Genomic DNA, 461,373 nt, shown 5'->3' on the forward strand with positions numbered 1-461,373 from the left:
TCTTGCCAACATCGTAGCTAAACAAGGTTACAAACCAGTCCGCATCAATCACTTGGGCGACTGGGGTAAACAATTTGGTATGCTTATTGTTGCCTATAAGAAATGGGGTAGCGAGGAAGCTGTCAAAGCCAATCCTATCAATGAACTCCTTCAACTTTATGTGCGTATCAATGCCGAAGCTGAAGAAGACCCATCTGTAGACGAAGAAGCTCGTGAATGGTTCCGTAAATTGGAAGCTGGTGATGAGGAAGCAACTGCCCTCTGGCAATGGTTCCGTGACGAAAGCTTAGTGGAATTCAACCGTCTCTACGATGAACTTGGTGTTTCATTTGATAGCTACAATGGTGAAGCTTTCTACAATGATAAGATGGATGAAGTCGTAGACATTTTGACAGAGAAAGGACTTCTCCAAGAATCTCAAGGTGCCCAAGTGGTTAACCTTGAAAAATACGGTATCGAACACCCAGCCCTCATCAAAAAATCAGATGGTGCAACACTCTACATCACACGTGACTTGGCTGCTGCCCTCTACCGTAAACGTACTTATGATTTTGCCAAAGCCATCTATGTAGTTGGTAATGAACAATCTGCCCACTTCAAACAGTTGAAAGCTGTTCTTAAAGAAATGGGCTACAACTGGTCTGACGACATGACTCACGTTGCCTTTGGTCTTGTAACTAAGAACGGTAAGAAATTGTCGACTCGTAAAGGTAACGTTATCTTGCTTGAGCCAACTATCGCTGAGGCTGTTAACCGTGCCCAAGCTCAAATCGAAGCTAAGAATCCCAACTTACCTAACAAGGAAGCTATTGCTCACGCTGTTGGTGTTGGAGCTATCAAGTTCTACGACCTTAAAACAGACCGCATGAATGGTTATGACTTTGATCTTGATGCTATGGTATCTTTCGAAGGGGAAACTGGACCTTACGTTCAATATGCACACGCTCGTATCCAATCTATCTTGCGCAAGGCTAACTTCACGCCATCTGCAGATGCTACATACAGCTTAAACGACGTTGAAAGCTGGGAAATCATCAAACTCTTACAAGACTTCCCACGTATCATCAACCGTGCATCAGACAACTTTGAACCATCTATCGTTGCTAAATTTGCTATCAGCTTGGCTCAAGCCTTTAACAAATACTATGCGCACACACGTATCTTGGACGAAAGCCCAGAACGTGACAGCCGTTTGGCTCTTTGCTACGCAACAGCAACAGTCCTCAAAGAAGCCCTTCGCCTTCTCGGTGTTGAATCTCCAGACGAAATGTAATCTATACTTAAAACGCCTAAGGGCGTTTTTTAGTAACCAAAAAAAGAACCCAACACATCATGTTGAGCTCTTTTGGAGATTATGAAAAAGAAAAGTTCGTTGTTCTACAAAAAGTGTAAGCCAACGAGACTTACTGAAAAGTGTTCAGTAAAAGTTATTTAGGGGATTTACAGTATAACCTCCCTACCTTAAAGAAACCTTAAATCGCAGCACAAAAAAAACCTAAGGGATTTTCACAGCAGTCCAAAGACCACTGAAAAGATACGATTGTACAGGCTTCCCAACCTAATCTTCAAAGGTGACCGCTTGTCCAATAGAACCTTTATATAACTATATCACCTTTTTCTAGAAGGGTTTTCAAGTGTTTTCTTAAAATATCCTAATAAAACATCAAAAAGAAGAAAAAAGCCTAGATTGCTAGACTTTCTTCGGGGAAATTTGTTATGAAAAAATTATGTTCACCTTCTAGCTCACAAAAGCTAGCTGCTTTACTAGGATGGTTATAATATATCTTAATGAACTTAAAGGTTACTTAAAATATTATTCTCTTTCATCACTTTTTAAAACGATAAGCAAAATAAGTAATAGTAAGCACCCATTAGGAATATCCATATCTAAAAACCAAGAAGGAACTTTGATACTTCCTAAATCATTCATAATCCGGATGATATTATAAGCAAGGCTTACTATTAAGAGACTAAGTTCCGGCAAACAGTTAAATCGTCCTTTTAAGAATGATAACTCCTCCTTCCTGACAGTTTTCTTGCGATGACCCTATTGTAAAGCAAAAAAGAGAACAAAAATAGTGACATAGATATCACCATAAAAAAGCAGGGCGGTCCTGCTTTCTCTTATTCATATAAATCAGTCACCCAAACCGATGCGTTCGAAGATTTCATCAACACGTTTAGTATAATAAACTGGGTTGAAGATTTCGTCGATTTCTTCTTGAGTGAGGCGAGAAGTTACCTCTGGATCTGCTTCAAGAAGTGGTTTAAAGTCTACTTGGTTATCCCATGATTGAGCTGTCTTAGGTTGAACAAGGTCGTAAGCTTGTTCACGCGTCATGCCTTTTTCAATCAAGGTAAGCATAGCACGTTGACTGAAGATAAGACCAAATGTGGAGTTCATGTTGCGGATCATGTTTTCTGGGAAGACTGTCAAGTTCTTAACGATGTTTCCAAAACGGTTAAGCATGTAGTCAATCAAGATGGTTGTGTCTGGTGCGATGATACGCTCAGCTGATGAGTGAGAGATATCGCGTTCGTGCCAAAGAGCTACGTTTTCATAAGCTGTTACCATGTGACCACGGATGACACGTGCAAGACCTGTCATGTTTTCAGAACCAATAGGGTTACGTTTGTGAGGCATTGCTGAGGATCCTTTTTGACCTTTAGCAAAGAACTCTTCCACTTCACGTTGTTCAGATTTTTGAAGACCACGAATTTCAGTTGCCATACGCTCGATAGAAGTTGCGATGCTGGCCAGAACTGCAAAGTACTCAGCGTGAAGGTCACGAGGAAGCACCTGTGTAGAGATTTCTTGAGCACGGATACCAAGCTTGTCGCAGACGTACTTTTCAACAAATGGTGGGATGTTGGCAAAGTTACCAACCGCACCAGAAATTTTACCAGCTTCCACACCAGCAGCCGCATGCTCGAAACGCTCGATATTACGCTTCATTTCGCTGTACCAAGTCGCTAATTTAAGACCAAAAGTTGTAGGCTCAGCGTGCACACCGTGCGTACGACCCATCATAATCGTAAACTTGTGTTCCTTCGCTTTGTCAGCGATGATATTAAGGAAGTTTTCAAGATCCTTGCGGATAATATCGTTGGCTTGTTTGTAGAGGTAACCATAGGCAGTATCTACCACGTCAGTAGACGTCAAACCATAGTGAACCCACTTACGCTCTTCGCCAAGAGTTTCAGAAACCGCACGTGTGAAAGCAACCACATCGTGACGAGTTTGCTGCTCGATTTCCAAAATACGGTCGATGTCAAAGTCCGCCTTTTCACGAATCAAAGCCACATCTTCCTTAGGGATTTCCCCCAACTCAGCCCATGCTTCGTCAGCCAAGATTTCCACCTCAAGCCAAGCACGGTATTTATTTTCTTCAGTCCAAATGTTCGCCATTTCTGGGCGAGAGTAACGTTCGATCATAATTAAGATATTAAGGGCGTTAAGCGGACACAGTCAAAATAGGAGTTTAGACGAAGAAGCGTCAGCTTCTAGGAAAAACTATCTTTTCGACCAAGTCCGTAGCCCGTATTCAGTTTTAGTGAATACGAGTGCCCTTGTTCCTTTCTTTTTTTGTTTATTTTATTCTATCAAAGATTGGACGTTTAGCTCATCTTAATCGAATCCTATGTCCGCTTCTTTTTAGTTTTACGTGCAATATTCTTTTGATGTTTCACATCAATTAACAACCGACAGTCGGTTTATTCAAATTCTTCTTTCCCAATCCACACTGACGGATAGTGATCTAGTGTATTCAAATCCGTATCCATCGGCAAATCATAGATAGCTAAATAGTTTTCAGGATATTGAGCAATCAACTCTTCATACTTAGCTCTCACTTTTTCGTGATTGCTACTAGCATACAAGACTTCAACGACTGCCCCCGTCTTATCTTTTTCAACAAATGCATTAACGATGAGTTGAATCATAAAACCTCCTAAAGTGAAATTCCCTTCATATTTGCTTCCAGAATGGGCATCTTCACACCTAACTCCTGACCGGTTTGATAAACACTTTGACAACAATAGAAGATGTCCTGTTTATCATTGTGTAAGGTCATAATTTTTCGGGTCAGCTCATTTTTTGCAAACATGATTTTCATGGCTTTTCCAGCAATCCATGCGGGAATTTTGTACGGCAAGAGCTCAGCTTTGTAAAGCTTCAAATTTACGCCACGCGCTTCTACGACTTTCAAAGCTTCTCGAATGGTCTTGATGACTAATGATAATTCCGAAGAACTATTCATCAAGTTCAGAGCCAGCTGTTCTGGATTTTCCAGATTCCCCGAACGTGCAGCTGTCGAAGTGACACCTGCGTTAATCGCCATGTGAATCCAAATCCACTCGACCATATCATGAGGCACTTCCCACTTTAAATCTGCAGAAGTCAGTAAAGCCGTCAAATCAGTATAGTTAGAAATGTGTGCTTTTTTGCTCACCTTCTAGCATTAAATGGTCGAACAAGACCCCATCCAAATGGTCATCCTGCATCTGGCCTCCAGCAGTTGGAAAAGCTAGAATATAAACGTAGTCTCCTGCCCACTCCTCTACCTCTTTTCGAGTATCCCAGAAATTACAGAAGAAAACAAGGGTGCCTTTGACATTATTTTTTCGCAAGATTTCCACAGTTTCTTTGACAAAGCCATGACTCACACTCAGAAAAATAAAATCGTATTCTGAATGAGCTTTCGCCACATGTACCTCATAGGTGTCATGTTTGTTTTCACCCTTGGAATGATAGTGACCATCTAGCAGGTCAACCGAGAGAGATTTTTGAGCATTGTTTCGCTTACTCTCTCAATACATGTTCTACTTGGGGGCCAGCTTTTTGAAAGGCGTAGCATAAGTCATTCCAATGACTTCGAGTCCTAGAATTGCTATTTTTACCTAAAAATCAATTCCTTTCCCAAACTCAACCACATTATCTGGCTCATTACTAAACAAAGTCACATGACCCATCTTTCGGTTGTGCTTCGCTTCTAGTTTACCATACATGTGGAGGTGGGCGCTTGGATTTTCTGTGACATAACGCTCAGCTGCTTCGACGTGTTGGCCGAGGACGTTGAGCATAACAGCAGGTTCATGGAGGTTGATTGCTGGAAGTGGTGCTCCGAGAACGCCCAAGATATGTGTGTCAAATTGTGAAAAGTCGCAGGCTTCGATTGAGTAGTGCCCTGAATTGTGTGGGCGTGGCGCAATTTCGTTGACAATGATGTCATCAGCTGTCGCAAACATTTCTACACAAAGGGTACCAGAGAGGTTAAGTTGCTCAGCAATCTTCACAGCAATAGCTTTAGCTCTGTCTGCTAGTCTATCAGAAATACGAGCTGGAACGATAGTCTTAGAGAGGATGTTGTTGCGGTGGATATTTTCCTGAACTGGGAAAACCGTCACATCCTTGCCGTTACCTGACACGATAACCGAAATTTCAAGGTCGAAGTTGACGAACTCTTCCAAGACACACTCAGCTGAGTTAGCAAGTGCATTTGCCTCTTCCAAATCTTCGGCTGATGTGATGACTTTTTGACCGTGGCCATCGTAACCACCTGTCGCAGTCTTGAGGACGTAATTTTTAGAAAGATCAATATCTTCCAAATCAAGGCTAGAGGTCACGACCTTGTAAGGTGCCACCGTTACTTGAGCCTTGTTTGAAAGGAAGTCCTTCTCAAAGATACGGTTTTGTGAAATGCGAAGCAGTTCTGTTCCTTGTGGAAGTTGTCCATCCTTGATGACAGCGTCAAGACCGTCAGCGTCGACATTCTCAAATTCATAAGTGAGAACATCACAGCAGTCCGCCAACTGACGAAGAGCATCTACGTCATCGTAGGGTGCCGCGATAACCTCAGACACACGAGAAGATGGACAATCTGATGCAGGATCAAGGGTGATAACCTTGTGGCCCATATAGATAGCAGAAATGGCCATCATCTGACCAAGCTGGCCACCACCGATGATACCAATGGTTTTAGTTGAGCTCATTTGTAGACTCCTCTGCGATTTTTCCTTGTTCTTCAGCAAAGTTAGCAAGTGCCTCTGCAATAGCCTTGTCTTCTACCGAGAGAAGACGAAGGGCAAAGAGGGCTGCGTTGGTCGCACCTGCTTCACCGATCGCCATAGTTGCGACTGGTACTCCACCTGGCATCTGAACGATGGAATAAAGTGAATCCACACCGCTAAGAGCACGAGATTTGACAGGCACGCCAATGACTGGAAGGGTAGTTTTAGCTGCTACCATCCCTGGCAAGTGAGCTGCGCCACCCGCACCAGCGATGATAACCTTGATGCCACGGCTACGAGCTTCTTCGGCATGCTTGAACATGAGGTCCGGTGTACGGTGTGCAGAAACAACTTTCTTTTCGTAAACGACACCGAAGTTATTGAGGACTTCAGCGGCTTTTTGCATGGTTGCCCAGTCGGATTTTGAGCCCATGATGATGGAAATTACTGGTTTCATATTAAGATACAAAGGGACGATTCGCTTGCGAAAACTCCCGTAGAAAAATAGGGAAACTAACGACGACGTTACGTCTAGGCAGTTTTATCTTTTTTCCTAGGGATTTAGTCCCGTGTTCGGTTAGGAAAACTAACTGAACATTCCCTTTCTTATATTATTTCTTTTTTGATAATGGTCTTAGGTGGTGGGGACGGAAGCAAACCTTCGGTTTCATCCCTAAACTTTTAGCCTAGGGTCTCAAAGTTCCCTCGACCAGAACAGGATCTGTTCTGGTCTTTTCACCACGGTAACCATTATCTTAGTTTGGCTCGCTTTCGCTCGCCTTTTACAACCTACGGTCACTTATTATTTGTTAGCCTTGCTACCGATATCTGTACGGTAGAACAAGCCTTCTGTGTTTTGGTTGTTGAGTTCGCTGTAGATGATATTTTGACCATCTTTGACGGTGTCTGCTGTTGTGACCAGCATGTAGACACGTCCGCCGTTTGAAAGGAGGTCTTGGCCATTTTCAGCGAATTTAGCACCTGCATAGTAAGTGACGATGTCGCCCTCTGTCTTGGCTGGAAGCTTGACGCCTTTCTCATAAGCGAGTGGGTAACCGTTTGATGCTACAACCACACCAAGTGTCACACCCTTGTCGGTCCAAGTGATTGCTGGCTTTTTGCCATCCAAAATGTCAGTGATATTTTGCGCAAAATCAGATGTCAAACGAGGCAAGATGATTTGCGTTTCAGGATCACCAAAGCGAGAGTTGAACTCGATGACTTTAGGGCCGTCAGCTGTCAAGATAAGACCAGCGTAAAGGACACCAGTGTAGGGACGACCTTCTTTGATCATGCCTTCAAGAACCGGCTTGACAATAGTGTCAACCGCTGTGTCAACCACACTCTGTGGCAAGTGAGGAACTGGCGCATAGGCACCCATCCCACCAGTGTTAGGTCCCTTGTCACCATCATAAGCACGTTTGTGGTCTTGAGCCGTTGGCATAATGTAGAATTTGTCCCCATTGACAAAGGCAAAGAGAGAGAACTCTTCCCCATCCAGGAATTCCTCGATGACCACACGCGCACCTGAGTCACCGAATTTATTGTCCAAAAGCATCTCGTGAGTGGCTTCTACTGCTTGCTCAACTGTTTCAGCAACGACGACACCTTTACCTAGGGCCAAGCCGTCTGCCTTGACGACGATTGGAGCGCCTTTTTCCTCAATATAGGCTTTAGCTTCCTCGAAATCTGAAAATGTGCCATAGGCTGCTGTTGGAACATCATATTTGACCATGATTTCCTTAGCAAAATCCTTAGACCACTCAAGTTCAGCCGCAGCCTTGGTCGGACCAAAGGCTTTGAGTCCTGCCGCATTGAAATCATCCACGATACCAGCCGCAAGGGCATCGTCTGGACCGATAAAGGTCCAAGCAATATCGTTCGCTTTTGCGAAGTCAATAAGCTTAGAATGTTCGGAAATTCCGATATTGATCAAATCAAGACCGTCCAATGTCATCCCATCATTACCAGGAGCCACGAAAACCTGCTCAACGTCCTTAGACTCCAATAATTTCTTGGCAATCGCATGTTCACGACCGCCAGAACCAACAACCAAAAGTTTCATTTGAAAGATACCTCAATATCAAATAAGACTAGGGGCAAATGCCCGTTAACGACCATCATTCGGAAAAATTAGTTATTTTCACGAATTATATGTAAACATTATAACATATTTGTTCGGAGATATGGGTGTGTAGCCAAATTTGAACATAAAAAAGGCGACCACTTGGACCGCCTCTTAGGAGATTATGAAAATGAAAAAAGTTATTTAGGATTAATGATAGTATAGTCTAAATAGCTTAAGAGAGACTTAAATTCAAAAATCATCTTCATTTTCCTGAAAAACTGCGAATAGGTAGGTGGAGGTTGAAATGAAGAAAAAATTACTAAATTATCTCATACTGCTAGCTTGTCTAGCGACTGTTTCGGTTTCGTGCAGCGGCTCTGCTCAGGCAGCTGTCCTCGGAGATGACTACCCTTTTTCTTGGAAATATGGTGGCTTCGGCGTGGACCCTTGGACTATGTACTGGCGTCAGTGTACTTCCTTTGCGGCCTACCGCCTTAGCAACACCAATGGATTCACCTTACCTATAGGTTATGGAAATGCCATCACTTGGGGTAATATCGCACGTGCGAATGGCCACCGTGTTGACATGAATCCTGCCGTAGGGAGCATCGCCTGGTTCTCAGCTGGTGTTAATGGAGCTGGGCACATGGGGCATGTCGCTTGGGTTGCAGAAGTACATGGTGATCAGGTAACTATTGAAGAATACAACTACGATGCGGGTCAGGGGCCTGAGAAATATCACAAACGTAGCTTCCATAAGAGTCAAGTGTCTGGATATATCCATTTTAAAGACCTCGAATCAGGAACTCAAAATGGAAATCCTACTAATTCTTCTATAAAAGCTGGCGATTCAGTCCGATTCACAGGTACCTTCCGTGTCACCTCTGTGTCAGGAAATACCATCACCAGCCAAGATTTAGCTGGAGGTACACCAACCAAACACAATATCGTTGACCCTAGCCCCGTTCTTGAAGTTGATGCACAAGGTAATCCAACATCAGACCAGTCCCTCAATCCTGGTGAGACCTTTACTATTCCAGGTAACTTCAAAGTTCTTGCCATTGACCCACCTAGCGATGGCATCCTCGTCCAAATCGGAAATCTCAAGACTTGGGTAACCCAATCTGTCCTTGAAAAGATTTAAATTTATTGAACAATCGTGAGAACGGTTGTTTTTTAATACACTGAAAAAAAAAAAAACCAGCGGATGCTGAGCTCTTGTACTGACCCCAAAAAGTTAGACAACTAATTTATTCAAAGGATTTAGTTCTGTATTGCACAGGACTGAGTACTTTTAATTTTACCTTAATGCGTTTGTTGTTGTAATAATCAATATAGTCTACAATAGCTTGTTCCAATTGCTCAAGTGAGTGAAACGTCTTCTCGTAACCATAAAACATCTCAGACTTAAGAATACCAAAGAAGGATCCCATCATGCCATTGTCTGGACGATTCCCCTTACGTGACATTGACGGTTGGGGGTCCCTTTATCCTCTAAAAATTGATGATAATACTGATGTTGGTATTGCCAACCTTGGTCACTAAGGTTATCTGCTTTCTTGCCAACTTCTCCTTGGTATGAAGAATACTTGCGTTTACGACGAATTTGGGAACTTAAACCAAGGAGCTTCATCAGACGTTGGACCTTTTTCTGGTTCACTACAAAACCACGATTCCTCAATTCAAGAGTTATTCGACGATATCCGTAATTTCCCTTATGTTCATCATAAATGGCTTGAATTTCCACTTTGATAGATTGATTTTTATCTACTTGATTCAGTTGCTTTAAGTGGTAATAATAGGTTGAACGAGCAAGTTTGATAATGTTTAGAAGGATATCTAAAGGAAACTCTGTTACCAATCCTTGAACAATTTCTGTTTTTCTTCTTGCTCTTTTTCGTCCCTCAATCGGAGTTATCTCAACTTTTTTAGAATAGCATTCTCCGCTCTCAGGTACTCATTTTCTGCTTGAAGACGTTCTAACTCTGTCATCTCTTCGGGTTTCTTCTTTGGTTTACGCCCCATTTTAGGTACTCTCCCTCCTCTTTTCTCAAGAAGAGTATACCCATTTTTCTTATATTGTGCTATCCAATTAGGCAACATTCCACCACTTGGAAGACAATAATCAAGACTTACACTTTTTTGTGAACGACCTTCAAGTAGCACTTTATCAATCATTTCTTGTTTTAATTCTGGTGAATCGTAACGATGCTTACCTTTCTTGATAATTTCTATTCCGTAACGTTCAATCAATCTCGTCATATATCTTAATCCAGAAGCACCCACACCAAATCGTTTTGAAAGTTGGTTGAAGGTTTGACCTTGCTTTCTCAATTCATATATTTGAACTTTATCTTCATAAGTTAATTTCATAATAAAAACACCCCAAAAGTTAGATTTTTCTGTCTAACTTTTGGGGTACAGTTCATTTTAGGAGATTTATGAAAAAAAAGTTTTTTAGGATGACCTTAGTATAGCTTGGATAGCTTAAAGAAAGCTTAAGGCATCTTAAAAACATCCAATTACTTAGATGCTTCGTAATTTTTTAATGACGGAAGTGACGAACGCCTGTAAAGATCATCGTTAATCCATATTTATCAGCTGCTTCGATAGACTCTTGGTCACGTACTGAGCCACCTGGTTGGATAATAGCCTTGATACCTGCTTTGGCGATTTCTTCCACGTTATCTGCAAATGGGAAGAAGGCATCTGAAGCAAGAACAGCACCGTCAAGACGCCCTTTGGCTTGGTCAATAGCGATACGGACGGAAGCCACACGGTTAGTTTGGCCAGGGCCAACACCAAGTGTCATGTGGTCGTTAGTCACGATGATACCATTTGATTTGACGTACTTGACGGCTTTCCAAGCAAACTCAAGAGCTGTCGCTTCTGTATCAGTTGGTTGGCGTTTAGTAACCACTTGCCAGTCAGCTGGACTTTCTTTAACAACGTCTTGGTTTTGAACAAGGAGACCTCCAACAACACCAGTGTATTCCGCTTCCACTCCACTAGCATCTTGAGCATCAAATGGCAACTCAAGGATACGTAAATTTTTCTTCTTGGTAGTCAAAATTTCAATCGCTTCATCTGTATAGCTTGGTGCAATAATGATTTCAAGGAAGACACCATGCATTTTCTTAGCTGTCTCAGCATTCACTTCACGGTTAAGAACTACAATACCACCGAAGATTGACACTGGGTCAGCTTCATAAGCGTAGTCCCAAGCTGTTTCGATGTCATCAGCTTGACCGATACCACATGGGTTCATGTGTTTGAGAGCCACAACTGTTGGACGGTCTTTGAAATCACGGATGATACGGATAGCGGCATCAGCGTCACGGATATTGTTGAATGACAATTCTTTACCGTTAAGCTGTTTTGCTGAAGCAATTGAGTAAGCCGTTGGCAAACCTTTTTGGTAGAAGTCTGCGTCTTGTTGAGGGTTTTCACCGTAACGCATTGGTTGCTTAAGGTCATAAGTCAAAGTGAGTTTTTCAGGTTTTGTTTCACCCACTTGAGCTGTGAAGTATTCCGCAATCAAAGCATCATATGAAGCTGTGTGACGGTATACTTTCGCTGCCAAACGTTGGCGAGTTTCGTAACTTGTTTCACCGTTTGCTGACAATTCGTCAAGCACAACCACATAGTCAGCAGGGTCTACCACAACTGTTACGCTAGCATGGTTTTTAGCTGCTGAACGAAGCATTGATGGACCACCGATATCGATGTTTTCAACTGCGTCAGCGTAAGTCACGTCTGGTTTGAGAATGGTTTCCTTGAATGGATAAAGGTTTACCACAACAAGGTCAATCAATTCGATATTATTGTCCTTAGCCGCTTGAAGGTGGCTATCGAGGTCACGACGAGCGAGGAGACCACCGTGGATATTTGGGTGAAGGGTCTTAACACGTCCGTCCATCATTTCTGGGAAACCAGTCACATCGTCGATGGCGATAGTGTCTACCCCAGCATTGTCAAGGGCAACTTTAGTACCACCTGTTGAGATGATGTCCCAACCTAGTTTTTTGAGTTCTTGGGCAAATTCAACGATGCCCGCTTTATCTGAGACACTAATTAGTGCGCGTTTAGTCATTTTATTTTCCTTTTTTAGAGTTCTTTCTCTGCTACAGTCGAAAATTTTCATTCAACTCTAGCACTTCCTCATTTTCTCGCTACTCCCAAACTATCCAATACTTCTGGATAGAGCTTGTACTCTGTTTCGTGGATGCGAGTCTCGAAAGTATCAAGGGTATCACCTTCAAGGCGTGGGACACGGACTTGTTTGATGACCTTACCGGTATCAACGCCAGAATCCACCCAGTGAATAGTCACGCCAGACTGGTCAACACCTGCATTCCAAGCATCCTCAATGCCATGAGCTCCCGGAAATTCAGGAAGATAAGCCGGGTGAATATTGATGATACGGCCTTCATAAGCTGCTAGCAAGGTTGGACCGACGATTTTCATATAACCGGCCAAACAAACCAAGTCAATCTGGTGTTCATCCAAGAGTTTGACGATGGCTTCTTCATAAGCTGCTTTATTGTCAAATTCCTTGAGTTCAAAGGCATGGCTAGCCACGCCTAGATTTTTGGCACGTTCTAAGACATAGGCATCACGGTGATCTGAAAAGACAAATTCTACTGGAAATTGTTCCGCAATCACCTGGAAGTTTGAGCCGTTGCCAGAGGCAAATACAGCAATCCTTTTAGCCATTATTTAATCACCACACTTGCGCCATCCTTCTTCACAATTCGACCGATTTCATAAACAGGTTCGTCAAGAAGTTCTTTGACACGTTCCACATTTTCTGGTTTCACCGCAAGCATGAGACCAATACCCATGTTGAAGATTTCAAACATTTCTTCATGTTTGATTTCACCATATTTTTCAAGAGCTTTGAAAATTGGAAGTACTGGGACCTTGCTTTCGTCAATCTCAGCAGCCAAGTCATCTGAGAACATACGTGGTACATTTTCGATGAAACCACCACCTGTGATGTGGGCAATACCGTTAACCAATTCTTCTTTAATCAATGGCAAAGCTGCTTTGACATAGATACGAGTTGGTTCAAGAAGAACGTCTTTAAGTTTTTGCCCTTCAAGTTCTGGGAGGACTTCTTCACCTGTGTAATCAGCAAAAACACGACGAACGAGTGAGTAACCATTTGAGTGGATACCGCTTGAGGCAAGTCCAAGAAGCACATCACCTTCGGCTACTTTTGAACCGTCGATGATTTGTGATTTTTCAGCGACACCTACTGCGAAACCAGCCAAGTCATAGTCGTCTTCGCCATACATACCAGGCATCTCAGCAGTCTCACCACCAATGAGGGCCACACCAGATTGCACACAACCCTCAGCCACACCAGCAACGACTTGTTCCAACTTAGCTGGTTCATTTTTACCAGTTGCTACGTAGTCAAGGAAGTAAAGGGGCTCAGCACCTGCAGCGATAATATCGTTAACACACATAGCCACACAGTCTTGACCGATAGTATCGTGTTTATCGTACTTGATAGCAAGCATGAGTTTAGTACCGACACCATCTGTACCTGAAATCAAAACGGGCTCTTTGACACCTGTTTTTGAAAGGTCAAACATACCACCGAAGCCACCGAGAGCTCCCATGACACCTGCACGCTCTGTACGGGCAACATGTTTTTTGATACGTTCAACAACTTCATAACCTGCTTCAACGTCCACACCCGATTGGGCATACGCATTTTTATTTGTCATTTGTTTATTCCTTTTCTTTTTTCGAGAAAAATACTAGTCAGGTCTCCAGCTTTGACTCCATAGGGCAAAGCGTCTACTGACAAATGCTTTAGCTTTTAGTCAGTAGTTAGACGTGGAGCGTAAGCATTTTTAGACATAATTTTTTACTCTTTTTTCCTTCTAGACTACTCTTAATAGAAAGAAGTGTGTTCTTTCAAACTTTCCAAATAGCGTTCTTCGTAGTCATACAATGGTGTTGGATATTCACCATCAAAGTAAGCCACACAAAGGCCACCGTTTGGTGCATCTGTGTCAATTCCAATAGAATCAATCAAGCCATCGATTGACAAGTAAGTCAAGCTATCCGCACCAATGATTTCGCGTGTTTCCTCAACTGTATGATTGGCCGCAATCAATTCCTTACGTGTTTGAATATCGATACCGTAGAAACATGGATAGGCAAGGGCTGGACTACCGATTGCTACGTGAACCTCTGTTGCTCCTGCTTCTTTTAGCAAATTAACGATACGACGTGAGGTTGTCCCACGTACAATAGAGTCGTCAATCATAACCACACGTTTGCCTTTAACAACACCTGATACGGCAGAGAGTTTCATACGAACTCCTTGCTCACGCAATTCTTGTGTTGGTTGGATAAAGGTACGTTGGGTGTATTGGTTTTTTATCAAGCCCATTTCATTTGGCAAGCCTGATTCTTCTGCAAATCCCATGGCTGCACTAAGTGATGAATTAGGCACACCAACGACAATATCTGCTTCATGTTTGAACTCACGTGCTAATTGAGCACCCATACGTTTACGAGCTGTATGGACATTGACCCCTCGGATATTTGAATCAGGACGGGCAAAGTAGATATACTCCATTGAGCAAACAGCCAATTGAGTGTCCGTTGTATAGTTATCGTAAGTGATGCCGTTATCATCGATGATAACAACTTCACCTGGATTTACATCGCGAATCCACTCTGCTCCAACTACTTCAAAGGCACAGGTTTCAGATGAAACCACGATAGCTCCATTGGCCATCTTACCAATAGAAAGGGGACGAAAACCATTTGGATCCAAGGCTGCAATTAGCTTGTCCTCAAGCATGAGGAGGTAAGCAAATCCACCTTTAACAGTATTCAAAGCTTCTTTCACCTTGCCCATAAAGGATGGGTTGTGGCTATGACGAATCAAGTGAGCTAAGATTTCTGAATCAGAAGTTGAGCTAAAAATGGCCCCATTCTTCTCCAACTCACGTCTTAGTGACACTGCATTAGTCAAATTCCCATTATGAGCAAGACCAAGCTGTCCATCGTGAAACTTAAACATGAATGGTTGAATATTGTCTACAGAAGCCTCACCGGCAGTCGCATAACGAACATGACCAATAGCAGCCTTACCAGTCAGCTTGTCTAAGTTGGCTGGATCACGGAAAACTTCTGAGAGAAGCCCCATATCACGATGACGCTTCAATTGACCCGCATCATTTGAGAGAATTCCTGCCCCCTCTTGGCCACGGTGTTGAAGACTATAAAGTCCGAAATAAGTTAATTTGGCAGCATCTGGGTGACCCCAAATTCCAAAAATACCACATTCTTCATTAAGAGATTTAACTTCGTATGTCATTTTATATACCTTTTATTTGTGATATTTTTCTTAGGTAACACGAACGAGTATAGCTATTTCTAGCGTCTCATTCTTCCAATTTGATCTCGATTTTACAAAATTCTCCAGTTCTCTAAGAATATCGCTACAGCGAAAAATATCATTACTGAGTGCGCTAAACTCGCTCTATTATTTTCCAGTGAAGTATTTAACCGCTGACGCAAAGAGGTGCTGTTCTTTATTTCCTGGAATATTTTTGAAGAGACCATCTTCGAAACGTTCTGAGTGTCCCATCTTACCAATAATTTGACCGTTCTTGCTTGTGATACCTTCAATAGCATTGACAGAACCATTTGGATTATATTTAGAATCCATGCTAGGTTTTCCTTCAAAGTCAACATATTGGCTAAAGATTTGACCATTATCGCGAAGCTCCGCAAATTCTTCAGTCGTCACGACAAATTTACCTTCACCGTGTGATACTGGGATGGCATGGATGTCACCAACTTTCACTCCAGCAAGCCAAGGTGAGTTAGTATTGGCAATACGTGTTTCAACCATCTTAGCCACGTGTTGGTTGGCATCATTGTAGAAGAGGGTTGGACTAGTACTGCTTGCATCTTCAAAGTTACCGTATGGAAGGAGACCTGATTTGACAAGAGCTTGGAACCCGTTACAGATACCGATGATTAAACCACCACGTTCGATGAAGCTATCAATAGCTGCACGCACTTTTTCATTGAGCAAGATGTTAACGATAAATTTAGCTGCTCCATCTGGTTCATCCGCTGCTGAGAAGCCACCTGCAAGGAAGATAATGTTAGCTTTTTCGATATTGTCAACCATGGTGACAACAGACTTGACAATCGCTTCTTCATTCAATGTTACAAATGGGACTAAGTTGACTTTGGCACCTTCTTTTTCAAAGGCCTTAGCAGAGTCATACTCAGAGTTAGTACCTGGGAATACTGGGATGTAAACCACTGGTTTCTCAACTACTTCTTTAGCTTTTATAACAGTATCTGACGTCACAGCAGGTACTTCTTCTAACTCAGTTGCTTGTGCAAATTCAGTTGGGTAAACCTCTTCCAATTTACCTTGAAAGGCACTGTCAAGTTTATGTCCATCAAGCGTTACACCATTGACAGCAAGTGTAAAGTCAGCTACTGTTTGTCCAATCTTGCCAACACTTGCAATCTCTTCCGGAGATGTGAAGATGAATCCTCCCAATTGAGCTGTTAATGCAGTCCCCAGATTTTCAAGGGTTACAGTCGCCCCGATATGGTTCCCAAACGTTGCAAGTGCAAGAGCTTCAATGACACCACCATATTTGACAGCTGATGCAGCTGTCACTTTGTGATCAGCTTGGATAGCTTCAAACTGAGCAAAGTTAGACTTGATGAGATCAAAATCAATCTCTTGGGCCAAAGCTTGACCTGGGATGTAGTAGATATTTTCACCAGCAGCCTTAAATTCTGGAGAAAGGACCTTACGACTGTCTGCTGTTGTCACCCCAAAAGCAACCAAGGTTGGTGGTACTGTCAATTCTTCAAAGGTGCCTGACATAGAGTCCTTACCACCAATAGATGGTAAACCAAGTTGAATCTGAGCTTCGATTGATCCAAGAAGAGCTGATACTGGTTGACCAAAACGCTCTGCTTTTTTATCCATACGCTCGAAGTATTCTTGGTAAGAGAAACGAGCCTTAGACCAGTTTGCACCAGCAGCAACCAAACGAGCTGTTGCTTCGATGACTGCATATGCAGCACCATGATATGGAGACCATTCTGCGATGTATGGGTTAAATCCTTGGGCTATGACAGAGGCAGTTGTTGTCACGCCATATTGGACTGGCAATTTCTGAACAGAAGCTTCAGTTGGAGTAATTTGGTATCGACCACCAAGTGGGTGATTGACTGTTGAACGACCAACCGAGCTATCAAACATAGTTTGTAAACCTTTTTGACTTGCATGGTTAAGGTCAGCCAAAACTTCAAGCGTATCTGCTTCAAGGGTTTCAGCAGAGGTTTTGCGTTCTTCTGGAAGCTTGACATCCTTGTCAACCACCTTAACATCTACTACTGTACGCACACCATTTGTATCAAGGAAACGACGTTCCAAATCAACAATTGTTTTACCATTCCAGTGCATGACGAGATTTGGTTTTTCAGTCACGGTTGCAACGACAACTGCATCAATATTTTCTTTGTTACATTCAGCAACGAAGATATCTACATCTTCTGGACGAACCACCACAGCCATACGTTCTTGAGATTCAGAGATGGCAATTTCGGTACCGTTCAAACCTTGGTATTTCAATGGCACTTTGTCTAGATCAATTTCAAGACCATCTGCCAATTCACCGATAGCCACACAGACACCACCAGCACCAAAGTCATTGGATTTTTTGATAAGACGTGTTACTTCACCATTGCGGAAAAGACGTTGAATCTTACGTTCTTCGATAGCATTACCTTTTTGAACCTCAGCACCAGCTGTTTCAACTGATTCAACCGTTTGAACTTTTGAAGAACCTGTCGCACCACCGACACCGTCGCGTCCAGTCTTACCACCGAGCAAGATAATCACATCTCCAGCTTCAGGTTTTTCACGGACAACATTCTCCTTAGGAGCTGCACCGACAACTGCACCTAACTCCATACGCTTGGCAACGAAACCTGGGTGGAAGTATTCACGAACATAAGTTGTTGCAAGACCAATTTGGTTACCATATGAAGAATAACCATGAGCCGCTTTTTTAGAAATGACTTGTTGCGGCAATTTTCCAGCACGTGTTTCAGCGATTGGTGTTGTAATATCACCGGCACCTGAAATACGCATAGCTTGGTAAACGTATGAACGACCTGACAATGGGTCACGAATGGCACCACCAATACAAGTAGCCGCTCCACCAAATGGTTCGATTTCCGTTGGGTGGTTATGAGTTTCGTTCTTGAACATAAGAAGCCATGGTTCTTTGACACCATTGACATCTACTTCAATTTCAACTGAGCAGGCATTGATTTCGTCAGAAACTTCCATGTCATCCAAACGGCCATTGGCACGCTCATAACGACCAAAAATAGTCGCCATATCCATTAAGGTTTGAGGTTTTTCTGCACGTCCCAACTCATCACGCATGGCAATATATTTGTCATAAGTTGCTTGCAATTGTTTTTGGAATTTAGAAGCTGAGAAGTCGATGTTTTTCAACTCAGTCTCGAAAGTTGTGTGGCGGCAGTGGTCAGACCAGTAAGTATCCAAAACCTTAAGTTCAGTCTCAGTTGGCACACGTCCAATTGACTTGAAGTAATCTTGAATGAAGAGCAGGTCATCCACTTCCATGGCCAATCCTTGATTTGCCTTATACTGTGCAAAATCTTCTGCTGTATAAGTTTCAAAGAAATCCAAGTTTGGAATCGTTTTGTCAGACTCAGAGAAATCCTGTTTAGCAATACCAACAGTGATATCTTTGAAACGAGAGTCCACTGGGTTCAATAGATAATTTTTAACAGCTTCCAATTCATTAGCAGCAATGTCCTTGTTAACCAAGTACAATTGAGCAGTATTAACCGTTACATCACTTGAGCTACCAAGCAAAAGCAAAGCTTCTTGTGAAGATGCTGCACGTTGATCAAATTGACCAGGCAAGCTTTCGATAGCAAAGAAAGCATACTTCTCAAGGTCAGTCTTAACTGTAGCTTCATCCAAAACAGTATCGGTCACTTGCTCAGAAAAGATATATTTTTCCGCACGGGCAAACAAATCCTCTGCCAAATTAAAGACATCGTAAACTTGTACAATACGAAGATCATTCAAGGTTTTCAACTGAATATTATGCTGTAATTCTTTTAATAAAGAGCGAGATTTCACACGAAAATCAGCTTTTTTCTCAACAAAAATACGTTTATCCATTTTATTTCCTTTATCTATTTCCACTAAAAGATTGTAGTGACGACCAAGTAAAACTTTACTTCAATCCTTGCAATTTTTCCAATACAACTTCATACACATCTGTCAAGCTACCGAGATCACGACGGAAAACATCCTTATCCATATGGTGCCCTTCCGCATCCCAAAGACGACAGTTATCTGGTGAAAATTCATCTGCCAAGATAATCTTGCCATCCTTATCAAAACCAAACTCCAATTTGAAGTCAATCAAACGAAGACCAATTTGCTCAAACCAATCTTTTAGCAATTCGTTGATACGACGTGTTTCCTCCTTGATATAAGCAATTTGCTCATCATTAGCAATATCCAAAAACTTCACATGCTCATCATTGATAAATGGATCATCCAAATCATCGTTTTTGTAGTAAAATTCAACGATTGGAGTTTTCAAGTCCAGACCTTCTTCCACACCGAAACGTTTTGAGAAAGAACCCGCAGTCACGTTACGAAGCACAACCTCCAAAGGAATGATTGTAACCTTCTTGTTAAGTTGTTCTGTATCAGAGATACGTTCGATAAAATGAGTAGCCACACCCGCAGCGTTCAATTTTTCAAAAATAAGAGACGAAATCTGATTATTAAGCACGCCTTTCCCTTTAATGGTCTCCTTACGAGCACCATTAAGCATGGTTGCCTGGTCCTTATAGACCGACTTAATCACATTTTCGTCTTCTGTACTATAAATATCTTTAGCTTTCCCAGTATAAATCAGTTGGTTTGACATAGAATCGTTCGCCTTTCAAGTTTGTTCATCTTAATTATATCACACAAAAATCCAAAAACAAACATATATCAAACTTTTTTGTTTTGTTAAACAAATAACGTTCGGATTTTTAGTGTTGGTTAGAGTTTTTTAATAAAAAAGTATAGAAAAAAGGAGTGAGATAGTGCTAAATCAATGTAACTTTTAGCTTTTTATCTCACTCCAATAAAATGAAAACATGCAACAACATATAGTTGCTTCATTATTCTATTCCTCTAGAATCTAACAACTAGAGTCTAGTTTTCTTATTTGTTATTCAATTGCTCAGACAAATAGTCTAACAAATCTGATACCTTATCCATATGATCAATGGTATTATCAGAAATCTCTAGGGAAAACTCATCCTCCAAATTAATAATGAACTCCATAAGCTCTATTGAATCTACACCCAAGTCATTTAATTTGGTAGCTTCGGTTAAAACAATGTCCTCTCTATCCAATTGCTCTTGAATAACGAGCTGCATTTCCTGAAGAATTTCTACTCTACTCATCAGTTAACCTCCTCTTTCGGGTCGAAAGCGTCAACTAGTTGCTCCACCACCTTAGTATCGAGCATCTTACGAACCTGCTTAATGGTATAGTAGACTGCTTTAGCATCACTAGATCCATGACATTTTACTACAGGAGCCTTGAGCCCAAAAAGAACAGCTCCACCGGCACTTGAGTAATCCATCGTCTCTTTCATACCTTTAAGTCTATCCTTCAATAGGAAGGCACCTAACTTAGCTTTGAGACCACCATTCATTATGGCTGACTTAAGAGTCTTCATTGTGCCAAGTCCAGTTCCTTCAATTGCCTTAAGAACCGCATTTCCTGTGAAACCATCAGCCACTACCACATCAGCAGCTCCAGACATGATTTCACGCGCCTCGACATTACCAATGAAGTTAATACTTGCTTCCTTGGATAAAAGCTCAAAAGCCTCCTTACGAAGACTATCCCCCTTTGTTTTCTCAGTCCCATTATTAAGGAGGCCTACACGAGGGGTGGCAATTCCACGTACATTTTTAGCATAGAAAGAGCCTAAAATAGCATATTGATGCAAGTGATTAGCTGTATTTTCAGCATTAGCTCCTAGATCAAGCATATCAAAGGGTTGACCAGTAAAACTTGGCATCGTTGACATAAGACCTGGTCTTTCAACTCCCTTAATACGTCCAACAACAAAAAGACCGGCGGCCAAAAGAGCACCTGTATTCCCTGCAGAGATTACAGCATCCGCTGCTTTCTCCTTAACAGCTTGTGCACCCAAAACCATCGAAGCTTTCTTTTTCTTTCGAATTGCTTTGACGGGCTCGTCATCCGAATTTATCTTTTCATCAGTATGTACAATGCTCACACGTTCATTCGCTGTCAAATAGTTTTTGATTTTAGCTTCCTCACCATAAAGCTGGATTTCAATATCTTTGAACTCTGCTAAAGCTTGGTTAACTCCCTCTACGATCGCTTGTGGCGCATTGTCGCCACCCATAGCATCCACTGCAATTACATGCATAGCATTCTCCCTCTCATCCTCTGCTCTTAAACAATAGACTCAAATTCTATCAATAAATCACTCTGTATCAAAGATAGACATCCCTCGGTCACTATCCCTAGCAGAGTCTTTCAGCTTATTGTCCTCTTATTATAGCACGAACTGACCTGCATTTTAACCCCTGAGACTGAAAACCTCTACATTCCTGTTTCACGTGAAACAAAAGAAGACAATGCTTAATCAGCACTATCTTCTTTACTCATAATATGACCCCAAGAATTTAGATTATCAATAAACTTCTTGCTTTTAAGATGAATCCCAACATAATTATCATAAAGCTCATCAATAAATTGTCTCAACTTTCGTTTCATTTCATCCTTAACAGATATGCTTCTCAATTCTTCAAACGAAAGACCCTGGAAACGATCCAAAAGATAAGGCACATTAGGGTCCAAATGACTACGCCTTTCATCTTCTTCGTAATGATTGGGACAAAGTAAACCTGAGAACTTATACGAGAAATCAAAAGGAAGACCAACACGATGACAAAAGACACATTCATGAAAATTCAATCGTACGCCAAAACGGTCCAAAACTTGAATCTCAAAGATATTAGTCAATATTTCATAATCTAAGCCCTCTTCCATTAACACAAGGGTTTTCTCTAAAAATGCAAATAATTGTGCATCTACCACACCGTCAGCAATAGCAGCATCAGTCAAGGCAGCTAAATAGGTCGCGTAAGACAGTTTAAAAATATCACTTGTAATTTCCTTAAAAGACTCTGCCTGACTATAATCCTCTATGAAAGATAAACCTTCATCATTTACAGTCATCATAAATTCAGCGATGTTTAAAGGTTGAATCACAGCACTCAATTTACCTGACCCACCACCTCTAACAAAAAACATCCGTTTACCAGCTTGTTTAGTAAAAATCTTAACCAGCTTATCATTCTCACGATAATTACGATTGAAGAGGATAACCCCCCTACTCTCAAGCTTCTGCATGTTCTTCCATAAACTCTTTCAAACGAGTCATAGCTGTTTCAATAGTGTCCATGCTAGCTGCATACGACAATCGAACATAACCTTCGCCATATTTCCCAAAAGCAACGCCAGGAATAATAGCAATAGCTTTTTCACGAGCAAAGTCTTGACAGAACTTAAAGGAGTCTTGATTATATCCTTCTGGAATCTTAGCAAAGATATAGAAGGCACCGTCAGGTTTAATAATTTTGAAACCAAGTTCAGTCATTTTTTCAAGAATATAATCCCGACGTTTCAAATACTCAACTTTCATTGGTTGTGCATCATCCTTACCAGCAGATAATGCTTCGATAGCTGCAAATTGTGCCATAGTAGCTGCAGCCGTCACCAAATACTGGTGACTCTTAATCAACTGAGCCGTCAAACTTGCTGGTGCAAAAATCAAACCAATACGCCATCCTGTCATCGCATGAGATTTCGACAAGCCGTTGATTAAAATAGTTTGCTCAGGCAAATATTCAGCAATAGAAACATGTTGATCTACATAAGTTAGTTCTGAATATACTTCATCACTAACAACAAAAATATCATATTTTTTCAGAACTTCAGCAATATCTTCAATCTGTTGGCGTGAATAAGTCACACCTGTTGGGTTGGTTGGGTAGTTAAGTAAAACAGCCTTAAGCTTATCACCTTGCTCTAAAATTGCCTTTTCTAACATCTCCGGTGTCAAAACAAAATCATTAGCTGTTGTATCAATTTCAACAATTTTAGCCCCAACTAGATTTGCAATCGGCTCATATCCTGGATAGGCTGGTGCAGGCAAAAGAATCGTATCACCTGGCTCCAAAATAGCTGTTAAAGACGCAGAAAGAGCTTCTGTGGCCCCAATAGTTACCAAAATTTCATTATCGGGATTATAAGTTAGATTGTATTTTTCCTTAACAAAATTCGCAGCAGCTTGGCGCAAATCAGGAAGTCCAGCCATACCTGTATAGTGTGACTGGTTCGCATCAATCGCAGTTTTAGCTGCTTCTTTCACATGATCTGGAGTCGTAAAATCAGGTTCTCCAAGCGTCAACTTTTTAATACCTGGAACATCTGAAATTGATTGGTCAAACTGACGAATCATTGAGACTTCAATCTTATCTAAATTTTTATTAAAACGTTGTGTTAAATCCATCACAGTCACCTCTTTGCAATTATTCCTAACATTATATCAAAAACTCAAACGCATTTAAACACCAAAAAACTGTCCTAGGCTAGCTTTAATGGCTCTATAATTTCTGTAGGGGGTAAAACCACTGTAGAGATTATGGAGCTTTTTAAATGCAGACAAAAAGTTCCATAAGAACTATAATGAAAAGTGACTAAACCATCATTAGCAAGAACTCATGAGATCTATTAAGAATACCACAGAGTTAAATACCTTAACATCATTACTTCTCTTGTTTTCGAAAAAGATACCTACATCGAGGTTCAAGCAAAACTGGAACTCCAACACTACGACGCCTGAAGAAACATCGGTTCCAGTGTAAAGATTGTAGAAAAGTCACGGTGGCTGAGACATTAATCGTTGAGAAAAACCACCAAATCTCCAATCTTATCCGACAAAAGGTAAGGTTTATCACGATGGACATGTCAGGAGCTTATATTCCACTAGTTCGAAGACTTTTCCTAAATGCCCAAATCATTATTGATCGTTTCCACATCATCCAGCAGCTTGTTCAAGCCTTTTTAAAGACAAGAATTGCCATTATGAACCAGTTCAATAAGAAGCCACTACCTTATCGATATTTAAAAATCACTGGAGACTCGCCGTAAGTTATCTTGTAAATCATTTCACTCGAAGACCTTTTGTCAAACCTTAAACCCACATGAAGTCGTTGAGAAGACACTGAATTTCTCAGAAGAGCTCGCTAATTATTACAACCTCTATCAACATTTGCTTTTTCACTTTCAGGATAAGAGGGTGAATGAGTTTTTTCACCCCATGGAGGAGAAAATAAGCAAGGTCAATTATTACTTCAAAACAGTCTTTAGGACCTTTCTTAGACACAAACGATACATCAAAAATGCACCAAAAACACAGTCCTCACATGCAAAATTGGAGGGGACCAATAAGCTTATCAAAGATATTAAACGTCTGGGCTTCGGTTTTAGAAATTTTATTAACTTTAGGAAGTATGTTTTCATCACTCTTAACATATAAAAAGAGAAGACCTATCTGATCCTCTCTAGATGTTAGCTTTTCGTCACCCACTACAGTTGACAAAAAGCCGCTTTAATCTATTTATGACCCATTTCGAACAATGGTGACAATGGGCGTTTTTCATGACTACGAATGATTGCTTCAGAAATCAAATCAGCAATAGATATTTGTTCAATTTTATCAATCAAACGCTCTTCTGGAAGATAAATCGTGTCAAGCACAACAAGCTTTTCAATAGCAGATTTTTGAATATTATCAAGAGCTGGACCTGACAATACAGGGTGAGTACATGATGCAAAGACATTTGTAGCACCAGCTTCAGCAAGTGCATCCGCTGCATGACAGATGGTACCTGCAGTATCAATCATATCATCAATCAAGATACATGTTTTCCCTTCAACATTACCAATGATATTCATAACCTCAGAAGTGTTCATTTTATCAACACTACGACGTTTATCAATGATAGCGATTGGTGTTTTCAAACATTGAGCAAGTTTACGCGCACGAGTAACACCACCATGATCTGGAGAAACAACAACCACATCATCACCCGTAAGACCAGCACGATCAAAATAATCTGCGATAAGAGGCGCTCCCATCAAATGATCCACTGGGATATCAAAGAATCCTTGAATTTGAGGAGCATGAAGGTCAACTGTCAAAAGACGGTCAACACCTGCTACCTCGAGCATATTAGCAACCAACTTAGATGTGATTGGTTCACGTGAACGTGCCTTTCGATCTTGACGTGCATATCCATAATAAGGCATAACAACATTGATTGTCTCAGCGCTAGCACGTTTTAGCGCATCAACCATAATCAAGATTTCCATCAAATTATCATTTACAGGAGAGCTTGTAGATTGAAGAATAAAAACGTGATGACCACGAATAGACTCTTCAATATTAACTTGAATCTCACCATCTGAAAATTCACGAACACTTGATCTTCCAAGTTCAATACCAATTTTATCAGCAACTTTTGCTGCTAATTCTTGGTTAGACGACAAAGCAAATAACTTTAAATTCGTATAAGACATGATTTCCTCCAAAATATCTACTAGACCATTCTACCCTTTTTTAAGTTGATTTTCAACGCCAAATAAATGGTGTCACATGAACTTAACAAGGATAAAAATACTTCCCCTTAGTCTAGAATTTTTTTCAAACACCATTATTTTCTCAGGCTAAATATATTATTTACATAAAATAAAAACGATTCGGGAATAGCCGAATCGCTTTTGTTATACTCATTATGGGTAAATATAAAATACAGAACCACCATGCGCTGATGATGTTGGATCAAATGTACCACGGTAGTTACTGATTGACATGTTACCAGCGTAGTTCGATTCCATAACTTGAATTGAATTTGCACCTGATGCTGATGTAACATAAGCTACGTGACCATAACCACCACCATCATTTGGCCATACCGCAATCGCACCGGCTACTGGAGTTGTACCTACTGAATGACCAGCTGCTCGCGCACTAGCAATCCAGTTTTTAGCATTACCCCAATTATTACCAGCCCATGGAGCCAATGATTTCACACCCCAAGTACATTGTCCAACTGGATATGTATTAGGAGTTGATGCTGCTGACACTTTATGTGTTTCAGCAGCTGGTGCAGGAGCTTCTGAAGCAGCTGGTGCAGCTGATTCTGGTTGTACTTCTGATGTTTCTGATGAAGCCGGCTCCTGTGCAGCCTCAGAAGCTGTCGATGTTTCAGAAACTGGTGCCTCTGAAGGCTGAGCTACAGCTTCAGAAGTAGCTGCTACTTCTGAAGAAGCTACTGATGTTGCTGCTTCTGAAGAAGCTACAACTTGTGCAGTTGCCTCTGATTCAGCAATTGCTTGAGACTGTGCCACTGATGCAGCCGTCGAGGCAGCTACAGATTCAGCAGTTGATTTAGCAGAGACAAGTGATGTCTTCTCATTTTGAGCTGTTGCCAATTCAGCAGCCAAAGTAACTTGTGCTGCTTCAAGTTCTGCTTGTTGAGTTGTCAAACCAGCTTCTGTTGTTTCAAGTTCTGACTTATTAGCTGCAATAGTATTAATTGCAGCTTGATTTTCTACTTGTTTAGCAGCAAGCTCTTTTTGATCTGACTCTTGTTTAGTCAATAAATCATTATTAGCTGTAACAACTTTTGAAATAGCTGTGATACGAGTAATAGCTTCAGAGATTGACTTAGAGTTCAAGATAGAGTTAATGTAGCTAGTAGCAGTGTTATTTTGTTGAGCACTACGAGCTTGTTTCGCCAAAGAATCTTGACGAGCTACAATCTTACTTGATAATTCTTGAATTTCAGATTCCAAATCTGCAGATACTTTTTCAAGTTCGGCATTTTTAGCTTCCAATTCAGTTTTTTGTGTTCTGAGAGTTGATACTTGAGATTGGATTGTAGCAACTTGTGCTTGCGCAGCCTCTTGTTGAGAAGCAAGGTTACTAATTGCGTTATTTGTAGCAGCGATTTGCGAATCATAATCCTCTGCATGTACTGATGCAGCTGCTGATAAAGTCACACCACTTACCAACACTGCTGAAAGAATGCGTTTTTTCATAATATAAAATACTACTCCTTTTCGATAAGACTCCTTAATTGTATCAAAAAATGGCGCAAACTTTGTTACGCCAATATTACAGTTTTATTTAAATCTATCAACTGAAAGATACAAAAATAATTTTTCGACAAAAGGTTTGATCAAAATAAAAATCAAAAGATTAAACACTAGACTAGGACTGAGTTGATAGATAATAAAATCACTAATATACTCATTTGTGAAGCCATAATATAAGGCAAAACCAAAATTTAAAGTATCAAAGAGAAATAAGAATAAAAAAGCCAGTAAACAATCAACATAAGCATTTCTCTTGACAAAACGCAATAGTTGAGAAAACAGATAGGATAAAAGTGGGAGAGTTATAATTACTATACCGAGTGTTTTGAAATAATATGTATCATATAGAAATCCTAAACAAACAAGGTATAGAAGTGAAAAATTATAAGGACGGCTGAGAGTTAAGATGAATAGGTAGATAATAAAGAGGTGGGACGATAGAAATAATTCTGGAGAAAAATAATAGTTAAGTAGCATTGAAATATGACCATCCCATAGAAAAGGAATAATACTCAACCAGTATGGAGTAACAGAAAACTTGAAAAACTTCATATTATTTACCCTCTCCAACAAGAGTGACATAAGAAATTTTATCAAAATCAGCATAAGGTTTAACTAAAATCGTACGATTCCCTTCATAATCAATCACAGATTCAACCTTACCAATTGGAACATCTTTTACTGAAACTTCATCTAGGCCACTTGTTACCACTTCAGAACCAACCTTAACATCAGAAGATGAATTTAGCTGAGTCATTTCCAAAAGCTTCTTTTTATTATCATAACTTGATATAATTCCAAAAATCTGACTTCCATCCTCACCTTTTACACTAGAAGCAATATAAGAATCATTTGAGCTATTGGAGAGTAAAGAGATAGTTGTACTATGATCATAAATTTTAGTTATAAAACCAAATACTCCACCATTAGAAGTCGCCAACATAGACTTACTAACACTCTTAGACTTTCCAACATTAATCGTTAACTCCTTCAACCAGGTAACAGATGGACGCATTGAAACCTCAGCAGTGATTACATTGTTACGACTAAGTTTATCCGAAAGATTTAAAGAAGCTCTCAAAGAGTCATTTTCTTCTTGTAAATTAGAGATGACAGCAGATTGATTTTCTAAAGTAGATAATGATTTCTTTAAATCACGATTCTCAGAATAGGTTGACAAAAAATCAGAAATAACATCATGAGATTTTGCTAATGCAGTAAATGGAACTGAAATAACAGAATCTACTTTAGACACAACTCCCGAGACATTAGAAGAAACATCCCTGGACAATTTATAGTTTCTAAAAACAAAAGAAATAAGCATTACAAAAAATAGAATAAGAACAAACGCGTATAGAAGAAATCGATAAAAACTATTTTTCATTTTGCCACCTCTATAAAAAAGAAAACGAATTATCATTTAGATAATTCGTCATAATACGGAGAATGGGGGATTCGAACCCCCGCGTCAGTTACCCGACCTAACGATTTAGCAAACCGTCCTCTTCAGCCTCTTGAGTAATTCTCCAATATGGGCACGAGTGGAATCGAACCACCGACCTCACGCTTATCAGGCGTGCGCTCTAACCATCTGAGCTACGCGCCCAAGCTAAATGCTTGGATATTTGTTTCCAAATAAAGCGGGTGACGAGAATCGAACTCGCGACAACAGCTTGGAAGGCTGTAGTTTTACCACTAAACTACACCCGCTTAACAACAAAATGGCGCGAGACGGAATCGAACCGCCGACACATGGAGCTTCAATCCATTGCTCTACCAACTGAGCTACCGAGCCATATTGCGGGAGCAGGATTTGAACCTACGACCGTCGGGTTATGAGCCCGACGAGCTACCTAGCTGCTCCATCCCGCGTTAATTATAAGGAGGATGTGGGATTCGAACCCACGCACGCTTTTACACGCCTGACGGTTTTCAAGACCGTTCCCTTCAGCCGGACTTGGGTAATCCTCCCAATATTATAAATAATATATGGACCTTGTAGGACTCGAACCTACGACCGCTCGGTTATGAGCCGAGTGCTCTAACCAGTTGAGCTAAAGGTCCAAGTAATCCATATATAGCGGCGAAGGGGATCGAACCCCCGACCTCCCGGGTATGAACCGGACGCTCTAGCCAGCTGAGCTACACCGCCATTAATCGGGAAGACAGGATTCGAACCTGCGACCCCTTGGTCCCAAACCAAGTGCTCTACCAAGCTGAGCTACTTCCCGATAAAAATGCACCCTAGAGGAGTCGAACCTCTAACCGCCTGATTCGTAGTCAGGTACTCTATCCAGTTGAGCTAAGGGTGCTTATTATTAAGTTATGCCGAGGACCGGAATCGAACCGGTACGAAAGTTTCCTTTCGCAGGATTTTAAGTCCTGTGCGTCTGCCAGTTCCGCCACCCCGGCTCCTCAAGCGAACGACGGGATTCGAACCCGCGACCCCCACCTTGGCAAGGTGGTGTTCTACCACTGAACTACGTTCGCGTTTTATGCCGGCTACATGACTTGAACACGCGACCCTCTGATTACAAATCAGATGCTCTACCAACTGAGCTAAGCCGGCTAACTTTTTTCTAATGCGGGTGAAGGGACTTGAACCCCCACGCCGTTAAGCGCCAGATCCTAAATCTGGTGCGTCTGCCAATTCCGCCACACCCGCATATATGACCCGTACTGGGCTCGAACCAGTGACCCATTGATTAAAAGTCAATTGCTCTACCAACTGAGCTAACGAGTCTCAAATATTTCTACTTGAACGGTCCCGACGGGAATCGAACCCGCGATCTTCGCCGTGACAGGGCGACGTGATAACCGCTACACCACGGGACCTATGGGAGTTAACGGGATCGAACCGCTGACCCTCTGCTTGTAAGGCAGATGCTCTCCCAGCTGAGCTAAACTCCCTATTTGCTAAGCGACTACCGTATCTAACAGGGGGCAACCCCCAACTACATCAGGCGTACTAGGGCTTAACTTCTGTGTTCGGCATGGGAACAGGTGTATCTCCTAGGCTATCGTCACTTAACTCTGAGTATTCTCAACTCAAAATTGAATATCTATACTGTATCAAGAAACCAAATCGTTGTCAATATATCTCAGTTACTTTCGTTGGATAAGTCCTCGAGCTATTAGTATTAGTCCGCTACATGTGTCACCACACTTCCACTTCTAACCTATCAACCTGATCATCTCTCAGGGCTCTTACTGATATAAAATCATGGGAAATCTCATCTTGAGGTGGGCTTCACACTTAGATGCTTTCAGCGTTTATCCCTTCCCTACATAGCTACCCAGCGATGCTCTTGGCAGAACAACTGGTACACCAGCGGTAAGTCCACTCTGGTCCTCTCGTACTAGGAGCAGATCCTCTCAAATTTCCTACGCCCGCGACGGATAGGGACCGAACTGTCTCACGACGTTCTGAACCCAGCTCGCGTGCCGCTTTAATGGGCGAACAGCCCAACCCTTGGGACCGACTACAGCCCCAGGATGCGACGAGCCGACATCGAGGTGCCAAACCTCCCCGTCGATGTGAACTCTTGGGGGAGATAAGCCTGTTATCCCCAGGGTAGCTTTTATCCGTTGAGCGATGGCCCTTCCATACGGAACCACCGGATCACTAAGCCCGACTTTCGTCCCTGCTCGAGTTGTAGCTCTCGCAGTCAAGCTCCCTTATACCTTTACACTCTGCGAATGATTTCCAACCATTCTGAGGGAACCTTTGGGCGCCTCCGTTACCTTTTAGGAGGCGACCGCCCCAGTCAAACTGCCCGTCAGACACTGTCCCCGATAGGGATAACCTATCTGGGTTAGAGTAGCCATAACACAAGGGTAGTATCCCAACAACGCCTCACTCGAAACTGGCGTCCCGAGGTCATAGGCTCCTACCTATCCTGTACATGTGGTACAGATACTCAATATCAAACTGCAGTAAAGCTCCATGGGGTCTTTCCGTCCTGTCGCGGGTAACCTGCATCTTCACAGGTACTAAAATTTCACCGAGTCTCTCGTTGAGACAGTGCCCAAATCATTACGCCTTTCGTGCGGGTCGGAACTTACCCGACAAGGAATTTCGCTACCTTAGGACCGTTATAGTTACGGCCGCCGTTTACTGGGGCTTCAATTCATGCCTTCGCTTACGCTAAGCACTCCTCTTAACCTTCCAGCACCGGGCAGGCGTCACCCCCTATACATCATCTTACGATTTAGCAGAGAGCTGTGTTTTTGATAAACAGTTGCTTGGGCCTATTCACTGCGGCTGACCATCAGTCAGCGCCCCTTCTCCCGAAGTTACGGGGCCATTTTGCCGAGTTCCTTAACGAGAGTTCTCTCGCTCACCTGAGGCTACTCGCCTCGACTACCTGTGTCGGTTTGCGGTACGGGTAGAGTATAATTAACGCTAGAAGCTTTTCTCGGCAGTGTGACATCACTAACTTCGCTACTAAACTTCGCTCCCCATCACAGCTCAATGTTAAAGATATAAGCATTTGACTCATATCACACCTCACTGCTTGGCCAGACACTTCCAATCGTCTGGTTTAGTTAGCCTACTGCGTCCCTCCATCACTATATACTCTAGTACAGGAATATCAACCTGTTGTCCATCGGATACACCTTTCGGTCTCTCCTTAGGTCCCGACTAACCCAGGGCGGACGAGCCTTCCCCTGGAAACCTTAGTCTTACGGTGGACAGGATTCTCACCTGTCTTTCGCTACTCATACCGGCATTCTCACTTCTATGCGCTCCAGCACTCCTCACGGTACACCTTCTTCGCACATAGAACGCTCTCCTACCATACCTATAAAGGTATCCACAGCTTCGGTAATATGTTTTAGCCCCGGTACATTTTCGGCGCAGGGTCACTCGACTAGTGAGCTATTACGCACTCTTTGAATGAATAGCTGCTTCTAAGCTAACATCCTAGTTGTCTGTGCAACCCCACATCCTTTTCCACTTAACATATATTTTGGGACCTTAGCTGGTGGTCTGGGCTGTTTCCCTTTCGACTACGGATCTTAGCACTCGCAGTCTGACTGCCGATTATATCTCATTGGCATTCGGAGTTTATCTGAGATTGGTAATCCGGGATGGACCCCTCACCCAAACAGTGCTCTACCTCCAAGAGACTTAACATCGACGCTAGCCCTAAAGCTATTTCGGAGAGAACCAGCTATCTCCAAGTTCGTTTGGAATTTCTCCGCTACCCACAAGTCATCCAAGCACTTTTCAACGTGCCCTGGTTCGGTCCTCCAGTGAGTTTTACCTCACCTTCAACCTGCTCATGGGTAGGTCACATGGTTTCGGGTCTACGACATGATACTAATGCGCCCTATTAAGACTCGGTTTCCCTACGGCTCCGTCTCTTCAACTTAACCTCGCATCATATCGTAACTCGCCGGTTCATTCTACAAAAGGCACGCTCTCACCCATTAACGGGCTCGAACTTGTTGTAGGCACACGGTTTCAGGTTCTATTTCACTCCCCTCCCGGGGTGCTTTTCACCTTTCCCTCACGGTACTGGTTCACTATCGGTCACTAGAGAGTATTTAGGGTTGGGAGATGGTCCTCCCAGATTCCGACGAGATTTCTCGTGTCTCGCCGTACTCAGGATACTGCTAGGTATAAAGACTATTTCGAATACGAGGCTATTACTCTCTTTGGCCTACCTTCCCAGGTAGTTCTTCTATAATCTTTAAGTCCACGTTGCAGTCCTACAACCCCGAAGAGTAAACTCTTCGGTTTGCCCTCTTGCCGTTTCGCTCGCCGCTACTAAGGCAATCGCTTTTGCTTTCTCTTCCTACAGCTACTTAGATGTTTCAGTTCACTGCGTCTTCCTCTACATTACCTTAACAGTAATGAGTGACAGGCATTACCTGCCGGGTTCCCCCATTCGGACATCTCTGGATCATTGCTCACTTACAGCTCCCCAAAGCATTTCGTCGTTAGTCACGTCCTTCATCGGCTTCTAGTGCCAAGGCATCCACCGTGCGCCCTTATTAACTTAACCTTATTTTTGGCCTTTCGACCTAACTCATTAAATATTCACAGCGTTTCGGTTTATTTTCTTGTTACTATCTATATGTAATTACTTACATATAGAATTTGATATAGATATTCAATTTTCAATGGACAATACTTGAATCTTTCGATTCAATGGAGCCTAGCGGGATCGAACCGCTGACCTCCTGCGTGCAAAGCAGGCGCTCTCCCAGCTGAGCTAAGGCCCCACAAGACCTCTCAAAACTAAATAAGAAACTCAAGTACATTCCGTTTTTCCTTAGAAAGGAGGTGATCCAGCCGCACCTTCCGATACGGCTACCTTGTTACGACTTCACCCCAATCATCTGTCCCACCTTAGGCGGCTGGCTCCAAAAGGTTACCTCACCGACTTCGGGTGTTACAAACTCTCGTGGTGTGACGGGCGGTGTGTACAAGGCCCGGGAACGTATTCACCGCGGCGTGCTGATCCGCGATTACTAGCGATTCCGACTTCATGTAGGCGAGTTGCAGCCTACAATCCGAACTGAGATTGGCTTTAAGAGATTAGCTCGCCGTCACCGACTCGCAACTCGTTGTACCAACCATTGTAGCACGTGTGTAGCCCAGGTCATAAGGGGCATGATGATTTGACGTCATCCCCACCTTCCTCCGGTTTATTACCGGCAGTCTCGCTAGAGTGCCCAACTGAATGATGGCAACTAACAATAGGGGTTGCGCTCGTTGCGGGACTTAACCCAACATCTCACGACACGAGCTGACGACAACCATGCACCACCTGTCACCGATGTACCGAAGTAACTTTCTATCTCTAGAAATAGCATCGGGATGTCAAGACCTGGTAAGGTTCTTCGCGTTGCTTCGAATTAAACCACATGCTCCACCGCTTGTGCGGGCCCCCGTCAATTCCTTTGAGTTTCAACCTTGCGGTCGTACTCCCCAGGCGGAGTGCTTAATGCGTTAGCTGCGGCACTGAATCCCGGAAAGGATCCAACACCTAGCACTCATCGTTTACGGCGTGGACTACCAGGGTATCTAATCCTGTTCGCTCCCCACGCTTTCGAGCCTCAGCGTCAGTTACAGACCAGAGAGCCGCTTTCGCCACCGGTGTTCCTCCATATATCTACGCATTTCACCGCTACACATGGAATTCCACTCTCCCCTTCTGCACTCAAGTTTGACAGTTTCCAAAGCGAACTATGGTTGAGCCACAGCCTTTAACTTCAGACTTATCAAACCGCCTGCGCTCGCTTTACGCCCAATAAATCCGGACAACGCTCGGGACCTACGTATTACCGCGGCTGCTGGCACGTAGTTAGCCGTCCCTTTCTGGTAAGCTACCGTCACAGTGTGAACTTTCCACTCTCACACCCGTTCTTGACTTACAACAGAGCTTTACGATCCGAAAACCTTCTTCACTCACGCGGCGTTGCTCGGTCAGGGTTGCCCCCATTGCCGAAGATTCCCTACTGCTGCCTCCCGTAGGAGTCTGGGCCGTGTCTCAGTCCCAGTGTGGCCGATCACCCTCTCAGGTCGGCTATGTATCGTCGCCTAGGTGAGCCATTACCTCACCTACTAGCTAATACAACGCAGGTCCATCTTGTAGTGGAGCAATTGCCCCTTTCAAATAAATGACATGTGTCATCCATTGTTATGCGGTATTAGCTATCGTTTCCAATAGTTATCCCCCGCTACAAGGCAGGTTACCTACGCGTTACTCACCCGTTCGCAACTCATCCAAGAAGAGCAAGCTCCTCTCTTCAGCGTTCTACTTGCATGTATTAGGCACGCCGCCAGCGTTCGTCCTGAGCCAGGATCAAACTCTCATTAATACTTTAATAATTGTTCGAGCGTTAACTCATTACCGTCGTCTGACGATTTATTCTTGTAAATTGACAGGTTATAATTCTTCTATCATAACCCTGCACTTGGTTTCTTATTCAGTTCTCAAAGGTCTTTGCCTCTCTTGAGACAACTTCTATATTCTAGCAAAGACAGAATATCTTGTCAACACTTTTTTTGAAGTTTTTTTCTCTTCTTCGTGCTGGCCGTCTCTCAAGAGACAGCTTATTTATAATATCATCCCTTCTTAAACTTGTCAATAACTTTTTTAAAGTTTTGGAACCTTTTTTAATAATTTTTTGTTATTAGTGAACTTTTTCATTAAAAGTAGAAAAAGATTAAAAAAGTCCCATAAGACCTGTACTGACTGCAAAAAGTTAGACAATTAATTTACACAAAGGACTTAGTTCTGTATTGCACAGGACCAAGTCCTTTTAATTTTACCTTAATGTGTTTGTTGTTGTAATAATCAATATAGTCTACAATAGCTTGTTCCAATTGCTCAAGTGGGTGAAACGTCTTCTCATAACCATAAAACATCTCAGACTTAAGAATGCCAAAGAAGGACTCCATCATACCATTGTCTGGACTATTTCCCTTACGTGACATGGACGGTTGGATCCCTTTATCCTCTAAAAATTGATGATAATACTGATGTTGGTATTGCCAACCTTGGTCACTATGGAGAATTGTATTTTCATAATGCTCCTCTGTGAAGGACTGGTCTAACATAGATTTCACTTGTTCTAAGTTTGGTGAAGTTGAGAGATTATAAGCGATAATTTCGCTGTTGAAACCATCTAAAACAGGCGATAAATACAATTTATGTGTGCTATTTGGAATGGCAAACTCTGTCACATCTGTGTAGCACTTTTCCATTGGGTTGGCTGCTTCAAACTGGCGTTGAATAAGGTTATCTGCTTTCTTGCCAACTTCTCCTTGGTATGAAGAATATTTGTGTTTACGACGAATTTGGGAACTTAAACCAAAGAGCTTCATCAGACGTTGGACCTTCTTCTGGTTCACTACAAAACCACGATTCCTCAATTCAAGAGTTATTCGGCGATAGCCATAATTTCCTTTATGCTCATAATAAATTTCTTGAATTTAGCCTTTAGTCTCTTCATCTTTGTCGTGCCCATCTAGTTGTTTCAACTGATAATAGTAAGTCGAGCGAGCTAAACGTGCTGTTTCAAGAAGTAAATCGAGTCGAAATCCTCCTGAAACCATTTCTCTAATTGTCTCTGCCTTTCTCGCTGTAAGGCTTCATCCCTTTCCTCTAACTCTTTTAACTTTTTTTAGGTAGGCCACCTCGGTACGTAAGCGTTCATTCTCCTCTTGGAGTCGCTCTAGTTCTGTCATTTCTTCCCAAGTTTTCTTACGTTTACGCCCCATTTTAGGTACTCTGCCTCTTCTTTTCTCAAGAATTGTATACCCATTTTTTATATTGTGCTATCTAGTTAGGCAACATTCCACCACTTGGAAGACAATAATCAAGACTTACACTTTTTTGTGAACGACCTTCAAGTAGCACTTTATCAATCATTTGTTGTTTTAATTCTGGAGAATAGTAACAATTCTTACCTTTCTTGATAATTTCTATTCCGTAACGTTCAATCAATCTCGTCATATATCTTAATCCAGAAGCACCCACACCAAATCGTTTTGAAAGTTGGTTGAAGGTTTGACCTTGCTTTCTCAATTCATATATTTGAACTTTATCTTCATAAGTTAATTTCATAATAAAAACACCCCAAAAGTTAGATAGAAAAATCTAACTTTTGGGGTGCAGTTCAACCTATAATGAAAAGTGACCAAACCATCATTAGAAAGAACCTAATGGAACAATTAGATTTTATCATAAACATACTCAGAGTTGAGATAAGAACATCATAATCTTGGATTATTTGGATGCTGGAACACATAAAGAAATCATCGCTAAGCTAGATTACGCTGCTCCTAAGTGTCTCGACTGTCAAGGACAAATGGCTAAATTTGACTTCCAAAAAGAATTTAAAATTCCCTATCTAGAGTGTGCGGTCTACAAAACTCTTATTCGATTGAGAAAACGCCGCTTTCGTTGTAACGTATGCGGAAAAAATGGCTGTCGCAGAGACTTCCTTAGTTCAAAAAGAACCACCAAATTTCAACGATCGTCAACCAGAAAATCACTCAAAAATTAATCGAGAAAGTCTCTATGACCACTATCACCGAAACTTTATCGGTCTCTACTTCGACAGTCATCCGTAAATTGAAAGAGTTCGAGTTCAAGTCTGATCTTAACCACCTTCCATAACACATGAGCTGGGATGAGTACAGCTTCAAGAAAGGTAAGATGAGCTTTATTGCACATGACTACGATACAAGAAAGATCGTAGCTATCCTAGATGGACGGACTCAAGCAACTATTCGCAATCATTTCCTTCGTTATTCTAGACAGGTGAGATGTCGTGTGAAAGTCATTACCATAGACATGTTTAGTCCCTACTACGATATTGCTAGAAAACTTTTTTCAAATTCAAAAATCGTTCTCGACTGCTTTCACATTGTCCAGCATCTCAATCGAGCAATGAATCGCGTATGCATACAAATTATGAATCAGTTTGATCGGAGATCGCACGAATATAAAGCACTGAAACGTTACTGGAAACTCATCCAACAGGATAGCAGTAAACTCAGTGATAAACGATTTTATCAACCAACTTTTCGGTCACACTTGACCAATAAAGAGGTTCTAGAAAAGCTCTTTTCATACTCACAAGAACTTAGACAGCACTATAATCTCTATCAACTCCTACTCTTTCATTTTCAAGAGAAACAAACGGAACATTTCTTTAGTCTTATTGAAGAAACAATTTCTTCTGTAAATCCTATTTTTCAAACTCTTTTTAAGACCTTTTTGAAAGATAAGGACAAGATTATGAATGCACTGGAACTTCCCCACTCAAACGCAAAACTAGAGGCTACCACTAACCTCATCAAAGTCATCAAGCGAAATGCTTTTAGCTTCCGGAACTTTGACAACTTTAAAACTAGAATTTTCATTGTTTTGAACATCAAAGAGGAGAGAACCAATTTGGTCCTCTCCAGGTTGTAACTTTTCATCAACCCACTACAGTTGACAAAGATCCGAAAAATTCTACTCTTCTTCATCTTTATTTTTGTTTTCAAGTCTCTTTTTAACTTCATCAAAGGATAAAGCATGGTTATCTTCTTCTGAATCTACCGGCATCTTACCAGTCTCATAAATTGATTTAATTTGTGCAGCGTCAAGTGTTTCATACTTAAGCAAAGCTTCTGCAATAAGAGCATGTGTGTCTCGGTTTGCATTGATAATTTCAGCTGCTCTGTCGTGTGCCTCAACTAAAAGTGATCGAATTTCTTCGTCGATGAGTTGAGCTGTATGAGCTGAGTAAGACTTGTCTGGCGTGAATTGACCTGGGTTCATCGCGTGGTTCCCCTCATATTGGACTGGTCCAAGTTTTTCACTCATACCATATTCAGTAACCATTGCACGTGCTAACTGTGTTGCCTGCTCAAAGTCGTTGGAAGCACCAGAAGTTTGAAGATTAAAAATAATTTCTTCTGCAACGCGTCCTCCCATCAATCCCGCTAATTGTTCTTTCAGTTCGTCTTTAGATGACAACATTTGATCTTCTTTTGGTAAAGAAATCATATAGCCACCCGCACGACCTCGGGGAACAATAGTAACTTTGTGAACATCACGAGCACTAGAGAGTGTTAATCCAACAATCGTGTGACCAGCCTCATGGTAGGCAACAACTTTACGTTCATGTTCCGAAACTTGGCGATCTTTCTTAGATGGTCCAGCAATGACACGATCCTCTGCTTCATCAATATCACTAGCATCAATCTTAGTCTTACCACGTCGTGCCGCAACTAAAGCAGCCTCATTCAAGACATTCTCTAAGTCAGCTCCAACAAAACCTGGAGTTTGCTGAGCAACAACCTTAAGGTTGACATCTTCAGCCAATGGTTTATTCTTAGCATGTACTTTCAAGATGGCTTCACGACCTTTTACATCGGGGAGTCCAACAAGAACTTTACGGTCAAAACGTCCCGGACGTAGAAGGGCTGGATCAAGAATATCACTACGGTTGGTTGCAGCAATGACAATAATATTCTCATTACCATCAAACCCATCCATCTCTATCAACAATTGGTTAAGGGTTTGTTCACGCTCATCATTGCCACCTCCCATTCCGGTACCACGACGACGACCAACAGCATCAATTTCATCAATAAAGATAATAGCACGCTCTGTCTTTTTAGCATCTTCAAACAGACTACGTACACGGCTAGCTCCGACACCGACAAACATTTCAACAAAATCAGAACCTGAGATGCTAAAGAATGGTACATCAGCTTCACCAGCCACAGCTTTAGCAAGGAGGGTTTTACCTGTTCCTGGAGGGCCTTCGAGGAGGACTCCTTTAGGAATACGTGCACCCAAAGCTTTATATTTACGTGGATTTTTGAGGAAATCTACTATTTCTACAAGTTCTTCTTTTTCTTCTTCTGCACCGGCTACATCTGTAAAGCGAACTTTAATATTTTCTTTTGACTGAGCTTTAGCACGATTACGGCCAAAGTTCATGGCACCGCGATTACCACCTTGATTCATCATAAAAATGAAAAAAATAGCAATACCAATCAAAGGAAGGTAACTAAAGAGATACGAAATCCAAGTACCACTTGAACTTTCACGTATCATTTTGATATTAACATTAGCTTTTTCTGAAGCTGACTGTAATGCCTGTATTATCGTTTCATTATGAAGCACAGTTGATGTAAATCTTTGTGTCTCTGACGATGCTCCACCTAAAAATGGCAAACTTAGGTCATTATCAACCTTTTCAGCCTTTTTGTAGTCTCCTTTAACTTCAATGATACTACCATTAGGTTGATAGGTAATTGATTTTACCTTACCATCTTCAATTTTCTTAATCAACTGGGTATAAGATAATTGTTGACTTGGACTTTGACTTCCTCCAACAAAATACTGTACTGCCGTTACAACCGCAATAATCATTACGATGTAAAGGAAAGCATTCCGTAAGAAGCTATTATTATTTTTATTATTCATAAGTTAATTAGCCCTTTACTTATTATAAATTTCTTCTTTTAGGACACCAACGTAAGGAAGGTTACGGTATTTTTCATCATAATCTAGTCCGAAACCAACAATAAATTCGTTAGGGACATCATAACATACATAATCAGCCTCAATATCCACGACGCGACCCTCTGGCTTATCAAAAAGAGTTGCAATTTTTACTGAGCTTGCTTTGCGGTATTTGAACATGTCTCGAAGATAAAGGAGCGTACGACCCGTATCGATGATATCTTCAATAAAAATAACGTCTCTCCCTTCGATATTAGTATCTACATCCTTAAGAATCTTTACTTCACCACTGCTGACAGTCCCGCCACCATAGCTTGAAACAACCATAAAGTCCATCTCAATATGTGTATCAATATGTTTGATAAGTTCTGCCATAAATGGAACAGCACCTTTCAACACACATACTAAAAGGGGATTTTTTCCTGCATAATCCTTTGTCAGTTGTTGACCTAGTTCTTTAGTTTTAGTTACGATATCCTCTTGGGAAAAGAGGATTTTTTTAATGTCTTTTTCTAACATTTGGTTTCCCTTTCTCGAAGTCGATATTGTCTTATTATACCACTTTTACTTCAATCATCGTTATTTTAACATGGTATTTGATTAGAATTTCTTATAAATGACAACAGTGCCATAAAGTATAGCATTTTTAGGCCTTTTTTTCAAATAGAGACGCCCCGCAACATAGAGAAAAATAATCTGACCATCTTGTTCCCCTATAATGGCTTTTTGACGATCTTTCTCTGAAATTTTATTGTCTATGAACAATCGTCTTATTTTTTTGTGGTGAGTACCCAAGTCAATCCTATCACCTTCATGTCTATGACGAATCACTATCGGCGCATCAGACCAAATATTAATAGTATCCACATTAGAAACGACATGTGGTTCAGAAAAAGTCAATAGGTATTCCTCAAACACAATAGATTTTCCAAATTCTAGGAGGCTTGGAGAAGATAGGCTGATGGGCTCTTCTTTGGTTATTAAGAAATCCGTCTGTGTTTTGACTAACACGTAACCATTTTTTAGTGGCATCTTTCCTGAAGTTTTTTTTCTTAGGAAACTCATCAATTGATTGAACTGACCTTTTGAAAGCTGTAAATCAGGAAAGGATTCTAAATAACTCTGAATAAGAAGGTGTTGGACAGCATCTGTCTGTTGTTGAAAAACAGACAAATCGGTTATAGTAATATCCTTCGTTAACTCCTCTAATGCTTTCTCCATAAGGGCAATCTCATCTGCTAGAAGACAAAGATGCTCCTTAAATTTAGGATTTTCCTGAGATAGAGTAGGGAGGTAGGTCAGTCTAATGCGATTTCGGAGATAGGCTAAAGAAGAATTACTCCTATCTTCAAAATGAAAGGTTACGGGAAGTTGATCTTTCGGAATATGCAAAAAGGGACGAATAATCTGACCAGTGCCAAATGATCTTACATCACAAATCCCGCTCAGATGTCTTAAACGACTTCCTCTCAACAATCTCATAAAAATTGTCTCAGCCTGATCATCAGCATGATGGGCTGTAACAAGAGCAGAATAGTCAGCTTCTTTCATAATTCGCTTAAAAAAATCATAGCGAAAAGTACGGGCGGCATTTTCTGAAAACTTTCCTGAGAATGCGCTGTAGTGCAAAGGTACCTTATGTTCCTTTGCCCAATGACGTAAATAATTTTCTTCGTACTCCGACTCTTGCCGTTGCTTATGGTTAACGTGAGCAATGCCCAGCTGAATATCCAAATCTTTTTGATGGTTATACAAAAAGTGCAGCAAACTCATCGAGTCTGCTCCACCTGATACTGCTACTAAAACTTTCTTGTGCTGGTTAAAATAACCTTTTGCTTGCATCATTTGCAACAATTTTTCTGTCATTATTTTAAAATTCCATAAACATCATCTGCAATTGAGGTGATTTTGTCATAGCCTTCTTTATCTGTAAAAATCGAAAGAATAAAGGGAGAATCTGTATAGACAATAGCGACATCATGTTTAAAATCGTAGGCATCCCCTATTTTATGTGCAACAGGGACATCAATATTTTTTGAAATACGTTCGCCATCATAGTCTGTACTTGAAAGATAATTAATAATATCCCCATTTTGCCTATAAATAGCCTCCATCAAAGTACCTGCTGCTCTAGCAGTCAACTCTTTTTTATCCATATTCCATGAGGTTGCTGACGCCTTATCTACTGATTTTTGGAAAGAATTATCATACTGATTAGCTACATAATAACCTAAGATATTTGTCGCTACATTATCTGAATTTTGGGCTACAGCCTTTAACAAGTTTTCCAAGCTATAATTCTTATCATCAGTCATCTTACTAATCTTTCCTGAGCCATCTGGATCATAAGCACCTGGAAAACCATTCACAGTAGAGGTATATTGATACTCATTGGATAATGATAATTTCTTTTGAGACAGACGTTCCTGTGCATAATAGAGTACACCTAACTTGGCTACGCTAGCTGCATACATGCTTTTTTCGTCATTGATAGCTGCTACGCGGTCTGTATCAAGCTGCTTGACATAAACTGAGATGTGCTCTTGATTGTTATACTTCTCATTAAGGACCCTCTGGACATCCTCTATGCGATTATCTGTAGTTGACAAGTCAGAAGCATTAATCCAACCCTCTCCATCTGCTAAATAATAAGTTCCAGCATGCGTCTGGGCAGCTCGGCTAACCTTTATCGGTTTGAAACTAGCGAGTTTAGAGTCAGCTTTTTCAGTTCCTAAAACGTAGGGGGCTTTGTAAACTGTTAAACCATCTTTAGTCCAGAAGGTCATGTCTACCGGTTTTTGATTATAGACACTATCATCAATAATTAATTTCTGACTAGCGGCTACAAAATCACCATCTTGAAGTTGGAAAACAGGTTCACCTTTAGCATTCCAAAAAATAGCAGAAATCGATAGTTTGGTATCTGCTTTGATACTGGTTTTAAATTCTGTTAATTCCTTGTTCTTATAAGTTAGGATATTTGTTATCGTTCTTGGATTTTTAGGAATCTGTTTAAATTGACTCAAGCTAGCTATAGTATTTTGAGACAAGTTTTGGACCTGTTTTGGAGTCAGAGTTAGCTCTTTCTCCATAGGAAGTAGGAATATAGGGCTAGAAGATACAAGCACAGCAGTTGCAGCTATTAATAGCTTTTTCATGCTTGTTTCTTCACCCCCTCTTTCCTCGGTACATCCGTTTTAAGTTGCTGATTTTTTTCTGATAGTTCCTCTAACTTGGCTTCTGAATAGGTTAAAAAAATTTCTACAGTTTTAAGTAAATCTTTCATTAGGGTAATAAGCTTGGTACAGGATAGATAGACTCTCCTTCACGTGAATAGTAATACTTAGCACGCGCATATTTCTCAGCGAAAGCATCATCCTTAAGTTTCTTAGCCAAATCCTTTCGTTCCTTTGTCTGATCTGACAATTTATCATAGTCTTTCTGTAATGACAAGACTTCCTTCTCTTGCTGTTTAATATTCATATACGTTTCAACTAGATTATAAGTTGGCAAGATAAAGAGTAAAACAACCACAAAGAGCATCCACCCCATAAAGCGATTCCTTTGTTCGTGTTCGGCACGCTCTAAACGATGCTCTTGATTGGCATTATCAATGTAATCGTTAGTAAGTTGTACAATATTAGGCTTCTTGCTCATCCACTTCAATCCTTGTTTCACTTATAATTTCATACATTTTTGCTGCATCTTCTTTTTTCGTACTGTCTTTCATTTCTAGAACACGAACAGTCAAAAGTTTATTTCCAAAACGAACTTCCACTTGATCACCGATTTTCAAATCTGTAGATGACTTAGCGAGTACACCATTTACTTTAATACGCCCTTTATCAGCTACTTCTTTAGCCACTGGACGGCGTTTGATAATTCGTGATACTTTTAAATATTTGTCTAATCTCAATGTTACTGTTTCCTTTCCGTTAGGATACTTCTTCTATAATAGCATTTTTAAAAAAAAATAGGTGACTAAAGCCTTTTCAAACACAAAAATAAGAGGATCGATACTAGTAGACCCTCTCAGGAGAATTATGAAAAAGAAAAGTTTTAGGATGTTTTATAGTATATAGAGACTTACTTAAACTTTCCTTAAGTTTCTTTTTTTTCTTTACGTTTTTTAATTTCCATAAATGTCTGACCAAAAATCTTTAATTCTTCAAGGATTTCATAGTCTTTCTTGTTACGAACATCAAAAATAATCTCTACTTTTCCTTGATTATCACTAATTCTTGCCTTTAAATTTGTCTTAGAGATGGCTTCAAAATAGTCTTGTGTCAAGAAGAATTTTAGAGAGACTTTTTCGAAACGAACGATGATAGTATCGTTCTTACGCTCGACTAATTCTGCAAAGGCAGCATCTAAATAGGCCTTAACCAGACCAATCTCAATGAGATAGGCAACTTGATCTGGATATTCTCCAAAGCGGTCAATCAACTCATCTTGAAGGTCCTGGTAGTCTTTCTGATTCTCAATTTCACGAATACGCTTATAAATTTCAATTTTTTGGCGCTCGTCAGAAATATAGTCAGAAGGAAGGTAAGCATCAATCTGAAGATTGAACTCTGCATTTCCTTTTCGACGAACCTGAGTCTTACCTTGACGCTTATTGATAGCCTCTTCCAAGAGTTGCGAGTACATTTCAAATCCGACTGAGTCGATGAAACCACTTTGAGAAGCACCAAGAATATTCCCTGCACCGCGAATCGATAAATCACGCATAGCAATTTTGAAACCTGATCCCAGTTCTGTAAATCCCTTAATAGCATCCAAACGCTTCTCTGAGACTTCCGTCAACACTTTGTCAGGACGATACATAAAGTAGGCATAGGCAATTCGATTACTACGTCCCACACGACCTCTTAGCTGATAAAGGGTAGACAAGCCCATATGGTCTGCATTCTCAATGAAAAGTGTATTAACATTGGGGATATCAATGCCTGTCTCGATAATGGTCGTTGCTACCAAAATATCGTAATCACCATTCAAAAAATCTAAGAGAGTATTCTCCAACATAACTTCACTCATCTGACCATGAACAAATCCGATACGTGCTTCAGGGACTAGCTCATGCAGTTCAGAAACTTTTTGATCAATGGTTTCAACACGATTATAAATATAAAAAATCTGGCCACCTCTGTCCATCTCCCTTAATATCGCTTCTCGAATAAGACCAGGATTGGTTTCCATAACATAAGTTTGAACTGGATAACGGTTGGTAGGTGCTGTCTCAATAATCGACAAATCACGAATACCCAACATAGACATATGAAGCGTACGAGGAATAGGGGTCGCAGTTAGAGTAAGGACATCAACTTTAGCTTTCAACTCCTTAAGTTTCTCTTTATGCTTCACGCCAAAACGTTGTTCTTCATCAATTACTAGCAAGCCTAAATCAGAAAACTTAACATCTTTAGACAACAAGCGGTGGGTCCCAATAATAATATCAATACGTCCTTTAGCTAGATTTTTAATAGTCTCATTTTGCTCTTTTTTACTTCTAAAACGACTGAGTTCATCTACTTCAACAGCATGATTTTCAAAACGCTCTTTAAAATTTATATAATGCTGATGGGCAAGAACTGTGGTAGGAACTAGGATAGCAACTTGCTTCCCATCATTGACCGCCTTGAAGGCAGCACGCATGGCTACCTCTGTCTTACCAAAACCAACATCACCAACCAAGAGACGATCCATAGGTTTGTCTGACTCCATGTCCGCCTTAATTTCCTTAATGGAACGCAGTTGATCCACTGTCTCAGCATAGGAGAACTCATCTTCAAAATCCCTTTGATTATCATCATCCGGTGAAAAAGTAAATCCTTTCAGTTGACTTCGCTCGGCATAGAGTTTTAAGAGATTATCAGCAATATCCTCTACCTGCTTGCTTACTTTTTGTTTGGTCTTTTGGAAACGCCCATCATTGAGTTTATTAATTTTAGGCTCTTTCCCGTCCACTGACACATACTTAGAGAGACTCTCAATCTGCTCAATAGGTAGAGAAATTGTTGCAGCATCCTGATATTGAATGGTCAAGTAGTCACGGTGTACCCCTTTAATTTCAATAGTCTCAATACCTTTAAATTGTCCTATACCATGAGTCTGGTGTACAACATAATCACCTTTTTCAAGTTCATTATAGTCTTTAAGACGCTCAGCATTAGAAATATGGTTAGCACGCGTACGACGTTTTACTTTTTTATGAAAAATCTCACGTTCAGTAACCAGAACAACCTTTTCATCTGCAAAGTAAAAGCCATTCGATAAGTTTCCTAGGACTAGTTGAGCCTTATGAGGTATCAAATCTCCAAAGCTACTAAGAGGTAAATCTAGATTGTACTCTTCCAAGGTTTCCTTCAAAGAATTAAGTTGCTTATCAGACCCTACTTGTAAAATAACCGTTGCCTTATTCTTAGTATAACGACGAATTTCGTCAATCAGTAATGGAAATTGGTTGAAAAACTCCTGCATAGGGTATTGTGTGAATTGATACAACTTATCAAATTTAAGATTTCCTAATCCGTTATGGAAATTAGAAAAGAAGCTAGCTGGCTGATAGTTACGTAAAGTCTTAAATGAATCCACGAAGTAGTTTAGATGACTCAGAGACTTACCTTGATGAAGATCCTCAGTTAAAAGATTAGCCACTTCCAATTCAAGACGTCCATGGCGGTCCACTATCTTTTGAAAATCATCAATGAATACAGGAGTCCCTTTTGGAAGATAGTCAAATAAGGTATAAGCTTTGTCATAAAAGAGAGACAAAAACTTACGTAAATCTTTATGGCGATGACCATCAATCGTCACTGATAGAACTTCCTCAAGGTAAGCCTTATGAAGACCGTCTGCCTTCGAGACCGCACTTTCTAGGGCCTTCTCAGCACGTTGGTAATCTTCTCTTGTTAAGATAATATCATCCGCCGGTGATATAACAACATGATCTAAATTGTTTAAAGATTTCTGACTATCGCTATCAAACTGACGAATGCCATCAATCTCATCTCCAAAAAACTCTAATCGGTAGGGAAGCTCTGCAGTCAATTCGTAAATATCTAAAATATCCCCCCTACGACTAAACTCTCCAGGTGAAAGAACTTGCTCTACTCTTTGATACCCAATATGCGTTAGATGCCTACTGAGAGCATCTAAATCATGTTCCTTCCCTAGTACTAAGTCGATGCGAGAGTCCTTATAAACCCTAGGATTAGGCAAATGTAACTTCGTACCAACTAAACTTGTAACCAAGACCCCACTTGCCTCTTCATCCATTAAAAAGTTAAGACTTTCAAGACGAGAATGAGTTTTTTCTGGTGAAGCAAAGATAAATTCAGCAGCTGATACATCATCCGCAAAAAAAGAATAAACCTTATCCTCTCCTAAGATAGCTGACAAATCTCCTACTAATTGCTCAGCTTCATTTTGTGTTGAGGTAACTATAAAAATCTTAGGAACCTGATTAGAAAGGGCAGATGCCATGGCAACTGCCTTGCTCGAACCAGAAAATCCCATGACCAATTGCCTACTCAATAAGCTTACCTTATCACGCCACTCAAGCAATTGATGATTCTTCTCAAAAAGCTCTAAGATCGTATTAGCCATTATACCGCCTCATGGTGTCTTCAAAATCATTTGTTTTTAAGTAGTGATGGAGGGCTGTCTCTACCTTGTCTAAAGTAAGTAAAATCATGGCATAATCGTCTTCACTAAATTTTCCAAGAACATGGTTAACAACCGTCATTCCTTTCTGTGGCCGACCAATGCCAATTTTTATACGATCAAATTCTTGAGTTCCAGTTTCAGCAATGATAGATTTAATACCATTATGACCACCTGCTGATCCCTTTTGACGAAAGCGCAATTTCCCAACTTCCATATCTAAATCATCGTAAATGACGATAAAATCCTCCATGGGAATATTGTAATAAGCTAGCAGTGCTCTCACAGCTAGACCAGATAGATTCATAAAAGTTGTTGGTTTAACAAAATAAACTTTCTCACCGTTTAAAAAGGTTGAAGCTACTTCAGCCTTAAAAGTCTTTTCCTCAGAAAAGGTTAATCCTAATTCTTTAGCCATTAGGTCTATAGCCATAAAACCAACATTGTGTCGTGTTTCATGGTATTTTGAACCAGGGTTTCCCAATCCAACTACTAATTTTGTCATCATTTCTCCTCTTTGATAAACAGCAAAAGGACTGAAAAATACTTTTCAGCCTTGTGCACTATTTTTTATTTTCTAAACGTTGAAACGGAATTCCATGATGTCACCATCTTGGACAACATACTCTTTTCCTTCTTCACGAAGGCGTCCAGCTTCTTTAACAGCTTTCTCAGAGCCATATTTAATCAAATCGTCATACGACATTGTTACAGCGCGGATAAAACCTTTCTCGAAGTCAGAGTGGATAATTCCAGCTGCTTGTGGAGCCTTGATCCCTCGTTTAAAGGTCCAAGCGCGGACCTCTTTTTCACCGGCAGTGAAATAAGTTCCAAGACCAAGCAAATGATATGCTGCGCGTGTTAGTTTATCGACTCCTGACTCTGTCAAACCAAGGTCTTCCAAGAACATCTCCTTATCTTCATCATCCAACTCAGAAATTTCTTCCTCAACACGAGCCGAAATAACAACTACTTCTGCATTTTCAGTCGCTGCAAACTCACGAATTTGCTTCACATAATCAATATCATCAGGATTTGCGACCTGGTCTTCATCAACGTTAGCCACATAAAGCACTGGTTTTGTTGTCAAGAGGAAGAGTCCCTTAACAATTTTTTGTTCTTCCTCAGTAAAATCAATTGTACGGGCAGACTTACCATCTTCTAGAACGGGTTTAATCTTTTGAAGAATATTAAACTCTGCCACAGAATCTTTATCTTTTTGAGTACGAGCGATCTTTTCGACACGCGCATAACGTTTGTTAATTGACTCAAGGTCAGCCAAAATCAATTCTAGGTTGATTGTATCGATATCAGCCATCGGATCCACAAAGTCATCCTCGCGCCCTTGTTCACGCATAACATTTTCATCATCGAAGGCACGAACGACATGGATAATCGCATCCACTTCACGAATATTGGCCAAGAACTTATTTCCAAGCCCTTCACCCTTTGATGCCCCTTTTACGATACCCGCAATATCTGTGAACTCAAATGTAGTTGGCACTGTCTTTTTAGGGGTGATAAGTTCAGTCAATTTTGTCAAACGCTCATCTGGTACTTCGACCATACCAACATTTGGATCTATTGTTGCGAAAGGATAGTTAGCAGCTTCCGCACCTGCTTTTGTAATTGCATTGAAAAGAGTTGATTTACCAACGTTCGGCAAACCAACGATACCTGCTGTTAAAGCCATTTATTTATTTCTCCATTAAAAAGTAATTTAGTTAATTATAACACAAAAATTGTTAAAAATAGGCAACTTCCCTTTTGAGAATCAGAAAAAGAGAAGTAAGGAAAAATGCTATAAGGAAGACGATTAGGGGACCTTGGATACTTTTTATTTTGCCAAAGTGCTATAGCTTTTAATATAAGAATCTAGTAGGTAAGTGACGTCCGTAATAGCTGTTATAAAACCTTTTTAAGCTTCTTTTCAAAATCATGACGACTCATCATGACCACATGATTACAATTTGTACAACGAATTTTTATGTCAGCTCCAAGACGAGTCACTTCCCACTCGTTAGCTTTTTTTCCTGTTGCTTTGATAGTACAAGCATGGGGTTTCTTCATTTCAACTAAACTTCCAATTTGGTACATAAACTTCCTCCTTAGTAAAAAAGTTATCCACAGTGGATAACTTTTCGATTTTAGTTTGTTCTTACAGGTGTAATTAATTGAATAAAGTTTTCACTGTCATCTGCTGGTGTCAAAGTGAATGGGCGTACTGGAGAAATGAAACGAACACGAACTGACTCACTTTTTAGTGCTTTCAAAGCGTCTATCAAGTAAGTGGGATTAAAACTAATAATCAAATCACTTCCTGAAACGTCTAGCACATCAATATCTTCATTCACCTTTCCGACTTCAGGTGAATTAACATGAGCACTAACATTACCATTGATGATTTCGAGTTTCACCGTGCCACTTTGACTTGCATTTGAAATCAAATAGGAACGTTCCATAGCAGAACGAAGGGTAGATGTTTCAAACACAACCTCTGTTTCAAATGAATCTGACAAGAGACGATTAGTATCTGGATAATTTCCTTCTAGTAAACGTGTGTAAAAAGAGATTGTCTCACTACGGAATAGAATTTGATTTGCAGAGAAGAAAATTTTCAAATTTTCAATACCATCACTAAAGACTGCTGATAACTCTTTAAGTGATCGGCTTGGGATTACTACATCAAAGTTATCTGCAGAATGTTCCAAAACAAGTTGACGTTGGCTCATACGATGAGAATCAGTGGCAACAGCTTTAAGATCTTTGTGATTTGAAAGAACAAAGTGAACTCCAGTTAAAATTGGACGACTTTCTTGCGTGCTTGCTGCAAATGACGTTTCAGCAATGATAGATTTTAACATTTTAGTGTCCATAATTAGTGGTGTCAAGCTGTCAACTTCTTGAATACGAGGATATTGCTCAGCATCCTTTCCTTTTAGAGTAATCTCTGATTTAGCACTCTTTAGTAATACTTGGTATTGTTCTATTTCTTCAAATGTAAGAGTAACATCAGGTAAGCTTGAAACAACGTTGATGAAAAAATTCGCTTCTAAAAGGATACTACCTGGTTGTGTAATTAATAAACCTGCATTTTCTTCTGAAGCAGAGATGCTATTCTCTATCGAGATTTGTCCATTTGAGCCAGTTAAATAGATACCATCACTAGTAACTTCGATTTTTATAGTTGATAGAATGGGAATAGCATTTTTTGAAGAAATAGCACGTCGAGTTGTATGAAGGGCTTGTAGGAAATAAGCTTTATTAATAGCAAATTGAATCATGTTGCTCCTTTATTTTATTAGTATTATATTAGTAGTAGTAGTAGGTCTTGTGGATATTGTGCATAAATATCTAAATCACAGTTTTATCAAGATTTTAAACTTGTGCACATCTTGTGGAAAACTGTGCATAAGTTTTCCACAAGAGTTATTTTATCTTGTTTTTAATGGTATCAATTTCAATGCGTAAACTGTCATCTTGAGTAAGCATATTTTTGATTTTATTGTAAGCATGTAGAACAGTTGAGTGATCTCTTCCTCCAAATTCTTTTCCAATTTTTGGAAGGGAGTTATCAGTCATTTCACGCGCAAGATACATGGCAACCTGACGCGCTAAGACAATATTCTGTGTTCGTTTAGTTGCCTTAATCTCTTTAACCGTGACATTATAAAATTTTCCAACCTCACTTTGGATGTCTTCAATCGGAATGAGAGTTAACTTAGGGCCATCTATTTTACGTGCACGAATAGCTTCGGCAGCTACTTCAACTGTGATCGTATCTAACTGGCGGACATTTGCAACTAAGCTAATATCTTTCAAAGCTCCCTCTAAGTCGCGGACATTTGAGTCAAATTGGCCAGCTAAATACTCAATTGTTTCAGGTGGAAAATGGTAATCATAGTCCATAATCTTATTGGTAAGAATAGCAACTCGGGTTTCAAAGTCAGGCGGTGTAATATTTACAGTCAAGCCCCATTTGAAGCGCGTGACAAGACGCTCTTCCATCTCATTCAATTGATCTGGATTTCGGTCGCTAGTCAAGACAATTTGTTTATTATTATCGTGAAGGACATTGAAAGTATTGAAAAATTCCTCTTGAGTGGCTTGCGTAGACTTTTTAGCCAACGATTGTATATCATCAATTAAAAGCACGTCTAGATGGCGGTATTTTAGCTTTAGTTCATCCATTTTATCTAAACGGATATGTAAAACAAACTCATTAATAAAATTTTCGGCAGTTATGTATTTGATTCGTGCTTGGGGATTATCATGTAAGACCTTATTACCAATGGCATTGAGCAAGTGAGTTTTTCCTAGACCAGGTCCCCCATAAATGAATAAAGGGTTATAAGTTGCTCCTGGTGAATCAGCTACAGCTAGAGATGCTGCTACAGACCAGCGGTTTTCATCTCCTTGAATAAAATTATCAAAGGTATACTTACTATTTAAGTCCGAGTTCAAAGTGGGAAGATCAGGTGTTTGTTGTTCCCTTTTATTGCTGAAGTCATTGTTTGCTAAAGTTGGTTTTGTTTCGCTAACGAGAGCCTCGTCAAAGACATATTCAACTTTTATCTCACTATTGTAGACTTCAAATCCAGTCATCAAAATGAAAGATTGCATGTTCTTTTCCCAGAATAGTTTCTTGACTTCTTCAAGCAGAATTGTAGCAACGTTATCTTGAATTTTGATGAGCTTGGTATCTAGGACATAATAATCAAAAGTGGCTTGTGTTAGTTCTTCTTTGGCCAGCTCTAAGAGCTTATTCCAAAAAAAATGCTCTTTTTCGGTCATTTTATCAATTCTCCATCTTTATTCTTGTCCTCTGATTCTATCATAAAATGAAAAAGTTTTCCACAGGTCAGAAAGAGAAAAATTTTGAGGTTATCCACAACCATAAAAAAGGTTATTCACACTGTGGATAAAAGTTATCCACAGCCTGTTGATAATAAAGGAACCCTTTAAAATAAAGGGTAGACACTATTTTTACGATGTGGATAAGTCTGATTTTCCTTTTTCTACAATTAACAGCTTAGATAAGCTTGTTGATAATTCTGTTAAAATCTTCTTCTGTCGAAAAGTGTATTTGAATCGTTCCTGAGTGATTTTTGTGATAACGTAGAGTTATAGGGAGACCTAGTGATCTTTCAAGTTCTTTTTCTTTATCTTTTACATGGGTATCTTTTTTAGATTTTTGTTTTCTAGGAAGTTCCTGAAGTTTTTTTTCTAGAGTACGAACAGACCATCTTTCAGCCACAACCTGCTGAAAGATGGTTAACTGCTTTTGAGAATCCTCAATAGCTAAGAGTGCTCTAGCATGTCCCTGACTCAGACTTCCGTTTTCAATACTCGTTTGTATCTCTCGCGGAAGTTGTAGTAGTCTAAGAACGTTACTAATATATGGTCTAGATTTTCCCATAGCTTTAGCGAGCTCCTCGTGACTATAAGTTAACTCATCAATTAAATTACGATAGGCCTTTGCTTCTTCAATAGGATTGAGATTTGATCGTTGTAGATTTTCAATAATAGCTTGTTTACGACTCTCTTGATCTGTAACTTCCTTTACAACTGCAGGGATTTCTGTCATCCCTAAACGTTTACAGGCTCGTAAACGTCTTTCTCCAGCAATTAGTTCATAACCAATAATGTCAGATTTTCGTACAATAATTGGCTGTATTAAACCATTTTCTGATATTGATTGACTTAGTTCTACTAACTCTTCATCGGAGAATTTTAGACGAGGTTGAAAAGGATTGGGGTAAATTTCACTAATAGATAAAGTTTTGAGTTGTTCTGACATGGTATTCCTTTCCCAAAAAAGACCTTTACATTATTGTAAAGGTCTTTTGACAGATTTGTCAATAATTAATCAGATATGTCTTCTGTAGATTTTGTTAATTTAAGATCTACAGTTTTCTTATCTTTACCACGATAGAAGGTTACCTTGATAGTATCTCCGATACTATGGCTGTAAAGATTGGTTTGAATATCAGTTTTTGAGCTAATCTTCTTACCATCAATCTCAGTGATAACATCATATTCTTGAAGTTTACCGTCAGCTGGCATACCTTTCTGAACACTACCGACAACAACACCGGATTTGACCTCATCTGGTAAATCTAATTTAGAAGTTGCGCTGCTAGAAAGGCTATTAAGATCTGCTATTGAGATCCCTAGTGCTGGTCGTGTAACTTTACCATCTTTTTCTAATTGATTGATGATTTCAACAACATCGTTTGATGGAATGGCAAACCCCATACCTTCAACAGCACTACCAGCGATTGCAGACGTTGATGAAATTTTACTTGAGTTAATACCGATAACTTGTCCTTCAATATTGACTAGGGCACCACCAGAGTTACCAGGGTTAATGGCTGCATCTGTTTGGATAGCGTTTGTTGATACAGTTTCACCATTATCGTTTTGCATCGTTATAGTACGGCTAAGGCTAGAAACGATTCCTTCTGTTACTGAGTTGGCGTATTCGGTACCAAGTGGGCTACCGATAGCAATTGCTTTTTCACCAACAGTAAGGGAGTTTGAGTCTGCAAATTCTGCAACAGTTGTTATTTTATCTGAAGATACTTTGACAACTGCTAGGTCAGAGTAAGTGTCTTTACCAACAAGTTCACCAGTAATTTTCGAACCATCCGAAAGCATGATTTCAAGTTTTTTAGCCCCATCGACAACGTGGTTATTGGTTACGATGTAGGCTTCTTTGCCATCTTTTTTATAGATGACTCCAGAACCTTCACCAGCGACCTGCAGACCATCTGAATCTTTTGAATTTTCTTGGCTAGAATCAGAACTGTCCCCTCCGCCAAAGATACGGCCATAAAGGTCATTTAGAGAATCTGAAGATGAACCTTCTTGATAATTGATGACAGAAACAACGGCATTTTGTACTTTCTTAACAGCCTTAGTTGTATCTGTTATATTGGTGTAGACGGTCTTAGCCATTTTTACTCCAGTATCTGTTGTATTGGTAAAAGATACCCCGGCTGCTGTTAGTAGGATAAAGGCACCAAGTAAACCACCTAGTAAGCCAATAACTAGCATTGCAATTGGCGCGACTATTTTTTTCCAGTTAAATTTTTTCATGTTTAGTCCTCCTTCTTGATAAACATATCAAGGTAAGCTTAATTATATCATAAAGTGATTTAAAAAACAGTTATCAACAGTCTGTGGATAAGTAAAAAAATTGTAGATGATAGGCTATTATAGATGGAATAAATAGGGGTTAATAAATATGAAAAGCTGTGGATAAGGTGTTAAAAGATTGTGGATATGTGCTATAATGAACCTATGAAAGTTAAATTGATTACTGTTGGAAAATTGAAAGAAAAATATTTGAAAGATGGCATTGCAGAGTATATCAAACGACTAGGACGCTTCACAAAATTTGAGTCTATAGAGTTGACGGATGAGAAGACGCCTGATAATGCAAGCGAAGCTGAAAATAAAGCTACCCTAGACAAAGAAGGACAGCGTATTTTGGCTAAGGTTGGTGACCGTGATTACGTCATTGCCTTAGCAATTGAGGGAAAGCAATTTCCCTCAGAACAGTTTGCCAAAGAGTTAGAGCAAGCGACCCTTAGAGGCTATTCAGATATTACTTTTATTATAGGGGGGAGTTTGGGGCTATCCCCTAAAGTGAAAAAGAGGGCTAATCAATTGATGAGTTTTGGTCTTTTGACTTTTCCTCATCAGCTTATGCGCCTTGTATTAGTGGAACAAATTTATCGTGCATTCATGATTCAGCAAGGAAGTCCATATCATAAGTAGAAAAAGGAAATCGACATGTTCAAAATGAAAAAACGCTCCTATCGTGTTTTTGAAGGTTTACGAGTAGCAACTTTAGTTAGTTATATAGGGGGATTTATTGATGCCTATACTTACAATACTCAAGACGAACGATTCGCAAGTATTCAGACAGGGAATCTTCTCTATTTAGTCATTCACCTTGTTGAAGGGAATATTGCAAGAGCTTTTAGCTATGCAATACCTATTTTTTTCTTTATTTTAGGTCAGTTTTTTGTTTTTTTTTGTTAAGAAGTGGCTTATCAACCATAAATGGAGATGGCATTTACAAGCAATTAGGCTTGCCTTACTATTGATGACTATTCTTGCAACTATCACACCTTATGTTGATTCCATTATTACTATTGCAGGCTTGGCATTCTTTGCCTCTCTCCAAGTAGGTATTTTTAAGCGGGTCAGAGGAGTAAATTATGCCTCCTTCATGATGACTGGTAATATCACTAATACTTCCCTAACAGTTGCAAGAGCTATTGATGAGAGTGATCCTAAAGTACTAAAACAAGCTTCTTACACTATTATTATCATCTTTACCTTTATGGTGGGAGTCGCAGCATCAACTTGGTTTGCCCAATATTTACATGAGTACAGTCTATACACAACTTTGCTCCCTTTGTTTATTTTAAATTATTTTCTATTTATCGAAGCAAAAGAAAAACGCAACTAGAGATTCTAGATTGCGTTTTTTCATCTGATCCCAGCAGGATTCGAACCTGCGACCGTTCGCTTAGAAGGCGAATGCTCTATCCAGCTGAGCTATGGGACCAATAACTCTATTAGTTTACAAAATATATAGCAACATGTCAATACTTTGTAAAAAGCTAGATAAAAACTAACGTAAAATTCGAACAAATTCAGCAAAATTTAATTTTATTTTTTTGAAAAAAAGTATAGACAAAATCGAATATTCTGATATAATAATAAGAGTATTAGCGAGATAAAAATCTCAAAACTTGGTCCGTTGGTCAAGGGGTTAAGACACCGCCTTTTCACGGCGGTAACACGGGTTCGAATCCCGTACGGACTATTTTTGCTACTTAGCAGTTTTATCCGCCATAGCTCAGTTGGTAGTAGCGCATGACTGTTAATCATGATGTCGTAGGTTCGAGTCCTACTGGCGGAGTGATAAGACACCTCAAGTTGTATAGCTTGAGTTTTTTTGTACCCTAAACCTAAAAGGTCTAGAACATTCGTTCTAGACCTTTTAGGTTTTTATTTAGGGCGAGTAGCTTTTTGAGTAATTTTTATTTTACCGATGAAGTAAGCATAGCAACAAAATATTCCAAATGCCAAGCAACTAATAATCAAGCCAATCTTAAGGCCATAGGGAATAAAGGTAAGCACAACTTTTCCTTTACCACTAGGGACATCAACCTTCATGAACCCCTTTTGAGCTCGATGAATTTTAACTTTTCTATTATTTACTGTTGCTGTCCACCCCTTGTCGTATGGAATGGTGAAAAATAATGAAGCATTTGTGTGGCTACTATAATCAGTAAATACTTTATTTTTTGATGTAGTAACCTTGGTATCACGTTCATTAATAGTATCCATAGCAATCTTGTAGTTTTGAGTATCAAGGGCATAAAAACTAGGATTATCAAAGGATATTGCTTTATTTCCGGGAAAATTAAGATTGATGGTAATTGCTTCTTCTGTTTCAAAGTAGCCAAGATCGAAGAAATCAAAAGTATTGTCAGTAACTTGATTCCTTGTCACCCCATTTACAGTAATTGACAAAGAGTGATTATTGTCATCGGACCAAGAAATGTTAGGAATACTAACGTAGAGTTGACTATGTGGCGGAGCAATGACTTGATAAGTGATAGTAGCAAAATCGTTATTCGAGTTGCTAACATTTTTAGCCACGCGCTGATTCAAAGATTTAGCATCATTATCAGAAAGTTGGGATGGAACTCTTCTAAAGTATGTTAAGTTAAGTCCAGCTAGAGCATTTATTAAGCTAGTTTGATTGTCAAGTGTATTGACAGTAAAGTCAACATTAGTGTAAATCCCATTAGTTAAGATAGCGAGCTGGCTAGCATAATCATTTTGATAAAGTCTTACTGTCTTTTCAGAAGCTATGTAATTAAAACCATACTTATTCAGGTCAAAGTTCGATAAATTATATTTTATTCCGAAGAGACTATCAGCAATAAGTGTATTATTTTGGTAACGTAGGTTTAAATTAGTCCCTTCAGATTTGAACCCCAACCTGTCTAGTGTTGAGCTTGAAGCAGTATTTCGAATGGATGAAAATTGAGAAATACCATTATAATTGAATTTCATACTGTCGTTACCAGTTTGAGCCTCAAGCCTCTCCGTACGGTAAAAATTCTTATTAGTCTGCTTCGTATCTGAAACCAATTTTGAAATTGCCGACATATTCCGTAGGTATCCTTCACGAGTTGGAAAAATCCACTCATTTCCAAGAGCTCCAACAACATAGTAAGTATTTAGTCCAAGCTCAAAAATGCAGAATAAGAAGGTGAAACAGCGAAAAACACTCCTAGGAATCTGCTGTCTAAAATAGCTAATAAATAGAATGGCATAGGCTAATAGAAATGCTAGGCTTAATAGCCAGGAAACTGGTTCAATGAAACTATAGTGAGACTGAAAAATCCAAGTTAGTAAGTAAGCGACACTCAATCCTACGAAAGGTAGGAGCAGCCTTTGTAGAGAAAACTTTTCAATTCGGTTGAGAGTTTCTCCTGCCAAAAGAACAATTAAGAGAGAAAGAAGCCAAGAATAGCGATGGAGAAACATGTTAGGTGCATGCATACCTTGCCAAAACAAATCAAGAGGTTGTAAGTTGAAACTAGCAATAAAGAAAGCTAATAACAAGAAGTAGCCTAAACGTAGTGATAGCTTGATTTCCTTACTAATGAAGAAAAGTAGAAAAAGAATCAAAGGCAAGAGTCCCACATAAATCATAGGGATTGATCCAAATTTAGTAGTATCGTAAACTCCGACCAGATTTTTGGCAAAGAAATCAAAATAGTATGTGGATTCTGTCAACAAACTTGATGGAGCTGTAAACTTCTCACCATGTGTAGTTAAATCAAGTAATGTTGGGAGTAGCATGATAGTGCTGCTTAGACCAGCTAGTATAGAGACGATTCCAAAGTCTATAAAATGAAGGATTTTACTCTTCCATCCCGTGATAGTTATTAGTTGTATAATAGTGTAAAGGGTTAAAAAGATAGACATCATATATCCAAAATAGTAGTTTTGGATAAAAAGACAGGTCAGACTCAAAAAATATAGCCCGCGTTTATTGAATCTTAGTAAAAGGTGTAACCCTAATATGATTAAAGGTGCTAAAATAAAGACATCTAGCCAAGTATTAATTTCTAACTGACTGGTAGCAAAGCTCATCAAAGAAAATCCTGTAGAAAGACATAAGATGAAACTTCTTGAGACTTTGGTAAAGAGATGCTTAAAACTGAAGGCTCCTGACAGACCAGTAAGTCCGAACTTAAGCAGTGTTATGTAATAAAAAGCATCGGCCATTTGGCTGACGGTAAAGAAATAGTAGAGTGGAGACAAGAAGGAACCTAAGTAATAACTTGTTAGGGCATAGAAATTAAGCCCCAATCCACTTGTAAAGGTGTAAAAGAGGCTCCCATCTCCATGAAGTATATTTCTCAGTTCGGTTGCAAATATCACATACTGATGAAAACCATCACTTGTTAAAATAGTTCTCTCACTACCAGGATAGATTTTTTGGCTGTATAATACACCTATCATGATTAGTACTGGCAAGAAAAAAGCAGCCAGATAGAATAATAAGGTCGTATAGTATTTTTTATTTGTCATAATGATAATAAGACAGGTTGGGATATCCCAACCTGCATCTTTTTATAGTTTAATCAGCCCACAGTGCTTTGACTTTAGCTTGAACTTCTTCATTTTCAAGGAATTCATCATAAGTTTCATCGATACGGTCAATAACACCATTTTTAGAAATAACTACGATGTGGTTCGCTATCGTTTGGATAAATTCGTGGTCATGGCTGGCAAAGATAACAGACTCTTTGAAGTCACGGATGCCATCATTCAGACTTGAGATTGACTCCAAATCCAAGTGATTAGTTGGATCATCTAGAAGGAGAACGTTAGATTTCAGAAGCATGAGTTTAGAAAGCATGACACGGACTTTTTCTCCCCCTGAGAGGACACTAACAGACTTATTGACTTCATCTCCTGAGAAGAGCATACGACCAAGGAATCCACGCAAGAAGGTATCATCGTCTTCCCCTTTTTCAGCGAACTGACGAAGCCATTCAAGGATTGATTCACCAGATGCAAAGTCTTTAGAATTGTCTTTTGGGAGGTAAGAACGGCTAGTTGTAACCCCCCATTTGATTGTACCTTCATAGTCGATATCATCAGCTAGGGCACGAATTAAAGCAGTGGTTTGAATATCGTTTTGACCGATAATAGCTGTCTTATCTCCTGGACGTAGGATGAAACTAATGTTATCAAGAATGGTTTCACCATCCATCTTAACAGTGAGATTTTCAACTGTTAGAAGATCGTTACCGATTTCACGTTCTGCTTTGAATTTGATAAACGGATATTTACGGCTTGATGGAACGATTTCCTCTAGCTCAATTTTATCAAGCATTTTCTTACGAGAAGTCGCTTGTTTAGATTTTGAAGCGTTGGCAGAGAAACGTGCAACGAACTCTTGAAGTTCTTTAATTTTTTCTTCTGCTTTGGCATTACGGTCGGCCTGCAAGCGTGCAGCCAATTCTGAAGATTGTTTCCAAAAGTCGTAGTTACCAACATAGAGTTTGATTTTACCAAAGTCAAGGTCGGCCATATGCGTACAAACCTTGTTCAAGAAGTGACGGTCATGGGATACGACAATTACAGTATTTTCAAAATCAATCAAGAAATCTTCAAGCCAAGAGATTGACTGGATATCAAGACCGTTGGTAGGTTCGTCAAGAAGAAGCACATCAGGTTTACCAAAGAGCGCTTTTGCAAGAAGGACTTTCACCTTATCACCATTAGCTAATTCGCTCATATTTTGATAGTGAAGGTCTTCTGAAATATTTAGATTCTGGAGTAATTGTGAGGCCTCGCTTTCAGCTTCCCAACCACCTAATTCAGCAAACAGACCTTCTAATTCAGCAGCACGAACACCATCCTCATCTGAAAAATCTTCCTTCATGTAGATGGCGTCTTTTTCTTTCATAATATCGTAGAGACGTTCATTTCCCATGATAACCACATCAATGACGCGTTCATCTTCATAGTCAAAGTGGTTCTGACGAAGAACAGAAAGACGCTCATCAGGACCAAGTGAGATATGTCCTGTTGTGGGTTCAATATCACCTGCTAAAATTTTCAAAAAAGTAGATTTACCAGCACCATTAGCACCGATAAGCCCATAAGTATTACCAGGTTTGAAGGCAATGTTAACATCATCAAAAAGTTTACGATCGCTAAAACGAAGCGATACATCTGATACAGTAAGCATATAATATCCTTTATTTTTATTCTTAAATACTATTTTACGAGAAATTAGACTTTATTTCAATTGATTTTATAAGGGATTAATAAAGTCATTTGGAACACTCTTGTAATCTTTTTGAAGGCTAAATCCACGTCCCATAACTGTAGAAGCAGGGATAATGACAATGAAGGCAGTTTCGTCTATTTTTTGGATTTCTTCTTGGACTTTTGGGACCTCATGAGTTGACAAGGTGGTCATAATCATATTTTGAGAATGTCCAGTATGTCCACCAAGAACTGGAATTTTTGTTGCACCGCGATCAGCACCATTAGTGATGTAGTTTAGGATTTGATCACTCTTTTGTGAAATGATTAGGAGATTCCGTGATGAATTGAGTCCTACCATCATTTTGTCAATTGTAAGGGATACGACATAAAGAGATAAAATGGAGTACATAACAGTATCAGGAGAAAAGGCTATGGCACTAATGGCGACAATGATTCCATCAACTATGAGTAGGACCACTCCTAGAGGTAGAGGTGTGTATTTATTAAGAATTTGTGTGATAATCCCTGTTCCCCCAGTTGAGGAATTCCCATAAAAGACTATTCCTAGACCTAATCCTAGTATAATTCCACCAAAAATTGATGCTAACAAAGGTTGTTTGGTAAGCGTAGGTAAACCTTCGGTTAATTTAATAAAAGTCGGGAAAACTAGAGATCCATATAAAGTTTTTAGGAGAACTTCGCGGCCAAGGAAGCACCAACATAAAATTAACAAAGGGATAGTTGTCGCTAAGACAAAGTTAGCATTATTCCAACCGAAAAGAGCATTTAAACTAATGGCTAGCCCTCCGACACCACCTGAAGCAATATTATTTTTAACTAAAAGTGAGTTATAACCAACTGCAGATATAAAAGAACCGATTGTAACTAAAAGTATGTCTATTATTCGACGTTTCATATATTATCTCCTAAATATGATATTCCTATTATCAAGTCTTTTTTAGTATCCGTCAAGTAATGACTATTTTGATTGTTTAGAAGGTTATGTTTCACGTGAAACTAGAAATATAACCTTGACAAAAATGGATAAAACAATGTAGAATAATAGTCATCAGAAGAGTAATTCTTCCTTTCTTTTTTAGAGAGCTGGTGGTAGGTGTAAACCAGAATGAAGGTGGAATGAATGGGCTGAGGAAAATTGACGAGTAACGTGAACACATAAACGTTAGGTTTGGCACCCCTTATCGTGCAACTTCTTTGTTGAGAAGTTTTGAGATGATAGCTTTACAAAGAGTTATCAACTGAGGTGGTACCGCGTATCAAAAGTGATTAACGCCCTCACGCATATTTTTGCGTGGGGATTTTTATATTAGAGAGGTAATTATATGGCGAAACCTATTATTTTGACGGGAGACCGTCCAACAGGAAAACTACATCTTGGACACTATGTAGGTAGTCTAAAGAATCGTGTACTGTTACAAAACGAAGATAAATACAAGATGTTTGTATTTTTAGCTGACCAGCAAGCCCTTACTGATCACGCTAAAGAATCAGAAATTATAAAAGAATCGATTGGGAATGTTGCTTTAGATTATCTTTCTGTAGGTTTAGATCCAGCGAAGTCGACTATTTTTATTCAAAGTCAGATTCCTGAGTTAGCTGAGTTGACTATGTATTACCTGAACCTAGTTTCATTGGCTCGTTTAGAGCGTAATCCAACAGTTAAGACGGAAATTGCTCAAAAAGGCTTCGGAGAATCTATTCCAACAGGATTTCTAGTTTATCCAATTTCTCAGGCAGCTGATATCACGGCATTTAGAGCTAATTATGTTCCTGTGGGGAATGACCAAAAGCCAATGATTGAGCAGACACGTGAAATTGTACGTAGTTTTAATCATACTTACAACTGCGATATTTTGGTTGAACCAGAGGGAATCTACCCTGAAAATGAGGCTGCAGGACGCCTCCCAGGTCTAGATGGTAATGCTAAGATGTCTAAATCCTTGGGTAATGGAATCTTCCTTTCAGATGATGAGGATACTGTTCGTAAAAAAGTTATGAGCATGTATACTGATCCAAATCATATTCGTGTGGAAGATCCAGGCCAAATCGAAGGTAATATGGTTTTCCATTATCTTGATATCTTTGGTCGCGAAGAAGATGCTGTTACAATTGCTGAAATGAAGGAACATTATCAGCGCGGTGGTTTGGGAGATGTGAAAACAAAACGTTATCTTCTAGAAATTTTAGAACGTGAGTTGACTCCAATTCGTGAACGTCGTTTAGAGTATGCCAAGGATATGGGAGAAGTGTTCCGTATGCTTGAAAATGGTAGTCAAGCTGCGCGCGAGGTTGCTGGACAAACATTAGTAGAAGTAAAAGAAGCGATGGGAATTAAATATTTCTAAGAAATAAAAATAGGGGTCCAGATTATCTGGACCCCTATTTTTGTTTGGAAAAAGTTTTTCTTATAATCCTATGCGAAACCTGTTGACAAATCTATTTAGCATGATATGATATTATCAATTAAAAAATAGACAGGGGTTTTTGTACCTCAAAACTTTGAGAAAAGAGGACGATTATAATGTCAAATTGGGACACTAAATTCTTGAAAAAAGGTTACACTTTTGATGACGTACTGCTTATTCCTGCGGAAAGTCATGTTCTACCAAACAACGTCAACTTGAAGACGAAATTGGCTAAAAATTTGACATTAAATATTCCAATCATCACTGCAGCCATGGATACAGTAACAGATAGTAAGATGGCTATCTCAATTGCTCGTGCAGGTGGCTTGGGTGTTATTCACAAAAACATGTCTATTGCGGAACAAGCTGAAGAAGTTCGCAAAGTAAAACGCTCTGAAAATGGTGTAATCATTGATCCATTCTTCTTAACACCAGAACATAAAGTTTCTGAAGCTGAAGAATTGATGGAACGCTATCGTATCTCAGGTGTTCCAATCGTTGAGACACTTGAAAATCGTAAATTGGTTGGTATTATCACAAACCGTGATATGCGCTTTATCTCTAATTACGAGACACCAATTTCAGAACATATGACTTCTGAGCAATTGGTCACTGCTCCAGTTGGAACAGATCTTGAAACTGCTGAAAGCATTCTTCATGAGCACCGCATTGAAAAGTTGCCTTTAGTTGATGAAGAAGGTCGTTTGTCAGGACTCATTACTATTAAGGATATCGAAAAAGTTATTGAGTTTCCTAATGCAGCTAAGGATGAATTTGGTCGTCTATTGGTAGCAGGTGCTGTTGGGGTTACCTCTGATACTTTTGAACGTGCAGAAGCTCTCTTTGAGGCAGGTGCAGACGCTATTGTTATTGATACAGCACATGGTCACTCAGCAGGTGTTCTTCGCAAAATTTCTGAAATTCGTGCTCACTTCCCAGACCGTACTTTGATTGCAGGAAATATTGCAACGGCTGAAGGTGCGCGTTCGCTTTATGAAGCAGGTGTTGATGTCGTTAAAGTAGGTATCGGACCAGGTTCTATTTGTACAACACGTGTGGTTGCGGGTGTGGGGGTACCTCAAGTGACTGCTATTTACGATGCTGCTAGTGTTGCGCGTGAATACGGAAAAACAATCATTGCTGATGGTGGTATCAAATACTCAGGTGATATTGTAAAAGCACTTGCAGCGGGTGGTAACGCTGTAATGCTTGGTTCTATGTTTGCCGGTACTGATGAAGCACCAGGTGAAACTGAGATTTTCCAAGGTCGTAAATACAAGTCTTACCGTGGTATGGGATCAATTGCAGCTATGAAGAAAGGATCAAGTGATCGTTACTTCCAAGGCGCTGTGAACGAAGCTAATAAACTAGTTCCAGAAGGAATTGAAGGCCGTGTAGCTTATAAAGGTTCTGCTGCTGATATCGTATTCCAATTGATTGGAGGCATCCGCGCAGGTATGGGTTATACAGGAGCAGAAGATATCCAAGCTTTACATGACAAAGCTCAGTTTGTTGAAATGTCAGGTGCAGGGCTTATAGAAAGTCACCCTCATGATGTTCAAATTACAAACGAGGCGCCTAACTATTCAGCTCATTAAAAGACACAGAAGTACTTGCCAAGAGGCAAGTACTTTTGTGCATCAATATTTACATTAAGTTTACAATACATTCACGACAATAGAGTTATTAATATAGGATTTAGGAGAAAGTTGTTTACAAGATATCCAATATTTATTGTCACAGTTGTCAACAAAAAAAGCAGTTCATTAATCGACTTGCTTTTCATAAATAGTACCATTCTTAACTAAGAAGGTCTTTAAATTGGGTGGTAGGTTGCTAAGATGATCGAGTGAGGTTGTCGTCATGAAAGTTTGGACCTCTTCATCAATATTTTCTAGCAATTTAAGTTGACGGTGATTGTCAAGTTCACTCATGACATCGTCAAGGAGAAGAATAGGAAATTCCTCTGTCACTTTTTTAATCAGAGCAATCTCAGCCATTTTTAATGAAAGAATAAGGCTACGTTGCTGCCCTTGACTACCGAAAGATGCGTTCATGTCATTAATGTAAAATCTTAAATCATCCCTATGTGGACCAACACCGGTATTCTTTTTGAAGATATCTCTTTTGTGATTCTGGTTTAATGTAGTTAAAAATGCTTCTCGAATATCTTTGCTATTTTGTATTGGGATGTTAGATTCATAGGAAATTTTAAGACGCTCAATCTGATTTGAGAGAATACTATGATGTCCATCAGCTTCCTCTTCTAATTGCTTGATAAATTCTAGTCTATGTTTAATAACTCGTGCTCCAAAATCGGCAAGCTGTTCATCTAAAACTGAGAGGAAATTAATGTCTACCTTGTCAGTAGATTTGAGATAGGCATTACGCTGCTTAAGAACATGATTGTAATTTGATAGGTCTGAGAGGTAAACAGGCTTAATCTGTCCTAAATCAATATCTATAAATTTACGTCTTAGACTTGGAGATCCTTTTACAAGTTGTAAATCCTCAGGAGCAAAGAGTACCACCGTCATGTGACCTATATAATCAGATAATTTTGCCTGCTTGAGGTAGTTGACCTTTGTAACTCGTCCCTTATTAGATAAGTTGATTTCCAGAGGTAGATTTCCACTATGACGACGCACGATGCCGTTTAGTTTAAGACTATTTTGCTGGAACTGAATTAGTTCCTTGTCTAAATGGGTCCGATGACTACGTGTTAAGGCTAGAAAATAGATAGCTTCAAGAATATTTGTTTTTCCTTGGGCATTTCGTCCAAGAAAAATATTGAGATGTGGTGAAAAGCTCACAGAGGCTTCAGAATAATTTCTAAAGTGTTGAATATCAATTTTTTCAAGCCACATGGTTAGATTCCTGGGAAACGGACAGGTTTCCTTTTTGTTTTATTACTTTCTTTTGTTTGGTGTTTTTTTTGTTTCTTTTTGTTATCTTTATTCATTTTTTTTACAATAGCATAAAAACGTGCTCTCTCAGCGACTTCTTTTTTATGTTTTTCAATTTCACTTTGTGTAGGAACTACGATAGTAATTTCAAGCTCTTCAGACGGTATGGTAATAACATCTCCATAACGAAGTTTTTTTCCACGCCGTTTTTCCTCCTCACCGTTGAATAAAACAACATTGTTAGCTAAAAAGCCCTTAATAGCTCCACCACTGTGAATGATGCTTAATTCTTTTAAAAGTGCCTGTAGTGTTATGTATTCATCAAATAATTTATATTCCATAGAACCTCAACTTTCTCTTGAGATAAGATAGCATAAAAATGGTATAATTGAAAGCATAAACTTTCTAGAGGTTATCAATGAAAATTGCTGATGGTGTATATGTACACTTCATTCCAACACAAAAATATAAAACTAACCGTATTGTTTTTCGAATGACAGGTTCTTTGAATAAACAAACAATTGCTAAACGGGCTCTAGTTTCACAAATGTTAGCTACAGCTAATCAGACATATCCAACAGTACAGTCTTTCAAAGAGAGATTAGCTTCACTTTATGGGACACAGTTATCAACTAAAGTGTCAACAAAAGGGTTGACACATAGTGTTGACATAGAGTTGACATACCTGAAAGACTTCTTTATTCCAATGAATAAAAGTTTATTTTGGGAAGTCTTAGGTTTTTTGAAGGATTGTCTTTACAATCCATTGTCAATAGTAGCGCAATACCAAAACAAAGTATTTGACATAGAAAAACAAAATCTAATGACCTACCTGGATGTTGATACAGAGAATAATTACTACTATAGTGAAGTTCAGGGACGAGAGCTTTACTTTGTAAACGAGGCTTTGAAAGTTCCCAAGTATGGGCGAGTAGAGCTTGTTGAAGCCGAGACATCGTTTACAGCTTATCAAGAATTTCAAAGCATGTTAACTAAAGATCGAATTGATATCTTTATGGTTGGGGAATTTGATGACTATCAAGTACTCCGAGGTTTACACAGATTTCCTTTAGAGGGACGCCAAGTTGATTTACAGTTTAGTTATAATCAACCTTATTCTAAAGTTGTGAAAGAAAAGATAGAGACTAGACAGACTAGTCAATCTATTTTACAGTTAGGTTATCAATTTCCTTGTCAATATGGAGATAAAGATTATTTTGCTTTAATTGTATTTAATGGCATGTTGGGTGAATTTGCTCACTCAGCTTTATTTACAAAGATTCGAGAAAAAGAAGGATTAGCTTATTCAATTGGTAGTCAATTTGATGCCTTTACAGGTTTACTAGAAATTTACGCTGGAATTGAAAAATCTAATAGAAATCAAGCTATGCGAGGGATTATCAGAGAGTTGAATCACATTAAATTAGGACGTTTTTCAAGTTCCCTTTTTAATCAAACCAAAAAAATTATACGGATGAATGCCCTTCTCTCTGAGGATCATGCATTAACACTAGTAGAACAACATTTTAATAAGGTTATTTTTGGCGATAAAAATATCTCATTAGAGGATTGGTTAGATAAAATCGAGAAGGTTACTAAAAAAGATGTTTGCCGTATAGCACGTCAAGTCAAGCTACAAAGTTTGTTCTTTTTAGAAGGAGTGTCTTAGAATGGCTGCTGCTTTGAAAAAACGTTATTATCCAAAGATTGCTGAAGAAGTTTATTTAGCAACTTTAGATAATGGTATGTCGTTATCTATTATCAAGAAAAAAGGATTCATTGAAAAAGCTGCCTTTCTGTCTACAAATTTTGGGGCACTAGATAACCACTTTTATATTGATGGTAAGTTGCAGACATACCCTGCTGGTATTGCTCATTTTCTTGAACACAAGTTATTTGAGGATGATCAGGGAAGGGATGTTACATTGGACTTTGTAAAGCTAGGAGCTGATGTCAATGCTTTTACCACCTTGGATAGGACAACATACTATTTTTCAACAATTGATCACTTTGAGGAGTCACTGGAGCTTTTGCTGAGGTTTACAAGTGAGTTTACAAGTTCCGAAGATACTGTCAACCATGAAAAAAGAATCATTGAACAAGAAATAAACATGTATCAGGATGATCCTGATTATAGAGTTTATTTAGGGTGTTTACAAAGCTTGTATCCCAATACTATATTAGGTCAAGATATTGCTGGAAGTATTGATAGCATTAAAAAAAATTACTGCAAAGGATTTAAAAAATAATTTTGATTATTTTTATAGACCGGAGAACTGTCATCTTGTCTTAATAGGCAATTTTGACATTGAACAAATTTACAGATTTGTAAAGGAAACGCGAAGTGAATTTACAATATCTCATAAAACAGTTGAAAAAGAAAAGCAACCCATTGAGGAGAATATCCAAAAGTTAGATAGTCTTCAAATGGACATCTCGATTTCAAAACTAGCCATTGGTTTTAAGAACGTCCATTTTTCCGATAATTATATGAGAGAGAGCATATTGGTACAATTGTTATTTAATTTATTGTTTGGATGGACATCGCCTTATTATAAAAATTGGTATGCTGAAGGAAAAATAGATGAGTCTATGTCAATTGAATATGAGGTATCTAGTAGATATTCATTTGTTATTATGACTATGGACACTGCAGAACCCATCCGTATGTCAAGTTTAATTCGTCAAGTGATGACATCGGCAGATAAACAAAGATTGTTGACAGAAGAAGCATTGGATCTACAAAAGAAAGCTTTGTATGGTGAATTTTTACGTAGTTTAGACAATATTCAGAATTTAGGTAGCCAGTATTTAGCTTACTCAGATGATGGCAAAACTTACTTTGATTTTGGTCAGGAATTGATGAGTATTACTTATAAGGATTTGAAGAATTTTTTAATCACTATCTCTCAAATATGGTGATTACCGATTTTGTTGTCTTCCCTAAATAAGTAAATATTTGCTATAATATAAACACTAAAACAAAGAAGAATATTAGAAAGGGGAAAAATGAAGCGATACTCTCTTGGTGAGCAATTACGTGCAGCACGAATAAAAAAAGAATTAAGTTTATATGATGCAGAAAAAGTTTCAGGGGTTGAAGCGCAGTATCTTCTAGCTATGGAAATGGATCAACTTAAAGCTTTACCCAAGGACATTCAGCAAGAAGCACTTGAAAAGTACGCTACTTCGGTTGATTTAGATGGAAAACATCTGTACGAAGAGCAGAAAAAGAATGAGCGAAAAGTTAAAGAAGAAAAGAAACAAGTTGAACGTAAGGAAGATATTTTAGATACTAAAGTCCCCATGTCACGTTTTTCAAAACTTAAACGTGAAGAAAAAAGAAAGTCTAACTATATCCCTTTACTAATTCTGAGTGCGGTTTCATTACTTATCATCTGTTCAGTTGGATATATTATTATTAGACACCTTTCTAACCAACCTCAGGTGATTAAGCCCAATACTATCTCTACAGCTAATCACTTATCAATTGCAAGTGGAGCTAAGTCGTCTCGAAGCATTTCTGAGGTTACAGTATCGGGGGCCAATTTTACAACAACAACTCAAGGAAATCAATTAATGGTTGATTTCTCCAATGTAAAATCTTCAGTAGTTTTAGAAGTGGAGTTATCAGAAAATAGTAACGATACATGGTTTTCTGTAGATAACTCAGATACTTCAGAGAGTTATTATCTTTCAAAAACTAATAAATCAAAATACTCTTTGGATCTTTCTGATAAAATCAAAACAACTCAAATTATTATCGCTCAACCTTCAAAAGTTACTCTCAAGGTAAATGGAGAGTCACTTGATTTATCTCAACTAGATCAAAATACACCTAGCTACCTAACATTAAGAATCCAATAGAATCGAGAAGAAATGTTTAAAAAAGAAAATTTACCTAACTTATTGACACTTGCTAGAATTATCTTAATTCCCATCTTTTTATTGATGACATCACTTGCGTCGAGCAATGTGATGCATATTGCGGCAGCAGTTGTTTTTGCCATTGCTAGCATTACAGATTATTTAGATGGCTATTTGGCACGAAAATGGCATGTTGTTACTAATTTTGGGAAATTTGCAGATCCTTTAGCGGATAAAATGTTGGTAATGTCAGCTTTTATTATGTTAGTAGGTATTAATCAAGCACCTGCTTGGGTTGTTTCAGTTATCATCTGTCGGGAGTTGGCAGTTACAGGACTTCGTCTTTTGTTAGTCGAAAACGGTGGCACAGTTCTCGCTGCAGCTATGCCTGGTAAGATTAAAACAGTGACTCAGATGTTATCTATTATTTTGTTATTGTGTCATGTGCATTTTGTAGGGACAATCATGCTGTATGTAGCTTTATTCTTTACGATTTACTCAGGCTATGATTATTTCAAGGGTGCAGGTTTCTTGTTTAAGGACACCTTTAAGTAGTACGATAAACCAATGATTGAAATAAAAAATTTAAAATTTAAATATAATCAAGATCAAACCTCCTATACCCTGAATAATGTATCGTTTCACGTGAAACGTGGGGAATGGTTATCCATTGTAGGCCATAACGGATCTGGAAAATCCACGACAGCACGTCTAATTGGCGGACTTTTAGTGGCAGATTCTGGGCAGATCATTGTTGATGGTCAGGAATTAACAGAAGAGACTGTCTGGGATATTCGTGATAAAATTGGTATGGTTTTTCAAAATCCAGATAATCAATTTGTTGGAGCTACTGTTGAAGATGATGTTGCTTTCGGTCTTGAAAATAAGGGACTTCCCTATAAAGAGATGGTTTCTAGAGTTCAAGAGGCATTGTCTTTTGTAGGCATGATGGATTTTAAGGATAGAGAACCAGCCAGACTATCTGGAGGTCAAAAACAACGTGTGGCTATTGCTGGAATTATTGCCATGAGACCATCTATTTTGATTTTGGATGAAGCAACAAGTATGCTTGATCCAGAAGGTCGCCAGGAATTAATTCAATCTATTGAGGATATTCGTCAGCAATATGGAATGACTGTTTTATCAATTACTCATGATCTCGATGAGGTTGCGATGAGCAACCGTGTTTTAGTTTTAAAACAAGGTAAAGTGGAGTCCATTTCAAGCCCTCGTGAACTTTTTAGCAGAGGCTCAGAGTTGGTTGACTTAGGTCTTGATATCCCTTTTAGTGCGTTACTAACTCAGAAACTTAAAAATCAAGGTTTGATAGATTGTGAAGGCTATCTGACAGAAAAGGAATTGGTAGAACAATTATGGGAATATATCTCGAAAATGTAAGTTATACCTATCAATCGGGTACTCCTTTTGAGAGGCGTGCCCTTTTTGATATGACAGTTACGATAAAAGATGGTTCGTATACAGCCTTTATTGGACATACAGGGAGTGGTAAATCAACAATTATGCAGTTGCTGAATGGACTTTATTTACCAACTAGTGGTCAGGTTAAAGTTGATGACACTATTATAAATAGTCAATCCAAGAATAAGGAAATAAAGCCAATCCGTAAAAAGGTCGGTTTAGTTTTTCAATTTCCGGAGAGTCAGTTATTTGCAGAAACTGTTTTAGAAGATATTGCTTTTGGACCTCAAAATTTCGGAGTTTCTAAGGAGGAGGCCGAACAGCGTGCTCTGGAAAGTCTAAGATTAGTTGGTCTCTCAGATGAGTTACGTGATCAGAATCCTTTTGATTTATCGGGAGGGCAGATGCGACGTGTTGCTATTGCAGGTATTCTAGCTATGCAACCAGATATTTTAGTGTTGGATGAACCGACTGCTGGTCTAGATCCTCAAGGACGAAAGGAGTTAATGTCACTCTTTAAGCAGTTACACCTTTCTGGAATAACGATTGTCTTGGTTACACATTTGATGGATGACGTTGCAGATTATGCAACAGCTGTAAATGTTATGGAAAAAGGGCGCCTAGTATTGTCAGGAACTCCTAAAGATGTTTTCCAAAAAGTCGCTTTTCTCAAAGAAAAGCAGTTAGGTGTTCCTAAAATCACAGAGTTTGCGCTACAACTGCAAGAAAAAGGTTATAGCTTTGAAAGTCTTCCTATTACAATAGAGGAATTCGTAGAGGTGTTGGTTCATGGATAAGTTAATTATTGGGCGTTATATTGTTAGTGATTCTTTTATACACCGATTAGATCCTAGAAGTAAATTATTAGCAATGCTGATTTATATTATCGTCATTTTTTGGGCTAATAATCCTGTAACTTATGCTGTGATAACTCTATTTACACTTTTCTTGGTTTTCTTGTCTAAAATCAAGCTTGGTTTCTTTTTGGGTGGTATTAAACCAATGATTTGGATTATGTTATTCTCTACCCTGTTTCAAGTTTTCTTCAATACAAGAGGGAATGTGCTTTGGTCCATCGGATTTTTTAAGATTACGGAAGTTGGTTTAAATCAAGGTTGGATGATATTTCTCAGGTTTATACTCATTATTAGTTTTTCCACCTTACTTACTTTAACAACTACGCCGTTAAGTTTATCTGATGCAGTAGAGTCACTTTTAAAACCGCTGACTATTTTTAAAGTACCGGCACATGAAATTGGTCTAATGTTATCTTTGAGTTTACGTTTTGTACCAACCTTGATGGACGATACAACGCGTATTATGAATGCTCAGAAGGCGCGTGGTGTTGATTTTGGTGAAGGAAATATTATTCAAAAGGTTCGGTCAATTATACCAATCTTAATTCCTTTGTTTGCATCTAGCTTTAAACGAGCAGATGCTCTGGCTATAGCTATGGAAGCCAGAGGTTATCAGGGTGGTGAAGGGCGAACAAAATATCGTCGACTTTTATGGAACTGTCGAGATACCTTGTCAATTATTGCTATTTTAGCTTTAGGGTTAATACTTTTTTATCTTAAGAGTTAATTCGTAAAAATGAATAAAAACTAGGTCTTAAGACCTAGAAGTATTTGAAGAACGTCTACGTAGGCGTTCTTTTTCGTCTAATCTCAATCTACCTGTAATATTTTTAATATCACTAACAAGAAGATGTTATATTTGCACGGTATTATAGATACATGGTTATAGTTCTTCAGCTTAATCTGGATTAAAGAATCCCTATAGTGAATAAGCCAGTTGATTAACTATTAACCTATTGGTCATAAATAAAATAATTTAATAACTTTTACTAATATGGATTGGACTATAAATAGATAAAGGAGCATTGTCATGCAAACAAAGAATACATTTAACACTAAAAAACTAGGTCTTTTTGGACTTGTTACAGTGGCAACACTTGGAGCAACAGCTTTAGCTAATGCAGAAACTTACACAGTTCAAAAAGGAGATACCCTTTCAGCTATTGCTAAGAAGAATGGTACGACAGTGGACGAAATCGTCTCAAAAAATGGCATCCAAGATGCTAATAAGATTTATATTGGTCAAAAATTAACGATTAATGAAACTACTGAGGAGCCAGCAGAGACACCTGCTTTAGTAGAAACATCAACAGATTCTACCCAAAGTGAAAGTAACCAAACGACCGACACAAATCTTTCTTCTTCAGAGGCAGCTGCTAAGGAAGAAATCGCTCAACGTGAGTCAAGTGGTAGCTACACAGCCCAAAACGGACAATATTATGGACGTTATCAATTATCTTCATCATATTTGAATGGTGATTTTTCTCCTGCGAACCAAGAAAAAGTAGCAGATAATTATGTAGCAAGTCGTTATGGTTCATGGACAGCAGCTCTTGCTTTCTGGAACGCCAATGGCTGGTACTAAAATTTTGTCATTGAATTGTGAGAAAATAAAGTAGAAACTCATACAAATAAGAGAAAAAATGCCAGATTTTTGGTATTTTTTTATTGAAATGATAAATCATTGTAACATTAGGCATAATATGAATAATCGGCAGTAATATTACTAGGTTATGATGAATATAACTAGAAGAAACTAGGAGAGATTAATGTTTAAAAAAAAGTTATAAGGGACGTCGTATCAAATTAGCAGTAAAAAAATCATTGGCGGTACCAGTAGCAATTGTAACGAGTTTTAGTGTCATTTTGGCAGTTTCACTCTCTCCTTTAGTTAATAAAGGATTGGTTAACGCATTCTCGGATTCAGTTATACCAACTCCTTCAACAACATCAACAACGTCAGAATCAACAGCAGATTTGGTGAAATCAACAGAGGTTAGCTCAAGCAAAGAGAATAAAGAAAAGGTTGAAGAAAGTAAAGCTCAATCAGAGACAACGACCGAAACAGTAGGAGCATCAGAAAAACCTCAATCAGAGTCTGCTACAACAGCAAGCATTGACGCTACGTTTACTCAAAATAATGGAGTAGCTTCTTCGGTTGCTGCTTCGACTACTGGAAATGGTTTAGTTATTATCTCAAATGGCAACACTGCAGGAGAAATCGGTTCTTATGCAGCAGTACAGATGGCAGCAGTAACTGGAGTCCCACAGTCAACCTGGGAGTCGATTATTGCGCGTGAATCAAATGGTGATTATACTGTAGCAAGCAGTTCAGGGGGGCATCAGGTCTCTTCCAAACAATGCCAGGATGGGGTTCAACTGCAACAGTTGAAGATCAAATTCAATCAGCCTTGAATGCCTATAACGCACAAGGATTGTCAGCTTGGAATTACTAAGATTTATAGAAGTTGGGAGGTATCTTTCAGCTTTTTATTTCGGATATTAGTAATCGTTTTCACGGAGCTTTTTGTTATAATGGGGAATGAAAGGTTTAGCAATGAAACAATTTTTTAAATCAAAAGAAAAGCTATGGGTTCCCCTTATTATTGTATCTTTTGCTGTGTTATTGGTTACGCCACAATTATTTACAAAAAAAGTCATTTTAGGTTCAGATTCCGTTTTTCACTATAATAGGTTTTATGAAGCCGCTATGCAATTAAAGAATGGTAACTTTTCTTACTTTTTATCTTTGTATGGCTTCCAACAGTCAGGCCGCATTGTCAATGCTCTTTACGGTCCTTTTTTTGCTTATTTACAAGGAGGACTTGTTTTAATAAGTGGCACTTGGTTTCGTTATCAGATTGTGTCGAGGATACTACTACATATATTAGCTGAGTCCTCAATGTATGCTTTGCTCAAGCAGTGTAAAGTTAAGACTACCATTGCCTTGTCATTAGGTTTACTCTATGCTACAACATTCTCTATCCAGTACTGGACGATGCGTCAGGGGTTTTCTAGTTGGGGAGCAGCTTTATTACCTTTTTGTTTTATCCCAGCAATTCGCTACATTTTTTATCAAAAAGTAGAACCAATTAGACTTACCTTATCCATGGCCTTGATTTTTCAAGTTCATGTGCTTAGCGCTTTAATGTTAGTGATGATGTATATTCCTTTCTATCTTTACACCTTTGTAACGTTATCCGTCGCTAAGAAGAAGGAAACCTTCTTGCAAGTCTTTATAGCAGTCATTCTTTTCCTCTTGCTGACTGTCAATGTCTGGTTAATACTCCTATATTTGAGAGGCACGAATCATCTTTTAGATCCATTTATAAATAGGGAAATAGGTAAGAATGGAATTGATGGAACAGCAAGATACTGGCTATATACTCCAATTTCCTTAATGGTGTTACTCGTTTTACAGTTTGTTTATGCTATTTTGAATTGGAAGAAATTGGCCAAATGGAAAAAAATATTGCATTTTATCTATTTTGTCTTCTTTTTCTTATCAACAGGTCTTTTTCCGTGGCAGTATCTAGTAGAAAATGGAAATACATTTGCTGAACTGATTCAATTTCCATTTAGATTCTTTGTTCCTGCTACCATTTTACTTTTAGCAATTACGGGGTTAACGGTCACGCGATTTGTAAACTGGCGAAAAAGTATTGCTGTTTTACTCTTTGCCTTTGCGGGCATTGGTCTCATTCAGAATATGATGGATACTACCGATCGTGTAAAAACTGCGGCACAAGATGGTGAACTTATTACCATTGTTAAACATACTTACGTTGAAGGAGATTACCAGACGATAAATCTTACTATGGATGACAGTGATTTGTCACAATTTTTAAATTTAGTTGTTAAACCAACACCAGATTATGTTCCAATTTATGGGACAATAGGTAAGCAGAATACTTACGATCTTTATTATAAAAATGTTGTTAAGAATCAGAGTGCAGAAAAGATGCTCGAAGATGGTTATCTTGTATTAACTTGGCAAGCTGCTGAAGGAGAGGAGTTAAACTTACCAATAGTTGTCTATAGAGATTCCATCTTGACACTAAATGGTCAAGAACTTAACAAGGCTGATTATAGATTGTCAACAATAGGTACACCAATAGTTTCATCACAAAAAGGGCAGAATAAACTGGTGTTAAGTTACCAAGAACCGAGATGGTTAGTTATAGCCGTATGGATTCCAATAATAGTCTGGGGAGTAATATCTTTACAGTGGGTTTACATTAAAATAAATATAAAAAAGGTTCCCTAGTGTAACCTTTTTGCATTATTCTTTAATCATGATATAATTAAGTTTGCGTGCTTTTACGCTTCAAAATCGACCTTCAAATCGATATTTGAATAACTAGACCCTTCAAGTCTATGTTGAATTTTATTTGATGGGAGGAGTTATCAATGACTGATAATTCAAAAACACGTGTTGTTGTCGGTATGAGTGGTGGCGTTGATTCATCAGTAACAGCTCTACTTTTAAAAGAGCAAGGCTATGATGTAATTGGTGTCTTCATGAAAAATTGGGATGGCACAGATGAATTCGGTGTATGTACAGCCACCGAAGATTATAAAGATGTGGCGGCAGTAGCTGATCAGATTGGTATCCCGTATTACTCTGTTAATTTTGAAAAAGAGTACTGGGACCGTGTATTTGAGTATTTCTTAGCAGAGTACCGCTCAGGGCGTACCCCTAATCCAGACGTTATGTGTAATAAGGAAATCAAGTTCAAGGCTTTCCTCGACTATGCTATGTCATTGGGAGCGGACTATGTGGCTACAGGGCACTATGCTCAAGTTGTTTGCGATGAAAATGGTATTATCCATATGTTGCGTGGTGCAGATAACAATAAAGATCAAACCTACTTCCTTAGTCAACTTTCGCAAGAGCAGTTGCAGAAAACGATGTTTCCTTTAGGACATCTACAAAAGCCAGAAGTTCGTAAGATTGCTGAACGTGCAGGTCTTGCAACAGCCAAGAAAAAAGATTCAACAGGAATATGTTTTATTGGTGAGAAAAACTTTAAAGAGTTTCTTAGTCAATACTTACCAGCTCAAAAAGGCCGTATGATGACCGTCGATGGTCGTGATATGGGTGAACATAACGGACTCATGTATTACACCATTGGTCAACGTGGTGGTATGGGTATTGGTGGCCAAAAAGGCGGAGATAATGCTCCTTGGTTTGTAGTAGGGAAAGATCTTTCTAAAAATATTCTTTACGTGGGTCAAGGTTTCCACCATGAGTCGTTGATGTCAACTTCACTTGACGCTTCAATGATTCACTTTACTCGAGATATGCCGGAAGAATTTGAAATGAAATGCACAGCAAAATTCCGTTATCGTCAACCTGATAGTAAAGTTACTGTAAAGGTTAAGGGTGATAAAGCAGAGGTTGTTTTTGCTGAAACTCAGCGTGCTATTACACCTGGTCAAGCCGTTGTTTTCTATGATGGTCAGGAATGTTTGGGCGGCGGTATTATTGATCAAGCATATAAAGACGGAAAAGTTTGTCAGTATATCTAACTGGAGTTAAGTAATAACGAAGAGTTCCCAATTGTTTTATGCATTTATGGCATTTTTCGCTATAATGAATCCAATTTCAAATCTTCCTGCTTACATGGCTTTAGTGTGCAGACTCTAATCAAATTGTGATTGGAATTGACAAAACAATTTGATTTGATAAAATAATTTTAACAATAGTCATGATGGTCAAAGCTCATGGATGTTGCAGGTTTTTTGTCCTGCACTTCTTGCGAGTTTTGACTATTTTTGTGTTGTTTTAAGGGAGGAAAAAATGCAACATCAGGATTTTCGGATGAAAATTGATTCCACTGTTTTTGGTGTGAGAGCGACTGCTTTGATTGTAAATGACAATCGCTTGTTAGTCGTAGAAGATGAGGACAGTTTTTATACAATTGGGTGTGCTATTCAAGTGTATGAAGCTACTGAAGATGCTGTGGTTCGAGAAGTAAGAGAAGAACTCGGTGTCGCATCTAGAGCTGTTCAGTTAGCTTTCATTGTTGAAAATCGCTTTGAACAAACTGGGGTCCATTATCATAATATCGAGTTCCATTATTTAGTGGACTTGCTAGAAGATGCCCCTTTAACCATGCAAGAAGATGCGAAGCCATTACCTTGCCGGTGTCTTGCTTTAGATGACCTACATACTGTTAATCTGAAACCGGCATTTCTAAAAGCCGCCTTACCAGAATGGGACGGACAATTACGACACATTCATCTTAAAGAGTAGGAGAAAAAATGACTTATAATTTTATAGAAGAGTACGATATTATTGTAATCGGAGCTGGTCATGCGGGAGTAGAAGCCTCCCTAGCTGCAGCCCGCATGGGATGTAAGGTTTTATTAGCGACTATTAACCTAGAGATGCTGGCATTTATGCCATGTAATCCTTCTATTGGAGGATCGGCCAAGGGTATTGTTGTCCGTGAGATTGATGCCCTCGGCGGGGAGATGGGTAAAAATATTGATAAAACTTATATTCAAATGAAAATGTTGAATACTGGTAAGGGTCCTGCTGTCAGAGCTTTACGTGCACAAGCAGATAAAGCCTTGTATGCTATGACGATGAAGCATACAGTTGAGCGTCAGGAAAACTTAACTCTCCGTCAGTCAATGGTTGATGAAATTCTTGTTGAAGATGGTAAGGTAGTTGGTGTCAGAACAGCCACAAATCAAAAATATGGAGCTAAAGCGGTTGTTGTAACAACAGGAACGGCTTTGCGTGGTGAAATTATCCTAGGTGAGCTCAAATATTCATCAGGTCCTAATAATAGCCTTGCATCTGTTACATTGGCAGATAACCTGAGGGATCTTGGCCTTGAAATAGGAAGATTTAAAACGGGTACCCCTCCTCGTGTTAAGGCATCATCAATTAATTACGAAGAAACTGAAATTCAACCAGGTGATGAAAAGCCAAATCATTTTTCATTCTTGTCGAAAGATGAAGATTATCTTCAGGATCAAATACCTTGTTGGCTAACTTATACGAATCAAGAGAGCCACGATATTATCAATAATAATTTACACCGTGCACCAATGTTTTCAGGTATTGTCAAGGGTGTAGGACCTCGTTATTGTCCATCAATCGAAGATAAAATTGTCCGATTTGCCGATAAGAATCGCCATCAACTTTTCCTTGAACCTGAAGGAAGAGATACTGAAGAAGTCTATGTGCAAGGCCTGTCAACAAGTCTGCCAGAAGATGTTCAAAAAGAGTTGATTCACTCAATTAAAGGTCTCGAGAAGGCAGAGATGATGCGAACTGGTTATGCGATTGAATATGATATCGTGCTCCCTCATCAATTACGAGCAACACTTGAAACGAAGTTAATTTCAGGTCTCTTTACAGCAGGACAGACCAACGGAACTTCTGGATACGAGGAAGCAGCAGGTCAAGGTCTAGTTGCTGGTATCAATGCAGCTCTGAAAGTTCAAGGTAAACCTGAGCTTATTCTCAAACGTAGTGATGCCTATATTGGTGTAATGATTGACGATCTTGTCACGAAAGGAACCTTGGAACCATATCGTTTATTAACTTCACGCGCAGAGTATCGACTTATATTACGTCATGATAATGCTGACATGCGCTTGACACCTATTGGTCGAGAAGTTGGCTTGGTTGATGATGAACGTTGGAATATCTTTAAAATTAAGAAAAATCAGTTTGACAGAGAGTTGACACGTCTGTCAAAAGAAAAATTAAAGCCTATCAAAGAAACAAATGAAAAAATTCAAGCTCTAGGATTTAAGCCTTTGACAGATGCCATGACAGCCAAAGAGTTTATGCGTCGACCTGAGATTGATTACGCTACAGCTACTCAGTTTGTCGGTCCAGCTGCAGAAGATTTGGATGCTAAGGTTATAGAGTTACTTGAAACTGAAATCAAGTACGAAGGGTATATCAATAAAGCTTTGGATCAAGTAGCTAAGATGAAGCGAATGGAAGAAAAAAAGATTCCGGAAAATATTGATTGGGATGCTATTGATTCTATTGCAACTGAGGCTCGTCAAAAATTTAAGAAAATAAATCCTGAAACCATTGGTCAAGCAAGCCGTATCTCAGGGGTTAATCCAGCAGATATCTCTATTTTGATGGTTTACCTTGAAGGCAATAATAAAGCTCGACGTAAAGTGGATTAACAGTCGTAACACTTGTAAAAGCCTTTTAATTAAGGCTTTTTTATGTTATAATTGTTAGATTAAGAGGTTTTATATGAAAAGATTTCACTTTGCAACTATTCACCTGATAATGATAGGACTAATTCTTTTTGGAATTGCTACCATTTTTGTCCGCGTATTACAAACGGAGTCTGCACTCATTTTTGCGCTTTTTATCATTATGGTAGTAGTTGTTACACTATTGCATTACCAAAAGACAACATATGAGTCTTTGGAAATAGAACAATTAGATGAACTGAATCAGGATGTGGAAGCTTCTTTGAAGACTCTTCTTGGAAAGATGCCTGTCGGAGTCGTTACTTTTGACGAAAATGACCATATTGAATGGTTCAATCCCTATGCTAAGTTAGTGCTTTCAGATGAATATGGGAACTTCAATAAGCAGTTGATTGCAGATTTTATCTCCCAGAAACGAAAGGGGTCACCTTCGAATGTGATAACTGTTGGTGACAATAAATACGCTGCCTTTGTGGATTTTGACAATAAGCTGACATATTTTATTGACAATGTTTATGATCAAGATGAAAATGTTGATCCAAATATGACTCGACCTGTTATTGGGATTATTTCAGTTGATAACTACGACGATGTGACAGGAAGTTTGCCAGATGCAGATGTTTCAAAAATCAATACATTTGTAGTAGGATTTATTTCTGAGTTTGCTAAGGCTAAGCATATTCATTATCGACGTATTGAAGGGGATCGTTTTTACTTCTTTACCAATTACAGTGTTTTGACAGAATTCATGGATCAAAAGTTTTCTGTCTTGGATGACTTTCGTCAACAAGCACAAGAACGTGGTTTACCACTGACTTTGAGTATGGGAATATCCTTTGGTACGCTTAAGCATGATCAAATCGGGCAAGTTGCTTTGCAGAACCTTAATATTGCACTTGTTCGAGGCGGAGATCAAGCTGTTGTTAAGGAAAATGATGATCACAAGGAACTTCTTTATTTTGGAGGAGGCTCTGTCTCAACAGTTAAGCGTTCTCGTACAAGAACAAGGGCTATGATGACTGCAATTTCATATAAGTTAAAAACAGTCGAAAAAGTATTTGTTGTAGGTCACAAAAATCTTGATATGGATGCCTTAGGGGCTACTGTTGGTATGGCCCATTTTGCTAGTCAGATTGTTAGAAAGAGCTATGCTGTTTATGATGATATGGCTATGAATACGGATATTGAGCGTGCGGTAGAACGTTTGAAAGAAGATGGGCAGTCACCCCTTATTACACTCTCAGAAGCTGAAGAACTAGTCAACCAACACTCATTGCTAATTATGGTTGACCATTCAAAAATCAATCTAACCCTATCTCAGGATTTTTATGATCGATTTAATGAAGTTATTGTCGTAGATCATCACCGTCGAGATGACGACTTCCCTGAAAATGCAGTTTTGACTTTTATTGAAAGTGGAGCAAGCTCTGCTTGTGAATTGGTTACGGAGTTGTTACAATTTCAAGGGGCTCCAGAACGTTTGAGTAAAATCCAAGCTTCTATCCTTATGGCAGGTATAATGCTGGATACCAAGAATTTCTCTACTCGTGTTACTAGTCGAACTTTTGATGTTGCCTCTTACCTTCGTAGTTTAGGAAGTGACAGTGGAGAAATTCAAATGATTTCTGCTACGGATTTTGACGAATATCGACGTATTAATGAGTTAATTATTGCAGGCGAACGAATTACTGATGATATAATCGTTGCTACAGGAGATAACCACAAGTGCTATAATAATGTTGTGATTGCTAAGGCGGCAGATACTATGCTTGCAATGGCTGGAATCGAAGCAACCTTTGTTGTTGCTCGAACAAGTCACTCGACTGTAAACATATCTTCTCGAAGCCATAATGCGATTAATGTACAACGTATTATGGAAAAATTAGGTGGTGGTGGACATTTCAACCTAGCCGCCTGCCAATTACGAGACTGTAGTGTTTCTCAAGCGCAAAATAAATTAATTGAAACTATTATGGGAGAGTTGGCTCCCAAGGAGGATTAAAATGAAAGTTATTTTCTTACAAGACGTTAAGGGTAAAGGAAAAAAAGGTGAAATTAAAGAAGTACCATTAGGTTATGCTCAAAACTTCTTGATTAAAAAGAATCTTGCTAAAGAAGCAACAAACCAAGCTATCGGGGAGTTGAAAGGAAAACAAAAATCAGAAGAAAAGCATGCTGCAGAGTTGTTAGCTGAAGCAAAACGCGTTAAAGAACAACTTGAGAAAGAAGAAAATCGTCTTCAATTTACTGAGAAGGTTGGGCCAGATGGTCGTACATTTGGTTCAATTACAGCTAAAAAGATTGCGGAAGGACTTCAGAAACAGTTTGGAATCAAGATTGATAAACGTCATATTGAACTTGAACATCCTATTCGAGCGATTGGCTTGATTGAGGTTCCTGTAAAGCTTCATAAAGAAGTGAATGCACAAATTAAGCTTAACATCAAAAATAGTGCTGAGTAATTCGTTGACACTATAAGTAAATCTTGTAAAGGAGGGAATAATTGTGGCAGAAGCTCAAGAATTACGAGTGCAACCTCATGATTTAGTAGCGGAACAGTCTGTTTTGGGGGCTATTTTCATTAACCCGGAAAAGTTAATTACGGTTCGAGAGTTTATCGAAGCAGATGACTTTTACAAGTATTCCCATCGTGTCATTTTTAAAGCAATGGTAACGCTGTCGGATCGAAATGATGCCATTGATGCCACGACAGTACGTACTATTTTAGATGACCAAGATGACCTCCAAAACATAGGGGGTATTTCTTATCTTGTAGATTTGGTCAATAGTGTCCCAACATCCGCAAATGCTGAGTACTATGCTAAGATTGTGGCTGAGAAAGCCATGCTTCGGCGTATTATAAATAGGTTGACAGAAATTGTCAATCAAGCATATGAGGGGACAACTGAATCGGATGAAATTATTGCAAATGCTGAGAAAGCCTTAGTTGATGTTTCAGAGCATAGCAATAGTAGTGGTTTCCGCAAAATATCTGAAGTTCTTGATGTCAATTTTAATACTTTGGAGATGCGTTCACAGCAAACATCAGATGTAACTGGATTACCGACAGGTTTCCGTGACCTTGATAAGATTACAACAGGTTTACACCCGGACCAATTAATTATTTTAGCAGCTCGTCCCGCTGTTGGTAAAACAGCCTTTGTGTTGAATATCGTTCAGAATGTTGGTACCAAGCAAAATAAAGCTGTTGCAGTTTTTTCCCTAGAGATGGGTGCAGAAAGCTTGGTTGATCGTATGTTGGCAGCTGAAGGTATGATTGATTCTCATGCTTTACGTACAGGTCAATTGACAGAGCAAGATTGGAATAATGTCATGATTGCTCAAGGGGCACTGGCTGAGGCACCTATTTACATAGATGATACCCCTGGTATAAAGATTACTGAGATTCGTGCACGGTCCCGTAAATTGTCACAAGAAGTAGAGGGTGGTCTCGGTCTCATTGTGATTGACTATTTGCAGTTGATTACAGGGACGCGACCGGAAAATCGCCAACAAGAGGTCTCAGATATTTCAAGACAGTTAAAAATCTTAGCCAAGGAGCTCAAAGTTCCTGTAATTGCCTTGAGTCAGTTATCTCGTGGGGTTGAACAACGTCAGGATAAACGACCAGTCTTGTCTGATATCCGTGAATCAGGATCTATCGAGCAGGATGCCGACATTGTAGCTTTCTTATATCGTGATGATTACTATCGAAAAGAGAGTGAAGAATCAGAGAATGCGATTGAAGATAATACAATCGAAGTTATCTTAGAAAAAAACCGTGCTGGTGCGCGTGGAACAGTTAAGTTATTATTCCAAAAAGAATATAATAAATTTTCATCGATTGCTCAGTTTGAGGAATCGTAACTTTCAGATTTAAGGAGATATATATGAGTGACGCATTTGCAGATGTTGCTAAAATGAAAAATATTAAGGAAGCTATTAAAGCTCATGAAGGTCAGTTGGTAGAATTGACTTTAGAGAATGGACGTAAACGTGAAAAGAATAAGATTGGTCGTTTGACAGAAGTCTATCCATCATTGTTTATTGTTGAGTATCAGGACTTCGGTTCTCAAGCTGACGCTATTAATAATAGTTATGTTGAATCTTATACTTATTCAGATATTTTGACTGAAAAGACTCTCATTCGTTATTTGAGTCCCGAGGAACAAGCTGAAATCGAAAATAAATAAGAAAAAGCCTTTACTTGGGCTTTTTTTCGTGGTAAAATAGCGGAGTATGTGAAATAATAGCAGGATAAAATGAAGCTCGTCAACAGGAAGTCAGCTAGAAAAGTAACCTTTGCTGTTTGGGCGAAGTCTTTCTGAACGAATCAGGTTTATCTAAAATGTTATTTCCTAAAAATATTTTTTATAGGAGGACATTATTAATGTCACGTTATACAGGTCCATCATGGAAACAATCACGTCGCCTTGGTTTCTCACTTACAGGCACAGGTAAAGAATTGGCACGTCGTAACTACGTACCAGGTCAACATGGCCCAAATAACCGTTCAAAACTTTCAGAGTACGGTTTGCAATTGGCTGAAAAACAAAAGCTTCGTTTCTCATACGGTTTGAGTGAAAAACAATTCCGTAACTTGTTCGTACAAGCTACTAAAGTTAAAGGTGGAACACTTGGTTTCAACTTTATGGTTCTTTTGGAACGTCGTCTTGATAACGTTGTGTACCGTCTTGGTCTCGCAACAACTCGTCGTCAAGCACGTCAATTTGTAAACCACGGTCACATCCTTGTTGACGGTAAACGTGTTGATATCCCTTCATACCGCGTTGAAGTTGGTCAAGTAATCTCAGTTCGTGAAAAGTCAGTTAAAGTTCCTGCTATCCTTGAAGCAGTAGAAGCTACTATCGGACGTCCAGCATTCGTATCATTTGATGCTGAAAAACTTGAAGGTTCATTGACACGTCTTCCAGAACGTGATGAAATCAACCCAGAAATCAACGAAGCACTTGTCGTTGAATTCTACAACAAAATGCTTTAATTTTAATATTATTGTATCGAAAAGCCCGTTATTATGGGCTTTTTGCTTATTTTAAAAGACTGTTTCAGAAATTTGCTTACCTTTTTGCTTACTTCTATATAGATTTTAGAGCTATATCACAGAATGAGACGGCTTTTTTGTTTTCTAACATAATAAGCTCCTAGTCATTTGTATTAGACTAGGAGCTTGTTCCATTATCTTATGATATGTGATTTTGAGGTATAGTTCATTTATTTTCCAGTCCACCTTCAAAGTCTGCTGAAACATTTGAAACGTAGTTGGTGAAGTAGGCTTCAAAATCTTTTTTAGTCGTTTGTACTCTTTCTTCAGAGTATTCTTTATCCTCTATATAAGCTTGAAATCTAGAGATTTTCAAGTCTTTTTGTAGACGTTGTATTACTTCTGTTTTTGTCATAAGGACCTCTCTTTCAGTCTTTGTTTTACCATATTTTAAATTTTATAAAACATGTGTGTTGTTTTAATGCTTTACTTTTGATATACTGTCAAAGTTGTTTAAGAAGGGAGAAACTATGTCTATTATTATACTAATTTTAGCTGGGATTGTTGCATTGGAGCATCTTTATATCATGTATTTGGAAACTTTTGCAACACATTCAGACACAACTAGTAGAATTTTTAATATGAGCAAATAAGAGCTTCAACGCGATTCTGTTACAAACTTATTTAAAAATCAAGGTATTTACAATGGTTTAATCGCTGTATTCCTCTTGTATGGTATTTTTACAAATAGTCAGCTACTTGTAACTGTTTTTGTTCTTAATGTTTTCTTTGCTGCTGTTTATGGTGCTGTAACTGCTAATAAGAAGATTATTTTTACGCAAGGTGGACCCGCAATATTGACCTTGTTTTCACTTATTATCTCATTGTTCTAGGAATTTAATTATAAGAGAAAAAAGCTACTTTATCTACCGAGATACTTTGTAGCTTTTTGTGCTTCTGGTGTTATTTTATTGTGGAATAAATCGTAGAAGGAAGTCTGTCATTTCTTGAGGTGATTCCTTTTTGCCATTTTTTATCCATGCTTGACAAGCTCCAAAAATAGCATGAGCAAGATAAATGCTGGCATAGTTCTTCTCGAATCCTTTGAGAGCTCTTTTTTCAGCAGTAGGGTCAATAAAGTCTTCAGCTATCATACGCTGAAGTTTGTTTATCAGAAAATCTTTAATTTCTTTTGCTCCATTTGTAGATAATAGAGCTGAAAGAAGTTTTTCACGAGTAAGAATTTCAAAGATTTCGAGAAAGGCCCCTTCTTTCTTTCCTTCGTATTTATCAAAGATATATTCTAGTTTATGAAACAATTCTTTCTGATAGCTATCTATCATTTCAAATTTATCCTTGTAGTGAGTATAAAAACTTGAACGGCTAATCCCAGCTGTTTGAACTAGACGAATAGTTGTAATCTCATTGAAATCTTGGTCTTTAAGGCATATTACCAAAGCATCTAAAAGAGCTTTTTTAGTAAGTGAACGCCTTTGATCTTTTGTCATGTATTTCTCCTTTCACACAGTTTTAGATAAAGTGTCCAAAAATAGTTTTTAAATATTGATTTATAAAATTAATGAGCTTATAATTGATTATATCATAAAAGTATACACGATGTCTAAAAAGGAGAAATATGTTAGCAGAATTAAAGGCTCTTCTAAAAAGTCCAAAGCTATGGATAACCATTATTGGTGTTTCATTGATACCCGCTTTGTATAATTTAATATTTTTATCTTCTATATGGGATCCTTACGGTAATGTGAAACATCTGCCAGTGGCAGTGGTGAACAAAGATAAGAGTGCTAGATTTCAAGATAAGGCGCTTAATATTGGTCATGATATGGTGGACAATATGTCTAAAAATAAAAATTTAGACTATCATTTTGTAACTGAAACTGAAGCACAAAAAGGAATAGAAGACGGTGATTACTATATGGTTATCACTTTCCCAGAAAACCTCTCAAGTAATGCAGCAAGTCTTCTGACAAATGATCCTAAGAAACTAGAAATTTCTTATCAGACAACAGCAGGGCATAGCTTCGTTTCTTCGAAAATGAGCGATTCTGCCATGTCTAAGTTAAAGGAGACTGTTTCTAAAAATATTACGTCAACTTATGTTGGAGCTGTCTTTAAGAGTATGTCTCAACTGCAGAGTGGGATGGGAACTGCAGCGAATGGGGCCAGTCAATTATATGCAGGTGCAGGAGCACTTCAATCTGGAGGTCAGATCTTATCAAATGGTCTAGGAACTCTTGCTGGTTCTACTCAAACATTGGCGACAGGTGTTGATACCTTGAGTTCGGGCGCATCTGCCTATACTTCAGGTGTGTCAACTTTGTCAGGTGCTTTGTCACAGTTGAATAGTAACTCAGAGGCTGTTAATTCTGCTGCGGGTCAATTTGCATCAGGAGCAGAAGCTATGAATACCTTAGTTACAGGTGCGAATTCTTTGTCAACGGCGCTTAGTCAAATGGCTACAGCAACAAGTTTATCTGAAGAACAGCAAACACAGTTGTCAAGCTTGTCAGCTAATTTAACTGATTTAAATACAGCAATTCAAAATCTTAATACGACAGTAAGTAATACATCATTCCCTAGTGGAACATCAACAACATCAGTAGATACAAGTTCAATAGCGACTTATCTTTCAAATATTTCTTCTGCAGCTAGTTCTATAGCTACAGCTAGTGCCACTGACAAAGCGAACGATTTGGCTGCGGTACAAGGAACAGCTGCATATCAAAGCTTGACAGCAGATCAACAAGCAGAGATTGCTTCAGCAATTAGTAATGCTGGCTCTACAGCTAGTAGCTATGCTTCAACTATTGCATCAGATGTGTCAAGCATGTCAACAGCTTTGTCTAGCTTGGCAGGCACGACAACAACTAGTAGTGGAGAATCAAGCAATTTAGTTTCTCTACAAACGTCTATTTCAGGCATTGCAAGTTCGGCAAATACTCTTCTTCCTGTAGCTTCCTCAACTATATCATCAATGCAAGGTAATATTGCTAATGTTAACTCAGTACTTGTTAATCAATTATCGCCTGGGGCAATTCAAGTTGCTTCAGGTGTGTCAAGAGCTCAAAGTACTTTAGCCACAGGTGCAAGCAATCTCTTAACAGGTTTGTCAACCTACACTGGTGCTGTGTCAACGATTGCTAGTGGTGCACAAATTCTAGATGCTAACAGTAGTACCTTAATGAATGGATTTTCTACCCTTAAAAGTGGTACAAGTGTTCTTAATACAGGTGTCCAACAATTGGCAATTGGAGGAAACAATTTAACAAATGGATTGACAAATCTGTCAACTAATCTTTTTACCTTGTCTGACTCATTAAACAAGGCTAATCAACAGTTATCACTTGTTTCTGTAAACTCAGAAAATGCTAAGATAGTCAGTGCTCCTCTAAAAGTGAAGAAAACTGATAAGGATAAGGTTGACACTAATGGTGTGGGAATGGCCCCATATATGATTTCGGTTTCTCTTATGGTTGTAGCTCTTTCAACAAATGTTATCTTTGCTAAAAGCTTAACAGGAAGAAGCTTTACGAGTCGTTTTGACTGGTCTAAAAATAAGTTATTTATCAATGGTATTATTGCAACTATGGCTGCAATTGCCCTTTATATTGCTATTCGATTTATGGGAGTTGAACCAAATCATCCACTAGCTACATTTGGTATGATTCTCCTTGCAGCATGGACTTTAATGGCGCTCGTTACAGCCCTTGTAGGTTGGGATGATAGATATGGTGCATTTGCCTCCATGATTCTGTTGCTTTTACAGTTAGGTTCTAGTGCAGGGACTTATCCAATTGAACTTAGTCCTAAGTTCTTTAAGGTCGTACAGCCATTCTTACCAATGTCCTACTCTGTGTCAGGCCTTCGTCAAACTATTTCTATGACAGGACAAATCTCAGATCAAGTACGTATGCTAGTCATTTTCTTACTTACTTTTGTAGTTGTAGGTATTGTTATTTATAGACCAAAAACTGAGAATGTATAAACTAAAAGCCGGCTAATGTGAGCTGGCTTTTTTATGTTATTCGACAGTTATATTACCGAGATCGGAGGTGATGGTAAGTGTATTATCTTTTGAGTTCTTAAGGTTATTCGTAACATCCACCTCTCCTGAGTGACTATCTGCTTGAACATTGATAGTGTAATCTTTAAGAGCTATTTCAACTTCACCGGTTGTGACGTCAAGTTTATTGTGACCGTTAAAAATTAAGTTATTACCAGAGAATTCTCCCATTGCAATAGATAAATCTGCGTTAGTAAAAAGGGTATTATCACTATCAACACTACCAACATCAAGGTTAGCTTTTAGGTTGCTGACTATCATTTTATTAAAATTCAGGTTCCCCACATTTAGATTAATGTCTACTTGTCTAACCGTGCTATGGCTTAAATCTAGATTTCCAGTTGCTAAATCAACCTTTAAGAAATCAATCGATTGTTTTTTAGGAAGTGTAATAATAATGGTTTGCTTTCTGACTTCCTGGTCGATAGCAGAAGAGAGGCTTATTAAATCTTTTAATTTGAAAAAGTTAATGTGTTTTTTAGAAGTCGAATCTAATTTAGAGTTGTTATCATTAATAGTTAATTGACTATCCTTTACAGTTGTGTCAATTGTATTTTTTATTTTTTGGTAGTAAGAAAGTGTAGTTTTGTTAACCTCAGAACCTTGAATTAGTACATTGTAGCTGCTACTTTTAATATCAATCTTATTGAAGTTATCAACTTCCTTCTTGACATAATCTAGCTCACTTTTATTTTGATTTTGTAAATCTGTCAAGCCACCTTGACTATAAACCCAAGTTGCTAATCCCCCGCCTAAAAATAGAGATATGAGAGATACTTCATGGACAATCTTTTTCCAAGTTTTCATGTTTTTCTTACTTTCTTGATGTGTCATCTAATTGATGGAGTAATTAGCTTTACAATAAGTTTACAGATTTCAAATGAAATCAAAAATAGTAAAAGTGCTCCCCCAAACATCAATAGTCCTACACCTAGTCCAAACAGTGTTGAAGCTAGTGAAACACTTAGGGGAGAGAAACTTGTAGAGAAAGTGTGAACACCACTAATGAGTAAGACAAGAGTAAGAGCTAAGGCAGTCACCATGACCGCAAAAATGATCATAAGAAGTGTCATTAGCATAGCTAAGAAGAAAGGGAGAATTAGAAAAGCTACTGGACTAGCTAATACTGCGAGAATAGCAATTCAAATAATAGTTGTTTTATTGCGCAAACTAGTCGTATCCTCAATAACCTTTTCATCTAGCAGACGGCTAATGACTTCATGAGCGTCTTCCTTAGGTGTACCCAGTTCTGCAATAACTAGAGATTTATTTTCGGGTCCAGCCTCCTCAAAATATTACATGAAATATTCTAGAGCTTCTTCGTAGTCTTTTGGTGGTAATTTTCGTAGATATTTTGTTAATTTGGCTATATATTCAGTCTTTGTCATGTCTTAATCTCCCTTCCACAATACCATCCAGAGTTTCTTTGTAAGTTAACCATTCCTTATTAAGAAATTGAAGTTGCTCTTTTCCATATGGGGTAATACTATAATATTTACGTTTGCGCCCTTGATAATCTTGGCCGTAGGTGGTCATATAGCCTGCTTTTTCAAGCTTTTTTAGAATAGGATAAAGTGTTGATTCCTTGATACTAGCCGCAATCTTTATGTTTTGGCTAATATCATAACCATAAGAGTCTTCTCTATCAATAATAACTAATATTAAGAACTCAATCAGGGTTGACGATGTTGGAAAATACATGGTTTGCTCCTTTTATTTTAGGATAGGTATAAAAATTATATATAATTATTTTATATATTGAGTGTATGTCCTTTAGAGGTAGTGTAAAATAAGTTGTGTAAACACAAAAAGGAATAAATCCGTTATAGTAGAGTTGCAAAACATTACTAGAAAGAGATTTATTCCTATGACTCAGTTTACCACAGAACTACTTAACTTCCTAGCCCAAAAGCAAGATATTGATGAATTTTTCCGTACTTCTCTTGAAACAGCAATGAATGATCTGCTTCAAGCAGAGTTATCAGCCTTTTTAGGGTATGAACCTTACGATAAATTAGGCTATAATTCTGGGAATAGTCGTAACGGAAGCTATGCACGGAAATTCGAAACCAAATATGGGACTGTTCAGTTGAGTATTCCTAGAGATCGTAATGGGAACTTTAGTCCAGCTTTGCTTCCCGCTTATGGACGTCGAGATGACCACTTGGAAGAGATGGTTATCAAACTCTATCAAACCGGTGTAACGACTCGAGAAATTAGTGATATCATCGAGCGAATGTATGGTCATCACTATAGTCCTGCCACAATTTCTAATATCTCAAAAGCAACTCAGGAGAATGTCGCTACTTTTCATGAGCGAAGCTTAGAAGCCAATTACTCTGTTTTATTTCTTGACGGAACCTATCTCCCCTTAAGACGTGGAACCGTTAGTAAAGAATGTATTCATATCGCACTTGGCATTACACCAGAAGGACAGAAGGCTGTTCTTGGATATGAAATCGCTCCAAATGAAAACAATGCTTCTTGGTCCACCCTGTTAGACAAGCTTCAAAACCAAGGAATCCAACAGGTTTCTCTTGTAGTGACCGATGGCTTCAAGGGGCTTGAAGAGATTATCAATCAGGCTTACCCATTAGCTAAACAACAACGTTGCTTAATTCATATTAGTCGAAATCTAGCTAGTAAAGTGAAACGAGCAGATAGAGCGGTTATTCTGGAGCAATTTAAAACGATTTATCGTGCTGAAAATTTAGAAATGGCAGTGCAAGCTTTAGAGAACTTTATCGCCGAATGGAAACCAAAGTATAGGAAAGTCATGGAAAGTCTGGAGAATACGGATAATCTTTTAACTTTTTATCAGTTTCCCTACCAGATTTGGCATAGCATTTATTCGACAAACCTCATTGAGTCTCTTAACAAAGAAATCAAACGTCAAACGAAAAAGAAGGTCCTTTTTCCTAACGAGGAGGCTCTGGAACGTTATTTAGTTACCCTGTTTGAAGATTATAATTTCAAGCAAAATCAACGCATCCATAAAGGGTTTGGCCAATGTGCTGACACACTTGAAAGCTTATTTGATTAACATTCTTCAACTCTACTTGAGTGTTTACACATAATTATTGACAGTATCCCTTTAGAAAGATATGTCTAAATTTTATATATAAAATTTTTATATAATAGGGCTATCTTATTTTTTATGATAATATGAAGTCAAGGAGTACTTATGACTATTAAAGATAAATTAGCTCATTACGAGCCGAAGCCACTGGGGGAGAAAGGACGCTATGCAGTTCTCTTGCCCTTAATATATGATGTAAAAACTGGTAAGTATCAAGTCCTTTACCAAGTGCGAAGCGAACATATTTCTCAACCGGGTGAGATTTCTTTTCCTGGTGGACGTGTGGAAGACGGCGAGACTTTTCAAGAGGCTGCTATACGAGAAACTTGTGAGGAGTTAAACCTAGTTCCTGATCAAATTGACATTTGGGGAGAGATTGATTATCTGATCCATCAGGGTAGAACCATCCATTGCTTTGTTGGAAAGATAAAGATAGAAAATTGGGAGTATATCCATCCGAATGAAGAGGCAGACCGGCTGTTTACAGTTGAAGTTGACACATTGTTGACAAAAGAACCGATTTATTATACTGTGAGTTCTACCTTAAGCGAAGCAAAAGATTTTCCTTTTTTCCTAGTAAAAAACAGGGAAAAATATAATTTTGGGTACAGTGAACGTCATATTCCTTTTTACAGAAACTTGACAGAAAATATATGGGGGATGACGGCTATATTTACACATAGGTTTACAAATATCTTGAAAGATTTAGAGTGAAAATTAAAGATCAACGATAATATAGTGATCTTTTTGATATTAGTTAAGTTGTTAATTTGGTATTAATGGAGTAAAATCCGTTTCTGATGTAGAAGTTTAGGTTATTACTAAAATGATTTTCAAAATTAATATCGAGTTTTTTATCTAGGTAGAAAACTTTATATTGAACAATGACTTTTTCGATTTATTGTATCCTCTTTGCGACAGGAAGGTAGGAGTAAGATATTAATAGAGGCTATTATGTGTTTGTAATCTTTTTACTAGAACGAATAACTGTTATCTTTGCTAATAAAAAAAGCCATAAAAATAATATTTTCATGGCTTTTTAATTCAATTATTTAACCTCATTCTGAGGTACAGTAAAATCTGTGCTTTTGTTTTTTTAAAAATAATATAAAAAGCACTCTAGCTTCTATAGTTTAAACAAAACTACAGATTTTAGAGCGCTAATGCTATCAGAAAGGAATATACACATGAGGTTAGAAAGAATCTCAAAGTAATCTAAAGAAAGCTGATTTTTCACCTGATTAATATTGTAATGTTAAGGATTTGTCATAGTTTTTGGTGTTGTTTTAAAAGTGAGTAGTTAGGAGTACAACAACCTTAAATTTCTTGTAGAGTAATCCCATGTTTTAAGTAAAAAATCAACCGATTTTAGAATTATTTATCGTCCTTTTTAACCATATTTTTAACACCTTCAATTGCTCCTTTAACAGCATCTTTGGCATCTTCGGCAACTTCTTTAACTTTTGAAACTCCTTTTTCAGCAGCTCCTTCTTTTTCGGTTTTTTTATCATCAGTCACTTTTCCGACACCTTCTTTAATAGCACCATTTGCTTGATTAAGTTTTTCTTCTACTGACATAGTGTTACCCTCCATTGGGAAATTAGATTATTGATAATGAACGTTTTTAAACTTTTTTAGGCATAAAAGAATTTAGTGAACTCTTGGTTCTGCTTTAGCAGTTTCTTTGGTATCTTCGGCAACTCCTTTAACTTTTTCCTTTGCAGCTGAGAGGCCATCACCCAATCCCTCTTTTGCGCTTTCAAACTTATCGGAAGTAAATTTACTTGTTGATTCAACAACTCCAGTTGCTCGATCTTGCAGGCTTACTGAGTCTGCTTCATGTTGCTCTTTAGTCTTGATATCAACAACATCTACATTAACTTCAACCACTTCCAAATTAGTCATATTAGAAATTTCTGAAACAACAATTTCTTTGATTTTCTTGTATAATTCAGGAATATTCTTTTTATATTCGACAACTACTTTCAAATCCACAGCAACTTGCTTTTTACCAACTTCAACATTGACTCCGCTTGCAACGTTATCAGTATTGATAAGTTTTCCAGTTAGGTTTGAGAAAAAGCCTCCATCAATAGCCAGCAAACCTGGAACATTTTCTAAAGAAAGACCAATAATTTTTTGAATGACTTTATCTTCATAGGTCAATTCGCCTTTTACTACTTCTACTTTTTTTTCTACATTTGACATATAAATCACCTTTACTATTTAAATAATTGTTTTTGTTGAATATAATACCCAATTCCAACTCCTAGAGTGGCGCAAATCAAGACAAATAAAGTCTTAAAAAAACCATAGGATAGGATGAAGCACGCTAAGATAGCACCCGCCAATCCGGAAAGAAGTAGATATTGGTATTTTTTAAACCATTCCATTTTTTTACTTCCTTACTTTACACGACTAACAGTTTTTTTACGTGGTGGTTTTGGCTTGTATTCTTTTACAGAAATATACAGTTTTACACGATGATTCATTCCAAAAAACTGTTTCAATCCATCAGCTATCTCATCTTTAATTATTTGAGTTCGTTTAATAATGTTGTCTGATGGAAGCATTTGTCCTTCTACGTGAACTAAACATTTATTCTTACGACAGTTTACCTTAATAGTAGGATCCTTTATAAAATTGTGATTAGCAACCACACAACGTACAAATCCTTCAATAGCTGAATTTTTTAATTTTAGGTTCCCATCGACATCAGGTAACTGAATCTCTAAATATTGTTTAGGATAAAAGAGTGTAACAAGCATTAGAAACAACACTACAGCTGAAAGTACTAGAGCACCCCAGAAAATATATCTTGAAAGATAAAATTCTAAAAAGGAATTTTGATTCCAATCAACTAAATGAAGTCCTAAGCCACTGAATTTAAGATAATCTAGCAAAATAGGAATCAAAATTGTCAAGATTAAAATACATAAAATAAGGTAAAATATTTTTTTGTTTTTTGACATATTGAATCCTTTCATCAATAGAATTTGAACTTTAATCTATTCCTGTCAGAAAGGTTCAAGTTCAATCATTTTTCCCTAGGAAAAATGATACTACTGAAACAACAATAACCGCTCCTAAGATTGATGGAATTAATGCCATTCCAGCTAGACTAGGTCCCCATGCACCGAAAAGTGATTGTCCAACAGATGAACCGACTAAACCTGCAATGATATTAGCGATTATTCCCATGGAATCTCCCTTTTTAGTGATTCCACCTGCAATAAGACCGATAAGCCCTCCTACGATAATAGCCCAAATCATAATGTGTTCCCCTTTCTAAATTGTGGAAAGTTAGATTGTTTGGAAAATCAAATAATCTAAAGAGTTATAGTATATACCTTTACGAACAGTAGTCTTATGATTGTTAAGATTAATGTTAGTATATACCTTTGCGAATAGTATAGCTTAATAAAAATGATAAGTCAAAGAAAATGATCTCGCTTATAAAAAAATAGAATGAAATCTGTTAATCGTTTTGCAATCGATTGCATATATTTGCAAGTATATTTCTGATATGATTCTTGTTATTTTTTGAACAGTTTTATAAATACTCTTCATTATGGTTATTATTATCAGACCATTCTGACAATTGAATAATTAATCAATAAAACCTTTGATTATGGTGGTATGACCATAAGATTTTTAGCCAATTAAAGAAGTCTAAATGATACACAGGATACTGTGTTATTTTCAGTAGGAGTTTAAAATTCAAAAAAGGAGATAATTACGGATTTTAGAGAAACATTGAATTGTCAGGATTACACTAAATTAGACAAATTTAGTAAACAGCTTGAGGGCTTTGAACGACTATTTAGAGACAAGGATTTGCTTGAAATGCGTTAGGAATTGGCCAAAATTAATAAGGATGAGGTCGTTGGTTTATGCTCAGAAATTAATGGATATAAAACAGGTTTTATGGATGCACTAACCCTATTGAATTCTGAACCAGATTTGCAATCTTTCAAAGAATTGCTTGAGGAGTGGTGGATTGATTATGAATTTGATCAACGTATCAATGTGCTACTTGGTCAATATCCTTATACCAATTTTGAGGAGAGAATTGATTATGGATTGAAAGAAGAATATGGAACTAGCTCTCGTAAAGAAGTTGCAAAAATAATTTCTTTTTTTGGATGATTTTGACCTTTGGTTTTAAATTTTTGAAAAAAATAGGCGAAGCCTATATTACATTTATCTTATGATTGGTTATAGTTACTACAACTATCGAAACATTGAAAAAGGTCAACGAAAGATGACCAAAGAGTTTGAAGAAGCACTCTTTGGGTTCTCTTTCTAACACTGTCCGATGTAACAGGATTGATTGACGATTTAGAAACGTCATCAGAGGACGAAGCTAAAAAGTTATTTCTTCAAGAAATCCTTTCATTAGAAAAGAGATCAAACGATATCGATTAACTTCTTCAAAAGTTGACCATACTAACAAAGAGGGAGTATTGTTATGGAAAAAGTTTTGAAGGATGGTATTATTCCAGATTTGTTAAAAGGGGATATAGTAGAAAATAATAATATCGAATATATCAAAGTATGGAATATTAAGATTTCTTCAGATGTTGAGTTAGAATCAGATGTTGATGGAGATAAGTCAGATAAACTGCCAGTAGATATAAAAATACTAGGAAATCATATCGAAGTGTTCTCAGGCATGAAAGAATAGAGTGTTAATATTGATAATTAGACATTAGTTCTATTAATTAATCCAAGGAAGGGTATTTATGACAAAGGGAATACTAATTAAAGCTCCAGATCTTTTTACAGTTGACGAACAGTTAGAAATTCAAGAACGATTAAAAAGTAATGATATTGAAGTTGCTTTCCTTAGGGATGATTAGATTCAAGCTTCGTTCTATTCTTTTATTGAGATATTGGTTAATAATGACTTTTTAAATGAACTTGAAATAGCTCTATGTGTAGATATTTTGAAAGATATTATTATTAAGATTATTTCTAAAATAAAAAAAAGAACGTAGTGATACTTGATGCTAAACAAAATGAAAAACCTGCTAAACTGACCATTAAATCTAATACCGATAAAGGAACAATATATCTAGAAGTGCCATGCGATATTCCTGACTATGGACTACAGGAGTCCATAGAAAAAATTATCGAAGCAAAATGTATTCTCGATAACAATAGCAATGAAGGTCTAAATGATTTGTATATCGTTGAAGATAAAACTGGAAATTTGTCAATTATGACATTAACCGAGTATAGTAATTACAGGAAAAGTATTAGATAAGATGTATTGCTATCATTTAAACAAGGTTAAGTTGACTTGGCTTATTATGAACAGAAATCAATTAAGAAAAAGGTAGAGAAAAAGGTAGAGATTGAATTGAAATACAGTTCAATATATAGAGTTTGACAAAAAGAAAAAAACGCTTGAAATCAGCGTTTTTCTTTTCTATTGATTCGTATTGAATCTTTATTTCACCTCAGTAAAAGTTAAATAATATTGCTGTAAACGTTGATTTTACAGTAGATTTACAACTTTGTAAACATAAATGTAGAGTAAAATGTAGAGTTAATGCTTATTTGCCAATTCCTCTAGTTTACATTGGAAGGTATCAACTGCTTCAAATTTTTTGTGTGGTGCTAACTCAGCATAAGTGTCCATTGTTGTAGTTATTGATTTATGCCCCATTCTTTCTTGGAGTTCTTTCCAGTTTGTTCCAGCATTTAAAAGTAGTGATGCATGTGTATGTCTAAAAATATGAAAACCATATGAAGGCAAACCGGCCTCCCGTAATCTCTTGATTAATGTAGCACGCTCGTTTCTATCTGTCATATAATTTCCGTAAATAGTTGGAAAGATCAGAACAGATTTAGGTAACCCTCTATATGTAAGTACCTCATTCATTTCATCATGAAATCTTACTAGTCTATTAATGATTTCACGTGAAACAGGAACTATTCGATTTCCTGAATCAGTTTTAGGAGTTGGTTTACATACCACTTTACCTTTCGTGTTAGTACTCTTATTTCGTGCCTTCCACATTAAAGTTTTGTTTACATTAATTGTATTTTTATCTGTATCTAGATCTTGTATAGTTAGTGCTAATAATTCATTTATTCTTAAAGCGCTTGCTAGAAGTGTGTCACAGATTAAAATAAATTTCCGATTAGCACGATTATCAGGTAGAGTGTCTAGATAATTTAGCCATTTTGATAGTTCATCATCATGTAATACTTTAATTCTCTTTTTTCCTGTTAATGTATTTTGAGGAGGAATCTTTACAGATTTAGCTGGATTTGTGGTCAAACCATAATGCGTAATTCCAAAATCTAGTATATCACTTAATTTATGTAGGACTGCGCCGTAATCTTTTGCTGATCCTTTTTTGGATTTCCTAGCACCTGATTTAATACTTAATTTATGTTTTTCTGCTAATTCATTAATCCAATTCTGAATCTCAACAGAAGTCAGTTTGTCACAAAAATAATCACCGAATCTTGGAATAATATAAGTGTCAAGATATCCTCTAACTCTATTAAGTGTGTTATAGGAAGTTACCCAATTTTGATAGGAATTAAACCATTCTTCAGCAAGTTCACCAATCGTACTAATTTCAGAAACTTTTTCTTTGCGTGTACTTCCCCTTTGTTCGAAGTCTATTCTAGCTTGAATGACACTCCGATCTAACTTTTTTAATGTTGGAGCTGTTATTGAGGTAGTGACCTGTTTACCAGTTTTTTTGTCTTTTCCTAGAAAAACACCACGCATCACATAGCGTACATCGCCTTTGTCACCAGTAAATTTTGTGACTTTTTTATTTTTATGGATAATTACTTCTTTTTTCACTTGATTACACCTTTTCTAACTTTTTAGCTATTAAGAAAATGGATGACATCGGACCATTGATAAAAAACAGTCCGTGTATCTTCAATAGGAGGTTCTAATCTTTTCAACCCTAGATTTTCCCACTTTTTTAAGGTATTAGGTGAGATACCTAATTGTTTTAACAGTTCTTTTTGCTGAACAATATCAGAATTATTGATTTGGCTTTTTTTGTCGATTAGTTGAACTAATACTGTTAAAAGCTGTTCAATTTGATTTAATTTTTCACTTTCCATAATTATTTCCTTTCTATTTTCCAATAACATAGGTGAACTGGCTGGCTTGGGCTTTGTCAAATGTACGATAAGATACCACACCAAGGCCTTTAGCATTTGATTCAGAGATGAGAATGGACCCATCAGATTTGACTTGTTCCACAAAGGCAACGTGACCATAGGTTGGGTCTGAACCAGCTGTACCTGGTGTAAAGCTAACCGCAGTATGTTCTAGTGGTGTATGAGTGGTTTCATAGCCTGGTTTATATTGCCATTCCCCACCATTTCCCATATATGGGTCGTAGTTGATACCAAATTCCTTGGCACGGTTAAAGACAAACCAAGTACATTGGCCATAAGGGTAGCTTTGTGCGATATAACCAGAGGTATCAATCTTCTTAGTGAGGCTGTACCCTGCTGGAACACCATCTGCTGTAACGCCTCCACCATCACGAGTACCAGTAGGTGCTTTTTCAGCGGGTGCTTTAGGTGTGCCACCATGATCATCAATATACTTATCGAGTTTTTTCATAACCTCTGCACGTGCTTTTCCTGAACCAGAGGTATCAGTGAAATAAACCCCACCTTCAGTGGCTGTATTTAGTGTCCCATTCGCATATTTCTTAGCCTTATCATCTTGGACCTTAAAGGTCTCATTTTTGTTTTGGATGATAGTGACTTGAGTTAGTCCAGTAACAGCTTTTTCGTCATTGTAGTTGGTCGCATTACCAGGGGTTGAATCAAAGGCTCCATATCCAAACATATTAGCTCCGGGAGAAGTGGTGACACCAGCTGTCCCATAGGAGCTTTCCATTTGAGCAATGGAGACAATAGCTCTGACATCTAGACCCGAAGCTTTTTCCCATTGCAAGAGCTTTTCCCCATTGATTCTTGATTTATCATAGGCAATCCCTGTAGAGTCAAGGAAACCATCCAGTTGTTTAGCAGTGATGCCATATCGATGAACCAGGAGGTTATGAGTGTAGGGATCTCCTGTTGACCAGTGGTCTGTGTAGCTGGAGCCTTCAATCGCTGACGTTCCGCCTCCAGTAGCTCCTCCTCCCATAGCTCCTGCAAATAGTAGTACTAGAAAAAGTGGGAGGAGAAAGGGATAAAGGGCTAATGTAATGGCAATAGTTTTCTTCATACTTTCTCCTTTCTTCATGACGTTAGCAACGCATATAAGCGGTTAAAGTGACTGTTCCAAATCTCCATCTTGCATCTAATACCACAGGAATTTCTTTAACCACCTCTAGGATATGCTCACTATCTGAGCGACTGACTGGAAATAAAAGAAGGAAATCGACTGAGCGTTTTCCTTCTTCGTAGGCTTTATAGAGGTGATTGGACAGTACCATTCGTAAGGTTTGTTTAGAGTAAATTCTCACATTCAACTTAGGCACCTCCTCTCAATTCATTTAGGCGTTGGGTGAGACGATCACGGCGATCAATATTGGCTTGTAATTTCTCATCTTTTGATAGAGTTTTTCTAAAGTTACGGGTGAAAGCAGAGGAACCTTGAGCTCTAAACATAGCTTCAGGGTCTTTATAGACCTCTAGACGCTTCTCTAAGGACTGTATTTTGAGTTTGTCTATAGCTGAGAGTCGTTGTTCTTTTAGCTGTTCAAACTCGCTCTGAGGGCTTTCTGGGCTTTCTTGAATTGGTATTGGCTGTTCCAATTCAGGTGTCACAATCGGTTTGTCAAACTCTTGAATAGGTGAGGGGATTTCATCACTATTCAGTGTTGGTTGTTCTGGAATAGGTGGTTCAATAGGAGTTTCTATTTCTAGGTTATCTGGTTCCATTGGTTTTGGTACCGTATTTTCTTCAGTGATTGGTTCTTTGTCAGCTACCATCTCAGGGGTATTGCTGGCAAACTTATTGCGAACCCTGTTAGCTGTATTAACCACAGCACCTGTCGCAAATCCTGCTGTTCCTAGGGCAAAATTGCCAAGATGTTGTGCAGAAGCTAGAGAACGCCCTGGGACTTGTGTGGCTATGTCACGACTTCTAGCGACCCCTGTTTCTACTTTACGGCCAATATCATCAGTGACCATTCGAGCTCTTGATCCTAGAACGGCTTGAATGACTTGTCCCTTGTATTTCCACAAAAGGATATAAACCATGGCTTTAGCAACTACAGTAACTAGCAATTTAAAGAGGATACCAAAGAGAATCAGTGATGGCATTGTTTTTAGCACCCCATCAAATCCGCTGGTGATCAGACCCTCTACCATTTTCTCAATGTAAAAAATGATAAGGGTAATAAGACTGGTAATAGCAGGAAAAGCTAGCCCTCCAAACATGATTTTTAGGGCTCCAAAGATGAGGTCTTGCATCCGAGGAACAAAAGACATGAGTAGAATAAATGGGAATAGCAGAATCATGACCAAGACAATCACTTGGGCAATGACATTGAGTATTTGGACGAGAATAATTGGTACGGCTAAGACAAAGGCTTCAATGATTTTAAAGATGACATAGAACATTCGTAGGAAAATGAAGTCAGGGATAGCTGACACCCAACGGTTGTCTTCACTGTCATCATTAGCCCCATCTCCTAAGCTATCGAGGTAATCTTGACGGTCTTTTGATTTTACCGTTTGGAATTTTCCACCCTTGGTACTGCCTAGTACCTTACTATCGTCAAAGGCTTTTTCTTTACCATCTTTAGAACTCTTATACTTGCCATTTTCCTGACCTGTATTAACAAAGAGGTAGGCTTTATAGGAGGTTTCCGCAATGTAAGTATCTGCTAGTGAATCACCAATCTTAACGGATTTTCCTTTTTCGTATTCTACGGATATTGACGTAATCTTTGAAGAAACCTCTTTTGAGAAATTGTTGACCGTGTCTAAGAGATAAAGACCACCAGAGGTTTTGGCAATGGTTCCAAAGTAAGAAAAGCCAAGCAACATGACTAGAAGCAGATGCAGAATCTTACGGCTGATATCACCTCGTGAGAAGAAATATTGAAAGAAAAGATAAATGGCACTGATAACTAGCAGTGTTCCTACTAGTGAGTTATGATTAAGTCCACCATTAGAAGAGCCTGATAGACCTTCCCAGATTGATTTAGCTCCATTGAAGACGTAGTTTTTGTAAAGTGAATAGAGATCAATATTTTCTAATAGACGGATGAGGAGTGAGAAGAAGCCAACGACAGCGTTTAGGAGAAAGAAGAAAAAGTTGACCATAATTTCATTGACCATTACCCAGACCCCATTAAAGGAACCAAAGTCAGTCGGTTCCATATAGGATTTAAGGTCAAAGATATTGACGCCTTTTAGCTTCTCAAAAGCTTTATTCATAGATTCACCTCCTAACTAGCGTATTTGTTTTCAAGGCTGGATGATACCGTTGCTTTCATTGGTTTGAGTAAGAGATCAATATCTTCAAAGATATTGTGGACCGAAATCATATTGAGGTTGCCGTAGACATCATAGTAGAGGCATTGGCCTGAAATCATGTTATCAATCCATTCTAGGTTGCTTTCTGTTACTTCAAGATTGACATGTCGTAGAATATCTTCTCGTTCTGATTTTTCATAGAAGGCAAAGATTGTTCCAAAACCAGTGGTGTCATCATCATTTTCAGCATCATGGACGGATTGAGTAATGAGCGCTAAGGTATTATTCTTAGACCGGCCGATACGGCGCATGTTTTTGATAACGGCTTTTCCTTCTGCAGACTTCATGAGAATCCATGCTTCATCAAAGAACTCAATGGTATCTTCATTTTCGTGACGTTCTCCAAAATGGGTACAAAAGGCACCAAGGGCAAACATGAGAGCGATTGAGTTTCGCTCGTGGTCAGAGATTTTCGTGGAATCATCTTTTGGCAATTTGAGGTTGGCAACCTCTAGGACAGTAACCCTCGCATCATAATCTAAACCTTTTACTTGACCATCAGAGAAGGCTAGTTCAAGGATAGAGTTGGTAACGATAGAAGAGAGGTAGCGCCCAACAGAGGCGATTTCCTTGGTGTCATTATTTTTCAATAAGTCAATGACCTGTTTAAAGCCAACAAATTCTCCAGCTTGGCGTTGTTCTACTACCGTATTGATAGCTTCTGTAATGGCCGTCTTTTGATCCATAGAGACATCATCAACAGCTTGAAGTAGGAACTCTAGCATGTTTTTAGCGACTTCTACGGCTTGTTCTTTATCAAGGACAACGATAGGGTCCAGCACCCCGTGGTTTGACGTGATGGCACTATCTAAGGTGACAAAGTTAAAGGCTTCAATTTGAGCTTTACGCTCAGGATAGCGCCTAGCAAATTCAGGACTATTAATGACTTCCATGTAGTGGTTTCGCAGTTCACGCTTAGGATCCACGTATAGAGTTTTGACATTTTGTAGGGAGACACTTAAAAAGATAATCTGAGCCAAGAAGGATTTTCCTTGTCCTGTAGCTCCTGTAATAATGATATGTGGGTTTTTAGTAACTTTACCCGCAATATTTTCTTTATTTCCGACTGTGGCATTATAAAGGACAATATTCTTTGAGGAGTCAATGGCTTTTTGAATACTGTCCCAGCGACCTGTCCAGTTATCGACACGACCGATATACCAGCCAATACGGTTTCCAGAAGTTGTATTGGTAAAGGGCATGAGTTCCGCAAAGCCAGTAGGTGTGACTAGGTGTGTCCAGGTTCTAGTCTTTTTTTCTAAGTCTTTTCCATAGAGAAGCGATTGGAAGAGATAGGGACCATCTTGACTAGCTTCACTGATTTCAACTCCCATATCATCAAAGTAGTTGAGGACGACTTGACGGCGTTGTCTGAGTTGACTGACACTAGATCCTGTCACGATAAGGTAGGCACCATAATCAATGATGTCTTCTTTATTCCCAACCTTTTTCATGAGGTCTTTCAGGGAAATAGAACCGAGGATAATTTCATCTTGTTGGACGGTATCGGTATTTTCAGCTTCTTGCATGATGTTATTGTAGCGGGTATTCGAACGGCCCATTTTCCCTTTGATTTTAGAGCGATCAATAAACTCTGCTTTGATGCGTAGCTCAACAGGAAAGTTCAACCGTTGGATAAATTCCCCAAGGTGAAATCCATTAAACTGAATGGGAATCTTTCCAACTGGTAGCAAGCTTACAAAAGATGACCCGTAGGGACTTTCTAGTTTGAGGAAACCACCTTTTAGCACCTTGATGAGGGTGTCTGTGACATTAATCATGGCACGGTTAGCGAGTACCTCTTTTTTGTAATGAGGAATATAACGCAGGTACTGCATGCGTTGGTAGTAGAATAGCTCCTCATCACTTAGACGCTGAGCACGTAGTGAAGAAAGGGCCTGATAGACGGTAAATTCATCATTGGTGTAATCCTCATACCAGGTATCAGAGATTTCTGACTCATAGCCAAGTCCGTTGGCCAGTTTTTCTGATAACTCTAGGAAGCTGTCACTAGCCATTTCTTTGATGGTGGTTAGTTTTTGTTGTTTACGAAGAGTGACCCCAATCAACCAATCAAATTGATAGGGAATTTCCATCTCCTGGGTCAGCTTATCTACGGAATAGAGAAGGAGTTCTTCCCCTAATTGACGGCTGTCATCAGCAAGAGCTTCAGCGAAATCTACCATCTTTTCTTCTAAGAGGTAGTCTTTTGGAATCAGTGAGATTTCAAAGGTCTTATTCTTGGCTAGTTTTTTAATCATTTGAGCCACTGTAATCTTGTGTTTTTCCTTTTTATCCGTATCAGTGATGGTGATTGGTGTGTTTGGAATCCGATAAAAGGCCATGACGGACTTATCTTGTCGCATGGCCAGATGTTCGTGTGTCATCTTGATTGGGTAGACTAGATTAATACTCATAGAACCTCCTTTTTACGATATCAAGCCGTTTAGGCTCATAGATTTGTTTTTTCAAAGACCACCTCATCTAATGGCTCTTGTCGGCCTTCTTGGTAGATGGCTTTTCTATTCAATTTGAATTCCCAGAAAAAGACCAGGTAATCCCAAATGAAGACGTGCATTTTCTTTCCATTTGGTTCATATTCGGTATAGAACTTGGCGAGTTTAAAGGGGACATACCAATAGAGCAGTAGAGAGATGGAATGTGTGAGTTTAGCTAGGGGAACAAGAATAGGTGCTCCTACAATAAGCATGAGGACAAAAATGACGACAAAGACAATAAAAAAGGACAGTTGCATTGGTGTTGCGAAATACCAAATTCGAGTGCCCTTTTTTGTCTTAATTTCTTGAATCCAGTAAGGGGCGTTTAGGCCCTTACCGTAATCATAGAGTGGTTCATGGTTCATGATTATAATCCTGTTTCAATGCCAAAGAGTTTGAGGAACCAACCAACTGCAGAGAGGATTTGTTGGCCCTTAGTGAGTGATACAATAATAGCATAGAAACCAATAACTGAGAAAAGTTGAAGCCAGTTACTGTTACGCCAGCATTTAATAGCAAGAAGAACCGCAATGGCTGTTAGAATCCAGAAGAAATCTCCTTGCAAGAATTGTCTTAATCCATCAGTTGACATAAATTAGTTACCTCCATTTTCTTGATCATCCGCATAGTCAGAAGGAATGGTATGGTCTAGTTGAGACACATAATAGCTCCCTGACTTCGTGGTAATGGTCAGTGTAAAGTTTTCTGCATGAGTGGTTTCTCCTACTTTAAAAGTCGCTTGGACATAGGCCTTGATGCTATTGTCTTTGTCTTTTTTGAAGTAGGTGAAATCCAGTGATTTAAAGGTTGTATTTGGCACGACAGAGACGTTATCTGCCATCAAATTGAGATTATCTTGGTTAGTTGTGTAGTTGATAAAGAAGGTGTTGAGAAACTTGGTCAGTTTCTTTGCTTCTTTAGTACTAAAATTATCAGTGTAAGAGAGGTCCGTTTTAGACGACTCAGGTTGTTTGCCTGCTTGATGGTTTTCAATCGCTGAGAACCAAGGGAGTCCTGAAATATAATACTTATCCCCATCCAGTCCATAAGGCACATTAAAACCTGTATAGTGGTACTCGGTGACATCTTTGCCATCTTTCTTGATGGTTTCCTCATAGCCGACTCCAAAGGTGGCTTGATTATCTTCAATCTTTAGAAGCTGGTAGTATTTCAATTGAGTAGGGTTTTTGGTTTGTCCTTGGGCTTTGACATCAGGGACAGCATTGTAAAAGGTGTTGAGGTAATCTAGTTGTTGAGATTGTTTTTCAGCGTCCGCATCCCAGGTAAAGTAGGCTTTGACATAGTTGCTAAGGTAGACCTCCAAGTTTTTATCGACAGTTTGCGATTGTGTTGGTGCTTTGTTTTTAGTGTTTTTGATCTGAGTCACTAGCTTTTGAAGTCCATCTACTTTACTGTAAAGGGTGATGCTTCTAAAGGTACTCAGAAAAGACACACCAAAGATAAAACAGAGGCCAGAGAGTACCGCAATATTGACAGTGCGTTTACTGACCTGTTTGGGTTTAGGCGTGCCTTTTTTCTTTTCCTTCTTTTGAAATTGACTCAAAAAGGTATGAGCTTTATCCAGGTATGATTTTAGTGTTGACATGGTCCCTCCCTTTAATGATTGGATAAATCAATCAGTTTATTTCCTTTAGCGTAGAGCTGTTTATGAAGCTTATTGAGTTCGCCATTGACATAGTAATAGCCCCTTAATTCTTGGCGGAGTTGGTCGCAAAGTTCAGGAGCGACTTGTTGGGCCTCCTCTTTTTTTAGCATGGCATTCAGCTCACCAGCTTTGGTCCAAGCTTCCTTGGTATTATTTGCTTTCAGAAGTTCGCCAAGTTCAAGGGCCTGGTGTCTGATGAGGCCTTCAATCTTATTATCAATATCCATGATGATTTCCCTTCTAAAATTTTCTAGGTTTTGATTAACAACTTGGGATAAAACCCTCAGCATGTCTTGCTTAATGGTTTTTCCTTTAACGATAAGGTTTCCTGAGACGTTAAAGCTCGCATTGACGTAGTGATCTGTTTGGGCATTATTAGCAAAGGCCTCAAAGTAGTAGTCTTTGGCCTTCATGAGCACAATGTGGATATACCAAAGCTCATAGGGTGGGATGATGGTATAGCCATCATAGAGTTTTTTGACAATCATTCGTCCACTAGGTCCTTATAGCCTAAGTATCGGAAAATGTAATTCTCATCAAACCAGAGCCAGTCGTTAATTTGCGTTTGAGTTGGGGTGTTGCCTGAGAAGACATCTTCACATAGAGTGGTCAGTCGATCAATGCCCCCACGTTCACGGACAGTGTTTAAAGTTTCAAGCCCACCTGACCAAGCTTTAAACTGGTCAATGCTTGAGAGTTCAACTTTGTATTCCATAGAGTTTTCCTTTCTATTTCTTGTGATTCGATTTTAAGTCTTTTAGGATGGCCTTAGCACGGTCATTGAGTTCTCCACTTTCTTGAATCATCTTGAGATAGTCAGTGTCCATGAGTTTGTCAGCTTCTTCCACCAGTTTTAGGGAGTTTGAGACTTGATACATGAGCCATCTGACCGTGCGATCAATCGTATAGGGTTTTGGTTGCATGCTTAATTTAAGTGGTTCACTGCCACCAAAGAGGCGTTGCCACTTAGCATCGGGATTGAATTGACCATAGCGATTGGTGCCATCATAGACTTGCATTTCATGATTGATCACACCTCTAGCAACTTCAGCCAGGTCAACACCGTTAATGTACTCTTCAACAGCTGATCGAGCTTTTTCTTGAGCAAAGCGTAACTCATAGCGGTTCCAGATACCAAAAATCTCCAAAGATTCTTCTAAGGAGATTTGTTCTTTTTTGGCTAGTTCATAGCGTTTTTCATAGAAGTTGAAGTAGAGATTACTCTGACGACTTCCAAAATAAATTGAGATGCCTTGACTGGATTCCTGGGAGTCAGTGTTTTTGAGTTGACCACCGCCAATGTGGTTCCAGTTACGAATGTATTTAAAGGTCACCTCCTCCTTATAAACTTTTGAGATGAGATCTGATAGGAGAAATTGTTCGTTTTCCCTATCAGGGCCGAGGTATTTTTCATCAAGAGCAATATCTAGCCTGGTGACATGGCTATCTGAAAAGTCATTGCATAAGCTTGATAAGAAGTTAGACCAGTCAAGTTCGTTTTCAACTAGCAGGAGCTCTAGTTCACGGCATCCCTGACCAGATAACTGTAAGGTGACTTGGTTATTTCCTGTTTGAACTTTATCAAAGAAGTCAAATAACCAAATATTGCCACGTTTCCAAACTCGTGAGTAGGAGAGAAGTCTCGTTTCTTCCTCTCTAAACTCAGAAAATTGACAGTGCAAGTAATTGGTACAGAATGTTTCTAAGTCTCGGATGGACATGAAGGTCATTCGTAAGTAGTCAATATGGACTTTAATGAGATCTTTATCAGCATCTCTAACAAATCCGAGAGCTTCTTTGAAGTTGTTAAACTTTTCTAGAGATAAACCACGACTTCCATTTTCATAACTACGATAGGTTCTAGGGTTGATACCAATAGTTTTAGCTATTTCTTTTTGACTAAGACCAAGTGATTTTCTAAAGTTTTTCAGCAGTAGGGGATTTATCTTAGTCATTCATGGGGTAACCTCCTTTCATTTTAGAAAGTGACACAGTTATTTTCCAAAAGTGACACATCTTTTAAATTTTGTAAAACCTTGGGGCACATGGGATTAGGGGGGATGGACTTGGTCATTTTGACAAATCTTACCCCCCTATTAGAAATCGGGGGTTTGTTCAACCATCACGGTCTAGGGACTGCGAGCTACGGTCTGCGCCTGACGTTGTCAGGCTTGCCCTTGCTCTTGCCCTAGCCCATGATGAGCCAAGCACGCTTCAACGGCTTTGGGATAGGACCTGCCTCCCTCTTCGTCGAAGTACTCTAAGGTTTCCAAAAGAAGTGTCTCTACAAATGGTGTCACCATAAGTGAGTTCTCTTCTTTCTCTAGGGAAATTCCTCTTTCATCAAGTAGGTAAAGAATTTTCCTGAGGGTCTTGATATTGAAATCTTTTTCTTTAGCAAAATCTGCGAGAGGACGTTTTTGACTGATAACTTCTAAAAGTTCTTCAGTTGCTTGTTCCGTTGATTCTTCGATAGGCAATTCCTCCTTTATTGGTTCTTGAATCTTTGTTGGGCTATCTTCTTCTAGGACTGGGAGTTTGATAAACTCATCATAGAAGGAGAATCCTTTATCAAAGGGGACATATGGGGCAAAAAATTCACCTGCCAATTCCCCGTTGTTAGCAATATAGCCACGGCCCTTTACTTTCTTACCGTTGACCATATCTAGTTTTTTAAATTCCTTGTTCTTATTGGCATCCCCAAACATCATGTCATATCCAGTAGATTCAAGGTGTCCGACAGTCAGCCGTTTCATGAAGTTATCACGAAGGGCAGTCTTAATGTATTCGCCATCAGGCCGTTGCATAGCAAAGATCACAAAGACACCTGATTGACGGCCTTCTAGGACAATCTGTGAGAGGTATTCAATAGCTTGGGATTGTAAAGAATAGTCATTTTCAATCTTAGCAATGAAAGCAGCCCATTCATCAATGACGATAAATTTTGGCTTGAATCCATAATCACTAAAGTTTTTTCCAATTTTATAGTCAGGATGGTTCTGGATAGCTTCATAGCGATTTTCCATGAAAGTGACGTTATCTTTCAAACAGCCAATAATATCTTCCTTAGAGGTGTAGAGATGGCCTTTAAAAACAGGCACCTCTCTCAAACCAGCTAAGTCCGCATTCTTAGGGTCACACAAATCAATGAAACCTAACTTAGCTAGTGCCAGGACTAAAGTCATGAGGACAACGGTTTTACCTCCGCCCGTTCCTCCACCAATGAGGAGATGAGGTTCAGAGATATAATCCCAAAAGACGTCTTTCATGAGACGAATGCCTTTTTGGGTCATCTCAACTTCAGAAACAGTAATACGGCTATCAATACGGTTAATGGCAATCTCATATTGGACAAAGCGATTATCAAAAGTCTTGTTTCTAAAGTCTCCGTTAAACATGACTTCTAGAGTAGCACCTAGATTGATAAAGCGATCTTGAAATTTGTTTCCCTCTAGGATAAAGCTGACGAGGAGCTGGTAATTAGTCTGTCTTAGATAGACCTTGGGCAGAACAATTTTCTCGGTGGTCTTATTATTTCGTCTAATGGTTTTAGAAAGATAGTATCGATTTTCTAGGAGAAAATTAGCTAGGATTCTAAGACTATTGAGGCGTTTAAAAAATAAAAATTTTTGATAAAGAACTAGATTAAGGATAGGGATAATAAGGACTGGTAAAACAAAGTAGAGAGTTAGACTGGGCCAATAGTCAATGGGACTTCTGATGACCAGGTCGTAAATGGGGTAGAAGTGATAGCCTCCTAAAAACAAAAAGGGCAATCCCATCAGCAAAGCCGTGATTACCCTAATGGATCGATAGAACTTGTGGACTCGTAGCCCACGATAGGTGTAAAGGGACATTGACCCCTCCTAAATTTTACTTCTTAGTTTCTGGTTCAGGTTTTTCTGCTTTAGATGTGACAGAAGCTCCTCCTTTTTTCTTAATGGTTGAGGCGTAGAGACGGTAGTTGTCATTACGGCCAATCGCTGAGTAAGTGACGACAATATCAGTTAGTTCTACTTCTTCACGGTATTTGAGACCTAAGTCTTCAATTTCTTGTTCAGACATATCAACAATCGTGACAAAGAGCGTTTCGTGTTGATTAGCAGAGTGGATGCCTAAGGTCACCCCACGGATTTCTCCTGTAGGCACTTGGGCATAAGAGCCATCTTCATTACGTTGTGAACGATCAGCTTCATAGATCAGTTCATTTCCTTCAATTGAGCGGAAGGTGAGTTTTCCAAAGACTTCTGGGATAATGAGGCCATCTGTGATGACACGGTAGCTTTTATCCACGATTTGTAGTTTTTCTCCAAAGTTTAATCCAATTTTAGCCATAGTAATTTCATTCCTTTCTTATTTGACGATTTCAAGTTTTTCAGCAAAGACATTGAGAGCAGGTGCCACGTTAAAGCCATTGATTGAGCGATCAGGTAAGAAGATGGGATTGACCACTTTAACAATAGTATCTTCATCAAAGACTTGGTTGGTCGCTGGTGTGATGACGTGGAAAGAGCCATGTTTTTCAGAGTTTAGCACATGACGTTGGTATTTGCCTTCTTTACCAAAAACGGTACGAGGAGCAGTAGCAAGACTTTCATAGTAAGCCTCTCCGATAAATTCAGGTTTCATTTTCAATGTTTCAGCAATCATAATAGTTTCCTTTCTTTTAGGGCAAAATAAAAAGAGTTAGTAAACTAGACTAACTCGAGAGTGATAGTAGTGATTAATTTTATTCTTAGTGATATGGTGGTAGAGATAGAGTTCTCCAGCAGGCGCTCCTGTTTTGCGCAAGCGTTCCACAATCTGATTCAATTCTTTTAGGCTATTATGATAATGCCAATGTAATAGTTTTGGATTATGGGCATAAATGCCAAAAGAAAAGCAATAGTTTTGAAAATGGCGGTCAAAAACCGTCTCTATATATGAGGCCATAGTTGCCTCCTTTCCGTTATTGTAAAAGGCTACTAAAGGATTCCTAGTAGCCAAAAGTGTAGTGTGATTCTTTTAGTAATAATATATAGAATCACATAAAGAGAATGCGTTATTTGGTTGATAGGGATTAACCTATCACGGTGGCAACGTTTAACAAGGTGCTTTGTATCAATTACCATCGTTTGCCCGGCCAATCTGTTAGGTAGAACGAATCACACCCACAAGATTCTCTTACGCCCTTTGGCGCAACCAGTTCACTTTACTATTCGGCAAAAGTGCTAAAAGTCCGAAATGCGTGTGAGCCCACCATTCTAGGAACAGTTTTATATCTCAACTTCAATCATCAACGGACTTGACATTCTCTTTTCAACACGATACAATAAAGGTACGAAGCTAATTGTGTGTATTGATAGTCAGTTTACTGATTGTCAGACGCACTTTTTTATTAAATTTTCAATGAGCACGTTTGTTTCAAAGGAACGTATATTTTTTTAAAGTTTTATACATCACCCTTGATGTATTTATAGTTTACATCAAGTATGATGTAAATGCAAGTGTTTTTTGAAAAAAATTTAAATTTTTTTGAGGCCCCAAAAATGACAATAGGAACACGACTACAAAATTTACGAAAAGAAAGACATTTGACTCAAACAGATGTTGCCAAGGCATTAGGAATTTCACAACAAAGTTATGGACGATGGGAAACAGATAAAGTTCAGCCATCTCCAGCCAAACTAACGCAAATTGCGACTTACTTTGGTGTATCTACTGATTACCTTTTAAATTCGGATACAGATGATATTGATTTATCAGAGGTTGAATTGCTCTTCAGAACAACCTCAAAAGGAATGACAGCAGAAGAACAAAAAGTTTTCAAACAAGAACTTATTGAGTTTATGAAAGAACGTAAGAAATTATTTGAAAAGGATAACTAATGAAAAAAATTGGAAGAAACGATCCTTGTTACTGTAATTCAGGATTAAAATATAAAAAATGTCACTTACGAATTGATACTATAAAAGACAAGATTCAACAAAATGGGGTTATATCATTCACAGAAGAAGAAAGTCGTATTTTAGGAAATATTAATAGAGAATACATTCAAAAATTTTTCAAAAAACAAAAATGTATTTACCCTAATTGCGATAAAAAGCCAATTTCATCTCATACTTTCTCTAGAAGTTTATTAGAACATTCTTTAGGAGAAGAAATTGAAGGTGAAAATCCAGGAAAATATGTTTATCATTCAGATATCCAACGTATATTTTCATCTTTTCCTAATAAAGATCAAAGAGATTTTTTATATAAAACTCTTATCAAAAATGCAGGAACCCTACCTTTATTTTGTAGCGAACATGATGATAAATTATTTTCCTCTATTGAAAATAGAGGGCAGAAATTAAGTGTTTCTGAATATATTTTTATGTTGTCTTATAGATTTTTTATGTACGATATCTTAAAAGATAATTTTATTGCTTTTACAAGAGATAATGAGATAATTGGAGAAAATCATTCGATACATAAAAAATTTGAAAAGAGATTTATTGAACTTTATAATGAATTTCAAAAAAATACTAGTCAGCTTGTTCAATCTGTCTATAATAGACAAAAATATTTATTGATGAAAGAAAGTTTTGAACAGATAATAGTGTCTAATAATCTGAACAAGGAAACTATAAATGAAAAATTTGAAATAAAAATTTACAATTTAAAAAAAGATGTAAGATGGGCAGGGGTTGGTTTTACTGAATTTGTTTCTAATGGAGATGATATATACAATCATTATCCTAGTGGATTTGGTGTGATTCCAAGTTTTAATGGCTACGATGCTTGCTTCTTTATCATTAGTTTGAAAGAGGAGGCGCAATATTTAGAATCAAACTTATATAAGATATTTGACGGACTATATCTAAAATATGTTAATAATAATGATATTGAATTTTTAGCTAGTTTGATGATGATGGTTTTTGATTCCTCTGAAAATATTATGTTGTCTCCTTCAAAATTTTCGGAACTTAAAGAAGCAGGACAATACGAAAAATTAGAACATATTAATAGTTTATTAACTAGAAATAAATCTTTAAGAAGTACTCAAGTACGGCGAGAGGTTTTTGGGCTATGTCAGGAAGTTGATTTGTTTTAAAAATGGCTAAGATGTTTAAATCCTAGCCATTTTTTCTATTTCATTGCTTCTTTATATGCCTCACTATTTTCCTTGTATACCACAAATTTATTGCTACCAGTCATGAAGCTACCAGTATCATATTTAAGAGTACCGTCTTCACTGAGAGTATAAGTTACAATATATTCACTGCCATTAGATGAGAAAGTGAATGTTTTGTTTTTAGTATCTACATCAGTGATAGCGTGAGTACCTTCTTTGTAGAATTTACCACCATCACCATCAATCTCCAATATTAACTTAGCATTTCCATCATAAACATTATAGTATTTACCATCTAAGTTATTTGGTTTAGAGCAAGATGCAAGAAAGATAAGTGAAATACCTAAGATCATTAAACTAATTACTTTTTTCATGTAGTATACCTCCTAACATTATTCTACTAAATAAAATTTACAAAAAGATTTCTATAAATTATTGAAATGTCTGTCGTAGCAGACATTTTTTATTTTGTCTATGGGAATGAATATCAAAAAATAAGTTTAAAAACTAATTTTTTTCTAGACAAACCCTAATAGATTTTATAAAATATAGTCAGTTTACAAACTGACTAAGAAAGGAAAGTCTGATGTATCAACCAGAGAAATTAAAAAGAAGACGTACTGAGATTGGCCTTCGTCAAATAGATGTTGCTGAGGCTATCGGGATTTCTAAGCAATCCTATTTTGCTTGGGAAAAAGGAATAACACAGCCTAATCAAAAGAATCTTTTAAAACTAGAAAAGGTGTTAGAAGTAGAACCTGGTTACTTTACGACGGATGATATTTCTGTGCTCTATCAAAAATTGACGCATCCTAATCAATCAAAAGCAAAAACTTTCATGGAAAAACTCTTAGAACAACAAGAGAAGGTTATCTCTATTGCTGAGCCTAGATTTGAATATCATGTCTATGAGAAGATGTCTGCTGGTCGTGGGGCAACAATCTATGGCGATCGTGATTATGATACTGTCTACTTTGACAAGGAAATCTCTCATGATTTTGCATCATGGGTTTCAGGAGATTCTATGGAACCTAAATATCCTAATGGTTCCGTAGCCCTGATTCAAGAAAATGGCTTTGACTATGACGGAGCAGTTTATGCTGTGCTATGGGGAGGGCAAACCTATATTAAGAAGGTTTATCGTGAAGAAGAAGGTTTGCGACTAGTCTCTATCAATACCAAATATAGTGATTTGATAGCTCCCTATGACGAAGAACCTCGTATTGTTGGGAAAATCGTTGGCCATTTCCTACCTATCGAGGATTAAGCCATGGGAATTTTTGATTATAGTAAAGAGCCTAGAAGCGATATAGCCTTTGTGGATATGAAGTCCTTTTATGCCAGTGTAGAGTGTGTGGAACGTGGCCTGCATCCCTTGAAAACGTCACTTTGTGTCATGAGTCATGCGGATAATTCTAGTGGCTTAATTCTAGCTTCATCACCAATGTTTAAACAAGTCTTTGGAAAATCAAATGTCAGTCGCTCATTTGATCTACCCTTTGATGTAAAGACACGTAAATTCTCTTATTATAACGCCAAGAAACAAGGACTACCAACGAATCTAGAATATGTTCGTTATATTGAAAGTTGGGCCAGAGCTACTTTTATAGTGCCTCCTAGGATGGATTTGTATATAGAAAAGAATATGGAGATTCAGCATATCTTTCAGAACTATGCTAGTGTTGAAGATATTTTGCCGTATTCGATTGATGAAGGATTTATTGACTTAACTTCATCACTTAACTACTTTATTCCTCATAAAACGTTAAGTCGCAAAGAAAAACTTGATATGATTTCCTCCAAAATCCAAAGAGACATTTGGAGAAAAACGGGAATCTATTCAACGGTTGGTATGTCAAATGCTAATCCCTTACTAGCAAAATTGGCACTAGATAATGAGGCTAAGAAAACCCCCACAATGAGAGCTAATTGGTCTTATGAGGATGTGGAAACAAAAGTCTGGAACATAAAGGAAATGACCGATTTTTGGGGAATTGGCGATAGGATGAAAAAGCGTCTTAACAACCTAGGAATTTTCTCAATCAAGGAACTTGCAAATTGTAATCCAGATATGTTGAAGAAAGAACTAGGAGTAGTTGGAGTGGATTTATTTTTCTATGCTAATGGCATTGATGAGAGTGATGTCCATAAACCATATAAGCCAAAAGCAAAAGGGATAGGCAATTCTCAAGTATTACCAAGAGACTACTTCAGGCAATCAGAGATAGAACTGATTATGAGAGAGATGGCGGAGCAAGTAGCTATCAGATTGAGAAAGCGTCATAAAAAGACAACAAATATTTCCATTATTATAGGATTTTCAAGGTTTGAAAATAAACGTCATATTCAAACTCAGATGAAAGTTGAGCCAACGAATAATACTAGGTTATTAATCAACTATGTACTGACACTTTTCAGAAAGAAATACGATGAAGGAGCAGTTAGAAGTGTTGCAGTTTCTTATTCAGGCTTAGTAGATGAGTCTTATGGTCTCATTTCCTTATTTGATGATGTTGAAAAAATAGAAAAAGAGGAGAGGCTCCAGTCAGTAATTGATACTATCAGAAATCAATTTGGATTTAGTAAACTTCAAAAAGCGACAGCACTTCAGGAGGCTTCAAGAAGTTTGGTTAGAAGTAAGTTGATTGGTGGACATTCTGCTGGAGGATTAGATGGTTTAAAATGATTGATCGTTCTTATTTACCCTTTAAGTCTGCTAGAGAACATAGAGACAGAGGGATGGCTAAATGGATGGGATTTTTTCTTTCTGAGCATACCACCTCACTAGATGAGGATAAAAATAGGGTGGATTTGAGTAGTCCCCTGTCTAAAATTGAAAAGCTGACATTGATAGGTCAATTATATGCGAGTAGATTAACTGGTCGATTTGTTATTAAGCAAGATAAAAAGAAAGAACAGGTAGTTGGCCAAATAGAGGAATTATCTTCAAAAGAGATAACTATAAGAGCTGTGGACGGTTATCAGCTCCTTCAAATTGATCATATCCTTAATATTGTTCTAGAAAGTGAATTGGAAGATGAATAGAAAAGCATTATATAAAGATCAGTTACAACTAGATTATTTTTCTGATTCTTACTTAAAGTTTGAAGAAGACTTTTACAGGTTCTCAAATTTGAATATTCCATTAACATTTTTAATTGATGATATTCTTAGAGAGATGGCTATGAGCCAAAAAAATTATTTCCGATTAAATAAAGCGAATGCTAAGGATGGGAGAGACCACTATTTTATATTTAAAATAGTCACTGAGATTGACAATAAGACAGTAAGAAAATATGAGTATTTGGGGGAAAACTGACAATCGAGTAGGAAAAGACTAGTTTTGAGACAAAGGAGGTTCATGATGGATGAGATGTATCCAAGAATAAACCAACTAGCTAATGAACAGGTTTATACATTCATGAAAGAAAATGAGATTTCACCATTAAGCTATCATTTTAGTGATTTTTTTGATGAGTGCTTAGACAAATACAATATCAAGCTAATGGAGCATCACTTTTCAAACCAGCAAATAGAAGGTTTAACATTGATAGATGATTATGGAATCTCATTTTCCTATGAACGGGACAATCCAGAAGTAAAACAGAACTTCACTAAGTGTCACGAACTAGGTCATTTTTTATTGGGTCATTCTGGTAGTCTCTTTACAGAGTTAAAAGGGCAAAGTGATTCCAAGCATGAAACTGAAGCCAATATTTTCTCAGCAATAATACTTATGCCTGCTATTGTACTCCTATCAAAGATCTTTTATAGACATGATTCGTTTCAAACAGTAATGAAAGATTTATCAGTATCAGCAGAAGCACTCAAATTTAGACTATTAGATATTTTTCGATTTTATACAAATGAAAAATATGACACCATTATCAGAACGATTTCAGCTTACCAAAGAGGCGTAGTTAATGGGGTACTTAAATTTTTCGATGAAATCAAAGAAAAAATCATTGTGAAGTATGAAGCAATCAAAATCGATGTCACAAAGATGATATTGAAGAAAGTAGAAGAAACGGGATTTGTGACTAGCCTGGAATTTGAAGAACTGTTGAATTGGGAGTTTTGTAAGATATTAGTAGAAAAGAAGAATAATATTGATTCATGGATGGAATATAACTTAGGAAAAAAGGTGGGTTTTATTTGGGATACAACATGTTTGACTAAATCGGAGGCTTTAGATAAAGTTCGCAGAATTATTTGGCTGATGTAAGAGTCTGTAAAATAAATTTATTGAATTTGGATAGATTCACTTTCAATAAAGTAGTTAGAGGTTTGACTGTAATCAGGTTGGACCTTTTTGTTTGGGATAAAACAAATTAATAAAGGTTATAAAACATCAATGAGTGTGACTTATAGTCCGTTGACTTATAAACCACAGAGAATTAGTATAAAAAATGAGGTGGTGTATGTGATAACAAAATCATTCGGAAACAGAGTTCGTATACTTAGAAATAATTTAGATGTTAGCCGAGAAAAATTTGCTTTAAAAATAAATATGGATAGAACATATTTGGCCTCTGTTGAAAACGGAAAAAGAAATTTATCATTGGATAATATTAAAAAATAGCAGATGGATTTGAAAAGACACTTAGTGAATTATTTGAAGGAGTAGAATAATGTGTGATAAAAGAGAGCTAATTGAAGGAATAGTAGTGGAGGAATTTGCAAATCTATTACAGAATATTGAAGTAGACTTTTCAACCAACTATACTAGAAAAAATATAACTTTTTATTGAATCAAATGGATACAGGGATGGTTGCAAACATGGTGTTTGTAAGTAGTTTTGAATCAAAAAGTGGTTACGCAATTGAAACGGTAGCAAATCGAATTGCAAGGTTGCGATTTGGGAAAGAAAATGTACCCTCAATAGTAAACCTAGAAATTTAAAACATAATATAACAATAGACGACTCAAAAACTCAAGTTAATGTAACTGACATAGATGTAGATAATGGCGAACTAAGAGGGCATATTTCTACATTCAGAGCTTCTAATGTAGCCAAAGGAAGAGGAAAGAACAGGGTTCAAAGTGGAGTTAATCAAATAACTAAGCAGTCGCTATGCGATTTTGCAAAAAATCGGTTGATAAAGACACTCAAATCAAGGAAAACTAAAACCAGTGGAATTTACCCTGACACGGATTTCCACTGGTTTATTCATTTTTCTCAGACTAACTTCCACTAGATTGGACGGTGGAACTTAGTTTGGGAATTTAGCTATCAAAATTTCATTTAAGGTAAACTTTGTACTTTCTGGTTCGATTTTTGTTGATTTTGCTAGAAAATTTACCTTATTTTGATGACATTAGTTAAAATTGGATGAAATTTTAAATTTTGAAAACGTTGATATTAAAGGTTTTTGCAACCTATTAAAATTGACAATGCCCCACAGCCGGTCTTAATGAAGCCACCATAAAGAAATATATTCTAGAGCAAGAAAAGTATGACTTGGCACTTAATAAAATGAGTGTGAAAGAATATGAAGATCCCTCTAGGGATAGTGGTAGGTAATACCAACACCTCTTTTAGAGGTTGGTGACGAGTCAAGCCCATTTGACAGGTGGTTATCATTATTAGTCACTCACTATAGTTGACAAAGAACCAACATTTTTACATAAGACTGATTTATTTATTTAAATATAAATAATCCGACATAATTAATAATGAAGCCGGTATTTCAGTTCAAGAAATTAATAGACATATATTGAGTAATTACTCAATTCCTTTTAGATACTGTCAATAATTATGTGTAAACACTCAAGTAGAGTTGAAGAATGTTAATCAAATAAGCTTTCAAGTGTGTCAGCACATTGGCCAAACCCTTTATGGGTGCGTTGACTTTGCTTGAAATTATAATCTTCAAACAGGGTAACTAAATAACGTCCCAGAGCCTCCTCGTTAGGAAAAAGAATCTTCTTTTTCGTTTGACGTTTGATCTCTTTGTTAAGAGACTCAATGAGGTTTGTCGAATAAATGCTATGCCAAATCTGGTAGGGAAACTGATAAAAAGTTAAAAGATTATCCGTATTCTCCAGACTTTCCATGACTTTCCTATACTTTGGTTTCCATTCAGCGATAAAGTTCTCTAAAGCTTGCACTGCCATTTCTAAATTTTCAGCACGATAAATCGTTTTAAATTGCTCCAGAATAACCGCTCTATCTGCTCGTTTCACTTTACTAGCTAGATTTCGACTAATATGAATTAAGCAACGTTGTTGTTTAGCTAATGGGTAAGCCTGATTGATAATCTCTTCAAGCCCCTTGAAGCCATCGGTCACTACAAGAGAAACCTGTTGGATTCCTTGGTTTTGAAGCTTGTCTAACAGGGTGGACCAAGAAGCATTGTTTTCATTTGGAGCGATTTCATATCCAAGAACAGCCTTCTGTCCTTCTGGTGTAATGCCAAGTGCGATATGAATACATTCTTTACTAACGGTTCCACGTCTTAAGGGAAGATAGGTTCCGTCAAGAAATAAAACAGAGTAATTGGCTTCTAAGCTTCGCTCATGAAAAGTAGCGACATTCTCCTGAGTTGCTTTTGAGATATTAGAAATTGTGGCAGGACTATAGTGATGACCATACATTCGCTCGATGATATCACTAATTTCTCGAGTCGTTACACCGGTTTGATAGAGTTTGATAACCATCTCTTCCAAGTGGTCATCTCGACGTCCATAAGCGGGAAGCAAAGCTGGACTAAAGTTCCCATTACGATCTCTAGGAATACTCAACTGAACAGTCCCATATTTGGTTTCGAATTTCCGTGCATAGCTTCCGTTACGACTATTCCCAGAATTATAGCCTAATTTATCGTAAGGTTCATACCCTAAAAAGGCTGATAACTCTGCTTGAAGCAGATCATTCATAGCTGTTTCAAGAGAAGTACGGAAAAATTCATCAATATCTTGCTTTTGGGCTAGGAAGTTAAGTAGTTCTGTGGTAAACTGAGTCATAGGAATAAATCTCTTTCTAGTAATGTTTTGCAACTCTACTATAACGGATTTATTCCTTTTTGTGTTTACACAACTTATTTTACACTACCTCCTTTTAAAGCTTCAACCATATTTATTTTATTAATATTACGATTAAAAAGAATAGTTGTACCTATTGATGTAAACCAGACTAATAAGGTAGCTATTAATAAAACTTGCCAATTAGCGTATGGAATAAATTCTAATCTTATACTTGAAAATGTCTTAATATATTGATTTAGGAACCATATTCCCATAGGAATCCCCAGTATCCAACCTATCATTGTGGTTAATATATTTTCTAACAAGGTAATATTTTGTAAATTTTTCTTAGAGAATCCGAGGACTTGTAAAGTGGCATAATCTCTTGTGCGTTCAACAAAATTTAGGGAGCCTAAATTGTATAGTATTACGATCACTAATAATAAAGCAAATCCAATAATGATTAGAAAAACATTCATTAAGCTATCTATAAAATTATATGCATTACGTTCCTGACTGTACTTAGTTACTGTAGATAAAATATTTGGATCATTTGAAAGTTTAGATGATGAATATTTGCTATCAATTAAAATCGTCTTAGGATTAAATTCTCCTCCGAGCCTTTTATACGTAGCTTTAGTAATATACGCTCCTTGAGTAGTCTCACTTCCGACAATACCTTTTACAGGTACTACATATTTTTTACTATCTTGATACGGTTTTATTGTCAAGTTGTCACCGATATTAATATTTGCAGATTTTGCAAAGGATTTAGAAATATATACTCCACCATTTTGAATTTTTTTTCCATCTGTTGTCTTTATATTAACAAAATTTCCTTGATCTACAATGATAAATAATCTATTATATCCATCATCTTTACTAAAATGTGCTTGATTAATTTGAATCCATTGACCGTCATATTTTTTATTTGCTAATGAATAATCTCTGACATTAAGTCTTCTATAATAACTAAAATCTTTATTATAGGTCTTAGTAACTAAATAGTTCATTGAAGAAGGCATTCCTATTCCAGCAATTAACAACATCACACCGCCAGAAACCCCTATTATTCCCATTAAAATACGTATTTTATTAGAAAGCGCATCTCTAATAGCCCACTTGGTTTCATCCGTTATATTTCTCCAAATAATATCTATTTTTTCTAATAAAATATGATGTACTTTTTTTTCTGTTCCTCTTAAAAATACTGCTGGAAGGCCTTTCACCGCTTGTCGAGAAGCTATGTAAGAAGAAACAGTACAAATCAAAATAACGAACCCTATAATTCCTAGAGAAGACCATGAATAAGCAATTCTCCAGTTTGGGATTGAGAACATTTTTTTTTGAGTATTTAAAACAAACAAAGATATAATAGGGGAAAATACTGTACCAATAATACATCCGAGACTACTAATTAAAAAGCCAAAACTGATATAATGTTCAGTAATCTGTAAATTAGAATATCCTAGTGCTTTGAGTACAGCAATTTCTTTCGTCTGGCTTTCAATGAGCCTTAGAATGGTTGAAAACATAGCTAAAATTGCTAATAGTATAAAAATAAAAGAAAATAGAAAAGAAAGATTTCGAATTTGACCAACACGCTCTGTTGCTTCAGCTATCTCAGTTTTTGTCTTGCGATTCTCGTAAGAAATTAATCTATTACCTAATATAGTTTCAATTTCATGTCTAATATCATTATTTTTTGAATATATTTTGATTAATTGTGTTGATGGATAATCAATAAAATATTTGTTGAATGTTGCTACAGATATGTAAGCATAAGAATAATTTTTATGGTTAGGAGCAATATAGTCTGAGCTACCTGTAAAATAAATTTTTTCAGCAGATTGGATAAATCCTACGATTTTGAGATTCTTTAATTTATTGCCTATTCTTATAGTGATTGTATCATCGAGGGATAAATTATTTTTACTAGCGTAATCTTTATCTATCCAAATAGTATTTATTGATGTATTAGAGAAATTTTTACCGTCAACAACTTTAATTTCATCGGATTTATTACTAGTGGACTCGATAGTCATATGGTCTTTAGAATTATTATTTATTTTAGCAGATAATATGGTACTTATTTTTAATTTATTAACATCTTTAATTGATTTAATTTTAGATTGATCTTGACTAGTTAATTGGGAAGTTTGAATCCAAACAGTAGGTAGATCTGCAGATGAGATATAATTGTCGAGACTTTTTTCAAGTCCATGCCATGCTCCTTGTAATCCAACAAAAATTAAAATGCTTAACGATGACATTAAGAAAACTGAAAAAAATTGTCGCCAATTCTTTTTTAAATCTCGTAGGAGCTTTAAATTAAGATATTTCATTGACCGCTCTCCCAATCTAAATTTTCTTGTATATTTTTATTGGAAATAGATTTAATTTTTCCGTCTTTTAAGTTAATAATTGTATCGGCATATTTTTGGAATTCGTCATTATGAGTTACCATGACAACCGCAACATCGTTAGTTTTTGCAGTTTCTTTTAGTAATTTTATAATTAAATGACCATTTTTAGAATCTAAAGCTCCAGTAGGTTCATCACATAATAGTAATCTTGGTTTTTTAGCTAGTGCCCTTGCAATGGAGACTCTTTGCATTTCACCACCGGATAGTTGATTTGGAAAATTATTTTTTCTGTGAGATAATCCTACTTTATCTAATAATTTTTCTGATTCAGAAGAGTTTCCTCTAAGGTGTCCAGCAATACTAATATTTTCCAAAGCTGTAAGGCTAGGAATAAGATTATAAAATTGAAAAACAAATCCTACAACATCTTTTCTATAAATAGACAGTTGTTTATCATTTAGTAAGTTGATTTCCTTATTATCAAATAAAAATTGTCCATGTGTTGAACGATCCATTCCTCCTAGTATATTTAGTAAGGTACTTTTTCCTGAACCAGAAGGTCCTAAAATAACGGTAAACTTACCTTTATTAATACTAAACGAAATATTATCAAGTGCTTTTACCTCTTGCTGACCAACTTGATAAATTTTACTTATATTTTTAAATTCAATCATTGCTTCCCCTTGTATAAATTTATTTTAATTTATAATTTAGTATTTTAAAACAGAATATTAAGTTACAAATAATAAAGATTAATGTAAGTAATGAGTATAAATATAGAAGATAATCATTTCCTAAATATAAAAGTATATAAGCTAGACAGTAAATAGCTGTAATGATACCACTAGCAGTTCCTGGAACATATTTTTTTAGAAGAATACACTGCCCAATATGAAGAAAAATATGATAAATATAGGCAATAACAATTGTTTCGTAAAAAGTAAAATTATTAAATTTACAACTTATTATTAATGTGATTAGCAATAATAATAATTCTTCGAGAACAATCAAATTAAAAATAAATGGAGTATAATAAGAGTTTATTTTTTTGAAGCTTTCGTTATTCTGTTGATTTGAGATGAAATTTGGCATGAAAATAATTTCTTCCATTTCATGAATCATAAATAAGCTTGGAAAAATCAACAAAAAATCTACTGGAATCATTTGTTATTCTCCATAATTTTAGTTATTTTTTCTCCTACTTTTGTACCTAAATCAATGTTGGAGTAAATTGAATAGTGGTTACCTTCAATATAACGAGTATTGATTTTATTTTTAAATCTTTTTTGCCAAATAGTTTTATCTAAATCTTTTATACCTAACATTTTTAATAATTCTTTATTTTCGTCTTCTTTACAAATTAATATATTTAAATGGCTATCCAACTGAACTTTAGGAGGAGTATATTCTTTTAGCATCTTGTGATTAATTACCCATACTTTGCTGTATTTATCGATTTTATCATCTAATAAGTCTGAATTAATTACTCCTTGTTTTCCAAACTCATTTAATGCAAAATTTATTGTATTTCTTGTAATTAATTTTTTCTCAGTATGGTTGTACGCTTCAATGGGATGAGAGTCAATCATTATTATTTCAGGGATAATGATTGAAGCTTCTTCTTGTAATTGCCTAGCAATTTCAAAGGCAATATTACCACCAAAAGAGTATCCTCCAATGAAATATTCGTTTTTTAATGAAGGAATGAATGATAAGATTTTATCTTTATATACTCGTGCTAGTTGTTCTAAACTAAAATATTTGACGTATTCGATGTTGCTAAAAGGAAATGATATAAAAATAATATTATATTCATTATTTTTATTTTTAAAGAAATTGTTATATCCATTTACCGTACCACCAGCAGGGTGAACTAAAAACAATGTTTTCCTTGAATCGATAAAGTCACCAAAAATATGTAGTATATTTTCATTATTTTCTATATTATTTTTGAGTAGTTTAGAGTTAACAATATCTAGGAATGTATCATTTAATTCCTGAAAATCACTCAATTCAAATTGAATATTAAACCGATTATTTAACTCATCAATTAAATCAATTAATACATATGATTCCATATTTAATGATTTAATTGGCATCTGCTTGAGAGTAGAGTTATCATATCCTAAATATTCATTAACAAATTCTATTACCTCTTCAGCAGTAGTAGAACTTGTTGAAATTTGAGAGTGTTGAACAATAGGAAGTTGACTATCAATCCAGTAACTTTTTTCAGAGAGTAGAGATGAGTGATCATTCTCTGAAAAGTTATAATTATTAATATCACTTTTTTGTAGAAGGATATGTGCGTTAGTTCCCCCAATCCCAAAGGAATTAATTGCAATATTGGTTAATTTAGAGGGTTTTAAATTTTTGCTTATGGATATATTATGTTTTTTTAATAAGGGATTTTTTGATATAAAATTAGCTTGGGCAGGTATTTGCTGATGGTGGAGCATGAGAATTGCCTTAAGAATAGACAAAAACGAGGAAGCGTTATCTAAATGTCCATAGTTAGCTTTAATTGATCCTAACTCTAAATTATTTTTAAAAATTTTTGAAATTGATTCTGCTTCTATTGCATCACCAATAGCAGTACCTGTACCATGTGCTTCTAAGTAGTCAATGTCTTCAAAATCAATATCTGAATTCTTGTAGGCGTTATTAATTGCTTCATATTGTCCACTAATTCCCGGTGCAGTATAACTTGCTTTCTCATTTCCATCATTAGCAATACCTATTCCTTTAATAATAGCCAAGATATTATTGTTATCTTTAATTGCATCTTCTTTTCGTTTTAATGCGAAAACAATACTACCAAAACCAGGAACCATTCCATCGCTATTTTTATCAAAAGGAGAGCACATACCTGACTTGGAAAAAATACTATCTGCCTTATACTGGTATTCTAAAGAACTTTCAACTGGAAGTCGCGAAGCTCCAACAATAGCTGAATAAATTTTTTTATTCTTTAAATCATTAAAGGCATAGTATAACGCAAGTGAGGAACTTGAACAGGCAGATGAGAAATTTAATGATGGACCGTGAAAATTAAATTGATAAGAAATTTTTGATGCTGCAGTATCAGGGATATTATTGATATAAGTTGTATAATCTTGAGTATTATTTTGTGGTAACAAATTTTTTAGTAAATAATAACTCATACCTACAGCAGTATATACACCGACCTCTTTTCCAAGTGTTGAAATTAACGGAAGATCCTTATGAGTGTTCTGATGTAACATATTATATGTGAGCATAAGAAGTCTTCGATGCTGAGGATCCATTTTTTTAGATTGATCTGAAGTATATTTGAAAAGTTCCGGGGAAAATTTTTTTATTTTATCTAAATTATAATTTTGAAGTTTTAAGATTTTTTCTTTATCATTTAATAATTCATATTTTGTTAATACATGTCCAGTAGAAATATTCTTCCATAATTGTTTAAAGTTATCTGTTTCTTGTAACTCAAAATTAGTACCAACAATAGCAATATCCATTATGTTCCTCCTTATTTAATAAACTCATCTTCAAAAGATTTGATTGTATTATATTGAAAAAAATCTACAATACTGATTTCTTTTTTTAAAATAAAGTTATTTAACAATTCGTCGTGTAGATTTATTAATTCCATAGAAGTTAAGCCTATTTCAGTAAAGCTTACATCATGAAAATTTGTAATATCTAAATGAAATTTATTGACTAACCACTTTTCAAATTCTGTTAAGTTTTCAGTATCTTTTTTCTGATTTATTAATTTTTCCTCTAAGAGTTGAGTTAAATAGTGAGTGTCAATCTTTCCATTAGTAGTTAATGGGATCTTAGTAATTTGATAAAAATATGATGGAATCATATATGTAGGTAATAAATAATTTAATTTTTCTTTAACTTGTTCTATATCTAGAGTAGTATTATTTTGAGTCATATAAAAAGTAGCTAATTTATTTTGAAATCTAATTATAAATACTTCATCAAAATTTTTATTACTCTTTAGAATATTTTCCCGAATATCATCTAATTCAATTCGATAGCCATTTAATTCAATTTGTTGATCTTTTCTACCGATATAATTAATATCACCACTAGGTAAGTACTCACCTAAATCTCCAGATAAGTAAAGATTATCTGATGTATCATCAATAAATCTTTTATTTGTTTCTTCGGGATTATTTATATATCCCTCGCTAATTGTAGGACCTTTGACTACAATTTCAGAGTACTTACTGTTAGAAACTTTTTTAAGAAATACATTATTGCCAAATATCCCTTTCCCAATATTTGAAACAGTACTACCACTAACTTTTGTAAAGTCTTTATCAGTAATTTTATGAAAAGTAGCGTGAATAGTGACTTCAGTAATACCATATAAATTATAAAAATTTATATTACTAAATTTTGAATAAATAGGTAATAGATTAGTATAATCAAGCTTTTCTCCTCCAAAGATAATTGTATTGATATTTTTTGCGCTAATATTAGAAGATTCAAAAAATTTCATCAATGAAAAGAATGCGGAAGGAGTCTGATTTAAGATAGTTACTTGCTTATCAACTATAAGTTGAGATATTTTATCAAATTCGTAAATCTTTACATTATTCCCTAATAAAACCAAATTATTTTTATAGTAAAGAGGAGCTAAAATTTCCCAAATTGAAAAATCAAATTCTAATGAATGTAAATTAATCCATGTATTATCTTTACAAAAGTTAAACTTTTTCCCTAATCCTTTAAATAAACTATTCAAGTTGTCATAAGTAATTTGAACTCCTTTAGGTTTCCCAGTTGTACCAGAGGTAAAAATTATATAAGCAACATTGGTTGATGGAATTTCTTCACTTTTAATTTTTGAGGAAAATAAACTTTTTCCATTTTTATCGATATTAATTTCACTGTAGTCTTGCAAAGTATCTTTTATATAATTAACTCTGTTAGATGGTGTAGTGATGTTAATAGGAATATAAGTTTTATTTGCTTTCCATAAGGCTAGTATTGTGGAAAGACATTCTATAGTACTTGACATGTAAACTATTACATTTTGTCGTATGTTTTGTGACTCAATAATTTTATATTTTTGTTCAACCATTTGGTATAAACTATGAAAACTGTATTTTTTATTGTCTTCGATAACATATTGAGAATAATTATTTTTTAAATTCTTTTCCAAAGTATTATAAAACATATTCACTGTAGTGTATTCCTTTCTAATAAAACATGTAAACTTTCTTCAAGAAAATCATTTTTATTTATTATGAGATTCGTTTGAAATTCAGCTAGTAAAAGATTATCGTCGTTTAGCATTAAGTGGATAGGAGACGGTGAATCAATAGTAAAAAGGTTGTCCATTTTAATTTCTGCACTTGAATTAGAAATAGCAAATTTTGAAGGGTAATACGTAAACATCATATCGAATTTTGAATATTGATAAAACTTTTGATTAAAATCATAGAATTGCATTTTTAAATTTTCAATTAATTGTTTGTACACACATTTTATGCATTCTTCAATGGACCATTTGCTATCAATTATTACTGGATATGTTGTTACCAAACTACTAATCAACTTACGGTTACTTTTAATTCTATTGGGGACAGGGACACCGACAATAATATACTCTTTATTAATGTAACGACTAAATGTATAACCAAATGCTGAAATCAGCAAAGCGGATCTATAATTATTATCATTAGATTGTTCCATAACTATTTTTTTACTAATTTCAATTTTTTCAAATTTAGTAAAATCCGAAAAAATTTTTTCATTAACCTTTCGGATTTTTGATAATCGTTTTAGAAAAATATTTTCATATTTTAATGAGTTTTGCTTCTCCAAAAATTTATTAATTGTTAATAAATATTCTTTGGTGAAATCTTTTTTTGTAAACGTTATATTTCCTTGTAATGTATCGATAATTTGTTGTGAGAAAGCTTTTGCACTATAAAAATCAAAAATAAAATGATGAGCAGACATTAGAAGGTAGTATCTATCTTGAGAATGTTTAATTAATTTAATTCTAAATAATCTTTTATCGTTAACTAAATCAAATGGAACATTAAACATATCATCTTTTTCAAGAAAATTGGTAAACTTTCCAATAGCTATTTCTTTAATACTAAAATTATTAGTGAAATTCAACAATATTTTAGAATTTTCTATACAAGGTCTTGATAGGAGTAATGGTTGATTGTTCACAGTACTACAGATTGCCTCAAGTATCTCCTGTTCAGAACTTTCTGATTTAATTTTGAGTGTAAAAATCATATTGATATTAAATTTTTTATTAGCTAATGGATTTAGCATGCATTCTAGATAAAAGTCTCTTTGTATGGGACTAATATTATAATTCATTTTTTAACTCCTTTAAATAATTTATAAAACTTGGAAAATCATTCTTTGTAATTACAATACTTACTACGTAGTCATTTTTTAAGAAACCAACTCCCATTAATGTTGGAAAATTAGCAAAAGATACTTGATAAAATTGTTCTTTAGAATAATCAAAGACTTTTATAGAAGCTATTGCAAATATACTTTTATCAGCAAGTAAACCTAGCCCTAAAAACTTACCTAGACTTTCTTTGAAACTTGTCATTATAAAAAATTTTTCATGATGCCTTTTTAAACAATTTTCTTCCGTTATTAACTCCTGGTTAAACCATCCTAACTTTAGCTTTTTATCAATTAATTGTATATCGATACCACAATTAATATTTCTAGAAGAGATACAAAGTAAAGAATAACTTCCTGAATGTGATATTGTAATATTACAATTATAATTTGGAACAGGCTTACCAGAAGAATCATGTGGGAGTAAATCTTTTATAATGCCTTGAATTAAAAAAAACGTACATAATTTTGCATACATTGATTCTCCTTGTCTTTTTAAGATTTATTATAGCAGGAATATTAAGTAGTATTTAAAATATTTTTTAACGATTTGTAACTATAATAAAATAAAAATTGATTAAAATATATTTATGAAAATAAAGTAATAACAAACTGTAAAAAAAATAAAGAATGGGTAACGATGTTATGGTTAAGGGGACAAGAGAAAGAATAATAAATAGTTATTTCAACTTAGCTCTAAAAAATCCTGGAAAGTTTAGATTTACAATTGCAGAAATAGCTATGGAAGCTGGGATATCACGTCAGGCAATCTATAAAAATCATTTTAATACTCCAGAGGAAATTATGATAGCTGTTCATCAAGAAATTGACTATGAAATAGAACAGGAGTTTAATAGTTATGATGAAGGCCTTAGTCCATTAGATTTTTTTACTGAGCGTATAATTCCTATTTTATATAAAAATAGGAATCTTTTAAGATACTTGTATATGACTAATATAGATCCTGGGTGGCGTTTGTTTTTAAAAAATAAATATACAAAATGGGTCAAGGATAATATCAATATTAATAATACTAATTTATGTTTATCAAAGGATATGTCACTTAATTTATTTGTCAACATGTTTTTAGCTATTATAGAATCTTGGATTATTCAACCGATTCCTGAAACACCGGATCTTTTTGCTAAACAGTTGCAAAAAATTAGCAACTGTTCAATTAGATCTTTAATTTCCTAAGTTATGCTATACCCTTATTAGAATATGAGAATTTTTTTCCATTTTGATTTCTTTTACTTAAATGGATTTTGAAAAGATATATTTCTGTTAAACTTTCTATCTAATTACGTCAAGTGTGTTCATGTAATATAGAGGATGTAGTTAGTTATATGGTAAAGTACTTTCTGAAATTTGTACCCACTGTTAAAAATATAGGGGATTTAAAAAGTCTGTTCAAGAATCAAAGAAAATAATTGCTAAAAAACTGTTATAACGAAGAATTTTTTATATTTATTTGAAATAATTCCTGTTTTCTTCAAATAATCTGAGTTATGTGAAAATAAAAAAGGCCTAAATTTGTACTGACCCTAAAAAGTTGGACAATTAATTATTGAAAGGATTGGAAAGGTTATAATAAACTAGACACAAAGTTAAGAGAAATCGTGGAAAGGTTTATTATGGCAAGAAGAAAATTCGATAAACAATTTAAAAATTCTGCAGTAAAACTCATTCTTGAAGAGGGTTACTCTGTTAAAGAAGTCAGCCAAGAGCTTGAGGTTCATGCCAATAGTCTTTATCGCTGGGTTCAAGAAGTTGAAGAATATGGAGAAAGTGCTTTTCCAGGCAATGGGACAGCCCTAGCTAATGCCCAACATAAGATTAAATTGTTAGAGAAAGAAAATCGTTATCTTCAGGAGGAACTTGAACTTCTAAAAAAGTTCCGGGTCTTCTTGAAGCGAAGCAAGTAAAACGTTTTGAATTTCTCTTGAAACATTATGGGAAGATAAAAATTAAGCATGCAGTAAAAGTTCTTAAGGTTTCTCGCTCAGGTTTCTATGAATACATGCATCGTCGTCCTTCAAAACAACAAGTGGAGAGAGAAATTCTCTCAGAGAAGATAAAAGCTGTCTTTCATGAGCATAAGGGACGCTATGGTGCGGTTAGAATTACCAAGGTACTTCATAATACTGGTATTATGACCAACACGAAACGTGTTGGGAAACTGATGCACTTGATGGGACTTTATGCCAAGGGAAGCCGTTATAAATATAAACATTACAACAGAAAAGGAGCTTCGCTTTCAAGACCCAATTTAATTAATCAGATCTTTAAAGCAACAGCTCCTAATAAAGTATGGCTGGGAGACATGACCTATATCCCTACCAAAGAAGGCACCTTATACTTAGCCGTGAATATCGACGTTTTTTCACGTAAGATTGTAGGCTGGTCAATGTCTTCACGGATGCAAGATAAACTGGTGAGGGATTGCTTCTTACAAGCTTGTGGGAAAGAACATCCTCAGCCTGGCTTGATTGTCCATACTGATCAAGGGAGTCAATATACAAGCTCTCGTTATCAATCTACTCTTCGTCAAGTCGGTGCTCAATCTAGCATGAGTCGTAAAGGAAATCCCTATGACAATGCAATGATGGAGTCTTTTTATAAGACGCTAAAGAGGGAGCTTATTAATGATGCTCATTTTGAGACAAGAGCTGAGGCTACTCAAGAAATATTTAAATACATTGAGACCTATTACAATACAAAAAGGATGCATTCAGGTCTTGATTACAAGTCTCCAAAAGACTTTGAAAAATATAATTCTTAAATTCTCTTAACTCCGTGTCTAGTTTTTCGTTGACTTTCCAGATTTAGTTCTGTATTGGACAGGACTAAGTCCTTTTAGTTTTGCTTTGATTCGCTTATTGTTGTAGTAGAAAAGATAGTCTGTAATAGCTTGTTCGAGTTCATCAAAGACATCAGACGACAAGCATTTAGCTTTAGAAATTTTAAAAACTTTAATACTAAAATTCTCATCGCTTTGAATATCAAAAAAGAGAAGACCAATCTGGTCCTCTCTCGTGTTTGATTATAAGTCACCCACTACAGTTGACAATGAGTCCAAAAATGTAGAGTAAAATGTAGAGTTCAAAATTCATTTTAGTGCATTACAGTGAATTTGGAAAAAGAAAAACCCTGATTTTTCAGGGTTTTTGACGTTCACTGAATTGTAGTGAATGTCTTATTTCACTTCAGTAAAGATTACATGTTTACGCAATTTTGGTGAGTATTTTTTTAATTGAAGACGGTCTGGAGTGTTACGTTTGTTTTTTGAAGTAAGGTACAAGCGTTCACCAGATTCTTTGTGTTCAAGTGTAATATTTACGCGCATGGTATCTCCCTTCTATTATTCAGCTGATGCAGCTTTAGCGATTTTACGTCCTTTGTAGTATCCTTTAAGTGATACACGGTGTGAACGTGAGTAATCTCCAGTTGTTTCGTCAAATTGTACTGATGGAGCAGTCAATTTGTAGTGTGTACGACGTTTGTTTTTCTTCGCTTTTGAAGTGTGACGTGCAGGTACTGCCATTTCTTTATTTCCTCCGAATTAATAGTTATGTTCTTGATTTTAAATCAACTATAACAGAATAACATATCTTTATTGTAAAGTAAAGTTACTTGACAAAAACTTTTTATCAATATATATATATAGTTAAAAGTTATATAGAATGATAGTAAATACATATTTCACAGCTATAACGGAAAGTGCTAGAATAGGCTTATTATAACATTAAGTGAAAGAATAAAAAGGAGTAAATAACTATGAGTAAAGTACATTATCATTTTGATCATGTTGGTTCTTACCTTCGTCCACAAGCTCTAAAAGAAGCACGTGAAAAATTTGCCAATGGTGAGATTTCGCAAGAAGAATTACTGAAAGTACAAGATGAATTGGTTAAGGAATTGGTTCACCATGAGGTAGAAAATGGTCTTCAAGTCGTTTCTGATGGTGAATTTGGTCGTTCTTGGTGGCACCTTGATTTCCTATAGAACCTAACTGGTTTTGAAGCTTACCAACAAGAAGATTCATACAAATTCCATGGTGCCAAGACACGTACAACCAACGTCCGTATCAACGGTAAAATTGCCGAAAATCCCAACCATCCTTTCTATCACGACTTTGAATATCTTAAATCAGTGACTCCTGAAGGAATCACTCCAAAAGTAACTATTCCAATTCCATCACTCATCATTAAACGTGACCACCGTAGTGATCTTTATGCAGATTACTATGATTCATGGACTGATTTCCTTGATGCTTTGGCTAAAGCTTACCATGATACCATCCAACATTTCTACGATTTGGGTGCACGTTATGTGCAATTGGATGATACAACTTGGGGGTATTTGATTCAACAGTTTGAGAATGAAAAAAATAATCCTGAGAAAACAGCTGAGTTGGCAAAAATTGCTGAGGATGATGTATACACTATTAATAAAGCTTTGGAAGGTCTTCCAGAAGATTTGACTTTGGCTACTCATATTTGTCGTGGGAACTTTAAATAAACTTATCTTTTTGAAGGTGGCTATGATTCAGTAGCTAAATATCTTGGTCAATTGAACTATGATATCTTCTTCTTGGAATATGATGATGCGCGTTCGGGTAGCTTCGCACCACTTCCAACGATTTGGAATAACCGTGATCATGTTGAATTGGTACTTGGTGTGATTACTTCTAAGGATCCAGTTTTGGAAGATGTAGATGCTGTCATTGCTCGTATCCATGAAGCGGCTGAACTTGTACCACTTAAGAATCTTGGAATCTCAACTCAATGTGGTTTTGCCTCAATTGAAGAAGGTAATATCTTGACTGAGCAAGACGAGTGGAATAAATTGCAATTGATTAAAACTATTACTGATAAGGTTTGGTCACAATAGAAAGAGTGTATAGGATGGGGTAAGCCTGTCCTATTTTTAATAGCAAGAAAAAGTTTCGTGGAAGATAAAGAGACAAAACAAAGAATTCTACAGTTTTTTGGGAAAAGGAGAGCTCCTAATAATTTCACTACTTGTTTGTTGATGAGTAAGCTTGACCATTATATATACCCAGAGGTCTATTTCTTTCTTACGTTGAAAAAAACCTGCACCATTTCCCAAAAGCTATGTAAATTATGATAGAATAGAGTGATTATATCTGTAATAACGGAAAAGGAGGGCAGGTCTATTTGAGGCCTGTATCATCATTATGAAACTTCAAAAACCTAAGGGAACGCAGGATATTTTACCTGGGGATAGTGCCAAATGGCAGTACGTGGAGAATGTTGCACGTGAAACATTTAAAAAATACAATTATGGTGAAATTCGTACGCCTATGTTTGAACATTACGAGGTCATTTCACGTTCAGTAGGTGATACAACTGATATCGTTACTAAGGAAATGTATGATTTTCATGATAAGGGAGACCGTCATATTACACTCCGCCCAGAAGGAACAGCACCGGTTGTACGCTCTTATGTAGAAAACAAACTCTTTGCGCCAGAGGTCCAAAAACCTGTTAAAGTTTATTATATTGGATCAATGTTCCGTTATGAACGTCCTCAAGCAGGACGCTTGCGCGAGTTCCACCAACTAGGTGTAGAGTGCTTTGGCTCAAAAAATCCAGCAACAGATGTTGAAACAATTGCCATGGCCTACCAACTCTTTAATACGCTTGGCATTAAGGATGTTACTCTTCATTTGAATAGTCTTGGAAATACTGACAGTCATCTGGCTTATCGTCAGGCCTTGATTGACTATTTGACACCAATGCGCGAGAGTTTGTCAAAAGATAGCCAACGCCGTTTGGATGAAAATCCTTTGCGAGTACTTGATTCAAAAGAAAAAGAAGATAAGGTTGCAGTTGAAAATGCTCCATCTATCCTTGATTATTTAGATGAAGAAAGTCAAACTCACTTTGATGAAGTGCGTGCCATGCTCGATAGTCTTAACATTCCATATGTGATTGATACTAATATGGTACGTGGTCTGGATTACTATAACCACACGATTTTTGAATTTATTACCACTATTGACAAGTCTGAGTTAACAATCTGTGCGGGCGGTCGTTATGATAGTTTGGTTGAATATTTCGGTGGTCCAGAAACAGCTGGATTTGGTTTTGGACTTGGTTTAGAACGTTTGCTTTTGGTTCTTGATAAGCAAGGCATTAAACTTCCGGTAGAAGAAAGTCTTGATGTCTACATTGCAGTACTTGGTTCGGGCGCTAATGGCAAAGCTCTTGAGTTAGTTCAATCCATCCGCTACCAAGGATTTAAAGCTGAACGTGATTACCTTGGACGTAAGATTAAGGCACAGTTTAAGTCAGCAGATACCTTCAAAGCCAAGACTGTTATCACATTAGGTGAGAGTGAAGTGGAGTCAGGTGTGGCTGAGGTCAAAAATAATGCTACTCGTGAGGAAGTTACTGTAAGTTTTGAAGAGCTAACTACAAACTTCGCAACAGTCCTCAAACAGTTAGAAAAGTAGGGGGCATATGGTTAGTATAGTTGATATGCTCAAACGGAGTGAAAAATTCAGTTTGGCTTTTGATCGTAGTATGCCCATTCGTTTCCAACAACAGTTTTGGCAGTTGATTGCATTTCTCGATAAACACGAGATTACGTGGTTTAATGATGAACCTGCGAGTGATCATGCTATGTGTCAACAATTGCTTGGTCAAGTTTGGCGCCAAGATTGTCAAGATGTAGTTTTGAATTTTGAAACCCAGGAACGCTATTTGGGCTGGCAAGTAGATGAGGAAACTGATGAACTTAGTGTTATCATTGAAGATGTTTATGGTTTCCGTTGGAATAGTTTGCTTGATTTAGAAACAGCTGACTACCGTTTTGAAGATTTTGAAGAATTTGCTGAAGATTATGTGGATACTAGTGAATTGTTTAAACAATTTGGTAAATAGTTTTATAAAAAAGAAAGTCTATTAAAATTCGAGCCTGAAATGGGTGGGGTTTTGATGGGCTTTTTGCTATAATAGTTAAGACTAAAAAATTAACGAAAGAAGTGTATTTATGGAACGTTCTATGTATGCCGGTCGTGTTCGTAGTGAACATATCGGAACTACTATTACTTTGAAAGGTTGGGTATCTCGTCGTCGTAACCTCGGAGGTTTAATTTTTATCGATCTTCGTGACCGTGAAGGTTTGATGCAGTTGGTTGTTAACCCTGAAAATACTGATGCAGCTGTTGTTGAAACAGCTGAGAGCTTGCGTAGCGAATTTGTTATTGAAGTAACAGGAACAGTTGAAGCGCGTGAACAAGCTAATGATAACTTGCCTACAGGTGCTGTCGAGCTTAAAGTTGAAGATCTTAAAGTCCTTAATACTGCCAAAACAACACCGTTTGAAATCAAAGATGGTGTTGAGGCTAGTGATGATACACGTATGCGTTACCGTTACTTGGATCTTCGACGTCCAGAGATGTTGGAAAACTTTAAGCTTCGTGCCAAGGTAACTCATACCATTCGTAATTATCTTGATGACTTGGAATTTATTGATGTTGAAACACCAATGTTGACAAAATCTACACCAGAAGGTGCACGTGATTACTTGGTTCCAAGCCGTGTTAGCCAAGGCCACTTTTACGCTCTTCCACAAAGTCCTCAGATTACTAAACAATTATTGATGAATGCTGGTTTTGACCGCTATTATCAAATTGTAAAGTGTTTCCGTGACGAAGATTTGCGTGGTGATCGTCAACCTGAGTTTACACAAGTTGACTTGGAGACTTCTTTCCTTAATGAGCAAGAAATCCAAGATATTACAGAAGGATTGATTGCTAAGGTTATGAAAGAAACTAAAGGGATTGAGGTGACACTACCATTCCCACGCATGTCTTATGATGATGCTATGAATAACTATGGATCTGACAAGCCAGATACACGCTTTGACATGCTTTTACAAGACTTGACAGAACTTGTCAAGGATGTAGACTTTAAAGTATTTGCTGAGGCACCAGCTGTTAAGGCGATTGTTGTTAAAGGAAATGCAGATAAGTATTCACGTAAAAGCATTGACAAGTTGACAGACTTTGCCAAACAATTTGGTGCTAAAGGTCTTGCTTGGGTTAAGATGACTGACGGAGTTCTAGCAGGTCCAGTTGCTAAATTCTTGACAAGTATTGAAGAAAAGTTGACAGATGCTTTACAGATTGAAGAAAATGATTTAGTTCTTTTTGTAGCAGACACACTTGAAATCGCTAATAACACACTTGGTGCTTTGCGTAATCAAATTGCTAAAGAACTTGACATGATTGACAATACTAAATTTAACTTTCTTTGGGTTGTCGATTGGCCAATGTTTGAGTGGTCTGAAGAAGAGGGCCGTTATATGTCCGCCCACCACCCATTCACTTTGCCAACAGAAGATTCTGCAGCAGAACTTGAAGGAGATCTTTCTAAGGTACGTGCTGTAGCCTATGATATTGTCTTGAATGGTTATGAGCTTGGTGGTGGTAGTCTACGTATCAATCAGAAAGACTTACAAGAACGTATGTTGAAAGCCCTTGGTTTCTCTGAAGAATCTGCCTATGAGCAATTTGGTTTCCTTCTCGAAGCTATGGACTATGGATTCCCACCACATGGTGGCTTGGCTCTCGGGCTTGACCGTTTTGTTATGCTTCTTGCAGGTAAAGATAATATTCGTGAAGTGATTGCCTTCCCTAAAAATAATAAGGCATCCGATCCTATGACTCAGGCTCCAAGTCTTGTGGCTGATAAACAGTTGGAAGAACTTGCCCTTCATGTAGAATTAGAAAATGAATAAAGCACCTCTTCATAAACATGTTAAGTATATAGCGAAAAAATCTGCAAAGAAAATGGGCGTTTTACAAGCGGCACGTAGTATCTCTCGTGAAAAATATACTGAAAAATTTTCAGCGTCAGTATTCTATGGGCTCTTGTCATCAATTGCCGTGAATTTCTTTTTTCAACCTGGACATGTCTACTCCAGTGGATCTACAGGGTTGGCGCAGGTGTTATCAGCATTGAGTCTCAGGACTCTGGGCTTTGAGATTCCGGTATCATTGACTTTCTATGCGATTAATATTCCACTCTTGATTTTAGCTTGGTATAAGATTGGCCACAAATTTACCATCTTCACCTTCATTACGGTAACAATGAGTTCCCTTTTTATTCAGGTGATGCCTCATGTGACCTTAACGGAGGACCCATTGATAAATGCTATTTTTGGTGGTCTGGTCATGGGAACAGGGATTGGTTTCGGTTTAAAATCACGTATTTCTAGCGGAGGAACAGATATCGTCAGTCTCACTATTCGTAAGAAAACGGGTCGTGATGTTGGGAATATCTCCTTGATTGTCAACGGGATTATCATGATTTTTGCAGGTATTTTTTTTGGCTGGAAATACGCTCTCTATTCTATGGTTACAATTTTTATTTCTAGTCGAGTAACGGATGCAATTTTCACTAAACAGAAGAAAATGCAAGCCATGATTGTCACAAGTAATCCTGATCCAGTTGTAAGGATGATCCATAAGAAACTTCACCGTGGTGTAACGATGATTAACGATGCGGAAGGAACTTATAATCACGAAAAGAAAGCAGTATTGCTAGCTATTATTACCCGTGAAGAGTATACGGACTTCAAGTATTATATGAGAAAAGCAGACCCTAAAGCTTTTGTTTCAATCGCAGAAAATGTACATATTCTAGGTCGTTTTGTTGATTTAGATGATTAATAAAGAAGGGAGTTAACGACTGTTTACTTCCTTTTTTGCTAGAGAGAATTCTTGACGAAATGCCAGCATGGCTTTACAATAACAATATGATTAGATTTTTAATTCCAACTGCAAAAGAAATGAAGCCCAGTGAGGAAGTCCCCTCCCAAAAACTATCTGAAAAGAGTGAAGCTATTCTAACAGAAATGGCTAAGTTATCCACAGACGACTTGTCCATAGCTTATAAAATAAAGCCTGAGCAGGCTGAGAAAGAAAAGCAGCGTTGGGATGCAATTTTAGCAGGTGAAGCGAAGAATTACCCAGCTGTCGAGCTTTTTAACGGACTGATGTATCGTCACATTAAATGCAAGGACTTATCTACATGTGAAAAAGATTTCCTCAGTCACCAAGTATTTATCACATCTTCTTTTTATGGGATTATTCCCGCTTTCTATCCGATTCAAGAACATCGTCATGACTTTCATACAAAGGTTAAGGTTAATGGTCAGTCCTTAAAAAATTATTGGCGTGCTGAATATGACCAATTCCTAGAAGAGAGTCAAGTTCCAGTTGTTTCCTTGCTTTCAAGTGAATTTGAAGATGTCTTTAGTCCAAGTCTTCGTAAGCAGTTATTCACAGTTAGTTTTATGGAAGACCGTAATGGTATTCTTAAGACACATTCAACGATTTCTAAAAAGGCTAGAGGAGCTTTTTTGACAGCTGTAATGGAGGAAAGTTGTCAAACCATAGATGCCTTACGAGACTTATCCTTTGATGACTTTTACTATCGTAAGGATTTATCTTCTGATAGTGAATTGTTTTTTGTAAGAAAAGTTAAAAAAGCCTGAGTTACAAACTCAGACTTTTTCTTATATCATGTCTTTACGATCGACTTGCTCATAGTTGTTTTGACCGTCATTCAACTTGTCCCAGATAACAACCTTTCCTTGATCAAGAGATTTTTTGACATCAATAATACGTTGATTAGATGATCCTCGAAACTGGAGCATAAGGTTCTTTTTAGTAATATCAAAACGTCCATCTACGAGAATGTCAACGAGATGAAGAAGTTCTAGCTTATCAGGAGTTTCAAGCATTAGCTCTTCCCAAGTATAACCAGTCCAAGACCAAATGTCTTTTTCGGGTAGTTCCTTACGGATACGCTTGACTAAGGGAGTTAGAATACCAGTATTTAGAAAAGGTTCTCCACCCAGTAGTGTGAGACCTTGCACGTAGGGTTGTGCTAAATCTTGTATGATTTGTTCCTCTAGTTCTTTGGTATAGGGAATCCCTGCCTTGAAGGACCAGGTAGCAGCGTTATAGCATCCCTCACAGTGAAACATGCAACCAGAGACATAAAGTGAGTTACGGACCCCTTCACCATCAACAAAATTAAAGGCCTTATAGTCAATAATGCGTCCTTGGCTAAGCTCTTCGGACTTCCATTCTTGTGGTTTTGGTGTATTCCATGTCATGATTTTACTCCAAATCTATCCAATAGCGCTCAGTTTCGTTACAAATGTCCTCTAGTTGACCACCGTTGGCTAATATAACAGCTCGGCTGGCTGGATTTTCTGTGCTACAAGTGACCAGAGCACGCTGAATATTCTTCTCCTTGGCTACTTGCAGGCCTTGACGGAGAGATTCTTTTGCATACCCCTTGCCACGTTCAGATGGACGGATGGAGTAGCCAATATGACCACCTTTTTCTAGTAAGCGCCCATTTAAACGAAGACGAAGATGTAGAAAACCAAGAGCATGACCTGATTCGTTGAAACTGACCAGCTGTATAGCAGGAACCCAGTTTTCAGGGATATTAAGTCCTGCTTCTGACTGAAGATTTTCTTCTAGCCATTCTTCATAAATAAAATTGTCCGCGTTCCAAAATCCACCATCATGGACAGATTTCTCCCTTTCAAATTCACCCATCATGTCTAAGATAGCTTCTTTATCTGCTTGACTTGGTCGGCGTAAAATCATCTTATTTCTTCTTCCCAGCTTTTTTTAAAAGGGCTTGGACACGTGCTTTTTTGTCATTTTTGACGGTTGCATTTTTTTCGTGGTAACGTTCCACCTGTTGCATACCTTTATAATCTAATTGATATTTACCCATTGTATTCCGTTCTAAAAACTAAATAAGCAAAGCAGTTGGAGGGAGTTGGAGGGTATTATCCAGCTGCTTCTAGTTTATTATAATGCATTATAGGTCTTATTAGAGATGTTTGCCACCATATTTGATGGTTGAACCATTCATATGTTTGACTCGGGCTGAGATTTCTTTGTGGCGTCCTTTAACCATAGGGCGGGCCTGTGGATTCCCTAAATAACCGCAAGTACGTTTGACGACATCAACTGTTTTAGGATCTGTGTTACCACAATTAGGGCACATGAACCCACGTTCTGTTGGAGTGAAATCCCCTTCAAAGTCACACTTGTAGCATTTATCAATTGGAGTATTAGTGCCAAGATAGCCGACACGGTCATAGGCAAAATCCCAAACAGCTTCAAGTGCCTTAGGATTTTGTTGGAGGACTGGATATTCACAATAATGGATGAATCCACCAGTTGCACCAACCTCTGGGTAATCTTTCTCAAATTCCAACTTTTCAAATGGTGTTGGATTTTTACGGACATCGTAGTGGAAGGAGTTGGTGTAATATTCTTTATCTGTGATATCAGTTACGACACCGAATTTTTCAGTATCCAATCGACAGAAGCGATCTGTTAAACTTTCTGATGGTGTTGAATAAACAGAGAAATGATAGTCATATTCGTCAGACCAACTTTCACAAGCATTTTTCATCGCTTTAACGATATTTAAAGTAAATGTCTTGGCTTCTAGATTAGTTTCCCAATCGCTACCATAAAAAACAGATGCTACTTCATAAAGTCCAATGTAACCAAGTGATACGGTTGCACGACGATGTTTGAAGAGTTGGTCGACGCTGTCGCATTTACGCAGACGCTGACCAAAAGCGCCATACTGATAAAGAATAGGTGCATTGGCAGGTGTAGCTTCTTTTACCCGCTCAACTCGGTAAACGAGAGCATCTTTGGCAATTCCCATTCTTTCTTCAAAAATTTCCCAAAATTTATCTTGGTCTCCTTTAGACTCTAGCGCAATTCTAGGGAGATTAAGGGTGACTACGCCAAGATTCATTCGTCCAGAATTAACTTCAACGCCATTTTCATCTTTCCAACCCTGAAGGAAGGAACGACATCCCATAGGGGCTTTGAAGGAGCCTGTCAATTCAATGATTTTGTCATATGATAGGACATCTGGATACATACGCTTAGTTGCACATTCAAGTGCTAGCTGTTTAATGTCGTAGTTAGGTGAGTTAGGTTCCAAGTTAAGTCCGCGTTTTAGGGTGAAGATGAGTTTTGGGAAAATGGCTGTGCGGTGCTCTGATCCAAGGCCTAAAATACGAACTTGGAGGATAGCTTTTTGGATTTCACGTTCAAACCAGTTTGTTCCCAAACCAAAACCGAGAGAGGTAAATGGTGTTTGACCATTTGAGGTGAAAAGCGTATTTATCTCATATTCAAGAGATTGCATAGCATCATAGATATCTTTACGCGTTTTAGCACGAGCATAGTCTTCCTGTTTTTCCTCAGTCACCCATTCTTTAGCATCTGCTAAATGTTTCTTGTAGTTGAGTTCTGCATAAGGCGCCAAGAATTCATCGATGCGATCTGCTGTACAGCCACCATACTGACTAGAGGCAACATTTGCGATGATTTGTGAAATTTGTGCTGTTGCAGTTTGAATGGATTTGGGACTTTCTACTTCAGCGTTACCGATTTTAAAACCATTTGCCAACATGCCTTTGAAGTCAATCAAACAACAGTTTGTCATAGGCGTGTAAGGGCTATAGTCTAAATCGTGGAAATGGATATCTCCCTTTTGATGAGCATTTGCTACATGTGGAGGAAGCATCTTAAGTCCAACGGATTTTCCAACAATACCTGCGGTTAAATCACGTTGTGTATTGTATAAATCACTATCCTTATTGGCATTCTCATGAACAACAGCCTGATCTTTATTAACCAGTTTGTTAATGGTGAAATTGATATCAGTAGCCTGAGAACGCTCAAAATCACGTTTGGTACGGTAGTTAATGTATTCTTGAGCGATAGCGTATTCGTTAGCTTCGAGTAACTCATGCTCTACGATACTTTGAATTTCGTATATTTTGATATTGTGAGAGAAGCGATCATTGATTTCGGCCACAACACGGTTGGCAATTCCCTCCAATTTAGTCTCAATTAATGGTGTGATAGGTGTAATAGTTTCGCTTGCTTTGAGAATAGCTTCATATATTTTACTTGAATCAAAAGTAACCATACGCCCATCGCGTTTGATAACTTTGATATCGGGGTTGACTGTAACCTTTTCTTTTTCTAATGTAATCATCTAAAAATAACCTCGCTGCTAATTATAGCACTAATTATAGCACTAGGCAAAAAAAAATCAATATATTGTGGTATATTTTTATCTCAACCACTATATATTGATTTTCGACCTATTTTAGGACATAGATAGTATATCGTTCAACGCCTTTTACAGGTGCTTTTTTATAGTTTTTTGAAAGTGTCGATTTAAACTCAGAAGGCAATTGCGTATCTTGTTGGACAACAAGATATTGTGCAGAATCTTGAACAAGAGTGTCTAAAAGAGCCTTTTGATGACTTGATTTAGCTGTGTTAAGATCAGGAAGAACAAATGGTGAAGCTGATTTACGATTACTTTTCAAATAAATTTTTGCTGATGAATCATAAACGTAAATAGTTTCATCTTTCTTGGTATTTTTAGCGAGGTAATTTGCGACACTGCTACGTTCAGCATTATTTCCTAAATCAAATAGGAACATGATGATTGGTATAGCAAAGGCAAATGCAAAAACGACTATAGGTAAGAAATAATTACGGCTAAGGAAGATACCAAAAACTTTTAGCGTGCGGATTTGGTTATCATTACGACGTCGGTGAGAGGTTCGCTCCGCTCTCTTTTTAATAGCATCATCCAGAGAAAGTGCAGTCAAGACTAAACCATATGGGACGATGGTAAGAATGCTGTAAAGTCCAAAACTTTGAGAGAATAGACTATAAACTAGTGTAAAGATAAAGCTAAGGATTAATACCCATTTAATGCTTTTATCTTTAGCATCACCAAGGAGGTGGTTACCTGTAGTAACTACACCAATAAGGAGTCCAGAACCTATAACAGCAAAACTTTGGTAAGCCAATGTCAGTAGGAAGTTATTTTTTTCTACAGCGAGTTGTGTAAAGTTGTAAACTAGAACTTGATTAATATAGTCCGAAGTGATTTGCAAGTTTAGGATGAAATAAAGGCATAGGTACAGTACTAAAATATTACCAAAAATAATACAAAGGACTTGATAAAAACCACGAGCAAAGTGCTTGTTGACAAGATTGTAAACAAATATTGTCACAAGTGACAATACCCAGAAAATAAGAGTTCGAGCTTCAAAGAGTGCTCCAGCAGCACCAGCAAAACCGTAAAGAATAAAGGCTTCATCACGACTGTGACCAGCAAAGTACCGGGTTAAGAAGAAAATAGCACCGAGGACAAAAGGCATGGCAAATTGGATAGGATAGAGTCCACCAAAACCAAGTGTCCCATTAAGTAAAAAGAAAATAATACTAATTAGAGTTGCAATTTCCTTCTTATTTGTCATATGCATGACAACCTTGTAAAGGTAGCTGCCAGAAAGATAGTAGGTTAGAAACTGTATTGGAATTAACCAAAGAGTAGACCCCAGACGAAAAGCTAGAGAAATTAGGAAATAATAGAAGAACCCACCTGTCGCAAAAAAGTCAGAATAGGGTAAACTACCGTTGGCAAACATTTTTGCAATGTAAAGGTTTTGGGATTGTATATTATTGGAAAAGTCTGTAAAGCAAGGGACTGATATACTACATGCACTCAAAATCAGACTGAGGATAAGGATATGTGCTTTATGCTTACAAGGAAGTGAAATCTTAGTTTTTTTTTCTTTCTGATAAGAAGTTGATTCTTTTGTACGCCCTTGAATTGTTACTTCACCCTTTTCAGATTGCTTATCATGTGTATGAGATTGATGGGGGCTTCGATGATAACCTTGATAGCTACCTGATCCTAGGATATTGTCTTTGTTATATGGACTCAAATTAAACTCCTTTGCTGTCATTTTGAAAGTTACAAATAAGGGAAAAACCCAAAATCTCTTATTTAAAGTATATCAGATAATACCATTTAGTCAATTTCTCTCTTATTTCTTACATTTAAGAAAAAACCTTCTAAAAAAGAGACTGAAATAAACTATTTCAGTCTCTTTTTTAGAAGTAAATGATTAGGCTTAGTTACGCCCAATATTATTTTTTAGTTTTCATCGATAAAGCTATTGAAAACTTCTTCAATCATATCCCATTCAGCATCTGAATCTTCAGGAATTGGTTGAAGGTCGCCTTCAGTGCCGTCCTCATTTTCAGTGAATGAGTATGCCTGGATTTCGATTTCTCCATCTGCATCTTCTTCAGCACCAGCTGGAACCAAAAGAACGTAGTTCTTACCGAATTCTTCACGTCCATCAATCGTTAATAAGATTTCAAAAAGTGTTTCATTCCCTTGTTCGTCTACTAAAGTGATGACTTCATGGTCATGGTTGTGATCGTGATTGTGTGACATATTGTTCTCCTTTTTGAAGAGAGTACTCAATAGTGAGGTGAATCTAGAAGTTCTGACTGGTAGTTCACTAGATTGTCGCTCGACTAATCGGTCTCTATTTACAGTTTATTAAAACATTCGATCGAGGTAGTTTTGCAGAATAAGTTGAGCAGCCAATTTATCAATAACTTTTTTACGCTTATCACGGCTGACATCTGCTTGTTCAACTAACATACGTTCTGCCTGAACAGTTGTCAATCGCTCGTCTTGGTAATCTACAGGAAGGTTAAAGATTTCCTTAATTTTATCACCATAAGCTTTGCTAGCCTCAACACGTGGTCCTTCAGTGTTATTCATATTTTTAGGGAGACCAACGACAAATTTATCTACCTGATATTCTTTAACGAGTTCACCTAGACGGTCGAAGCCAAACTCTTTAGCTTCCTCGTTAATTTTGATAATTTCAACGCCTTGGGCCGTAAAACCAAGTGGGTCACTAATAGCAACACCCACTGTTTTTGAGCCAACATCAAGTCCCATTACTCGCATTACAGGTCAGTTCCATTTCCTTTAAGATAATAGCGAACGAGTTCTTCAACGATTTCATCACGTTCGTATTTGCGAATTTGGTTACGGGCATCATTGTAACGCGGAACATAAGCAGGGTCACCGCTCAGAACATAACCAACGATTTGGTTGATAGGATTATAACCTTTCTCAGCCAACGAACGGTAGACATTTGTCAAAGTATTACTGATTTCATCTTTATCACCGTCGTTTAGGTTGAAACGAACAGTTTCATCTGTAAATCCCATACTGACACCTTCTTTCTATAAGGATTATCTATTAGTTCCTTATTATAACATAAGTATACCCAAAAGTGAAAGACGATGAACATTAAAAGAGATGACTGATGTCATCTCTCTTAATGTCTAATAAGATTAAACGCGTTCAACTTTACCAGATTTAAGTGCACGAGCTGAAGCCCAAACTTTTTTAGGTTTACCGTCGATAAGAACAGTAACTTTTTGAAGGTTAGGCTTAAAGACTCGTTTAGTTTTGTTCATAGCGTGTGAACGGTTGTTTCCAGAAACAGTTTTACGTCCTGTAAAGTAACATACTTTAGTCATTTCGTGTTTTCCTCCTAGGTAGAATTTATTACGGATGTGCTAGCACCACATACCAAAATATTCTATCATAAGAATTTAGGTTTGACAAGAACTATTTATAATTTCTTTTTACAGAAAAATAGTATATTCTTATTATAAGAAGAATAAATAGTTAAAAAAAGGAGAGAAGATGCCAGATAATCTTGCCTTACGCATGCGTCCACGTTCAATTTCAGAGGTGATTGGTCAGAAACATTTAGTTGGTGAAGGTAAAATTATTCGCCGTATGGTAGAGGCGAATATGCTGTCGTCAATGATTCTCTACGGACCTCCAGGAATCGGGAAAACCTCGATAGCCAGTGCTATTGCAGGAACAACAAAATTTGCTTTTAGAACTTTTAATGCCACTGTCGATAGCAAAAAACGTCTACAGGAAATTGCAGAAGAGGCTAAATTTTCAGGTGGTTTAGTTCTACTTCTAGATGAGATCCATCGTTTGGATAAAGCAAAACAAGATTTTTTGTTACCATTATTAGAGAACGGAAATATTATCATGATTGGTGCCACAACCGAGAATCCGTTTTTTTCTGTAACACCAGCCATCCGTAGCCGTGTACAAATATTTGAGTTGGAACCACTCTCTAATGAAGATATCAAGGAAGCTATTTTGAATGTTCTAGGGGACAAGGAGCGTGGCTTCGCCTTTGAGGTTCACTTAGATGATGATGCTCTAGATTTTATTGCGACAGCTACTAATGGTGATTTACGATCGGCATATAATTCTTTGGATCTGGCTGTCATGTCGACACCAGCTTCAGGAAATGGGCAGCATCATATTACTTTAGACATAGTGGAAAATAGCTTACAACGCAGTTATATTACTATGGATAAAGACGGTGATGGGCACTATGATGTCCTTTCTGCCTTGCAAAAATCTATTCGAGGATCTGATGTTAATGCCAGTCTTCACTATGCGGCACGTTTGGTTGAGGCAGGGGATTTGCCTAGTCTAGCACGTCGCTTGACTGTGATTGCCTATGAGGATATTGGTTTAGCTAATCCAGATGCACAAGTTCACACGGTCACAGCCTTGGAAGCTGCACAGAAAATAGGTTTTCCGGAGGCACGTATTTTGATTGCCAACGTAGTTATTGACTTAGCATTATCACCTAAGTCGAATTCGGCTTATAAGGCAATGGATGCTGTCCTGGCGGATCTTAGAAAGTCTGGGAATTTACCTATTCCGCGTCATCTGAGAGATGGACACTATGCTGGAAGTAAGGCACTGGGTAATGCACAAGATTATAAGTATCCACATGCCTATCCTGAAAAGTGGGTTAAGCAACAATACCTTCCAGATAAATTAAGAGGAGTCAATTATTTCCAACCTAATGAAACTGGGAAATACGAAAGAGCTCTTGGAGCTAATAAAGAACGAATCGATAAGTTATCTAGATAATACGAGAAGAATCAACGAAAACGATTGCAAAAAAAATGATTTTTCCTCTTGCAATAATTTTCAAAAGTGGTATTATAAAAACATAGAAATTGCTGTGGTATACGAATCCACATATAAGTGTTGACCGACTAATTTTTGTATTATCGGGAGACAGAGGTCTATTAACAGTGTGCAGGCTGGCTCACCCAGAAGCAACTGAAGTTAGTAGCGAGTCGCCCACCTGCTTTTTTACGTCGCGGGTTCAATACAAACTGTGGATCATCGGTACCAATACAGCATCCAGCCTCCTTAGCTCAGTTGGTAGAGCAGTGGACTCTTAATCCATGGGTCACAGGTTCGAGCCCTGTAGGGGGCATCAAACTTCAACAGTAAAAGCCTTGATAACCAAGGCTTTTTTGCTTGTCTTAAGAGCATTTGCCCCATCGTTTGCCCCACATTTTTTTATGAGCAATCTTTCCAGATATCTCTGATTTGATTAAATTCCTCAAAAATTTTCTCTTCTAAAGTGTGTCCATATACTTCTACCAACATTGAAATATCTCTATGCCCTAGAATTTTTGCAATAACTCCAAGGTCAAACCCTTTGTGCCAGAGGTAGCTTCCATAGGTGTGACGTGCTCCTTTTGTCGTGATAATTGGATAAATGTCCAACTCATTTAAGAGAACACTCAAAGCTTTATTGACGCTTGCAATATCTGGAACTGAATGAATATATCCAAAATGTTGAAAGATCATTCGATATCGATTTTTGATTCCTAACTCCATGTTTGCTCTTTCTTGCTCCGTTTGTAAAAGGCGCAAAATTTTGATACACTCTTCGTCTATTGGAACCATCCGAATAGACGTTTTATTTTTTGGTGGAACAAACTTATGAGAGAGAGTATTATACCTCCTGTATGTTTTTAACAATCCTCTGTCAAAATCAACCTCATTCCAAGTTAACGCTACTAACTCTCTATCCTCCTTATTGATTTTCTAAAGTCAGAAACTCACCTACAAGTAGTTGTAATTCTGTATTTAATTTAGGGAGATTCTGTATTAATACTTCTTTTAATTCTTCCGCAAATTGATTCGTTTCTTCTCTCAATAGTTTGCGGACTCTTGTTTTTTTCTTTTTGATGCTGTCTGATTTTAAATTTGGAAAAGCTAATGATAACAGTTCAGGATTGCTTAGAAAGATAATTGTAAAGGCTCTTTGATCCACTCGAATATGTTCTAGCTTATAAAATCCGAAATTATCAAGTCGATTCATAATATCTTGCACCATATCCTCCCCAATCGCTTTAGTTCTGAGTTGGAACTCTAGTCTCCACCAAAACGGATTTACACCCAAATCTAGCTTCTCTTCGCGCTTATGAGCAATGATTTCTTTATTCTTATCATATAACCTAACTTGTACATTACTACCGCTAGAACCCCAATATTTCGTCTCTAATTCGCCCCCTCTACCATAGAAGACCTTATGGGTAACACCACCTTTAATATGTTGCAAATTAACGATTTCAGGCCTGTTGAAAATGTCGAATGTCAAATCAAAACGAGACAAACGTACCGTCAATGAATTCAATCTGGCAAAGTACATTAATTGCCTCCATACTTTCATTCCATCAAATTCTTTTAAAGTGTTAGGATTGAAATCAATCCGAATCAATTGTTCACCTCCATAAGTGGATAATTGGAAAAATATAATATTGATTGAATCATACTCATTAAAATCCTTAGCTAAAGTAAAGACATCATCTCGCACGTTATCATGTATTTCAAATGAGTCAACTCTTGTACTTATTGCCTGTTTCAGATTTTTGAAAATTCGTCTTAGGGAACCAGTGTCTGTATCCCAGATAACCGTTAATCTATCAATACTGACATCTAACCTCTGTACTAATTCTCCTATTTCACATCGTTCTTGAATGCTTCTTAAATCTTGTATAGAAACCAACAAAATTGTCCCCCCTTCTTTTAGATTTTTTAGGCCTCAGAAACACCGTCAAATCAACGTTTGCTCGTTCCGTCGTTCTTTGGACGTTGTCCTAAGTGTACCTTTTTGCTGGCTGTTAGAATAGCCAGCTTTTGCTTGGCTAGAAATTGTCTGGACGGCAGCCTGCAGGACTTCGCCTGACTTCACGTCAGGCTCGTCCCTTGCCCTTGTCCACACAATTTCTAGCTCCAAGGCTTCGAATAGTCATCAGTCATAGTCATAGTCTCGTCCTCAAATTCCTCCTCACTCACTATTCCTAAACATATGAGCTATTTGTATCATTTATAACTTATTTATAAGTTATAAATATATTTTATAAAAAAATATTTTGATCAGTCAACTAAAAACTTGATTTGTAAGTTTATAGGTGATAGAATAAGTTTAAAATACAACATAGGAGTTTATCATGACCTTTATTATTCAGAATTTTGGACCCAATTTGGCACGACTACGCATAGAAAAAGGAGTAAGTCAAACTCAACTTGCGGAAGATTTAGGAATCGGTAAACAATCCATCTCTGACTACGAAAAACAAAAAAGCTATCCTACCTTTGCAAATTTGGATAAGATAGCAGAATATTTTAATGCAACTCCAACCCAACTATTTGGAACTAGTAAAGAGATTGAATTAGAAAAGAGTGTTCTTGAATCGAATGAATACTCTGATAAAGTAAGTGAGATCTTAAAGGCTGTCAAATACATCGAAAATTTTCTAGAAACTGATGGACAGTACTTAGAGGATTTACTTTACCTAACAAGAGGCAAACAACTATACACAGAAGATGGAGACGAGTTGTATACTGATCCAACTTCTCAGAAAAGAACATTTCATAACCAATATGAACCTGGTTTTATTGTAGCAAGAGACAAATCTCCACTAGAACTCTTGATTGAAAATAAGGAATTATTTGATAAATAGAAAAAGCGAGTTTGAACTCGCTTTTTCTGTTATGAAAGAAATAACTTATTTTCTAGTTTTTTAGATAAATCCTCTCTCCAAATATCCGTCACGGTCGCTTCTTCCCAGTTCTTTGGGCTTACGCAAGATTTTAATCAATTTTGAGTTAAAAATAAATACTCTAAATACTCATTCAATTCATTAATTATTTAGTCAATGGTTGCTTTGTATCCACAATTCCAAATAGTTCTAAATGAGATTTTAGGAACTTTGAAAACTTTAAAAAACGCATTCTTATCACTTTGAAGATAAGAAAAGAGAGAACGAATTGTGTCCTCTCTCGATGTTAGCTTTTCATCAACTCAAGACAGTTGACAAAGAGCCTTTCAGATATACAATTTGTCTATAGACACTATTGGCATAACTACTTTTTCAAATGAATCACTTTATCATAGCGCTTCAAGTCTTCCTTGGTGTAGTGGTGAATGACCTCCACCACAGCTTGAGGAAGTGAAAAGAGCAGCTGGTTGATTTTTTCTTGATTTTTGGCGTCCAGGTTAGCCTTGACCTCATCTGCTAGGATAAACTGTCGCTTGTGATAGAGAGCACGGGCGATTTCAAGGCGCTGTTTTTCACCGCCTGATAAAGTTTGGTTGCTGGGTACCTTGCCTTTTAGGCTGAGGAGCCCTGTTTCTTGCAAGATGTTATCCATTCTTTGCTGGTCAATTTCCTGTCCCAGAGCGATGTTTTCCTCCACAGATAAATCGTCAAAAACATGACTAGATTGCAAGATATAGGCACCAGCCTGATAGAGTTGACAGCTGGTTAGTTCCCGTCCTTGATAACGAATTTGCCCCTGACTAGGATGGATTTCCCCGTATAGGATGTTGAGCAGGGTGGTTTTGCCCGCTCCGCTTTCTCCGATGATAGCAATCTTTTCCCCAGCGTGGATAGTCAGATCACAAGGAGCTAGAATGGTCTCCCCATCCTTCTCCACACTGACCTGCTCCAACTGGATAGGAAAGACAGATTGGTCAAATATGCTGTCAGTAGCCAACTTATTTCCAAACAAGTCTTGATACTTATCGCAGAGGGACTTGGCAGACTTGCGGGTATTGATAAAGTAGGACAGTTCTTGAAACTGGTAGCCGATGTTGTGGGAGACCAGATAAATGCCGACAAAACTAGCCGCAGAAAGGTAGTTCTGGTAGGTCATGAATCCGCCAATCACAATGGGCGCCACAGAGCAAAATGCATCTATACTGTTGATAAATAAACTGTTTAGTGACCGTTGCTTTTCGTAGGACACTTCTTCTTGCAACGCCTGTTCTAGGTCTTTAGAAAATCTCTTGAAAAACAAATTCTGGCCCTGATAATGACGAATAGGAGCAATACCTGCAATCATATTGTTGACACGGGCGATATAATTCTGATTTGCCAGGGATTTTTGCTCCGCAATCCTATCCAAACGCTTCGAACCCAGTCCGCTACACAAAACTGGTACCGAGTAAAAGATGATAAACAATAACCCCAGATAGAAATTGGTCCAGAGGGCATATGCGATGGAAACGACTGTAAAACCTAGCGAGGATACGATAATGACGGTCGGTTCTATATAGCTATTTTCCAACTGTTGGACATCATTTTCCAGATCAGACAGCACCTCCTCATCAGGAATCTGACGGCTGTATAAAAAAGTCCGAAAAATAGCGCGTTTTATCCCAACCTTAAAGTCAGTCATCAAACGAGCATAGTAATAGCGCTTCCCAGCCAAGCCCAGGACAAGCACCAGATTGCCCCCAATCCCCCAGAGCAAAATCTGCCAGAGGAGATGCAACTGGCGGTTGGTAAAACTAGCGACGATATACTGGATAAGGGCAGGGGTGATAATGGCCTCTAACCAAGTGATGACGATGGCTAGAAAATAGAAGGTGAGATGTTTTTTCGTTACATAACTCCTAAGCATAGCGTATAAACCCCCTAAAATTATTTACCAACCTAGATAATTTTTCTCTGTCCTTGGATAAATATATAATCTGTTTAATACAGTATTCCATCAGTTCTGGTTTAGAGCATTCAAGAAATTCCCCATCTTCACTAATTACAGAAGAATATCCATCAATAACATTGGCAACGCATTCCAAGCACATACCTCTACACCAGCAGTTTTTACACTTTTCAAAGTTATCTTTGTTGTTAAATGATTCCGCTTTAGGACTGTTGTGAGTTCCCCAAAATCTGAAACATAGTTTCTTACTACCATCTACATCATAAGTTAATGTATTCGAAGGGTCAATATCATCACAAAATGTACGATTCGTACTCTTGTATATCATTGATATTAATACATCATATAAAATAGGACTGATAAATGCCTTCTCATTGTTGTTGATTACATGTTGAATGGATTTATCTATGAACTGTTTTCTTTCAGCCAAACTTTTTTCCATCTCTTTCACAATTAGCACTTTATTTTTAGTAAAAACATCATTTATATTAAAATGCACATCCATATCAGTAAAATATTGAAAGATATCTTCTCTACTTAGACCATTTTTTTGATGAAGTCTAGTATATGTCGAGGCTATTTCAAAATTTTCATAATCAATATTCTTTAAATAATTAATAAAACGTAATGTTTTTCGATGGCTCCCTCTTCCTCTGAGTCTATCATGAACAATTTCTGGTCCATCTAAACTTATGGTTAAATAAGGATGAAATTTAACAAGCATTTCTTTAACACGCTTATTTAAAACAGTACCATTAGTAACTGTTTCAATTTTCACTACATTTAATAATGTAGATAATTTTTCTATAAAATATATAAATAATTCTATATTTAAAAAAAGGTTCTCCCCCGAAAAGTATGAGACGGTTGATTTGTGTAACTCCTTTACTTGCTATCTCTTGGATAATATTATCAGCAGTAGTTAAATCCATAATACGATTATCCATACCATAGTTACCACCATCTGCATAACAATACGAACAAGATAAATTACAACTATTAGAAATATTTATAACTACTTTTTTTAATACACCATCTTCAACAGAATCTAGAGTTGGTGAACTTTGTTTTGAAATAGGTGACAAAGATAAAGTAAAATTAACAGAATCAAAATAATATGTTCCTATATCTGTTTCTATTGTCTTTATCATAATTATCCTCCAGACTAAAAACTGAGATGAGGAATCACTCCTCATCTCGGAAGAAGCTATCGACCACCGCCACAAGAATGACTTGGACCACAGCTAGCATTAATTACATACCCTTGATCAAACTCTAAAAGTTCTTCAAGGTCAATCACCTGAAGTTTTTCCATGGTTTTCACCTCCTTTATTTGATAGTTTCATTATATAACCTTATCAGAAGAGGATAATATTTTCCCTTATACGCAATTCACCTCATGTCATCTAATACTTTTTGTAAATAATTTTCAAATTTTATAGATATTTGATTGCTATCTACCAATTTCGTGGCAGCAATACATTTTCTCATTTCCAAAACAGCATGTCGATTATTATTTTTCTTTAGATCATATAAATTATTAGCATAATGGAGCACTAGTTTTTCATACATTTCAGTCTCTGAAAAGTTACAATATTTTAGCTGTTTTTCAAAATAAAGAGCGTCCATCCATTCATTGCGTTCAATACAGGTGATATAAGCATTGAGCGACATAGTTGCCAATAAACGTCTATTATTTGGAATATCTCTATAAAAATCCAAACGATGACACATTTCTTTGGCTAAAATCATCATTGTGTTATGATTTAAAGCGTCTATTGTATTCATAAACAGTAGCAATTCATAATAACCCCAGTATTCCGCAGAAAACAAGTAATCACTGATAGTAACAATCTCTTGGTCTGTTACATAAGTTTCTCCTGATAAATCCTGTAATCTTATTTTAATCAAAATTGTGTTAAATGAAGCGAAAGGTTCCTTTTTATCCTTCTTTTCCATTTGGCTAATTAATAGCTTTTTCATTCCGTCTATATCACGATTTGATACTAAATACCGAATCTTTTCTAAAAGTTCATTAAAGTCATCTCTGCGGAAATCACGTACAGCGTAAACAAATTCTTCGATAGGCATATGTATTGCATCTAACGCTAAAAAAAAATTTGCTGATGGTTAAATCAGCCTCATCATTTTCAAATCTTGAGAGATGGGAACTTGAAAGACCTGATTTTGCAACATTTTTTAAAGATAAACCTCGAGATTCTCTAAATTTTTTAAAAATTTTTCCATATTTCATTCTAGTCACCTCCTAAATTGCTTATAAGGGAAATTTCTTCACAAATATTAAAAATATTATATCATATAAGAAAACGAAAAGAGGTATTTACCATGAATAAAAAAGCATTGTTTAGTTTGTTGTTTGTAATACTTGAAGGTATTATCGTTATCGGAGTAGGTTAGCCAAATGATAAAGAGATTAGGCAAGAAACCTTAAAAATAAAAAATAGCTTAGAATTGCGTCATTATAAACGTTGATTCCAAGCTATTTTTGGTTATTAAAATTTTAATCAGAAGGGTAAACTTGTAGTTTTTGCCCAACCTCTCTTGATTTTATGGAAAAAGAATCCCGTATTTTGGATACGAAATGCTTTCAATAAGTGTAAATCAGTTTTAACGTTTACTAAATTTCGATGCTTTACGAGCCTTTTTCAAGCCTGGTTTTCAAAGCAAGTTGGAAACCTTTATGAGTCATTCGTTTTTGCCCCACTTTTGCCCCATTTTGAAATAATTATATTTAAAAATGCTCCAAGTATCTTCTAAAAATAACTTATATTTCAACATTTTTGATTATTTTCAATATGAAAAATTCATACAAATTCATGTAGGGGGCATCATACTATACATAAAAAAGCCTTTAAATAAAGGCTTTCTTACTTGTCTAAAGAGGAAATGTCCCATCATTTGTCCCCGAAATAATTTCCAAACTTTTGATAAATATTATTTTTGTATAAATTAATTTTTGTTGTGTATAGTAACATTGAATTCTCAATTTAAAGTGTAATAATACTATGAAATCTATCTAGTAGTTTTTCCTGTAAGTGATGAGAGACAGTAATGTACATCCTTGTAGGATCGTTTAATAGCTGGTTCTCAATTAGAAAAGCGTTATCTCTATCTAAATTTGCCATAGATTCATCCATTATTATTACGTTAGTTTTAGTAAGATAGGCACGTGCAATACCTAATCTTTGCTTTTGCCCTTCTGATAAAAAAGACATACTTACTTCATCATCTAATCGTGGAATTAAATCTATTAAATTAACTTGTTTAAGGATATTGATAATTTCTGATTCATTTATTTTATTATCCCAAAGTGTTAAATTATTTCTAAGAGAATCATGATAAATATGAGTAATATTTCCTATATATGAAACGCTTTTAAACAATTGAGATTCTTCAATATCAGATATCTCTACATCATTGTATTTTACACTTCCACTATATTGCTTATTATTTCCTAAAATTATATTTATTAAAGTTGATTTTCCACTACCTGACTCTCCAACTATGGCATAATTTTTTCCTTTTTCAAAACTACAATTTATATTTTTGAAAATTTCCTTATCTTTGAAGGAATACCCGACATTAGTTAACTTGATTTCTTCAATATCTTTATCAATATATCTATAATGGGAACTCTTCTCAAAAGCTCCAAATTTTTCAAATATAATATTTACTGATGATATTGATACCTGTAATTGATTAAACGTAGTTAATGAGTTAAATATATTTCCGGAAATTTGTCCGACTGATGATATTGAACCAATTGAAACTTGTTTTAAAATGATAAGATAACCTGTTAAAAGTAGTACTAACATTTGAGAAATAATTGAAAATAAACTCATTATTATTTCAATTAAGCTACTAGTTTTAATAAATACTATTTTTTCAAAAATAAATTTTTTTATTACCTCTCCACATTTAATTGATAACATCTCTTTTTTATTTGAATAATATAGCGTATCATATCCCAGTAATTGATCTGTTAGTGATGAAATAAATGTTTCATTACCTATAGAAAATCTTTTCATAGCTTTTTCCATCTTATGGGCAAAACTTCGTGGAAGGTAAGTTAGGATCAAAGTAAGTAGTATAGATAAAAGCACTATTCTATAATCATAACTAAACAGAGCAATAATTGAAAAAAAAGTTGTGAAAACTGTTGAAACTAATGAATAAAAACTTTCAAATCCGCTTTCTTCGATAATTTTTATATCGTTATTTAAAATTGACAAGTGTTCTCCAACAGTCTTATTTTTAAATTCACTAAACGATTTTCTAGTTAGACTGTTAATATAATCATCTCTGAGAGAAAGAGTCATTTTTTGAATTAATTTAGTCTGATTTACTCTAATTAAGTATGTATCTGCCAAAAATAACAAATAAACTCCAAATTCAATGCCTAACCATATGAGGAAGCCTTTAAAATCACTTTCAACCAATTTATTTAACATGATTGAGAGTGTGACTGATGCTCCAACTAAAAATGCAGAACTAAATCCTATTAATATTATATGTATAAGATTTAGCAGTTTATATTTTAGTATATATTTTTTCATTATGTTATTCCTTAATTATATTTAGCAACTCATTAATAAAGTACAACTGCCCCAACATTCCTTTTGAATATGTATAATCAATTTCTTCGGACATCGGGTCTATCAATATAGTTTTTGTATTTTGTTTAATAGAAAAATCAAAAATATGTTCGCAAATCTTAATACTCGTTTTAAGAAATGAAGTTTCTTTAAAATAATAATAAAGCCAAGCATTTGCCAAACCCAATCCTGCTAATCCATAATACAATGAGGTTCCCTTAGCATATGTATAACTAATTCCTTCTGATAAACTTCTAATCCATTCATCGAACTTCATTGTATTGTTATTTTTACTGAACTTAATAAGTTCAATGATTAACCCAGAGTTACCAGTTATTAAATATGGGCTAAAATACTCATTGGATTTTATATATTTCACTCCATCAATACACTTAATATCATTTTTGATGATTGAATTTAGGACCTTTATAAAGTAGACTCTATCACATATTTTAGTGTCATTGAAAAGTCTGAGTAGATAATATTTTTGATAGTAGCTCATATTATGTAGTAGTTCATCTAAATTACAATTTAAAAAAAGTTCAAAATTATTATCAAGTATAGCGATTCCGATTAAGTCATCTATACTTTTATTACAATTATCATAAAGAGAAGAGAAACTGGGATCGCTAGAAAATTTTAAATCCATATTACTAATATGTTTATAATTATCAATTGACTCTAATATTGTTTTTCCATAAATTTCAAAAGTATTATGGGAAAGTATAGTTTCTGTTAAATCTTGTTGCATTCTAACTATTTTTTCTATATTTAAACCCATTTCAATAAATTTTATTATAAATGTATTCTTAAAGTCCACTATACTAAAATCATTAATAAATTTTTTTCTTAAAGATTTAGGTAAATTATTCTCTAAACTCATTTTATAAAATAAATTTAAGGTACTCACTCCTGTATTATCATATTTTAAAAGACTAGTAGAATTAGTTAATAAATCAATTATACAATACCACATTTTAACAATATCTCGCTGTTCATTTTTTTGAGAAATGTTTTTGGGATAGCATTCATTTGTCGTCTCAACAATAATTCCATCATTCTTATTATATGCGGTTTCGAGATCAATAAAAAATACTCTATCATCATTTGTTAAAAGAATATTACTTGAAGATATATCCTCTAATATTATTCCCTCCTGATGGATTTTATATAAACTTAAAAATAGATTAGAAATTATTTTTTTTACTTTTTTATTATATCTTCCTAACTCGCTAGAATTTCGTTTTATCAACAAATTATATTCAGGCTTTAAAATATCCAATCTTTGTCCATCAATGAATTCCTCAACAAGATATAAATTTCCCTCAATTGTAAAGCACTCAATGTAATTTGGAATATCGACTTTACCTTTCAATTTTTTTAGAATACATTTTTCATTTAAAAGGAGATCTATTGCTAAAATCTTTTCTGTAATATATACTTTTTTTCTAGCTTCTTTTATAATAACCTTTTCTTCATTAATAGTATCAATCGCAATATATACATTACCTGCTCCTGATTTATGAATAATAGATTCCATTTGATATCTATCATGGAATAAAGATTCAATATTATAGTCATCTACAACTTTATTAAATATGATATCTTCAACAAATGGGGGACATGTATAGTATGGTTCCGTTATATCTTCATAAAAGGTTCCATTAAATTTAAGTTTTGGTCGCTCATTATTAATTAAACGTGCATTCATTACTCCATATCTATAAAAAATTATTTCTGAGTCTTTATAACTTCTATCTGTCAAAATTTGAACTCCAGTATATTTGGGTATCTTATCATATAGTTCTTCCAATAATAATAAAAAAGTTTCTTTGTTTTTAGGATATATAGTTATAAATTTTCCAATCTCTAATTGCGAAACGTGTTTTGATAAAATACGGAATAACTCAGATATTTTATTGATATACTTAAATGGCGTTTGAAAAATAGAACAAACATGGTAAACATTATCTAAAATAGACTGATAATCTATTAAATTAGCAGATATATGAATTTTCCAACCTTGATAAGGAACAAAAGCATTTGAATATGAAATATAATCATATATTTCCCCTTTTTTTCTATTAATGATTCTCTTTTCACTTGGTGTAATTAGTTCTTCCATGATAAATCTCCTATTAAAAATAAAATACTGCTGTATAACTATATAACTAGTGTAACAGCAGTATTTTATTTTTAGTAAAAAGTGTCATATAATAGAATTCAATAATTCTTCATATTCATTTTCTCTCATTAGCAGTAAATTCTCAGCACCTAAATTTTTGAGGGATTCCAAAGCTAGTTCAATTTTCTTCTTGCCGACTTCTATTTTACCTATAAGTATCCAATATGTACCTATTAATATATTATATTCCACTCGCTCATAGAGATAAACTTCAGGAATGGTAAGTGTATCAAAAAGATCAATATAGAACTTGGCATAATTTAGTTCTTTCCTCTCTAAAAATATTGAGATTCCGTTTAAAATAAGATCAATTTTTATTTTTTTATTTTCCTCATTATTACCAAATAAAGTAGTCTTATAAATAATTTCTTTTATTAATAAATTTAATGTATTTGTAGGCACCGCTGACATACTATTACCTAATATTACTAACTCTCTTTTCCCCCATTGATCTACATCGAAAAGATAATCAGAAATAACTTCAATATGTTTTTTATTCATTTTTTTACCTGTTATCGATATTAAAAATGAATCAATCAAAATAGAATTATATAAAAATATTTTTTTGTGTGTTGAATTAAACTTTTCTATTTCTTCATAATAATATTTTTTTAGAGCAGGTATGTTATTTTGTTGAAATGCCTTACTGACCCTTGCTAGTAATTCCTCAGTTCTTGTAGGATTATCTTTCGATAAAATTCCGTAAATTTCTTCGATACTTACATCCAAATTTTCCAATATACAAAGAAAACGAGAAAGTGAAATCTCAGACTCGCCACGTTCAAACTTAGATAAAAACGAAACCGAAAGATAATCACCAGCAACATCTTTTAATGAAAGTTTTTTTGATAATCTAATTTTTTTCGTTAAAGAACCTATGTCAATAGTATCAATCATAAAATAACTCCTTTTATACAATTATAACAAAAAACGCAAACATAGTGCAGTCTGCGTTAACCTTTTGAATATTAGGAGTATATTGTAATACGAAGTCTATCTTTAAATTCAAAAGAATCACTTGGTAAACTGTTCAAAATTTGAATAATCATTTTTCTCCTTAAAAACTTGGACAGTAAATCGTAATACGAATTTTATCCATTGGAACTGCAATTGTTCCTGGTAACTTATTTAGGTTTTGAGTAGTCATTTTTTTCTCCTTTCTAAATCTTATAGACATATTATATATTTTTGCAATAATTAAGTATTAATATTTTCATATATAGGAATTGCCCGATACTGTCAATAATTATGTGTAAACACTCAAGTAGAGTTGAAGAATTGACCTAGTCAAGCATTTTTGTAACACTAGTGTATAAAATTTCTTACGCTGCACGACATCGTGCAGCATAAGGTGTAAGTCCACCGTTTGCACGATGTGGTCTTACGTGATTATATTTCCCATAAACGAATTCATAGAGCTTTTGGTCAAGAATGTCATTTGAATCAAACTTGTAGAGATAATAGAATTCGTGTTTGAGCGTATTGTAGAATCTTTCCATAACGGCATTGTCATATGGACAGCCTGCTTTGCTCATACTTTGTTGGACATAGTTTTTATCACAAAATTTATTGAATTCTTTTGCGGTAAATTGACGCCCTTGATCAGAATGCAGGATAATTCCTTTTGCTGGTTTTCGACGTTCTAGTGCGATTTTCAAGGTTTCCTTTGCCAATTCAGTATCGATATGACTGCTGTTTAATGATGCAACCACTTCACGACCGCAAAGGTCTATAATCGTGCAATTGTAACGCATTGTTCCATCTGGACGAGTTAAATATGTAAAATCAGTACACCATATTTTATTGGGTTCTTTTACATCAAATTCCCTATTCAGAAGGTTTGGAAAGATTTTATTGGCAGTTCCTTTTACATAGTTTGGTTTCTTGCGACGTGTGATGGAACGCAAGCCCAATTCATTCATAAAATGATGTATTGTCAGATCTGAACGAATGCTTCCGATACCCTTAAGATAATCGTTCATCATTCGGTATCCAGGAACTCCATTTTCGCGGTGGTAGATTTCAACAATTTTACGTTGAATCTCTGCCTTTTCCTGACGATAAGCATGTTTTTTGTTTTTAAGATAATTATAGTAAGCATTTGGACAGATGTTCATTCTTCTAAGAAGCCATCTGACCCCAAATGTCTGTTGATATTTCTGGATGAACTGGTACTGAGCTAATCGATTTCCTTCGCAAAGAATGCTGCCGCTTTTTTTAAAAAATCATTTTCCTTTTTGAGTTCTTCAATTTCTTTGCGTAGCTTTTTTGCAACTTCGTATGAATCAGATTCTTCCCGTTTTGTTGGGCTGTTATCGCATTCTTTGCGGTATTGCTGTAACCAGTATGTCAGCGTGCCTTGTCCAAGATTATATTCTTCGGTCAGGCTTTTCTTGGTTCGTCCCTCTTCCAGATAGAGGCGAAGAACCTTTTGTTTGAGCTCAGGCTCGTAACGATTATTTGTCATTGTAACATCTCCTTGGATTATGTATGTATTTTACCAAACTATACACAGGTGTTACAACTTAATTATATCAGGTCAAATGTTAATCAAATAAGCTTTCAAGTGTGTCAGCATATTGGCCAAACCCTTTATGGATGCGTTGATTTTGCTTGAAATTATAATCTTCAAACAGGGTAACTAAATAACGTTCCAGAGCCTCCTCGTTAGGAAAAAGAACCTTCTTTTTCGTTTGACGTTTGATTTCTTTGTTAAGAGACTCAATGAGGGTTGTCGAATAAATACTATGCCAAATCTGGTAGGGAAACTGATAAAAAGTTAAAAGATTATCCGTATTCTCCAGACTTTCCATGACTTTCCTATACTTTGGTTTCCATTCGGCGATAAAGTTCTCTAAAATTTGCACTGCCATTTCTAAATTTTCAGCACGATAAATCGTTTTAAATTGCTCCAGAATAACCGCTCTATCTGCTCGTTTCACTTTACTAGCTAGATTTCGACTAATATGAATTAAGCAACGTTGTTGTTTAGCTAATGGGTAAGCCTGATTGATAATCTCTTCAAGCCCCTTGAAGCCATCGGTCACTACAAGAGAAACCTGTTGGATTCCTTGGTTTTGAAGCTTGTCTAACAGGGTGGACCAAGAAGCATTGTTTTCATTTGGGGCGATTTCATATCCAAGAACAGCCTTCTGTCCTTCTGGTGTAATGCCAAGTGCGATATGAATACATTCTTTACTAACGGTTCCACGTCTTAAGGGAAGATAGGTTCCGTCAAGAAATAAAACAGAGTAATTGGCTTCTAAGCTTCGCTCATGAAAAGTAGCGACATTCTCCTGAGTTGCTTTTGAGATATTAGAAATTGTGGCAGGACTATAGTGATGACCATACATTCGCTCGATGATATCACTAATTTCTCGAGTCGTTACACCGGTTTGATAGAGTTTGATAACCATCTCTTCCAAGTGGTCATCTCGACGTCCATAAGCGGGAAGCAAAGCTGGACTAAAGTTCCCATTACGATCTCTAGGAATACTCAACTGAACAGTCCCATATTTGGTTTCGAATTTCCGTGCATAGCTTCCGTTACGACTATTCCCAGAATTATAGCCTAATTTATCGTAAGGTTCATACCCTAAAAAGGCTGATAACTCTGCTTGAAGCATATCATTCATAGCTGTTTCAAGAGAAGTACGGAAAAATTCATCACTATCTTGCTTTTGGGCTAGGAAGTTAAGTAGTTCTGTGGTAAACTGAGTCATAGGAATAAATCTCTTTCTAGTAATGTTTCGCAACTCTACTATAACGGATTTATTCCTTTTTGTGTTTACACAACTTATTTTACACTACCCATACAAGCAATAGAATTCCCTCAATCAATGAAAGATGAGCTCTATTTTATTTTGGAAATGATAGATAGTAATGAACGTCAGTTGAGGTGGTGGGAAGCAAATAAAAAAGGTAGTAACCTAAAAGTAACCAATGAAAACCACCCCTAAGTTCAATAACTAGAATCCTATGAGAATATAATTTAATACTTTAGATACAATATAATTCAACCAATATGAAAATAAAAAAATAACAAAAATTAAAAAAAGTAAAGTTCAGAATTTTTTGAATTGACATTATTTTTCATGCGGCGTATAATTGTCTAAAAATATGAAGGAGGTACCCAATATGAAAGGGACAATCTTGAACTAACCACACTTGGTTAATCGGTTTAATCTATTTGGCTATATCTCTTGATATAGTTAAATAGATTTTTTTATTATAAATGGGAAGGATTAATTTATGAAATACAAAACAAGCTTAACCGCTACTACACTAAAATCTAATGAAAACTTAATTGGTATTGGCAGTAAACAATATACAGTTAATGATGATGAATTCAATTTATCACTAAAGATTCTAGAATTTCTACTTACAGAAAAAGATGAAGATGAAATCTTAAACTGGTTAGATAGTAATAATATTGATAAGTCGGTTTTTAAAAAATTAGTAGCTAATAAATTAATCACTACTAGTAAAGCTGTTTTCCAAAAAGAAGATACTATGGAATTTAAAAACGGACTTTATCTGGACCTAATAATAAATAACGTTCAAGATGTTATAACTAAATTTAAAGAAACAACCTTTGTCGTTATTGGTTGTGGTGGCATTGGAAACTTTATGAGTTATGCTTTATCGGTCTACTCTCCTAAAAAATTAGTTCTTATCGACGGTGATAAAATTGAAAGAAGTAACTTAAATAGACAATTTCTATTTACGATAAACGATATCGGAAAATACAAGTCAGAAGTAATTGCTGATGCACTAAAATTACGTAATCCTAATCTTGATATTGAAGTATATACAGAGTTTATAAGTACTAATAATATCAATAATATTCTTGAGGGCAAAGATACTAATTCAATGTTTGGGATATTATCTGGAGATGACGATACTGCTGTTTCAATATCATCAAAATACTTTCTCACCAATAATGTTCCATTTGTAAATATTGGTTATTTAAATGATATTGCTGTAATCAGTCCTTTTGTTATTCCTCACAAAACTTCTTGTCCTTTCTGTTATGGAACATTTTCAATCAACGGCGAGATTAATTCTAATGATGAAACAATGGCACAGTTGCATAAACAATATGCCTCACCATCAAGTATTATTAATAATTCACTAGCATGTGATTTAGCGCTATCGGATATTATTCAATATTTTGCAGGTAATAATGATAGTATAAAATCCCTTAATGCTCGAGTGGGTATTAATAGTAACTCCTTTGAAAAGTATGTCCTACCTAATACCAAGGACCCTAACTGTAGTATATGTGGTGGCACACTAGATGATTAAAAAACAAATTTTTCATTATCTATTTGCAACTTTCTTAGTTACAGTTGCCTATACACTACCTCATTCAATACTTACAGTCTTATTACTAGAAAAAGGACTATCAATTTCTCAAATATTAATAATACAGTCTGCATACAGTCTAGCAATTATATTGTTTGAATTTCCAAGTGGAATGCTATCAGACAATTGGTCAAGAAAGTATTTATACTTATCATCAAGAGTTTTATTAATAATTATGTTTCTTATTGTCCTTATATCTTCCAACTTCTATTTTTTATATTTAGCTTGGTTTATATATGGGATTGCAGCAGCATTTGAAAGCGGTACTTTGGATTCCTATTTAATAAATAAATTGAAACGTTCATCTAATGATAAACTTATTGAATCTTTTATTTCTAAAGATAATAAAATTCAATTTGCATCTATGATTATCGGTAGTGGTATAGGTGGTATTCTATATTTTATGATAGGTATAAAAATATATATTATTGCTATAATATTAGTTTGTTTATCTATTTTTGATATTGGCTTTTTCTTCCAAGAAGATAGAGATTACTATAAAGAAAAAATAAATATAGATACTTTTAAGAAACAAATTTCTATAAGTTTTAAAGAGCTAAAAGAAAATAGTATTCTTAGAGTTATTATTGTTTTTGACTTATTAACACAGTTATTTTTTCAAGCACATTTTCAATTGTGGCAATCCTTTTTATTGGAAAAAGGTATTGATAAACGATATTTCACAGCTTTCTATTTTCTTTTTCAAATAATCAGTATCCTATCCTATTCTATACATACAGACAAACTACAAAAGTTAGTTAACTATCGATTATTTCTCTTATTAGTTATTGCCTTGCCTTTATTTTTCTTATCAAACTTGCCCGTAGTTTATCTTATAGCCTATATTTTATATGTCTTTATATTTTATATAATTCAATTTGTCCTAAATATATATTTTAATAAACAGGTATCAACGAAAACAATATCTTCGTTAATATCTCTCAAGTCAACAATCTCTAGGATAAGTGGATTATTAATTTTATATGCTTTAAGTTTTTTACTGAATTATATGAGCGTTAGTCTTGTGATAAGCTCAGCATTCATTCTCTCCCTTTTATCTATATTATTGTTATTAAATTACTTTATTAAAAATTATATTTAACTATGTAGTATAAGATAAAATATGAAACAAAACTTGTTGTGAATTTGTTGCGAAACAAAAATTCTTTTAAAATATAAAGATACTAAAATCGCATAAAATCAATAAAAATCCTTTTCTCTATATGTATAAATCTCTATAAACTACCTGTAGGGGGCATCTAAATACAACAGGAAAAGCCTTGATTTACAAGGCTTTTTTTGCTTGTTTAAACATGAATTATTGCCTCGTAAGATATCTGCTTTGTGTTATGATAATAGTCAAGAAACAGAATTGAAAAAGGAGACATGAGTTGAAAATTGCAATCATTGGCTATAGTGGTTCTGGAAAGTCGACTTTGGCAAATTTTTTAGGTCAACACTACAATTGTGAGGTACTTCATTTAGATAAAATTCATTTCACATCAAATTGGCAAGAGCGAACAGTTGATGAAATGACTGACAATATATCAACATTTATGCTACAAAGTGATTGGATTATTGAAGGGAATTACTCGGCCTGTCTTTATGAAGAACGTATGAGGGAAGCTGACTGTATTGTCTATTTCAACTTTAACAGAGTTAATTGTCTCTATCGGGCGTTTAGGCGTTATTTAACATATAGGGGAAAGACACGTCCTAGCATGGCAGAAGGCTGTAATGAAAAATTTGATTTTACATTTGTGAAATGGATTTTATTAGACGGACGTTCTCAAAAATATGTAGAGAGATATAATGCAGTTGTTAAAAATTATTCTGACAAGACAATTATTTTAAAGAATCAAAGGCAGTTAAATGATTATATGAAGCAGGTTAAATAGCTGATAGTTATACATAATAAGCAAGGTTAAAAAGATATAGTAAATAACTAGTTGCAATCTTAGCTATAACTGTCAGAATATTTTGTAAGAAGCGCTTTCAACGTTGAACAAATAGACTTTTTTCTGCTATAATAAACTGTAACGCAAAACTTGTGGGTGAAATTCCCACCGTGAAGTTTTTCAAGAAAGGTGGGGACAGCCTCGTAAAGGTGGAGCTGTCCGTTATCAAAATAATATGACATCAGTAGTTGTTGTGGGTACCCAGTGGGGTGATGAAGGTAAAGGGAAAATTACAGATTTCCTAAGTCAAGATGCCGAAGTGATCGCACGTTATCAAGGTGGGGACAATGCAGGTCACACGATTGTTATCGATGGTAAGAAATTCAAGTTGCACTTGATTCCATCAGGTGTTTTCTTCCCAGAGAAAATCTCTGTCATTGGTAATGGTGTCGTAGTGAATCCTAAATCACTTGTCAAAGAGTTGGAATATCTTCATACAGAAGGTGTATCAACAGAGAGTCTTCGCATTTCTGACCGCGCACATGTTATCTTGCCATACCATATTAAACTTGATCAACTGCAAGAAGCTGCTAAAGGTGACAATAAAATTGGTACAACTAACAAAGGTATCGGTCCGGCCTATATGGATAAGGCTGCGCGTGTTGGTATCCGTATTGCCGATCTTTTAGACAAAGAAATCTTTGCTAGTCGCTTGAAGACAAACCTGGCTGAGAAAAACCGTCTTTTCAGTAAGATGTATGAGTCTGAAGAGTTATCATTCGATGAAATTTTCGAAGAATACTACGCCTACGGACAACAAATTAAACAATACGTCACAGATACATCTGTTATCTTGAATGATGCTCTTGATGCAGGTAAACGTGTCCTCTTTGAAGGAGCTCAAGGAGTTATGCTTGATATTGACCAAGGAACATACCCATTTGTAACGTCATCAAACCCAGTTGCTGGTGGTGTTACAATTGGTTCTGGTGTTGGGCCATCTAAAATTAATAAGGTTGTGGGTGTATGTAAGGCCTATACAAGTCGTGTCGGCGATGGTCCTTTCCCAACTGAGTTGTTTGATGAAGTGGGTGAACGTATCCGTGAAGTTGGCCATGAATATGGAACAACAACTGGACGTCCACGTCGTGTGGGATGGTTTGACTCAGTGGTAATGCGTCATAGCCGTCGTGTATCAGGTATTACAAACCTTAGCTTGAACTGTATCGACGTTCTTTCTGGTCTTGATACTGTGAAAATTTGTGTAGCCTACGATCTTGATGGTGAGCGCATTGATTACTATCCGGCTAGCCTTGAGCAATTGAAACGTTGTAAACCAATTTATGAAGAATTGCCAGGTTGGGAAGAGGATATTACAGGTTGCCGTAGTTTAGATGAGCTTCCTGAAAATGCCCGTAATTATGTTCGTCGTATTGGTGAGTTGGTCGGTATACGTATCTCTACCTTCTCTGTAGGACCTGGACGTGAACAAACAAACATTCTTGAGAGTGTTTGGTCAAATATCTAATAATGAAGATAAAGGGCTCTTTGTCAACTGTAGTGGGTGACGAAAAGCTAACATCTAGAGAGGACCGGATAGGTCCTCTTTTTATGTATGTTCAGTGTGATGAAGACACGCTTCTTAAAGTTGATAAAGTTTCTAAACCGAAGCCCAAGCGTTTGATGTCTTTGATCAACTTATTAGTCGCTTCCAGTTTTTCGTTTGAATAGTCTGTTTCTAGTGCATTTTGGATGTATTACTTGTGTCTAAGAAAAGTCCTAAAGACAGTTTGAAAATAATGATTGACCTTGCTCCTATTTTCCTCTATCAGTTCAAAGAACTCATCTACTCTCTTCTCCTGAAAGTGAAAAAGCAAAAGCTGATAAAGTGTATAGTAGTCAGTAAGCTCTTTTGAAAAGACTAGTGTCTTCGCAACAACTTCATGTGGTGCTAAAGTTTGGCGGAAAGTCTTTGAATAAAAAGAGTTGAGAGATAGTTTACGGCTGTCCTTTTGGAAGAGTCGCCAGTGATTTTTCAAGGCTCGATAGGGTAGTGACTTCTTATCGAACTGGTTCATAATTGCAATTCTTGTCTTTAAAAAGGCACGTCCAAGGTGCTGGATGATGTGGAAACGATCAAGAACGATTTTTGCGTTTGGAAAGAGCTTGCGAGCCAGTGGAATATAAGCTCCAGACATATCCATCGTGATAAACTGTACCTGTTGTCGGACTTTCAATGGATACTTCAAAAAGTAGTTTCGTATAGTAGTTTGGCGGCGATTATCAAGGATGGTTATGAGTTCGTTTGTCTCATAATTCTGCGCTACAAAAGCCAATTCCCCTTTCTTGAACCCAAACTCATCCCAGGACATAACAGCAGGGAGTTTGTCATAATGTTCCTTGAAAGTAAACTGATCAAGCTTACGATAGACAGTGGACGTCGACACGCGAAGTCTTCTTGCAATATCAGTTAGTGACACTTTCTCAGTTAGGAGTTGTGTAACTTTTTGTCGGACTAGATTGGAGATTTGGCAGTTTTTCTCAACGATAGATGTCTCAGCCACCCTTACTCTCCTACAACTTTTACACTGGAAACGACGTTTTTTCAGACGTAGTAGAGTTGGCGTTCCCGCTTGCTCGAGAAGAGGGATTTTAGAAGGCTTTTGAAAGTCGTACTTGATCATCTTTCCATGGCAATGAGGACATGATGGTGCAGGGTAATCAAATTTTGCTTGAACCTCGATATGAATATCCGTTTCAAAAACAAGAGAAATAATGATGTTAGGGTCTTTAATTCCGATTAATTTTGTGGTATTCTTCATAAGTCTCATAAGTTCTTCCTAATGATGGTTTTGTCGCTCTTCATTATAGTTCTTATGGGACTTTTTGTGTATACTTAAAAAGCTCTATAATCCCTACAGTAGTTTTACCCACTACAGAAATTATAGAGCCAGATAAAGAATCTAGGAAACTAGGTGCTTTTTTCTTTAGTCAGTAAACATAATAAGGTTCTAAATGACTTGGTAACTGTTAAAAAAAACGCGTGTCAATTTTTCGATAGTATTAGAAGAGAAATCTTTCTATTTGATTAGTTTTTCGGTATAATATGGTTTGATTAAATGAAAATTAACGAGAACCTACTTTCATGATTTAGGAGTATAGCAACAATTGTAACCAAGAGAATAAGTGAGCAAATTTCTTAATAGCTTTGGGGTAAGAGGTGAGTAATGAATAAGGTTGTATTTGTTTGTCTGGGAAATATTTGTCGAAGCCCTATGGCGGAGTTTATAATGAAAGCGCTTGACCAAGATGGGTCTTTGCATATTGAAAGTCGTGCAACTTCGTCTTGGGAACATGGAAATCCAGTTCACCAAGGAACTCAAAAGATTTTAAGGAAATATGCGGTTTCTTTTGATTCTTCCAAAGGCTCACAACAGATAAGTCAGTCAGATTTTGAATTCTTTGATCTGATTGTGGGGATGAATGAGTCAAATGTTGAGGATCTCCTACAAGTATCTGCGGGTCGTTATGACGATAAAATTAAGCTCTTTAGACCTGGTGGGGTTCCGGACCCATGGTACACAGGTGATTTTGAAGAAACATACAATTTGGTAACTGCAGCTTGCCAAGATTGGCTACAGTGGATTAGGGATAGACAATGAATTTTAAACAGCTAAAGAATTTTGATTTCAAAAATATTGATATTAATCGTAATCAATTTGAGCATATCACGGTAGGGCTTATTATTTTATGCGCTCTGTCCTTGTTGTTGGTGACTATAAAAACGCAACATTCTATTAAAATTGATGGGACTAAAATCACCTATAAAGGTCAGATGCAGAACCATCGTTTAAACGGTCAAGGAACTCTGACCTATGATAATGGTGATACCTATACGGGTGGATTTAAAAATGGTTCTTTTAATGGTCAAGGAACTTTTAAATCTCACGAAGGTTGGACTTATGAAGGAGAGTTCAAGTCTGGTCAAGCAGATGGCCAAGGAAAATTGACTACTGAAAATAAGGTTATCTACAAAGGAAAATTTACACAAGGGATTTTTAAAGGATGAGAATTAACTGGTTTTCTTATATTCGTGTGACAGGGCTCCTTTTAGTTCTTGTCTATCATTTTTTTCCAAGCGTTCTTCCTGGGGGATTCATTGGTGTTGATGTCTTCTTTACCTTTTCAGGCTATCTGATTACGGCACTTTTGATTGATGAGATGTCTAGGACACATCGCATTGATTATCTTGGTTTTATGCGACGACGCTTTTACCGTATAGTACCCCCACTTGTACTGATGGTTCTTATCTGTACCCCTTTAGCACTCTTGGTTCGAAATGATTTCATTGCAGGCATCGGGCATCAGATCACCTCTGTTATAGGTTTTGTAACTAACTATTATGAAATTTTAACTGGGGGGAATTATGAGAATCAGTTTAACCAGCATATCTACCTCCATACATGGAGTCTGGCTATTGAGGTTCATTATTATATTCTCTGGGGTGCCTTACTTTGGTTCCTAGCAAAGCGTGTTAAGCATCAAAATCAATTTAGAGGCCTAGTTTTCATGGTATCTCTTACCTGCTTTACGGTGAGTTTCCTATCTATGTTTATTAGTGCTTTCTTTGTTGATGGTTTTTCTCGCTTGTATTTTTCTTCAATCACGCACGCTTATCCTTTCTTTTTAGGTTCGCTTTTTGCGACACTTTCAGGTGTACATGAGACGACTGCTAGGTTTAAGAAAAATGTTCGCCTATGGGAACTTAAAAAGACAGTTCTTTATATGGTTGGTAGCTTTGCTCTGCTCTTATTGTTGGGATTAGTCCTTCATTTTGAAGAACGTATTACCTATCTATTTGGGTTCTTTTTGGCTAGTTTGTTTACAGCTGTCATGATTTACTCTGCACGTATTCTCCATGAGAAGCTACCTGGCAAATCAGAGCCTGCTTTTATTAGTTATTTGGCGGAAATCAGTTACAGCGTTTATTTGTTCCACTGGCCGCTATATATTATCTTCAGCCAATTAACCAATAATATCATTGCAGTCATACTGACAACAATTTTGTCAATCGTTTTTGCGACACTTTCCTACTATATAATAGAGCCGTTTATTGCGGGAAGAAAGGGAAGTCTCTTTGGAATAGATTTGGACTTGACACCTTACCGACATATTGTGCTCTATATCTTCAGTGGGCTCACCTTAATTACAGTGCTCATTTCTCTCTTTGCGCCAGCTGTTGGGAACTTTGAGAAAGATTTGGTAGCTAAGGGATTGTCACAAGCTCAGACGAAGATGAAATTAACACGTACCAATGCTGAAAACAGTCAAGCTACCTCTTTTGGTGTGAATAAAGGAGTGGTAATTCTAGGGGATTCCGTTGCTCTTAGGTCGAAAGATCAGATTGAATCAAGTATTGATAATGTCGCTATAGATGCAGTAGTCAGCCGTAATCTATCAACTATTAATGATTTACTTAAAGATTATGCGGATAGTAATGCCCTTGCAAAAGATGTTGTTATTGCTGGTGGTGTTAATGAGATTGATGACTATAAAGGGGTCATTAATAAAATGATTAAAAATCTACCTAAAGGTCACCATATCATCTTTGTGACACCATATAATGGTAGTAAGTCTGGAAGTGAAGCCGTATCTTTGGTTCAGTTACGTAAGTATGAGTTAGAGATGGCTAAGAAATATGACTTTGTGACGGTTGCTGATTGGTATCAAGTTGCTAAAGAAAATATTTCTATCTGGAATGGTACAGATGGGGTTCACTTTGGCTCCGATAGTGACTCTATTAACCGTGGGGCTAAATTATATACCAATACGATTAAAGAGGCTATCGCGAAAGCAAATCAGAAACCTGTTAAGGGTGGTAAAAAATAATAAAAAAAGAAGACAAGAGTGGTCTTCTTTTTTTGTGGACAAATTTTGACTCAGTTTTTTGTTTTGTGCTAAAATAAGCCTATGGCAAGAATATTAGATAATGATTTACTAGGAGATGAGGAGTATGTGGAGCGTACCCTTCGCCCTCAGTACTTTAAGGAATATATTGGTCAAGATAAGGTTAAGGACCAATTAAAAATTTTTATAGAAGCAGCTAAACTCCGTGATGAGGCTCTAGACCATACCCTTTTGTTTGGCCCACCTGGTTTGGGTAAAACGACTATGGCATTTGTAATCGCCAATGAGATGGGAGTGAATTTGAAGCAAACATCTGGGCCGGCAATTGAAAAGGCTGGTGATTTAGTTGCTATACTCAATGACTTGGAGCCGGGAGACATCTTATTTATTGATGAGATTCATCGTATGCCTATGGCAGTGGAAGAAGTTCTTTATAGCGCTATGGAAGATTACTGCATCGATATCATGATTGGAGCAGGTGAAACAAGTCGTAGTGTTCATCTAGACCTGCCTCCCTTTACTTTGGTTGGTGCGACCACACGAGCAGGTATGCTGTCAAATCCCTTGAGAGCTCGCTTTGGAATCAATGGTCATATGGAATATTATGAGTTACCTGATTTGACAGAGATTGTAGAACGTACTTCGGAAATCTTTGAAATGACAATAACACCAGAGGCTGCCTTGGAATTAGCACGGCGTAGTCGTGGAACACCACGTATTGCTAACCGCCTGCTTAAGCGCGTGCGAGACTATGCTCAAATCATGGGTGATGGTGTCATTGACGATAAGATTGCAGATCAGGCATTGACTATGCTGGATGTAGATCATGAAGGGTTAGACTACGTTGACCAAAAAATCCTCCGAACTATGATTGAGATGTATGGGGGAGGCCCAGTTGGCTTAGGTACTTTATCAGTTAATATTGCTGAAGAGCGAGAAACAGTGGAAGATATGTATGAACCCTACCTAATCCAAAAAGGTTTCATTATGCGTACACGAACAGGACGTGTCGCAACTGCTAAAGCCTATGAGCATATGGGATATGACTATACTCGAGATAATTAATAAAGAATCCATCTAGAAAGGTGGATTCTTTATTTAGTTTAAAAATAAAATAAAACAAGGGAAAAATTTCAAAAATCCCTTGCAATGAATGGGTTCTTCTGTTATTATATTATGGTGCTGTTAAAACAGTGCTTAGCTATGATACAAGAGGTTGCGACACGCCTGGTTGCACTGCCACGCAATCCGTGTTGGTTTTCTTGAGGAGCTAGCCTATTATCTTAAATAGACGAAAGAGGAGAAAAAATGGCAAACAAAAAAATTCGTATCCGTTTGAAAGCTTACGAACACCGTACGCTTGATACAGCGGCTGAAAAAATCGTAGAAACTGCAACTCGCACTGGTGCGACAGTTGCTGGGCCAGTCCCACTTCCAACTGAACGTAGTCTCTACACAATTATTCGTGCGACTCACAAATATAAAGATTCTCGCGAACAATTTGAAATGCGTACACACAAACGTCTCATCGACATTATCAACCCAACTCAAAAAACAGTTGACGCTTTGATGAAACTTGATCTTCCAAGTGGTGTGAACGTCGAAATCAAACTTTAATTTAAAGATTGATTCATTGAGCATAAAAAACGCTCGTTAAAAACTTTTTTGAGCATAAAAAACGCTCATAAAAAACTTTTTGAAATACATTATTAAAGTAAAGGAAGTATTTTCTCATGACAAAAGGAATCTTAGGGAAAAAAGTGGGAATGACTCAAATCTTCACTGAAGCAGGTGAATTTATCCCTGTTACTGTCATTGAAGCTACTCCAAACGTTGTGCTTCAAGTTAAAACTGTTGAAACAGACGGTTACGAAGCAGTTCAAGTTGGTTTTGATGACAAACGTGAAGTATTGAGCAACAAACCTGCCAAAGGCCACGTAGCGAAAGCTAACACAGCTCCTAAGCGCTTCATTCGTGAATTCAAAAACATTGAAGGCTTAGAAGTTGGATCAGAAATCACAGTTGACATATTCGAAGCTGGAGATGTTGTTGATGTAACTGGTACTTCAAAAGGTAAAGGTTTCCAAGGTGTTATCAAGCGCCACGGTCAATCACGCGGACCTATGGCTCACGGTTCTCGTTACCATCGTCGTCCAGGTTCAATGGGACCTGTAGCGCCTAACCGTGTTTTCAAAAACAAACACTTGGCAGGACGTATGGGTGGCAACCGTGTGACAATTCAAAACCTTGAAATTGTACAAGTTATCCCAGAGAAAAACGTTATCCTTATCAAAGGTAACGTACCAGGTGCTAAGAAATCTCTTATCACTATCAAATCAGCAGTTAAAGCTGCTAAATAATAAGAAAGGAGAAATCAGTTAAAAATGGCAAACGTAAAACTATTTGACCAAACTGGTAAAGAAGTTAGCACAGTTGAACTTAATGACGCTATCTTCGGTATCGAACCAAACGAATCAGTAGTATTTGATGTCGTAACCAGCCAACGTGCTAGCCTTCGCCAAGGTACTCATGCGGTTAAAAACCGTTCAGCAGTATCAGGTGGTGGACGTAAACCATGGCGTCAAAAAGGAACTGGACGTGCTCGTCAAGGTTCTATCCGCTCACCACAATGGCGTGGTGGTGGTGTTGTCTTCGGACCAACTCCACGTTCTTACGGATACAAACTTCCACAAAAAGTTCGTCGCCTTGCATTGAAATCTGTATACTCAGCTAAAGTTGCAGAAGATAAATTTGTAGCGGTTGAAGCTCTCTCATTTGCGGCTCCAAAAACTGCTGAATTCGCAAACGTTCTTTCAGCTCTTAGCATCGATTCTAAAGTACTTGTTATCGTTGAAGAAGGAAACAAATTCGCTGAACTTTCAGCACGTAACCTTGCAAACGTAACTGTTGCAACTCCTGCAACTGCAAGCGTACTTGACATCGTAAACGCAGATAAACTTCTTGTTACTAAAGAAGCTATCTCATCAATCGAGGAGGTTCTTGCATAATGAATTTGTATGACGTAATCAAAAAACCTGTTATCACTGAGAAATCTATGATTGCTCTTGAAGCAGGAAAATACACTTTCGAAGTTGATACACGTGCACACAAACTCTTGATCAAACAAGCAGTTGAAGCTGCATTTGAAGGTGTTAAAGTTGCTAGCGTGAACACTGTAACTGTTAAACCAAAACAAAAACGTGTAGGACGTTACACTGGTTTCACTTCAAAAACTAAAAAAGCTATCATCACTCTTACAGCTGATTCTAAAGCAATCGAGTTGTTTGCAGCTGAAGCTGAATAATCAAAGGAGAAATTAACGTGGGTATTAAAGTTTATAAACCAACGACAAATGGCCGTCGTCACATGACTTCTTTGGATTTCGCAGAAATCACTACAAGCACTCCTGAAAAATCATTGCTTGTTTCTCTTAAGAACAAAGCTGGTCGTAATAACAATGGTCGTATCACTGTACGTCACCAAGGTGGCGGACACAAACGCCACTACCGTTTGATTGACTTCAAACGTAACAAAGATGGCGTTGAAGCAGTTGTTAAAACAATTGAGTACGATCCAAACCGTACTGCAAACATCGCTCTTGTACACTACACTGACGGGGTTAAAGCTTACATCATCGCACCTAAAGGTCTTGAAGTAGGTCAACGTATCGTTTCAGGTCCAGATGCGGATATCAAAGTTGGTAACGCTCTTCCACTTGCAAACATCCCAGTTGGTACAGTTATCCACAACATTGAGCTTAAACCAGGTAAAGGTGCTGAACTTGTCCGTGCCGCTGGTGCTTCTGCTCAAGTTTTGGGTCAAGAAGGTAAATACGTACTTGTTCGTCTTCAATCAGGCGAAGTTCGTATGATTCTTGGAACTTGTCGTGCAACTATCGGTACTGTGGGTAACGAACAACAATCACTTATCAACCTTGGTAAAGCCGGTCGTAACCGCTGGAAAGGTGTTCGCCCAACAGTTCGTGGTTCTGTAATGAACCCTAACGATCACCCACACGGTGGTGGTGAAGGTAAAGCACCAGTTGGACGTAAAGCGCCATCTACTCCATGGGGTAAACCTGCGCTTGGTCTTAAAACTCGTAACAAGAAAGCTAAATCTGACAAACTTATCGTTCGTCGTCGTAACGAAAAATAATTTAGTCGCTTAGTATATGACATCCGCCAACTCGGTAGCGCTTCTTAGCGCAAGCCGCTGTGGTACATTTAATTTAAAGGAGAAAACTACAAAATGGGACGTAGTCTTAAAAAAGGACCTTTCGTCGATGGGCATTTGATGAAAAAAGTTGAAGCTCAAGCAAATGACGAAAAGAAAAAAGTAATTAAAACTTGGTCACGTCGTTCAACGATTTTCCCAAGTTTCATCGGATACACTATCGCAGTTTATGATGGACGTAAACATGTTCCTGTTTACATCCAAGAAGACATGGTAGGTCACAAACTTGGTGAATTTGCACCAACTCGTACTTACAAAGGTCATGCAGCTGACGATAAGAAAACACGTCGTTAATAGGAGGAGGACACAATGGCAGAAATTACTTCAGCTAAAGCAATGGCTCGTACAGTGCGTGTTTCACCTCGTAAAACACGTCTTGTTCTTGATCTTATCCGTGGTAAGAACGTTGCTGATGCAATCGCAATCTTGAAATTCACTCCAAACAAAGCAGCTCGCATTGTTGAGAAAACACTTAACTCTGCTATCGCTAACGCAGAAAACAACTTTGGTTTGGAAAAAGCTAACTTAGTAGTATCTGAAACATTCGCAAACGAAGGACCAACAATGAAACGTTTCCGTCCACGTGCGAAAGGTTCAGCTTCACCAATCAACAAACGCACAACTCACGTAACAGTAGTTGTGTCAGAAAAATAAGGAGGTAAACTCGTGGGTCAAAAAGTACATCCAATTGGTTTGCGTGTCGGGATCATCCGTGATTGGGATGCGAAATGGTATGCTGAAAAAGAATACGCAGATTACCTTCACGAAGATTTGGCAATCCGCAAATTCATTCAAAAAGAGCTTGCAGACGCTTCAGTTTCAACTATTGAAATCGTACGTGCTGTAAACAAAGTTATTGTTTCACTTCACACTGCTAAACCAGGTATGGTTATCGGTAAAGGTGGATCAAACGTTGACGCTCTTCGCACTCAACTTAACAAATTGACTGGAAAACAAGTTCACATCAACATCGTTGAAATCAAAAAACCTGATTTGGACGCTCACCTTGTTGGTGAAACTATTGCTCGTCAACTTGAGCAACGTGTTGCTTTCCGTCGTGCACAAAAACAAGCTATCCAACGTGCAATGCGTGCTGGAGCTAAAGGGATCAAAACTCAAGTATCAGGTCGTTTGAACGGTGCAGATATTGCCCGTACAGAAGGATACTCAGAAGGGACAGTTCCACTTCACACACTTCGCGCTGATATCGATTACGCTTTGGAAGAAGCTGACACAACTTACGGTAAACTTGGTGTTAAAGTTTGGATCTACCGTGGAGAAGTTCTTCCAGCCCGTAAAAACACTAAAGGAGGCAAATAACAAATGTTAGTACCTAAACGTGTTAAACACCGTCGTGAATTCCGTGGAAAAATGCGCGGTGAGGCTAAAGGTGATAAAGAAGTATCATTCGGTGAATACGGTCTTCAAGCTACAACTAGCCACTGGATTACAAACCGTCAAATCGAGGCTGCTCGTATTGCCATGACTCGTTACATGAAACGTGGTGGTAAGGTTTGGATTAAGATCTTCCCACATAAACCATACACTGCTAAAGCTATCGGTGTACGTATGGGTTCTGGTAAAGGGGCACCTGAAGGTTGGGTAGCACCAGTTAAACGTGGTAAAGTAATGTTCGAAATCGCAGGTGTTTCTGAAGAAGTTGCACGTGAAGCGCTTCGTCTTGCTAGTCACAAATTGCCAGTTAAATCTAAATTCGTGAAACGTGAAGCAGAATAAGGAGAAGACATGAAACTTGAAGAAATCAAAAAGTTTGTTGCTGAGCTTCGTGGCTTGTCTCAAGAAGAGCTTGCTAAAAAAGAAAACGAACTTAAGAAAGAACTTTTCGACCTTCGTTTCCAAGCTGCAGCAGGTCAACTTGATCAAACTGCCCGTTTGAACGAAGTTAAAAAACAAATTGCACGTATTAAAACTGTGCAATCTGAAATTAAATAATAGATTGGGAAAGGAGCAATTCTAATAATGGAACGTAATCAACGTAAAACCCTTGTTGGACGCGTAGTATCTGACAAGATGGATAAAACAATCACAGTTGTAGTTGAAACTAAACGTAACCACCCAGTCTATGGTAAACGTATCAACTACTCTAAAAAATACAAAGCACATGATGAAAACAACGTTGCTAAAGAAGGCGATATCGTTCGTATCATGGAAACTCGTCCACTTTCAGCTACAAAACGCTTCCGTCTTGTAGAGGTTGTGGAAGAAGCTGTTATTATCTAATAAAACTAAAAGGAGACAATTGAAATGATTCAACAAGAAAGTCGCTTAAAAGTTGCTGATAATAGCGGTGCTCGTGAGATCTTGACTATCAAAGTTCTTGGTGGTTCAGGACGTAAATTCGCTAACATCGGCGACGTTATCGTTGCAACTGTTAAACAAGCTACACCAGGTGGAGCTGTTAAAAAAGGTGATGTTGTTAAAGCTGTTATCGTACGTACAAAAACTGGTGCTCGCCGTTCAGACGGTTCATACATCAAGTTTGATGACAACGCTGCAGTAATCATCCGTGATGACAAAACTCCTCGTGGAACTCGTATCTTTGGCCCTGTTGCACGTGAATTGCGTGAAGGTGGATACATGCGTATTGTATCTTTGGCGCCAGAAGTACTTTAATCTGAATTAACACAAACTTAGTCCCCTGATTTATTCAGGGTGCCCATTAGGGCGTAAGAAATAATAGGAGAAATACTCAAATGTTTGTAAAAAAAGGCGATAAAGTTCGCGTTATTGCTGGTAAAGACAAAGGAACTGAAGCAGTAGTTCTTAAGGCTCTTCCAAAAATAAACAAAGTTGTTGTTGAAGGTGTTGCAATCATTAAAAAACATCAAAAACCATCAACTGAAAACCCTCAAGGTGCTATCGTGGAAAAAGAAGCACCAATCCACGCTTCAAACGTTCAAGTTCTTGACAAGAACGGTGTAGCTGGACGTGTAGGTTACAAAGTTGTTGACGGCAAGAAAGTTCGTTACAACAAAAAATCAGGCGAAGTGCTTGACTAATCACGAAGGAAAGGAGAAAGTATTAAATGGCTAACCGTCTTAAAGAAAAATACACTAACGAAGTAATTCCTGCTTTGACTGAACAATTTAACTATTCTTCAGTTATGGCTGTGCCAAAGGTTGATAAAATTGTTATTAACATGGGTGTTGGTGAAGCTGTAAACAACGCTAAAACTCTTGAAAAAGCTGCTGCTGAATTGGCACTTATTTCAGGTCAAAAACCATTGATTACTAAAGCTAAGAAATCAATCGCTGGCTTCCGTCTTCGTGAAGGTGTAGCGATCGGTGCTAAAGTTACCCTTCGTGGTGAACGCATGTACGAATTCTTAGATAAATTGGTGTCAGTTTCACTTCCACGTGTTCGTGACTTCCATGGTGTTCCAACTAAATCATTTGATGGACGTGGTAACTACACACTTGGGGTTAAAGAACAACTTATCTTCCCAGAAATCAACTTCGATAATGTTGATAAAGTACGTGGTATGGATATCGTTATCGTAACTACTGCTAACACTGACGAAGAAGGTCGTGAATTGCTTAAAGGCCTTGGAATGCCTTTTGCAAAATAATCTAGGAGGTAAATAAATTGGCTAAAAAATCATTGATTGCTAAGAACAAACGCCCTGCGAAGTTCTCTACGCAAGCTTACACTCGTTGCGAACGTTGTGGACGTCCACACTCAGTTTATCGCAAATTTAAGCTTTGCCGTATTTGCTTCCGTGAATTGGCTCACAAAGGTCAAATTCCAGGTGTTACCAAAGCTTCTTGGTAAAATTATGATTCATTCAAGTTGGATTTTTCTAAGTTGAATGTATTAAACACAAACTGAGCCCAGCTCAATCATTAACTAGCAAGTGAATTATTCAAACTACTAGTAAGAGGAGAAAATATAAAATGGTTATGACTGACCCAATTGCAGATTTCTTGACACGTATCCGTAACGCTAACCAAGCTAAGCACGAAGTTCTTGAAGTACCTGCATCAAACATTAAAAAAGGTATTGCTGAAATCCTTAAACGTGAAGGTTTTGTAAAAAACGTTGAAGTTATTGAAGATGACAAACAAGGTATCATTCGCGTATTCTTGAAATACGGACAAAATGGTGAACGTGTTATCACTAACTTGAAACGTATCTCTAAACCAGGTCTTCGTGTTTACTCTAAGCGTGAAGATATTCCTAAAGTTCTTAACGGACTTGGAATCGCGATCATTTCTACTTCAGAAGGTCTTTTGACTGACAAAGAAGCTCGTCAAAAGAACGTTGGTGGAGAAGTTATCGCTTACGTTTGGTAAGAGGTTAACAGTAAGCGCGATTGTTTAACTAGTCGTGCGAGTTTCATTGATTTAATTCTTTGAAACTCATCCCCGTGAAAACTAGTCACTTAGTGGCTTGATAATCTAACAGGAGAATTAAAGACTATGTCACGTATTGGTAATAAAGTAATTACTTTGCCTGCTGGTGTTGAAATAACAAACAACGATAACGTTGTTACTGTTAAAGGACCTAAAGGCGAACTCACTCGTGAGTTTAACAAAAACATTGAAATCAAAGTTGAAGGCAACGAAGTTACACTTCACCGTCCAAACGACTCAAAAGAAAACAAAACAATCCACGGCACTTCACGTGCAAACTTGAACAACATGGTTGTTGGTGTTTCTGAAGGTTTCAAAAAAGAACTTGAAATGCACGGTGTAGGATACCGTGCTCAACTCCAAGGAACAAAACTTGTTCTTTCAGTTGGTAAATCTCACCAAGACGAAGTTGAAGCTCCAGAAGGCATTACTTTTGAAGTACCATCTGCAACTTCAATTGTTGTTAGCGGTATCAACAAAGAAGTTGTTGGTCAAACAGCAGCTTACATCCGTAGCCTTCGTTCTCCAGAACCTTACAAAGGTAAAGGTATCCGTTACGTTGGTGAATACGTACGTCGTAAAGAAGGTAAAACTGGTAAATAATAGGATTTTATCCTTGTGGCTATTCTTTTTGGATTTCCCACTTACCAAAAGCTCTCATGAGCAATCATTATAATTAAGAGGTGAAAATTGTGATTTCGAAACCAGATAAAAACAAACTCCGCCAAAAACGCCACCGTCGCGTTCGCGGAAAACTCTCTGGAACTGCTGATCGCCCACGTTTGAACATTTTCCGTTCTAATACAGGCATCTACGCTCAAGTAATTGATGACGTAGCGGGTGTAACGCTCGCAAGTGCATCAACTCTTGATAAAGAGGTTTCTAAAGGAACTAAAACAGAACAAGCCATTGTTGTCGGTAAACTTGTTGCTGAACGCGCAGTAGCTAAAGGTATTTCTGAAGTGGTGTTTGACCGCGGTGGATATCTCTATCACGGACGTGTTAAAGCTTTGGCTGACTCAGCTCGTGAAAACGGATTGAAATTCTAATAGGGAGGACACTTAATAATGGCATTTAAAGATAATGCAGTAGAACTTGAAGAACGCGTAGTTGCTATCAACCGTGTTACTAAAGTTGTAAAAGGTGGACGCAACATGCGTTTTGCTGCTCTTGTTGTTGTTGGTGACCGTAATGGTCGCGTAGGATTTGGTACTGGTAAATCTCAAGAGGTTCCAGAAGCTATCCGTAAAGCAGTTGAAGCAGCTAAGAAAAACCTTATCGAAGTTCCTATGGTTGGTACAACTATTCCTCACGAAGTTCGTTCAGAATTTGGTGGAGCGAAAGTATTGTTGAAACCAGCTGTTGAAGGTGCTGGGGTTGCCGCTGGTGGTGCAGTTCGTGCCGTCGTCGAATTGGCTGGTGTTGCTGATGTAACATCTAAATCACTTGGTTCAAACACTCCAATCAACATTGTTCGTGCGACAGTTGAAGGATTGAAACAACTTAAACGTGCTGAAGAAGTTGCGGCTCTTCGTGGCATCTCAGTATCTGACTTGGCATAAGAAAGGAGATAACAATGGCTCAAATTAAAATTACTTTGTCTAAGTCTCCAATCGGACGCAAACCAGAACAACGTAAAACAGTTGCTGCTCTTGGACTTGGTAAATTGAATAGCTCAGTTGTTAAAGAAGACAACGCTGCTATCCGTGGTATGGTCAACGCAGTATCTCACTTGGTAACTGTAGAAGACGTTAAATAAAAATTGATTTAAGTCGTGAGGGTTACCTTGCGACTTAAACTGAATTTCATGTATAGGCGAGTTTCTAATCAAGCTACCTTACTTGATTAGAGGCGCTAGCATTTTACAAAAAGAGGAGAAAATAATAATGAAATTTCATGAATTGAAACCTGCTGAAGGTTCTCGTAAAGTCCGTAACCGTGTAGGTCGTGGTACTTCATCTGGTAACGGTAAAACTTCAGGTCGTGGTCAAAAAGGTCAAAAAGCTCGTAGCGGTGGTGGCGTACGTCCAGGATTTGAAGGTGGACAAACTCCATTGTTCCGTCGTCTTCCAAAACGCGGATTCACTAACATCAACGCTAAAGAATACACCCTTGTAAACCTTGATCAATTGAACGTTTTTGAAGATGGTACAGAAGTAACTCCAGTAGTTCTTAAGGAAGCTGGAATCATTCGTGCTGAAAAATCAGGCGTTAAAGTTCTTGGCAACGGCGAATTGACTAAGAAATTGACTGTTAAAGCAGCTAAATTCTCAAAATCTGCTGAAGCAGCTATCACTGCTAAAGGTGGTTCAATCGAAGTCATCTAATGAGGGGTAACTCATTATGTTTTTTAAACTATTAAAAGATGCGTTGAAAGTCAAAAACGTTCGTAATAAGATTTTATTTACAATCTTCATTATTTTCGTTTTTCGTGTCGGGACTCATGTAACAGTTCCTGGTATCAACGCTGAAAGTTTGAAACAATTAAGTGATTTACCTTTCTTGAACATGCTTAACTTGGTGTCTGGTAATGCTATGAATAACTTCTCTATCTTTTCAATGGGGGTTAGTCCGTATATTACAGCATCAATCATTGTCCAACTTTTGCAGATGGATATCTATCCAAAATTTGTAGAGTGGGGCAAACAAGGGGAAGTTGGTCGGCGTAAATTAAATCAGGCGACTCGCTATATTACTCTTGTTTTAGCCTTTGTTCAATCGATTGGTATTACAGCTAGTTTCAATACACTCTCATCAATTTCATTGGTTAAGACACCTAATATTTCAACCTATCTATTGATTGGGTCAATTTTAACTGCTGGTAGCATAATTGTGACGTGGCTTGGTGAACAAATTACTGATAAGGGCTTCGGTAATGGTGTGTCAATGATTATCTTTTCTGGTATCATTGCTTCCATTCCAAAGATGTTCTCAACAATTTACGAGGATTTCTTTGTCAATGTTCGTACAGGAGATTTGACTCGTTCCTATATCATCGTCGCTTTGTTGATTGTGGTAGGTTTGGCAATTGTCTTCTTTACGACATTTGTACAACAAGCAGAATATCAAATTCCAATTCAATATACGAAATTGGTTCAAGGTGCTCCAACGAATTCATACTTACCTTTGAAAGTCAATCCAGCTGGTGTTATTCCCGTTATCTTTGCTAGCTCGATTACGACAATTCCTAGTACTATTCTTCCATTCTTCTCTAAGGTTACGTGGTTATCACATTTACAAGGATTACTCTCGTATAATACACCTAGTGGAATGATTACTTACGCGATATTGATTATCTTATTCTCATTCTTCTACACATTTGTCCAAGTAAATCCTGAAAAAACTGCAGAATATCTTCAAAAGAATGGGTCTTACATTCCTAGTGTTCGTCCAGGTCGTGAGACAGAAAAGTATATGTCTTCATTGCTTAAGAGATTGGCAACAATCGGGGCTGTATTTCTCGCGTTTATTTCATTAGCTCCAATTGCGGCTCAACAGTTTATGCACCTCACAAGTTCAATTGCACTTGGTGGTACATCACTCTTGATCTTGATTTCAACTGGTATCGAAGGTATGAAACAACTTGAGGGTTACCTATTGAAACGTCAGTATGTTGGATTTATGAATCTTGAAGACTAAGTTTTCTCATGAGCAATCGAGAGGGAAAGAAAGGTAAGTTTCTGTCCCTTCTCTTTTGTTTTTAAATAACTCTATCAAGGTTTAACAACCTTGATAGAGTTATTTAAAAACAAAAATAAGGAGTTCGTAAGATGAATCTTTTAATTATGGGTCTACCAGGTGCTGGTAAAGGGACTCAAGCTGCAAAAATTGTTGAAGAATTTGGTGTAGCTCACATCTCAACTGGTGATATGTTCCGTGCTGCTATGGCTAATCAAACAGAAATGGGAAGGTTGGCAAAATCATTCATCGATAAAGGTGAATTGGTACCAGACGAAGTTACAAATGGAATTGTTAAAGAACGTTTGGCTGAATCTGATATTGCTGAAAAAGGTTTCTTGCTAGATGGTTACCCACGTACTATTGAACAAGCTCACGCTTTGGATGAAACATTGAAAGCACTAGATATTAAACTTGACGGGGTGATTAATATTGAAGTTAATCCAGAGAGCTTGGTTGAACGTCTTTCTGGTCGTTTCATTTGTCGCTCATGTGGTTCCACTTACCATAAAGTATTCAACCCAACTAAGGTTGAAGGAACATGTGATGTTTGTGGTGGACATGAATTCTTCCAACGTGAAGATGACAAACCTGAAACTGTTAAACGTCGTCTAGATGTAAACATTGCTCAAGGTGAGCCAATTATTGCACACTACCGTGAGCTTGGTCTTGTATCAGATATTCAAGGAAACCAGGACATTGATGATGTATTCGCTGATGTTAAAAAAGCGATTGCAGCAATTAAATAATTATAGAATCTTACTTGCGTATCAGACTTTGGCATGTTATAATACTTTAGTCTGACTTATAATTGTTACCTCTGTGCTCAGAGGAAATCAAATCGAAATTTTAGGGGGGACTTTTGCGTGGCAAAAGAAGACGTGATTGAAATTAAAGGTAAAGTTGTTGAAACTATGCCTAATGCTATGTTTACTGTTGAGTTGGAAAATGGACACCAAATTTTGGCGACAGTTTCTGGTAAAATCCGTAAAAACTACATTCGTATTTTGGTCGGTGACCGTGTGACTGTTGAAATGAGTCCTTATGATTTGACACGTGGACGCATCACATACCGCTTTAAATAATCGAAATAATTGGAGGGATTAAAACATGAAGGTAAGACCATCGGTTAAACCAATTTGCGAATACTGTAAAGTTATTCGTCGTAACGGTCGTGTTATGGTAATTTGTCCAACAAATCCAAAACACAAACAACGTCAAGGATAATATAGAAAGGAGAAATCATGGCTCGTATTGCTGGAGTTGACATTCCAAACGATAAACGTGTAGTAATTTCACTTACTTACGTATACGGTATCGGACTTGCAACATCTAAGAAAATCTTGGCTGCTGCAGGCGTTTCTGAAGACATCCGCGTTAAAGATTTGACAAATGATCAAGAAGACGCTATTCGTCGTGAAGTGGATGCAATCAAAGTTGAAGGTGACCTTCGTCGTGAGGTTAACCTTAACATCAAACGTTTGATGGAAATCGGTTCATACCGTGGTATCCGTCACCGTCGTGGACTTCCTGTCCGTGGGCAAAACACTAAAAACAATGCCCGCACTCGTAAAGGTAAAGCTGTTGCGATTGCAGGTAAGAAAAAATAATCTAAAATACAATAGGAGGTAAAAACATTGGCTAAACCAACACGTAAACGTCGTGTGAAAAAGAATATCGAATCTGGTATTGCTCACATTCACGCTACTTTCAATAACACTATTGTTATGATTACAGATGTGCATGGTAATGCTGTAGCTTGGTCATCAGCTGGTGCTCTTGGTTTCAAAGGTTCTCGTAAATCTACACCATTTGCTGCCCAAATGGCTTCTGAAGCTGCTGCTAAATCTGCACAAGAACACGGTCTTAAGACAGTTGAAGTAACTGTTAAGGGTCCTGGTTCAGGTCGTGAGTCTGCTATCCGTGCTCTTGCTGCTGCTGGTCTAGAAGTAACAGCAATCCGTGATGTAACTCCTGTACCACATAATGGTGCTCGTCCTCCAAAACGTCGTCGTGTGTAATTTTTAATAACAATAGTACACAAGATTCGTTTCGAGGGAGTATAATAAATGATTGAGTTTGAAAAACCAATAATAACAAAAATTGATGAAAATAAAGATTACGGCAAATTTGTCATCGAACCACTAGAACGTGGTTATGGTACAACTTTGGGTAACTCTCTTCGTCGTGTACTCTTGTCATCACTTCCAGGTGCTGCCGTAACATCAATTAAAATTGATGGAGTGCTCCACGAGTTTGATACCGTACCAGGCGTCCGTGAAGACGTGATGCAAATTATCCTTAATATTAAGGGACTTGCTGTAAAATCTTACGTCGAAGACGAAAAAACAATTGAACTTGATGTTCAAGGTCCAGCTGAGGTTACTGCTGGAGATATCTTGACTGATAGTGACATTGAAATTGTTAACCCTGATCATTATCTTTTTACTATCGCTGAGGGTGCTTCATTCCAAGCAACAATGACAGTATCTACAAACCGTGGTTATGTTCCAGCAGAAGAAAATAAAAAAGATGATGCACCAGTGGGAACTTTGGCTGTAGATTCAATCTACACACCAGTGAAAAAAGTCAATTATCAAGTTGAACCTGCTCGTGTAGGTAGCAATGATGGTTTTGATAAATTGACAATCGAAATCGTGACAAACGGAACAATCATCCCAGAAGATGCCCTCGGTCTCTCGGCTCGAGTTTTGATTGAACACTTGAATTTGTTTACGGATCTTACTGATGTGGCTAAAGCTACAGATGTGATGAAGGAAACTGAAAAAGTGAACGATGAAAAATTGCTTGATCGTACCATCGAAGAACTTGATTTGTCTGTACGCTCATATAACTGTTTGAAACGTGCCGGTATCAATACCGTTCATGATTTGACAGAGAAGACTGAGCCTGAAATGATGAAAGTCCGTAACCTAGGTCGTAAATCACTTGAAGAAGTCAAAGTTAAATTGGCTGATATTGGACTTGGACTTAAAAATGATAAATAATAATATAGGAGGATAACATGGCATACCGTAAACTTGGACGCACAAGCTCTCAACGTAAAGCGGTTCTTCGTGATTTGACTACAGATCTTATCATTAACGAAGCAATCGTTACAACTGAAGCACGTGCTAAAGAAATCCGTAAAACAGTTGAAAAAATGATTACTCTTGGTAAACGTGGTGATTTGCACGCACGTCGTCAAGCAGCTGCATTTGTACGTAACGAAATTGCATCTGAAAGCTATGATGAAGCAACTGATAAATATACATCAACAACTGCTCTTCAAAAACTTTTCTCAGAAATCGCACCTCGTTATACTGAACGTAACGGTGGATACACTCGTATCCTTAAAACAGAACCACGTCGTGGCGATGCTGCCCCAATGGCAATTATCGAACTTGTTTAATTTTTATCAATTTTGTTGAGTGTTATGATGATGGAATAGCTTAGCTTTTCTTAGTCTAGCTCTGGTCTACCGCTGGGCAGACGCCCAGCGGGAACACTCATCATAAAAAAGGGAATAAATAAGCATGTAACGCTTGTTTACGAAAGATAATACTGTTATTTTTCGTAAGCAGGCGTTTTTCATATCTTGAATTGTCAAATTAAGTGCATACTTTCCCCATAAAATACTTCATAAGGTGTTTTCCAGTTAAGATATTTTTGTGGGCTATTATTAAGTTTGTTCTTCCACAGCTGAATAATCTGATCATTAACCAATGTTACATCACTCTCTTTGGGAAAATGTTCTCTTAGTAGTCCATTCGTATTCTCATTAGTCCCTCGTTGCCATGGAGCATGGGGATCAGGAAAATAGACTTAAATTTTTAATTGATCACACAACTTCTGATGATAGGGACACTCTTTCCCTCTATCAGGAGTCACAGTATGCTTGGTCAAGGGTTCTAGCATTTTTACCATAGCTTCTATTACCAACTTACTTTTCTTGACAGCTACCTTCTGGATTTTTAGAAAACGATAATAACGGTCAGTTAGAGTCACTAAACAAGATTTTCCAGTTTTACCTGCAACAGTATCGGCTTCCCAATCTCCTATTCTAGTTCGGTTATTAGCATCTTTGGGTCTTTCTTGAATTGTATGAGATATAGAGATTTTCCCTCTATTTTCGACATAACCTTTTGTATGACGCTTTTTGCCACGATGGCGGAGCTTGCGAATGACAACCACGAGCACCATGAGATAGTGAGTTGTTATCAAAATGTTCTTTGTAAATGGCTCTATAACTTGTTTGATAACTAATAACAGCCTTTCCATACTCTAATCTCAACCGACCTTCTATTTCTTCAGGAGACCATTGATACTCGAGAAATAGATGTTTGACGGACGGTATTGCTTAAATTGCGATCTATTTCAAGTATCCGTTTCCGCCCAAAGTGTGATTTAGCAATATAGTAGGATTTCTGTGCATGACATGGAGAATAGTTTCCTTCTCTTAGATGTCGCTTTCACTCACGACTAATACTAGAGGGATAACGATGAAGTAACTTAGCAATTTGAGACAAATTTAGGCCTTGCGTACGGTAAACGAGAATACTTTCACGCTCTTCTATGGTAAAGTGATGGTAGCTCATAAGACTTCCTTTCGTAACTAGTTCGTTCAATTCTATTTTACTAGAAAATCTTATGAGTTTTTATTGTGCACTTATATTGTATATTCAAACTATAAATGGTCTGAATATTTTGATATAATGGAAAAAACTTATTTTTACATGGGGGATTTTATTGTGACAAGAGTCAAGGAGCTGCTTAAACAAAGGTACTATAAGCCAATCAAAGATCATCCTGAACTATTTGTTGAAATCGAGTTGGAATACCCTGTAGTTAATTTGAGTGTGAATGCTACTGATGTTTCTCTATCGAAATAGCTATTCATCTATCTTCTAAATAATTTTGATTTTCATGCGGATAAGTTTGATTATGATAATAATCCTATTCAGCTTATTGATCAGGTTTCTGGTGATATGATTCTTTTTGAGGTCTCATACAATATAATTGAATTTGCTTTTGCAAAGGCTAGCCGCATTGCTGAAGTTGAGGAACGTCTAGGCACTTACCTCAGTATGATTCAACCGTATCTTCGTGACCATAATCATGAGTTGCAAGGATGGGGCGTAAATCCAAACTGGGCAAAAAATGATAATAGGCCTGTTAAATCTCCTCGTTATAAGATGCTTATGAATTTTCTTGAGCTCTCTAAAGCAAAGAATGATCCTTTCTTTCACGATTACCCTGAATATGGCTCTTTTATCTGTGGAAGTCAGGTACAGTTAGATGTCTCAAAAACATCCTATTCGAGAGTTCTAAATGCTTTTAATCAAATAGAGGGACCCAAGGCGGTATTATTGGCAAACTCTTAATTTTGGGGTTCTGATTGGGATCTTGCGCTTTCACGTGATGTTTTCTGGGAGAATTCCATGCATGGTGTGTTTGAGGAAAATGCGGGGGTATTTCCGAAGGTGTTTGAAAACGAAGATGACTATTTTTCTTATCTATCCGAGACTGCAATTTTTACAGCTACGAGGGGTGAAGTGACTTACTATTTTGAACCTATTCGTGCTAAAGACTACTTGAATAAACCAGCTATTCAAGCCTGGTCTATTCATGGTAAAGAAGTTTCAATTCAGCCGAGTGAGGACGACTTTCAAACGCATCGTTCTTATCAATTTCAAGATTTAACGACTAGGGGAACCGTTGAGTTTCGAAGTGTTTGTACTCAGCCTTTCTCAGCGACTTTTGTACCAGCAGCCCTTCATCTTGGACTTTTAGTTAACTTAGAGGCACTAGAAAGTATTTTAAAAGGCACATCTTTATTTGAAGTTTTTGATTATGATTATCCTAGAATTCGTTGCTTGTTTTCGAAAAAGAAAATCTCAAAGACTGATTTAAAATTGATCTTGCCTTTGACAGAGGCTCTGCTAACTTGTGCAGAGGATGGGCTCAAAAATCGTGGCTTTGGAGAAGAAGTTTACTTAGCTCCTCTTCAAGAAAGATTAGCTGCTTTGAAAAATCGTTTAGACTAACTCCAGATAGTATAAATGTAATGTTTCGGAAAAGCTAAAAAAGTCAAAAAGCTTATTGACAATAGCATACAATAAATGGTATTATACAATAGTTGTTTCGAAAGAGACAAAAGAGAGTTTCAAAAAACTTTCAAAAAAGTATTGACATTGATTATCAAACTTGATATAATAACTAATGTTGTTAGCGGAAATGGCGGAATTGGCAGACGCGCAGGACTAAGGATCCTGTGACCGCTTTAGGTCGTGAGGGTTCAAGTCCCTCTTTCCGCAGAGTAACCAGTCAAGAGACTGGTTTTTTTTATATTAAAAAAATCAAAACGCTTACAAATCATAGAAAAACTAGTTTTTTGAGTCTAATTGTGATAAAATAAACATGTAAACGGGTTCAAACCCAAAAAAATATAGGAGGCCTTTATAATGGCAATCGTTTCAGCAGAAAAATTTGTTCAAGCAGCTCGTGACAATGGTTATGCAGTTGGTGGATTTAACACAAATAACCTTGAGTGGACTCAAGCTATCTTGCGTGCAGCAGAAGCTAAAAAAGCTCCAGTACTTATCCAAACTTCTATGGGTGCAGCTAAGTACATGGGTGGTTACAAATTGTGTAAAGCTCTTATCGAAGAATTGGTTGAATCAATGGGAATCACTGTACCAGTTGCTATTCACCTTGATCACGGTCACTACGATGATGCTCTTGAGTGTATCGAAGTTGGTTACACTTCAATCATGTTTGATGGTTCACACCTTCCAATTGACGAAAACCTTAAATTGGCGAAAGAAATTGTAGAAAAAGCACACGCCAAAGGTATCTCAGTTGAAGCTGAAGTTGGTACTATCGGTGGTGAAGAAGACGGTATCGTCGGTAGAGGTGAATTGGCACCAATCGAAGATGCTAAAGCTATGGTTGCAACTGGTGTTGACTTCTTGGCTGCAGGTATCGGTAACATCCACGGTCCTTACCCAGAAAACTGGGAAGGTCTTGACCTTAACCACTTGCAAAAATTGACAGAAGCTGTACCAGGTTTCCCAATCGTATTGCACGGTGGATCAGGTATTCCTGATGATCAAATCCAAGAAGCTATCAAACTTGGTGTTGCTAAAGTTAACGTTAACACAGAATGTCAAATCGCATTTGCTAACGCAACACGTAAATTTGTTGCTGAATACGAAGCAAATGAAGCAGAATACGACAAGAAGAAACTCTTCGACCCACGTAAATTCTTGAAACCAGGTTTCGAAGCTATTACAGAAGCTGTTGAAGAACGTATCGATGTATTTGGTTCAGCAAACAAAGCTTAATTAGACTGTAAAAACAAGATCCAGGAAGGATCTTGTTTTTTGTAGCAGAATAATGAGAAAGTCTTTGTCGATAGATAAACAAAGACTAATCTTCTATCTGGACTTTATTTAAGAGATAGCCCTTTTAAGATAATAGGACCTATTTCCTAACTTTTTAAGATATGCTATAGTATGAATATGTTTGATAATTATATTGTACCTGTATTTTTTGGTGGTGGAGCTCTTGCTCTACTTGGTTTATTGTTATTTGGTTGGGCCTTGCCTTCATTTTTGAAGGGGAAGTGGTCCTATTTGATTTCCTTACTAGGCCTAGGTTTGGTTGCTTTTGCTTATTTTGATGGGACGATTGTTATCACTTATAAAATATGGCTTGGCTTGCTTGGTGTTATCATTATTGGTTGGGGCTTTCCTTTCAACAATCGCAAGGGACACCGTGCTATGACCATTTTTTGGAGCATCATGGCCATTGTTGTTGGTATTGCTGCTATTGCCTTCATTTTTGCTTATGGTGTTATTAACCGCCACTAACATGAATCTATAAAACATGCTATAATAATGGCATGTTTTATTTTATGACCCTATCATTTATTATCATGCCTGCTTTGGGATGCTTCTTAATCGGTTTAGTATTGGCTAAATCAGATCGTTGGACTTTTTCTTGGATTCTATCCTTAATAGGTCTTGTGGCTTTTATTTCTTCTTTTTGGCATATAGAGCGTGCAGACCTATGGTTTATGCTTGGCTATAGTTTTGGTCCTTTTTTGATGGGATTTGGTTTTACATGGGATCTAAGTAATAAGCGTCGTATGCAGCTGCTACTGTTAGGGCTGTTTTTCCTTATCTTTTTTATGATTTTGTACTATCTTATTGTTCGAATCTTGAATACAGCTGTTGTTTAAAGGAGGTCTGTGATGTTGCTAGATTTAGAAGAGAAAACACGTGTACTTGTTGAAGACATTGTTGAGCGTTCGGCAATTGGATCTGGAGCCATATTTGTATTAGGTTTATCTTCCAGTGAGGTTGTTGGTGGAATTATCGGAAAAGCTTCTAGTCGTGAAATTGGTCAACGAATTGTAAAAACTATTCTTGAGGTTTTGGAACCTAAAGGAATTTACTTGGCTGTACAAGGCTGTGAACATTTGAATCGGGCTTTAGTTGTTGAGCGTGAGCTTGCTTTGGCTAAAGATTTGGAAATTGTCAATGTGCTTCCAACTCTGCATGCTGGTGGGAGTGGTCAGTTGGCTGCTTTTGATTACATGGAGGATCCTGTTGAGGTAGAAGAGATATTGGCTCAGGCTGGTATTGATATTGGGGATACGTCTATTGGTATGCATGTGAAAAGGGTTCAGGTTCCTCTTCGCCCTATTACTTCAGAATTAGGAGGTGCCCATGTGACTGCTTTGGCGAGTCGCCCTAAGTTGATTGGTGGTGCTCGTGCGGAGTATTTAGCGGATCCTATTCGTAAAAACTAAAAAGTATCGGACGTTTATGTGTCCGATACTTTTTATGTTGGTCGGGTCTTTAGCTTCAGTGATGACGCTTGGCATAATAGACAAATTTGAACTTTTCAAGTTTATGTCGGCTTTCAGTGAACTGGAACTGATTTCCATTATTCAGATAAACTTTTGAGCGTATGCAGACGACGTGATGATCTTTACCGATATCGATGAGGATTTTGTCTTGCTCGCTAGTGTTGTCAATGGTGATTTCTTTAAAGGCATGAGAAATGCTAAGGTGGAGCTGATTTTCAAGATAATCATAGATGGAGTTCTCAGCGATGCTGCGGTTGAGTTGAGGCATAAGTCTCACATCAAGGTAATCAATATCAACAACAGAGGCACAGCCATCAACTATCCTTTGCCGAATAAGACACCAAACCTGTTGGCTTCTTGAAAATCCCGTTTTCTCTGAGAGAATGATGTCAACGATGATTTTGTCTAGAGAGATAATGTTAGTTTGTGATTTAAGGCCTTGTTGTTCTATGAGTTCTTGGTAACTGGTTAAGTCAGATACAGGGAAGTTCACTTGTTCTTGACTAATAACTTGAGAACCTGCCCCATGAATCTTTTTAACCAGACCTTATTCAACGAGTAAAGACAATACCTTTCGTATGGTGTATCGACTGACTTTGAAAGTTTCTACTAATTCTTGCTCGGTTGGCAGGAAGTCACCAACTTGATACTTTTGACAGTGGATAGCTTTTTCTAAATCTTTATAAACAATCTGATATTTTTTCATCTCATCCTTACTTGTTGGCAAAAAAATATACAACTATTATTTTTTCAAAGGTGCCAATCTTTGGTGCCTTCTATGCGCCTTTCGTTATCACTGGTCTTCACCATATGACTAATGCTATTGACCTTGAATTGGTGCGTACGGCAGGTGGTACTGGTTTATGACCAATGGATTTCCCTCTCTAACATTGCGCAGGGTTCAGCAGTGTTTGCTTACTATTTTATTAAACGTCATGATGAACGTGAAGCATAGATTTCACTTCCAGCAATTATTTCAGCTTATCTTGGTGTCACTGAACCAGCACTATTTGGTATTAACGTTAAGTATGTCTATCCATTAGTAGCAGGGATGTCTGATTCTGCCTTATCAGGATTACTTTCAACAGTCTTTGGCGTCCAAGCAAACTCTATTGGTATTGGTGGTCTTCTAGCTATTCTCTCTATTAAACCCCAATATTGGGGAATCTTTGCGATTATTATGGTTGTTGATATTGTGGCTGCTATGGTATTGATATTCCTCTTTCACAAAACTGGATTTTTAACGAAAACAGAGGAAGATGGACATGCACAAGAAACACTTAAAGAAGCTTCAGAAGGTTTGGTAGAACCAACTGTTTTTACTGAAACAACAGAGGTTATTAGTCCACTTGCTGGTCAAGTTAAATTGCTTAGCCAAGCGACAGACCCAGTATTCTCATCAGGTGTGATGGGATAGGGTCTTGTTATCGAACCAAATCAAGGTGAATTGGTTTCACCAGTAAATGGTACAGTGACAGTACTCTTCCCAAATAAGCATGCAGTAGGCATTGTTTCTGAGGAAGGTGTTGAAATGTCGATACACATCGGTATGGATACTGTTAGCCTTGACGGAAAAGGATTTGAAGCACATATGAACAAGGGGATAAGGTTGTTGTTGGTCAAAAACTTATCACTTTTGATGTGGAAGCGATTAAAGGTGCAGGTCTTATCACTGAAACACCAGTTATCATTACAAATCAAGATGATTTTCAAGCGGATGTTGAAGGGAATCTTCCACGTAATATCAAATGTGGTGATATTCTTATGATCATTCATCGCACAAAATAATCACGCATAAGGAGTGGAGACAATAGTCCCAACTTTTGACTTAAAAGTTCGGAAAAGGAATTAAATATGGCATTAGATAAAACAAAGGTTATTTATCAAATCTATCCGAAATCATATAGGGACACTACAGGAAATGGAATCGGTGATTTCAGAGGCATCATTGAAAAATGCCTTATCTGTCAGAACTAGGCGTGGATATGGTTTGGCTTAATCCTTTTTATCCAAGCCCACAACGTGACAATGGTTACGACATTTCAGATTATACAGCGGTAAATTCTGTATTTGGGGATATGGCTGATTTTGAAGAAATGGTCCGAGTTGGTAAAGAACACAAGATTGACTTTATGCTAGACATGGTGCTTAACCATTGCTCAACGGAGCATGAGTAGTTTCAAAAAGCATTGGCTGGGGACAAGTATTATCAAGATTTCTACTTTATTCAGGACCAGACAACAGATTGGTTGTCTAAATTTGGCGGCTCTGCTTGGGCACCATTTTGGGGATACGGGGAAATACTATGATCAACCTCGTGCCTTGAATCGCTTTTTGGATATCAAGAACTTCCGTGATGAAGGAGCGACCGTGCTAGCCGCTAGCATTCACTTGTCAAGTAGAACACCATACATCTACATGGGTGAAGAAATCGGGATGGTTGATCCAGACTATGATTCGATGGCAGATTACGTAGATGTGGAATCCATCAATGCTTATCAAATGCTTTTGGACCAAGGTAAATCTCCTGAGCAAGCCTTCAAGATTACCCAAGCTAAGTCACGTGATAATTCTCGTACGCCAATGCAATGGGATGCTTCTGAGAATGCAGGTTTTTCAACAGGTACTCCATGGTTGAAAGCTAGTAAATCTTACAAAGACATTAACGTTGAAAATGAGATTAATAGATCAATCTTTAAATTCGATAAAGAATTAATTCGCTTGCGTAAAGAAATGCCGATCATTTCAGAAGGAAGCTACCAGCCAGCACTTGAAGATAGTCAACAGGTCTACGTCTTTGGACGCTACTTAGGCGATCAAAAACTCTTGGTGCTCAATAATTTTTATGGAAGTGAAGCTGAAGTGGGGATTCCAGAAGAATACCAAGCAGGGCGCGTGCTCTTGTCCAACTATGACGATGCGGAGCTTACTGAAAAGGTAAGCCTAAAACCTTATCAAACCCTATCAATCTTAGTTAAATAAGACAAACTTTCCTCAGTAAATGTTTTTGCTGGGAATTTTTGTTATAATAAAAACACTTTTATGTTGATGGAGGAAGTGTAATGACACGCTTACAAGATGATTTTTACCATGCGATTAATGGTGAGTGGGAAAAGACAGCAGTGATTCCAGATGACAAACCATGTACAGGTGGTTTCTCAGATTTAGCAGATGAAATTGAAGACCTCATGCTTGAAACAACTGATCAGTGGTTGGCAGGAGAGAATGTTCCTGACAATGCCATTCTACAAAACTTTATAAAGTTTCACCGTATGACTGCGGACTATGATAGACGTGAGGCAGTTGGTATAGAGCCTGTTAAACCTTTGATTGAAGAATACAAGAAGCTTTCCTCATTCTCAGAATTTGCTTCGAAAATTGCTGAGTATGAGATGTCTGGTAAGCCCAATGAGTTTCCATTCAGTGTGTCTCCAGACTTTATGAATGCTCAATTAAATGTCCTCTGGGCTGACGCACCGGGTATTATTTTGCCTGATACTACCTATTATACGGAGGATAATGAGAAGGGAAAGGAGCTTTTAGAAATTTGGCGTGAGATGCAAGAAGAACTCTTGGGGAAATATGGCTTTACAGCTGAGGAAATCAAAGACCTCTTGGATAAGGTTATTGACCTTGATGCTAAGTTGGCTAAGTATGTCCTTTCGCACGAAGAATCTTCAGAGTATGTAGAACTCTACCACCCATATGATTGGGCAGATTTCACCAAGCTGGCGCCTGAACTCCCACTTGATAGTATCTTCACAGAAATCTTGGGACAAGTCCCTGACAAGGTTATCGTCTCTGAAGAGCGCTTCTGGACAGAATTCGCGGCGGAATATTACTCAGAAGCAAATTGGGAGTTACTAAAGGCGGTCCTACTTATCGATGCTACAACATCATGGAATGCCTATTTGACAGACGAACTTCGTGTTCTATCTGGAAAATATAGCCGTGCGCTTTCAGGAACACCACAAGCTATGGATAAGAAAAAAGCAGCTTTCTACTTGGCACAAGGACCTTACAATCAGGCTCTAGGACTTTGGTATGCAGGTGAGAAATTCTCGCCAGAAGCCAAGGCAGACGTCGAAGCCAAAGTAGCAACTATGATTGACGTTTATAAATCACGCCTTCAAACAGCGGATTGGTTGGCTCCTGAGACGCGCGAAAAAGCTATAACGAAGCTGAATGTCATCACACCTCATATCGGTTATCCAGAAAAATTGCCAGAGACCTATGACAAGAAGATTATTGATGAGAACTTGTCACTGGTTGAGAATGCACAGAAGTTAGTTGAAATTTCAATTGCTCATAGCTGGAGCAAGTGGAATAAACCTGTTGATCGTAGTGAGTGGCACATGCCTGCCCACATGGTTAATGCTTACTATGATCCACAGCAGAACCAAATTGTTTTCCCGGCAGCTATCCTGCAAGCACCTTTTTATGATATTGCGCAAAGTTCATCAGCCAACTATGGTGGTATTGGGGCTGTAATTGCTCACGAGATTTCCCATGCCTTTGATACTAATGGTGCTTCCTTCGATGAAAACGGTAGTCTTAAGAACTGGTGGACTGAAGACGATTACGCAGCCTTTAAAGAACGTACTGATAAAATTGTGGACCAGTTTGAGGGCTTGGATTCTTATGGTGCTAAGGTCAACGGCAAACTGACTGTTTCTGAGAATGTGGCAGACCTTGGTGGTGTGGCGTGTGCCTTAGAAGCAGCTAAACGTGATGAAGATTTTTCGGTTCGAGAATTCTTTATCAACTTTGCGACGATTTGGCGTACGAAGGCACGTGAAGAATATATGCAAATGTTGGCTAGCGTGGATGTTCATGCCCCAGCTAAATGGCGTACCAATGTTATCGTGACCAACTTCGACGAATTTCACAAAGAATTTGACGTCAAAGAGGGAGACGGCATGTGGCGTGCCCCAGAAGATCGTGTTATTATTTGGTAAAAAGTGATGAAATCTGTCCAAAATGGACGGATTTCTTTATTTTTATACATGTAAGGGTTTACATAATATGTATAAACACTGTAATAGATTTGTGTTAAAACTTGTGAAGTTTTTAACAAGCATTCAAAGGAGTTTCATATGACTAAACAAACTAAAGATGTTCAAACAGTAATAGATGAATTGGCAACAAAAGGTGTTGAAGCCCTCGATGCCATGGCTAACTTTACGCAGGAGCAAGTGGACCACATTGTTCACCAAGCTGCGATTGCTGCTCTAGATAAACATATGTATTTGGCAAAATTGGCTGTTGATGAAACAGGCCGTGGTATTTATGAAGATAAAGCCATCAAAAACATGTATGCTTCTGAATACATTTGGAATAGTATTGAATATGACAAGCCAGTAGGCGTTATCGCTGAAGATAAAGAACAAGGTTTGGTTTCTATCGCTGAGCCAGTAGGCGTTATCTGTGGGGTGACACCAACAACTAACCCAACCTCAACAACGATTTTCAAAGCCCTTATCGCTCTTTAGACTCGCAACTCTTATTGTCTTTGCCTTCCACCCATCAGCTCAAAAATCATCTGCAGAGGCAGCTCGTATCGTCCGTAATGCAGCTATTGAAGCGGGTGCACCTAAGAACTGTATTCAGTGGATTGAAGAGCCATCTATCGAAGCAACTGTTCTTTTGATGAACCATCCTAAGATTGCCACAGTACTTGCGACTGGTGGGCCTGGTATGGTTAAGGCAGCTTATTCAACTGGTTAAACCTGCTCTTGGTGTAGGCGCTGGGAATGTCCCATCTTATATTGCTGCTGATGCTAAAGTTAAGCGTGCTGTCAATGATCTCATCGTTTCAAAAACTTTTTGACAATGGTATGATTTGTTCTTCTGAACAAGCAGCTATCGTTGACGCAGCTATTTATGATGAAGTTAAGGCTGAATTTGAAGCACATCAATGTGTCATTATTTCTAAAAAAGCTGATATTGCTAAATTGGAAAAAGTAGTTCTTAATGAAGCACGTATAGCTATAAACGGCGCTATTGTAGGTCACTCAGCTATCGAAATTGCTGAAAAAGCTGGTCTTAAAGTACCTGAAGGAACAAAAATGCTTTTGGCAGAAATTCCAGATGCAACAATGGAACACCCACTTGCCTTGGAAAAATTGTCTCCAGTACTTATCCTTATCAAATCTGATGGCGTTGAAGATGGATTCAAAAAAGTAGAAGGCGTGCTCAATTTGGGAGGTATTGGACATACAGCTGTTATTCACACTGAAAATGAAGAGCTCCAACTCCAATACGGTATCCGTATGAAAGCTTGCCGTGTCTTGGTGAATAGTCCATCGGCTGAAGGTGGCATTGGTAATATCTATAACAACATGATTCCATCATTAACTCTTGGTTGTGGTTCACATGGTCATAACTCAATTTCACACAATGTTAGCTCATTTGATCTCTTGAATGTCAAGACATTGTCAAAGCGTCGCAATAACATGCAATGGTTTCGTGTCCCAACAAAAATCTTCTTCGAAAAAGATTCAATAACTTACTTGCATCACATTGAAGCTGACCGGGTGATGTTGGTTTGTGACCCTGGTATGGTTCAGTTTGGTTACGCTGACTTGGTTAAACGCAATTGGAACTTAACCGCCATAGACCAGCAGTAGATGTTTTCTCAGATGTTGAGCCAAATCCATCTACAATACAGTTTATAAAGGGTTGGAACGTTTTGTAGACATCCAACCAGATGTGATTATCGCTCTTGGTGGTGGTTCTGCAATGGATGCTGCTAAGGCTATCTGGATGTTCTTTGAATACCTAGATGTAAGCTTCTTCGGTGCTAAACAAAAATTCTTGGATATCCGTAAACGTACCTACAAGATTCCTTACGCTCAGAAGACACAATTCATCTGTATCCCAACAACTTCAGGGACAGGATCAGAAGTGACGTCATTTGCGGTTATCACTGATAGTGAAACTCACATCAAGTATCCATTGGCAGATTACGCTTTGACTCCAGATATGGCCATCGTTGACCCTGCTTTAGTAATAAGTGTGCCTGCTAGTGTTACAGCGGATACAGGTATGGACCGTTTTGACGCACGCTATTGAGTCTTACGTATCAGTAATGGCTAGCGACTATACACGTGGCCTCTCACTTCAAGCGATTAAACTTGTTTTTGAAAATCTCGAACATTCTTACCACTTTGCTGATGAAGAATCACGTGAAAAGATGCATAATGCGTCTACAATGGCTGGTATGGCCTTTGCCAATGCCTTTCCTTGGTATCAACCACTCACTAGCTCACAAGGTCGGTCCTATGTTTGACATTCCACACGGACGTACCAATGCGATTTTGATGCCTCACGTAATCCGTTACAATGGTCGTAATCCTCAAAAACATGCTATGTTCCCTAAAGATGATTACTTCCGTGCAGACAAGGATTACGCAGACATTACTCGTTTTATGGGATGGGGTATTGATAAACAATCAGATGCCGAATTGGTTGAAGTTTTGGCACAAAAAGTTTACGAATTGGGTGTTGCCGTGGGTATCAACATGAACTGGAAAGGCCAAGGGGTTACGAAGAAACTTCTTCAAGACACTGTCTATACTTTGGCAGAGCATGCGTACGAAGACCAAGATACAACTTGCTAATTCCAAAGAACCTCTTATTTCAGAATTGAAAGAAATTGTCGAAGTTGCCTTTGACTACAAAGGTTAAGTGATAGCCTAAAGTAGCTCTATGAGGGCTACTTTTTTGCTAAAGGCTACTATATTAGAGTGCTTATCCAAATTAAAAATAAAGGGCTTTCCTGAATAAGATAGAAAACGCTTTAAAAAATTGTTATAATAACCTTACGGTAAAATAAAGAGAGTTCTATGACAAAAGAAGAAGGACTTGGTTTGAATGCCACAGTGCATCTTCTCAATCCTCAGGAAATGAGGTCATCAAGGATCTCCATATGAAGGGGATAGAGCGACTAATAAGTTTAAAGAGATTTAATGTTGATAGGATGGTAACTGTTTACTTCAATCCTGGTCAAAAATTAAAAGAATCAAGGGACACAGTAACTTCAAAGAATAGTGTGGTAAGGGTAAATCAAAAGATATCAATTTTTCAACTAAGAATGATACCAAAGGAATGATACCAAAGATAAATTTTAAAAGAAAATCTGGGATAGAAATTCCGGATTTTTTCCGATATTTAAATGAAATTAAACAAGTGAAATCCGAATGATTCTCTCACAAGTTACAATATGTGTAGAAATTTTCTGACAATTATGCTACAATAGAGTCAAAGACTATCTAAAAAAGAGGATTTACCATGACACTTGTATACCAATCAACACGTGACGAAAACAATAAAGTAACAGCTAGTCAGGCTATTCTTCAAGGATTGGCAACAGATGGTGGCTTGTTCACTCCGCTGACAACACCTGAAGTTACTTTAGACTTTGATCACTTGAAAGATGCTTCTTACCAAGAAGTTGCTAAATTAGTTTTGTCTGCTTTCTTGGATGATTTTACTGAAGAAGAATTGGATTACTGTATCACAAATGCTTATGATGATAAGTTTGATACAGCTGCCATTGCTCCAGTGGTCAAACTTCAAAACCATTACAACCTTGAGCTTTTTCATGGTTCTACCATTGCTTTCAAAGATATGGCGCTTTCAATATTGCCCTATTTGCTAACAACATCAGCTAAGAAACAAGGTGTTGATAACAAGATTGTTATTTTGACAGCGACATCAGGGGATACTGGTAAAGCTGCCATGGCTGGTTTTGCAGATGTCCCTGAAACTGAAATTATTGTCTTTTATCCAAAAGATGGCGTTTCAAAAATCCAAGAACTGCAAATGACAACTCAAGCAGGTGCTAATACTCATGTTATTGCAATTGACGGTAATTTTGATGATGCCCAAACAAATGTGAAACGTATGTTTAACGATGTTGATTTGCGTAAGAAATTGTTGACTCATCATATGCAATTCTCATCAGCTAACTCAATGAACATTGGTCGTTTGGTACCACAAGTTGTTTACTATGTGTATGCCTATGCGCAGTTGGTGAAGGCAGGTCATATCAAAAATGGGGATAAGGTTAACTTCACAGTACCAACAGGAAACTTTGGTAACATCTTGGCGGCTTACTATGCAGGTCAAATTGGTGTTCCAGTTGGTAAAATAATCTGTGCTTCTAACGAAAATAATGTCCTTACAGACTTCTTTGCAACAGGTACTTATGACAAGAAACGTGACTTCAAGGTAACGACAAGTCCTTCTATGGACATTTTGGTATCTTCTAACCTAGAACGCTTGATTTTCCATCTCCTTGGTAATGATGCGGTTAAGACTAAAGAGCTTATGGATGCGCTTGTGACTAAAGGTGAGTACACTTTGGCTGATGCAGATAAAGGTATCCTTGATTTGTTTGCAGCGGGATTTGCAACTGAGGATGAAACAGCTGCTGAAATCAAACGTGTTTATGAAGAAGACAAGTATATTGAAGATCCTCACACAGCGGTTGCCTCAGCTGTTTACGAAGCATACGTTCAAAAGACAGATGATCACACACCAACAGTTATCGCTTCAACAGCTAGTCCATACAAGTTCCCACGTGTAGCGGTTTCAGCTGTTACTGGTAAAGATAGTGGTGATGACTTCAAGGCGGTAGAAGACTTGCACCAACTTTCAGGAGTAGATATCCCAGCTGCTGTAGATGGACTTGAACGTGCAGAAGTTCGCCATAAAACAGTTGTTGCTGCAGCTGATATGCAGAAAGCAGTTGAGAGCTATCTTGGTGTATAAGAAAAAAATAGGAGCTGAGAAATCAGCCCTATTTTTATCAATATAAAAGAAAGTATTATGACAGAAACAAAGAAAATTTTAAACATAGCCTTACCGGCTATGGCTGAGAACCTCTTACAAATGTTGATGGGGATTGTTGATTCTTACCTAGTAGCTCAGGTTGGTATTGTTGCTATATCGGGGGTTTCCGTGGCCAATAATATCATTACGATTTATCAGGCTATCTTCATTGCGCTGGGGGCTTCAAGTGCTAGTGTCATTGCTAGAAGCCTAGGAAAAGGAGACGTTAAAGCGACTAACAGAGATATCTGGGATGCTATTATTATTACTCTTGCTCTTAGTATCGTCTTGGGTCTACTCTCCATTTTTTTTGGTGGAGCCATTCTTAATCTTCTGGGAACTGAGCAATCTGTGACTCAGGCTGGCAGCCTCTATTTGGCTATAGTCGGTGGAGGTGTGATCTTTCTGGCTTTGATGACTACCTTTGGTAACATACTACGAGCCAAGGGACGTCCTCGTATTTCCATGGTCGTCAGTCTTTTGACCAATCTTCTTAACGCTCTTCTATCTTCTTTGGCTATTTTTGTTGGACATTGGGGGATTATTGGGGTAGCTACAGCTACGGTTTTTTCTCGCCTAGTTGGGACAGTCATATTATGGACTGCAATGAAATTGGATGTGAAACAGTTTGAAGTTACCAAACCTTTTAACAAGGAATTGTTGGGAATTGTTCTACCAGCAGCAGGTGAGCGGTTGATGATGCGTGCAGGGGATGTTGTTATAGTGGCCATCATCGTTACCTTTGGTACAGCAGTTGTTGGTGGTAATGCCATTGGTGAAAATCTCACCCAGTTTAACTATATGCCAGGTATGGGGGTAGCTACAGCCACGGTTATCTTGGTTGCCAATAGTTTGGGGCGAGGGGATACGGCGCAGATGAAGCGTATTATACGAGAGTCTTACTGGATTTCAACTTTCTTGATGGTTTTGGTTTCTGGAAGCATCTTACTTTTTGGCCGGGGCTTGTCAAGTTTCTTTACAGATAACAAAGTAGCTATTGCTGCTAGTCAGGTCGTTATTCTTTATTCATTCCTAGGAAATCCCGTAACTTCGGCGACTTTAGTCTTCACAGCAGCCTGGCAAGGTCTTGGGAAGGCCAAGATACCTTTTTACGCAACGACTATTGGGATGTGGCTAATCCGAATTTTCTCAGGCTACTTCCTAGGAGTGAGTTTGAGAATGGGCCTTGCAGGTGTCTGGATTGCAACGGTTGTTGATAATATATGGCGTGCGATCTTTCTCTACGTGATGTATCGTCATTATCTCGCAAAGAGACAGTTTAGATAATAACATGATGGGGAGATGCTTTTATTTAAAAGGTATCTTCTTCTTATTTTTTACAAGTAGTCTCGAATATGATAGAATAAACTGATAAAAACTTTTTGAGGTAGTAATTATGACTGTAAAAATCAATACAAAAGATGGTCAAATCGAATTGTCAGATGATGTCATCGCAACAGTAGTTGGCGGTTCAACAACAGAAATTTTTGGCGTTGTCGGTATGGCAAGTAAGAGTGCTATCCGAGATAATTTTCAAGCACTTCTTGGAAAAGAAAACTACGCAAAAGGAGTTGTCGTGAAATCTACTGATGCAGGTATCGCTGTGGATGTCTACACTGTTATGAGTTATGGTGTTAAGATTAGTGAGGTTTCAAAAAATATTCAAGAACGTGTGAAATTTAATCTTGAGAATCAACTCGGTATTAAGACAGAGGCAGTAAATGTTTACGTTCAAAATATCAAAGTCGTAGGAGAAAACTAGTGTCTAAAATTACAACAAGCTTACTTCAGGAGATGGTCCAAGCAGCAGCAACGCGTCTAGGTAAGCAAGCAGAATATGTGAATTCACTCAATGTCTTCCCAGTACCAGATGGAGATACTGGAACTAACATGGGAATGACTATGGATAATGGAGCCAAAGCTGTCGCAGATCAAACAGCTTCAACAGTTGGTGAAGTTGGTCAGATTTTGTCTAAAGGTCTCTTGATGGGTGCCCGTGGTAACTCAGGTGTTATTACGTCACAATTGTTTCGTGGTTTTGGTCAAAGCATCAAGGATAAAACGGAACTTGACGGCCAAGATCTAGCTCACGCCTTCCAATCAGGTGTTGAAGTTGCGTATAAAGCTGTTATGAAACCTGTCGAAGGAACAATCCTTACAGTATCACGTGGTGCAGCTTCAGCAGCGATTAAGAAAGCTGAGTCTACTAATGATACTGTTGAGGTTATGCGTGCAGCTCTTGACGGAGCTAAGGCCGCTTTGGCTAAGACACCAGAGATGCTTCCAGTATTGAAAGAAGTTGGTGTAGTAGACTCAGGTGGTCAAGGTTTAGTCTTTATTTATGAAGGTTTCTTGTCAGCCCTAACAGGTGAGTATATCGCTTCAGAGGACTTCCAAGCGACACCTGCTACTATGACAGAGATGATCAATGCAGAACATCATAAGGCAGTTGCAGGTCATGTTGCAACAGAAGATATTACCTTCGGGTACTGTACGGAAATCGTGATTGGTCTCAAACAAGGTCCAACTTATGTGAGAGACTTTGACTATGAGGAGTTTCAAAATTACTTGAGTAATCTTGGGGATTCTCTCCTTGTTGTTAACGACGATGAAATTGTAAAAGTTCACGTCCATACAGAGGATCCGGGTCTTGTCATGCAAGAAGGCCTTAAATATGGTGCTCTTGTCAAAGTTAAGGTTGAAAACATGCGTAAACAACACGATGCACAAGTTCAAAAAGCAGCAGCCATTCAAGCTTCGCCTTCTGCTCCTAAAGACTTTGCCTTTATTGCAGTTGTTGCCGGAGATGGACTTGCAGATATCTTTAAATCACAAGGAGTTGACTATGTGATTTCAGGTGGTCAAACAATGAACCCATCAACGGAGGATATCGTTAAGGCTATTGAGCAGGTTAATGCCAAGAATGTTATCATCTTGCCAAATAATAAAAACATCTTTATGGCAGCACAATCAGCCACTGAAGTAGTGAATATTAATGCGGCTGTTGTTGAAACACGTACAGTTCCACAAGGCTTTAGAAGCTTGCTTGCTTTCGATCCAAACCAAAGTATCGAAGCTAATGTTGAAGCTATGACAGTTAGTCTTTCGGATGTAACAAGTGGTAGCGTGACTTTGGCAGTACGTGACACAACTATTGATGGCCTTGAAATTCATGAAAATGATATCCTTGGTATGGTAGACGGTAAGATTCTTGTATCTACACCAGATATGGATCAAGCCCTTCTTGATACCTTTGAAAAGATGATTGACGAAGACAGCGAAATTGTTATGATTTACGTCGGCGAAGAAGGCAATCAAGAACAAGCACAAGCGCTCGCTGAAAAATTGGAAGAGATTCATGAAGATATCGAAGTTGAAATCTTCCAAGGGGACCAACCTGTGTACCCATATATCTTTAGCGTTGAATAATTTAAAAATAATCATTTTGGAAGTCTTAGGGCTTCCTTTTTTGTTTAAATAGTTTCGATACTAAAAAGTCATTTTTTGGAATTACAGAAATATTCCGAAAATTAATTGACATTACCTTCCAAAGTGGTAACATATGTTGTAAGAAATTTTATAGATTGAAGGTAAAATCATGAGAAGTGATATGATCAAAGTTGGTGTTGATAAAGCACCAGCACGTGGCCTTTTGTATGCGACTGGACAGGTTAAATCTTCTAAGGATATGCAAAAGCCCTTTATTGCTATTTGTAATTCTTATATTGATATTGTTCCAGGACATGTCCACCTACGTGAATTAGCGGATATTGCCAAGGAGGCTATCCGTGAAGCTGGTGGTATTCCTTTTGAGTTTAATACTATTGGTGTGGATGACGGGATTGCCATGGGACATATTGGGATGCGTTACAGCCTCCCTTCACGAGAATTAATTGCTGATGCTGCAGAAACCGTTATTAATGCCCACTGGTTTGACGGTGTGTTCTATATCCCAAACTGTGATAAGATTACACCAGGAATGATTTTGGCAGCCATGCGTACTAATGTGCCGGCGGTATTCTGTTCAGGTGGACCTATGAAGGGTGGCGTTGATATGACTGGTCATCAGGCTACTTTATCAAGCTTGTTTGAAGCTGTAGGTACTTACCAGTCTGGAGATATGAGCAAGGAAGAGCTTGATTATTTAGAGAAAAATGCCTGTCCAACTTGTGGTTCATGTTCAGGAATGTTTACTGCTAACTCAATGAACTGTTTAATGGAAGTTTTGGATCTTGCCCTTCCAGGTAACGGTACTATCCTAGCTGTTTCAGACGAACGTCGTGAATTGGTTCGTCAAGCAGCCACAAAATTAATGGATAACATCAAAAATAATGTTCGCCCACGTGATATTGTGACCAAAGAAGCCATCGATGATGCTTTTGCTCTAGATATGGCTATGGGTGGTTCAACCAATACCGTTCTTCATACCCTTGCTATTGCGCGTGAGGCTGGTATTGACTATGACCTTAAGGACATTAATGATATTGCTAAGAAGACACCTTATCTCTCTAAAATTGCTCCCTCCAGCATCTATACCATGCATGATGTACATGAAGCAGGTGGTGTTCCAGCCATTATTAATCAGTTGATCAAGAAAGGTGCCATTAAGGGTGATCGTATTACGGTTACTGGTAAAACCTTAAAAGAAAATGTAGCTGGTGCTAAAATCAAAAATGAAGAAATTATCCATCCAATCGAGCAACCTATTTTACCGGTTGGCGGTTTGTCTATCCTTTATGGAAATATTGCTCAGGATGGGGCTGTTATCAAGGTTGGTGGTGTAGATCCATCCGTTAAAACTTTCCGTGGTAAGGCTATTTGTTGCGATTCACAAGCTCAAGCTCTTGAATTGATTGATAATGGAACAGTTAAGAAGGGCCATGTTGTTGTCATTCGTTACGAAGGTCCTCAGGGTGGTCCTGGTATGCCAGAGATGTTAGCGCCAACCTCTAAGATTGTAGGCCGCGGTCTTGGCAAGGATGTTGCTCTGATTACTGATGGTCGTTTCTCAGGAGCAACTCGTGGTATTGCTATTGGTCACGTATCTCCAGAAGCTGCGGAAGGTGGCAATATAGCTCTGATTGAAGATGGGGATGAAATTGTGATTGATCTTCCGAATCGTACCCTTGATTTGCTCGTTGATGATGTGACACTTGAAGCACGCCGTAAGCACTTGAAGCCTTTCAAATCTAAGATCTCAAGTGGCTGGTTGCGCCGTTACACTGCTTTTGCTAAATCAGCTAATGTCGGAGGAACTCTTATGAGTGATGAAGAATTTGAAGAACGTAAAGCAGAACGTCAGGCACAAGAAAAAAACTAAGAATATTATTTTCGAAGAGTTTGTGATATTTTTCTCTGAAACCCTTGCAAATTTAGTTAAAAATGTTATTATAGTATACAAGGTTTTGAATTTTTAGACAATTCGAAAAAAATAATTGTTAAAGGAGGTCCATGTGGAGAAAATTGAACTTGAAGAAGCACGCTCTGGTGCTGATTTGATTCTTGATACACTTCTCGAACTTGGGATTTCAACCATTTTTGGGTATCCTGGCGGAGCGGTTCTTCCTTTGTATGATGCTATTTACAAAAATGAAGAGATTAATCATATTTTGTCTCGTCATGAGCAAGGAAGCCTGCATGAAGCTGAAGGTTATGCTAAATCAACTGGGAAACTTGGTGTTGCTCTTGTAACGAGTGGTCCCGGTGCAACGAATGCTATTACTGGGATTGCAGATGCTATGAGTGATAGTGTACCTCTTCTGGTCTTTACGGGTCAGGTAGCAACATCAGGTATTGGTAAAGATGCCTTCCAAGAAGCTGACATTGTCGGAATTACCATGCCAATTACCAAATACAACTACCAGATTCGTGATACGGCTGATATTCCTCGTATTATTCGAGAAGCGGTTCATATCGCAACGACAGGACGTCCTGGTCCGGTTGTTATAGACCTTCCAAAAGATGTTGTAGCTAAGGAAACTACCTTCATCAACGATCCTGAAATCAATCTTCCAAGTTACCAACCGACGCTAAGACCAAACGAGATGCAAATTAATAAAATCTTGAAACAGTTGGGTAAAGCTAAGAAGCCGGTTATTGTAGCTGGAGGTGGAGTGGCTTATTCTGAATCTGCTAAGAAGCTAGTTGCTTTTGCAGAACGCTACCAAATTCCTGTTGTTACAAGTCTTCTAGGTCAGGGAACAATTGCTACTAGTCACCCCCTCTTTTTGGGTATGGGTGGTATGCACGGTTCGTATGCAGCTAATATTGCTATGACTGATGCTGACTTTATGATTGCCATAGGTTGTCGTTTTGATGACCGCTTGACAGGTAATCCAAAAACATTTGCTAAGAATGCAAAGGTTGTTCATATTGATGTGGATCCGGCTGAGATTGGCAAGATTATTGCGGTAGATTTGCCAGTTGTTGGTGATGCCAAGCAAGCTCTTGAAATGCTCTTAGCAGAACCAGTGGTTAAGAATAACACTGAAAAATGGATTGAAAAAGTCAAAAAAGATAAAGAGCGTGTACGTTCTTACGATAAGAAAGAACGTATGGTACAGCCTCAGGCGGTTATCGAGCGTATCGGTGAATTGACCGAGGGTGATGCAGTTGTTGTCACTGACGTTGGGCAACATCAAATGTGGACAGCTCAGTATTATCCATATCAAAATGAGCGTCAATTGGTGACATCAGGTGGCCTTGGAACTATGGGATTTGGTGTTCCAGCAGCAATTGGTGCTAAAATTGCTAATCCTGATAAAGAAGTTATCCTCTTTGTTGGTGATGGTGGTTTCCAAATGACGAACCAAGAATTGGCTATTTTAAATATTTACAAGGTGTCAATCAAGGTTGTTATGTTGAATAACCACTCACTTGGTATGGTACGTCAATGGCAAGAGTCCTTCTACGAAGGGCGTACATCAGAGTCTGTCTTTAATGCTCTTCCTGATTTTCAACTGATGGCTCAAGCTTATGGGATTAAGTCTTATAAGTTTGATAATCCAGAAACGATTGATCAGGATTTGGAAGTTATCAAAGAGGATGTGCCAATGTTCATCGAGGTTGATATTTCTCGTAAAGAGCATGTTTTGCCAATCGTTCCAGCTGGTAAAAGTAATCATGAAATGTTGGGGGTGAAGTTCAATGCGTAGAATGTTAACAGCTAAACTTCAGAACCGATCAGGTGTTCTTAACCGTTTCACTGGAGCGCTTTCACGCCGTCAGGTCAATATTGAGAGTATTTCCGTTGGAGCAACGGAAAATCCTGATGTTTCACGTATTACAATTATCATTGATGTGAATTCTCATAATGAGGTTGAGCAGATTATTAAACAGCTTAATCGTCAGATTGATGTGATTCGCATTCGTGACATCACTGATGTACCCCACTTGGAACGTGAGGTTATCTTGGTTAAGGTGTCGGCACCAACTTCTAAACGTGCTGAAATCTTGGCAATCATTCAACCTTTCCGTGCTTCGGTGGTGGATGTTGCACCAAGCTCTATTACTATCCAGATGACTGGAGATGCTGAAAAGAGTGAGGCGCTTCTACGAGTTATTCGACCTTACGGTATCAAGAATGTTGCTCGTACGGGTGCTACTGGATTTACCCGTGATTAAAAAATCCATTATAAATTTGTTAACCTAGCCTTAAAAAGGCAATTAAATATTATTTTAGAAAAGAGATATACTACTATGGCAGTTCAAATGGAATATGAAAAAGACGTAAAAGTACCAGCACTTGATGGTAAAAAAATCGCCGTTATTGGTTACGGTTCACAAGGTCACGCTCACTCACAAAACTTGCGTGATACAGGTCACGATGTTATCATCGGTGTTCGTCCAGGTAAATCATTTGATAAAGCTAAAGAAGATGGTTTTGATACTTACACAGTAGCAGAAGCAACTAAATTGGCTGATGTTATCATGATTTTGGCTCCAGACGAAATCCAACAAGAACTTTACGAAGCAGAAATCGCTCCAAATCTTGAAGCTGGTAACGCTGTTGGTTTTGCTCACGGTTTCAACATCCACTTTGAATTTATTAAAGTACCAGCAGATGTTGATGTATTTATGTGTGCACCTAAAGGACCAGGTCACTTGGTACGTCGTACATTTGAAGAAGGTTTTGGTGTACCTGCCCTTTACGCAGTATACCAAGATGCCACAGGTAACGCTAAAGACATCGCTATGGACTGGTGTAAAGGTATTGGTGCAGCACGTGTAGGTCTTCTTGAAACAACATACAAAGAAGAAACTGAAGAAGATTTGTTTGGTGAACAAGCAGTTCTTTGTGGTGGTTTGACTGCCCTTATCGAAACTGGTTTTGAAGTCTTGACTGAAGCTGGATATGCACCAGAATTGGCTTACTTTGAAGTACTTCACGAAATGAAATTAATCGTTGACTTGATTTACGAAGGTGGATTCAAGAAAATGCGTCAATCAATTTCTAACACTGCTGAATTCGGTGACTATGTATCAGGTCCACGTGTTATCACTGAACAAGTTAAAGAAAACATGAAAGCAGTTCTTGCTGATATCCAAAATGGTAAATTCGCTAATGACTTCGTTAACGACTATAAAGCTGGACGTCCAAAACTTACTGCTTACCGTGAAGAAGCTGCTAACCTTGAAATCGAAAAAGTTGGTGCTGAATTGCGTAAAGCAATGCCATTCGTTGGTCAAAACGACGATGATGCATTCAAAATCTATAACTAATGTGATAGTCTCAAAAACCAGCCTAGTGCTGGTTTTTTGTGTTCTTAAGAAAGTGGTTAGGTGTTAAGCTTATGGCTTTGTGTGTAAAAAAATTCACTCCACTAGGGAGTGAGAATGGTCATAAATTAGTAAGTTAAAACAAAGTTTTTCTTCTTACCGCGACGGATAACAGTGATTTCATTGTCAATCTTATCGGTATCTGAAAGAGTGTAATCCAAGTCTTGCACGCGTTCACCGTTGATATAGATAGCACCGTTTTGCACGTCTTCACGTGCTTGACGTTTAGATGGTGAAATTTTAGCATTGACGAGAAGTTCAACAATGTTAAGATTTTCATCTGCTGAAATCTCATAGGTTGGAACACCATTGAGGGCAACTTTAAGGTCACGTGCTGAGAGGGCTTTAATGTTACCAGCGAAGAGTTGTTCGGTGATGTGAACAGCTTGTTCATAGGCTTCTTTACCGTGAACCAAAGTAACAACTTCGCGAGCCAGAACCTTTTGTGCTAAACGTTGGTGACGAGCTTGGTCAAATTCTTTACCGATTTCTTCGATTTCTTCAAGTGACAAGAAAGTGAAAATTTTCAAGAAACGAACGGCATCATCGTCCATAACGTTAAGCCAGAATTGGTACATTTCGTAAGGTGTTGTCTTAGTAGCGTCAAGCCAGACAGCGTTGCCTTCAGATTTGCCGAATTTTTTACCAGTTGAATCTGTGATAAGTGGAACTGTGATTACGTGTCCAGATTTGTCCGCTTTACGACGCAAGAGCTCAGTACCTGCTGTCATGTTACCCCATTGGTCAGAACCACCAATTTGTAGGGTTACGCCATATTTAGCATTGAGTTCATAGAAGTCGTAACCTTGCATAATTTGGTAAGCGAACTCAGTGTAAGAGATACCTGTTTCGATACGTTTCTTAACAGATTCCTTGCTCATCATGTAGTTAACTGTGAAGTATTTACCGACATCACGCAAGAAATCGATGAAACTAACTGAACCAAACCAGTCATAGTTGTTGACCATAACGGCTTTGTTATCACCATTTTCAAAATCAAGGAAGCGAGAGAGTTGGCCTTGGATTTTTTCTACCCAACCTTCAACGGTTTCTTTGGTTTGGAGGCTACGCTCAGCATCTTTAAATGATGGGTCACCAATCAAACCTGTCGCACCCCCAACGAGGGCGTAAGGTTTGTGGCCAGCCAATTGAAGGCGACGACTAGTAAGGATAGCGACGAGGTGTCCAAGGTGGAGACTGTCTGCTGTTGGGTCATAACCGGTGTAGAATGAGACTGGCCCTTCTTCAAAGGCTTTTACAAGGGCTTCTTCATCTGTGGTTTGAAAAATCAAGCCACGTGCTTTTAGTTCTTCAAAAATTGTCATGATATTCTCCAGTAAAGTATATTCTGCACCATTATACCAAAAGAAAGCAACCCTATGCAAGCTTTGTCAAAGTTTGCTATAATAGGCCTTGAGGTATTTCTATGAATTTTGAAAAAATAATAAATTATTTTAGACGGTTAGGGAAGGTTTTTCGTGAAAAGTTTGCCGGCCTCAATTTTAAAAAAAGAGATAAATCTTTGAAAGCAAGGAAGGTTGGAATTAAATCTAAGTGGAATCGTAAGAAAGCGGAGAAGTCGCCTGAAGACAGAGTAACAGTCTTAGACATGGCTGATGTTTTTTTAAAGACATTAAAGCTCTTGTCTGATTTCTTTTATGTGGTCATTATCGTCTTAACCTTGTTTGGTGCTGGGCTTGGCTTGGGTTATCTGGGCAGTCAGATACAGTCTGTTCCATTGATTAAGGATAAAACCTTGTTGAATCAGATTGGCGAGGTTAGTTTGGTGTCTTCGATGAGTTATTCTGATTCTAAAAAGATTGCTGATATTGATACGGACCTGCTTAGAACTCCTATTGAAAGTGATGCAATTTCTAATAATGTTAAAAATGCCATTATTGCTACTGAGGATGAAAATTTCAATAAGCATAAGGGGGTTGTACCAAAAGCTGTCTTTAGAGCCTTGGTATCTTCAGTCTTGGGGGTAGGTTCCTCTAGTGGTGGTTCAACCCTAACACAGCAGTTGATAAAACAACAGGTTACAGGAGATACTCCAACATTTAAACGTAAAGCGGCAGAGATTATCTATGCACTACAACTGGAACGTCATGCTTCGAAAAATGAAATTTTAACTGATTATCTGAATGTTTCTCCTTTTGGTCGTAACAACAAGGGGAAAAATATTGCTGGTATCGAAGAGGCTGCACAAGGGATCTTTGGGGTCTCTGCTGCAGATTTGACAGTTCCTCAGGCAGCTTATCTGGCAGGTTTACCACAGAGCCCGATTGTCTATTCACCCTATACTGCGGATGGTCAACTAAAAAATGAAAAAGATCTTTCCTATGGCTTGGCACGTCAGAAAGATGTGCTCTACAATCTCTATCGAGGCGGTTACCTAGATAAGTCACAATACGAAAGTTATAAGAGTTATGACGTTACTAAAGATTTCAAGGCTGGTGAGAATCCAGATGCTGTCAGTCATGACTATTTGTACTATTCAGTCATGTCTGAAGCTCAAGATATCATGTATGATTATTTGGTGAAGCGTGACAAGGTATCAAGTCAAGATTTGAAAAATGATAAGACAAAGGAAGCCTACCGTGAGATGGCTCTCCGAGAGCTACAAACAGGTGGTTATCATGTTAAGACAACAATTGACAATGCTGTCTACCATGCGATGCAAGATACTGCGAACCAATATGGAGATCTACTTGATCAGGGTGGAAATAACGGGGTCGAAGTTGGAAATGTACTCATGGACAATGCGACTGGAGCGATTTTAGGATTTGTTGGTGGTCGTAATTATGAGAATAACCAGAATAACCATGCCTTTGATACTGCTCGTTCTCCTGGATCTTCTATTAAGCCTATTATTGCTTATGGAATTGCCATTGACCAAGGTTTAATGGGTAGCTCAAGTATCCTTTCAAATTATCCAACTAATTTTACAGGTGGGACACCGATTCTTCATGATGGCGATAAGGGAACGGCCATGATGAATTTGCAAGAGGCGCTTAATATGTCGTGGAATATTCCTGCCTTTTGGACCTATCAAATGCTTCAACATCATGATGTTGACGTTGAGGGCTATATGACCAAGATGGGTTATAAGATTGCTAACTACAATATTGAGAGTCTGCCCCTTGGTGGTGGGATTGAAACTACTGTTGCTCAGCAGGTAAACGCCTATCAAATGCTTTCAAATGGCGGTGTTTATGAAAAAGGTTATATGATTGATAGTATTACTGATAGCACTGGTGAGGTTATTTATCAACATAAATCTAAAGGGGTTCAGGTCTTTACAAGGGCTACGGCTAGCATTATGGATAACTTACTTAAAGAAGTTGTGGTTAAGGGAGCGACAACCCAATTTTATTCGGAGTTGAAAAATGTCAATGGTGCAGCGGCCTCAGCTGACTGGATGGGTAAAACAGGGACGACTGATAACTTTGCTGATGCTTGGTTGGTTGTGTCGACGCCTGGCATTACCCTTGGGGGTTGGGCTGGTTATGATGACAATGCACCTACCAATTCTAAAACGGGTTACACTTACAATGCCCAATATATGGCTCGTTTGACTTCAGCCATCTATAATGCTAATCCAGGTATTTTCAAAACGGGAGATAAGTTTAATATAGATTCAAGCGCCATTAAGGCAAGTGTGCTCAAGTCGACAGGCCTTAAGCCAGCAACGGTATCGGTCAATGGCCGTAATGTCTCCGTAAGTGGTGAAATGGTTGATAGTTATTGGGCTAAAAATGGACCTGGCGATACAATCTACAAGTTTGCCATTGGTGGAACGGATAGTGACTACCAAAAAGCTTGGTCTAGTATTCTTGGAGAACATTAGGCTGTCTCAAATAATACTTGCAAAATAGTTAAAATTTAGGTACAATATAGACAACTATTTGTCGTCTTATTTGATTGAAATATTGTCCAATCAAGAGATACAGCAGTTAAATCAACGTTTTTTCGGTCAGATTTAGCTGCTATTTTTGTGCTTATTTTTAGGGTTTTTGGATTTTGTAATGAATATTTAAAAGTTCTAAAAATTCACATATTAAAGTTATCGCTTATCGTTAATCCGATAAGTCGATGTTAATATCTAATCACTTGTTATCGGGACAAGCAACCAAAAAAGGCAGGAGACAAATATTTAAAGTGCACGACTTGCAAAGCAGGTCTCGAATGTAGAAAAGGAGTAGAAGACTTGACAGGACATGACGTTCAATACGGGAAGCATCGTACCCGTCGTAGTTTTTCAAGAATCAAAGAAGTTCTTGATTTACCAAACTTGATTGAAATCCAAACGGATTCATTCAAAGAATTCTTAGATACTGGTCTTAAAGAGGTTTTTGAGGATGTACTTCCTATTTCAAACTTCACAGACACCATGGAATTGGAATTTGTTGGTTATGAATTGAAGGAACCTAAGTATACACTTGAAGAAGCTCGTATCCATGATGCATCATACTCAGCACCAATCTTTGTGACTTTCCGTCTTATTAACAAAGAAACTGGTGAAATCAAAACTCAGGAAGTCTTCTTCGGAGATTTCCCAATTATGACTGAGATGGGTACTTTTATCATCAATGGTGGTGAACGTATTATCGTTTCTCAGTTGGTGCGCTCACCTGGTGTTTACTTTAACGATAAGGTCGATAAAAACGGTAAAGTGGGTTACGGATCAACAGTTATTCCTAACCGTGGGGCATGGCTTGAGCTTGAAACTGATTCAAAAGACATCGCCTACACTCGTATCGACCGTACGCGTAAGATTCCATTCACAACGCTTGTGCGTGCACTTGGATTCTCAGGTGATGACGAAATTGTTGATATCTTTGGTGATAGCGAGTTGGTTCGTAACACTATTGAAAAAGATATCCACAAAAATCCAGCAGATTCACGTACTGATGAAGCGCTTAAAGAAATTTATGAAAGACTTCGTCCAGGTGAACCAAAAACTGCTGACAGCTCACGTAGCTTGCTTGTAGCTCGTTTCTTTGACCCACGTCGTTACGACTTGGCTGCTGTTGGTCGTTACAAACTTAACAAAAAACTTAACATCAAGACGCGTCTTTTGGGACAAACAATTGCTGAAAACTTGGTAGATCCTGAAACAGGTGAAATCCTTGTTGAAGCTGGGACTGAAATGACACGTGATGTGATTGATTCAATCGCAGAACACTTGGACGGTGATTTGAACAAATTTGTATACACACCAAACGATTATGCAGTGGTTACAGAACCTGTTGTTCTTCAAAAATTCAAGGTCGTTGCACCAAATGATCCAGATCGTGTGGTTACAATTGTTGGTAATGCCAATCCAGATGATAAAGTTCATGCTTTGACAACAGCGGATATCTTGGCTGAAATGAGCTACTTCCTCAACCTTGCTGAAGGTATCGGTAAAGTAGATGATATCGACCACCTTGGTAACCGTCGTATCCGTGCCGTTGGTGAATTGCTTGCTAACCAATTCCGTATTGGTTTGGCTCGTATGGAACGAAACGTGCGTGAACGTATGTCAGTTCAAGATAATGAAGCCTTGACACCACAACAAATCATCAATATTCGTCCTGTAACTGCAGCTGTTAAAGAATTCTTCGGTTCTTCACAGTTGTCACAGTTCATGGACCAGCACAACCCATTGTCAGAGTTGTCACACAAACGTCGTTTGTCAGCCTTGGGACCTGGTGGTTTGACACGTGACCGTGCCGGATATGAAGTTCGTGACGTGCATTACACGCACTACGGTCGTATGTGTCCAATTGAAACACCTGAAGGACCTAACATTGGTTTGATCAATAACTTGTCTACATACGGACGTCTTAACAAGTACGGTTTCATTCAAACACCATATCGTAAGGTTGACCGTGCAACTGGTAAAGTAACAAACGAAGTGGTTTGGTTGACTGCCGACGAAGAAGATGAGTACATAGTTGCTCAGGCTAACTCTAAATTGAACGAAGATGGAACATTTGCAGAAGAAATTGTCATGGGTCGTCACCAAGGTGTTAACCAAGAGTACCCATCACACCTTGTAGATTTCGTGGATGTTTCTCCTAAACAGGTAGTTGCCGTTGCGACAGCATGTATTCCTTTCTTGGAAAACGATGACTCTAACCGTGCCCTCATGGGTGCCAACATGCAACGTCAAGCTGTGCCATTGATTGATCCAAAAGCACCATTTGTTGGTACTGGTATGGAATATCAAGCTGCCCACGATTCAGGTGCTGCAGTTATCGCTAAACATGATGGTAAAGTTGTTTATTCTGATGCCGATAAGGTTGAAGTTCGTCGTGAAGATGGTTCTCTTGACGTCTATACTATTCAAAAATTCCGTCGTTCAAACTCAGGTACTGCGTATAACCAACGTACTTTGGTTAAGGTTGGTGATATTGTCGAAAAAGGAGATTTTATCGCTGATGGTCCATCTATGGAAGGTGGAGAAATGGCACTCGGTCAAAACCCTATTGTCGCATACATGACATGGGAAGGTTATAACTTCGAGGATGCTGTTATCATGAGTGAACGCCTAGTGAAAGACGATGTTTATACATCTGTTCACTTGGAAGAATTCGAATCAGAAACACGTGATACAAAGCTTGGACCTGAAGAAATCACACGTGAATTGCCAAACGTTAGTGAAGAAGCCCTTAAAGACCTTGACGAAATGGGTATTATCCGTATCGGTGCTGAGGTTAAAGAGGGTGATATTCTTGTTGGTAAGGTAACACCTAAGGGTGAAAAAGACCTTTCTGCTGAAGAACGTCTTCTCCATGCTATCTTTGGTGATAAATCTCGTGAAGTGCGTGATACATCACTCCGTGTACCTCATGGTGGTGATGGTGTCGTTCGTGATGTTAAAATCTTTACACGTGCAAACGGTGATGAATTGCAATCAGGTGTTAACATGCTTGTTCGTGTTTACATCGCTCAAAAACGTAAAATCAAGGTCGGAGATAAGATGGCTGGTCGTCACGGTAACAAAGGGGTTGTTTCTCGTATTGTTCCTGTTGAAGACATGCCTTACCTTCCAGACGGTACACCAGTTGACATCATGTTGAACCCTCTTGGGGTGCCATCACGTATGAACATTGGTCAGGTTATGGAACTTCACCTTGGTATGGCTGCTCGTAACTTGGGTATCTACATCGCAACACCAGTCTTTGATGGGGCAAGCTCAGAAGATCTCTGGGATACTGTTCGTGAAGCTGGTATGGATAGTGATGCTAAGACAATCCTTTACGATGGACGTACAGGAGAACCATTTGATAACCGTGTGTCAGTTGGTGTCATGTACATGATCAAACTTCACCACATGGTAGATGATAAACTTCACGCTCGTTCGGTAGGTCCTTACTCACTCGTTACCCAACAACCTCTTGGTGGTAAAGCACAATTTGGTGGACAACGTTTCGGTGAGATGGAGGTTTGGGCTCTTGAAGCTTATGGTGCTTCAAACATTCTTCAAGAAATCTTGACTTACAAGTCAGATGACGTTAACGGACGTTTGAAAGCCTATGAAGCTATCACTAAAGGAAAACCTATTCCAAAACCAGGTGTACCAGAATCATTCCGAGTACTCGTTAAAGAATTGCAATCACTTGGTCTTGATATGCGTGTTCTTGATGAGGATGACTATGAAGTTGAATTGCGTGATCTTGATGAAGGTGAAGATGATGACGTCATGCACGTTGATGATCTTGAAAAAGCACGTGTACAACAAGCCAAAGAAGCTGCTGAATTAGAAAAAGCTAAAGAAGAAGCTTTAGATAAAACAGAATAAAATAAGCTTTAGAGAGGGAGTTAAATCTCTCTGCTAAGGTAGCTGATAAAGGTGAAAATAGCGCTGCTATTGTCAATAGAACAAAAGAAAGGTAATACTAGTGGTTGACGTAAATCGATTTAAAAGTATGCAAATTACACTAGCTTCACCAACTAAGGTCCGTTCATGGTCTTATGGTGAGGTTAAGAAACCTGAAACAATCAACTACCGTACGTTCAAACCAGAACGTGAAGGTCTGTTCGACGAAGTGATCTTTGGCCCTACTAAAGACTGGGAATGTGCGTGTGGGAAATACAAACGTATCCGTTATAAAGGGATCGTTTGTGACCGCTGTGGTGTTGAAGTAACACGTGCTAAGGTTCGTCGCGAACGTATGGGTCACATCGAGTTGAAAGCACCAGTATCACATATCTGGTACTTCAAGGGAATCCCTTCTCGTATGGGATTGACTTTGGATATGAGTCCTCGTGCACTTGAAGAAGTTATTTACTTCGCAGCTTACGTGGTTATCGATCCAAAGGAAACACCGCTTGAGCCAAAATCTCTCTTGACTGAACGTGAATATCGTGAAAAATTGCAAGAGTATGGACATGGTTCATTTGTCGCTAAAATGGGTGCAGAAGCTATCCAAGATCTCTTGAAACAAGTAGATTTGGAAGCCGAAATTGCTGAACTCAAAGAAGAGTTGAAGACAGCAACTGGTCAAAAACGTTTTAAAGCAGTTCGTCGTTTGGACGTTCTTGATGCCTTTTACAAGTCTGGTAATAAACCAGAATGGATGGTGCTTAACATATTGCCAGTATTGCCACCAGATCTTCGTCCGATGGTTCAATTGGACGGTGGACGTTTTGCAGCATCTGACTTGAACGACCTCTACCGTCGTGTTATCAACCGTAACAACCGTTTGGCTCGTTTGCTTGAGTTGGGTGCTCCAGGTATCATCGTGCAAAACGAAAAACGTATGTTGCAAGAAGCGGTAGACGCTCTTATTGATAATGGACGTCGTGGTCGTCCAATTACTGGACCAGGTAGTCGTCCACTTAAATCTTTGAGCCACATGCTTAAAGGTAAACAAGGTCGTTTCCGTCAAAACTTGCTTGGTAAACGTGTCGACTTCTCTGGCCGTTCCGTTATTGCCGTTGGTCCAACACTTAAAATGTATCAATGTGGTGTGCCCCGTTTGATGGCCATCGAACTTTTCAAACCATTTGTTATGCGTGAAATCGTTGCGCGTGAATACGCAGGTAACGTGAAAGCTGCTAAACGTATGGTTGAGCGTGGTGATGAACGTATTTGGGATATTCTTGAAGATGTTATCAAGGAACACCCAGTGCTTCTTAACCGCGCACCTACCCTCCACCGTTTGGGTATCCAGGCCTTTGAACCCGTCTTGATTGATGGTAAGGCTCTTCGTCTTCACCCATTGGTATGTGAGGCCTACAATGCCGACTTTGACGGTGACCAAATGGCCATCCACGTTCCATTGTCTGAAGAAGCTCAAGCTGAAGCACGTTTGCTCCTTCTTGCGGCAGAACACATCCTTAACCCTAAAGACGGTAAACCAGTCGTAACACCATCTCAGGATATGGTTCTTGGTAACTATTACTTGACAATGGAAGATGAAGGCCGTGAAGGTGAAGGTATGATCTTCAAGGATATTGATGAGGCAGTTATGGCTTATCATAATGGTTATGTTCACTTGCATAGCCGTGTAGGTATTGCAGTCGATAGCATGCCTGATAAACCTTGGAAAGAAAACCAACTTCACAAAATCTTAGTAACAACTGTTGGTAAGATTCTCTTCAACTCAATCATTCCATCAGAAATTCCATATCTTCAAGAAACAACAAATGAGAACTTGACAGATAGTACACCAGATAAATACTTCCTTGAACCGGGCCAAGATATCCAAACAGTTATCGATAGTTTGAAAATTAATGCGCCATTCAAGAAGAAACATCTTGGTAACATCATTGCTGAAATTTTCAAACGTCTTCGTACAACTGAAACATCAGCTTTCCTTGACCGTTTGAAAGACCTTGGTTACTACTACTCAACACTTGCTGGATTGACAGTGGGTATCGACGATATCCCAGTTATCGATAACAAACAAGAAATTATCGATGCTGCTCACCACCGTGTTGAAGAAATTAACAAAGCTTTCCGTCGTGGTTTGATGACAGAAGATGACCGTTATGTTGCTGTTACAACAACATGGCGTGAAGCGAAAGAAGCACTTGAAAAACGTCTGATTGAGACACAAGATCCTAAGAATCCAATCGTTATGATGATGGACTCAGGAGCTCGTGGTAACATCTCTAACTTCTCTCAACTTGCCGGTATGCGTGGTTTGATGGCTGCTCCTAACGGACGTATCATGGAATTGCCTATCCTTTCAAACTTCCGTGAAGGTTTGAGCGTTTTGGAAATGTTCTTCTCTACTCACGGTGCGCGTAAAGGTATGACCGATACAGCCCTTAAGACTGCCGACTCTGGTTACCTTACTCGTCGTTTGGTTGACGTTGCCCAAGACGTTATCATTCGTGAAGACGATTGTGGAACTGACCGTGGTCTTGTTATTCGTGCCATTACTGATGGTAAAGAAGTAACAGAAACTCTTGAAGAACGTCTTTTTGGTCGTTACACTAAGAAATCTGTTAAACATCCTGAAACTGGCGAAGTTATCGTTGGTCCAGATACTTTGATTACTGAAGATATGGCTGCAGCTATTGTCAATGCTGGTGTTGAAGAAGTAACTATCCGTTCAGTCTTTACATGTAACACTCGTCACGGTGTCTGTCGTCACTGTTACGGTATCAACTTGGCAACAGGTGATGCGGTTGAAGTTGGTGAAGCAGTTGGTACTATCGCTGCCCAATCTATCGGGGAACCAGGTACACAGCTTACCATGCGTACCTTCCACACCGGTGGGGTAGCCTCAAACACCGATATCACACAGGGTCTTCCACGTATCCAGGAAATCTTTGAAGCACGTAACCCTAAAGGGGAAGCGGTTATCACTGAAGTAAAGGGTACTGTTATCGAAATCGAAGAAGATGCTGCGACACGTACTAAGAAAGTCTTCGTTCAAGGTAAGACTGGAATGGGTGAATATGTCGTTCCATTTACAGCTCGTATGAAAGTAGAAGTTGGTGACGAAGTACACCGTGGTGAGGCCTTGACAGAAGGGTCAATCCAACCGAAACGTCTCCTTGAAGTACGTGATACCTTGTCAGTTGAAACTTATCTTCTTGCAGAAGTGCAAAAAGTTTACCGTAGCCAAGGGGTAGAAATCGGTGACAAACACGTCGAAGTAATGGTTCGTCAAATGCTTCGTAAAGTACGTGTTATGGATCCAGGTGATACAGATCTCCTTCCAGGTACACTTATGGACATTTCTGACTTCACAGATGCTAACAAGGATATTGTTATCTCTGGTGGTGTTCCTGCAACATCTCGTCCAATCCTTCTTGGTATTACTAAAGCCTCACTTGAAACAAATTCATTCTTATCAGCGGCTTCCTTCCAAGAAACGACACGTGTGCTTACAGATGCAGCTATCCGTGGTAAGAAAGATCATCTTATTGGTCTTAAAGAAAATGTTATCATTGGTAAGATTATCCCTGCTGGTACAGGTATGGCTCGCTACCGTAACATTGAACCACTTGCAGTTAACGAAGTTGAAGTTATTGAAAACATTGCTGTTGATGAAGCAATTGTGGAATCATCTGAAGACTAAGACTAAAACAAAAGAACTCACAAATGTGGGTTCTTTTTGTATTTATATCATCAAAAACGCTTCTATTCTTGCTATATGTGAAACATAAGACCATAATTTTTATCTTTTCCAGAAAATTTTGTATAATAAGGACACCAAAGATGAAGTGAGAAAGAAAAATGTACCAAGTAGTTGAAATGAAAGGGGATATGGAACCGTGGTGGTTCTTGGAAGGTTGGCAGGAGGATATCATAAGTACTAAGGAATTTGAAAATTTTTACGATGCCCTCAAGTACTATAAAAAACTTTGGTTTGCCATGGAAGAAATCTTGCCAAGTTACATCAGCCGTAGTAGTGTCATGACTGCTTTTTGGGACCAAGAGGATAAACACTGGTGTGAGGAGTGTGACGAATACTTGCAGGTCTATCGATCGATTGCACTTTTATATGATTGGCAGGAAATTCCTGAGGAAAAACACCGTCCGGGATATGAAAAGCAAAATGACCTTCCAAATCATGCACATTGTAGAATAAAACGTTAAACAATGCAGAAGCTCGAATTTTTTCGGGCTTCTTTTCATTTTCTTAAACTTTTTACGAATAGGTTTATGAGGAGGTCCTTATGGTAACAGAATTTGCTAAGGAAATGATCAAAAATGCTGATAGTTGTGGGGCTCAAGACATCTATGTCATTCCACGTCAGGATAATTATGAGCTCTATATGCGAGTCGGGCAAGAGAGGAGATTGATTGATGTATATCGGCCTGATTTCATGGCTAGTCTTATTGGTCACTTTAAATTTGTGGCGGGAATGATGGTGGGTGAGAAGCGTAGGAGTCAACTGGGTGCATGTGACTATGATTGTGGTGACGGTCACTTGGTTTCTCTGCGTTTATCAACTGTTGGAGACTATCGAGGTTTGGAGAGCTTGGTTATCCGTATCCTACATTCCGAACGTCGAGAATTAGTGTATTGGAATCAAGGAATCCAGCCTATTAAGGATGCCTTGGATTATAGAGGACTGTATCTCTTTGCGGGTCCCGTAGGTTCTGGGAAGACCACACTTATGCATGAGTTGGTTCAGGAGCGTTTTAAGGGGCAGCAGGTAATTTCGATTGAGGATCCTGTTGAAATCAAACAGGATAATGTCTTGCAACTCCAGGTTAATCAGGTGATTGATATGACCTATGATAGTTTGATTAAGCTATCTCTACGTCACCGTCCAGATGTTTTGATTATTGGGGAGATTCGGGATAAGGAGACTGCCCGGGCAGTTATTAGAGCTAGTCTAACAGGTGTAACTGTTCTTTCAACTATTCATGCTAAGAGTATTGCTGGCGTTTACGAACGTCTCTTGGACCTTGGCGTAGATAAGTCTGAGTTGGATAATGCTCTACAAGGCATTGCCTACATGCGTTTGATCAAGGGGGGAGGTGTGATTGATTTTGCCAGAGAAAATTTCCAAAACCATTCGTCGACCAACTGGAATCAGCAGTTGGAAGGTTTGGTTAAACAAGGATGTCTCACTGAGAGGGATATCCAAGGGGAAAAAATTAAAGATTAGTCAGCAAGTTAAGGTTATCCAGCTCTTCAAACAACTTTTAAAGGCCGGTTTTACCTTAACTGAAATCGTAGCCTTTTTGGAGCGAAGTCACTTGCTGAAAGAAACATCCTTGTCTCTTATGAAAGAGAGTTTAATACGCGGTGATAGGTTGGATCAGATGTTAGCGTTAGTGGGGTTTTCGGACAATATTGTTACTCAGATTTCTCTTGCTGACAAGCACGGTAATCTTCTAGGGAGTCTAACAAAGATTGAAACCTATATGCTTCGTATGACAAAGGTTCGCAAGAAACTCATGGAGGTGGCGACTTATCCCATACTACTTCTGGGTTTTCTGATTCTGATTATGCTAGGACTTAAAAATTATCTTCTACCCCAACTCTTAGAGGGTGATGGTAAGAATAATTGGGCTGTACAGTTGGTTCAAATTTTTCCCCAGCTTTTTTTTGTGAGTTTGTGTGGACTCCTTGTGTTGGGTTTAATTCTCTATCTATGGGTGAAACGACAGTCAGCCCTTGTTTTTTATAGGCGAATGGCCAAAATCCCTTTTATTGGTCAGACAGTAAGGCTTTACACGACCGCCTATTATGCTAGGGAATGGGGAAATTTAGTAGGTCAAGGCGTTGATTTGCTAGATTTGGTGGCTCTTATGCAAGAGCAAAAGTCTAAACTCTTCCGTGAGCTGGGAGCCGATTTGGAAGAAGCCCTGATGCTGGGACAGAGTTTTCCTGAACGTATTGCCAGTTATCCGTTTTTTACTAAGGAGCTCTCACTAATTATTGCTTATGGGGAGGCCAATGCGAGGTTGGGCTATGAGTTGGAAGTTTATGCCGAGGAGGTTTGGCAAAACTTCTTTAACCGTCTTAATAAGGCAACAACCTTTGTGCAACCCCTCATTTTTGTTATTGTTGCAGTTGTGATTGTAATGATCTATGTAGCCATGCTATTACCAATGTATCAAAATATGGAAGGAATGATGTCATGAAATTGATGTTAAAAAAATTGAATGCCGTTAAATTACGAGCCTTTACTCTGATTGAAATGCTAGTCGTACTTCTCATTATCAGTATTCTCCTTTTGCTCTTTATTCCTAATTTAAGCAAGCAGAAGGATTCCGTTAAGGAAACTGGAAATGCGGCTGTAGTCAAGGTCGTGGATTCTCAGGCAGAACTTTATGAAATGAAGAATAACAAGACAGCTAGCTTGGCAGCTCTTGTTTCAGAAGGTCAAATTACGCAAAAACAGGCAGATTCATACAATGATTACTATGCGAAACATGATGGTGAAAGCCGCTCAGTGGCCAATTAGAGCTTTCACCTTGTTGGAGAGCCTGATGACGCTAGCAGTGGTTGTCTTTCTCACTCTGAGTTTGGCAGGCTCAGTCACAGGTATTTTTCAGCAGGTCGAGATTAATCTTTTTTATCTGCGTTTTGAGTACCTATATCGAGATAGTCAGCGCTTGGCATCATCGGAAGGATCTAATGTTGAATTGCAGTTAACTAAGAATAAGGTTAGTAATGGAAGGTCTAGTCTGCTTATTCCTAAAAGTATTCATCTGGATAAGGGGCAGACGCTAGTGTTTGATGCTAAAGGAGGCAACTCTAGCCTCACGAAAATTCGTTTTTCAAGTGATAAGGAGGTGGTGACCTATCTGCTTAACATGGGCAGTGGTAAATATAAAAAGACGATCTCTTAGAGGTTATATTCTTATTGAAAGCCTGGTAGCTATGGCTGTTTTAGTACTTGTCAGCAGTCTGATATTGGAACAAATTAATACCAACCGCAGACTAATGGCTGATAATCTCCATCAACAAGAGGTCTTGAGTGTGGCAACAATGGCAGTTCAGACCAATCAAGACCAGTTAACGCTGAATGGCATAGCGGTGACAGTTAAACGTAGCCAGCAAGGTATCACGGTTTATGAATCGGGAAAGGAGATTATTCATGTATCTAAGCAGTAAGCTGCGTGCCTTTACCCTCTTGGAATGTCTAGTGGCCTTGTTGGTCATTGCTGGCTCAGTTCAAGTTTATCAAGGGTTAACCACTGTACTTGTGAGTAATGTTAAGCAGGTAAGACAACAAGAAAACCAAGACTGGCTTCTATTTGTTCAACAAATGGAGGGAGAATTAGAAGGATGTCAGTTGGTCAAGGTAGAGGGGAACAAACTCTATGTCAAGCAGGATAATCAAGACTTGGCTTTTGGTCTTTCAATTGCCTCTGATTTTCGAAAAACAAATGCTGATGGTCGAGGCTATCAACCAATGCTTTTCGATGTCAAATCTAGTAAGGTAAGTCAAAAGAACCAGATAGTTACCATCCAAGTGACTCTTAAAAATGGACTACAAAGGAGTTTTATTTATGCTTTTGAAAAAACAGGTTAGGGGAGGCGTTCTTCTCTACGCTCTTTTTATGGCTGGCATTTTTACACTCCTTCTTCAGGTTTATCTGGAACGGGTGGTAGCTAGCTCTAGACAAAACAAAGCGCAAATAGTGGCCAGTCAAAGCCGTCTCATGGCAGAGATGACTATGGCCTTGGTGGATAAGAAAGCAGGTGCTTTTAGTTTTTCTCAGGGGACTACGACTTACGAGATTAAGGGTAAGCAAGTGATTGTCAGAGTTGCCAGTAAAGGCCAAATCAAGACCTATCGTTATGTGAAGAAACAAGAGCAGAGATAGAAATTCTCTTTCCTTTTTGATATGATAGAGGAACGGAGGAAATCATGAATTTTGAAGCAATTGAGACAGCTTTTGAGCTGTTGTTAGAAAATGTCCAAACTATTGAAAATGATCTTGGAACCCATGCTTACGATGCACTTATTGAGCAAAATTCCTATTATTTGGGGGCTGAGGTTGCTAATGAGCTCATCATCAAAAACAACGAGAAATTACGGGCGCTTAATCTAAGTAAAGAGGAGTGGCGTCGTGCTTTTCAGTTTTTGTTTATCAAACTAGGGCAATTGGAAGCTTTACAAGCCAATCACCAATTTACACCAGATGCTATCGGATTTATCATTCTGTACTTGCTCGAAGGTTTGACCCAGGAAAAACAATTAGATATCTTGGAGATTGGTTCGGGAACAGGAAACTTGGCTGAAACTCTTCTAAATAATAGTCAGAAAACCCTTAATTATATGGGGATGGAAGTTGATGATCTTCTTATCGATTTGTCAGCTAGTATTGCTGAGGTGGTGAATTCAGTAGCGGTTTATATCCAAGAAGATGCTGTTCGACCACATATTCTCAAAGAGAGCAACGTTATTATCAGCGATTTACCTATAGGTTACTACCCTAATGATGAGATTGCGAGTCGTTTCAAGGTGGCAGCAACTGGCGAACACACTTATGCCCATCATCTTCTTATGGAGCAATCGCTTAAGTATTTGAAGAAAGACGGTATTGCTATTTTTTTGGCACCAACCAATCTTTTGACAAGCCCTCAAAGTGATCTGCTTAAGAAGTGGTTATCAGGATATGCTGATATTATTGCTGTTATTACTCTTCCAGAAGCAGCTTTTGGCAATAAACATAACATGAAGTCTATCTTTGTGCTAAAAAAACAAACTAAAGATGCTCCTGAGACCTTCGTTTACCCACTTAGCGATTTGCAAAATCCAAGGGTCCTCAAGGATTTTACAGAGAATTTCCAAAAATGGAAATCAGATAATTCCATTTTCTAGTAAAACATGATAGAATAGGTATGTATTATTGAAAGCGTTTTATAAAGAGGTGCTTATGACAAAAACAATAGCAATCAATGCAGGAAGTTCAAGCTTGAAATGGCAATTATATGAAATGCCAGAAGAAGTTGTTCTTGCTAAGGGTTTGATTGAACGTATTGGCTTGAGAGATTCTGTTTCAACAGTAAAATTTGCTGACCGTTCTGAATCGCAAACCTTAGATATTGCTGACCATGTTCAAGCGGTAAAAATCTTGCTTGATGACTTGATTCGTTTCGATATTATCAAGAGCTATGATGAAATTACAGGTGTTGGTCACCGTGTGGTTGCTGGTGGAGAATATTTCAAAGAATCAAGCTTGGTGGATGAATATGCCTTGGCTAAGATTGAAGAATTGTCAGCCTTGGCACCGTTACACAATCCAGGTGCAGCTTCAGGGATTCGTGCCTTCAAGGAACTTCTACCAGATATTACAAGCGTTGCTGTTTTTGATACAGCTTTTCATACATCTATGCCAGAAGTGGCTTACCGTTACCCAGTTCCTAACCGTTATTATACAGACTATCAAGTTCGTAAATACGGAGCACACGGAACTAGCCACCAATATGTTTCTCAAGAAGCAGCTAAGCTACTAGGAAAACCTATTGAAGAAACGAAGATTATCACAGCCCATGTGGGAAATGGTGTTTCAATTACTGCCGTTGATGGTGGTAAATCGGTAGATACTTCAATGGGATTGACACCACTTGGCGGAGTTATGATGGGAACACGTACTGGGGATCTCGACCCTGCGATTATTCCATTCATTATTGACCGTGAGCCTGACATGGCCGATGCTGAACGTATACGTCATGTCTTTAACAAGGAATCAGGTCTTCTTGGTATTTCTGAAAAATCAAGCGATATGCGTGATATCATTGCTGGTAAAGAGGCTGGTGATGAAAAATGTACGTTGGCCTATGATCTTTATGTGGATCGTTTGCGTAAATACATCGCTCAATACTTTGGTGTCATGAATGGAGCGGATGCTATCGTCTTTACAGCGGGTATCGGTGAAAATTCTGCGGATGTTCGCGCTTCAGTTTTGGATGGTCTCACTTGGTTTGGTATTGAAGTGGATCCTGAAAAGAATTTTTTCGGACATGTTGGCGATATTACAACAGCAGATTCAGCTGTTAAAGTGTTTGTTATTCCAACGGATGAAGAATTGGTGATTGCGCGTGATGTTGAGCGCCTTAAAACTAAATAAGTTATCAAAAATTTGATAAGACCAGAAAAGTTGGCTGAGCAATTGGCCAGCTTTTTTGAATGCTTTGAAAGAATCATTCAACTATTTCTGTGTGTGGTCATTGAAAAGCTAAAGAAAATTTCGCAAAAAATGTAAAAAAGAGTTTACAAAATATGTAAAGTAAACTATACTATAAATGTAAAGCAAATTTTACAAAAAAGGAAAAGAGCCGAAATATTTGAGAAGAAACGATAGAGTTGAGGTTTCATATGGAAACAAAGATTCGGGAACTTCGCAAGGCTAATAAGATTAGTCAGGCAGAATTAGCAGATGAGATGGGAGTCACGAGGCAGACCATCATTTCACTCGAAAAAGGGCGCTATAATGCGTCGTTGGAACTAGCTTTTAAAATTGCTAGGTATTTTGGAAAGACTATTGAAGAAGTCTTTATTTTTGAAGAAGATTAAGGAGTAAAGATATGTTTAAACAAGTAATGAAGAAAATTGGCGTTATTTTTTTAGCGCTCACTCTACTAATCTTAGATTTAACACTATTAGATGCTTTCCCGCTACTTACTCAGGATGGTAAGTTTTCACTTGTGGAGCAAATAGGTTACGGTGTTTGGGCATTAGGGAGTTTGGCTATTTTTATCGTGATTGCTTATGGATTTAAACTCTTATTGCTTAAAGAGATTAATTGGAGACGTCTCGTTGCGATTGCTTCTCTTAATCCTCGTCATCTTTTTCCTAGGTGATCTTCTAGGGTATTTTGTTGGTCAGTTAACACATAATGCAGCTATGGAAAATCAAGATGCTTTAAATAAGATGTTTATTCACGTACCAACCTATCTTCAGTTTGCAGTAGTAGGTTTTATCATTCCTATTATGGAAGAAATCATTTTTAGGGGACTCTTAGCCAAGGTGCTTTTTGGAAAATACTTTAAGATGGGTCTTGGTATTTCCAGTCTTCTCTTTATGGCTGGGCATTCAGCATCTACGCCTCAGACAATTGTCATCTATGGTATTATGTCAGCTGGTCTTGCCATAACATATTATAAGACTGAGCGTATCGAGTACAGTATGGGTGTCCATATCTTAAACAACAGTATAAGTGTCCTACTTAGCCTTTTTGTTTAAGGTGAATGTTTAAAGTTATCATTGAAAAATTTTATATTGCTCTTTTAAAGGATAATGAAGGGAGTATCTAGATATGTTATTAAAAACGTTAGGAAAGAAAAAAACAGAATCAGAGTATAAAAAATACATAGCTCGAGTAGCATGTTCTTTCTTTTCTTTGGGTATTTTGGGATTATTTATTGTTCGCTCTAACAGTCTTAGTGATTATGCGTTAGGATTAGTAATGGGAGTTACCATTGGGAGTTATGCCCTGTCGATTTATTATTTTGCAGCGCTTAGGCATTCGAAACGTCTTCATCAGATGTACATTGCTGCCTACGATGAGCGAAATAAACAGATTTTGCAGGTGACAGCAGTTGCAACACTGGTTCTGGAGTTTTTGCTTATCTTTGCTTTGATTGCCCTATATGCCTTTGCTAATATTCAGTTGCCCTATGTTACAGTCCTATCTATCTTGCTCTATGGCTTGGTTCTGGGATTTGCTCTTATTCGTCTGATTCTATCTAAAATAAGATAAGATTCCTGAATTATACCTCTATTTTCATGGTGTCTTGTCAAAATAGTAGATTTGTATTATAATAAAAGTACAAAATATAAAAAGAGGTAGCTTACTATGAACAAAGAGTCCATTTTAAAACGTTTTCTTTATTTTTTACTGGCTTTCCTAATTTTGTGTATTGAACAAGCTCCAACCATATTTGTTCGTGTTAAAGACGTGAGGGCAGTGAGTCTCCTAATTTTGGTTATGCTACTCATTAGTGCAGGAGCTCTTTTCTTAGGAAAACGCATGGGTCTTCTTGAGGGGTTCAAGACACTGTCTTCCTTAAAAGCATGGGGGATGATTGGCTTGACCTACCTAGGTATTTACATTGTTACTAGGATTGGTGCAATGGTCATGATGTGGGAAGGTGTTAGTAATAGCACCAATCAGGAAATCATAGAAAATGCCCATATGAATCCCTTTGTTCTCATAACAGTTACAGTGATTATGGCACCGATTGTGGAAGAGTTGATTTTTAGAGGGCTCCTCATAGGACGAGTCTTTAATCCAGATTCTATTGTTGGCTTGATTTTGAGTAGCTTACTCTTTGGCCTTGTTCATATGCCTAATAGTATAGGTGTCTGGATTATATATGCAGGTATGGGGTTTACCCTTGGGACAGTATATCGTAAGTTTCAAAAGTTAGAGTACTGTATCATGGCCCATATGATTAACAATAGTATTGCGGTTTCAATGATGTTACTTTTGCAATTGTTAGCGCCCTATATCAAATAAAGCTCGGAATTTTCCGAGCTTTATTTTTACTATAATTTTTTGGCTTTGGCAATGGTTGTATCAATACTTGAAGCCACACTATGGGTGAGACCTGTACGCTCAAGGTCCATGAGACCTGCGATAGTGGTCCCACCAGGGCTACATACCTTGTCAATAAGATCATGTGGACTATCGCTACCTAGACTGAGATTTTCAGCAGTAGCTAGAACTGTCTGTGTGGCAATGGTCAGAGCAACTTGCTTACTTAGGCCATTTTTGACGCCAGCCTTAGCCAGAGCCTCGATAAAGAGGGCGATATAGGCCGGACTAGAGCCAGCTAGAGCAGTAAAGGTATCGAAGTCCTTCTCAGCCAATTCAACAGTAGTTCCAAAACTATCTGTGATTTCCTTGGCAATTACCAAAAGGTCCTCAGATACCTTATCATTGGTACAAAGGCCAGTCGTGCTCTTAAGAATTTGAGCATTAAGGTTAGGCATGATACGAATAAGAGGTAGGTCTGCACTTGTGAGTGAAGCTAGGCGTTCCAAGGTCACTCCAGCAGCCAAACTCATGATAGGTTGATGGAAGTTGAGGTCAGTTAGCACCTTATCAAACATTTGAGGTTTAATACCAAGGATGATCAGATCAGCATTTTCTACTAATTCTTGATGGGAAGCAGCAGCTTCAACCTCTAGTTCCTCTGCAATTTGGCGCGAACGAGCCAAAGAAGACCCTGAAATAATGATACGATGTGAGCTTTTATTTAGGCCGTTGATAATAGCTGTTGCCATTTTTCCGACACCGATAAAACCGATAATCATGGGTTACTCCTTATCTTAGTAGTTCTTAATCAAATCTACTGTTGAGCGATCCAACTTCTTAACAATAGCTTGTAAAAAGGCTTGTGCTTCTAGGAAGTCATCCATAGCATATAGGGTTTGGTGCGAGTGAATGTAACGGGCACAAACACCAATAGTTGTTGATGGTACTCCAGAATTTTGCAAGTGAGCGGCACCAGCATCTGTCCCCCCTGCAGCGCAGTAGTATTGGTATTTGATACCAGCTTCTTCAGCAGTAGTTAAAAGGAAATCCTTCATATTTGGCAACATGATGTGACCTGGATCGAAGAAACGAATAAGGGTACCATCACCTACCTTACCTTGATTACCATAGATGTCACCTGCAGGGGAGCAGTCCACTGCAAAGAAAATTTCAGGATCAAATTTAGTGGTAGAAACATGGGCACCACGTAAACCAACTTCTTCTTGAACGTTGGCACCAGCAATTAGAGTATTATTGAGTTCTTGATCTTTAACATTTTCCAAGAGTTCACGAATCATGAGAACACCATAACGGTTGTCCCAAGCTTTAGAGATCACATTTTTTTGATTAGCTGTTAGAATCGTTTCTGATTCAGGAATAATGACCTCACCCGGGAAAACACCGTAGGTATTAGCTTCTTCTTGGTTGGCAAAACCAGCATCAAAGACGATATCAGAGACACCAGGAAGACTTGAAGTCCCACTGCTGCCACGCAAGAAATGAGGTGGGACTGAACCTGAGATGACAGGATAGATACGGCCGTCACGAGTGTGTAGGGTAAAGCGTTGAGAACTGACAACTAGTGGGTTCCAACCCCCAAGCTCTACTACACGGAAAGTCCCGTCTGACTTGATTTCTTTAATCATAAACCCAACTTCATCCATGTGGGCAGCCACGAGCACCTTAGGGGCATTTTCCGTTTGACTATGCTTGATACCGAAAATACCACCAAGACCATCTGTTTGCACCTCGTCTACGAGCGGTGTGATAGTTTTACGAAGGTAGTCACGTACAGGTGTCTCAAAGCCCGCAGCTGCCTTGAGTTCGGTTACTTCTTTAATTTTGTTAAATAGGGTAGTCATAAAATCCTCCTTGAGTAGTACTTGCTACTATTTTAGCACGATTCTCAAGAGATAGGTAGCCTCTCCCCATTCCTCTAAAATTATGGTAAAATGTTTCTTATGAAACGTAAAACATTGGCCTTGTTTGCTGGAGGCGTAGGAGCTTTAGGTCTCTTGGCAATGACAGAGAAGTATAGACAGTCACGCGTAGAAATGAAGAAAGCTGCATTAATCCAAGATATTAGACAAGAATTATCACATCTTGGCCCCATCGCAGTTCTTTATACGAATCCTACGGATAAAGAAAATCCTGGGCTCACAGGAGGTATCGTCTTAGAGGATGGACGTGTCTATAGCTTTGTTTATGCAGAGGACAAGCTGACCTATGAGGAGGAACAAGCATGATTATTCCTAAGAATCTTGAAGAACTGGCGAGCTATGTTGATAGTGATCAAAAAGTGGTCTTCTTTTTTACTGCCGATTGGTGTCCGGACTGCCAGTTCATCTACCCCGTTATGCCTGAAATTGAAGCCAGCCATCCAGATATGACCTTTGTGCGTGTTAACCGTGATGATTATATGGCTTTAGCACAAACGTGGAATATTTTTGGTATCCCAAGTTTTGTCGTGACTCAGAATGGTCAGGAATTGGGTCGTTTGGTCAATAAAGCTCGTAAAACCAAAGAAGAAATCACTGCCTTTTTGGCAACACTATAAGGAGAATCCATGATTTTTGCATACAATAAAGAACAAGTTGGCGACGTTTTGTTAGTTATCTTGGAGGATACTAAGGACATTAAACGTAGCGTAGAACGTAAAGGTAAAGTGGCTCGTGTCACAGCTGATGAAACAGGTAAGACTCTTGCTTGGAACATTTTTGAAGCATCAAGCCTCATTGATATCGAAGGAAATGGTCAAGTTTTCTTGTCTGACCAAGATGTAGCTACCTTAAATGAGGAATTGGCTAAAGAGGGCTTTGAAGAGCGTTTGGAAAATACGCAAGGTCCAGTCTTTGTGGTTGGACAAATTGATGAAATGGTTCCACATCCAGACAGTGACCACCTTAACATCTGTCAAGTGAACATCGGTGATAAGAAGGTCCAAATCGTTGCAGGAGCACCAAACGCATCCCCTGGTCTTAAAACTATCGTAGCTCTCCCTGGTGCTATGATGCCTAGCGGGGCTCTTATCTTCCCAGGAAAACTTCGTGGTGAAGATAGCTATGGAATGATGTGTTCCCCACGTGAGTTGGCCCTTCCGAATGCCCCGCAAAAACGTGGGATTATTGAACTTGATGATTCAGCAGTAGTCGGCGAGGCTTTTGATCCAGCTAAACACTGGAAAAGGTAAGTAAGAGAAGAAGCGGTAATAATCCGCTTTTTTTGTTTGCCATAAAGAAAGTTTATGGCTAACCATAAAAAAGAAAGATTATACAAGTTATAATATTTTTTTTATAATGTATTCAATATTTACTTTAGGAGGTACTTATGCTTACGACTGCTCTTTCTGGTGGGATCATTGGTCTGATATTTGGATTCGTTTTGCAACGAACTCGTTTTTGTATGACGGGTGGTTTTCGAGACATGTATATTGCACGTAATAATACCTTATTTTACGCTTTCCTTATTGCAATCACAGTAGAAAGTATAGGAGTGCTTTTCCTGATTAAATTAGGTATTGTTGGAAATCCCTATGAAGAATTTTCCGTGTTAGGAGCTATTGTGGGTTCCTATCTATTTGGAATTGGAATTGTTCTTGCGGGGGGATGCGCCACAGGAACGTGGTATCGTGCAGGTGAAGGACTCTTAGGTAGCTGGGTTGCACTATTTTTTTATATGACAAGTGCAGCAGCTATGAAATCAGGATTCCTTGTACCTTTGAATCAATCAATAGCTAAGCGATGGGTGATTAACGATGATTTAGCGAGTCAATTAGGAATTCCGGTTTGGTATTTTCTTGTTTTCTTAGTAGCTATAACAAGTTTTGTTGTCATTCGAGAGTTACGTAAGCCCAGACGTCAGATTGCTTCGCTTCCATCAAAATATAAGGGAGTGAGACACTACCTATTTGAGAAAACTTACCATAAATATTTTGCAGGACTTCTAATTGGTCTTGTTGCTTTAATTGCTTGGCCAGCTAGTCAGCTGACTGGTCGTGTTGGAGGGTTAGGGATTACAACACCATCGGCACATCTAATTAGTTATATTATTACAGGCGATAGTAAGCAACTTGGTTGGGGTGTTTTTCTTGTATTAGGTATTTTTATCGGTTCCTTTCTTGCTGCAAAGGGATCTCAAGAGTTTCGCTGGCGTTTGCCAGACTTGCCAACCATCGCTAAAAGCACACTAGGAGGTATTTTTATGGGAATCGGTGCTTCTTGGGCTGGTGGCTGTACAATTGGTAATGGTTTAACAGCTACAGCAATTTTTTCTAGTAAGGGATGGATTGCTTTGCCAGTGACTATTTTAGGTGTTTGGACGGCTTCCTATATTATCTTTGTAAAACCAAACAAAAATTAAGAGGAGAATATGATATGACTTTGGTAAAACTTGAAACTGGTGGACTGGTATGCCCATTTCCGTTGATTGATGCGAAGAAAAAAATGGCTGAATTAGCTACAGGTGATGAGTTGTTGATAGCTTTCGATTGTACGCAAGCAACGGAAAGTATACCAAACTGGGCTGCAGATAATGATTATCCTGTGACGCGCTTTGAACAAGTCGGCCCTGCTTCATGGGAAATTGTAGTTCAAAAACGTTGAGCTAGCTAAACGAGTAGAGAAAATTTAAAGATCAATTGTTGTAATGAAAATATCCTATGGAGTACTATTTCTAGAAAAATAATAACCTTCGAGTAGTAGAGAGATTCGAATATTAGAAGGGATCCTCTCGAGAGAATCTGTAAAACTATTTAAAAATAATCTATTTTTTACTTCCTCTTACGAATAGATAGGTGGAGGTAAAAAATGTATAACAAAGTAATTTTAATTGGACGTTTAACAGCTACTCCTGAAATGGTTAAGACTGCTAGCGATAGGTCTTTTACACGTGTCACAGTTGCGGTTAATCGTCGCTATAAGACGCAAAATGGTGAGCGTGAGGCTGACTTTATTACAGTGGTTGTCTGGGGGCGTTTGGCTGAGACCTTAGCCTCTTATGCTAGCAAGGGGAGTTTAATTTCTCTTGATGGTGAGCTTCGTACCCGTAAGTACGATAAGGATGGCCAAACCCATTACGTTACTGAGGTGCTTTGTTCCTCTTTCCAACTTCTGGAGAGTCGTGCTCAGCGTGCTGTTAGGGAAAATAATCCTGATAATGACTTGGCTGACCTGATTTTAGAAGAAGAGCTTCCCTTTTAGTTTATCCTTTGTCTAGCTATCTAGGTCTCCTATCTTTGAAGTCACCTCTCCAAAAAAAATCATTATCTTATTCCATACCTTGTTTTGAAGAATTGTTGGAGATAAAACATTAAACACCTGTTAGACTAATAAAAAGTAAAATTAGATAAGACTTAGGATGATAGGAGTTTAAAAGTATAGATAGAGTAGAGAAAGTTATTCGAAAAACCTTAAAATGCAGATATAACATGGTTTTTTGCTATTTGGTTAATTAGCCAAAATAGTGTACACAATTAACAGTTCTTTCTCATTTATGTCATTGTTTTATTACCAATTTTTAAATTAAATGATAGAGGTTTCGTGATAAACTATAGGTGGGTAAGGAAAAGCTATAAAAGTTACTTTTATAGTAGGCATTATTTGTTTGGAAGGAAAGTATGAAATATCACAACTATAATACTATGCTTGCAATTGTTTGAGACAGTTACATTTTAGTTTATTGTTGTGAGGCTTATAGGTCGATTCAATGATTTCACAGACAATTGACTGTGACACTCCGACTGACATATAAATTAGGATGTTAAGTGGTCGTTGACTTTTCGTCTAGCCTTGGGAGAACACATTGGTGTGATTTCTAAGACTCACCAAACTATTGTGTTTGAAGCTAGGATGATTCGTCTTAGCTTTTTTTTGTACCCTTTAGAAAGGGAATGTTTTTCTTATGCTATAATAGAAGGACTAAGCGAGACGCCATCTCGTAAATCTTGGAACAGGAGTAAGACTAATGCTTGACTATAGCCAAGAAGAGAAAGAGATTTTTATGTCTGAGGCTCTTAAGGAGGCTCAAAAATCTCTAGATAAAGCAGAAATTCCAATTGGTTGTGTTATTGTTAAGGATAGAGAAATCGTTGGTCGTGGGCATAATGCGCGTGAGGAGCTCAACCAAGCTATTATGCATGCGGAGGTCATGGCCATTCAAGAGGCCAATAGGACAGTGGGCAACTGGCGTTTGTTAGACTGCACCCTTTTTGTGACTATTGAACCCTGTGTCATGTGTAGTGGAGCCATTGGTCTGGCGCGTATTCCCAAAGTTATCTATGGAGCATGTAATCAAAAATTTGGTGGTGCAGGTAGCCTTTATGATATCTTAAGAGATGAGCGTCTCAATCATCGCGTAGAAGTTGAGACTGGTGTCATGGAGGCGGACTGTGCTAAGATTATGCAAGACTTTTTCCGCCAGAGCCGCGAACGCAAAAAAGAAGCCAAACGATTGGCTAAATTAGAAGTCGTGCAAGATATGTAAAGACAAAATGCAAGCCAAAAGAGCTTGCATTTTTCAATAGGAGATTAGAGGGAGTCTTGTTTTTTTGAAGGATCTTTAAGTCACTCTTCCTTAGTCTTATGTTTTTCTTGTTCTCTTGTCAAAAGAAAAATAGGCATGAAGAGTATAAGTGTCCAAAAAGCTGACTTCAAATTAGTGTCAATAATTGGTGTTCCTAATCGTTCATGAAAGATTAGGTTGATTAGGAGTATGAGAAATAGGCTACTGATAATTCCAGCTAAAGCGATTTTTACGAGTAAATAGTTGTTCATTTTAGGGAATTGATTAGCAGTAGTACCATTTGTTTGATTTCTTGTAAGCTTCATAAGTTATCATTCTCAAAATCTTGGAGATGTCAGTTGAAGTTAAGTTCTTTTATTAGTGTTTGAGATTGCAGAAAGATTTACCCGCAGCATAGCTTAGATCATAAGTCAGTTTTGCGCCAGCAATTCCTACTGAAATAGCAGCCCAAGGAACTGTACCACCTGATACGATTTCGAGTTCTTGAGTAGTCATTTTCTTACGGTTGTTGATTGTTTCAGTCATTGTTCTTATTGTCCTTTCTTCTTATCGAGCAGTATCCATTCAATAAAGTCAGTTATGTCACTAGCTTTTGGTGCTTTCCTCAAGCTGCGGATTTATTATAAGGTGAAGAGAAATAAAAAAGTAGTGACATTTCTGTTACTATGGCATTGCTAGGGTTTATCAAAGTTTATACTGATGAAAAAAATAATGAGCTTCGATGAGGGATAATCCTATCTAGTCTTGTCTTAAGTTTCCTACTTGCAATCACTTCGATTTATGGTATAATATTTATCGGAGCAACATCTGTGCGTGAAGCGGGTCAGGGGAGGAATCCAGCAGCCCTAAGCGATTTCAGGTGTGTGCTCTTTTTTTGTGTCGAGGAGGATTTATGGCTAATTTTAGTGTTTTTAAAAATCAAGAAAGCCTTTTTGCTTGTCCTATTTGTCAGGATTCAATGCATTTGGACCAGTCTAGCTTGGTTTGTCAGAATAGGCATACCTTTAATATCGCCAAGCAGGGCTTTGTCAATTTTTTGAGACAGAACAAGGGAGATAAACACTATGATATGGCTTCTTTTGAAAATAGGAGTCAGATTCTTGCGGCAGGCTACTATGATTCCATCCTGGAGGTGATTTCCGAGCGTTTGCGTGACCTTCCTAGACATTCGCATGTTCTAGATGTTGCCTGTGGTGAGGGCTATTACAGCCGTCAGTTGGCTTTAGCATTTGACAAAGATTTCATGGCCTTTGATTTGTCTAAGGACTCCATCCTTCTTGCGGCTCGTCAAAATCCTCAGAAAAATGTGGCATGGTTCGTTGGTGATTTGGCTAAACTGCCCTTGCGTGAGCACAGTATAGACCTGATTTTAGATATCTTTTCACCAGCTAATTATCAAGAATTTGGACGACTTTTGACTGATCAGGGGTTGATTTTCAAGGTCATTCCTCATGAAGATCATCTTAAAGAGTTTCGCCAACTATTACCGGAGGTGCATGCTTACTCTAATCAGGATGTTGTGGAACATTTCCAGGAATCCTGTGAACTTTTGGAGTGTGTGACTATTGTCAGGACTTGGTCTATGCCACCAGAACATGTTCAAACATTTGCAGAGATGACACCTCTTTTCTTCCATGTTGATAAGAACGGTTTAAATTTGTCCTCGGTGACGCAATTGACAGTTGCAGGAGAGTTACTGATTGGTCGTATTAAAAATGATAAGTAATCCTAACGGTTGTTGGGATTTTTTTGATGGGAAAATTTCTTGGTTAGTTTGTTTGATTTTCTTAAAAGGTGTATGATAAAGAATAAGAAATCTTGAGTAATGAGTAAAAAGGCTTTGATGAATAACGTTTATAAGAACTACATTTTTGATTTTTATGGAACCTTGGTTGATATCCTAACCGATGAGAAAGATCCTGCGTTATGGGATAAATTAGCCCAACTTTACCAAGCTTATGGGGCGGATTATAAGGGTGAAGGTCTTAGAAAATCTTATGCTAAGCGTGTGGCACTGGCTCGTGAGGAGTTAATAGAGCTTAAAGGAGTTGCGTATCCAGAAGTTGACTTAGCTCACATTTTCAACCAGCTTTATGTAAATGGTCGACCTCAGTCTAGTTGCCTTCATCAGCTAGAGGATTGGGGCCAATTGATAGCTATAGTCTTTCGCGTCTTATCTCGTGTAAGCGCTTATTAGTTTATCCGCATACCAAGGAGGTTTTGACCTTTCTAAAAGATCAGGGATGCCATCTTTATCTCTTATCTAATGCTCAAGCAGCCTTTACGAACGCCGAGATTGACCTAATGGAGTTAAGATCTTGTTTTGATACCATTTATTTGTCTTCTGATGCGGGTATCTGTAAGCCTCAACCAGAATTTTTGAAGCAAGCTCTAGATGACTATGGGTTGAACCCATCTGAGACTGTCATGGTGGGAAATGACTTGACGACGGATATTGCTGTAGCTAAAGCGGTTGGAATTGATGGAATCTTGTTGAATACTTTCCCTTATTCTCGTCAAGAGCTGGAGACATCCCCAATCAAGCCAGACCGAGTGATTACAGATATAGAGGATCTAAAGACAGTTTTTACATAAAAATACATTCGATTCGGCAAAAGTAAAGACAATTATCAGAATTTTTGGTATAATAATTCCTAACTTTATGTGAATGGAGAATCTCATGACTGCACAAAAAATGTCTGCACAAGAAATTATTGCTTTTATCGGTAATGCAGAAAAGAAAACAAATGTTAAAGTAACTTTTGAAGGGGAATTGGCAACTGCTGTTCCAAGTTCTGTCACTAAGCTTGGTAATGTTCTTTTCGGTGACTGGAAAGATATCGAGCCACTTCTTGCAAATTTGACGGAAAATAAGGATTATGTTGTGGAACAAGATGGCCGCAACTCAGCTGTTCCATTGCTTGATAAGCGTCACCTTAATGCCCGTATCGAGCCAGGTGCCATTATACGTGACCAAGTAACGATTGAAGACAATGCCGTCGTTATGATGGGGGCTGTAATCAATATCGGAGCGGAAATCGGTGCAGGTACTATGATTGATATGGGTGCTATCCTTGGTGGTCGTGCTACTGTTGGTAAAAACAGCCACATTGGTGCGGGTGCAGTCCTTGCTGGCGTGATTGAACCAGCTTCAGCAGAGCCAGTACGTATCGGTGATAACGTGCTTGTTGGTGCTAATGCTGTTGTGATTGAAGGTGTTCAAGTAGGTAACGGTTCAGTCGTTGCCGCTGGCGCTATCGTTACTCAAGATGTCCCTGAAAATGTGGTTGTAGCAGGTGTTCCAGCTCGCATCATCAAGGAAATCGATGAAAAAACACAACAAAAAACAGCACTCGAAGACGCTTTGCGTAACTTGTAATATATTGATAGTAGAGGCCCGTAAGGCCTCTATTTCTAGATTCTCTATAAAATAAATATAAATAAAAAGGACAAAAACATGACACTTGATTTAATCAAAATCAGACGAGACCTTCACCAAATTCCCGAAATTGGTTTGGAAGAATTTAAAACGCAAGCTTATCTCTTAGAGCGTATTGCTGAAATGACTGAAGGTAAGGACTTTGTGGAGCAACGTACTTGGCGTACAGGAATCCTTGTTTTTCTTCATGGTTCTGCGCCTGAGAAAACTATTGGTTGGCGTACAGATATTGATGGTCTACCAATTGTAGAGGAAACAGGTCTTGACTTTAAATCTATTCATGAAGGTCGTATGCATGCTTGTGGTCACGATATTCATATGACAACAGCGCTTGGTCTCTTGGACCAGATGCTTCAAGTACAGCCTAAAAATAACATGCTCTTCCTTTTCCAGCCAGCTGAAGAAAATGAAGCTGGTGGTATGCTTATGTATGAGGATGGTGCCTTTGGAGATTGGTTGCCAGATGAGTTCTATGGGCTCCACGTCCGTCCAGATTTTAAGGTAGGAGATATTGCTACAAATACGAATACCCTTTTTGCAGGAACTTGTGAAGTACTCGTTACTTTCAAAGGTAAGGGAGGTCATGCCGCCTTTCCACACGAGGCCAATGACGCTCTTGTAGCAGCTTCTTACTTTATTACACAGGTACAAACTATTGTTAGTCGTAATGTTGATCCTATCCAAGGCGGCGTAGTTACCTTTGGTTCTTTCCATGCAGGAACGACCAACAATGTTATCGCTGAAACAGCAGAGGTCTATGGTACTATTCGTACTCTTACTCAGGAAATGAGTCTCCTCATCCAGAAGCGCGTGCGCCAGATTGCAGAAGGCGTAGCAGCTAGCTTCGGTATGGAAGTGGATATCATGTTGAAACAAGGTGGTTATCTCCCTGTGGAAAATAATCCAGCCTTGGCTAAAGAGTTGATGGCCTTCTTTGATGCTAGTCCAATGGTGAACTTGATTGATTGTTTGCCAGCTATGACGGGCGAGGATTTTGGTTATTTGCTTAGTAAGGTTCCTGGTGTCATGTTCTGGTTGGGGATTGATACGCCATATGCACTTCACCATCCTAAGATGAGTCCAAACGAAGAAGCTCTGGCTTTTGCAGTGAGTGAAATTGGTAAGTTCCTTAAATACAAGGCAGAGGACTAATGATAGTTGATAAAGCTAAAAAAACTACCAAATCTGATTTTTGGTAGCTTTTTTGATATGATAAACCTATGAAAAATAAACTTAGAAAAACGGTCTTGTCTCAGTTGACTTCACAAGAACCTGAGACTAAGGCTGAGATAGATAAAAATCTTTTGGAGAAATTGATTGCCTTACCTGCTTATAAAGATGCCCAGGTGATTGCGACCTATCTGGCTTTTCCGCATGAATATGATACCAGTCTCTTAATCAAGCAGGCCTTAAAGGATGGTAAGCGTCTTTTGATTCCCAAAACCTATAAACAAGGTCAAATGATTTTTGTGGATTACGATCCAGATAATCTTGTTGCAACCTCTTTCGGCTTGATGGAACCTGCCTCTGATTTGGCAGTGGAAAAATCAGAGATTGATTTGATTCATGTGCCGGGAGTAGTTTTCAATGCTGAAGGCTATCGTATTGGTTACGGAGCAGGTTACTATGATCGCTATTTGTCTGATTTTGAGGGGGAGACAGTTAGCACGGTTTATCCCTGTCAGGAAATGGATTTTATTCCATATAGCCATGACATCGCCGTTAGGGAGGTTATTACATGCAAGTAAATGAATGGAAGAAATACCCTGCAACCTATCTATTGTTGGGGCTCACGACGCTGACTTTTATCTGTCAATATCTTTTAAATAGCTTTCAAGCGACGTCACCTCTTAGTCTCTTTAAGATGGGAGCTATGTTTGGGACCTTCGTTCAATACAATCCCTTAGAACTTTGGCGTCTTATAACACCTATTTTTGTCCATATAGGTGTCGAGCATTTTCTTTTCAATATGCTTACCCTTTATTTTATGGGGAGGATGGCTGAACAGATTTTTGGTACTCTACGTTTTCTAGGGCTTTATTTACTAGCTGGTGTTATGGGAAACGCCTTTACCTTGTTTTTTACACCTAATGTTATTGCAGCTGGTGCTTCGACCTCCTTGTTTGGCCTATTTGCGGCTATTGTGATTCTTGGTTATTACAGTCACAGTCCCTTACTCAATCAGTTGGGCCGTAATTATTTGGCTTTGATTGTTATTAACTTAATCTTCAACCTATTTACACCTAGTGTTGGGATTACAGGTCATATCGGTGGTTTAGTTGGAGGTGCTCTGGCAGCTATCTTTTTGGCCAATAAGGTTGAAAGTCGCCTATTTAGTAAGGGGTGGCGCTTCACTTCCCTTTTAACTTACGTTACACTCTTGCTAATTGTTCTAGGCTTTACTTATCTTTAAATTAAATGAAAAATCCATCGAATATTAGATTCGATGGATTTTATACTAGTCTTTTTTAGTGGGTTTGCCTTCAAGTTTGTGGCCCAATTCAATAAGGTATTGCTTAAGGTCATCTTTAATTTGAGGGTGTTTAAGTGCGTAATCAATAGACGTCTTCATAAAGCCAAATTTGTCACCGACATCATAACGATCTCCTGTAAATACATGAGCAAAGACGCATTGTGTTTTGTTAAGAGTATCGATAGCATCAGTCAATTGGACTTCATTCCCAGCACCTGGTTCTTGATTTTCTAAGATACCGAAAATCTCAGGTGTTAAAAGGTAACGTCCGATGATAGCAAGATCACTTGGTGCATCTTCTGGATTTGGTTTTTCAACGAAAGTTTCAACGCTGTAACGCCCATTTTCGCCTTTACCCTGAGGAGCGATTACACCATAAGCAGAGACTTCTTCATGAGGAACAGACATAACCGCAATAGTAGATGCATGTGTCTCCTCATAATCGTTGATAAGTTGTTTAGTCAAAGGTACCGCTTTGTCGTTAGTAATATCCATGAGGTCGTCACCAAGCATGACAACAAAAGGTTCATTTCCGACAAATGCTTTGGCTTGGAGAACAGCATCTCCGAGACCACGTGGGTGACTTTGACGGATAAAGTGGAGATTAATAGAAGTGGTGTCATTAACCAAATTCAACAAGTCAGTCTTACCTTTTTGTTCCAAGTTATATTCTAATTCGAAGTTTGAGTCAAAATGGTCTTCGATAGAGCGTTTTGATTTACCGGTAACAACCAAGATATCTTCAATACCAGACTTAAGAGCTTCTTCAACGACAAATTGGATGGTTGGTTTGTCAACGATTGGCAACATTTCTTTGGCCAATGCTTTAGTAGCTGGTAAAAAACGTGTTCCGAGTCCTGCAGCGGGGATGATAGCTTTTCTAACTTTTTGATTCTTCATGAGAACTCCCTAGATTTTTTATTTTTTATCCCATTCATTTTCAGAGCGCAAATCATTGGACATCATATTGAGAATAGATTCCTTGATATCAGCACCCTCATAGATAGATTTGTAGATTGCTGTTGTAATTGGCATGTAGACGCCAAGTTCTTGAGCAATTTCGTAGGCAACCTTAGTGGTTGAAATTCCTTCGATAACCATACCCATGTTACGTTTAATGTCTTCTAGTTTTTCGCCACGACCAAGCGCATCTCCGGCACGCCAGTTACGTGAATGGATAGAAGTTCCAGTAACGATGAGGTCGCCAACGCCAGATAGACCGCTATAAGTCAAAGGGTCAGCTCCGAGTTTTACACCAAGACGAGTGATTTCTGCCAGTCCTCGAGTAATTATGGCTGCCTTAGCATTGTCTCCATAGCCCATACCATGGAGAGCACCAGCACCGACTGCGATAATGTTTTTGAGGGCACCGGCTGTTTCAACACCAATCACATCATAGTTAGTGTAGAGACGGAAATAGCTATTACTAAAAATACCTTGGGCATACCTTGCTATTTCAAGGTCCTTAGATGCTGCTGTAATCATGGTGATATCACGAACAATAGTTTCTTCAGCATGACTTGGGCCAGATACAACGACAATCTCACTTCGCATTTCCGAAGGAATCTCCTCTTCAAGGATTGTAGAGAGGCGTTCGTGTGTTCCTGGTTCCAAACCTTTTGAAGCATGCATGACAACAACTTTGTGGTCTAAAAGTTCGGCAACTTGCTTAGCAACTAAGCGAGTGACCTTAGTTGGAACAACAAAAAGAATAGCATTAACACTATCTAGGGCTTCAGATAGCTCTTTGTAGGCTTTAATGTTTTCATCCAAAATCACATCTTTAAAATAGCGGGTGTTGGTGTGTTTTTCGTTGATTTCATCAATTTGTTCAGGGATGTTTCCCCAAATACGGACCTCGTGTCCGTTATCGTTGAGTACCTGTGCGAGAGCTGTTCCCCAAGAACCAGGACCCAAGACAGCGATTTTTTGTTTTTTCATCATTCGGTCTCCCTTTATGTCCTTTCTAACAAAGTAGAAAAAGATTATATTCTTTCTCATTATAGCATAAGAAAAGCGAGTTTGTCTTGTCCGCTCTGTTAGGAAGATTGCTGGCTATTTATTTTTTAGACAATTTTTAGCAATGTAGCCTCCAGTGAGAGCAGTCATAAGAGTTCAGCCAATCAGGATTAGAGCATGATTGGCTGTGAATGGGACCATAACTTGGTCTACATAATCTTGTGTTTTGCCTTTAGCTAAGAGCTGTGCACTGTAGGCTTTAGGAGCTAGCCACATGGTCACTATAGGTGCCAAGTTTCCTAGAGAAAAGACCATATAGGAGAGTAGATTTACTTTATCATTCTCATAGTTGCCCTTCTTGGCGAGTAAGTCAGCGACAAGGCCAGCCAGCAAACTTGGAAGGAAGGTTAGGACAAAGTGACCAGAGGCAAAGAAGAAGATGGACATGAAGAGACCAAGGCAGGTAACAGCTCCAAATTGTTTGGTCTTTTGGATTAGCTCTAAATAAACCCAGCCCGAAAAGATAGCCACCAAGGCAGGTGTGTGGTACATGTTTTTGACTTTAAAAAAGATTAAATCAATCGCAACTGCAATGGTTAGGCATATAAAATACAGTAGAAAAGCTCGGCAAGTTTGTTTGATAAATATCTTTTGACGCATGTAGCCTCCTAATCGATGTGAGTTGTTTTGGTTTTATTGAGCCAAGAGTATGCCAAACCAATGAAAATACCGCCACCAATCTAGTTGCCGAAGAAAACGATCACCCACTGATGTAGAATATTTGCTAATGTGAAATTGTCCACAGCATTACGGACACCGTTGAAACCGATTAACATGAAAGATGTAAAGTTTGTAATCAAGTGTTCATTCACCAAAAAGACAAACATGAAGATAGCTGATAGGGCAATGAAAATCTTGGCAGACTCTTCTTTGAGGAGCATATAGCTCAAGATAGCAAGGTTGACGAACATACTAGCAGTAATACCTTCTGTAAAGTTCATCCAATCTGTTTGTCCAAGCTTAGTTGAGACAGCAGTTACCAAGAAACTCCTATCTGTCAGATGATTGAAAGAGAGGGATTGGTTGAAAAACCAGGCCAAGATAAGGGCACCAACAAAATTAAAGAAGATACAGTAGAGGAGGATGGTAAAAACCTTACTCCATCTGATTTTACCATAATAGGCACCACTAGTAAGGAACATCATGTTTGAAGTGGCTAACTCTCCGTTGAAAATGAGAACGAATACCAAATCCGATAGCAAAGATAAAGGCAAAGACGAAGCGATAAGGAGCTGGGCTAGCTGCAGCAATAATATCAGCGCCAATAATTCCTACAGCAGTTGACATGGTAAGATAAACGCCTGCAAGCATAGAACGTAAGGCATAGCGACCAAGACTTTCGTTAAAGAGAGCTTCTTTTTAGCGCAAGCAGCAAAAACTTTTTCTTGGAATTGAGACATAAGTTTACCTCTAAGTAGTGTGACATGGAGCATGAATAGATACATATGCTCGGGTGAATGTTAATCTAAGATGACCATGAAAAAAGTTAGGATATTTTGTCCCAACTTTTCCAAGTCTTAGTATGAGGACGCTCCAGATGTGGCATCTGCGGCTGGCGATGCATCGCCAGCGTGACCACTAGCGTCTGATGCTCCAGATGTTGCGTCGCTACCGCTATGGCTAGTTACAGCCGGTGCAAAAGGACCGCTTCCTCCGACAAGGCGTTGACCAGTTGTTTCGAGATACCAGTCAAGCCATGGTTTAAAGTTAAAGACGATTTCATTGATTCCTGCATAAGAACCATCATCATAGTACATAGCTTGATAGTTATGCGTATTGATAACTCCTTCAGGCGAACCAGGTACAATTGTACGCACATATTCTTGGTTGCCGTTACAAAGGGTACCGATAACCCATTCCACATTCTTCATACGAGCTGGTGGAAGTGAACCGTGAACTGTTGACATACGGCTACCTGATTGAGGTGGTACACGTTTAGCTAACATAGTATCAGGATCTTGATGGGCATTATTGTAGTAGAGGAACTGGTTGTTATCATCGGCATAGGTTAATTCAAACGGCATAACCTTGAGGAACATGTCAATTTGGTTAACCGTCAAAATACCGTGATCTAGTTTAACATAAGTATCACCAGATACTGCACCAGTGATCTCAGCTACTTTTTCGACCCATTCTGGATCGTCAGGATCAACCTCGGTAACAGTTGTAGCGATTGGTTTGTCACAATCCAAGTCTTCAGGTTCAATTGGTTTTGGTTTTTTCAATTTAGAAACCATTCCTACGTATTGGATGAAATTATCTAAGCATTGTTCAAGGAAGTTAATAGTACCTTCATTGGTAATGTTAGCCTCAAGGTCAAAGGCTTCTTTGGCTTTTCCAAGCAAGAATTCATTACCCGGAAGAGTATAAGCATTGACGCCAGGTGCTTCAAGGATTTTACGCAAATGCACTTGGGCACGTGAAGTTCCTTGGTCGTAGTAAGAAGCACCAACAATCATAACTGGTTTGTTTTCAAATGGGTGCACTTCGAATGAGAGCCATTCTACTAATACTGACTTAAGTGCTGCAGAGATAGTGTGGTTGTGCTCAGGTGTAGCTATGATAACACCATCAGCGCGTGTAATTTTGTTATTAAGTAAGCGAAGTTGGAAACTTTCATCCCATTTTTCATCTTGATTAAACATAGGGACTTCATCAATTTCTAAAACTTCAAGTTCAAATTTAATTTTAAAATGTCTTCTGATAAATTCGAGAAGTTTACGGTTATATGATTGATCATAATTTGCTCCAACAATTCCAACAAATTTCATAGTTTATATTCTCCTGTCTTATAGGCTTTCCCAGTCGAAGTCTTCAGCTTCTTTATGTAGTAACTCTGTAGCATGTGAGAGTTTACCAGTAATTTTGACGTAGAGACGGAAGTCATCGAAAATAGCATCTAATTTTTTGATGACATCAAGGTCAACTAAATCGCCGTTGCTATCAAAAGCTTGAAGGGCATGTGAGAGTAAGAATTCGTCTGGAAGCACATTAGCTTTGATTTCTGGAGCATTCAAAATTTGACGAAGTTGTAGCTGTGCACGAGAAGCTCTCCTAGAGTTCCATAAGATGCCCCCGTAATCATAACAGGCTTATTCAATAGAGGGAAAACTCCGTATGAGAGCCAAGCTAAAGCATTCATGAGAACAGCCGGAATTGAGTGATCATACTCAGGTGTTCCAATGATGACACCATCAGCTTCATCGATTTTTTAGCGATTTCTAGTGTACTTTCTGGCAATTACTTATTAGCAGGTTTGTTAAAGACAGGAAGATCTTTGATTTCTACAAGTTCAATTTCTGCCTTATCTGCAAAATGCTTCTTAATATATTGCAATAATTGTCTATTAGTTGAACGTTTTGAATTCGTACCAACAAGTCCGATGAATTTCATGACAATTCTCCTTAAAAGTATTATATCTAGTATCATGTTAGCGTTTTCCTAGATAAAAGTCAATTTTCGTTTGATGAGAATACGATTAGACTATTACTTTTGTCATCTTATTTCGAATAGATTATAATAGGATAGATTTAAAAAATATTCTTCTTAATTCAGTGTAGATAATTTTACAAGAATTAGTTAACTGATGTATTGAAAGGAAAAATAATGACTAAAATTCGTGGATTTGAACTTGTATCAACCTATAACAATCAGGACTTACTTCCAAAGCGAGAGACTGCCCATGCAGCTGGCTATGATTTAAAGGTTGCGGAGAATACTATGATTTCTCCTGGGGAAATTGTTCTCGTACCAACAGGTGTTAAGGCTTACATGCAACCTGGTGAGGTTCTCTATCTCTATGACCGTTCCTCTAACCCTCGTAAAAAAGGTCTGGTCTTAATCAACTCAGTTGGAGTTATTGATGGCGATTACTATGGAAATCCCGGAAATGAAGGGCATATCTTCGCCCAGATGAAAAATATTACTGACCAGCCTGTGACTCTTGAAGTTGGCGAACGTATCGTTCAAGGTGTCTTTACGCCCTTCTTAATTGTAGATGGAGATGAAGCTGACGGTGTTCGTACAGGTGGTTTCGGATCGACAGGGAAATAGAGAAAGAATATGGCAGACTATTTATTAGTTGTAGATATGCAGTCAGATTATGTTGCTGTTGGAAAAGCATATCATGAAGAACTGATTGCAGCTGTGAATGACAAAATTGCCAGCTATCCCAGTGACCGGGTTATCTATATTCTCAACCGTTTTTTCTGGGAGAGAAAAGATAGAAAGAAGAAATTTGCGACCGGCTTGCTGCTTGTATCTTCTCGTATCTTTGAGAAGCGTCGGGCTTCTTGCTTTACCAATCCAGATTTAAAAGATTTTTTAGAGGAAAATGGTGCTAAAAGCATAGAGTTTATAGGGGTAGATGGCAATGGCTGTGTCAAGGCTTCCATTTTGGCAGCTGTCAAGGAGAATTATCAGGTTTCTGTTGATTTGTCCGCTGTCGGAGTTGCCAACCAGAAGAAATTTAAAAAAACATTGCATAAGTGGCATTCTGTCGGAGTAATCGTAGAAGGAGAATTATCATAGCAAAGAAAAAATCAACTTTTGTTTGTCGAGAATGTGGCTACAATTCACCCAAATATCTAGGGCGCTGTCCCAACTGTTCTTCTTGGTCCTCTTTTGAAGAAGAGGTTGAGGTGCAGGAGGTGAAAAATGCCCGTGTCAGTTTGACGGGTGAAAAGTCTAAACCAACTAAATTAAAAGAAGTCTCTTCAATTAGTTATGCCCGCATAAAAACCGATATGGACGAGTTTAACCGTGTTTTAGGTGGCGGTGTGGTTCCGGGGAGTTTGGTTCTTATTGGAGGAGATCCAGGAATAGGGAAATCGACCCTCCTCTTACAGGTGTCAACACAGCTGGCTAACAAGGGAACTGTCCTCTATGTTTCTGGGGAAGAATCGGCCGAGCAAATCAAATTGCGGAGTGAACGTTTAGGTGATATTGATAACGAATTTTATCTGTATGCTGAGACCAATATGCAAGCAGTCCGTAGTCAAGTGGAGGGTATCAAACCCGATTTCCTCATTATTGATTCTATTCAGACCATCATGAGCCCAGAGATCTCTGGCGTTCAAGGTTCTGTTTCCCAGGTTCGTGAAGTAACTGCCGAACTCATACAGATTGCCAAAACCAATAACATTGCCACTTTTATTGTTGGGCATGTGACCAAGGAGGGACAGCTGGCTGGACCACGTATGTTGGAGCACATGGTGGATACTGTGCTTTATTTTGAGGGGGAACGTCATCATACCTTCCGTATTCTGAGGGCAGTTAAAAACCGTTTTGGTTCAACCAATGAGATTGGGATTTTTGAAATGCAGTCAGGTGGTCTGGTCGAGGTACTAAACCCTAGCCAAGTTTTCTTAGAAGAACGCCTAGACGGTGCCACAGGTTCTGCCATTGTTGTCACAATGGAGGGGAGTCGACCTATCCTAGCTGAGGTTCAAGCTTTGGTGACACCGACCGTCTTTGGTAACGCAAAGCGGACAACGACGGGACTGGACTTTAACCGTGTCAGCCTTATCATGGCTGTCTTAGAGAAACGTTGCGGCCTTCTTCTCCAAAATCAAGATGCCTATCTCAAATCAGCTGGTGGTGTTAAGTTGGACGAGCCAGCTATTGACCTTGCAGTTGCCGTTGCTATCGCTTCTAGTTACAAGGAGCTTCCAACCAATCCACAAGAAGCCTTCGTAGGAGAAATTGGCTTGACCGGAGAGATTCGTCGTGTGACTCGTATTGAGCAGCGTATCAATGAAGCCGCTAAACTAGGTTTTACTAAGATTTATGTTCCTAAAAATTCGCTTCATGGCATGAAGATTCCAGAAGGTATCCAGGTCATTGGGGTCATAACGGTAGGAGAAGTACTCAAAAAAGTCTTTTCTTAAAAGATATGCTCAGAGTTGGAATCTGAAAGCGGCTGCAAGAATACCTGTTCGATGCTATACTTTTCTTAAGAATAGGGAGGTATCTATTATGCAATTTTTCACAGACAACAATATGCAATTCCAGCTGGTAGAGTTAACTCTTAATCAAGGTGAAACGGTTTTTATCCAACTTGGCAGTATGGTCTACCATACACCTAATGTGTGACTCTCAACACCAAATTAAATGCAAGTGGCTCTGGTGTAGGACGCTTTGTAAAAGCAGTTGGACGGTCAATGGTTTCGGGTGAAAGTACCTTTATTACCAGGTATTTGCCCAGTCTAATAATGCTTACCTAGCATTGTCACACGACTCACCAGGTCAGGTGATTCCGCTGTATCTTGGTGAAAAGCAGTACCGACTTAATGATGGTGCCTTTTTAGCACTTGATGGTACGGCTTACTATACAATGGAAACCCAATCGATCGGTAAGGCTCTCCTTGGTGGCCAGGGAGGATTCTTCGTTATGACGACCCAAGGTCAAGGGACTCTTTTGGCCAATGCTTACGGTTCTATTAAAAATTGTGCTAAACAATCAAGAAGTGACTATTGATAATGCCCATGTTGTTGCTTGGAGCCAGACTATTGATTATAGTATTCATTTGGAAAATGGTTTCTGGCAGTCTATCGGAACAGGTGAAGGTGTGGTTAATACCTTCAGGGGAACAGGAGAAATCTACGTTCAAAGTCTCAACCTTCAAACCTTCGCAGGCTTACTTAATAGATGCTTACCAAAACGTTCATAAAATAAAGGAGAGTAACCTCGATAGGTGGGACTCTCTTTTTTACTTAAAGAAGTTGATAGCTGACAAGTTAAGAAAAAGATGATAAGATAGACTGTAAATAATTTGAATGTCAAATTAGTTCTCCGTTAGAAAGTGAGTTATTATGTCCTATTTTGAAAACTTTCTCAATGCCAACAAAGCCTATGTTAATCTTCACGGGACAGCCCATCTTCCCTTGAAACCTAAGACTAAGGTGGCTATTGTGACTTGTATGGATTCACGCCTTCACGTTGCCCAGGCCTTAGGGTTGGCACTAGGTGACGCCCATATTTTGCGTAATGCGGGTGGTCGTGTTACGGAAGATATGATTCGTTCTTTGGTCATTTCCCAACAACAGATGGGGACACGTGAAATCGTAGTTCTTCACCATACAGATTGTGGTGCTCAGACCTTTAAGAACGATGAGTTTACGGCCTATCTTAATAAAGAACTTGGCGTTGACGTATCTGATCAAGATTTTCTTCCATTTACAGATGTAGAAGAGAGTGTCCGTGAAGATATGGCTATTCTTCGTCAGTCGCCACTTATTCCTAAGGATGTTATCATCTCTGGTGCGGTTTACGATGTAGATACTGGACGAATGACTCAGGTCTTCCCTTAATATCTAAAAATTTAGCAGGCATGATTGCCTGCTTTTTTATAATTCAATGTAAAAAACTCAGCTTACTAAAATATGCTGAGTTTTCTTGTTTTTAAGAGACGATAAAAATGAGAATTACAGTCCCTAAATAGAAAATACTAGTAATAAAGAAACTGATGCGCCAGAAAAACTTAAGGAAGCGTTTAAATTTAAAGGATTGTGTTTTTCTCAGCATCTGAATCGTGATAATAATAGCTGCCAGTGATAATAAGATGGTGATGTATGGCAGAAAACTATGGGTAAAAAAACGAGCTGATATAGCAATGACTTCAATAAAATAAAGTGGAAAGGTTAAATCAGCGAAATTAAGACCGAGATATTTTAAACTGAAGAAGCGGTGGATAATAAAAGCAAAGATAGGTGTTAAAATCAAAAATGCTATAGCAAAGAATTTATATAGAACCATAGGTCTATTTTACCGCGAAAAAGTCTTAATGTAAATTTTTTCCTAAACTTAATAAGAATTTCTTGCATCTAAAAAGAATTTTTGTATAATAGATAAGGTATGTAAAAACATACTTGTGGGAGGTAACAAAACTTACTTACCGCCAAAACCACAATAGGAGGAAATTACAAAATGGCTAAAAAAGTCGAAAACATCGTAAAACTTCAGATTCCTGCTGGTAAAGCGACTCCAGCTCCACCAGTTGGACCAGCTCTTGGTCAAGCCGGAATCAACATCATGGGATTCACTAAAGAGTTTAACGCTCGTACAGCTGATCAAGCTGGTATGATTATCCCAGTTGTTATCTCTGTGTATGAAGATAAATCATTCGATTTCATCACTAAAACACCACCAGCTGCTGTTCTTTTGAAAAAAGCTGCAGGTGTTGAAAAAGGCTCAGGTACTCCAAACTCAGTTAAAGTTGCTTCAGTAACTCGTGCGCAAGTACGAGAAATTGCTGAAACTAAAATGCCTGACTTGAACGCTGCAAACATCGAATCAGCTATGCGTATGATCGAAGGTACTGCACGTTCAATGGGATTCACTGTTACTGACTAATTCAGTTAACAAGAAAACCACAGACGTCGCCTCACTTCGCTGAGTGACGTGGAAGATGAAAGTCGTTATGACCACAATACACAAGGAGAAATAATTAACATGGCTAAAAAAAGCAAACAAATGCGTGCTGCTCTTGAGAAAATCGACAGCACAAAAGCTTACAGCGTAGAAGAAGCTGTAGCTCTTGCACAAGAAACTAACTTCGCAAAATTCGATGCTACTGTTGAAGTATCATACAACCTTAACATCGATGTTAAGAAAGCTGACCAACAAATCCGTGGCGCAATGGTATTGCCAAACGGTACTGGTAAAACTCAACGCGTTCTTGTATTTGCCCGTGGTGCTAAAGCTGAAGAAGCTAAAGCAGCAGGTGCTGACTTCGTTGGTGAAGACGAACTCGTTGATAAAATCAACGGTGGATGGCTTGACTTTGACGTTGTTGTTGCAACGCCAGACATGATGGCAATCGTTGGTCGTCTTGGACGTGTCCTTGGACCACGTAACTTGATGCCAAACCCTAAAACTGGTACGGTAACTATGGACGTTGCTAAAGCAGTTGAAGAGTCTAAAGGTGGTAAAATCACTTACCGTGCTGATAAAGCAGGTAACGTACAAGCTATCATCGGTAAAGTTTCATTCGAAGCTGAAAAATTGGTTGAAAACTTCAAAGCATTTAACGATGCTATTCAAAAAGCTAAACCAGCTACAGCGAAAGGTACTTACATCACAAACCTTTCAATCACTACTACACAAGGTCCTGGTATCAAAGTTGATCCTAACTCATTGTAAGAGTAGTAAAAACCTATCTTCGGATAGGTTTTTTTAATTGAGCTAGATAGGAATACTTGAGTAGAAAATAAAAAATCTTCAGAAGGTAGTGTTGATTGTTGGAGGTTATGGTATATTTTATGCGTATACACATAATTTTTGATTTAAAACTTTTTGCGTTACATTTTAAAGAGGCTATGAAAGAAAAAGAGTAAGGTGTTTTTACTGGTAGCCGTAGGCCTGTTGTCTGTAGGTCTTTTAACGGCTTGCTCATCATCAAGTAAGATGTCTGGAAAGATACTTATAACTATGTTTACGGAGGTGATCCTGCAACCCTAGACTATCTTGCTGCAAATAAGAAAAATATGACGACAGCTGTTAGTAATGGTGTTGATGGTTTGTTTGAAAATGATCAATACGGTAATTTAAAACCATCTGTAGCTGAAAGATTGGTCTGTCTCTCAAGATGGCTTAACATATACTTACAAGATTCGTAAGGGGCCCAAATGGTACACTTCAACGGCGAAGAATATGCAGATGTGACTTCTAAGGAATTTGTAACAGGCCTTAAACTTGCCGCAGATACAAAGTCTGAGGCTATCTATTTGCTACAAAATTCAGTTAAAGGTCTAAATGAATACCTCTCTGGAGCTAACAAAAATTTTTCAGCTGTAGGTATCAAAGCGGTTGATGATCACACCTTGCAATATACACTTAGCCAACCAGTACCTTACTGGAATTCAAAATTGACTTACTCTGTCACTTGGCCTGTTAACGCAGAGTTTTTGAAATCTAAAGGAAAAGATTTTGGTAAGTCAACGGATCCAACGTCTATTCTTTATAACGGACCATGCCTTCTTAGAGCTTTGACAACTAAATCATCTATTGAGTTCACCAAGAATGAAAATTATTGGGATAAGGATAATGTCTACTTTGACAATATCAAATTAACTTATGATGATGGATCAGATCAAGAGTCTTTGGAACGTGAGTTCACTGACGGTGTCTATACATTAGCTCGCCTCTTCCCTACTAGCTCAAATTATTCTAAGGTTTCTGAAAAGTATAAAGATAATATCTATACTACTCAACCAGCAGCATCAGTAGAAGGGGTTGGTATTAATATTGATCGCCAAACTTACAATAATACCTCTAAAGAAAATGACCAACAGAAATCATCAACTAAAGCAGTACTTCTTAATAAGGATTTCCGTCAATCATTAGGATTTGCCATTGGTCGTACAAATTATGCAGCTCAGTTGAATGGTAAAGAAAGTGCTAATACAGCTGTTCGTAATATCTTTGTTAAACCAGACTTTTTTCAAGCAGATGGTAAAGATTTCGGAACAATGGTAATGGATCAACTTCCAGCTTATGGTGATGAGTGGTCTGGTGTGAATCTTGCAGATAGTCAAGATGGTCTTTACAATCCAGAAAAAGCTAAGGCTGAGTTCGCGAAAGCTAAGGAAGCCCTTCAAGCAGAAGGAGTTCAGTTCCCGATTTATTTGGACATTCCAGTAAACCAAACAAGTAAGTTTTTGTGAATCAAGTGCAATCTCTCAAACAGTCTATTGAAGCCACACTTGGAAAAAAGAATGTTGTCATTGATATCCATCAATTGTCAGCCAACGATTTCTACAATATTACTTACTATGCTTCGAATGCAGCAGCAGAGTATTGGGACTTGTCAGTTGGTGTTGCTTGGGAGCCTAATTACCTCGATCCATCCACATATCTTGATGTTTTGAAAACGACTAGTAGCGAGAACACCAAGTCCTTTATGGGTTACGACAATCCAAATAGTCAAGCTGTGGAAAAAGTAGGTCTTAAAGAATATGACCAATTAGTTGAGGATGCTTCTAAGGAAACCACAGATTTAAAAGTTCGTTATGAAAAATATGCTAAAGCTCAAGCATGGTGATAAAGGTTCGACCTACTACTTCAAGTATATTAAATCTCAAGATGATATTGTAACTAAGAAACAGTATGATTCAGCTTATAAAGATTGGCTTAAAGAAAAAGCAAAATCTAATGACAAAGCTCAAAAAGATCTTGCAAAACACGTTAAGTAAATTATCGAAAACGTCTACCTTTAGGTGGTCGTTTTTTTGATAAAATTCCTCGAACGACCTTCAGATTGTGTTATAATAAAAAGGATTGATACTTATAAGCTTATGCTTAAGCTTGGGGAGAGCCTTCAAGCTAATCAGGTATCCAAAGACTGAAGAATGAAACATAAAAAGGAGATTTATCTTGGCTAAAGATATCCGCGTTCGTTACGCACCAAGTCCAACAGGGCTGCTACACATTGGTAATGCCCGTACGGCATTGTTTAACTACCTCTATGCACGTCATCATGGCGGTACTTTCATTATCCGTATTGAAGATACTGACCGTAAGCGTCACGTTGAAGATGGTGAGCGTTCACAGCTTGATAATTTGCGTTGGTTGGGAATTGACTGGGATGAAAGTCCTGAAACACATGAAAATTACCGTCAATCAGAGCGTTTGCCACTTTACCAAAAATATATTGATCAACTTTTGGCAGAAGGTAAGGCTTACAAGTCATATGTAACTGAAGAAGAGTTGGCTGCAGAACGTGAACGTCAAGAAGCAGCAGGTGAAACACCTCGTTATATTAACGAGTTCCTTGGTATGACTGAAGAAGAAAAAGCCGCCTACATCGCAGAACGTGAAGCCGCTGGCATTATTCCTACAGTTCGTTTGGCTGTTAATGAGTCAGGAATCTATAAATGGCATGATATCGTTAAAGGAGATATCGAATTTGAAGGTGGCAATATCGGTGGTGATTGGGTTATCCAGAAGAGGGATGGTTATCCAACTTACAACTTTGCGGTTGTTGTTGATGACCACGATATGCAAATTTCACACGTGATCCGTGGAGATGACCACATTGCCAATACGCCAAAACAGCTTATGGTTTATGAGGCTCTTGGTTGGGAAGCGCCTGAGTTTGGGCACATGACCCTTATCACCAATTCTGAAACTGGTAAGAAGTTGTCTAAACGTGATACTAATACCCTTCAATTTATCGAAGATTACCGTAAAAAAGGTTACCTGCCAGAAGCAGTCTTCAACTTTATTGCTCTTCTAGGTTGGAACCCTGGTGGTGAGGACGAAATCTTCTCTCGCGAAGAACTTATCAAACTCTTTGATGAAAACCGTCTAAGTAAGTCTCCAGCGGCCTTTGACCAGAAGAAACTGGATTGGATGAGTAATGACTACATCAAGCATGCTGATTTCGATAAGGTCTTTGCTCTTTGCAAACCCTTCTTGGAAGAAGCTGGTCGTTTGACAGATAAAGCTGAAAAATTAGTTGAACTCTATAAACCACAGATGACAGCTGCGGAAGAAATTGTACCTCTTACAGACCTCTTTTTCGAAGATTTCCCAGAATTGACAGCGGCTGAAAAAGAAGTTATGGCTGGTGAAACAGTACCAACAGTACTTGAGGCCTTTAAAGCTAAACTTGAAGCTATGTCAGATGATGAGTTTGTTACAGAAAATATTTTCTCACAAATTAAGGCTGTTCAAAAAGAAACAGGAATTAAAGGGAAAAACCTCTTCATGCCAATTCGTATAGCTGTTTCAGGAGAGATGCACGGCCCAGAATTACCAGAGACTATCTTTTTACTTGGTCGTGAAAAATCTATTAAACATATTGATCAAGTTCTCGCAACACTATAAAAAAACGAACCCAACATTTGTTGGGTTTTCGAATGTACATAAGCAATATGTCAGCCATCATATGATTTTAGTTAAGAGTGTTTTTGTAATACAATGATGATATAACGTAGTCATATTATCATTTTAAAAACTTTAAATTAGTTTTATAATAGATTTGTAATAAAAAGTTGAGAGAAGTGAAGATTTGGTTGGTATTTCTACTACGTCATTGACATGTATCCATAATTGAGGTTATAAGTCAGTTAAAGAGCTTGGGGTATCTAGGCTCTTTTTTATGTTACGTAAACAAATTCATATGTGACATGGTCTGACTATCAGTTGAATAATTGATGGTTCTTAACTAGGAAAAAAATAGATTTATATTTTTAGTTTTTTCTAATAGGAACGACGCTAAATTATATATTTATCTTACAACAAAGTAGGTTGATTTTTGAAAGGAAAAGCGGGAGTCCCTTGCTTATTTTTAGGAGGCATTACGGGATGGCTTTTAGTGATCAAATTTAGCAATTTATAAAAATAGACTAAGAAATTACAGTTCAGGATAAAAAACGACATTCATTCTATCTAAAATTGTTGCTCTGTTCTCTACCGAGGATGCTGTTGTTCAAAAGGTCAGTACTTTGTACAGGCCTTTTGGCATTTTATAAGAAAAATAGTTAAAAACATTTTTAAATCTATTTAAACAGTTTCAAGGCTGTTATTTATTTTCAATCTGATATTGCATAAAATTGAATAAAAACCAAAAAAATAAAACACTTTTTGACTAAAAATATAAAAATAAAAATAAATATAAAAAAATATCAAAAAAATAGTTGACATATGAATAAATATTCAATATAATTTATCTCGTAAGGTTGATAGAGATAGCAACCCTAAGAAAATATAAGAAAAGAGAAAATAATATGTCAAAAGAGAAAGTTATTCTTGCCTATTCAGGAGGTCTTGATACCTCAGTCGCTATTACATGGCTTAAAAAAGATTACGATGTTATTGCTGTTTGTATGGATGTGGGTGAAGGTAAAGATTTAGAGTTTATACATGACAAAGCTTTGACTGTTGGAGCTGTTGAGTCTTATGTTCTTGATGTCAAAGATGAGTTTGCTGAAGATTATGTGCTTCCAGCACTTCAAGCTCACGCCTATTACGAGCAAAAATATCCTTTAGTTTCAGCCCTTAGCCGTCCAATTATTGCTAAAAAATTAGTTGAAATTGCTCATAAAACAGGTGCAACAACCATCGCTCACGGTTGTACTGGTAAAGGTAATGACCAAGTTCGTTTTGAAGTTGCCATCGCTGCCCTAGATCCAAGTCTTAAAGTAGTGGCGCCAGTACGTGAATGGAAATGGTCTCGTGAGGAAGAAATTGAGTATGCTAAGGCTAATGGTGTTCCAGTTCCGGCAGACCTTGATAATCCTTACTCAGTCGACCAAAACCTTTGGGGACGTGCCAATGAGTGTGGTGTTCTTGAAAATCCTTGGAACCAAGCTCCGGAAGAAGCTTTTGGAATTACTAACTCACCAGAGTCTGCACCCGATGAAGCTGAGTATGTAGATGTAACTTTTAAGGAAGGGAAACCAGTTGCTCTTAATGGTAAAGAAATGAAATTGGCTGACCTTATCCAAGAAATGAATGTTATCGCTGGTAAGCATGGCGTTGGACGTATTGACCACGTTGAGAATCGTCTTGTGGGTATCAAGTCACGTGAAATTTATGAATGCCCAGGAGCTATTGCACTTTTGACAGCTCATAAAGAAATTGAAGATTTAACTTTGGTTCGTGAAGTATCTCACTTTAAACCAATTCTTGAAAATGAATTGTCAAATCTCATCTATAACGCTTTGTGGTTTAGTCCGGCAACAGAAGCTATCATTGCTTATATCAAGGAAACACAAAAAGTAGTTAATGGTATCGCTAAAGTAAAACTTTACAAAGGGCATGCACAAGTAGTCGCACGTCAATCAGCTAATTCATTGTATGATGAAAACTTGGCTACTTACACATCAGCCGACAGCTTTGATCAAGATGCTGCGATTGGATTTATCAAGCTTTGGGGACTTCCAACACAGGTAAATTCTCAAGTTAACCATCCATTTGACAAATAATAATAGATTTCATAAGAAAAGCAGGATATGAGAAGAAACTTCTTAATATCAGATAAAAGTGGACAGGGAGCCGCATCTGATACTCTTTTCTTATAACTTATATTATTCTCGTGAAGACGTTCTGCGAGGCGTCACGATCCTAAATAAACTACGACTGAGATCGGGTTTTAGGAAAACAAGTGTCCAGAGAGACAAACTAAGCTAGACAAAAAATATCTAGCTTTTTTCATTTAAAATATTGTGGCCTAAGAGGTCATTACTTGTTATAAGTATTAAGAAAGGACGGAAGGTTATCTTATCGTTTAGGAAAATCTTCAACATAAAAACTATGGCAGAAAATCATAAACTATGGGGCGGTCGGTTCGAAGCTAGTCTTGAAAAATGGGTAGAAGAATTTGGTGCTTCAATCTCCTTTGACCAAAAGATGGCTGAGTTTGATCTGAAAGGCTCTATTGCCCATGTAACCATGTTGGGTGAGACAGGAATTATTGCTCAAGAGGAGGCTTTGCAAATTAAACAGGGCTTGGAAGAGCTTCTGGAGGAATATAAGGCTGGTAAGCTAGAATTCGATGTTTCCAACGAAGATATTCATATGAATATAGAAAGTCTTCTAACGGCTAAAATTGGACCTGTGGCAGGAAAGCTTCATACAGCGCGTTCACGTAACGACCAAGTAGCGACAGATATGCACTTGTATCTGAAAGCCAAACTCGTGGAAGTTATTGAGAAAATTGATAACTTACGTAATACCTTGGTCAGTCTAGCAGATAAACATACTTACACAATTATGCCAGGGTACACCCACTTACAGCATGCTCAGCCGATTTCTTTTGGTCACCACTTGATGGCTTACTACAATATGTTCACACGTGATTCTGAACGTTTTGAATTTAATATCAAGCATACCGATATTTCCCCACTTGGTGCTGCCGCTTTAGCAGGGACAACTTTCCCAATTGATCGTAATATGACATCTGATTTAATGGGCTTTGCAAAACCATATAGTAATTCTCTAGATGCTGTTTCCGATCGTGACTTTATTCTCGAATTCTTGTCAAATTCAAGTATCCTTATGATGCATATGACACGTATTTGTGAAGAAATCATTAACTGGTGCTCTAACGAGTTTAAGTTTGTAACTCTTTCGGATACTTTTTCAACAGGATCTTCCATTATGCCTCAAAAGAAAAATCCAGATATGGCGGAACTTATTCGTGGGAAATCAGGTCGTGTTTATGGTAATCTGATTGGACTATTGACCGTGATGAAATCACTACCTTTGGCTTATAATAAGGATCTACAAGAAGATAAAGAAGGTATGTTTGATACGGTAGAAACGATTACTGTCGCTATTGACATCCTTGCAGGTATGCTCAATACTATGTCTGTTAACGACAAGCATATGGCAGAGTCGACAGAAAAAGATTTCTCAAATGCTACGGAATTGGCGGATTACCTTGCAACTAAAGGACTTCCATTCCGTGAAGCTCATGAAATTGTAGGGAAGCTTGTCCTCGAGTGTACTAAAGCAGGTTATTACCTTCAAGATGTTCCTTTTGAACGTTATCAAGAAGTTTCAGATTTGATTGAAGAGGATATCTATGAAACATTAAAGTCTCACACTGCTGTTGAGCGTCGTCATTCTCTTGGTGGGACAGGTTTTGATCAAGTTAAATGGCAAATCAAAGAAGCTCAGCAAAGTCTCAACAAGTAAGTCTCTAAGCCCCTAACCATAAGGTTTTGGGCTTTTTTGCTATTTATGATATAATAGTACTAATTTTGAGTTTGGAGTCACATTTTGAAAAAATCTTATCGCGTTAAGAAAGAGAAAGACTTTAAAGCATTATTTGATGCAGGACACAGTGTTGCTAATCGAAAATTTGTAGTCTACTGTCTGGATCGTAATCTACCTCATTTTAGAGTAGGTTTATCAGTTAGTAAGCGTCTTGGTAATGCGGTTACTCGGAATCGGGTAAAACGTCGTCTACGACATGCACTGATGGACATGTCATCTCAGTTAGAACATCAAGATTTTGTCGTTATTGCTCGTAAAGGTGTTGAGGACTTAAGTTACCAAGACATTTATAGCAATCTCGTTCATGTCTTAAAAATAGCAAAGTTGTATAAAGACTAGACAATTGCCTTGCTTCGTTACATTATAGGAATGACTAAGATTGTTCATGGTCTCATGAATCATCTTAATGGACGAAGAAAACTAGTTCTCTGGTCTATTTTAAAGGAGTTTTTAGTGAAGAAAAAACTTAGTTTATCTATTTTAGGGACAGGAGCTCTCTTGCTTTTGTCGGCTTGTGGACATGGTGACGTTACAAGTCAATCTAGTGGCGTTTGGGAACGTCTCATTTTAACCTTTGGTAAGGCTATTCAAGGACTCTCATTTGGAGGATCCATTGGATTAGGTATTATCATTTTTACGATTTTGATTCGTGCGGTCATGATTCCTTTGTATAACCGCCAAATTAAGTCAAGTCGTGAATTGCAAGAGCTTCAGCCAGAGTTACGTCGCTTACAGAGTGAGTATCCTGGCCGAGAGAATCGTGAGGCCCTGGCTTATGCACAACAAGAACTTTATAAAGAGCATGGTGTAAATCCTTACGCAAGTTTCCTTCCTCTCATAATTCAGTTTCCTATTTTGATGGCTCTTTATGGAGCTCTTACACGTGTGCCAGAGTTGCGAGAAGGATCCTTCTTGTGGGTTGATCTTGGTCAAAAAGATCCGTACTTCATTCTTCCGATTCTGGCGGCAGCTTTTACTTTCCTTTCAACTTGGTTGACGAATAAGGTTGCTAAAGATCGTAGTGCTATGCTTATTGTCATGAATATCATGCTTCCAATCTTTATTTTTTGGTTTGGGACACAGATTTCTTCAGGGGTAGCACTTTATTGGACAGTTTCGAATGCTTTCCAAGTCGTTCAAATTTTAGTTTTTAATAACCCATTTAAAATCATTGCTGAGCGTAACCGTTTGGAAGCAGAAGAAAAAGAACGTAAAGCTAAGATTCGTCGTGCCAAGAAAAAGGCGAATAAACGTAAATAAGGAGGCTTTTTATGGTAGTCTATTCTGGACGAACAGTTGAACAAGCTATCGAGAAAGGTTTGAGAGACCTTAATCTACCACGTATGAAGGCTCATATTAAGGTGATTTCTCGTGAGAAGAAAGGTTTTTTAGGGTTCGGAAAGAAACCTGCCCAAGTTAGCGTTGAACCAATCATTGAAGAAATAGCTCACAAAGCTGATCGCGATGTTATTAAAGTGGCCCCTGATGCTGTAAAGCAGCCGGATGATTTTGTTACAAGTTCCAAAGAAGAAACTACTGCTTTCAAGAAAGTGACAAAGCTTATTACGGTTTCAGATAATAAGGGAGAGGCACAGGAAATCTTAAAGCAACCAGTGGCTACTGAGACCTTTGGGGAAGAGGTGCCTGGTAAAATACAGGAGCAGCCAAAGGCGACAATCATTCCTTTATCTGTTAAGCACGAGTCATCAGAAGAGGATGCTACAGAACCTAAGGTTACTTCTCTTGCGCCCAAACTAGAACCTGTTGCTCAACTTCAGAATGTAGAAACTTCAGAATCAGAAGATGATTTCAGCTCTTTTGTGGCATCTGAGTTTAGTTCAGTTGAATCTTCTGAAAGCAATTTTGAAGAAGTTCAATCAGCTGCAGATGACGTTTTATCTTACCTTGAAAAAATCATCTATGAAATGGATGTTGATGCTAGTCTGGAGGTTAGTCACAATCGTCGTAATATCATTATACAGATTGAGACAAACCAGCCAGGACGTGTTATTGGCTATCACGGTAGGGTTCTTAAGTCTTTACAACTTTTAGCACAAAATTATGTGCACGACCGTCATTCTAAACGCTCTAGTGTTGTTCTTAATGTTCGTGATTATTTGGAGCAACGTACAGAGACTCTGATTGATTTAGCAGAAAAAATAGCAGCCAAAGTAAAAGAAACAGGGAGAGAGTATGTGATGGATCCAATGACCAACAGCGAACGTAAAATCATTCATAAGTATCTCTCTCAAATTGAAGGTGTAGAAAGTCACTCAGAAGGTGATGATCCTAATCGTTATGTTGTGGTGACAAAAGTATAATTAGAATAGAGTTTATTGCTTGCAAAAACTAGTCTTATTTTAAGGCAAGTTTTTTTTTGACAATGAAAAGTAGTCGCTGTCTAACAAAGTGAAAACAGGGTCAAAATGAAACGTAATACTACCAAACTAAAGGAAAAGTTAATCACAACTGGAAGCGGGAGAGATAAGAGCAAAAGGAATCGAATAACTATCTATATGGAAGGAGCTAAATAATGGAGGTCTCGATTATCTACGCATATCCAAACAACAATAGCTACAATCTCTCTATACTAGAGACTGAAAAAAAGAATTTATCACCCCCCTACAAGGCATTAGAATCTTTGATTTGTACAAAGAGAAGTTTGATCCTGTTTTACAATTCGATGCCACATATAGGAGAAGAGACATAGCTCATGATATAAATATGAAAGTCTATAGAGACTTGTAGACTTGGTGATACGGTATGGATCATTACTAGACATAATACACCCAAGATTTTTTCCTTTTGCGCAAGACTACACCAAAGTTTTAAAATATTAAATCCTAAAAACTTGTGGCATTAAACTATTCAAAGTCACTTAGCTTGCACGTGTTGAATATATGAGTGTGCAAAAGCAAAAAATAAAGCTCAAAAATATTGCAAAAATAGTTAAATCCTTATAACTAAATATTGATAGTGTGAGGAGTTAAGGAGGGTGATATATACTAGATTTTTAAAACCATTCTACTACGGTTATCGGTCTGTTCTTTTTACTAATGAATTTTCTAGTACTTCAAGCTATGGTGAAAATAATCTCTAAGTAAGTGTCTAGAGTTTTGAGAATTAATAAAATAAATCTATAAGTCAAGAGAGCAATGAAAATTGTTCTCTTTTTCTGTACTAAAAAGAAAGGATACAAACATGACTTCTAATGAACTACATTCGCGTGAAATACTCATTGAATTTTTGATGTTTGAGTTAAAAATTTCACGTAAAGAAAGTCAAAGTCAACTTGCTGAATTAGAAAAATTTGGTCTTATTGAAATAAAACCAAATGGTCAGCTTTATTTTAAAATGGTATAGATTTATGGTTTTTAATGCAATAACTGTAGAACAGTATGAAACGTCTGAACGATATTTTAAACTTCCAAAACTTTTATTTGAAAGTCCTCGTTATGAAGATATGCGATTAGATTCAAAAGTATCTTATTCAATCTTAAAAGATAGACTAAGCCTTTCCCTAAGAAATAATTGGGTTGATGAAGAGGGGCGAATTTATCTAGTTTATTCAAATACAAGTTTGATGAAAATTCTTAAAGTATCAAAGTCAACTTTGTTAAGGATAAAAAAACAATTAGCTGAATACGATTTAATTAAGGAAGTTCAACAGTCAACTAGTAGTAAAGGAAACCTTGCTAATCGTATTTATCTTGGAAACTTGATTGTTGATGATTTTGACGCTAACGATGATGAATTACCCGGGGTGTCAAATTTAGACCAGGGGGGTGTCAAATTTAGACCAGGGGGGTGTCAAAATAATACGGGGGTGGTGTCAAATTCAGCCCCTAATGAGACTGAATATAACGAGACTAATTATAGTGATCATATTAGTTCTAGAAAGACTGAGAAAAATTCTAATGAATTTTCACAGTCAACTGAAACTAATCAGTCATTATCACAAAATCAATCAACTCCATTCGTTGAACCAAAGTATTATTCTCTCTTGCAAATAATTGCTGATAAATACAATGAGCAAATGTTTGGGTTTCCTGATGTTTTAACAATGACTCATAACCAGAAAATGAAAATCGGACAATATTTAGCAAGTGGCTATGTAACAAGTTCTGAAGTATTAAACATGATTGAACGTATTCCGAAAGATAGCACTTCTCCATTAGCGTATTTGTTGAAATCACTAGAAAACTTAAAACAAGAACGACTGTATGAGCAAAAAAGTATAGCACATTTAAATGCTGAAAATTACTACAGCATGAAACTACAGCATGAAAAAAGAAGATGATGAAAATGATTAATTTGATCTTAGCTTTAATTCCATCAGTTATTGTATTTATCTTTATTTTCTTAGCAGTTGAAATTCATGATGAACCGCTGATGGCTGATGATGAAATGACAGTAATATCATCTCCAAAACATAATAATCACAAATTACATCACGAAGCCTAATAAAAGTAGTTGACCCGAGCAAGTCACAAAACTACTTGTGACCTTTGATAATTAAATACCAGCACCGACCTGATCAGCGAAGCCTAGGGAATAACAATGTATAAGGAAGGCGGTGTAACAGTCTTTTACGAAAGGCACATCCTGGCTTCAGCTTCAATGAAGAAGTTATGAGTTTAGCTCATGCGTTAAATGCGGATAGGAATTTCCTACACAAGCGAAAAAGAAAAGGAGTTTGTTATGACAAACTTATTAAAAAACTTTGATAGACCAGAAGTGACTCTATCAGATTTACGTCTTCTTGGTTGTCAAGGAGAAGCAATTGCTTACCTTGACGACGGAAGACAAGCACTTATTAAACCTAAATTTGCTATTGTTCAGCATAAAAGAATGGTCAATGGCAACTTGATAGTTATCGGTGAAGATATTCTTCGTTTTCATGAGATATATTCAGCTATCGTATCCATTAAGCGAAAACACTTTAGCGTAGCTGAAAGAACTAAACGAGATGGAGAATATTGCCTCGTTTTAACAGGAAGAGGCTATCACCGACAAAGAAAAGAGTAGAGGAGTAAACATGAAAAAAGTAAAAGCGTTAGCTTTATTTTCAACAGCTATTTTAGCAACAGCATCAACTGGAGTTTATGCGGATGAATTGATTTCAGATGGCACCACTTCTCCCTCAACAGAGCAAGTGACACCATCAACAGCTCCCTCATCAGAGGTTGTTATCCCTGATGAGGGGTCAACCACCCCGTCAACAGACACAGGTTCTACAACGGAACCAACCGTCCCTGTTGATCCAACAAATCCTTCTTCAGACGTTACAGAGGTAACCGATGATAATGGTGTGACAACAGATCACACAGGTGATAGCGATACCCAAACGGAAAGTAATACAGATCCGAGTGAAGCGGTTCCTAATGTGGATGATGCAGGCGGTGTGGCAACAAATCATACCGTTCCAACAACGGATGGTGGGACAGCGACAGTCACTCCAGACACATCTGTACCTACCAACAATCCAAATATCTCAGCTGAAACAGCAGCTAATGCTGGTGCATCTCAAGTTGGTACAACCTCAACGGTTACAGGCCAAATCGTCCAAGACGTAACGACAGACTCACCAGTCTACACCAACACAGGCGCTACGATTGTGAGCACCCAAAATGGCTCAGTTGTATTGGCTGATGGCACGATTACCAGTCCTGAATCAATCGGAGCAACGACAAACAGTGATGGGACTATCTCAGTCACAACCGCAACTGGTGAAAGCACCACATTACCAATGACAGGTGATGAAAATACAACACTTTTAAGTATCTTAGGAAGCGCCTTAGCCGCTATTGGTGGTTTATTCTTTAAGAAACGCCAATACTTTAATTAAAAAATAGGATAGGATAAAAACAAATGAATCAGAAAGAACAATTACAAGGACATGGTTATTTTCGGAAGAAAAAATGGGCAAAAGGGTTAGCTTCAGGTATTGCCCTAGGAGCTGCTGTCATTACCTTTGCAGGTGCAACAGGTGTTTCTGCCGATGAAACAACAGCGGCTACAGATAACACGACAGAAGTTGTGACGAGTCAACCCGAAAGCATCAATGATAACAATGTTTATGCAGAAAATGCTAATACTTCTGAAGGGACACTAGCAGTAGATATTGATAACAGTAATGTGGAAGCTGCTGCGACAGAAGCTAGCAACGTTGGTGTTGACGTGACAAAAGAAGCTGCTAAAGACTATGGAACAGATACAACAACTGATGGATTAAATGATACAAAATCAGAAATTGCTAACGACCAAGAAAAACAAGTCGACTCACTAGAACAAGCAACAGCAACACAAAACGCTAATAATACAGCGTATGCAGATGCGCAAGCTGCTATTGATGCCAATAACGATTATGTTAATAATGCTAAAGATACTTACGGTTCAGAAACAACTGTAACAGTGACAAATGATCCATCAACAGCTACTGACGGTACAGCTAGTGCCAATAACGAAGCTAAAACAAAAGCTGAACAAACCTTAGCTGATAACAAAGAAGCAGTTGCTGAATATGTAGAAGCTAAAGCTAACTATGATGCCACTGTTTCAAAAGCAGAAGAGCTAAATGCAGCGGTTGAAGCAGCAGCTAACGAATTGAAGAATAAAGGTGTTACGGTAACAACATCAAGTCAAGTTGTCAACTCTGTAGCTGATGTTGAAGCCTTGCAAGCGCAAAATGATGCCACTATTGCCCAAGCCAATAGCGAAAAAGCTGCTGTTGATGCGCTTTTGGCACAATATGCAGCTGATTTAGCTGCATTTAACAATGGGACAAACGTTTCTGTCTCTGCAGGTGTTAAGACACAAGATGTTGATAATTTGACGTATGGTAATTCGTTCATGAATGGTACAATCAACGCTGATGGTACCTTTACTTTCACTCATGATATGAACGATGGCTTGAATGATACTTATGGCACACTTGGTACAGGTACGCTAACAGGAAAACTTAATTACCATGTAGAATCTCAAGGTAATGGTAATATTACCGTCTATTTGGATAGCGTTGAGCTCTATACTTACTCTTATACAGCTTATCGACCAAACTATGCGGTTAATCAAAATCTAAACTTCCATGTTTATACGCTTGGCGGTACTGAAATTTACAGTACTTATCATACTGGTAATGATTCCTTTACAGATACCATTAATCGCTCAACAACTTTAACTTATGAACACGGTGTTTCTGTCGGTGATACCTTGGCTAATGTTGGTTTCTTGAATATTGATGATAACTGGATCTACAACACACATGGTCAAGCCGTTATTAGCTTTACGAATACCAATAAAGCTCCAGATCCTGTAAATCCACCTGAGGTCAAAGCGAATTTGGTAACGGCTGTCAATCCAAAAAAACCAAGTTTGGCATTGACAAGTTTGTCAGACACAACAAATCAAACTATTAAAGCAAGTTACCATGACTACAAGCTTAACTACAGCCCAATGGTTGAAAAAGATCGCGCCAATAGTGATGGTGTTGATATGGATGGTAAGACTGCTGTTAAAGGTGATGTCTTAACAGATACACTTGATATTTCAAATCTCTATGCTAACCTTAACGTTGGTGATACCGTTACGATTATCGATCCACTCGAAGCAGGGGAATACTACAACGTTGATGACAATATTGCTGCAGCAGTTGCGAATGGTTGGGAAGTCAGCTACGATGCTGCAACAGAAACGTTCACTTATAAAACAACTTATACAGGTGAAAAATTAGTTGTGCCAACGGTTGATTGGGCGCCTGCCTATGATGCCGCTTATTACGATAACACTTATAAAATGCTTGTTAATGACAACCTTTATCAAGTTTATTCAAATACAGTAAAAACACCAACGCCAGAAGCACCTCAACCAACGAAGGAAATCACAGATACTTATGGTAACGACATTGATGGGTCAACAACTTTCGATAAAAACGTTGTTTTCCACCTTAATACTGATTACACACCTTATACAGAAGTAACAGCTTCAACAGATGCTATTTCTAAAGGGTTTGCTATCTTAGATGACGTTGAAGATGGCATGTTTACTGTTAACGAAGATGGTATTGTGATTCGTTTGACTGATAATGGCGAAACAACAACGCTTTCTACTGACATTGCAGATGTTACAGAAGCAGGCGGCGTATCAACTAATCATACAGGTGATAACGATAGCGAAGAAACAACTGCTGTTAATAAGTTGAATGACCTCTTTACGATGTATCATGTTCTTGCAGGTGAAACAATTTCAGACGAAGTTCAAGCTATTTTGGATCAATCAGGTTTATCACCAGTTGGTGAGTTCTATCTTTGGGTAGATAAAGACCCTGCAAGTTTCTATACAAACTATGTTAAGGCAGGTAAGAACGTTACCATTGACCTTCCTGCCTATCTCACAGCAGATGCAGGCACTGTTGTTCCTAATGATTTCTATCAAATTGACTTCGGAAATGCTTATCAATCAAATCTAGTCTTTGTTAAAGTTCCAGACGTATCACCAGAAAAACATGCCATTAGTAAAAACGGTACAGTCCTTGACGGTCAAGAAGTTGGGCTTAATCAAGTCTTTAACTATAAACTAGATGGTGTGACTGTTCCAAAAGATCATGATACACTTTGGCAATACGATGGTAAAGATAAGTTAGATATTGAACATGACCGATTCACAGGAAACTGGAAAGCTGTCATTACTGGTACAGAGTATACTGCCAAAGAAGATATGACATTAACATACGATGTTATTACTGATGATGGTACAGTTATTAAAGCAGGCGATACTATCGCAGCTGGAACAAATTATCATTTTATCTTTGAGTTCAATCAAGATACTAATGATGACTTTATTAATAAAATTGTTAAAGTGACTTGGAATGCTCAAGCGGGTGAATGGGCTTACAGCATTAATGAAGACTTCCTTCGCTCACTAGGTATTGAAGGTACTTTTGATGCAGACTTCTGGATTGAAGTAGAACGTATTAAAGATGGTGAAGTTGAAAATACTTTCATCAATACTATCAATGGTCGTGAGTTGGTTGCTAAGGTAACAACTCATACGCCAACACCTGAAACACCAGCAAAACCAGAAGAACCAGTTAAACCAATCAAAGAAGTTCCAGTTAAACCAATCAAAGAAGTTCCAGTTGTTAAAGCTGCAGCGCTTCCGATGACTGGTGAGAAAACAACACCAATGAATGTTTTTGCAACATTCATTGGTCTAATTCTGACTACTGGTGCAGCTTTTGGTCTTCGCAAAAAAGAAAAACATAACTAATTTATATTAAGGACAGGCGGTGCCTGTTCCTAGAAGGATTCTATCTTGCCTAAATAATTGTTACGTCTAAATCTCCTGATAGTATCCTTCTAGGAGCAGGTAACTGCCTTCTTATTTCAGGCTGTAAAAATAATTGATAAGACAATTTACAGTCTTTTTTTATTACACTTAAAAGGAGAAATTTATTATGGATACAGCAGTTCGTGTAGTTACAGCTTTAGGAGCAATTCTTTCAATCGTAGGTCTTGGGTGGGTATTAACAGGAGCCTTTGACTATTTTTCAGGACGTAAAAATGGTAATCCAGCTATGATGGACCAAGGCATGACTTCAATGGTTTCAGGTGGAGCTATTGCAGTTATTTCAGCAGGTGTTGCGGCAGCAATTGTTGCGGCTATGCGCTCAATCTCATTCTAATAACTTACATACATGTAAGATAATCAGTTGAAAAAGTGGTATAATAACGGTAAGTAAAAGGGTTACAAGGAGAATAAGAATGAGTAAGGAATTTGATTATGTAGCTTTTGCAAAAAACTTTGAAGCCACTAACGGACGTCCACCAACAGCGGATGAACTTGATAATGCTAAATGGGAACATTTCGGTATTAGATGGCATACACCAGAAGAGTCACAAGCTGAGTTGGAACGCATTAACGCATCTTATAAGCCAACATTTGGCGAACACTTAAAGGATGCTTTAGGCTTTCTAGGACGTGGATTTTTCAAAGCTTTATTTTTTGTTCTTATGTCTCCACTATATTTAACAATGCTTTTCTTTAATTTAATCAAATCAGCAATTGGTGTGATGGTCATTTGGTTTGTTTCTAAATTTGCAATCTTTTGTTTAATGGCAATTGCTGGATTTACATTGTATGATGGTGACTATACAAAATTTCCAAAAAGTATTACTTGGGTTGCTAATTTATTATTTGGAGATACTGTTTTTAGTGAAACAGGATCTATTAATTTTTTTCCTCACCCTGTGCTAGATGCTTGGATTATTGGAATAGTGATTGTTCTACTTGCTCTTCTTGTTACTTTTTCAAAAGTTGAAGAATACAATAAATGATTTGATAAGAACCTTTCGAGGTTCTTTTTATTTTGGTCAGAAAGGAGCATGATGAAAGACATACTTACAGAGTTAACTAAGGGTTTAGGAAGTTACAACAAGTCAGTAAATTCTTCAATAGTTGCTGTTAACAAATCTTTAATGGCTATTGGTTATATTTTAGTATCTGTTTTATTTTTAATTGAAATGCTTTCTTGGTATCGCTTTATTCGTAATCAAGGTGGCGAAATGACTTGGAAGTTATTTTTAGAAGTTGCTATAAAATACTTTATTGCATACTTTCTAGTTGCTCAATCAGGTGCTGTATTAAATGCTATTATGTGGTTCACCAATGGTGTTACTAAACTGATTGGTGTCGATTTAAGTGGAGATACAATGTTTGAATATATTGATATTAAAAAAGGAAATCCGTTTATTAGACATCCAATTAATTTAGTAGCTAGATTTGTTGGTGTTGCAGCAATGTTGTCAATCAAAGTTATGGTTCTGTTGCGTTTTATTGAACTTTATTTTTTTAAAGCAATAGCGCCAGTCATTGTTGCTTTTTGGATGGGTGATAATACACGACATATTGCTATTAACTTTTTAAAAACATTTGGTGCAATAGCGCTTCAGGGAGCAGTGATAGTTTTAACGCTTGTCATTTGGCAAGGTTTTAATATTGATACTGCGGTTCAAATTTCAAAAGATTCATGGCTGGGTGGCTATGCTGATGGTTTTAGCTATATAGGTAAATGTGTAGTGTTCTTAATTTTGCTGATTGGTTCACAACGTAAAGCTAAACAATTATTGAATGTGTCTTAATAAAAAGGAGAAAAATGAACAAACTAGGTTCTGAATTTTTTAAAGCAATTGACCAGTTTGAACGAAGTGTCGTTGGTGGTTTTACTTTGAGACAACTCATTATGCTAATTGGGATTGTCACTGGTGTTGCTTTAGCAACATTGATTTCTTTTTTGAAATTACCGGATATTTTGTTCTATCTAGCACTAGCTTTAACTGTTCCGCCATCATTTGTTTATGGCATAAAGAAAGATGAACATATTAAAGAAGTTCTAATGTTTAAATTTACAGTACAAGAACGTGCTTATCAAACAGATTTTGAAAGTGAGGAAATGAATGGTACGTTTATTCAAGAAAAGGGCGTCCATGAATGGAACGACACCTTTGACTAAAGAAGATAAAGAGCGAGCAAAACAGCTTAAAAAAGCTTTGAAAGCTAGTACTCAAAACACAATTAAATATACGTCTTTATTTGAAGACGGATTGATGCACATTGTTGATGAAGAATACTCTAAGACTTGGGAGTTGGGCGATACTAACTATATCACAGCTGATGAGGATGAAAAGCTTGATATTATTGATTATTATGTTGAAGCTTTGAATGGATTAGACAGTGACAATACTTACCAATTACTTATTATTAATCGTCCAGTTCCATCAACGCTTTTAAGTCAAATTACCTATGAACTTGAAAGTGATGATCGTGATGTCTATCGTCAAGAATATAATGATATGATTACGTCACGTTTTGCGACTGACCAAAATAATTTTAAGGTTGAAAAATTTATCACTGTTTCAACGTCTGCACGAGATCGTAAACAAGCTTATCGAAAATTAAATGATGTTGAAAATAACTTTTCAAAACAATTCCAAGTGATTGATATTCCCTTCACACCTTTAACAGGAACAGAACGATTAAATATTTTTGCTGATTTGTTACGTGGCAATCCTTATTTGAATGTTGATTATAAAGATGTACGTATTAGTGGTTTAACAACAAAATCTTTTGTTGCTCCTGGACGTTTTTGGTTTCAACAGGATCAATTTATGATGGATAAGAAATACTGTAAAGTTCTTTTTGCTAGAAGTTTTCCAGCTTTTCTAAATGACCGTCTAATCAAGTCAATCACTGATGTTGGAATTGAATTAGCGATTACAATTCATGCTAAACCGTATGATCCAGCAGATGCTGTTCAGAAAATCAATACAGCTGAAGCAGGGGTAAAAATGGATATGATTAAGTCTCAAAAGGTTGCTGCAGATAAAGGTATTTCAGGAAATTTAGCTGTATCAGGTGTAGCTCAAGCTACTGCAGAAGAAGCCGCTAAATGGAGTACTGAAATTAATGATAATGACCAAAAAATGTTTTCAGGTATTTTTGCAGTCATGCTGAAAGCAGATACACCTGAAGAACTTGCTGATTATACAAACCGTGTCAAACAGGCAGGACGTAAGCATGTGGTTGATTTTGAAGAAACTTATTATCACCAAGAAGAAGCACTTAATACCATGTTACCAATCGGAAAAACTTACCTTGATGTTAAACGTCGCTTTATGCGTGATATGACAACGACAAATATTGCTACACAAATTCCATTTACAAATACCGACTTGCAAAGTAACAGTCCTATGGCTATCTATTACGGACAAAATCAAATTTCAAACAATATTATTACGCTTGATCGTCAACGTGATTTGAATACGTCTTCTGGTGTTATCCTAGGTTCTTCAGGTTCTGGTAAGTCTGCTTTTGTTAAGACTAGTGAAGTCATTCCAACCATTTTAAGATATCCTGATGACCGTATTATTATTGTTGACCCTGAAGATGAATATTCTGACATAGGACGTGCATTTGATGCTCAACTGATTGATATTTTCCCAGGATCGCAAACCCACTTAAATTTGATGGATTTACCAGATGAAGAAAATCTATCAGCTGAAGATGCTGATCCAATCGGTGAAAAATCATCACTTATCATGGGACTTTTTGAAAATATTCTTCAAGAAGTTACTGATGAGGACTTTTCAATTATTGACCGTGTCACACGTTTATGTTATGAACAAATCACTGATAGGACACCGACTTTAAAAGACTGGTACAACATTCTGTTGGAACAACCTGAAGATGTAGCTCAAGATTTGGCTTTGAAGTCAGAATCATATACGAATGGTTCTCAAGATATTTTTTCTCATGAAACGAATGTCAATTTGAATAATCAAGTGGTTATTTTCAACTTGAAAAAACTTGATGGTAAATTAAAACCATTTGCCTTGATGGTTGTACAAGATTACATTTGGAACCAGGTCGTTAATAATCAAGGTAAGTTAACCACTCGCATTTATTTTGATGAAATGCAAAATCAATTCTTGACAGATAATCAAGCAGAGTTCTTTACCAACCTTTACGCCCGTGTTCGTAAGTATGGTGCTATTCCAACTGGGATTACTCAGAACGTTGAAACACTATTAGCTCGTACTGAAGGACGTAAATTGATTTCAAATAGTGAGTTTATTGTTTTGTTGAAGCAAAAGAAAACAGATTTACAATACTTAACTCAAACTATCAATTTGACAGATGCACTTATTCGTTATGTTGAAAAACCGAAAGCAAAAGGAACTGGTTTAATTATTGCAGGTCAAACAGCAGTACCGTTTGAAAATCCAATTCCTAAAAATACTGAACTATTCCGCTTGGTTGCAACAGATGCTTATCGTCAAATTGATTAATCAATTTATTTATCAGGATAGTTAGAAGGAGAGGGGGTGAATTATGTCTAACAAAGATGATTTAAGAAAGCGTGTAGTCAGAAAACGTCATATTAAAGAAAGTGTTCAACGTCACAATCAGTTATCAGCTAAGAAAGCTCAAAACGCTGCTAAAAAGGAGCATCATGAAGCTAAGATTAAAGTGAAACATGCTAGAGTAGCTTTAAGAAGAGCCGAGAAAGGCATTGATAAAGATGTAGATGGTGAAAAGATTGTTGACGACCTAGAGAAAGCAAAAGCCGAAAAGAAAGCTACTAAGAAAATCAAAAAGAAAGTCAGAAAGACTAATCCAACCATTGGTCAGAAAGCTAGACGAACTGGTAAGAATATAGCTTTAAATGCTAGTCATCAGATAAAAACAACTGCGATGGATCAAGATGATACTTTGTCAGATTTACAAAATTTACAGTATCGAACGAGACAGTCAAAAGCAGTTGCTAAACAAGCTGGTAAAGTGACTTGGCGAGGTGCTAAACTAGCCTATCGAAAAAGTAAAGGCATGGTTAAAGTTAGTCGAGGAGCTTATAAAAGCACAAAAGCAGGAGCTAAGTTTGCAACTAAAACAACAGCAAAAGCTGCTACAAAAGTAGCACAAGCGACTGCTTCAGCTGTTAAGACAGCTGCAAGTGTAGCAGCAACCTTATTAGCTAATCCCATTACATGGATTGTCAGCGCTGTTCTTGCTTTTATCTTGTTTTTGATAATTATTGTTTCCTCAATCTTTTCAAGTAATGTCATTCAACAAAATGATTTCACGCTTAATCAGTCATGGCTTCATATTTCACAAGTTGACCGACAAAAATCGTCTGATCAGGTCGAGTACTACACAGATATTGACTCAATCTTGCTTTACATGAATTTCCGCTATGGTGGTGAATGGGAACCTGATGCTAACTGGGATGATGGTACAGGCGGTAAATTAACTGGCGCACTTGGTTTTAATCATTTTTCTGATGCTCTTGATGATATCTGGAAAGAGGAGAACAGTGATATTGACAATCTAAAAACCATGGCGGAACTTTATACCAACGGTAAAGCCTGGATGAAGTTAGATAAAGATGATTTAGCAGATTATAAAGAAATTCTTGAGAGTCAATCCGAAACAGGAAAATACTTAGCTACTCAAGAATTGATTAATCCATTTTATTCGGCAGATGATGCTAAGAGCGATACAGATTACCTTACGATTTCTAAGCGATATGGTTATACTTCAAAGGATAAAATCGATCCAACAACCACACTTCAAGCTCAGTCAGGTCAAAAGCTTTATGCAGTCATGGATGGTAAAATTACCGTTACAACAAAAGATTTGAAGGGTAACGAAACTAAAACAACTAATTTAATTATTTCAGATAACGATGCTCGTTTTATTTTTTATAACATATCAGCTATTCGAGTTAAAACAGGTGATAAGGTAGAAGCAGGAGCCGAGCTTGGAACAGTTTCTGGTGGCTCACAAAAGATTGCCTATGCCAAAAAATATGGTGAAGTTGATAGTAAAGATTCTCAATGGTTACAGGATATTAAAAATAAAGATGTTTCCTATGGCTATACGGAGAAGACGAAGAAAAATAAGACAAACGTTTGGGTGTTAGTTAATCCTGGTTTTTATTTCCCATTTGTTAAGTACGCTCAAACAACTGTCGTTATGCGAACATCATCTGAATTGAGTGGACGTGCTAAACAATTTTATGACTTGATGAAGAAGTTTTATCCAAGCGCTACTGATAATGGTATTGCTGCTGTTGTTGGAAACTTTGCTGTTGAGTCGTCTATTACAGCAAAGCGTGCTGAAGGTGATTATTTAAGTCCCCCTGTTGGTGCATCTGATGGACGTTGGGATGATGCAAATTGGTTAAACATGGGTGGTACAGCTATTTATGGTGGTGGTTATCCTAATATCCTTCGTCGTGGGCTTGGACTTGGTCAATGGACTGATACCACTGATGGTGCTACTCGTCACACAATGCTAATTAATTATGCTAACTCAATTGGTAAAAAATGGTACGAATTAGAAACACAAATACGCTTCATGCTAGAAGGTGATTCACCTTACTATCAAAATATTTTAAAAAGTGTGTTAACCTCTAATTCTGATACAGATAGTCTTACCAAAACCTTCTTAACAAAATGGGAAGGTATCAACAACGGAACACTTTCGCAACGTCAAAGTTATGCTAAACAAGCATTATCCTGGTTCCATCAATCAATTGCAGGTGGTGGAACAATGGCTTCCTCTTGGAATTTTCCTGAGGAGTATCGAGATAAAATTAAAAGCATGCCGACTGGTGTCAGCATGACAACACAACCTGGTAACGGTTATCCTGCAGGTCAATGTACTTGGTATGCTTATAATCGTCTGGTTGAACTAGGTGAAATTACGGATTTATCAGGAAGTTATGGTCATCTCGGTGATGGTAAAAATTGGGTAGGAAATCTTGTCGCTAAAGGTTGGAAGTTTAGTACAATGCCAACGGTTGGCGCTGTTTGCTCAACGGCTGGTGGATTTGATAGTACCTATCCGCAATATGGACACGTTATGATCGTTGAAGCGGTCAATGCTGATGGTAGTTTTTTGGTATCTGAATGTAATTATGCAGGTAATCAAAGTCAAATTCATTGGCGTGTTTGTCGTAACGCTCCATACTACACGTTTGCAACACCTTAACAGAAAGGAAAGATAATGATAGATGAATTTAAAGTGACCTTTTTTAAACGTGTCATGATGATTGTAGGTATTATCGTTATCTTTCTCATTGGTTTAGGATTTGGATCAATGGGAAAGAAAACTGATAATCAATCCTCAAGTCACACAACGTCAACTAAAAAAGTTAAAGAAGGTCATCAATTGACCGAAAGTTGGGTTAAGCAATTTTTAATCGCTTATTACACTAAAAAAGATTTAGAAGAAAATCGTAATCGCTACAAAGAATATATGACTGATGGCATGTATAATGCTGCTGTATCTGAGGAAGAAACAGCACAAAATCAAGCTTATAAAGGCTTTGTTGTCAATTTTGAATTTAAAGATGCTCAAATTTATATTGATAAAACCAATGATAAAGTTATTTGCTATGTTAATTACACAAATGATTTACTTCAGAAAAAGAATTCAACTGAAGGTGCTCAAACAGGCGTAGATAATAACACTATTATTCAATTAACTTACAATAAAGTTGATGGCAAATATCTCGTAAATAACATGAGTACGCTTTTAATTACAGATTCTCAAGATCCGACAGCTTCACAAAATTCTTATGGAGATGTCATTGCTAGTAATGATGAATAGGAGAGAAGGCAATGTTAAATCAAAGTATTATTACAGGACGTCTGACTAAAAATACAGAGTTAAGAAAAGTCAACGACCGTTCGGTTATTTCTTTTACACTTGCTTCAAGTAGAGACTATAAAACAGAGGATGGTTCTTATCCAGCTGACTTTATTGACTGTGTCTTGTGGGGAGCACCTGCTGAAAGCTTTAACACGTTAACAGCCAAAGGTGACACTCTTCAGGTAACAGGACGACTACAAACTAGAACTTATAAAGATAAAAAAGAAGTTACTCATAAAGTAACTGAAGTTCAAGTTGATAAATGGTATATTGTTGCCGTTAATCAAAATCAAGGTGATTATCCTGTTAAAGAGAAAACAATTGTTAATGATAGCTTAGATAATTTATCACTATAAAAGGGAGAAAAGAAAATGAATGAAACTACTTTTGGAACAGAACAACACACTTCAAAATCAGCACGCCGTCAAAAATCAACAAGTGATCGCTTAAAAGACAAATTGAAACAACTCAATAAAGCAAAAGCATCTCTTGAAGCGGCTCAAAAGAAAATTAAACAACTGGAAGCCGATATTAAAGAACTTGAAGCCAAACGTCAACAAGAAATTCTTAAAGAATATGGCATGAGTTTATCGGACTTAGAAGCCTTTTTAGCTGATAACAAGGACAAACTTGGGGGTGATGCGTAATGTTTCGCATTACAAGATTAAGTACAGGTCAACAGCGCGATTTTCAAAATCGAGAAGAGTTAGAATTTTTCTTGGAAGGTGAAGAAAATCGTTGCTTGCAGCTAAATACAACAGCCACTTTTCAACTTTTTCATCTTGATAAAAATGAAGAGCTGCTAGAGTCAATGGAACTCACTATTCCATCTTCTGGGGAACAAGACGTTAAAGAGCTTTTAGGTGACTTTGGACTAAAAAAGGATAAGAAATTCTTCTTCAGACGTGGGACTAAGCAAGAAAAAACTCAAAGAGTTCAAAAGAAAAAACAGGAATTATCAACCGCAAACGAAAATATGAGCAAATCAAAGCCATCTGTTAAAGCAACTCCCAAGTCTTCTAATCGTTTTTGGGTAATGATAGCTTTGTTACTCTCAATTTTTAGTTTAGCGACTTCTCTTACTAATCATTACAGTAGGTATCAAAAAGAGGAGAATAAAACACAACAGACTACCATTAATCAAGGAGCTGATGTTTTTTGTCGCTATTTCATTAGTAATTATTTTGCAAACTCATCAGCTCGTGAGGATTTTATTTCTAATTCGCTTGATTTAAAACAGTTTGATACTGACAAAGCAACAACAGTTAGTGTTTTGTTAGAAAAAGAAGTGATGACTAAAAAAGTAACGACTTTAACTTATGTTATTAATTGTCGCTATGACGATAATTCAACCGCTAACAAACGTTTGACACTAACCGTAAAACAAAACAAAGAAGCTAAATATGGCTATTTAGTCTCAAAAGCTCCTAAACTAACTGCTTATCCATAACATAAAGGGGGAGAAAGATGGATCAAGAACAAATTTTTGATAGAGGTGCACGTGTCACTCTTGAGACAGGTAAACAGTTATTTCAATTTTTAGCTTATGCGGCACAACAGCTGTATAAAACTTATGATGAACACAAACAGATTGGGGAACAGTCTTTTAAAAACTTCAATCAATCATCTTTAACAAAAGATCATATTGATTTTTTAGAAGCAGATGTTAACCTTAAAAAGTTTACTGATGAATTGAAAAAATCAGGTGTCTGTTTTGCTTTTAAAGACCTCGGTGATGGTACAAAACAAGTCTGGTTTGAAGCTCCTAATAGGGAAGTTATTGCGGATGCTCTGAGACACACTCTTAATGAAATCGTTAATGACCCTAAAAAAGCTAAAGAAAAATATATGAAATCAGAAAAAGAGTTAACACCAAAAGAGCAGATTAACAAAATCAAGAAAGCAACTAAGGAAAAACTTGATACTGTTAAAACTAAGAAGAAAGGAAAGAGTATCTGATGAAACTTCAAAAGAAACCTCTTATCCCTTATCTAATCATTAGTCTGGTTTTAGCTTTTTTAACTCACAGAGCTTATGCATTATATAGCATAGCTCCTAAACCAGATATGACAAATTTATTTAGCCAGTATACTTTTGTCCTGGAAAAATATGTTGAACCACCATACTTTTATCCTAACTTCAATCCATTTGCTATTTTAACTGCAATGGTTGGTTTCTTTATTGGGATGATGTTTTACTTGAAAATCAAACCAGCTGAAAATTACCGCCACGGTGAAGAAGCAGGTTCAGCAAAGTTTGCGTTTGCTCAAGAGATTGCTGGCTTTAAAGATCCAGAGCCAACAAACAATATGATTTTCACAAAGAATGCCCAAATGGGATTGTTTAATAAGAATCTTCCGTTTCAATGGCAATTGAATAAAAATGTTCTTGTTGTTGGGCTTCCTGGTGATGGTAAAACATTTACTTATGTTAAACCTAACCTTATGCAAATGAACTCCAGTTTTATAGTCACTGATCCAAAAGGGCTTTTAGTTCGTGAAACGGGTAAGATGCTTGAAGAACATGGCTACCAGGTTAAAGTATTTGATTTAGTTAACCTCACTAAATCAGATATGTTCAATCCTTTTCACTACATGAAATCAGAACTAGATATTGACCGTATCACAGAGGCAATCGTTGAAGGAAGTAAAAAAGGTGATCGTGAAGGTGAAGATTTCTGGAATCAAGCAAAACTTCTTCTTAATCGTGCATTGATTGGTTATCTCTATTTTGATAGTCAGGTTCAAAATTACACCCCTAACCTATCAATGGTTTCTGAATTACTACGTAACATGAAACGTCCAAATGAAAATGAACCTAGTCCTGTTGAAAAGATGTTTGCAAATCTCGAAAAAGCCATGCCTGGAAATTATGCTTGTCGACAATGGGACTTGTTTAACAGCAACTTTGAAGCTGAAACAAGAACTAGTGTGCTAGCGATTGTCGCTACACAATATTCTATCTTCGATCACCAAGCTGTCACCAATTTGATTATGGCTGACACTATGGAGATGGATACCTGGAACACGGAAAAGACAGCCGTTTTTGTTGCTATTTCAGAAACCAACAAAGCTTTCAGTTTCCTAGCATCTACTTTGTTTACAGTCATGTTTGACCAGCTAACCCATAATGCAGATGCTATTATTCAGGGGCAGAAAGATGGTTATACAGCTGACGATTTGGTGCACGTCCAATTTATTTTTGATGAATTTGCTAACATTGGTAAAATCCCTCATTTCAATGAAGTTTTAGCATCTATTCGTAGTCGTGAAATGTCTGTTAAAATCATCATTCAAGCGATTAGTCAGCTTGATACGATTTATGGCGATAAAGCACGAAAATCAATGGTTAATAACTGTGCAACCTTGCTATTCTTAGGGACTAATGACGAAGATACTATGCGTTACTTCTCAATGCGTGCTGGTAAACAAACCATTACACAAAAAAGCTATTCTGAACAACGTGGTCAACGTGTATCAGGATCTACAAGTACACAAGCTCATCAGCGTGACTTGATGACACCTGATGAAATTGCACGTATCGGTGTTGATGAAGCATTAGTATTTATCTCAAAACAAAATGTTTTCCGAGATAAAAAGGCTATGGTAACAGACCACCCTATGAAGGATGAATTATCTGACAATCCGAATGATGGAAAATGGTATAATTACATTCGTTTTATGGTTGAAGATCCAGAACTCTTTAATAACGCACGCGATGGAAAAATTGACCCTAAAAATATCTGGTATCCAGATATGAAAGGTTATGATCAGTTTGTTAAAGATAATGATATTGCTACTTCAAAACTAACTGAAGTAGAAGTAGCACAAGCTGATGAAGTAAACACGCAAGCCACAGAAGAGCCTGTTTATGAACAAGTACCCGTTCAATTGCCTGAAATAAGCGTAGAAAGCCAATCTCAGACACAAGAAAATGAAATCAAAGCAGTGGATTTTGCGACTGGTGAAATCTTTGAACTCCCACCAGAAGATGAGGAAGCCGATGAGTATTATGGTGAAGTTTAGCGTGTAATAAAGTATAATAGTTTCAGGAGGTTTATATGGCTACATCAAAACAAAGTCCATTCTTTAAAACACTTGGAATTTCAGAGGATGAATTGTTACATTATCTAAAGGAACATCCAGATGATCCTTTGGTTACTAAACTTGAACAGTTACTATTAAATTTATCAGACTAAAAATAAGCTACATCGTTAAACGGTGTAGCTTTTGTTTTTGTAAAATCGTGTGACTTATTTAAAATATATAAGGAGATTATAATGAAATTATTTAAAAATAAAGCTCATGGTGACCATAAGACAGAGGAATATAATGATTTTCAAAACCTCATTGGTAGTGGTTATGTAAGACAAGCTAACTTTGATGACATGTATCTTCAATATACTCCTGAACAACTGGAAGAATTGATTGTTTCTTTAAAAGAGACGATTCAGTTCTTAGAATACCAAAAAGCCCTGTCTTCTGCTTTTGGTGAAGAGCAAATGCAAGAAGTGCAACATCTTCTAAAAAACAAAAAAGAAGGTAACTTATCCTATCTTCGAAAAGATGAGGGGTGGTTGCTAAGAATTTTGAAGAGATAACTTGAGAGCTGATAGTATCAATTCTTTTCTTTTTAGCATAGTCAATTCTATGATTGCCATCTAGAACAAAGTTGAAAAAGAAATCAGAGTTACAAACTATTACTGGATTTGAGCTAACAGTTTTTAAAGATTTATCAATAGCATATCCAATTAGTTGAGAATTAGTCATTAGAGATAGTCTATTCTGAGAATTGTTTTCAATAAACTGTTGGGTAGATATTGATATAGTTGGAATATTAACCTTATCTATTTCTTCTAATAGATTACCTATGTTAAATTGAATATTTATGGTAGTATTTTCCGAAATATTGATAGGAAGTGTGAAGCATTCATTAAAACGTATATTTAATTCTTCTGGTAAAGGATTTGAAATTACTTTAGAAAATAATTTTATCCAACGTTGTTGGTAATCAATCAGTATTTTATTGCTTTTAAAAGAAAGATAGGACTTCGTGTACATATTAATAAATAAAATAAGATCAGAAAGCATTGGTTACCTCTAAATAATTTTTAGTCTATTTTATCATTTATTTTATTAATAAAAAATATTTTATAACTATGATAGAAATAATAGAAAGGAGAGTGATTTTATTGAAATATCTACTTTTAGCAGAAAAGCCTGACCAGGCTAAAAAGTATGCGAACGCTTTAGGAACCCCTAAAAACGATAAAGGTGTTTGGCGTGTTCAATCATCTGTATTGAATGCTGAAGTGATTGTTGCTCCTGCCGTTGGTCATTTAGTTGAACGTATTAATCCATATACTAACTTTGAAAATTGGGATATGGCTAATCTTCCAGCTTTACCAGATGGATTTGCTTATGAGCCTAAAAAAGATACTGTTAAACGATTTAAGGCTATCAAACAATCTGTTAAAGAAGTTGATGCCATTATTATTGGAACAGACCCCGACCGTGAAGGAGAAGCGATTGCTTACCGAATTTTAGAATTAATTCCAGGTGCATTAAGAAAAATTAAGTATCGTTTATGGGCAAATTCTTTAACAAAAAAGGGATTAGAACAAGCGTTCTCAAGCCTTAAAAATCCAAAAGACTCCATCAACTATTTTCATGAAGCAGATGCAAGAGGTGATGCCGACTGGCTGGTTGGCTTCAATTTAAGTCCTTTTGTAACTATTAAGATGAAAGAAGAAGGTTACCTGGATAAAAAAGAACATTCTATGTCGGTCGGACGTGTTCAAACACCTATCGTTAGTCTAATCGTTAGAAATGATGAAGCTATTGAAAGCTTTAAACCGAGTCCTTATTGGCAGCTAAAACTGATTGATCCTGAAGCCAAAGTTATATTTAGCAACGATATTAAATATCAATCAAAAGCTGAAGCAGAACAGATGCTACAACAGTTAGCTAATATAGCAGTTGTCAAAACGGTTACGAGTGAAGAAAAAGTGCAAGAAGCACCTAAGCTTTATAATTTAACTAATTTTCAATCAGAAATGAGTAAGCTATATCATTTTGATGCCACTAAAACGAAAGAATTGGTCCAAAGCCTTTATCAAAAAGGTTATCTTTCCTATCCACGTACTGACTCAACATTGATTACAACCAATGAATTCGCTTACTTAGTTGAACATATAGACGATTATCAAAAAACAATCAATAAGAAAGTAGAAACGCCTAATCGCTCGCCAAGAAAAAATTATGTGAATGATAAGAAAGTTTTAGAGCACTATGCTATTATTCCAACCGAAAATATTCCTGATTTAAATGAGCTAAGTGATGATGAAAAACTCATTTATCAAAAGGTAGTTTTCAGAACCTTACTGATGTTTACCCCTGACTATCGCTATCAATCAACCAGTGTTATTCTCGATAATCATGGACTTGAATTTAAAGCATCTGGTACTGTAAACAAAGATAACGGCTGGCGTAACTATTTAGCAGCAAAAAAAGAAGATAGGGAGCTACCATATTACCAGGAAGGTCAAAAAGTTCCCGTTGAATGTAAACTCTTAGAGGAAATGACAAAGCCACCTACACGAATTACGGAACAAATTTTATTGAAGAAATTGTTACCTAAGTACAATTTAGGTACGTCTGCAACTCGTGATGGGATGATTGATTTAATTCAGGACAAAGGCTATGTCACTAAGAATAAGAAAACAGGACAGTTTTTCCCAACTGAAAGAGGAAAATTATTAATTCATTATCTAGATCAATTAGAGATTGCATATACTAACCCTGAAACAACAGGAAAATGGGAAGAAGTATTAGCTCAAATCGGACAAGGAAAAATTCAAAAAGAAGCCTTCGTCAACAAAATCAAATGGGCTATCACTAAACAAATTGAAAAAGGAAAACAATTATAAATGCTACTATTTTATGTAAATAGTAGCATTTATATTGAGGTAAAAAATATGGAAGAAGAAAAATTATCTAGAGCTGATACAAAACGCTTATTTATTCAAGAATTAGAGCGCTATTTGTTGAGAATCAGTCAAAAAGGCGACCGTTTACGAAAATCATCTACAAAATTTTCAGTTGCACGCTATTCTTGCTTAGGAAGTAAAATCAAGCTTTACTTGTCTAATGAACAGATTTATGTTCGAGTATTTACCAGTGGTGAAATAAATATTAGTTATTACGATACTTTTTACGGTACTGAAACACGTAAAGAAATTAGTCCTAAATTCACTGATGGAACATATACCGAAAATGAAGTGAAGTTGATGATTAAAGAAACTAAAAAATTTATTCGTGAATCTTTAAGATAGTGAGGTTTTATTTATGGCAAACATGCAGGAATTACTTTCTCAACGCTTTGAAGTACGAAAACAAAAACTAGTTAGTATGGATATTGTAGCAGTTGCTGAATCCTTAGGAATGAAGCTAAAACCAGGTTCAAGCGGAACTTATTATTGGGAAGAACATGATAGCTTCCATATTTATCCTAATACTAATACATTTCGTTGGTGGTCAAGAAGTATTGGATCAAATACTATTGACTTGGTTCAAGTGGTAAGAGAAGAATTAACAGGTCAAAAACCAAGCTTTAAGGAAGCTGCAGCTTTTCTTGAAACTGGTCAATTTGAGAATGTAACGGTACAACCACCTGTTAAAGAGCCATTTGAGTATTATCTAGAACGCTATGAACATTCTGATTTTAATATTGGAAGACAATATTTGAAAGAAGAACGTGGTTTGTCTGATGAAACGATTGATACATTTTTAGCATCAGGAAATTTAGCGACAGCTACTCATAAAAAAGGTGATTATTTTGAACCTGTTATTGTTTTTAAAAGCCGTGATAACGATGGTAAAATGATTGGTGCAAGTCTTCAAGGAATTGTTGAAAATCGTGTTCAGCACCCCGAACGTGGACGTCTTAAACAAATGATGAAGAACTCAGATGGGACTGCAGGCTTTAGCTTAGATATTGGAAATCCAAAACGTTTAGTCTTTGCGGAAGCTCCAATCGATCTGATGTCTTATTATGATTTACATAAAGATGAACTTCAGGATGTCAAATTAGTAGCCATGGATGGGCTTAAAAAGAGTGTTATTAGTCGTTATGTAGCTGATATATTAACTGATGGTAAGTACTCTCAAACCATGTCTAGTGAGCAAATAAGAGGAGCTTTAGATGCTTTAAATAAGACTACAAACCTTTTACAAGAGCATCCAGATATGATTACTTTAGCAGTTGATAATGATGAAGCAGGACAAAATTTTGTTAAAGGTTTACAAGAGGATGGTATTCCAGTAGTGTCAGATTTACCACCACGCAAAGAAAGTCAAACAAAAATGGACTGGAATGATTATCTCAAACAGGAAGCTAAGCCTAAAAAAAGTACTGCTGATGAGACTTGGAATATTGATGATATTCAGGAGCAACTATCTCAAGAAAGTGATTTAGTAGGAACTCAAGCTGTTGACGTTATTTATATGAATGAAGTCTATTTAAACCAGGGCTACAGTCTTTCATTAGCTATTCATAGCAACGAAGAGGTAGAAAATCTAGCGGACGTTGCAGCACCTTGGACACTTGAAGTCATGAAGAATGGACAATCACTTGGCTATCTAGCTTATGGTGAAGACTGGGGTAATGACTTTGATATTGAAGATGAGTTAGGTAATCTTGAAAATTGGGTTAAGGATAATCAAGTCACAAATCATTTATACACTCAAATTACCATTTCAGATCCTGAAAAGTCAATTTATAAGACTGGTTATCATCCTGTCAACAAGAAAGAGTTAAATAAATTAAACCGCTATGCAGCCCAAATCCAAGAAAATGCTACATGGTACAAAAATGAATTAGCTGATAGTAATGTCACATACTTCTATAAAAATAATGATAATTTAGAAGCTTTAAAAGTTACTTTTAAGGCAGAGCAGTATCCACATTTGGTTGGTATTTTTGCTATCGATGATGACCAAAGCGCAAGTCAAACTTTGGATGATTTAGTAGCTGGTAAAGGCGATTATCAAAATATTATGGTTGCTAATCGAGGGGCTACCTTTAGTAAAATTCAAGTATTACCTGATTTTAAAGCTGTTGTTGACTCAAATAGCTTTATTTTTGATGATTTGTCTGAAGTAGAACGCATGAATCGTCTGGACTTAGCAAAAGCTATCCGAACAGAGGATAAGGATGTTTTGATTGCTTTTAGAAATGTTGATGGTGAGTATCTTCCAGCTTCATTAATGAAAGTTACTAATAAGCTAGAATCTGAATTGTCGATGGCAAATAACAAAGATGTTTTAGGTATTATCGGTGAAAAAGACGGAGAGTTTAAAGTCTTATCTGTTAATGAAGAAGTTATCAAAGATGGTGGTGAAAAAATGTTATCAATTGTTAAAAATGGACAACTTGAAGACTTATCAAATACAGTCCCAAAAGCTGAATGGGTTATTGAATTTAATGAAACTAATTTATCAGGTAATGTAGAAATTCCTAGTTTTACAGGTGCAGGTCTGACAGAAGAATTACTTGAACGCATTAAAGATTATGATTATCGTTTGTATCTAGCAAGTTTAAATGGTGAAGGTGAAGGCTATTATAAATTCTACTTTAATAAAATTCAAGATAATAAAGTAGTACAACAAGAACGTCTTGATGTAGGTGATGGTTTGGAAAGAAATGAAGAAATTTACAAATTCCTTGAACAAGAGCTAGCACCTGAAAAAGCTGTTAAGGTAGCTGAAAGAGAATTGACAGCTGAAGATTTTTCAAAAGTCTTAGATGCCGTTTACAATGTTGGTGCACGAGTCGGAAAAGACAACAGAAAAAATATTTCAGAAAACCTATATCCTGCCTGGGACAAATACTTTGAATACGCTGAAAGACATGACAATAATTTTGATGTTATTGTTAATGCTGCAAGAGCAGATAATCTGCTTGATGAAAATTCAGATTTTTATAAAGAAGTCTGGCTCAAAAAAATTCAAGAAGAAAATAAAAAAGTGAAAGACTCGGATGGTGATGGTTTAACAGATGATGAAGAAATTGCGTTAGGTACTAATCCTTATAGTCCAGATTCTGATGGTGACGGTATTTTAGATAGTGTTGAAAAAGCCAGTGGTACGGATGCCACTAATCCATCAGATACACCAGACAGTCGAAAAGAAGAAATGACTAAACGTGACTTAACATTATCAGAAATGATTAAAGCTAAAAATACAGCAGCACTCAATCAACATTTACAAGAAGGAATTAAAGATTATTTTGATAGTGACAACTATAAGAACTACCTTGAAGGAATGTCACACTTCAACAATTATTCAGCAAGAAACATTAGGTTAATAAAAGCTCAATTACCTAAAGCTAGTATGGTTGCCTCTTTTAATGAGTGGAAGAAGCGGAACGGTCATGTTAATAAAGGTGAAAAAGCTCTTTATGTTCAAGCACCAATCACAGTAATTAAAAAAGATGTTGATGGCAACCCTATCATTAATTCTGAAACGGGAGAAAAAGAAACTCTTACCTACTTTAAACCTGTTCCTGTTTTTGATATTAGTCAAGTATCACCTGTAAAAGGTAAAGAATTGAATTTACCTAAAATGGGTGAAGTCATTCCTAGCCAAATTACTAAAGAGTATTATCAAAATGTTTACCGCTCATTAAGGGATATTTCTCAAAAAGAAAATGGTATTCCAATTCGTTTTAGAGAACTTGAAAAATCAGATGGTTCTTACAGTCCTAAAACAAATGAAATCACAATTAAAAAAGGAATGACTTATGAGCAAACTCTTTCAACACTAATCCATGAAATAGCACATTCTGAATTACATAATAAGAAGAGTTTAACAGAACGTTTTGAAGGCAAATTAACTCGTTCTTCAAAAGAACTACAAGCTGAGTCAATTGCTTATGTTGTATCTAATCATTTAGGTTTTGATACAAGTAATGACTCATTTGCCTATCTTGCTTCTTGGTCACAAGAACCAGATGGACTAGAAAATCTAAAAGCACAGCTTGAAATTGTTCAAGAAGAAGCAAGTTCTCTTATGAAACGTATTGATAAGCATTTAGCAAAATATCAAAATCTCACGGTTTCAAAAGATGAAAAATTAAACGAAAATCAAAAACGTGAATTAGAAAAAACAGCTAATCCATTTTATCAAAGTTTACAAAAAGCAAAAGGTGAAACTGTTCAAACAGCATCCGCTAAAGAAGAACAATCAAAAAAAGTCAATCGACCTATGAAGCAGTAACGCAGCGTAGGTCGCATAAAAAAGGACTAACTTTAAAAGTAGAAGGAGAAACAAGTTATGGTAACAGAAGAAATGATGATGACAACTGAAACATTATTGATGAGTTATTATTTTGACATGAGCGAGTGGCTCAAAGGAAACAAAATTGTTAACATTGATATTATCCAAAAATCAAAAGACGAGTTATTGGATATGTTAAAAACAGATTTTGAAGAAATGTCAGTCAAAGATAATAATGAGTATCTTGATGATCTTTCTGTTAGTATTGCTACACTGGAAGAATTATCGGAAGACAATTATCAAAAGATAAAAACAGAAGTTTTTTCTTGGGAACCAAGCCAAAAAAACGAAAAATGACATAAGAGGGAATGCTGACAATTTTCAAATTGTCAGTTTTTCTGTTGTTGCATTTTATCAAAATGCACTTATCAAAAATTGTCAAATTTGAAAAATGCACGAAGTGCCAAATAGGGGATTGGGGATTTCCCCAAAGTGTAAAAAGTTAAAAGTCTGTTTGTGGGGGTGCCCTACAAATAGGCTTTTTTGCTTTTTATTTTCGTAAGTGGCTATCCACTTGCTAATCTTGCCAGAGTAAAGGTAGCCCTCTCTCAGAGGCGGGGCAAAAAGCTCCATTTTATCAGTTTTTTTAGAAAGGAACATTGTAATGGAAACAAAAAAACGAGTTCGCTCAACACAATTTATTATTAGAGCCAAACCTGATGAAGCTAACATAATTAGAAAGAGAGTTAAGCTTTCAAAAAAAGAAACATTCCAAGCATATGCTTTAGAGATGTTACAAAATGGAAAAATAGCAACTTATGATTATTCAGAATTGCAAAAGTTACGAATCGAAGTTAATCGTATTGGTCAAAACGTCAATCAGCTAGTTCGTTATGTTAACACTTTTGATGAGATTGATAATGAACTTTTTAAAGCTTTACAAGCTGAAATTGATGACATGAAGAAATTGCTTTTTGATGAATTTAAAACGAAAGGACATGCTAAATTAAATGGTAGTGACGAAGGTTCTTCAGATTAAAACAAGCCGTAATTTAAAACGTGCAATTGATTATATTACACGTGATAATGCAACCTTAAAATTAGATACAGAACATTTAGAGGGTGATGAAAATTATTCTTTTGAAATTGTCAATGGTCAAGTGATGAAACGATTAGTATCTGGTCATGATTTAACAGATGTATCTGATCCACAGACGATTTATGAAGATTTTGTTTTACTAAAACAATCTGTTGATGTTTTGTACAATAATGATGAATTGTCTGATTTAAAAAATGATAAACGTGTTTTAGCGCACCATATCATCCAATCGTTTTCACCAGAAGATGGCTTAACTCCAGAAGAAGTTAACGAGATTGGACGAAAAACCGCTTTAGAGTTAACTGGTGGTGATTATCAATTTGTTGTTGCAACGCACATGGATAAAGGACACTTACATAACCATATCATTTTTAATACAACTAACGAAGTGACTTTGAAAAAGTTTCGTTGGCAAAAAAATACAGCTCGCAACTTATTTCAAATTTCAAATAAGTATGCTGAGCTATATGGCGCAAAAGTTTTAGAACCAAGGCTTAGAAACTCTCACACTGAATATGCTGCATGGAGACGAAAAAATAATTATCGCTTTGAGATTAAAGAACGGTTGAACTTTTTGTTAAAGCACTCGTTAGATATGAATGATTTTTTACAAAAAGCAAAAGCTTTAAACTTGCAAATTGATACGAGTGGTAAGTACGTTAAATATATGTTACTGGATCAACCACAAGAGCGTTTTGTTCGTGATCGTACATTATCTAAAAAAGGTAAGTTCTCACTTGAAAAAATCAAAGAACAAATTGCGACAAATGAAGTTGTTTATGATTTAAACGTCATAAAAGAAAAATATGATGAAGAACAAGAAAGTAAACAAGATGATTTTGAATTACAGGTTACAATTGAACCATGGCAAGTGCAGCAACTTACCAGTCAATCTATTTATGTTCCAATTACTTTTGGATTAGACAGAAAAGGTACAGTCTCTATTCCTGCAAGAATGCTTGACCAAAACGAAGATGGAACATTTACAGCTTTTGTTAAAAAGAATGATTTCTTTTACTTTTTGAATGATGACCATTCTGAACAAAATCGTTTCATCAATGGAACAACTTTAATCAAACAATTGTCTGCCCAAAATGGAGAAATGATTTTAACTAAAAACAAAAATATTACCAACTTAGATAGACTTGTTGATGAATTTAACTTCTTAGCAATTAACAAAGTTACTAACTCAAAACAATTTGAAGAATTACAAGCTCAATTTTTGGAGCAATTAGAAGAAACAGATAAGACTTTAGATGTGTTAGACGAAAAGATGACTTATCTTAATAAATTGATGGGAGCTTTATCAGATTATCAAAATAACATTGTTCCATCTGAAGTAAGTCTTGAACTTCTTGAAAAAGGTAAAATTGATAAGAATACAAAACTAGAAGAATTGCAAAAAGAAATTAAAGAACTTCAGATTGAACGTGATACTCTCAAAAAACACAGAGATAAAATTGTAAAAGATTATGACTTTGCAAAAGAGATGAAAGAAGAGCATGAGAAAGCAAAATATAAAAATAGCAATAAATTTAAAATATAAGTTGATTGCTTGGCTGCATTTTTTAGTGTTTAATGTTATACTATACTAGTTGTTGTTAATATAGGAGGAATATACATGACAAATTCTGTAAGTTCCCAACAACCTAAAAAATATAACCTAGCTGGTTTTTTTAGTGGTGTTGGAGGAATTGAGTTAGGTTTCACACAAACTAACGAGTTCAGAGTGGTGTATGCTAATGAATTTGATAAGTATGCTAGAATGACATACCAGCTAAACTATCCAGATACTAAATTAGATAGTCGAGACATTCATGCGGTTGACCCTCAAGAAATTAGTCAAGAAACAGTTGATATTATTGTAGGTGGCTTTCCTTGTCAAGCTTTTAGTATTGCAGGCTATCGTAAAGGGTTTGAAGATGATAGAGGAGATTTATTCTTTGAATTACTTCGTATGATTGAAGATAGAAAACCCAAAGCTATTTTTATTGAAAATGTTAAAAACCTAGTTTCACACGATCATGGAAATACATTTAAAGTTATTCGAGAAGCTTTGACAGAAAATAATTATTTCATTAAATGGAAAGTATTGAACGGGAAAGACTATGGAAATGTTCCGCAAAATCGTGAACGTATTTATATAGTTGGTTTTAATAACAAAATAGCTTATGATTTATTTGAGTTTCCAGAAGAAATTGAGTTAACAACTTCCTTGAGAGATGTTATTGATTTTACAGAAGTAAAGGAAGAATTATTCTATTATAGAGAAGGAAAACAGAAATTTTATAGTGAGCTTGAACAAGCAATGACTAAACAAGATACTGTTTATCAGTGGAGACGTCAGTATGTTCGAGAAAACAAGAGTGGAGTTGTTCCCACATTAACGGCTAATATGGGGACAGGTGGTCATAATGTTCCACTAATTCTTACTGATAAAGGAGATATTCGAAAATTAACTCCTAAAGAAACATTTAATGTACAAGGTTATCCTAAAACTTTTAAAGTTCCAGATAATGTTTCAAACGGACAACTTTACAAGCAGGCAGGAAATAGTGTGGTAGTTCCCGTTATTAAAAGAATTGCTACTAATGTAGCTAAAGCTTTAAATGGTTCAACTACAACTAAAGCAGAACAATCTTCAGGAAAAGTAGCTATTATTTATACTAAAATCAATGGTCAGTTTGAGGGTGCATCTTACGTCAAAGAATTTGTGGACAGTTATGAGCATGCCTTGAAAAAAATTGAGTCTTATCAGGATAATTTACCCATTTTGACTGATGAAGAATACCTAAAAATTATCAAACGAAAATCAGAACGAGAATTTTATAGCATAGTTTAAAAAGGAAGCTAGTGATAAACTGGCTTCCTTTTGATATAATATGTACAAATTTAAGTAAAGGTATTAGATTATGTCGATTTGGGAACGTTATTCAAAGGAAGAAAGAGAAGAATATATCAAATTTCTTCAAGTTTATGGAACTTTAACAAATTTATTTAGACAAAAACATGGGAACCTTATTCCTTATCTAGATTCAAAATTTCAAGAAACAATCTATGCAAAAGTATTTAATAGTGAAAATGTTGATATTGGAAATACCCCACACGATATTTTATCAGTATTTGGAGATGAGCGAATTGGTATTGGCTTGAAAACATGGATGAACTCACGTCCATCATTTCAAAAAGTGATGCAATTAAAACGTTATAAAACAGAAATTGACCCTTATTTTAACAAAAGCGATGAAGAATTAGCTATTAAACTTTCTGAGTTAAAAAATGAAAGAATGCTAATTGATTACAATCGATTAGGATTATCGAAAGATAAAAATATTTATCACTATGTTACTAGAGATGAAGGAAAATTTGTTATTCAAGAAACCTTATATCCTATTGTAAACTTAGACAACCTAAGAAAATTTAAAAGAACTAATACAGCTTTTGCATGGAGTGATGGACACAAAACATATAAATATACGTACGGAGACTCTCAGATATGGCAATATTTTAATTCTGATGCCGATGACACATTAGTTTTAAATCAATTTGATGTTAATATTATTGAGAACCCTTTTGATTTCTTATTAAAATCCTACTTTAACTTTATTGATGATTTTAAGAAGGCAGAAAGTTCTGAAGATATTGTAGAAGTGTATCTACCTCTTTATTCTTATCGAACCAAAGATGTAGAACTAAAATCTGGACTGAATGCTTGGAATGCTGCACCCAAAAATAAAAATAGCTCTTCTTTAAGACCTCTAAATGAAGTTTATATTCCAATACCACTAGAATTTCACAAGAAATATCCAGACTTCTTTTGTCCAGATGTATTTGAAATTCAAAGGCGACAAAAAAATTATGCTGGTAGCTCTAAGAATAAACCTCAAGTTAGATTTCATTTGCAATTACCAAATGGTAAGAAAATTCCTGCATTACTTACTCAAAGCAATATGAAGAGTTTACAATCGGGAAGTTTAACAGAAATTGATCCAAATACTGGTAAACTTTATGGGCAATCGGCGCTCGGTCAGTGGCTTCTTGTTGATGTATTGGGATTAAAAGAACGCCAACCCGTTACAAAAGAATGGTTAGAGAAGAAGGGAACAGATTCTGTTCGCTTGTGGCGTAAAAAAGATGACTATAGTACTATTAATATTGATTTTGCTCCAATTGGAAGCTTTGAAAAATTTATGAAAGATGAAATAAATAGTGTTGAAGAGTGACTGTAAAAGGACAATTAAGTATACCTTATTGTCCTTTTTGTTTTACCTTGATTTTAAAGGATTTTTGAATAGGACAATAGAGTTAGGCAAAATAGGGGGGGAAAATGGCAAAAATCGGTTATGCTAGGGTCAGTTCTGCTGATCAAAATTTAGATAGACAGTTAAAACAATTAGATAACGTTGAAAAAATTTTTCAAGAGTCAATTAGTGGAGCAAGTAGAGAGCGCCCACAATTGATTGCAATGCTTGATTATATTCGTGATGCTGATATAGTCGTTGTAACCGAATTAGAGCGACTAGGAAGAAATAATAAGGAATTAACTGAAGTTATGGATGAGATAAAATCAAAAGGAGCAACTTTAGAAGTTCTCAATCTTCCCACTCTTCGAGGTATTGAAGATGCTAATTTAAGACGTCTATTGAATAATCTGATATTAGAACTATACAAGTATCAAGCACAAGCTGAAAGAGAGCGTATTAAAGAACGTCAAGCACAAGGGATTGCTATTGCAAAAGTTCAGGGAAAATATAAAGGACGAAAGCCATTATTTTCAGCTAATGATAGCAGATTACAGCATGCTTTTCAATTTGATGATGAATTGTGGCGTGCGAAAACAACCGAAGGAATGGTTATCTTAGGCAAACTTTCTGATGATATTTTTACCTTGTTGCGTTTCAATGATGAAGGGGGAAAGCTGACACATATTTCAGAAAGTGAAGCCTTGTGGCTAACGCTGGAGCTGGCTCCAGAAAAGATGGATTGTATTTAGGAGGACAAAATGGAACAAAAATATTATTTGGTTTTGGCGGAAGTCAGTATTTTTCAAACTGTTTGGCTTATTCCTAGGGAAGATGGAAGTATTGGGTGGACAGATGAAATAAAACAAGCTAAACCCTTTTTATCCTATGAGGAAGCCAAAAATAAGACTGAAGCACATATGCAATCAGTCTTTGAATTTATAGCTTCATATAAAATAATAGAGTTTTCTATAGAGGAGTTAGATGATTTTCTTATTGCAACTAGCTAAAGACAAGATAATCTAAAATATCAATTGGGCTAACGTTTAGACGTTATCGAAAAAAATATGGTATTCATAGATAGTATAGCAATAATATATGCAATGATGTTGACAAATATATTTATAATTATATATATAAATATACTTACAATTATATATAAAAGTGCTATAATATATTTAGAAAATGAAACGAGGTGTAATAAATGACAAGAACACAAATAAAGTTTGAGGTAGTAGGTTCAATGAGTTTAGAGGATTTACAAAGCTTGCTAAAATCTATTTCAAGACGATATCAATTAATTCATTTGGATTTAGCTGATTTTAATCAAAGAACTAACGATTGTGAAATAACACTTGTCATTTCCTCGCAAGATCATAACGTTAAAAAGTTTAGTAACTTACAAGACTTATTAAGACAATGTCTAAAAGGTACAAGCGAATTAGATCAAATTGAAGATGATTTTGATAATCAAAATATTAAAACACTTCAAGAAGCATGGAAAATAATTATCAATGATTTAGCAGAAAATATCATTGAATGGATTGAAGAAGAATTTGAAGGAGAATAAAAAATGAAAATTGAAATTTACTGCACTAAGGCAACATTCAAATTGGTTGATAGCTATGAATTATCTTCAAATAAATTTGAGAGTTTTAAAGAACTTATTTTTCGTTTAACATGGGGAGATTATGCTAAAGGTGGTCTTCATACTGCTTACGTCATTGATAAAGAAAAAAATATTGATTATAAACTTGATGCTGTCATGTTGAGTCGTGTGGTCGATGATGGAGATGAGCAAAAATTATTTGATATGCTTTTAGAAGCTAAAAGTAATCAATCTATTCAAGAATTTTCAACATATTATCTAGAATTAGAACGTTAACGGAATTTTAGGAGTTTATGATATGGAAGCAATAATTGACCTACATGGTTGCTATGTTAATCCAAAAGAAACAGTTATTACAGCTCTTAATAGGATTGATTATCAATGAGCTTTGACCTGATATAATTAAGTTGTAACACCTGTGTATAGTTTGGTAAAATACATACATAATCCAAGGAGATGTTACAATGACAAATAATCGTTACGAGCCTGAGCTCAAACAAAAGGTTCTTCGCCTCTATCTGGAAGAGGGACGAACCAAGAAAAGCCTGACCGAAGAATATAATCTTGGACAAGGCACGCTGACATACTGGTTACAGCAATACCGCAAAGAATGCGATAACAGCCCAACAAAACGGGAAGAATCTGATTCATACGAAGTTGCAAAAAAGCTACGCAAAGAAATTGAAGAACTCAAAAAGGAAAATGATTTTTTAAAAAAAGCGGCAGCATTCTTTGCGAAGGAAATCGATTAGCTCAGTACCAGTTCATCCAGAAATATCAACAGACATTTGGGGTCAGATGGCTTCTTAGAAGAATGAACATCTGTCCAAATGCTTACTATAATTATCTTAAAAACAAAAAACATGCTTATCGTCAGGAAAAGGCAGAGATTCAACGTAAAATTGTTGAAATCTACCACCGCGAAAATGGAGTTCCTGGATACCGAATGATGAACGATTATCTTAAGGGTATCGGAAGCATTCGTTCAGATCTGACAATACATCATTTTATGAATGAATTGGGCTTGCGTTCCATCACACGTCGCAAGAAACCAAACTATGTAAAAGGAACTGCCAATAAAATCTTTCCAAACCTTCTGAATAGGGAATTTGATGTAAAAGAACCCAATAAAATATGGTGTACTGATTTTACATATTTAACTCGTCCAGATGGAACAATGCGTTACAATTGCACGATTATAGACCTTTGCGGTCGTGAAGTGGTTGCATCATTAAACAGCAGTCATATCGATACTGAATTGGCAAAGGAAACCTTGAAAATCGCACTAGAACGTCGAAAACCAGCAAAAGGAATTATCCTGCATTCTGATCAAGGGCGTCAATTTACCGCAAAAGAATTCAATAAATTTTGTGATAAAAACTATGTCCAACAAAGTATGAGCAAAGCAGGCTGTCCATATGACAATGCCGTTATGGAAAGATTCTACAATACGCTCAAACACGAATTCTATTATCTCTACAAGTTTGATTCAAATGACATTCTTGACCAAAAGCTCTATGAATTCGTTTATGGGAAATATAATCACGTAAGACCACATCGTGCAAACGGTGGACTTACACCTTATGCTGCACGATGTCGTGCAGCGTAAGAAATTTTATACACTAGTGTTACAAAAATGCTTGACTAGGTCACTTGAAGAAGAATTATCGATTTTAGAAGATAATTATGAAGATGCTAGATATGAAGAGATACAGGCAATTTCTGATTCTGAAAAGGAAGAATTAATCGAAACTGAATTAGAACTAATTAGTCAAATTGATGGTGTTAAAGATGAATTGAGAGATTTTTTTACTACTGTAGAACTTTTACAAAATTTACCGTATACCATTAAAAATTATACTCATGAAGAGGATTATCAAAAAGATAAGGGATTGCATGAAATTAATCTTTTTAGCGAAGAAAAATCAGTTTTCTACGGTGAGAAAATTATTTTTGAGACGGAGCTAAGCGATTATATTATCAATCAAATAGAGAAAAAAATAGTTCTTGATAAAACATCAATATAAATATATTTATAACAATATATATAATCATATTTATAAAAAGGTACGAATTTTAAAGGAGAAATCACATGAAAATTATTACATTTGCTGCTATCAAAGGCGGTGTGGGAAAAACAACTTTAGCATATAATTATGCTGAATGGTTAGCTGAGCAAAACTATCAAGTACTTTTAATTGATTTAGATCATCAATGTAATCTAACTCAAACGTATGATGTTTTTGAAAGTGAGGGGACTGTTGCTAATATCTTTAAACAAAAAGGTGACGTTGCTATTCATCATCTTAAAGATAATATTGATTTAATCCCAGGGTATATCCGCTTAGATAGTCTTGAGAAAGAACTTGAAACTAAAAATTACAAAGATATGTTGCTTTACATGTGGTTAGAAGACAATTATGAGCCTAAAAATCTTGGTAAATATGACTTTATTTTAATTGATTGTCATCCTGATTTTTCAACGGCAACACGTAATGCTGTCGTAGTAAGTCACGCTGTTTTAAGTCCTGTTATTCCGTCAAAATTTGGCTATTCAGCAACATTTAATATTCAAGAACGTCTAGAAGAGTTTAAAGCTGAAACATTTGATTTTAAAACTCGTAAAAGTTATGTTACAGCCGATTTATATTTTTTAGGAAATATGATAAAGCACAACACTAATTCTTCAAGAGAACTTGTAAAACAACTTCAAGACAATGATAATGTTTTATCAACTATCCCTTACAAGGAATTGTTCAATCGCTCAACACTAGACAAAGTGTCTCTTTCAGAGATGAAAGAAGATAAAGTACTATATCAAAAACATAAAAAATTCTTTGATAACATGGACTGTACATTCAGAACAATTACTGATAAAATATCAATATAAATATATTTACATTGGTATTTATAATTATATTTATAAATATAATTATATTGAGTATAAAGGAGAGAAATATGGCATTTGATAATAACCAAGACAAAATTAGCAATCTTTTAAAATCAACTGACAACACAACTAAACATAACACTAATTCAAATTTTGAGTTTGAAAGAACTAAACAATTTATGTTTTCGTTACAACCATCTGTACGAGAAAAAATTACACAAATTGCTCATAATCATGGTTATCGATCTGCATCATCATTTCTAAATGATTATTTTAAAAACTTCGAGTTATAAATATCGTTATATTTATAATTGTATATAAAACGATATATATAGTTATAGATATATTTACACATATATTTATATTGAATGTTATAAATATGAATATACTGCCCATTAAAGGAGAATAATCATGGATTTAATTACAAGACTTAAAGTTGAACGAGATGGCAGAGTTCATGGTGGCATTTATGATATTACTCAGAAGCGTTTTGCTTATAATTCAAATAAAATCGAAGGCAGTCGTTTAACTGAAGAGCAAACGAGTTTCATTTATGAAACAAAAACAATCGCAAATATTGGTGGAACAGGTATCAAAATTGATGATCTTGTTGAAACTACTAATCATTTTAAATGTTTTGATTATATTATTAATACAGTTGATGAGCAGCTAACAGAAGACTACGTTAAAAAACTACATAGCATTTTAAAAGCTGGAACAAGCTCAGAATATAATGAATATGCCCCAGTTGGACGTTATAAGGTGTTTGAAAACGAAGTAGGGCAGATTGCTACAGCAGCCGTTGACCAAGTTGAAGAAGCAATGTATTCACTTCTTTTAGGGTATAATTTCAAAAAAGAAAAAGACTTACCTTACTTGGCATCATTTCATGCACGTTTTGAACAAATTCATCCGTTCGCTGATGGTAATGGTCGTGTTGGACGTTTGATCCTCTACAAGGAATGTCTAAAAGAAGGAATAACTCCATTCATTGTAGATGATACAAGAAAAGCAGATTATTACAATGCACTAGAACAATTTCAAGTTTATGAGAACCATCAACCTTTGATTGATTATTTTGCGATTGAACAAAAATTTTATGCAAATTACCTTAAAAACAAAGGATTTGCAGGGAAAATAAACGATAGCAAAGACAGAGATGTTATCAATAAAAAAAGTAAAAGTGCTGATGATAGCCATAAAAAGCCAAACAAAACAAAAGGTTTTTCGTTATAATTATATATAACTGTGTTTATAAAAATATTTATAATTATATATAACTATAATTATAAACACAAATATAAATATAGTTATATTTAAAAACTCTTCATTTCCATGAGGAGTTTTTTTGTGATAGTTTATCCAAAATTAGGTAAAATATCTGTATGACAGGTATGAGATTTGATGAAAAGAGTTTTGTTATTGAATTAGAAGATAAACGTAAATATGACTTTTTAAAAAGAGTTGAAACGTATGATGCAAATATTGCCTCAGCAATGCGGATAGCTGGATACAAACGTATCAATCAAACAGAGAGAACGGTTGCTTTTACTTTTGGAGAAGTAACTTTTTCAAGGTCTCGCTGGAGAAAAGGAAGCAAAACACGTTATCCTGTTGATGAATGGCTAGGACTCAAAAAGTACATGCGTTTTTCTCCTGAATTGGTTTGCCATGTAGCTAAAATGGCTACAGTAATGTCATATCGTCAAGTGTGTCATTTTGTTAAAGAGTTTTATCATCTTGAGATTACTAAGGATACTGTTTTAAAAGCCGTTAAGCGAGCTGGGGAATTGCTATCTGAAAAAGAAAAATTTCGCTTTTGGCTAGAGGAAGAACCGACCAAGAAAATTAATCCAAAAATCCTTTATATTGAAGGCGATGGCGTGATGGTGAAATCATCAGATTCTGCTAGAGATGACAAAAGAAATGTTGATTTAGCACACTTTCTTCTTCACACAGGTTCTAAAAAAATTGCTAAAAATCGTTATGTTTTGGAAAATAAGCATGAGATAATTCACACAAATTACGAAAAGGCAAAAGAAGAATTACTAGACTATTTGTATAATCATTACGAGATCACAGATGAGATGATATTAATCACTAATTCTGATAATGGTAAAGGCTATACTCCAAAAGTTTTTCAAGAAATTAAAAAAGCGCTTGGCATTAAAATACACGAGCACTTTTGGGATGCTTATCATCTAAACGAAAAGATAAAAATATTTTTTAAAAAATATCCAGCTGAGTTAAAAGAACTAGCTTTTGAGGCAATTAATACTCATAAAAGAGAGCTGATGAAAACCGTTCTTGATACTGTTGAGTCTTTAATTGCTGATGGAGATGATGAAGAACACTATAATTATTTTAATTTTCGCCGAAAAATTCTTAATAATTTCAAATACACAAAGCCTGCTAAATTAAGAAATTTATCAGCCAAAGGAATAGGTGTCATGGAGAGTCAGCATCGAAAAATTACTTATCGCATGAAGCATAGAGGAATGTATTGGTCTTTGAAAGGTGCTTACACAATGTCGAGATTAATTATTCTAGATAGAATTAATCTTGTTGATGATCTATTTTTTGGTAATTGGCGAAAAGAGTACGAATACTATCAAAATCAACGTTTAAGCGTTGGTTATCTCCGAGAAGCGAAGGAACAAACGATATTTAAATCACGCAAAATTTTTCAACGTGCTGGGAAATTTACTTCTCTTGACCGCCAAAAATTTAAGTATTAAAAACTTTAAAATTTTTTGGATTTTAAGGCTTTTTTAAGTTGTTTTTGTTTGCGTTTTTCTGACAATTTTGTTATAATACCTTTATAGAAAATCAAAAAAGGAGCAGAAGCTGTAACTTCTACTCCACCGATTAAGACAAATCTACACTTTGCTTAATCAGTCTGAAGTTATTGTAACACGAAAAAGCCAATAAAGTCAAGACTGAAGCAAGGAAACCTTTGTTTCGGTATTTTTTTGAAAAAATTCAACAGAGAAATCTCTTGATTTATAGGCTTGATGATTATTCTCAAAAAAATAGACACAAACAATCTCTAAGTATTTCTTGACAAGAGCATGCTATTACTATAAAATAATATGGTATGTTTAGTAACTGATCAAAAATAGCCGGCTAAACGAATACGAAAATCTATTAGGAGGTATTCAACGTGAAACGTACTTATCAACCAAGTAAAATCCGTCGTCAACGTAAACACGGATTCCGTCACCGTATGTCAACTAAAAACGGACGTCGCGTTCTTGCAGCTCGTCGTCGTAAAGGACGTAAAGTTCTTGCAGCTTAAGACATTCATGAAAGCAACAGTGCTCGAGACTGTTGCTTTTTTGTTGTCTTTCGAAAACCATTAGCTGTGCTAGTGGTTTTCGAAAAGCTTTTAGCGATGTATCAAATAATCCTCCAACTAAAGGGAACCTCTAAAAACACCAGTAGAGCATCTAGAGCGTCAAATTTATCTTTAATCTACAGTTTATTTCTTGTAAATTTTTGTTTGTGAGTCTTACTCAAGGCTATTTCCCAATTTTTGGGCGCACTAAGCCCATGATTTCAACCCTAGTCGTTTAATCTGTTCAAATCGAAAGATGTTATAGAGGAGGTTGGTTAAGGTCACATTTGTCTTTGCCCTATCCATTCCAATCCCTCTAAAGGTACTTCCCTTCATGCTATTTTCAATAAAACCAAAAACATGCTCAACTCGACAACGGACTTTGGCAATATGACGGTTAATGTTCTTGTCAGTATCGGTCAATGGTTTATTTCGGAAAGCACGACGGACGGTATGGTGTTGGCAGTTGTCAGGAACACTTTTCCCCACATAGGCACTATCATCAAATACAGGTTCGTTGGCATCACAAAGAGAAGCTAGAACATTGGAGTCATGTATACTAGCTGTTGTGACGCCATAATCTTTGATTAGCTTTGATTTTCTATCAACACAGACGTGATTTTTATAGCCAAAGTAACGAACACCCCCTTTTTGAGTCCAGCTCCCATCGATATCTTTTTGGCATCGTTTGGCTTTGTTCCAACCTTCTACAGTTTCATGCGCTTTGATTTTCTCGTTTTCCTCACGGGAATTGCGTTGCTTAGGACATTCCACAAATGAAGCATCAACTATTTGACCTGTGTGGGCAATCAAACCTTCGTCCGAGAGTTGAGTATAGAACAAGTCGAATAATTCCTTTTCGCGACCTGATTGAGTCAAGCGATCTCGATAAAGCCAGATAGTTTTTGAATCTGGGACATTATCTTCGTGGCAACCAACGAAACGACGAAAGGATAAGCGATCAAGCAATTGATATTCCATAGCATCGTCAGACAAGTTATGTAATCGTTGAAGTAAAAGGACTTTGAACATCATGAGGTAATCAAGGTGAGGACGACCTCCACGACCAATAACTTTATTCTTGCGAGAAAACAATTCTGATAACAAGGGGAGAAAGAGTTGCCAATCCATGACAGCGTCTAGACGTTCCAATGGATTACCTTTTTCAGTGAGTTTTGACAAGATTTTTTCATCATCAGTAAATAAATGCATCGTGTTTAACCTCGTTTATCGAGTTTTATACTTGTATTTCTATTATCTCATTTTATAGGTTTTTTGAGGAGTTTTTAGAGGTGCCCTAAAGTGTTTCATTAGATAAGGTTTTCCGACCATTAATTAGTATATTAAAGGAGGATTCTTGATAAGACAGAATAATAGTTTAGCACATACTACTTGGAATTGTAAGTATCATATTGTTTTCGCCCAAAAATATAGACGTCAAATAATCTATGGGAAATACAAAGCAAGTATTGGTCAAATCTTCCGATTATTATGTGAAAGAAAAGGCATTGAAATTCATGAAGCAGAAGCTTGCCCAGATCATATTTACATGTTGGTGAGTATACCACTGAAGCTAATTATCTCCTCATTTATGGGATATTTAAAGGGTAAAAGTAGCTTAATGATATTCGACCGACACGCTAATTTAAAGTATAAATATGGGAATCGCAAATTTTGGTGTCGAGGGCTTTATGTTGATACGGTTGGGCGAAATCAGAAGCGAATTGAAGCATATATTCGTAATCAATTACAAGAAGACGTGATAGCAGATCAGCTCAGTCTTTTCGAGGAATATGATCCGTTTACAGGTGAGAAGAATAAAAGAAAGTAGTCTAAAATAGACCCGCTAGTCGGGTCAGCTAGCAAAGGTGGTGCTGAAGGGAAACCATTCGGTAGGCCTTTAGGCCTCGGCTGGTAGCTTCGGATGAAATTGTTAGGTGATGAGCTTTAAAGAGTTTGAATCGACAGTTTGAAAATAGAGAGCTGACAATTCTTATAAAATTTGATACACTAATGCAGTTGTGGATAATGTCCGCTCGCTAAAAAATACTTAGGACTGTTTTTCCTAATGTAAGGAGTTTAAATGATTGATTTTCCTATTAAATATCGTCTTATAAAGAAAGAAAAATACACAGGAGCACGCCTAGGAGAAATTATAACGCCTCATGGCACTTTTCCAACACCGATGTTTATGCCTGTCGGTACCCAAGCTACTGTAAAAACGCAATCCCCTGAAGAACTAAAGCAGATGGGTTCAGGAATTATTTTGGCAAATACTTACCATCTATGGCTGAGACCTGGTGATGAGCTTATTGCTAAAGCTGGTGGACTCCATAAGTTTATGAATTGGGATCAAGCCATTCTTACAGATAGTGGAGGATTCCAGGTTTACTCATTGGCGGAAAAGCGAAACATTTCAGAGGAAGGTGTAACCTTTAAAAATCACCTTAATGGAAGTAAGATGTTTCTTTCTCCTGAAAAAGCTATTTCAGTTCAGAATAATCTCGGCTCAGATATTATGATGAGCTTTGACGAATGTCCGCAATTTTACCAGCCATATGATTATGTCAAAAAATCTATCGAACGTACGAGTCGTTGGGCAGAGCGTGGACTAAAAGCCCATCGTCGGCCACACGATCAAGGGCTTTTTGGTATTGTACAAGGAGCTGGTTTCGAAGACCTTCGCAGACAATCTTCGCATGATTTGGTTTCTATGGATTTTCCAGGGTATTCTATTGGTGGTCTTGCGGTTGGAGAAACTCATGAAGAGATGAATGCCGTACTAGATTTTACTGTACCTCTACTTCCTGAAAACAAACCGCGTTACCTTATGGGAGTAGGGGCGCCAGATAGTTTGATTGATGGTGTTATCCGTGGAGTCGATATGTACGACTGTGTTTTGCCGACAAGGATTGCTCGAAATGGGACGTGTATGACTAGCAATGGACGCCTAGTAGTTAAAAACGCTGCCTATGCAGAAGACTTTAGCCCAATTGATCCAGAGTGTGATTGTTACACATGTAAGAATTACACACGTGCATATGTGAGACACTTGTTGAAAGCAGATGAGACGTTTGGAATTCGTTTGACAAGTTATCATAATCTTTATTTCCTAGTAAATTTGATGGCCAAGGTGCGCCAAGCTATTGTTGATGACAACTTACTCGAGTTTCGTCAAGACTTTATTGAAAAATATGGGTATAATGCGAGTAACAGGAATTTTTAAATAATTTATTTAGCAGTACCGAATTTACTGCTTTTTTTCTTTCTTGAATTGTCAAATTAAGTGCATACTTTCCCCTTAGAATACTTCATAAGGTGTTTTTCAGTTAAGACATTATCGTGGCCTATTATTAAGTTTGCTTTCCTGCAGTTGAATAGTCTGATGACTTGTCTTTCCACGATGGCGGTGCTTACGAATACTGGCACGAGCACGATGACGATGAAGTGACATAGAAAAATGATGGTAGCTCATAAGACTTCCTTTCGTAACTAGTTCGTTCAATTCTATTTTACAAGAAAATCTTATGAGTTTTTATTGTGTACTTATCTCTTGTATTGTATATTTAAGTTTTTAAAACCTCTTGACAGCTATCCAAAAGGGTGCTAAGATATAAAAGTTGTCTTAAGCGATTTGTCTCTAACTCGTAAAGGTTCCAAAACTTTAAAAAAGTTATTGACAAGTTTAAGAAGGGATGATATTATAAATAAGCTGTTTCGTGAGAGACGGCCAGCACGAAGAAGAGAAAAAAACTTCAAAAAAAGTGTTGACAAGATATTCTGTCTTTGCTAGAATATAGAAGTTGTCTCAAGAGAGGCAAAGACCTTTGAGAACTGAATAAGAAACCAAGTGCAGGGTTATGATAGAAGAATTATAACCTGTCAATTTACAAGAATAAATCGTCAGACGACGGTAATGAGTTAACGCTCGAACAATTATTAAAGTATTAATGAGAGTTTGATCCTGGCTCAGGACGAACGCTGGCGGCGTGCCTAATACATGCAAGTAGAACGCTGAAGAGAGGAGCTTGCTCTTCTTGGATGAGTTGCGAACGGGTGAGTAACGCGTAGGTAACCTGCCTTGTAGCGGGGGATAACTATTGGAAACGATAGCTAATACCGCATAACAATGGATGACACATGTCATTTATTTGAAAGGGGCAATTGCTCCACTACAAGATGGACCTGCGTTGTATTAGCTAGTAGGTGAGGTAATGGCTCACCTAGGCGACGATACATAGCCGACCTGAGAGGGTGATCGGCCACACTGGGACTGAGACACGGCCCAGACTCCTACGGGAGGCAGCAGTAGGGAATCTTCGGCAATGGGGGCAACCCTGACCGAGCAACGCCGCGTGAGTGAAGAAGGTTTTCGGATCGTAAAGCTCTGTTGTAAGTCAAGAACGGGTGTGAGAGTGGAAAGTTCACACTGTGACGGTAGCTTACCAGAAAGGGACGGCTAACTACGTGCCAGCAGCCGCGGTAATACGTAGGTCCCGAGCGTTGTCCGGATTTATTGGGCGTAAAGCGAGCGCAGGCGGTTTGATAAGTCTGAAGTTAAAGGCTGTGGCTCAACCATAGTTCGCTTTGGAAACTGTCAAACTTGAGTGCAGAAGGGGAGAGTGGAATTCCATGTGTAGCGGTGAAATGCGTAGATATATGGAGGAACACCGGTGGCGAAAGCGGCTCTCTGGTCTGTAACTGACGCTGAGGCTCGAAAGCGTGGGGAGCGAACAGGATTAGATACCCTGGTAGTCCACGCCGTAAACGATGAGTGCTAGGTGTTGGATCCTTTCCGGGATTCAGTGCCGCAGCTAACGCATTAAGCACTCCGCCTGGGGAGTACGACCGCAAGGTTGAAACTCAAAGGAATTGACGGGGGCCCGCACAAGCGGTGGAGCATGTGGTTTAATTCGAAGCAACGCGAAGAACCTTACCAGGTCTTGACATCCCGATGCTATTTCTAGAGATAGAAAGTTACTTCGGTACATCGGTGACAGGTGGTGCATGGTTGTCGTCAGCTCGTGTCGTGAGATGTTGGGTTAAGTCCCGCAACGAGCGCAACCCCTATTGTTAGTTGCCATCATTCAGTTGGGCACTCTAGCGAGACTGCCGGTAATAAACCGGAGGAAGGTGGGGATGACGTCAAATCATCATGCCCCTTATGACCTGGGCTACACACGTGCTACAATGGTTGGTACAACGAGTTGCGAGTCGGTGACGGCGAGCTAATCTCTTAAAGCCAATCTCAGTTCGGATTGTAGGCTGCAACTCGCCTACATGAAGTCGGAATCGCTAGTAATCGCGGATCAGCACGCCGCGGTGAATACGTTCCCGGGCCTTGTACACACCGCCCGTCACACCACGAGAGTTTGTAACACCCGAAGTCGGTGAGGTAACCTTTTGGAGCCAGCCGCCTAAGGTGGGACAGATGATTGGGGTGAAGTCGTAACAAGGTAGCCGTATCGGAAGGTGCGGCTGGATCACCTCCTTTCTAAGGAAAAACGGAATGTACTTGAGTTTCTTATTTAGTTTTGAGAGGTCTTGTGGGGCCTTAGCTCAGCTGGGAGAGCGCCTGCTTTGCACGCAGGAGGTCAGCGGTTCGATCCCGCTAGGCTCCATTGAATCGAAAGATTCAAGTATTGTCCATTGAAAATTGAATATCTATATCAAATTCCATATGTAAGTAATTACATATAGATAGTAACAAGAAAATAAACCGAAACGCTGTGAATATTTAATGAGTTAGGTCGAAAGGCCAAAAATAAGGTTAAGTTAATAAGGGCGCACGGTGGATGCCTTGGCACTAGAAGCCGATGAAGGACGTGACTAACGACGAAATGCTTTGGGGAGCTGTAAGTGAGCAATGATCCAGAGATGTCCGAATGGGGGAACCCGGCAGGTAATGCCTGTCACTCATTACTGTTAAGGTAATGTAGAGGAAGACGCAGTGAACTGAAACATCTAAGTAGCTGTAGGAAGAGAAAGCAAAAGCGATTGCCTTAGTAGCGGCGAGCGAAACGGCAAGAGGGCAAACCGAAGAGTTTACTCTTCGGGGTTGTAGGACTGCAACGTGGACTTAAAGATTATAGAAGAACTACCTGGGAAGGTAGGCCAAAGAGAGTAATAGCCTCGTATTCGAAATAGTCTTTATACCTAGCAGTATCCTGAGTACGGCGAGACACGAGAAATCTCGTCGGAATCTGGGAGGACCATCTCCCAACCCTAAATACTCTTTAGTGACCGATAGTGAACCAGTACCGTGAGGGAAAGGTGAAAAGCACCCCGGGAGGGGAGTGAAATAGAACCTGAAACCGTGTGCCTACAACAAGTTCGAGCCCGTTAATGGGTGAGAGCGTGCCTTTTGTAGAATGAACCGGCGAGTTACGATATGATGCGAGGTTAAGTTGAAGAGACGGAGCCGTAGGGAAACCGAGTCTTAATAGGGCGCATTAGTATCATGTCGTAGACCCGAAACCATGTGACCTACCCATGAGCAGGTTGAAGGTGAGGTAAAACTCACTGGAGGACCGAACCAGGGCACGTTGAAAAGTGCTTGGATGACTTGTGGGTAGCGGAGAAATTCCAAACGAACTTGGAGATAGCTGGTTCTCTCCGAAATAGCTTTAGGGCTAGCGTCGATGTTAAGTCTCTTGGAGGTAGAGCACTGTTTGGGTGAGGGGTCCATCCCGGATTACCAATCTCAGATAAACTCCGAATGCCAATGAGATATAATCGGCAGTCAGACTGCGAGTGCTAAGATCCGTAGTCGAAAGGGAAACAGCCCAGACCACCAGCTAAGGTCCCAAAATATATGTTAAGTGGAAAAGGATGTGGGGTTGCACAGACAACTAGGATGTTAGCTTAGAAGCAGCTATTCATTCAAAGAGTGCGTAATAGCTCACTAGTCGAGTGACCCTGCGCCGAAAATGTACCGGGGCTAAAACATATTACCGAAGCTGTGGATACCTTTATAGGTATGGTAGGAGAGCGTTCTATGTGCGAAGAAGGTGTACCGTGAGGAGTGCTGGAGCGCATAGAAGTGAGAATGCCGGTATGAGTAGCGAAAGACAGGTGAGAATCCTGTCCACCGTAAGACTAAGGTTTCCAGGGGAAGGCTCGTCCGCCCTGGGTTAGTCGGGACCTAAGGAGAGACCGAAAGGTGTATCCGATGGACAACAGGTTGATATTCCTGTACTAGAGTATATAGTGATGGAGGGACGCAGTAGGCTAACTAAACCAGACGATTGGAAGTGTCTGGCCAAGCAGTGAGGTGTGATATGAGTCAAATGCTTATATCTTTAACATTGAGCTGTGATGGGGAGCGAAGTTTAGTAGCGAAGTTAGTGATGTCACACTGCCGAGAAAAGCTTCTAGCGTTAATTATACTCTACCCGTACCGCAAACCGACACAGGTAGTCGAGGCGAGTAGCCTCAGGTGAGCGAGAGAACTCTCGTTAAGGAACTCGGCAAAATGGCCCCGTAACTTCGGGAGAAGGGGCGCTGACTGATGGTCAGCCGCAGTGAATAGGCCCAAGCAACTGTTTATCAAAAACACAGCTCTCTGCTAAATCGTAAGATGATGTATAGGGGGTGACGCCTGCCCGGTGCTGGAAGGTTAAGAGGAGTGCTTAGCGTAAGCGAAGGCATGAATTGAAGCCCCAGTAAACGGCGGCCGTAACTATAACGGTCCTAAGGTAGCGAAATTCCTTGTCGGGTAAGTTCCGACCCGCACGAAAGGCGTAATGATTTGGGCACTGTCTCAACGAGAGACTCGGTGAAATTTTAGTACCTGTGAAGATGCAGGTTACCCGCGACAGGACGGAAAGACCCCATGGAGCTTTACTGCAGTTTGATATTGAGTATCTGTACCACATGTACAGGATAGGTAGGAGCCTATGACCTCGGGACGCCAGTTTCGAGTGAGGCGTTGTTGGGATACTACCCTTGTGTTATGGCTACTCTAACCCAGATAGGTTATCCCTATCGGGGACAGTGTCTGACGGGCAGTTTGACTGGGGCGGTCGCCTCCTAAAAGGTAACGGAGGCGCCCAAAGGTTCCCTCAGAATGGTTGGAAATCATTCGCAGAGTGTAAAGGTATAAGGGAGCTTGACTGCGAGAGCTACAACTCGAGCAGGGACGAAAGTCGGGCTTAGTGATCCGGTGGTTCCGTATGGAAGGGCCATCGCTCAACGGATAAAAGCTACCCTGGGGATAACAGGCTTATCTCCCCCAAGAGTTCACATCGACGGGGAGGTTTGGCACCTCGATGTCGGCTCGTCGCATCCTGGGGCTGTAGTCGGTCCCAAGGGTTGGGCTGTTCGCCCATTAAAGCGGCACGCGAGCTGGGTTCAGAACGTCGTGAGACAGTTCGGTCCCTATCCGTCGCGGGCGTAGGAAATTTGAGAGGATCTGCTCCTAGTACGAGAGGACCAGAGTGGACTTACCGCTGGTGTACCAGTTGTTCTGCCAAGAGCATCGCTGGGTAGCTATGTAGGGAAGGGATAAACGCTGAAAGCATCTAAGTGTGAAGCCCACCTCAAGATGAGATTTCCCATGATTTTATATCAGTAAGAGCCCTGAGAGATGATCAGGTTGATAGGTTAGAAGTGGAAGTGTGGTGACACATGTAGCGGACTAATACTAATAGCTCGAGGACTTATCCAACGAAAGTAACTGAGATATATTGACAACGATTTGGTTTCTTGATACAGTATAGATATTCAATTTTGAGTTGAGAATACTCAGAGTTAAGTGACGATAGCCTAGGAGATACACCTGTTCCCATGCCGAACACAGAAGTTAAGCCCTAGTACGCCTGATGTAGTTGGGGGTTGCCCCCTGTTAGATACGGTAGTCGCTTAGCCTTTATCCGCCATAGCTCAGTTGGTAGTAGCGCATGACTGTTAATCATGATGTCGTAGGTTCGAGTCCTACTGGCGGAGTATAATTTTTTAAGCTAGACATTGTCTAGCTTTTTTGGCTCTTTGTCAACTGTAGTGGGTGATGAAAAGCTAACATCTAGAGAGGACCGGATAGGTCCTTTTTTTATGTATGTTCAGAGTAATGAAGACACGCTTCTTAAAGTTGATAAAGTTTCTAAACCGAAGCCCAAGCGTTTGATGTCTTTGATCAACTTATTAGTCGCTTCAAGTTTTGCGTTTGAATAGTCCGTTTCTAGTGCGTTTTTGATGTATTGCTTGTGTCTAAGAAAAGTCCTAAAGACAGTTTGAAAATAATGATTGACCTTGCTCCTATTTTCCTCTATCAGTTCAAAGAACTCATCTACTCTCTTCTCCTGAAAGTGAAAAAGCAAAAGCTGATAAAGTGTATAGTAGTCAGTAAGCTCTTTTGAAAAGACTAGTGTCTTCGCAACAACTTCATGTGGTGCTAAAGTTTGGCGGAAAGTCTTTGAATAAAAAGAGTTGAGAGATAGTTTACGGCTGTCCTTTTGGAAGAGTCGCCAGTGATTTTTCAAGGCTCGATAGGGTAGTGACTTCTTATCGAACTGGTTCATAATTGCAATTCTTGTCTTTAAAAAGGCACGTCCAAGGTGCTGGATGATGTGGAAACGATCAAGAACGATTTTTGCGTTTGGAAAGAGCTTACGAGCCAGTGGAATATAAGCTCCAGACATATCCATCGTGATAAACTGTACCTGTTGTCGGACTTTCAGTGGATACTTCAAAAAGTAGTTTCGTATAGTAGTTTGGCGGCGATTATCAAGGATGGTTATGAGTTCGTTTGTCTCATAATTCTGCGCTACAAAAGCCAATTCCCCTTTCTTGAACCCAAACTCATCCCAGGACATAACAGCAGGGAGTTTGTCATAATGTTCCTTGAAAGTAAACTGATCAAGCTTACGATAGACAGTGGACGTCGACACGCGAAGTCTTCTTGCAATATCAGTTAGTGACACCTTCTCAGTTAGGAGTTGTGTAACTTTTTGTTGGACTAGATTGGAGATTTGGCAGTTTTTCTCAACGATAGATGTCTCAGCTACCGTGACTCTCCTACAATTTTTACACTGGAAATGACGTTTTTTCAGACGTAGTAGAGTTGGCGTTCCCGCTTGCTCGAGAAGAGGGATTTTAGAAGGCTTTTGAAAGTCGTACTTGATCATTTTTCCATGGCAATGAGGACATGATGGTGCAGGGTAATCAAGTTTTGCTTGAATCTCGATATGAGTGTCAGTTTCAAAAACAAGTGAAATAATGATATTTTGGTCTTTGATTCCGATTAATTCTGTGGTATTCTTAATAAGTCTCATAAGTTCTTCCTAATGATGGTTTGGTTGCTTTTCATTATAGTTCTTATGGGACTTTTTGTGTACACTCAAAAAGCTCTATAATCCCTACAGTAGTTTTACCCACTACAGAAATTATAGAGCCTTTTCTTGTTAATTACTAATTTTTTAGGTATTATATGAATATATTTTTTATTTGAGGTATTATTATGTCAATTTTTGCATCGGCTTTTACGCCCATTTCTGTCTCTTCGGCTAAGGAGAACATTGCTTCAGCTGAAAAATTTATTTTGTTTATTGGACGTCCTTCGTGCCCGTATTGTCAGCTTTTTGAGCCTAAATTATCAAATGTTGCACGTAAGTCTGAATTTAATATTTTTTATATTAATAGTGAAAATACTGATGAACTGGGAGAGATTCAGGCTTTACGTAAACGCTATGGTATTGCGACTGTACCTGCATTGTTTGTCTCAGAAAAAGGAGCTGCGAAGGTTGTTTGTGACTCTTCGCTCTCTGAGGAAGACATTTTAGATTTTATCTCTTAAGTTATTTATTTAGAGGTTCTTATGTTTGTTTGTAAACACGAGGGCCGGTATTATGAAACAGATCGAATGGGAATTACTCATCATTCAAATTATGTTCAATGGATGGAAAAGGCCAGAACTTTTTTCTAAGGAATTTAGGATGGCCTTATGAAAAATTGAAGAGGAGGGTATTATTTCTCCTGTTATTTCTATTTCGTGTGAATACAAAGCTACAACAACTTTCGCAGATCAGGTTTCTATAGGGATTTCTGTTAAAAGTGTTAAACTTTCTAAACTTTCTTTTCTGTATAGAATGGTAAATCAAGATTGTATTTTAGTTTGTACAACTGTTTCAGAGCATAGTTTTTTGTCTAAAGTAGTTTTGTTAATCTAAAAAATGATTTCCCTGTATTCTTTGCTTTGTCAAAAGAACTATTAACTTTAGAATAAAAAAGAAAATCAAAATGATTTTCTTTTTTATTCTGCAAGAAGTTTTTGATAAATATTTAAATTTTCATCATCAAAGACGTTAAAAATAACTTTTTTTACAATTTCAGAGTGATCAATAAAGGATTTTACAGTTTTGATTGCGATCTCTGCTGCTTTTTGTTTTGGAAAATTGAAATCGCCAGTTGATATACATGGTATAGCAATTGATTCTATCTTGTTTTTTTCAGCTAGTGCTAATACTGAAAGATATGATTTAATCAAAAGATCTTCGTCAATTGGTGTTACTTGGTTTCCAATTTTTGGACCAACTGTATGGATAACAAAGGCAGAAGGGAGATTGTAGGCTGGGGTTATTTTAGCCATTCCTACTGGTTCTTCATATCCTTGTTCTAAGATGAGTTCGAAACAAGCCTGACGTAACTGGACACCTGCATATGTATGAATAGCATTATCAACACAATTATGGAGTGGTTTCATACATCCAAGTAAGGTCTTATTTGCTGCATTTACTATTGCATCGATCTCTAGTCTTGTAATATCACCTTTCCATAGATAGATTCTCTTATCTTGAGGAATAGACTGGAGAGAGTTGAGTTGTACAATTCCTCGTTCACCTTTTCTAACTTGTAGGTAAAGGTCTTGTATGGTCAAGAATTGTGTTGATGCTGCCATTGGTTTACGAGTATTAAAGAGTGCTCTTAGGAGTTTCTGCTTTTCTTCGAGCTCTTCTGGAACAATCAAATCATGTAATTCTAGATTTTCTTTTTTGAGTTCACCTATGAGATAGGTGATCATTGCATCTTTATCCATATTTACTCTTTTCTATTTTTTTAGTTTATTTATTATTATACTCTCAAGGTATTCTATGGGCAAGTGATGTCCATGATAGGCAATGACTAATATTTGATAAGAAATTCTTATGTATATATCAAATTCTTGCAATGGCCTTTAGAATCATATAGAATAGGTCTACAAATGTTTTATAATATCTAGGAGGATAATTAAATGACAAAAGTAGTAACAGACTCTACATTTGAACAAGAAACAGCTGAAGGACTCGTCTTGATTGATTTTTGGGCTACTTGGTGTGGGCCTTGCTTGATGCAAGCACCAATTCTTGAGCAACTTTCTGAAGAGATTTCAGAAGATGAACTAAAGATTGTGAAGATTGATGTTGATGAGAATCCAGAAACAGCACAAAAATTTGGAATTATGTCTATCCCAACTTTGTTATTCAAAAAAGATGGTGAGGTTGTTAAGCAAGTTGCAGGTGTCCATACAAAAGAACAAATTAAAGCCATCGTTTCTGAGCTTAGCTAAGTAATCATGGCCATTCCATTTAGGGAGAGTTTATTTTTTTGAACGATGAGGAGAGTCAAATGTCTTATTCATTTCAAAACCCTAGTGCTGAGGTTATAGAATCTTATTTAAAATCAGCAAAGACTATCGCAATCGTTGGTCTATCTCATCGTAAGGAGGCAGCATCTTATCAAGTTGCGCATTTCCTACAAGCTGCTGGTTATCGTATCATACCAGTAAATCCTAAACTAGAAGGTCAGGAGCTTCTAGGAGAGCATGTTTATGCTTATCTTAAGGACATCCCGTTTTCAGTAGATATTGTTGATGTTTTTAGACGCAGTGAGTATTTACCAGATGTTGCTTATGATTTTCTTGAAACGAAGGACAGAATTTTTTGGAGTCAAATCGGTCTTGAAAATGAAGAGGCAGAGACTATTCTTCGTCAATCTAATAGACAGGATATTGTAATGAATCGCTGTACAAAGATAGAATATATGCGACTCTTTGTTTAATAAAATGAAAAGATGAGTGAGCTAAGCTCGCTCCTTTTTGTTATAATAGACCTATGATTAAAATTTTTGATACACATACCCATCTTAATGTGGATAATTTTGCAGGAAAAGAACAAGAAGAAGTAGATTTTGCAGCTGAACTTGGTGTTGTTAAAATGAATATTGTTGGTTTTGATAAAGCGACAATTAAGAAGTCTTTAGCACTGTCAGAGCAATACGACCAGCTATATAGTACAATCGGATGGCATCCTACAGAAGCAGGATCATATACTCAGGAAATTGAGGATATGATTGTGTCACAATTGGGAAATCCAAACGTAGTGGCACTTGGGGAGATTGGTTTGGACTATTATTGGATGGAAGATTCTAAGGAGGTTCAGATTGAGGTCTTTAAGCGTCAAATAGCCTTGTCAAAGGAATATAATTTGCCTTTCGTTGTACACACACGTGACGCAATAGAGGATACTTACGAGATTATTAAAGAAGTTGGGGTTGGTCCTTGTGGTGGGATTATGCACTCATACTCAGGGTCCCTGGAGATGGCTCAAAAATTTGTTGAGCTCGGTATGATGATTTCATTTTCAGGTGTTGTAACTTTTAAGAAGGCTTTGGATGTTCAAGAAGCTGCCCAGTACTTACCTTTAGATAAGATTTTAGTTGAAACAGATGCACCGTATCTAGCACCTGTGCCAAAACGTGGTCGTGAAAATCGTACAGGGTATACACGTTATGTGGTGGATAAGATTGCCGAGCTTCGTGGTTTAACAAGTGAAGAGATTGCAAGAGTTACTTATGACAATGCGATGAGGATTTTTGGTCTGAATGAGTAAAATAAAAATTCAAGAAGTTATCGTCGTAGAAGGCAAGGATGATACGGCAAATTTGAGACGTTTTTATGAGGTGGATACCTATGAAACTAGAGGCTCTGCTATTAATGAGGATGACTTAGAGCGTATCGATAAGCTTAATGAATTACGAGGAGTGATTGTTTTCACAGATCCAGATTATAATGGAGAACGTATTCGGAAAATCATCATGGAAGCTGTTCCGACAGCAAAGCATGCTTTTTTGAACCGTGGTGAAGCAAGTCCAAAATCTAAGACAAGAGGCCGTTCCTTGGGAGTCGAGCATGCAAATTTTGAAGATATTCAGAAGGCACTGGCTGGAGTTCTAGGTAGTTACGATGATGATAATCAGTTTGATATTCGTAAATCAGATCTCATGAAGTTAGGACTTTTGATGGGATCGGATAGCCGTAAACGTCGAGAATATTTGGGGGAAGCGCTTCGTATTGGTTATTGCAATGGAAAGCAACTATTAAAACGTTTGGAATTGTTTGGAATTACTTTAGAAGAGCTTGAAGAGGTCATGGCGAAATACTAGGATTATTAGTGCTCTTAGAAATTAAGAAGTCGCTAAAGTTGCTGCTAAATAGTTTATTTTAGCAGTCGAGATAATTAAGAATCTGATTTAATTTTGAATCAAGGCAACAAGAATCCTGATATTAAAAATAAGAAAAGAGAATAAATGAGAATTGCAGATTATAGTGTGACCAAGGCTGTTCTTGAACGTCACGGTTTTACCTTTAAGAAGTCTTTTGGACAGAACTTCTTAACAGATACAAATATTTTACAAAAGATTGTTGATACGGCAGAGATTAATAAAAATGTCAATGTTATCGAAATTGGGCCAGGTATTGGAGCATTAACTGAATTCTTGGCTGAAAATGCTTCGGAAGTTATGGCATTTGAAATTGATGAGCGATTGGTTCCGATTTTGGAAGACACTTTGCGTGATCATGATAATGTTAAAGTGATTAACGAAGACGTTCTCAAGGCAGATTTACAGACACGTGTCAAAGAATTTGAAAATCCAGATCTACCAATCAAGGTTGTAGCCAACCTGCCATACTATATTACGACACCAATTTTAATGCATTTGATTGAGAGTAAGATTCCTTTTTCAGAATTTGTTGTTATGATGCAAAAAGAAGTTGCAGATCGTATTTCTGCTGAGCCCAATACAAAGGCCTATGGTTCGTTATCCATCGCTGTGCAATATTATATGACTGCCAAGGTGGCATTCGCTGTCCCTCGTACAGTTTTTGTGCCAGCACCTAATGTTGACTCGGCTATTTTGAAGATGACACGCCGTAAGCAACCTTTAGTCGAAGTTAAAGACGAAGATTTCTTTTTCCGTGTATCAAAGGCTAGTTTTTTGCATCGTCGCAAGACGCTTTGGAATAATCTGACAAGTCATTTTGGTAAGTCTGAAGAAGTTAAAAACAAGCTTGATCAGGCTTTGGAAAATGCAGCTATAAAACCTTCTATTCGGGGAGAGGCACTGTCTATTTCGGATTTTGCACGTCTCTCAGATGCTTTGAGAGAAGCTGGTCTATAATTCAAAAATCCCACTGAATGTCAGTGGGATTTTTGCTATGCGGAGAAAGGGAGTTGAACCCTCACGCTTGAAAAAGCACATGCGCCTGAAGCATGCGTGTCTGCCATTCCACCACCTCCGCAGTGATAGTATTATTATACTGCAAGTTAGTAAAAATTCAAGGAGTCCAAAGGAATTGTGCTCCGTGCTTGTTTTGGGTCAGAAATGCTTCTAGTTTTGTGGTATAATAAGGCTATTAAACGAATGAGGAGTTCACTTGCAAGGAAGAATTATCAAAGCACTAGCAGGTTTCTATTATGTAGAGCATGATGGTGTTGTTTACCAGACGCGTGCACGAGGAAATTTTAGAAAAAAAGGGCAAACACCTTATGTTGGAGATTTTGTTGAATTTTCGGCAGAGGAAAATTCAGAGGGCTATATCCTTAAAATCGGTCAACGAATCAATAGTCTAGTGCGTCCGCCCATTGTCAATATCGATCAGGCTGTGGTTATTATGTCTGCTAAGGAACCAGATTTTAACAGTAATCTTTTGGATCGTTTTTTGGTTTTATTAGAGCATAAACATATAAAACCTGTAATCTATATTTCTAAGATGGACTTGGTTGAAGATGATTCGGAGATGAAGAGTATTCAAACACAGTATCAACGAATTGGTTTTAATTTTGTCTTTACTTTGGAAGAACTATTGCCTCTCTTGGCTGATAAAGTCACAGTCTTCATGGGGCAGACTGGTGTAGGAAAATCGACTCTGCTAAATCGTATTGCCCCGCAGTTAAATTTAGAAACAGGTGAAATTTCGGACAGTCTAGGTCGTGGTCGTCACACAACAAGGGCTGTAAGCCTTTATGATGTTCATGGTGGGAAGATTGCTGACACACCTGGGTTCTCTTCACTAGACTATGAAGTGGCTAATGCAGAAGATTTGAGTGAAGCTTTTCCAGAAATTCGTCAGGCCAGTCATGGCTGTAAGTTCCGTTCCTGTACCCACACCCATGAACCTTCTTGTGCTGTTAAAGATGAAGTGGAAAATGGTCAAATCTGGGAAGTTCGTTATGATAATTACCTTCAATTTTTAAGTGAAATTGAAAACCGTCGCGAAATATATAAAAAAACTATCAAAAGAAAGTAGGTCTCTCATGTCATATAAAATTGCTCCATCTATCCTAGCTGCTGATTACGCTAATTTTGCTTCTGAACTAGCTCGTATTGATGCATCAGGCGCAGAATATGTTCATATCGATATCATGGATGGCCAATTTGTTCCGAATATCAGTTGGGGAGCAGATGTGGTTGCTAGCATGCGTAAACATAGTAAGTTAGTTTTTGATTGTCATCTTATGGTTGTTGATCCTGAGCGTTATGTGACTGCTTACGCACAGGCTGGTGCAGATATTGTGACTATTCATGTCGAAGCTACTAAACACATTCATGGTGCCATTCAGAAGATTAAAGCTGCTGGTATGAAAGCAGGTGTTGTAATCAATCCTGGCACACCAGTTGAGGCACTTATTCCAGTACTTGCTCTAGTGGATCAAGTACTTATTATGACTGTAAACCCAGGTTTTGGTGGTCAGACCTTTATTCCAGAAATGATGTCTAAGGTAGAACAGGTCGTTGAACTTCGCCAAAAAGGTGGCTATTCATTCGATATTGAAGTTGATGGTGGTGTAGATAACAAAACCATCGCAGCATGTGCTAAGGCGGGAGCTAATGTTTTTGTAGCGGGCTCTTACCTTTTCAAAAATCATGATTTGACTGCGCAAGTTCAAACGCTCCGTGATGCTATCGATGCCTAAAATAGCTTTGTTTGTCGGTGGTGAGCTAGATTGGTTCACTACCGATTTTGATTATTTTGTTGGAGTGGATCGTGCTTGTTTGTACTTACTGGAGTTAGGGTTACCTCTTGACCTGGCTGTAGGGGATTTTGATTCGGTCTCTGAGTTAGAATTAGACGTCATTCAATCGACAGCTAAATTTTGTAAGAAAGCTTCAGCTGAGAAGAATGACACAGACACTGAGTTAGCTTTAAAATTGATTTTTCAGGCTTACCCCGAAGCTGAAGTAACCATTTTTGGTGCTTTTGGTGGTAGGATAGATCATATGTTGTCAAATGTATTTCTAGTCAGCGATCCGCAACTAGCTCCTTTTATGGATCGTATCTGCTTACGGGATAAGCAAAATAAAATTACTTATTGTTCAGAAGGCAAACATGAATTTCTTCCAGAACCTGATATGACTTATATATCCTTTTTACAGGAAGGTGATGGAGAACTGACGATTTTGGGAGCAAAATATGAATTAACCAGTAGTAATTATTTTCAAAAAAAAATCTATTCCAGCAATGAATTCGTTGATGGTCCAATTCATGTGACGGTACCAAATGGATACGTGATTATCATCCAGACTAGAGATAGGAGTTAGTATGATCTACCTGCTTACACTTTTGACTTTTTTAAGCCTAGGGTTTTTGGCTGTTCTCTACTTGAAGAATGTGGAGTTAAAAGAACAGCTTAACAAGACTCTGGAAGAAAATGCAGATAATCTTTCAGATCAAATTTCTTTTCAGTTAGAAAATTTTGCTAAAACAAATCAACTCGAAACGACAAAGCAATTGAATCAATTGCAGGTGGCACTTTATCAACAATTGACAGATATTCGCGAGGTTTTGCACCAAAACTTATCCGATAATCGAGATCGTTCTGATCAACGCCTAGAGCAAATAAACCAAAGCCTGGCGAAAGCTGTTAGGGATATGCAGGATTCCAATGAGAAACGTTTGGAACAAATGCGTCAGACAGTTGAAGAGAAACTGGAACAAACTTTACAAACACGTTTACAAGCGTCTTTTGAGACGGTTTCAAGACAGCTAGAATCTGTTAACCAAGGTTTGGGGGAAATGAAAAATGTTGCTAAGGATGTTGGGAGCCTCAACAAGGTCCTTTCAAATACAAAAACACGTGGTATTCTGGGAGAACTTCAATTAGGACAAATTATTGAAGATATACTGGCTGCTAATCAGTACGAGCGAGAATTTCCTACGGTATCAGGTTCAAGTGAACGGGTTGAATATGCAATTAAGATGCCTGGAAATCATAAAGACGAATATGTCTACCTCCCGATAGATTCTAAGTTTCCCCTAGAAGATTATTATCGTCTGGAAGATGCTTATGAATCTGGCGATAAAGAGCAGATTGAGAGTCATCGTAGGTCACTTATGACTAGTATTCGACGATTTGCCAAGGATATTAATAAGAAGTATCTTAATCCACCTGAGACTACCAATTTTGGTATATTATTTTTGCCGACGGAAGGACTTTATGCTGAGGTGGTACGACAGCCGGCCTTCTTTGACGCCCTTCGTCGCGAGGAGAATATTGTAATTGCAGGTCCATCAACATTATCTGCACTCTTGAATTCATTATCTGTAGGATTTAGAACTTTGAATATTCAAAAGAATGCGGATGATATTAGTAAAATTTTAGGCAACGTTAAACTGGAGTTCGGTAAGTTTGGAGATATGCTTGCTAAGGCTCAAAAACAATTAAATACAGCAAGTAAAACTGTCGATAGTCTGCTTAACACACGGAGCAGGGCAATTGTTAGAGCTCTTGATACCATTGAAACCTACCAAGATAGTGCGACACAAAGTTTGTTAGATTTACCACGATTAGAAAATGAGGATGAGCATGAAAATTAATCAAATGAAAAAAGATGAGTATTTTGAAGGCTTTTATCTGATTAAGCGTGCAGAAGTACGTAAGACACGAGCGGGAAAGGACTACATTGCCTTTACCTTCCAGGATGATTCTGGTGAGATTTCAGGAAATTTATGGGATGCTCAGCCTTATAATGTTGAAGAATTTACAGCTGGTAAGGTAGTCCATATGAAAGGACGCCGAGAGGTTTATAATAACACGCCTCAAGTCAATCAAATTACCTTGCGACTCCCTTTATTTGGTGAACCGAATGATCCGGCTGATTTTAAGGGAAAGCCACCGGTAAATTTATCCGAAGTGCGTGAATATCTTGAGCAGATGATTTTCAAAATAGAGGAAGCTACATGGCAACGTGTGGTCCGTGCCCTTTATCGTAAGCATAATAAGGAGTTTTTTAGTTTTCCTGCTGCTAAAACAAACCATCATGCCTTTGAAAGTGGATTAGCTTATCATACAGCGACTATGATTCGCTTGGCTGATAGTATTGGAGATATTTATCCAGAGCTAAATAAGAGTTTGCTCTTTGCAGGAATTATGCTACATGACCTAGCTAAGGTCATTGAATTAACTGGTCCTGAAAATACAGAATATACCGTTCGTGGAAACTTGATTGGTCACATAGCTTTGATTGATGAAGAAATCACCAAAGTTCTTGTCGAGCTTAATATTGATGATACACGTGAGGATGTTGTTGTTTTACGTCATGTCATTTTAAGTCACCACGGGCAATTGGAGTATGGAAGTCCAGTTCGTCCTCGTATCATGGAAGCGGAGGTTATCCATATGATTGATAATCTCGATGCTAGTATGATGATGATGACGACAGCTCTTAACTTAGTTGGACCAGGAGAGATGACTAATCGTCTATTTGCCATGGATAACCGTTCTTTCTATAAGCCAAAATGTGATTAGAAGCGAAAGTAAGTGAACATTTAATGAAAAAATGTTCGCTTTTTATTGTATTATGGTATAATAGTTAAAAAATACAGAAAATATAGGTAACATATGAAATTAAAACGAAGTGAGCGTATGGTAGTGATTTCAAACTACCTGATTAATAATCCATATAAACTAACAAGTCTTAATACCTTTGCAGAGCGTTATGAAGCTGCTAAGTCGTCAATCTCAGAAGATGTTGCTATTATTAAAAAAGCTTTTGAAGAAAGTCAAATAGGGGAAATCGAAACAGTAACGGGTGCCTCTGGGGGTGTTATATTTACACCAACTATTTCTGATGAAGATGCAAGAAGTCTAGTTGAAAATCTTTGTGAACGCCTTTCTGAGAGTGATCGTATCTTGCCAGGTGGTTATCTCTATCTATCTGATTTATTAAGTACCCCATCGATTTTGAAAAATGTTGGTCGTATTATTGCTAGTGCTTTTAAAGGGCAAAAAATTGATGCTGTAATGACTGTTGCTACAAAAGGTGTGCCTTTGGCAAATGCAGTGGCAGATGTCTTGAATATTCCATTTGTTATTGTTCGTCGTGATCTGAAAATCACAGAAGGATCAACAGTCTCAGTAAACTACGTCAGTGGCTCAAGCAATCGTATTGAAAAAATGTTCCTTTCAAAACGCAGTTTGAAACCAAATAGTCGTGTTCTTATTGTTGATGATTTTCTTAAAGGTGGCGGCACTATTACCGGTATGATTAGTTTGCTTTCGGAATTTGATAGTGAGTTGGTGGGTGTAGCTGTATTTGCAGAGAATGCCAAAGCCGATCGAGACATTCATGAATACAAATCATTGCTCACTGTATCTGACATCGATGTAAAATCACAAAAAGTAGAAGTTGAAGTAGGTAATATTTTCGATAAATCAAAAGCTTAGAACGTAATTCCTAATTTAATATTTAGGAATTTTCTTTTTGGCAAGAATTTGTTGACAATGTTCCTTAGAATATGGTATTATATCAGACGGTACTTTTTACTTTTGGTCTCTCAAAAGTGTACAGAGACGTGCTGACATAAGTTGCAAAAGTACACACAGATATGGATTGTCACCAGTGCCATATCAACCAAAAATAAAAAACACAGGAGAATGTAGATGCCTACAATTAACCAATTGGTTCGTAAACCACGTCAATCAAAAGTTGTTAAATCTAAATCACCAGCTTTGAACGTTGGTTACAACAGCCACAAAAAAGTTCAAACTAACGTATCTTCACCACAAAAACGTGGTGTTGCAACACGTGTTGGAACAATGACACCTAAAAAACCTAACTCAGCCCTTCGTAAATTTGCTCGTGTACGTTTGAGCAACCTTATCGAAGTTACTGCTTACATCCCAGGTATCGGACACAACCTCCAAGAACACAGCGTTGTTCTTATCCGTGGTGGACGTGTAAAAGACCTTCCAGGGGTACGTTACCACATCGTCCGTGGTGCACTTGATACTGCAGGTGTAGCTGATCGTAAACAAAGCCGTTCTAAATACGGTACTAAACGTCCTAAAGGGTAAGAAGGGAGATAAGATAAAATGAGTCGTAAAAATAGAGCGCCTAAACGCGAAGTATTGGCAGATCCATTGTACAATTCAAAAATTGTTACACGTCTTATCAACCGTGTAATGCTTGATGGTAAACGTGGTACTGCTGCAACAATCGTATACGATGCTTTCGAGCAAATCAAAGAAGCAACTGGAAACGATGCTCTTGAAGTATTCGAAACAGCTATGGACAACATCATGCCTGTACTTGAAGTACGTGCACGTCGTGTTGGTGGTTCAAACTACCAAGTCCCAGTTGAAGTTCGTCCAGAACGTCGTACAACTCTTGGTCTTCGTTGGTTGGTTAACGCATCACGTGCGCGTGGTGAACACACTATGAAAGAACGTCTTGCAAAAGAAATCATGGATGCTGCAAACAACACTGGAGCAGCAGTTAAGAAACGTGAAGATACTCACAAAATGGCTGAAGCAAACCGTGCCTTTGCACACTTCCGCTGGTAATTATAAGTTTCAAGCTGTATTACAGTCATATATTATTCATAAGCTGAGGCTTTGGAACTGTAACAGCTTGAGTTTTGGTTTTGGTTCAAATTGTATAATTTATATCGTTTGAAAACCAGTTGAATATCATTGAAGAACGGGTAGGTCCTGCCTATCCGTTTTTTGACAATAATGTTATAATAAATAAGTAAACTAAAATATTTATAGGAGAATAAACCTAATGGCACGCGAATTTTCACTTGCAAAAACTCGTAATATCGGTATCATGGCCCACGTCGATGCTGGTAAAACAACTACAACAGAGCGTATCCTTTACTACACTGGTAAAATTCATAAAATCGGTGAAACTCACGAAGGTGCATCACAAATGGACTGGATGGAGCAAGAACAAGAACGTGGTATCACAATCACTTCTGCCGCTACAACAGCGCAATGGAATGGTCACCGTGTTAACATCATCGATACACCAGGACACGTGGACTTCACTATCGAAGTACAACGTTCACTCCGTGTATTGGATGGTGCCGTAACCGTTCTTGACTCACAATCAGGTGTAGAACCTCAAACTGAAACAGTTTGGCGTCAAGCAACTGAGTATGGTGTTCCACGTATCGTATTTGCTAACAAAATGGATAAAATCGGTGCTGACTTCCTTTACTCAGTAAGCACACTTCATGATCGTCTTCAAGCAAACGCACACCCAATTCAATTACCAATCGGTGCTGAAGATGACTTCCGTGGTATCATTGACTTGATTAAAATGAAAGCTGAAATCTATACTAATGACCTAGGTACAGATATTCTTGAAGAAGATATTCCAGCTGAATACGTAGATCAAGCATACGAATACCGTGAAAAATTGATCGAAGCAGTTGCTGAAACTGACGAAGATTTGATGATGAAATACCTTGAAGGTGAAGAAATCACTAACGATGAATTGAAAGCAGCTATTCGTCGTGCTACAATTAACGTTGAATTCTTCCCAGTTCTTTGTGGTTCAGCCTTCAAAAACAAAGGTGTTCAATTGATGCTTGATGCGGTTATTGACTACCTTCCAAGTCCACTTGATATTCCAGCCATCAAAGGTATTAACCCAGATACAGGCGAAGAAGAAACTCGTCCTGCTTCTGATGAAGCGCCATTTGCAGCTCTTGCCTTCAAGATCATGACTGACCCATTTGTAGGTCGTTTAACATTTATCCGTGTTTACTCAGGAATCCTTCAATCAGGTTCTTACGTAATGAACACTTCTAAAGGTAAACGTGAACGTGTCGGACGAATCCTTCAAATGCACGCTAACAGCCGTCAAGAAATTGAACAAGTTTATGCCGGTGATATCGCTGCTGCTATCGGTTTGAAAGATACTACAACTGGTGACTCGTTGACTGATGAAAAAGCTAAAGTTATTCTTGAGTCAATCGAAGTTCCAGAACCAGTTATCCAATTGATGGTTGAGCCTAAGACTAAAGCTGACCAAGATAAAATGGCTATCGGTCTTCAAAAACTTGCTGAAGAAGATCCAACATTCCGTGTTGAAACTAACCCTGAAACTGGTGAAACTGTTATCTCTGGTATGGGTGAACTTCACCTTGATGTCCTTGTTGACCGTTTGAAACGTGAACACAAGGTTGAAGCCAATGTTGGTGCCCCACAAGTATCATATCGTGAAACATTCCGTGCTGGAACACAAGCACGTGGATTCTTCAAACGCCAATCAGGTGGTAAAGGTCAATTTGGTGACGTTTGGATTGAATTTACTCCAAACGAAGAAGGTAAAGGATTCGAATTCGAAAATGCCATCGTTGGTGGTGTGGTTCCACGTGAATTCATCCCTGCAGTAGAAAAAGGATTGGAAGAATCAATGGCTAATGGTGTCCTTGCTGGATACCCAATGGTTGACATTAAAGCTAAGCTTTATGATGGTTCATACCACGATGTCGATTCATCTGAAACTGCCTTTAAGATTGCTGCATCTCTTGCACTTAAAGAAGCTGCTAAGACTGCACAACCAACTATTCTTGAGCCAATGATGCTTGTAACTATCACTGTTCCAGAAGAGAACCTTGGTGATGTTATGGGTCACGTTACTGCTCGTCGTGGACGTGTTGATGGTATGGAAGCACACGGTAACACCCAAACCGTTCGTGCCTATGTACCACTTGCTGAAATGTTCGGTTATGCAACAACACTTCGTTCTGCAACTCAAGGACGTGGTACATTCATGATGGTATTTGATCACTATGAAGATGTTCCAAAATCAGTTCAAGAAGAAATCATCAAGAAAAATTCTGGTGAAGCTTAATTAGAAGTTTTTAAGTTAAGGTGCTTATGAAAGTAAGTGCCTCTTTCTATTTGCATTCTCCTGAAAAAAATTATATAATAGGTATGTTAAAAGGTTAAATGAAAACCCTCAAGTTAATCTTTTCACAATAGTGAGAGTTTGCTCTCAAAATTATATTTATTCGATTTTCATAAGGAGGAAATCACTAATGGTAGTTAAAGTTGGTATTAACGGTTTCGGCCGTATCGGTCGTCTTGCTTTCCGTCGTATCCAAAACGTAGAAGGTGTTGAAGTTACACGCATCAACGACCTTACTGATCCGGTTATGCTTGCACACTTGTTGAAATACGACACAACTCAAGGTCGTTTCGACGGTACTGTTGAAGTAAAAGATGGTGGATTCGAAGTTAACGGTAAATTCGTTAAAGTTTCTGCAGAACGTGATCCAGAACAAATTGACTGGGCAAATGATGGTGTAGAAATCGTTCTTGAAGCAACTGGTTTCTTCGCTAAGAAAGATGCTGCTGAAAAACACTTGCACCCTGGTGGAGCTAAGAAAGTTGTTATTACTGCTCCTGGTGGAAATGATGTTAAAACAGTTGTATTTAACACTAACCACGATATCCTTGATGGTACTGAAACAGTTATCTCAGGCGCTTCATGTACTACAAACTGTTTGGCTCCAATGGCTAAAGCACTTAATGACAACTTTGGTGTTGTTGAAGGGTTGATGACTACTATCCATGCTTACACTGGTGACCAAATGCTCCTTGACGGACCACACCGTGGTGGGGACCTTCGTCGTGCACGTGCTGCTGCTGCAAATATCGTTCCTAACTCAACTGGTGCTGCTAAAGCTATCGGTCTTGTAATCCCAGAATTGAACGGTAAACTTGACGGATCTGCACAACGTGTTCCAGTTACAGCTGGATCAGTTACTGAATTGGTAGCAGTTTGTGAAAAGAACGTTACTGTTGATGAAGTGAACGCAGCTATGAAAGCAGCTACAAACGAATCATATGGATACACAGAAGATCCGATTGTATCTTCAGATATCGTAGGTATGTCTTACGGTTCATTGTTTGACGCAACTCAAACTAAAGTTCTCGACGTTGACGGTAAACAATTGGTTAAAGTTGTTTCATGGTACGACAACGAAATGTCTTACACTTCACAACTTGTACGTACTCTTGAATACTTCGCGAAAATCGCTAAATAATTCAATTGTATAGGAAGAAGAGTTTAGGCTCTTCTTTTTTTCTCACGAAAACCACTAGCTGTGCTAGTGGTTCCGAAAAGCTTTTAGCGATGTATCAAAAAAGTCCCCCTAAAGTGTGTACTGACCCCAAAAAGTTAGACAATTAATTTACACAAAGGATGGAAAGTCAACGAAAAACTAGACACGGAGTTAAGAGAATTTAAGAATTATATTTTTCAAAGTCTTTTGGAGACTTGTAATCAAGACCTGAATGCATCCTTTTTGTATTGTAATAGGTCTCAATGTATTTAAATATTTCTTGAGTAGCCTCAGCTCTTGTCTCAAAATGAGCATCATTAATAAGCTCCCTCTTTAGCGTCTTATAAAAAGACTCCATCATTGCATTGTCATAGGGATTTCCTTTACGACTCATGCTAGATTGAGCACCGACTTGACGAAGAGTAGATTGATAACGAGAGCTTGTATATTGACTCCCTTGATCAGTATGGACAATCAAGCCAGGCTGAGGATGTTCTTTCCCACAAGCTTGTAAGAAGCAATCCCTCACCAGTTTATCTTGCATCCGTGAAGACATTGACCAGCCTACAATCTTACGTGAAAAAACGTCGATATTCACGGCTAAGTATAAGGTGCCTTCTTTGGTAGGGATATAGGTCATGTCTCCCAGCCATACTTTATTAGGAGCTGTTGCTTTAAAGATCTGATTAATTAAATTGGGTCTTGAAAGCGAAGCTCCTTTTCTGTTGTAATGTTTATATTTATAACGGCTTCCCTTGGCATAAAGTCCCATCAAGTGCATCAGTTTCCCAACACGTTTCGTGTTGGTCATAATACCAGTATTATGAAGTACCTTGGTAATTCTAACCGCACCATAGCGTCCCTTATGCTCATGAAAGACAGCTTTTATCTTCTCTGAGAGAATTTCTCTCTCCACTTGTTGTTTTGAAGGACGACGATGCATGTATTCATAGAAACCTGAGCGAGAAACCTTAAGAACTTTTACTGCATGCTTAATTTTTATCTTCCCATGATGTTTCAAGAGAAATTCAAAACGTTTTACTTGCTTCGCTTCAAGAAGACCCGGAACTTTTTTAGAAGTTCAAGTTCCTCCTGAAGATAACGATTTTCTTTCTCTAACAATTTAATCTTATGTTGGGCATTAGCTAGGGCTGTCCCATTGCCTGGAAAAGCACTTTCTCCATATTCTTCAACTTCTTGAACCCAGCGATAAAGACTATTGGCATGAACCTCAAGCTCTTGGCTGACTTCTTTAACAGAGTAACCTTCTTCAAGAATGAGTTTTACTGCAGAATTTTTAAATTGTTTATCGAATTTTCTTCTTGCCATAATAAACCTTTCCACGATTTCTCTTAACTTTGTGTCTAGTTTATTATAACCTTTCCAGGACTTAGTTCTGTATTGCACAGGACCAAGTCCTTTTAATTTTACCTTAATGTGTTTGTTGTTGTAATAATCAATATAGTCTACAATAGCTTGTTCCAATTGCTCAAGTGAGTGAAACGTCTTCTCGTAACCATAAAACATCTCAGACTTAAGAATGCCAAAGAAGGACTCCATCATACCATTGTCTGGACTATTTCCCTTACGTGACATGGACGGTTGGATCCCTTTATCCTCTAAAAATTGATGATAATACTGATGTTGGTATTGCCAACCTTGGTCACTATGGAGAATTGTATTTTCATAATGCTCCTCTGTGAAGGACTGGTCTAACATAGATTTCACTTGTTCTAAGTTTGGTGAAGTTGAGAGATTATAAGCGATAATTTCGCTGTTGAAACCATCTAAAACAGGCGATAAATACAATTTATGTGTGCTATTTGGAATGGCAAACTCTGTCACATCTGTGTAGCACTTTTCCATGGGGTTGGCTGCTTCAAACTGGCGTTGAATAAGGTTATCTGCTTTCTTGCCAACTTCTCCTTGGTATGAAGAATATTTGTGTTTACGACGAATTTGGGAACTTAAACCAAAGAGCTTCATCAGACGTTGGACCTTCTTCTGGTTCACTACAAAACCACGATTCCTCAATTCAAGAGTTATTCGGCGATAGCCATAATTTCCTTTATGCTCATAATAAATTTCTTGAATTTAGCCTTTAGTCTCTTCATCTTTGTCGTGCCCATCTAGTTGTTTCAACTGATAATAGTAAGTCGAGCGAGCTAAACGTGCTGTTTCAAGAAGTAAATCGAGTCGAAATCCTCCTGAAACCCTTTTCTCTAACTGTTTCTGCCTTTCTCGCTGTAAGGCTTCGTCCCTTTCCTCTAACTCTTTTAACTTTTTTAGGTAGGCCACCTCGGTACGTAAGCATTCATTCTCCTCTTGGAGTCGCTCTAGTTCTGTCATTTCTTCCCAAGTTTTCATACGTTTACGCCCCATTTTAGGTACTCTGCCTCTTCTTTTCTCAAGAATTGTATACCCATTTTTTATATTGTGCTATCTAGTTAGGCAACATTCCACCACTTGGAAGACAATAATCAAGACTTACACTTTTTTGTGAACGACCTTCAAGTAGCACTTTATCAATCATTTCTTGTTTTAATTCTGGAGAATAGTAACAATTCTTACCTTTCTTGATAATTTCTATTCCGTAACGTTCAATCAATCTCGTCATATATCTTAATCCAGAAGCACCCACACCAAATCGTTTTGAAAGTTGGTTGAAGGTTTGACCTTGCTTTCTCAATTCATATATTTGAACTTTATCTTCATAAGTTAATTTCATAATAAAAACACCCCAAAAGTTAGATTTTTCTATCTAACTTTTGGGGTGCAGTTCAAGTGTTATATTAGATAAGGTTTCCCGACCCCTAACTAATATACAAAAGGGGGACCCCTGATGAGACAGGATAATAATAGTTTAGGACATACTACTTGGAATTGTAAGTATCATATTGTTTTCGCCCAAAAATATAGACGTCAAATAATCTATGGGAAATACAAAGCAAGTATTGGTCAAATCTTACGGTTATTATGTGAAAGAAAAGGCGTTGAAATTCATGAAGCTGAAGCTTGCCCAGATCATATTCACATGTTGGTGAGTATACCACCAAAACTAAGTATTTCCTCATTTATGGGATATTTATAGGAAAAGAGTGTTTGTTTAAAAGTAAGAAAGAAGAGGAATAAGTCTAAGTATGAGGATTATATTTAAATCGAAATTAGCTTTTTTCTGAATTTTATTTAGGTGTTTTTTTATTGCTATTCTGACTTTCTATTTTGATTATATGATAAAAGTAGCCTACTAGCAATTAGCTAGAAATCCTTCTGATTTTGCTATCTCTTTTATGCATTTTGTGATATAATGAGAACGTATTAAAAAATTAAGGAGTCTGATCAAATGGCTAAATTGACTGTTAAAGACGTTGAGTTGAAAGGGAAAAAAGTTCTCGTTCGTGTTGACTTCAACGTACCTGTAAAAGATGGCGTGATCACTAACGACAACCGTATCACTGCTGCCCTTCCAACTATCAAGTATATCCTTGAACAAGGTGGACGTGCAATCCTCTTCTCTCACCTTGGACGTGTAAAAGAAGAAGCTGATAAAGAAGGTAAATCACTTGCTCCTGTAGCTGCTGACTTGGCTGCTAAATTGGGTCAAGATGTTAAGTTTATTCCAGGTGTTACACGTGGTGCTGAATTGGAAGCAGCTGTTAACGCTCTTGAAGATGGCCAAGTTCTCTTGGTTGAAAACACTCGTTTTGAAGATATTGATGGCATGAAAGAATCTAAAAATGATCCTGAACTTGGTAAATACTGGGCATCACTTGGAGATGGTATCTTCGTAAACGATGCATTCGGTACAGCTCACCGTGCACACGCATCTAACGTTGGTATCTCAGCAAACGTTGAAAAAGCTGTTGCTGGATTCCTTCTTGAAAACGAAATTGCATACATCCAAGAAGCAGTTGAAAATCCAGAACGTCCATTCGTGGCTATCCTTGGTGGTTCAAAAGTTTCAGATAAGATCGGTGTAATCGAAAACTTGCTTGAAAAAGCTGATAAAGTTCTTATCGGTGGTGGGATGACTTACACATTTTTCAAAGCGCAAGGTATCGAAATCGGTAACTCACTTGTGGAAGAAGACAAATTGGATGTAGCGAAAGCTCTTCTTGAAAAATCAAATGGTAAATTGATCTTGCCAGTTGACTCAAAAGAAGCAAACGCATTTGCTGACTACACTGAAGTGAAATATACTGAAGGTGAAGCAGTAGACCCAGGTTTCCTTGGTCTTGATATCGGTCCAAAATCTATCGCTAAATTCGACGAAGCTTTGACTGGTGCTAAAACAGTTGTATGGAATGGACCTATGGGTGTATTTGAAAACCCTGACTTCCAGGCTGGTACAATCGGTGTGATGGACGCTATCGTGAAACAACCAGGTGTTAAATCAATCATCGGTGGTGGTGACTCAGCTGCTGCAGCAATCAACCTTGGATATGCAGACAAATTCTCATGGATCTCTACTGGTGGTGGTGCATCTATGGAACTCCTTGAAGGTAAAGAACTTCCAGGACTTGCAGCTTTGACTGAAAAATAATTTTTAGTAAATCAAGAACGTTCTATAGGGCGTTCTTTTGGCTCCTTGTCAACTTGTAGTGGGTGACGAAAAGCTAACATCTAGAGAGGACCGGATAGGTTTTCTCTTTTTGTATGTTCAGAGTGATGAAGACACGCTTCCTAAAGTTGATGAAGTTTCTAAAACCAAAGCCCAACCGTTTGATGTCTTTAATCAACTTGTTAGTCGCTTCGAGTTTTGCGTTTGAATAGTCTGTTTCTAGCACATTCTTGATGGATTTCTTGTGTCTAAGAAAAGTCCTAAAGACCGTTTGAAAGTAGTGGTTGACCTTGCTTATGTTCTCCTCTATTAACTCAAAGAACTAATCTACTCTCTTCTCCTGAAAGTGAAAAAGTAAAAGCTGATAAAGTTTGTAGGCATTAGCGATCTCTTCTGAAAAGACCAATGTCTTCTCAATGATTTCATGTGGTACTAAAGTTTGTCTGAAGGTCTTTGAATAGAAAGAGTTGAGAGATAGCTTACGACTGTCCTTTTGAAAAAGTCGCCAGTGATTTTTTAAATCTCAATAAGGTAGTGAATTCTTATTAAACTGGTTCATAATGGCAATTCTTGTCTTTAAAAAGGCACGTCCAAGGTGCTGGATAATGTGAAATCGATCAGGAACGATTTTGGCGTTAGGAAAGAGTTTGCGAGCCAGTGGAATATAAGCTCCAGACATATCCATCGTGATAAATTGTACCTGTTGTCGGATTTCCAATGGATACTTCAAAAAGTAGTTTCGTATACAGGATAATCCAGTTTTGCTTGAACCTCGATATGAGTATCCGTTTCAAAAACAAGAGAAATAATGATGTTAGGGTTTTTAATTCCGATTAATTCTGTGGTATTCTTAATAAGTCTCATAAGTTCTTCCTAATGATGGTTTTGTCGCTCTTCATTATAGTTCTTATGGGACTTTTCGTGTATACTTAAAAAGCTCTATAATCTCTACAGTGGTTTTACCCACTACAGAAATTATAGAGCCGTTCTTTTTTTGTTGAATTGAATACTATTCAATTGTAAAATGTAAAATATTAACATTCTTTTTTATTTTTTAATTATACAGTGAAATATCCCAAAAACTAGTAAATCATGGTAAAATAAATGAATGGGATTGAAATTTGAACCAAAAAAATTTAAGTTTGGTATGCGTACACTAAAGACCGGAATAGCCGTTTTTCTTGTTTTAGGATTGTTCTCTGCTTTCGGCTGGGATGGACTTCAGATTGGTTGTTTAACTGCTGTTTTTAGTTTGCGTGAGAACTTTGACCGTAGTGTTCAATTTGGAAAGTCACGTATTTTTGCAAATACAGTTGGGGGTCTTTTATCGCTTTTATTCTATTTTGTGAATATGTGGTTTGACAATTCAGTTTGGGTGACCTTGCTATTGGTCCCTATTTTAACAATGTTGACTATTGTCATTAATGTATCCTTTAATAATGCTTCTGGAGTTATTGGAGGAGTGGCTGCGCTTCTGATTATCACTTTGTCTATCCCACCTGATAATACTTTCACCTATGTGATAGCAAGAGTATTTGAAACGTTTTGCGGAGTCTTTATTGCAATCCTTGTTAATTATGATTATGATTGGTTACTTAAACATCTAAAATAAGAATAAAAGAGTTCTCTTGAGCTCTTTTTTATGTTTTTTAAAATAAAATCCTTGAATATAAGGTACTAAGCAATACAATGTTCGGGGTTTTCTTATTGTGTAAGAAAAAGTGACATTATCTGTTGACATGTAGTAACATTCAGAATATAATTGTTAGGAAAGGAGAATTATCATGGCAAGAGAAAAAGAACTAAGACGTTCTTTGGCTGTTTTTCCGATTGGCACAGTTATGAAGTTAACGGATTTAACTGCTCGTCAAATTCGTTACTATGAAGATCAGGGGTTGATTCAACCTGAACGTACAGCTGGGAATCGTCGTATGTACTCATTAAATGATATGGATCGTTTATTGGAAATCAAAGATTTTTTGAATGACGGTTACAATATTGCAGCAATTAAGCATGAGTATGAGAAACGTAAAATTCGTGTACAACAAAAACAAGTAGCTTTAACTGATGCGGACGTTCGACGTATCTTGCATGATGAACTCCTTCAGCAAGGTCGTTTTACGACTCCATCGCAACAATTTGGTAACTTGCGTATTTAATTACGCTTTGAACTTTTATTTTTGGTTTTTATAAAGGAGACCCCTATTATGGCAATCACAGCAGCTGATATTCGTCGCGAAGTCAAAGAGAAGAATGTTACTTTTTTGCGTTTAATGTTCTCTGATATCCTTGGTATTATGAAGAATGTTGAAATTCCTGCGACAGATGAACAGTTGGATAAGGTACTTTCAAATAAAGTTATGTTTGATGGTTCATCAATTGAAGGTTTTGTTCGTATCAATGAATCTGATATGTATCTTTACCCAGATTTTGATACTTGGACAGTCTTCCCTTGGGGCGATGAAAATGGGTCAGTCGCTGGTCTTATTTGTGATATCTATACTTCGGCAGGTGAACCATTTGCAGGAGACCCACGTGGTAACTTGAAAAAAGCATTGCGTCATATGGAAGAAGTTGGTTATAAATCATTTAATCTTGGACCAGAGCCAGAATTTTTCCTTTTAAAATTAGATGAACAAGGTAATCCTACGCTTGAAGTTAACGATAAAGGTGGTTATTTTGACCTTGCACCAACTGACCTTGCCGACAATACACGTCGTGAAATTGTTAATGTGTTGACAGAAATGGGATTTGAAGTTGAAGCATCTCACCATGAGGTTGGGGTTGGACAACACGAAATCGATTTTAAATATACTGATGTTTTAAAAGCTTGTGATAATATCCAAATTTTCAAATTGGTTGTTAAGACAATCGCTCGTAAACACGGTCTATACGCTACATTTATGGCGAAACCTAAATATGGTATTGCCGGTAGTGGTATGCACTGTAACATGTCTCTTTTCACTGAAGAAGGAAATGCTTTCTTTGATCCAGAGGATCCACATGGTATGCAATTGTCTCAAGACGCATACTACTTCCTTGGTGGTTTGATGAAACATGCATATAACTATACTGCAATTATTAACCCAACAGTGAACTCTTACAAACGTTTGGTTCCTGGTTATGAAGCTCCTGTATATATTGCATGGGCGGGTAGCAACCGTTCACCATTAATCCGCGTTCCTGCTTCTCGTGGTATGGGTACACGCTTGGAATTGCGTTCAGTTGACCCAATGGCAAATCCATATTTGGCAATGGCCGTTCTTTTGGAAGCCGGACTTGATGGTATCATTAATAAGATTGAAGCTCCAGCTCCAATTGAAACAAACATCTACTCAATGTCTCCAGAAGAACGTAAAGAGGCTGGTATCATTGATTTGCCCTCAACACTACGTAATGCTCTTAAAGCATTGGAAACGGATGAAGTGGTTCGTCAAGCATTAGGTAATCATATCTATACAAACTTCCTTGATGCGAAACGTTTGGAATGGGCAAGCTATGCTACTTTCGTTTCACAATGGGAAATTGATAACTACTTAGATCTGTATTAATAAAATAATTTGAAGATCAGGGTTACCTGGTTTTCTTTTTTCTCTCTTAATTACATTAAAATATTAAGATGTTAAACTAATTTCATATCAATCTTAATCAGGAGGGAATATGAAAACAACAAAAAATACTGCCTTAGCAATAGTCCCAAGTACATTATTGCTTGGTCTTACAGTCGCTCAAACAACTGATGCTGATTATTATACTGTTCAAAATGGGAGACCTGTTCTTCTCAATTGCTAGCCAATATAGCGTAGCTACATATCAATTAGCTGCTGAAAATGGCATGACTATCTGGTCAAGACTCGTTCTTGGTGGAACTTCGGATGTTTCAGGAACTGCCACAGCAGATGAAGATATATCTGAAATTTTTTATTCAGAGGTAACAGTTACTGATACAGATATAGATTCCATGTGTAATCGTTATCTAGTTGGTCAATGTACATGGGGTGTTAAAGAAATTACTCTATGGGGAAGTAACTGGTGGTGTAATGGTGGCGATTGGGCAGGAAGCGCTGCTAGCCAAGGCTATGCTGTTGGTTTGATATCTGCTGCTCGTTCGATTGTATGTTGGACTGATGGTGGATATTAGATACGTTGGTTTTGTTACACAAGTTGGTTAGATTCAAATCTTGGAGTCGAACTATAACAATTTGCAACACATTGATAACTATCGTGGTTAGTTTAATCCATAAAATTCAACAACACCAGAGGTGGTATCTTACATTTATTCAGGTGCATAAAAGGAGAAGCAGCGTTTATAGAACTTTTTACTTACTGAAGATTTGTAGCATACTAAAAATGGTAGCTGTCAGGCTACCATTTTTTAGTTATCAGGTGTGAGAATCATGGGAATGATAATTGGCTCACGTTCTGTTTTTTCGTATAGGAATGGTCGTAATGCATTGACGATAGCTCCGTTAACGGATTGAATGCTGGCGTCTTTATTTTTAAGAGCAATACGAATAGCGTTGAATAGAATGCGTTGGCTATCACGAATAAGATCACCAGATTCACGCATATAGATAAATCCACGACTGAGAATATCTGGACCAGCTAGAATCATCTTAGACTTGAAATCAACAGTTGCGACAGCAAGGACGACACCATCTCCAGAGATATCACGACGGTCACGAAGAACGGCCGCCCCAATATCACCGATACCATTACCATCGACATAGATGTCTTGAGCATTGAAATGACCTGCACGGCGAGCAGAATCTTTTGTTAGGGCTAAGACATCACCATTTTCCATGATAAAGACATTCTCTTTCGGAACACCACAATCAACAGCGAGATCTGCGTGGACCTTTTGCATGCGGTATTCACCATGAACAGGCATGAAGAATTTTGGTTTGATCAAGCGAAGCATTAGTTTTTGCTCTTGTTGACCACCGTGACCAGAGGTATGGATATTGTTGATTTTACCGTGAATAACATCTACACCCGCTTCTTGAATGGTATTAATCAAACGGTTAACGCTGGTTGTATTTCCTGGGATAGGGCTAGATGAGAAGATAACGGTGTCACCAGGTTGTAGTGTTACTTGTCGGTGCATACCATTGGCAATACGTGCAAGGGCCGCCATAGGCTCCCCTTGAGAACCGGTACACATGATAAGAATCTCACTGGCATGATAGTTTTTCATTTCACTAGGATCAATAATAGTTCCTTTTGGAACTTTGATATAGCCTAGTTCAACACCATTAACAATGGCTTTCTCCATAGAACGTCCAAAGACAACAATCTTACGACCGGTTTTTACAGCAGCCTCAGCAGCTTGTTGAAGACGGAAAATATTAGAGGCAAATGAGGCGAAGATAATACGTCCGTGAATGCCTTCAATTATTTTCATGATGGATTGTCCAACGACCTTCTCGGAATTAGTGAAAGTTGGGACTTCAGCATTGGTTGAGTCTGAGAGGAGGCAAAGAACGCCTTCTTCACCGAGTGCAGCCATACGATGAAGGTCTGCTGGCTCACCTACTGGAGTGAAGTCGAACTTAAAGTCACCGGTACAAACAATTTTACCTTGTGGTGTATGGATGACAATTCCGAGAGGTTCTGGAATTGAGTGAGTTGTGCGGAAGAAGGTTACGCTCATATTTTTGAAAGTAAGCTCTGTATTAGCGTTAATTTCATAGAGTTGTGCATCACGTAGTAGTCCGTGTTCTTCCAATTTTCCTTTGATAAGAGCAAGAGCAAGTGGTCCTGCATAGATTGGGATATTTGCCTGTTTAAGAAGGAAGGGGATACCACCAATATGGTCTTCGTGACCGTGAGTAACGACAAGAGCCTTAACACGGTCAACGTTTTCAACGATGTAAGAATAGTCCGGGATGACATAATCGATACCGAGAAGATCATCTTCAGGGAATTTAATACCCGCATCGACGATGATGATTTCATCCTGGTATTCAATACCATAGGTATTTTTACCGATTTCTCCCAAACCACCAATCGCATAAACCCCAACTTCTTCAGGTTTTAGATTGATTTTTGATGCCATGGTCTTAGAACTCCGTTACTTCAAAAACGCCTGTTTCTTTTTCGTATTCAAGGGCTTTTTCTGAGAGGAGCTCAATGAATTCGATGTTGTAGGCAGTGTTTTTTTCGATGATTTGACGAGCTTGGATACGTCCCTCAAGTTCAGTTTCTGCATCGATATCTAGATAGAGTGATTTTGTCTGTTCACGGCGTGGGCTACGCTCTTTAGTTTCTTGGTAAAAAACTTTATAAATCATGATTTTCCTTTCTTTCCAAAAGGCTCTACCATTCTATAAAAAAACCGGTCAAGTCAAACTTTTCTCTGATTTACTTGACGTTTTGATATTCACTTTTATGAGTAATAGGTAGTAGCCTTGATTCGTATAACGATTACTATTATTGTACCATAAGATAAGGGGTAGATAAAGAAAATGGCGGAAAAAGTTGGGAAATGTTCATTTTTGGGAAACAACTACTTGTGTTATAATAGAGAAGCATAAAAAGAAACAAGGAAAAAAGATGAAAATATTAGCATTTGATACTTCCAGCACTGCTTTATCAGTAGCCTTGTTGGAAGATGAGAATTTAGTGGCAGAGGCAACAGTGACAGTGAAAAAGAATCATAGTATTAGTCTAATGCCCACTATTGATTTTTTGGTTGCTCAGGTGAGCTGGCAACCAGCTGATTTAGACCGTGTTGTTGTTGCTCAAGGACCCGGCTCCTACACAGGACTTCGTGTGGCTGTCGCAACAGCTAAGACTTTAGCATATGCCCTTGACATTGATTTAGTGGGAGTTTCAAGTTTGCAGGCCTTGATGGATCACTCAGCTGATGGTGTTGTAATTCCTATCATGGATGCCCGTCGTAATAATGTTTACGTCGGATTTTATGAAAATGGCCAAGCTATCGTCCCGGATCGTCATGCTGCCTTTACAGATGTTCTTGAGCAAGCTAAAACTTTTGAAAAGGTAACTTTTGTAGGTGAAGTGGCTAATTTTGTGGATCAGATTAAGGAAAGCCTTCCAGAGGCAACTATCTTGCCAAGTCTTCCGTCAGCCCTGTTAATTGGTCGTTTAGGCTTATCCTTGCCTCCTGTTAATGTGGATGCCTTTGTCCCTCATTACTTGAAGCGAGTTGAGGCGGAGGAAAACTGGCTTAAGACACATGAGGAGACTAATCGTGACAACTACATCAAGCGCGTCTAGATTGAGTAGTCAGGAACAGGCTCAGCTCATTTACCAGATTTTGTCGGATGTTTATGACAAATCTCCATGGACACTTGAGCAGGTGGTAGCAGACTTGGCTTTGGACACTACTGAATATTTCTATGTTTATAATCAAGAAGAAGTTGTTGGTTTTTTAGCTCTTCAAAATTTAGTTGGTGAGATTGAAGTTACCAATATTGCGGTTCTAAAAGCTTATCAGGGACGTGGGTATGCCAGTCAGTTGATGAAGTATTTAGAGGAGCGTAGTGAACCCATCTTTCTTGAAGTTAGAGCGTCAAATCAAGTCGCTCAGGCGCTATACAGAAAATTTGGATTTGAAAGTCTAGGAATTCGGAAAAATTATTATCATGAGCCTCAGGAGGATGCAGTTATCATGAGGCGAGAGGAAATCTAATGGCAGATAGATATATTTTGGCGGTGGAGAGCTCGTGTGACGAGACTTCAGTTGCTGTTTTAAAAAATGAGAAAGATCTTTTAAGTAATATTATTGCTAGTCAGGTAGAAAGCCATAAACGATTTGGTGGCGTTGTTCCTGAGGTGGCTAGCCGTCACCATGTGGAAGTAGTGACTCTTTGTATTAAGGATGCTCTATCTGAGGCGGGAATTGTTGCTGAACAATTGGATGCTGTAGCTGTAACCTATGGTCCAGGATTGGTTGGAGCCCTCTTGGTTGGGATGGCAGCAGCTAAGGCCTTTGCATGGGCGCACGGTTTGCCTTTGATTCCGGTCAATCATATGGCAGGGCATCTGATGGCGGCGCGTGAGGTTCAAGAGTTGGAGTACCCCCTCCTAGCGCTTTTGGTATCTGGAGGCCACACAGAGTTGGTTTATGTGTCAGAACCAGGGAATTACAAGATTGTTGGTGAGACACGTGACGATGCGGTTGGTGAAGCCTATGATAAGGTGGGACGTGTGATGGGCTTGACCTACCCAGCAGGACGAGAGATTGATGAATTGGCTCATAAGGGGAAAGATGTTTATGATTTCCCACGTGCCATGATTAAGGAAGACCACTTGGAGTTTTCATTTTCAGGCTTGAAGTCAGCCTTCATCAATTTGCACCATAATGCTGAGCAGAAAGGGGAAGTTTTAGTCACAGAAGACCTTTGTGCTTCCTTCCAAGCTGCTGTTTTGGATATTCTCCTAGCTAAGACCAAGAAAGCCTTAGAGCGTTACCCTGTCAAGACACTTGTTGTTGCTGGGGGCGTCGCAGCTAATCAGGGCTTACGTGAACGCCTAGCTGAAGAAATCACAGATGTAGATGTGGTTATTCCGCCTTTGCGTCTTTGTGGTGATAATGCTGGTATGATTGCTTTAGCAGCAGCTATTGAATGTGATAAAAAACATTTTGCTGACTTGGATTTAAATGCTAAACCAAGTCTAGCCTTTGCAGGATTTGAAGAATAAGAAGAACCTCTTACTCGTCTGGTAAGAGGTTCATTTAGAAAGGAATTGAGTGTGTCTGACTTTCGTTCGGGTATGAAAGCCGCAGTACCGACAGCTCTAGGATATGTGGCTATTGGTCTAGCATTTGGTGTCGTAGCGGCAGCTTCTGGTCTATCGGCTCTTGAGGTTGCTCTCATGTGTGCATTTGTCTATGGTGGCTCGGCTCAGTTTGCTATGTGTGCTTTAGTCGTTTCAGGAGCTGGCCTTGGTGAGTTAACCTTGACTGTTTTCTTAGTTAATTTGCGTAACATGTTGATGAGTTTACATGCAACAACGATTTTTACCAAAACAAGTCTCTGGAATCAGCTGGGAATTGGTAGTTTGATTACGGATGAAAGTTATGGTGTCTTATTAGGAGAATATGTACATCATAAAGATATTCCCTCTAACTGGATGCATGGTAATAATATTTTCAGTTATTTGGTTTGGATTGTGTCGTCAGTTGTTGGTTGTTTAATTGGCTCAATGATTCCAAATCCTGAGCTTTTTGGTTTGGATTTTGCCTTGATTGCCATGTTTATTGGTTTGTTAAGTAGTCAGTTTGATGCCTTGCTATGTGAAGGAGTGCGTAAACTGTTTCTGATTCTGTTATCTATTGCTGTGGCATATCTGAGCTTTAGCATCATTTTATCAGAATCTTTGGCTGTTCTAGTGGCTACTTTGATTGGATGTAGTGTGGGGGTAGTAATGTGTGATGGCCGTCAATAGCTTCATTCTTATCGCTATTTTACTAGGGTTTGTGGTCAGCTGGGTTCCTCGTGTCCTCCCTTTTATCTTAGTGAAATATAAGGGATTACCAGATATTGTTGTTCAATTTTTGCACTACCTACCAGTTTCTATTCTCTTTGCACTGATTCTCTCAAGCCTTATGACTGAGAAAATCGGTCACTTGCCACAGCTTAAGTGGATGGAAATCCTGGCTTCGGTGCCAACGGTAATTGTAGCATTTAAGAGTAAAAATCTGCTCTATGCAGTAACAGTCGGTATAGTGTCTATGGCCCTGATTCGTTTAGTATTTTAGTAAATGAAAAGACTTGAAAAGTGGCTCATTCAGAGCGACTCCAAGTCTTTTTTTCCTAGTTGTTGTTAAAAAAGGCTGCAATATCGTCTTCGCTGAGACCTATCATTGGGTCGATAGTTGCCCAATTTTCTTCAGTTAAACGATAGTTTTCTTCTGTTTGCACAGGTTTGTTAACAGACTTATCCACAGGATGTGAATAAGTGTTAATAAGAGTTTGGGATGGATTGATATTTTCCGAGAAGTCTTTGTTTTCAATGGTTTCTGAGGGTCTATTGTTTTCCGTTTTTGTTTGATTGAAGGCGTCTGTTCCCTCGTTTTTAACATTTTTTTCGACAGACTTATCAACAGCTTGTGTATAAGTTTGTTCAAAACGTTGGATGAGGTAGGTATTACGTTTGGCCCCCTCGTTGTGAACGGCATAATCGAAGGCTGCGATTTCCCCCAACATGACCAGTTTACTCTTGGCGCGTGTGATAGCGGTGTAGATGAGGTTACGTTGCAGCATACGCCCACTTTGGCGTGTGATGGGAAGGATAACGACTGGGAATTCACTCCCTTGGGATTTGTGTATAGACATGGCATAGGCCAGAGTAATCTTATTCCATTCGTTACGAGGATAGATAACCTCATTGCCATCGAAGGACATGTAAATTTCGTCTTGCTTACTTTCAGTATATTTACCAGGTATGAGATCAGTAATGATTCCGATATCGCCATTGAAGACATTGAGTTCTGTATCGTTGACCAGGTGGAGAATCTTGTCATTCTTACGGAAGAAAATATCATTAAAGGCAAATTGATTGGCTTTTTCTTTGGGATTAAGTAGATCCTGCATAATGGTATTGAGATTGTTGATACCAGCCTGTCCCCGGTACATGGGGGCCAGAATCTGTACATCCTGAGCAGCGATCCCACTTTTAATAGCGGCAGAGACAATTTTAGGGACCATCTGTGGAATATGGTTAGCATTAGCCTCAAAGTATGATCGGTCAGCTTTTTTCTCTGTGAAATCAGTGGGTAGTTGGCCTTGGCGCATCTGGCTAGCTAAGGTAACAATAGTGGAATCCTCAGATTGTCTGAAAATTTTGGTTAGGGAAACCTTAGGCAAGTCATCAATCTGCAAAAGGTCAGCTAAGACTTGGCCAGGGCCTACAGAAGGTAGTTGATCTTGGTCACCTACAATGATTACTTGAGTAGTATCGGAAATGCTTTCGAAGAGTTGATTGGCCAACCAAGTATCAACCATAGAGAACTCATCGATGATAATCAAATCGCAATCGAGATAGTCATCTAAGGTCTTGAAATCGTCCTCGCCATTAAGCCCCAAATGTCTATGGATAGTGGCACTAGGGAGCTTGGTCAGTTCGTTCATCCGACGAGCAGCCCGTCCCGTTGGCGCTGCTAAAATAATGGGTAAATCAGACTTTTTGAGGTCTAAACCATGAAGGTCAGCATAGGTTTTAATAATTCCGTTAATAACAGTGGTTTTCCCTGTTCCGGGACCACCTGTCAGGATGAAGACCTTGCTTTGTAGGGCTTTAATAATGGCATCTTTTTGAACCTTATCATAGGTGATACCAAGCTCATCTTCCACCCTTTCAAGACTTGCTTGGATTTTGTCCTCAGCACTGATGTCAGGCTGGTCTTTCGTGATACGAGTTAGGTGGGTATAGATGCCCTGTTCTGCAAAATATAGGGTATTATCAAAAATTTTAGTCTCTATATTTTGCACCTTATCCTCTTGGATGAGGTTGGTTAATTGGTGAGCAACCAAGGCAGGGTCAAGTTCAATCTGGCGAGAACTTTCCAAAAGAATGATAGTCCGTTCAAGCAAGGACTTGGCTTCGATGTAGGTGTCCCCTTCTTCCATACTAGCTTCTAGCAGACAGTGAATTAGGGCGGCTCGTAAACGCTCAGGAGCATCGCTAGCAATCCCTAGGCGTTCGGCTAGTTGATCGGCCATTTTAAATCCAATTCCCTGGACTTCCTCTACCAAGAGATAAGGATATTTTTCGATAAGGTTAAGTGATTCTTCCTTATATTGGTTGAAAATTTGTGAGGCAGCCTTTGGTGTGAGTCCATAGCTGGAAAGTTTGGACAAGATTTGTTCAGTACCATAGTTGATTTTTAATTTTGCAAGGAAGGCTTCTCGGTTTACCTTGGACAGATTAGGAATCTGCTCTAATTTACTAGGGTCTTCGAGAATCTTGTCAATAGGGTCTTCGCCATAAATCTCGACAATACGCTCGGCCGTTTTCTTACCGATTCCTTTGAAATTATCACTGGAGAAATATTTGATAAGGCCACTGGCAGAGGGTTTTGAACGCTCGTAGCGAGTCATTTGGAGTTGTTTGCCATATTTGGGGTGATTGGTTAGCTGACCCCAGAAGGTATAGTCTTCCCCCTCCATGACATCCCCCATAGTTCCAGTAACAATGATTTCATAGTCTTCAAAATCACTGTCAGTTTCATCAATTTCTAAGAGTAGGATACGAAAAAAATTACTGGCATTTTCAAAAATGATGCGCTCGATAGTTCCTGAAAAATAAAATTCTTGCATGTGTTTTTTCCTAGATACATAATAAGGCTGGGTCTCCCCAACCTTATCTTATTTAGTGTTCTTAGTTGTCCTCAACTGTGCCAATTTTATCAAGTGGCCAGAAGCGGAATTTGACTTCCCCGACAAGAGCACTCTTGTCAAAGTAACCAACTTCGCGGCTATCTTTTGAAACGATACGGTTATCTCCGAGTAAGAAATATTTGCCTTCAGGAACAGTGACAGAAAAAGTAGTGTTTTTGTCAGCATTGACAGTGAAGGCCTTTGATTCCTTAGCCAGTTGTTGGAAGTAGTCGCTGTAGGCGTACTCTTTTTGGAGTTTATCCTTAGCAAAGGCAGCGTGGAATTCTTTGAGGTATTCTTCCTTAACTTCTTTACCATTGATAGTAAGTTTATCGTTTTGATAGGTAATGGTATCACCTGGCATACCGATGATACGTTTTACGATTTGTTTAGTCTTACCATTTTCAACTTCCTTGGCAACGACAATGTCAAAACGCTCAATGGACGTGTGTTTTAAAACGATCACACGTTGTCCATCTGCTAGGGTAGGATCCATTGAGTGTCCTTCAACCTGAACAGGGAGCCAGAGGAAGAGACGGGTCAAGAGGAAGAGACTGATAAAGAGAATGAAGAGTCCCCATTCATGAAGAAAAGTGAGGAAATATCGGGTCCATTTGTTTTGCATAGTTAAGGCCTTTCAGGTTTATTTTAAGCGTTGGTAGGCTTTTTTAGTATTGGCAAAATGATATTTAGCAGTAGTCTGGAGAGCCTGGTCTCCATAAGCTTGAAGGAGTTTAGCAGCGACCTGGTCTGACTTGGCACCAGCACCTGAAGGAAGGGTGTAACCCACCTCTTGGCTGAGTTTATCCAGATTTTCCAGGAAGAGGTTTCGAGCAATGATAGAGCTCACCGCGACGGCCAAGTATTTACCTTCAGCCTTTTCTTCTAGAGTGATGGGGAATTCAAAGTGATTGCGTTCGTTCTTGAGGTATTTTTGATAATTCTTCTCACTGATAAAAGCATCAATGACAATCTTATCTGGTTTAGCACCAGATTGTAATAGTAGGAAAATAGCCTGATTGTGGAGGGCTACTTTGACGGATACAGCATTGTGAGCTTTACCGTCTCCAACTACCTCATTGTACTTTCTAGGAGAAAGTAGGAGTGCTTTGTGGGGAATTTTCTCCTCCAAGAGAGGTGCAATCTGACGAATCTTGCTATCATTTAGATTTTTAGAATCGTCGACTCCTAGAGATTTCAAAAAAGCATGGTCAGCGGGAGTAACTAGGCTAGCTACAACAGCCAAACCACCAAAATAGGAGCCGTTTCCGACTTCGTCTGATCCAATTAGGGCTAGGTTTTGCCCATCAGGTGACTGCTTAGGCTCAGCTTGGTAACCAAAACGGCTAGCTAGGATTTCTGGTTTAGCACCCTGGAAGGTCACCTTGCCTGAAGTATAGGCGATGACACTTGTTCCATCGACCTTGGCTGAAAAAAAAGCGTATGGATTTTTAGTCGCAGTTGCATAGCTTGCTAGATCCTTCTGGAGTACTGAAATCTGCTCTGCTGTCATTTTTAATACGATTGTGCCCATGGAATCTATTTTAGCACAAAAAAGGAAAATTGGTAGATATTTTACAGGTTAGGAATCCTTGAAAAATGATTTTTCTGGAGAAGAACAAAGTCTAAAATTTACGAAATTTAAAATTTAGGATATAATGATTAGAAAGAGAATGCCAAATTCTGCTCTTTTTTTCGATGATTGGAGGAGTCAGTTGGTATTTATGTGTCGAACACGCCCTGGAGAAGGTGTTAAAATCTGACTAAAAAGGGTGCTAAAAACAAAAATAAGGAGAAGCTGCGGTGGAGACTCCATGTCCACCATTGATTAGGCAGTTAATAAGCAAATGGCAAACAAAAACCGTTACAAATTTCATTTTGGAGAAAAAAATCTCACGCTAACAACTGATAAGGATAACTTATTCATGGAAGAGGTGGAGCGTGTTGCTTATGAAAAATATAAAATTATTAAAAAGCAGATGAAAAATGCTGATAATGAAACGATTGCTATCCTAATGGCCATCAACTCTTTGTCGACTCAGTTGGAACGTGAAATTCAAGTTGAAGATATGGAAAAAGAGTTGGAAATTTTGAGAGCTAAGCAACTCGAACAACTTAAAGTCAAGGCGACAGCTCAAAGTGATGACGATGAGGAAGACGCATGATTGGACTCCTTGTCTTAGCCCTCATGGCTTGGAATTTCTATATTGGCTACCGAAGAGGTCTCTTTATGCAAGCCTATTACGTGGTTTCAGTCATTATCGCCATGTGCGTCGCGGCCTATTTTTATAAGTCTCTAGGAGAGGCTATCAATCTTTGGGTACCTTATACTAATCCAACTAAAGATGCCAGTGTAGCTTTTTTTACAGACCAGAATATCTTCTCACTTGACCGTGTCTATTATGCGGGCGTCGCCTACTTCGCCATTTATTGTGTGGCCTATTATGGTTTGCGTTTTCTTGGGATTTTCTTCCATTTTGTGAGAATTGAGCGCCTTGATCAGACACGGTTCAAAGTGATAGGCGGTGTTTTGGCTTCCTTGGTAAGTCTGGTACCTTTGACGATGTTGGGGAATATCCTTGCGACCGTTCCCATAAACAATATTCAAACAGTCTTGTCATCTAGCTGGGTTTTGCGTCTTTTAATTAATTGGAATTTTCCAGTTAGCCAGATTATCCAACACTTGTGGACAAGTGTGATATAGAAAACAGACGTCTTCCTTGCTTAAGGGAGACTTTTTTGTGTTTGGATTTGAGATATATGAAAAAGACTGGACATAGTGTCTCAGTCTCTCTTAATTAGTTTTAACCCAAGGTTGCGATGGTACATCCGGAACCACCAGCACTTTGTGGGGCATATTCAAAATTTTTAACATGGCGATGACGGCGGAGATATTTGGTTACAGCATCTCGGATGACACCGGTACCAATACCGTGAATGATTTCCACCTGACTCATGTTGTTAAGTAGAGCTTGGTCAATAAAGGCATCGAGCTCTTGCATGGCTTCTTCGTAACGTTTCCCACGAAGGTCTAGACGGGCACGAGGCCCATCAGAAGATGTCTTCTTGGCTTTTTTAACCACATTAATTTGTTTTTTCTTGGGTTGTTGTGCTTCTGCTTGGGCACGAACCAGAGTGAATTCGTCTGCCTTTAGGCTCATCTTGATGAGACCCACTTGAGCTTCCCAGTTACCATTTTTGGCTTGACTGGTGAGCGTACCACGTTGCCCATAGGCAGTAACGATGATATCATCACCGACACGAGGGGCACGCGCAGCCTTTTCTTTCTTGGCTTTACGAAGAACCTTGTTCTTAGAAAGGTCGACTTGTGCGGCAAGTTTCTTAAGTTTCCCTTTGGCGTCGATAACTTCATGAGGCTTGAGTTGACTCTTATCATGGAGATTTTTGAGAATACTATCGCTTTCAGCTAAAGCTGTATCCACCATCTCTTGAATTTCTTTTTGAGCCTTTTCGAGTTCCTTGTCGTACTCATGGGAGAATTCATTATAGAGTTTCTTGACCGCACGGTTGAATTTAAGGTTCTCTTGCTCAACGTCCTTGATGTGCTCCAGACGTTTTTGTGTTTCTACAGTTTGGGCTTCAAGTTGCTCGATGATACGGTTGACATCACTATCCGTATCAGTGAGGTTTTCTGCTTCCTTGACAATAATCTCATTCAGACCGAGGCGGCGAGCAATCTCAAAGGCGTTAGAGCGACCAGGAACCCCTTGCATAAAGCGATAGGTAGGTCTTAGAGTTGCTGTGTCAAACTCCATGCTAGCATTTTCCACATGTTGTGTCTCAATCCCATAGGCCTTAAGCTCAGGATAGTGAGTAGTAGCCATGGTCTTAATCTGGCTCAAACGGAGGTGCTCTAGGATTGCCATGGCTAGACTAGCCCCTTCCTGAGGGTCGGTACCAGCCCCAAGCTCATCGACCAAGACCAAGCTATTGCTGTCGGCAGTGTTCAAAATCTCGACAATGTGCGTCATGTGACTAGAGAAAGTTGACAAGCTCTGTTCGATAGACTGTTCGTCTCCGATATCCGCAAAAATCTCTTGGAAAATGGCTACACGACTGCCCTTATCAGCCAAAATTGGCAGACCAGATTGAGCCATTAGTTGAGCTAGTCCTAGAGTTTTAAGCATGACCGTTTTACCACCAGTATTGGGACCTGTAATGACAATGACCGTGAGATCCTCATCAAAGCGCAAATCGTTGGCTACTGGATTGATTAAAAGAGGGTGACGAACGTTAAGCAGTTGGAGTGTTTGGTTGTCACTAATCTCTGGAATAATTGCCTTTTTATCATGGAGATAGAGGTATTTTCCTCTAATGAAGTCCATATGGCCCAAAATCCAAGCATTGTTAGCGATGGCAGCAGTATGTGGACGGAGTTGATCAGACAGTTCATGTAGGATACGTGCCATCTCATGGCGCTCGTCTGCACGTAATTGTGTAATTTTTTCGTTAAGCTGGATAACGGCTCGTGGCTCGATATACACTGTGTTCCCAGAGCTTGAGATGTCATGAACAACCCCCGCAATACGGTTACGGTAGGTATTTTTGACAGGAAGCACTGAACGGCCATTACGACTAGCAATTAAGTTCTCGGCTAACATGTGCCCAGATTTCTTGAGAATGTCTTGCAAGGTCTGGCGAATGGCATCATCACAAGCCTTAAGTTGACGACGGATATTTTGCAACTCAGGACTAGCAAAATGCTCAATAAAACCACCATCATTAATACTTTGAAGACTACCTTGTAGACTTGGAAAGGCCTCAATCTTTTCAAAAAGACGTTTAAGAGCGATGAGTTCAACATTTTCAAGGTCAGCGTAGAAGCGGCTAAGGTCAGCTGAAGCTTGCAAGACCTTCTTGATAGCAATGAGCTCCTGGATGTTGAGGTCAGCATCCAGTTCCAAGCGACGCAAGGGCTCAGAAATATCTCTTAAGCTACCAATGGCAAAGCCATGATGCTCTACGAAAATCTCAGACATTTCTTGGATTTCTGTAAATTGGTTTTGAATTCTTTCTGGATTGGTCATAGGCACCAAGTCACGTAACTCCGCCTGAGCCTGTTCGGTCTGCAGGTATTCTGTGAACTGGTCTTTGACCTTGTTAAATTCTAATTGGTCTAAAATCTTTGTGTTCATAGCTCCTATTATAGCATATTTTACTATAGGACGTGGAGCTGGGAAATACCTGTAACAATACTGTTGACTGATTCGTTCTAAAATTTGTCGATGGACAATTTTCCTTATGGCTTATTATTTATGAATGTTTATTTTACAAAACAGTCTTCTCAAAATAAGAGATTTTCAATCAAAACCAATGCACCCATCTATGCTATAATAAACCTATGACTAATCAAAAAAAATTACTATTAATCGACGGTTCGTCCGTTGCCTTTCGTGCTTTTTTCGCACTCTATAATCAAATTGACCGTTTTCGTAACAATAACGGCCTTCATACCAATGCCATCTACGGCTTTCACCTTATGTTGGACAACCTACTTGAGCGTATTCAGCCGACCCATGTCTTAGTAGCTTTTGATGCGGGAAAAACAACTTTTCGTACAGAGATGTTTGCGGACTATAAGGCTGGTCGTGCCAAGACTCCAGAGGAATTCCGTGAACAGCTCCCTTATATCCGTGAGATGTTGGCTGCACGTGGCATTGCCTATTATGACTTGGCTCAGTACGAAGCAGATGACATTATCGGTACCTTAGCTAAGATGGCTGAAAATACTAGTGAGGCCTTTCAAATTACTGTTGTTTCTGGGGATAAAGACTTGATTCAGCTGACTGATGAAAATACAGTCGTTGAGATTTCGAAGAAAGGCGTAGCTGAGTTTGAGGCCTTCACTCCTGACTATCTCATGGAGAAAATGGGGATTACTCCAGCTCAATTCGTCGATCTTAAGGCCCTCATGGGTGACAAGTCCGACAATATTCCAGGAGTTACTAAGATAGGTGAAAAGACTGGTCTCAAGCTCCTCTTGGAACACGGTTCCCTTGAAGGCATCTATGACCACATTGATGAGATGAAAAAGTCCAAAATGAAGGAAAATCTCATCAACGACAAGGAACAAGCCTTCCTTTCTAAGACCTTGGCGACCATTGATACACAGTCACCTATTGAAATTGGCCTAGATGATACGGCCTTTAAGGGACCTAACCTTGAAAAATTGCTAGCCTTTTATGACGAGATGGGCTTTGTTCATTTCAAAAATGCTCTTCGCGGAGAGGCTGTCCCACAGGATTTTGATGTGGCCTATGTAGAGCCTAGCCAAGTGACAGCGGATCACTTTAGCTCTGAAGATTTCTTCTATTTTGAAATCCTCGGTGACAATTATCACACAGAACCTATCATCGGTTTTGCTTGGGGAAATGAAAAGCAGATTTATGCGTCTACAGATACTGACCTACTCAAATCAGAAGCATTCCAAGCAGCTCTTTCTAAGGCTGTTAATATCTACGATTTCAAGCGCAGTAAGGTCCTTTTGAGCCATCTAGGTATTGACTTGCCGACAGCTAATTTTGATGCCCGTTTGGCCAAGTATTTGCTCTCAACTGTTGAGGACAATGAATTGTCAACAATTGCTCGTCTCTACACAGATTTATCACTGGAAACAGATGAGGTAGTCTATGGTAAGGGAGCTAAGCGTTCCATTCCTGAAAAAGAGGTCTTGCTCAGCCACCTGGCAAAAAAAGTCAAGGTCCTTCAGGTTGCCAAACCGGTCATGCTAGAAAAGTTAGCTGAACATGGCCAATCAGAGCTTCTCTTTGACATGGAATTACCATTGGCAAATGTGTTAGCCAAGATGGAAATGGCTGGTATTAAGGTCGATGGACAAACCCTTAACGAGATGGCAGTGGAAAACCAAGCAGTCATCGACAAATTGACCCAAGACATCTACGAAATGGCGGGCGAAGAATTCAATATTAACTCGCCTAAACAGTTGGGTGTTATCCTCTTTGAAAAAATGGGTCTACCTTTGGAATACACTAAGAAAACCAAGACAGGTTATTCAACGGCAGTGGATGTCCTTGAACGTTTGGCACCAATTGCTCCAATAGTAGCTAAGATTTTAGAGTACCGCCAAATCACTAAGCTTCAGTCTACCTATGTCTTGGGGCTTCAGGATTATATCCTTGAGGATGGTAAGATCCATACCCGTTACATGCAAGATTTGACCCAGACAGGTCGACTCTCATCTGTGGATCCTAACTTGCAAAATATCCCCGTTCGCTTGGAGCAGGGTCGTCTCATCCGTAAGGCCTTTGTCCCATCGACTAAGGACGCAGTGCTACTAAGCTCGGATTACTCACAAATTGAGTTGCGCGTGCTTGCCCACATTTCGGGAGATGAGCATTTGATTGCAGCCTTTAAGGAGGGGGCGGATATCCATACCTCTACAGCCATGCGTGTCTTTGGTATTGAAAAGCCAGAGGATGTCACACCTAACGACCGTCGTAACGCTAAGGCTGTTAACTTCGGTATCGTTTATGGTATTTCTGACTTTGGTCTTTCTAACAACCTTGGTATTAGCCGTAAGAAGGCCAAGGAGTATATTGACACCTATTTTGAGCGTTATCCTGGTATTAAGGCTTATATGGATAATGTGGTTCGTGAAGCCAAGGATAAAGGATATGTATCAACCCTCTTCCACCGCCGTCGTGAGTTGCCAGATATCAATTCTCGTAACTTTAATGTCCGTAACTTCGCAGAGCGAACAGCCATAAACTCTCCTATCCAAGGAAGTGCTGCTGATATCCTCAAGATTGCTATGATTAACTTAGACAAGGCTCTGGTAGAAGGTGGCTATAAAACCAAGATGCTCCTCCAAGTACACGATGAAATCGTCCTTGAGGTGCCAAGCGACGAACTTTTAGCTATGAAAGCTTTGGTTAAAGAAACCATGGAATCTGCAGTAGAACTCGCTGTCCCACTCATCGCAGATGAAAATGAGGGCTGTACATGGTATGAGGCAAAGTAAAGCATGAAAGAAAATCTCCCATTTACCTATTTTCTCCTGCGTTATATGCTGGGGTTTCTAGCCGTTGTCCTGGGGTATCGTAGCAGTATTGGTGATTATCACCTACTTTATGACCAAGTAGAAATAGACAGATAAAAGCTGGACTGAGGTCCGGCTTTTTTGGTAGAACTACTTGTAATTATAAAGGATTATTGCTTAATCTATAGATAATTTAATTAATCTTCTAATTTAATCTAGTTTAGAATTGCTAAAACATAGCATTTAGTCCAATTGTATAAACGATTAGAGATATAAAAATATAGATTGATTTCTCAAAAAAATACTTAACTTATCACCTGTGTAATTGTTGATGTAATACTAAAGAGATTTAAGTGATTTAATGTTTTTATTAGGTCATTTTTTATGAAAGAATAGTTATGAAAAAGAAATAAACAGGATTTGCGCTCTTATCAAGTTTGTTCTTGCTGACAGCTTGTAAACGCAACACATACGGATGGTTCAGGATCAGGAGACGGTACTGCTAAGTCTGAGCAAGTGAGTGGCGATTCGTCCGAAACCGAGGAAGTGAGCTACGATGAGCTCTATGCTTTGGTCTTGGACCTCTATCGATCTATTGCCTTAAACCGTGATACATCAGCTGTTCCAAGCAACCTCTCAACTGAGGAAGCTTATTCAACTAATACGATTTTTGAAGCCAATAGAGTGGGTGAAAAAGTCCAATATAGCTATGTAGATATCAATAATGATGGCTCGGCTGAGGTTTTGATTGATACTCCTGACAGTGTTCATGCATTATATTATCTTAATAATGATGATGAGCTTGTATTTGCCAAAAGTGCTGGAACCTTTGCTAAGCTTGAGCACTATGAAATGCTATAAAGATGGTACCTTTAATCAGCTTCAATCGGTTGATTTCAGCATATCTGAGACGACAGATGGTGCAAGTAAGGTTAGCCTGGGAGACGTTCAGACCTTGGACTTGTTTTCCGAAGACTGGTACGACTTTGATGACTCAAGTAGCGACTGACAATACAGAAGAAAGTAGTAGCAACAGTAAGTCAAGCAAAGAGACTGGAATAGATATCGATGCTATTTAGGATGGTGATTTTAGTATTCTGGAAGGAACTTGAGAAAATGGAAGAGGAGACACTATTGTATTTAGCAAGGATAGAGTCACACAATCTGGTACAATTATTATATTGAAATTCGGAGAAGTAAAAGGCTGTATTTTGAAGGAGTATAGTTGGGCGGGGGAATCTGTAGGAAGTTCACAACTTTTTATGATTTCTTCGGGAGTTTCTATTCTAGACAATAACGAATCTGATAATAATAAAGATAGACTTTTAGGAACACAAAGTGATCTTGAGTTAGGTCAATCATCTGATTTTCATTATCGTAAAATAAGACAAAGCGGTTGGGATTTGTATTCTCAATGGCTTTGTTCCCCATAGTGACATTTATGTTATTATTTTTATGCACTTATTCTTGCAATCTATCATAAATAAAAGAGGAACCAGAAGCTGTGATAGGAGCTTAAAAAAGCAAAAGGAGAACCCATGTTTGATTTGAAAAGTTATATAATAGGGATGGTTTGTATGGGTTTGTTGACTCTTTTTGATAGGTCAATTATATCCTATCTTAAAAAATATAAGTCAAGTAAACAGAGGAAAGCTATTTACTGACTCTTATGATAGCACTATTATTTTGATTGGTTATATTAAGGGTCATAGCCGTAAGTACGATAAACTTGGCGCATAAGAAAAAGGCTAGCGCGATGCTACCCTTTTTTGCTATCTTCATAAGTTTTAATCATTTTTTTCTGTGGTGTGGCCATTGGGAACTGGTTAAAGTCCTCAGTCGTTACCCAGCATAGCTCCTTGTGGGTAGGGAGTTTGTCATCTTTAACAATACCTTCCACTATTTCGATGGTCCATTTTTGGTGGCTGAAGGTATGTTTTACGGGTGTAAAGTTATTGTCTGCCCAGACTGGTTTAAGAGCATAATTTTCCTCGAAAATAGCTTTTTGTGAAACGGTTTCGAGGGCACAATTATCCTTTTTAAAAAGACTGAGTTGTTGGCCAATAAAGTCCGTCTCTATGATAGGGAAAGTCCAGAAACCACCTAGTAGGCGCCCGTCGATATTTTTTTCTAGAAGAAATTCACCCTTCATATTTCTGATAATAAAAGCCTGAATTTGCACAGGTTTGGGCTTTTTCTTTGGCAATTTGATGGGGTATTTGTCATAGGTTCCATTGAGATAGGCTGCACAGAAAAAGCGAATAGGACTTTCGTCTGGTCTTGGATTTTTAGCCGATTCGATATCGGACCCGAGGTCCATAAGCGCCTGATTGAAGTCACCTGGACGGTCAGGATCAATCAAAATTTCCATAATAGCTTGGAAAATCTTACGATTCTTAGGGTCTCCGATGTCATAGTTAACTTCAAAGAGGCGAGCCATGACTCGCATAACATTCCCATCAACAGCAGGTTCAGGGAGATCAAAAGCGATGCTAGAAATAGCACCAGCAGTATAGGGGCCGATCCCCTTGAGTTTTGCAATATTGTCATAAGTATCTGGGAACTGACCAGCAAAGTCAGTCATGATTTGTTGTGCAGCCTTTTGCATGTTTCGGACACGTGAGTAGTAACCTAGACCCTCCCAAGCTTTGAGGAGTTTTTCTTCTGGAGCCTCAGCCAAATCCTTAACTGTTGGAAACCAGTCTAAAAAGCACTCGTAATAGGGAATGACAGTCTGCACTTGAGTTTGTTGTAACATGATTTCACTGACCCAGATATAGTAGGGATTCTTAATTCGACGCCAAGGTAGGTCCCGTTTTTCACGATCGTACCAGTCCAGGAGGGTGCGACGAAAAGATACAATTTTCTCAGCATCCCACATAACAATGCCATATTCTTTTAAATCTAACATATATCTATTGTAGCAAAGAAATCTTTTTTCAAAAAATCTTGCATTTCCTAGAGAAAAAGATTGATAAAAGTAAGCGTTTACATTATAATAAAAATGTAAAGAAGATAAGGATTCATCAAGGAGGTAAAAGCCATGGTGAGAATCAATATTTCAAGGTATAAAAACGGAGACCTAGATATCTAAACAAAATAGTAGGCAAAACAAATAACTTTACCAACCATCTCTGAGGAGCGTGGTCACATGACAGTGGGGCGTTATAAGAATGGGGATTAATTAAGTCGCATAAAATAGCTACAAGGGAGTGATACCGCCAGAAGTTGAAAGCTAAAATCAAATCCATTAACTTACGAAAAAAGTGAAGTAAAGCTCATGAGAAATGTTAGTAGGTATAAAAATGGAGATACTTAAGCAGTTGTGTAAAATAGCTTAAGGAGTGATACCAATGCCAAACAAGTTAACTATCGACAAAAGTTTAATGCTGAAATCTTGTAACAAAGTACCGAGGTGACGATTATGTTGATGTTTGATGTAAGTCGTTATAAGAACAGCGATAAGTAATCCTCATTGAGTGGTCAGTGGGGAGATAGGTCTAAATCACAAGAATCAGGGGTTGTTGCTATGATGATGAACTTAGGATGTTATAAAAATGGAGATACTTTAAGTTATTGCACAAAATAGCTTAGGGAGTGATACCAATGTAATAGAAAATTTTAAAATGGTTAAAAATCATTTATAAGTTGATGGAGGTAATTTATGATTGCTAGGTATAAAAATGGTGACACACAATAGCTCTTCCTTATGAAAATATTTTTTACAAAATTCCTAAAGGATGTTCTAATGACAATTGAAAAATCTTAAAAGCTCATTTTAGTGTGTAAGAATGAGCTTTTTGATATGTTTATTTTGGCGAAAGATTCTTAGTCCTTATTGTTTAACTGAACCTTTCGAAGCAAGGCTAGTCTTTTTTGTTCCTCTACTAGAGATAAAAAAATTTGGTATTGTTTTTGAAGATGTGGCAGGAAACTCTTGGGAATTTTGCTATCAAAACTTAAGTTGTCCAGAAAAATCGGTGCACTACTATCTCTGTAAATTTGACCCTGAAAGAAGTAGTTATTAGTCACGATGTCAACAGAAATACGTGAAGATCGCCAACGGCGTTTGCGCATGTATTTAGGTTTCCAACGGATCTTAAGCTGTTGATCTTTAATATACCAGCCCATGATGTCGATTTTGGCAGTCTGTCCAGTTTTATCATCAAAGTAGGTCACAGGTATACTCAGGACCTGATGGTTCCGTGGTGAGCTTAAAAAGGGATGGAAATCAGGGAGAAAATCGTAGTCTTTGCTAGACACCTCGGACAAGTTGTTTTCTTCTTTCACCTTGCCTCGACTGGTGTACTTGAAAAATTCAAAAACCTTACCTTGTCTTTCTAGTTTCTCCGACTCCAGTTGGTACCTTGTTACCTGGTCACCTATATTTTTTGTCGTCTTGAGGTAACGCATGGTTTCTGGGTCTTTAAAGTATAGAGCGACTAGATTTTTAAGATACTGACTGGGTGCCAGAGAGTGTAACTCCTTTGGAAAAGCAAAGATCTGGATGCTGTAGACAGCCGCTAGGGGTACAGCTGCGATACCTGATAGGAGCTTGTCTTTTGTAAATAGAGAGGCGGCATCAAAGTGACTGGTGTGACCAAGATCATGTGTCATATCAACAATAAAGAGGTTGTTGTCCTGTTTGAAAGTAATGATGTAGGTATCACTCTGTCCCGGGTTTTTAAGGTAAAATTCAAGAGCAGTGATAGAAATATTATAGTAGTGGTTAAAGATCGGAAGCTCTAGTTCCTCTCCCAGTTTATTTTTACGGTAAAGCATTCTATTATTTTAGCATGAAGTTTGACCTGAGAAAAGATAACAGATAGGGCTTAGTATTTTCTGAGTGATTTTTAAGTCTCACAAAAATAGAGCAGACACATTGACTTTTTCCTTGCATTATCACTTATTCTTTGGTAAAATTATTTCTCGTGAGTGCACCTCACTTACTCGTGGCGAAAGACCATGAGTCATTAGACCAAAAGAGGAGGAAAATATCAATGGCTAAATACGAAATTCTTTATATCATTCGTCCAAACATTGAAGAAGAAGCTAAAAACGCTTTGGTAGCACGTTTCGATTCTATCTTGACTGACAACGGTGCAACTGTTGTTGAATCAAAAGATTGGGAAAAACGTCGTCTTGCATATGAAATCCAAGATTTCCGTGAAGGACTTTACCACGTCGTAAAGGTTGAAGCAAACGACGCTACAGCTCTTAATGAGTTCGACCGTCTTTCAAAAATCAACGGCGATATTCTTCGTCACATGATCGTTAAACTTGACGCGTAAGAAGGTAAATTATGATTAATAATGTCGTACTCGTTGGTCGCATGACCCGTGATGCGGAGCTTCGTTACACACCAAGTAATGTTGCTGTTGCAACATTCAGCCTTGCGGTTAATCGTAACTTTAAAGGTGCTAATGGTGAACGTGAAACTGACTTTATTAACTGTGTTATCTGGCGCCAGCAGGCTGAAAATTTGGCTAACTGGGCTAAGAAAGGTGCATTGGTTGGAATTACAGGTCGTATTCAGACCCGTAACTATGAAAATCAACAAGGTCAACGTGTTTACGTAACTGAAGTTGTCGCTGATAATTTCCAAATGTTGGAAAGCCGTGCGGCACGTGAAGGTCATAGTGGTGGTTCATACAACGTTGGAGGATTTGATAACTCAAATTCATTCGGTGGTGGAGCTTCCACTGGTGGTTCGTTTGGTGAATCACAACCTGCACAATCTACACCAAACTTCGGTCGTGATGAAAGTCCATTTGGTAATTCAAATCCAATGGATATTTCAGATGACGATCTTCCATTCTAAGAATGGGCAAAACGAATTAAATATATAAAGGAGAAATAAACATGGCTCAACAACGTCGTGGCGGATTCAAACGCCGTAAAAAATTTGATTACATCGCAGCTAACAAAATCGAATATGTTGATTACAAAGATACTGAGCTTCTTAGCCGTTTCGTTTCAGAACGTGGTAAAATTCTTCCACGTCGTGTAACAGGAACTTCAGCTAAAAACCAACGTAAAGTAACAACAGCTATTAAACGCGCTCGCGTTATGGCACTTATGCCTTACGTAAACGAAGATTAAAAATAATGCCCTCATCTGAGGGTGTTTTTTCTGTCTTAATTTTGTAGATTTTTGTCATTTCTAGGGCTAAGAGTGGAGAGATTTAATCTTGTGCTTTAGGGTAAAAGAAAAATCAACTGGTCTTCTCATTTATCTTGAGGAGCTAGTTGGTTGTTCTGTGGTATAAAGAATGTATTTTCTAAGAAATCATCAAATTTCTGATCATTAACGAGGATATCAACATTGTCTTTGAAAACCTTGAAACGATTGCCTAACCAGTGTGCTTTGATATCGGCCCAATTGTTGAAACGACTCCAGCGGTAAGGAAGTGTTGGATCTTGTTTTTCAAAAACATAGATACTACCATCTTTTTCGTAAGCTATAGCTGTATGGAAGTTACTAACATCACCAGGGCTATTTTGAAAGACGGAGAGGAGTTTTACATTTTCTAGAAACTTGAGTCCAGCTTCTTTCCAAGCTTTCAGGAGGTCATCTGTAGACTGGTAGTTGATATTATCCCCAAAGAGGAGGCTGTAGAGGGCTTGATCCTTGGCGTTTAGCTCTTTGTGACGGGACTTGAGATCAAGAAATTCATTTTGAAGGGGGAGGTCCAATTTAGTAAGGTCCTCCGAACTTGTAATGAGGTCGTGAAGGATGAGGAAGGACGTCCGTCGGCAGTTCAAATCATCGGTGAAGTGAGATTTATTATCTTCGAAAGTTTTTTCGTTAAGGAAGGTGACAAATTGATTTTGATCCTTACCGATTTTGCTTGTGGTCCATTTTTTGACAACAGGTTGAAGATTTGTGTTTTCCTGATTGTAGCGGTTGATATAAGGAACTAGATTATCCCAGTCTTTTGTTGGAATACCCTTGTTTTTTAAATCTTTAGCTAGCTGCTTTACCTGAGTTGGAATTGTCACATTGTTGAAATTATAGTAAGCCTGATAGCTTTTTTGACTAGTCTTGTGGCCGCAAGCCATCAGTAATAGGCAGCAAGAGATGATAAGTAAAGGAAATTTGATACACATCTATTGGAGTTCTTTCTTTTGTCTATTAGCTTTAATATTTTAGTATAGAACAGCCAGCTGTGTCAAGATTTCTGACGCAAAAAAGCACCCTTATGGGTGCTTGAGGTATCGGTTGATTAAGATACTGGTGCGTAAGTGCTTTGAACGTTGTAATGACGTTTGAAGAAATATTTGGCAACACCAGCGATAACACCAATAATAAGGGTTACAATTGGAGAAAGCCCAGGATTGAGGTAAGTTGGAAGAAGGGCTGTAAGACTAAAGAGGGCAAACCATGCAATGAAAGAAAGTGTAATGATGGTCATGCTAAACCACCATTTAGGACGTTCTTCTTTTGGTTTGTTATTATGACGATAGATATAGTGGTAAGGGGTATACATAGCAAGGCCACCAATAAATGAGACTGAAAGAAGGGTTGTGAGGCCGTAGCTTGTTTGTGTTCCCGAGAAACCAAAGATTGCGTTCATAATAGCAACAATGGATAGAAGGAATAATGAGGTATCAAGCCACATCTTCCAAGGAGTTTTGTCTGTTTCTGGAATTTCTTTGCTAGGTTTTCCAGAAACAGCTTGTTGGTGCTTTTCAGGAGAGAAGCTAGCTGCCCAAACAGTTGGAGCACCAAGGAATCCACGGCCTGTGATTCCTTTTTTCTGATTTTTGATAAGTTCAGGAATAACATCGCTAAGGATATCTTTGATTTCTTGGTCTGACTTACCATCTTTGATAAGTTGGTTAGTTGCTATGTGAATAAATTCTTGGTTTTTCTTGGTGAGTTTTTGGATGTCCATGAGATGACCTTTCGATAATTAATATTATTTTTAGTGTTGAAGTTTAGAGAAAAGAAGAGGGGGCTCTATGTTAGAACCATTTTTTTCTGATAAAGTAGATAACAACGCAAGATGACCCGAAAGCCGCAATGAATAAAATGATCCAAAAGGCGTTATCTAAATCGTTTAGTGGCATAGAATTGTTTTTAAAGTTCATACCGTAAGCGGAGAAGATAACGGTTGGGATGTCCAGAGCCATAGTCATGAGAGCGAGTGTTTTCATGATAGTGTTCTGGTTGTTATTGATGATAGAGGCTGAGGTTTCGGTCATGGCGTTCAAGACATTTTCATAGATGCCTGCCATCTCAATGGCCTGTTGGGTTTCGACTAAGGTATCTTCCAAGAGATCCTCGTCCTCGATATATTTCTTCAGGCTAGAGGCGTTACCTGTTAGTTTTTTGACAATTCGCTCATTCATCTTAAGTGAGGCTTTTAGATAGACAATGGATTTTTCCAATTCCATCATGTCAATCAAGTGTTCATTCTTTGTCGAATTTTCCAACTGAGCTTCCAATTTATCGTTTTGACGGTCGATAGAACGTAGGGCGGTTAGGTAAAGTTGAGCATTGCGATAGAGAATTTGGAAGACAAAGCGTGTCTTCATGAAGGTATAGAAGTTACGTACACGGTGATTGAGGAAGTCGTCCATAAGGCTGATGTTCTCGAGGCAGGTAGTTACGACTACCTCATCGGTAACGATGATACCCAATGGAATGGTAACGTAATAACTTTTGTTATTACGCTCTTCTTGGGTTGGGATGTCGACCAGGATTAGGGTGTAGTCATCTTCGACATCGATACGTGATGTTTCTTCCACGTCCAGAGGGGCGCGGAGATCTTGGATATCAATGTTAAAACGTTCTGCAACCTTTAAGGCTTCTTCCTGGGAAGGGTTTACCAAATGAATCCAAGCACCAGGCTCGAATGTTTCAATTTCTTTGAATTCTTTTCCGGTGGATAAGAACATTTGTTTCAATGGGAACCCCTCCTTTGTCATTCGTTAAGTTAAGTGTTGGCGTTATTATCTGAAAATGTCTTGTCCGTTTTTGGACCAGAAAAAGTCAGATAAATAAGCAGCTCTTAGCTTTTTAGTGATATCAATTGAGGCCTAGAGACTATTCTCTTTGCCTTTTTTTGCACACTCAACCATTATACTATATTTGAAACATTTTTGGGTTGGATAAATTGAAATTTTGTTATAATTATGAGAGAAACTAGGGATGGTATTCCCATCCGTCTGTAGAAAGGAGTGGCAGTGGCTTTAGGGCTAGGCCTCTTAAAAATATGCAAGATAAGTTAGTGATTCGCGGAGCAAGAGCTCACAATTTAAAAAATATTGATGTAGAGATTCCTCGTGACAAGCTCGTCGTCGTGACGGGGTTGTCGGGGTCTGGTAAGTCTTCTTTGGCTTTTGATACAATTTATGCAGAGGGTCAGCGCCGTTATGTTGAAAGTCTCTCAGCTTATGCCCGCCAATTCTTGGGAAATATGGAGAAACCTGATGTGGACTCGATTGATGGCTTGAGTCCTGCCATCTCCATTGATCAGAAAACAACGAGTAAGAACCCTCGTTCGACTGTGGGAACTGTAACGGAGATTAATGACTATCTTCGTCTCCTTTATGCGCGTGTGGGTGTGCCTTATTGTATCAATGGGCATGGAGCCATTAAGTCGTCATCAGTGGAACAGATTGTAGATGAGGTTTTAGCCCTTCCTGAACGGACACGTATGCAGATTTTAGCGCCGATTGTCCGTCGTCGAAAGGGGCAACACAAGGCGATTTTTGAGCGCGTGCAGAAGGACGGTTATGTTCGTGTTCGTGTGGATGGTGAGATATACGATGTGACGGAAGTCCCTGAGCTATCCAAGTCGAAGATGCATAATATTGAGGTGGTTGTGGACCGTTTGGTTAATAAGGAAGGTATCCGTAGTCGTCTCTTTGACTCAGTCGAGGCAGCGCTACGTTTAGCGGATGGCTACTTGATTGTGGATACTATGGATGATAATGAATTGCTCTACTCGGAGCATTATTCTTGTCCAGTTTGTGGTTTTACAGTGCCTGAGTTGGAGCCGCGTCTCTTTTCCTTCAATGCGCCATTTGGTTCTTGTCCGACCTGTGACGGTTTAGGAAATAAACTAGAAGTTGATATTGATTTGGTCATTCCTGACCCTAGTAAGACCTTGCGTGAAGGTGCACTAGCGCCTTGGAATCCTATCTCATCCAACTACTATCCTGCCATGCTTGAGCAGGCCATGGAACAGTTTGGCGTGGATATGGATACGCCATTTGAAAATCTTAAAAAAGAAGAACAAGATTTGATTCTCTACGGATCTGGTGACCGCGAGTTCCATTTCCATTATGTTAATGATTTTGGTAGGGTGCGTGATATTGACATTCCTTTTGAAGGGGTTGTGACTAATATCAATCGACGCTATCATGAGACTAACAGTGATTTCACCCGCAATGTCATGCGTGGTTATATGAATGAACTGTCATGTCCAACTTGTCATGGCTATCGTCTTAACGAAGCAGCACTCTCGGTTCGTGTTGGTGGTGAGGATGGCTTAAATATTGGTCAAATTTCTGAGCTGTCTATTTCTGATCATCTTCAAGAAATAGATCGCCTTGAATTAGGTGAGAATGAAGAAATGATTGCCCGTCCAATTATCAAGGAAATCAAGGATCGTCTGACTTTCTTAAACAATGTCGGCCTTAATTACTTGACTCTCTCTCGTATGGCCGGAACACTTTCAGGTGGTGAGAGTCAGCGTATCCGTTTGGCGACACAGATTGGCTCCAACCTTTCTGGAGTCCTTTATGTTTTGGATGAGCCCTCTATAGGTCTTCATCAGCGTGATAATGATCGCTTGATTTCAAGTCTTAAAAAGATGCGTGATTTGGGCAATACCTTAATTGTGGTGGAGCATGATGAAGATACCATGCGTGAAGCTGACTGGCTTATCGATGTAGGACCTGGCGCCGGTGCCTTTGGTGGACAAATCATAGCTTCAGGAACCCCAGAAGCAGTTGCTAGAAATAAGAAATCAATTACTGGTCAGTACCTGTCAGGTGCTAAATCAATTCCTGTACCGACGGAACGCCGTGTAGGAAACGGCTGTTTTATCGAGGTTAAAGGAGCCAGTGAAAATAATCTTAAAAATGTGTCTGTCAAGTTCCCACTTGGAAAATTAATCGCAGTGACAGGCGTTTCTGGTTCTGGAAAGTCAACTTTGGTTAACAGTATTCTCAAGAAAAAGATTGCCCAAGAGCTTAATCGAAACAGTGAGAAACCTGGGAAACATAAATCGGTGACTGGAATCGAGAATATCGAGCGTTTGATTGATATTGATCAAAGTCCAATCGGGCGTACTCCACGTTCCAACCCTGCAACCTACACAGGCGTCTTCGACGATATTCGCGATCTTTTTGCTCAAACCAATGAGGCCAAGATTCGCGGTTATAAGAAGGGACGTTTCTCTTTCAATGTCAAAGGTGGCCGTTGTGAAGCCTGCTCTGGTGATGGGATTATCAAGATTGAGATGCACTTCTTGCCTGATGTTTATGTACCTTGTGAGGTTTGCCATGGCACACGCTATAATTCTGAGACCTTAGAAGTTCGTTATAAAGGGAAGAATATTGCTGAAATTCTGGATATGACAGTTGATGACGCGGTTGATTTCTTTGCGGCTATCCCTAAGATTGCTCGTAAGGTGCAGACAATCAAGGATGTGGGGCTCGGGTATGTGACTTTGGGGCAATCAGCAACAACCCTATCAGGTGGTGAGGCACAGCGTATGAAACTGGCTAGTGAACTTCACAAACGCTCTACTGGGAAGTCTTTCTACATTCTCGATGAGCCTACGACTGGTCTCCATACAGATGATATTGCTCGTCTCTTGAAGGTGCTTCAGCGTTTTGTGGACGATGGTAACACGGTTCTCGTGATTGAGCACAATCTGGATGTTATTAAGACAGCAGACCATATCATTGATTTGGGTCCTGAAGGTGGTGTTGGTGGAGGTACTATCGTAGCTACAGGGACTCCAGAAGAGGTAGTAGCCGTTCCCAAAAGCTATACAGGACAATATTTGAAAGAAAAATTGAAATAAAGTGAAAAGGGCTCTCTGAGTCTTTTTTTGCTTTAGTCTGGTTTAAGTTGAGTTTGCTATTCTACGGTTAAGAAAAAACAAAAGAGTCACACTATGGTTAAAAAGCGTTTTTTCATAGGATTTAACGGTATTTTTCTAGTCCTATTTCTAGATATTTGTCTTTTGATTAGTATTCGTACAGTTGATCATCATGGTCGTTTTGAATCAATAACGGATAAATGGCAAACCTTACTTTACGTTTCGGGAGTTTATGTTAGTCTTCTCCTTTTTGAAATGATTTTGTTTCTTATTATGAGACATCGTAAAATAAGCAGATTGTTGGACAAGTCATATAAGGACTTGTTTTTTCGTAGCTATTTATGGTGACATCTATGTCACTATTTTTTTGATAAAGGATATTCTATAATAAAGTCAAGATCTGTAAAATTAGCTGCTAAAAATAAGAGAGTAGCTGTATTTTTTTGGCTTCAAATCTCATCTAAAAGATTACTCAAGAACAGCTATTTTTAGAGTTATCAGGGATTAGAATGACACCTTTGAAAGGACCAGATATGGAGAAGAAAAATATGGATGTAATGACAATGAATAAATTTGATGGTTTGTCTATTGATAAGCTTTCTGAAATTGTTGGAGGAAATGTACCATATGATATTGGCTATGGAGTAGAGCCGGTAAGTTATATTGCGGTTGAGATTCTAAAACTAAGAAAAATAAGATAGCATATTGGAAAATATTTATGTTTATGAGAATTAATGAAGAAGAATTGTTATAAGTTTTCATCGTCCAAGTGAATAGTTCACTTGGATGTTAAAGATTTATATTTAAAATATAATTAAGCAAAGAAAGGAAATACATTACAGTACTAGAGGTAGAGGGGTAAACTACAATTTTGGAAAGCAACCTGTCTTGGATAATATCTCTCTAACCTTGAAAAAGGGGAATATTGCTGGTCTGATTGGCAATAATGGTGCAGGAAAGACGACCTTAATGAAATTAATTTCGGGTATCTTAGAGAGACCTAATGGAACTATTGACTTAAATACTAAAACTGTGGGTGCCTTGATTGAAGCTCCAGCTCTATATCCCAACATGACGGTTAAAGCTAACCTTAAGTTTTATTGCAGACTTTATCATAAAGATTATTCATCAATTGATTGCTATAAAGAAGATTTAGAGGTAGCAACCTATCTCAAACGCAAGGCTTCCAAGTTGTCCTTGGGTATGAAGCAACGTGTAGGTCTGTTTATTGCTTTAATTGCATCAGATGAATTTATTCTTCTTGATGAGCCTACCTAGCTTGGATCCTAATGGTATCAATAGTCTTTTAATCTTGATTGAAAGGATAGCTAAAAATCATGGTCTAACTTTTATTATTTTCAGTCACATCTTATCAAATCTTGAACAGGTTTGTACAAAAAAACTATTTGTTGAAGAATCACAAATTGATTTGTTTGGATGATGATGCGAATGCCAAATATAAAATTTACACTGAGGATTTAAGCATGAAGTCTTTGATGACCCTACTAAAACTAAATGACCTTGCTTTTGAACGTCAAAAGAATGATATTCTGGTTAAAGGAATAGAAAAGATCAAACAGGTTTTGGGACAAGGGGGAATTCTTTTCACATATGAAAAAGCGGGATTGAGTAGGTACTTTTTTATGGCGACTAGATTGAAAATGGTATTTTTAAAGCAAGAATGTGTGACAAAGAGTGCCTTTATTTGTCTTGTATTGCTAGGGATGATTGGTGCGATTGTTATCTTATGTGATGGTTACAAGGGATCTTATCTTGGACTATCTGCTATTTTAGCTAGCTATTCTATCATGGTGTGGTGGATATTGTCTTTGCTTACTTATCTTTATCCAGTTTGGGAAGAGAATTTCAGAATTGAACGATTAATATGATTCGGGTGAGTGACTTATCTGGTCGGGAAGTGATTCTCCGAAAGCTTCTGAGCTTCCTTATTTTATCTATATTTGCAGCTACTATCTTGGTTTTAGAGTTGATTTTTTACAAGTACTATGTGCAGCATGTCAATTTTCCTTTGTGGGTTTATGTCAGACAAATCTATGTTTATTTTCTAGCTTATGGGACTTTTGTTTATATGGTTTCAACTTTGATTATCTTACTTTTAAAGAATACCTTAACAGCTTTTGTAACAGTCTATTTTGGGGTAACAGGAATGACCTTCTTTACACTCTATTTGGCTAGTTTAGGAGATACTATGACTAAGCTAATGACTTACGTTCCGTTGAGTTTTATGCGAGCGGTCTTTACTAGTGGTCAACAGTTCTTTAGTCTTCGTGATGCCTTTGTTTTGTTTGCTTGAACCCTATTTTTGCTCCTTTTGACGCCAGCCATTTACGAAAAGCGAGCCTATGTATAGTACTTATAAAGTCAGAGTTTCATCTGGCTTTTTATTAATGCCATCAAAAAAATACGCCAAAGCATCAACTTCGTTCTTTAAAATCTGAAAATTTGATATAATTAACCTAAAATACAAAGGGGTCATTCAAATGCAACGTAGACTTGAGCGATTTGATGCTAAACTTGTCCAATCAGGCCTAGATGCCTTGTTGGTGACAGGACAAAATAATATTTACTATTTGACGGATTTCTGGGGGACAAATGCGACTGTTTTCATTACGAAAAATCGTCGTCTCTTTTTAACTGATTCACGTTATACGCTTATTGCCAAACAATCTGTACACGGCTTTGATATTATCGAAAGTAAGGATCCACTAAAAGATATCGTTAAATTTGTCGAGGTAGATAAACTTGAGACAATAGGCTTTGACAATCAGGTGTCATTCGCTTATTATCAAGCTCTTCAAGCGATTTTTGAAGGCTATACCTTGTCACCGCAAACCAACTTCATGGAAGAGTTGCGTATGATTAAGGATGAGAAAGAATTGGCAACTATCCGTAAGGCTTGTTCTATCTCAGATCGTGCCTTTACAGATGTTCTTGATTTTATCAAACCAGGTCAAACAACAGAACTACAAGTGGCTAACTTCCTAGATTTCCGTATGCGTGAATATGGAGCTTCAGGTATTTCCTTTGAGTCTATCATTGCTTCAGGTTACCGTTCAGCTATGCCTCACGGTGTTGCTTCAGACAAGGTCATCCAGTCAGGAGAAACTTTGACTATGGACTTTGGTTGTTACTACAATCATTATGTTAGTGATATGACTCGTACTATCCATATTGGTGAAACGACTGACGAGGAGCGTGAAATTTATGATATCGTCTTACGTTCAAATCGATCTTTGATTGATGCAACTAAAGCTGGCATGACGCGTCGTGATTATGATAAGGTTGCGCGTGATGTTATTGTTGAAGCGGGTTATGGTGATTACTTTACACATGGTATCGGACATGGTATCGGTCTTGACATTCACGAGATTCCTTACTTCGGTAATTCTGATGAGACTATCGAAGCTGGTATGGTCTTGACGGATGAACCAGGTATTTATTTGGCTGACAAATACGGTGTTCGTATTGAAGATGATATCATTATTACTGAGAATGGTTGCGAAGTGATTACGCTTGCACCTAAGGAATTGATTGTGCTCTAAGATTTGGAGGAATACTTTATGACAAACCGTCTATCTTGGCAAGACTATTTTATGGCTAATGCAGAGCTGATTTCTAAGCGTTCTACCTGTGATCGTGCTTTTGTTGGTGCTGTTTTGGTCAAGGACAAGCGTATTATTGCTACAGGTTATAACGGTGGAGTCTCTGAGGCAGATAACTGTAATGAGGTAGGTCACTACATGGAAGATGGTCATTGTATTCGTACGGTCCATGCGGAGATGAACGCTCTTATCCAGTGTGCCAAAGAGGGGATTTCTACTAAAAATACAGAAATCTATGTGACGCATTTCCCTTGTATTAACTGCACTAAAGCTCTCCTTCAGGCTGGCGTTGTTAAGATTACTTATAAGGCTAATTATCGCCCCCACGCCTTTGCGATTGAGTTGATGGAACAAAAGGGAGTCTCTTATGTACAACATGATGTTCCAGAGGTACACTTGGGGATGGATGACTAGATTCTCCTTGGAAAATCCTAGGGTTTAGGTTTGATTCTATAAAATATTTGAGCCATGCTGTCATTTATGGTAAAATAAACTGATAATAATTTTTACAAAGAGGTATTTAATAATGATTGAAGCAAGTAAACTCCGTGCGGGTATGACTTTCGTAACAAATGATGGCAAATTGCTCAAAGTTCTTGAAGCTAGTCACCACAAACCTGGTAAAGGTAACACAATCATGCGTATGAAATTGCGTGATGTTCGCTCAGGTTCAACTTTTGACACCAGCTACCGTCCAGAAGAGAAATTTGAACAAGCGATCATCGAAACAGTACCAGCACAATACTTGTACCAAATGGATGATACTGCATACTTCATGAACACTGAAACATATGATCAATATGAAATTCCAGTAGTCAACGTTCAAGAAGAATTGAAATTTATCCTTGAAAACTCAGACGTAAAAATCCAATTCTACGGAACAGAAGTTATCGGTGTGCAAGTACCAACAACTGTTGAATTGACAGTTACTGAAACACAACCATCAATCAAAGGTGCAACAGTTACAGGTTCAGGTAAACCTGCAACACTTGAAACTGGTCTTGTGGTTAACGTTCCAGACTTTATCGAAGCTGGTCAAAAATTGGTTATCAACACAGCTGAAGGTACTTACGTATCACGTGCCTAAGCCTAACTAAGTCTTTCGAACCACTGGTTTGAAAGCTTTATTTTCCAAACTAACGGAAAGGAAATATGCGATGACTACAGAAAATATCGGTGAAATCGTAATTGCCCCTCGTGTTCTTGAGGTGATTACTGGTATCGCTGCAACTAAAGTGGACGGTGTTTACGCCCTTCAAAACAAAAACGTTACGGATGGTCTCAGCAAAACAAGCTTGGGACGTGGTGTTTATCTTCAAACTGAGGAAGATGGTACAGTAAACGTTGATATCTACGTTTCCCTTCAGTATGGCGTTAATGTGCCTGCGGTTTCAATTGAAATTCAAAAAGCTATTAAAACAGCTGTCTACGATATGGCCGAAGTGTTAATTTCAGAAGTAAACGTTCACGTTGAATCTATTGTCACTGAAAAGTCACAAAAACCAGACTTGGCTGAATTGTTTAACGAGGATTTTTTGAATGACTAATATCTTTAAAGATTCACGTCGTGACCTTCGTGAGCGTGCTTTTCAAACGCTGTTTGCCCTGGAGTTTGGTGGCGAAGCTTTAGATCAAGCCTATTTTGCTTACACTTACGACAAGCCAATTGATGAAGAAACAGAAGTTGATCTACCATCTTTTTTACTTAGTCTAGTAACAGGTGTTCGTGAAGAGTTGCCTCAACTGGATAGTCAAATTGAAGAAAAATTGAAAGAAGGTTGGAGTCTCTCACGTTTGATTATGACAGACCGTACCCTCCTTCGTTTGGGGCTTTATGAAATCACGTCTTTTGAAGAGACACCAGGACGTGTGGCTATCAATGAAATTATTGAAATTGCTAAAAAATATTCTGATAAAACATCTGCTAAGTTCATTAATGGTGTTCTTAGTCAGTTCGTGACAGATGAAGCATAAGAAAAAGAAGTTGATTGCTGTTTCAACTTCTTTTTTTGATAACTAAGCTCAAGAAAAAGTCGCAAGTACAGACTTCTTGCGACTTTTATTTATATACTGGAACCAGAAATCAAATTTATTGGTAGCACATAATCACGACTGACTATTTCGCCTTTGATTTTCTTCAATAGAATTTCGACACAAAGTTTAGCAATTTCATCCAAAGGCTGTTGGATGGTTGTTAGCTCTGGATAGAAGTGTCGGATAAAGGCAGTACCGTCGTAACCGATGATTTTTAAGTCATTTGGGATGGAAAGTTCTAGTTGTCTAGCTACTTTTATAACTAAGATAGCTGTTAAATCATCTGAGACAAAGATACCATCCGGCTTTTCACGACAAATAATAGATTTGATTTCTAATTCTCGTCGCATGATAGATAAATCGTTTGGGACAGGACAGACAATACCCTGTTTATTCAATTCGTAATTAAATCCAAGTTGACGGAGTCCAGTTGGGGAATCTGAATTATCATTACCTGTAATCATGACAATACGCTGACAACCGGCCTTGACCAAGGTTTTTGCGGCTAATTTTCCTCCTTCAAAGTTATCAGATGAGATAATAGGAATCTTTGGGGCCAGATTACGGTCGAAGGCAATGATAGGAGCTTCAACCTTTTCATAATCTTCTATACCAAGATTGTGAGAAGACGAGATGATACCATCACATTGGTTGGCGGAAAGCATTTCCAAATAGTCCTTTTCCTTGTTGGGATCATGCTCACTGTTACAAATGATGGTTTTATAACCCTGCTTAAAGAGCTCGTCCTCAAGTCGTTCGATAAGCTCAGCGTAAAAAATGTTGGAAATATTTGGAAAAATCAAGCCAACGAGCTTGGCTGATTTTCCTTTGAGACCTCGAGCCAAATTATTAGGCTTGTAATTCAGCTCCTGCATGGCAGCGTGTACTTTGTCAATGGTTTTTTGTGAGAGGTAGCCCTTTTTGTTTATGACGCGGGAAACTGTGGTTGGGCTCACACCAGCCAGTTCGGCAACGTCAGTAAGCTTTGCGACCATAAATCACCCTAGTATTTTAAGTCGAAGTAGTGACCAGAAACGTTCCCTGATGCTACTTTGATACCAGTTTGTTCAGCACTTGGGAAGACGCGGCTAGTGAAGACTTTCTCACCTTTATTGAAGAAAATTTCAACAATTGAGTTATCCACAAAGATGTTTGCTGTTGCAGCTTGTCCGGCATCAAGAGTGCATTCACGACTTGTGCCAAAGTCTGTAGCGTACTGTTCGCCAGCTTTAGAACGGTCAAGGATAACTTTTCCTTTTGCAGTATCAACGGTAAGTGATAAGCCATTTCCTTCTTGGTCTGCGAAGAGGACAAGTTCTGTTTGAGTGTTAGCTTGGAAGTTAAGTTCAAGCTCGTAAGTGTTAGTTGTTGCCGTTTTTTCAGAGAAATCTTCTTGTCTAGTACGTAAGCTTGTAATAGCTTCTACTGGGTATTGGTAGAGTTTTCCATCTTTGATAGATAATTCTTTAACCAAGCTCATAGCACCTTGGTAGTCGTATTTGTCAGTTGGATAGTCCACGTCTGGGAGACCAATCCAGCTAACAATAAGCGCACGACCATCAGGAGTGTTAAATCCTTGAGTAGCATAAGCTTCGAACCCGTAGTCCAAGTTGATGATTGGTGTACCACCAACAAGGGCAGCTTTCTCAGGGTCGAAATCTTGGAAAATCTTATAAGTATTAGGATAAATATTGTTATAGTCGAGTTCAGCTTTATCAAGACCTTGTGGGCAATAAAGAAGAACAGGTTTGCCATCTACAAAGACAATATTTGGACACTCAATCATGTATTCTGAGCCAGTGCCACCAAAGTCGAGATCTCCAACCTCAACCCAGTTTTCGACATCATTATCAACTGCTTTGTAAAATTTGATGAAACCTTGTTTATCATGGTTTTGAGCACCTATGATAGCATAAAATTGTCCCTTGTAATCGAAGATTTGAGGGTCACGGAAGTGCTCAGTAACGTCAGTAGGTTTTTTGATAAGAACCTTGTCGATTTTTTTGATTTTGTAGTTTTTATCCATCCAGGCACCGATTTGACGTGGATCGCGAATCCAGTTTTCATCACGGACATTACCTGTATAGAAGATAAAAAGTTTATCACCGATTTGATAAGCAGAACCTGAGTAGGCACCGTGGCTGTCATTTTCATGATCTGGCAAGAGTTTGACACCAGTTTCTGTAAAGTGAACCAAATCTTCAGATTCAGTATGAACCCATTGTTTCAAACCATGAGCGGCTCCAAATGGCCAACTTTGATAGAAAAGTTGGAACTTACCATTAAAGTAAGAAAAACCGTTTGGGTCATTTAGAAGTCCTGTTTCTGGTTCAATATGGTAGCTTGCACGCCAAGGTGATTTGCCAACATTCTCTTTAATCTTTGTTTTTTCTCCGTCTGTCCAATCTGTGTATGGACGGTAACGAACTTCTGTTGGTAGATTCATATTTAATAATCTCCTAATTTATTTATTAGTAATATAGTAAACGTTTTACCTAGAAAAATCAACGATTTATAATAAGAAAACAAAAAAATGCTAAACGTTTGACATATGACAGAAAGATGTTAAAATTAATATCGTAAAGAAAAGTGAAGCGTTTTCAAAAACAAATTTTGTTAAAGATGTTAAAATTGATATCGTAAAGAAAAGCGAAACGTTTTCAAAAACAAATTTTATTAAGGAGAATTTTGCAAATGAATTACAAACAAATTGCAAAAGAAGTCATCGAAGCCCTCGGTGGACGTGAAAATGTTAACAGTGTTGCTCACTGTGCGACACGTCTACGTGTTATGGTTAAAGATGAAAATAAAATCAATAAAGAAAAAGCTGAGAATATTGAAAAAGTTCAAGGTGCTTTCTTTAACTCAGGTCAATACCAAATGATCTTTGGTACAGGTACTGTTAACAAGATTTACGACGAAGTCGTTGCTCAAGGTCTTCCAACAGCATCTAAAGACGAACAAAAAGCAGAAGCTGCTAAACAAGGGAACTGGTTCCAACGTGCCATCCGTTCATTCGGTGACGTTTTCGTTCCATTGCTTCCAGCTATCGTAGCGACTGGTCTTTTCATGGGTATCCGTGGAGCCATCAATAATGATACAGTTCTTGCTCTTTTTGGTACAACATCTAAAGCCTTCGCTGCTACTGATTTCTACACTTATACAGTTGTATTGACAGATACAGCCTTTGCCTTCTTCCCAGCCTTGATCTGTTGGTCAGCCTTTAACGTTTTCGGTGGTTCACCACTTCTTGGTTTGGTTCTTGGTTTGATGATGGTTAACAATGCTCTCCCAAATGCTTGGGATGTTGTATCAGGTGCTGCAAAACCAATTTACTTCTTTGACTTTATTCCAGTAGTTGGTTACCAAAACTCAGTCCTTCCAGCCTTCTTCGTAGGTTTGATTGGTGCTAAGTTTGAACAATGGGTTCGTAAATGGGTTCCAGATGTTCTTGACCTTCTCTTGCGTCCACTTGTTGTCTTTGCTGTGATGTCAGCTTTGGCCCTCTTTATCATTGGTCCTGTCTTCCACACAGTTGAGAGCTACGTACTTGCTGGTACAGAGTGGATTCTTGCCTTGCCATTTGGTCTTGCAGGTCTTGTTCTAGGTGGTATTCACCAAATTATCGTCGTTACAGGGGTTCACCACGTTTTCAACTTGCTTGAAGCTAACCTTATTTCTAATACAGGTAAAGACCCACTTAACGCTATCATCACAGCTGCGATGACTGCTCAAGCTGGTGCAACACTTGCTGTTGGTGTTAAAACTAAAGACTCTAAGTTGAAAGCTCTCGCTTTCCCTGCAAGTCTTTCAGCAGTACTTGGTATCACTGAACCAGCTATCTTCGGGGTTAACCTTCGTTTCGGTAAACCATTTATCATGGGTCTTATCGCTGGTGCTGCTGGTGGTTGGTTGGCATCAATCCTTAACCTTGCTGGTACAGGATTTGGTGTAACAATCGTTCCTGGTACTCTTCTCTACCTAAATGGTCAAGTACTTAAGTATGTAATCATGGTACTTGTAACACTTGCTCTTGGTTTCGCTCTTACTTGGATCTTTGGATATAAAGAGGAAGAGGTTGAAGCTCAAACAGAAGTTGTTGCTGAAGATATCGCCTCAGCAGGTTCTGCTCCAGTTGCATTGCAAGCTGAAACAATTGCTGCACCACTTAAAGGTGAAGTTGTAGCTTTGGAAAATGTAAATGACCCAGTCTTCTCTTCAGGAGCTATGGGTAAAGGTTCCGCTATCAAACCTTCAGGTAACCGAGTTGTTGCACCATTTGATGGTGAAGTGCAAATTGCCTTCCCAACAGGTCACGCTTACGGTCTAAAATCTGATAAAGGTGCTGAAGTGCTTATCCACATCGGTATCGATACTGTCTCACTTGACGGTAAAGGATTTGATGCTAAGGTTCAAGCAAATCAACGTGTTAAAAAAGGTGATGTCTTGGCTACCTTCGATAGCTCAGTTATCACTGAAGCAGGTCTTGACGATACAACTATGGTTATCGTTACAAACACTGCAGACTACGAAGATGTTTCATCAGTAGCAACTGGTTCAGTTGCTGAGGGTGATGACTTCATCGCAGTTAAATAATAAGCTAGAAAAGTCGAAGCTGTTTCGGCTTTTTTAGTTGAATGTTTTATAAAGAAGAGTGATATGAAGCCAAGTTGGTAGCAGCTTAAATATGCTTTTATTTAGATTGTCTTTTATCTTGCTTTTCTTTATAATAGTGACAAGATAGTTATTTATTAATCATAAAAGGAGTTAGCTTTACATATGGCTAAACTATACGGAAGCTTGGAAGCTGGTGGTACAAAGTTTGTTTGTGCTGTTGGTGATGAGAAATTCCAAGTCATTGAAAAAACTCAATTCCCAACAACTACACCTTACGAAACAATTGATCGTACGGTTGAATTTTTCAAACGTTATGAAGATCAGTTGGAAGGAATCGCTATTGGTTCATTTGGTCCGATAGATGTTGATCCAAATTCAGAAACATATGGTTTTGTAACTTCAACGCCAAAACCACACTGGTCAAACATAGACCTTCTTGGTTTAATCGCTAAGGAATTTAATGTTCCGTTCTACTTTACGACTGATGTGAATTCATCTGCTTATGGTGAAACACTTGCTCGTAAAGGTGTTAAGAGTCTTGTTTATTACACTATCGGAACTGGTATTGGTGCTGGTGCTATTCAAAATGGAGAATTCCTTGGTGGCTTAGGTCATACTGAGGTGGGTCACGTCTATGTACCACTTCACCCAAATGATGTTGCCAATGAATTTAACGGAACGTGTCCATTCCACCGCGGATGTTTGGAAGGTTTGGCTGCTGGTCCATCGCTTGAAGCCCGTACAGGTATTCGTGGTGAATTGATTGAGCAAAACTCTGAGGTTTGGGATGTTCAATCTTACTACATTGCTCAAGCTGCTGTCCAAGCAACTGTGCTCTACCGCCCAGAGGTGATCGTCTTTGGGGGTGGTGTTATGGGACAAGAACACATGCTTCGCCGTGTCCGTGAAAAATTCACAGCTCTGTTGAATGGTTACCTTCCAGTGCCAGACGTGACTGAGTATATTGTGACACCGGCTGTTTCAGGTAATGGGTCTGCAACACTTGGTAACTTTGCACTTGCCAAAGATGTAGCTGACAAATACTCACGCAAATAACCCAAATATGTAAAATCGCTTTAAGACATGATCTTAAGGCGTTTTGCTCTATACAGGAGGATGTAATGGAACCTTTATTTTTAGATTCGCCAATGCATGAAAAAATATGGGGAGGTAATCGACTTAAGACAGAGTTTGGTTATGATATTCCTAGTGAACACACTGGAGAATACTGGGCAATCTCTGCTCATCCTAATGGTGTATCTTACGTCAAGAACGGGAAGTATTCTGGTTTTCATCTAGCAGAACTTTACAAAGACAAACCAGAACTTTTTGGACATCCAAAGGCGAGTGTATTTCCTTTGTTGACAAAGATTTTGGATGCTAATGATTGGCTGTCAGTGCAGGTACACCCAGACGATGCCTATGGTATGGAGCATGAAGGTGAACTAGGAAAGACGGAGTGTTGGTATATTATTGACGCCGAAGAGGGCGCTGAAATTATCTATGGCCACAAGGCTCAAACCAAGGAAGAGCTGGCAACTTTGATTGAAGCGGGTGATTGGGATGGGCTTTTGTCGAAAACGCCTGTAAAAAAAGGTGACTTTTTCTTTGTACCAAGCGGCACCATGCATGCTATTGGTACAGGTATCCTTATCCTAGAAACACAACAATCTAGCGATACCACTTATCGTGTATATGACTTTGATCGTAGAGATGATCAAGGCAATCAACGTGAGCTTCACATCCAACAGTCTCTTGATGTTCTGAATCTTGGGGAGCCCCAAAATAGTGTCCCATCAACTGTTAAGACCATGCAGTTAGAGATGACTTGTTTGACATCAAACGCCTTTTTCACAGTATACAAATGGAAATTCAGTGGATTAGTTGATTTCAAGCAATCAGCCCCTTATTTGCTCTGTTCAGTACTTTCTGGTAATGGGACTTTGACTGTCGATTCACGCATTTATTGTCTAAAAAAAGGTGATCACTTCCTTCTTCCAAATAATGTTACAGATTGGGAAATTGATGGACAATTAGAGATGATTGTCAGTCACCCTAACGAGGCTTGAGTATGAGTAATGAACAAGCATTATCAGCTCTTTTTGAGCGTGTTGAAATTGGATGATCCTATTATTTTGAGGGAGCTTATTATCGTTTGAAAGACTATGGAGACCACATTTATGGTTTGCAACGGGCAATTTCTGGTATGTGTGGTGAAAAGACAGCCTCTCCTAGTATCAAATTTTACTGGGAAAATGGTGTCCTGGAATACGAATTTTACGTGGATTTTGAGGCCAGCCCTATGATTATGAAGGATTATAGTAGTAGTGATAGAGCTTTCTTTGAACAGGCCTTTGAAAATCTCTTACACGACTTTGAGGATTTCTTAGAGAATCAAGAAATCATTGAGGGATAGCCTTGAAGTGTTATTGTCGATATTTTCAGTGAATCTAATAAAGAAGTTTTAGTTTATTTGCTAATCTGTTGTGAAAGCCTTTAAACTAGGGCTTTTTTCTTTGTCAATACTTGAGTGATTTCTTGTTTAAAAGGGGCATTTGTGGTAAAATACGGAGATAAGGACTGTCGAAAGGAAAAAAGATGGCAAATATATTACGCAAAATCATTGAAAATGATAAGGGCGAAATTAAAAAACTAGAAAAAACTGCCAAGAAAGTTGAGAGCTATGCTGATGCAATGGCGGCTCTTTCAGATGAAGAACTTCAGGCAAAAACAGAAGAATTTAAACAACGATATCAAAACGGAGAAAGTCTAGATCAGCTCTTGCCGGAGGCATTTGCGGTTGTTCGTGAGGGAGCGAAACGTGTCCTTGGACTTTTCCCATATCGTGTGCAAATTATGGGTGGTATTGTGCTTCACCATGGTGACGTAGCGGAGATGCGTACAGGGGAAGGGAAAACCCTTACTGCGACAATGCCTGTCTACTTGAATGCTATTTCAGGTGAAGGTGTACACGTTATCACCGTTAACGAATACCTTTCAGAGCGTGATGCGACTGAAATGGGTGAGCTTTATAGTTGGCTCGGTTTGTCAGTAGGGATCAACCTTTCATCTAAATCACCAGCTGAAAAACGTGAAGCTTATAATTGTGACATCACTTACTCAACCAGCTCAGAGGTAGGTTTCGACTATCTTCGTGATAACATGGTTGTTCGTAAGGAAAACAGGGTACAACGCCCATTGAACTTTGCCTTGGTCGATGAGGTTGACTCGGTTCTTATTGATGAAGCTCGTACACCATTGATCGTATCAGGGCCTGTAAGTTCAGAAACTAATCAGTTGTATCACCGTGCGGATGCTTTTGTTAAGACATTGACTGAAGATGATTATGCGATTGATATTCCAACAAAAACAATTGGTTTGAATGACTCAGGTATTGACAAGGCTGAAGAGTTCTTCAACTTGGAAAATTTGTACGATATTGACAATGTTGCCTTGACTCACTATATTGACAATGCCCTTCGTGCCAACTACATTATGTTGCGTGATATTGACTACGTGGTAAGTCCTGAGCAAGAAATCCTTATTGTTGACCAATTTACTGGTCGTACCATGGAAGGTCGTCGTTTTTCAGATGGGCTCCACCAAGCCATTGAGGCTAAAGAAGGTGTACCAGTCCAAGAGGAAACCAAGACTTCTGCCTCAATCACTTACCAAAATATGTTCCGTATGTACAAGAAATTGTCAGGTATGACTGGTACTGGTAAGACTGAAGAGGATGAATTCCGTGAAATCTATAACATGCGAGTCATCCCAATTCCAACAAACCGTCCAATTCAACGTATTGACCATGATGACCTTCTGTACTCAACTTTGGATGCTAAATTCCGTGCTGTGGTACAAGATGTTAAGCATCGTTATGAGAAGGGGCAACCAGTTCTTATTGGTACGGTTGCCGTTGAAACATCTGACTTGATTTCTAAGATGTTGGTTGACGCAGGTATTCCTCACGAAGTGCTTAATGCCAAGAACCACGAAAAAGAAGCGCATATTATCATGAATGCAGGTCAACGTGGTGCTGTTACGATTGCGACCAATATGGCCGGTCGTGGTACTGACATCAAACTTGGTGAAGGTGTTCTGGAGCTTGGTGGACTTTGTGTCATTGGTACAGAGCGTCATGAAAGTCGTCGTATCGACAACCAGTTGCGTGGTCGTTCGGGACGTCAAGGGGATCCAGGGGAGTCTCAATTCTACCTATCACTTGAAGACGAATTGATGCGTCGTTTCGGTTCTGACCGTATCAAGCATGTCTTGGAACGTTTGAACGCTGATGACGAAGATATTGTTATCAAATCACGTATGTTGACCCGTCAAGTGGAATCAGCTCAAAAACGTGTCGAAGGGAATAACTACGATACTCGTAAACAAGTCCTTCAGTACGATGACGTTATGCGTGAACAGCGTGAAATCATCTACGCTGAGCGTTATGATGTTATTACAGCAGAACGTGACCTTGAACCTGAAATCAAGGCTATGATCAAGCGTACTATTAACCGTATGGTTGATGGACACAGTCGTAACGATCAAGAAGAAGCTCTTAAAGGTATCTTGAACTTTGCACGTCAGGCCTTGGTTCCTGAGGATGCCATCTCGCTTGAAGATCTAAAAGAAGTGGGAGAGGTGACTAAACGTAGTGTTAATTATGATGCTATCAAGGTTTATCTGACTGAGTTAGCAGATAATGTTTATGATCGTCAAATTAAGAAATTGCGTTCAGAGGAGGCTATTCGCGAATTCCAAAAAGTCTTGATTTTGATGGTTGTTGATAATAAGTGGACAGACCACATTGATGCCCTTGATCAATTACGTAACGCCGTTGGTATGCGTGGTTATGCGCAAAACAACCCAATCGTTGAGTATCAATCTGAAAGTTTCAAGATGTTCCAAGATATGATTGGTGCTATTGAGTATGATGTAACTCGTACGATGATGAAAGCACAAATCCACGAACAATCTCGTGAACATGTTAATGAACGTGTTTCAACAACAGCAACAGGCAATATTCAAGCACATCAAGCAGATGCTAATGGTCAAGAGATTGACTTTAGCAAGGTTGGTCGTAATGACTTCTGTCCATGTGGCTCTGGTAAGAAATTCAAAAATTGTCACGGTCGTAAACAGTTTAAGATAAAAAGAAATAGGTAATTATAATGGTTTTTAAAGCAGTAAGTGAAAAAATTGATTTTGATGCAGTTAAAGAATCAACTACATTGACAGGAGAAGCCCTTGCCAAGAAGCAAGCTCGTGATAAAGAGCTTGAGGCAATCATCAAGGGTGAGGACAACCGTACACTTTTGGTGATTGGTCCATGTTCATCTGATAATGAGGATGCAGTTCTTGATTATGCACACCGTTTGGCTAAACTTCAAGAAGAAGTGAAAGATAAAGTATTTATGGTTATGCGTGTTTATACTGCTAAACCTCGTACAAACGGTGATGGGTATAAAGGGCTTGTGCACCAACCTGATGCTGAAGGAAAACCGAATCTAATTAATGGTATCAAAGCTGTACGTAATCTTCACTACCGTGTTATCACAGAAACTGGTATCACAACTGCTGACGAAATGCTTTACCCGGAAAACCTTCCTTTGGTAGATGACCTTGTGTCCTACATTGCCATCGGTGCTCGTTCTGTAGAAGATCAACAACACCGTTTCGTCGCGTCGGGTATTGACGTACCAACTGGAATGAAAAATCCAACATCAGGTAACCTTAACATTATGTTTAATGGTATCTATGCTGCACAAAACAAACAAGACTTCCTCTTTAACGGTGAAGAAGTTCAGACATCTGGAAATCCGTTAGCACACGCTATCCTTCGTGGATCAACAAATGAATACGGGAAGAATATTCCTAATTTCTACTATGATGATATCCTTGATACTATTAACACCTATGAAAAGATGGGACTTCAAAATCCATTTATCGTGATTGATACGAACCACGATAATTCTGGTAAACGTTACTTGGAGCAAGTACGTATTGTACGTCAGACCTTGATTAACCGTGATTGGAATGAAAAAATCAATAAGTTTGCACGTGGATTTATGATCGAGTCTTATCTTGAAGATGGTCGTCAGGACACACCAGAAGTTTATGGAAAATCAATTACTGACCCATGTCTTGGTTGGGATAATACTGAGCAATTGATTCGTGAAATTCACGCAACACTTTCAAAATAATAATTTGAAAACAGTCTGAATGTAAAGAATTGAGCCGTTTTGGGATCTTCCAAACGGCTCGACTCTTTATCTAAAATAGGAAGTAGAGAATAGGGAAATGGGAATTCATAAAATTAGTTCATTAATTGATACAGCAGAAGTAAGAAAAGCACATGCTCTTACAGGAGATGACTTGGCGAAAAAACAGGTTAATGATAGTGCCTTAGCTAAGATAATTAAAGGTGAGGATGATCGTCTTCTCTTAGTTATTGGACCATGTTCGTCAGATAATGAAAAAGCTGTACTTGACTATGCTCATCGCCTATCTAAGTTGCAAGAGGAAGTCAAGGATAAGATTTTCATTGTTATGCGTGTTTATACGGCTAAACCACGCACAAATGGTGATGGTTATAAAGGACTTGTTCACCAACCTGATGCAGAAGGAGCTACTGATCTTATAACAGGTATTAAGGCAGTGCGTCGTCTACAATCTCGCATTATTAGGGAAACCGGACTTCCGCTTGCTGATGAGATGCTATATCCGACAAATCTGATCTATTTTGAAGATTTGTTAAGTTACCATGCTATTGGTGCTCGATCAGTTGAAGATCAAGAACATCGTTTTGTGGCTTCGGGGCTTGATGTTCCAACGGGGTTGAAAAATCCAACTTCTGGAAATCTTAATGTCATGTTCAATGCTATCTATGCTGCTCACAATGAGCAAGAGTTTATCTACAATGGCCATGAAGTGAAAACAGACGGTAATCCATTAGCACATGCTATTTTACGTGGTTCTAGTAACGAATATGGTCAAAACGAGGTTAACTACCACTACGAGGACTTAGTTAAGGCTTGGGATAAATATAGTGAATTTGGTTTAGAAAATCCATTTATTCTTGTTGATACAAATCATGATAACTCTGGTAAAAACTTCATGGAGCAAATCCGTATTGTGCGTGAAGTTCTTCTTAACCGTGAGTGGGATAAGCGTATTGCAGATACTGTGCGTGGCTTTATGATTGAATCTTATCTTGAAGATGGTCGTCAAGATACACCTGAAGTTTATGGAAAATCAATCACAGATCCATGCCTCGGTTGGGAAAAAACGGTTAACCTTATTCGTGAAATCCATACTACCCTTTCAAAATAGTTTATGATTTTTGGACATGGTATAGACTTGCAGGAAATTTCAGCAGTTAAAAAGGCCTATGACCGAAACCCACGTTTTGCAAAGAAAGTACTGACACCAAAAGAATGGGAGCGTTTCGAGTCCCTTTCTGGAGAGCGTCAGATGTCGTTTCTGGCAGGCCGTTGGGCGGGGAAGGAAGCTTTTTCAAAGGCCTGGGGTACTGGAATCGGAGCAGTCGGTTTTAAGGATATTGAAATTCTAAATAATGATAAGGGAGCTCCCGTGGTTACTCAGTCGCCTTTTGAAGGAAATGTCTTTATCTCCATTTCTCATAGTGGTGATTTTGTTCAGGCAAGTGTCATTTTAGAAAAAAACAAGAGATAGGTGTTGGAAGAGGATAGCTTATGATTGCGAGTTTACATCGACCAACCTTGGCAAAGGTTGATCTGTCAGCAATTTCAGAAAATATTGAACAAGTGGTTAGTCATATTCCTAAACAGGTGCAGACTTTTGCAGTTGTAAAGGCCAATGCTTATGGTCATGGCGCTGTTGAAGTGGCTAAACATGTGTCTAAGCAGGTGGATGGTTTTTGTGTTTCTAACCTAGATGAGGCGCTTGAACTTCGTCAAGCTGGCATAGAGCAACCGATACTTATTTTGGGAGTAGTCTTGCCAGATGGTGTTCCCTTGGCTATTCAAGAAAACATTAGTCTGACGGTGGCCTCACTTGAGTGGTTGGCACTGGCTCAGAAACAAGGGCTTGATTTGATAGGTTTGACCTGTCATATTAAGGTTGATTCAGGTATGGGTCGTATTGGGGTACGTAACCTAAAGGACGCAGATAACTTGATTGCTGGTCTGAAGGCTCTTGGTGCTGATGTCGAAGGTATTTTTACTCATTTTGCAACAGCTGATGAAGCAGATGATAGTAAATTTAAGCGTCAATTATCTTTCTTCACCGATTTGGTGGATAACTTGACTGATAGACCTCGCTTGGTGCACGCTAGCAACTCAGCGACAAGTATTTGGCATGCAGCAACCGTCTTTAATACGGTACGTCTGGGTGTTGTCATCTATGGTCTCAATCCTAGTGGCAGTGTCTTGGAACTTCCCTATAATATTCAACCTGCCCTAAGTTTAGAGACAGCTCTTATTCATGTTAAGACCCTTCCAGCCGGTCAAGACGTGGGTTACGGTGCAACCTATACAACTACGGCTGAAGAAGTTATTGGAACGCTTCCGATTGGCTATGCGGATGGTTGGACTAGAGATTTACAAGGTTTCCATGTTATTGTGGATGGACAACTTTGTCCTATTGTTGGGCGTGTGTCTATGGACCAGATCACTGTTCGCCTTCCTAAGGTTTATCCACTAGGAACTCCAGTTACGCTTATGGGTGAAAATGGAGGAGCGAGCATTACTGCGACAGAGGTGGCTGAAAAGCGTGGCACAATCAACTACGAGGTCCTTTGTTTACTTAGTGATCGTGTACCTCGTAGCTATGACTAATATAAAAAAGGAAATCCAGTTTGATACTGGATTTTTTGATTTTAGGGAAGATCATTTCCATGTGTTATAATAGCTGATAAGGCTTCCTCTTTTACAAGGAACAGAACTCGATAGAAATGATATAGAATATGATTCAACTAGATTCACCAATTGCGGATTTGAAGTGCTTTGGTCCTAAGTCCGCTGAAAAATTTACCAAATTAGATTTACACACAGTTGGGGACCTCTTGCTTTATTTTCCTTTTCGATATGAAGATTTTAAGAGTAAGTCCATCTTTGAACTGATGGATGGAGAAAAGGCCGTCATTACAGGAACAGTGGTAACACCGGCCAATGTGCAGTATTATGGCTTTAAACGTAATCGTCTTAGCTTTAAAATAAAGCAGGGTGAAGCTGTGATTGCCATTAATTTCTTTAATCAGCCTTATCTTGTGGACAAGTTTGAGGTGGGGGCAGAAGTGGCTATCTTTGGTAAGTGGGACCGTAAGAAGTCTGCAGTGACTGGTATGAAAGTCTTGGCCCATGTTGAGGACGATATGCAGCCAGTCTACCATGTGGCTCAGGGTGTTAGTCAGGCCCAGCTGATAAAGGCTATAAAGGTAGCTTTTGACAGTGGCGCCCTTAATTTGTTGGAGGAAAGTCTTCCCCAAGTGCTGATGGACAAGTATCGTCTCATGGGACGTCAAGAGGCTGTGCGTGTCATGCATTTTCCTAAAGATTTGGCTGAATATAAGCAGGCCCTACGTAGGATTAAGTTTGAGGAGCTCTTTTATTTCCAGATGAATTTACAGGTGCTAAAGGCTGAGAATAAATCAGAGACCAATGGACTAGCGATTTCTTACGATGAGGTAAAAATAAAAGCCAAGATTGCTACCCTTCCTTTCCCTCTGACCAAAGCCCAGGAGCGCAGTTTATCAGAAATCCTAGCTGATATGAAATCTGGGGCTCACATGAACCGTCTCTTGCAGGGAGACGTGGGCTCAGGAAAGACAGTTATTGCTAGTCTTGCCATGTATGGGGCTTATACGGCAGGATTGCAGTCTGCCCTTATGGTGCCGACGGAAATCTTAGCAGAGCAGCATTATCAGAGTTTGAAGGGACTTTTTCCTGAGCTAAAGGTAGTCCTCTTAACTTCTGGGATGAAGATGGCAGATAAGAAAGTAGCTCTTTCTAAAATTGAGTCTGGGGAGGCTCAAATGATTGTGGGAACTCACTCACTGATTCAGGATGCGGTGATTTATCATAAACTTGGGTTGGTGATTACTGATGAACAGCACCGATTTGGAGTTAATCAACGTCGTATTTTCCGAGAGAAGGGAGACAATCCTGATGTCCTCATGATGACAGCAACACCCATTCCTAGGACCTTAGCAATCACTGCCTTTGGGGAGATGGATGTGTCAATCATTGATCAGATGCCGGCTGGACGTAAGACTATTATTACCCGTTGGGTTAAACATGAGCAACTAGACACCGTATTGACTTGGATTAAGAGTGAGTTGGAAAAAGATGCTCAGGTCTATTTTATTTCTCCTTTGATTGAAGAGTCTGAGGCTCTTGATTTGAAAAATGCTGTTGCCCTTCATCAGGAACTCACAGAGTTTTTTGGAGATTCAGCTACGGTGGCTCTGATGCATGGTCGGATGAAAAATGATGAAAAAGACCAAATTATGCAGGATTTTAAGGACAAAAAATCTCAGATTTTAGTATCAACCACAGTTATTGAAGTTGGAGTTAACGTACCTAATGCTACGGTTATGGTTATTATGGATGCGGATCGTTTTGGACTTAGCCAGCTTCACCAGCTTCGAGGCCGTGTAGGGCGTGGAGACAAGCAGTCTTACTGTGTCTTGGTGGCTAATCCTAAAAATGATACCGGTAAAAAACGCATGCAGGCCATGTGTGAGACTACGGATGGTTTTGTTTTAGCAGAAGAGGACCTTAAAATGCGTGGCTCAGGAGAGATTTTCGGGACGCGGCAGTCAGGCATTCCTGAATTTCAGGTGGCTGATATTGTGGAAGACTATAATATCCTAGAAGAAGCAAGGTGCGTGGCCAGTCAAATTGTTTCTGACCCTAACTGGCGTGAGAATCCTGATTGGCAGGTGCTAGAAGCTCATTTGAGAAACCAAGATGAGTTTGACTGAGGAGGAAACCAATGAAAAAGAAGCGGTTAAAACTCGATTTTTTGCTATCTGCCATGCCTTCTTTCTTAGGATGATAGGTCTTATATTTTATTTTGCAGGCTTTACCTTATTTTATCCATGATAACAAAAACTCTCAGTGAACTCACTGAGAGTTTTTGCTTCCTTCAAGTTTATTACAAGCTTTCTTTAAGTTAGAGACCCTATAATAAAACCATCAAAACGAGTTAGGTTTTGATAATAAAACGTTTTGGCTAGGTCAAACCATTCCTAAAAAGGAGGAAAAACAATGACAGTAAAAATTAAAGTAATTTATAACCCCAATTTTCAAAAGCATCCTCAAGACTTTAAGGTTTATCAAAACTAATAGTGATGCCCAGGAAGAGGCTAAATTTACCCATATTCTACAGCTTTCATCCCTCAATTTCCAAAAATCCTTTTTTCTTTTTCATAACGTAGAATCCCTCTTCTTAAAATCATAACAAGTCTAGACGGAAGAATGACCAGTTTAGGCGATTAACATAAGTAAGATAACCGGTTGAGATTTTCTTAACTGGTTTTTCTGTTTTTCGAATCATTGAACAAATCTTATTTGTAAAGTAGTAAAACCTTATCTATAAACTAGTATTTTTTCTTCAGCCATGCAATCCGGGATAGACTGGCTAGCACAGTACCACAGACCATGGTGACATGTGTCTGTAAGACGATTAGTTCCTAGTGGAAATCTTTGTTTTCCAATTTATCAGTTGCTTCAATGCTAAGTTTCATGTCTTACCCTTCAATATAATCTTTCAATTCTTGGCCTTCTAGTCCTGCACTGAGTGCAATGAGGAGCTTGAGACGAGCTTTTGGAGCATTGAGTTCTTTGATGAACATAACGCCTGCTTCTTGGAGTTTAACACCACCACCTTCATAGGCATAGACTGGCTCGGCGATGCCGTTAAAGCAACGGGAAACGAGTACAACGGGAACTCCCTTGTCCATAAGTGACTTAATTTCTCTTGCAGCTAGTGGTGGGAGATTTCCGGCGCCTAGAGCCTCGATAACCACGCCGTCAATCTTTTCAGGGGCTAGGAGACTGATGATACCATCTCCAATTCCCATTCCAGCATAAGCCTTAATGATTGGCACAGTTCCTGTAATTTGTTTCAAGTCAAAGCGAACACGAGGCTCAGCAGTTTTGAACCAGAGGATATCATGCTTCATGATGATGCCTAGTGGACCATGGGTTGGTGTTTGGAAGGTTGCCACGTTTGTAGTATGGGTCTTAGTCACGTACTTGGCCGCATGGATTTCATCGTTCATAACGACTAGGACACCTTTATCGGCAGCCTTGTCATTGCTTGCGACACGAAGGGCTGAGAGATAGTTGTAGACGCCATCGCTTCCTAGCTCATTTGACGAACGCATGGCACCAGTTATGACGATTGGAATTTCAGGAACGTTCATGGTATCTAGGAAGTAGGCTGTTTCTTCCAGGGTATCTGTTCCGTGGGTGATAACCACCCCATCATATTGTCCAGCTGTTTCCTTGATTTTTTTATAAATATCAAGCATGTGGTAAGGCGTAATGTGTGGGCTAGGGATGTTAAAGAAGTCTAGAACAGTTAAGGCTAGATTATCTAGATCAAGTCCAACATGGTTCATGGGATTATCAGCATTTTGACTGACCTTGCCATCGTCATCTGCGGACATGGAAATGGTTCCTCCAGTATGAAGGACTAGGATTTTTTTAATCATTTATACTACTCACTATCTTATTTATGTTATAATTTATTTTAGCATAAAATGTTAGAAGGAGGGGAGCTCTGTGGCCATTAAAGCAGTCTTTTTTGATATTGATGGGACTTTTCTAAATGACCGAAAACGCGTGTCTAGTTCAACCAAAAAAGCCATCAGTCAGATGAAGGAAGATGGTATCTTAGTTGGTTTGGCAACAGGTCGTGGTCCAGGATTTGTCCAGCCTTTCATGGACAATCTAGGTTTGGATTTTGCAGTCACTTATAACGGTCAGTATATTTTGACTCACGACAAGGTCCTTTATCAAAACCAGCTCCCTAAATCAACAGTCTACAACTTGATTCGCTATGCCACCAAGCACCGTAGAGAGATTTCTCTAGGGACTAGTACAGGTCTTGTTGGTTCTAATATCATCAGTATGGGGACGAGTAAGTTTGGGCAAATCGTTAGTCGTATTGTCCCTAAGTCCTGGGCTAAGATGGTGGAGCGTAGTTTCAAGTCTTTAATTCGTCGTTTCAAGCCACAAAGCATTGAAACCCTTAAAACTATCATGCGTGAGCCTATTTATCAGGTAGTTATGGTAGCGACGGTGGGTGAAACACAAGATATTAAAGAAAAATTTCCTCATGTGAAGATTACCCGCTCAAGTCCTTACTCAGCCGATATTATTTCAGCGGATCAATCTAAGTTGAAAGGTATCGCTCATCTAGGTGAGGTTTTTGATTTCGAACTCAGTGAGGTTATGGCCTTTGGGGATTCGGAAAATGACCTAGAAATGCTGTCTGGCGTTGGCGTTGGTGTTGCCATGGGAAATGGTGAAGATGAACTGAAAGACCAGGCTACCCATGTCACTGATACTAATAACCAGAATGGGATTGCCAAAGCCTTGTCACACTATGGTTTGATTCACTTTGAAACAGAGAATTCATTTACCAGTGATGATGATAATTTCAACAAGGTTAAGGATTTCCACCATTTGATGGATGGCTCAACTACCGATATGCCTCGTGTTTACGGTATTGAGGAAGCTAGTCACCGTTCGGACTTCAAGTTGGAAGAAATTGTCGAATTCCTCTATGCTTCATCAGGTGGGGACAAGCGTGTCTTTGGTCAGGCTGTTCTAGATTTGCATGCTGCTCTTGACAAGGCAGCGCTCAAAGTTAGTTCTAAAGAGCACTCAGAGTCAACTATGGTTGATCAGGTGGATGCATTGACTGACTTGCTTTACTTGACCTATGGCTCATTTGTCCTTATGGGTGTGGATCCTAAGCCTTTCTTTGATACTGTTCATGAGGCTAATATGGGTAAAATTTTCCCAGATGGCAAAGCTCACTTTGATCCTGTGACCCACAAAATTCTTAAACCAAGTGATTGGGAAGAGCGATTTGCACCAGAACCACACATTAAACGTGAGCTAGATCGTCAGATTCAAAAATCTCTACAAAGAAGTAAATAAGAAGTTATAAAGGTTTGGACAGTTTGCTCCGAACCTTTTTCTAATAAAAATGACATTTATTAATGGCTTTATTTGTGATAGAATAAAGTCATTCTATGTATTTTTAAGGAGATTATTATGACTAAAGCAGATTGGTTAGACTTTTTTGAAGCCATCAATGGTCGTTCAGCGACTGAAGAAGAAATTGCAGCAGCACTTGCAGCTGGTGAGTTCCAAGATGACGCCCCAGCAGCAGAAACTGCTCCAGTACAAGAAGCGCCAGTTCAACCAGCTTTCGCTAGTGCCCAAGAAACACCAGCACAACCAATCTTTGCAGGGGCTTAAACCAACTCCAGTCCAAGGAGTGCCAAATCAAGCAGTGCGACCACAAGCTGGTTTTGCGAATGGGCAAGCTGGTCAGCAAGTAGCTTTTGCTAACGGTCAACCTCTTCAACCAGGTCAAAATATCCAATTTATCAATGGCCAAGCTGTAGTTGTTCCAGCCCGACCATCAGCATTTGCAACAACTTTCAAAAATTACTGGACAGGGTTGCTTAATGCATGGCGTCGTCCAGCAGATATGACAGATTATGGTAAACATAATGCTTGGCTTAATTATATCTTCTTGTCATTCTTTACAGGGCTTGCATTCTTTACTATCTTGAGCGCAATAGCACGTAAAGTGGTTAACACTTTAGAGTCAACAGCGAGTGTATTCAGCAGTATCTTTGGATCTTTCGGATCAAATGATTACTCACCATCAGTTTCAAGTCATGCATCTAGTATTGGTTTTGCGGCTTTCTTTGCAAGTATTTTAGCTGCCTTCCTCTTTATCTTTTCCTTCATCTTGGCAGGATTTATAACACGTAAGGCCATCTTTCGTGCCCCTGCAACAACCTTCTTAAATAGCTTCGATCGTTTTGGTCGTTTGACATCATTAGCCTTGCCAGTATTGCTTGTAACTATCTTGTTGGGAGCTATTGGACTTGTTGTCTTCCCAAGCTTTTTGCTTAATATCGTTTGTACTTTGTTTGCAATTGCTAACCTCTTTACAATTGTTCCTGTAACAACAGCATGGAAGGCTGATAAGTTCTATCAAATGATCTTGGCAGAACTCTTGAACGGTTTCGTTTTGTCTATCTTGTTTGCAATCGTATTTACTATCATGTCATCATTTACAATAGGTCTTCTATTCTAAGTAAGCTTATCTAAGTAAGCTTAACGATTTTTGAAAAGGCAAGTGTATAGGAGTCTTTATGGCAACAAAAGAAAAGTGGATTGATTTATTTGAAAAGGCAGTTGGTCGTCCGCCCCATGTCTTAGAAATTGAAGAAGGCCAAAAATCAGATTTTGATTTAAAGGCTATTAAAGGCATTTCCGCAATGGGATTGGATTAGGAAGTTACTTCTCCTGAACTAACAGAAAAAATTGATGAGTATGACGTTGCCGAGGAAGTGGTTGAAGATGTGGCCCTTGATGACGAAGAGGAAACGACTTTATTAGAAACTGAGGAGCTCACGCCGGTGTCTCGCGAAGACCAGACTCACACCGAAGAACATTCATAATCTACTTCTAAAGAAGCACAAGTAATCTGGATGAAGGCCTTCAAAAACTAAGTAGGTCGTCAGCCTCTTCCTGAGGAATTTCTTATAGGTAGGTCTTCAGGTTATGATGTGTCGATCATCTATCAGTTTATCTCATATGGTAAGGCTGCTAAACTGGCCAATCCAGCCATGGCAAAAGGAAAGAAAATCCTGATTATTGCTGGTATTGTTGTGGTAGTCTTAGCGCTTGCTGGTTATGGATTTGGTTTTTATTATTACTCACGTGGTCAAGTAGCAGATCGTTATGAAGCAGCAACTTATGGTAAGTTTGATAGTTATGCCTCAAATCATAACACAACTCCAGATGGTGTTTCTGACATTTTCCTTTAATGGTACTGATGATACCATGTATAAGGATGTAACGGCTGATATCGATAAAAATACTACGGGAGCCAAGAACCGTTCCGCTGATAGTATTACTTTCTCAGATGTTGATGTAACTAAAGTCGTTCAGACTGGTGAAAAGAACTTTAAAGTAACTTTCACGGCAGTCTATGATTTCTATTATGGCTATGATTCGAAGCTCAAGTCATCAGGAGATGTTAAAGACAAAATTTCATGGTCATGTAATGTGGAATATGTTGGTGACGATAGTGACTCTAGTGGTAGCAGTTCTAACTACAGCGACTACCATATCAATGGTAAAGCTATCGAATCACAAAAAGTGAGTCGTGAAGATACTGTGAAATAGTAGTTGTTTTCTCATAGAGCTAGTCATTGTTAAACTGATTACAATTAGGAGGGTAGTCCTCTCTACTAAAAATGAGAGCCTGGTAATTGCCAGGTTCTTTTGTTTGTCTGTTTTTACCTCTTAGGGTCTAAACTTTACCACTTACCAAAAAGGCCTTGTTTAGTTTAAAGCAGCTGTTATAATAGAAGAACCATCAAAAGGACAGAAAAGGAGTATTATGAAAGTTAGCATCGCATTGGACCCTTCTATAGGTGAGTATGAAATCTTGATTCGAGCTCCTCAATTAACAGAAGAAATAGCACAGCTCCAAGAGTCCATTTTAAAGCAAAAGTTGTTGGCTCCTTTAGCCTTTTTATAAAGATCGTAGCGAATATTTTCTGGATTTGGAAACGCTTCTTTTTTTGAAACAGATGGAGAGAGGATTTATGGGCATACCAAGGACGAGGCCTATGAGGTCAAACAGAAGAGCTGCTTACGATTGCCTTTTGTCGGATTTCCAAATCAACCATTGTCAACATAAAGCAGATTTATTCTTTAGAGAACTCTTTTTCGGGGACCAGCACGGTTAATTTCTATCAGATCCACAAGCAGGTTCATGTATCAAGACGCTACTATCCAGTTTTAAAAGAACGACTAAACGAAATGAGGTAACAGAATGAGAAAGAAATTAGTTGGGATCCTCTTGATCCTTTAGGCAGCTTTGGTTATTGTACAAGACTATTTTATACAATGGGAAATTAGTTTTTGGATGTTAGCTTGGGTAGTCTTACTGGCTATTTTGTCCCTTTCTAGTTTTTTGAAACACCACTTTGGTTGGGAATTCATCTATGGTGTTTTGGCTCTCTTTTCACTCAATGGGCAGTTTCACTTTCTTACAGTATCCAATTCTGTCGTTATCCTTTCTTCTATTCTTGCAGTTATTGGCTTGAACATCCTCTTCAATTCTTCTAGTAAAACAAAGAATCGTTTTGGATTGGGTTCTACTGGCTCAGACGCTAACAATGGTGGTAATGATATTGATGTGACTTTTTCAACGGTGACCAGATATCTCAATGACCAACACTTTACTCATAAAAGTGCAGATGTAAGTCTGGGAGAAGCCTCGGTTTATTTTGATAACTGCCGTATTGAAGGGCCCGTCTGCCCAGTTTGATGTGGACGTTTCTCTGGGAAGTCTGAGTCTCTATGTGCCCAATGATTGGCGGGTACATATTAATGTGGACAACTCGCTCTCGGCTATTCAACACCAGGAAAATCCAAGCAATTTGACTAGCAAGGATTTATACATTAAAGGGGAAGTTTCCTTGGGTAATTTAGAAAGTATTTATGTTGGTGAAAATGTGATTAATTAAGTTAGTGTAGGGAACCTCTGATTAATATAATACCTATTGTTTTATCTCAATCCCTGTGATAAGATAGGCTCAATCTATTTTCAAGAGGTACAAGAGCTCTGGGATTCCTAACGTCATCAAGTCTTTTAAATCAACTAATACTCGAGGGAGTAGGACAAGGGAGAGTTTTTGAAAAGCTGTTCGGTATCACTCTCTTTTTTCCTACTAGAACAGGAATTAATTTTTAAATAAAGTTGTGGTGCTAAATCTTTTGATTTGGTTCTTTTTTTGGCTAGAGGACCAGATATTTTGGGCTTTTCCTGCAGGAGATAAGCTTATGCCTGGACCATAGGCCAGAGGGCTAGAAAGGGATGAGGGAGGAGTCTGATTGTTGGTTAATTCTGTGTTATAATAGCAAGGATTAGTGGTTGTTAGTGCTAAGTGAATGGAAATTCTTGCTTAGTCCGACTTAGTCCGAACGACTGGTGTAGAGACAAGAAAGGGACGTCTTATGAAATTACTTTATACGGATATGTCTCAGGATTTAACAGAAATTCTGACGGAGCAGGCGTCTAGCTATGCTCAAAAGGGAAAGAGGGTTTTTTATATTGCTCCTAGTGCCCTATCCTTTGAAAAGGAGCGAAAGGTTTTAGAATACCTGCCTCAGTCAGCATCTTTTGACATTACGGTGACTCGTTTTACTCAGATGGCTAGGTATTTTATTCTCAATACGAGTAACCCAAAGACTCAGTTGGATGATACAGGTTTGGCCATGATTTTTTATAAAGTGTTGTTGCACATGGGCAATGATGAGCTCAAGGTCTATGGCCGTTTGCGTAAGGATAGCAACTTTATTAATCAATTAGTGGACCTTTATAAAGAGTTGCAGCAGGCCAATATGACAGTATTAGATTTACAGCATTTGGATCAGGTTGAAAAACAAGAGGATTTGGTAAGGATTTTCAGTGCAGCTCAGGACCTCTTGTTGGCAGGAGATTTTGACAATCAATCAAAGCTTAGTGCCTTCTTTAAGGAAATTACCTCAGGACATCTGGATGAGGCCTTGAGTAACACAGTTTTGGTCGTTGATGGTTTTACCCGTTTCTCGGCTGAGGAGGAGGCTCTGGTTGCACTCTTGAACGACAAGTGCCACCAGATTGTAGTGGGGACCTATACTAGTCAAAAAGCTTATAAGGCCAATTTTGTTTATGGCAATGTTTATCAAGCCTCAGTGGATTTCTTGAGGACTTTGGCTCAGACATATAAGGTGATACCCGACTACGTGACGACAGACAAGGAGGGCAATCTTTCTTTTGCGCGTATTAGTCGTCTTTTGGAGAGCCGTCATGACTTTAGTACGGTAGATGAGACGGTAACTGAGCAGGATAAGCATGCCCTGAAGGTTTGGGAAGTGGTCAACCAGAAAGAAGAAGTGGCCCAGGTTGCCAAGAGTATTCGCCAGTTGCTGGCAGATGGCAAGCGTTACAAGGATATTTTGGTCTTGCTTGGTGACGAGGAGAGTTATAAGCTTCACGTGGGGCAGATTTTCCGAAAATTTGATATTCCTTATTATTTCGGTAAGGAAGAAAGCATGTCTAGCCATCCTTTGGTGGAGTTTGTGGATTCGCTAGAGCGTATCAAGCGCTATAACTACCGTGCTGAGGATTTGCTTAACCTTGTAAAATCCGGTCTCTATGGTGGTTTTGCTCAAGAGGATTTAGACCTTTTTGAGTATTATGTCAATTTTGCGGATATCAAGGGGCGTCATAAATTCTTGTCTGATTTTACAGCTAATAGTCGTGATAAGTATAATTTAGACCAGATCAATGCCTTGCGGTCACAATTGATAGAGCCCTTGGACAAGTTTCTTAATAGTCGCAAACAAAAGGGATCTAGTCTACTCAAGAAACTGGTGGTCTTTTTAGAGGCCGTGCAACTGCCAAGTCAGATGGTTGAATTGTCCACCAAGGCCAGTGAAGCTGAAAAAGAACAGAATGAACAGGTTTGGAAGGCTTTCACTCATATCTTGGAGCAGGTTGAGACTATCTTTGGAGACGAATCGCTCTCAGTGGACGACTTTTTGTCTATCTTGCGTTCGGGAATGTTGGCCTGTGATTACCGTACGGTTCCAGCTACTGTGGATGTGGTCAATGTGAAAAAATACGACTTAATACAGCCACATTCGGCTCCGTATGTTTTTGCCTTGGGGATGACCCAGTCACATTTTCCTAAGGTAGGACAAAATAAGAGTCTCCTGTCTGATGAGGAGCGTAGTCGTATCAATGAGGCGACGGATGAGCACAGGAGATTGGATATTGTTACGCAGAGCAATAGTAAGCGAGGTCATTTTGTGGCTATGTCGCTTTTCAATGCTGCTAGTGAACAATTAGTGCTTAGTCAGCCACAAATTATAAATGAAAGTCAAGATGACATGTCTGTTTATTTGAAGGAGCTTCTTGACCTTGGTATTCCATTGGTGGAAAAGGGACGCAATCGTTTCGAAGCAAAGGGGGACCAGATTGGGAACTATAGAGACCTTCTGTCGACTGTCATTGCCCTTAACAGTAGTCATTTGGATCTTGACTTGGACAAAGAAACCCAGACTTTCTGGTCGGTTGCTGTACGCTATCTCCGTAAGCGACTTGATAAGGATCAAGTCTTGATTCCAAAGGTGATTGACGATGTGACGACAACCAAGGTGGACGATCAGGTCATGCAGTTGGTCTTTCCGGAGGAAGAACCACTGAAATTATCAGCTACAGCTCTGACGACCTTCTATAACAACCAATATCTTTATTTCTTGCGTTATGTTTTGGAACTTGAGGAGCTAGAGTCTATCCATCCGGATGCTCGACACCACGGGACTTATTTACACCGAGTCTTTGAGCGTGTGATGGGGGATTCGTCATCAGAAAGCTTCGATGATAAATTGGAAAAGGCCATTGCTCAGACCAATCAGGATCAACCTTTTGAAATTCTCTATACCGAGGACCAAGAGAGTCGTTTCTCTCGTCAGATTTTGGAGGACATTGCGCGTTCAACTGCCAGTGTTCTACGTGACAATGCGGCGGTTAAGGTTGAGTGTGAGGAAGTCAAGTTTGACTTGCTTTTAGCAAATAGCATCAAGATTACTGGGATTATTGACCGAGTGGACCGTTTAACAGATGGTGCTCTGGGTGTTGTTGACTATAAAACAGGTAAAAATGTCTTTGATATTCAGAAATTCTACAATGGCCTAAGTCCGCAATTGGTGACCTATCTGGAGGCTCTCCGTCAAACCTATAAGGTTGATGCTGATCAACTTTTTGGGGCTATGTATCTTCACATGCAGGTCCCACAGCTTAACCTAGCTCAGATTGGTTTGGAAAAGCTAGCGGCTCAGGCTCATAAGGAATTGACTTATAAGGGACTTTTTGTGGCTTCAGAAACGGAGCATTTGACTGGTGGAAACTATGATCTGCAAAAGACTGTCACCTATGACAAGGAGGATTTAGAAACCTTGTTGGACTACAATATTAAGCTCTTTAGGAGTGCTGCTGAAGTTATTCGAAGTGGGAATTTTGCGATCAATCCTTATACTGAGGATGGCAAGTCTGTTCAAGGGGATCAAATCAAGTCTATTACTCACTTCGAGGCCGACCGCCACATGGGACAGGCTCGTAAACTCTTGCGTTTACCCAAAAAGGGCAAGAAGGAAGCCTATTTGGAGTTGATGGCAAAAACTGAGGAAGAGAATCAGATGCAAGTTTCTGAAAATACTATCTCCTTTCCAGTCATTGATCATGCTGTGAGAGTAGACAAAAAAGACCAGGAGGATAACCATGTTGACTAAAGCTTTTTTAAGTCCAGCAGAGATTGAGGAACGTATTGCCCAAGAAGCAGCTTCTGACAAGGATCGCAAGTTAACACCAGAACAGATTGAAGCTATTTACAGTAATGGTACTAATATTTTGGTATCTGCCTCAGCTGGTTCAGGGAAAACCTTTGTCATGGTTGAGCGTATCCTTGATATGATTGGACGTGGCGTTGGTATTGATCAACTCTTTATCTCAACCTTTACGGTAAAAGCTGCAGGTGAGTTAAAGGAGCGTCTGGAAAAGCGGCTGACAAAGCATTTAGGACAGGCAGAGACGGATGAGGAGCGGGCATTTCTTTCAGACCAGATTGCCAAGATTGGGACGGCTGATATTGGAACCATGGATGCCTTTACCCAGAAATTGGTCAATCAGTATGGCTATCTCCTGGGTGTGTCACCTACTTTCCGTATCATGACAGACCTTGCTGAGCAGACGCTTATGAAAAATGAGGTTTATGCTGATCTCTTCAATGATTACATGCAAGGAAAGGATGCCCAACTTTTTCAAAAATTGGTCCGTAATTTCACTGGACATAGCAAAACTAGCAAGGCTTTTCGTGATTTAGTTTACGATATTTACAGCTTTTCTCAGGCTACTGCAGATCCTGAAAAATGGCTACGTCAAAATCTCTTGAAAGGACAGATCGAGGCTAAGCCAGAACAGGCTAAAAATGAGCTTTTAGACGGTCTTAAAGATGGCTTGTTGGCTGATTTCCTAGCTTTCTTAAGAGACCATTTAGGTATAGCTCAGCGTGAATTTGCCAAGGCCAAGTATCTGAATAATGTGTCAGATGCCATTATCCTTCTTGAGGGCTCCTTGATTAATGACCAAACTGATATGGAGGACCTCCTCAAACAACTATTGACTCTGTCAGGAGGTACTGGTTTGACCAATATGACCCGTCCTAAAGACGAGGAACTCAAGGCCTACAAGGAAGCATACAACAAGACCAAAAATGAGTTTGTGGCTCAGTTGCGAGAGGTCGATACTCAGCTCACCATTCTGGAGGTTTTGACCAAGCATAATGATGATATCCTACCTATGTTGGAGCTACTTCAGTCCTTTGTACTTGATTTTTCGGATCAGTATTTACAGGCAAAGATTCAGGAAAATACCTTTGAATTCTCGGATATTGCCCACTTTGCTATCCGTATTTTGGAAGAAAATCCAGAGGTAGCAGTCAGCTACCGTGACCGTTACCATGAAGTTATGGTGGATGAGTATCAGGACAATAGCCATACTCAAGAACGAATGTTGGAACTTCTATCTAACGGCCATAACCGATTCATGGTGGGAGATATCAAGCAGTCCATTTATCGTTTCCGTCAGGCAGACCCTCAGATTTTTAATGGTAAGTTTCAGCTTTTCCTTGAAAATCCTGATGCAGGTAAGCTGATTCTCCTTAAGGAGAACTTTCGTAGTCAATCTGAAGTCCTTGATGCGACAAATGGTGTTTTTAGCCACCTCATGGATCAGGCAATCGGGGACATCCTATATGACAAGACTCATATGTTGGTAGCAGGTAGTCAGAAGCAAAAAGAGTCCCATCCTGAAAATGAAACTGAGGTTCTGATTTATAATAGTGATGAATCTAGTACGAGTGAGGATGAAGAAGGTCCTGATCAAGCTATCAGCAGCGGTGAGATTTCCTTGGTTATCAAAGAAATTATCAAACTTCATGAGCAGGGTGTACGTTTTGAGGACATCACCCTCCTAGCACCGAACCGTAACACCTATCTGGACTTGATGGTAAGTTTCGAGGAACACGGGATTCCCTTGGTTCCTGACGAGTATAAGTCAAGCTACCTAGAGTCACTAGAAGTTATGATTATGTTGGACACCCTTCGTGCTATCAATAATCCTCTTAACGATTATGCTCTCGTTGCTCTCCTTCGTTCACCTATGTTTAACTTCAACGAGGATGACCTGACTCGTATCGCAGTTCAGGCTGACAAAGGCCAATTCTATGATAAGCTTCTTGCAGCTCATACCAAATCAGGCCTTCATCCGGAAGTTGTGATGCAAGGACTTGATGCCAAGTTGACTCTCTTCACAGAGACTCTGGCAGATTGGCGTGACTACAGTAAGTGTCATTTGATTTATGACCTCATTTGGAAGATTTACAACGACCGTTTCTATTATGATTACGTCGGAGGTCTTCCACGAGCTGAGCAACGCCAGGCCAATCTTTATGCCCTTGCCTTGCGTGCTAATGCTTATGAAAAGACAGGATTTAAGGGGCTTTCTCGTTTTATTGGCATGATTGATAAGATTATTGCTAGCGGTAACGACCTAGAGGAAGTGACAGATTTGGTTCCCAAAAATGCCGTTAGCCTCATGACCATTCACAAGTCCAAGGGGCTAGAGTTCAAGTATGTCTTTGTCCTGCAGATGAATCGCAAGTTCATTGGTCACAGCAAGGATGGCTTGAGCGGTAAGTATATTATCAATCGTGAAAAAGGGCTTGGTATTAAGTATCTAGCTGACCTCAAAGACCAGATAAACACCAATTTGCCTAAGTTAAATGTTGTTCTTGAGACCTTGACCTTCCAGGAAAATCGTAGGGAAGAGCGCAGGGCAAGTATTTCAGAAGAGATGCGTCTACTCTATGTGGCAATGACACGTGCAGAGAAGAAACTCTACCTAGTTGGTAAGGGAAGTAAGGAAACCTTAACCCAGCAGTATGGCACTGATGTCGAAAATAATCGCCTACCAGTGGCTATACGTGACCAGATTGCTACTTATCAGGATTGGATTATGGCACTTGATACTGCTTTTATGAGAAAGGACCTCAAGTTTACTGTTCGCTTTGTTGAGGATGAGGAGTTGACGCCAGAGGCTATTGGACAGGTTGAAGTCAAGGCAGCAGTAGATGCCGATGATTTATCTAACAATCGTCAGACGGAGGAGATTGAGCGTGCCTTGACTGTCTTAGAAAGTGTTGAAAAACTCAACCACCTTTATGCACCAGCGATTGACCTACCTTCTGTGCGTACCCCAAGCCAGCTCAAGACCCTTTACGAACCAATTATGGATACAGAGGGCGTAGATATCATGGATAAGAAAGAGGGAGTGCAACCTCTTGAGACGGCTAGCACTTTTGAGCTACCAGACTTTGGGCAAAAAACTAAGGTCACTGGAGCTGCAGTTGGTTCAGCAACCCATGAACTCATGCAACGCTTGACTCTTTCTGATACAATGACTCTCCAAGATTTGACTCAGGCACTGAGTCGGGTATCGGCATTTGATCAAGTCAAGGCGCGTGTTCAGTTAGAAAAACTTTTAGGCTTCTTTGATACAGAGCTCGGGAAGCTTATTTTGGCCAACCGTGATAAGTTGCGTCGTGAAGCACCTTTTGCCATGTTGGCAGAAGACCCAGCTAGTAAAGAAGACTTTGTTGTTCGTGGAATCATTGATGGCTATCTTCTTCTTGAAGACCGTATTGTCCTCTTTGACTACAAGACCGACCACTTCACTCGTCCTAGTGAACTTAAGGAACGTTACAAAGGGCAAATGAGCCTCTATGCTAAAGCACTCAGCCAAGCCTATCAAATAGATAAGATTGATAAATACCTTATTCTCCTAGGTGGAAAAGACTTGGAAGTCGTAGAAGTATAAGTTATCGCAGAACCATTCTTTCATAGTAGGAGAGTGTTTTTTGTATCCCAAACCCCTCAAAAAAGACTGGTGTGAATACACCGGTCTTTTTTGATAGATTTCCATTACTATTGTAAGTTCGTTAAAATATTAGAGGATGGAAATAGTTATGAAAAAAAGTATCTTGTAGGTTGCTTAGGCCTACAAGGGCTATTATAACAAACCAACTTTAGTCTAAATAAGGTGAGAAAGAATTAAAATTATAAATACATAGATTATAAGGTTTCAATTGTCTAAACCTGTAATAATCAGTAGAGTAATTCTCTTCAAAATGACTTTTTACCCCAATTTCCCAACAGATAAAATACCGCCAAGAGTTAAGTACTAACGGTATTTCGTTATTTCGATAGTAATTTCAGCCAAGAAAAGGCAAGATCCAATTAACCCAGGCCCAGGAAATAGGCATAACCAGAATCATGGCTGGAATCATATCTGCTGTTGGGAATTGACGCAGTTTCATAATACGAAAACCGGTCGCAATCATGAGGAAGCCCCCGCAAGCCTTAAAGTCTCCAATCATGGCTTTTGTTGTTAGAGGGAGAATGAAACCAGCACTCACAAAGAGGAGGAAGAAAACGATAAATTGTGGAATGGCAATCATGGAGACGATGTAGCCTAGGCTACAAGAGAAAATCATGGCTGTAAAGAAATCTAGGATAGATTTAGAAATTAAAATAGAAGCATCGCCTGTCATCCCAGACTCAAGACTCCCGTAAATTCCTGTACCACTCGCACAAAAAAGGACGATTACTGTCAGAAGTTGTGCATAGAACTCATCGTGAGCCAGTCTGGTTTTCTTGCTTGGCGTAACCTTGGACAAGCCTTTTTCCATAAGTCCAGCTCCCTTGTTGATGAGGTTTCTAAACTTCAACAAGAGGCCGATGATAGTACCGATAACCACTGCGAAGATAACCGTAGGCATATTAACCATATTCATAATAGCACTAATTCCCATAACCATAGAGGCTAGTCCGAATATGAAGGTTAAGATTTTCCTTGAAATCGTCTCTGAGATAGTCCCCGAAGAGCCCTCCAGCGATTCCTCCTAAGATAATAGATAGCGAGTTGATGATAATTCCAGTTGGCATCAGTGATTTTCCTCCTAATTATTCTAAATACTATAAGTTTAGCATTATCAAAGACCGAATGCAAAATTGTCTCGTTTTTACAAACGTTTTATTGAAATTGTACCTTTGAAATGATACAATAAATGAGAAGGTAAGGAAATAGCCTTATCTAAATCTATTGCCAGTGTTCTTAGAGTATTGTTCATAAAAAACAAGGTAATAACTCTAAATTACAATCTAATATAAAGTGTAAAATGAGGCTATTGTTAAATAGATTCTCAAGAAAGGATAAAAGATGATTCGTTTTGAACACGTAACGAAACGTTATGAAGATAAGGATGCTCTCTCAGATCTTAACCTCGAGATTCGAGATGGGGAGATTTTTGGTCTGATTGGTCACAATGGGGCTGGTAAGACCACGACTATTTCCATTTTGACGTCTATCATTGAAGCTAGCTACGGTGAAGTTTACGTCGATGATATGGCCCTCAGCCAACATCGTGATGCTATCAAGAAAAAAATCGCTTATGTGCCAGATTCACCAGACTTATTCTTAAATTTAACTGCTAATGACTATTGGTACTTTTTGACACGTATCTATGATTTGGAAGCTAGTCAGGTTGAGGAACGTTTGACTAATCTTATGGCTACCTTTGACTTGACGGAAAGTCGCTATAACCTCATTTCTTCCTTCTCTCACGGTATGCGTCAGAAGGTTGTCGTTATCGGTGCTCTACTGGTTAATCCGCAGATTTGGGTTTTGGATGAGCCTTTGACTGGTCTGGATCCACAGGCATCTTATGATTTGAAAGAAGCCATGCGTAACCATGCTAAGGAGGGTAATAGTGTGCTCTTTTCAACCCACGTTCTAAGTGTAGCTGAGCAGCTCTGTGATCGTATTGCTATTTTGAAGAAAGGAAAACTCATCTTCCAAGGGTCTCTAGCTGAGCTTAAGTCTCAGTACCCTGACAAGGATTTGGAAACCATTTATCTGGAAATGGCTGGACGTAAGATCGAGGAGGTGTAGTCATGAACTGGAACCATGTTTGGGAGCTTTTTAAAATTAATCTCCTCTATGCAAATCCTCAAGCGGTAACTAACCTACAGAAACGTCAGGAGAAAAAGAAAAAGGTTAATTTCTCCATCGTTAATGCCATGCTTAGACAACAACTCTTGATTTTAATTATTTTTACGGTTGTATATAGCTATCTTTTTGTAGGTGTCGATTATAAGGCCAATCCTGGAGTCTTAACCCTATATCTCTTGACATTCTCAGTCATGGGGCTTCTTCAGACCTTTACGGCTCTTTATAGTACCTTTTACGATAGTAAGGATAGCAAGGCTTATCTGCCTCTTCCCTTAAAGCCATCAGAAGTCTTTTTGGCCAAGACCTTGTCAGGTTCTATGGTTGGGATGACCTTCATGGTGCCTATCCTTAGTCTTCTCATTCTAGCTTACTGGCAATTTATTGGCCCACTGGGGATAGTCGTGGGGCTGCTATCCTTTATCGTTTCTCTCTTTATCAATCTCGTTTTTTCAGTGATTCTGTCTAATAGTATTGGAACGCTGATTGTTCGCAGTTCTCGTCAAAAGCTCTATTCGACTATTTTGATGACCCTGTCAACCCTATTGATTATGTTCCCTATCATGATGGTTAGTTTTCTTAATGGTTATATTAAGGGTGCTGGACATATTGATTTTCCTTTGTTGCCTTATCTAAGAGGTTACTATGATGTGGTAGCTGCTCCTCTATCTCCGGAGGCCTTACTAAATTTTTATCTTCCTCTTATCTTAGTGCTTATCTTGGGCTTTTGGTTTTATAAAGTCAGAATGCCTCGTTATTTCCACGAAGCCATTTATAACAAAAAGGCTAGAAAGACTCAGGTAAAAGTTGTTACTCGAAGTCAAAGACAGGTCTTGGTTCGCCATCATTTATCTACTTTGGGAAACTCAACCCTCATTATCAATACCTATGTGGTACCAGTATTATATATGATCATGCTGGGTGGAGGTGCGTTCTTTTTGAAAGATTTAGGTCCAGACTATTTCGGGCTCATGCTTTTAGTCGGAATTGCCTTTGGTTTCTTTTCAGCGCAACCAACAAGTTTTCTTGGGGTGGCAACTTCCTTAGAGGGAACAAACTTTGACTTTATCCGTAGCCTGCCAATCAATACGGGCGACTATCTTCGTCAAAAGTTTTGGATTTTCTATGGCTTGCAAGTCGGTGTATCCCTCTTACTAGGAGGACTTGGTTTAATATTCCTTGCACATCTCCATCCTATTTTGGTGGCAAGTTTCGCTCTTGGTTTTCTCGTAACAACCTATCTTGTAGGTGGCTATTTCTTTGAACGTGACCTTAAATTGTTAGAAGTGAATTGGCAAGAAGTCACCCAGCTCTTCAATCGGGGCGGCGGACAGTGGCTTTATATGGGGATTTTTATCCTTACCATTTTTATTGCAGCTTTGCTGGGTGGTCTTGTCTTCTTTGCAAGTAAGTTCTGGATTGCCCTAGTTGTTAATGTTATAGCAACTGGACTTCTAGTTTTAATTGCTCTAATCATTTATCTTTTTGTTGATCGTAGACGTTGGAAACGCATTAGAACTATGTTTTTTACCTAGGTCAAATTGTTTAAAGAGTCTCTCTGATTGGAGGGATTCTTTTTTGATGGATAATACTGGATACTGTCAATAATTATGTGTAAACCTATGCATTATATATGTTAAAATACAAGAATTTAGTATATAATCATAAACATGAAACGAAATTTTGACTCAGTAAAACGCCTAGTTATCAAAATCGGGACCAGCTCCTTGGTTTTGCCATCAGGGAAAATTAATCTTGAAAAAATCGATCAGCTAGCTTTTGTGATTTCTAGCTTACACAATAAAGGGATTGAGGTTGTCCTCGTATCCTCTGGTGCTATGGGATTTGGTCTTAATGTTCTAGATCTTGAGAAGCGTCCAGCAGAGGTAGGTAAGCAACAGGCTGTCTCAAGTGTAGGGCAGGTGGCCATGATGAGCCTTTATTCTCAAGTCTTTTCACATTACCAAACCAAGGTATCTCAGCTTCTTTTGACCCGTGATGTGGTCGAGTACCCCGAGAGTTTGGCCAATGCCATCAATGCCTTCGAAAGCCTCTTTGAGCTTGGAGTAGTTCCAATTGTTAATGAAAATGATGCTGTCAGTGTAGATGAAATGGATCATGCAACTAAGTTTGGGGACAATGACCGCTTGTCAGCTATCGTAGCTAAGGTTGTTGGTGCGGACTTACTTATCATGTTGTCAGATATTGATGGGCTCTTTGATAAGAACCCAAATGTCTATGAGGATGCAACCCTTCGTAGCTATGTACCAGAGATTACCGAGGAAATTCTAGCCTCAGCTGGTGCTGCTGGTAGTAAATTTGGTACGGGTGGTATGATGAGTAAAATTAAGTCAGCTCAGATGGTTTTTGAAAATCAAAGCCAAATGGTTTTAATGAATGGTGAAAATCCACGTGACATTCTTCGTGTCCTAGAAGGAGCCAAAATCGGTACACTTTTTAAACAGGAGGACTAATATGACATACGTTGATACATTGGGCCAGCAGGCCAAAGTGGCGAGTCGTCAGATTGCTAAATTGTCAACAGCAGCTAAAAACGACCTTTTAAATCAGGTAGCTAAAGCTCTAGTAGCTGAGAGTGACTATATTATCACTGAAAATGCTAAGGATATGGCCAATGCCAGCGAAAATGGCATTTCAAAGATTATGCAAGACCGCTTGCTCTTAACGGAAGACCGTATCGCAGGGATTGCTGAAGGTGTTCGTCAAGTCGCAGATCTCCAAGATCCCATCGGCCAAGTAGTTCGTGGTTATACAAATCTAGATGGTCTTAAAATTGTTCAAAAGCGTGTTCCCATGGGTGTTATCGCTATGATTTTTGAGAGCCGTCCTAATGTTTCAATCGATGCTTTTAGCCTTGCCTTTAAGACTAATAATGCCATTATTCTTCGTGGAGGACGTGATGCTATCAATTCCAATAAGGCTTTGGTTACGGTAGCTCGTAAAGCTTTGAAAAATGCAGGAATTACAGCAGATGCCGTTCAGTTTGTTGAAGATACCTCTCATGAGGTAGCCGAGGAACTCATGGTGGCGACCAAATATGTTGACTTGCTCATCCCTCGTGGCGGAGCCCGTCTCATCCAAACTGTGAAAGAAAAAGCCAAGGTTCCAGTCATCGAAACGGGTGTTGGTAACTGTCATATTTATGTGGATAAATATGCTAACTTAGATATGGCGACACAGATTGTCATCAATGCCAAGACCCAACGACCAAGTGTGTGTAATGCTGCAGAATCTCTCGTTGTTCATGCTGATATTGTAGAAGAATTCTTGCCTAACTTGGAAAAAGCTATTTCAAAAATTCAGTCTGTTGAGTTCCGCGCGGATGAAAGGGCTTTGAAACTTATGGAAAAAGCTGTACCCGCTTCACCAGAGGATTTTGCGACAGAGTTTCTTGACTACATTATGTCTGTTAAAGTAGTAGACAGCCTTGATGAGGCGATTAATTGGATTAATACTTACACGACATCACATTCAGAAGCTATCGTGACTCAGGACATCAGTCGTGCTGAGCAATTCCAAGACGATGTTGACGCTGCAGCTGTCTATGTCAATGCCTCGACTCGTTTCACAGACGGTTTCGTCTTTGGACTGGGTGCTGAAATCGGAATCTCAACCCAAAAAATGCACGCCCGTGGACCAATGGGACTTGAGGCCCTAACTTCAACCAAGTTCTATATTAATGGTCAAGGTCAAATTAGAGAATAACCCATCATGCTCCATGAGGGGCTTTTTTGGTCAGTTTGCTAGAGTAAGACGCTTCTGATATATTGGGGGCATCAAAAATGAGGAGCTTTGGTGATGTTTAAAGACCAATAAAAAGCTTCGTGTATACAAAGCTAAAAAATGAGGTGATTTCATACGTCAGGTTATACTTGGCGTTTTTTATTATATTTTAAATTCAGTAATAAAATTCTAGATTAGAAGAGTATTGTTTTCCTGAAAAAATGAAAATATATTAAAAATAATCTATTAAATTTTTCAAAAAATACCCAAAAAAGTCTTGACAAATTTTCGGAGGGATAATTAGTGGGAGTTTTAATGTTTAAAAGTCAAGAGGAGTTTAGGATGAATTCTAAGAAATCATTTCATCAGTTTCTTTGGCGACAGCTGTCCTTGCGACAGGTATCATTAGTCAAGAAGCACATGCTGATAGTGTTGATAATACTACTACGACAACAGCCAGTCAGGCACAGCCCCAGTTAGTTACCGCAGAACAATTTGCATCCGCAAAAGCAACATTTGAAAATAATCAAGAAGCTCAAGCACAAGCTCAGTCAGCGGCTGATAGTAAAAAGCAGACCTTTGGAGTCTGCTTTTTGGATACCTAAATTTTATCGAAAATAGTAATATTATTTTGATAATAATTTTTGTATTCAATTATAATTGCTAGTCTATTTTATGGTGTTAATTGTGTCAATTTCATCCCAATTTTATGGCTTTTAGTCTATTTTCATGAAAGTTTCATTTTTTTAAATATTGATATAAAGGGATTTGTAAGTATTGAGTATTTGTAGTTTTCAATAGAGAAATTCTCTAAAAAATATTGGATGGGCTATGTCGATTTCACGGGACGTTCAAGCTGCTCAGATTATTGGTTTGCCTATTTGGTCAATGTTCTGATTACATGGTGCCCATATATAGTGGTAGCAGTTGTTGGAATAATTTCTTCTTCAATTGGTTCAAGTGCTCTGGCAATCATTTCACTCATCCTTGGACTTATCATGTGGGTCTATACAATTGGTGAGTTCTTACCAGGTCTTGCTGTAATAGTTGGTAGTTTGCATGATACTGGATATACATGGCCTTATATTTTTACTATTTTTATTCCGTTTGTAGGTTGGATTATTTTACTTGTTTTGTTATGTAAGCCAACTAAAGTTGAGTCCCCATTTAACAACTCTTAGCGGTCAATCTCGTATGGAATATTGTTCTCGGTATTATGATATTTACTTCGAAACCAGGTACGAAATACCATCAAAATGCTTTAGGAAATGAATTGCTCGATTAATGGATTTTGAATAATGTGTAGGTAATCAAACCAATTTTTGAATTCTTTTAAAGTCGGTTTCTCTAATCCCCTAATCTTTATGTCAATATTGCACATTTTAATACCTCTGATATAATTTTATCTAAGACTAATTGATACTAAAATTATATTTAAGAAATGTGAATACTCTATGAAACTACTTCGTCATTTAAAAGTAAAACGTTACCTTATTTTGGCTTTTACCCTACCGGCTATCCTTTTGGCTTTGGCAATCGTATTTTTGCAACCCACGCACAATCGTGCTAAGGTACAAGTCAAGGTAGCTACTAAGTAGTCATCATCAAGCAAAACCAAGTTTTCGTCCAAGTCATCTAGCTCTAGTTCATCGTCATCTTCAACAAGCTCAAGTGAATCTTCGTCCTCAAGCTCCTCGGTATAACTATGAGCCACCAACAACTGATACCGACTCAAATAGTGATACCCCAAGCTATACAGACCCTGCCTACGGCTCAGATATTAGCTCTACTGCAACCGAATAGAGAGAAAGATTATCATGAAAAAGAAAATATTGTTATTAGTAACTGGCTTATCTAGCCTAGCCCTTTTGGTAGCCTGTTCAAATCAGTCTAATCATTTATCACAAACAAATTCTGCCTCATCAGTAGAGCAGTCCCAATCAGACGGGAGCGAAAGCGAAAACTCAAGTTCAAGTGAAGAGAAGAAAGTAGATACCTCTGCTTATGAAGACATTATCAGCAAGTATCAAACAGCTGTAGCTGACAATCAAACTGACGCTTCAATTAATCCTTTGGTGGTGACCTATGCTCGTTCTCAAACGAATCCGGCGTCCACTGTCTATGCTTATTATGATATGGATGGTAATGGGTTGACGAGTTGGTGTTTGCTTTTAAACCTGGAAATGTCTTTAAAGACTATATGATTACGGATATCTACGCTATTTCTAAGGATGATGGTCAGGTGATTCGTCTGACTGATGGTTTGCAATTGGGAATGTTAGGTGAGCGTATGACCTTGGCTTACCTCAAGGATAAGACGTTTAGCTACTATGGTAGTGTCGGTGTCACGGCAGGCGGTGGTTCAGGTTACCACTTTAATAATGACGGTCCCTCCTCTTGTCAAAAACGACAGTGATTCAGGTGCTGAAAAAGCAGATCTTTCTAGTTGGGATTGGGAGGATTTGAGTAGTGATGAAAGTAATAGTAGTTCTAAAACATCATTGGAAGATAAAACAAGCTCAAGCTCACTTAAGGCTGATGAACTGAAAAATGGTAACTATAAGTCAGCTGTAGGCACATGGAAGTCCTCAAATGGAATGACCATCAAAATTACTTCGGATGGACAATTGGAACTTTGGGGGAATGCTTATCCAATTGATAAGGTTTCACAAAGTCAATATGTGTCTGGGATATATAGTTTAACTTATATTGATTCCATTCCGACAGGTAACACACCCCAATTGAGCTTTGTCCTAAAGGGGTTAGCGATGGAAGTGATGCTGGAGATAACAGTAAGGACCGAATTTTAGCGACTAATGGGATGCCTTCAGAGAAAAGTTATTATTACAGAGTAGACTAATTTTTGAGTACTAATATATCAATCATAAAGCCAGGCCTAGGGTCTAGCTTTTTTGACTTCCTAACAACTTTCAAGTCGAGACAATTTCTCTGTTCTTATGCTATAATAAAAATTATGACTAATGAATTTCACCATGTAACTGTTCTTTTGCACGAAACTGTTGATATGCTTGATATCAAGCCTGATGGCATCTATGTAGATGCGACTTTGGGTGGCGCAGGACATTCGTCTTATCTTTTGTCACAATTGTCTGAAAAGGGACATTTGTATTGCTTTGATCAAGACCAGAAGGCTATTGATAATGCTCAAGTGCGTCTCAAGGACTATATTGATAAGGGCATGGTGACCTTCATTAAAGATAATTTCCGTAATCTCAAGTCCAACCTTGAAGCTTTGGGTGTGTCTGAAATCGATGGTATTCTCTATGACTTAGGCGTGTCTAGCCCGCAGTTGGATGAGCGTGAGCGTGGTTTCTCCTACAAACAGGATGCCAAGCTGGATATGCGCATGAATGAGGAGGCAAGTCTGACCGCATATGATGTGGTCAATACCTATCCTTACAATGATTTAGTACGTATTTTCTTCAAATACGGTGAGGACAAGTTCTCTAAACAAATTGCACGTAAGATTGAGCAAGTACGTCAGGTAAAACCTATCGAGACGACGACGGAACTGGCAGAAATTATTAAATCAGCTAAGCCTGCTAAGGAATTAAAGAAGAAGGGCCATCCAGCCAAACAAATTTTCCAAGCCATCCGAATCGAGGTCAACGATGAGCTTGGTGCTGCGGATGAGTCTATTCAGGAGGCTTTGGATCTCCTAGCTGTGGATGGTCGTATTTCGGTGATTACCTTCCATTCTTTGGAGGACCGGTTGACTAAGCAGCTTTTTAAGGAAGCTAGCACGGTAGATGTGCCTAAAGGCTTGCCCTTTATTCCCGAAGACTTACAACCTAAGGTAGCTCTGGTTAATCGCAAGCCTATCCTACCTAGTCAGGAAGAATTAGAAGCCAATAACCGCTCGCACTCTGCTAAGTTGCGTGTGGCTAAAAAAATCAGGAAGTAACTATGGAAAATAAGGAACGTCAGATTGTTAATAGGGCTATTAGAAACCATATTCGTTTTATGACACGTATGGAAAAGGCCTTCTATTCGGCAATTGTTTTGACAGCTATTGTAATGAGTATCTCAGTCGTCTATTTGCAAGGACGTAATCAAGCCATCAAGAATCAAATCACAGACCTTAATCGCAAGATTAGTGACGAAAAGACAGAGCTTAACAATGCTAAGCAGGCAGTAAATGAGTTAACTAACTCTGATCGTATCAAAGAGATTGCCACTAGGGCAGGCCTGTCTATTAATAACGATAGTATTAAGAGTGTGAAATAGCAAATGAACAGACTTAAAAAACTTAAACATTTATTTCTAAACTATGTCGTAAGGGATAGGAGAAAGCCAGCTCAAAACCGACAGCATGTTGGTCAGAACCTGATGGTTCTCAGTATTTTTATCTTTTTTGTTTTTATTATCAACTTTGTGGTAATTATTGGAACCGATAGTAAGTTTGGTGTTGATTTGTCAACACAGGCTGCTAAGTCTTATAACACGAAAACCATAGTGGCGGCCAAGCGTGGAACGATTTATGACCGAAATGGGAATGTTTTGGCTGAGGATTCAACCAGTTATTCCATTTATGCTATTGTATCAACCAGCTATGTGTCACCAACTCGGGAAAAACTCTATGTACAAGAGAGTCAGTTTGATAAGGTTGCCGATATTTTGAAAGACAAGCTAGGAATTAAAAAGAGTTATACTTTGGCTCAATTGCGTACCAAGGGTGCCTATCAAGTATCCTTTGGACTAAAAGGAAAAGGAATCACCTACTCTGTCAAAGAGGACCTTGAAAAGACTTTTAAGGATGCAGGTATTAAGGGGATGGCATTTGAGGCAACAACATCACGTATGTACCCTAATGGCACCTTTGCATCAGAGTTTCTTGGTCGTGCTGAACCTATTGAAAATAAAAAAGATGGTTCTTATTCTTTGATTGGTCAAACGGGTTTGGAGCGTTCGCTTAATAGCTTGTTGACTGGGACAGATGGGGAAGCTATCTATGAGAAGGATAAAGACGGTAATACGCTTCTGGGTACGGAAACGATTACCAAAGAAGCAATCGATGGTAAGAATATCTATACGACTTTGTCGGCCCCCCTTCAGACCTTCCTTGAAACGCAGATGGATACCTTTATGGAGCAGACCAAAGGCATAAATGCTTCAGCAACAGTTGTCAATGCGAAAACAGGTGAAATCCTTGCAACGACACAACGTCCAACCTATAACTCGGATACGCTAGAAGGACAGGCTAAAAAGGGTTATGACTGGGTCAACCGCCTCTATGAAGCTCAGTATGAGCCAGGGTCAACCATGAAAGTGATGCTCTTGTCAGCAGCTATCAATAATGGAAGTTTCAACCCGAATGCAACCTACAGTAACGCTAATGGTATTAAGGTTGGTGATGTTGAAATCAATGACTGGTCAATCAATGAAGGTATCTCAAAAGGTCGAACGATGTCATTTGCACAAAGTTTTTCATATTCAAGTAACGTTGGTATGACCATGCTGGAACAAGCCATGGGAGACAAAGTCTGGTCTAACTACCTATCGCTATACAAATTTGGAATTCCAACCCGCTTTGGGATGGTTGGCGAGTCTTCAGGGATTGTCTCTCAAAACTCAGTTAATATTGCCCAATCATCTTTTGGACAAGGGATTTCAGTAACTCAAGTCCAAATGCTTCGAGCCTTTACCGCAATCTCTAACAATGGTATTATGTTAGAGCCTCAATTTATAAAACAAGTTGCTGATACTAATAAGGGTACTGTTCGTACAGCCAAGAAAGAAGTTATTGGCAAACCTGTCTCTAAGCAGGCTGCTTCTGAAACCCGTAATTATATGATTTCTGTTGGTACAGATCCAGAGTTTGGTACCCTGTACAACAAGTCTGAAGGTTCACCAATCATTCAGGTTGGTAACAATGATGTTGCGGTTAAGTCAGGAACAGCCGAAGTGCCCGATGAAAAGACAGGAACCTATAAAGTTGGGACTAACGAGACTCTCAACTCAGTTGTAGCCATGGTTCCTTCTGAAGATCCAGAATACATCATGTATGTGACCGTTCAAGAGCCTAAGACCTGGAATAATAATTTCTTTGCGACTGTGGTGAACCCTGTTTTAGAAGAAGCCATGTCTATGGGTGCTACTTTGGATACTTCTGTTTCTGAGGGGAGTGGAAAGACTGAAGAGACTAGCTACCAAACTGGTGATATCATTGGTAAGACACCAGGAGAGACAGCTAATACTCTTCGCCAAAACCTAGTTCATCCGATTGTTCTGGGTGTTGGCAATAAGATTGAAAAGGTTTCTGTAGATGCAAAAGAAAATATTAAAGCTAATGAGCAGATCCTAATCATGACTAATGAGTTCACAGAACTTCCAGACATGTATGGTTGGACCAAGAAGAATGTTGAAACATTTGCCAAATGGAAAGGCATTAAAATTACTTATAAAGGTGGCAAGTCAGGGACTGTTACCAAACAAAGTGTTGCGGCAGGAGAAGCCCTGTCTAAAACCAAAAAGATTACCATTACTTTAGGAGACTAAGATGACTATGAGTCTGATAGCAGGTGTGGCCGCCTTTGTGTTGACGGTGCTCGCCATGCCTCACTTTATTACTTACTACAAAATCAAGAAAATCGGTGGCCAACAAATGCATGAAGATGTGAAGCAGCATTTGGCTAAGGCTGGAACACCAACTATGGGAGGGACAGTCTTCCTAGTGGTTGCCATCTTGGTTAGCTTGATTTTTAACTTCCACGTCTTTAGCGAGGGCCACCAAGCCTATGGTGCTACAGTAGGGATTCTCTTTGTAATTTTGATTTATGGAATTATCGGCTTCCTTGATGATTTCCTTAAGATTTTCCGTCAAATCAATGAGGGACTTAAACCTTGGCAAAAGATGGCTTTGCAGATTGTTGCAGGTTTGCTTTTCTATTTCATCCATGTACTCCCTAGTGGGACAAATAGCCTAGCTATTGGAGGATTGACAATTCAGCTTGGTGTCTTCTATGTTCTCTTTGTCCTTTTCTGGATCGTTGGTTTCTCAAATGCGGTCAACTTGACAGATGGTATTGATGGTTTAGCTTCTGTCTCTGTGGTTATCAGCTTGATTGCCTATGGAATCATCGCTTTTGTCAAGGGTGAGTTAGCTATCTTGACTATCATTATCACTATGATTGGTGCCCTTCTTGGCTTCTTTGTCTTTAACCACAAGCCAGCCAAGGTCTTTATGGGGGATGTCGGTTCCTTGTCACTTGGTGCCATGCTTGCCGTTATTTCCATCGCTCTACGCGTGGAGTGGACACTACTCTTGATTGGTGTAGTCTATGTTTTAGAGACAGCTTCTGTTATGCTGCAGGTCAGCTACTTCAAATATACTAAGCGTAAGTATGGTGAAGGTCGTCGTATTTTCCGTATGACACCATTTCACCATCATCTCGAGTTGGGTGGTATCTCGGGTAAGGGTGAGAAATGGTCAGAATGGAAGGTTGATGCTTTCCTTTGGACTATTGGAGCTCTTGCAAGTTCCATTACCCTTTGGATGGTTCTTGGAAACGTTATGAAATAAATGAAAAAGAGCAGAAATGCTCTTTTTCTGTTATAATGATAAGGGTAGACTAGATAGAAAAGAAGTAAGAAAAAATGTCATTTAAAGATTTTAATTTTAAAGACTATATTCAAGAGGCTCTCGACGAGATTAAATTTAAGGAGCCAACACCTGTTCAGCAAAAATTGATTCCAGTAGTCCGTTCTGGCCGTGATTTAGTGGGTGAATCAAAGACTGGTTCAGGGAAGACACATACCTTCCTATTGCCAATTTTTGAGAAGCTTAATCCAGAGAGCAGGGATGTTCAAGTTGTTATCACAGCTCCATCGCGTGAATTGGCGACACAGATATATCAGTCGACAAAACAGATTGCCAAACACTCTGATACAGAAATTCGTGTTGTTAATTACGTCGGTGGTACGGATAAACAACGTCAGATCGAGAAACTTAAGGTAGCCCAACCGCATATCGTTATCGGGACACCAGGGCGTATTTATGACCTGTTTAAGTCTGGTGACTTGGCTATCCACAAGGCACATACTTTTGTCGTTGACGAGGCCGACATGACCATGGATATGGGATTCTTGGCTACTGTGGATAAGATTGCGGCAAGTTTTCCTAAGGAAGTTCAAATTTTGGTCTTCTCAGCAACCATTCCTCAAAAATTACAACCATTCTTGAAGAAATATTTGACCAATCCTGTCATGGAACAAATCAAGACTTCAACGGTGATTGCGGATACCATTGATAACTGGTTAGTATCTACCAAGGGGCGCAACAAGAATGGACAAATTCTTGAGATGCTTAAGGGGATGCAGCCATACTTGGCAATGATTTTCGTTAATACCAAGGAACGTGCGGATGATTTACACAGTTATTTGGTATCAAACGGTCTTAAAGTAGCGAAAATTCATGGCGGTATTCCACCACGTGAACGTAAGCGTATCATGAATCAAGTTAAGAAGCTTGAATTTGAGTATATTGTAGCGACTGACCTTGCAGCGCGTGGAATTGATATTGAAGGGGTTAGCCATGTTATCAATGACGCTATTCCTCAAGATTTGTCATTCTTTGTTCACCGTGTAGGACGTACTGGACGTAACGGCTTGTCAGGAACAGCAATCACCCTTTATCAACCAAGTGACGACTCAGATATTCGTGAGCTTGAAAAGATGGGGATCACCTTTGAACCTAAGGTCTTTAAAGATGGTGAGTTCCAAGATACCTATGACCGCGACCGTCGTGCCAACCGAGAAAAAGCCTATCAAAAACTTGACACGGAAATGATTGGTTTGGTTAAGAAGAAAAAGAAAAAAATCAAGCCTGGTTACAAGAAGAAAATTCAGTGGAAGGTTGACGAAAAACGCAAACGTGAACGTCGTGCAGCCAATCGTGCTAAGGGACGTGCTGAACGTAAAGCTAAGAAGCAAAGCCTCTAAGCTTGGCTTTTAGATAAAGGTAAATTTAGATTAAAAAATTTAAGAGGTTGAAACTATAAAGTTTCGGCCTCTTTACTTATTATTCATCTTTTGATCCGAAGATCTCACTCCCCAAGCCTTATGACTACAAAGATTTAGGTGTTTTTATCACAGTGGAAAGCCTTAGTTTTTAGAAGATTTTCTTTAAAAGTAAAAGAACTTGTAAGTCCTAAGCTGAATCAACTCTCAAAATTATAATTTCACTACTTTTTTGTTGGCTTCCCACCTATAATAAAATCATAGCTTTTAAGAAAAGCCTAAAACAAAATAGTTTAAAGAAGGTTGTTTTCATGACAACAAAAATCATTAACAATTTTAATTCACTTAATTCCGAAGACCTTTCTATTATTGAAGGTGAGGGTGTGATTGGTTGTGTAGCTGGGGCTACTGGATCTCCTGTGCTTAGATTTTTGACTGGAACATCAGTTGGAACCCATACATTACCGATTGTTGGGACCATTTCAGGTGGGGTATTTGGGGCATGGTCAGGAGCCGGTGTTGGAATGGCTATATTTTGTGGAGTTTAGTTAGAAATTTGAAAGAACAAAATGATCCGTGCGTTTTTATTTGTGTGTGTTTCATTCTAGCAAGTTGCTATCAGTTGTGTGTTCCTCATCATTGGTTCATTACAATGATAGATGTTTTAGGAGTTACAGGTTTTGTAGTCCTTATCTATACTAAAAAACATCATTACTCATAAGCCTTTCAGTAATTAAAAAATTGGATAGCAAGGAGCATCGTCTCACATATAAAAACTTGGCTGAATGAATGTCAAGTTTTTTTGTGGTAAAAGTGCTAAAATAGAAGTCATGAAAGACAAGATTCGAATTCTCCATATCAATGATTTGCACTCTCATTTTGAACAGTATCCACAACTCAAGCGGGCTGTGGATGATTTGAGTCAGACGGACAGAGAGTTGATTAAGGTAGATCTTGGGGATAATGTGGATAAGTCTCATCCCTTGTCAGATGCGACAGCTGGGCGTTTTAATATAGCCTTGATGAATGAGCTGGGGATAGACTATGCGACTATTGGAAATAATGAGGGGATTGGTCTAGCTAAGGATGAGCTAGACTGTCTTTATGAGCAGGCTCAGTTTCAACCGATCATAGGAAATCTCAAGGATGAGGAGGGACAGCCTGAATGGGCCAAGCCCTATCTTGTTCACAAAACTAAAGCTGGTACAAAAATTGCTTTCTTGGCCTATACCTTTCCCTATTACCTTACCTATGCTCCCAATGGTTGGCAGGTGTTAGAGCCTATGGCTAGGTTGGAAGAGGATTTGGCCCGCTCTGAGGTAAGGGATGCAGACCTAGTCATAGTACTTAGCCATCTAGGTGTGCGTTATGATGAGCAGATTTCAGAGACTTATCCACAGGTCAACCTTGTTATCGGAAGCCACACCCATCACCTTTTTGAAGAGGGCAAATTGATTAATGAGACCTATTTGGCAGCTGCTGATAGATATGGCTATTTTCTTGGCTGTATTGACCTAACTGTGGAAAATGGGCAAATGATAGCGTGTCAGATCGAGGCTATCCCCACTAAGGACTATATCTTGGATTTGGACAAGGAGGACGAAGCCTTTATCAAGGCCATGCGTGAGGAAGGCCATCGTCGTTTGGCCCAGGAAAAAGTGGCTAATCTAGGTCGAAAATTAAATTTTAATGAGACCTGTCAATTGGTTTTACAAGCTGTTTGTCAGGAGACAGATAGCCAGTTAACGCTTTTGAATACAGGACTTATCATGAAAACGCTAGGTCCTCAAGTGACAATGGCAGACCTTCAAGAAGCCCTTCCCCATCAGATGCGGATGGCCCGTCTATTTGTGACAGGGCAAGAACTCAAGGAAATTTGTCGTGAAGTTTTTACTAAGGCTGAACTCCTTAAAAACCAAGCTATTAAAGGTATGGGCTTTAGAGGTAAGGTATTTGGTGAGCTAATTACAGGGAACTTTGCTTACAAAAACGGTAATTTGTTGTATAATAGTAGGGTTGTAGATTCCAATGAGAAGTTTAGTTTGGTCCTTGTGGATCAGTACTACTTTTCTTCTTACTTCCCTACAATCAAGAAAAAGGAAGTCACGCTTCTTTTTCCAGATTTGTTAAGGGAACTTGTGGCCAAGTATCTAAGAAATCATTGTGCTGATTGGGATAAGAGATAAGAACATTATCACTGCATCAGGATAAAAAATAAGAGAGCAGAAAGGATGGCACATGCGTAAAGAAATCTTGCCAGAAATGTTTAATTATAATAAATATCCAGGGCCAGACTTTGTGTATGTGGCCGACCTTCTGAAATCAGATGCCTATCAGTTTAAGGTTCTTGAAAATCACAAGGATGCTTTAGACGCTACCCGCTTTGGGCAACGTTTTTCTGAAATCATGCTCAAGTATGACTATATTGTTGGGGATTGGTCTAATGACCAGCTTCGCCTTAAGGGATTTTACGAGGACGATCGTCCCAATACGCGTAAGACAGATCGTATTAGCCGATTGTCAGAGTATTTACGCGAATACTGTGCCTTTGGTTGTGCCTACTTTATTTTGAAAAATGAAGAGCCGCAATTAATCGTCTTTGAAGAGGAGACAGAGCCTCGTCGCAAGTGTCGTCGTTCTAATAATCGTCGTAATTCTTCTCAGGAATCTAGAGAGAAGGAGCATAATGCTTCTCAAAAGAATAAGGGACAAAAAGTTTCTGCTAAGCAAAAGCGGGATAAGTCCAAACGAGGAGACAGGGACCAAGAAGGGGCAAGCTTTGAGAAAGTCAAGCGTCGATCTAAGTTCAAATCTAAGTCCGAGGATGGTAGTCGTGAGCGAAAGCCTAACTTCAAGAAGAGTCAGAAGAAAGCTTCAAAAAATCAAACCCCCTCACTGAAAAAGCAAAGTAATGCCAAGTCAGATGGTCAGCATTTTACAATCAGAAAAAAAGGAAATTAAACTATGTCAGAAGTAACAACACAAGCAAAACCAGAACGTCGTAAACGTCAGAAATTAGAGGATATGGAGGGTTATAAACCTTCTATTTACGGTCTTACTCGTGATGAGTTGATTGACTGGGCTATGGAACACGGTGAAAAGAAATTTCGTGCTACTCAAATTTGGGATTGGCTCTACAAGAAGCGTGTGCAGTCTTTCGAAGAAATGACCAACATTTCTAAGGACTTCATTACTACATTGAAGGATAATTTCTGCGTAAACCCATTAAAACAGCGTATTGTTCAAGAATCAAAAGATGGTACAGTTAAGTATCTTTTTGAATTGCCAGATGGTATGTTGATTGAGACTGTTTTGATGCGTCAACACTATGGTTTGTCTGTCTGTGTGACAACTCAGGTTGGATGTAACATCGGTTGTACTTTCTGTGCTAGTGGCTTGATTAAGAAACAGCGTGACTTGACTGCTGGTGAGATTGTTGCTCAAATCATGTTGGTACAAAAGTACTTTGATGACCGTGGTGATGGTGAACGTGTCAGCCACGTGGTTGTTATGGGGATTGGTGAACCTTTCGATAACTATGACAATGTGCTTCGCTTCTTGCGTACCATTAACAATGATAATGGCCTTGCTATTGGAGCTCGTCATATTACAGTGTCAACATCTGGTTTGGCACCAAAAATTAAGGAATTTGCTAACGAAGGTGTTCAAGTTAACCTCGCCGTATCACTCCACGCGCCTAACAATGACCTTCGTTCAAGCATCATGCGTATTAACCGCTCATTTCCACTTGAAAAACTCTTTGAAGCTATTGGATATTACATCCAGACAACCAACCGTCGTGTAACTTTTGAGTACATCATGCTTAATGAGGTCAATGATCACCCTGAAAATGCTCAAGAGTTGGCTGATTTGACTAAGAAAATCCGTAAGTTGTCATACATCAACTTGATTCCTTACAACCCAGTATCAGAGCACGACCAATATAGCCGCTCAACTAAAGAACGTGTGGCTGCCTTTTACGATGTGCTCAAGAAAAATGGTGTCAACTGTGTCGTTCGTCAAGAACATGGTACAGATATTGATGCTGCTTGTGGACAATTGCGCTCAAACACTATGAAACGTGACCGTCAAAAGGCTGTGGCAGAAGCATCTGTAAATCAGAAGGTAAGTAAGATGTTTCAGCTGACGACTTGGGTAGATAAGAATGGAGAACTAACACCAAAAGGAAGAAAGCTAAGTCAAGTTTTGGTTTGTTCTTATCTTCTTTGTTTAGTACTCCTTTGTTGGACACCCCAGTATGGGCTAGTTGAAGGTGTTGAAACCCCCGGTATTCAACATTTTGGTAGGGTAGTGGTGCTTTTGACGCCGTTCAACAGTCTGACTAATTTTAATCAGCTGGATAGTCTTAAGGAGATTGTCTTTGTTCTTGGGCAAAATGTGGCCAACATTTTCTTGCTGAGTCCGCTGATTTTAGGACTCTTAGCCTTGTACCCAAGATTTAGGTCTTGGAAAAAGGTCCTTGTAGCGACGCTTGCCATGTCTTTGACGATCGAAATCGGGCAGGTGATTCTTGATCTTCTCATTGATGCTAATCGTGTCTTTGAGATAGATGATTTATGGACCAACACTTTGGGTGGTTTGGTGGCACTAGGTGCCTACCGCCTCCTTGTGAAACTGATTCAAACGTATTTTAATGAGTAAAAAACCTAGGACACTTTGCGTCCCAGGTTTCACTTATTTTCTCTCATACAAATACAACACATCCAAAAGAGGGAAAAATGAATAAACACTTTTAGTGAAACAATGAAATACTTAATGTGACAGTAGTCACCGTATTGACACTAGGAGCAACAATGACAATGGTTAAAGCAGATACTTATCAAAAGTGGCCGTGATGCCGATATTATGCGAGAAAGAGGGCAGGTTTGGAGCTATTCTGAGGTTAAGAGAGAGTCTCAATTAGCTAACTACAACACTGATGGTCGCTATCTCAGTGAGGCAACTAACTTCGAATTGTACAATTTTGTCAGAGAGTATAAGACATCTGATGAAATCAGACGTATTTGGAACCCTAAGAAGGACGAATCAGTTATCCACGATAAGGATAACTGATTCTATTGATGATGGGCACAAGGTCTATAATTTTGACTCCTTTGCTTATCAATTGCCAGAGTCTACTGATTTTGGAAAATTGACTTATATTGGTCACTTTCAGTTAGAAGATGGTACAATTTATCGCTATTGGAAATAACTTTCATTAGACTTATAATCATCCTTTTGTAGGGATAGGGGGAATAACTTGTTTTTTAAAGAATCAATCATTGCAAAACTTTGGTGGTTTTTCAAGTTAGAAAAACGCCGTTATATTGTCGGGATACTGGCACTGAGTTTGGTTTCGGTTCTCAATCTGATTCCTCCTATGGTTATGGGTCGGGTCATTGATGCTATCACATCGGGAAAATTGACCAATCAGATCTTGCTTTTGAATCTCGTTTATTTGCTTTTGGCAGCTTTAGGAATGTACTATTTGCGCTATGTTTGGCGGATGTATATCTTGGCAACGTCTTATCGCTTGGGACAGATTATGCGTTCGCGGCTTTTTGAGCATTTTACCAAGATGTCGCCTTCTTTTTACCAAAAGTATCGAACTGGTGATCTCATGGCCCATGCCACCAATGATATCAACTCTCTAACCCGTTTGGCTGGTGGGGGTGTCATGTCAGCCGTGGATGCGTCTATCACAGCCTTGGTGACTTTAATCACCATGTTCTTCAGCATTTCCTGGCAGATGACCCTGGTGGCAGTCTTACCTCTACCTTTCATGGCTTTTGCGACTAGTCGTTTGGGACGTAAGACCCACAAAGCTTTTGGAGAATCCCAGGCAGCTTTTTCTGAACTTAATAATAAGGTACAAGAATCGGTGTCAGGTATCAAGGTAACCAAGTCTTTTGGCTATCAGGAGGCTGAGCTCCAGTCCTTCCAAGAGACCAATAAGATGACTTTTGAAAAGAATATGCATACCATGAAGTATGACAGCCTTTTTGATCCTTTGGTCTTGCTCTTTGTTGGCTCATCTTATGTTTTGACCCTCCTTGTCGGGGCCTTTATGATTCAGGCCGGTCAGATAACGGTCGGAAATTTGGTAACCTTTATTACCTATTTGGACATGCTGGTTTGGCCCCTAATGGCCATTGGCTTCCTCTTTAATATCACGCAGAGGGGAAATGTGTCCTACCAACGTATCGAGACTCTTTTAGAGCAGGAATCAGATGTTCAAGATCCTGCTTATCCTCTTCCAAGCATTGAAAATGGTCGTTTAGACTTTGCGATTGACCGCTTTGCTTTTGAGGATGAGGATACTTTGCGAGATATTCATTTCACCTTGGACAAGGGGCAAACCCTTGGTTTGGTTGGACCGACTGGCTCAGGAAAGACGGCTCTTGTCAAGTTGCTCTTGCGGGAGCACGATGTCAATCAAGGAGCCATCTATTTGAATGGACATGACATCCGAGACTATCGCCTATCAGACTTGCGTAGCTTGATTGGTTATGTTCCTCAAGACCAGTTTCTCTTTGCCAGTTCTATTTTAGACAATGTCCGCTTTGGTAATCCAGATTTCTCCATTGATAAGGTGGAAGAAGCGACTAAGTTAGCTCAAGTTTATGATGATATCAAGGATATGCCTGAAGGCTTTGAAACAATCATTGGTGAAAAGGGTGTCAGCCTATCAGGTGGTCAAAAACAACGTCTGGCTATGAGCCGGGCCATGATTTTGAATCCAGAAATTTTGATTTTGGATGACTCCTTATCTGCGGTTGATGCTAAGACAGAACATGCCATTATTGATAATCTTAAGCATACTCGCAAGGACAAAACAACTATTATTACCGCCCACCGTCTCAGTGCGGTGGTGCACGCTGACCTCATCCTGGTCATGCAAGATGGTCGTATCATTGAACGTGGGCGTCATGACGACTTACTAGCTCAAGGTGGTTGGTATGCCAAGACCTATGAGTCTCAACAGTTAGAAATGGAAGGAGGAGAAGCTCATGCCTAATCAAAACCAATGGTCTGTGTTTAAGCGTCTCTTGACCTATCTCAAGCCTTACAAGTTCTTGACCTTTCTAGCTTTGACCTTCCTCTTGTCCACAACGGTTATCAAGAGTATCATTCCCTTGGTGGCCTCTTATTTTATTGATCACTATCTTCATGATATGAATCAGGCGGCAAGTATGATTCTGATTGGCTACTATGGTCTCTACCTCTTGCAGACACTAGTCCAGTATCTGGGAAATCTCTTCTTTGCGCGTGTGTCCTATAGCATTGTCAGAGATATTCGTCGAGATGCCTTTGCCAATATGGAAAAACTGGGTATGTCTTACTTTGACAAGACCCCAGCAGGTTCCATCGTTTCCCGCTTGACCAATGATACTGAGACCATTAGCGAGATGTTCTCAGGAACTCTGTCTAGTTTTATTTCGGCTATCTTTATCTTTGTTACCACCCTTTACACCATGATGATCTTGGACATTCGTCTGACCGGGCTTATTGTCCTCTTTCTTCCTCTGATTGTCCTTTTGGTTAACCTTTATCGCAAAAAATCAGTGGCCATCATTGAAAAGACCAGAGCCTTGCTTTCAGATATAAATGCCAAACTGTCAGAGAGTATCGAAGGGATTCACATCATTCAGGCCTTTAACCAGGAGAAGCGTCTTAAAAAAGAGTTTGATGCCATTAATGAGGAACACCTGATTTATGCCAGCCGTTCTATATCACTGGATTCTCTCTTTCTACGCCCAGCCATGAGTCTACTGAAGCCTCCTGGCTTATGCTGTTCTCATGGCCTATTTTGGCTACCGAGGTATCTATCTGGGTATCACAGCAGGTACCATGTATGCCTTTATCCAGTATATTAATCGCCTCTTTGATCCCTTGATTGAAGTGACACAAAACTTCTCGACTCTACAAACCTCTATGGTCTCAGCAGGTCGGGTCTTTGTCTTGATTGACGAGCGTACCTATGAGCCTGAACAGAGAGACACAGCTGCCAAGGTTACTGAGGGGAATATTCGCTTTGAGAATGTCTCCTTCTCCTATGATGGCAAGCACCAGATTTTGGATAATATTTCCTTCTCTGTCAATAAAGGTGAAACCATCGCCTTTGTGGGATCTACAGGCTCTGGAAAATCCTCTATTATCAACGTGCTCATGCGATTCTATGAATTCCAATCAGGACGAGTTCTCATAGACGGTGTGGATATTCGTGATTATAGTCAGGCAGAGCTGCGCAAGAATATTGGTCTTGTCCTTCAGGACCCCTTCCTCTATCATGGCACAATCAAATCCAATATTGCCATGTATCAAGATTTAACTGATGAAGAGATTAAAGCTGCTGCTGAGTTTGTCGATGCCAATCACTTTATTGATAAACTTCCTGAAGGCTATGATTCCCCAGTTTCCGAACGTGGTTCAAGTTTCTCAACCGGTCAACGCCAGCTTCTAGCCTTTGCTAGAACCGTTGCTAGCCAGCCTAAAATCTTGATTTTGGATGAAGCGACAGCCAATATTGATTCGGAGACAGAGGCTATTGTTCAAAACTCTCTTGCAAAAATTCGTCAAGGCCGTACAACCATTGCCATTGCCCACCGCCTATCAACAATCCAAGATGCTAACTGCATCTATGTCTTAGACAAGGGCCGCATCATTGAACACGGTAGCCACGAAGAGCTCCTAGCCCTCGGCGGCACCTATCACAAGATGTACAGCCTACAAGCAGGCACCATGGAAGGAGAGTAAGCTAATCTAGACCATAGCTTCTATATTCGAAAAGATTTCTTAAAAATCAAAATCGAGTAGTGACATTTATGTCACTACTTTTTTGTTGGCTACCACCCTATAATAAAATCATAGCTTGAGAGAAAAAGCTAAAAATAATTTAGGAGGTTGTTAGAATGACAAGGCAAACAAATAATACATTTGAAACACTCGATCTCGAGGTACTTGCAAACGTTGAGGTAGTGTAAAATAAGTTGTGTAAACACAAAAAGGAATAAATCCGTTATAGTAGAGTTGCAAAACATTACTAGAAAGAGATTTATTCCTATGACTCAGTTTACCACAGAACTACTTAACTTCGGCTCTATAATTTCTGTAGTGGGAAAAACCACTGTAGAGATTATAGAGCTTTTTGAGATGGTGCCACCTCAAGGTTGAGTAAATCAAAAGATAGAAGGCACAATTACTCAAGGTGGAAATAAGGTGGGCATTAAGGAAGGGAACCCCTCTAGTGACGCTAAAAATAGCATTGACAGTGATAACAAATACACTTACAAAGCTAAGGAAAATTAAACCGATAATTGAGTAATCGAATCTCAAGAGGCTGATTTAGCCTTTTTTGATAGGATTTTTTGAGATATGGATTGACGTTTTTCATAATGTTATCCCTTTTCGGAATAAAAATAATCAAATTATGACATCATACGATAGAGATAGGCTCCGAGGCTATCAGCAGTCATGGTTTCCTTTGGAAATACCAGGGCTGGCACAGTAATAATGGTTAGATCAAATACGTATGCTTGTAGGACTATTTTAGAATGTTTCCTTCTAATAACTATTGTATAACTTTGAAATCGATTTCAATGAACTTGTCCTAAATGACCCCAAATACGGCTTAAATGGTAATAGTGGAGATGACTTTAAGATTTTTCTTACCGTTTGGGACGTATGGCAACTTTTTGGGACGCTGGCTCTTTTTATCCTGAAAATATGACATACTAATCATATGATAATTTGTGATGAAAGGGTTTGGTATGTTTCGTTTTCGTAGGACTTTTGTCCCTCAAATAGATATGAGGGATTGTGGAGTTGCTGCCTTGGCATCAGTGGCCAAGTACTATGGTTCAGATTATTCATTAGCACATCTGCGTGAGTTGGCGAAGACCAATAAAGAAGGGACAACTGCCTTAGGTCTTGTAGAGGCTGCTAAAAAAATTGGCTTTGAAACGAGAGCTATAAAGGCTGAAATGTCGCTCTTTGAGATGGAAGATGTTCCTTATCCTTTTATTGCTCATGTTAATAAAGATGGGAAGCTTCAACATTATTATGTTATTTATAAAAGCACCAAGGATTATCTGATAATTGGAGACCCTGATCCAAGTGTAAAAGTAACTAAAATGACTAAAGAGCGTTTTGAGAAAGAGTGGACAGGTGTTACTCTTTTTATGGGACCGGAACCCAGTTATAAACCACATAAGGATAAGAAAAATGGACTCTGGGACTTTCTCCCTTTGATCTTTAAACAAAGGTCCTTGATAGCTAATATTGTCTTTGCCAGTCTCTTGGTTACTTTAATAAATATTTTAGGTTCCTATTATTTACAAGGTATTCTAGACGAATATGTCCTAATCAAATGAAGTCTACCTTAGGAATTATCTCAATTGGATTAGTTGTGACCTATGTTTTACAACAAATGATGACTTTTGCAAGAGATTATCTCTTAACCATACTGAGTCAGCGATTTACCATTGACGTTATCTTGTCCTACATACGACATATCTTTGAACTCCCAATGTCTTTTTTTGCCACAAGACGTACAGGGGAGGTTATCTCACGTTTTAGTGATGCTAACTCTATTATCGATGCTCTGGCTTCGACGATATTATCACTTTTCCTTGATTTCTCTATTGTGATTATCGTAGGAGGCGTGTTATTGATACAAAATAGCAATCTCTTCAAGCTAGTTCTTTGTTCGGTTCCAATTTATACCCTTATCGTCTTTGCCTTTATGAAACCTTTTGAGCGAATGAATCATGACGTCATGCAGAGTAATGCTATGGTTAATTCAGCCATCATTGAGGACATTAATGGGATTGAAACCATAAAGTCACTAACCAGCGAAGAAGTATGCTATCAAAAGATTGATGGTGAGTTTATTGACTATCTAGACAATTCTTTTCGCCTTTCTAAGTTATCTATACTACAAACATCATTGAAACAAGGTGCTCAACTTATTTTAAATGTACTTATCCTCTGGACAAGGTGCTCAGTTGGTGATGGGAAATACCATTTCGATAGGACAATTGATTACTTTTAATATGTTGCTTTCTTACTTCACGAATCCTTTGGAAAATATCATTAACCTGCAAACCAAGTTACAGTCTGCTAAGGTAGCTAATACTAGGCTCAATGAGGTCTATCTGATTGAATCAGAGTTTGGACAAAGTGATGATACCTATCAAGAAGGCATTGCGGATGGAGATATCACTGTTACGGATTTATCTTATAAATATGGTTTTGGTCGTGATACTTTGACTGATGTCAGTTTGACGATTAGACAAGGAGAAAAAATCAGTTTTGTTGGTGTCAGTGGATCTGGTAAGACTACTCTAGCTAAAATGTTGGTCAATTTTTATCAACCATATAAGGGGCACATAGATTTTAATGGTCAAAATATTAGTCGCATAGACAAGAAAACTCTTCGTCAACATATTAACTATCTCCCTCAGCAATCCTATATATTTAGTGGTAGTGTTTTAGAAAATCTTACTTTAGGTGCAGCACGGGGTATTACGCAAGCTGATATTTTGAAAGCTTGTGAAATAGCAGAAATTCGTCAAGATATTGAAAACATGCCTATGGGGTTTCAGACAGAGCTGTCTGATGGAGCAGGTCTGTCTGGAGGGCAAAAGCAACGTATCGCTTTGGCGCGTGCACTACTAACGAAATCTCCTGTACTAATCTTAGATGAAGCAACTAGCGGATTGGATGTTTTGACAGAAAAGCAGGTTATTGATAACCTCCTAGCACTAAAAGATAAAACGATCATCTTTGTAGCACACAGGCTTAGTATCGCTGAGCGGACCGACCGTATCGTAGTCATTGATCAGGGACGCGTAGTGGAGACAGGTTCTCATCAAGACCTAATGTCTTATCCAGGTTTCTATTATCAATTATTTAGAAAGTGAGGAAAAGGAAACACGATGAATCCACAGTTGTTTAAAAGCACAGAGTTTTACCATCGTCGCTACCACAATATGTCTACTGTTTTGATTACTCCCTTGATTTTGTTAGTTATTTTCCTTTTTCTTTTCGCTTTTTTTGCTAAGAAGGAAGTTACAGTCACGTCTAGAGGAAGTATAGAGCCAACCAAGGTTATCGCAGTAATCCAATCAACCAGTGACAATACCATCATAGATAATCAACTGGTTGCTAATAAGGTTGTTAAAAAAGGGGACACCTTAGTTCAGTATTCAGAGACCATGGAGGCATCGCAAAAAGAGGGGCTTCAAAAGCAACTAGAACTTTTAAAAAGACAGGAATCAGGTTTGAAGACCTTGCAATCTAGCCTAACGCAGGGAACCAATCTTTTCCAAGAACAGGAAGACGAGTTTGGTTATCAGAGTACTTTTAACACCTACCTAAGTCAGGCACAGGATATTGACTTGGGTGTGGCTAAAACAAATACAGAGGTTAATAACCAAGCAGCAATTGCGAGTAATACCGGTTCTGCTATTGATAACCAGATTAGTCAATTGCAGACTCAGGTCTCAGAGTATGAGGCGCTCTCTCAAGCTATTACCAATCATGAAACGACTTTACCTGAAGGCAATCCTCATCAGGCAACCTTAAATGCCTATAACAGTCAGTATGCTACGATACCGGATGCCAGTGTAACAGACCAATACCTATCTCAAGTTAATACCAATATTTCGAGCTTGAATGCTACCATAGGTAATCTAGAAATCCAAAAGGCTGGGACAGGCACAGTTGTAACTTATGACAATAGTGATAGCACTAAAAAAGAAGCTCTAAAAAATCAATTCTTGCAAAATGCAGGACAGCAATTGAGCTCAGTGGAAACACAAATTAACGATACCGAGAGTAAAATCAATCAGGCAGATGTCCTTCTGACTAATACCCTCATCCAGTCACCAGAAGATGGAATCTTACACTTGAGTCAAGCTGATAAAAAAGCAACCATGGCTGCGACAGGAACTGAGTTGGCCCAGCTTTATCCCGATATGACTCAAACCCAGGAAGTTGCCATTACTTATTATGTGAATTCGGATTATGTGCCAAAACTGCAAAAAGGCCAGTCAGTTCGACTGACCTTGGATAAGGTTGGTAATCACGGTACCACAATTATTGGAAAACTTGAGAGTATTGATAATTCTGCCACGGAAACAGAAAGGGGGAATGTGTTTAGAGTAACTGCTAGGGCAAGTATTTCAGAAAAAGAAGCCCAAAATCTACGTTACGGTCTAGAAGGTCGTGTGACAAGCGTTATTGACCAAAAGACCTACTTCAATTACTTTAAAGACAAGTTACTAAACTTGCAAGACCAATAGGAGGAGAATTACTGATGGCTAACAATACGATTAATAACTTTGAAACACTTGATAACCACGCTCTTGAACAAGTCGTAGGTGGAAGTGGGTGGATGGATTATATAAATGGTTTCCTAAAAGGATTCGGAGGGCAAAGAACGCTTCCAACAAAAGACTATAACATTCCTCAAGCTTAGGTATAGAAAAAAGGCTGTTAGGCCTTTTTAGTTATTGTTAATTGTTGTGTGAATGAGAAATTGTTACTCTGTGTTTCTAAGTTTACATTGATATAGTTATCTAAGATTTCTGTGACATTAGCAAGGCCAATGCCTCGCTCTCGTCCCTTGTTGGAGACACCTCTTTCAAATATGGTTTTGGTTTCTGTTTTTTCTTCACTTATGGTATTGCTAATAGATAATAGCTGTGAACAATGATCTTCCCAAAAGCTAATAGTAATTTTAGGGTTTTGAGTTTGAATGGCACCTTCAATAGCGTTATCTAAAAAAATAGAAGTGACGATAATGAAGTCCAGAGTCTCCATCCCAATCAAGTGGATGGGTTCTGGGATGCTAATCTGAGCTTCAATGCCTTCTTCTTCTGCTTGTAGAACTTTTGCGGACAGAAGGCTTTTCAAAGTGTTATCCTGAATATTAACGAGTCTAGCTAAGCCAAAGTTTCTTGTATTTAATCGTTTATCGGATTCTTGAAGCACACTATCATAGGCTTCTTTGACAATATCCATATCGTCTTTATCTATCCCCAATCGTAATGTGACTAAGAGATTACTATAATCGTGTCTAAAACTACGAACAGAATTGTAGAGACATTCAATATGTTTATTGTAGGTGTAGAGATTTTCTAGCTGGAGATTTTTTTGGAAGTCCAATTGTCCTTGAATCATTTCACGAATGTTTCTGTCTAAAAAGACAATCATAATGAAGAAGAGGACAAGTGAAATAACAACACAGAGTTTTCGAAGCTCCAAAGTTGAAGAATGAGTAGTGTTTTCAAGATACATGAGGATCTGTAACAGTAGGGTGTACCCAAACATAAAAAAGTTAGCAACTATAATAATATGTTGAATCGGAGAATTTGATTTCTGCTTTTGAAGTATGGTAAAACTCCCCTTGAATAATTTAATAAAGAGAAATGATAGACAAAGAGGTGCAATAGATGAAGGGATGGATATTAATAGAGAGCTTTGATAATCGGTGATACTAATATTAAAAAAAGGGAAGATAAAGAAAGTAATCAATCTTAAACTAAGGTTGTTGAGGATATCAGGGAAGAGACCATTGAAAATCTTTATTTTTAATGGTTTTTTAGTCTTAGTGGATAAAAGGAAGGAGAGAAGAAGATAATAGATATCCTCACCCCAGAATTTAATGATAAACCAAGAAGAGTGGTTATAAATAAAATTAAAGGCTAAATTAAAAATAAGGAGTAGGAAAAAATACCTTAGACGAATCTTCTGTCCCATTAAATAAAGGAAAAGAATAATTTCTAGGCCTGCACTTAAAAGGGTGAGAAAAAGTAGCCATAACGTTGTTAACATCCTCTGCCTCTTTCCTCAACAATCTGTGCAATCTTTCCTATCTTCATACGGGATACTGGTAGGACTTGACCATTAATTAAGGTAGCTTCATAATTGGTCAAGTTGACAGAGATAATCATATCTGTATTGACGATATAGGACCGATGGCATGGGTAGAGCTTTTTGTGTATCTTTTTAAAGTCTGCCAGATTTGCTCGGATATCCATGAGGGTATGGATAGTCTGGAGGTGAACATGGTGTTTGATATCTGATGTGGATAGGTATAGAATTTGATCCATAGGAAGGTTTATTAATTGAGACTCTGTTTTGTAGAGAAAAAACTCATCCGTGGTAGTTGCGTTAATAGGGAAGACTTGAGCAATGGTTTCCCCTATTTCTTTTCTAAAGCTAGCTTCATCTAAGGTTTTATTGATGTATTTATAGGCTGTAACGCCAAAAGCTTGAGGCATGAACTCTATATGTGTAGTGACAAAGGCAATGATAGCATAAGGGTTATTTTGACGTATGATTTTAGCAATATCAAGTCCCTTCTTATCTTCACCTTTAATTTCAATATCAAGAAAGAAAATCTGATCGCTTGTATTAGAAGTGATAGCTGATAACAACTGGTCAGGTTTGTCAAAAGACTGGACACAGGATAGATCTTTTCCGAAGGTCATAAGTTCATGTGCTACAGCATCTTCTAGGCGTCCCATCTGAATAGGGTTATCTTCTAATAGGTAAATCTTCAAGGTCTAGTCCTCCCTTTTATGACGCATACTGTTTATTGAAAAAGTGTAACATAAAGAAAACGGTTTTTCAATTTTTTATGAGTGTAAAATGAGAATTTTTTCTGAATTTTAGAGACTGGATACATTAGAAATTACCATTCGGGACGTATAGCCACTTTTTGGGACGCTAGCTCTGATAGAGACACTTGAATGCTATACTAAAGATGTGATTGAGAGATCACACGATAAAAATTTTAGGAGGTAGTTGCCATGGCAACTCAAACAATTGAAAACTTTAACACCCTCGACCTCGAAACACTTGCTAGTGTTGAGGGTGGGTTGTCCTGTGATGAGGGGATGCTGGCAGTAGGAGGACTTGGTGCAGTAGGTGGCCCGTGGGGAGCTGTCGGTGGGGTGTTAGTAGGTGCAGCCTTATACTGTTTCTAATTTGTATGGGAGGAATTTATGAATAATAAACAACTTGAAAGATTTAAAAAACTGGATACAAATGCATTGTCTAATGTAAGTGGTCAAGGCTATGGTGCTCAATGTGTTATTGGTACTACCGGAATGACGATTGTCGGTGCAGCTTTCTTTGGCATCGCAGGTGCAGGAGCTGGATTTGCAGGCGGTAGCACAGCATTTTGTTATGATACAGCTAAATAATTTTCATTTGAGAGAGGTGATACATATGAAGAAATACCTAATCATTTTTTCGACTATTGCGATGATATATTTATATAGCAAAGTACTATTGTCATCAGGAAATATCTATCAACTTTTGTTAGCATCAATAGGATTCTTTTTCTTTTTATTTGGAGTCTATAGGCAGTATAGAAAGAATTAGTTAAAGCTTTTTCAATAAGACATGGACTGAATCAAAAATGATATTCAGTCTTTTTTTTACTACTCGGGACATATAGCCACTTTTTGGGACGCTAGCTCTGATAGAGACACTTGTATGCTATACTAAAGATGTGATTGAGAGATCACACGATAAAAATTTTAGGAGGTAGTTGCCATGGCAACTCAAACAATTGAAAACTTTAACACCCTTGACCTCGAAACACTTGCTAGTGTTGAAGGTGGTGGATGTAGCTGGGGAGGTTTTGCTAAACAAGGAGTAGCTACAGGAGTTGGTAATGGTTTACGACTAGGTATCAAAACACGTACTTGGCAAGGTGCTGTCGCAGGAGCAGCTGGAGGTGCTATCGTAGGTGGTGTTGGTTATGGAGCAACATGCTGGTGGTGATGGATTATGTTTGATTTGAAAAGTTATATTTTAGGGATGGTTTCCATGGCTGTTATGAGTTTTTTAGATAAGCCAATTATGTCATTTCTTGAAAAACACAAGGCTACCAATTCCGTTAAGAAGAAATCTTCCGTTAAGAAGAAATCTTCCGTTAAGAAGAAATCCTAACTGAAATGTCTTGTCAATTGCTGGTCTGTGAATAGCATGTGAATTATGATTGAAAATTTCGATATAAGAGAAGAGTTATTTGTAATCATGACCAAAAAACGCCTAGTGTCTCTAATGATGTCTATGGGCTTCGTCCTTGTTGCCTTACATAACTTTGGAGAAAAACTGAATTTTGGACTTCAATGCCTAAATCTTATCGGGTTATGTTTATTTCTCTTTCTTATGTGTACGGTTATCAAGGATATAAGGTCAGACAAGTAGTGACATTTATGTCACTACTTTTTTATCGGCTTCCAATCTATAATAAAATTCATAGATTATGCACAGACTAGCTAAAAACACTTTAAGGAGAAAAGTATGTTTAAAAACTCAAAACCGTATTTACTGGCTACCATTCTCATCGTAATGGGCCTCGCTAATCTATTTAGAAGCTTGGATGCAGTTCACCATACCATTAACTTGCTAGGGCTAACGGTGCTTCTTTATAGCTTACTTTTTAAAAAGTGGGTACAGTTTCAAAAGTAACCTTTGGTCACTTTGAACGTAAGATGCTTGCAAATGCTTATTTTTGATGTTCCCGAAGTAAAATTATTCTTGCTAATGATAGCGGAGATTATATTATATTTGATTGCATATCTTTGTAATAGAGAAAACAAAGATATGTATATTCGCCTATTTAAAGTATCAGTACTAATGACACTACTGTATTACATCTCCAGAAGAATTTAATCGCTAAGGGCTTACTTGAAATCTTACAGCTGTATAATAAAATACAGAGAGGAATAGAGTTAAATGTAATAGCTTATTAGGTTTGCAAGACTGACTGAGGTTATTCATAGTTTAGGTGTTTTATCATGAAGTTAAAGAATATTAGTTCGAGTGTATTGCGATCTTTTAGAACCATCACTGCTGCGTTGGCAGTTTTCCTTATAAGTATCAGCCTTTCTCTCTACAAAAGCAAGATCTCGCCAGGAACTTGGCTAGCAGTCGGAGCACTAGCTTTCGTAGTCATTTTTGTTAATGGACTGCTCTACCGTATGCTTAAGAAGCGTCCAGATTCAGTAAATCTGTTAACAATACGGCAGTCCTTCATTGTCTTTCCTGTCATCACATTTCTAGTGCTTAGTGTAGAGTTTTACACATTACTAACATTCAGTGATACCACAGACCGTATAGTACTAGCCGTATTAATGCTTTTGTTAATCCTCTGTGATTTTCTATCTTACCTTCAAGTCAAAAAATATTTTAAACAATAAACGCATTTGCTTGATTATTCTGTAAGCAATCTATAAGATATTTGCATAAAAGTGTTATAATAAGAAAGTGATTAAGTAAATATGTGAAAATTAGAGGAAGATTTCCAATGATTGAAGGATGTTCTTTAGGAATTACCATTCGGGACATATAGCCACTTTTTGGGACGCTAGCTCTGATAGAGACACTTGAATGCTATACTAAAGATGTGATTGAGAGATCACACGATAAAAATTTTAGGAGGTAGTTGCCATGGCAACTCAAACAATTGAAAACTTTAACACCCTTGACCTCGAAACACTTGCTAGTGTTGAAGGAGGTGGATGTAGTTGGAGAGGCGCAGGTGGAGCGGCTGCTCAAGGAGCTATCGGAGGAGCTATCGCAGGAGCGTTTGGAGGTAATGTAGTTTTACCAGTTGTAGGCTCAGTTCCTGGTTGGGTCGGTGGTGGTGCTCTAGGTGGTGTAGGTGGTACTGTTGCCTATGGAGCAACCTGCTGGTGGAGCTAATCTATGGTATATTTTATTATAGGTTTTGTTGTTGCTTTGTTAGGTAATATCTTTTTCAACAAGGTCAATAAAAATAAACATAAATAATCATCTTGAACATATACGGGTATTTTCATAACAATTTTTAATAATTTGTTTATAAGATAGTGTTATTATCTTTGAACAAATAGTTTATTTTTATGTAGATGGGGAGTTAACTAATGATTACAGAACTAACATATAACGACCTTGAAACCATCCAAGGTGGAGTATCTTGTATTATGCCTAGAACAAATAATAAAGCTGGTGGTAGCTACGACCCCTTTATAGACGGTAGGGTATCGCCACCTAGATATCGAAGTGGCGAAGCCTATCCGATGGTATATCTTCCTATCTGTGTTCTTATGTAGGAAGTTGAAATCAAGGTTCTTATTCGATAATGACTATTAAGATCACTTTATCATCTTAAAGTGGTCTTTTATATTTTTTTACCGTTCGGGACATATAGCCACTTTTTGGGACGCTAGCTCTGATAGAGACACTTGAATGCTATACTAAAGATGTGATTGAGAGATCACACGATAAAAATTTTAGGAGGTAGTTGCCATGGCAACTCAAACAATTGAAAACTTTAACACCCTCGACCTTGAAACACTTGCTAGTGTTGAAGGAGGACGAGTCAATTGGGAACGATGGGGAGTGTGTGGGGCCTCTGTCGCCGTAGGTGCTTCAGAAGGATTCTCTGCAGCTGCAGGTGGAACGGCTTTCTTCATTGGACCGTATGCAATTGGAACTGGTGCAGTAGGTGCAGCTATTGGAGGTGGAGTAGCCTTACTTGGCTGTTAAGGAGAACAACAATGACACATAAAGTTTCAAAAAGGGATATAGTGCTATTTGTCATTGCCCAAGTAGTTAGCATATCCTTACTGGTACTTTTTTTTAGTCAATTACTTCATAACTTATCATCCGTATTCCAATTGGTCTACATCGTAGCAGCCCTCTTAGTGGTTGTGGTTGATATATTGCTCATTCGAAAAATAATGACAAGAAGAGAAGAACCAACTGTGTTAAATCAATTAAAAGCTTCCCTAGCTTGTTTCTTGTTACTGACACTTAGTTGCCTTCGTTTTTTGACAACAGATTTCTATTATCAAAAAGTTATCGCTATATTTGTAGGTTTTTTTTCATTATTGGGTTTCGTACTATTTTTATGGGGCATCAAGTATATCAACCATAATATAGAGAAGTAAGGGTTCTGTTGCAAAGTTTTAAATCTACTATCAAATAAGGTAGAATAATAGAAAAAGATAGCAGGAGGAATGACGATGAATCATTTTAAAGGAAAGCAATTTCAGCAGGATGTGATTATTGTAGCCGTGGGCTACTATCTTCGTTATAACCTTAGCTATCGTGAAGTTCAAGAAATCTTATATGATCGTGGCATTAACGTTTCTCATACGACGATTTATCGTTGGGTGCAAGAATATGGCAAACTACTCTATCAAATTTGGAAAAAGAAAAATAAAAAATCCTTTTATTCATGGAAAATGGATGAAACGTACATCAAAATTAAAGGAAAATGGCATTATTTGTATCGAGCCATCGATGCAGATGGTTTAACCTTGGATATTTGGTTACGTAAAAAACGGGACACACAAGCAGCCTATGCTTTTCTTAAGCGGTTAGTGAAGCAGTTTGATGAACCGAAGGTTGTAGTCACAGATAAAGCCCCCTCTATTACAAGTGCCTTTAAGAAACTAAAAGAATACGGCTTTTATCAAGGGACAGAACATCGTACCATTAAATACCTGAATAATTTGATTGAACAAGACCATCGTCCAGTAAAGAGACGCAATAAATTCTATCGAAGTTTACGCACTGCCTCACCCACGATTAAAGGTATGGAAGCCATCCGAGGATTATATAAGAAAACCCGAAAAGAAGGCACTCTCTTCGGGTTTTCGGTCTGTACTGAAATCAAGGTATTATTGGGAATCCCAGCTTAAATCATAGATACCGTAAGGGATTTTATTCTTTATTTAAAACTTTGCAACAGAACCTTTGATTCCCATAGCGAAGTTCGTTTTTGTTCCTTAGGAAAAACTTGACTGATATACTAGTTTTGAAATGACGAGTAACTCTGTACTTCATCAATAATCAAGTATTGAATTTTAATTGTATACTTTTTATGCTTGAGGGATGTCTACTGTAATACAGCTACTGCAAAAAAAATCAGTACACTTATTTTCTTATAAAGGATATCAAGAACTAAGCTCAATGGTATGCATAGAAAAGAAAAAGCCGATAAAATGAGATTTTGATATCTCGAATTATCGGCTCTGCGTCTTTGCGTCTGGCTCTGTAATTACAGTTATTCTAAACTTCGTTATTTCAATTAAAATTTCTTGTCTGCATTTAGGACAAAATAGAGGGAAATTTTTTAATTCAGTATCTTCCCTCATTTTTAAACGGGTCTTATTGCCACATATAGGGCACAGTATCCACCTAGTATTTACAATATCTATATCCTCCTGTTCTAATTAACAACTCAATATTCATTTTAAAAATTTCTCTTTAGTTCACTATCAATGTAAGTTGATTTTATTAAACATATGCCTTACTTTGTCTATTCTATTATTTGGACGACGTGGTTGGAAAGCAGACTTAATGTTAGTAACCTGATAACCTTTTAACTCTGTTAAACAGACACTGCGTCCATTTGTAAAGAAAGTTAAACTGTTTCGATACTCTTGAATACAACGGGCTGGAATTTCACCAATGAGAATGACCTCGTTACCTTTTAACTTAGTATTTAAAATATTTGCACAATATTTGGAAGCATCATTATATGCTCTCGAAAGATATTCTTGTGGTACATAAATTTCGAAGCTAAGATATGGCTCTAATAACTCTGTACCACTCTTTCTAAAAGCCTGCTCTAGTACAATAGGCGCAAGCATTCGGAAATCTGCTGGCGTACTGACAGGGCTGTAATATAGACCATACTTAAAACAGATCTTACAGTCTGTTAATTTCCAACCGTACAATCCTTGTTCACACCCATAGCGTATACCTTCCATAACTGCATTTTGAAATGATTGATTTAAATAACCTAGAGAAACCAGGCTCTCATACTGAATGCCACTACCCAAAGGAAGTGGTGTTACAGATAAACCAATAGAAGCCCAGAAAGGATTTGGAGGTACTTCGATATCAATGGTAAATTCAGATTTTTTTAATGGTCTTTCCATATAAATGACAGTTGGTTTTCTTGTTTCTATCTCAATATGATATTTTTCTTGAATCAGAGTACAAGTTACCTCCATTTGGACCTCACCTAAAAAAGATAGCACAATTTCGTGAGTTACTGTATCTACATAATATTGTAGAAGGGGATCACTATCGGATATTTCAAAAAGTGCATCTAGTAACTTTTCTCTTTGTACTGATTTACATGGTTCAATTGTTGTTTGTAACATAGGAAGAGGATTCTCAAGAATTTCTCTATGTGGTAATCTTTTTTTATCTCCAAGTACGTTATTTAGTTTTAAAAGCTCATTTTTTAAAATAATAATCTCACCAGGCTCTGCCTTATCTATCTGGCGTAATTCTCCATTTATTGAAGTATACATTTCTGTAACTTTTATTTTTTCCTTTTCTGATATATTGACTGAGTCTCGCAAATGTAGCGTTCCACTATAAAGACGTACATAGACAAGCCGTTGACCATCATCTGAATATTCTACTTTAAAAACATTTCCACAAAGTTTATCTGAATTGAGTTGTGTGGGTGAAAATAATTTGCTAGTAATTACCTCTATAAGTTGTTTAATTCCAATATTATTCTTTGCACTTCCGTGATAAACAGGATATAAGGAGCAACTTTGAATTCTTTCGTTTTCCTCCTTTTCAAGTTCTGCAATATTCAATGTTTTCCCAATGGTATATTTTTCTAATAAATAATCATTTCCCACAATTACTGTCTCCCATTGTTCTGGTTCAGTATAATCTATTACATAAGGTTTCAAATTTAGATTCACAGTCTGCTTAATTATGATGTCGTCAGAAAGTTTGTCCTTAATATCTTGATAAACATCTGGCAAATTTATTCCATTTTGATCAATTTTGTTAATAAAAAATATTATAGGTATGTTCATCTTTCTAAGTGCATGGAATAGTATACGAGTTTGTGACTGTACTCCATCTTTTGCAGAGATTAGCAAAATAGCTCCATCCAAAACAGATAATGAACGGTATACATCTGCCAAAAAATCCATGTGTCCAGGAGTATCTACAATATTTACTTTAACATTTTCCCGTTGAAAAGATGTTATTGCGGTCTGAATAGTAATACCTCTCTGGCGTTCCAAAAACATAGTATCCGTTTTCGTTGTACCGCTATCTACACTTCCTAACTCTTTAATTGCTCCGCTACTGTATAGTAAGCTTTCTGTCAAAGTAGTTTTTCCTGCATCAACATGTGCTAAGATACCGATATTAATAATTTTCAATTTTATTTCCTCCATTCAAAAGCTCAAAAAGCAGAAAAAATCCCAGTGATAAATACTCTTATCACTGGGATTTTAATACAAAAATAGCTGTATACTACACACTGATAGCCACAGATGCTTTATGATAAAATGATAAAAGTATTCTTAAACTGGGCACAAAAAACCAGTCCTTATTTTAAATAAGGATGCTTAATTAATTATTCCCGCTATCTAATTGACAGTTTATTTAAGAATACCTTGCCGCATTTTTATTATCTCCTTTTGAATGTTATCTTAATTCTATCATATGATAGAATGCTTGTAAAGCCAACCATATTTTTTGAACGAAAGGGAAATTAATGAGAAATTAATGGAAGTTAGTGTAGTAGTTGAAGATAACTCTTCAGAATGGCTATCAAAATTCAGCGATTTAATAACGATTTACAAGTTCATAAGGGATTCTTTATTCATCCAGCTATTATATTACTTTTCAGGTCAATAGGACAACTGTCCACAACCTTTCTACAAATATATTACGTATAATTTTTGAAATATATACTGCTTAACAAAATATTTTGCAGTGGTTCCAATAGTTTTGAATTGTTAATATTAAGTTTGACTTGGAAAATATCATTAAAAGTTATACTGTTTATTTGGAAAAAATTGGAGAGACCTTTTTAAGTAATGTAATGAAAATAGTTATAAGTTAGAATAAAGGTGAATTTGCTTATACTTCTCATAGAAGGTTGATTTCACGCTATATTTTGGATTATTTATGCTAAATCATTATAAGTTTGCTATAGTGACATACAATTTTTTTTGCTTATACTAAATATTCAAGTATTGTTTTCATCTTAATATTCTTTATTCATTCATTATTATTTTCCAGTTATCCTTCTTCTCTAAAGTTAATTGGTATTGGGAAATATTTTCAATCTTTGTTTCATTGTCTAAATATCGAACGGCTATTTTTACTAGATACTGTTTCTCTTTCTTCTGAATAATTGGATTCACCAACTCAGAGTAAATAAAGTTTTGACTGATTATTGGTAAAACATCTTCCATCATATAATAATCGGTTCTGTTGCAAAGTTTTAAATCTACTATCAAATAAGGTAGAATAATAGAAAAAGATAGCAGGAGGAATGACGATGAATCATTTTAAAGGAAAGCAATTTCAGCAGGATGTGATTATTGTAGCCGTGGGCTACTATCTTCGTTATAACCTTAGCTATCGTGAAGTTCAAGAAATCTTATATGATCGTGGCATTAACGTTTCTCATACGACGATTTATCGTTGGGTGCAAGAATATGGCAAACTACTCTATCAAATTTGGAAAAAGAAAAATAAAAAATCCTTTTATTCATGGAAAATGGATGAAACGTACATCAAAATTAAAGGAAAATGGCATTATTTGTATCGAGCCATCGATGCAGATGGTTTAACCTTGGATATTTGGTTACGTAAAAAACGGGACACACAAGCAGCCTATGCTTTTCTTAAGCGGTTAGTGAAGCAGTTTGATGAACCGAAGGTTGTAGTCACAGATAAAGCCCCCTCTATTACAAGTGCCTTTAAGAAACTAAAAGAATACGGCTTTTATCAAGGGACAGAACATCGTACCATTAAATACCTGAATAATTTGATTGAACAAGACCATCGTCCAGTAAAGAGACGCAATAAATTCTATCGAAGTTTACGCACTGCCTCACCCACGATTAAAGGCATGGAAGCCATCCGAGGATTATATAAGAAAACCCGAAAAGAAGGCACTCTCTTCGGGTTTTCGGTCTGTACTGAAATCAAGGTATTATTGGGAATCCCAGCTTAAATCATAGATACCGTAAGGGATTTTATTCTTTATTTAAAACTTTGCAACAGAACCGAAATTATAGTGCCTAATTTTATAACACGCATCTTTCATGTCAAAAAATTACATTAAGTATGTAAAAAATTATCATTAAGACAACTGTTTTGTATAGTATAATAGAATATAAAAAATAATAGGGAGAGTTTAACCAAAAATGAAACACTATTGTGACAGAAAAGAAATTTTTTCACTACGAAAATATAAGGCTTATGGAACACAAACGGCTCTTTTAGGAGCAGTTGCCGTAGGATTGCTTATTACACCAACTCTCGTTCGTGCTGATGTAATACCTGATACTTCAACTGGAACGGCTTCAGTCACAACACCAGTTACCAGTGATTCAACCGCAAGTAGTGTATCAGCTATCATGACACCGGCTGAAAGCACTGCTCAAAGTACTTTAACAACGACTACCAGTTCAGAAGCAACAACATCGCTTGCGATCGCCTCAAGCGATACGAGCACGACTGCTACAAGTTTAACAACGGCTTCAGTCACAACACCAGTTACCAGTGATTCAACCGCAAGTAGTGTATCAGCTATCATGACACCGGCTGAAAGCACTGCTCAAAGTACTTTAACAACGACTACCAGTTCAGAAGCAACAACATCGCTTGCGATCGCCTCAAGCGATACGAGCACGACTGCTACAAGTTTAACAACGGCTTTCAGTCCGTCAAACTTATCAACTTCAATAGTTTCAAGTACGTCAGCGACGATCAATTCAAATACCCTTACTTCAGTCGCACCAAAACCTGCAGGAACTGTACGCTTACTAGCTACTGTTACACCTAATCCTGCTACAAGTATGAATATCACTCGGATTGATACAGGAAAAGCGACAAATGATTTTACGGATTTAACGGGAAAAGCGGTCGCTTTAAGCACCAATCTTACCGTATCAGACACTGCGACTACTATTTCAAATGCTTATGTCCTTTTTACTTTTACAGATACTTATGCGGGTGGCGATATTACCAATCCTAAAATTACAGGGTTAAATAATCAAGTCGCCACTAATCTAGGTAATGGGGTCTATAAGTTGCCACTAGGTACTGTTATTTCAGGGTCTACTTTTTCTCTCCCTATCATTGTTGGAGGCTTAACGACTGACAATGGAAATGTGGAAAATGGCACGAGTATTACGGTTTTAGCACAACTCTATGATGGAAATGGTGTACTTCAAAACCAAACTAGTCAGGATGTGACCTATAAAACCTTAACGGATCTACCAACAGTTTCAACTTCTTTGACAAGTAATGATGCTGGTACTTATAATGGTGCACAGATAGTTGGCTATATTGATGATGCGACAGGAACTCGCTATGGCCGTTCGACACGAAACTATAATCTTTATGCGGATGAGACTTTTAAAACAAAATACACTACTTTCTTTGGAAGTTTAAATAATAGTGTATATGGTGGATTGGCAGACGGGTATACTGTTAGGGTAACCATTCCAAGTGATCAGATTGGAGAGTGGGCTATTCGTGATCCAATGAACTCTGGTTTCTTTACATCCGTAGATTTCGCAACAAAAGGTTATTTTGATATTTCTATAGATGGCACTGGAACTGCTACACTATTTCAAAATTTCAGTTCCTTTTTTGAGATGGTTTATACAGGAAATACATTAGATGTTCCTGATTCTTTTTTTACAATCTCAGTTTATAAAAATGGACAAAAAGTTTCAGAAATACCTGAGATGACATATTCACATAAGAATATTTGGGTTCATAAAGCCATTCCAAATGAGCGTTTAATGCGGGTAACTACATTAATAAATTTCGATAATTACTATAATGATACTAACAATAGGCTAACTAATAGTTCTGATTATGGGAAATACGTTTCACTAGCTCCTATCTCAAAAACGGCTTATCTTGTCACGGAGACAACCTTTGAAAATGCAACTCCATATCCTAATGAATTTGGAATTCCAGTTTCGAATTTAGGTTATACCGTTCCAACACAGGTAGATGGGGGTAATTATTTTCCAAATGTAACGAGTATTATTATTTATGGTTCTTCTCTAAACTCAGATCTTATTAATAATGGTCACTTGTACTATCTTGATAAATCTGGTCAACGTCATGATCTTGGGACTTATGCAAGTTATGCTTCTCTTATTCCGAAACCTATTATAAAAGATGCTATTTATGTTGGGTTGGACTTAGGTGGCTTTATTCCATTATATGGTTCGGTTACTTTCTGGACTTTTCAGAGTAGAGACACCTCAACTCCTTTTGATACTAAGAATGATTTAACTTCTTATTCTTATACTACTCAGCCAAGTTTTTACACGAATATTAGAGATTCTAATGCATATAAATATACAGCAGATATCACTTACCAACCTAATTTTAACAATCTTGATTCAAAAATTAATATCTACAAATCTAATTTTGCAGCGATGATTGATGAGGTTATTAATTTTCAATCATACATAGAGTTAACTCCTATTGGTGCTTTAGTGGAAAAAAAGGGAGTTATTTCAATTAGTAATGTCAATTGGAGACGAAATTTTTCTTATCCAATTAATGATGCAACAGCATATATTTTTATTGCAGTACCAACAAATCTTTCGATAAGTCCTTTTACAGACCCATATCCAAGTAATTTAACTTTCAGTAATAATTTAATATTAAAAGAAATCATTCGAAATAAGGAAGGAAAAGGTCTGGATTATTATATTTATGATATCAAAAACGATATCTTACAAGTTAATTTTCAAATGGGTATTAATTATACGATTAATCAGGAAATATTTTACAAAAATTTAACGGATGCTGTTTTAAATAGCACTGTCGCAACAGGAACGGTCTTCAAAGCCAATAGTCGCTTTGTTGGAAACGAAGTAGACCCACTTGATTTTGATGGGGATGGGAAAACGAATGCCTCAGGCACCGATCGCGGTGATATATTTGTCGTGTCTACATCACAACCCTTCTCGGCAATCACACCAAAAGCTCTCTTTGTTTATGATAAGTCTTTAGGTGGGGATGGCCTGGCAGACTTTAATAAGAGTGATGTTTATCCTGGTAGTACGGTGACCATCAGTCCAGAAATCGCGAATACCACTGATGTTACCTATAAAGATATGACCTTGGTCACAGCTCTTCCAAGTGTTGGGGACTTGGTGTATGCTGGGGATAAGAGTCGAGGCAGTCAAATAAGTCTGACATTAGTAGGACCAGTCACTGCAGTACCAGGTTGGACAGCCACTTATTGCACAACAAAACAAGCTTCTGGAACAGCTGTATCCGACTTAAGTGATTGGAAAGATGCCTCTCAAATCACGGATTGGTCAACGGTGACCGCCATTAAATGGGTATCCGATAGTTCTGTCGTCTTATTGAAGGGACAGAGTATTCGTCTACCTTATCAATTAAAGATTCCGTCAACTGCTAGGATAGGACAATCTTTCACCACCACTTCTGCCCTCGCAGTCAATGGGTCAACTTCTTTTCTTGAGGGTTACCGTTCGGTGACAACGCTTAAAACCTACCCAATGACTGTCACTGGTCGTATCTATGTGGATAAGAACGTAGATGGCTCTTATGAGACCACTGATAGTGGTAAAGATGGTTTACTACTTTATTTAGTTGATAGTAATGGCAATCAAGTTACCGATAGAAATGGTATCTTAATCCCAACAATAACTTCTCCAGATGGGACCTATATGATTAGTGTTCCTTATCCAGATACGAATTATAGTGTCAAGGTCGTCTCTCCTCTAACAGGACTAGCTTATGAAACGGGCTATAGTGGTATCAGCTCTAGTTTAAATCTTAACGAAACCAATAATACAGCTGTCAGAGATTTCTTACTTCTTGAAAAACAGGTTGCCCGCTTTATCTTTATTGATAAGACAGATGGTAATAAAGAGTTATTACGCCACGATAGCACAGGTTTAACAGGTGATGCGATTGGTTATGATGCCAAAGGGCAGTTAGATGCCTACTTAGCACAGGGATATGTGGTGGACAGTCAACCTACAAGCTATGATCCAAATCAAATCTATACCGCAGATGCTAGCGATTTAGAAGAGTTCATCTATGTTCTTGTTCACGGCACAAAAGCTGTGTCAGAAACAGAATCAGTAACGCGTACTATTAACTACATCTATGGCAAAGACCAGTCCCAAGCGTCCCCAAGTGTGAGTGAGACGGCCCACTTTAACCGGACAGGGACACGTGATCAGGTCACAGGAGTGGTCACTTATAACCCATGGGTCAGTAGTGATAGTACCTTCAATGCCGTAACAAGTCCTGTTCTCACTGGCTATAGCGCTGATAAACTCAGTATCGGTTCAGAAACGGTTTCAGCGACGGATGCGGATCTTGTTCATGTTGTTACTTACTTGCAAGAAGGACAAAATGCACGCTTTATCTTTATTGATAAGACAGATGGTAATAAAGAGTTATTACGCCACGATAGCACAGGTTTAACAGGTGATGCGATTGGTTATGATGCCAAAGGGCAGTTAGATGCCTACTTAGCACAGGGATATGTGGTGGACAGCCAACCTACAAGCTATGATCCAAATCAAATCTATACCGCAGATGCTAGCGATTTAGAAGAGTTCATCTATGTTCTTGTTCACGGCACAGAAGCTGTGTCAGAAACAGAATCAGTAACGCGTACTATTAACTACATCTATGGCAAAGACCAGTCCCAAGCGTCCCCAAGTGTGAGTGAGACCTTGAGATTTAAGCGTGTAGGAATACGTGATAAGGTCACAGGAAATATTATTTTCGAGGCTTGGATGACAGACGATAACAAGTTTGATGAGGTTATTAGTCCGAAACTAGCAGGATACAGAGCTGACAGATTAAAGGTAGATGCAAAATTAGTAGATGCGACAAGTTTAGATAGTGAAGAGTTTGTTATCTATACTCAGGAAGCGGTACCACCGAAACTAGTGGTACCAGTTCAGCCTAGTCCGTCTAATCAGTCTACTCCATCAACGCCATCAAAGACGGTAGAAGGTAATATCAGTCATCAAGTTGTACTTCCTCATACCGGAGATAGTGATAGACAAGCAAGTATAGTTGGACTGATGAGTTTAATGACAGCAATGCCATTATTTGTATCTCACAAAAGAAGAAAGAAATAAACAACTGAATAATTTAACTAATTGTTAATAGGCTCTTTGTCAACTGTAGTGGGTAGATGAAAAGCTAAGATCTAGAGAGTATCAAATTGGTACTCTCTATTTTGATGTTCAAAGCAATCAAAATACGTGTTTTAAAGTTTTCAAAGTTCCGAAATCCAAAAGCATTACGCTTAATGACTTTAATAAGATTGTTAGTATCTTCTAGCTTAGCATTAGAGTAAGATAGTTCCAAAGCATTGATAATCTTGTCTCTGTCCTTAAGAAATGTTTGAATGACTGATGCAAATAATGGGTTAACAGTATTATGAAGTGACCCCCAAATGTTAGACTAAATTGGAAAGGTTATAATAAACTAGACACAAAGTTAAGAGAAATCGTGGAAAGGTTTATTATGGCAAGAAGAAAATTCGATAAACAATTTAAAAATTCTGCAGTAAAACTCATTCTTGAAGAAGGTTACTCTGTTAAAGAAGTCAGCCAAGAGCTTGAGGTTCATGCCAATAGTCTTTATCGCTGGGTTCAAGAAGTTGAAGAATATGGAGAAAGTGCTTTTCCAGGCAATGGGACAGCCCTAGCTAATGCCCAACATAAGATTAAATTGTTAGAGAAAGAAAATCGTTATCTTCAGGAGGAACTTGAACTTCTAAAAAAGTTCCGGGTCTTCTTGAAGCGAAGCAAGTAAAACGTTTTGAATTTCTCTTGAAACATCATGGGAAGATAAAAATTAAGCATGCAGTAAAAGTTCTTAAGGTTTCTCGCTCAGGTTTCTATGAATACATGCATCGTCGTCCTTCAAAACAACAAGTGGAGAGAGAAATTCTCTCAGAGAAGATAAAAGCTGTCTTTCATGAGCATAAGGGACGCTATGGTGCGGTTAGAATTACCAAGGTACTTCATAATACTGGTATTATGACCAACACGAAACGTGTTGGGAAACTGATGCACTTGATGGGACTTTATGCCAAGGGAAGCCGTTATAAATATAAACATTACAACAGAAAAGGAGCTTCGCTTTCAAGACCCAATTTAATTAATCAGATCTTTAAAGCAACAGCTCCTAATAAAGTATGGCTGGGAGACATGACCTATATCCCTACCAAAGAAGGCACCTTATACTTAGCCGTGAATATCGACGTTTTTTCACGTAAGATTGTAGGCTGGTCAATGTCTTCACGGATGCAAGATAAACTGGTGAGGGATTGCTTCTTACAAGCTTGTGGGAAAGAACATCCTCAGCCTGGCTTGATTGTCCATACTGATCAAGGGAGTCAATATACAAGCTCTCGTTATCAATCTACTCTTCGTCAAGTCGGTGCTCAATCTAGCATGAGTCGTAAAGGAAATCCCTATGACAATGCAATGATGGAGTCTTTTTATAAGACGCTAAAGAGGGAGCTTATTAATGATGCTCATTTTGAGACAAGAGCTGAGGCTACTCAAGAAATATTTAAATACATTGAGACCTATTACAATACAAAAAGGATGCATTCAGGTCTTGATTACAAGTCTCCAAAAGACTTTGAAAAATATAATTCTTAAATTCTCTTAACTCCGTGTCTAGTTTTTCGTTGACTTTCCAATTAGGCGACGGCCTTGTTCCTCATTTCAAGAGGGGCAAGGCCGTTATTGCGCTCTTGAAAACGTTGATGATTGTAAAAATAGATGTAGGCATCAATATCTGAAACTAGCTCCTCAAAAGTCTTATACTTCTTCAAATCATAGCACTCCGTCTTAAAGTGCCCAAAGAAACTCTCAATTGGTGCATTGTCAATACACTTACCAACACGAGACATGGAGCGGGTCATCTGATACTGGGTAGTTAAACGGTAATAATCTTTCGAAGTATACTGCGAACCTCGGTCGCTGTGAATTAATGGTGTCGCATTAGGATTAGCTTTTTGTGCTTTACGAAGTGTTTCCAATACCAATTCGTTATCATTAAATTGACCAACTACATAGGCGACAATTGAGCCGTCGTAAAGATCCTTAATAGCACTCAAATAGGCTTTACAGCTGAAACCGTACTTCAAGAAAGTCACATCTGTACACCATTTCTGATTTGGAGCAGTGGCTGTAAAATTACGATTGAGAATGTTGTCCTCTACATTGACAAAGCTAGTTTTAGTACAATAGCCCTTGGCTCTTCTGATAATGGAACGTAGACCTAGAATGTGCATCAAGCGTCGAATCCGCTTCTTGTTGTAGTTTGTTTCAAGCTTGCGATTGACAAATAGCGTCATACGACGATAACCAAGAATACCATTATGCTGGCTATGAAGTTTCTTGATGATATCCATCAAGCCTAAATTTTCCTGTTCAGAAGTTGTTTCTTGATGTTGTAACCACTTGTAATAGCCTGAGCGAGATACCTTTAGAATATGGCACAAGTGGCTGATAGAAACCTCTTCATACTCATCCGCATATTCTTTAATCGCTTGGAAGGTTTCCAAGTGCCGACCAAGTCTTACCGTCGGTTTCGTCGTTTGATTTCTTCTAACTTTTTTAGCAGGCCGTTCTCCATTTCAAGATACTTAATCCGCTCTTCCTGTTGCTTGATTTTGAGGCGTAACTCTTCTTCTGGAGTAAGGTTTGGTTTACTTGTAAGACCTTTTCCACGACGATCTAGGAGACCGTTAGAACCGTCCTTCTCGAACTTTCTGACCCAAGAATAGATCTGCTGGTAGGAAATACCATACTTCTCAACAGCCCCTTGGTAATCTTTCTCGTGGGCAAGGGTAAAATTGACAATCTCAATTCGTTCTTCAAATGTTGTCTTGCGTCCTTGCTTCATGCGTCTCATTCCTTTACTAGTAGCTTTCAGTTCTTTACCACTAGTATAACTTTTTATCCATGATCTGAGAACATAAGGGTCAGAAATTCCATATTTTTTGGTCAGATCTTTGAGACTTCCCAAGCCATTAAGATAGTCGGAAACAGCTTGTTCCTTTAGTTCCTTACTATACTTCTTCCATTGACGGCTTTCCTCTAGCCCATCAACACCAGCTTCTTTGTACTTCCGAACCCAGTTCGATAGGGTGTCTTTAGAGATACCTTGGTTTCTAGTTAACCAACTAAGTGATTTACCTTCTTCCAAGTGAAGCAGAACAATTTCTAGTTTCTCAGATACAGATTTTGGACTTCTTTTGGACATAATAAGACTCCCCTTATAGTTTCTAGTGAAAATTTTTATTTTTTCACTGTCCACTATAAGGGGAGTATATCATGGTGATAGTGGGATTTTTTATATTCTTACCATTCGGGACGTATAGTCACTTTTTGGGACGTTAGCTTCTATGAGAGTTGTAAATTGTTAAACTAGACTAAGTAATCGAAAGGAGTTTATGATGAGAAAAAGGACATTAACGCTATGGCTGATGAGTTCAGCCTTGTTACTGAATCTATCGGTAGGAACTGCTTTAGCGGATGAGGTGGTAGAAACGGGAGCTGATAATTCTCCAAAGGTTGAAGCAACCGAATCTACTCCAGTAGAACAACCATCAGATAGTCAGGAGCAGTCGCTTCCTGAAGATAAAGAGGCACCAGCAGCGACTGAATCAGTAACCTTGGCTGAGTCTGAGGAGGAGACTGCAAATGATATCCCAGCAGTATCTCGTGAGGAATACGACGCTAATGTTGCTGATTTACCTAAAATAAGTTTAGATGATGTGCGTAATGCCTTTACCGAGGATGGTCAGGCACATACGATTTATTTTGGACGTGGAACCTGTTACTATTGTCGTCAATTTTCACCAGAGTTGAAGGTCTTGAACCAACTGATGGATGGTCGTTTAGAGTATTACGATATAGATCGTGAGGATTTTGACCGAAACTATGTGTTTGGTGAGATTGGTATTCCAGGTACACCTACACTACTTTATCTGGAAAATGGTCAGCTATTATCAGGATGGGTTGGTGGTGGACCTGCTCAAACAGTTTATGACCATTTAGCCAGCTCTAGTCCACGTTTTATGACTTTGAATCAGGAACAAACAACCATCTCTGAACCTCAAACTAAAACTGTTCGTCCTACACGAGTAACCGAAGAGAGTACGAAAGAGAAATCTTTGCCAACTGTTCAACCACAGCCGATGTCAACGGTTCAGAAGGAACTGAACGCTCAAACAGGGCAAATGGCACCAATGACTGATAAAGTAGCAGACACAAAAGAATTCCCTAAAACAAATGACGGTGAGCAATCACTTGTCTCTTTTGTGGGGGCATTAGCAATCTTAGCTTCACTCATGTTAGCACTGAGATATTATATTAAATAGGTTAAAAGATTGAGTATCTCCCTCAATTTTTTTCATTTTGTATATGAATGACCATTCAGGACGTATAGCCACTTTTTGTGACGCTGGCTTTTAAATGACTATCAGTGTGCTATACTAAAGATGTGATTGAAAAATTAGTTGAAAGAAATAAGGAGGTTTTCTTAATGAAAGGACTTAAATGGTTTGCAGGAGGCAAAGAGAGACAAGAACAAGCAGTAGCTATCATCGATGAGGTAATTGAAACTATTGGAGATAAGCCAGATTATGCTGATTTGAAGCAGGTCCTGCACTCCTACCGAACGGAACTTGCAGACTCTCGTTCAGCCACTCCCTATATCTTAAGCAGGATGTCACTGGAAATATCCAAAGTGGTCAGAAAAGACCAGCTAACCTTGTCTCCCTGTATCGAGGAGCGAATGGCAGAGTTGCGAAAATTGCTAGCGATTCGTTATGGCTATTGATGTCATTAGGGAGGATTTCTTGGTTTTAAGGTTGAGTTGTCCATTGAGAAAAGGAAGATGGAGCAAAAAGGTTCTTTTCCAATCTGTTGAGGAGCAGAGAAAGAACCTTAAGTCCTAGTTATGATTATGACAAGCGGACAAGTGATTGTGATAAAAGGTGAGTGCGATGCCTTATCTTAACCGACTTCGTTCAGGAAAGTTACTTTATTTACAACTCATGGTTGTTGCCTAAGGTTTGATAGATGGCAATATTGGTTTAGAATTATTATATAATGGTTCTTCCTTCTTATTTTAGTTACCCCTGGGTTTGGTTTCCTTACTGTGTCTGACCTACCTACCAGTGTTCATCGGACGAGAGCTGAACAATCGTCCACTTGGGAACGACAGTTTACTCCTAAACAAATTTACGCTGGTATGGGCTTGGCACATTTGGCTATTATTTTAACTGGTGTTTATCGTTTGCTGACGGTGAGAGGTGCCGAATGGCGCCTAATCATTATTGTTGTGATTGTTTTGGATATTTGTTTACTAGCTTTTCTGACACCTAGAGTGCTTAAAATCATTAAACAAAGTGAACGAGGTTAGAATGGCAGTTTATGATAGACACGCCTATAAAAATAGCGAGGCTGTAAGTGCTTATCTATGCTTTGGTAACTTTGTAGGCGTTGTGAAAACTTTCTGTTTGAGAGAAGTGTGAGGTTTAAGTTTTATGTCAAAAAATCTACGTGCCCTTACGGCCATTATTTTGTCCCAATTGCTTATTGAGTGTATGGGATTCTTTTTAGGAATTCCTCTTAGTAAGATTCTGGTTTTAACAGTACTTAGCAGTATAGCAGAGGTTCTGATGCATCTTGTCCTAGGCAAAAAATCTAAAGTCACTTTGAGTGATAAAGAGATATGGCATCAATACTTTTTATTCGTTAAGAAGACACTCTGGCTTTCCATTTTGTTTGTTGGAATTTTTCTTTTTTATACGTTGACTAAATCTGACAGCTTTATGCTTTATTTTTACTGGCATATCTTTGTGTTGTTCCACTGTCTTGGCTATATCATTTGTTTAAATAACATCAAAATGAATCGTAAAAATTGAAGATCAAATCTTGTTTATTTTCACACAATAAAAAAATTGGCTCTATAATTTCTGTAGTGGGTAAAACTACTGTAGAGATTATAGAGCTTTTTGAGTGTACACAAAAAGTCCCATAAGAACTATAATGAAAAGCAACCAAACCATCATTAGGAAGAACTTATGAGACTTATTAAGAATAACACAGAATTAATCGGAATCAAAGACCAAAATATCAACATTTCACTTGTTTTTGAAACTGACACTCATATCGAGATTCAAGCAAAACTTGATTACCCTGCACCATCATGTCCTCATTGCCATGGAAAGATGATCAAGTACGACTTTCAAAAGCCTTCTAAAATCCCTCTTCTCGAGCAAGCGGGAACGCCAACTCTACTACGTCTGAAAAAACGTCGTTTCCAGTGTAAAAGTTGTAGAAGTGTCACGGTAGCTGAGACATCTATCGTTGAGAAAAACTGCCAAATCTCCAATCTAGTCCGACAAAAAGTTACACAACTCCTAACTGAGAAAGTGTCACTAACTGATATTGCAAGAAGACTTCGCGTGTCGACGTCCACTGTCTATCGTAAGCTTGATCAGTTTACTTTCAAGGAACATTATGACAAACTCCCTGCTGTTATGTCCTGGGATGAGTTTGGGTTCAAGAAAGGGGAATTGGCTTTTGTAGCGCAGAATTATGAGACAAACGAACTCATAACCATCCTTGATAATCGCCGCCAAACTACTATACGAAACTACTTTTTGAAGTATCCACTGAAAGTCCGACAACAGGTACAGTTTATCACGATGGATATGTCTTGAGCTTATATTCCACTGGCTCGTAAGCTCTTTCCAAACGCAAAAATCGTTCTTGATCGTTTCCACATCATCCAGCACCTTGGACGTGCCTTTTTAAAGACAAGAATTGCAATTATGAACCAGTTCGATAAGAAGTCACTACCCTATCGAGCCCTGAAAAATCACTGGCGACTCTTCCAAAAAGACAGATGTAAGTTATCTCTCAACTCTTTCTATTCAAAGACTTTCCGCCAAACTTTAGCACCACATGAAGTTGTTGCGAAGACACTAGTTTTTTCAAAAGAGCTTACTGACTACTATACACTTTATCAGCTTTTGCTTTTTCACTTTCAGGAGAAGAGAGTAGATGAGTTCTTTGAACTGATAGAGGAAAATAGGAGCAAGGTCAATCATTATTTTCAAACTGTCTTTAGGACTTTTCTTAGACACAAGCAATACATCAAAAACGCACTAGAAACGGACTATTCAAACGCGAAACTTGAAGCGACTAATAAGTTGATCAAAGATATCAAACGCTTGGGCTTCGGTTTAGAAACTTTATCAACTTTAAGAAGCGTTTCTTCATCACACTGAACATACATAAAAAAAGGACCTATCCGGTCCTCTCTAGATGTTAGCTTTTCGTCACCCACTACAGTTGACAAAGAGCCCAGATTTTTTGTTATTAATTAAAGGTAGAGAGCTTTAAACAAGTATACAGCCAAAAGTCCTGCAAGGATTGGCGCTACAACTGGAACCCAAGCGTACCACCATTTAGAATCACCTTTGTGCTCACCAAGAACTGATGTTGGCAAGAGGTGGTGAAGAAGACGTGGCATCAAGTCACGAGCTGGGTTAAGGGCTGGTCCAGTAGGTCCACCGAATGAAAGTACCAAAGCAGCAACCAAGAAACCAACACCGATGTGGGCTGTTTCAAGCGATCCATGGAATTGTCCATCAACCATTTCTTTAGTGTAACCAGCAGCAACAGCTTGTTGTGCAAGCTTGTGACCAAAGTAGTTGTTTGTCAAGGCAAGGGCACCAAAGAAGAGGAGGAATGATCCTGCAAACTCGTTGACAAAACCATTGGCACAGGCACGATTACGATTTTCTGGAGTGTCATCATGATCGTCAACTGCTGAGATAGTTGAGAAGGTCCCAAGAATATTGTTAGGATTCTCAGTTTGTGCATAGTAAGGTTGGTGAACCCAAACCACAATAGCTTGACCTAGGAAGGCACCGAGAAGTTGTGCAATAAGGTATCCAGGAACGCCTACCCATGAGAACAATCCAGATGCAGCAAGTCCAAGTGTGAAAGCAGGGTTGATGTGGTTACCAGAAACATCACCAAACATAAGGGCTGGCATCATAACACCAAAACCATAACCAAAAGCGATAACAATCCAACCAGATTTGTTACCTTTTGTTCCTGTAAGCTCAACGTTGGCAACAGCACCATTACCAAGTGCTACAAGAAAAGCAGTCGCGAACAACTCAGTGAGGTATTTCAAAAGCCATTCACTGGTGAACGCTTCTTTTAGAAAATCATTCATTTGTCTCTTTATTTCCTTTCGATTTTACAATAATTTAGACATTTATCATTTTATCAGGTATAATGTCTGATGTAAAGATATTTCTGGAATATTTACGTATTATTTTTGAGGTTTTTGAATATGAAATTTAACCAGTTCAGTTACATCCCTGTTAGTCCTGAAACGGCTTATCAGGAACTCCGTTCTTTGGGCTTTGAAGTCTCTCTAGATGCTAGTGCCAAAGCCAATTTTGAATCCTTTGTTCGCAAGTACTTCCTTTTCTTTGAAGATACTGATTTGGCTTTGAAAAATTGGATTGCCGATCCAGAGACAGACCTCCTGTCCTTTTTCCAATCAGACCGTCCTTTGACTGCTGAAGTCTTTGGCTTAGTAGCCCTTCAACTGCTAGGATTTGTCCCTAATGTGGACTTTACCGACAGTGTTGCTTTTCTTGAGAAAATGGCCTTCCCAATTGCTTTTGATGGTAGCCTTAATAACCTTCACCAGTTGTTAGCGACACGCACACAATCTGGCAATACCTTAATTGATCAGTTAGTAGCCCAAGATTTAATCCCAATAAGTAATGACTACGTCTTCTTTAATGGTAAGAGCTTGGCAACATTTGACACTAATCAGCTTCACCGTGAAGTGGTTTATGTCGAAACACCTGTAGATACTGACAAAGATGGGCTGTTAGACCTAGTCAAGGTGACTATCTTACGTCCTAATGTTGACTTCCCAGTTCCAGCCATGATGACCGCAAGCCCTTATCAACAAGGGACTAATGAACCTTCCTCTGATAAACTGACCCACAAGATGGAGGGAGACTTGCTCGTCAAACCAGCTGGTAAGATTTCTCTTAGCCGTCCAGAAATTAAAGCACCAGAGGCAGACCTTACGCCTATCAACCCTGTCACAAAGGCTGAGGAGCGTTTTGCTCACACTGATACCTATACACTTAACGATTACATGTTGGCTCGTGGTGTGGCTTCTATCTATGTATCTGGTGTCGGTACTTTCAACTCGGAAGGTTTCATGACCTCTGGAGACTATCAACAAATTTTGGCCTATAAAGCTGTCATTGACTGGCTCAATGGTCGTGCACGCGCCTTTACTAGTCGTAGCAGACAGCATACAATCACTGCTGATTGGGCTTCTGGTAAGGTGACTACTACTGGACTTTCATATTTGGGTACTATGTCCAACGCCCTTGCTACAACTGGTGTTGACGGTTTGGAGATGGTTATTGCTGAAGCGGGTATTTCTTCTTGGTACGACTATTATCGTGAAAATGGACTCCTCGTTAGTCCTGGAGGGTACCCTGGTGAGGATCTCGATACCTTGACTGAATTCACCTATTCTCGTGCCCTATTAGCTGGAGAATACCTACGCCACCAAAAAGACTACGAGGCCCACCTCAATGAGCTAAGCACAGCTATTGATCGTAAGCATGGGGATTATAACCAGTTCTGGCATGACCGCAACTATGTGCAATTCGCAGACCGTGTCAAAGCTACTGTAGTCTTTACACACGGTAGCCAGGATTGGAATGTCAAACCAATTAATGTCTATCAAATGTTCAGAGCCCTTCCTAAATCTCTCGAAAAACACCTCTTCTTCCATAATGGTGCCCACGTTTACATGAATGCCTGGCAGTCTATTGACTTCCGAGAAAGCATGAACGCCTTAATTTGTCAGAAACTCCTTGGTTTAGATAATGGTTACACACTGCCTACAGTCATCTGGCAAAACAACCAGTCTGAACAGACCTGGGAAGTTCTCGATAACTTTGGTCATGATAATGGTAAACACATTCAGCTTGGTAAGGCAGAAGCTAGTATCGCTAACCATTACGAAGAGGAAATCTTTGCTAAGTACAGTAAGGCTTATCAAAGCTTTAAGGATGACCTCTTTATGGATAAAGCCAATGCCATCACTCTAGACTTTGAACTGGACCAAGACATCCAAATCAATGGTCGTGTCCACCTAGAGCTCAGGGTCAAGTCTAGCACAAACCGTGGTCTCATTTCGGCCCAAGTTCTGGAAATGGGAGATAAAAAATACCTAGCTCCAATACCTGAATTAAAACGCATGAATGTAGACAACGGCCGTCTCTTCAAGGAGGAAGCCTTACGTGAATTGCCATTCAAGCAGGCAAAATACCGTGTCATTACCAAAGGACACCTTAACCTGCAAAATCGCAAAGATCTCCTTAGCATTGAGAATGTCACTCCAAATGAATGGATGACTATCGGTTTGGACTTACAACCAACCATCTACAAACTCAACAAGGGCGACAAACTCCGACTCGTTCTCTATACCACAGACTTTGAGCACACTATTCGTGACAATAGTGACTATGAAGTGACTGTGGACCTAAGCCAAAGTAAGATGACATTGCCTTATTAATCTTTATCGCAAAAATTCCCACGAGATGATGACTCCCATGGGATTTTTTGGCTCTTTGTCAACTGTAGTGGG

The 461,373-nt window shown here is 38.2% G+C and carries 407 protein-coding genes, 26 tRNA genes, 6 rRNA genes, 2 other RNA genes, 44 pseudogenes and 1 other annotated feature (1 of these 486 cut by a window edge); of the genes and pseudogenes, 315 read left to right on the plus strand and 170 right to left on the minus strand.

What is annotated here, in order from left to right; all coding sequences use genetic code 11:
- Positions 1-1,273: the 3' portion of an arginine--tRNA ligase gene (gene argS / locus NST05_RS00290; protein ID WP_084828412.1), read on the plus strand. Its footprint begins 419 nt before the window's first position; 1,273 of the gene's 1,692 nt are visible here — the last part of the coding sequence; its start codon lies off the left edge, out of view; it ends in the stop codon at positions 1,271-1,273.
- Between the two features lie 864 nt (positions 1,274-2,137).
- On the opposite strand, the gene purB is transcribed toward argS, so the two are convergent.
- The 6 genes and pseudogenes from purB to purD all read right to left on the minus strand — a co-directional run bounded on the left by purB (position 2,138) and on the right by purD (position 8,074).
- On the minus strand, positions 2,138-3,436 hold the full coding sequence (gene purB / locus NST05_RS00295) for an adenylosuccinate lyase (protein ID WP_002948159.1): 1,299 nt from the start codon (positions 3,434-3,436) through the stop codon (positions 2,138-2,140).
- A 278-nt stretch (positions 3,437-3,714) separates the two neighbouring features.
- Complete coding sequence (locus NST05_RS00300) at positions 3,715-3,942, minus strand: phosphoribosylaminoimidazole carboxylase (protein ID WP_060972885.1); 228 nt, start codon at positions 3,940-3,942, stop codon at positions 3,715-3,717.
- Between the two features lie 8 nt (positions 3,943-3,950).
- Positions 3,951-4,863: pseudogene (locus NST05_RS00305) on the minus strand (ketopantoate reductase family protein).
- Between the two features lie 36 nt (positions 4,864-4,899).
- Positions 4,900-5,991 (minus strand): 5-(carboxyamino)imidazole ribonucleotide synthase, encoded by a 1,092-nt coding sequence (gene purK / locus NST05_RS00310; protein ID WP_011226736.1) that lies wholly within the window; start codon positions 5,989-5,991, stop codon positions 4,900-4,902.
- The gene (gene purE, locus NST05_RS00315; protein ID WP_002948169.1) at positions 5,978-6,466 is read right to left on the minus strand and encodes a 5-(carboxyamino)imidazole ribonucleotide mutase; all 489 of its coding nucleotides are present in this window, start codon (positions 6,464-6,466) and stop codon (positions 5,978-5,980) included. The genes purK and purE overlap by 14 nt, the downstream gene beginning before the upstream one ends.
- Before the next feature lie 345 nt (positions 6,467-6,811).
- Entirely contained in the window at positions 6,812-8,074 is a 1,263-nt protein-coding gene (gene purD / locus NST05_RS00320; RefSeq protein WP_002948170.1) for a phosphoribosylamine--glycine ligase, read from the minus strand.
- Between the two features lie 307 nt (positions 8,075-8,381).
- Here purD and NST05_RS00325 point away from each other — a divergent pair, with 307 nt between their 5' ends.
- On the plus strand, positions 8,382-9,221 hold the full coding sequence (locus tag NST05_RS00325) for a CHAP domain-containing protein (RefSeq protein WP_084828411.1): 840 nt from the start codon (positions 8,382-8,384) through the stop codon (positions 9,219-9,221).
- Between the two features lie 106 nt (positions 9,222-9,327).
- Here the strand turns inward: NST05_RS00325 and NST05_RS00330 are convergent.
- The 11 genes and pseudogenes from NST05_RS00330 to NST05_RS00380 all read right to left on the minus strand — a co-directional run bounded on the left by NST05_RS00330 (position 9,328) and on the right by NST05_RS00380 (position 23,767).
- A pseudogene (locus tag NST05_RS00330) lies at positions 9,328-10,450 on the minus strand (IS3 family transposase).
- Between the two features lie 172 nt (positions 10,451-10,622).
- Positions 10,623-12,170 (minus strand): bifunctional phosphoribosylaminoimidazolecarboxamide formyltransferase/IMP cyclohydrolase, encoded by a 1,548-nt coding sequence (purH, locus tag NST05_RS00335; RefSeq protein WP_084828410.1) that lies wholly within the window; start codon positions 12,168-12,170, stop codon positions 10,623-10,625.
- A gap of 68 nt (positions 12,171-12,238) precedes the next feature.
- Positions 12,239-12,793 (minus strand): phosphoribosylglycinamide formyltransferase, encoded by a 555-nt coding sequence (gene purN, locus NST05_RS00340; protein ID WP_084828409.1) that lies wholly within the window; start codon positions 12,791-12,793, stop codon positions 12,239-12,241.
- A complete protein-coding gene (purM, locus tag NST05_RS00345; protein WP_084828408.1) occupies positions 12,793-13,815 on the minus strand; it encodes a phosphoribosylformylglycinamidine cyclo-ligase in 1,023 nt (340 codons plus the stop codon). The genes purN and purM overlap by 1 nt, the downstream gene beginning before the upstream one ends.
- A 170-nt stretch (positions 13,816-13,985) precedes the next feature.
- The gene (purF, locus tag NST05_RS00350; RefSeq protein ID WP_084828407.1) at positions 13,986-15,425 is read right to left on the minus strand and encodes an amidophosphoribosyltransferase; all 1,440 of its coding nucleotides are present in this window, start codon (positions 15,423-15,425) and stop codon (positions 13,986-13,988) included.
- Between the two features lie 168 nt (positions 15,426-15,593).
- Positions 15,594-19,319, minus strand: coding sequence for a phosphoribosylformylglycinamidine synthase (locus tag NST05_RS00355; protein WP_084828406.1), 3,726 nt, complete (start codon positions 19,317-19,319; stop codon positions 15,594-15,596).
- A gap of 55 nt (positions 19,320-19,374) precedes the next feature.
- On the minus strand, positions 19,375-20,082 hold the full coding sequence (purC, locus tag NST05_RS00360) for a phosphoribosylaminoimidazolesuccinocarboxamide synthase (protein ID WP_011226729.1): 708 nt from the start codon (positions 20,080-20,082) through the stop codon (positions 19,375-19,377).
- A 284-nt stretch (positions 20,083-20,366) separates the two neighbouring features.
- Positions 20,367-20,612 carry a phosphopantetheine-binding protein gene (locus NST05_RS00365; protein ID WP_002949008.1) on the minus strand — a complete coding sequence of 82 codons (246 nt, stop codon included), beginning with the start codon at positions 20,610-20,612 and terminating at the stop codon, positions 20,367-20,369.
- Positions 20,612-21,616: a phosphate acyltransferase PlsX gene (gene plsX, locus NST05_RS00370; RefSeq protein WP_084828405.1), complete on the minus strand. Its 1,005-nt coding sequence runs from the start codon at positions 21,614-21,616 to the stop codon at positions 20,612-20,614. The genes NST05_RS00365 and plsX overlap by 1 nt, the downstream gene beginning before the upstream one ends.
- Positions 21,617-21,831: 215 nt before the next feature.
- A complete protein-coding gene (gene recO / locus NST05_RS00375; protein WP_084828404.1) occupies positions 21,832-22,605 on the minus strand; it encodes a DNA repair protein RecO in 774 nt (257 codons plus the stop codon).
- Positions 22,592-23,767 carry a pyridoxal phosphate-dependent aminotransferase gene (locus NST05_RS00380; protein ID WP_011680586.1) on the minus strand — a complete coding sequence of 392 codons (1,176 nt, stop codon included), beginning with the start codon at positions 23,765-23,767 and terminating at the stop codon, positions 22,592-22,594. The genes recO and NST05_RS00380 overlap by 14 nt, the downstream gene beginning before the upstream one ends.
- A gap of 211 nt (positions 23,768-23,978) precedes the next feature.
- On the opposite strand from NST05_RS00380, the pseudogene NST05_RS00385 reads away from it, so the two are divergent.
- Positions 23,979-24,825: pseudogene (locus NST05_RS00385) on the plus strand (transposase).
- A gap of 48 nt (positions 24,826-24,873) precedes the next feature.
- On the opposite strand, the gene NST05_RS00390 reads toward NST05_RS00385, so the two are convergent.
- From NST05_RS00390 to NST05_RS00515, 26 genes and pseudogenes are all read right to left on the minus strand, one after another.
- Positions 24,874-25,839, minus strand: coding sequence for a ribose-phosphate diphosphokinase (locus NST05_RS00390; RefSeq protein WP_011680585.1), 966 nt, complete (start codon positions 25,837-25,839; stop codon positions 24,874-24,876).
- Between the two features lie 213 nt (positions 25,840-26,052).
- Entirely contained in the window at positions 26,053-27,363 is a 1,311-nt protein-coding gene (gene pcsB, locus NST05_RS00395) for a peptidoglycan hydrolase PcsB (RefSeq protein ID WP_340742859.1), read from the minus strand.
- Positions 27,364-27,447: 84 nt separating this feature from the next.
- On the minus strand, positions 27,448-27,972 hold the full coding sequence (mreD, locus tag NST05_RS00400) for a rod shape-determining protein MreD (RefSeq protein ID WP_002948139.1): 525 nt from the start codon (positions 27,970-27,972) through the stop codon (positions 27,448-27,450).
- A gap of 1 nt (position 27,973) precedes the next feature.
- Positions 27,974-28,804 (minus strand): rod shape-determining protein MreC, encoded by an 831-nt coding sequence (gene mreC, locus NST05_RS00405; RefSeq protein ID WP_084828402.1) that lies wholly within the window; start codon positions 28,802-28,804, stop codon positions 27,974-27,976.
- 56 nt (positions 28,805-28,860) lie between these two features.
- Positions 28,861-28,948, minus strand: a tRNA-Ser gene (locus tag NST05_RS00410).
- A 4-nt stretch (positions 28,949-28,952) separates the two neighbouring features.
- Positions 28,953-29,026 (minus strand) — tRNA-Ile (locus NST05_RS00415).
- A 33-nt stretch (positions 29,027-29,059) separates the two neighbouring features.
- Positions 29,060-29,130 (minus strand) — tRNA-Gly (locus tag NST05_RS00420).
- Between the two features lie 12 nt (positions 29,131-29,142).
- Positions 29,143-29,215: transfer RNA gene (locus NST05_RS00425), tRNA-Phe, on the minus strand.
- 3 nt (positions 29,216-29,218) lie between these two features.
- Positions 29,219-29,292, minus strand: a tRNA-Met gene (locus tag NST05_RS00430).
- Between the two features lie 9 nt (positions 29,293-29,301).
- Positions 29,302-29,391 (minus strand) — tRNA-Ser (locus NST05_RS00435).
- A gap of 19 nt (positions 29,392-29,410) precedes the next feature.
- Positions 29,411-29,484, minus strand: a tRNA-Ile gene (locus tag NST05_RS00440).
- A gap of 14 nt (positions 29,485-29,498) precedes the next feature.
- Positions 29,499-29,572: transfer RNA gene (locus tag NST05_RS00445), tRNA-Met, on the minus strand.
- A 5-nt stretch (positions 29,573-29,577) separates the two neighbouring features.
- Positions 29,578-29,651: transfer RNA gene (locus tag NST05_RS00450), tRNA-Pro, on the minus strand.
- A gap of 7 nt (positions 29,652-29,658) precedes the next feature.
- A tRNA-Arg gene (locus NST05_RS00455) sits at positions 29,659-29,732 on the minus strand.
- A gap of 14 nt (positions 29,733-29,746) precedes the next feature.
- A tRNA-Leu gene (locus NST05_RS00460) sits at positions 29,747-29,832 on the minus strand.
- Positions 29,833-29,838: 6 nt separating this feature from the next.
- Positions 29,839-29,910, minus strand: a tRNA-Gly gene (locus NST05_RS00465).
- 6 nt (positions 29,911-29,916) lie between these two features.
- A tRNA-Thr gene (locus tag NST05_RS00470) sits at positions 29,917-29,989 on the minus strand.
- 14 nt (positions 29,990-30,003) lie between these two features.
- A tRNA-Leu gene (locus NST05_RS00475) sits at positions 30,004-30,085 on the minus strand.
- A 5-nt stretch (positions 30,086-30,090) separates the two neighbouring features.
- Positions 30,091-30,163: transfer RNA gene (locus tag NST05_RS00480), tRNA-Lys, on the minus strand.
- Between the two features lie 19 nt (positions 30,164-30,182).
- Positions 30,183-30,255 (minus strand) — tRNA-Asp (locus NST05_RS00485).
- A gap of 2 nt (positions 30,256-30,257) precedes the next feature.
- Positions 30,258-30,330 (minus strand) — tRNA-Val (locus NST05_RS00490).
- 5 nt (positions 30,331-30,335) lie between these two features.
- Positions 30,336-30,451 (minus strand): 5S ribosomal RNA (gene rrf / locus NST05_RS00495).
- Positions 30,452-30,534: 83 nt separating this feature from the next.
- Positions 30,535-33,434 (minus strand): 23S ribosomal RNA (locus NST05_RS00500).
- A 147-nt stretch (positions 33,435-33,581) separates the two neighbouring features.
- Positions 33,582-33,654: transfer RNA gene (locus NST05_RS00505), tRNA-Ala, on the minus strand.
- Positions 33,655-33,708: 54 nt separating this feature from the next.
- A 16S ribosomal RNA gene (locus NST05_RS00510) occupies positions 33,709-35,256 on the minus strand.
- Positions 35,257-35,656: 400 nt separating this feature from the next.
- Positions 35,657-37,007 (minus strand): annotated as a pseudogene (locus NST05_RS00515) (IS3 family transposase).
- 98 nt (positions 37,008-37,105) lie between these two features.
- On the opposite strand from NST05_RS00515, the pseudogene NST05_RS00520 reads away from it, so the two are divergent.
- Positions 37,106-38,363: pseudogene (locus NST05_RS00520) on the plus strand (ISL3 family transposase).
- A 42-nt stretch (positions 38,364-38,405) separates the two neighbouring features.
- Here NST05_RS00520 and ftsH read toward each other — a convergent pair.
- The 15 genes from ftsH to NST05_RS00595 all read right to left on the minus strand — a co-directional run bounded on the left by ftsH (position 38,406) and on the right by NST05_RS00595 (position 55,178).
- Positions 38,406-40,373 carry an ATP-dependent zinc metalloprotease FtsH gene (ftsH, locus tag NST05_RS00525; protein ID WP_011680579.1) on the minus strand — a complete coding sequence of 656 codons (1,968 nt, stop codon included), beginning with the start codon at positions 40,371-40,373 and terminating at the stop codon, positions 38,406-38,408.
- 15 nt (positions 40,374-40,388) lie between these two features.
- Positions 40,389-40,931, minus strand: coding sequence for a hypoxanthine phosphoribosyltransferase (hpt, locus tag NST05_RS00530; protein ID WP_002948598.1), 543 nt, complete (start codon positions 40,929-40,931; stop codon positions 40,389-40,391).
- Between the two features lie 81 nt (positions 40,932-41,012).
- Positions 41,013-42,278 carry a tRNA lysidine(34) synthetase TilS gene (tilS, locus tag NST05_RS00535; protein WP_084828400.1) on the minus strand — a complete coding sequence of 422 codons (1,266 nt, stop codon included), beginning with the start codon at positions 42,276-42,278 and terminating at the stop codon, positions 41,013-41,015.
- Positions 42,278-43,570 carry a serine hydrolase gene (locus NST05_RS00540; RefSeq protein ID WP_084828399.1) on the minus strand — a complete coding sequence of 431 codons (1,293 nt, stop codon included), beginning with the start codon at positions 43,568-43,570 and terminating at the stop codon, positions 42,278-42,280. Before NST05_RS00540 ends, tilS begins: the two co-directional genes overlap by 1 nt.
- Positions 43,567-43,698, minus strand: coding sequence for an SP_0009 family protein (locus tag NST05_RS00545; RefSeq protein WP_022096586.1), 132 nt, complete (start codon positions 43,696-43,698; stop codon positions 43,567-43,569). The genes NST05_RS00540 and NST05_RS00545 overlap by 4 nt, the downstream gene beginning before the upstream one ends.
- Positions 43,698-44,069: a septum formation initiator family protein gene (locus tag NST05_RS00550; protein ID WP_084828398.1), complete on the minus strand. Its 372-nt coding sequence runs from the start codon at positions 44,067-44,069 to the stop codon at positions 43,698-43,700. Before NST05_RS00550 ends, NST05_RS00545 begins: the two co-directional genes overlap by 1 nt.
- Positions 44,053-44,328, minus strand: a complete 276-nt coding sequence (locus tag NST05_RS00555) for an RNA-binding S4 domain-containing protein (RefSeq protein ID WP_002948594.1) — start codon at positions 44,326-44,328, stop codon at positions 44,053-44,055. The genes NST05_RS00550 and NST05_RS00555 overlap by 17 nt, the downstream gene beginning before the upstream one ends.
- Positions 44,329-44,513: 185 nt before the next feature.
- A complete protein-coding gene (gene mfd / locus NST05_RS00560) occupies positions 44,514-48,020 on the minus strand; it encodes a transcription-repair coupling factor (protein WP_084828397.1) in 3,507 nt (1,168 codons plus the stop codon).
- Positions 48,013-48,582 carry an aminoacyl-tRNA hydrolase gene (gene pth / locus NST05_RS00565; RefSeq protein WP_002948591.1) on the minus strand — a complete coding sequence of 190 codons (570 nt, stop codon included), beginning with the start codon at positions 48,580-48,582 and terminating at the stop codon, positions 48,013-48,015. Before pth ends, mfd begins: the two co-directional genes overlap by 8 nt.
- Positions 48,583-48,654: 72 nt before the next feature.
- Positions 48,655-49,770 (minus strand): redox-regulated ATPase YchF, encoded by a 1,116-nt coding sequence (ychF, locus tag NST05_RS00570; RefSeq protein WP_002948588.1) that lies wholly within the window; start codon positions 49,768-49,770, stop codon positions 48,655-48,657.
- A 212-nt stretch (positions 49,771-49,982) separates the two neighbouring features.
- Positions 49,983-50,174 (minus strand): DUF951 domain-containing protein, encoded by a 192-nt coding sequence (locus tag NST05_RS00575; protein WP_084828396.1) that lies wholly within the window; start codon positions 50,172-50,174, stop codon positions 49,983-49,985.
- A gap of 50 nt (positions 50,175-50,224) precedes the next feature.
- The gene (gene dnaN / locus NST05_RS00580) at positions 50,225-51,361 is read right to left on the minus strand and encodes a DNA polymerase III subunit beta (RefSeq protein WP_084828395.1); all 1,137 of its coding nucleotides are present in this window, start codon (positions 51,359-51,361) and stop codon (positions 50,225-50,227) included.
- Between the two features lie 145 nt (positions 51,362-51,506).
- A complete protein-coding gene (gene dnaA / locus NST05_RS00585; protein WP_084828394.1) occupies positions 51,507-52,871 on the minus strand; it encodes a chromosomal replication initiator protein DnaA in 1,365 nt (454 codons plus the stop codon).
- Positions 52,872-53,109: 238 nt separating this feature from the next.
- Positions 53,110-53,877: a ParB/RepB/Spo0J family partition protein gene (locus NST05_RS00590; RefSeq protein ID WP_011681768.1), complete on the minus strand. Its 768-nt coding sequence runs from the start codon at positions 53,875-53,877 to the stop codon at positions 53,110-53,112.
- A 65-nt stretch (positions 53,878-53,942) separates the two neighbouring features.
- Positions 53,943-55,178: a S1C family serine protease gene (locus NST05_RS00595; protein ID WP_340742860.1), complete on the minus strand. Its 1,236-nt coding sequence runs from the start codon at positions 55,176-55,178 to the stop codon at positions 53,943-53,945.
- 204 nt (positions 55,179-55,382) lie between these two features.
- Here NST05_RS00595 and rlmH point away from each other — a divergent pair, with 204 nt between their 5' ends.
- Both rlmH and NST05_RS00605 read left to right on the plus strand, forming a co-directional pair.
- Positions 55,383-55,862, plus strand: coding sequence for a 23S rRNA (pseudouridine(1915)-N(3))-methyltransferase RlmH (rlmH, locus tag NST05_RS00600; protein WP_084829195.1), 480 nt, complete (start codon positions 55,383-55,385; stop codon positions 55,860-55,862).
- Positions 55,863-55,877: 15 nt separating this feature from the next.
- Positions 55,878-56,562, plus strand: a pseudogene (locus NST05_RS00605) (YoaK family protein).
- Between the two features lie 25 nt (positions 56,563-56,587).
- Here the strand turns inward: NST05_RS00605 and NST05_RS00610 are convergent.
- Positions 56,588-56,661: transfer RNA gene (locus NST05_RS00610), tRNA-Arg, on the minus strand.
- A 189-nt stretch (positions 56,662-56,850) separates the two neighbouring features.
- On the opposite strand from NST05_RS00610, the gene NST05_RS00615 reads away from it, so the two are divergent.
- Both NST05_RS00615 and NST05_RS00620 read left to right on the plus strand, forming a co-directional pair.
- Positions 56,851-56,922 (plus strand) — tRNA-Glu (locus NST05_RS00615).
- Positions 56,923-56,944: 22 nt separating this feature from the next.
- Positions 56,945-57,018: transfer RNA gene (locus NST05_RS00620), tRNA-Asn, on the plus strand.
- Between the two features lie 89 nt (positions 57,019-57,107).
- On the opposite strand, the gene NST05_RS00625 is transcribed toward NST05_RS00620, so the two are convergent.
- From NST05_RS00625 to NST05_RS00635, 3 genes are all read right to left on the minus strand, one after another.
- Complete coding sequence (locus NST05_RS00625; RefSeq protein WP_084829193.1) at positions 57,108-59,714, minus strand: YfhO family protein; 2,607 nt, start codon at positions 59,712-59,714, stop codon at positions 57,108-57,110.
- Between the two features lie 49 nt (positions 59,715-59,763).
- Entirely contained in the window at positions 59,764-61,386 is a 1,623-nt protein-coding gene (locus NST05_RS00630; protein WP_011226709.1) for an ABC-F family ATP-binding cassette domain-containing protein, read from the minus strand.
- A gap of 66 nt (positions 61,387-61,452) precedes the next feature.
- On the minus strand, positions 61,453-62,325 hold the full coding sequence (locus tag NST05_RS00635; protein ID WP_064355694.1) for a YitT family protein: 873 nt from the start codon (positions 62,323-62,325) through the stop codon (positions 61,453-61,455).
- A 143-nt stretch (positions 62,326-62,468) separates the two neighbouring features.
- Positions 62,469-62,710, plus strand: a binding site (T-box leader).
- A 42-nt stretch (positions 62,711-62,752) separates the two neighbouring features.
- Between NST05_RS00635 and trpS the strand changes: the two genes are divergently transcribed.
- Both trpS and guaB read left to right on the plus strand, forming a co-directional pair.
- Entirely contained in the window at positions 62,753-63,775 is a 1,023-nt protein-coding gene (trpS, locus tag NST05_RS00640) for a tryptophan--tRNA ligase (RefSeq protein WP_084829192.1), read from the plus strand.
- 176 nt (positions 63,776-63,951) lie between these two features.
- The gene (gene guaB / locus NST05_RS00645) at positions 63,952-65,433 is read left to right on the plus strand and encodes an IMP dehydrogenase (RefSeq protein ID WP_084829191.1); all 1,482 of its coding nucleotides are present in this window, start codon (positions 63,952-63,954) and stop codon (positions 65,431-65,433) included.
- A 168-nt stretch (positions 65,434-65,601) separates the two neighbouring features.
- Here guaB and recF read toward each other — a convergent pair whose 3' ends face one another.
- Together recF and yaaA (NST05_RS00655) are read right to left on the minus strand one after the other, a co-directional pair.
- A complete protein-coding gene (gene recF / locus NST05_RS00650) occupies positions 65,602-66,702 on the minus strand; it encodes a DNA replication/repair protein RecF (protein ID WP_084829190.1) in 1,101 nt (366 codons plus the stop codon).
- A gap of 2 nt (positions 66,703-66,704) precedes the next feature.
- Positions 66,705-67,082 (minus strand): S4 domain-containing protein YaaA, encoded by a 378-nt coding sequence (yaaA, locus tag NST05_RS00655; RefSeq protein WP_084829189.1) that lies wholly within the window; start codon positions 67,080-67,082, stop codon positions 66,705-66,707.
- 77 nt (positions 67,083-67,159) lie between these two features.
- Between yaaA (NST05_RS00655) and yfmF the strand changes: the two genes are divergently transcribed.
- The 18 genes and pseudogenes from yfmF to rpsD all read left to right on the plus strand — a co-directional run bounded on the left by yfmF (position 67,160) and on the right by rpsD (position 86,091).
- The gene (gene yfmF / locus NST05_RS00660) at positions 67,160-68,410 is read left to right on the plus strand and encodes an EF-P 5-aminopentanol modification-associated protein YfmF (protein ID WP_084829188.1); all 1,251 of its coding nucleotides are present in this window, start codon (positions 67,160-67,162) and stop codon (positions 68,408-68,410) included.
- Position 68,411: 1 nt separating this feature from the next.
- Positions 68,412-69,692, plus strand: a pseudogene (gene yfmH, locus NST05_RS00665) (EF-P 5-aminopentanol modification-associated protein YfmH).
- 58 nt (positions 69,693-69,750) lie between these two features.
- Positions 69,751-70,608, plus strand: a complete 858-nt coding sequence (locus NST05_RS00670) for a helix-turn-helix domain-containing protein (protein ID WP_084829187.1) — start codon at positions 69,751-69,753, stop codon at positions 70,606-70,608.
- A gap of 12 nt (positions 70,609-70,620) precedes the next feature.
- Positions 70,621-71,163 (plus strand): CDP-diacylglycerol--glycerol-3-phosphate 3-phosphatidyltransferase, encoded by a 543-nt coding sequence (gene pgsA, locus NST05_RS00675; protein ID WP_084826205.1) that lies wholly within the window; start codon positions 70,621-70,623, stop codon positions 71,161-71,163.
- A gap of 12 nt (positions 71,164-71,175) precedes the next feature.
- Positions 71,176-72,006: an energy-coupling factor ABC transporter ATP-binding protein gene (locus NST05_RS00680; RefSeq protein WP_084829186.1), complete on the plus strand. Its 831-nt coding sequence runs from the start codon at positions 71,176-71,178 to the stop codon at positions 72,004-72,006.
- On the plus strand, positions 71,982-72,824 hold the full coding sequence (locus tag NST05_RS00685; RefSeq protein WP_084829185.1) for an energy-coupling factor ABC transporter ATP-binding protein: 843 nt from the start codon (positions 71,982-71,984) through the stop codon (positions 72,822-72,824). The genes NST05_RS00680 and NST05_RS00685 overlap by 25 nt, the downstream gene beginning before the upstream one ends.
- Positions 72,817-73,611, plus strand: a complete 795-nt coding sequence (locus NST05_RS00690; RefSeq protein WP_340742861.1) for an energy-coupling factor transporter transmembrane component T family protein — start codon at positions 72,817-72,819, stop codon at positions 73,609-73,611. The genes NST05_RS00685 and NST05_RS00690 overlap by 8 nt, the downstream gene beginning before the upstream one ends.
- Positions 73,612-73,914: 303 nt before the next feature.
- Entirely contained in the window at positions 73,915-74,469 is a 555-nt protein-coding gene (locus NST05_RS00695; protein ID WP_100262447.1) for a LysM peptidoglycan-binding domain-containing protein, read from the plus strand.
- A 239-nt stretch (positions 74,470-74,708) separates the two neighbouring features.
- Positions 74,709-75,340: pseudogene (locus tag NST05_RS00700) on the plus strand (hypothetical protein).
- A 101-nt stretch (positions 75,341-75,441) separates the two neighbouring features.
- Positions 75,442-77,151, plus strand: a complete 1,710-nt coding sequence (locus NST05_RS00705; protein WP_084829239.1) for a hypothetical protein — start codon at positions 75,442-75,444, stop codon at positions 77,149-77,151.
- A 143-nt stretch (positions 77,152-77,294) separates the two neighbouring features.
- Complete coding sequence (gene mnmA / locus NST05_RS00710) at positions 77,295-78,416, plus strand: tRNA 2-thiouridine(34) synthase MnmA (protein ID WP_084829182.1); 1,122 nt, start codon at positions 77,295-77,297, stop codon at positions 78,414-78,416.
- A 271-nt stretch (positions 78,417-78,687) separates the two neighbouring features.
- Positions 78,688-79,143: an NUDIX hydrolase gene (locus NST05_RS00720; protein WP_084829181.1), complete on the plus strand. Its 456-nt coding sequence runs from the start codon at positions 78,688-78,690 to the stop codon at positions 79,141-79,143.
- 8 nt (positions 79,144-79,151) lie between these two features.
- Positions 79,152-81,053 (plus strand): tRNA uridine-5-carboxymethylaminomethyl(34) synthesis enzyme MnmG, encoded by a 1,902-nt coding sequence (gene mnmG / locus NST05_RS00725; RefSeq protein ID WP_084829180.1) that lies wholly within the window; start codon positions 79,152-79,154, stop codon positions 81,051-81,053.
- Positions 81,054-81,126: 73 nt separating this feature from the next.
- Positions 81,127-83,091, plus strand: coding sequence for a DHH family phosphoesterase (locus NST05_RS00730; RefSeq protein WP_084829179.1), 1,965 nt, complete (start codon positions 81,127-81,129; stop codon positions 83,089-83,091).
- A gap of 1 nt (position 83,092) precedes the next feature.
- Positions 83,093-83,551 carry a 50S ribosomal protein L9 gene (rplI, locus tag NST05_RS00735; RefSeq protein WP_084829178.1) on the plus strand — a complete coding sequence of 153 codons (459 nt, stop codon included), beginning with the start codon at positions 83,093-83,095 and terminating at the stop codon, positions 83,549-83,551.
- A gap of 43 nt (positions 83,552-83,594) precedes the next feature.
- Entirely contained in the window at positions 83,595-84,956 is a 1,362-nt protein-coding gene (gene dnaB, locus NST05_RS00740; protein WP_002952261.1) for a replicative DNA helicase, read from the plus strand.
- Between the two features lie 23 nt (positions 84,957-84,979).
- Positions 84,980-85,282: a Veg family protein gene (locus NST05_RS00745; RefSeq protein WP_002952260.1), complete on the plus strand. Its 303-nt coding sequence runs from the start codon at positions 84,980-84,982 to the stop codon at positions 85,280-85,282.
- Positions 85,283-85,479: 197 nt separating this feature from the next.
- The gene (gene rpsD / locus NST05_RS00750; RefSeq protein WP_084829177.1) at positions 85,480-86,091 is read left to right on the plus strand and encodes a 30S ribosomal protein S4; all 612 of its coding nucleotides are present in this window, start codon (positions 85,480-85,482) and stop codon (positions 86,089-86,091) included.
- Positions 86,092-86,317: 226 nt separating this feature from the next.
- Here the strand turns inward: rpsD and NST05_RS00755 are convergent, their stop codons facing one another.
- Entirely contained in the window at positions 86,318-86,506 is a 189-nt protein-coding gene (locus NST05_RS00755) for a hypothetical protein (RefSeq protein WP_023910021.1), read from the minus strand.
- 115 nt (positions 86,507-86,621) lie between these two features.
- Between NST05_RS00755 and NST05_RS00760 the strand changes: the two are divergent.
- Positions 86,622-86,984, plus strand: a pseudogene (locus NST05_RS00760) (DUF1304 domain-containing protein).
- 75 nt (positions 86,985-87,059) lie between these two features.
- On the opposite strand, the gene NST05_RS00765 reads toward NST05_RS00760, so the two are convergent.
- Positions 87,060-87,599 (minus strand): TetR/AcrR family transcriptional regulator, encoded by a 540-nt coding sequence (locus NST05_RS00765; protein ID WP_084829176.1) that lies wholly within the window; start codon positions 87,597-87,599, stop codon positions 87,060-87,062.
- 128 nt (positions 87,600-87,727) lie between these two features.
- Between NST05_RS00765 and NST05_RS00770 the strand changes: the two genes are divergently transcribed.
- Complete coding sequence (locus NST05_RS00770; RefSeq protein ID WP_084829175.1) at positions 87,728-90,097, plus strand: YhgE/Pip domain-containing protein; 2,370 nt, start codon at positions 87,728-87,730, stop codon at positions 90,095-90,097.
- A gap of 36 nt (positions 90,098-90,133) precedes the next feature.
- Here NST05_RS00770 and NST05_RS00775 read toward each other — a convergent pair whose 3' ends face one another.
- A complete protein-coding gene (locus NST05_RS00775; RefSeq protein ID WP_171815047.1) occupies positions 90,134-90,982 on the minus strand; it encodes a DUF4097 family beta strand repeat-containing protein in 849 nt (282 codons plus the stop codon).
- A 567-nt stretch (positions 90,983-91,549) separates the two neighbouring features.
- Positions 91,550-91,876, minus strand: coding sequence for a PadR family transcriptional regulator (locus tag NST05_RS00780; protein WP_084829173.1), 327 nt, complete (start codon positions 91,874-91,876; stop codon positions 91,550-91,552).
- Between the two features lie 166 nt (positions 91,877-92,042).
- Between NST05_RS00780 and NST05_RS00785 the strand changes: the two genes are divergently transcribed.
- Entirely contained in the window at positions 92,043-93,218 is a 1,176-nt protein-coding gene (locus tag NST05_RS00785) for an IS256-like element IS1191 family transposase (RefSeq protein WP_159341049.1), read from the plus strand.
- Between the two features lie 141 nt (positions 93,219-93,359).
- Positions 93,360-93,968 (plus strand): NUDIX hydrolase, encoded by a 609-nt coding sequence (locus NST05_RS00790; protein ID WP_084829172.1) that lies wholly within the window; start codon positions 93,360-93,362, stop codon positions 93,966-93,968.
- A gap of 660 nt (positions 93,969-94,628) precedes the next feature.
- On the opposite strand, the gene NST05_RS00795 is transcribed toward NST05_RS00790, so the two are convergent.
- From NST05_RS00795 to NST05_RS00815, 5 genes are all read right to left on the minus strand, one after another.
- Positions 94,629-94,832 carry a CsbD family protein gene (locus NST05_RS00795; RefSeq protein WP_002948045.1) on the minus strand — a complete coding sequence of 68 codons (204 nt, stop codon included), beginning with the start codon at positions 94,830-94,832 and terminating at the stop codon, positions 94,629-94,631.
- Between the two features lie 72 nt (positions 94,833-94,904).
- Complete coding sequence (locus NST05_RS00800; RefSeq protein ID WP_084829171.1) at positions 94,905-95,462, minus strand: Asp23/Gls24 family envelope stress response protein; 558 nt, start codon at positions 95,460-95,462, stop codon at positions 94,905-94,907.
- Positions 95,463-95,476: 14 nt separating this feature from the next.
- A complete protein-coding gene (locus tag NST05_RS00805; protein ID WP_002952225.1) occupies positions 95,477-95,647 on the minus strand; it encodes a DUF2273 domain-containing protein in 171 nt (56 codons plus the stop codon).
- A gap of 12 nt (positions 95,648-95,659) precedes the next feature.
- A complete protein-coding gene (gene amaP / locus NST05_RS00810) occupies positions 95,660-96,226 on the minus strand; it encodes an alkaline shock response membrane anchor protein AmaP (RefSeq protein WP_084829170.1) in 567 nt (188 codons plus the stop codon).
- Positions 96,227-96,287: 61 nt separating this feature from the next.
- Positions 96,288-96,527, minus strand: a complete 240-nt coding sequence (locus NST05_RS00815; RefSeq protein WP_002952222.1) for a GlsB/YeaQ/YmgE family stress response membrane protein — start codon at positions 96,525-96,527, stop codon at positions 96,288-96,290.
- 585 nt (positions 96,528-97,112) lie between these two features.
- Here NST05_RS00815 and NST05_RS00820 point away from each other — a divergent pair.
- The 3 genes and pseudogenes from NST05_RS00820 to NST05_RS00830 form a co-directional block, all read left to right on the plus strand.
- A pseudogene (locus tag NST05_RS00820) lies at positions 97,113-97,388 on the plus strand (hypothetical protein); the annotation flags it as partial.
- A 352-nt stretch (positions 97,389-97,740) separates the two neighbouring features.
- Positions 97,741-97,941, plus strand: a pseudogene (locus NST05_RS00825) (hypothetical protein); the annotation flags it as partial.
- Between the two features lie 312 nt (positions 97,942-98,253).
- The gene (locus tag NST05_RS00830; protein ID WP_065972693.1) at positions 98,254-98,523 is read left to right on the plus strand and encodes a hypothetical protein; all 270 of its coding nucleotides are present in this window, start codon (positions 98,254-98,256) and stop codon (positions 98,521-98,523) included.
- Positions 98,524-98,808: 285 nt separating this feature from the next.
- Here NST05_RS00830 and NST05_RS00835 read toward each other — a convergent pair whose 3' ends face one another.
- The 16 genes from NST05_RS00835 to NST05_RS00910 form a co-directional block, all read right to left on the minus strand.
- On the minus strand, positions 98,809-100,086 hold the full coding sequence (locus NST05_RS00835) for a tyrosine-type recombinase/integrase (RefSeq protein ID WP_340742862.1): 1,278 nt from the start codon (positions 100,084-100,086) through the stop codon (positions 98,809-98,811).
- A 23-nt stretch (positions 100,087-100,109) separates the two neighbouring features.
- On the minus strand, positions 100,110-100,358 hold the full coding sequence (locus tag NST05_RS00840) for a hypothetical protein (protein WP_099421247.1): 249 nt from the start codon (positions 100,356-100,358) through the stop codon (positions 100,110-100,112).
- A gap of 13 nt (positions 100,359-100,371) precedes the next feature.
- Positions 100,372-101,484 carry a CHAP domain-containing protein gene (locus NST05_RS00845; RefSeq protein WP_099421248.1) on the minus strand — a complete coding sequence of 371 codons (1,113 nt, stop codon included), beginning with the start codon at positions 101,482-101,484 and terminating at the stop codon, positions 100,372-100,374.
- A 22-nt stretch (positions 101,485-101,506) separates the two neighbouring features.
- Positions 101,507-101,731, minus strand: a complete 225-nt coding sequence (locus NST05_RS00850) for a hypothetical protein (protein ID WP_371410739.1) — start codon at positions 101,729-101,731, stop codon at positions 101,507-101,509.
- A gap of 1 nt (position 101,732) precedes the next feature.
- Positions 101,733-103,649, minus strand: a complete 1,917-nt coding sequence (locus NST05_RS00855) for a conjugal transfer protein (RefSeq protein WP_340742863.1) — start codon at positions 103,647-103,649, stop codon at positions 101,733-101,735.
- A gap of 11 nt (positions 103,650-103,660) precedes the next feature.
- Entirely contained in the window at positions 103,661-106,165 is a 2,505-nt protein-coding gene (locus NST05_RS00860; RefSeq protein ID WP_340742864.1) for an ATP-binding protein, read from the minus strand.
- Between the two features lie 35 nt (positions 106,166-106,200).
- Complete coding sequence (locus NST05_RS00865) at positions 106,201-106,611, minus strand: conjugal transfer protein (protein WP_099421251.1); 411 nt, start codon at positions 106,609-106,611, stop codon at positions 106,201-106,203.
- A gap of 2 nt (positions 106,612-106,613) precedes the next feature.
- Entirely contained in the window at positions 106,614-106,838 is a 225-nt protein-coding gene (locus NST05_RS00870; RefSeq protein ID WP_093529390.1) for a hypothetical protein, read from the minus strand.
- 3 nt (positions 106,839-106,841) lie between these two features.
- Positions 106,842-107,852 (minus strand): conjugal transfer protein, encoded by a 1,011-nt coding sequence (locus NST05_RS00875; protein ID WP_099421252.1) that lies wholly within the window; start codon positions 107,850-107,852, stop codon positions 106,842-106,844.
- Between the two features lie 11 nt (positions 107,853-107,863).
- Positions 107,864-108,400 (minus strand): hypothetical protein, encoded by a 537-nt coding sequence (locus NST05_RS00880; protein ID WP_099421253.1) that lies wholly within the window; start codon positions 108,398-108,400, stop codon positions 107,864-107,866.
- Entirely contained in the window at positions 108,397-108,627 is a 231-nt protein-coding gene (locus tag NST05_RS00885) for a hypothetical protein (RefSeq protein WP_099421254.1), read from the minus strand. The genes NST05_RS00880 and NST05_RS00885 overlap by 4 nt, the downstream gene beginning before the upstream one ends.
- A 13-nt stretch (positions 108,628-108,640) precedes the next feature.
- Entirely contained in the window at positions 108,641-109,867 is a 1,227-nt protein-coding gene (locus NST05_RS00890; RefSeq protein WP_099421255.1) for a replication initiation factor domain-containing protein, read from the minus strand.
- Positions 109,868-110,077: 210 nt separating this feature from the next.
- Positions 110,078-111,769 carry an FtsK/SpoIIIE domain-containing protein gene (locus NST05_RS00895; RefSeq protein ID WP_099421256.1) on the minus strand — a complete coding sequence of 564 codons (1,692 nt, stop codon included), beginning with the start codon at positions 111,767-111,769 and terminating at the stop codon, positions 110,078-110,080.
- A 16-nt stretch (positions 111,770-111,785) separates the two neighbouring features.
- Positions 111,786-112,247 (minus strand): conjugal transfer protein, encoded by a 462-nt coding sequence (locus NST05_RS00900; protein WP_099421257.1) that lies wholly within the window; start codon positions 112,245-112,247, stop codon positions 111,786-111,788.
- Positions 112,248-112,265: 18 nt separating this feature from the next.
- Positions 112,266-112,562 carry a cytoplasmic protein gene (locus NST05_RS00905; RefSeq protein ID WP_099421258.1) on the minus strand — a complete coding sequence of 99 codons (297 nt, stop codon included), beginning with the start codon at positions 112,560-112,562 and terminating at the stop codon, positions 112,266-112,268.
- 36 nt (positions 112,563-112,598) lie between these two features.
- Positions 112,599-112,844: a hypothetical protein gene (locus NST05_RS00910; RefSeq protein WP_093529367.1), complete on the minus strand. Its 246-nt coding sequence runs from the start codon at positions 112,842-112,844 to the stop codon at positions 112,599-112,601.
- Positions 112,845-113,392: 548 nt separating this feature from the next.
- Here NST05_RS00910 and NST05_RS00915 point away from each other — a divergent pair.
- Positions 113,393-113,779: a helix-turn-helix domain-containing protein gene (locus NST05_RS00915; protein ID WP_406695672.1), complete on the plus strand. Its 387-nt coding sequence runs from the start codon at positions 113,393-113,395 to the stop codon at positions 113,777-113,779.
- Positions 113,779-114,987, plus strand: coding sequence for a YecA family protein (locus tag NST05_RS00920; protein WP_340742865.1), 1,209 nt, complete (start codon positions 113,779-113,781; stop codon positions 114,985-114,987). Before NST05_RS00915 ends, NST05_RS00920 begins: the two co-directional genes overlap by 1 nt.
- Before the next feature lie 35 nt (positions 114,988-115,022).
- Here NST05_RS00920 and NST05_RS00925 read toward each other — a convergent pair whose 3' ends face one another.
- Positions 115,023-115,382, minus strand: coding sequence for a hypothetical protein (locus tag NST05_RS00925; RefSeq protein WP_099421260.1), 360 nt, complete (start codon positions 115,380-115,382; stop codon positions 115,023-115,025).
- A 212-nt stretch (positions 115,383-115,594) separates the two neighbouring features.
- On the opposite strand from NST05_RS00925, the gene NST05_RS00930 reads away from it, so the two are divergent.
- The 7 genes and pseudogenes from NST05_RS00930 to NST05_RS00960 all read left to right on the plus strand — a co-directional run.
- Positions 115,595-116,275: a LexA family transcriptional regulator gene (locus NST05_RS00930; protein ID WP_099421342.1), complete on the plus strand. Its 681-nt coding sequence runs from the start codon at positions 115,595-115,597 to the stop codon at positions 116,273-116,275.
- A 3-nt stretch (positions 116,276-116,278) separates the two neighbouring features.
- On the plus strand, positions 116,279-117,694 hold the full coding sequence (locus NST05_RS00935) for a Y-family DNA polymerase (protein ID WP_099421343.1): 1,416 nt from the start codon (positions 116,279-116,281) through the stop codon (positions 117,692-117,694).
- Positions 117,691-118,053: a hypothetical protein gene (locus NST05_RS00940; protein ID WP_099421344.1), complete on the plus strand. Its 363-nt coding sequence runs from the start codon at positions 117,691-117,693 to the stop codon at positions 118,051-118,053. The genes NST05_RS00935 and NST05_RS00940 overlap by 4 nt, the downstream gene beginning before the upstream one ends.
- Positions 118,046-118,327, plus strand: coding sequence for a DUF5960 family protein (locus NST05_RS00945; RefSeq protein ID WP_099421345.1), 282 nt, complete (start codon positions 118,046-118,048; stop codon positions 118,325-118,327). The genes NST05_RS00940 and NST05_RS00945 overlap by 8 nt, the downstream gene beginning before the upstream one ends.
- Before the next feature lie 42 nt (positions 118,328-118,369).
- The gene (locus NST05_RS00950; RefSeq protein ID WP_232086864.1) at positions 118,370-119,233 is read left to right on the plus strand and encodes an ImmA/IrrE family metallo-endopeptidase; all 864 of its coding nucleotides are present in this window, start codon (positions 118,370-118,372) and stop codon (positions 119,231-119,233) included.
- Positions 119,234-119,431: 198 nt separating this feature from the next.
- Positions 119,432-119,590 (plus strand): helix-turn-helix domain-containing protein, encoded by a 159-nt coding sequence (locus tag NST05_RS00955; RefSeq protein WP_065973379.1) that lies wholly within the window; start codon positions 119,432-119,434, stop codon positions 119,588-119,590.
- An 820-nt stretch (positions 119,591-120,410) separates the two neighbouring features.
- Positions 120,411-120,533 (plus strand): annotated as a pseudogene (locus NST05_RS00960) (IS200/IS605 family transposase); the annotation flags it as partial.
- A gap of 266 nt (positions 120,534-120,799) precedes the next feature.
- On the opposite strand, the gene NST05_RS00965 reads toward NST05_RS00960, so the two are convergent.
- The 8 genes from NST05_RS00965 to NST05_RS01000 form a co-directional block, all read right to left on the minus strand.
- Positions 120,800-121,975, minus strand: coding sequence for an IS256-like element IS1191 family transposase (locus tag NST05_RS00965; protein WP_340742866.1), 1,176 nt, complete (start codon positions 121,973-121,975; stop codon positions 120,800-120,802).
- Between the two features lie 74 nt (positions 121,976-122,049).
- Positions 122,050-124,320: an ABC transporter permease gene (locus tag NST05_RS00970; protein ID WP_340742867.1), complete on the minus strand. Its 2,271-nt coding sequence runs from the start codon at positions 124,318-124,320 to the stop codon at positions 122,050-122,052.
- Complete coding sequence (locus tag NST05_RS00975; protein ID WP_065972683.1) at positions 124,317-125,015, minus strand: ABC transporter ATP-binding protein; 699 nt, start codon at positions 125,013-125,015, stop codon at positions 124,317-124,319. Before NST05_RS00975 ends, NST05_RS00970 begins: the two co-directional genes overlap by 4 nt.
- 19 nt (positions 125,016-125,034) lie before the next feature.
- On the minus strand, positions 125,035-125,505 hold the full coding sequence (locus NST05_RS00980; protein WP_065972681.1) for an HXXEE domain-containing protein: 471 nt from the start codon (positions 125,503-125,505) through the stop codon (positions 125,035-125,037).
- Complete coding sequence (locus NST05_RS00985) at positions 125,502-127,841, minus strand: beta-ketoacyl synthase N-terminal-like domain-containing protein (RefSeq protein WP_065972679.1); 2,340 nt, start codon at positions 127,839-127,841, stop codon at positions 125,502-125,504. Before NST05_RS00985 ends, NST05_RS00980 begins: the two co-directional genes overlap by 4 nt.
- 11 nt (positions 127,842-127,852) lie before the next feature.
- Positions 127,853-129,520, minus strand: coding sequence for a non-ribosomal peptide synthetase (locus NST05_RS00990; RefSeq protein ID WP_257235769.1), 1,668 nt, complete (start codon positions 129,518-129,520; stop codon positions 127,853-127,855).
- Between the two features lie 2 nt (positions 129,521-129,522).
- On the minus strand, positions 129,523-130,686 hold the full coding sequence (locus NST05_RS00995; protein ID WP_065972676.1) for a condensation domain-containing protein: 1,164 nt from the start codon (positions 130,684-130,686) through the stop codon (positions 129,523-129,525).
- A complete protein-coding gene (locus NST05_RS01000) occupies positions 130,676-131,203 on the minus strand; it encodes a hypothetical protein (protein ID WP_065972674.1) in 528 nt (175 codons plus the stop codon). Before NST05_RS01000 ends, NST05_RS00995 begins: the two co-directional genes overlap by 11 nt.
- 152 nt (positions 131,204-131,355) lie before the next feature.
- On the opposite strand from NST05_RS01000, the gene NST05_RS01005 reads away from it, so the two are divergent.
- Both NST05_RS01005 and NST05_RS01010 read left to right on the plus strand, forming a co-directional pair.
- Entirely contained in the window at positions 131,356-131,922 is a 567-nt protein-coding gene (locus tag NST05_RS01005) for a TetR/AcrR family transcriptional regulator (RefSeq protein WP_082308119.1), read from the plus strand.
- Positions 131,923-132,359: 437 nt separating this feature from the next.
- Positions 132,360-133,507, plus strand: a protein-coding gene (locus NST05_RS01010) for an IS3 family transposase (RefSeq protein ID WP_099421341.1) whose coding sequence is annotated in 2 segments (ribosomal slippage) — positions 132,360-132,612 and positions 132,612-133,507 — 1,149 coding nt in all. Because the reading frame shifts where the segments join, the coding sequence is not laid out codon by codon here.
- Positions 133,508-133,525: 18 nt separating this feature from the next.
- Here the strand turns inward: NST05_RS01010 and NST05_RS01015 are convergent.
- The 3 genes and pseudogenes from NST05_RS01015 to rpmF all read right to left on the minus strand — a co-directional run.
- Positions 133,526-133,651 (minus strand): annotated as a pseudogene (locus tag NST05_RS01015) (IS3 family transposase); the annotation flags it as partial.
- A gap of 270 nt (positions 133,652-133,921) precedes the next feature.
- Positions 133,922-134,071, minus strand: a complete 150-nt coding sequence (rpmG, locus tag NST05_RS01020; RefSeq protein WP_002262412.1) for a 50S ribosomal protein L33 — start codon at positions 134,069-134,071, stop codon at positions 133,922-133,924.
- 15 nt (positions 134,072-134,086) lie between these two features.
- Positions 134,087-134,269: a 50S ribosomal protein L32 gene (rpmF, locus tag NST05_RS01025; RefSeq protein ID WP_002952208.1), complete on the minus strand. Its 183-nt coding sequence runs from the start codon at positions 134,267-134,269 to the stop codon at positions 134,087-134,089.
- Between the two features lie 233 nt (positions 134,270-134,502).
- Between rpmF and NST05_RS01030 the strand changes: the two are divergent.
- From NST05_RS01030 to yaaA (NST05_RS01055), 6 genes and pseudogenes are all read left to right on the plus strand, one after another.
- Positions 134,503-135,618, plus strand: a pseudogene (locus tag NST05_RS01030) (vitamin B12 independent methionine synthase).
- 307 nt (positions 135,619-135,925) lie between these two features.
- Positions 135,926-137,206, plus strand: a complete 1,281-nt coding sequence (gene hisS / locus NST05_RS01035) for a histidine--tRNA ligase (protein ID WP_340742868.1) — start codon at positions 135,926-135,928, stop codon at positions 137,204-137,206.
- 7 nt (positions 137,207-137,213) lie between these two features.
- Complete coding sequence (locus NST05_RS01040) at positions 137,214-137,636, plus strand: hypothetical protein (RefSeq protein ID WP_002946366.1); 423 nt, start codon at positions 137,214-137,216, stop codon at positions 137,634-137,636.
- 109 nt (positions 137,637-137,745) lie between these two features.
- Positions 137,746-139,497, plus strand: a complete 1,752-nt coding sequence (gene aspS, locus NST05_RS01045) for an aspartate--tRNA ligase (RefSeq protein WP_046206506.1) — start codon at positions 137,746-137,748, stop codon at positions 139,495-139,497.
- A complete protein-coding gene (locus NST05_RS01050) occupies positions 139,490-140,431 on the plus strand; it encodes a YitT family protein (protein WP_084829168.1) in 942 nt (313 codons plus the stop codon). The genes aspS and NST05_RS01050 overlap by 8 nt, the downstream gene beginning before the upstream one ends.
- An 86-nt stretch (positions 140,432-140,517) precedes the next feature.
- On the plus strand, positions 140,518-141,258 hold the full coding sequence (yaaA, locus tag NST05_RS01055) for a peroxide stress protein YaaA (RefSeq protein WP_171815045.1): 741 nt from the start codon (positions 140,518-140,520) through the stop codon (positions 141,256-141,258).
- A gap of 21 nt (positions 141,259-141,279) precedes the next feature.
- Here yaaA (NST05_RS01055) and nrdG read toward each other — a convergent pair whose 3' ends face one another.
- The 9 genes from nrdG to rpmB form a co-directional block, all read right to left on the minus strand.
- Positions 141,280-141,885 carry an anaerobic ribonucleoside-triphosphate reductase activating protein gene (gene nrdG, locus NST05_RS01060; RefSeq protein ID WP_002952198.1) on the minus strand — a complete coding sequence of 202 codons (606 nt, stop codon included), beginning with the start codon at positions 141,883-141,885 and terminating at the stop codon, positions 141,280-141,282.
- A gap of 4 nt (positions 141,886-141,889) precedes the next feature.
- A complete protein-coding gene (locus tag NST05_RS01065; protein ID WP_004300318.1) occupies positions 141,890-142,390 on the minus strand; it encodes a GNAT family N-acetyltransferase in 501 nt (166 codons plus the stop codon).
- Between the two features lies 1 nt (position 142,391).
- Positions 142,392-142,523, minus strand: coding sequence for a hypothetical protein (locus NST05_RS01070; RefSeq protein ID WP_002885877.1), 132 nt, complete (start codon positions 142,521-142,523; stop codon positions 142,392-142,394).
- 99 nt (positions 142,524-142,622) lie between these two features.
- Positions 142,623-144,827, minus strand: coding sequence for an anaerobic ribonucleoside-triphosphate reductase (gene nrdD / locus NST05_RS01075; protein WP_084829166.1), 2,205 nt, complete (start codon positions 144,825-144,827; stop codon positions 142,623-142,625).
- Positions 144,828-144,936: 109 nt separating this feature from the next.
- Entirely contained in the window at positions 144,937-146,583 is a 1,647-nt protein-coding gene (locus tag NST05_RS01080) for a hypothetical protein (RefSeq protein ID WP_100273381.1), read from the minus strand.
- Positions 146,584-146,795: 212 nt separating this feature from the next.
- On the minus strand, positions 146,796-147,101 hold the full coding sequence (locus NST05_RS01085; protein ID WP_011681733.1) for a DUF1292 domain-containing protein: 306 nt from the start codon (positions 147,099-147,101) through the stop codon (positions 146,796-146,798).
- A 108-nt stretch (positions 147,102-147,209) separates the two neighbouring features.
- Positions 147,210-147,629 carry a Holliday junction resolvase RuvX gene (ruvX, locus tag NST05_RS01090; RefSeq protein ID WP_011681732.1) on the minus strand — a complete coding sequence of 140 codons (420 nt, stop codon included), beginning with the start codon at positions 147,627-147,629 and terminating at the stop codon, positions 147,210-147,212.
- The gene (locus tag NST05_RS01095) at positions 147,629-147,895 is read right to left on the minus strand and encodes an IreB family regulatory phosphoprotein (RefSeq protein ID WP_002952186.1); all 267 of its coding nucleotides are present in this window, start codon (positions 147,893-147,895) and stop codon (positions 147,629-147,631) included. The genes ruvX and NST05_RS01095 overlap by 1 nt, the downstream gene beginning before the upstream one ends.
- Before the next feature lie 126 nt (positions 147,896-148,021).
- Positions 148,022-148,210, minus strand: coding sequence for a 50S ribosomal protein L28 (gene rpmB / locus NST05_RS01100; RefSeq protein WP_084826191.1), 189 nt, complete (start codon positions 148,208-148,210; stop codon positions 148,022-148,024).
- 169 nt (positions 148,211-148,379) lie between these two features.
- Here rpmB and NST05_RS01105 point away from each other — a divergent pair, with 169 nt between their 5' ends.
- From NST05_RS01105 to NST05_RS01115, 3 genes are all read left to right on the plus strand, one after another.
- Positions 148,380-149,648 carry a replication-associated recombination protein A gene (locus tag NST05_RS01105; protein ID WP_084826190.1) on the plus strand — a complete coding sequence of 423 codons (1,269 nt, stop codon included), beginning with the start codon at positions 148,380-148,382 and terminating at the stop codon, positions 149,646-149,648.
- Positions 149,649-149,734: 86 nt separating this feature from the next.
- Positions 149,735-149,930: non-coding RNA, 6S RNA (gene ssrS / locus NST05_RS01110), on the plus strand.
- A tRNA-Lys gene (locus NST05_RS01115) sits at positions 149,931-150,003 on the plus strand.
- An 86-nt stretch (positions 150,004-150,089) separates the two neighbouring features.
- On the opposite strand, the pseudogene NST05_RS01120 reads toward NST05_RS01115, so the two are convergent.
- From NST05_RS01120 to NST05_RS01130, 3 genes and pseudogenes are all read right to left on the minus strand, one after another.
- A pseudogene (locus NST05_RS01120) lies at positions 150,090-150,602 on the minus strand (site-specific integrase); the annotation flags it as partial.
- A 10-nt stretch (positions 150,603-150,612) separates the two neighbouring features.
- Positions 150,613-151,590 carry a replication initiation protein gene (locus NST05_RS01125; protein ID WP_084829163.1) on the minus strand — a complete coding sequence of 326 codons (978 nt, stop codon included), beginning with the start codon at positions 151,588-151,590 and terminating at the stop codon, positions 150,613-150,615.
- A 45-nt stretch (positions 151,591-151,635) separates the two neighbouring features.
- Positions 151,636-151,818 carry a hypothetical protein gene (locus NST05_RS01130; protein WP_024704268.1) on the minus strand — a complete coding sequence of 61 codons (183 nt, stop codon included), beginning with the start codon at positions 151,816-151,818 and terminating at the stop codon, positions 151,636-151,638.
- Positions 151,819-152,032: 214 nt separating this feature from the next.
- Between NST05_RS01130 and NST05_RS01135 the strand changes: the two genes are divergently transcribed.
- The gene (locus tag NST05_RS01135) at positions 152,033-152,545 is read left to right on the plus strand and encodes a helix-turn-helix domain-containing protein (RefSeq protein ID WP_014608793.1); all 513 of its coding nucleotides are present in this window, start codon (positions 152,033-152,035) and stop codon (positions 152,543-152,545) included.
- A 403-nt stretch (positions 152,546-152,948) separates the two neighbouring features.
- Here the strand turns inward: NST05_RS01135 and gggC are convergent, their stop codons facing one another.
- The 9 genes and pseudogenes from gggC to NST05_RS01180 form a co-directional block, all read right to left on the minus strand.
- On the minus strand, positions 152,949-154,490 hold the full coding sequence (gene gggC, locus NST05_RS01140) for a streptosactin export ABC transporter GggC (protein WP_014622049.1): 1,542 nt from the start codon (positions 154,488-154,490) through the stop codon (positions 152,949-152,951).
- A pseudogene (gene gggB / locus NST05_RS01145) lies at positions 154,483-155,683 on the minus strand (streptosactin maturase GggB). The gene gggC and the pseudogene gggB overlap by 8 nt, the downstream one beginning before the upstream one ends.
- Positions 155,684-155,739: 56 nt before the next feature.
- Positions 155,740-155,847, minus strand: coding sequence for a streptosactin (gggA, locus tag NST05_RS11015; protein WP_002953591.1), 108 nt, complete (start codon positions 155,845-155,847; stop codon positions 155,740-155,742).
- Between the two features lie 77 nt (positions 155,848-155,924).
- Positions 155,925-156,786 (minus strand): annotated as a pseudogene (locus NST05_RS01155) (Rgg family transcriptional regulator).
- A 754-nt stretch (positions 156,787-157,540) separates the two neighbouring features.
- Positions 157,541-159,109 (minus strand): ATP-binding cassette domain-containing protein, encoded by a 1,569-nt coding sequence (locus NST05_RS01160; protein ID WP_002948640.1) that lies wholly within the window; start codon positions 159,107-159,109, stop codon positions 157,541-157,543.
- A 4-nt stretch (positions 159,110-159,113) separates the two neighbouring features.
- On the minus strand, positions 159,114-161,273 hold the full coding sequence (locus tag NST05_RS01165) for a class III lanthionine synthetase LanKC N-terminal domain-containing protein (RefSeq protein ID WP_011681723.1): 2,160 nt from the start codon (positions 161,271-161,273) through the stop codon (positions 159,114-159,116).
- A gap of 84 nt (positions 161,274-161,357) precedes the next feature.
- A complete protein-coding gene (locus NST05_RS01170) occupies positions 161,358-162,230 on the minus strand; it encodes a helix-turn-helix domain-containing protein (RefSeq protein ID WP_011681722.1) in 873 nt (290 codons plus the stop codon).
- 425 nt (positions 162,231-162,655) lie between these two features.
- Positions 162,656-163,800 (minus strand): IS3 family transposase gene (locus NST05_RS01175; protein WP_155778329.1). Its coding sequence is split into 2 segments (ribosomal slippage): positions 162,656-163,539 and positions 163,539-163,800, totalling 1,146 coding nucleotides; the frame shifts between segments, so codons are not numbered across the junction.
- A 79-nt stretch (positions 163,801-163,879) separates the two neighbouring features.
- Positions 163,880-165,055 carry an IS256-like element IS1191 family transposase gene (locus tag NST05_RS01180; protein ID WP_340742869.1) on the minus strand — a complete coding sequence of 392 codons (1,176 nt, stop codon included), beginning with the start codon at positions 165,053-165,055 and terminating at the stop codon, positions 163,880-163,882.
- Between the two features lie 529 nt (positions 165,056-165,584).
- Between NST05_RS01180 and NST05_RS01185 the strand changes: the two genes are divergently transcribed.
- The 4 genes from NST05_RS01185 to NST05_RS01200 all read left to right on the plus strand — a co-directional run bounded on the left by NST05_RS01185 (position 165,585) and on the right by NST05_RS01200 (position 170,126).
- Positions 165,585-166,640 carry a ThiF family adenylyltransferase gene (locus NST05_RS01185; RefSeq protein WP_340742870.1) on the plus strand — a complete coding sequence of 352 codons (1,056 nt, stop codon included), beginning with the start codon at positions 165,585-165,587 and terminating at the stop codon, positions 166,638-166,640.
- A complete protein-coding gene (locus NST05_RS01190) occupies positions 166,633-167,802 on the plus strand; it encodes an MFS transporter (RefSeq protein ID WP_014295309.1) in 1,170 nt (389 codons plus the stop codon). The genes NST05_RS01185 and NST05_RS01190 overlap by 8 nt, the downstream gene beginning before the upstream one ends.
- A 289-nt stretch (positions 167,803-168,091) precedes the next feature.
- Positions 168,092-168,598 carry a DNA topology modulation protein gene (locus NST05_RS01195; RefSeq protein WP_084829161.1) on the plus strand — a complete coding sequence of 169 codons (507 nt, stop codon included), beginning with the start codon at positions 168,092-168,094 and terminating at the stop codon, positions 168,596-168,598.
- 235 nt (positions 168,599-168,833) lie between these two features.
- Positions 168,834-170,126, plus strand: coding sequence for an adenylosuccinate synthase (locus tag NST05_RS01200; RefSeq protein ID WP_002952173.1), 1,293 nt, complete (start codon positions 168,834-168,836; stop codon positions 170,124-170,126).
- 54 nt (positions 170,127-170,180) lie between these two features.
- Here NST05_RS01200 and NST05_RS01205 read toward each other — a convergent pair.
- A pseudogene (locus tag NST05_RS01205) lies at positions 170,181-171,429 on the minus strand (ISL3 family transposase).
- Positions 171,430-171,825: 396 nt separating this feature from the next.
- On the opposite strand from NST05_RS01205, the gene NST05_RS01210 reads away from it, so the two are divergent.
- From NST05_RS01210 to rplQ, 33 genes are all read left to right on the plus strand, one after another.
- A complete protein-coding gene (locus NST05_RS01210) occupies positions 171,826-172,260 on the plus strand; it encodes a low molecular weight protein-tyrosine-phosphatase (protein WP_084829158.1) in 435 nt (144 codons plus the stop codon).
- Positions 172,257-172,667: a membrane protein gene (locus tag NST05_RS01215; protein ID WP_002948620.1), complete on the plus strand. Its 411-nt coding sequence runs from the start codon at positions 172,257-172,259 to the stop codon at positions 172,665-172,667. Before NST05_RS01210 ends, NST05_RS01215 begins: the two co-directional genes overlap by 4 nt.
- On the plus strand, positions 172,664-174,487 hold the full coding sequence (locus NST05_RS01220) for an acyltransferase family protein (protein WP_084829157.1): 1,824 nt from the start codon (positions 172,664-172,666) through the stop codon (positions 174,485-174,487). The genes NST05_RS01215 and NST05_RS01220 overlap by 4 nt, the downstream gene beginning before the upstream one ends.
- Before the next feature lie 81 nt (positions 174,488-174,568).
- On the plus strand, positions 174,569-175,570 hold the full coding sequence (gene ruvB / locus NST05_RS01225; protein ID WP_100262292.1) for a Holliday junction branch migration DNA helicase RuvB: 1,002 nt from the start codon (positions 174,569-174,571) through the stop codon (positions 175,568-175,570).
- Positions 175,571-175,813: 243 nt separating this feature from the next.
- A complete protein-coding gene (rpsJ, locus tag NST05_RS01230) occupies positions 175,814-176,122 on the plus strand; it encodes a 30S ribosomal protein S10 (protein WP_002885653.1) in 309 nt (102 codons plus the stop codon).
- Between the two features lie 116 nt (positions 176,123-176,238).
- A complete protein-coding gene (gene rplC, locus NST05_RS01235; RefSeq protein ID WP_002952166.1) occupies positions 176,239-176,865 on the plus strand; it encodes a 50S ribosomal protein L3 in 627 nt (208 codons plus the stop codon).
- A gap of 24 nt (positions 176,866-176,889) precedes the next feature.
- Positions 176,890-177,513, plus strand: coding sequence for a 50S ribosomal protein L4 (rplD, locus tag NST05_RS01240; RefSeq protein WP_084829156.1), 624 nt, complete (start codon positions 176,890-176,892; stop codon positions 177,511-177,513).
- Positions 177,513-177,809: a 50S ribosomal protein L23 gene (locus tag NST05_RS01245; protein WP_002887066.1), complete on the plus strand. Its 297-nt coding sequence runs from the start codon at positions 177,513-177,515 to the stop codon at positions 177,807-177,809. Before rplD ends, NST05_RS01245 begins: the two co-directional genes overlap by 1 nt.
- Before the next feature lie 17 nt (positions 177,810-177,826).
- Positions 177,827-178,660 carry a 50S ribosomal protein L2 gene (gene rplB / locus NST05_RS01250; RefSeq protein ID WP_084826186.1) on the plus strand — a complete coding sequence of 278 codons (834 nt, stop codon included), beginning with the start codon at positions 177,827-177,829 and terminating at the stop codon, positions 178,658-178,660.
- Between the two features lie 93 nt (positions 178,661-178,753).
- A complete protein-coding gene (gene rpsS, locus NST05_RS01255) occupies positions 178,754-179,032 on the plus strand; it encodes a 30S ribosomal protein S19 (protein WP_002952159.1) in 279 nt (92 codons plus the stop codon).
- A gap of 15 nt (positions 179,033-179,047) precedes the next feature.
- The gene (gene rplV / locus NST05_RS01260) at positions 179,048-179,392 is read left to right on the plus strand and encodes a 50S ribosomal protein L22 (RefSeq protein WP_002887063.1); all 345 of its coding nucleotides are present in this window, start codon (positions 179,048-179,050) and stop codon (positions 179,390-179,392) included.
- A gap of 12 nt (positions 179,393-179,404) precedes the next feature.
- On the plus strand, positions 179,405-180,058 hold the full coding sequence (rpsC, locus tag NST05_RS01265; protein ID WP_084826185.1) for a 30S ribosomal protein S3: 654 nt from the start codon (positions 179,405-179,407) through the stop codon (positions 180,056-180,058).
- A gap of 3 nt (positions 180,059-180,061) precedes the next feature.
- On the plus strand, positions 180,062-180,475 hold the full coding sequence (gene rplP / locus NST05_RS01270; RefSeq protein ID WP_084826184.1) for a 50S ribosomal protein L16: 414 nt from the start codon (positions 180,062-180,064) through the stop codon (positions 180,473-180,475).
- Between the two features lie 9 nt (positions 180,476-180,484).
- The gene (gene rpmC, locus NST05_RS01275; RefSeq protein WP_002952156.1) at positions 180,485-180,691 is read left to right on the plus strand and encodes a 50S ribosomal protein L29; all 207 of its coding nucleotides are present in this window, start codon (positions 180,485-180,487) and stop codon (positions 180,689-180,691) included.
- Between the two features lie 27 nt (positions 180,692-180,718).
- Positions 180,719-180,979, plus strand: coding sequence for a 30S ribosomal protein S17 (gene rpsQ, locus NST05_RS01280; protein WP_002885836.1), 261 nt, complete (start codon positions 180,719-180,721; stop codon positions 180,977-180,979).
- 24 nt (positions 180,980-181,003) lie between these two features.
- The gene (rplN, locus tag NST05_RS01285) at positions 181,004-181,372 is read left to right on the plus strand and encodes a 50S ribosomal protein L14 (protein ID WP_002952155.1); all 369 of its coding nucleotides are present in this window, start codon (positions 181,004-181,006) and stop codon (positions 181,370-181,372) included.
- 80 nt (positions 181,373-181,452) lie between these two features.
- Positions 181,453-181,758 (plus strand): 50S ribosomal protein L24, encoded by a 306-nt coding sequence (rplX, locus tag NST05_RS01290; RefSeq protein WP_084829154.1) that lies wholly within the window; start codon positions 181,453-181,455, stop codon positions 181,756-181,758.
- Positions 181,759-181,784: 26 nt separating this feature from the next.
- Positions 181,785-182,327, plus strand: coding sequence for a 50S ribosomal protein L5 (gene rplE / locus NST05_RS01295; RefSeq protein WP_002946163.1), 543 nt, complete (start codon positions 181,785-181,787; stop codon positions 182,325-182,327).
- Positions 182,328-182,344: 17 nt separating this feature from the next.
- Positions 182,345-182,530, plus strand: a complete 186-nt coding sequence (locus NST05_RS01300; protein ID WP_084829153.1) for a type Z 30S ribosomal protein S14 — start codon at positions 182,345-182,347, stop codon at positions 182,528-182,530.
- A 122-nt stretch (positions 182,531-182,652) separates the two neighbouring features.
- Positions 182,653-183,051, plus strand: a complete 399-nt coding sequence (gene rpsH / locus NST05_RS01305) for a 30S ribosomal protein S8 (protein ID WP_002952146.1) — start codon at positions 182,653-182,655, stop codon at positions 183,049-183,051.
- A 126-nt stretch (positions 183,052-183,177) separates the two neighbouring features.
- Positions 183,178-183,714: a 50S ribosomal protein L6 gene (rplF, locus tag NST05_RS01310; RefSeq protein ID WP_002946167.1), complete on the plus strand. Its 537-nt coding sequence runs from the start codon at positions 183,178-183,180 to the stop codon at positions 183,712-183,714.
- A gap of 89 nt (positions 183,715-183,803) precedes the next feature.
- Positions 183,804-184,160: a 50S ribosomal protein L18 gene (gene rplR / locus NST05_RS01315; RefSeq protein ID WP_011681714.1), complete on the plus strand. Its 357-nt coding sequence runs from the start codon at positions 183,804-183,806 to the stop codon at positions 184,158-184,160.
- Between the two features lie 18 nt (positions 184,161-184,178).
- Positions 184,179-184,673 (plus strand): 30S ribosomal protein S5, encoded by a 495-nt coding sequence (gene rpsE / locus NST05_RS01320; protein WP_002946171.1) that lies wholly within the window; start codon positions 184,179-184,181, stop codon positions 184,671-184,673.
- Between the two features lie 14 nt (positions 184,674-184,687).
- A complete protein-coding gene (gene rpmD / locus NST05_RS01325) occupies positions 184,688-184,870 on the plus strand; it encodes a 50S ribosomal protein L30 (protein ID WP_002946172.1) in 183 nt (60 codons plus the stop codon).
- A gap of 127 nt (positions 184,871-184,997) precedes the next feature.
- Positions 184,998-185,438, plus strand: coding sequence for a 50S ribosomal protein L15 (gene rplO / locus NST05_RS01330; protein ID WP_014622040.1), 441 nt, complete (start codon positions 184,998-185,000; stop codon positions 185,436-185,438).
- A gap of 16 nt (positions 185,439-185,454) precedes the next feature.
- Positions 185,455-186,750, plus strand: coding sequence for a preprotein translocase subunit SecY (gene secY, locus NST05_RS01335; protein ID WP_014622039.1), 1,296 nt, complete (start codon positions 185,455-185,457; stop codon positions 186,748-186,750).
- Positions 186,751-186,881: 131 nt separating this feature from the next.
- Complete coding sequence (locus NST05_RS01340; RefSeq protein WP_002952136.1) at positions 186,882-187,538, plus strand: adenylate kinase; 657 nt, start codon at positions 186,882-186,884, stop codon at positions 187,536-187,538.
- Positions 187,539-187,655: 117 nt separating this feature from the next.
- Positions 187,656-187,874, plus strand: coding sequence for a translation initiation factor IF-1 (gene infA, locus NST05_RS01345; RefSeq protein ID WP_084829152.1), 219 nt, complete (start codon positions 187,656-187,658; stop codon positions 187,872-187,874).
- A 25-nt stretch (positions 187,875-187,899) separates the two neighbouring features.
- A complete protein-coding gene (gene rpmJ, locus NST05_RS01350; protein ID WP_000868345.1) occupies positions 187,900-188,016 on the plus strand; it encodes a 50S ribosomal protein L36 in 117 nt (38 codons plus the stop codon).
- A 17-nt stretch (positions 188,017-188,033) separates the two neighbouring features.
- The gene (rpsM, locus tag NST05_RS01355) at positions 188,034-188,399 is read left to right on the plus strand and encodes a 30S ribosomal protein S13 (protein ID WP_002885820.1); all 366 of its coding nucleotides are present in this window, start codon (positions 188,034-188,036) and stop codon (positions 188,397-188,399) included.
- A 27-nt stretch (positions 188,400-188,426) separates the two neighbouring features.
- The gene (gene rpsK, locus NST05_RS01360; protein WP_002887520.1) at positions 188,427-188,810 is read left to right on the plus strand and encodes a 30S ribosomal protein S11; all 384 of its coding nucleotides are present in this window, start codon (positions 188,427-188,429) and stop codon (positions 188,808-188,810) included.
- Between the two features lie 48 nt (positions 188,811-188,858).
- Positions 188,859-189,797: a DNA-directed RNA polymerase subunit alpha gene (locus NST05_RS01365; RefSeq protein WP_084829151.1), complete on the plus strand. Its 939-nt coding sequence runs from the start codon at positions 188,859-188,861 to the stop codon at positions 189,795-189,797.
- A gap of 17 nt (positions 189,798-189,814) precedes the next feature.
- A complete protein-coding gene (gene rplQ / locus NST05_RS01370; protein WP_002952134.1) occupies positions 189,815-190,201 on the plus strand; it encodes a 50S ribosomal protein L17 in 387 nt (128 codons plus the stop codon).
- A 194-nt stretch (positions 190,202-190,395) separates the two neighbouring features.
- On the opposite strand, the pseudogene NST05_RS11020 reads toward rplQ, so the two are convergent.
- Positions 190,396-191,387, minus strand: a pseudogene (locus NST05_RS11020) (IS30 family transposase).
- Between the two features lie 153 nt (positions 191,388-191,540).
- Between NST05_RS11020 and NST05_RS01385 the strand changes: the two are divergent.
- The 6 genes and pseudogenes from NST05_RS01385 (at position 191,541) to NST05_RS01410 (ending at position 195,607) form a co-directional block, all read left to right on the plus strand.
- Positions 191,541-192,836: pseudogene (locus NST05_RS01385) on the plus strand (gamma-glutamylcysteine synthetase).
- A 184-nt stretch (positions 192,837-193,020) separates the two neighbouring features.
- Positions 193,021-193,106 (plus strand) — tRNA-Leu (locus tag NST05_RS01390).
- A gap of 147 nt (positions 193,107-193,253) precedes the next feature.
- Positions 193,254-194,135: a class II fructose-bisphosphate aldolase gene (locus NST05_RS01395; RefSeq protein WP_014608782.1), complete on the plus strand. Its 882-nt coding sequence runs from the start codon at positions 193,254-193,256 to the stop codon at positions 194,133-194,135.
- A gap of 171 nt (positions 194,136-194,306) precedes the next feature.
- Positions 194,307-194,663, plus strand: a complete 357-nt coding sequence (locus NST05_RS01400; protein WP_084829149.1) for a hypothetical protein — start codon at positions 194,307-194,309, stop codon at positions 194,661-194,663.
- 32 nt (positions 194,664-194,695) lie between these two features.
- A complete protein-coding gene (locus tag NST05_RS01405; RefSeq protein WP_084829148.1) occupies positions 194,696-195,034 on the plus strand; it encodes a hypothetical protein in 339 nt (112 codons plus the stop codon).
- Positions 195,035-195,046: 12 nt separating this feature from the next.
- Positions 195,047-195,607, plus strand: a complete 561-nt coding sequence (locus NST05_RS01410) for a TIGR01440 family protein (RefSeq protein WP_084826182.1) — start codon at positions 195,047-195,049, stop codon at positions 195,605-195,607.
- A gap of 55 nt (positions 195,608-195,662) precedes the next feature.
- On the opposite strand, the pseudogene treR reads toward NST05_RS01410, so the two are convergent.
- Positions 195,663-196,373: pseudogene (gene treR, locus NST05_RS01415) on the minus strand (trehalose operon repressor).
- A gap of 56 nt (positions 196,374-196,429) precedes the next feature.
- On the opposite strand from treR, the pseudogene NST05_RS01420 reads away from it, so the two are divergent.
- From NST05_RS01420 to ilvC, 12 genes and pseudogenes are all read left to right on the plus strand, one after another.
- Positions 196,430-197,455 (plus strand): annotated as a pseudogene (locus tag NST05_RS01420) (glucose PTS transporter subunit IIA); the annotation flags it as partial.
- A 66-nt stretch (positions 197,456-197,521) separates the two neighbouring features.
- A pseudogene (locus NST05_RS01425) lies at positions 197,522-198,649 on the plus strand (alpha-amylase family glycosyl hydrolase).
- Between the two features lie 80 nt (positions 198,650-198,729).
- On the plus strand, positions 198,730-200,625 hold the full coding sequence (locus NST05_RS01430; protein WP_014608759.1) for a M13 family metallopeptidase: 1,896 nt from the start codon (positions 198,730-198,732) through the stop codon (positions 200,623-200,625).
- A 138-nt stretch (positions 200,626-200,763) separates the two neighbouring features.
- A pseudogene (adhE, locus tag NST05_RS01435) lies at positions 200,764-203,356 on the plus strand (bifunctional acetaldehyde-CoA/alcohol dehydrogenase).
- Positions 203,357-203,959: 603 nt separating this feature from the next.
- The gene (gene thrC, locus NST05_RS01440) at positions 203,960-205,444 is read left to right on the plus strand and encodes a threonine synthase (protein ID WP_014608753.1); all 1,485 of its coding nucleotides are present in this window, start codon (positions 203,960-203,962) and stop codon (positions 205,442-205,444) included.
- Between the two features lie 57 nt (positions 205,445-205,501).
- The gene (locus tag NST05_RS01445; RefSeq protein WP_084829145.1) at positions 205,502-206,791 is read left to right on the plus strand and encodes an MATE family efflux transporter; all 1,290 of its coding nucleotides are present in this window, start codon (positions 205,502-205,504) and stop codon (positions 206,789-206,791) included.
- A gap of 109 nt (positions 206,792-206,900) precedes the next feature.
- Positions 206,901-207,266, plus strand: coding sequence for an Asp23/Gls24 family envelope stress response protein (locus NST05_RS01450; protein ID WP_084829144.1), 366 nt, complete (start codon positions 206,901-206,903; stop codon positions 207,264-207,266).
- Positions 207,266-208,933 (plus strand): DAK2 domain-containing protein, encoded by a 1,668-nt coding sequence (locus NST05_RS01455; RefSeq protein ID WP_084829143.1) that lies wholly within the window; start codon positions 207,266-207,268, stop codon positions 208,931-208,933. The genes NST05_RS01450 and NST05_RS01455 overlap by 1 nt, the downstream gene beginning before the upstream one ends.
- A gap of 169 nt (positions 208,934-209,102) precedes the next feature.
- A complete protein-coding gene (gene ilvD, locus NST05_RS01460) occupies positions 209,103-210,824 on the plus strand; it encodes a dihydroxy-acid dehydratase (protein ID WP_340742871.1) in 1,722 nt (573 codons plus the stop codon).
- 133 nt (positions 210,825-210,957) lie between these two features.
- Positions 210,958-212,658: an acetolactate synthase large subunit gene (locus NST05_RS01465; protein ID WP_084829141.1), complete on the plus strand. Its 1,701-nt coding sequence runs from the start codon at positions 210,958-210,960 to the stop codon at positions 212,656-212,658.
- Positions 212,651-213,127, plus strand: coding sequence for an acetolactate synthase small subunit (ilvN, locus tag NST05_RS01470; RefSeq protein WP_084829140.1), 477 nt, complete (start codon positions 212,651-212,653; stop codon positions 213,125-213,127). Before NST05_RS01465 ends, ilvN begins: the two co-directional genes overlap by 8 nt.
- 75 nt (positions 213,128-213,202) lie before the next feature.
- Positions 213,203-214,225, plus strand: coding sequence for a ketol-acid reductoisomerase (gene ilvC, locus NST05_RS01475; RefSeq protein WP_002952054.1), 1,023 nt, complete (start codon positions 213,203-213,205; stop codon positions 214,223-214,225).
- A 125-nt stretch (positions 214,226-214,350) separates the two neighbouring features.
- Here ilvC and tyrS read toward each other — a convergent pair whose 3' ends face one another.
- The gene (gene tyrS / locus NST05_RS01480; RefSeq protein ID WP_084829139.1) at positions 214,351-215,607 is read right to left on the minus strand and encodes a tyrosine--tRNA ligase; all 1,257 of its coding nucleotides are present in this window, start codon (positions 215,605-215,607) and stop codon (positions 214,351-214,353) included.
- Between the two features lie 101 nt (positions 215,608-215,708).
- Between tyrS and pbp1b the strand changes: the two genes are divergently transcribed.
- The 18 genes from pbp1b (at position 215,709) to NST05_RS01570 (ending at position 234,671) form a co-directional block, all read left to right on the plus strand.
- The gene (gene pbp1b / locus NST05_RS01485; RefSeq protein ID WP_084829138.1) at positions 215,709-218,132 is read left to right on the plus strand and encodes a penicillin-binding protein PBP1B; all 2,424 of its coding nucleotides are present in this window, start codon (positions 215,709-215,711) and stop codon (positions 218,130-218,132) included.
- A gap of 360 nt (positions 218,133-218,492) precedes the next feature.
- Positions 218,493-222,074, plus strand: a complete 3,582-nt coding sequence (gene rpoB / locus NST05_RS01490) for a DNA-directed RNA polymerase subunit beta (protein ID WP_084826172.1) — start codon at positions 218,493-218,495, stop codon at positions 222,072-222,074.
- 100 nt (positions 222,075-222,174) lie between these two features.
- Complete coding sequence (gene rpoC, locus NST05_RS01495; protein ID WP_300976333.1) at positions 222,175-225,813, plus strand: DNA-directed RNA polymerase subunit beta'; 3,639 nt, start codon at positions 222,175-222,177, stop codon at positions 225,811-225,813.
- A gap of 158 nt (positions 225,814-225,971) precedes the next feature.
- Positions 225,972-226,334 carry a DUF1033 family protein gene (locus tag NST05_RS01500; RefSeq protein WP_023909982.1) on the plus strand — a complete coding sequence of 121 codons (363 nt, stop codon included), beginning with the start codon at positions 225,972-225,974 and terminating at the stop codon, positions 226,332-226,334.
- An 80-nt stretch (positions 226,335-226,414) separates the two neighbouring features.
- The gene (gene comGA, locus NST05_RS01505) at positions 226,415-227,356 is read left to right on the plus strand and encodes a competence type IV pilus ATPase ComGA (RefSeq protein WP_014622005.1); all 942 of its coding nucleotides are present in this window, start codon (positions 226,415-226,417) and stop codon (positions 227,354-227,356) included.
- Entirely contained in the window at positions 227,238-228,338 is a 1,101-nt protein-coding gene (comGB, locus tag NST05_RS01510; protein WP_144239090.1) for a competence type IV pilus assembly protein ComGB, read from the plus strand. Before comGA ends, comGB begins: the two co-directional genes overlap by 119 nt.
- The gene (comGC, locus tag NST05_RS01515; protein WP_300976332.1) at positions 228,335-228,661 is read left to right on the plus strand and encodes a competence type IV pilus major pilin ComGC; all 327 of its coding nucleotides are present in this window, start codon (positions 228,335-228,337) and stop codon (positions 228,659-228,661) included. Before comGB ends, comGC begins: the two co-directional genes overlap by 4 nt.
- Entirely contained in the window at positions 228,621-229,049 is a 429-nt protein-coding gene (gene comGD, locus NST05_RS01520) for a competence type IV pilus minor pilin ComGD (RefSeq protein ID WP_340742981.1), read from the plus strand. Before comGC ends, comGD begins: the two co-directional genes overlap by 41 nt.
- Positions 229,021-229,314 carry a competence type IV pilus minor pilin ComGE gene (gene comGE, locus NST05_RS01525; protein WP_300976330.1) on the plus strand — a complete coding sequence of 98 codons (294 nt, stop codon included), beginning with the start codon at positions 229,021-229,023 and terminating at the stop codon, positions 229,312-229,314. Before comGD ends, comGE begins: the two co-directional genes overlap by 29 nt.
- On the plus strand, positions 229,298-229,735 hold the full coding sequence (gene comGF / locus NST05_RS01530) for a competence type IV pilus minor pilin ComGF (protein WP_084829135.1): 438 nt from the start codon (positions 229,298-229,300) through the stop codon (positions 229,733-229,735). The genes comGE and comGF overlap by 17 nt, the downstream gene beginning before the upstream one ends.
- Positions 229,713-230,030, plus strand: a complete 318-nt coding sequence (gene comGG, locus NST05_RS01535; protein WP_023909975.1) for a competence type IV pilus minor pilin ComGG — start codon at positions 229,713-229,715, stop codon at positions 230,028-230,030. Before comGF ends, comGG begins: the two co-directional genes overlap by 23 nt.
- 44 nt (positions 230,031-230,074) lie before the next feature.
- On the plus strand, positions 230,075-231,031 hold the full coding sequence (locus NST05_RS01540) for a class I SAM-dependent methyltransferase (protein ID WP_340742872.1): 957 nt from the start codon (positions 230,075-230,077) through the stop codon (positions 231,029-231,031).
- A gap of 55 nt (positions 231,032-231,086) precedes the next feature.
- The gene (locus tag NST05_RS01545; RefSeq protein WP_084826168.1) at positions 231,087-232,280 is read left to right on the plus strand and encodes an acetate kinase; all 1,194 of its coding nucleotides are present in this window, start codon (positions 231,087-231,089) and stop codon (positions 232,278-232,280) included.
- A gap of 248 nt (positions 232,281-232,528) precedes the next feature.
- The gene (locus NST05_RS01550; protein WP_084826167.1) at positions 232,529-232,726 is read left to right on the plus strand and encodes a helix-turn-helix transcriptional regulator; all 198 of its coding nucleotides are present in this window, start codon (positions 232,529-232,531) and stop codon (positions 232,724-232,726) included.
- Between the two features lie 11 nt (positions 232,727-232,737).
- Positions 232,738-233,013, plus strand: coding sequence for a CAAX protease (locus NST05_RS01555; RefSeq protein ID WP_084826166.1), 276 nt, complete (start codon positions 232,738-232,740; stop codon positions 233,011-233,013).
- Positions 232,970-233,395: a CPBP family intramembrane glutamic endopeptidase gene (locus tag NST05_RS01560; protein ID WP_082309151.1), complete on the plus strand. Its 426-nt coding sequence runs from the start codon at positions 232,970-232,972 to the stop codon at positions 233,393-233,395. The genes NST05_RS01555 and NST05_RS01560 overlap by 44 nt, the downstream gene beginning before the upstream one ends.
- 73 nt (positions 233,396-233,468) lie before the next feature.
- Positions 233,469-233,912: a hypothetical protein gene (locus tag NST05_RS01565; RefSeq protein WP_041829335.1), complete on the plus strand. Its 444-nt coding sequence runs from the start codon at positions 233,469-233,471 to the stop codon at positions 233,910-233,912.
- A gap of 96 nt (positions 233,913-234,008) precedes the next feature.
- The gene (locus NST05_RS01570) at positions 234,009-234,671 is read left to right on the plus strand and encodes a type II CAAX endopeptidase family protein (protein ID WP_084826165.1); all 663 of its coding nucleotides are present in this window, start codon (positions 234,009-234,011) and stop codon (positions 234,669-234,671) included.
- A 29-nt stretch (positions 234,672-234,700) separates the two neighbouring features.
- Here NST05_RS01570 and proC read toward each other — a convergent pair whose 3' ends face one another.
- A complete protein-coding gene (gene proC / locus NST05_RS01575) occupies positions 234,701-235,471 on the minus strand; it encodes a pyrroline-5-carboxylate reductase (RefSeq protein WP_082309149.1) in 771 nt (256 codons plus the stop codon).
- A 15-nt stretch (positions 235,472-235,486) separates the two neighbouring features.
- Positions 235,487-236,554, minus strand: a complete 1,068-nt coding sequence (gene pepA / locus NST05_RS01580; RefSeq protein WP_084829134.1) for a glutamyl aminopeptidase — start codon at positions 236,552-236,554, stop codon at positions 235,487-235,489.
- A 99-nt stretch (positions 236,555-236,653) separates the two neighbouring features.
- On the opposite strand from pepA, the gene NST05_RS01585 reads away from it, so the two are divergent.
- The 7 genes from NST05_RS01585 to tadA all read left to right on the plus strand — a co-directional run bounded on the left by NST05_RS01585 (position 236,654) and on the right by tadA (position 241,172).
- A complete protein-coding gene (locus NST05_RS01585; RefSeq protein WP_002952020.1) occupies positions 236,654-236,938 on the plus strand; it encodes a DUF4651 domain-containing protein in 285 nt (94 codons plus the stop codon).
- Positions 236,935-237,249: a thioredoxin family protein gene (locus NST05_RS01590; RefSeq protein WP_002945230.1), complete on the plus strand. Its 315-nt coding sequence runs from the start codon at positions 236,935-236,937 to the stop codon at positions 237,247-237,249. Before NST05_RS01585 ends, NST05_RS01590 begins: the two co-directional genes overlap by 4 nt.
- A 9-nt stretch (positions 237,250-237,258) precedes the next feature.
- Positions 237,259-237,882, plus strand: coding sequence for a YtpR family tRNA-binding protein (gene ytpR, locus NST05_RS01595; RefSeq protein WP_082309147.1), 624 nt, complete (start codon positions 237,259-237,261; stop codon positions 237,880-237,882).
- A gap of 137 nt (positions 237,883-238,019) precedes the next feature.
- The gene (locus NST05_RS01600) at positions 238,020-239,051 is read left to right on the plus strand and encodes a YeeE/YedE family protein (RefSeq protein ID WP_071417489.1); all 1,032 of its coding nucleotides are present in this window, start codon (positions 238,020-238,022) and stop codon (positions 239,049-239,051) included.
- A gap of 14 nt (positions 239,052-239,065) precedes the next feature.
- The gene (locus NST05_RS01605; protein WP_064355726.1) at positions 239,066-239,293 is read left to right on the plus strand and encodes a sulfurtransferase TusA family protein; all 228 of its coding nucleotides are present in this window, start codon (positions 239,066-239,068) and stop codon (positions 239,291-239,293) included.
- Between the two features lie 204 nt (positions 239,294-239,497).
- Positions 239,498-239,890 carry a single-stranded DNA-binding protein gene (locus NST05_RS01610; RefSeq protein WP_011227579.1) on the plus strand — a complete coding sequence of 131 codons (393 nt, stop codon included), beginning with the start codon at positions 239,498-239,500 and terminating at the stop codon, positions 239,888-239,890.
- A 763-nt stretch (positions 239,891-240,653) separates the two neighbouring features.
- Entirely contained in the window at positions 240,654-241,172 is a 519-nt protein-coding gene (gene tadA / locus NST05_RS01615; RefSeq protein WP_011681675.1) for a tRNA adenosine(34) deaminase TadA, read from the plus strand.
- Positions 241,173-241,252: 80 nt separating this feature from the next.
- On the opposite strand, the gene NST05_RS01620 is transcribed toward tadA, so the two are convergent.
- Together NST05_RS01620 and NST05_RS01625 are read right to left on the minus strand one after the other, a co-directional pair.
- Complete coding sequence (locus NST05_RS01620; RefSeq protein WP_011681674.1) at positions 241,253-241,516, minus strand: hypothetical protein; 264 nt, start codon at positions 241,514-241,516, stop codon at positions 241,253-241,255.
- Between the two features lie 52 nt (positions 241,517-241,568).
- Entirely contained in the window at positions 241,569-241,736 is a 168-nt protein-coding gene (locus NST05_RS01625; protein WP_014621998.1) for a class IIb bacteriocin, lactobin A/cerein 7B family, read from the minus strand.
- A 262-nt stretch (positions 241,737-241,998) separates the two neighbouring features.
- Between NST05_RS01625 and ffs the strand changes: the two genes are divergently transcribed.
- From ffs to NST05_RS01660, 7 genes and pseudogenes are all read left to right on the plus strand, one after another.
- Positions 241,999-242,097, plus strand: an RNA gene (gene ffs / locus NST05_RS01630) — signal recognition particle sRNA small type.
- A 6-nt stretch (positions 242,098-242,103) separates the two neighbouring features.
- Positions 242,104-242,937 carry a putative RNA methyltransferase gene (locus NST05_RS01635; protein WP_014608733.1) on the plus strand — a complete coding sequence of 278 codons (834 nt, stop codon included), beginning with the start codon at positions 242,104-242,106 and terminating at the stop codon, positions 242,935-242,937.
- Positions 242,938-243,051: 114 nt separating this feature from the next.
- Positions 243,052-243,806, plus strand: a pseudogene (locus tag NST05_RS01640) (HAD family hydrolase).
- An 85-nt stretch (positions 243,807-243,891) separates the two neighbouring features.
- Positions 243,892-244,590, plus strand: coding sequence for a 2,3,4,5-tetrahydropyridine-2,6-dicarboxylate N-acetyltransferase (gene dapD, locus NST05_RS01645; RefSeq protein ID WP_002951996.1), 699 nt, complete (start codon positions 243,892-243,894; stop codon positions 244,588-244,590).
- 78 nt (positions 244,591-244,668) lie between these two features.
- On the plus strand, positions 244,669-245,802 hold the full coding sequence (locus NST05_RS01650) for an N-acetyldiaminopimelate deacetylase (RefSeq protein ID WP_011681671.1): 1,134 nt from the start codon (positions 244,669-244,671) through the stop codon (positions 245,800-245,802).
- A 68-nt stretch (positions 245,803-245,870) separates the two neighbouring features.
- Positions 245,871-246,398 carry a 5-formyltetrahydrofolate cyclo-ligase gene (locus tag NST05_RS01655; RefSeq protein ID WP_011226605.1) on the plus strand — a complete coding sequence of 176 codons (528 nt, stop codon included), beginning with the start codon at positions 245,871-245,873 and terminating at the stop codon, positions 246,396-246,398.
- The gene (locus NST05_RS01660) at positions 246,389-247,063 is read left to right on the plus strand and encodes a rhomboid family intramembrane serine protease (RefSeq protein ID WP_084829128.1); all 675 of its coding nucleotides are present in this window, start codon (positions 246,389-246,391) and stop codon (positions 247,061-247,063) included. Before NST05_RS01655 ends, NST05_RS01660 begins: the two co-directional genes overlap by 10 nt.
- Positions 247,064-247,108: 45 nt before the next feature.
- On the opposite strand, the gene galU is transcribed toward NST05_RS01660, so the two are convergent.
- The 6 genes and pseudogenes from galU to NST05_RS01690 all read right to left on the minus strand — a co-directional run bounded on the left by galU (position 247,109) and on the right by NST05_RS01690 (position 252,535).
- Entirely contained in the window at positions 247,109-248,023 is a 915-nt protein-coding gene (gene galU / locus NST05_RS01665) for a UTP--glucose-1-phosphate uridylyltransferase GalU (protein WP_179972326.1), read from the minus strand.
- Positions 248,024-248,041: 18 nt separating this feature from the next.
- Positions 248,042-249,064, minus strand: coding sequence for an NAD(P)H-dependent glycerol-3-phosphate dehydrogenase (locus NST05_RS01670; protein ID WP_340742982.1), 1,023 nt, complete (start codon positions 249,062-249,064; stop codon positions 248,042-248,044).
- 174 nt (positions 249,065-249,238) lie between these two features.
- The gene (locus tag NST05_RS01675) at positions 249,239-249,742 is read right to left on the minus strand and encodes an MptD family putative ECF transporter S component (protein WP_084829126.1); all 504 of its coding nucleotides are present in this window, start codon (positions 249,740-249,742) and stop codon (positions 249,239-249,241) included.
- A gap of 8 nt (positions 249,743-249,750) precedes the next feature.
- A pseudogene (locus NST05_RS01680) lies at positions 249,751-250,542 on the minus strand (formate/nitrite transporter family protein).
- Between the two features lie 117 nt (positions 250,543-250,659).
- A complete protein-coding gene (locus tag NST05_RS01685) occupies positions 250,660-251,913 on the minus strand; it encodes an NAD(P)H-dependent oxidoreductase (RefSeq protein WP_084829124.1) in 1,254 nt (417 codons plus the stop codon).
- An 18-nt stretch (positions 251,914-251,931) separates the two neighbouring features.
- Positions 251,932-252,535, minus strand: a pseudogene (locus NST05_RS01690) (NADPH-dependent FMN reductase).
- A 213-nt stretch (positions 252,536-252,748) separates the two neighbouring features.
- Here NST05_RS01690 and NST05_RS01695 point away from each other — a divergent pair.
- The 5 genes and pseudogenes from NST05_RS01695 (at position 252,749) to NST05_RS01715 (ending at position 256,453) form a co-directional block, all read left to right on the plus strand.
- Positions 252,749-253,195 (plus strand): dUTP diphosphatase, encoded by a 447-nt coding sequence (locus tag NST05_RS01695; protein ID WP_084829123.1) that lies wholly within the window; start codon positions 252,749-252,751, stop codon positions 253,193-253,195.
- Positions 253,196-253,204: 9 nt separating this feature from the next.
- On the plus strand, positions 253,205-253,672 hold the full coding sequence (locus NST05_RS01700; RefSeq protein ID WP_060971568.1) for an isochorismatase family cysteine hydrolase: 468 nt from the start codon (positions 253,205-253,207) through the stop codon (positions 253,670-253,672).
- Positions 253,669-255,030, plus strand: a complete 1,362-nt coding sequence (gene radA, locus NST05_RS01705) for a DNA repair protein RadA (protein ID WP_084829234.1) — start codon at positions 253,669-253,671, stop codon at positions 255,028-255,030. Before NST05_RS01700 ends, radA begins: the two co-directional genes overlap by 4 nt.
- Positions 255,031-255,118: 88 nt before the next feature.
- Positions 255,119-255,813, plus strand: a pseudogene (locus tag NST05_RS01710) (TIGR00266 family protein).
- Between the two features lie 142 nt (positions 255,814-255,955).
- Positions 255,956-256,453, plus strand: coding sequence for a beta-class carbonic anhydrase (locus tag NST05_RS01715; protein ID WP_002947059.1), 498 nt, complete (start codon positions 255,956-255,958; stop codon positions 256,451-256,453).
- A 91-nt stretch (positions 256,454-256,544) separates the two neighbouring features.
- Here the strand turns inward: NST05_RS01715 and NST05_RS01720 are convergent, their stop codons facing one another.
- Positions 256,545-256,898: a DUF3397 domain-containing protein gene (locus tag NST05_RS01720; protein ID WP_002953536.1), complete on the minus strand. Its 354-nt coding sequence runs from the start codon at positions 256,896-256,898 to the stop codon at positions 256,545-256,547.
- Positions 256,899-257,069: 171 nt separating this feature from the next.
- On the opposite strand from NST05_RS01720, the gene rplK reads away from it, so the two are divergent.
- The 48 genes and pseudogenes from rplK to rpmH all read left to right on the plus strand — a co-directional run bounded on the left by rplK (position 257,070) and on the right by rpmH (position 307,495).
- Positions 257,070-257,495, plus strand: coding sequence for a 50S ribosomal protein L11 (gene rplK / locus NST05_RS01725; RefSeq protein WP_002953535.1), 426 nt, complete (start codon positions 257,070-257,072; stop codon positions 257,493-257,495).
- A gap of 99 nt (positions 257,496-257,594) precedes the next feature.
- Positions 257,595-258,284, plus strand: coding sequence for a 50S ribosomal protein L1 (gene rplA / locus NST05_RS01730; RefSeq protein ID WP_024704232.1), 690 nt, complete (start codon positions 257,595-257,597; stop codon positions 258,282-258,284).
- A 264-nt stretch (positions 258,285-258,548) separates the two neighbouring features.
- A pseudogene (locus tag NST05_RS01735) lies at positions 258,549-260,335 on the plus strand (ABC transporter substrate-binding protein).
- A 181-nt stretch (positions 260,336-260,516) separates the two neighbouring features.
- Positions 260,517-261,971, plus strand: a complete 1,455-nt coding sequence (gene gltX, locus NST05_RS01740) for a glutamate--tRNA ligase (protein WP_002953532.1) — start codon at positions 260,517-260,519, stop codon at positions 261,969-261,971.
- A gap of 902 nt (positions 261,972-262,873) precedes the next feature.
- Complete coding sequence (locus NST05_RS01745; protein ID WP_002953531.1) at positions 262,874-264,073, plus strand: argininosuccinate synthase; 1,200 nt, start codon at positions 262,874-262,876, stop codon at positions 264,071-264,073.
- Positions 264,074-264,401: 328 nt separating this feature from the next.
- Positions 264,402-265,787, plus strand: coding sequence for an argininosuccinate lyase (gene argH, locus NST05_RS01750; protein ID WP_071417372.1), 1,386 nt, complete (start codon positions 264,402-264,404; stop codon positions 265,785-265,787).
- A gap of 84 nt (positions 265,788-265,871) precedes the next feature.
- Positions 265,872-266,207 (plus strand): ribonuclease P protein component, encoded by a 336-nt coding sequence (gene rnpA, locus NST05_RS01755; RefSeq protein ID WP_037600055.1) that lies wholly within the window; start codon positions 265,872-265,874, stop codon positions 266,205-266,207.
- A gap of 114 nt (positions 266,208-266,321) precedes the next feature.
- Entirely contained in the window at positions 266,322-267,128 is an 807-nt protein-coding gene (locus NST05_RS01760; RefSeq protein ID WP_002953525.1) for a membrane protein insertase YidC, read from the plus strand.
- An 11-nt stretch (positions 267,129-267,139) separates the two neighbouring features.
- Positions 267,140-268,189: an RNA-binding cell elongation regulator Jag/EloR gene (gene jag / locus NST05_RS01765; RefSeq protein ID WP_084829120.1), complete on the plus strand. Its 1,050-nt coding sequence runs from the start codon at positions 267,140-267,142 to the stop codon at positions 268,187-268,189.
- An 880-nt stretch (positions 268,190-269,069) separates the two neighbouring features.
- Entirely contained in the window at positions 269,070-269,231 is a 162-nt protein-coding gene (locus tag NST05_RS01770) for a hypothetical protein (protein ID WP_006531779.1), read from the plus strand.
- A 4-nt stretch (positions 269,232-269,235) separates the two neighbouring features.
- Positions 269,236-270,168 carry a replication initiator protein A gene (locus NST05_RS01775; RefSeq protein ID WP_340725720.1) on the plus strand — a complete coding sequence of 311 codons (933 nt, stop codon included), beginning with the start codon at positions 269,236-269,238 and terminating at the stop codon, positions 270,166-270,168.
- A gap of 5 nt (positions 270,169-270,173) precedes the next feature.
- Complete coding sequence (locus NST05_RS01780; RefSeq protein ID WP_340742873.1) at positions 270,174-270,332, plus strand: hypothetical protein; 159 nt, start codon at positions 270,174-270,176, stop codon at positions 270,330-270,332.
- A gap of 237 nt (positions 270,333-270,569) precedes the next feature.
- Positions 270,570-270,896, plus strand: a complete 327-nt coding sequence (locus tag NST05_RS01785; protein ID WP_017649342.1) for a hypothetical protein — start codon at positions 270,570-270,572, stop codon at positions 270,894-270,896.
- Between the two features lie 10 nt (positions 270,897-270,906).
- On the plus strand, positions 270,907-271,716 hold the full coding sequence (locus NST05_RS01790) for an LPXTG cell wall anchor domain-containing protein (RefSeq protein ID WP_340742874.1): 810 nt from the start codon (positions 270,907-270,909) through the stop codon (positions 271,714-271,716).
- A 23-nt stretch (positions 271,717-271,739) separates the two neighbouring features.
- Positions 271,740-275,135, plus strand: a complete 3,396-nt coding sequence (locus tag NST05_RS01795) for an SspB-related isopeptide-forming adhesin (RefSeq protein ID WP_340725722.1) — start codon at positions 271,740-271,742, stop codon at positions 275,133-275,135.
- Between the two features lie 187 nt (positions 275,136-275,322).
- On the plus strand, positions 275,323-275,550 hold the full coding sequence (locus NST05_RS01800; RefSeq protein ID WP_000379152.1) for a hypothetical protein: 228 nt from the start codon (positions 275,323-275,325) through the stop codon (positions 275,548-275,550).
- Positions 275,551-275,629: 79 nt separating this feature from the next.
- Complete coding sequence (locus NST05_RS01805; protein WP_100262265.1) at positions 275,630-276,202, plus strand: hypothetical protein; 573 nt, start codon at positions 275,630-275,632, stop codon at positions 276,200-276,202.
- Positions 276,203-276,253: 51 nt separating this feature from the next.
- Positions 276,254-277,006, plus strand: coding sequence for a hypothetical protein (locus NST05_RS01810; protein ID WP_084830812.1), 753 nt, complete (start codon positions 276,254-276,256; stop codon positions 277,004-277,006).
- Between the two features lie 14 nt (positions 277,007-277,020).
- Complete coding sequence (locus tag NST05_RS01815) at positions 277,021-277,377, plus strand: PrgI family mobile element protein (protein ID WP_084830811.1); 357 nt, start codon at positions 277,021-277,023, stop codon at positions 277,375-277,377.
- A complete protein-coding gene (locus tag NST05_RS01820) occupies positions 277,352-279,712 on the plus strand; it encodes a VirB4-like conjugal transfer ATPase, CD1110 family (RefSeq protein WP_340742875.1) in 2,361 nt (786 codons plus the stop codon). Before NST05_RS01815 ends, NST05_RS01820 begins: the two co-directional genes overlap by 26 nt.
- A gap of 43 nt (positions 279,713-279,755) precedes the next feature.
- A complete protein-coding gene (locus NST05_RS01825) occupies positions 279,756-282,419 on the plus strand; it encodes a phage tail tip lysozyme (RefSeq protein WP_340742876.1) in 2,664 nt (887 codons plus the stop codon).
- Positions 282,420-282,434: 15 nt separating this feature from the next.
- Positions 282,435-283,040, plus strand: a complete 606-nt coding sequence (locus NST05_RS01830) for a hypothetical protein (protein WP_069986610.1) — start codon at positions 282,435-282,437, stop codon at positions 283,038-283,040.
- An 11-nt stretch (positions 283,041-283,051) separates the two neighbouring features.
- A complete protein-coding gene (locus NST05_RS01835; protein ID WP_000934359.1) occupies positions 283,052-283,438 on the plus strand; it encodes a single-stranded DNA-binding protein in 387 nt (128 codons plus the stop codon).
- A gap of 15 nt (positions 283,439-283,453) precedes the next feature.
- Positions 283,454-283,729, plus strand: coding sequence for a hypothetical protein (locus tag NST05_RS01840; protein ID WP_001006384.1), 276 nt, complete (start codon positions 283,454-283,456; stop codon positions 283,727-283,729).
- Positions 283,729-284,532, plus strand: coding sequence for a hypothetical protein (locus NST05_RS01845; protein WP_340742877.1), 804 nt, complete (start codon positions 283,729-283,731; stop codon positions 284,530-284,532). The genes NST05_RS01840 and NST05_RS01845 overlap by 1 nt, the downstream gene beginning before the upstream one ends.
- A 17-nt stretch (positions 284,533-284,549) precedes the next feature.
- Positions 284,550-285,041 (plus strand): DUF3801 domain-containing protein, encoded by a 492-nt coding sequence (locus NST05_RS01850; RefSeq protein ID WP_340742878.1) that lies wholly within the window; start codon positions 284,550-284,552, stop codon positions 285,039-285,041.
- Positions 285,041-287,107, plus strand: coding sequence for a VirD4-like conjugal transfer protein, CD1115 family (locus NST05_RS01855; protein ID WP_340742879.1), 2,067 nt, complete (start codon positions 285,041-285,043; stop codon positions 287,105-287,107). Before NST05_RS01850 ends, NST05_RS01855 begins: the two co-directional genes overlap by 1 nt.
- 35 nt (positions 287,108-287,142) lie before the next feature.
- Positions 287,143-287,280: a hypothetical protein gene (locus NST05_RS01860; RefSeq protein ID WP_014295365.1), complete on the plus strand. Its 138-nt coding sequence runs from the start codon at positions 287,143-287,145 to the stop codon at positions 287,278-287,280.
- A gap of 81 nt (positions 287,281-287,361) precedes the next feature.
- Positions 287,362-287,682, plus strand: coding sequence for a hypothetical protein (locus tag NST05_RS01865; protein ID WP_232086937.1), 321 nt, complete (start codon positions 287,362-287,364; stop codon positions 287,680-287,682).
- Between the two features lie 591 nt (positions 287,683-288,273).
- On the plus strand, positions 288,274-290,010 hold the full coding sequence (locus NST05_RS01870) for a DNA topoisomerase (RefSeq protein WP_340742880.1): 1,737 nt from the start codon (positions 288,274-288,276) through the stop codon (positions 290,008-290,010).
- Positions 290,011-290,058: 48 nt separating this feature from the next.
- Positions 290,059-290,415: a hypothetical protein gene (locus NST05_RS01875; RefSeq protein ID WP_232693804.1), complete on the plus strand. Its 357-nt coding sequence runs from the start codon at positions 290,059-290,061 to the stop codon at positions 290,413-290,415.
- 13 nt (positions 290,416-290,428) lie between these two features.
- The gene (locus NST05_RS01880) at positions 290,429-294,358 is read left to right on the plus strand and encodes a PBECR4 domain-containing protein (protein ID WP_340742881.1); all 3,930 of its coding nucleotides are present in this window, start codon (positions 290,429-290,431) and stop codon (positions 294,356-294,358) included.
- Positions 294,359-294,415: 57 nt separating this feature from the next.
- Positions 294,416-294,715 carry a hypothetical protein gene (locus NST05_RS01885; RefSeq protein ID WP_099390508.1) on the plus strand — a complete coding sequence of 100 codons (300 nt, stop codon included), beginning with the start codon at positions 294,416-294,418 and terminating at the stop codon, positions 294,713-294,715.
- Positions 294,716-295,022: 307 nt separating this feature from the next.
- On the plus strand, positions 295,023-295,397 hold the full coding sequence (locus NST05_RS01890) for a plasmid mobilization protein (protein ID WP_340725726.1): 375 nt from the start codon (positions 295,023-295,025) through the stop codon (positions 295,395-295,397).
- Positions 295,369-297,003: a helical hairpin domain-containing protein gene (locus NST05_RS01895; RefSeq protein ID WP_252543450.1), complete on the plus strand. Its 1,635-nt coding sequence runs from the start codon at positions 295,369-295,371 to the stop codon at positions 297,001-297,003. Before NST05_RS01890 ends, NST05_RS01895 begins: the two co-directional genes overlap by 29 nt.
- A gap of 75 nt (positions 297,004-297,078) precedes the next feature.
- Positions 297,079-298,299 carry a DNA cytosine methyltransferase gene (locus NST05_RS01900; RefSeq protein ID WP_340742882.1) on the plus strand — a complete coding sequence of 407 codons (1,221 nt, stop codon included), beginning with the start codon at positions 297,079-297,081 and terminating at the stop codon, positions 298,297-298,299.
- A gap of 70 nt (positions 298,300-298,369) precedes the next feature.
- Positions 298,370-299,680 (plus strand): NgoFVII family restriction endonuclease, encoded by a 1,311-nt coding sequence (locus NST05_RS01905; protein ID WP_340742883.1) that lies wholly within the window; start codon positions 298,370-298,372, stop codon positions 299,678-299,680.
- Between the two features lie 104 nt (positions 299,681-299,784).
- Complete coding sequence (locus NST05_RS01910) at positions 299,785-300,450, plus strand: recombinase family protein (RefSeq protein WP_340725728.1); 666 nt, start codon at positions 299,785-299,787, stop codon at positions 300,448-300,450.
- Between the two features lie 9 nt (positions 300,451-300,459).
- Complete coding sequence (locus NST05_RS01915) at positions 300,460-300,708, plus strand: hypothetical protein (RefSeq protein WP_003045903.1); 249 nt, start codon at positions 300,460-300,462, stop codon at positions 300,706-300,708.
- Between the two features lie 194 nt (positions 300,709-300,902).
- A complete protein-coding gene (locus NST05_RS01920) occupies positions 300,903-301,268 on the plus strand; it encodes a hypothetical protein (protein WP_017649322.1) in 366 nt (121 codons plus the stop codon).
- A gap of 3 nt (positions 301,269-301,271) precedes the next feature.
- The gene (locus tag NST05_RS01925; RefSeq protein ID WP_205399807.1) at positions 301,272-301,583 is read left to right on the plus strand and encodes a hypothetical protein; all 312 of its coding nucleotides are present in this window, start codon (positions 301,272-301,274) and stop codon (positions 301,581-301,583) included.
- Positions 301,584-301,771: 188 nt separating this feature from the next.
- Positions 301,772-302,916, plus strand: a protein-coding gene (locus NST05_RS01930; protein ID WP_155778329.1) for an IS3 family transposase whose coding sequence is annotated in 2 segments (ribosomal slippage) — positions 301,772-302,033 and positions 302,033-302,916 — 1,146 coding nt in all. Because the reading frame shifts where the segments join, the coding sequence is not laid out codon by codon here.
- Positions 302,906-303,334: a hypothetical protein gene (locus NST05_RS01935; RefSeq protein WP_340742884.1), complete on the plus strand. Its 429-nt coding sequence runs from the start codon at positions 302,906-302,908 to the stop codon at positions 303,332-303,334. The genes NST05_RS01930 and NST05_RS01935 overlap by 11 nt, the downstream gene beginning before the upstream one ends.
- Positions 303,335-303,399: 65 nt before the next feature.
- Complete coding sequence (locus tag NST05_RS01940; protein ID WP_340742885.1) at positions 303,400-304,197, plus strand: ParA family protein; 798 nt, start codon at positions 303,400-303,402, stop codon at positions 304,195-304,197.
- A gap of 68 nt (positions 304,198-304,265) precedes the next feature.
- Positions 304,266-304,490, plus strand: a complete 225-nt coding sequence (locus NST05_RS01945; RefSeq protein WP_017649316.1) for a hypothetical protein — start codon at positions 304,266-304,268, stop codon at positions 304,488-304,490.
- A 118-nt stretch (positions 304,491-304,608) separates the two neighbouring features.
- A complete protein-coding gene (locus NST05_RS01950) occupies positions 304,609-305,433 on the plus strand; it encodes a Fic family protein (protein ID WP_340725731.1) in 825 nt (274 codons plus the stop codon).
- 149 nt (positions 305,434-305,582) lie between these two features.
- On the plus strand, positions 305,583-306,935 hold the full coding sequence (locus tag NST05_RS01955; protein ID WP_340742886.1) for an ISLre2 family transposase: 1,353 nt from the start codon (positions 305,583-305,585) through the stop codon (positions 306,933-306,935).
- Between the two features lie 425 nt (positions 306,936-307,360).
- Positions 307,361-307,495, plus strand: a complete 135-nt coding sequence (gene rpmH / locus NST05_RS01960) for a 50S ribosomal protein L34 (RefSeq protein WP_002953513.1) — start codon at positions 307,361-307,363, stop codon at positions 307,493-307,495.
- A gap of 246 nt (positions 307,496-307,741) precedes the next feature.
- Here the strand turns inward: rpmH and NST05_RS01965 are convergent, their stop codons facing one another.
- Entirely contained in the window at positions 307,742-308,746 is a 1,005-nt protein-coding gene (locus NST05_RS01965; protein WP_011681261.1) for an IS5-like element ISSth7 family transposase, read from the minus strand.
- Between the two features lie 148 nt (positions 308,747-308,894).
- On the opposite strand from NST05_RS01965, the gene tnpA (NST05_RS01970) reads away from it, so the two are divergent.
- Together tnpA (NST05_RS01970) and tgt are read left to right on the plus strand one after the other, a co-directional pair.
- Complete coding sequence (gene tnpA, locus NST05_RS01970) at positions 308,895-309,365, plus strand: IS200/IS605 family transposase (RefSeq protein ID WP_111679783.1); 471 nt, start codon at positions 308,895-308,897, stop codon at positions 309,363-309,365.
- 252 nt (positions 309,366-309,617) lie between these two features.
- Positions 309,618-310,760, plus strand: coding sequence for a tRNA guanosine(34) transglycosylase Tgt (gene tgt / locus NST05_RS01975; RefSeq protein WP_084829118.1), 1,143 nt, complete (start codon positions 309,618-309,620; stop codon positions 310,758-310,760).
- A gap of 111 nt (positions 310,761-310,871) precedes the next feature.
- On the opposite strand, the gene NST05_RS01980 is transcribed toward tgt, so the two are convergent.
- A complete protein-coding gene (locus NST05_RS01980) occupies positions 310,872-311,009 on the minus strand; it encodes a hypothetical protein (RefSeq protein WP_014608716.1) in 138 nt (45 codons plus the stop codon).
- A gap of 471 nt (positions 311,010-311,480) precedes the next feature.
- Here NST05_RS01980 and NST05_RS01985 point away from each other — a divergent pair.
- From NST05_RS01985 to NST05_RS02005, 5 genes are all read left to right on the plus strand, one after another.
- Positions 311,481-313,028, plus strand: a 16S ribosomal RNA gene (locus tag NST05_RS01985).
- Between the two features lie 54 nt (positions 313,029-313,082).
- Positions 313,083-313,155: transfer RNA gene (locus NST05_RS01990), tRNA-Ala, on the plus strand.
- Positions 313,156-313,302: 147 nt separating this feature from the next.
- A 23S ribosomal RNA gene (locus NST05_RS01995) occupies positions 313,303-316,202 on the plus strand.
- Positions 316,203-316,285: 83 nt separating this feature from the next.
- Positions 316,286-316,401, plus strand: a 5S ribosomal RNA gene (gene rrf / locus NST05_RS02000).
- A 5-nt stretch (positions 316,402-316,406) separates the two neighbouring features.
- Positions 316,407-316,480, plus strand: a tRNA-Asn gene (locus tag NST05_RS02005).
- A gap of 76 nt (positions 316,481-316,556) precedes the next feature.
- Here the strand turns inward: NST05_RS02005 and NST05_RS02010 are convergent.
- Positions 316,557-317,805, minus strand: a pseudogene (locus NST05_RS02010) (ISL3 family transposase).
- Between the two features lie 185 nt (positions 317,806-317,990).
- Between NST05_RS02010 and traF the strand changes: the two are divergent.
- Both traF and NST05_RS02020 read left to right on the plus strand, forming a co-directional pair.
- Positions 317,991-318,326 (plus strand): conjugal transfer protein TraF, encoded by a 336-nt coding sequence (gene traF / locus NST05_RS02015; protein WP_002951977.1) that lies wholly within the window; start codon positions 317,991-317,993, stop codon positions 318,324-318,326.
- 21 nt (positions 318,327-318,347) lie between these two features.
- A pseudogene (locus tag NST05_RS02020) lies at positions 318,348-318,755 on the plus strand (acyl-CoA thioesterase).
- A gap of 27 nt (positions 318,756-318,782) precedes the next feature.
- Here NST05_RS02020 and NST05_RS02025 read toward each other — a convergent pair.
- On the minus strand, positions 318,783-319,565 hold the full coding sequence (locus tag NST05_RS02025; RefSeq protein ID WP_011226585.1) for a protein-ADP-ribose hydrolase: 783 nt from the start codon (positions 319,563-319,565) through the stop codon (positions 318,783-318,785).
- Between the two features lie 195 nt (positions 319,566-319,760).
- On the opposite strand from NST05_RS02025, the gene trxA reads away from it, so the two are divergent.
- The 5 genes from trxA to rsmA all read left to right on the plus strand — a co-directional run bounded on the left by trxA (position 319,761) and on the right by rsmA (position 322,966).
- Positions 319,761-320,075, plus strand: coding sequence for a thioredoxin (trxA, locus tag NST05_RS02030; RefSeq protein WP_002951972.1), 315 nt, complete (start codon positions 319,761-319,763; stop codon positions 320,073-320,075).
- A 59-nt stretch (positions 320,076-320,134) separates the two neighbouring features.
- Positions 320,135-320,566: a CoA-binding protein gene (locus NST05_RS02035; protein WP_024704319.1), complete on the plus strand. Its 432-nt coding sequence runs from the start codon at positions 320,135-320,137 to the stop codon at positions 320,564-320,566.
- Between the two features lie 53 nt (positions 320,567-320,619).
- Positions 320,620-321,396, plus strand: a complete 777-nt coding sequence (locus NST05_RS02040; RefSeq protein WP_002951968.1) for a TatD family hydrolase — start codon at positions 320,620-320,622, stop codon at positions 321,394-321,396.
- A complete protein-coding gene (gene rnmV, locus NST05_RS02045) occupies positions 321,389-321,949 on the plus strand; it encodes a ribonuclease M5 (protein ID WP_024704318.1) in 561 nt (186 codons plus the stop codon). Before NST05_RS02040 ends, rnmV begins: the two co-directional genes overlap by 8 nt.
- Positions 321,950-322,093: 144 nt before the next feature.
- Entirely contained in the window at positions 322,094-322,966 is an 873-nt protein-coding gene (gene rsmA, locus NST05_RS02050; RefSeq protein ID WP_011227569.1) for a 16S rRNA (adenine(1518)-N(6)/adenine(1519)-N(6))-dimethyltransferase RsmA, read from the plus strand.
- Between the two features lie 38 nt (positions 322,967-323,004).
- Here rsmA and NST05_RS02055 read toward each other — a convergent pair.
- Positions 323,005-323,087, minus strand: a tRNA-Leu gene (locus NST05_RS02055).
- Between the two features lie 135 nt (positions 323,088-323,222).
- Between NST05_RS02055 and rsgA the strand changes: the two genes are divergently transcribed.
- The 10 genes from rsgA to gap all read left to right on the plus strand — a co-directional run bounded on the left by rsgA (position 323,223) and on the right by gap (position 333,131).
- Positions 323,223-324,095 carry a ribosome small subunit-dependent GTPase A gene (rsgA, locus tag NST05_RS02060; RefSeq protein WP_084829117.1) on the plus strand — a complete coding sequence of 291 codons (873 nt, stop codon included), beginning with the start codon at positions 323,223-323,225 and terminating at the stop codon, positions 324,093-324,095.
- Positions 324,096-324,102: 7 nt separating this feature from the next.
- Positions 324,103-324,762: a ribulose-phosphate 3-epimerase gene (rpe, locus tag NST05_RS02065; protein WP_084826152.1), complete on the plus strand. Its 660-nt coding sequence runs from the start codon at positions 324,103-324,105 to the stop codon at positions 324,760-324,762.
- On the plus strand, positions 324,755-325,387 hold the full coding sequence (locus NST05_RS02070) for a thiamine diphosphokinase (protein ID WP_084826151.1): 633 nt from the start codon (positions 324,755-324,757) through the stop codon (positions 325,385-325,387). Before rpe ends, NST05_RS02070 begins: the two co-directional genes overlap by 8 nt.
- 1 nt (position 325,388) lies before the next feature.
- Positions 325,389-326,663, plus strand: coding sequence for a DNA recombination protein RmuC (gene rmuC, locus NST05_RS02075; RefSeq protein ID WP_084826150.1), 1,275 nt, complete (start codon positions 325,389-325,391; stop codon positions 326,661-326,663).
- Positions 326,653-327,594 carry a 3'-5' exoribonuclease YhaM family protein gene (locus NST05_RS02080; protein ID WP_011681651.1) on the plus strand — a complete coding sequence of 314 codons (942 nt, stop codon included), beginning with the start codon at positions 326,653-326,655 and terminating at the stop codon, positions 327,592-327,594. The genes rmuC and NST05_RS02080 overlap by 11 nt, the downstream gene beginning before the upstream one ends.
- A 93-nt stretch (positions 327,595-327,687) precedes the next feature.
- A complete protein-coding gene (gene purR, locus NST05_RS02085) occupies positions 327,688-328,512 on the plus strand; it encodes a pur operon repressor (RefSeq protein WP_084829116.1) in 825 nt (274 codons plus the stop codon).
- A gap of 216 nt (positions 328,513-328,728) precedes the next feature.
- Positions 328,729-329,142: a 30S ribosomal protein S12 gene (gene rpsL, locus NST05_RS02090; RefSeq protein ID WP_084829115.1), complete on the plus strand. Its 414-nt coding sequence runs from the start codon at positions 328,729-328,731 to the stop codon at positions 329,140-329,142.
- An 18-nt stretch (positions 329,143-329,160) separates the two neighbouring features.
- Positions 329,161-329,631, plus strand: a complete 471-nt coding sequence (rpsG, locus tag NST05_RS02095; protein ID WP_084829114.1) for a 30S ribosomal protein S7 — start codon at positions 329,161-329,163, stop codon at positions 329,629-329,631.
- A 220-nt stretch (positions 329,632-329,851) separates the two neighbouring features.
- Positions 329,852-331,933: an elongation factor G gene (fusA, locus tag NST05_RS02100; protein ID WP_340742887.1), complete on the plus strand. Its 2,082-nt coding sequence runs from the start codon at positions 329,852-329,854 to the stop codon at positions 331,931-331,933.
- A gap of 187 nt (positions 331,934-332,120) precedes the next feature.
- On the plus strand, positions 332,121-333,131 hold the full coding sequence (gene gap, locus NST05_RS02105; RefSeq protein ID WP_084829112.1) for a type I glyceraldehyde-3-phosphate dehydrogenase: 1,011 nt from the start codon (positions 332,121-332,123) through the stop codon (positions 333,129-333,131).
- A gap of 199 nt (positions 333,132-333,330) precedes the next feature.
- On the opposite strand, the gene NST05_RS02110 is transcribed toward gap, so the two are convergent.
- Positions 333,331-334,478 (minus strand): IS3 family transposase gene (locus tag NST05_RS02110; protein ID WP_095559415.1). Its coding sequence is split into 2 segments (ribosomal slippage): positions 333,331-334,226 and positions 334,226-334,478, totalling 1,149 coding nucleotides; the frame shifts between segments, so codons are not numbered across the junction.
- A 54-nt stretch (positions 334,479-334,532) separates the two neighbouring features.
- Positions 334,533-335,877, minus strand: a pseudogene (locus tag NST05_RS02115) (IS3 family transposase); the annotation flags it as partial.
- A gap of 114 nt (positions 335,878-335,991) precedes the next feature.
- On the opposite strand from NST05_RS02115, the pseudogene tnpA (NST05_RS02120) reads away from it, so the two are divergent.
- Both tnpA (NST05_RS02120) and NST05_RS02125 read left to right on the plus strand, forming a co-directional pair.
- Positions 335,992-336,237: pseudogene (gene tnpA, locus NST05_RS02120) on the plus strand (IS200/IS605 family transposase); the annotation flags it as partial.
- Positions 336,238-336,492: 255 nt separating this feature from the next.
- Positions 336,493-337,692, plus strand: coding sequence for a phosphoglycerate kinase (locus NST05_RS02125; protein ID WP_084829111.1), 1,200 nt, complete (start codon positions 336,493-336,495; stop codon positions 337,690-337,692).
- Positions 337,693-337,772: 80 nt separating this feature from the next.
- Here the strand turns inward: NST05_RS02125 and NST05_RS02130 are convergent.
- Together NST05_RS02130 and NST05_RS11025 are read right to left on the minus strand one after the other, a co-directional pair.
- Positions 337,773-338,455, minus strand: a pseudogene (locus tag NST05_RS02130) (ISL3 family transposase); the annotation flags it as partial.
- Entirely contained in the window at positions 338,437-338,574 is a 138-nt protein-coding gene (locus tag NST05_RS11025; protein ID WP_170169612.1) for a hypothetical protein, read from the minus strand. The gene NST05_RS11025 and the pseudogene NST05_RS02130, both read right to left, overlap by 19 nt.
- Before the next feature lie 244 nt (positions 338,575-338,818).
- On the opposite strand from NST05_RS11025, the gene NST05_RS02135 reads away from it, so the two are divergent.
- From NST05_RS02135 to NST05_RS02150, 4 genes and pseudogenes are all read left to right on the plus strand, one after another.
- On the plus strand, positions 338,819-339,322 hold the full coding sequence (locus NST05_RS02135) for an FUSC family protein (RefSeq protein ID WP_011681643.1): 504 nt from the start codon (positions 338,819-338,821) through the stop codon (positions 339,320-339,322).
- Between the two features lie 172 nt (positions 339,323-339,494).
- On the plus strand, positions 339,495-339,869 hold the full coding sequence (locus NST05_RS02140) for a MerR family transcriptional regulator (protein ID WP_011681642.1): 375 nt from the start codon (positions 339,495-339,497) through the stop codon (positions 339,867-339,869).
- A 48-nt stretch (positions 339,870-339,917) separates the two neighbouring features.
- Positions 339,918-341,261, plus strand: a complete 1,344-nt coding sequence (gene glnA, locus NST05_RS02145; protein ID WP_084829110.1) for a type I glutamate--ammonia ligase — start codon at positions 339,918-339,920, stop codon at positions 341,259-341,261.
- Positions 341,262-341,370: 109 nt separating this feature from the next.
- Positions 341,371-341,942, plus strand: a pseudogene (locus NST05_RS02150) (CHAP domain-containing protein).
- Positions 341,943-342,085: 143 nt separating this feature from the next.
- On the opposite strand, the gene rnjA reads toward NST05_RS02150, so the two are convergent.
- Together rnjA and NST05_RS02160 are read right to left on the minus strand one after the other, a co-directional pair.
- On the minus strand, positions 342,086-343,768 hold the full coding sequence (rnjA, locus tag NST05_RS02155) for a ribonuclease J1 (RefSeq protein ID WP_084829108.1): 1,683 nt from the start codon (positions 343,766-343,768) through the stop codon (positions 342,086-342,088).
- Positions 343,769-343,772: 4 nt separating this feature from the next.
- Positions 343,773-344,003: a DNA-dependent RNA polymerase subunit epsilon gene (locus NST05_RS02160; RefSeq protein WP_002947111.1), complete on the minus strand. Its 231-nt coding sequence runs from the start codon at positions 344,001-344,003 to the stop codon at positions 343,773-343,775.
- Positions 344,004-344,265: 262 nt separating this feature from the next.
- Here NST05_RS02160 and tsaB point away from each other — a divergent pair, with 262 nt between their 5' ends.
- The 5 genes from tsaB to NST05_RS02185 are packed head-to-tail and all read left to right on the plus strand — an operon-like array spanning position 344,266 to position 347,440.
- A complete protein-coding gene (gene tsaB / locus NST05_RS02165) occupies positions 344,266-344,952 on the plus strand; it encodes a tRNA (adenosine(37)-N6)-threonylcarbamoyltransferase complex dimerization subunit type 1 TsaB (RefSeq protein WP_084829107.1) in 687 nt (228 codons plus the stop codon).
- A gap of 1 nt (position 344,953) precedes the next feature.
- Complete coding sequence (rimI, locus tag NST05_RS02170; RefSeq protein ID WP_014621963.1) at positions 344,954-345,367, plus strand: ribosomal protein S18-alanine N-acetyltransferase; 414 nt, start codon at positions 344,954-344,956, stop codon at positions 345,365-345,367.
- Positions 345,367-346,380: a tRNA (adenosine(37)-N6)-threonylcarbamoyltransferase complex transferase subunit TsaD gene (gene tsaD, locus NST05_RS02175; RefSeq protein WP_011681638.1), complete on the plus strand. Its 1,014-nt coding sequence runs from the start codon at positions 345,367-345,369 to the stop codon at positions 346,378-346,380. Before rimI ends, tsaD begins: the two co-directional genes overlap by 1 nt.
- A gap of 51 nt (positions 346,381-346,431) precedes the next feature.
- Positions 346,432-347,127, plus strand: coding sequence for an AzlC family ABC transporter permease (locus NST05_RS02180; protein WP_011681637.1), 696 nt, complete (start codon positions 346,432-346,434; stop codon positions 347,125-347,127).
- Positions 347,114-347,440 carry an AzlD domain-containing protein gene (locus tag NST05_RS02185; protein ID WP_011226559.1) on the plus strand — a complete coding sequence of 109 codons (327 nt, stop codon included), beginning with the start codon at positions 347,114-347,116 and terminating at the stop codon, positions 347,438-347,440. The genes NST05_RS02180 and NST05_RS02185 overlap by 14 nt, the downstream gene beginning before the upstream one ends.
- A gap of 55 nt (positions 347,441-347,495) precedes the next feature.
- On the opposite strand, the gene recD2 is transcribed toward NST05_RS02185, so the two are convergent.
- The 3 genes from recD2 to rnhC all read right to left on the minus strand — a co-directional run bounded on the left by recD2 (position 347,496) and on the right by rnhC (position 351,594).
- Positions 347,496-350,000 carry an SF1B family DNA helicase RecD2 gene (gene recD2 / locus NST05_RS02190; protein WP_084829106.1) on the minus strand — a complete coding sequence of 835 codons (2,505 nt, stop codon included), beginning with the start codon at positions 349,998-350,000 and terminating at the stop codon, positions 347,496-347,498.
- A gap of 61 nt (positions 350,001-350,061) precedes the next feature.
- Positions 350,062-350,685: a signal peptidase I gene (gene lepB / locus NST05_RS02195; protein ID WP_002947854.1), complete on the minus strand. Its 624-nt coding sequence runs from the start codon at positions 350,683-350,685 to the stop codon at positions 350,062-350,064.
- An 18-nt stretch (positions 350,686-350,703) separates the two neighbouring features.
- Positions 350,704-351,594: a ribonuclease HIII gene (gene rnhC / locus NST05_RS02200; RefSeq protein WP_011681634.1), complete on the minus strand. Its 891-nt coding sequence runs from the start codon at positions 351,592-351,594 to the stop codon at positions 350,704-350,706.
- 313 nt (positions 351,595-351,907) lie between these two features.
- Here rnhC and NST05_RS02205 point away from each other — a divergent pair, with 313 nt between their 5' ends.
- Together NST05_RS02205 and NST05_RS02210 are read left to right on the plus strand one after the other, a co-directional pair.
- Positions 351,908-352,225 (plus strand): hypothetical protein, encoded by a 318-nt coding sequence (locus NST05_RS02205; RefSeq protein ID WP_002947863.1) that lies wholly within the window; start codon positions 351,908-351,910, stop codon positions 352,223-352,225.
- Entirely contained in the window at positions 352,222-352,764 is a 543-nt protein-coding gene (locus tag NST05_RS02210; protein ID WP_002947866.1) for a CvpA family protein, read from the plus strand. Before NST05_RS02205 ends, NST05_RS02210 begins: the two co-directional genes overlap by 4 nt.
- Positions 352,765-352,864: 100 nt before the next feature.
- On the opposite strand, the gene NST05_RS02215 is transcribed toward NST05_RS02210, so the two are convergent.
- Positions 352,865-355,216, minus strand: coding sequence for an endonuclease MutS2 (locus NST05_RS02215; protein ID WP_014621960.1), 2,352 nt, complete (start codon positions 355,214-355,216; stop codon positions 352,865-352,867).
- Between the two features lie 206 nt (positions 355,217-355,422).
- On the opposite strand from NST05_RS02215, the gene polA reads away from it, so the two are divergent.
- The 4 genes from polA (at position 355,423) to NST05_RS02235 (ending at position 359,513) form a co-directional block, all read left to right on the plus strand.
- Positions 355,423-358,062, plus strand: coding sequence for a DNA polymerase I (gene polA, locus NST05_RS02220; RefSeq protein ID WP_084829105.1), 2,640 nt, complete (start codon positions 355,423-355,425; stop codon positions 358,060-358,062).
- Positions 358,063-358,626: 564 nt separating this feature from the next.
- Positions 358,627-358,941 carry a hypothetical protein gene (locus NST05_RS02225; protein ID WP_014727700.1) on the plus strand — a complete coding sequence of 105 codons (315 nt, stop codon included), beginning with the start codon at positions 358,627-358,629 and terminating at the stop codon, positions 358,939-358,941.
- A complete protein-coding gene (locus NST05_RS02230) occupies positions 358,928-359,089 on the plus strand; it encodes a hypothetical protein (protein ID WP_014727699.1) in 162 nt (53 codons plus the stop codon). The genes NST05_RS02225 and NST05_RS02230 overlap by 14 nt, the downstream gene beginning before the upstream one ends.
- 253 nt (positions 359,090-359,342) lie before the next feature.
- Complete coding sequence (locus tag NST05_RS02235) at positions 359,343-359,513, plus strand: hypothetical protein (RefSeq protein ID WP_223899628.1); 171 nt, start codon at positions 359,343-359,345, stop codon at positions 359,511-359,513.
- Positions 359,514-359,839: 326 nt separating this feature from the next.
- Here NST05_RS02235 and mutY read toward each other — a convergent pair whose 3' ends face one another.
- Together mutY and NST05_RS02245 are read right to left on the minus strand one after the other, a co-directional pair.
- A complete protein-coding gene (mutY, locus tag NST05_RS02240) occupies positions 359,840-360,991 on the minus strand; it encodes an A/G-specific adenine glycosylase (protein ID WP_084829104.1) in 1,152 nt (383 codons plus the stop codon).
- 917 nt (positions 360,992-361,908) lie between these two features.
- Positions 361,909-362,862: a hypothetical protein gene (locus tag NST05_RS02245; RefSeq protein WP_002951907.1), complete on the minus strand. Its 954-nt coding sequence runs from the start codon at positions 362,860-362,862 to the stop codon at positions 361,909-361,911.
- A gap of 218 nt (positions 362,863-363,080) precedes the next feature.
- On the opposite strand from NST05_RS02245, the gene rpsF reads away from it, so the two are divergent.
- From rpsF to rpsR, 3 genes are read left to right on the plus strand one after another with little or no spacing between them, the layout of a single operon-like run.
- Positions 363,081-363,371: a 30S ribosomal protein S6 gene (gene rpsF / locus NST05_RS02250; protein ID WP_084829103.1), complete on the plus strand. Its 291-nt coding sequence runs from the start codon at positions 363,081-363,083 to the stop codon at positions 363,369-363,371.
- Positions 363,372-363,382: 11 nt separating this feature from the next.
- Entirely contained in the window at positions 363,383-363,901 is a 519-nt protein-coding gene (locus tag NST05_RS02255; protein ID WP_002951905.1) for a single-stranded DNA-binding protein, read from the plus strand.
- A 41-nt stretch (positions 363,902-363,942) separates the two neighbouring features.
- On the plus strand, positions 363,943-364,182 hold the full coding sequence (gene rpsR / locus NST05_RS02260) for a 30S ribosomal protein S18 (RefSeq protein WP_002945024.1): 240 nt from the start codon (positions 363,943-363,945) through the stop codon (positions 364,180-364,182).
- A gap of 125 nt (positions 364,183-364,307) precedes the next feature.
- On the opposite strand, the gene NST05_RS02265 is transcribed toward rpsR, so the two are convergent.
- The 3 genes from NST05_RS02265 to NST05_RS02275 form a co-directional block, all read right to left on the minus strand.
- A complete protein-coding gene (locus NST05_RS02265) occupies positions 364,308-365,189 on the minus strand; it encodes a DUF4300 family protein (protein WP_064356095.1) in 882 nt (293 codons plus the stop codon).
- Between the two features lie 116 nt (positions 365,190-365,305).
- Complete coding sequence (locus tag NST05_RS02270) at positions 365,306-365,977, minus strand: DUF1129 domain-containing protein (RefSeq protein WP_011227551.1); 672 nt, start codon at positions 365,975-365,977, stop codon at positions 365,306-365,308.
- Between the two features lie 70 nt (positions 365,978-366,047).
- The gene (locus NST05_RS02275; protein ID WP_002951901.1) at positions 366,048-366,992 is read right to left on the minus strand and encodes a magnesium transporter CorA family protein; all 945 of its coding nucleotides are present in this window, start codon (positions 366,990-366,992) and stop codon (positions 366,048-366,050) included.
- A gap of 308 nt (positions 366,993-367,300) precedes the next feature.
- Between NST05_RS02275 and uvrA the strand changes: the two genes are divergently transcribed.
- The 11 genes from uvrA to nusB all read left to right on the plus strand — a co-directional run bounded on the left by uvrA (position 367,301) and on the right by nusB (position 375,741).
- Complete coding sequence (gene uvrA, locus NST05_RS02280) at positions 367,301-370,126, plus strand: excinuclease ABC subunit UvrA (RefSeq protein WP_011681621.1); 2,826 nt, start codon at positions 367,301-367,303, stop codon at positions 370,124-370,126.
- A 93-nt stretch (positions 370,127-370,219) separates the two neighbouring features.
- The gene (locus NST05_RS02285; protein ID WP_002946573.1) at positions 370,220-370,492 is read left to right on the plus strand and encodes a DUF3923 family protein; all 273 of its coding nucleotides are present in this window, start codon (positions 370,220-370,222) and stop codon (positions 370,490-370,492) included.
- Between the two features lie 161 nt (positions 370,493-370,653).
- Positions 370,654-370,845, plus strand: coding sequence for a hypothetical protein (locus NST05_RS02290; protein WP_014727693.1), 192 nt, complete (start codon positions 370,654-370,656; stop codon positions 370,843-370,845).
- 187 nt (positions 370,846-371,032) lie between these two features.
- Positions 371,033-371,422 (plus strand): ATP-binding cassette domain-containing protein, encoded by a 390-nt coding sequence (locus NST05_RS02295; protein WP_064356090.1) that lies wholly within the window; start codon positions 371,033-371,035, stop codon positions 371,420-371,422.
- 155 nt (positions 371,423-371,577) lie between these two features.
- A complete protein-coding gene (locus NST05_RS02300; protein WP_232085843.1) occupies positions 371,578-372,033 on the plus strand; it encodes an ABC transporter ATP-binding protein in 456 nt (151 codons plus the stop codon).
- On the plus strand, positions 372,030-372,458 hold the full coding sequence (locus tag NST05_RS02305; RefSeq protein WP_084829102.1) for a hypothetical protein: 429 nt from the start codon (positions 372,030-372,032) through the stop codon (positions 372,456-372,458). The genes NST05_RS02300 and NST05_RS02305 overlap by 4 nt, the downstream gene beginning before the upstream one ends.
- A 187-nt stretch (positions 372,459-372,645) precedes the next feature.
- The gene (locus tag NST05_RS02310) at positions 372,646-373,707 is read left to right on the plus strand and encodes a M24 family metallopeptidase (protein WP_011681620.1); all 1,062 of its coding nucleotides are present in this window, start codon (positions 372,646-372,648) and stop codon (positions 373,705-373,707) included.
- A gap of 18 nt (positions 373,708-373,725) precedes the next feature.
- Positions 373,726-374,181 (plus strand): deoxycytidylate deaminase, encoded by a 456-nt coding sequence (locus NST05_RS02315; protein ID WP_002951893.1) that lies wholly within the window; start codon positions 373,726-373,728, stop codon positions 374,179-374,181.
- A gap of 112 nt (positions 374,182-374,293) precedes the next feature.
- A complete protein-coding gene (gene efp / locus NST05_RS02320) occupies positions 374,294-374,854 on the plus strand; it encodes an elongation factor P (RefSeq protein WP_011226539.1) in 561 nt (186 codons plus the stop codon).
- Positions 374,855-374,924: 70 nt separating this feature from the next.
- On the plus strand, positions 374,925-375,314 hold the full coding sequence (locus NST05_RS02325; protein ID WP_002951891.1) for an Asp23/Gls24 family envelope stress response protein: 390 nt from the start codon (positions 374,925-374,927) through the stop codon (positions 375,312-375,314).
- The gene (gene nusB, locus NST05_RS02330; protein ID WP_002951890.1) at positions 375,307-375,741 is read left to right on the plus strand and encodes a transcription antitermination factor NusB; all 435 of its coding nucleotides are present in this window, start codon (positions 375,307-375,309) and stop codon (positions 375,739-375,741) included. The genes NST05_RS02325 and nusB overlap by 8 nt, the downstream gene beginning before the upstream one ends.
- Before the next feature lie 89 nt (positions 375,742-375,830).
- Here the strand turns inward: nusB and NST05_RS02335 are convergent, their stop codons facing one another.
- Positions 375,831-376,796: a LacI family DNA-binding transcriptional regulator gene (locus tag NST05_RS02335; protein WP_011681619.1), complete on the minus strand. Its 966-nt coding sequence runs from the start codon at positions 376,794-376,796 to the stop codon at positions 375,831-375,833.
- Positions 376,797-376,804: 8 nt separating this feature from the next.
- On the minus strand, positions 376,805-378,247 hold the full coding sequence (locus NST05_RS02340) for a sucrose-6-phosphate hydrolase (protein WP_011681618.1): 1,443 nt from the start codon (positions 378,245-378,247) through the stop codon (positions 376,805-376,807).
- Between the two features lie 248 nt (positions 378,248-378,495).
- Between NST05_RS02340 and NST05_RS02345 the strand changes: the two genes are divergently transcribed.
- The 10 genes from NST05_RS02345 (at position 378,496) to recG (ending at position 391,384) form a co-directional block, all read left to right on the plus strand.
- Positions 378,496-380,397: a sucrose-specific PTS transporter subunit IIBC gene (locus NST05_RS02345; protein WP_340742888.1), complete on the plus strand. Its 1,902-nt coding sequence runs from the start codon at positions 378,496-378,498 to the stop codon at positions 380,395-380,397.
- A gap of 183 nt (positions 380,398-380,580) precedes the next feature.
- The gene (gene scrK / locus NST05_RS02350) at positions 380,581-381,474 is read left to right on the plus strand and encodes a fructokinase ScrK (RefSeq protein ID WP_084829100.1); all 894 of its coding nucleotides are present in this window, start codon (positions 380,581-380,583) and stop codon (positions 381,472-381,474) included.
- Between the two features lie 65 nt (positions 381,475-381,539).
- Positions 381,540-382,487 carry a mannose-6-phosphate isomerase, class I gene (manA, locus tag NST05_RS02355; RefSeq protein ID WP_084829099.1) on the plus strand — a complete coding sequence of 316 codons (948 nt, stop codon included), beginning with the start codon at positions 381,540-381,542 and terminating at the stop codon, positions 382,485-382,487.
- Positions 382,488-382,573: 86 nt separating this feature from the next.
- A complete protein-coding gene (locus NST05_RS02360) occupies positions 382,574-382,834 on the plus strand; it encodes a hypothetical protein (RefSeq protein ID WP_084829098.1) in 261 nt (86 codons plus the stop codon).
- A 182-nt stretch (positions 382,835-383,016) separates the two neighbouring features.
- The gene (gene secA, locus NST05_RS02365; RefSeq protein ID WP_084829097.1) at positions 383,017-385,584 is read left to right on the plus strand and encodes a preprotein translocase subunit SecA; all 2,568 of its coding nucleotides are present in this window, start codon (positions 383,017-383,019) and stop codon (positions 385,582-385,584) included.
- Positions 385,585-385,589: 5 nt separating this feature from the next.
- The gene (locus NST05_RS02370) at positions 385,590-386,621 is read left to right on the plus strand and encodes a 3-deoxy-7-phosphoheptulonate synthase (protein ID WP_011681613.1); all 1,032 of its coding nucleotides are present in this window, start codon (positions 385,590-385,592) and stop codon (positions 386,619-386,621) included.
- Positions 386,622-386,718: 97 nt separating this feature from the next.
- The gene (locus NST05_RS02375; RefSeq protein WP_084829096.1) at positions 386,719-387,750 is read left to right on the plus strand and encodes a 3-deoxy-7-phosphoheptulonate synthase; all 1,032 of its coding nucleotides are present in this window, start codon (positions 386,719-386,721) and stop codon (positions 387,748-387,750) included.
- A 3-nt stretch (positions 387,751-387,753) separates the two neighbouring features.
- Positions 387,754-388,113: a holo-ACP synthase gene (acpS, locus tag NST05_RS02380; protein ID WP_011681612.1), complete on the plus strand. Its 360-nt coding sequence runs from the start codon at positions 387,754-387,756 to the stop codon at positions 388,111-388,113.
- A gap of 20 nt (positions 388,114-388,133) precedes the next feature.
- On the plus strand, positions 388,134-389,237 hold the full coding sequence (gene alr / locus NST05_RS02385; RefSeq protein WP_011681611.1) for an alanine racemase: 1,104 nt from the start codon (positions 388,134-388,136) through the stop codon (positions 389,235-389,237).
- 128 nt (positions 389,238-389,365) lie between these two features.
- Positions 389,366-391,384 carry an ATP-dependent DNA helicase RecG gene (gene recG / locus NST05_RS02390; RefSeq protein WP_340742889.1) on the plus strand — a complete coding sequence of 673 codons (2,019 nt, stop codon included), beginning with the start codon at positions 389,366-389,368 and terminating at the stop codon, positions 391,382-391,384.
- Positions 391,385-392,152: 768 nt separating this feature from the next.
- Here the strand turns inward: recG and NST05_RS02395 are convergent.
- Positions 392,153-393,118: an asparaginase gene (locus NST05_RS02395; protein ID WP_041827163.1), complete on the minus strand. Its 966-nt coding sequence runs from the start codon at positions 393,116-393,118 to the stop codon at positions 392,153-392,155.
- Between the two features lie 73 nt (positions 393,119-393,191).
- Here NST05_RS02395 and NST05_RS02400 point away from each other — a divergent pair, with 73 nt between their 5' ends.
- From NST05_RS02400 to addA, 9 genes and pseudogenes are all read left to right on the plus strand, one after another.
- Positions 393,192-394,577, plus strand: coding sequence for a Cof-type HAD-IIB family hydrolase (locus tag NST05_RS02400; RefSeq protein ID WP_084829094.1), 1,386 nt, complete (start codon positions 393,192-393,194; stop codon positions 394,575-394,577).
- Positions 394,578-394,694: 117 nt separating this feature from the next.
- Positions 394,695-395,754, plus strand: a pseudogene (locus NST05_RS02405) (DUF6574 domain-containing protein).
- Positions 395,755-395,812: 58 nt separating this feature from the next.
- Positions 395,813-395,953 carry a hypothetical protein gene (locus tag NST05_RS02410; RefSeq protein WP_167540730.1) on the plus strand — a complete coding sequence of 47 codons (141 nt, stop codon included), beginning with the start codon at positions 395,813-395,815 and terminating at the stop codon, positions 395,951-395,953.
- A gap of 276 nt (positions 395,954-396,229) precedes the next feature.
- Positions 396,230-396,490 carry a hypothetical protein gene (locus tag NST05_RS02415; RefSeq protein ID WP_223899633.1) on the plus strand — a complete coding sequence of 87 codons (261 nt, stop codon included), beginning with the start codon at positions 396,230-396,232 and terminating at the stop codon, positions 396,488-396,490.
- Positions 396,465-396,851, plus strand: coding sequence for a hypothetical protein (locus NST05_RS02420; protein WP_223899634.1), 387 nt, complete (start codon positions 396,465-396,467; stop codon positions 396,849-396,851). Before NST05_RS02415 ends, NST05_RS02420 begins: the two co-directional genes overlap by 26 nt.
- 217 nt (positions 396,852-397,068) lie before the next feature.
- Positions 397,069-397,502 (plus strand): annotated as a pseudogene (locus NST05_RS02425) (LytTR family DNA-binding domain-containing protein).
- 49 nt (positions 397,503-397,551) lie between these two features.
- Positions 397,552-398,203: pseudogene (locus NST05_RS02430) on the plus strand (hypothetical protein).
- A 490-nt stretch (positions 398,204-398,693) separates the two neighbouring features.
- Positions 398,694-402,014, plus strand: coding sequence for an ATP-dependent nuclease subunit B (rexB, locus tag NST05_RS02435; protein WP_084829091.1), 3,321 nt, complete (start codon positions 398,694-398,696; stop codon positions 402,012-402,014).
- Positions 402,004-405,657 carry a helicase-exonuclease AddAB subunit AddA gene (addA, locus tag NST05_RS02440; protein ID WP_084829090.1) on the plus strand — a complete coding sequence of 1,218 codons (3,654 nt, stop codon included), beginning with the start codon at positions 402,004-402,006 and terminating at the stop codon, positions 405,655-405,657. Before rexB ends, addA begins: the two co-directional genes overlap by 11 nt.
- A gap of 394 nt (positions 405,658-406,051) precedes the next feature.
- Here the strand turns inward: addA and NST05_RS02445 are convergent.
- A pseudogene (locus tag NST05_RS02445) lies at positions 406,052-406,784 on the minus strand (DUF554 domain-containing protein).
- A 274-nt stretch (positions 406,785-407,058) separates the two neighbouring features.
- Here NST05_RS02445 and NST05_RS02450 point away from each other — a divergent pair.
- The 6 genes from NST05_RS02450 to NST05_RS02475 all read left to right on the plus strand — a co-directional run bounded on the left by NST05_RS02450 (position 407,059) and on the right by NST05_RS02475 (position 412,772).
- Complete coding sequence (locus NST05_RS02450; protein ID WP_002891761.1) at positions 407,059-407,790, plus strand: ABC transporter ATP-binding protein; 732 nt, start codon at positions 407,059-407,061, stop codon at positions 407,788-407,790.
- A gap of 2 nt (positions 407,791-407,792) precedes the next feature.
- Entirely contained in the window at positions 407,793-409,382 is a 1,590-nt protein-coding gene (locus tag NST05_RS02455; protein ID WP_014621942.1) for an ABC transporter permease, read from the plus strand.
- A gap of 135 nt (positions 409,383-409,517) precedes the next feature.
- Positions 409,518-410,321, plus strand: a complete 804-nt coding sequence (gene proB, locus NST05_RS02460) for a glutamate 5-kinase (protein WP_014621941.1) — start codon at positions 409,518-409,520, stop codon at positions 410,319-410,321.
- A gap of 1 nt (position 410,322) precedes the next feature.
- Entirely contained in the window at positions 410,323-411,573 is a 1,251-nt protein-coding gene (locus NST05_RS02465; RefSeq protein ID WP_014621940.1) for a glutamate-5-semialdehyde dehydrogenase, read from the plus strand.
- Between the two features lie 392 nt (positions 411,574-411,965).
- Positions 411,966-412,196 (plus strand): hypothetical protein, encoded by a 231-nt coding sequence (locus NST05_RS02470; RefSeq protein WP_171815043.1) that lies wholly within the window; start codon positions 411,966-411,968, stop codon positions 412,194-412,196.
- 219 nt (positions 412,197-412,415) lie between these two features.
- A complete protein-coding gene (locus tag NST05_RS02475) occupies positions 412,416-412,772 on the plus strand; it encodes a DUF805 domain-containing protein (RefSeq protein WP_014621938.1) in 357 nt (118 codons plus the stop codon).
- Between the two features lie 305 nt (positions 412,773-413,077).
- Here the strand turns inward: NST05_RS02475 and NST05_RS02480 are convergent, their stop codons facing one another.
- Positions 413,078-413,341, minus strand: coding sequence for a hypothetical protein (locus NST05_RS02480; protein WP_164926319.1), 264 nt, complete (start codon positions 413,339-413,341; stop codon positions 413,078-413,080).
- Positions 413,342-413,408: 67 nt separating this feature from the next.
- Between NST05_RS02480 and NST05_RS02485 the strand changes: the two genes are divergently transcribed.
- From NST05_RS02485 to NST05_RS02575, 19 genes and pseudogenes are all read left to right on the plus strand, one after another.
- Positions 413,409-413,795 (plus strand): hypothetical protein, encoded by a 387-nt coding sequence (locus NST05_RS02485; RefSeq protein WP_014621935.1) that lies wholly within the window; start codon positions 413,409-413,411, stop codon positions 413,793-413,795.
- Positions 413,792-414,007, plus strand: coding sequence for a hypothetical protein (locus NST05_RS02490; protein ID WP_011681586.1), 216 nt, complete (start codon positions 413,792-413,794; stop codon positions 414,005-414,007). Before NST05_RS02485 ends, NST05_RS02490 begins: the two co-directional genes overlap by 4 nt.
- Positions 413,973-414,401, plus strand: a complete 429-nt coding sequence (locus tag NST05_RS02495; RefSeq protein WP_011681585.1) for a hypothetical protein — start codon at positions 413,973-413,975, stop codon at positions 414,399-414,401. The genes NST05_RS02490 and NST05_RS02495 overlap by 35 nt, the downstream gene beginning before the upstream one ends.
- 164 nt (positions 414,402-414,565) lie before the next feature.
- Positions 414,566-415,516, plus strand: coding sequence for a 16S rRNA (cytosine(1402)-N(4))-methyltransferase RsmH (gene rsmH / locus NST05_RS02500; RefSeq protein WP_014621931.1), 951 nt, complete (start codon positions 414,566-414,568; stop codon positions 415,514-415,516).
- A gap of 2 nt (positions 415,517-415,518) precedes the next feature.
- Positions 415,519-415,839, plus strand: coding sequence for a cell division protein FtsL (gene ftsL, locus NST05_RS02505; RefSeq protein ID WP_232984786.1), 321 nt, complete (start codon positions 415,519-415,521; stop codon positions 415,837-415,839).
- Positions 415,840-415,842: 3 nt separating this feature from the next.
- Positions 415,843-418,110 carry a penicillin-binding protein PBP2X gene (gene pbp2x / locus NST05_RS02510; RefSeq protein WP_023909922.1) on the plus strand — a complete coding sequence of 756 codons (2,268 nt, stop codon included), beginning with the start codon at positions 415,843-415,845 and terminating at the stop codon, positions 418,108-418,110.
- Position 418,111: 1 nt separating this feature from the next.
- Positions 418,112-419,134 (plus strand): phospho-N-acetylmuramoyl-pentapeptide-transferase, encoded by a 1,023-nt coding sequence (mraY, locus tag NST05_RS02515; protein ID WP_340742890.1) that lies wholly within the window; start codon positions 418,112-418,114, stop codon positions 419,132-419,134.
- A 74-nt stretch (positions 419,135-419,208) separates the two neighbouring features.
- On the plus strand, positions 419,209-420,552 hold the full coding sequence (locus tag NST05_RS02520) for a DEAD/DEAH box helicase (RefSeq protein WP_011681583.1): 1,344 nt from the start codon (positions 419,209-419,211) through the stop codon (positions 420,550-420,552).
- 329 nt (positions 420,553-420,881) lie between these two features.
- Positions 420,882-421,118 carry a Blp family class II bacteriocin gene (locus NST05_RS02525; protein WP_340742891.1) on the plus strand — a complete coding sequence of 79 codons (237 nt, stop codon included), beginning with the start codon at positions 420,882-420,884 and terminating at the stop codon, positions 421,116-421,118.
- A 282-nt stretch (positions 421,119-421,400) separates the two neighbouring features.
- Positions 421,401-422,756: a bifunctional metallophosphatase/5'-nucleotidase gene (locus tag NST05_RS02530; protein WP_340742892.1), complete on the plus strand. Its 1,356-nt coding sequence runs from the start codon at positions 421,401-421,403 to the stop codon at positions 422,754-422,756.
- Positions 422,757-422,808: 52 nt separating this feature from the next.
- Complete coding sequence (locus tag NST05_RS02535) at positions 422,809-423,531, plus strand: YutD family protein (protein ID WP_084826128.1); 723 nt, start codon at positions 422,809-422,811, stop codon at positions 423,529-423,531.
- 63 nt (positions 423,532-423,594) lie between these two features.
- A pseudogene (rlmN, locus tag NST05_RS02540) lies at positions 423,595-424,683 on the plus strand (23S rRNA (adenine(2503)-C(2))-methyltransferase RlmN); the annotation flags it as partial.
- 21 nt (positions 424,684-424,704) lie between these two features.
- The gene (locus tag NST05_RS02545) at positions 424,705-425,232 is read left to right on the plus strand and encodes a VanZ family protein (protein ID WP_171815053.1); all 528 of its coding nucleotides are present in this window, start codon (positions 424,705-424,707) and stop codon (positions 425,230-425,232) included.
- Between the two features lie 204 nt (positions 425,233-425,436).
- Complete coding sequence (locus NST05_RS02550; protein ID WP_011681579.1) at positions 425,437-425,643, plus strand: hypothetical protein; 207 nt, start codon at positions 425,437-425,439, stop codon at positions 425,641-425,643.
- Between the two features lie 187 nt (positions 425,644-425,830).
- On the plus strand, positions 425,831-427,588 hold the full coding sequence (locus NST05_RS02555; protein WP_014621923.1) for an ABC transporter ATP-binding protein: 1,758 nt from the start codon (positions 425,831-425,833) through the stop codon (positions 427,586-427,588).
- A pseudogene (locus tag NST05_RS02560) lies at positions 427,581-429,327 on the plus strand (ABC transporter ATP-binding protein). Before NST05_RS02555 ends, NST05_RS02560 begins: the two are co-directional and overlap by 8 nt.
- A gap of 1,013 nt (positions 429,328-430,340) precedes the next feature.
- Positions 430,341-432,494: pseudogene (locus NST05_RS02565) on the plus strand (peptide cleavage/export ABC transporter).
- Between the two features lie 15 nt (positions 432,495-432,509).
- A complete protein-coding gene (locus NST05_RS02570; RefSeq protein WP_340742893.1) occupies positions 432,510-433,877 on the plus strand; it encodes a bacteriocin secretion accessory protein in 1,368 nt (455 codons plus the stop codon).
- 14 nt (positions 433,878-433,891) lie between these two features.
- Entirely contained in the window at positions 433,892-434,053 is a 162-nt protein-coding gene (locus NST05_RS02575; RefSeq protein WP_011681573.1) for a ComC/BlpC family leader-containing pheromone/bacteriocin, read from the plus strand.
- A 17-nt stretch (positions 434,054-434,070) separates the two neighbouring features.
- On the opposite strand, the gene NST05_RS02580 is transcribed toward NST05_RS02575, so the two are convergent.
- Positions 434,071-434,874, minus strand: a complete 804-nt coding sequence (locus NST05_RS02580; protein ID WP_252989145.1) for an ATP-binding protein — start codon at positions 434,872-434,874, stop codon at positions 434,071-434,073.
- A 530-nt stretch (positions 434,875-435,404) separates the two neighbouring features.
- Positions 435,405-436,142 (minus strand): LytR/AlgR family response regulator transcription factor, encoded by a 738-nt coding sequence (locus NST05_RS02585; RefSeq protein WP_084829085.1) that lies wholly within the window; start codon positions 436,140-436,142, stop codon positions 435,405-435,407.
- 249 nt (positions 436,143-436,391) lie between these two features.
- On the opposite strand from NST05_RS02585, the gene NST05_RS02590 reads away from it, so the two are divergent.
- From NST05_RS02590 to NST05_RS02635, 10 genes are all read left to right on the plus strand, one after another.
- Positions 436,392-436,568, plus strand: a complete 177-nt coding sequence (locus NST05_RS02590) for a Blp family class II bacteriocin (protein WP_011681570.1) — start codon at positions 436,392-436,394, stop codon at positions 436,566-436,568.
- Positions 436,569-436,586: 18 nt separating this feature from the next.
- Positions 436,587-436,787: a hypothetical protein gene (locus NST05_RS02595; protein WP_011681569.1), complete on the plus strand. Its 201-nt coding sequence runs from the start codon at positions 436,587-436,589 to the stop codon at positions 436,785-436,787.
- A gap of 355 nt (positions 436,788-437,142) precedes the next feature.
- Positions 437,143-437,373 carry a bacteriocin class II family protein gene (locus tag NST05_RS02600; RefSeq protein WP_011226494.1) on the plus strand — a complete coding sequence of 77 codons (231 nt, stop codon included), beginning with the start codon at positions 437,143-437,145 and terminating at the stop codon, positions 437,371-437,373.
- Between the two features lie 525 nt (positions 437,374-437,898).
- Positions 437,899-438,066, plus strand: coding sequence for a hypothetical protein (locus NST05_RS02605; RefSeq protein ID WP_011226492.1), 168 nt, complete (start codon positions 437,899-437,901; stop codon positions 438,064-438,066).
- A 329-nt stretch (positions 438,067-438,395) separates the two neighbouring features.
- Positions 438,396-438,797 (plus strand): hypothetical protein, encoded by a 402-nt coding sequence (locus NST05_RS02610; RefSeq protein ID WP_011226490.1) that lies wholly within the window; start codon positions 438,396-438,398, stop codon positions 438,795-438,797.
- Between the two features lie 250 nt (positions 438,798-439,047).
- Positions 439,048-439,302: a Blp family class II bacteriocin gene (locus tag NST05_RS02615; RefSeq protein ID WP_021152515.1), complete on the plus strand. Its 255-nt coding sequence runs from the start codon at positions 439,048-439,050 to the stop codon at positions 439,300-439,302.
- Positions 439,303-439,562: 260 nt separating this feature from the next.
- On the plus strand, positions 439,563-439,691 hold the full coding sequence (locus NST05_RS02620; RefSeq protein ID WP_258380624.1) for a hypothetical protein: 129 nt from the start codon (positions 439,563-439,565) through the stop codon (positions 439,689-439,691).
- A gap of 196 nt (positions 439,692-439,887) precedes the next feature.
- The gene (locus tag NST05_RS02625; protein WP_021152514.1) at positions 439,888-440,127 is read left to right on the plus strand and encodes a Blp family class II bacteriocin; all 240 of its coding nucleotides are present in this window, start codon (positions 439,888-439,890) and stop codon (positions 440,125-440,127) included.
- Between the two features lie 11 nt (positions 440,128-440,138).
- Positions 440,139-440,531: a hypothetical protein gene (locus tag NST05_RS02630; protein WP_084829084.1), complete on the plus strand. Its 393-nt coding sequence runs from the start codon at positions 440,139-440,141 to the stop codon at positions 440,529-440,531.
- A 75-nt stretch (positions 440,532-440,606) separates the two neighbouring features.
- Positions 440,607-441,287, plus strand: coding sequence for an IS6-like element IS1216 family transposase (locus tag NST05_RS02635; RefSeq protein WP_013646119.1), 681 nt, complete (start codon positions 440,607-440,609; stop codon positions 441,285-441,287).
- A 324-nt stretch (positions 441,288-441,611) separates the two neighbouring features.
- On the opposite strand, the gene NST05_RS02640 is transcribed toward NST05_RS02635, so the two are convergent.
- Entirely contained in the window at positions 441,612-441,800 is a 189-nt protein-coding gene (locus NST05_RS02640) for a cysteine-rich KTR domain-containing protein (protein WP_425531079.1), read from the minus strand.
- Positions 441,801-441,866: 66 nt separating this feature from the next.
- Positions 441,867-443,807 carry a tetracycline resistance ribosomal protection protein Tet(S) gene (gene tet(S) / locus NST05_RS02645; protein ID WP_002405437.1) on the minus strand — a complete coding sequence of 647 codons (1,941 nt, stop codon included), beginning with the start codon at positions 443,805-443,807 and terminating at the stop codon, positions 441,867-441,869.
- On the opposite strand from tet(S), the gene NST05_RS11030 reads away from it, so the two are divergent.
- On the plus strand, positions 443,792-443,917 hold the full coding sequence (locus NST05_RS11030) for a hypothetical protein (RefSeq protein ID WP_193393255.1): 126 nt from the start codon (positions 443,792-443,794) through the stop codon (positions 443,915-443,917). The two genes, tet(S) and NST05_RS11030, sit on opposite strands and share 16 nt — an antisense overlap.
- A 718-nt stretch (positions 443,918-444,635) precedes the next feature.
- Here NST05_RS11030 and NST05_RS02650 read toward each other — a convergent pair.
- Entirely contained in the window at positions 444,636-444,839 is a 204-nt protein-coding gene (locus NST05_RS02650) for a conjugal transfer protein (protein ID WP_017370349.1), read from the minus strand.
- An 83-nt stretch (positions 444,840-444,922) separates the two neighbouring features.
- Here NST05_RS02650 and NST05_RS02655 point away from each other — a divergent pair, with 83 nt between their 5' ends.
- Both NST05_RS02655 and NST05_RS02660 read left to right on the plus strand, forming a co-directional pair.
- The gene (locus tag NST05_RS02655; protein ID WP_013646119.1) at positions 444,923-445,603 is read left to right on the plus strand and encodes an IS6-like element IS1216 family transposase; all 681 of its coding nucleotides are present in this window, start codon (positions 444,923-444,925) and stop codon (positions 445,601-445,603) included.
- Between the two features lie 193 nt (positions 445,604-445,796).
- Positions 445,797-450,761, plus strand: coding sequence for a mucin-binding protein (locus NST05_RS02660; RefSeq protein ID WP_340742894.1), 4,965 nt, complete (start codon positions 445,797-445,799; stop codon positions 450,759-450,761).
- 64 nt (positions 450,762-450,825) lie between these two features.
- Here the strand turns inward: NST05_RS02660 and NST05_RS02665 are convergent.
- Positions 450,826-451,059, minus strand: a pseudogene (locus tag NST05_RS02665) (transposase); the annotation flags it as partial.
- A gap of 93 nt (positions 451,060-451,152) precedes the next feature.
- Between NST05_RS02665 and NST05_RS02670 the strand changes: the two are divergent.
- A protein-coding gene (locus tag NST05_RS02670) for an IS3 family transposase (RefSeq protein ID WP_095559415.1) occupies positions 451,153-452,300 on the plus strand; the annotation gives its coding sequence in 2 pieces (ribosomal slippage) (positions 451,153-451,405 and positions 451,405-452,300; 1,149 coding nt in all).
- Between the two features lie 41 nt (positions 452,301-452,341).
- Here NST05_RS02670 and NST05_RS02675 read toward each other — a convergent pair.
- A protein-coding gene (locus NST05_RS02675) for an IS3-like element ISSth1b family transposase (protein WP_106693466.1) occupies positions 452,342-453,912 on the minus strand; the annotation gives its coding sequence in 2 pieces (ribosomal slippage) (positions 452,342-453,267 and positions 453,267-453,912; 1,572 coding nt in all).
- Positions 453,913-454,105: 193 nt separating this feature from the next.
- Here NST05_RS02675 and NST05_RS02680 point away from each other — a divergent pair.
- The 5 genes and pseudogenes from NST05_RS02680 (at position 454,106) to NST05_RS02700 (ending at position 457,991) form a co-directional block, all read left to right on the plus strand.
- A complete protein-coding gene (locus tag NST05_RS02680) occupies positions 454,106-455,032 on the plus strand; it encodes a thioredoxin family protein (RefSeq protein WP_084829083.1) in 927 nt (308 codons plus the stop codon).
- A 164-nt stretch (positions 455,033-455,196) separates the two neighbouring features.
- Complete coding sequence (locus NST05_RS02685) at positions 455,197-455,493, plus strand: bacteriocin immunity protein (RefSeq protein ID WP_004197070.1); 297 nt, start codon at positions 455,197-455,199, stop codon at positions 455,491-455,493.
- A 321-nt stretch (positions 455,494-455,814) separates the two neighbouring features.
- The gene (locus NST05_RS02690; RefSeq protein WP_002945924.1) at positions 455,815-456,078 is read left to right on the plus strand and encodes a hypothetical protein; all 264 of its coding nucleotides are present in this window, start codon (positions 455,815-455,817) and stop codon (positions 456,076-456,078) included.
- Between the two features lie 124 nt (positions 456,079-456,202).
- A complete protein-coding gene (locus NST05_RS02695) occupies positions 456,203-456,583 on the plus strand; it encodes a bacteriocin secretion protein (protein WP_084829082.1) in 381 nt (126 codons plus the stop codon).
- A 159-nt stretch (positions 456,584-456,742) separates the two neighbouring features.
- Positions 456,743-457,991 (plus strand): annotated as a pseudogene (locus tag NST05_RS02700) (ISL3 family transposase).
- A gap of 58 nt (positions 457,992-458,049) precedes the next feature.
- Here the strand turns inward: NST05_RS02700 and gla are convergent.
- Entirely contained in the window at positions 458,050-458,913 is an 864-nt protein-coding gene (gla, locus tag NST05_RS02705) for an aquaglyceroporin Gla (protein ID WP_002951781.1), read from the minus strand.
- Between the two features lie 120 nt (positions 458,914-459,033).
- Here gla and NST05_RS02710 point away from each other — a divergent pair, with 120 nt between their 5' ends.
- Positions 459,034-461,301 carry a Xaa-Pro dipeptidyl-peptidase gene (locus NST05_RS02710; RefSeq protein WP_084829081.1) on the plus strand — a complete coding sequence of 756 codons (2,268 nt, stop codon included), beginning with the start codon at positions 459,034-459,036 and terminating at the stop codon, positions 461,299-461,301.
- Positions 461,302-461,373: the final 72 nt, after the last annotated feature.

The organism is Streptococcus sp. FSL E2-3494 (genome assembly GCF_038007085.1).
GTDB classification, from domain to species: Bacteria; Bacillota; Bacilli; order Lactobacillales; family Streptococcaceae; genus Streptococcus; species Streptococcus thermophilus.

Bases quoted from the DNA above. Each gene is read 5' to 3' on its own strand.
- NST05_RS02615 (WP_021152515.1), top strand. From the start codon at position 439,048: ATGGCAACTCAAACAATTGAAAACTTTAACACCCTTGACCTCGAAACA.
- efp (WP_011226539.1), top strand. From the start codon at position 374,294: ATGATTGAAGCAAGTAAACTCCGTGCGGGTATGACTTTCGTAACAAAT.
- tyrS (WP_084829139.1), bottom strand. From the start codon at position 215,607: ATGACAATTTTTGAAGAACTAAAAGCACGTGGCTTGATTTTTCAAACC.
- galU (WP_179972326.1), bottom strand. From the start codon at position 248,023: ATGAAGAATCAAAAAGTTAGAAAAGCTATCATCCCCGCTGCAGGACTC.
- NST05_RS00795 (WP_002948045.1), bottom strand. From the start codon at position 94,832: ATGTCAGTAGAAGAAAAACTTAATCAAGCAAATGGTGCTATTAAAGAA.
- NST05_RS01670 (WP_340742982.1), bottom strand. From the start codon at position 249,064: ATGAAAAAACAAAAAATCGCTGTCTTGGGTCCTGGTTCTTGGGGAACA.
- gla (WP_002951781.1), bottom strand. From the start codon at position 458,913: ATGAATGATTTTCTAAAAGAAGCGTTCACCAGTGAATGGCTTTTGAAA.
- NST05_RS00595 (WP_340742860.1), bottom strand. From the start codon at position 55,178: ATGAAAAAATTTAACTGGAAAAAAATAGTCGCGCCAATTGCAATGCTA.
- NST05_RS01620 (WP_011681674.1), bottom strand. From the start codon at position 241,516: ATGAAGCTTACAAGAAATCAAACAAATGGTACTACTGCTAATCAATTC.
- NST05_RS01160 (WP_002948640.1), bottom strand. From the start codon at position 159,109: ATGAAAAAATATATACTAAAATATAAACTGCTAAATCTTATACATATA.
- NST05_RS00785 (WP_159341049.1), top strand. From the start codon at position 92,043: ATGACTCAGTTTACCACAGAACTACTTAACTTCCTAGCCCAAAAGCAA.
- rplN (WP_002952155.1), top strand. From the start codon at position 181,004: ATGATTCAACAAGAAAGTCGCTTAAAAGTTGCTGATAATAGCGGTGCT.
- NST05_RS01840 (WP_001006384.1), top strand. From the start codon at position 283,454: ATGAATGAAACTACTTTTGGAACAGAACAACACACTTCAAAATCAGCA.
- comGA (WP_014622005.1), top strand. From the start codon at position 226,415: ATGGTAACAGAATTTGCTAAGGAAATGATCAAAAATGCTGATAGTTGT.
- NST05_RS00365 (WP_002949008.1), bottom strand. From the start codon at position 20,612: ATGAGTAGAGTAGAAATTCTTCAGGAAATGCAGCTCGTTATTCAAGAG.
- yaaA (WP_171815045.1), top strand. From the start codon at position 140,518: ATGATTAGATTTTTAATTCCAACTGCAAAAGAAATGAAGCCCAGTGAG.
- ruvB (WP_100262292.1), top strand. From the start codon at position 174,569: ATGGCAAGAATATTAGATAATGATTTACTAGGAGATGAGGAGTATGTG.
- NST05_RS01900 (WP_340742882.1), top strand. From the start codon at position 297,079: ATGACAAATTCTGTAAGTTCCCAACAACCTAAAAAATATAACCTAGCT.
- NST05_RS02625 (WP_021152514.1), top strand. From the start codon at position 439,888: ATGGCAACTCAAACAATTGAAAACTTTAACACCCTCGACCTTGAAACA.
- NST05_RS02605 (WP_011226492.1), top strand. From the start codon at position 437,899: ATGTTTAAAAACTCAAAACCGTATTTACTGGCTACCATTCTCATCGTA.
- NST05_RS01190 (WP_014295309.1), top strand. From the start codon at position 166,633: ATGATTAAAAAACAAATTTTTCATTATCTATTTGCAACTTTCTTAGTT.
- NST05_RS01980 (WP_014608716.1), bottom strand. From the start codon at position 311,009: ATGAGCTACCATCATTTTTCTATGTCACTTCATCGTCATCGTGCTCGT.
- NST05_RS02620 (WP_258380624.1), top strand. From the start codon at position 439,563: ATGCCTAGAACAAATAATAAAGCTGGTGGTAGCTACGACCCCTTTATA.
- rpsL (WP_084829115.1), top strand. From the start codon at position 328,729: ATGCCTACAATTAACCAATTGGTTCGTAAACCACGTCAATCAAAAGTT.
- mreC (WP_084828402.1), bottom strand. From the start codon at position 28,804: ATGAAAAATAGTTTTTATCGATTTCTTCTATACGCGTTTGTTCTTATT.
- rsmA (WP_011227569.1), top strand. From the start codon at position 322,094: ATGAGAATTGCAGATTATAGTGTGACCAAGGCTGTTCTTGAACGTCAC.
- NST05_RS00705 (WP_084829239.1), top strand. From the start codon at position 75,442: ATGAAACAATTTTTTAAATCAAAAGAAAAGCTATGGGTTCCCCTTATT.
- NST05_RS00325 (WP_084828411.1), top strand. From the start codon at position 8,382: ATGAAGAAAAAATTACTAAATTATCTCATACTGCTAGCTTGTCTAGCG.
- NST05_RS01860 (WP_014295365.1), top strand. From the start codon at position 287,143: ATGGCTACATCAAAACAAAGTCCATTCTTTAAAACACTTGGAATTTCA.
- NST05_RS01565 (WP_041829335.1), top strand. From the start codon at position 233,469: ATGTTATTAAAAACGTTAGGAAAGAAAAAAACAGAATCAGAGTATAAA.
- NST05_RS00690 (WP_340742861.1), top strand. From the start codon at position 72,817: ATGGATAAGTTAATTATTGGGCGTTATATTGTTAGTGATTCTTTTATA.
- NST05_RS00910 (WP_093529367.1), bottom strand. From the start codon at position 112,844: ATGGCCTCATATATAGAGACGGTTTTTGACCGCCATTTTCAAAACTAT.
- mnmG (WP_084829180.1), top strand. From the start codon at position 79,152: ATGACTTATAATTTTATAGAAGAGTACGATATTATTGTAATCGGAGCT.
- NST05_RS02410 (WP_167540730.1), top strand. From the start codon at position 395,813: ATGGCAACAAAAGAAAAGTGGATTGATTTATTTGAAAAGGCAGTTGGT.
- rplI (WP_084829178.1), top strand. From the start codon at position 83,093: ATGAAAGTTATTTTCTTACAAGACGTTAAGGGTAAAGGAAAAAAAGGT.
- NST05_RS02680 (WP_084829083.1), top strand. From the start codon at position 454,106: ATGAGAAAAAGGACATTAACGCTATGGCTGATGAGTTCAGCCTTGTTA.
- ilvC (WP_002952054.1), top strand. From the start codon at position 213,203: ATGGCAGTTCAAATGGAATATGAAAAAGACGTAAAAGTACCAGCACTT.
- NST05_RS00895 (WP_099421256.1), bottom strand. From the start codon at position 111,769: ATGTCCCTTTACACCTATCGTGGGCTACGAGTCCACAAGTTCTATCGA.
- pbp2x (WP_023909922.1), top strand. From the start codon at position 415,843: ATGAACAGACTTAAAAAACTTAAACATTTATTTCTAAACTATGTCGTA.
- NST05_RS01625 (WP_014621998.1), bottom strand. From the start codon at position 241,736: ATGACTGAAACAATCAACAACCGTAAGAAAATGACTACTCAAGAACTC.
- thrC (WP_014608753.1), top strand. From the start codon at position 203,960: ATGACACTTGTATACCAATCAACACGTGACGAAAACAATAAAGTAACA.
- purB (WP_002948159.1), bottom strand. From the start codon at position 3,436: ATGATCGAACGTTACTCTCGCCCAGAAATGGCGAACATTTGGACTGAA.
- NST05_RS02040 (WP_002951968.1), top strand. From the start codon at position 320,620: ATGATTAAAATTTTTGATACACATACCCATCTTAATGTGGATAATTTT.
- rmuC (WP_084826150.1), top strand. From the start codon at position 325,389: ATGATCTACCTGCTTACACTTTTGACTTTTTTAAGCCTAGGGTTTTTG.
- NST05_RS02285 (WP_002946573.1), top strand. From the start codon at position 370,220: ATGGTTAAAAAGCGTTTTTTCATAGGATTTAACGGTATTTTTCTAGTC.
- NST05_RS01340 (WP_002952136.1), top strand. From the start codon at position 186,882: ATGAATCTTTTAATTATGGGTCTACCAGGTGCTGGTAAAGGGACTCAA.
- NST05_RS02495 (WP_011681585.1), top strand. From the start codon at position 413,973: ATGACGGTCCCTCCTCTTGTCAAAAACGACAGTGATTCAGGTGCTGAA.
- purM (WP_084828408.1), bottom strand. From the start codon at position 13,815: ATGACAAATAAAAATGCGTATGCCCAATCGGGTGTGGACGTTGAAGCA.
- rpsD (WP_084829177.1), top strand. From the start codon at position 85,480: ATGTCACGTTATACAGGTCCATCATGGAAACAATCACGTCGCCTTGGT.
- argH (WP_071417372.1), top strand. From the start codon at position 264,402: ATGGCAGAAAATCATAAACTATGGGGCGGTCGGTTCGAAGCTAGTCTT.
- NST05_RS01965 (WP_011681261.1), bottom strand. From the start codon at position 308,746: ATGCATTTATTTACTGATGATGAAAAAATCTTGTCAAAACTCACTGAA.
- NST05_RS00815 (WP_002952222.1), bottom strand. From the start codon at position 96,527: ATGATTTGGGCTATTATCGTAGGAGGGCTTATCGGTCTTATTGCAGGT.
- rsmH (WP_014621931.1), top strand. From the start codon at position 414,566: ATGACTAATGAATTTCACCATGTAACTGTTCTTTTGCACGAAACTGTT.
- NST05_RS00900 (WP_099421257.1), bottom strand. From the start codon at position 112,247: ATGGCTAAAATTGGATTAAACTTTGGAGAAAAACTACAAATCGTGGAT.
- NST05_RS01700 (WP_060971568.1), top strand. From the start codon at position 253,205: ATGGCAGACTATTTATTAGTTGTAGATATGCAGTCAGATTATGTTGCT.
- rpmB (WP_084826191.1), bottom strand. From the start codon at position 148,210: ATGACTAAAGTATGTTACTTTACAGGACGTAAAACTGTTTCTGGAAAC.
- NST05_RS02590 (WP_011681570.1), top strand. From the start codon at position 436,392: ATGGCAACTCAAACAATTGAAAACTTTAACACCCTCGACCTCGAAACA.
- NST05_RS01635 (WP_014608733.1), top strand. From the start codon at position 242,104: ATGGCTAATTTTAGTGTTTTTAAAAATCAAGAAAGCCTTTTTGCTTGT.
- NST05_RS01820 (WP_340742875.1), top strand. From the start codon at position 277,352: ATGAATGGAACGACACCTTTGACTAAAGAAGATAAAGAGCGAGCAAAA.
- NST05_RS00985 (WP_065972679.1), bottom strand. From the start codon at position 127,841: ATGGATATTGCTATTGTTGGTACTAATTTTGAGTTACAAGAAACAGAT.
- NST05_RS00920 (WP_340742865.1), top strand. From the start codon at position 113,779: ATGAAAAAAATTGGAAGAAACGATCCTTGTTACTGTAATTCAGGATTA.
- NST05_RS01780 (WP_340742873.1), top strand. From the start codon at position 270,174: ATGATTAATTTGATCTTAGCTTTAATTCCATCAGTTATTGTATTTATC.
- NST05_RS01410 (WP_084826182.1), top strand. From the start codon at position 195,047: ATGTTGCTAGATTTAGAAGAGAAAACACGTGTACTTGTTGAAGACATT.
- NST05_RS00980 (WP_065972681.1), bottom strand. From the start codon at position 125,505: ATGATTCCAGTAGATTTTTTGTTGATTTTTCCAAGCTTATTTATGATT.
- purH (WP_084828410.1), bottom strand. From the start codon at position 12,170: ATGACTAAACGCGCACTAATTAGTGTCTCAGATAAAGCGGGCATCGTT.
- ychF (WP_002948588.1), bottom strand. From the start codon at position 49,770: ATGGCTTTAACAGCAGGTATCGTTGGTTTGCCGAACGTTGGTAAATCA.
- NST05_RS01550 (WP_084826167.1), top strand. From the start codon at position 232,529: ATGGAAACAAAGATTCGGGAACTTCGCAAGGCTAATAAGATTAGTCAG.
- NST05_RS01790 (WP_340742874.1), top strand. From the start codon at position 270,907: ATGAAAAAAGTAAAAGCGTTAGCTTTATTTTCAACAGCTATTTTAGCA.
- rpmD (WP_002946172.1), top strand. From the start codon at position 184,688: ATGGCTCAAATTAAAATTACTTTGTCTAAGTCTCCAATCGGACGCAAA.
- rplV (WP_002887063.1), top strand. From the start codon at position 179,048: ATGGCAGAAATTACTTCAGCTAAAGCAATGGCTCGTACAGTGCGTGTT.
- NST05_RS02025 (WP_011226585.1), bottom strand. From the start codon at position 319,565: ATGGATAAAGATGCAATGATCACCTATCTCATAGGTGAACTCAAAAAA.
- tadA (WP_011681675.1), top strand. From the start codon at position 240,654: ATGCTTGACTATAGCCAAGAAGAGAAAGAGATTTTTATGTCTGAGGCT.
- glnA (WP_084829110.1), top strand. From the start codon at position 339,918: ATGGCAATCACAGCAGCTGATATTCGTCGCGAAGTCAAAGAGAAGAAT.
- NST05_RS00755 (WP_023910021.1), bottom strand. From the start codon at position 86,506: ATGACAAAAACAGAAGTAATACAACGTCTACAAAAAGACTTGAAAATC.
- NST05_RS01585 (WP_002952020.1), top strand. From the start codon at position 236,654: ATGAAACGTAAAACATTGGCCTTGTTTGCTGGAGGCGTAGGAGCTTTA.
- NST05_RS00630 (WP_011226709.1), bottom strand. From the start codon at position 61,386: ATGCTTACTGTATCAGATGTATCGCTTCGTTTTAGCGATCGTAAACTT.
- NST05_RS01400 (WP_084829149.1), top strand. From the start codon at position 194,307: ATGAATATGTTTGATAATTATATTGTACCTGTATTTTTTGGTGGTGGA.
- gggC (WP_014622049.1), bottom strand. From the start codon at position 154,490: ATGCTTAGGAGTTATGTAACGAAAAAACATCTCACCTTCTATTTTCTA.
- NST05_RS01220 (WP_084829157.1), top strand. From the start codon at position 172,664: ATGAGAATTAACTGGTTTTCTTATATTCGTGTGACAGGGCTCCTTTTA.
- pth (WP_002948591.1), bottom strand. From the start codon at position 48,582: ATGACAAAATTAGTAGTTGGATTGGGAAACCCTGGTTCAAAATACCAT.
- rpmF (WP_002952208.1), bottom strand. From the start codon at position 134,269: ATGGCAGTACCTGCACGTCACACTTCAAAAGCGAAGAAAAACAAACGT.
- NST05_RS00965 (WP_340742866.1), bottom strand. From the start codon at position 121,975: ATGACTCAGTTTACCACAGAACTACTTAACTTCCTAGCCCAAAAGCAA.
- NST05_RS00970 (WP_340742867.1), bottom strand. From the start codon at position 124,320: ATGAAATATCTTAATTTAAAGCTCCTACGAGATTTAAAAAAGAATTGG.
- dnaA (WP_084828394.1), bottom strand. From the start codon at position 52,871: ATGACCGAAAAAGAGCATTTTTTTTGGAATAAGCTCTTAGAGCTGGCC.
- NST05_RS00730 (WP_084829179.1), top strand. From the start codon at position 81,127: ATGAAAAGATTTCACTTTGCAACTATTCACCTGATAATGATAGGACTA.
- NST05_RS01215 (WP_002948620.1), top strand. From the start codon at position 172,257: ATGAATTTTAAACAGCTAAAGAATTTTGATTTCAAAAATATTGATATT.
- ytpR (WP_082309147.1), top strand. From the start codon at position 237,259: ATGATTTTTGCATACAATAAAGAACAAGTTGGCGACGTTTTGTTAGTT.
- rpsR (WP_002945024.1), top strand. From the start codon at position 363,943: ATGGCTCAACAACGTCGTGGCGGATTCAAACGCCGTAAAAAATTTGAT.
- aspS (WP_046206506.1), top strand. From the start codon at position 137,746: ATGGAACGTTCTATGTATGCCGGTCGTGTTCGTAGTGAACATATCGGA.
- NST05_RS00625 (WP_084829193.1), bottom strand. From the start codon at position 59,714: ATGACAAATAAAAAATACTATACGACCTTATTATTCTATCTGGCTGCT.
- mnmA (WP_084829182.1), top strand. From the start codon at position 77,295: ATGACTGATAATTCAAAAACACGTGTTGTTGTCGGTATGAGTGGTGGC.
- NST05_RS01715 (WP_002947059.1), top strand. From the start codon at position 255,956: ATGTCCTATTTTGAAAACTTTCTCAATGCCAACAAAGCCTATGTTAAT.
- NST05_RS02485 (WP_014621935.1), top strand. From the start codon at position 413,409: ATGAAAAAGAAAATATTGTTATTAGTAACTGGCTTATCTAGCCTAGCC.
- NST05_RS01955 (WP_340742886.1), top strand. From the start codon at position 305,583: ATGACAGGTATGAGATTTGATGAAAAGAGTTTTGTTATTGAATTAGAA.
- jag (WP_084829120.1), top strand. From the start codon at position 267,140: ATGGTAGTCTATTCTGGACGAACAGTTGAACAAGCTATCGAGAAAGGT.
- comGG (WP_023909975.1), top strand. From the start codon at position 229,713: ATGCTTTTGAAAAAACAGGTTAGGGGAGGCGTTCTTCTCTACGCTCTT.
- NST05_RS02205 (WP_002947863.1), top strand. From the start codon at position 351,908: ATGGCAAACAAAAACCGTTACAAATTTCATTTTGGAGAAAAAAATCTC.
- NST05_RS02465 (WP_014621940.1), top strand. From the start codon at position 410,323: ATGACATACGTTGATACATTGGGCCAGCAGGCCAAAGTGGCGAGTCGT.
- NST05_RS01685 (WP_084829124.1), bottom strand. From the start codon at position 251,913: ATGAAATTTGTTGGAATTGTTGGAGCAAATTATGATCAATCATATAAC.
- NST05_RS01800 (WP_000379152.1), top strand. From the start codon at position 275,323: ATGGATACAGCAGTTCGTGTAGTTACAGCTTTAGGAGCAATTCTTTCA.
- scrK (WP_084829100.1), top strand. From the start codon at position 380,581: ATGGCTAAACTATACGGAAGCTTGGAAGCTGGTGGTACAAAGTTTGTT.
- NST05_RS00945 (WP_099421345.1), top strand. From the start codon at position 118,046: ATGAATAGAAAAGCATTATATAAAGATCAGTTACAACTAGATTATTTT.
- NST05_RS02230 (WP_014727699.1), top strand. From the start codon at position 358,928: ATGAAATGCTATAAAGATGGTACCTTTAATCAGCTTCAATCGGTTGAT.
- recD2 (WP_084829106.1), bottom strand. From the start codon at position 350,000: ATGCAAGAATTTTATTTTTCAGGAACTATCGAGCGCATCATTTTTGAA.
- NST05_RS02265 (WP_064356095.1), bottom strand. From the start codon at position 365,189: ATGTGTATCAAATTTCCTTTACTTATCATCTCTTGCTGCCTATTACTG.
- NST05_RS01405 (WP_084829148.1), top strand. From the start codon at position 194,696: ATGTTTTATTTTATGACCCTATCATTTATTATCATGCCTGCTTTGGGA.
- gap (WP_084829112.1), top strand. From the start codon at position 332,121: ATGGTAGTTAAAGTTGGTATTAACGGTTTCGGCCGTATCGGTCGTCTT.
- NST05_RS02450 (WP_002891761.1), top strand. From the start codon at position 407,059: ATGATTCGTTTTGAACACGTAACGAAACGTTATGAAGATAAGGATGCT.
- rplK (WP_002953535.1), top strand. From the start codon at position 257,070: ATGGCTAAAAAAGTCGAAAACATCGTAAAACTTCAGATTCCTGCTGGT.
- tilS (WP_084828400.1), bottom strand. From the start codon at position 42,278: ATGACAGAAAAATTGTTGCAAATGATGCAAGCAAAAGGTTATTTTAAC.
- NST05_RS00680 (WP_084829186.1), top strand. From the start codon at position 71,176: ATGATTGAAATAAAAAATTTAAAATTTAAATATAATCAAGATCAAACC.
- NST05_RS01395 (WP_014608782.1), top strand. From the start codon at position 193,254: ATGGCAATCGTTTCAGCAGAAAAATTTGTTCAAGCAGCTCGTGACAAT.
- acpS (WP_011681612.1), top strand. From the start codon at position 387,754: ATGATTTTTGGACATGGTATAGACTTGCAGGAAATTTCAGCAGTTAAA.
- NST05_RS01450 (WP_084829144.1), top strand. From the start codon at position 206,901: ATGACTGTAAAAATCAATACAAAAGATGGTCAAATCGAATTGTCAGAT.
- NST05_RS02235 (WP_223899628.1), top strand. From the start codon at position 359,343: ATGATTTCTTCGGGAGTTTCTATTCTAGACAATAACGAATCTGATAAT.
- NST05_RS02575 (WP_011681573.1), top strand. From the start codon at position 433,892: ATGGCTAACAATACGATTAATAACTTTGAAACACTTGATAACCACGCT.
- NST05_RS01810 (WP_084830812.1), top strand. From the start codon at position 276,254: ATGAAAGACATACTTACAGAGTTAACTAAGGGTTTAGGAAGTTACAAC.
- NST05_RS00685 (WP_084829185.1), top strand. From the start codon at position 71,982: ATGGGAATATATCTCGAAAATGTAAGTTATACCTATCAATCGGGTACT.
- manA (WP_084829099.1), top strand. From the start codon at position 381,540: ATGGAACCTTTATTTTTAGATTCGCCAATGCATGAAAAAATATGGGGA.
- NST05_RS01695 (WP_084829123.1), top strand. From the start codon at position 252,749: ATGACTAAAATTCGTGGATTTGAACTTGTATCAACCTATAACAATCAG.
- NST05_RS00915 (WP_406695672.1), top strand. From the start codon at position 113,393: ATGCAAGTGTTTTTTGAAAAAAATTTAAATTTTTTTGAGGCCCCAAAA.
- rpsE (WP_002946171.1), top strand. From the start codon at position 184,179: ATGGCATTTAAAGATAATGCAGTAGAACTTGAAGAACGCGTAGTTGCT.
- NST05_RS00845 (WP_099421248.1), bottom strand. From the start codon at position 101,484: ATGAAGAAAACTATTGCCATTACATTAGCCCTTTATCCCTTTCTCCTC.
- NST05_RS02125 (WP_084829111.1), top strand. From the start codon at position 336,493: ATGGCTAAATTGACTGTTAAAGACGTTGAGTTGAAAGGGAAAAAAGTT.
- trpS (WP_084829192.1), top strand. From the start codon at position 62,753: ATGGCGAAACCTATTATTTTGACGGGAGACCGTCCAACAGGAAAACTA.
- recG (WP_340742889.1), top strand. From the start codon at position 389,366: ATGATTCAACTAGATTCACCAATTGCGGATTTGAAGTGCTTTGGTCCT.
- NST05_RS01835 (WP_000934359.1), top strand. From the start codon at position 283,052: ATGTTAAATCAAAGTATTATTACAGGACGTCTGACTAAAAATACAGAG.
- ilvN (WP_084829140.1), top strand. From the start codon at position 212,651: ATGCGTAGAATGTTAACAGCTAAACTTCAGAACCGATCAGGTGTTCTT.
- NST05_RS01770 (WP_006531779.1), top strand. From the start codon at position 269,070: ATGACTTCTAATGAACTACATTCGCGTGAAATACTCATTGAATTTTTG.
- NST05_RS01825 (WP_340742876.1), top strand. From the start codon at position 279,756: ATGTCTAACAAAGATGATTTAAGAAAGCGTGTAGTCAGAAAACGTCAT.
- NST05_RS01245 (WP_002887066.1), top strand. From the start codon at position 177,513: ATGAATTTGTATGACGTAATCAAAAAACCTGTTATCACTGAGAAATCT.
- NST05_RS01795 (WP_340725722.1), top strand. From the start codon at position 271,740: ATGAATCAGAAAGAACAATTACAAGGACATGGTTATTTTCGGAAGAAA.
- NST05_RS01850 (WP_340742878.1), top strand. From the start codon at position 284,550: ATGGATCAAGAACAAATTTTTGATAGAGGTGCACGTGTCACTCTTGAG.
- yfmF (WP_084829188.1), top strand. From the start codon at position 67,160: ATGAAAATTGCTGATGGTGTATATGTACACTTCATTCCAACACAAAAA.
- secY (WP_014622039.1), top strand. From the start codon at position 185,455: ATGTTTTTTAAACTATTAAAAGATGCGTTGAAAGTCAAAAACGTTCGT.
- NST05_RS01905 (WP_340742883.1), top strand. From the start codon at position 298,370: ATGTCGATTTGGGAACGTTATTCAAAGGAAGAAAGAGAAGAATATATC.
- NST05_RS01185 (WP_340742870.1), top strand. From the start codon at position 165,585: ATGAAATACAAAACAAGCTTAACCGCTACTACACTAAAATCTAATGAA.
- rplF (WP_002946167.1), top strand. From the start codon at position 183,178: ATGTCACGTATTGGTAATAAAGTAATTACTTTGCCTGCTGGTGTTGAA.
- NST05_RS02600 (WP_011226494.1), top strand. From the start codon at position 437,143: ATGGCAACTCAAACAATTGAAAACTTTAACACCCTTGACCTCGAAACA.
- NST05_RS00670 (WP_084829187.1), top strand. From the start codon at position 69,751: ATGAAGCGATACTCTCTTGGTGAGCAATTACGTGCAGCACGAATAAAA.
- rpsH (WP_002952146.1), top strand. From the start codon at position 182,653: ATGGTTATGACTGACCCAATTGCAGATTTCTTGACACGTATCCGTAAC.
- mfd (WP_084828397.1), bottom strand. From the start codon at position 48,020: ATGGCTAATACGATCTTAGAGCTTTTTGAGAAGAATCATCAATTGCTT.
- NST05_RS00780 (WP_084829173.1), bottom strand. From the start codon at position 91,876: ATGTATTTTCCAACATCGTCAACCCTGATTGAGTTCTTAATATTAGTT.
- NST05_RS02420 (WP_223899634.1), top strand. From the start codon at position 396,465: ATGGTGTTTCTGACATTTTCCTTTAATGGTACTGATGATACCATGTAT.
- tsaD (WP_011681638.1), top strand. From the start codon at position 345,367: ATGGCAGATAGATATATTTTGGCGGTGGAGAGCTCGTGTGACGAGACT.
- NST05_RS02325 (WP_002951891.1), top strand. From the start codon at position 374,925: ATGACTACAGAAAATATCGGTGAAATCGTAATTGCCCCTCGTGTTCTT.
- nrdD (WP_084829166.1), bottom strand. From the start codon at position 144,827: ATGATTACATTAGAAAAAGAAAAGGTTACAGTCAACCCCGATATCAAA.
- NST05_RS00765 (WP_084829176.1), bottom strand. From the start codon at position 87,599: ATGACAAAAGATCAAAGGCGTTCACTTACTAAAAAAGCTCTTTTAGAT.
- NST05_RS01210 (WP_084829158.1), top strand. From the start codon at position 171,826: ATGAATAAGGTTGTATTTGTTTGTCTGGGAAATATTTGTCGAAGCCCT.
- trxA (WP_002951972.1), top strand. From the start codon at position 319,761: ATGACAAAAGTAGTAACAGACTCTACATTTGAACAAGAAACAGCTGAA.
- ilvD (WP_340742871.1), top strand. From the start codon at position 209,103: ATGAGAAGTGATATGATCAAAGTTGGTGTTGATAAAGCACCAGCACGT.
- NST05_RS01600 (WP_071417489.1), top strand. From the start codon at position 238,020: ATGCTTACGACTGCTCTTTCTGGTGGGATCATTGGTCTGATATTTGGA.
- nrdG (WP_002952198.1), bottom strand. From the start codon at position 141,885: ATGACATGGAATACACCAAAACCACAAGAATGGAAGTCCGAAGAGCTT.
- fusA (WP_340742887.1), top strand. From the start codon at position 329,852: ATGGCACGCGAATTTTCACTTGCAAAAACTCGTAATATCGGTATCATG.
- NST05_RS02660 (WP_340742894.1), top strand. From the start codon at position 445,797: ATGAAACACTATTGTGACAGAAAAGAAATTTTTTCACTACGAAAATAT.
- pbp1b (WP_084829138.1), top strand. From the start codon at position 215,709: ATGAATTTTGAAAAAATAATAAATTATTTTAGACGGTTAGGGAAGGTT.
- NST05_RS01890 (WP_340725726.1), top strand. From the start codon at position 295,023: ATGGAAACAAAAAAACGAGTTCGCTCAACACAATTTATTATTAGAGCC.
- NST05_RS00355 (WP_084828406.1), bottom strand. From the start codon at position 19,319: ATGGATAAACGTATTTTTGTTGAGAAAAAAGCTGATTTTCGTGTGAAA.
- NST05_RS02305 (WP_084829102.1), top strand. From the start codon at position 372,030: ATGATTCGGGTGAGTGACTTATCTGGTCGGGAAGTGATTCTCCGAAAG.
- rpsQ (WP_002885836.1), top strand. From the start codon at position 180,719: ATGGAACGTAATCAACGTAAAACCCTTGTTGGACGCGTAGTATCTGAC.
- NST05_RS01500 (WP_023909982.1), top strand. From the start codon at position 225,972: ATGTACCAAGTAGTTGAAATGAAAGGGGATATGGAACCGTGGTGGTTC.
- NST05_RS01940 (WP_340742885.1), top strand. From the start codon at position 303,400: ATGAAAATTATTACATTTGCTGCTATCAAAGGCGGTGTGGGAAAAACA.
- pcsB (WP_340742859.1), bottom strand. From the start codon at position 27,363: ATGAAAAAACGCATTCTTTCAGCAGTGTTGGTAAGTGGTGTGACTTTA.
- proC (WP_082309149.1), bottom strand. From the start codon at position 235,471: ATGATTATCGGTTTTATCGGTGTCGGAAAAATGGCAACAGCTATTATC.
- NST05_RS02630 (WP_084829084.1), top strand. From the start codon at position 440,139: ATGACACATAAAGTTTCAAAAAGGGATATAGTGCTATTTGTCATTGCC.
- NST05_RS01540 (WP_340742872.1), top strand. From the start codon at position 230,075: ATGAATTTTGAAGCAATTGAGACAGCTTTTGAGCTGTTGTTAGAAAAT.
- NST05_RS01720 (WP_002953536.1), bottom strand. From the start codon at position 256,898: ATGGTTCTATATAAATTCTTTGCTATAGCATTTTTGATTTTAACACCT.
- NST05_RS01745 (WP_002953531.1), top strand. From the start codon at position 262,874: ATGTCAAAAGAGAAAGTTATTCTTGCCTATTCAGGAGGTCTTGATACC.
- NST05_RS00865 (WP_099421251.1), bottom strand. From the start codon at position 106,611: ATGAACCATGAACCACTCTATGATTACGGTAAGGGCCTAAACGCCCCT.
- purR (WP_084829116.1), top strand. From the start codon at position 327,688: ATGAAATTAAAACGAAGTGAGCGTATGGTAGTGATTTCAAACTACCTG.
- NST05_RS01945 (WP_017649316.1), top strand. From the start codon at position 304,266: ATGGCATTTGATAATAACCAAGACAAAATTAGCAATCTTTTAAAATCA.
- NST05_RS02520 (WP_011681583.1), top strand. From the start codon at position 419,209: ATGTCATTTAAAGATTTTAATTTTAAAGACTATATTCAAGAGGCTCTC.
- NST05_RS00905 (WP_099421258.1), bottom strand. From the start codon at position 112,562: ATGATTGCTGAAACATTGAAAATGAAACCTGAATTTATCGGAGAGGCT.
- NST05_RS11025 (WP_170169612.1), bottom strand. From the start codon at position 338,574: ATGAGACTTATTAAGAATACCACAGAATTAATCGGAATTAAAAACCCT.
- ftsH (WP_011680579.1), bottom strand. From the start codon at position 40,373: ATGAATAATAAAAATAATAATAGCTTCTTACGGAATGCTTTCCTTTAC.
- addA (WP_084829090.1), top strand. From the start codon at position 402,004: ATGTTGACTAAAGCTTTTTTAAGTCCAGCAGAGATTGAGGAACGTATT.
- rplA (WP_024704232.1), top strand. From the start codon at position 257,595: ATGGCTAAAAAAAGCAAACAAATGCGTGCTGCTCTTGAGAAAATCGAC.
- NST05_RS01105 (WP_084826190.1), top strand. From the start codon at position 148,380: ATGCCAGATAATCTTGCCTTACGCATGCGTCCACGTTCAATTTCAGAG.
- NST05_RS02375 (WP_084829096.1), top strand. From the start codon at position 386,719: ATGGGAATTCATAAAATTAGTTCATTAATTGATACAGCAGAAGTAAGA.
- lepB (WP_002947854.1), bottom strand. From the start codon at position 350,685: ATGCAAAACAAATGGACCCGATATTTCCTCACTTTTCTTCATGAATGG.
- rnhC (WP_011681634.1), bottom strand. From the start codon at position 351,594: ATGGGCACAATCGTATTAAAAATGACAGCAGAGCAGATTTCAGTACTC.
- purE (WP_002948169.1), bottom strand. From the start codon at position 6,466: ATGAAACCAGTAATTTCCATCATCATGGGCTCAAAATCCGACTGGGCA.
- NST05_RS01880 (WP_340742881.1), top strand. From the start codon at position 290,429: ATGGCAAACATGCAGGAATTACTTTCTCAACGCTTTGAAGTACGAAAA.
- rplD (WP_084829156.1), top strand. From the start codon at position 176,890: ATGGCAAACGTAAAACTATTTGACCAAACTGGTAAAGAAGTTAGCACA.
- NST05_RS00545 (WP_022096586.1), bottom strand. From the start codon at position 43,698: ATGAAAGATTTACTTAAAACTGTAGAAATTTTTTTAACCTATTCAGAA.
- NST05_RS00805 (WP_002952225.1), bottom strand. From the start codon at position 95,647: ATGGAATGGTTTAAAAAATACCAATATCTACTTCTTTCCGGATTGGCG.
- NST05_RS02135 (WP_011681643.1), top strand. From the start codon at position 338,819: ATGGGATTGAAATTTGAACCAAAAAAATTTAAGTTTGGTATGCGTACA.
- tgt (WP_084829118.1), top strand. From the start codon at position 309,618: ATGATTGATTTTCCTATTAAATATCGTCTTATAAAGAAAGAAAAATAC.
- NST05_RS02710 (WP_084829081.1), top strand. From the start codon at position 459,034: ATGAAATTTAACCAGTTCAGTTACATCCCTGTTAGTCCTGAAACGGCT.
- NST05_RS00800 (WP_084829171.1), bottom strand. From the start codon at position 95,462: ATGTCAAATGTAGAAAAAAAAGTAGAAGTAGTAAAAGGCGAATTGACC.
- rplE (WP_002946163.1), top strand. From the start codon at position 181,785: ATGGCTAACCGTCTTAAAGAAAAATACACTAACGAAGTAATTCCTGCT.
- alr (WP_011681611.1), top strand. From the start codon at position 388,134: ATGATTGCGAGTTTACATCGACCAACCTTGGCAAAGGTTGATCTGTCA.
- NST05_RS00790 (WP_084829172.1), top strand. From the start codon at position 93,360: ATGACTATTAAAGATAAATTAGCTCATTACGAGCCGAAGCCACTGGGG.
- NST05_RS02370 (WP_011681613.1), top strand. From the start codon at position 385,590: ATGGTTTTTAAAGCAGTAAGTGAAAAAATTGATTTTGATGCAGTTAAA.
- NST05_RS02245 (WP_002951907.1), bottom strand. From the start codon at position 362,862: ATGCTTTACCGTAAAAATAAACTGGGAGAGGAACTAGAGCTTCCGATC.
- rpsF (WP_084829103.1), top strand. From the start codon at position 363,081: ATGGCTAAATACGAAATTCTTTATATCATTCGTCCAAACATTGAAGAA.
- NST05_RS01845 (WP_340742877.1), top strand. From the start codon at position 283,729: ATGTTTCGCATTACAAGATTAAGTACAGGTCAACAGCGCGATTTTCAA.
- NST05_RS00855 (WP_340742863.1), bottom strand. From the start codon at position 103,649: ATGAATAAAGCTTTTGAGAAGCTAAAAGGCGTCAATATCTTTGACCTT.
- rpe (WP_084826152.1), top strand. From the start codon at position 324,103: ATGTCATATAAAATTGCTCCATCTATCCTAGCTGCTGATTACGCTAAT.
- hpt (WP_002948598.1), bottom strand. From the start codon at position 40,931: ATGTTAGAAAAAGACATTAAAAAAATCCTCTTTTCCCAAGAGGATATC.
- dnaN (WP_084828395.1), bottom strand. From the start codon at position 51,361: ATGATTCAATTTGCTATTAATAAAGCTTATTTCCTACAAGCCCTTCAT.
- NST05_RS00390 (WP_011680585.1), bottom strand. From the start codon at position 25,839: ATGTCTTATACGAATTTAAAGTTATTTGCTTTGTCGTCTAACCAAGAA.
- rlmH (WP_084829195.1), top strand. From the start codon at position 55,383: ATGAAAGTTAAATTGATTACTGTTGGAAAATTGAAAGAAAAATATTTG.
- rplX (WP_084829154.1), top strand. From the start codon at position 181,453: ATGTTTGTAAAAAAAGGCGATAAAGTTCGCGTTATTGCTGGTAAAGAC.
- purC (WP_011226729.1), bottom strand. From the start codon at position 20,082: ATGTCAAACCAACTGATTTATACTGGGAAAGCTAAAGATATTTATAGT.
- NST05_RS00550 (WP_084828398.1), bottom strand. From the start codon at position 44,069: ATGAGCAAGAAGCCTAATATTGTACAACTTACTAACGATTACATTGAT.
- NST05_RS00590 (WP_011681768.1), bottom strand. From the start codon at position 53,877: ATGTCAGAACAACTCAAAACTTTATCTATTAGTGAAATTTACCCCAAT.
- rpsM (WP_002885820.1), top strand. From the start codon at position 188,034: ATGGCTCGTATTGCTGGAGTTGACATTCCAAACGATAAACGTGTAGTA.
- comGF (WP_084829135.1), top strand. From the start codon at position 229,298: ATGTATCTAAGCAGTAAGCTGCGTGCCTTTACCCTCTTGGAATGTCTA.
- purK (WP_011226736.1), bottom strand. From the start codon at position 5,991: ATGAGCTCAACTAAAACCATTGGTATCATCGGTGGTGGCCAGCTTGGT.
- dapD (WP_002951996.1), top strand. From the start codon at position 243,892: ATGACTGCACAAAAAATGTCTGCACAAGAAATTATTGCTTTTATCGGT.
- NST05_RS01065 (WP_004300318.1), bottom strand. From the start codon at position 142,390: ATGATTTTACGCCGACCAAGTCAAGCAGATAAAGAAGCTATCTTAGAC.
- NST05_RS00880 (WP_099421253.1), bottom strand. From the start codon at position 108,400: ATGATTGTCAAAAAACTCTATGATGGCTATACCATCATCCCACCCTAT.
- NST05_RS01040 (WP_002946366.1), top strand. From the start codon at position 137,214: ATGGTTAGTATAGTTGATATGCTCAAACGGAGTGAAAAATTCAGTTTG.
- NST05_RS01200 (WP_002952173.1), top strand. From the start codon at position 168,834: ATGACATCAGTAGTTGTTGTGGGTACCCAGTGGGGTGATGAAGGTAAA.
- NST05_RS01005 (WP_082308119.1), top strand. From the start codon at position 131,356: ATGGGTAACGATGTTATGGTTAAGGGGACAAGAGAAAGAATAATAAAT.
- recO (WP_084828404.1), bottom strand. From the start codon at position 22,605: ATGCAGAAGCTTGAGAGTAGGGGGGTTATCCTCTTCAATCGTAATTAT.
- NST05_RS00300 (WP_060972885.1), bottom strand. From the start codon at position 3,942: ATGATTCAACTCATCGTTAATGCATTTGTTGAAAAAGATAAGACGGGG.
- NST05_RS00885 (WP_099421254.1), bottom strand. From the start codon at position 108,627: ATGGAATACAAAGTTGAACTCTCAAGCATTGACCAGTTTAAAGCTTGG.
- NST05_RS02340 (WP_011681618.1), bottom strand. From the start codon at position 378,247: ATGAATCTACCAACAGAAGTTCGTTACCGTCCATACACAGATTGGACA.
- NST05_RS01570 (WP_084826165.1), top strand. From the start codon at position 234,009: ATGAACAAAGAGTCCATTTTAAAACGTTTTCTTTATTTTTTACTGGCT.
- NST05_RS01610 (WP_011227579.1), top strand. From the start codon at position 239,498: ATGTATAACAAAGTAATTTTAATTGGACGTTTAACAGCTACTCCTGAA.
- NST05_RS00875 (WP_099421252.1), bottom strand. From the start codon at position 107,852: ATGTCAACACTAAAATCATACCTGGATAAAGCTCATACCTTTTTGAGT.
- NST05_RS00860 (WP_340742864.1), bottom strand. From the start codon at position 106,165: ATGAGTATTAATCTAGTCTACCCAATCAAGATGACACACGAACATCTG.
- NST05_RS01650 (WP_011681671.1), top strand. From the start codon at position 244,669: ATGACACTTGATTTAATCAAAATCAGACGAGACCTTCACCAAATTCCC.
- rpmG (WP_002262412.1), bottom strand. From the start codon at position 134,071: ATGCGCGTAAATATTACACTTGAACACAAAGAATCTGGTGAACGCTTG.
- mutY (WP_084829104.1), bottom strand. From the start codon at position 360,991: ATGTTAGATTTAAAAGAATATGGCATTGTTATGTGGGATGCTGAGAAA.
- NST05_RS01180 (WP_340742869.1), bottom strand. From the start codon at position 165,055: ATGACTCAGTTTACCACAGAACTACTTAACTTCCTAGCCCAAAAGCAA.
- NST05_RS00870 (WP_093529390.1), bottom strand. From the start codon at position 106,838: ATGTCAACTGATGGATTAAGACAATTCTTGCAAGGAGATTTCTTCTGG.
- NST05_RS01170 (WP_011681722.1), bottom strand. From the start codon at position 162,230: ATGATTGATACTATTGACATAGGTTCTTTAACGAAAAAAATTAGATTA.
- NST05_RS01095 (WP_002952186.1), bottom strand. From the start codon at position 147,895: ATGGGATTTACAGATGAAACTGTTCGTTTCAACCTAAACGACGGTGAT.
- guaB (WP_084829191.1), top strand. From the start codon at position 63,952: ATGTCAAATTGGGACACTAAATTCTTGAAAAAAGGTTACACTTTTGAT.
- amaP (WP_084829170.1), bottom strand. From the start codon at position 96,226: ATGTCAAAAAACAAAAAAATATTTTACCTTATTTTATGTATTTTAATC.
- NST05_RS00950 (WP_232086864.1), top strand. From the start codon at position 118,370: ATGATGGATGAGATGTATCCAAGAATAAACCAACTAGCTAATGAACAG.
- NST05_RS02635 (WP_013646119.1), top strand. From the start codon at position 440,607: ATGAATCATTTTAAAGGAAAGCAATTTCAGCAGGATGTGATTATTGTA.
- NST05_RS00925 (WP_099421260.1), bottom strand. From the start codon at position 115,382: ATGAAAAAAGTAATTAGTTTAATGATCTTAGGTATTTCACTTATCTTT.
- NST05_RS01085 (WP_011681733.1), bottom strand. From the start codon at position 147,101: ATGTCACACAATCACGATCACAACCATGACCATGAAGTCATCACTTTA.
- rplO (WP_014622040.1), top strand. From the start codon at position 184,998: ATGAAATTTCATGAATTGAAACCTGCTGAAGGTTCTCGTAAAGTCCGT.
- NST05_RS02345 (WP_340742888.1), top strand. From the start codon at position 378,496: ATGAATTACAAACAAATTGCAAAAGAAGTCATCGAAGCCCTCGGTGGA.
- rpsG (WP_084829114.1), top strand. From the start codon at position 329,161: ATGAGTCGTAAAAATAGAGCGCCTAAACGCGAAGTATTGGCAGATCCA.
- rnjA (WP_084829108.1), bottom strand. From the start codon at position 343,768: ATGGCATCAAAAATCAATCTAAAACCTGAAGAAGTTGGGGTTTATGCG.
- NST05_RS01815 (WP_084830811.1), top strand. From the start codon at position 277,021: ATGAACAAACTAGGTTCTGAATTTTTTAAAGCAATTGACCAGTTTGAA.
- hisS (WP_340742868.1), top strand. From the start codon at position 135,926: ATGAAACTTCAAAAACCTAAGGGAACGCAGGATATTTTACCTGGGGAT.
- mraY (WP_340742890.1), top strand. From the start codon at position 418,112: ATGACTATGAGTCTGATAGCAGGTGTGGCCGCCTTTGTGTTGACGGTG.
- mreD (WP_002948139.1), bottom strand. From the start codon at position 27,972: ATGAAGTTTTTCAAGTTTTCTGTTACTCCATACTGGTTGAGTATTATT.
- NST05_RS02210 (WP_002947866.1), top strand. From the start codon at position 352,222: ATGATTGGACTCCTTGTCTTAGCCCTCATGGCTTGGAATTTCTATATT.
- NST05_RS01830 (WP_069986610.1), top strand. From the start codon at position 282,435: ATGATAGATGAATTTAAAGTGACCTTTTTTAAACGTGTCATGATGATT.
- NST05_RS02475 (WP_014621938.1), top strand. From the start codon at position 412,416: ATGGGCTATGTCGATTTCACGGGACGTTCAAGCTGCTCAGATTATTGG.
- NST05_RS00380 (WP_011680586.1), bottom strand. From the start codon at position 23,767: ATGGATTTAACACAACGTTTTAATAAAAATTTAGATAAGATTGAAGTC.
- rexB (WP_084829091.1), top strand. From the start codon at position 398,694: ATGAAATTACTTTATACGGATATGTCTCAGGATTTAACAGAAATTCTG.
- NST05_RS01895 (WP_252543450.1), top strand. From the start codon at position 295,369: ATGGTAGTGACGAAGGTTCTTCAGATTAAAACAAGCCGTAATTTAAAA.
- NST05_RS00745 (WP_002952260.1), top strand. From the start codon at position 84,980: ATGAGTGACGCATTTGCAGATGTTGCTAAAATGAAAAATATTAAGGAA.
- NST05_RS01445 (WP_084829145.1), top strand. From the start codon at position 205,502: ATGACAGAAACAAAGAAAATTTTAAACATAGCCTTACCGGCTATGGCT.
- NST05_RS01135 (WP_014608793.1), top strand. From the start codon at position 152,033: ATGACCTTTATTATTCAGAATTTTGGACCCAATTTGGCACGACTACGC.
- NST05_RS02535 (WP_084826128.1), top strand. From the start codon at position 422,809: ATGCGTAAAGAAATCTTGCCAGAAATGTTTAATTATAATAAATATCCA.
- NST05_RS02530 (WP_340742892.1), top strand. From the start codon at position 421,401: ATGAAAGACAAGATTCGAATTCTCCATATCAATGATTTGCACTCTCAT.
- pepA (WP_084829134.1), bottom strand. From the start codon at position 236,554: ATGACTACCCTATTTAACAAAATTAAAGAAGTAACCGAACTCAAGGCA.
- ruvX (WP_011681732.1), bottom strand. From the start codon at position 147,629: ATGCGAGTAATGGGACTTGATGTTGGCTCAAAAACAGTGGGTGTTGCT.
- nusB (WP_002951890.1), top strand. From the start codon at position 375,307: ATGACTAATATCTTTAAAGATTCACGTCGTGACCTTCGTGAGCGTGCT.
- uvrA (WP_011681621.1), top strand. From the start codon at position 367,301: ATGCAAGATAAGTTAGTGATTCGCGGAGCAAGAGCTCACAATTTAAAA.
- purN (WP_084828409.1), bottom strand. From the start codon at position 12,793: ATGGCTAAAAGGATTGCTGTATTTGCCTCTGGCAACGGCTCAAACTTC.
- gggA (WP_002953591.1), bottom strand. From the start codon at position 155,847: ATGGAAAAACTTCAGGTGATTGACCTTGAAGAACTTTTAGAGTTTGAT.
- NST05_RS01050 (WP_084829168.1), top strand. From the start codon at position 139,490: ATGAATAAAGCACCTCTTCATAAACATGTTAAGTATATAGCGAAAAAA.
- NST05_RS00840 (WP_099421247.1), bottom strand. From the start codon at position 100,358: ATGGAAAGTGAAAAATTAAATCAAATTGAACAGCTTTTAACAGTATTA.
- NST05_RS02290 (WP_014727693.1), top strand. From the start codon at position 370,654: ATGACACCTTTGAAAGGACCAGATATGGAGAAGAAAAATATGGATGTA.
- NST05_RS01365 (WP_084829151.1), top strand. From the start codon at position 188,859: ATGATTGAGTTTGAAAAACCAATAATAACAAAAATTGATGAAAATAAA.
- rplQ (WP_002952134.1), top strand. From the start codon at position 189,815: ATGGCATACCGTAAACTTGGACGCACAAGCTCTCAACGTAAAGCGGTT.
- NST05_RS02550 (WP_011681579.1), top strand. From the start codon at position 425,437: ATGCGAGAAAGAGGGCAGGTTTGGAGCTATTCTGAGGTTAAGAGAGAG.
- NST05_RS01660 (WP_084829128.1), top strand. From the start codon at position 246,389: ATGCAAGTAAATGAATGGAAGAAATACCCTGCAACCTATCTATTGTTG.
- NST05_RS02080 (WP_011681651.1), top strand. From the start codon at position 326,653: ATGAAAATTAATCAAATGAAAAAAGATGAGTATTTTGAAGGCTTTTAT.
- NST05_RS00775 (WP_171815047.1), bottom strand. From the start codon at position 90,982: ATGAAAACTTGGAAAAAGATTGTCCATGAAGTATCTCTCATATCTCTA.
- NST05_RS01000 (WP_065972674.1), bottom strand. From the start codon at position 131,203: ATGTATGCAAAATTATGTACGTTTTTTTTAATTCAAGGCATTATAAAA.
- NST05_RS02310 (WP_011681620.1), top strand. From the start codon at position 372,646: ATGCAACGTAGACTTGAGCGATTTGATGCTAAACTTGTCCAATCAGGC.
- NST05_RS02580 (WP_252989145.1), bottom strand. From the start codon at position 434,874: ATGTATCTTGAAAACACTACTCATTCTTCAACTTTGGAGCTTCGAAAA.
- plsX (WP_084828405.1), bottom strand. From the start codon at position 21,616: ATGCATGTAATTGCAGTGGATGCTATGGGTGGCGACAATGCGCCACAA.
- NST05_RS02490 (WP_011681586.1), top strand. From the start codon at position 413,792: ATGATTACGGATATCTACGCTATTTCTAAGGATGATGGTCAGGTGATT.
- NST05_RS02160 (WP_002947111.1), bottom strand. From the start codon at position 344,003: ATGATTTATAAAGTTTTTTACCAAGAAACTAAAGAGCGTAGCCCACGC.
- secA (WP_084829097.1), top strand. From the start codon at position 383,017: ATGGCAAATATATTACGCAAAATCATTGAAAATGATAAGGGCGAAATT.
- polA (WP_084829105.1), top strand. From the start codon at position 355,423: ATGACTAATCAAAAAAAATTACTATTAATCGACGGTTCGTCCGTTGCC.
- NST05_RS02610 (WP_011226490.1), top strand. From the start codon at position 438,396: ATGAAGTTAAAGAATATTAGTTCGAGTGTATTGCGATCTTTTAGAACC.
- comGD (WP_340742981.1), top strand. From the start codon at position 228,621: ATGCGAAACATGATGGTGAAAGCCGCTCAGTGGCCAATTAGAGCTTTC.
- NST05_RS02215 (WP_014621960.1), bottom strand. From the start codon at position 355,216: ATGAACACAAAGATTTTAGACCAATTAGAATTTAACAAGGTCAAAGAC.
- NST05_RS02455 (WP_014621942.1), top strand. From the start codon at position 407,793: ATGAACTGGAACCATGTTTGGGAGCTTTTTAAAATTAATCTCCTCTAT.
- NST05_RS01590 (WP_002945230.1), top strand. From the start codon at position 236,935: ATGATTATTCCTAAGAATCTTGAAGAACTGGCGAGCTATGTTGATAGT.
- NST05_RS02595 (WP_011681569.1), top strand. From the start codon at position 436,587: ATGAATAATAAACAACTTGAAAGATTTAAAAAACTGGATACAAATGCA.
- NST05_RS01925 (WP_205399807.1), top strand. From the start codon at position 301,272: ATGAAAATTGAAATTTACTGCACTAAGGCAACATTCAAATTGGTTGAT.
- NST05_RS00540 (WP_084828399.1), bottom strand. From the start codon at position 43,570: ATGAAAAAGCTATTAATAGCTGCAACTGCTGTGCTTGTATCTTCTAGC.
- NST05_RS00990 (WP_257235769.1), bottom strand. From the start codon at position 129,520: ATGTTTTATAATACTTTGGAAAAGAATTTAAAAAATAATTATTCTCAA.
- NST05_RS00635 (WP_064355694.1), bottom strand. From the start codon at position 62,325: ATGAAACGTCGAATAATAGACATACTTTTAGTTACAATCGGTTCTTTT.
- NST05_RS01165 (WP_011681723.1), bottom strand. From the start codon at position 161,273: ATGGAAGAACTAATTACACCAAGTGAAAAGAGAATCATTAATAGAAAA.
- rplC (WP_002952166.1), top strand. From the start codon at position 176,239: ATGACAAAAGGAATCTTAGGGAAAAAAGTGGGAATGACTCAAATCTTC.
- recF (WP_084829190.1), bottom strand. From the start codon at position 66,702: ATGTGGCTTGAAAAAATTGATATTCAACACTTTAGAAATTATTCTGAA.
- purF (WP_084828407.1), bottom strand. From the start codon at position 15,425: ATGACATACGAAGTTAAATCTCTTAATGAAGAATGTGGTATTTTTGGA.
- rpmJ (WP_000868345.1), top strand. From the start codon at position 187,900: ATGAAGGTAAGACCATCGGTTAAACCAATTTGCGAATACTGTAAAGTT.
- NST05_RS01805 (WP_100262265.1), top strand. From the start codon at position 275,630: ATGAGTAAGGAATTTGATTATGTAGCTTTTGCAAAAAACTTTGAAGCC.
- NST05_RS00935 (WP_099421343.1), top strand. From the start codon at position 116,279: ATGGGAATTTTTGATTATAGTAAAGAGCCTAGAAGCGATATAGCCTTT.
- NST05_RS01555 (WP_084826166.1), top strand. From the start codon at position 232,738: ATGTTTAAACAAGTAATGAAGAAAATTGGCGTTATTTTTTTAGCGCTC.
- rpsJ (WP_002885653.1), top strand. From the start codon at position 175,814: ATGGCAAACAAAAAAATTCGTATCCGTTTGAAAGCTTACGAACACCGT.
- NST05_RS02140 (WP_011681642.1), top strand. From the start codon at position 339,495: ATGGCAAGAGAAAAAGAACTAAGACGTTCTTTGGCTGTTTTTCCGATT.
- NST05_RS01605 (WP_064355726.1), top strand. From the start codon at position 239,066: ATGACTTTGGTAAAACTTGAAACTGGTGGACTGGTATGCCCATTTCCG.
- NST05_RS00995 (WP_065972676.1), bottom strand. From the start codon at position 130,686: ATGAATTATAATATTAGTCCCATACAAAGAGACTTTTATCTAGAATGC.
- traF (WP_002951977.1), top strand. From the start codon at position 317,991: ATGTCAATTTTTGCATCGGCTTTTACGCCCATTTCTGTCTCTTCGGCT.
- NST05_RS00575 (WP_084828396.1), bottom strand. From the start codon at position 50,174: ATGTACCAAATTGGAAGTTTAGTTGAAATGAAGAAACCCCATGCTTGT.
- NST05_RS01885 (WP_099390508.1), top strand. From the start codon at position 294,416: ATGGTAACAGAAGAAATGATGATGACAACTGAAACATTATTGATGAGT.
- NST05_RS00930 (WP_099421342.1), top strand. From the start codon at position 115,595: ATGTATCAACCAGAGAAATTAAAAAGAAGACGTACTGAGATTGGCCTT.
- NST05_RS02545 (WP_171815053.1), top strand. From the start codon at position 424,705: ATGTTTCAGCTGACGACTTGGGTAGATAAGAATGGAGAACTAACACCA.
- rnmV (WP_024704318.1), top strand. From the start codon at position 321,389: ATGAGTAAAATAAAAATTCAAGAAGTTATCGTCGTAGAAGGCAAGGAT.
- NST05_RS01920 (WP_017649322.1), top strand. From the start codon at position 300,903: ATGACAAGAACACAAATAAAGTTTGAGGTAGTAGGTTCAATGAGTTTA.
- NST05_RS02525 (WP_340742891.1), top strand. From the start codon at position 420,882: ATGACAACAAAAATCATTAACAATTTTAATTCACTTAATTCCGAAGAC.
- NST05_RS01775 (WP_340725720.1), top strand. From the start codon at position 269,236: ATGGTTTTTAATGCAATAACTGTAGAACAGTATGAAACGTCTGAACGA.
- NST05_RS02315 (WP_002951893.1), top strand. From the start codon at position 373,726: ATGACAAACCGTCTATCTTGGCAAGACTATTTTATGGCTAATGCAGAG.
- NST05_RS01910 (WP_340725728.1), top strand. From the start codon at position 299,785: ATGGCAAAAATCGGTTATGCTAGGGTCAGTTCTGCTGATCAAAATTTA.
- NST05_RS02695 (WP_084829082.1), top strand. From the start codon at position 456,203: ATGTCAAAAAATCTACGTGCCCTTACGGCCATTATTTTGTCCCAATTG.
- NST05_RS02335 (WP_011681619.1), bottom strand. From the start codon at position 376,796: ATGGTCGCAAAGCTTACTGACGTTGCCGAACTGGCTGGTGTGAGCCCA.
- NST05_RS01675 (WP_084829126.1), bottom strand. From the start codon at position 249,742: ATGCGTCAAAAGATATTTATCAAACAAACTTGCCGAGCTTTTCTACTG.
- NST05_RS00720 (WP_084829181.1), top strand. From the start codon at position 78,688: ATGCAACATCAGGATTTTCGGATGAAAATTGATTCCACTGTTTTTGGT.
- NST05_RS01855 (WP_340742879.1), top strand. From the start codon at position 285,041: ATGAAACTTCAAAAGAAACCTCTTATCCCTTATCTAATCATTAGTCTG.
- rplP (WP_084826184.1), top strand. From the start codon at position 180,062: ATGTTAGTACCTAAACGTGTTAAACACCGTCGTGAATTCCGTGGAAAA.
- tsaB (WP_084829107.1), top strand. From the start codon at position 344,266: ATGAAAATATTAGCATTTGATACTTCCAGCACTGCTTTATCAGTAGCC.
- NST05_RS02255 (WP_002951905.1), top strand. From the start codon at position 363,383: ATGATTAATAATGTCGTACTCGTTGGTCGCATGACCCGTGATGCGGAG.
- pgsA (WP_084826205.1), top strand. From the start codon at position 70,621: ATGTTTAAAAAAGAAAATTTACCTAACTTATTGACACTTGCTAGAATT.
- rpmC (WP_002952156.1), top strand. From the start codon at position 180,485: ATGAAACTTGAAGAAATCAAAAAGTTTGTTGCTGAGCTTCGTGGCTTG.
- NST05_RS02185 (WP_011226559.1), top strand. From the start codon at position 347,114: ATGGCCGTCAATAGCTTCATTCTTATCGCTATTTTACTAGGGTTTGTG.
- NST05_RS00940 (WP_099421344.1), top strand. From the start codon at position 117,691: ATGATTGATCGTTCTTATTTACCCTTTAAGTCTGCTAGAGAACATAGA.
- NST05_RS02035 (WP_024704319.1), top strand. From the start codon at position 320,135: ATGTCTTATTCATTTCAAAACCCTAGTGCTGAGGTTATAGAATCTTAT.
- NST05_RS01545 (WP_084826168.1), top strand. From the start codon at position 231,087: ATGACAAAAACAATAGCAATCAATGCAGGAAGTTCAAGCTTGAAATGG.
- purD (WP_002948170.1), bottom strand. From the start codon at position 8,074: ATGAAACTTTTGGTTGTTGGTTCTGGCGGTCGTGAACATGCGATTGCC.
- NST05_RS01875 (WP_232693804.1), top strand. From the start codon at position 290,059: ATGGAAGAAGAAAAATTATCTAGAGCTGATACAAAACGCTTATTTATT.
- NST05_RS01785 (WP_017649342.1), top strand. From the start codon at position 270,570: ATGACAAACTTATTAAAAAACTTTGATAGACCAGAAGTGACTCTATCA.
- rpsS (WP_002952159.1), top strand. From the start codon at position 178,754: ATGGGACGTAGTCTTAAAAAAGGACCTTTCGTCGATGGGCATTTGATG.
- proB (WP_014621941.1), top strand. From the start codon at position 409,518: ATGAAACGAAATTTTGACTCAGTAAAACGCCTAGTTATCAAAATCGGG.
- NST05_RS01070 (WP_002885877.1), bottom strand. From the start codon at position 142,523: ATGGGTAAATATCAATTAGATTATAAAGGTATGCAACAGGTGGAACGT.
- NST05_RS00770 (WP_084829175.1), top strand. From the start codon at position 87,728: ATGTTAGCAGAATTAAAGGCTCTTCTAAAAAGTCCAAAGCTATGGATA.
- NST05_RS02650 (WP_017370349.1), bottom strand. From the start codon at position 444,839: ATGATGGAAGATGTTTTACCAATAATCAGTCAAAACTTTATTTACTCT.
- NST05_RS01655 (WP_011226605.1), top strand. From the start codon at position 245,871: ATGAAAAATAAACTTAGAAAAACGGTCTTGTCTCAGTTGACTTCACAA.
- comGC (WP_300976332.1), top strand. From the start codon at position 228,335: ATGAAATTGATGTTAAAAAAATTGAATGCCGTTAAATTACGAGCCTTT.
- NST05_RS01915 (WP_003045903.1), top strand. From the start codon at position 300,460: ATGGAACAAAAATATTATTTGGTTTTGGCGGAAGTCAGTATTTTTCAA.
- NST05_RS02070 (WP_084826151.1), top strand. From the start codon at position 324,755: ATGCCTAAAATAGCTTTGTTTGTCGGTGGTGAGCTAGATTGGTTCACT.
- NST05_RS01430 (WP_014608759.1), top strand. From the start codon at position 198,730: ATGACACGCTTACAAGATGATTTTTACCATGCGATTAATGGTGAGTGG.
- yaaA (WP_084829189.1), bottom strand. From the start codon at position 67,082: ATGGAATATAAATTATTTGATGAATACATAACACTACAGGCACTTTTA.
- NST05_RS02570 (WP_340742893.1), top strand. From the start codon at position 432,510: ATGAATCCACAGTTGTTTAAAAGCACAGAGTTTTACCATCGTCGCTAC.
- NST05_RS02270 (WP_011227551.1), bottom strand. From the start codon at position 365,977: ATGGACATCCAAAAACTCACCAAGAAAAACCAAGAATTTATTCACATA.
- NST05_RS02685 (WP_004197070.1), top strand. From the start codon at position 455,197: ATGAAAGGACTTAAATGGTTTGCAGGAGGCAAAGAGAGACAAGAACAA.
- NST05_RS01865 (WP_232086937.1), top strand. From the start codon at position 287,362: ATGAAATTATTTAAAAATAAAGCTCATGGTGACCATAAGACAGAGGAA.
- ftsL (WP_232984786.1), top strand. From the start codon at position 415,519: ATGGAAAATAAGGAACGTCAGATTGTTAATAGGGCTATTAGAAACCAT.
- NST05_RS00890 (WP_099421255.1), bottom strand. From the start codon at position 109,867: ATGACTAAGATAAATCCCCTACTGCTGAAAAACTTTAGAAAATCACTT.
- NST05_RS02655 (WP_013646119.1), top strand. From the start codon at position 444,923: ATGAATCATTTTAAAGGAAAGCAATTTCAGCAGGATGTGATTATTGTA.
- NST05_RS01950 (WP_340725731.1), top strand. From the start codon at position 304,609: ATGGATTTAATTACAAGACTTAAAGTTGAACGAGATGGCAGAGTTCAT.
- NST05_RS00975 (WP_065972683.1), bottom strand. From the start codon at position 125,015: ATGATTGAATTTAAAAATATAAGTAAAATTTATCAAGTTGGTCAGCAA.
- NST05_RS00695 (WP_100262447.1), top strand. From the start codon at position 73,915: ATGCAAACAAAGAATACATTTAACACTAAAAAACTAGGTCTTTTTGGA.